The 461,373-nt window shown below is 37.5% G+C and carries 368 protein-coding genes, 12 tRNA genes, 6 pseudogenes and 1 CRISPR repeat array (2 of these 387 only partly in view); of the genes and pseudogenes, 218 read left to right on the top strand and 168 right to left on the bottom strand.

Translation table 11 applies throughout. The annotated features are described in order from the left end of the window. The 6 genes in view from C9J51_RS02665 to agaR are tightly spaced (at most 50 nt apart) and all read right to left on the bottom strand, a layout consistent with a single transcriptional unit that may run on beyond the window. Window positions 1–70, bottom strand: partial view of a PTS system mannose/fructose/sorbose family transporter subunit IID gene (locus C9J51_RS02665; RefSeq protein WP_045035402.1) — the 5' end (the start) only. It extends 824 nt beyond the left edge of the window; the window shows 70 of its 894 coding nt (coding positions 1–70); its start codon is at window positions 68–70; its stop codon lies beyond the left edge, outside the window. After that, a complete protein-coding gene (gene agaW, locus C9J51_RS02660; RefSeq protein ID WP_045035401.1) occupies window positions 60–830 on the bottom strand; it encodes a PTS N-acetylgalactosamine transporter subunit IIC in 771 nt (256 codons plus the stop codon). Before agaW ends, C9J51_RS02665 begins: the two co-directional genes overlap by 11 nt. Before the next feature lie 42 nt (window positions 831–872). Continuing rightward, window positions 873–1,373, bottom strand: coding sequence for a PTS N-acetylgalactosamine transporter subunit IIB (agaV, locus tag C9J51_RS02655; protein ID WP_045035400.1), 501 nt, complete (start codon window positions 1,371–1,373; stop codon window positions 873–875). 29 nt (window positions 1,374–1,402) lie between these two features. Then, the gene (locus C9J51_RS02650; protein WP_045039781.1) at window positions 1,403–2,566 is read right to left on the bottom strand and encodes an SIS domain-containing protein; all 1,164 of its coding nucleotides are present in this window, start codon (window positions 2,564–2,566) and stop codon (window positions 1,403–1,405) included. A 4-nt stretch (window positions 2,567–2,570) separates the two neighbouring features. After that, entirely contained in the window at window positions 2,571–3,866 is a 1,296-nt protein-coding gene (gene kbaZ / locus C9J51_RS02645; protein WP_045039780.1) for a tagatose-bisphosphate aldolase subunit KbaZ, read from the bottom strand. Between the two features lie 50 nt (window positions 3,867–3,916). Then, the gene (agaR, locus tag C9J51_RS02640) at window positions 3,917–4,693 is read right to left on the bottom strand and encodes a transcriptional repressor AgaR (protein ID WP_045035397.1); all 777 of its coding nucleotides are present in this window, start codon (window positions 4,691–4,693) and stop codon (window positions 3,917–3,919) included. 395 nt (window positions 4,694–5,088) lie between these two features. On the opposite strand from agaR, the gene C9J51_RS02635 reads away from it, so the two are divergent. After that, window positions 5,089–6,642 (top strand): sulfatase family protein, encoded by a 1,554-nt coding sequence (locus C9J51_RS02635; RefSeq protein ID WP_045039779.1) that lies wholly within the window; start codon window positions 5,089–5,091, stop codon window positions 6,640–6,642. A 104-nt stretch (window positions 6,643–6,746) separates the two neighbouring features. Beyond that, window positions 6,747–7,475 carry an oligogalacturonate-specific porin KdgM family protein gene (locus tag C9J51_RS02630; RefSeq protein WP_045039778.1) on the top strand — a complete coding sequence of 243 codons (729 nt, stop codon included), beginning with the start codon at window positions 6,747–6,749 and terminating at the stop codon, window positions 7,473–7,475. 92 nt (window positions 7,476–7,567) lie between these two features. Here C9J51_RS02630 and C9J51_RS02625 read toward each other — a convergent pair whose 3' ends face one another. Then, window positions 7,568–8,485, bottom strand: coding sequence for a DUF808 domain-containing protein (locus tag C9J51_RS02625; RefSeq protein WP_045035394.1), 918 nt, complete (start codon window positions 8,483–8,485; stop codon window positions 7,568–7,570). Window positions 8,486–9,263: 778 nt separating this feature from the next. Between C9J51_RS02625 and speA the strand changes: the two genes are divergently transcribed. Both speA and speB read left to right on the top strand, forming a co-directional pair. Next, window positions 9,264–11,183, top strand: coding sequence for a biosynthetic arginine decarboxylase (gene speA / locus C9J51_RS02620; protein WP_107249879.1), 1,920 nt, complete (start codon window positions 9,264–9,266; stop codon window positions 11,181–11,183). 103 nt (window positions 11,184–11,286) lie between these two features. Beyond that, entirely contained in the window at window positions 11,287–12,204 is a 918-nt protein-coding gene (speB, locus tag C9J51_RS02615) for an agmatinase (RefSeq protein WP_045039777.1), read from the top strand. A gap of 112 nt (window positions 12,205–12,316) precedes the next feature. On the opposite strand, the gene C9J51_RS02610 is transcribed toward speB, so the two are convergent. Together C9J51_RS02610 and eptA are read right to left on the bottom strand one after the other, a co-directional pair. Further along, window positions 12,317–12,676 carry a diacylglycerol kinase gene (locus C9J51_RS02610; protein ID WP_045035391.1) on the bottom strand — a complete coding sequence of 120 codons (360 nt, stop codon included), beginning with the start codon at window positions 12,674–12,676 and terminating at the stop codon, window positions 12,317–12,319. A 130-nt stretch (window positions 12,677–12,806) separates the two neighbouring features. Beyond that, on the bottom strand, window positions 12,807–14,414 hold the full coding sequence (gene eptA, locus C9J51_RS02605) for a phosphoethanolamine transferase EptA (protein WP_045035390.1): 1,608 nt from the start codon (window positions 14,412–14,414) through the stop codon (window positions 12,807–12,809). A gap of 257 nt (window positions 14,415–14,671) precedes the next feature. Here eptA and C9J51_RS02600 point away from each other — a divergent pair, with 257 nt between their 5' ends. Next, entirely contained in the window at window positions 14,672–15,079 is a 408-nt protein-coding gene (locus C9J51_RS02600) for an NUDIX hydrolase (RefSeq protein ID WP_373455631.1), read from the top strand. Between the two features lie 128 nt (window positions 15,080–15,207). Here C9J51_RS02600 and ygjK read toward each other — a convergent pair whose 3' ends face one another. Further along, entirely contained in the window at window positions 15,208–17,838 is a 2,631-nt protein-coding gene (gene ygjK, locus C9J51_RS02595) for an alpha-glucosidase (RefSeq protein ID WP_045039775.1), read from the bottom strand. 766 nt (window positions 17,839–18,604) lie between these two features. Here ygjK and C9J51_RS02590 point away from each other — a divergent pair. From C9J51_RS02590 to C9J51_RS02575, 4 genes are all read left to right on the top strand, one after another. Further along, entirely contained in the window at window positions 18,605–19,072 is a 468-nt protein-coding gene (locus tag C9J51_RS02590) for a DUF302 domain-containing protein (protein ID WP_045035388.1), read from the top strand. 11 nt (window positions 19,073–19,083) lie between these two features. Then, window positions 19,084–19,779, top strand: coding sequence for a hypothetical protein (locus C9J51_RS02585; RefSeq protein ID WP_107180307.1), 696 nt, complete (start codon window positions 19,084–19,086; stop codon window positions 19,777–19,779). Continuing rightward, the gene (locus C9J51_RS02580; RefSeq protein WP_045035386.1) at window positions 19,761–20,264 is read left to right on the top strand and encodes an RNA polymerase sigma factor; all 504 of its coding nucleotides are present in this window, start codon (window positions 19,761–19,763) and stop codon (window positions 20,262–20,264) included. The genes C9J51_RS02585 and C9J51_RS02580 overlap by 19 nt, the downstream gene beginning before the upstream one ends. Before the next feature lie 217 nt (window positions 20,265–20,481). Continuing rightward, on the top strand, window positions 20,482–20,904 hold the full coding sequence (locus C9J51_RS02575; protein ID WP_045035385.1) for a DUF6789 family protein: 423 nt from the start codon (window positions 20,482–20,484) through the stop codon (window positions 20,902–20,904). A gap of 199 nt (window positions 20,905–21,103) precedes the next feature. Here C9J51_RS02575 and C9J51_RS02570 read toward each other — a convergent pair whose 3' ends face one another. The 3 genes from C9J51_RS02570 to C9J51_RS02560 form a co-directional block, all read right to left on the bottom strand. After that, window positions 21,104–23,680, bottom strand: a complete 2,577-nt coding sequence (locus C9J51_RS02570) for a glycosyl hydrolase family 18 protein (RefSeq protein ID WP_045035384.1) — start codon at window positions 23,678–23,680, stop codon at window positions 21,104–21,106. Window positions 23,681–24,076: 396 nt separating this feature from the next. Beyond that, the gene (locus C9J51_RS02565) at window positions 24,077–25,078 is read right to left on the bottom strand and encodes a HEAT repeat domain-containing protein (protein ID WP_231579344.1); all 1,002 of its coding nucleotides are present in this window, start codon (window positions 25,076–25,078) and stop codon (window positions 24,077–24,079) included. A 63-nt stretch (window positions 25,079–25,141) separates the two neighbouring features. Continuing rightward, window positions 25,142–26,461 carry an anaerobic sulfatase maturase gene (locus tag C9J51_RS02560; protein ID WP_107274845.1) on the bottom strand — a complete coding sequence of 440 codons (1,320 nt, stop codon included), beginning with the start codon at window positions 26,459–26,461 and terminating at the stop codon, window positions 25,142–25,144. 201 nt (window positions 26,462–26,662) lie between these two features. On the opposite strand from C9J51_RS02560, the gene C9J51_RS02555 reads away from it, so the two are divergent. Together C9J51_RS02555 and C9J51_RS02550 are read left to right on the top strand one after the other, a co-directional pair. After that, the gene (locus C9J51_RS02555) at window positions 26,663–27,460 is read left to right on the top strand and encodes a formylglycine-generating enzyme family protein (RefSeq protein ID WP_107274844.1); all 798 of its coding nucleotides are present in this window, start codon (window positions 26,663–26,665) and stop codon (window positions 27,458–27,460) included. A 34-nt stretch (window positions 27,461–27,494) separates the two neighbouring features. After that, window positions 27,495–29,189, top strand: a complete 1,695-nt coding sequence (locus C9J51_RS02550; RefSeq protein WP_045035381.1) for an alkaline phosphatase family protein — start codon at window positions 27,495–27,497, stop codon at window positions 29,187–29,189. 60 nt (window positions 29,190–29,249) lie between these two features. Here C9J51_RS02550 and C9J51_RS02545 read toward each other — a convergent pair whose 3' ends face one another. The 10 genes and pseudogenes from C9J51_RS02545 to C9J51_RS02505 form a co-directional block, all read right to left on the bottom strand. Beyond that, on the bottom strand, window positions 29,250–30,149 hold the full coding sequence (locus C9J51_RS02545; RefSeq protein WP_082064105.1) for a LysR family transcriptional regulator: 900 nt from the start codon (window positions 30,147–30,149) through the stop codon (window positions 29,250–29,252). A 90-nt stretch (window positions 30,150–30,239) separates the two neighbouring features. Beyond that, a complete protein-coding gene (locus tag C9J51_RS02540; RefSeq protein WP_045039773.1) occupies window positions 30,240–31,574 on the bottom strand; it encodes a BatD family protein in 1,335 nt (444 codons plus the stop codon). Continuing rightward, on the bottom strand, window positions 31,574–33,277 hold the full coding sequence (locus C9J51_RS02535; protein WP_045039772.1) for a vWA domain-containing protein: 1,704 nt from the start codon (window positions 33,275–33,277) through the stop codon (window positions 31,574–31,576). Before C9J51_RS02535 ends, C9J51_RS02540 begins: the two co-directional genes overlap by 1 nt. Further along, complete coding sequence (locus tag C9J51_RS02530) at window positions 33,270–34,376, bottom strand: VWA domain-containing protein (RefSeq protein WP_045039771.1); 1,107 nt, start codon at window positions 34,374–34,376, stop codon at window positions 33,270–33,272. The genes C9J51_RS02535 and C9J51_RS02530 overlap by 8 nt, the downstream gene beginning before the upstream one ends. Further along, window positions 34,366–34,902 (bottom strand): DUF4381 domain-containing protein, encoded by a 537-nt coding sequence (locus C9J51_RS02525; RefSeq protein ID WP_045039770.1) that lies wholly within the window; start codon window positions 34,900–34,902, stop codon window positions 34,366–34,368. The genes C9J51_RS02530 and C9J51_RS02525 overlap by 11 nt, the downstream gene beginning before the upstream one ends. Next, window positions 34,902–35,837: a DUF58 domain-containing protein gene (locus C9J51_RS02520; RefSeq protein WP_045039769.1), complete on the bottom strand. Its 936-nt coding sequence runs from the start codon at window positions 35,835–35,837 to the stop codon at window positions 34,902–34,904. The genes C9J51_RS02525 and C9J51_RS02520 overlap by 1 nt, the downstream gene beginning before the upstream one ends. 8 nt (window positions 35,838–35,845) lie before the next feature. After that, window positions 35,846–36,193 (bottom strand): annotated as a pseudogene (locus C9J51_RS19745) (AAA family ATPase); the annotation flags it as partial. 80 nt (window positions 36,194–36,273) lie between these two features. Next, window positions 36,274–36,862 (bottom strand): annotated as a pseudogene (locus tag C9J51_RS19740) (AAA family ATPase); the annotation flags it as partial. Between the two features lie 84 nt (window positions 36,863–36,946). Beyond that, a complete protein-coding gene (locus C9J51_RS02510) occupies window positions 36,947–39,142 on the bottom strand; it encodes a tetratricopeptide repeat protein (protein ID WP_181314813.1) in 2,196 nt (731 codons plus the stop codon). 231 nt (window positions 39,143–39,373) lie between these two features. Beyond that, window positions 39,374–40,921, bottom strand: a complete 1,548-nt coding sequence (locus C9J51_RS02505; RefSeq protein ID WP_045035373.1) for an arylsulfatase — start codon at window positions 40,919–40,921, stop codon at window positions 39,374–39,376. Between the two features lie 340 nt (window positions 40,922–41,261). Between C9J51_RS02505 and C9J51_RS02500 the strand changes: the two genes are divergently transcribed. Beyond that, window positions 41,262–42,833 (top strand): arylsulfatase, encoded by a 1,572-nt coding sequence (locus tag C9J51_RS02500; protein ID WP_045039766.1) that lies wholly within the window; start codon window positions 41,262–41,264, stop codon window positions 42,831–42,833. A gap of 167 nt (window positions 42,834–43,000) precedes the next feature. Here C9J51_RS02500 and C9J51_RS02495 read toward each other — a convergent pair whose 3' ends face one another. Continuing rightward, window positions 43,001–44,791, bottom strand: a complete 1,791-nt coding sequence (locus tag C9J51_RS02495) for a cation:proton antiporter (protein ID WP_045039765.1) — start codon at window positions 44,789–44,791, stop codon at window positions 43,001–43,003. Window positions 44,792–45,049: 258 nt separating this feature from the next. Continuing rightward, complete coding sequence (gene dbpA, locus C9J51_RS02490; protein ID WP_045039764.1) at window positions 45,050–46,435, bottom strand: ATP-dependent RNA helicase DbpA; 1,386 nt, start codon at window positions 46,433–46,435, stop codon at window positions 45,050–45,052. A 370-nt stretch (window positions 46,436–46,805) separates the two neighbouring features. Here dbpA and trhO point away from each other — a divergent pair, with 370 nt between their 5' ends. Together trhO and C9J51_RS02480 are read left to right on the top strand one after the other, a co-directional pair. Then, the gene (gene trhO / locus C9J51_RS02485; RefSeq protein WP_107274843.1) at window positions 46,806–47,786 is read left to right on the top strand and encodes an oxygen-dependent tRNA uridine(34) hydroxylase TrhO; all 981 of its coding nucleotides are present in this window, start codon (window positions 46,806–46,808) and stop codon (window positions 47,784–47,786) included. Window positions 47,787–47,952: 166 nt separating this feature from the next. Next, the gene (locus tag C9J51_RS02480; protein ID WP_045035369.1) at window positions 47,953–48,273 is read left to right on the top strand and encodes a hypothetical protein; all 321 of its coding nucleotides are present in this window, start codon (window positions 47,953–47,955) and stop codon (window positions 48,271–48,273) included. Window positions 48,274–48,383: 110 nt separating this feature from the next. On the opposite strand, the gene C9J51_RS02475 is transcribed toward C9J51_RS02480, so the two are convergent. Continuing rightward, window positions 48,384–49,253 (bottom strand): glycerol kinase, encoded by an 870-nt coding sequence (locus C9J51_RS02475; RefSeq protein ID WP_107180317.1) that lies wholly within the window; start codon window positions 49,251–49,253, stop codon window positions 48,384–48,386. A gap of 443 nt (window positions 49,254–49,696) precedes the next feature. On the opposite strand from C9J51_RS02475, the gene C9J51_RS02470 reads away from it, so the two are divergent. From C9J51_RS02470 to C9J51_RS02450, 5 genes are all read left to right on the top strand, one after another. Then, window positions 49,697–50,002 (top strand): PTS sugar transporter subunit IIB, encoded by a 306-nt coding sequence (locus tag C9J51_RS02470; RefSeq protein WP_107237563.1) that lies wholly within the window; start codon window positions 49,697–49,699, stop codon window positions 50,000–50,002. An 84-nt stretch (window positions 50,003–50,086) separates the two neighbouring features. Beyond that, on the top strand, window positions 50,087–51,391 hold the full coding sequence (locus C9J51_RS02465; RefSeq protein ID WP_107249866.1) for a PTS sugar transporter subunit IIC: 1,305 nt from the start codon (window positions 50,087–50,089) through the stop codon (window positions 51,389–51,391). Between the two features lie 28 nt (window positions 51,392–51,419). Then, complete coding sequence (locus C9J51_RS02460; protein WP_045035365.1) at window positions 51,420–51,731, top strand: PTS lactose/cellobiose transporter subunit IIA; 312 nt, start codon at window positions 51,420–51,422, stop codon at window positions 51,729–51,731. Between the two features lie 16 nt (window positions 51,732–51,747). Beyond that, window positions 51,748–53,058, top strand: a complete 1,311-nt coding sequence (locus C9J51_RS02455) for a 6-phospho-beta-glucosidase (RefSeq protein WP_045035364.1) — start codon at window positions 51,748–51,750, stop codon at window positions 53,056–53,058. Window positions 53,059–53,113: 55 nt separating this feature from the next. After that, window positions 53,114–54,100: a LacI family DNA-binding transcriptional regulator gene (locus C9J51_RS02450; RefSeq protein WP_045039762.1), complete on the top strand. Its 987-nt coding sequence runs from the start codon at window positions 53,114–53,116 to the stop codon at window positions 54,098–54,100. 71 nt (window positions 54,101–54,171) lie between these two features. Here C9J51_RS02450 and C9J51_RS02445 read toward each other — a convergent pair whose 3' ends face one another. From C9J51_RS02445 to C9J51_RS02430, 4 genes are all read right to left on the bottom strand, one after another. After that, window positions 54,172–55,176 (bottom strand): DUF6929 family protein, encoded by a 1,005-nt coding sequence (locus C9J51_RS02445; protein WP_107180305.1) that lies wholly within the window; start codon window positions 55,174–55,176, stop codon window positions 54,172–54,174. Between the two features lie 442 nt (window positions 55,177–55,618). Next, window positions 55,619–57,106: a DHA2 family efflux MFS transporter permease subunit gene (locus C9J51_RS02440; protein ID WP_045035361.1), complete on the bottom strand. Its 1,488-nt coding sequence runs from the start codon at window positions 57,104–57,106 to the stop codon at window positions 55,619–55,621. 8 nt (window positions 57,107–57,114) lie between these two features. Continuing rightward, the gene (locus C9J51_RS02435; protein ID WP_107249863.1) at window positions 57,115–58,263 is read right to left on the bottom strand and encodes an HlyD family efflux transporter periplasmic adaptor subunit; all 1,149 of its coding nucleotides are present in this window, start codon (window positions 58,261–58,263) and stop codon (window positions 57,115–57,117) included. A 40-nt stretch (window positions 58,264–58,303) separates the two neighbouring features. Continuing rightward, window positions 58,304–59,707, bottom strand: coding sequence for an efflux transporter outer membrane subunit (locus C9J51_RS02430; protein WP_045035359.1), 1,404 nt, complete (start codon window positions 59,705–59,707; stop codon window positions 58,304–58,306). A gap of 80 nt (window positions 59,708–59,787) precedes the next feature. On the opposite strand from C9J51_RS02430, the gene C9J51_RS02425 reads away from it, so the two are divergent. From C9J51_RS02425 to C9J51_RS02385, 8 genes and pseudogenes are all read left to right on the top strand, one after another. After that, complete coding sequence (locus tag C9J51_RS02425) at window positions 59,788–60,711, top strand: LysR family transcriptional regulator (protein WP_045039760.1); 924 nt, start codon at window positions 59,788–59,790, stop codon at window positions 60,709–60,711. A 200-nt stretch (window positions 60,712–60,911) separates the two neighbouring features. Further along, window positions 60,912–62,243, top strand: a pseudogene (locus C9J51_RS02420) (ferredoxin reductase family protein). Between the two features lie 407 nt (window positions 62,244–62,650). Further along, window positions 62,651–64,030: a C4-dicarboxylate transporter DcuC gene (gene dcuC / locus C9J51_RS02415; RefSeq protein ID WP_107249861.1), complete on the top strand. Its 1,380-nt coding sequence runs from the start codon at window positions 62,651–62,653 to the stop codon at window positions 64,028–64,030. 433 nt (window positions 64,031–64,463) lie between these two features. Continuing rightward, the gene (locus tag C9J51_RS02410; RefSeq protein ID WP_045039759.1) at window positions 64,464–66,236 is read left to right on the top strand and encodes an ATP-dependent nuclease; all 1,773 of its coding nucleotides are present in this window, start codon (window positions 64,464–64,466) and stop codon (window positions 66,234–66,236) included. Then, complete coding sequence (locus tag C9J51_RS02405) at window positions 66,229–68,133, top strand: ATP-dependent helicase (protein ID WP_045039758.1); 1,905 nt, start codon at window positions 66,229–66,231, stop codon at window positions 68,131–68,133. The genes C9J51_RS02410 and C9J51_RS02405 overlap by 8 nt, the downstream gene beginning before the upstream one ends. A gap of 510 nt (window positions 68,134–68,643) precedes the next feature. Then, a complete protein-coding gene (locus tag C9J51_RS02395) occupies window positions 68,644–71,808 on the top strand; it encodes a chitinase N-terminal domain-containing protein (protein ID WP_107274842.1) in 3,165 nt (1,054 codons plus the stop codon). Between the two features lie 630 nt (window positions 71,809–72,438). Further along, on the top strand, window positions 72,439–73,107 hold the full coding sequence (locus tag C9J51_RS02390; protein WP_045039755.1) for a hypothetical protein: 669 nt from the start codon (window positions 72,439–72,441) through the stop codon (window positions 73,105–73,107). Between the two features lie 43 nt (window positions 73,108–73,150). Then, the gene (locus C9J51_RS02385) at window positions 73,151–73,525 is read left to right on the top strand and encodes a hypothetical protein (RefSeq protein ID WP_045039754.1); all 375 of its coding nucleotides are present in this window, start codon (window positions 73,151–73,153) and stop codon (window positions 73,523–73,525) included. Between the two features lie 349 nt (window positions 73,526–73,874). Here the strand turns inward: C9J51_RS02385 and C9J51_RS19445 are convergent. The 8 genes from C9J51_RS19445 to C9J51_RS02350 all read right to left on the bottom strand — a co-directional run bounded on the left by C9J51_RS19445 (window position 73,875) and on the right by C9J51_RS02350 (window position 75,402). Beyond that, a tRNA-Asn gene (locus C9J51_RS19445) sits at window positions 73,875–73,966 on the bottom strand. A 76-nt stretch (window positions 73,967–74,042) separates the two neighbouring features. Further along, a tRNA-Asn gene (locus C9J51_RS02380) sits at window positions 74,043–74,132 on the bottom strand. 602 nt (window positions 74,133–74,734) lie between these two features. Beyond that, window positions 74,735–74,824: transfer RNA gene (locus C9J51_RS02375), tRNA-Asn, on the bottom strand. Between the two features lie 94 nt (window positions 74,825–74,918). Next, window positions 74,919–74,994: transfer RNA gene (locus C9J51_RS02370), tRNA-Asn, on the bottom strand. A 6-nt stretch (window positions 74,995–75,000) separates the two neighbouring features. Then, window positions 75,001–75,075: transfer RNA gene (locus tag C9J51_RS02365), tRNA-Gly, on the bottom strand. 19 nt (window positions 75,076–75,094) lie between these two features. Next, window positions 75,095–75,179, bottom strand: a tRNA-Tyr gene (locus tag C9J51_RS02360). Between the two features lie 9 nt (window positions 75,180–75,188). Beyond that, a tRNA-Thr gene (locus tag C9J51_RS02355) sits at window positions 75,189–75,264 on the bottom strand. 47 nt (window positions 75,265–75,311) lie between these two features. Next, a tRNA-Ser gene (locus tag C9J51_RS02350) sits at window positions 75,312–75,402 on the bottom strand. A gap of 470 nt (window positions 75,403–75,872) precedes the next feature. On the opposite strand from C9J51_RS02350, the gene C9J51_RS02345 reads away from it, so the two are divergent. Beyond that, window positions 75,873–76,895 (top strand): acyltransferase family protein, encoded by a 1,023-nt coding sequence (locus C9J51_RS02345; RefSeq protein ID WP_052668253.1) that lies wholly within the window; start codon window positions 75,873–75,875, stop codon window positions 76,893–76,895. A 335-nt stretch (window positions 76,896–77,230) separates the two neighbouring features. Here the strand turns inward: C9J51_RS02345 and C9J51_RS02340 are convergent, their stop codons facing one another. Beyond that, window positions 77,231–77,410: a hypothetical protein gene (locus tag C9J51_RS02340; protein ID WP_045038532.1), complete on the bottom strand. Its 180-nt coding sequence runs from the start codon at window positions 77,408–77,410 to the stop codon at window positions 77,231–77,233. 461 nt (window positions 77,411–77,871) lie between these two features. After that, window positions 77,872–79,230 carry an NCS2 family permease gene (locus C9J51_RS02335; protein ID WP_045038531.1) on the bottom strand — a complete coding sequence of 453 codons (1,359 nt, stop codon included), beginning with the start codon at window positions 79,228–79,230 and terminating at the stop codon, window positions 77,872–77,874. A gap of 491 nt (window positions 79,231–79,721) precedes the next feature. Here C9J51_RS02335 and C9J51_RS02330 point away from each other — a divergent pair, with 491 nt between their 5' ends. Together C9J51_RS02330 and C9J51_RS02325 are read left to right on the top strand one after the other, a co-directional pair. Continuing rightward, window positions 79,722–81,026 (top strand): L-cysteine desulfidase family protein, encoded by a 1,305-nt coding sequence (locus C9J51_RS02330; protein ID WP_107274841.1) that lies wholly within the window; start codon window positions 79,722–79,724, stop codon window positions 81,024–81,026. 597 nt (window positions 81,027–81,623) lie between these two features. Beyond that, window positions 81,624–82,883 carry an SLC5/6 family protein gene (locus C9J51_RS02325; protein WP_107180550.1) on the top strand — a complete coding sequence of 420 codons (1,260 nt, stop codon included), beginning with the start codon at window positions 81,624–81,626 and terminating at the stop codon, window positions 82,881–82,883. 89 nt (window positions 82,884–82,972) lie between these two features. Here the strand turns inward: C9J51_RS02325 and C9J51_RS02320 are convergent, their stop codons facing one another. The 3 genes from C9J51_RS02320 to C9J51_RS02310 all read right to left on the bottom strand — a co-directional run bounded on the left by C9J51_RS02320 (window position 82,973) and on the right by C9J51_RS02310 (window position 86,630). Then, entirely contained in the window at window positions 82,973–83,863 is an 891-nt protein-coding gene (locus tag C9J51_RS02320) for a DMT family transporter (RefSeq protein ID WP_045040845.1), read from the bottom strand. A 221-nt stretch (window positions 83,864–84,084) separates the two neighbouring features. After that, window positions 84,085–84,645, bottom strand: a complete 561-nt coding sequence (locus C9J51_RS02315) for a 3'-5' exonuclease (protein ID WP_045038527.1) — start codon at window positions 84,643–84,645, stop codon at window positions 84,085–84,087. Window positions 84,646–84,740: 95 nt separating this feature from the next. Next, a complete protein-coding gene (locus C9J51_RS02310) occupies window positions 84,741–86,630 on the bottom strand; it encodes an acyltransferase family protein (protein ID WP_107274840.1) in 1,890 nt (629 codons plus the stop codon). A 319-nt stretch (window positions 86,631–86,949) separates the two neighbouring features. Between C9J51_RS02310 and C9J51_RS02305 the strand changes: the two genes are divergently transcribed. The 11 genes from C9J51_RS02305 (at window position 86,950) to C9J51_RS02255 (ending at window position 100,150) form a co-directional block, all read left to right on the top strand. Further along, a complete protein-coding gene (locus C9J51_RS02305) occupies window positions 86,950–87,729 on the top strand; it encodes an AraC family transcriptional regulator (protein WP_045038525.1) in 780 nt (259 codons plus the stop codon). Window positions 87,730–88,055: 326 nt separating this feature from the next. After that, the gene (locus C9J51_RS02300; protein ID WP_045038524.1) at window positions 88,056–89,114 is read left to right on the top strand and encodes a PTS fructose transporter subunit EIIC; all 1,059 of its coding nucleotides are present in this window, start codon (window positions 88,056–88,058) and stop codon (window positions 89,112–89,114) included. 60 nt (window positions 89,115–89,174) lie between these two features. Next, on the top strand, window positions 89,175–89,489 hold the full coding sequence (locus C9J51_RS02295) for a PTS fructose-like transporter subunit IIB (RefSeq protein ID WP_045038523.1): 315 nt from the start codon (window positions 89,175–89,177) through the stop codon (window positions 89,487–89,489). A 278-nt stretch (window positions 89,490–89,767) separates the two neighbouring features. Then, on the top strand, window positions 89,768–90,610 hold the full coding sequence (locus tag C9J51_RS02290; protein WP_045040844.1) for a helix-turn-helix transcriptional regulator: 843 nt from the start codon (window positions 89,768–89,770) through the stop codon (window positions 90,608–90,610). 98 nt (window positions 90,611–90,708) lie between these two features. Further along, window positions 90,709–91,131 carry a hypothetical protein gene (locus C9J51_RS02285; protein ID WP_045038521.1) on the top strand — a complete coding sequence of 141 codons (423 nt, stop codon included), beginning with the start codon at window positions 90,709–90,711 and terminating at the stop codon, window positions 91,129–91,131. A 244-nt stretch (window positions 91,132–91,375) separates the two neighbouring features. Further along, window positions 91,376–93,838, top strand: coding sequence for a beta-mannosidase (locus C9J51_RS02280; RefSeq protein ID WP_045040843.1), 2,463 nt, complete (start codon window positions 91,376–91,378; stop codon window positions 93,836–93,838). Between the two features lie 153 nt (window positions 93,839–93,991). Next, window positions 93,992–95,656 (top strand): ABC transporter substrate-binding protein, encoded by a 1,665-nt coding sequence (locus tag C9J51_RS02275; protein WP_045040842.1) that lies wholly within the window; start codon window positions 93,992–93,994, stop codon window positions 95,654–95,656. 145 nt (window positions 95,657–95,801) lie between these two features. Then, window positions 95,802–96,788, top strand: coding sequence for an ABC transporter permease (locus C9J51_RS02270; RefSeq protein WP_045038518.1), 987 nt, complete (start codon window positions 95,802–95,804; stop codon window positions 96,786–96,788). A 1-nt stretch (window position 96,789) separates the two neighbouring features. Further along, window positions 96,790–97,812, top strand: coding sequence for an ABC transporter permease (locus C9J51_RS02265; protein WP_107274839.1), 1,023 nt, complete (start codon window positions 96,790–96,792; stop codon window positions 97,810–97,812). After that, window positions 97,812–99,209, top strand: coding sequence for a M17 family metallopeptidase (locus C9J51_RS02260; protein ID WP_045040841.1), 1,398 nt, complete (start codon window positions 97,812–97,814; stop codon window positions 99,207–99,209). The genes C9J51_RS02265 and C9J51_RS02260 overlap by 1 nt, the downstream gene beginning before the upstream one ends. Before the next feature lie 14 nt (window positions 99,210–99,223). Next, window positions 99,224–100,150 (top strand): N(4)-(beta-N-acetylglucosaminyl)-L-asparaginase, encoded by a 927-nt coding sequence (locus C9J51_RS02255; protein WP_045040840.1) that lies wholly within the window; start codon window positions 99,224–99,226, stop codon window positions 100,148–100,150. 98 nt (window positions 100,151–100,248) lie between these two features. On the opposite strand, the gene C9J51_RS02250 is transcribed toward C9J51_RS02255, so the two are convergent. The 10 genes from C9J51_RS02250 to C9J51_RS02205 all read right to left on the bottom strand — a co-directional run bounded on the left by C9J51_RS02250 (window position 100,249) and on the right by C9J51_RS02205 (window position 111,517). Further along, the gene (locus C9J51_RS02250; protein ID WP_045038514.1) at window positions 100,249–100,527 is read right to left on the bottom strand and encodes a hypothetical protein; all 279 of its coding nucleotides are present in this window, start codon (window positions 100,525–100,527) and stop codon (window positions 100,249–100,251) included. Between the two features lie 341 nt (window positions 100,528–100,868). Beyond that, the gene (locus C9J51_RS02245; protein ID WP_107274838.1) at window positions 100,869–101,573 is read right to left on the bottom strand and encodes a hypothetical protein; all 705 of its coding nucleotides are present in this window, start codon (window positions 101,571–101,573) and stop codon (window positions 100,869–100,871) included. Window positions 101,574–101,956: 383 nt separating this feature from the next. Beyond that, entirely contained in the window at window positions 101,957–102,466 is a 510-nt protein-coding gene (locus C9J51_RS02240) for a hypothetical protein (RefSeq protein ID WP_107274837.1), read from the bottom strand. A gap of 371 nt (window positions 102,467–102,837) precedes the next feature. Then, complete coding sequence (locus C9J51_RS02235; protein WP_107274836.1) at window positions 102,838–103,539, bottom strand: hypothetical protein; 702 nt, start codon at window positions 103,537–103,539, stop codon at window positions 102,838–102,840. Continuing rightward, window positions 103,523–104,065 carry a hypothetical protein gene (locus C9J51_RS02230; protein ID WP_181314812.1) on the bottom strand — a complete coding sequence of 181 codons (543 nt, stop codon included), beginning with the start codon at window positions 104,063–104,065 and terminating at the stop codon, window positions 103,523–103,525. The genes C9J51_RS02235 and C9J51_RS02230 overlap by 17 nt, the downstream gene beginning before the upstream one ends. A 164-nt stretch (window positions 104,066–104,229) precedes the next feature. Further along, the gene (locus C9J51_RS02225; protein ID WP_107274835.1) at window positions 104,230–104,934 is read right to left on the bottom strand and encodes a hypothetical protein; all 705 of its coding nucleotides are present in this window, start codon (window positions 104,932–104,934) and stop codon (window positions 104,230–104,232) included. Further along, window positions 104,934–108,023: a toxin VasX gene (locus C9J51_RS02220; RefSeq protein WP_045040963.1), complete on the bottom strand. Its 3,090-nt coding sequence runs from the start codon at window positions 108,021–108,023 to the stop codon at window positions 104,934–104,936. Before C9J51_RS02220 ends, C9J51_RS02225 begins: the two co-directional genes overlap by 1 nt. Beyond that, the gene (locus C9J51_RS02215) at window positions 108,013–108,864 is read right to left on the bottom strand and encodes a DUF4123 domain-containing protein (protein WP_107274834.1); all 852 of its coding nucleotides are present in this window, start codon (window positions 108,862–108,864) and stop codon (window positions 108,013–108,015) included. Before C9J51_RS02215 ends, C9J51_RS02220 begins: the two co-directional genes overlap by 11 nt. Beyond that, window positions 108,861–110,888 carry a type VI secretion system Vgr family protein gene (tssI, locus tag C9J51_RS02210; protein ID WP_107274833.1) on the bottom strand — a complete coding sequence of 676 codons (2,028 nt, stop codon included), beginning with the start codon at window positions 110,886–110,888 and terminating at the stop codon, window positions 108,861–108,863. Before tssI ends, C9J51_RS02215 begins: the two co-directional genes overlap by 4 nt. Window positions 110,889–110,998: 110 nt before the next feature. Further along, window positions 110,999–111,517, bottom strand: coding sequence for an Hcp family type VI secretion system effector (locus tag C9J51_RS02205; protein ID WP_045040991.1), 519 nt, complete (start codon window positions 111,515–111,517; stop codon window positions 110,999–111,001). A gap of 377 nt (window positions 111,518–111,894) precedes the next feature. On the opposite strand from C9J51_RS02205, the gene C9J51_RS02200 reads away from it, so the two are divergent. Continuing rightward, window positions 111,895–113,163, top strand: coding sequence for a type VI secretion system ImpA family N-terminal domain-containing protein (locus tag C9J51_RS02200; protein ID WP_107274832.1), 1,269 nt, complete (start codon window positions 111,895–111,897; stop codon window positions 113,161–113,163). Window positions 113,164–113,218: 55 nt separating this feature from the next. Continuing rightward, window positions 113,219–114,217: a formylglycine-generating enzyme family protein gene (locus tag C9J51_RS02195; RefSeq protein ID WP_107274831.1), complete on the top strand. Its 999-nt coding sequence runs from the start codon at window positions 113,219–113,221 to the stop codon at window positions 114,215–114,217. A 252-nt stretch (window positions 114,218–114,469) separates the two neighbouring features. On the opposite strand, the gene C9J51_RS02190 is transcribed toward C9J51_RS02195, so the two are convergent. Genes C9J51_RS02190 through C9J51_RS02170 form a run of 5 tightly spaced genes read right to left on the bottom strand, consistent with a single transcriptional unit; the run spans window position 114,470 to window position 120,744 of the window. Further along, window positions 114,470–115,336: an SEL1-like repeat protein gene (locus C9J51_RS02190; RefSeq protein ID WP_045040984.1), complete on the bottom strand. Its 867-nt coding sequence runs from the start codon at window positions 115,334–115,336 to the stop codon at window positions 114,470–114,472. A gap of 49 nt (window positions 115,337–115,385) precedes the next feature. Continuing rightward, window positions 115,386–116,426, bottom strand: coding sequence for a hypothetical protein (locus tag C9J51_RS02185; protein WP_107293010.1), 1,041 nt, complete (start codon window positions 116,424–116,426; stop codon window positions 115,386–115,388). Window positions 116,427–116,470: 44 nt separating this feature from the next. After that, complete coding sequence (locus C9J51_RS02180; RefSeq protein ID WP_107274830.1) at window positions 116,471–117,505, bottom strand: SEL1-like repeat protein; 1,035 nt, start codon at window positions 117,503–117,505, stop codon at window positions 116,471–116,473. Window positions 117,506–117,554: 49 nt separating this feature from the next. Further along, window positions 117,555–118,574, bottom strand: coding sequence for an SEL1-like repeat protein (locus tag C9J51_RS02175; RefSeq protein WP_146144931.1), 1,020 nt, complete (start codon window positions 118,572–118,574; stop codon window positions 117,555–117,557). Next, complete coding sequence (locus C9J51_RS02170) at window positions 118,564–120,744, bottom strand: hypothetical protein (protein WP_107274828.1); 2,181 nt, start codon at window positions 120,742–120,744, stop codon at window positions 118,564–118,566. The genes C9J51_RS02175 and C9J51_RS02170 overlap by 11 nt, the downstream gene beginning before the upstream one ends. A gap of 143 nt (window positions 120,745–120,887) precedes the next feature. Here C9J51_RS02170 and C9J51_RS02165 point away from each other — a divergent pair, with 143 nt between their 5' ends. The 5 genes and pseudogenes from C9J51_RS02165 (at window position 120,888) to C9J51_RS02150 (ending at window position 136,928) form a co-directional block, all read left to right on the top strand. Next, on the top strand, window positions 120,888–121,844 hold the full coding sequence (locus tag C9J51_RS02165; RefSeq protein WP_107274827.1) for an IS30 family transposase: 957 nt from the start codon (window positions 120,888–120,890) through the stop codon (window positions 121,842–121,844). A gap of 187 nt (window positions 121,845–122,031) precedes the next feature. Next, window positions 122,032–129,651, top strand: coding sequence for a Tc toxin subunit A-related protein (locus tag C9J51_RS02160; RefSeq protein WP_052668261.1), 7,620 nt, complete (start codon window positions 122,032–122,034; stop codon window positions 129,649–129,651). A gap of 49 nt (window positions 129,652–129,700) precedes the next feature. After that, window positions 129,701–130,645: pseudogene (locus C9J51_RS19615) on the top strand (SpvB/TcaC N-terminal domain-containing protein); the annotation flags it as partial. 483 nt (window positions 130,646–131,128) lie between these two features. Beyond that, window positions 131,129–133,966, top strand: a complete 2,838-nt coding sequence (locus C9J51_RS02155; RefSeq protein ID WP_244907462.1) for a toxin TcdB middle/C-terminal domain-containing protein — start codon at window positions 131,129–131,131, stop codon at window positions 133,964–133,966. Between the two features lie 157 nt (window positions 133,967–134,123). Continuing rightward, window positions 134,124–136,928, top strand: coding sequence for an RHS repeat-associated core domain-containing protein (locus tag C9J51_RS02150; RefSeq protein WP_082301594.1), 2,805 nt, complete (start codon window positions 134,124–134,126; stop codon window positions 136,926–136,928). Window positions 136,929–137,257: 329 nt separating this feature from the next. Here C9J51_RS02150 and tnpC read toward each other — a convergent pair whose 3' ends face one another. The 9 genes and pseudogenes from tnpC to tpx all read right to left on the bottom strand — a co-directional run bounded on the left by tnpC (window position 137,258) and on the right by tpx (window position 149,380). Next, on the bottom strand, window positions 137,258–138,874 hold the full coding sequence (gene tnpC, locus C9J51_RS02145; protein WP_082301591.1) for an IS66 family transposase: 1,617 nt from the start codon (window positions 138,872–138,874) through the stop codon (window positions 137,258–137,260). Window positions 138,875–138,949: 75 nt separating this feature from the next. After that, window positions 138,950–139,306, bottom strand: a complete 357-nt coding sequence (gene tnpB / locus C9J51_RS02140; RefSeq protein WP_012548966.1) for an IS66 family insertion sequence element accessory protein TnpB — start codon at window positions 139,304–139,306, stop codon at window positions 138,950–138,952. Then, complete coding sequence (locus C9J51_RS02135; RefSeq protein WP_045040864.1) at window positions 139,303–139,500, bottom strand: hypothetical protein; 198 nt, start codon at window positions 139,498–139,500, stop codon at window positions 139,303–139,305. The genes tnpB and C9J51_RS02135 overlap by 4 nt, the downstream gene beginning before the upstream one ends. 222 nt (window positions 139,501–139,722) lie before the next feature. Further along, window positions 139,723–140,400 (bottom strand): DUF4123 domain-containing protein, encoded by a 678-nt coding sequence (locus C9J51_RS02130; protein ID WP_107274826.1) that lies wholly within the window; start codon window positions 140,398–140,400, stop codon window positions 139,723–139,725. Continuing rightward, window positions 140,397–142,411: pseudogene (locus tag C9J51_RS02125) on the bottom strand (type VI secretion system Vgr family protein). The gene C9J51_RS02130 and the pseudogene C9J51_RS02125 overlap by 4 nt, the downstream one beginning before the upstream one ends. A 110-nt stretch (window positions 142,412–142,521) precedes the next feature. Beyond that, window positions 142,522–143,040, bottom strand: coding sequence for an Hcp family type VI secretion system effector (locus C9J51_RS02120; RefSeq protein WP_107274825.1), 519 nt, complete (start codon window positions 143,038–143,040; stop codon window positions 142,522–142,524). Between the two features lie 312 nt (window positions 143,041–143,352). After that, the gene (locus tag C9J51_RS02115) at window positions 143,353–145,818 is read right to left on the bottom strand and encodes a GH92 family glycosyl hydrolase (RefSeq protein WP_045039963.1); all 2,466 of its coding nucleotides are present in this window, start codon (window positions 145,816–145,818) and stop codon (window positions 143,353–143,355) included. Window positions 145,819–146,085: 267 nt separating this feature from the next. Continuing rightward, window positions 146,086–148,575, bottom strand: coding sequence for a GH92 family glycosyl hydrolase (locus C9J51_RS02110; protein ID WP_045039964.1), 2,490 nt, complete (start codon window positions 148,573–148,575; stop codon window positions 146,086–146,088). Window positions 148,576–148,882: 307 nt separating this feature from the next. Beyond that, window positions 148,883–149,380, bottom strand: a complete 498-nt coding sequence (gene tpx, locus C9J51_RS02105; protein WP_045037048.1) for a thiol peroxidase — start codon at window positions 149,378–149,380, stop codon at window positions 148,883–148,885. Window positions 149,381–149,641: 261 nt separating this feature from the next. Here tpx and C9J51_RS02100 point away from each other — a divergent pair, with 261 nt between their 5' ends. Then, window positions 149,642–150,676: a HoxN/HupN/NixA family nickel/cobalt transporter gene (locus tag C9J51_RS02100; RefSeq protein WP_045037049.1), complete on the top strand. Its 1,035-nt coding sequence runs from the start codon at window positions 149,642–149,644 to the stop codon at window positions 150,674–150,676. Window positions 150,677–150,831: 155 nt separating this feature from the next. Here the strand turns inward: C9J51_RS02100 and C9J51_RS02095 are convergent, their stop codons facing one another. Then, window positions 150,832–152,343, bottom strand: coding sequence for an Eco57I restriction-modification methylase domain-containing protein (locus C9J51_RS02095; RefSeq protein WP_045037050.1), 1,512 nt, complete (start codon window positions 152,341–152,343; stop codon window positions 150,832–150,834). A 126-nt stretch (window positions 152,344–152,469) separates the two neighbouring features. Here C9J51_RS02095 and C9J51_RS02090 point away from each other — a divergent pair, with 126 nt between their 5' ends. The 3 genes from C9J51_RS02090 (at window position 152,470) to C9J51_RS02080 (ending at window position 155,569) form a co-directional block, all read left to right on the top strand. After that, on the top strand, window positions 152,470–153,450 hold the full coding sequence (locus tag C9J51_RS02090; protein ID WP_045039965.1) for a BsuBI/PstI family type II restriction endonuclease: 981 nt from the start codon (window positions 152,470–152,472) through the stop codon (window positions 153,448–153,450). A 470-nt stretch (window positions 153,451–153,920) separates the two neighbouring features. Further along, window positions 153,921–154,166 (top strand): hypothetical protein, encoded by a 246-nt coding sequence (locus C9J51_RS02085; RefSeq protein ID WP_045039966.1) that lies wholly within the window; start codon window positions 153,921–153,923, stop codon window positions 154,164–154,166. A gap of 251 nt (window positions 154,167–154,417) precedes the next feature. Next, window positions 154,418–155,569 carry an iron-containing alcohol dehydrogenase gene (locus C9J51_RS02080; protein WP_045039967.1) on the top strand — a complete coding sequence of 384 codons (1,152 nt, stop codon included), beginning with the start codon at window positions 154,418–154,420 and terminating at the stop codon, window positions 155,567–155,569. A 196-nt stretch (window positions 155,570–155,765) separates the two neighbouring features. Here C9J51_RS02080 and C9J51_RS02075 read toward each other — a convergent pair whose 3' ends face one another. From C9J51_RS02075 to C9J51_RS02055, 5 genes are all read right to left on the bottom strand, one after another. Beyond that, entirely contained in the window at window positions 155,766–156,932 is a 1,167-nt protein-coding gene (locus C9J51_RS02075) for an ABC transporter substrate-binding protein (RefSeq protein WP_107180464.1), read from the bottom strand. An 18-nt stretch (window positions 156,933–156,950) separates the two neighbouring features. After that, the gene (locus C9J51_RS02070; protein WP_231579399.1) at window positions 156,951–157,880 is read right to left on the bottom strand and encodes a porin; all 930 of its coding nucleotides are present in this window, start codon (window positions 157,878–157,880) and stop codon (window positions 156,951–156,953) included. Between the two features lie 646 nt (window positions 157,881–158,526). Next, complete coding sequence (locus C9J51_RS02065; protein WP_045037106.1) at window positions 158,527–161,202, bottom strand: molybdopterin-dependent oxidoreductase; 2,676 nt, start codon at window positions 161,200–161,202, stop codon at window positions 158,527–158,529. A gap of 381 nt (window positions 161,203–161,583) precedes the next feature. Next, on the bottom strand, window positions 161,584–164,496 hold the full coding sequence (locus C9J51_RS02060; protein ID WP_045037054.1) for a GH92 family glycosyl hydrolase: 2,913 nt from the start codon (window positions 164,494–164,496) through the stop codon (window positions 161,584–161,586). 262 nt (window positions 164,497–164,758) lie between these two features. Further along, the gene (locus C9J51_RS02055; RefSeq protein ID WP_107274824.1) at window positions 164,759–167,284 is read right to left on the bottom strand and encodes a GH92 family glycosyl hydrolase; all 2,526 of its coding nucleotides are present in this window, start codon (window positions 167,282–167,284) and stop codon (window positions 164,759–164,761) included. Between the two features lie 873 nt (window positions 167,285–168,157). Here C9J51_RS02055 and C9J51_RS02050 point away from each other — a divergent pair. From C9J51_RS02050 to C9J51_RS02035, 5 genes are all read left to right on the top strand, one after another. Next, window positions 168,158–168,475 carry a PTS fructose transporter subunit IIB gene (locus C9J51_RS02050; RefSeq protein ID WP_045037056.1) on the top strand — a complete coding sequence of 106 codons (318 nt, stop codon included), beginning with the start codon at window positions 168,158–168,160 and terminating at the stop codon, window positions 168,473–168,475. A gap of 28 nt (window positions 168,476–168,503) precedes the next feature. Then, the gene (gene ptsP / locus C9J51_RS02045) at window positions 168,504–170,999 is read left to right on the top strand and encodes a phosphoenolpyruvate--protein phosphotransferase (protein ID WP_107274823.1); all 2,496 of its coding nucleotides are present in this window, start codon (window positions 168,504–168,506) and stop codon (window positions 170,997–170,999) included. A 263-nt stretch (window positions 171,000–171,262) separates the two neighbouring features. Beyond that, window positions 171,263–171,415 carry a hypothetical protein gene (locus C9J51_RS19440; protein WP_156137072.1) on the top strand — a complete coding sequence of 51 codons (153 nt, stop codon included), beginning with the start codon at window positions 171,263–171,265 and terminating at the stop codon, window positions 171,413–171,415. Continuing rightward, window positions 171,412–172,362, top strand: coding sequence for a DMT family transporter (locus C9J51_RS02040; protein WP_045039968.1), 951 nt, complete (start codon window positions 171,412–171,414; stop codon window positions 172,360–172,362). The genes C9J51_RS19440 and C9J51_RS02040 overlap by 4 nt, the downstream gene beginning before the upstream one ends. 9 nt (window positions 172,363–172,371) lie before the next feature. After that, entirely contained in the window at window positions 172,372–173,826 is a 1,455-nt protein-coding gene (locus C9J51_RS02035; RefSeq protein ID WP_045039969.1) for a sodium:solute symporter family protein, read from the top strand. A 40-nt stretch (window positions 173,827–173,866) separates the two neighbouring features. Here the strand turns inward: C9J51_RS02035 and C9J51_RS02030 are convergent, their stop codons facing one another. Further along, window positions 173,867–174,790: a helix-turn-helix transcriptional regulator gene (locus tag C9J51_RS02030; RefSeq protein WP_107274822.1), complete on the bottom strand. Its 924-nt coding sequence runs from the start codon at window positions 174,788–174,790 to the stop codon at window positions 173,867–173,869. A gap of 468 nt (window positions 174,791–175,258) precedes the next feature. Here C9J51_RS02030 and C9J51_RS02025 point away from each other — a divergent pair, with 468 nt between their 5' ends. Continuing rightward, window positions 175,259–176,491 (top strand): serine/threonine protein kinase, encoded by a 1,233-nt coding sequence (locus C9J51_RS02025; protein ID WP_045039970.1) that lies wholly within the window; start codon window positions 175,259–175,261, stop codon window positions 176,489–176,491. Window positions 176,492–176,791: 300 nt separating this feature from the next. Here C9J51_RS02025 and C9J51_RS02020 read toward each other — a convergent pair whose 3' ends face one another. Together C9J51_RS02020 and C9J51_RS02015 are read right to left on the bottom strand one after the other, a co-directional pair. After that, a complete protein-coding gene (locus C9J51_RS02020) occupies window positions 176,792–179,068 on the bottom strand; it encodes a patatin-like phospholipase family protein (RefSeq protein WP_107250119.1) in 2,277 nt (758 codons plus the stop codon). 138 nt (window positions 179,069–179,206) lie between these two features. Next, entirely contained in the window at window positions 179,207–181,207 is a 2,001-nt protein-coding gene (locus tag C9J51_RS02015; RefSeq protein ID WP_045037061.1) for a replication initiator protein RctB domain-containing protein, read from the bottom strand. 1,337 nt (window positions 181,208–182,544) lie between these two features. Here C9J51_RS02015 and C9J51_RS02010 point away from each other — a divergent pair. The 4 genes from C9J51_RS02010 to C9J51_RS01995 all read left to right on the top strand — a co-directional run bounded on the left by C9J51_RS02010 (window position 182,545) and on the right by C9J51_RS01995 (window position 187,728). Further along, entirely contained in the window at window positions 182,545–183,759 is a 1,215-nt protein-coding gene (locus C9J51_RS02010; RefSeq protein WP_045037062.1) for an AAA family ATPase, read from the top strand. Window positions 183,760–183,766: 7 nt separating this feature from the next. Beyond that, a complete protein-coding gene (locus tag C9J51_RS02005) occupies window positions 183,767–184,741 on the top strand; it encodes a ParB/RepB/Spo0J family partition protein (protein ID WP_045037063.1) in 975 nt (324 codons plus the stop codon). Between the two features lie 101 nt (window positions 184,742–184,842). Next, window positions 184,843–186,969, top strand: a complete 2,127-nt coding sequence (locus tag C9J51_RS02000) for a tRNA(Met) cytidine acetyltransferase TmcA (protein ID WP_045039971.1) — start codon at window positions 184,843–184,845, stop codon at window positions 186,967–186,969. Between the two features lie 12 nt (window positions 186,970–186,981). Then, entirely contained in the window at window positions 186,982–187,728 is a 747-nt protein-coding gene (locus tag C9J51_RS01995; RefSeq protein ID WP_045039972.1) for a phosphatase, read from the top strand. A gap of 85 nt (window positions 187,729–187,813) precedes the next feature. Here C9J51_RS01995 and C9J51_RS19680 read toward each other — a convergent pair whose 3' ends face one another. Both C9J51_RS19680 and C9J51_RS01990 read right to left on the bottom strand, forming a co-directional pair. Beyond that, a complete protein-coding gene (locus C9J51_RS19680; protein ID WP_282957810.1) occupies window positions 187,814–187,942 on the bottom strand; it encodes a hypothetical protein in 129 nt (42 codons plus the stop codon). A 262-nt stretch (window positions 187,943–188,204) separates the two neighbouring features. After that, complete coding sequence (locus C9J51_RS01990; RefSeq protein ID WP_045037066.1) at window positions 188,205–190,142, bottom strand: bifunctional diguanylate cyclase/phosphodiesterase; 1,938 nt, start codon at window positions 190,140–190,142, stop codon at window positions 188,205–188,207. Window positions 190,143–190,409: 267 nt separating this feature from the next. Here C9J51_RS01990 and pdxH point away from each other — a divergent pair, with 267 nt between their 5' ends. Then, window positions 190,410–191,048, top strand: a complete 639-nt coding sequence (pdxH, locus tag C9J51_RS01985) for a pyridoxamine 5'-phosphate oxidase (RefSeq protein ID WP_045039973.1) — start codon at window positions 190,410–190,412, stop codon at window positions 191,046–191,048. A gap of 41 nt (window positions 191,049–191,089) precedes the next feature. Here pdxH and C9J51_RS01980 read toward each other — a convergent pair whose 3' ends face one another. Together C9J51_RS01980 and C9J51_RS01975 are read right to left on the bottom strand one after the other, a co-directional pair. Next, entirely contained in the window at window positions 191,090–191,806 is a 717-nt protein-coding gene (locus C9J51_RS01980; RefSeq protein ID WP_045039974.1) for a helix-turn-helix transcriptional regulator, read from the bottom strand. A 409-nt stretch (window positions 191,807–192,215) separates the two neighbouring features. After that, window positions 192,216–192,638 (bottom strand): YhbP family protein, encoded by a 423-nt coding sequence (locus tag C9J51_RS01975; RefSeq protein ID WP_045037069.1) that lies wholly within the window; start codon window positions 192,636–192,638, stop codon window positions 192,216–192,218. Between the two features lie 460 nt (window positions 192,639–193,098). Between C9J51_RS01975 and C9J51_RS01970 the strand changes: the two genes are divergently transcribed. After that, window positions 193,099–193,527, top strand: a complete 429-nt coding sequence (locus tag C9J51_RS01970) for a hypothetical protein (RefSeq protein ID WP_052675261.1) — start codon at window positions 193,099–193,101, stop codon at window positions 193,525–193,527. A 36-nt stretch (window positions 193,528–193,563) separates the two neighbouring features. On the opposite strand, the gene C9J51_RS01965 is transcribed toward C9J51_RS01970, so the two are convergent. Further along, window positions 193,564–194,025, bottom strand: a complete 462-nt coding sequence (locus C9J51_RS01965) for a hypothetical protein (protein WP_045037070.1) — start codon at window positions 194,023–194,025, stop codon at window positions 193,564–193,566. A gap of 76 nt (window positions 194,026–194,101) precedes the next feature. On the opposite strand from C9J51_RS01965, the gene C9J51_RS01960 reads away from it, so the two are divergent. Both C9J51_RS01960 and C9J51_RS01955 read left to right on the top strand, forming a co-directional pair. Next, window positions 194,102–194,779, top strand: coding sequence for a CatB-related O-acetyltransferase (locus tag C9J51_RS01960; protein ID WP_045037071.1), 678 nt, complete (start codon window positions 194,102–194,104; stop codon window positions 194,777–194,779). Between the two features lie 490 nt (window positions 194,780–195,269). Beyond that, window positions 195,270–196,469 carry an acetate/propionate family kinase gene (locus C9J51_RS01955; protein WP_045037072.1) on the top strand — a complete coding sequence of 400 codons (1,200 nt, stop codon included), beginning with the start codon at window positions 195,270–195,272 and terminating at the stop codon, window positions 196,467–196,469. Window positions 196,470–196,654: 185 nt separating this feature from the next. Here the strand turns inward: C9J51_RS01955 and C9J51_RS01950 are convergent, their stop codons facing one another. Then, a complete protein-coding gene (locus C9J51_RS01950) occupies window positions 196,655–196,906 on the bottom strand; it encodes a FeoC-like transcriptional regulator (protein ID WP_045037073.1) in 252 nt (83 codons plus the stop codon). Beyond that, a complete protein-coding gene (feoB, locus tag C9J51_RS01945) occupies window positions 196,906–199,236 on the bottom strand; it encodes a Fe(2+) transporter permease subunit FeoB (protein ID WP_107180462.1) in 2,331 nt (776 codons plus the stop codon). Before feoB ends, C9J51_RS01950 begins: the two co-directional genes overlap by 1 nt. A gap of 587 nt (window positions 199,237–199,823) precedes the next feature. Here feoB and C9J51_RS01940 point away from each other — a divergent pair. After that, window positions 199,824–200,027: a hypothetical protein gene (locus tag C9J51_RS01940; protein ID WP_045039975.1), complete on the top strand. Its 204-nt coding sequence runs from the start codon at window positions 199,824–199,826 to the stop codon at window positions 200,025–200,027. A 76-nt stretch (window positions 200,028–200,103) separates the two neighbouring features. On the opposite strand, the gene C9J51_RS01935 is transcribed toward C9J51_RS01940, so the two are convergent. The 3 genes from C9J51_RS01935 to uhpT form a co-directional block, all read right to left on the bottom strand. After that, window positions 200,104–201,438, bottom strand: a complete 1,335-nt coding sequence (locus tag C9J51_RS01935; protein WP_107274821.1) for a DUF1501 domain-containing protein — start codon at window positions 201,436–201,438, stop codon at window positions 200,104–200,106. Window positions 201,439–201,443: 5 nt separating this feature from the next. Continuing rightward, window positions 201,444–202,994: a DUF1800 domain-containing protein gene (locus C9J51_RS01930; RefSeq protein WP_045039976.1), complete on the bottom strand. Its 1,551-nt coding sequence runs from the start codon at window positions 202,992–202,994 to the stop codon at window positions 201,444–201,446. Between the two features lie 367 nt (window positions 202,995–203,361). After that, window positions 203,362–204,750: a hexose-6-phosphate:phosphate antiporter gene (gene uhpT, locus C9J51_RS01925; RefSeq protein WP_045037077.1), complete on the bottom strand. Its 1,389-nt coding sequence runs from the start codon at window positions 204,748–204,750 to the stop codon at window positions 203,362–203,364. Between the two features lie 1,166 nt (window positions 204,751–205,916). Between uhpT and C9J51_RS01920 the strand changes: the two genes are divergently transcribed. Next, complete coding sequence (locus C9J51_RS01920) at window positions 205,917–206,282, top strand: SpoIIAA family protein (RefSeq protein WP_045037078.1); 366 nt, start codon at window positions 205,917–205,919, stop codon at window positions 206,280–206,282. A 138-nt stretch (window positions 206,283–206,420) separates the two neighbouring features. Here C9J51_RS01920 and C9J51_RS01915 read toward each other — a convergent pair whose 3' ends face one another. Together C9J51_RS01915 and C9J51_RS01910 are read right to left on the bottom strand one after the other, a co-directional pair. Then, entirely contained in the window at window positions 206,421–206,633 is a 213-nt protein-coding gene (locus tag C9J51_RS01915; protein WP_045037079.1) for a VF530 family protein, read from the bottom strand. Between the two features lie 364 nt (window positions 206,634–206,997). After that, complete coding sequence (locus C9J51_RS01910) at window positions 206,998–207,819, bottom strand: hypothetical protein (RefSeq protein ID WP_107274820.1); 822 nt, start codon at window positions 207,817–207,819, stop codon at window positions 206,998–207,000. 586 nt (window positions 207,820–208,405) lie between these two features. Between C9J51_RS01910 and C9J51_RS01900 the strand changes: the two genes are divergently transcribed. Genes C9J51_RS01900 through C9J51_RS01860 form a run of 9 tightly spaced genes read left to right on the top strand, consistent with a single transcriptional unit; the run spans window position 208,406 to window position 215,298 of the window. Next, complete coding sequence (locus C9J51_RS01900) at window positions 208,406–208,804, top strand: hypothetical protein (RefSeq protein WP_045037082.1); 399 nt, start codon at window positions 208,406–208,408, stop codon at window positions 208,802–208,804. Between the two features lies 1 nt (window position 208,805). Further along, entirely contained in the window at window positions 208,806–209,573 is a 768-nt protein-coding gene (atpB, locus tag C9J51_RS01895) for a F0F1 ATP synthase subunit A (protein ID WP_045037083.1), read from the top strand. Window positions 209,574–209,624: 51 nt separating this feature from the next. Further along, window positions 209,625–209,861, top strand: a complete 237-nt coding sequence (atpE, locus tag C9J51_RS01890; protein WP_036791577.1) for a F0F1 ATP synthase subunit C — start codon at window positions 209,625–209,627, stop codon at window positions 209,859–209,861. A 52-nt stretch (window positions 209,862–209,913) separates the two neighbouring features. Further along, complete coding sequence (atpF, locus tag C9J51_RS01885) at window positions 209,914–210,384, top strand: F0F1 ATP synthase subunit B (RefSeq protein ID WP_045037084.1); 471 nt, start codon at window positions 209,914–209,916, stop codon at window positions 210,382–210,384. A 14-nt stretch (window positions 210,385–210,398) separates the two neighbouring features. Next, window positions 210,399–210,947: a F0F1 ATP synthase subunit delta gene (locus C9J51_RS01880; protein ID WP_045037085.1), complete on the top strand. Its 549-nt coding sequence runs from the start codon at window positions 210,399–210,401 to the stop codon at window positions 210,945–210,947. Between the two features lie 12 nt (window positions 210,948–210,959). Beyond that, the gene (atpA, locus tag C9J51_RS01875) at window positions 210,960–212,501 is read left to right on the top strand and encodes a F0F1 ATP synthase subunit alpha (RefSeq protein ID WP_045037086.1); all 1,542 of its coding nucleotides are present in this window, start codon (window positions 210,960–210,962) and stop codon (window positions 212,499–212,501) included. A 57-nt stretch (window positions 212,502–212,558) separates the two neighbouring features. Further along, window positions 212,559–213,431, top strand: coding sequence for a F0F1 ATP synthase subunit gamma (atpG, locus tag C9J51_RS01870; protein ID WP_045037087.1), 873 nt, complete (start codon window positions 212,559–212,561; stop codon window positions 213,429–213,431). Between the two features lie 21 nt (window positions 213,432–213,452). Continuing rightward, a complete protein-coding gene (gene atpD, locus C9J51_RS01865) occupies window positions 213,453–214,838 on the top strand; it encodes a F0F1 ATP synthase subunit beta (RefSeq protein WP_045037088.1) in 1,386 nt (461 codons plus the stop codon). Between the two features lie 16 nt (window positions 214,839–214,854). Continuing rightward, window positions 214,855–215,298: a F0F1 ATP synthase subunit epsilon gene (locus C9J51_RS01860; RefSeq protein WP_045037089.1), complete on the top strand. Its 444-nt coding sequence runs from the start codon at window positions 214,855–214,857 to the stop codon at window positions 215,296–215,298. A gap of 227 nt (window positions 215,299–215,525) precedes the next feature. Here the strand turns inward: C9J51_RS01860 and C9J51_RS01855 are convergent, their stop codons facing one another. Further along, window positions 215,526–216,470, bottom strand: a complete 945-nt coding sequence (locus tag C9J51_RS01855; protein WP_107274819.1) for a helix-turn-helix transcriptional regulator — start codon at window positions 216,468–216,470, stop codon at window positions 215,526–215,528. A gap of 146 nt (window positions 216,471–216,616) precedes the next feature. Here C9J51_RS01855 and C9J51_RS01850 point away from each other — a divergent pair, with 146 nt between their 5' ends. After that, window positions 216,617–217,408 carry an EAL domain-containing protein gene (locus C9J51_RS01850; protein WP_107274818.1) on the top strand — a complete coding sequence of 264 codons (792 nt, stop codon included), beginning with the start codon at window positions 216,617–216,619 and terminating at the stop codon, window positions 217,406–217,408. Here the strand turns inward: C9J51_RS01850 and C9J51_RS01845 are convergent. From C9J51_RS01845 to C9J51_RS01835, 3 genes and pseudogenes are all read right to left on the bottom strand, one after another. After that, a pseudogene (locus C9J51_RS01845) lies at window positions 217,363–218,101 on the bottom strand (transposase). The gene C9J51_RS01850 and the pseudogene C9J51_RS01845 sit on opposite strands and share 46 nt — an antisense overlap. 259 nt (window positions 218,102–218,360) lie before the next feature. Next, window positions 218,361–219,038, bottom strand: a complete 678-nt coding sequence (locus C9J51_RS01840; protein WP_146144932.1) for a hypothetical protein — start codon at window positions 219,036–219,038, stop codon at window positions 218,361–218,363. Between the two features lie 1,878 nt (window positions 219,039–220,916). Next, window positions 220,917–223,175 (bottom strand): Ig-like domain-containing protein, encoded by a 2,259-nt coding sequence (locus C9J51_RS01835; protein ID WP_107274816.1) that lies wholly within the window; start codon window positions 223,173–223,175, stop codon window positions 220,917–220,919. A 309-nt stretch (window positions 223,176–223,484) separates the two neighbouring features. On the opposite strand from C9J51_RS01835, the gene C9J51_RS01830 reads away from it, so the two are divergent. The 7 genes from C9J51_RS01830 to C9J51_RS01800 all read left to right on the top strand — a co-directional run bounded on the left by C9J51_RS01830 (window position 223,485) and on the right by C9J51_RS01800 (window position 233,454). Further along, window positions 223,485–224,048 carry a hypothetical protein gene (locus tag C9J51_RS01830; protein WP_045039983.1) on the top strand — a complete coding sequence of 188 codons (564 nt, stop codon included), beginning with the start codon at window positions 223,485–223,487 and terminating at the stop codon, window positions 224,046–224,048. Window positions 224,049–224,124: 76 nt separating this feature from the next. After that, window positions 224,125–224,670, top strand: a complete 546-nt coding sequence (locus tag C9J51_RS01825; RefSeq protein WP_045039984.1) for a hypothetical protein — start codon at window positions 224,125–224,127, stop codon at window positions 224,668–224,670. Further along, window positions 224,667–227,465, top strand: a complete 2,799-nt coding sequence (locus C9J51_RS01820; RefSeq protein ID WP_107274815.1) for a CS1-pili formation C-terminal domain-containing protein — start codon at window positions 224,667–224,669, stop codon at window positions 227,463–227,465. The genes C9J51_RS01825 and C9J51_RS01820 overlap by 4 nt, the downstream gene beginning before the upstream one ends. A 2-nt stretch (window positions 227,466–227,467) precedes the next feature. Beyond that, complete coding sequence (locus C9J51_RS01815) at window positions 227,468–228,187, top strand: hypothetical protein (protein WP_045039988.1); 720 nt, start codon at window positions 227,468–227,470, stop codon at window positions 228,185–228,187. Next, window positions 228,150–229,241 carry a hypothetical protein gene (locus C9J51_RS01810; RefSeq protein WP_045039989.1) on the top strand — a complete coding sequence of 364 codons (1,092 nt, stop codon included), beginning with the start codon at window positions 228,150–228,152 and terminating at the stop codon, window positions 229,239–229,241. Before C9J51_RS01815 ends, C9J51_RS01810 begins: the two co-directional genes overlap by 38 nt. A gap of 654 nt (window positions 229,242–229,895) precedes the next feature. After that, window positions 229,896–230,987 carry a NapC/NirT family cytochrome c gene (locus C9J51_RS01805; protein ID WP_045039991.1) on the top strand — a complete coding sequence of 364 codons (1,092 nt, stop codon included), beginning with the start codon at window positions 229,896–229,898 and terminating at the stop codon, window positions 230,985–230,987. Between the two features lie 13 nt (window positions 230,988–231,000). Beyond that, window positions 231,001–233,454: a molybdopterin guanine dinucleotide-containing S/N-oxide reductase gene (locus C9J51_RS01800; protein ID WP_107274814.1), complete on the top strand. Its 2,454-nt coding sequence runs from the start codon at window positions 231,001–231,003 to the stop codon at window positions 233,452–233,454. A gap of 76 nt (window positions 233,455–233,530) precedes the next feature. Here C9J51_RS01800 and C9J51_RS01795 read toward each other — a convergent pair whose 3' ends face one another. From C9J51_RS01795 to C9J51_RS01785, 3 genes are all read right to left on the bottom strand, one after another. After that, the gene (locus C9J51_RS01795; protein ID WP_244907475.1) at window positions 233,531–234,076 is read right to left on the bottom strand and encodes a DUF2799 domain-containing protein; all 546 of its coding nucleotides are present in this window, start codon (window positions 234,074–234,076) and stop codon (window positions 233,531–233,533) included. A 282-nt stretch (window positions 234,077–234,358) separates the two neighbouring features. Beyond that, window positions 234,359–235,390 carry a tryptophan--tRNA ligase gene (gene trpS / locus C9J51_RS01790; protein ID WP_045036230.1) on the bottom strand — a complete coding sequence of 344 codons (1,032 nt, stop codon included), beginning with the start codon at window positions 235,388–235,390 and terminating at the stop codon, window positions 234,359–234,361. A 444-nt stretch (window positions 235,391–235,834) separates the two neighbouring features. Further along, entirely contained in the window at window positions 235,835–236,056 is a 222-nt protein-coding gene (locus C9J51_RS01785; protein WP_045036231.1) for a GntR family transcriptional regulator, read from the bottom strand. An 878-nt stretch (window positions 236,057–236,934) separates the two neighbouring features. On the opposite strand from C9J51_RS01785, the gene C9J51_RS01780 reads away from it, so the two are divergent. From C9J51_RS01780 to C9J51_RS01700, 18 genes are all read left to right on the top strand, one after another. Continuing rightward, window positions 236,935–238,398 carry an MFS transporter gene (locus C9J51_RS01780; RefSeq protein ID WP_045036232.1) on the top strand — a complete coding sequence of 488 codons (1,464 nt, stop codon included), beginning with the start codon at window positions 236,935–236,937 and terminating at the stop codon, window positions 238,396–238,398. A gap of 331 nt (window positions 238,399–238,729) precedes the next feature. Beyond that, entirely contained in the window at window positions 238,730–239,071 is a 342-nt protein-coding gene (locus C9J51_RS01775; RefSeq protein WP_045036233.1) for a hypothetical protein, read from the top strand. Window positions 239,072–239,331: 260 nt separating this feature from the next. Next, window positions 239,332–241,047 (top strand): NAD-dependent malic enzyme, encoded by a 1,716-nt coding sequence (locus tag C9J51_RS01770; protein ID WP_045036234.1) that lies wholly within the window; start codon window positions 239,332–239,334, stop codon window positions 241,045–241,047. Between the two features lie 375 nt (window positions 241,048–241,422). Next, the gene (gene rbsD / locus C9J51_RS01765; protein ID WP_045036235.1) at window positions 241,423–241,842 is read left to right on the top strand and encodes a D-ribose pyranase; all 420 of its coding nucleotides are present in this window, start codon (window positions 241,423–241,425) and stop codon (window positions 241,840–241,842) included. Between the two features lie 100 nt (window positions 241,843–241,942). After that, on the top strand, window positions 241,943–243,265 hold the full coding sequence (gene fucP, locus C9J51_RS01760; protein ID WP_045039995.1) for an L-fucose:H+ symporter permease: 1,323 nt from the start codon (window positions 241,943–241,945) through the stop codon (window positions 243,263–243,265). Window positions 243,266–243,319: 54 nt separating this feature from the next. Continuing rightward, entirely contained in the window at window positions 243,320–244,336 is a 1,017-nt protein-coding gene (locus C9J51_RS01755; RefSeq protein WP_045039996.1) for an aldose 1-epimerase family protein, read from the top strand. A gap of 172 nt (window positions 244,337–244,508) precedes the next feature. Further along, a complete protein-coding gene (gene rbsK / locus C9J51_RS01750; protein WP_045036238.1) occupies window positions 244,509–245,426 on the top strand; it encodes a ribokinase in 918 nt (305 codons plus the stop codon). Window positions 245,427–245,461: 35 nt separating this feature from the next. After that, window positions 245,462–246,481, top strand: a complete 1,020-nt coding sequence (locus C9J51_RS01745; protein ID WP_045036239.1) for a substrate-binding domain-containing protein — start codon at window positions 245,462–245,464, stop codon at window positions 246,479–246,481. 229 nt (window positions 246,482–246,710) lie between these two features. Then, a complete protein-coding gene (locus C9J51_RS01740; RefSeq protein WP_045036240.1) occupies window positions 246,711–247,655 on the top strand; it encodes an alpha/beta hydrolase in 945 nt (314 codons plus the stop codon). A gap of 304 nt (window positions 247,656–247,959) precedes the next feature. After that, entirely contained in the window at window positions 247,960–248,256 is a 297-nt protein-coding gene (locus C9J51_RS01735) for a SemiSWEET transporter (RefSeq protein ID WP_045036241.1), read from the top strand. Between the two features lie 153 nt (window positions 248,257–248,409). Beyond that, on the top strand, window positions 248,410–248,553 hold the full coding sequence (locus C9J51_RS19435; RefSeq protein WP_164838158.1) for a hypothetical protein: 144 nt from the start codon (window positions 248,410–248,412) through the stop codon (window positions 248,551–248,553). 203 nt (window positions 248,554–248,756) lie between these two features. Further along, the gene (locus tag C9J51_RS01730) at window positions 248,757–250,046 is read left to right on the top strand and encodes an anaerobic sulfatase maturase (protein ID WP_170073305.1); all 1,290 of its coding nucleotides are present in this window, start codon (window positions 248,757–248,759) and stop codon (window positions 250,044–250,046) included. A gap of 70 nt (window positions 250,047–250,116) precedes the next feature. After that, window positions 250,117–251,736 carry a sulfatase family protein gene (locus tag C9J51_RS01725; RefSeq protein ID WP_107274813.1) on the top strand — a complete coding sequence of 540 codons (1,620 nt, stop codon included), beginning with the start codon at window positions 250,117–250,119 and terminating at the stop codon, window positions 251,734–251,736. Between the two features lie 85 nt (window positions 251,737–251,821). Then, complete coding sequence (locus C9J51_RS01720) at window positions 251,822–253,381, top strand: DUF2264 domain-containing protein (RefSeq protein WP_107237768.1); 1,560 nt, start codon at window positions 251,822–251,824, stop codon at window positions 253,379–253,381. A 117-nt stretch (window positions 253,382–253,498) separates the two neighbouring features. Beyond that, window positions 253,499–254,353, top strand: a complete 855-nt coding sequence (locus C9J51_RS01715; protein WP_045039997.1) for a tagatose bisphosphate family class II aldolase — start codon at window positions 253,499–253,501, stop codon at window positions 254,351–254,353. A gap of 191 nt (window positions 254,354–254,544) precedes the next feature. Next, window positions 254,545–255,525 (top strand): sugar kinase, encoded by a 981-nt coding sequence (locus C9J51_RS01710; RefSeq protein WP_052668021.1) that lies wholly within the window; start codon window positions 254,545–254,547, stop codon window positions 255,523–255,525. After that, window positions 255,512–256,156 carry a bifunctional 4-hydroxy-2-oxoglutarate aldolase/2-dehydro-3-deoxy-phosphogluconate aldolase gene (locus C9J51_RS01705; protein WP_045036247.1) on the top strand — a complete coding sequence of 215 codons (645 nt, stop codon included), beginning with the start codon at window positions 255,512–255,514 and terminating at the stop codon, window positions 256,154–256,156. Before C9J51_RS01710 ends, C9J51_RS01705 begins: the two co-directional genes overlap by 14 nt. 9 nt (window positions 256,157–256,165) lie before the next feature. Next, window positions 256,166–256,753, top strand: coding sequence for a DJ-1/PfpI family protein (locus C9J51_RS01700; protein WP_045036248.1), 588 nt, complete (start codon window positions 256,166–256,168; stop codon window positions 256,751–256,753). A 141-nt stretch (window positions 256,754–256,894) separates the two neighbouring features. Here C9J51_RS01700 and C9J51_RS01695 read toward each other — a convergent pair whose 3' ends face one another. Together C9J51_RS01695 and C9J51_RS01690 are read right to left on the bottom strand one after the other, a co-directional pair. After that, entirely contained in the window at window positions 256,895–257,578 is a 684-nt protein-coding gene (locus tag C9J51_RS01695; protein ID WP_045036249.1) for a type 1 glutamine amidotransferase domain-containing protein, read from the bottom strand. A 267-nt stretch (window positions 257,579–257,845) separates the two neighbouring features. Then, on the bottom strand, window positions 257,846–258,568 hold the full coding sequence (locus C9J51_RS01690; protein ID WP_045036250.1) for a YebC/PmpR family DNA-binding transcriptional regulator: 723 nt from the start codon (window positions 258,566–258,568) through the stop codon (window positions 257,846–257,848). A gap of 326 nt (window positions 258,569–258,894) precedes the next feature. On the opposite strand from C9J51_RS01690, the gene C9J51_RS01685 reads away from it, so the two are divergent. From C9J51_RS01685 to C9J51_RS01670, 4 genes are all read left to right on the top strand, one after another. Then, a complete protein-coding gene (locus C9J51_RS01685; protein ID WP_045036251.1) occupies window positions 258,895–259,623 on the top strand; it encodes an IclR family transcriptional regulator in 729 nt (242 codons plus the stop codon). 41 nt (window positions 259,624–259,664) lie between these two features. Then, complete coding sequence (locus C9J51_RS01680; RefSeq protein WP_045039999.1) at window positions 259,665–260,651, top strand: formimidoylglutamase; 987 nt, start codon at window positions 259,665–259,667, stop codon at window positions 260,649–260,651. Between the two features lie 165 nt (window positions 260,652–260,816). After that, window positions 260,817–260,907 (top strand) — tRNA-Ser (locus C9J51_RS01675). Window positions 260,908–260,947: 40 nt separating this feature from the next. After that, window positions 260,948–261,024: transfer RNA gene (locus C9J51_RS01670), tRNA-Asp, on the top strand. 1,053 nt (window positions 261,025–262,077) lie between these two features. On the opposite strand, the gene C9J51_RS01665 is transcribed toward C9J51_RS01670, so the two are convergent. After that, window positions 262,078–262,698, bottom strand: coding sequence for a LysE family translocator (locus C9J51_RS01665; protein WP_045036253.1), 621 nt, complete (start codon window positions 262,696–262,698; stop codon window positions 262,078–262,080). Between the two features lie 339 nt (window positions 262,699–263,037). On the opposite strand from C9J51_RS01665, the gene C9J51_RS01660 reads away from it, so the two are divergent. Then, complete coding sequence (locus tag C9J51_RS01660) at window positions 263,038–263,676, top strand: deoxynucleoside kinase (protein ID WP_045040000.1); 639 nt, start codon at window positions 263,038–263,040, stop codon at window positions 263,674–263,676. Window positions 263,677–263,741: 65 nt separating this feature from the next. On the opposite strand, the gene C9J51_RS01655 is transcribed toward C9J51_RS01660, so the two are convergent. Next, complete coding sequence (locus tag C9J51_RS01655) at window positions 263,742–264,776, bottom strand: ABC transporter substrate-binding protein (RefSeq protein ID WP_045040001.1); 1,035 nt, start codon at window positions 264,774–264,776, stop codon at window positions 263,742–263,744. Window positions 264,777–264,963: 187 nt separating this feature from the next. On the opposite strand from C9J51_RS01655, the gene C9J51_RS01650 reads away from it, so the two are divergent. The 5 genes from C9J51_RS01650 to C9J51_RS01625 all read left to right on the top strand — a co-directional run bounded on the left by C9J51_RS01650 (window position 264,964) and on the right by C9J51_RS01625 (window position 269,054). Beyond that, window positions 264,964–266,244 (top strand): NAD(P)/FAD-dependent oxidoreductase, encoded by a 1,281-nt coding sequence (locus tag C9J51_RS01650; protein ID WP_045036256.1) that lies wholly within the window; start codon window positions 264,964–264,966, stop codon window positions 266,242–266,244. Window positions 266,245–266,348: 104 nt separating this feature from the next. Further along, complete coding sequence (locus C9J51_RS01645) at window positions 266,349–266,696, top strand: RidA family protein (protein ID WP_045040002.1); 348 nt, start codon at window positions 266,349–266,351, stop codon at window positions 266,694–266,696. Window positions 266,697–266,860: 164 nt separating this feature from the next. Next, window positions 266,861–266,951, top strand: a tRNA-Ser gene (locus C9J51_RS01640). Between the two features lie 40 nt (window positions 266,952–266,991). After that, window positions 266,992–267,068 (top strand) — tRNA-Asp (locus tag C9J51_RS01635). 1,335 nt (window positions 267,069–268,403) lie between these two features. Then, window positions 268,404–269,054, top strand: coding sequence for a DUF1919 domain-containing protein (locus C9J51_RS01625; protein WP_052667788.1), 651 nt, complete (start codon window positions 268,404–268,406; stop codon window positions 269,052–269,054). Window positions 269,055–269,133: 79 nt separating this feature from the next. Here C9J51_RS01625 and C9J51_RS01620 read toward each other — a convergent pair whose 3' ends face one another. Then, window positions 269,134–270,759, bottom strand: a complete 1,626-nt coding sequence (locus tag C9J51_RS01620) for an AMP-binding protein (RefSeq protein WP_181314822.1) — start codon at window positions 270,757–270,759, stop codon at window positions 269,134–269,136. Window positions 270,760–271,057: 298 nt separating this feature from the next. Beyond that, complete coding sequence (locus C9J51_RS01615) at window positions 271,058–272,311, bottom strand: leucine-rich repeat-containing protein kinase family protein (protein WP_045039404.1); 1,254 nt, start codon at window positions 272,309–272,311, stop codon at window positions 271,058–271,060. 231 nt (window positions 272,312–272,542) lie between these two features. Here C9J51_RS01615 and C9J51_RS01610 point away from each other — a divergent pair, with 231 nt between their 5' ends. The 8 genes from C9J51_RS01610 to C9J51_RS01575 all read left to right on the top strand — a co-directional run bounded on the left by C9J51_RS01610 (window position 272,543) and on the right by C9J51_RS01575 (window position 281,137). Then, complete coding sequence (locus C9J51_RS01610; RefSeq protein WP_045039405.1) at window positions 272,543–273,262, top strand: L,D-transpeptidase family protein; 720 nt, start codon at window positions 272,543–272,545, stop codon at window positions 273,260–273,262. A gap of 130 nt (window positions 273,263–273,392) precedes the next feature. Then, window positions 273,393–273,854: a TetR family transcriptional regulator gene (locus C9J51_RS01605; RefSeq protein WP_045036261.1), complete on the top strand. Its 462-nt coding sequence runs from the start codon at window positions 273,393–273,395 to the stop codon at window positions 273,852–273,854. A 221-nt stretch (window positions 273,855–274,075) separates the two neighbouring features. Beyond that, window positions 274,076–275,491: a TolC family protein gene (locus C9J51_RS01600; RefSeq protein WP_045039406.1), complete on the top strand. Its 1,416-nt coding sequence runs from the start codon at window positions 274,076–274,078 to the stop codon at window positions 275,489–275,491. After that, complete coding sequence (locus C9J51_RS01595) at window positions 275,491–276,465, top strand: HlyD family secretion protein (RefSeq protein WP_045039407.1); 975 nt, start codon at window positions 275,491–275,493, stop codon at window positions 276,463–276,465. Before C9J51_RS01600 ends, C9J51_RS01595 begins: the two co-directional genes overlap by 1 nt. 4 nt (window positions 276,466–276,469) lie before the next feature. After that, complete coding sequence (locus tag C9J51_RS01590) at window positions 276,470–277,654, top strand: ABC transporter permease (protein ID WP_045036330.1); 1,185 nt, start codon at window positions 276,470–276,472, stop codon at window positions 277,652–277,654. Beyond that, window positions 277,641–278,792: an ABC transporter permease gene (locus C9J51_RS01585; protein ID WP_045036264.1), complete on the top strand. Its 1,152-nt coding sequence runs from the start codon at window positions 277,641–277,643 to the stop codon at window positions 278,790–278,792. Before C9J51_RS01590 ends, C9J51_RS01585 begins: the two co-directional genes overlap by 14 nt. Before the next feature lie 165 nt (window positions 278,793–278,957). Then, window positions 278,958–279,431, top strand: a complete 474-nt coding sequence (locus tag C9J51_RS01580; RefSeq protein ID WP_045036265.1) for an outer membrane lipoprotein — start codon at window positions 278,958–278,960, stop codon at window positions 279,429–279,431. Window positions 279,432–279,850: 419 nt separating this feature from the next. Continuing rightward, on the top strand, window positions 279,851–281,137 hold the full coding sequence (locus C9J51_RS01575; RefSeq protein WP_045039408.1) for an MFS transporter: 1,287 nt from the start codon (window positions 279,851–279,853) through the stop codon (window positions 281,135–281,137). A gap of 99 nt (window positions 281,138–281,236) precedes the next feature. Here the strand turns inward: C9J51_RS01575 and C9J51_RS01570 are convergent, their stop codons facing one another. From C9J51_RS01570 to maoP, 3 genes are all read right to left on the bottom strand, one after another. Further along, window positions 281,237–283,216, bottom strand: coding sequence for a flavohemoglobin expression-modulating QEGLA motif protein (locus C9J51_RS01570; protein ID WP_045039409.1), 1,980 nt, complete (start codon window positions 283,214–283,216; stop codon window positions 281,237–281,239). Continuing rightward, on the bottom strand, window positions 283,203–284,228 hold the full coding sequence (gshB, locus tag C9J51_RS01565) for a glutathione synthase (RefSeq protein ID WP_045039410.1): 1,026 nt from the start codon (window positions 284,226–284,228) through the stop codon (window positions 283,203–283,205). Before gshB ends, C9J51_RS01570 begins: the two co-directional genes overlap by 14 nt. Before the next feature lie 127 nt (window positions 284,229–284,355). Next, window positions 284,356–284,712: a DUF413 domain-containing protein gene (maoP, locus tag C9J51_RS01560; protein ID WP_045036268.1), complete on the bottom strand. Its 357-nt coding sequence runs from the start codon at window positions 284,710–284,712 to the stop codon at window positions 284,356–284,358. Window positions 284,713–284,933: 221 nt separating this feature from the next. Here maoP and hdfR point away from each other — a divergent pair, with 221 nt between their 5' ends. Together hdfR and C9J51_RS19430 are read left to right on the top strand one after the other, a co-directional pair. Beyond that, on the top strand, window positions 284,934–285,794 hold the full coding sequence (gene hdfR, locus C9J51_RS01555) for an HTH-type transcriptional regulator HdfR (protein ID WP_045036269.1): 861 nt from the start codon (window positions 284,934–284,936) through the stop codon (window positions 285,792–285,794). Window positions 285,795–286,021: 227 nt separating this feature from the next. Continuing rightward, the gene (locus tag C9J51_RS19430) at window positions 286,022–286,186 is read left to right on the top strand and encodes a hypothetical protein (protein ID WP_162836320.1); all 165 of its coding nucleotides are present in this window, start codon (window positions 286,022–286,024) and stop codon (window positions 286,184–286,186) included. 133 nt (window positions 286,187–286,319) lie between these two features. Here C9J51_RS19430 and C9J51_RS01550 read toward each other — a convergent pair whose 3' ends face one another. Further along, window positions 286,320–286,775, bottom strand: a complete 456-nt coding sequence (locus C9J51_RS01550) for a hypothetical protein (protein WP_045036270.1) — start codon at window positions 286,773–286,775, stop codon at window positions 286,320–286,322. Between the two features lie 295 nt (window positions 286,776–287,070). On the opposite strand from C9J51_RS01550, the gene mrcB reads away from it, so the two are divergent. Together mrcB and C9J51_RS01540 are read left to right on the top strand one after the other, a co-directional pair. After that, window positions 287,071–289,410: a penicillin-binding protein 1B gene (gene mrcB / locus C9J51_RS01545; protein WP_045039411.1), complete on the top strand. Its 2,340-nt coding sequence runs from the start codon at window positions 287,071–287,073 to the stop codon at window positions 289,408–289,410. A 119-nt stretch (window positions 289,411–289,529) separates the two neighbouring features. After that, window positions 289,530–290,078, top strand: coding sequence for an NUDIX hydrolase (locus C9J51_RS01540; protein WP_045036271.1), 549 nt, complete (start codon window positions 289,530–289,532; stop codon window positions 290,076–290,078). A 55-nt stretch (window positions 290,079–290,133) separates the two neighbouring features. Here C9J51_RS01540 and C9J51_RS01535 read toward each other — a convergent pair whose 3' ends face one another. Then, window positions 290,134–290,550, bottom strand: a complete 417-nt coding sequence (locus C9J51_RS01535) for an META domain-containing protein (RefSeq protein ID WP_045036272.1) — start codon at window positions 290,548–290,550, stop codon at window positions 290,134–290,136. 343 nt (window positions 290,551–290,893) lie between these two features. Between C9J51_RS01535 and C9J51_RS01530 the strand changes: the two genes are divergently transcribed. The 4 genes from C9J51_RS01530 to C9J51_RS01515 all read left to right on the top strand — a co-directional run bounded on the left by C9J51_RS01530 (window position 290,894) and on the right by C9J51_RS01515 (window position 292,951). Further along, complete coding sequence (locus tag C9J51_RS01530; RefSeq protein WP_045036273.1) at window positions 290,894–291,109, top strand: DUF3820 family protein; 216 nt, start codon at window positions 290,894–290,896, stop codon at window positions 291,107–291,109. Window positions 291,110–291,113: 4 nt separating this feature from the next. Further along, window positions 291,114–291,656 (top strand): leucine-rich repeat domain-containing protein, encoded by a 543-nt coding sequence (locus tag C9J51_RS01525; protein WP_052667791.1) that lies wholly within the window; start codon window positions 291,114–291,116, stop codon window positions 291,654–291,656. 2 nt (window positions 291,657–291,658) lie between these two features. Continuing rightward, complete coding sequence (gene gloA2, locus C9J51_RS01520; protein WP_045036274.1) at window positions 291,659–292,042, top strand: SMU1112c/YaeR family gloxylase I-like metalloprotein; 384 nt, start codon at window positions 291,659–291,661, stop codon at window positions 292,040–292,042. A 120-nt stretch (window positions 292,043–292,162) separates the two neighbouring features. Then, window positions 292,163–292,951: a ParA family protein gene (locus C9J51_RS01515; RefSeq protein WP_045039413.1), complete on the top strand. Its 789-nt coding sequence runs from the start codon at window positions 292,163–292,165 to the stop codon at window positions 292,949–292,951. A 43-nt stretch (window positions 292,952–292,994) separates the two neighbouring features. On the opposite strand, the gene C9J51_RS01510 is transcribed toward C9J51_RS01515, so the two are convergent. Further along, a complete protein-coding gene (locus tag C9J51_RS01510; protein WP_045039414.1) occupies window positions 292,995–293,840 on the bottom strand; it encodes a mechanosensitive ion channel family protein in 846 nt (281 codons plus the stop codon). Between the two features lie 337 nt (window positions 293,841–294,177). Between C9J51_RS01510 and C9J51_RS01505 the strand changes: the two genes are divergently transcribed. Further along, the gene (locus tag C9J51_RS01505) at window positions 294,178–295,947 is read left to right on the top strand and encodes a DUF4832 domain-containing protein (RefSeq protein ID WP_045039415.1); all 1,770 of its coding nucleotides are present in this window, start codon (window positions 294,178–294,180) and stop codon (window positions 295,945–295,947) included. 143 nt (window positions 295,948–296,090) lie between these two features. Then, complete coding sequence (locus C9J51_RS01500) at window positions 296,091–296,645, top strand: rhodanese domain-containing protein (RefSeq protein WP_045039416.1); 555 nt, start codon at window positions 296,091–296,093, stop codon at window positions 296,643–296,645. 63 nt (window positions 296,646–296,708) lie between these two features. On the opposite strand, the gene C9J51_RS01495 is transcribed toward C9J51_RS01500, so the two are convergent. The 3 genes from C9J51_RS01495 to C9J51_RS01485 form a co-directional block, all read right to left on the bottom strand. Next, a complete protein-coding gene (locus tag C9J51_RS01495; protein ID WP_045036278.1) occupies window positions 296,709–297,131 on the bottom strand; it encodes a DUF3010 family protein in 423 nt (140 codons plus the stop codon). A 149-nt stretch (window positions 297,132–297,280) separates the two neighbouring features. After that, window positions 297,281–297,631: a hypothetical protein gene (locus tag C9J51_RS01490; RefSeq protein ID WP_045036279.1), complete on the bottom strand. Its 351-nt coding sequence runs from the start codon at window positions 297,629–297,631 to the stop codon at window positions 297,281–297,283. Window positions 297,632–297,671: 40 nt separating this feature from the next. Next, on the bottom strand, window positions 297,672–298,178 hold the full coding sequence (locus tag C9J51_RS01485; protein WP_045039417.1) for a M48 metallopeptidase family protein: 507 nt from the start codon (window positions 298,176–298,178) through the stop codon (window positions 297,672–297,674). A gap of 138 nt (window positions 298,179–298,316) precedes the next feature. On the opposite strand from C9J51_RS01485, the gene C9J51_RS01480 reads away from it, so the two are divergent. The 3 genes from C9J51_RS01480 to C9J51_RS01470 all read left to right on the top strand — a co-directional run bounded on the left by C9J51_RS01480 (window position 298,317) and on the right by C9J51_RS01470 (window position 299,882). After that, window positions 298,317–298,763 carry a methyltransferase family protein gene (locus C9J51_RS01480; RefSeq protein ID WP_045036281.1) on the top strand — a complete coding sequence of 149 codons (447 nt, stop codon included), beginning with the start codon at window positions 298,317–298,319 and terminating at the stop codon, window positions 298,761–298,763. 105 nt (window positions 298,764–298,868) lie between these two features. Beyond that, the gene (mog, locus tag C9J51_RS01475) at window positions 298,869–299,402 is read left to right on the top strand and encodes a molybdopterin adenylyltransferase (RefSeq protein WP_107274811.1); all 534 of its coding nucleotides are present in this window, start codon (window positions 298,869–298,871) and stop codon (window positions 299,400–299,402) included. A 204-nt stretch (window positions 299,403–299,606) separates the two neighbouring features. Beyond that, the gene (locus C9J51_RS01470; protein ID WP_045039419.1) at window positions 299,607–299,882 is read left to right on the top strand and encodes a hypothetical protein; all 276 of its coding nucleotides are present in this window, start codon (window positions 299,607–299,609) and stop codon (window positions 299,880–299,882) included. A gap of 244 nt (window positions 299,883–300,126) precedes the next feature. On the opposite strand, the gene C9J51_RS01465 is transcribed toward C9J51_RS01470, so the two are convergent. Then, window positions 300,127–300,606 (bottom strand): CreA family protein, encoded by a 480-nt coding sequence (locus tag C9J51_RS01465; protein WP_107274810.1) that lies wholly within the window; start codon window positions 300,604–300,606, stop codon window positions 300,127–300,129. Window positions 300,607–300,995: 389 nt separating this feature from the next. On the opposite strand from C9J51_RS01465, the gene C9J51_RS01460 reads away from it, so the two are divergent. Continuing rightward, on the top strand, window positions 300,996–301,331 hold the full coding sequence (locus C9J51_RS01460) for a hypothetical protein (RefSeq protein ID WP_045036301.1): 336 nt from the start codon (window positions 300,996–300,998) through the stop codon (window positions 301,329–301,331). 92 nt (window positions 301,332–301,423) lie between these two features. Here C9J51_RS01460 and C9J51_RS01455 read toward each other — a convergent pair whose 3' ends face one another. From C9J51_RS01455 to C9J51_RS01440, 4 genes are all read right to left on the bottom strand, one after another. Next, the gene (locus C9J51_RS01455; protein ID WP_107274809.1) at window positions 301,424–302,464 is read right to left on the bottom strand and encodes a hypothetical protein; all 1,041 of its coding nucleotides are present in this window, start codon (window positions 302,462–302,464) and stop codon (window positions 301,424–301,426) included. 121 nt (window positions 302,465–302,585) lie between these two features. After that, window positions 302,586–302,891, bottom strand: coding sequence for a DUF1289 domain-containing protein (locus C9J51_RS01450; protein ID WP_045036303.1), 306 nt, complete (start codon window positions 302,889–302,891; stop codon window positions 302,586–302,588). A 118-nt stretch (window positions 302,892–303,009) separates the two neighbouring features. Further along, complete coding sequence (locus tag C9J51_RS01445; protein ID WP_045036304.1) at window positions 303,010–303,549, bottom strand: GNAT family N-acetyltransferase; 540 nt, start codon at window positions 303,547–303,549, stop codon at window positions 303,010–303,012. A gap of 1,131 nt (window positions 303,550–304,680) precedes the next feature. Then, window positions 304,681–305,193, bottom strand: a complete 513-nt coding sequence (locus C9J51_RS01440) for a hypothetical protein (RefSeq protein ID WP_128081756.1) — start codon at window positions 305,191–305,193, stop codon at window positions 304,681–304,683. Window positions 305,194–305,387: 194 nt separating this feature from the next. Here C9J51_RS01440 and C9J51_RS01435 point away from each other — a divergent pair, with 194 nt between their 5' ends. From C9J51_RS01435 to cspE, 5 genes are all read left to right on the top strand, one after another. Further along, complete coding sequence (locus C9J51_RS01435; RefSeq protein ID WP_045036305.1) at window positions 305,388–305,870, top strand: transcription elongation factor; 483 nt, start codon at window positions 305,388–305,390, stop codon at window positions 305,868–305,870. 148 nt (window positions 305,871–306,018) lie between these two features. Beyond that, window positions 306,019–308,853, top strand: a complete 2,835-nt coding sequence (locus tag C9J51_RS01430; protein WP_407675580.1) for an FAD-binding and (Fe-S)-binding domain-containing protein — start codon at window positions 306,019–306,021, stop codon at window positions 308,851–308,853. A gap of 542 nt (window positions 308,854–309,395) precedes the next feature. Further along, a complete protein-coding gene (locus C9J51_RS01425) occupies window positions 309,396–310,442 on the top strand; it encodes an HlyD family secretion protein (protein ID WP_045039421.1) in 1,047 nt (348 codons plus the stop codon). Then, window positions 310,442–311,950, top strand: coding sequence for a DHA2 family efflux MFS transporter permease subunit (locus C9J51_RS01420; protein ID WP_045036308.1), 1,509 nt, complete (start codon window positions 310,442–310,444; stop codon window positions 311,948–311,950). Before C9J51_RS01425 ends, C9J51_RS01420 begins: the two co-directional genes overlap by 1 nt. A gap of 399 nt (window positions 311,951–312,349) precedes the next feature. Beyond that, window positions 312,350–312,562, top strand: coding sequence for a transcription antiterminator/RNA stability regulator CspE (cspE, locus tag C9J51_RS01415; RefSeq protein ID WP_036791338.1), 213 nt, complete (start codon window positions 312,350–312,352; stop codon window positions 312,560–312,562). A 632-nt stretch (window positions 312,563–313,194) separates the two neighbouring features. On the opposite strand, the gene C9J51_RS01405 is transcribed toward cspE, so the two are convergent. Further along, on the bottom strand, window positions 313,195–313,749 hold the full coding sequence (locus tag C9J51_RS01405; RefSeq protein WP_045036310.1) for a YbhB/YbcL family Raf kinase inhibitor-like protein: 555 nt from the start codon (window positions 313,747–313,749) through the stop codon (window positions 313,195–313,197). Window positions 313,750–313,909: 160 nt separating this feature from the next. Between C9J51_RS01405 and C9J51_RS01400 the strand changes: the two genes are divergently transcribed. After that, window positions 313,910–314,830 (top strand): LysR family transcriptional regulator, encoded by a 921-nt coding sequence (locus tag C9J51_RS01400; protein ID WP_045036311.1) that lies wholly within the window; start codon window positions 313,910–313,912, stop codon window positions 314,828–314,830. A gap of 26 nt (window positions 314,831–314,856) precedes the next feature. Here C9J51_RS01400 and C9J51_RS19425 read toward each other — a convergent pair whose 3' ends face one another. Both C9J51_RS19425 and C9J51_RS01395 read right to left on the bottom strand, forming a co-directional pair. Beyond that, window positions 314,857–315,009 carry a hypothetical protein gene (locus C9J51_RS19425; protein ID WP_156137064.1) on the bottom strand — a complete coding sequence of 51 codons (153 nt, stop codon included), beginning with the start codon at window positions 315,007–315,009 and terminating at the stop codon, window positions 314,857–314,859. After that, window positions 315,009–315,401 (bottom strand): hypothetical protein, encoded by a 393-nt coding sequence (locus C9J51_RS01395; protein WP_045036312.1) that lies wholly within the window; start codon window positions 315,399–315,401, stop codon window positions 315,009–315,011. The genes C9J51_RS19425 and C9J51_RS01395 overlap by 1 nt, the downstream gene beginning before the upstream one ends. Window positions 315,402–315,616: 215 nt before the next feature. On the opposite strand from C9J51_RS01395, the gene rpoS reads away from it, so the two are divergent. From rpoS to C9J51_RS01380, 3 genes are all read left to right on the top strand, one after another. After that, the gene (rpoS, locus tag C9J51_RS01390) at window positions 315,617–316,471 is read left to right on the top strand and encodes an RNA polymerase sigma factor RpoS (RefSeq protein WP_107236465.1); all 855 of its coding nucleotides are present in this window, start codon (window positions 315,617–315,619) and stop codon (window positions 316,469–316,471) included. 188 nt (window positions 316,472–316,659) lie between these two features. Next, window positions 316,660–317,181: a hypothetical protein gene (locus C9J51_RS01385; RefSeq protein ID WP_045036314.1), complete on the top strand. Its 522-nt coding sequence runs from the start codon at window positions 316,660–316,662 to the stop codon at window positions 317,179–317,181. 370 nt (window positions 317,182–317,551) lie between these two features. After that, window positions 317,552–318,121: a hypothetical protein gene (locus C9J51_RS01380; protein WP_045039422.1), complete on the top strand. Its 570-nt coding sequence runs from the start codon at window positions 317,552–317,554 to the stop codon at window positions 318,119–318,121. Between the two features lie 119 nt (window positions 318,122–318,240). On the opposite strand, the gene C9J51_RS01375 is transcribed toward C9J51_RS01380, so the two are convergent. Further along, entirely contained in the window at window positions 318,241–318,642 is a 402-nt protein-coding gene (locus C9J51_RS01375) for an H-NS family histone-like protein (protein WP_045036316.1), read from the bottom strand. A gap of 579 nt (window positions 318,643–319,221) precedes the next feature. On the opposite strand from C9J51_RS01375, the gene C9J51_RS01370 reads away from it, so the two are divergent. Continuing rightward, the gene (locus C9J51_RS01370; RefSeq protein ID WP_107236466.1) at window positions 319,222–321,144 is read left to right on the top strand and encodes a BCCT family transporter; all 1,923 of its coding nucleotides are present in this window, start codon (window positions 319,222–319,224) and stop codon (window positions 321,142–321,144) included. Between the two features lie 90 nt (window positions 321,145–321,234). Here C9J51_RS01370 and C9J51_RS01365 read toward each other — a convergent pair whose 3' ends face one another. Then, window positions 321,235–321,867, bottom strand: a complete 633-nt coding sequence (locus C9J51_RS01365; protein ID WP_045036317.1) for a helix-turn-helix domain-containing protein — start codon at window positions 321,865–321,867, stop codon at window positions 321,235–321,237. 418 nt (window positions 321,868–322,285) lie between these two features. Continuing rightward, window positions 322,286–322,534, bottom strand: a complete 249-nt coding sequence (locus C9J51_RS01360; protein ID WP_045036336.1) for an ogr/Delta-like zinc finger family protein — start codon at window positions 322,532–322,534, stop codon at window positions 322,286–322,288. A 462-nt stretch (window positions 322,535–322,996) separates the two neighbouring features. Between C9J51_RS01360 and C9J51_RS01355 the strand changes: the two genes are divergently transcribed. From C9J51_RS01355 to C9J51_RS01290, 14 genes are all read left to right on the top strand, one after another. Then, window positions 322,997–323,200, top strand: a complete 204-nt coding sequence (locus C9J51_RS01355; RefSeq protein WP_045036318.1) for a hypothetical protein — start codon at window positions 322,997–322,999, stop codon at window positions 323,198–323,200. Further along, window positions 323,193–323,762, top strand: coding sequence for a lysozyme (locus C9J51_RS01350; protein ID WP_045036319.1), 570 nt, complete (start codon window positions 323,193–323,195; stop codon window positions 323,760–323,762). The genes C9J51_RS01355 and C9J51_RS01350 overlap by 8 nt, the downstream gene beginning before the upstream one ends. 11 nt (window positions 323,763–323,773) lie before the next feature. Further along, window positions 323,774–324,091: a hypothetical protein gene (locus C9J51_RS01345; RefSeq protein ID WP_045036320.1), complete on the top strand. Its 318-nt coding sequence runs from the start codon at window positions 323,774–323,776 to the stop codon at window positions 324,089–324,091. Beyond that, complete coding sequence (gene lysC / locus C9J51_RS01340) at window positions 324,057–324,311, top strand: Rz1-like lysis system protein LysC (protein ID WP_146144936.1); 255 nt, start codon at window positions 324,057–324,059, stop codon at window positions 324,309–324,311. Before C9J51_RS01345 ends, lysC begins: the two co-directional genes overlap by 35 nt. A gap of 30 nt (window positions 324,312–324,341) precedes the next feature. Next, window positions 324,342–327,077 (top strand): hypothetical protein, encoded by a 2,736-nt coding sequence (locus C9J51_RS19610; RefSeq protein WP_219908202.1) that lies wholly within the window; start codon window positions 324,342–324,344, stop codon window positions 327,075–327,077. A gap of 338 nt (window positions 327,078–327,415) precedes the next feature. After that, window positions 327,416–330,352, top strand: a complete 2,937-nt coding sequence (locus C9J51_RS01330; protein ID WP_052667802.1) for a phage tail-collar fiber domain-containing protein — start codon at window positions 327,416–327,418, stop codon at window positions 330,350–330,352. Between the two features lie 172 nt (window positions 330,353–330,524). Next, window positions 330,525–330,776: a DUF2999 family protein gene (locus tag C9J51_RS01325; protein ID WP_045036324.1), complete on the top strand. Its 252-nt coding sequence runs from the start codon at window positions 330,525–330,527 to the stop codon at window positions 330,774–330,776. Window positions 330,777–330,883: 107 nt separating this feature from the next. Continuing rightward, window positions 330,884–331,861, top strand: coding sequence for an MOSC domain-containing protein (locus tag C9J51_RS01320; protein WP_052667804.1), 978 nt, complete (start codon window positions 330,884–330,886; stop codon window positions 331,859–331,861). A 140-nt stretch (window positions 331,862–332,001) separates the two neighbouring features. Further along, the gene (locus C9J51_RS01315) at window positions 332,002–332,301 is read left to right on the top strand and encodes an ArsR/SmtB family transcription factor (protein WP_045036325.1); all 300 of its coding nucleotides are present in this window, start codon (window positions 332,002–332,004) and stop codon (window positions 332,299–332,301) included. 12 nt (window positions 332,302–332,313) lie between these two features. Further along, complete coding sequence (locus C9J51_RS01310) at window positions 332,314–332,736, top strand: YeeE/YedE family protein (RefSeq protein ID WP_045039423.1); 423 nt, start codon at window positions 332,314–332,316, stop codon at window positions 332,734–332,736. Further along, window positions 332,736–333,173, top strand: coding sequence for a YeeE/YedE family protein (locus C9J51_RS01305; protein WP_045039424.1), 438 nt, complete (start codon window positions 332,736–332,738; stop codon window positions 333,171–333,173). Before C9J51_RS01310 ends, C9J51_RS01305 begins: the two co-directional genes overlap by 1 nt. A gap of 47 nt (window positions 333,174–333,220) precedes the next feature. Then, complete coding sequence (locus C9J51_RS01300; RefSeq protein WP_045039425.1) at window positions 333,221–333,775, top strand: hypothetical protein; 555 nt, start codon at window positions 333,221–333,223, stop codon at window positions 333,773–333,775. Window positions 333,776–334,193: 418 nt separating this feature from the next. Beyond that, window positions 334,194–335,861, top strand: coding sequence for a ShlB/FhaC/HecB family hemolysin secretion/activation protein (locus tag C9J51_RS01295; protein ID WP_107274806.1), 1,668 nt, complete (start codon window positions 334,194–334,196; stop codon window positions 335,859–335,861). A gap of 17 nt (window positions 335,862–335,878) precedes the next feature. Beyond that, a complete protein-coding gene (locus tag C9J51_RS01290) occupies window positions 335,879–340,723 on the top strand; it encodes a hemagglutinin repeat-containing protein (protein WP_107274805.1) in 4,845 nt (1,614 codons plus the stop codon). A gap of 594 nt (window positions 340,724–341,317) precedes the next feature. Here C9J51_RS01290 and C9J51_RS01285 read toward each other — a convergent pair. The 10 genes from C9J51_RS01285 to C9J51_RS01240 all read right to left on the bottom strand — a co-directional run bounded on the left by C9J51_RS01285 (window position 341,318) and on the right by C9J51_RS01240 (window position 353,607). Next, window positions 341,318–343,264 (bottom strand): NACHT domain-containing protein, encoded by a 1,947-nt coding sequence (locus C9J51_RS01285; protein WP_170073303.1) that lies wholly within the window; start codon window positions 343,262–343,264, stop codon window positions 341,318–341,320. Window positions 343,265–344,120: 856 nt separating this feature from the next. Next, the gene (locus C9J51_RS01280; RefSeq protein ID WP_045039429.1) at window positions 344,121–344,351 is read right to left on the bottom strand and encodes a hypothetical protein; all 231 of its coding nucleotides are present in this window, start codon (window positions 344,349–344,351) and stop codon (window positions 344,121–344,123) included. Window positions 344,352–344,551: 200 nt separating this feature from the next. Continuing rightward, the gene (locus C9J51_RS01275; protein ID WP_045039430.1) at window positions 344,552–345,316 is read right to left on the bottom strand and encodes a hypothetical protein; all 765 of its coding nucleotides are present in this window, start codon (window positions 345,314–345,316) and stop codon (window positions 344,552–344,554) included. 51 nt (window positions 345,317–345,367) lie between these two features. Beyond that, on the bottom strand, window positions 345,368–345,559 hold the full coding sequence (locus tag C9J51_RS01270; RefSeq protein ID WP_128081757.1) for a hypothetical protein: 192 nt from the start codon (window positions 345,557–345,559) through the stop codon (window positions 345,368–345,370). Window positions 345,560–346,321: 762 nt separating this feature from the next. Continuing rightward, window positions 346,322–346,710: a CRISPR direct-repeat array (repeat unit 28 nt; unit sequence GTTATCAGTTGCCTACTCGGCAGTACAC). A gap of 128 nt (window positions 346,711–346,838) precedes the next feature. Next, window positions 346,839–347,438, bottom strand: a complete 600-nt coding sequence (gene cas6f, locus C9J51_RS01265) for a type I-F CRISPR-associated endoribonuclease Cas6/Csy4 (protein WP_045039432.1) — start codon at window positions 347,436–347,438, stop codon at window positions 346,839–346,841. A 3-nt stretch (window positions 347,439–347,441) separates the two neighbouring features. After that, window positions 347,442–348,491, bottom strand: coding sequence for a type I-F CRISPR-associated protein Csy3 (gene csy3, locus C9J51_RS01260; protein WP_107274803.1), 1,050 nt, complete (start codon window positions 348,489–348,491; stop codon window positions 347,442–347,444). Continuing rightward, a complete protein-coding gene (locus tag C9J51_RS01255; RefSeq protein ID WP_107274802.1) occupies window positions 348,475–350,385 on the bottom strand; it encodes a type I-F CRISPR-associated protein Csy2 in 1,911 nt (636 codons plus the stop codon). The genes csy3 and C9J51_RS01255 overlap by 17 nt, the downstream gene beginning before the upstream one ends. A gap of 3 nt (window positions 350,386–350,388) precedes the next feature. Continuing rightward, complete coding sequence (locus tag C9J51_RS01250; protein ID WP_045039433.1) at window positions 350,389–351,567, bottom strand: TniQ family protein; 1,179 nt, start codon at window positions 351,565–351,567, stop codon at window positions 350,389–350,391. A 99-nt stretch (window positions 351,568–351,666) separates the two neighbouring features. Continuing rightward, on the bottom strand, window positions 351,667–353,049 hold the full coding sequence (locus tag C9J51_RS01245) for a DEAD/DEAH box helicase (protein ID WP_045039434.1): 1,383 nt from the start codon (window positions 353,047–353,049) through the stop codon (window positions 351,667–351,669). Window positions 353,050–353,064: 15 nt separating this feature from the next. Then, complete coding sequence (locus C9J51_RS01240) at window positions 353,065–353,607, bottom strand: hypothetical protein (RefSeq protein ID WP_107293012.1); 543 nt, start codon at window positions 353,605–353,607, stop codon at window positions 353,065–353,067. Window positions 353,608–353,698: 91 nt separating this feature from the next. Here C9J51_RS01240 and C9J51_RS01235 point away from each other — a divergent pair, with 91 nt between their 5' ends. The 3 genes from C9J51_RS01235 (at window position 353,699) to avs4 (ending at window position 362,229) form a co-directional block, all read left to right on the top strand. After that, window positions 353,699–353,905: a helix-turn-helix domain-containing protein gene (locus C9J51_RS01235; protein WP_045039437.1), complete on the top strand. Its 207-nt coding sequence runs from the start codon at window positions 353,699–353,701 to the stop codon at window positions 353,903–353,905. Between the two features lie 333 nt (window positions 353,906–354,238). After that, window positions 354,239–357,019 (top strand): competence protein CoiA family protein, encoded by a 2,781-nt coding sequence (locus tag C9J51_RS01230; protein ID WP_107274800.1) that lies wholly within the window; start codon window positions 354,239–354,241, stop codon window positions 357,017–357,019. Window positions 357,020–357,516: 497 nt separating this feature from the next. Beyond that, on the top strand, window positions 357,517–362,229 hold the full coding sequence (gene avs4, locus C9J51_RS01225) for an AVAST type 4 anti-phage nuclease Avs4 (RefSeq protein WP_107274799.1): 4,713 nt from the start codon (window positions 357,517–357,519) through the stop codon (window positions 362,227–362,229). Between the two features lie 259 nt (window positions 362,230–362,488). On the opposite strand, the gene C9J51_RS19605 is transcribed toward avs4, so the two are convergent. Further along, the gene (locus tag C9J51_RS19605; protein WP_322788489.1) at window positions 362,489–362,623 is read right to left on the bottom strand and encodes an endonuclease; all 135 of its coding nucleotides are present in this window, start codon (window positions 362,621–362,623) and stop codon (window positions 362,489–362,491) included. A gap of 246 nt (window positions 362,624–362,869) precedes the next feature. Here C9J51_RS19605 and C9J51_RS01215 point away from each other — a divergent pair, with 246 nt between their 5' ends. The 5 genes from C9J51_RS01215 (at window position 362,870) to C9J51_RS01195 (ending at window position 368,986) form a co-directional block, all read left to right on the top strand. Next, a complete protein-coding gene (locus tag C9J51_RS01215) occupies window positions 362,870–364,732 on the top strand; it encodes a hypothetical protein (protein WP_045039442.1) in 1,863 nt (620 codons plus the stop codon). Between the two features lie 548 nt (window positions 364,733–365,280). Beyond that, window positions 365,281–366,054 (top strand): hypothetical protein, encoded by a 774-nt coding sequence (locus C9J51_RS01210; protein WP_107274797.1) that lies wholly within the window; start codon window positions 365,281–365,283, stop codon window positions 366,052–366,054. A 46-nt stretch (window positions 366,055–366,100) separates the two neighbouring features. Continuing rightward, entirely contained in the window at window positions 366,101–366,811 is a 711-nt protein-coding gene (locus C9J51_RS01205; RefSeq protein ID WP_045039443.1) for a hypothetical protein, read from the top strand. 472 nt (window positions 366,812–367,283) lie between these two features. Then, window positions 367,284–368,594: a hypothetical protein gene (locus C9J51_RS01200; RefSeq protein WP_045039444.1), complete on the top strand. Its 1,311-nt coding sequence runs from the start codon at window positions 367,284–367,286 to the stop codon at window positions 368,592–368,594. 116 nt (window positions 368,595–368,710) lie between these two features. Continuing rightward, entirely contained in the window at window positions 368,711–368,986 is a 276-nt protein-coding gene (locus C9J51_RS01195; protein WP_045039445.1) for a hypothetical protein, read from the top strand. A gap of 42 nt (window positions 368,987–369,028) precedes the next feature. On the opposite strand, the gene C9J51_RS01190 is transcribed toward C9J51_RS01195, so the two are convergent. The 4 genes from C9J51_RS01190 to C9J51_RS01175 all read right to left on the bottom strand — a co-directional run bounded on the left by C9J51_RS01190 (window position 369,029) and on the right by C9J51_RS01175 (window position 373,710). Then, on the bottom strand, window positions 369,029–370,015 hold the full coding sequence (locus C9J51_RS01190) for a TniB family NTP-binding protein (RefSeq protein ID WP_107274796.1): 987 nt from the start codon (window positions 370,013–370,015) through the stop codon (window positions 369,029–369,031). A gap of 10 nt (window positions 370,016–370,025) precedes the next feature. Then, window positions 370,026–371,837 carry a Mu transposase C-terminal domain-containing protein gene (locus C9J51_RS01185; RefSeq protein WP_107274795.1) on the bottom strand — a complete coding sequence of 604 codons (1,812 nt, stop codon included), beginning with the start codon at window positions 371,835–371,837 and terminating at the stop codon, window positions 370,026–370,028. Beyond that, window positions 371,830–372,516 carry a TnsA endonuclease N-terminal domain-containing protein gene (locus tag C9J51_RS01180; protein ID WP_107274794.1) on the bottom strand — a complete coding sequence of 229 codons (687 nt, stop codon included), beginning with the start codon at window positions 372,514–372,516 and terminating at the stop codon, window positions 371,830–371,832. The genes C9J51_RS01185 and C9J51_RS01180 overlap by 8 nt, the downstream gene beginning before the upstream one ends. Before the next feature lie 150 nt (window positions 372,517–372,666). Beyond that, window positions 372,667–373,710 (bottom strand): GMP reductase, encoded by a 1,044-nt coding sequence (locus tag C9J51_RS01175; protein WP_045039448.1) that lies wholly within the window; start codon window positions 373,708–373,710, stop codon window positions 372,667–372,669. Between the two features lie 393 nt (window positions 373,711–374,103). Here C9J51_RS01175 and C9J51_RS01170 point away from each other — a divergent pair, with 393 nt between their 5' ends. Then, window positions 374,104–374,478 (top strand): hypothetical protein, encoded by a 375-nt coding sequence (locus tag C9J51_RS01170; RefSeq protein ID WP_231579469.1) that lies wholly within the window; start codon window positions 374,104–374,106, stop codon window positions 374,476–374,478. Between the two features lie 86 nt (window positions 374,479–374,564). On the opposite strand, the gene C9J51_RS01165 is transcribed toward C9J51_RS01170, so the two are convergent. After that, window positions 374,565–375,578 (bottom strand): AraC family transcriptional regulator, encoded by a 1,014-nt coding sequence (locus C9J51_RS01165; RefSeq protein ID WP_045039449.1) that lies wholly within the window; start codon window positions 375,576–375,578, stop codon window positions 374,565–374,567. A gap of 212 nt (window positions 375,579–375,790) precedes the next feature. Here C9J51_RS01165 and C9J51_RS01160 point away from each other — a divergent pair, with 212 nt between their 5' ends. Further along, complete coding sequence (locus tag C9J51_RS01160) at window positions 375,791–376,159, top strand: MFS transporter (RefSeq protein ID WP_082301441.1); 369 nt, start codon at window positions 375,791–375,793, stop codon at window positions 376,157–376,159. A gap of 1 nt (window position 376,160) precedes the next feature. Beyond that, on the top strand, window positions 376,161–377,384 hold the full coding sequence (locus tag C9J51_RS01155) for an HlyD family secretion protein (RefSeq protein ID WP_045039450.1): 1,224 nt from the start codon (window positions 376,161–376,163) through the stop codon (window positions 377,382–377,384). A 109-nt stretch (window positions 377,385–377,493) separates the two neighbouring features. Here the strand turns inward: C9J51_RS01155 and C9J51_RS01150 are convergent, their stop codons facing one another. After that, window positions 377,494–377,817 (bottom strand): hypothetical protein, encoded by a 324-nt coding sequence (locus C9J51_RS01150; protein WP_045038909.1) that lies wholly within the window; start codon window positions 377,815–377,817, stop codon window positions 377,494–377,496. A 296-nt stretch (window positions 377,818–378,113) separates the two neighbouring features. On the opposite strand from C9J51_RS01150, the gene C9J51_RS01145 reads away from it, so the two are divergent. After that, window positions 378,114–378,431 (top strand): hypothetical protein, encoded by a 318-nt coding sequence (locus tag C9J51_RS01145; protein WP_045039451.1) that lies wholly within the window; start codon window positions 378,114–378,116, stop codon window positions 378,429–378,431. Window positions 378,432–378,518: 87 nt separating this feature from the next. Here the strand turns inward: C9J51_RS01145 and sstT are convergent, their stop codons facing one another. The 7 genes from sstT to C9J51_RS01110 form a co-directional block, all read right to left on the bottom strand. Beyond that, the gene (sstT, locus tag C9J51_RS01140) at window positions 378,519–379,760 is read right to left on the bottom strand and encodes a serine/threonine transporter SstT (RefSeq protein ID WP_107236478.1); all 1,242 of its coding nucleotides are present in this window, start codon (window positions 379,758–379,760) and stop codon (window positions 378,519–378,521) included. Window positions 379,761–380,178: 418 nt separating this feature from the next. Beyond that, window positions 380,179–381,852, bottom strand: coding sequence for a BatD family protein (locus tag C9J51_RS01135; RefSeq protein ID WP_107274868.1), 1,674 nt, complete (start codon window positions 381,850–381,852; stop codon window positions 380,179–380,181). 14 nt (window positions 381,853–381,866) lie between these two features. Further along, window positions 381,867–384,056: a VWA domain-containing protein gene (locus tag C9J51_RS01130; RefSeq protein WP_107274793.1), complete on the bottom strand. Its 2,190-nt coding sequence runs from the start codon at window positions 384,054–384,056 to the stop codon at window positions 381,867–381,869. Beyond that, a complete protein-coding gene (locus C9J51_RS01125) occupies window positions 384,049–385,014 on the bottom strand; it encodes a vWA domain-containing protein (RefSeq protein ID WP_045037671.1) in 966 nt (321 codons plus the stop codon). The genes C9J51_RS01130 and C9J51_RS01125 overlap by 8 nt, the downstream gene beginning before the upstream one ends. Continuing rightward, complete coding sequence (locus tag C9J51_RS01120; RefSeq protein ID WP_045039454.1) at window positions 385,007–385,531, bottom strand: DUF4381 domain-containing protein; 525 nt, start codon at window positions 385,529–385,531, stop codon at window positions 385,007–385,009. Before C9J51_RS01120 ends, C9J51_RS01125 begins: the two co-directional genes overlap by 8 nt. Then, complete coding sequence (locus C9J51_RS01115) at window positions 385,531–386,481, bottom strand: DUF58 domain-containing protein (RefSeq protein ID WP_045037669.1); 951 nt, start codon at window positions 386,479–386,481, stop codon at window positions 385,531–385,533. The genes C9J51_RS01120 and C9J51_RS01115 overlap by 1 nt, the downstream gene beginning before the upstream one ends. Beyond that, the gene (locus tag C9J51_RS01110; protein ID WP_045037668.1) at window positions 386,478–387,434 is read right to left on the bottom strand and encodes an AAA family ATPase; all 957 of its coding nucleotides are present in this window, start codon (window positions 387,432–387,434) and stop codon (window positions 386,478–386,480) included. Before C9J51_RS01110 ends, C9J51_RS01115 begins: the two co-directional genes overlap by 4 nt. Window positions 387,435–388,123: 689 nt before the next feature. Between C9J51_RS01110 and C9J51_RS01105 the strand changes: the two genes are divergently transcribed. The 6 genes from C9J51_RS01105 to C9J51_RS01080 all read left to right on the top strand — a co-directional run bounded on the left by C9J51_RS01105 (window position 388,124) and on the right by C9J51_RS01080 (window position 393,425). Further along, window positions 388,124–388,864 (top strand): SDR family oxidoreductase, encoded by a 741-nt coding sequence (locus C9J51_RS01105; protein ID WP_045037667.1) that lies wholly within the window; start codon window positions 388,124–388,126, stop codon window positions 388,862–388,864. Window positions 388,865–388,922: 58 nt separating this feature from the next. Then, window positions 388,923–390,128 (top strand): acetyl-CoA C-acetyltransferase, encoded by a 1,206-nt coding sequence (locus tag C9J51_RS01100; protein WP_045037666.1) that lies wholly within the window; start codon window positions 388,923–388,925, stop codon window positions 390,126–390,128. A 75-nt stretch (window positions 390,129–390,203) separates the two neighbouring features. Next, on the top strand, window positions 390,204–390,554 hold the full coding sequence (locus C9J51_RS01095) for a phasin family protein (RefSeq protein ID WP_045037665.1): 351 nt from the start codon (window positions 390,204–390,206) through the stop codon (window positions 390,552–390,554). Window positions 390,555–390,668: 114 nt separating this feature from the next. After that, window positions 390,669–392,450 carry a class I poly(R)-hydroxyalkanoic acid synthase gene (phaC, locus tag C9J51_RS01090; RefSeq protein WP_045037664.1) on the top strand — a complete coding sequence of 594 codons (1,782 nt, stop codon included), beginning with the start codon at window positions 390,669–390,671 and terminating at the stop codon, window positions 392,448–392,450. Window positions 392,451–392,657: 207 nt separating this feature from the next. Continuing rightward, window positions 392,658–393,062 carry a DUF4332 domain-containing protein gene (locus tag C9J51_RS01085; protein ID WP_045037663.1) on the top strand — a complete coding sequence of 135 codons (405 nt, stop codon included), beginning with the start codon at window positions 392,658–392,660 and terminating at the stop codon, window positions 393,060–393,062. Between the two features lie 66 nt (window positions 393,063–393,128). Continuing rightward, on the top strand, window positions 393,129–393,425 hold the full coding sequence (locus tag C9J51_RS01080; RefSeq protein ID WP_052675275.1) for a DUF1496 domain-containing protein: 297 nt from the start codon (window positions 393,129–393,131) through the stop codon (window positions 393,423–393,425). 103 nt (window positions 393,426–393,528) lie between these two features. Here C9J51_RS01080 and C9J51_RS01075 read toward each other — a convergent pair whose 3' ends face one another. From C9J51_RS01075 to C9J51_RS01050, 6 genes are all read right to left on the bottom strand, one after another. After that, entirely contained in the window at window positions 393,529–393,828 is a 300-nt protein-coding gene (locus tag C9J51_RS01075; RefSeq protein WP_045037662.1) for a DUF406 family protein, read from the bottom strand. Window positions 393,829–393,954: 126 nt separating this feature from the next. After that, the gene (locus tag C9J51_RS01070) at window positions 393,955–395,880 is read right to left on the bottom strand and encodes a RecQ family ATP-dependent DNA helicase (RefSeq protein WP_045039455.1); all 1,926 of its coding nucleotides are present in this window, start codon (window positions 395,878–395,880) and stop codon (window positions 393,955–393,957) included. A 226-nt stretch (window positions 395,881–396,106) separates the two neighbouring features. Then, window positions 396,107–397,543: an amidohydrolase gene (locus tag C9J51_RS01065; protein ID WP_045039483.1), complete on the bottom strand. Its 1,437-nt coding sequence runs from the start codon at window positions 397,541–397,543 to the stop codon at window positions 396,107–396,109. 100 nt (window positions 397,544–397,643) lie between these two features. Then, the gene (locus C9J51_RS01060; protein ID WP_244907458.1) at window positions 397,644–398,360 is read right to left on the bottom strand and encodes a helix-turn-helix transcriptional regulator; all 717 of its coding nucleotides are present in this window, start codon (window positions 398,358–398,360) and stop codon (window positions 397,644–397,646) included. Between the two features lie 265 nt (window positions 398,361–398,625). After that, on the bottom strand, window positions 398,626–399,501 hold the full coding sequence (locus C9J51_RS01055; protein WP_045037660.1) for a phospholipase A: 876 nt from the start codon (window positions 399,499–399,501) through the stop codon (window positions 398,626–398,628). Between the two features lie 170 nt (window positions 399,502–399,671). Beyond that, entirely contained in the window at window positions 399,672–400,715 is a 1,044-nt protein-coding gene (locus tag C9J51_RS01050) for an alkene reductase (protein WP_107274792.1), read from the bottom strand. Between the two features lie 124 nt (window positions 400,716–400,839). Here C9J51_RS01050 and C9J51_RS01045 point away from each other — a divergent pair, with 124 nt between their 5' ends. Next, window positions 400,840–401,415: a TetR/AcrR family transcriptional regulator gene (locus C9J51_RS01045; protein ID WP_045039456.1), complete on the top strand. Its 576-nt coding sequence runs from the start codon at window positions 400,840–400,842 to the stop codon at window positions 401,413–401,415. Between the two features lie 88 nt (window positions 401,416–401,503). On the opposite strand, the gene C9J51_RS01040 is transcribed toward C9J51_RS01045, so the two are convergent. Together C9J51_RS01040 and C9J51_RS01035 are read right to left on the bottom strand one after the other, a co-directional pair. After that, on the bottom strand, window positions 401,504–404,557 hold the full coding sequence (locus tag C9J51_RS01040; RefSeq protein ID WP_107274791.1) for an efflux RND transporter permease subunit: 3,054 nt from the start codon (window positions 404,555–404,557) through the stop codon (window positions 401,504–401,506). A 3-nt stretch (window positions 404,558–404,560) separates the two neighbouring features. Then, complete coding sequence (locus C9J51_RS01035; protein WP_045039485.1) at window positions 404,561–405,658, bottom strand: efflux RND transporter periplasmic adaptor subunit; 1,098 nt, start codon at window positions 405,656–405,658, stop codon at window positions 404,561–404,563. Between the two features lie 191 nt (window positions 405,659–405,849). On the opposite strand from C9J51_RS01035, the gene C9J51_RS01030 reads away from it, so the two are divergent. Both C9J51_RS01030 and C9J51_RS01025 read left to right on the top strand, forming a co-directional pair. After that, on the top strand, window positions 405,850–406,455 hold the full coding sequence (locus C9J51_RS01030) for a TetR/AcrR family transcriptional regulator (protein ID WP_045037656.1): 606 nt from the start codon (window positions 405,850–405,852) through the stop codon (window positions 406,453–406,455). A 137-nt stretch (window positions 406,456–406,592) separates the two neighbouring features. After that, on the top strand, window positions 406,593–407,003 hold the full coding sequence (locus C9J51_RS01025; protein WP_045039457.1) for a YgiW/YdeI family stress tolerance OB fold protein: 411 nt from the start codon (window positions 406,593–406,595) through the stop codon (window positions 407,001–407,003). Window positions 407,004–407,066: 63 nt separating this feature from the next. On the opposite strand, the gene yidA is transcribed toward C9J51_RS01025, so the two are convergent. Next, entirely contained in the window at window positions 407,067–407,876 is an 810-nt protein-coding gene (gene yidA / locus C9J51_RS01020) for a sugar-phosphatase (RefSeq protein ID WP_045039458.1), read from the bottom strand. A 220-nt stretch (window positions 407,877–408,096) separates the two neighbouring features. Between yidA and C9J51_RS01015 the strand changes: the two genes are divergently transcribed. The 5 genes from C9J51_RS01015 (at window position 408,097) to C9J51_RS00995 (ending at window position 413,611) form a co-directional block, all read left to right on the top strand. Continuing rightward, complete coding sequence (locus C9J51_RS01015; RefSeq protein WP_045039459.1) at window positions 408,097–409,098, top strand: glycine betaine ABC transporter substrate-binding protein; 1,002 nt, start codon at window positions 408,097–408,099, stop codon at window positions 409,096–409,098. A 291-nt stretch (window positions 409,099–409,389) separates the two neighbouring features. Next, window positions 409,390–410,118 (top strand): response regulator, encoded by a 729-nt coding sequence (locus C9J51_RS01010; RefSeq protein ID WP_045039460.1) that lies wholly within the window; start codon window positions 409,390–409,392, stop codon window positions 410,116–410,118. A 77-nt stretch (window positions 410,119–410,195) separates the two neighbouring features. Further along, window positions 410,196–411,647 carry an ATP-binding protein gene (locus C9J51_RS01005; protein WP_045037651.1) on the top strand — a complete coding sequence of 484 codons (1,452 nt, stop codon included), beginning with the start codon at window positions 410,196–410,198 and terminating at the stop codon, window positions 411,645–411,647. 13 nt (window positions 411,648–411,660) lie between these two features. Next, window positions 411,661–412,917: an ABC transporter substrate-binding protein gene (locus tag C9J51_RS01000; protein ID WP_045037650.1), complete on the top strand. Its 1,257-nt coding sequence runs from the start codon at window positions 411,661–411,663 to the stop codon at window positions 412,915–412,917. Between the two features lie 34 nt (window positions 412,918–412,951). Then, entirely contained in the window at window positions 412,952–413,611 is a 660-nt protein-coding gene (locus C9J51_RS00995) for an alpha/beta hydrolase (protein ID WP_045039486.1), read from the top strand. Window positions 413,612–413,654: 43 nt separating this feature from the next. Here the strand turns inward: C9J51_RS00995 and C9J51_RS00990 are convergent, their stop codons facing one another. Both C9J51_RS00990 and C9J51_RS00985 read right to left on the bottom strand, forming a co-directional pair. Then, a complete protein-coding gene (locus C9J51_RS00990) occupies window positions 413,655–414,287 on the bottom strand; it encodes a lipopolysaccharide biosynthesis protein (RefSeq protein WP_045039461.1) in 633 nt (210 codons plus the stop codon). Between the two features lie 700 nt (window positions 414,288–414,987). Further along, window positions 414,988–415,851 carry a glycosyltransferase family 2 protein gene (locus C9J51_RS00985; RefSeq protein WP_107250290.1) on the bottom strand — a complete coding sequence of 288 codons (864 nt, stop codon included), beginning with the start codon at window positions 415,849–415,851 and terminating at the stop codon, window positions 414,988–414,990. Window positions 415,852–415,875: 24 nt separating this feature from the next. Between C9J51_RS00985 and C9J51_RS00980 the strand changes: the two genes are divergently transcribed. From C9J51_RS00980 to C9J51_RS00965, 4 genes are read left to right on the top strand one after another with little or no spacing between them, the layout of a single operon-like run. After that, on the top strand, window positions 415,876–417,666 hold the full coding sequence (locus C9J51_RS00980) for a WecB/TagA/CpsF family glycosyltransferase (protein WP_082301446.1): 1,791 nt from the start codon (window positions 415,876–415,878) through the stop codon (window positions 417,664–417,666). After that, entirely contained in the window at window positions 417,666–418,832 is a 1,167-nt protein-coding gene (locus C9J51_RS00975; RefSeq protein ID WP_107274789.1) for a polysaccharide biosynthesis/export family protein, read from the top strand. Before C9J51_RS00980 ends, C9J51_RS00975 begins: the two co-directional genes overlap by 1 nt. Continuing rightward, on the top strand, window positions 418,826–420,151 hold the full coding sequence (locus tag C9J51_RS00970; protein WP_045039465.1) for a GumC domain-containing protein: 1,326 nt from the start codon (window positions 418,826–418,828) through the stop codon (window positions 420,149–420,151). Before C9J51_RS00975 ends, C9J51_RS00970 begins: the two co-directional genes overlap by 7 nt. Further along, entirely contained in the window at window positions 420,115–421,419 is a 1,305-nt protein-coding gene (locus C9J51_RS00965) for an O-antigen ligase family protein (RefSeq protein ID WP_107274788.1), read from the top strand. The genes C9J51_RS00970 and C9J51_RS00965 overlap by 37 nt, the downstream gene beginning before the upstream one ends. Here C9J51_RS00965 and C9J51_RS00960 read toward each other — a convergent pair. From C9J51_RS00960 to C9J51_RS00945, 4 genes are all read right to left on the bottom strand, one after another. Next, a complete protein-coding gene (locus C9J51_RS00960) occupies window positions 421,367–422,392 on the bottom strand; it encodes a glycosyltransferase family 2 protein (protein WP_164838143.1) in 1,026 nt (341 codons plus the stop codon). The genes C9J51_RS00965 and C9J51_RS00960 overlap by 53 nt on opposite strands. Beyond that, window positions 422,379–423,674 carry an RraA family protein gene (locus C9J51_RS00955; RefSeq protein WP_045037641.1) on the bottom strand — a complete coding sequence of 432 codons (1,296 nt, stop codon included), beginning with the start codon at window positions 423,672–423,674 and terminating at the stop codon, window positions 422,379–422,381. Before C9J51_RS00955 ends, C9J51_RS00960 begins: the two co-directional genes overlap by 14 nt. Continuing rightward, complete coding sequence (locus C9J51_RS00950; RefSeq protein ID WP_045039469.1) at window positions 423,671–424,618, bottom strand: KpsF/GutQ family sugar-phosphate isomerase; 948 nt, start codon at window positions 424,616–424,618, stop codon at window positions 423,671–423,673. Before C9J51_RS00950 ends, C9J51_RS00955 begins: the two co-directional genes overlap by 4 nt. A gap of 322 nt (window positions 424,619–424,940) precedes the next feature. Next, on the bottom strand, window positions 424,941–426,317 hold the full coding sequence (locus C9J51_RS00945) for an MATE family efflux transporter (RefSeq protein WP_052667833.1): 1,377 nt from the start codon (window positions 426,315–426,317) through the stop codon (window positions 424,941–424,943). 93 nt (window positions 426,318–426,410) lie between these two features. Here C9J51_RS00945 and C9J51_RS00940 point away from each other — a divergent pair, with 93 nt between their 5' ends. From C9J51_RS00940 to C9J51_RS00920, 5 genes are all read left to right on the top strand, one after another. Continuing rightward, window positions 426,411–427,295: a LysR family transcriptional regulator gene (locus C9J51_RS00940; RefSeq protein WP_045037638.1), complete on the top strand. Its 885-nt coding sequence runs from the start codon at window positions 426,411–426,413 to the stop codon at window positions 427,293–427,295. 32 nt (window positions 427,296–427,327) lie between these two features. Continuing rightward, window positions 427,328–429,241 (top strand): metallophosphoesterase family protein, encoded by a 1,914-nt coding sequence (locus C9J51_RS00935; RefSeq protein WP_045039470.1) that lies wholly within the window; start codon window positions 427,328–427,330, stop codon window positions 429,239–429,241. 115 nt (window positions 429,242–429,356) lie between these two features. Continuing rightward, the gene (locus C9J51_RS00930; protein WP_045037636.1) at window positions 429,357–429,671 is read left to right on the top strand and encodes a hypothetical protein; all 315 of its coding nucleotides are present in this window, start codon (window positions 429,357–429,359) and stop codon (window positions 429,669–429,671) included. A gap of 374 nt (window positions 429,672–430,045) precedes the next feature. After that, the gene (locus C9J51_RS00925) at window positions 430,046–430,612 is read left to right on the top strand and encodes a hypothetical protein (RefSeq protein WP_045037635.1); all 567 of its coding nucleotides are present in this window, start codon (window positions 430,046–430,048) and stop codon (window positions 430,610–430,612) included. Between the two features lie 81 nt (window positions 430,613–430,693). After that, window positions 430,694–431,134, top strand: coding sequence for a copper resistance protein NlpE (locus C9J51_RS00920; protein ID WP_244907457.1), 441 nt, complete (start codon window positions 430,694–430,696; stop codon window positions 431,132–431,134). Between the two features lie 108 nt (window positions 431,135–431,242). On the opposite strand, the gene C9J51_RS00915 is transcribed toward C9J51_RS00920, so the two are convergent. After that, on the bottom strand, window positions 431,243–432,148 hold the full coding sequence (locus C9J51_RS00915) for a LysR family transcriptional regulator (RefSeq protein WP_107236494.1): 906 nt from the start codon (window positions 432,146–432,148) through the stop codon (window positions 431,243–431,245). Window positions 432,149–432,321: 173 nt separating this feature from the next. Between C9J51_RS00915 and C9J51_RS00910 the strand changes: the two genes are divergently transcribed. Further along, window positions 432,322–433,578: an adenylosuccinate synthase gene (locus tag C9J51_RS00910; RefSeq protein ID WP_045037632.1), complete on the top strand. Its 1,257-nt coding sequence runs from the start codon at window positions 432,322–432,324 to the stop codon at window positions 433,576–433,578. A 209-nt stretch (window positions 433,579–433,787) separates the two neighbouring features. Here the strand turns inward: C9J51_RS00910 and C9J51_RS00905 are convergent, their stop codons facing one another. Beyond that, window positions 433,788–434,186, bottom strand: coding sequence for a thiol-disulfide oxidoreductase DCC family protein (locus tag C9J51_RS00905; protein WP_045039472.1), 399 nt, complete (start codon window positions 434,184–434,186; stop codon window positions 433,788–433,790). A 169-nt stretch (window positions 434,187–434,355) separates the two neighbouring features. On the opposite strand from C9J51_RS00905, the gene trmY reads away from it, so the two are divergent. The 5 genes from trmY to C9J51_RS00880 all read left to right on the top strand — a co-directional run bounded on the left by trmY (window position 434,356) and on the right by C9J51_RS00880 (window position 440,480). Beyond that, window positions 434,356–434,952 carry a tRNA (pseudouridine(54)-N(1))-methyltransferase TrmY gene (trmY, locus tag C9J51_RS00900; protein ID WP_045037630.1) on the top strand — a complete coding sequence of 199 codons (597 nt, stop codon included), beginning with the start codon at window positions 434,356–434,358 and terminating at the stop codon, window positions 434,950–434,952. Window positions 434,953–435,335: 383 nt separating this feature from the next. After that, a complete protein-coding gene (locus C9J51_RS00895; protein WP_107274787.1) occupies window positions 435,336–436,796 on the top strand; it encodes a peptide MFS transporter in 1,461 nt (486 codons plus the stop codon). A gap of 172 nt (window positions 436,797–436,968) precedes the next feature. Then, window positions 436,969–438,288: an AarF/UbiB family protein gene (locus C9J51_RS00890; protein WP_045039473.1), complete on the top strand. Its 1,320-nt coding sequence runs from the start codon at window positions 436,969–436,971 to the stop codon at window positions 438,286–438,288. A gap of 155 nt (window positions 438,289–438,443) precedes the next feature. Further along, window positions 438,444–439,433: a patatin-like phospholipase family protein gene (locus C9J51_RS00885; protein WP_045037627.1), complete on the top strand. Its 990-nt coding sequence runs from the start codon at window positions 438,444–438,446 to the stop codon at window positions 439,431–439,433. Between the two features lie 69 nt (window positions 439,434–439,502). Then, the gene (locus tag C9J51_RS00880; RefSeq protein ID WP_308810721.1) at window positions 439,503–440,480 is read left to right on the top strand and encodes an alpha/beta fold hydrolase; all 978 of its coding nucleotides are present in this window, start codon (window positions 439,503–439,505) and stop codon (window positions 440,478–440,480) included. A 98-nt stretch (window positions 440,481–440,578) separates the two neighbouring features. Here the strand turns inward: C9J51_RS00880 and C9J51_RS00875 are convergent, their stop codons facing one another. Next, on the bottom strand, window positions 440,579–441,427 hold the full coding sequence (locus C9J51_RS00875; protein ID WP_107236495.1) for a hypothetical protein: 849 nt from the start codon (window positions 441,425–441,427) through the stop codon (window positions 440,579–440,581). Window positions 441,428–441,698: 271 nt separating this feature from the next. Beyond that, complete coding sequence (locus C9J51_RS00870) at window positions 441,699–442,637, bottom strand: Dyp-type peroxidase (RefSeq protein ID WP_045039474.1); 939 nt, start codon at window positions 442,635–442,637, stop codon at window positions 441,699–441,701. Window positions 442,638–443,110: 473 nt separating this feature from the next. Here C9J51_RS00870 and C9J51_RS00865 point away from each other — a divergent pair, with 473 nt between their 5' ends. From C9J51_RS00865 to C9J51_RS00845, 5 genes are all read left to right on the top strand, one after another. Beyond that, a complete protein-coding gene (locus tag C9J51_RS00865) occupies window positions 443,111–443,308 on the top strand; it encodes a hypothetical protein (protein WP_045037623.1) in 198 nt (65 codons plus the stop codon). A 396-nt stretch (window positions 443,309–443,704) separates the two neighbouring features. Continuing rightward, window positions 443,705–444,016, top strand: a complete 312-nt coding sequence (locus tag C9J51_RS00860; protein WP_045039475.1) for a type II toxin-antitoxin system HigB family toxin — start codon at window positions 443,705–443,707, stop codon at window positions 444,014–444,016. Next, window positions 444,013–444,441: a helix-turn-helix domain-containing protein gene (locus C9J51_RS00855; protein WP_045039476.1), complete on the top strand. Its 429-nt coding sequence runs from the start codon at window positions 444,013–444,015 to the stop codon at window positions 444,439–444,441. The genes C9J51_RS00860 and C9J51_RS00855 overlap by 4 nt, the downstream gene beginning before the upstream one ends. Window positions 444,442–444,800: 359 nt before the next feature. Next, window positions 444,801–446,147: an SIR2 family protein gene (locus tag C9J51_RS00850; RefSeq protein ID WP_052667836.1), complete on the top strand. Its 1,347-nt coding sequence runs from the start codon at window positions 444,801–444,803 to the stop codon at window positions 446,145–446,147. Window positions 446,148–446,498: 351 nt separating this feature from the next. Beyond that, window positions 446,499–446,915: a GFA family protein gene (locus C9J51_RS00845; protein WP_045039477.1), complete on the top strand. Its 417-nt coding sequence runs from the start codon at window positions 446,499–446,501 to the stop codon at window positions 446,913–446,915. A gap of 29 nt (window positions 446,916–446,944) precedes the next feature. Here C9J51_RS00845 and C9J51_RS00840 read toward each other — a convergent pair whose 3' ends face one another. After that, on the bottom strand, window positions 446,945–447,283 hold the full coding sequence (locus C9J51_RS00840; protein ID WP_045039489.1) for a hypothetical protein: 339 nt from the start codon (window positions 447,281–447,283) through the stop codon (window positions 446,945–446,947). A 343-nt stretch (window positions 447,284–447,626) separates the two neighbouring features. On the opposite strand from C9J51_RS00840, the gene C9J51_RS00835 reads away from it, so the two are divergent. The 3 genes from C9J51_RS00835 (at window position 447,627) to C9J51_RS00825 (ending at window position 449,966) form a co-directional block, all read left to right on the top strand. Beyond that, window positions 447,627–448,211, top strand: coding sequence for a hypothetical protein (locus tag C9J51_RS00835; RefSeq protein ID WP_045039478.1), 585 nt, complete (start codon window positions 447,627–447,629; stop codon window positions 448,209–448,211). An 81-nt stretch (window positions 448,212–448,292) separates the two neighbouring features. Further along, a complete protein-coding gene (locus C9J51_RS00830; protein ID WP_107274786.1) occupies window positions 448,293–449,300 on the top strand; it encodes a transposase in 1,008 nt (335 codons plus the stop codon). Between the two features lie 387 nt (window positions 449,301–449,687). Then, window positions 449,688–449,966, top strand: a complete 279-nt coding sequence (locus C9J51_RS00825) for a hypothetical protein (protein ID WP_045040121.1) — start codon at window positions 449,688–449,690, stop codon at window positions 449,964–449,966. A gap of 240 nt (window positions 449,967–450,206) precedes the next feature. Here the strand turns inward: C9J51_RS00825 and C9J51_RS00820 are convergent, their stop codons facing one another. Continuing rightward, window positions 450,207–450,812: a DNA-3-methyladenine glycosylase family protein gene (locus C9J51_RS00820; protein ID WP_045036519.1), complete on the bottom strand. Its 606-nt coding sequence runs from the start codon at window positions 450,810–450,812 to the stop codon at window positions 450,207–450,209. A 135-nt stretch (window positions 450,813–450,947) separates the two neighbouring features. On the opposite strand from C9J51_RS00820, the gene C9J51_RS00815 reads away from it, so the two are divergent. The 5 genes from C9J51_RS00815 to C9J51_RS00795 all read left to right on the top strand — a co-directional run bounded on the left by C9J51_RS00815 (window position 450,948) and on the right by C9J51_RS00795 (window position 454,819). After that, complete coding sequence (locus C9J51_RS00815) at window positions 450,948–451,514, top strand: GNAT family N-acetyltransferase (RefSeq protein ID WP_045040122.1); 567 nt, start codon at window positions 450,948–450,950, stop codon at window positions 451,512–451,514. 55 nt (window positions 451,515–451,569) lie between these two features. Beyond that, on the top strand, window positions 451,570–451,992 hold the full coding sequence (locus tag C9J51_RS00810) for a GNAT family N-acetyltransferase (RefSeq protein ID WP_107274785.1): 423 nt from the start codon (window positions 451,570–451,572) through the stop codon (window positions 451,990–451,992). A 131-nt stretch (window positions 451,993–452,123) separates the two neighbouring features. Next, window positions 452,124–452,429 carry a hypothetical protein gene (locus C9J51_RS00805; RefSeq protein ID WP_045036435.1) on the top strand — a complete coding sequence of 102 codons (306 nt, stop codon included), beginning with the start codon at window positions 452,124–452,126 and terminating at the stop codon, window positions 452,427–452,429. Window positions 452,430–452,639: 210 nt separating this feature from the next. Further along, window positions 452,640–453,074 (top strand): thioredoxin TrxC, encoded by a 435-nt coding sequence (trxC, locus tag C9J51_RS00800; protein ID WP_045040124.1) that lies wholly within the window; start codon window positions 452,640–452,642, stop codon window positions 453,072–453,074. Between the two features lie 479 nt (window positions 453,075–453,553). Then, a complete protein-coding gene (locus C9J51_RS00795; protein ID WP_045036437.1) occupies window positions 453,554–454,819 on the top strand; it encodes a NupC/NupG family nucleoside CNT transporter in 1,266 nt (421 codons plus the stop codon). A gap of 105 nt (window positions 454,820–454,924) precedes the next feature. Here C9J51_RS00795 and C9J51_RS00790 read toward each other — a convergent pair whose 3' ends face one another. Then, window positions 454,925–455,794 (bottom strand): NAD(P)-dependent oxidoreductase, encoded by an 870-nt coding sequence (locus C9J51_RS00790; RefSeq protein ID WP_045040125.1) that lies wholly within the window; start codon window positions 455,792–455,794, stop codon window positions 454,925–454,927. A gap of 214 nt (window positions 455,795–456,008) precedes the next feature. Here C9J51_RS00790 and C9J51_RS00785 point away from each other — a divergent pair, with 214 nt between their 5' ends. From C9J51_RS00785 to C9J51_RS00770, 4 genes are all read left to right on the top strand, one after another. Next, window positions 456,009–456,647 carry a hypothetical protein gene (locus C9J51_RS00785; protein ID WP_045036521.1) on the top strand — a complete coding sequence of 213 codons (639 nt, stop codon included), beginning with the start codon at window positions 456,009–456,011 and terminating at the stop codon, window positions 456,645–456,647. A gap of 256 nt (window positions 456,648–456,903) precedes the next feature. After that, window positions 456,904–458,718 (top strand): protein translocase subunit SecD, encoded by a 1,815-nt coding sequence (gene secD, locus C9J51_RS00780; protein WP_045040126.1) that lies wholly within the window; start codon window positions 456,904–456,906, stop codon window positions 458,716–458,718. A 4-nt stretch (window positions 458,719–458,722) separates the two neighbouring features. Further along, entirely contained in the window at window positions 458,723–459,625 is a 903-nt protein-coding gene (gene secF / locus C9J51_RS00775; protein WP_045040127.1) for a protein translocase subunit SecF, read from the top strand. A gap of 156 nt (window positions 459,626–459,781) precedes the next feature. Then, complete coding sequence (locus C9J51_RS00770) at window positions 459,782–460,096, top strand: hypothetical protein (protein WP_045036441.1); 315 nt, start codon at window positions 459,782–459,784, stop codon at window positions 460,094–460,096. Window positions 460,097–460,313: 217 nt separating this feature from the next. On the opposite strand, the gene C9J51_RS00765 is transcribed toward C9J51_RS00770, so the two are convergent. After that, the gene (locus tag C9J51_RS00765; RefSeq protein ID WP_045036442.1) at window positions 460,314–460,586 is read right to left on the bottom strand and encodes a hypothetical protein; all 273 of its coding nucleotides are present in this window, start codon (window positions 460,584–460,586) and stop codon (window positions 460,314–460,316) included. A gap of 243 nt (window positions 460,587–460,829) precedes the next feature. Between C9J51_RS00765 and C9J51_RS00760 the strand changes: the two genes are divergently transcribed. Further along, a protein-coding gene (locus C9J51_RS00760) for a DNA-3-methyladenine glycosylase I (RefSeq protein ID WP_045040128.1) crosses the window boundary here: on the top strand, window positions 460,830–461,373 show its 5' portion. Its footprint extends 62 nt past the window's final position; 544 of the gene's 606 nt are visible here — the first part of the coding sequence; its start codon is at window positions 460,830–460,832; its stop codon lies off the right edge, out of view.

Here is a 461,373-nt window from a genome sequence, read left to right as displayed (position 1 = left end):
CATCAACCAAACTTACATGTTCTTCCGTGTTTTTATCGCGAAGTGTTCCCGCTGTGATATCAGATGCCATCTTCAAATTCCTCTGCTTGGTTATTAGAGCCGCCGTTGTTTGAACCGCTAAAGAAGTAGTACAGTGCTGCAATTGAAGCGCCGATGATTGCAACTGCCATAATGGGTAGTTTTAAGTAAGTTGTCATGACGAAGCCAATGAAGAACACACCAGCCACTTCTTTTGACCACATGATTTTCAACAACATTGCAAAACCAATCGCTGGAACCATCTTGGCACCAATACCTAGCCCTTCTAGTAATGCTTTCGGTGCATTTTCATCAATCCAGGTTGCCGCATGCTCACCAAAGTAAACCGTCACAAAGGCAATCACGGCATATAACATGGCACGCAGTAAAATGGTGATAATTAAGAGTTTATCTATACCCGCAGAGTCACCACGTTCAGCAAAGCGATCGGCTTTACCCATTGTGAATGATGTCATTGCAAAGAAACCGATCACTAACATCTGCATCATTACTGCAATCGGCATACCTACGCCCATTGCCACTTCTGCTGACTGACCCGTCATCACTGCAAACGCAACCGCAGCAATCGTACCCATTGTTACATCGGGTGGCTGAGCACCAGCGTTAGGCACTAAACCTAACCAAGCAAGTTCTAACGTCGCACCTGCAATCAAACCAATTTGCATATCGCCCATGATCAAGCCCACAACCGGACCTGTAATAAGCGGACGGTGAATATTCAACGCAACATCGTATTTATCGATACCGCAGAAAAATGCCCACACCGCAACTAACGCAGCTTCTAAAAACATGATCTATTCCTTTTTACACGTTTGGCGTTTGACTATCGCGATTTAAGCAGCGCTGGTAGCCAGTTCAAGTACATTAATTGGTTTCTGATCAGGCGTATTTTGAATGGTACAAGTTACCCCTTTTGCAACCATGCGTTCAAAAGCATTAATATCTTTATCATCAACAGAAACGGTTTTATGAATCTGACGCTTACCGTCGTGGTAATGCATATTACCGACATTACAATGGGCAATGGGCACACCACCTTCAACTAACCGAGCAATATCGGTTGGGTTATTGCATAAAATAAAGATCTTCTGTTGAGGAGAAGCCTTACCGATGACATCAATTGTTTTTTGGATTGAGAAGAAACGCACTGCGTATTCCCCTCCCGCTGATGCTTTCATTCCAGCTTGCATAAAAGCCGCGTTAGGTCCATCTGCTGCATCGTCATTAGCCACTAAAATAAGATTAGCGCCTGAATGTTTACCCCAAGTAATACGAATTTGACCATGTAACAAACGTTCATCAATTCGTGTCCATACAATATTTGGCGTTGTCATGACTGTTCTACCTTTCGTAATTATTTAAATTAATTAGATAAATCGTGAATAGTAACTCCTTGTACTACACGGTTTACTTCACCAGTAGGACATGGGTTATCAGGTGTATTTCCTAACGCTAGCGCACGATGAAAAGCATATATTTGCGCATATAGCATATAAGGGAAAAGTAATTCGATGTCCGTTGCGGCTTCCATGCTAGAAACGCGAATAACATCAGCACGTGTTTCAATCTCATCCGCTTGTGCTGTAATCGCTACCACTTGCGCTGCAATATTATCGCGGCAAATTTCAGCTAACAGATCAAGGTCATATTTGCGGGTATATGAATCGTTACTAATGAACACCACAATCATCGTGTTCTGATTAACAATCGATTTTGGTCCGTGGCGGAACCCTAATGGCGAATCGTATGTTGCAACAACTTTGCCTGCTGTTAACTCAAGAAGTTTCAATGCCGACTCTTGAGCTAAACCTTGTAAACCACCACTGCCTAAATAAATAACCCGCTCTAGTTTCTGATCAGCAGTATCCTTTATTTGGCTATTCAAATCTTTGATCAAACCCACAGAACACTTACAAATGCTTTCGATTTCTTTCGTGTAATCGCTTCCATACATTAAGACCGAAAAGGCCGCGACCATCATGGATGAAAAACTTGATGTCATGGCAAAAGATTGATCATTAGTCTCTGTTGGCATCAGTAATGCAAGTGATTGCTTATCACTACTGCAACAATTGTATAACTTTCCATCAGCATTACAGGTCAATACTAAATGAAAACATTCGGTTAATGTTTGATTGGCAAGTTCAACCGCAGCCACACTTTCAGGGCTATTACCAGAACGGGCAAACGACACCAATAGCGTAGGAATATTTTCAGCAAAACACTGCTTAGGATTAGAGACAATATCTGTAGTTGAAATAGCATCGACACGACGTTGTAAACGCTGAGTCAACCCCAATGCTAATGAACGTCCCGCAAAGGCAGACGTACCCGCTCCCGTTAAAACGATACGCAAATTTGGGTAACTATAGACATGGTCCATAAAGTGCTTAATTTGTGGTTCACACTCACGTGTAATTGCAGCTGTTTGCGCCCAACAAGCAGGTTGTTGATTGATTTCTTTCGCTGTCCAATAACCAGATAAACGTTCTAGTTCCGCGACTGAATAACCTAAATATTGTTCCATATGTTTAAACCTCTGCGATTAATTTTTCAGTACATGCTTGAGAGTAAGCACGTAAAACTTGACGAATAGTGTCTAATACCAAAGCCTTAGGATCTGATGAGATTAAGCCTTCACGCAGATGTTGAAATTGCTGTGGCATATATTGACTAAGAAGGGGTAACGGAATATCAACGCGAGATAAATTTCTAAATAACGTTGCTTGGGCTTGATTAATCACACTATCAGGCCAGTAATAACGCATGCGATCGCTAAAACTAAAACAGCGAGAGAAACGTTGTTCAGATTCATTACCGTGATAATATTTTTGCCAATGCTGTGGGGCTTCACACATTTGCGCTTCAATGCATTCTCTTAAATTTGAGCAATGCGCCTTAGGAATAATTTCAGCTTCTATTTCACATAAATTAAATAGTGCTTCACGCATAGCAAAGGTCAAAGCGGGACCCACTTTTAAAATCGCAAAGTGGTCTTGTACTAATTGACGATAAGCAGCGTTGGTTTGATAGTCTGTCGAGTGCGCTTCAAATACCATATGCGGAAAATTTTCAACCACGCCACTTAATTGATTCGCTTTCTCTGGGCAATAATCAATAACACCAGTATGATCAAATTCAACCCCAGGTTGCACCACTAAACCAACCACACGCGTCCAACAATCGGCGATACCAGCCTCAGTAAATGCACGCTGATGAGTTTCGATTGTTTTCATTGCGGCTTGCGGAGAGGTAACTTCAACGGTATTTAATGTTTCAGCTGCGCCACCAGGTACAGGAACTTCAGTACCAATGACATACACTAAATCACTATAGCCAAAAGATGCTATAGCTGTTTTTTCAGCTATAGCCCCCAAACGAGCGGCACGTTCAGCAACGATCTCATCAGAAAGAGGCATCGGATCATCAGCACAAGACATGCTGCAATCGAGGTGGATTTTCTTAAAGCCAGCAGCAACATAAGCGGTAATTAAATCATCGGCATTCACCATCGCATCAGTTGCAGTAAGGTGTTGCCAGCGATTAGGGCCTAAATGATCGCCACCTAAGATAAGATTTTCGGTAGGAAAATTGAATTGTTCAGCCATGGCTAATACAAAGTGACGAAAATCAATCGGTGTCATTCCGGTGTAACCACCAAATTGATCAACTTGATTTGACGTCGCTTCGATTAATAAAACTGAATTGTCGTCCAACGCTTGAGAAAATGCCGCTTCAATAACCAGCGGGTGTGCAGAGCAAACAGCATAAATACCATTGTTGCCGCCTGCTTTATGACGTTGAACGAGAGTTTGTAGGGTGTTCATTCATTAACTCCACAATCATCATCTGTGATGTGATCATGGAGTTAAGTCAGTCAGTGCTCTTTTTCGACAATAATAACTTCTACTTTCATTTCACGAAGACCAGCTAAATAATCTTCAGGAATATCTGCATCTGTTACTAAGATATCAATATTTCCAAATTCACGAATCATGTGACAGCTACGTTTACCAAATTTGGTTGAATCCGCAACCGCAATCACTTGTTCAGAAATTTCACACATTAAACGATTGAGGCTTGCCTCTTGTTCACTGTGCGTAGTGATACCTGCTCGCAAGTCAAAGCCATCGACCCCTAGAAAAACTTTATCAAAACGAAAGTTCTTAAGGCCGGCTTCTGCTAGTGAGCCCGAAAAAGATAACGCTTCTTTACGAAGTACGCCACCTGACATTAACACTTCAACACCGGGTGCTGAAGCCAACTCCATAGCCACATCCAGACCATTAGTCATGACAACAACATTTTCCATGCTTTTTAAGCTGGCTGCGATTTCACGCGTTGTTGTCCCTGAATCTAAAATCACAGTGTCACCATTATGAATAAGCTTGGCAGCCGCTTGACCAAGGAGCGATTTAACTCCCGCATTATGCCGACGCTTTTCATGAATTGTTAATTCAGCAATCACACCTGAGTTAGGAATTGCTGCACCATGAGAGCGCACAACATAACCATTCTTTTCTAAGAAACTCAGATCACTGCGAATAGTGACACTTGATACATTAAATTTTTCAGCGAGATCATCGACACGGGCTTTTCCTTCTAGATTAACCACGTTGACAATGTCCATTCGCCTTTCAATTGCACTTTTCACTTTTGTCTCCTTGTGAAATCAACTGAAATTGCTTTCACTTGATTTCGAAATAAGCTTACACCTAAAAAATAAAGCCACAATGGACGAAGATAAAACTTTTGATCTCTTTCACATTCTTTCGTTATCTTTCATTGGAACTTATGCATACTTGCGTAAGTGTTTCTATCATATAGAACGAAAGTCAATAAACCAACCTTTCATCCTTTCAATTTATAAAATAGAGCTAAAACTCCATAATATTTACTGCAATAAAACAAGTAATTACATTATTTCGCTTTCATTTGCTTTTATGTGATCACTTACACAGTCATGAACCTTTCGTTAGCTTACGATGCGAAGCAAATCAAAGATGAATAATCCAATCGTTTATATTTACAGTTAATAAGGATTCGTTAATGTCTATCTCACGTAGAGGATTACTGAAAGGTATGGCTGCCAGTGGTGCTGTTGCTGCAACCTTATCAGCCGGCTATACCCAAGCTGCAACTGCATCAACATTAAGCTCGAAGAAATCATTAAAAAAGCCCAATTTAGTCATTATCTTTCCTGATGAATTTCGAGCTCAAGCATTAGGTTTTATGCAGCAAGATCCATCAATGACCCCCAATATTGATAAGTTTGCGCGTCAAAGTGCGGTATTACGTCAAGCAGTCTCTAATTTTCCGCTATGTACCCCTTTCCGCGGCATGTTAATGACCGGGCAATATCCTTATCGCAATGGTATTCAAGGTAATAGCCATACGGGTGTTGAAGGCCAATTTGGCGGTAAAGATTTCGGTATCGAACTTAAGAAAAATACCCTTACATGGTCTGATGTGCTTAAAAGACAAGGCTATAGCATGGGTTATATTGGTAAATGGCATCTGGATGCGCCACAAGCCCCTTTTATTCCTAGCTATAATAACCCAGCAGAAGGGCGTTATTGGAATGATTGGACAGCCCCAGATCGCCGTCATGGGTTTGATTTCTGGTATGCCTACGGTACTTACGATAAACACATGACACCAATGTATTGGACTAATGATACAACCCGCGATAAACCTCTACGAATCAATCAGTGGAGCCCTGAACACGAAGCTGATATCGCGATTAAATATCTACGTAATGAAAATGGTCAATACCGTAAACAAGATCAACCGTTTACGCTTGTTGTTTCGATGAATCCACCGCATTCGCCTTATGATCAAGTGCCACAAAAATACTTAGATCGCTTTAATGGTAAAACATCGCAGCAATTAAATACCCGCCCGAATGTTAAATGGGATAGCGCTTACCAAGAAGGCTATGGACCACAATTCTTTAAAGAATATATGGCAATGGTTAATGGGGTTGATGAGCAGTTTGGACGTATTGTTGATGAATTAGATCGCCTCAATCTTACAGAAGATACTTTAGTGGTATTTTTCTCTGATCACGGCTGTTGTATGGGATCAAATGGTAACCCAACCAAAAATGTCCATTATGACGAAGCAATGCGCATTCCAATGATCTTCCGTTGGCCTGGCAAGCTTAATCCACAACAAAATGATCTGTTATTTTCAGCACCTGATATTTATCCAACCATGCTTGGTTTAATGGGTATGGAAGATCTGATTCCAGATACCGTTGAAGGTACTAACTTTGCTAATACGCTACGTGGCATTGAGGGTGATAGTAAACCAAGCTCTCAATTTTATACTTTCATGCCTTATGGCGGTCAATCATACGGACGCCGTGGTATTCGCTCCCCGCGTTATACCTTAATGATTGATAGAAAAATTGGTAAGCCACTGACTTATGTGTTGCATGACAATCAAATAGACCCATACCAAATGGAGAATATTGCTGCCACCAACCCAATGCTTATCGACACATTAATTAATGAAGAATTAATCCCATGGCTTGAGCACACTGGCGATCCATGGCGACCAACGACGGTACCTGCACACAGTGCAAATGCTTATTTATAGCCGTACCAATAACAATACGTAATACCACTTTTTAATATTATTTTTACGCTTTCTCTATTGAACAGAGAAAGCGCAACAAAACTCATACTAATTAAGGACAATCTATGAATACCATCACTAAAGTAATCCTTGCGACTACCCTTTTTTCCGCAACCAGTTTTAGTTATGCCAATGATTACAAAACAACGATTGAATATCGTCATGAGTACCGTGATGGTACCAACCGTCATGGCGATCGTATTAAAGCGTTTTTAGATACGGGTAAAAATATTGGTTTTGAATTAGACGCGCGTTATAACAATGACCAACAAAATACCATGTTTGACGGCATGACAATGAATGGCTCTGAATTTTCAGCGTTCTATTATAAAAAGCTGACGGATAATATCGTTGGTATCGGTGGTCTTTCACTTGATTTCACGCCTGATGGTCTCGTATATGTTCCTTACGCACGTTTAAACTATCGCTTTGATAATGGTATTCGCGTTCAAGGTCGTTACAAGTGGAAATTGTGGGACTACAGCATGAATAATGCGGCGGGTGAGTCTTACGTATCAAAAATTCAAGAAGTTGATCTATGGTTAGGCTACAACACCAATAATTGGGATTTCCAATATGAATTCCAAATTTGGAAAGAAATGGAAAGCGCAGCTCAACCACAATTTGATAATAAAGACACCAACTACCTACATAATTTCCGTTTAATGTACACCTACAAAACAGTAGAAGGCACAATGTGGCGTCCATTTGTAGAAGTGGGTAATGTTAGCCAAAGTCGAGTAACAGACAATCGTCAAACGCGTTACCGCATGGGTATTAAATACACATGGTAATAATCTAAACGAATAACAAACAAAAAATGCCAGTGACTTATCATCACTGGCATTTTTTATTTTATAGGGTTTAGGTTTTTAACTGCTATAAATTAATGGGCTGATTTACCACGAATTTTATTCACGATAGTGACAACAATCACCACAATCGTACCTGCAATCACACCCACAACGCCATTCAGTAACGGGGGTACAATCGAATGAGCACCAGTAAAAGTCACCAACTGTGCTATATGTTCTACCACTGTGTGTATTTGTGGAATGCTATGAACCACAATACCGCCACCCACTAAAAACATTGCTATTGTGCCCACTACCGCTAATGTTTTCATAAGGTAAGGTGCAACATTGACTAATAGCGAACCAAAGCTACGCTGTAAGCCTGCACCTTTACTGTGATTAACCAGATACAGTCCTGCGTCATCCAGCTTTACAATACCAGCAACAACACCATAAACACCCGCAGTCATTACAAACGCAATCACGCTCACCACAATCGCTTGGGTTAAAAATGGATGATTCTGTACTGTGCCTAACGCAATCACGATAATTTCAGCGGATAAAACAAAATCAGTTCTTATTGCACCTTTTATTTTGTCTTGTTCATAAGCAACCAAATCAATCTCTTCGGTTGCTACTTGTTCCTGCGCTTGTTGTGTCTCTTCACCACCATGAGAAAATAACTTTTCTGCAATTTTTTCTACGCCTTCAAAACATAGAAACAAACCGCCAAGTAATAACATTGGCATAATTAACCATGGTGCAATAACGCTAATTAATAATGCCGCAGGGACTAATATTAATTTGTTTTTAAATGAGCCTTTAGCAACACCCCAAACGACAGGTAATTCTCGTTCAGCACGCACACCAGAGACTTGTTGGGCATTAAGCGCCAAATCATCACCTAATACGCCAGCGGTTTTACGTGCAGCCACTTTAGTCATTAATGCAACGTCATCAAGAACGGTTGCGATATCATCAAGTAATGTTAATAAACTTGCGCCAGCCACTGCATACTCCTTTCTAAGAATCCACTCGATTCTATTATTAATAATTTTATAGGTATAAATATAACAAACATGTTAAATGCATTATTTATAACTAATGCTTACAATTATATACTATTTATTTCTGTTACTTTTTAATAAAAACGGCTTGTCATTACATCAATAATTTACATTGACAAATTGTTAATAAATTAACCATAACCGTTATTTAATACGCTATTTATGTCTCAAGCGGCCTTCCCCAATATGGGTATTTAATCGTAATAATAATCATCTTTTATGATAACGATAAATCTTTTTTGTTTGCGCTAAAAACAATTCGATTGTTTAATCGCAGCGCACCCAATTATTGGTTTGAGGTGTAGACTGAGATTGCATCGGGCACTCTTATTCCCTGTCATACTGTGCTTGTTGTAACAGCACTACCTTTAAGGGTAATGACAATGAAAACTCTTGCTGCATTATACTCGAGGGCTTTTTTTAGCCTCAATAAAATATGCAATAACGCAACCGCTAATACCAAACCTAATCAATCAAGAAGAACATCCCGCTTGTTCATGACTTGTAATGATGATTCCAGCTCAGGTAGTCCCAGTAGCTTGTAATTGAAAATGCTATAACACCTACAATGGTGTCATTAGATTTCAATAACAAAGCACTTTTATTCTGACCATTATCGCGTCAGTCATCACACTATTTCGATATTTACTGCGGCCTCGCAGGGATGTTTATCATCTGCACTTTTAGGCCGGCGTATTTTCGCTCAGGAAGAGATTAAACAATGAGTGATTGGACAATTAATAATGCCCGTAATGTTTACAATACACCTTACTGGGGTCAAGGTTATTTTGATATAGCGCAAGACGGTTCTGTTATCGCCCGTCCCGATGTTAATAACCCAACCAATACTATCGGATTATCACAACTTGCTGATGAATTGATTGCAGCAGGTGCATCATTACCTGTTTTAGTCCGCTTTCCCGACATTCTTCATCACCGTGTAGATAGTCTCTGTAGCGTTTTTAATCAAGCCATTGAAAATTATGGTTACCAAGGTGATTACCTTGCGGTTTATCCAATTAAAGTAAACCAACAGCAACAAGTGGTTAGCGAAATATTAAAAAGCCAATATGCTAAACAACAACGTCAATTAGGCTTAGAAGCTGGCAGCAAACCAGAACTGATGGCGGTACTTGCAATGGCGCAAGAAGCAAGCTCAGTGATTGTCTGTAACGGTTACAAAGATAGAGAATACATTCGATTAGCATTAATCGGTGAAAAGCTAGGTCACGAAGTCTATATCGTGCTAGAAAAACTTTCTGAGCTCAATATTATTTTACAAGAAGCAGCGGAACTTGGCGTAACACCTCGCTTAGGTATTCGCGCACGTCTTGCTTCTCAAGGTAAAGGCAAATGGCAAGCTAGCGGTGGTGAAAAATCTAAATTTGGTTTATCTGCATCACAAGTATTAACTGTTATTGATGCTCTACGTCAACGTGACATGCTCAATTGCTTGCAGCTATTGCACTTCCATTTAGGTTCACAAATTGCCAATATTCGTGATGTACGTAATGGCGTTGGTGAAGCTGGTCGTGTTTATGCCGAACTTAAAAAATTAGGTGTGGGTATATCTACCGTTGATGTCGGTGGCGGTTTAGCGGTTGATTACGAAGGTACACGTAGTCAAAGCAGCTGTTCTATGAACTACAGCATCAATGAATACGCCAATAATGTAGTGTATGTTTTAGGTGATGTCTGCAAAGAATACAACATATCAATGCCTCGTATTATTTCAGAATCAGGCCGTAATCTAACCGCTCATCATGCGGTTTTAATTACCGATGTAGTGGGTATTGAAAGTTACAAAGTAGAATCGATCAATCCCCCCGCTGAGGATGCTCCGCATATTTTGCATAATATGTGGCGTTCTTGGAAAGAGCTAACCGAACATACAGATCACCGTTCATTGGTTGAGCTTTATCATGATAACCAAAGTGATTTAGCTGAAGTTCACGCCTTATTTGCCGTTGGCATGATCAGCTTTATTGATAGAGCATGGGCTGAACAAATCAGTTTACGTTTATGTCATGAGCTTGCTCAAACATTGTCAGCAAAAAACCGTGCCCACCGACCACTGCTGGATGAATTACATGAACGTTTAGCCGATAAGTTTTTTGTAAACTTTTCTCTATTTCAATCATTGCCAGATGCATGGGGAATTGAGCAAGTGTTCCCTATTTTACCATTAAGCAACTTAGATAAAGCCCCTGAGCGTCGCGCAATTATTCTTGATATTACGTGTGATTCCGATGGTGCAATTGATCAATATGTTGAAAACCAAGGTATTGAAAGTACATTACCCGTTCCAACATGGAGTGACGATCAACCTTACCGTATTGGTTTCTTTATGGTCGGCGCATATCAAGAAATTTTAGGGGATATGCATAATTTATTTGGGGATACAGATACTGCGGTTGTGCGCTGCACGGCTGATGGCGGTTATAACATCGAAAAAATCAATCGTGGCGATAACGTCGGTGATGTATTACGTTATGTACACTTAGATGCTAATGAGTTTCTACGTCAATATCAGCTAATGGCAGATCAACATCTGGCAGAAAATGAACGTGACGCTATTCTCAAAGAACTAGCAGATGGGCTCGAAGGATATACTTATCTAGAAGATGTTCGCGCAATTTAAGACTAAACAATTAGTCGCCCTATTTTAGAACATCCTATCACTATAAAAAGTAGTGATAGGACTTTTAGTGGGCCTTCGCCCTATCTTGTTGTTGGAGAAAATCATGGCAACACTCGCTAACTACCCAGATTACTCTTTATACGCCAATGCTTTTGGCTTTTTACGTCAACCATTAAACTTCTCACCAATAGAATCAGACGCTGATGTAATTATTACTGGGGTGCCGTTTGATATGGCAAGCACGGGCCGTTCGGGTAGTCGTATGGGGCCGGGTGCTATTCGTCAAATATCAACTAACCTAGCATGGGAAGGTAAACGCTGGCCGTGGACGTTTAATTTATTAGAATCAATTAAAATCGCTGATTGTGGTGATTTAGTGTTTGATTGTGGTGATGCTGGTCAAATGTGTGAGCGCTTAGAAGCACACGCCAGTGGTTTATTAGTACAAGGGAAAACACTGCTTACTTTTGGTGGTGATCATTTCGTTACTCTGCCGCTGTTGCGTGCTCATGCTAAACACTTTGGCAAAATGGCATTAATTCACTTTGATGCCCATACTGATACTTATGATCAGGGCAGTAAATTTGATCATGGCACAATGTTCTATCATGCGCCTAATGAAGGCTTAATTGATCCTACACATTCAGTGCAAATTGGTATTCGTACAGAACATTGCAACAAATTGGGTTTTAATGTTATCTCAGCTGACACGGCTAATGATTGGAGTGTGGCGCAGCTTGTTGAACAAATAAAAGCGACCGTTGGTGATATGCCGGTTTACTTAACCTTTGATATCGATTGTTTAGATCCAGCTTACGCACCAGGCACTGGTACGCCAGTTTGTGGCGGCATAACATCAGATAAAGCCCTGAAAATCATTCGTGGGTTACAAGGTATTAATTTAATAGGTATGGATGTAGTTGAAGTATCCCCTGCGTATGATCATGCAGATATTACGGCATTAGCCGCCGCCACGATTGCGACAGATTTATTGCATCTTTGGGCAACCCAGAAACAATAAATCATGCAATATGATAGTCACGTAATATGATAGCTACGTAATAGCATAAAAAACGCCAGTATTTTAATAATCAAAAATACTGGCGTTAATTTATAACTCGATTAAAGAGTGACTATAAAAATAAAATACTGCCCCAAATAATAGCCACCATCACTAACGCAACAAAAACGGCCGCCGAACCAATATCTTTAGCACGACCACTCAATTCATGATGTTCAGGCCCAATACGATCAACTACTGCTTCAATCGCTGAATTAACCAATTCTGCAATAACAACAATAAATAATGAACTAATCATCATTAGTCGTTCAAGTTTTGTTACTGGCATAAAAAACGAAATAACTGTCATCACAACTAATAAAATACTCTCTTGTCGAAAAGCTGCTTCATTAATCCATGCTGCTTTTAAACCCTGCATCGAATATCCAGTCGCATCAATAATTCGTTGTAATCCCGTAGCCCCAGGTTTCATCGTTATCTCTCTTTCTTTATTTTTATTGTAAGTAAATGACTCACTTGCGACAAATAATACCTTTTAAGCAACTAAATAAAAGTAAAAGTATTCTTATGGTCACTTTTACTTTTTATTTCGTCAAAAAACACTACTGTCGACACTGAGCAAATATGTCTAATTTAGCATCGTAAACTTTTGTTTTAACATCCATCATTCCCAACAATGAATGGAACAAATTATCTTGTGAAAAACCACCAGCCACAGCTTCACGTTGTAAACATTGACGATTTATATGCTGACTGTGTTGATAAGCAGGTGACAACCATAAAATTAATGGCACCGTCGTTTGTTCTTTTGGCGCAATGGAATACGGCAACCCATGTAAATAGACCCCATCTTCACCTAATGATTCACCATGATCCGCCATATAAATCATCGCGGTGTTAGCTTTACTGTCATCTTGTTTAAGCATATTAATTACACTGCTTAAAATATGATCAGTATATAAAATCGTATTATCGTAAGTATTGGTGACCTGTTGACGACTACATGCTTGCAAGTTACTGGTATTACAGGTTGGCTTAAACACTTTAAACTCAGGTGGATAGCGATCATTATATGTCGGGCCATGGCTACCAATAATATGCAGCACAATTAATGTATCTTGCTTAGCCGTATCAATTTGTGTCTGTAAATTTTTAAGTAACACCGCATCATAACAACTACCATCACGGCAAAGTTTAGGATCATCATCAGCATTGATCACAATATGCTTAACCCGATCGCACACCCCTTTACAACCACTATCATTATCTTTCCAAGACACATTAATACCAGCTCGCTGTAAAACATCCATGGCAGTATCTTGATGACGAGCCGTTATCGCATTGTAATTGGATTTGTTCATCACAGAAAACATGCAAGGTAGTGATACCGCTGTCGCTGTACCGCACGATTTTACATTTAAAAAACTAATGACATTATGCTTGGATAACTCAGGGTTAGTATCCCTATCATACCCATTTAATGAATAATTCATTGAACGAGAAGCCTCACCAACCACCATTATAACAACATTATGTTTATCACCTTGATGGGTATTCTTGGCATCTAATCCAATCTGAGTAAATGGCATTTTAGCTTCAATCAACTGATATTTTGCATAACGAAAAGTAGCTGAAATATAATTGGTCGGATTAATCAGCGCTTTAATTTCAGAGTGATTACGTACTAATGACGCATAATCCTTATAATAACCCGCCGCAATAATAACAATAATTAATAGTGAAACAATAATACTTAGACTGCGGGCAATTAATTCTTTTACTACAGAACGATAAACAACCTTAATTCGACACAATATAATTATAGGAAGAATAGCAATCACGACTATCCACATAACACCGGCAATAGAGAAATAACTGCCTGCTTCTGCCGGATTCGTTTCAAATACATTAACAATCATACCATGATCAAAATACACCCCGTAGCTACACATAGCATAAGTCACTAGGCTTGATATAAAGATCAATACCGCAAGCAAAGGCCGCTGTAACCATGGCCACAATAATAAATTAAAAATGATATTTAATACCGCAAGAATAAATAGCGGAATAGTCGCAATAAAAACCACATCATTAGTACTGCTTTTTGAAAACAATTCGTTTAAATGTTCCCATAAAGCAATATTTTGTACAGCAGCAAAAAAAACAGCAACGAGTAATATATAATTGGTACTGGTTAAACGAAATTTCATTATGGAGTATTCCTAATGTTTCATAACGATTACATAAACTACCAGCACATTGATGGTGAGAGACACTGGTAAGCATAAAGCCAACCGTGGCGATCATTGTTCCATTAAAGGCGACGATTATGCCTACAAAGATAATTAATAGACATGCTTCTAAACAATTTGATTTAAATTATTAATGCAAACATAGATTGATATAATAGTGGCCATTTTTTGTATTTAAAAAAGCAGTTACACTCGTCATAATAAAGGAAAATACGGTGAACATACCTCAACCTATTGATAAGCTTGCCTGGCTTCATATTGACCAACGTAAATTACTTGCAGTGCGCTCATATGGGAAATCACTCTATTATATTCCTGGTGGAAAACGTGATGCAGACGAAACGGATGCTCAAGCATTAATTCGTGAAATACAAGAAGAGTTATCGGTTGATCTTGTGCCTAAATCACTCTGCTATGCCGATAGTTTTCAAGCACAAGCCCATGGTAAAGCACAAGGTGTAATGGTTAACATGACATGCTACTACGCTGAATATAATGGCGACTTATTACCCGCAGCTGAAATTGAAGAAATTCGATGGATCAACAGTAATGATATCGAGATTAGCTCAAGTGCAACATTAATGATCCTCGCGTATTTAAAAGCCCAAAATTTAATCGATTAATCATCGTAAAATTATCCATATAAAAAACGCCAATACACAAACATGTATTGGCGTGATTTAAGGGATACAAGGGGAAAAGTACCCTGCTTTTACTCAATCAAGCTTGTATTCAATAAAACTTGATTACCCTATTTTAGAAAATCATTATAAAGCATATATAAGTGCGCCGAACTCCAAGAGAAATTATTCGCGCCTTGTACGGCTCCCGTTTCTGGGTTGTAGTTCTCTTGAATTGGACGATCAAGGGTTAGGCCTTCCGCATTGTTAAACAGCTTATTAACCATCTCATTCGCTTGTGCGGTATAACCATAGTTCGTCATGCCTTTAACACCAAAGTAGAATTGATCAACCCACACTCGGCCACGCCAATAAATATCTGCGCCATACGCTGGATTATCTTTTGCCGCTGTTCCTAATGGCACTTTAGTATTAAATTTAGCGGTATCCATCATGTTTTTCACAACGGCAGCGGCAGTCATCTCATCAGCAGCACCATTAAACAGTGGCGACCAACCTTCCGCCCCCATACCACGCGCAACAATCGGGTTACCCGCACAACCATTATTTAATTGTGCCGCTTCTGTCGCATTAATATTAATGTCGTAGTAAAAACCAGTATTACGATCAAACATACATTGATTAATGTACTTTTTCGTTTCTGCTGCTTTTGCAGTAAAATCAGCCGCAGCATCATTACGACCTAATGCTGTTGCAATTTGTGCTAAGAATTTATTATCGCTGTACCAGTATGATGCTTGGTCAACAGATTCTTGCATTAGTGAATAACCCACTAATTGACCACTATCATCACGGTTTTCGCTAAATTTAACCTGCCAATCTTTCTTCGCTTGGTTTAATTTAGCCGTATTATCTTCACTCGTATTGGCATACGTTACTTTTTCACCATTCACAGCATAAGTATTATCAAACCCATGTTGTTTATGAGCATAACGACCAAGCTGATCAATAAGTGCAATTTCACTAAGGTCAGTTAGACCTTGAGCATCAGCAATAGTATCAATAAAACCAAACACCGCAGCATCATCACGCCCAGATTCCCATGATGCAGCGGTTTGTGCTGGGCTATGGATATCAATGTAATCGAATGACTCTAATAATTTATTATATTCAGCAATACCTTTAGCTGAAATCCATTTATCAGGATCGGCCGCTGTTTTATATTCATAAATTAACTGACCATCTTCAGTTGTATGTGCAGGATCAACCGCAGCGCCATATTCAGGAATACCATTATTATTGGTATCTCGCGCTGTTAACCACCAGTTATGGTAATCAACCAACTTAGGATACATCTCATCCAACCACGCTTGAGCATCATCAGCACGGTTATATTTATCTTTTAAGGTTGTATAAACTTCCCACACCGCCCATGACGCTAATGATGGTTTAGTATTACGTTCATTCCATGACTGTGAATCATTCATTTCAGTTAAACCCAGCGCATCACCACGCTCTTTAGACATGTTCATACCAACCACATCCAGTAGATAGCCTTTATCGTAAGGACGTAATATATCATCGGCTTTTACTTGATGTTCAAACACGGTACGAATGTTATTCATCGCTAAATCAGGGTTAAAATGTGCCATCGCATACGCTTGTTTCCATGTATCCCACGGCCATGTTAAGTTACCAGAGAACCAACGTGCAGTAACCGATGGTGTCACCGTATCATAGCTAACAAAGCCAGCAGGACTACGCCAGTTAGCGGTCAATGTCTCCATTGCTTTCACTGCTACACGTTCTTGATCTACGGTGGCATTTTTATTTACTAAGCCATGTTGAAGATATTGCTCCCAACGCTCAGTCGTTGCATTCATATAACGAATAGGGTGTTGTAGAATATCGCTCACTACTGTTTTTTCTTGTTGCCACTCAGCAGCCGTTAGAGTGTGACTAAAGACGGTATATAACGTATGAGTTGGCTCCGCGCCAATTTCAGCAACAGACTGATATTCAAGGCCATTAACATGGGTTGTAGTCGCTATATTACGATGAATATTAAATGCAGAACTACCGCTAGTACGAACCATCCATGATTCACGCTCTTTACCAAAGGCAATATCAATGTCACCGCTATCATTCGATGTCATTACACGGGTCAAATTAGGGAGTTGTTCAGCAACCGTAGACTTGTATTTAGGATCAGGTTTACCATCTTTGGCATAATAACCGTCAACCAGTTTACCGTCCCACACGAGTTCTAAATTTTCACCCGTCGTATTAGTAATAATCGTTTCAACAATCGATGAGCGTGAAGATACAAACTGTAACTTCATTTCAACCTTAATACCGTCGGCTGTCATTGTTTGAATTAATGCGCCCGGAATACTATGAGCCTCCGCACTAAAATCTACGGGTTGACCCGCTTTTAATATCGATAACTTATCAAAGTATTCAGCGACAGAGGTATTATATTCTTCAGTGATAGCTGTCGCACCAAAGCCACCTTTATTTTCAGGGTGTGCTTTTAAATCCGGTAATAAATGTCCATGCCATGCACCGTCATCATGCAGTGGTGTATACGCCATATGACCACCAACACCCACTTCAACTAAATGTTGAGGCGTACCCGTTCGATCAAGAATATTCTTAAATTTCAATGCGATTTGTGGCTTTTCTTTCTCTTCACTGATTGAATTTACATTATCATCAGTATTACACCCAGCAGTAAACATTAACGAACTCACAGCCACTGCTAATAAGGTTTTTTTTGCTACCGTCGATTGTTTAATCATTTAAAATCCCCCGAGATTTAATGATGAGCTGCATCTTATAATTATTCGTACAGCTATTTTTTGTGGGCAGAATACAACCCGTACTCTGCAATTGCGGTGGATAATAAAGGTAAAAAAAACAACTAAAATTGAGGTAAATCACGTTTATTATTTTACTAAAATAGAGCACAAAAAAATGACGGAAACATTTTGAAACACTTTTTATTAAAAAAAGAGCTTATATAGGAAGGAATATCACACTATAAAAATAAGACCTAAAAGGAATATAAAATTCAACTATTAATAACATTATCAAATAAGCATTTTATTATTATTTCTTACAAAATCCATGTGATGTTGATACCAAAAAACACCCCCACAAAGAGAAGTAATGCGATCCTCTATCCAAAAACAAAATAGTCGCAGAAAAAACAATCTTTATGTAACGTTTGTAACCATTTTTAGCCATTAATGTAACAATTAAGCAGCCATTTTTTTAATGAAACTGTGAACCTCATCACTGGTAATTATAATCACCTCCAAGATAATCCATTCATCCATATTATGCACTTATGATAATAATGATCACGCACCACCGGATTGTTAACCCATTATTAAGTGACTACTTTCTATTACGCTCTCTTAATAATCAGATTTACAAAAATCGTAACTAATTGATAAATATTAATATTAAATTTATTTAAAATATTTTGAATCCTTTTTGAAATTTTTAGCCTCTTTAAAGTAGAAACAAAATATCTTGTCTCTACTTTAAGGATTAAATCTAATGAAAACTAAAAATATTCTGCTAACAACACTGATGTCTTCTGTTCTATTTATCGCTAGCCAAAGTGCAGTAGCCGCGCCTGTAAACGCATTTATGACTGTAGCTTCACAACAATCATTTGCTGAAACAACTCAAGCAATACAAGAAGCAGCAACAAACAACCAAATGATGGTAATGGGGAAAATAGATCAAGCGAAAGTGATGTCAATGACCGGATTGAAAATGGAAGGAGCACAAAGCTTTTTAATCGGTAGCCCACAATCAGGTAAAAAGCTTTTTAGTATGTTCCCAGCAGCGGGTGCTGTTGTACCAGTACGTTTATATGTTTGGGAGCAAAACCACAAAACATCAATTGGTTGGTTTAACCCAGCACAACAATTAACAATGATTTCACCTAAGTTACAAATGCCAGGCAAAATGCTTGAAAAGAAAATCATGGATATTGCTGTTCAAGCATCACGTAACTAGGAGCAGACCCCATGAGGCTACTAAGATTGTTAAATAATCGTAATACTATAGTGATGTTAGTAGCCTTAATGGCAGCCTCAATATCACCTTTAGCTTTTACACTCTCAGCAACCGGAATGTATACATTCCACTGGTTAGGTATTTACGCAATATTACCTGCCGTGATTATTTGGTTCAGCATTCTGGCTTATTCAGCCATAGCACCAAATAAACAACTGATGAATATAATGATGCTATCTATTATGGCCGGTATTATTGGCACCATCGCCATGGAGATTGTAAGAAGTATTGGCTTCAGTTATTTTAATGCCATGCCCGGGGACTTACCGATGCTTATGGGTGTTAAATTAACCAATCAATTTATGATCGGACCCAACTGGTGGTCAAATTTAATTGGCTGGAGTGATCATTTTTGGAATGGTATTGGATTCACATTCATCTATTTAGTTCTTTTTGGCAAAGGTAAATGGTGGCTTGCCACATTATATTCAATAACTGTAGCAACTACTTTTATGCTAAGCCCAGTAATGAATATATTAGGTGTTGGTTATTTTGGCCAAGAATTTGCGCCAATTGCTTTTCCATTAACGGTGTACCTTGCTCACATTGCATGGGGAACCACATTTGGACTCATTGCTCAAAAAAGCACCAAACATATTGAATCATTGTATGAGAAAGAACGTCAATTATGGATAGAAATGAACTAATCGAGGCGGCCAGACAAGGAAGCTCAGAAGCAACAGAACAACTGCTTATTGACTGGCAACCAACACTAAAGAAAATGGCTTTTAAACAATGTACATCTAATGATGTCGATGATGCAGTCCAAGAGTCTTTAGCTATTATTTGGCGACGAATAGGGACGTTAAAAACGGTAGAAGCATTTCCTGGATGGTTATTAATCATTATCAAAAGAGAGTGCTCTAAGCTAATGAAATCAAATAACAATTTAGATGAACTACCAGAAGATTATCATGAATTATTTTCTTATTATTCTAGCCCTGAATTACGATTAGATATCATTGCCGCTATTCATTCACTACCAGAGAAATACAGATCTGTCATATTATTGAGAGATTTAGAAGAGTTATCGATTGGTGAAATTGCTGATAAGTTATTACTAACAAGAATGGCAGTCAAAAGCAGGATTCACCGCGGACGATTAATGATACAAGAATACCTAGAAAAATAAGGTCTTATCTTATTGGTCATTTTATATTGTACCTTTTAAAAATTAATCGATTAGCAATAATATAAAACTAAAATAGTTGAGTTATATGATAAATGAACATGCATTGGCCCATGTTCATTTATCACTATCAATACTCAATACTTTATAAATTACAATATTATGGCTTAAATGAAAATTTTATAGCCCTATATCATCGCATAGAATTAGAGTCTTTATTATGTTTAAAAATAACCTTATCAAAGCCCTTCTCGGTGGCTTTATTGGCACGATTGTATTTACCGTTATGGGACAATTTATAGCACCCCATATTATTGGATTTCCAATGAATATCGGCAAAATGATTGCAGGAATGATACATAGTCCTGAAAATGTGGGTGTTATGATTCACTTCGTTATGGGAACCATTTTATTTCCAATCAGTTATTTACTTCTGGGTTATAACCGAATTCCAGGGCCAGGTTGGTTAAAAGGTTTACTTTATTTATTACCCATTTATTTAGTTGCAATGATCGTTATTGTTCCAATGGCAGGCAAAGGTCTATTTTTCGATAGTTTCCCTGCGGCGATGATTGCTCTGATGGGTCATCTTATCTATGGTGTAATTATGGGCGCAATTATTGGCACCCCTAAAAAAGCATAATAACGACTGATATAGAATAATATTAATCTGTCGACAATCAACAGCCTTCAATATTCACTATCTTGTGTTTTTATCTGTTAATTTACCTTTTATCATTAAAATAAAAAGCCGAGTGTTTTTAAACACTCGGCTTTTTGATCCCATTAATCGCAATAACACAACATTGTTATTTCACCGTGTCTCGATTAATAAAGATGACTTATTTTACTTTTACCCATACATCTGCTTTACCCGGCTCATCACCTTTTGTCCACCACTTAGCTTCCCATGAGGCGTTCAAATGCGTTGTGATATCACCACCGCTATAAGCTATATTTGTATCCCAACCAAGCTGTACATCACTGATTAATTTCCATGTTTCATTACTTGGTGTTGGTTCACTTGCTTGATTCCACCATTTTGACTGATAAACAAGTCCATTATGGCTGACCGTTTCAGTTGTATAGATTGTTGCTTTATTCCATGCAGGGTATTGACCTTCTTCCGGATCAACAACATCACCACCCACTTTTTTTGCAACGGTAATTACACTGTTAGCTTGGGCATCAAGTTCACCATCAGTTACGCTAACAACAATTTCATATGTTGTATCTTGCTCTAATTGAGGCGCTTTTAATGTAATAGTTTCAGCATTATGGCTACCAATAACAGCTAAATCAGTTGGAATAGTCCAATCAAAAATCAAAGCATCATTATCAGCATCTGTTGCTTGTGCTGTAATATTGAGGGTTTCTCCAGATTTTACTTTATATAAACGATCTAAAGTAACCACTGGCGCATGATTTTCTTGTTGAGGTGTATGAGCAATAACAATTGAATCAGTTGCCGTTAACCCTTCAATATCAGTGACGGTTAATACAAAGGTGTATTCTTGATCGCTTTCTGTCGCAGTAACATCAATCTCAGCTTTTGCTGTATCTGCATTAACAATAGCAACCTTATTACCCGCAGTTTGTTGCCACTGATAAGTCAATATTTCACGTTCAGGATCATAAGACTTCGTACCATCAAGGATCACAGTACGAGAACCTATAACGGTAATATCAGCACCCGCATGAGCAACTGGCGCTTGATTTTCAGGTTCTACTGGCGGTGTAGTATTACCATGCCCAAGGCCTTCATGCATTGCATTTAGAATATCGCCATTATCAGCATCAATTTCCCAAGAAAAAACACCGCCTAGATTATTTTTAAGGGCGTAATTACCTTTAGCGATTGCTGAGCGAGCATTATCATAAGTGATGAGATCACCAGATGATGCGTTAAAAAGATATGGGGCTTCAGCTTGTTCATCATAGCTATAAGTCCAACCTTCACCCATATGATTATTGGCAATATCACGATAATCTAAAACGCCATTTTCCCATGTACCTTTAATTGGTCCAGTGGCTTTACCACTAAATGGATTGCCTTCAGTATAACCACTCACACCCGTCCAACCACGTCCATACGCGGCAACGCCAACCACTAATTTTTTAGGTTCAACGCCTTGGGCTAACATCGCATCAATACCTAGCGACGTATAATATTTAGTTTCTTCTTTTAAGCTCGATTTATGTAATGCCGTCTGGTGGTTTAAATCATTTAAATCAAAAGCACCATAGAAGTCATAAGACATCACAAAAATATTATCTAAGTATTGCTGAGATTCATTATAATCAATAACTGCAATCTTATCTGGACCTGCACTAATGGCTGAAGTCAGTTCATATTTACGACCAGTCTCGGCGGATAATTCATCCAACATCGTACGTAAATCTTTTAAAATTAAGTTATATGTCTTGCCGTCTTTGTCTTTATTACCAAGCGCTGGATTTGCACCTTCACCACCAGGAAATTCAAAATCGATATCTAAACCATCGAAGAATTTCCATGTTTGTAGATAACGCTTTGCTGAAGCAACAAAAGTGGCACGTTTAGCGTCATCATCCATAAAGAAGAATGGGTCAGATAATGTCCAACCACCAATAGATGGCAAAATTTTCAGATCAGGATTGGCTTGTTTTAACGCCATTAACTGACCAAAATTACCTTTATACGGATCAGACCAATCAGCAACACCTGTTTGGCCTTTTTGAATCGCAGCCCACGGGTCGTGAATAGCTAATTCAAAATCATTAGTGCCTGCACACGCTTTTTGTAATGCTTCAAAAGAACCGCTAATGGTTTTAAGACTGTCGTTAATCCCATCACCACCACACATTGGTACAAAACCATATAAAATATGTGTTAGGTTTTTAGCGGGTAGCATATCAACGGTATATTTACGACCGTAAACACCCCATTCAACAAAATAAGTACCAACAACTTTATTAGTTGTGTTTGGATAAGCTTTATTATTTTCAATAAATTCCGTTTTTAATGGCTCTAAATGGCTACCATCAGTATCGGCAATAAGCAGTAATTTCTCATCTGAAACAACAGAACCATCTTTATTAGACAGTTCAATTTGCATTTTATAACGACCGCCTTTATTCATTTTAAATGAAGCAGACTTTGCAGCACCATCACCTATCCAAACTTCAGAGCCATTAATTAATACTCGTGCTGTGGTTGCTGGCTCGCCTGAATAAGCATCCCATGAAACATCAACAGTTATTTCATCATGTAGCGCTTTTACAATTTTACTGTAAGCAATTTCATCACGATTAAGCTCTACAAGTGAAAATTTATAATCACCCCAACCAATAGTTGGTTTACCCGGTGCTGCTGCTTGAGATTGTCCAGAAAATAACGCTGTTGAGATCATTAAGGCTAATAGTGCTTTATTTTTCATTTATTTTTCGCTGAGATATAAGAAGAGCGATGCATATTATTTAAACAAAAAAATAAATAAAGTAATATTTTGCAATTGATTGAATTTAATCTGTGGAGGAATAAATTAATGGTGTAATCTCTGAAAAAACCAATACAATAATTCCAAAACAGAATTATTTATAATATTTCAATAAAACATAAAAAATATAAAACATGATACAATTTGTTTATTATTCTATTTAAAATTAATTTTGTTTTATTTGTAGTAATTAAGAAATTATTTATCTGTTATTTTTAATTACCTTATTACTTAATTTATTTAAAAATATATCAACAAGTTTTTAAATAAATTGATGTCTATATTTCCCTTATTCTTAATCGTAATATAATTTAAACGTCACAGAGACAAAGAAAATCATTCTTTACGATTGTGCTTTAATTGTTTAATCACCGACTCTGGTGCCACTTTGGCTAAGTCAGCAATACATGCGTCCGCTTTTTCATTACCATGTCTAATATAAATATCACACAAGGCATACAATTGTTCTGGTGATCCCGAAATCAAATAGGCTTTTTCAAATGATGCTATCGCTACAGTTAAATCAAAATCTTGATGTAATACACCATTAAGATACCAATAATAACTATTATTATCCGCCAACGTAGTGGCTATCGTCATTGATTCAGCCGCTGATTTTTTTTGATTTAACCGTACTTGAGTCAATGCTATTGCATAATATAGACTCGCTTCTTGCGGTAATTGTTTAATTGCATTATTTAAAACAACCAAAGCCTTTTCATCTTGATCTTGAGCACGATAGTTATCAGATAAATTAAGCCAAATTTGACTATTTTTCGGGTCAATTTTCACTAATCGCTGATAAATAACCTCGGATTTTTTCCACTCACCATGCCAACGGTAGGCATCTGCCAATAACAATTGCTGATCAGGTTGACGCTGTAAATACGCGACAAGATCCTGATATGACGCTTCAAAATTATGTTTTTGATCGACATTCATCGTCTGGTAATTACGCAACAAATTAACAGTCGCAGCCATCCGCACATTAAATTCAGCATCATTTAAAAGCGGCGTAAGCATTCGCCACCGATGTTCAAATTTATATAATTTCGATCCCGTAATCGCCGCTTCACGAATAACAGGGCTGGGGTCTTTTAACCCCCGCGCAACCGCAACCAAACTGTTTTGATTTGGGTAACGAGCCAATTGACGTAACGCCTCGGCACGTTTTATAACGGTTTCATTTTTATTTTGAGCAACATATGCCAATTGTTGTTCAATCGGCATATTCTGCACTTGATTTGTAGGTGCCATCTCGGTTGCAGCATAAGATGAAATAGAAAAGCTCAACACGCTCATTAATCCTATCGCTGCATATTTCTTGATCTTATTCATCACGGGTAACACTCCATACTATCGTCTTCTTTATCCGCCTTATTCATTAAACAGTGGACTATATTAAAATTTAGTATGATAAACCGCCGCCCGTTGTGCTTCTAATCGCTTTGCATCACTGTATTTACCTTGCTGCACCGAATGCCCTAACATATTCAATATATAAGCAATCGATTTATCCGCGTGAGCAAAGAATTTTTGCCAACCCGCACACAAATAATTTAACCCAGGCTCACCGTCTTTAGTCTTTATGAATCGATTTTTAGGACACTCACCATGACAGGCAAACTTATACTCACACTGTTGGCATTGCGTTGTCAGGGTTTTCGCTTTTGCAAACCCAAATTGTTGTTGCTTACGGCTATAAGCCAATTCATCTAATTTCTGATGGTGAATATTGCCAATTTTATATTCAGGATAAACGTAGTGATCACAAGAGAACACATCACCATTGTGTTCCATCGCCAAACCTTTGCCACAAATTTCACCTAGTGTACATAATGGGTTTTTACGCCCCATCCATGTTTCAACACTGGCTTCAAAATATTGAACAAACACTTTACCTACATCGTTCTGAGCCCACTCATCAAACACAGCAATTAAGAAATCTCCCCATGCTTGATCAGACACGCACCATGGTTCCATAATCGATTGTTTGTTGCCGGGTATTAAACGTTTATCACCTTGGCGTAATTGAGCACTGGTTTGTTCAGTTTGAGGGGCGACAGTTCGAAAACTTTTTTGTTCTACAATCGGAATAAACTGCATTTGAGGTGATTTAACCACATCACGTAAGAAACGGTACACATCAAGAGGATTACGGCTAGTGAGGTTATTAACACACGTTAATGTGGCAAATCTCACACCGTATTGATGTAATAAATCTACCGCTTTCATCACTTGCTTAAACGTTCCTCGACCCGCTTTATTGGTACGATACGCATTATGTAATAACTCAGGACCATCAATACTCAATCCAACCAAGAAATTATTTTCCACCAGAAACTCACACCATTGTGGGGTTAATAATGTGCCATTGGTTTGAAGGTCATTGGAGATAATAATGCCTTCAGGTTGATATTTTTGCTGCAATACCACAATCTTTTTAAAATAATCTAAACCTAGCAATGTCGGCTCACCACCTTGCCATGAAAAAATAATTTCAGGGGTATTTTGGCCTTCAATATATTGCTGAATATAGGTTTCTAGAGTCGCGTCATCCATTTGTGGAGAGCACCCTTTTTTATAGTCAAGTAAGTCTTCTTTGCTCAAATAATAACAATACGTACAATCGATATTACACACAGCCCCAATGGGTTTTGCCATAACATGTAATCGCTTTGAGGCTTTACCTTGGTACTGAGGCCCTTGAGTAATAATCATTTAAATCCCTATTTTATAACAAAATTAATAGTACAAAGTTATTTAATAAATAGACGAATCCATCTATTAAATCAAACCACGATATAAGTTCTAACTTCATAATAAACAAAAAGAACAAACAAATTAGTTATATGTATTATTCCAATTTAGAAAGTTCTTTAACTGTATAATAAACGGACAATCATTACTGTTGAGAACATCATGTTTATAGCTTCTTTTTTTACAAAAACAAAAATATTATTAACATTAATGTTACTAAGTGCATTTTTAATAGGTTGTACCAAAACGCCACCACACCCTATTGCTCAGCAAATAAATCAAGATATGGTTCGCGTTGATGGCGGTAACTTTTTAATGGGTTCAGATTCAAACCAAGCTAAAAAATCAGAAAAACCAACGCATATTGTTACCCTCAATGATTTCTATATTGCTAAGTTTGAAGTCACCCAACAATTATTTGAATCGATCATGGGATCATCTTTAAGCTATTTCCAATCCCCCAATATTCCGGTGAACAATTTAAGCTGGCAACAAGCCAATTATTTCATTAAAAAACTCAACCAAATCACGGGGGAGACATACCGTTTACCTACGGAAGCTGAATGGGAATATGCTGCGCGTGGTGGACAATTAAGCCAAGGGTATATTTATAGTGGTTCAAACAATATTGATACTGTCGCGTGGTATTCAAAAAACGCACAAAACAAAGCCCATCCAGTTGGTATAAAACAACCCAATGAACTAGGATTATACGACATGACAGGCAATGTCGGAGAATTTGTAAGTGATGCGTATGATGATAATTTTTATCGTTATTCTCCACAAGATAACCCAACAAATTCGCGTCAAGAAGCCAGTGGATTAGCCCATAAATCAGTCCGTGGTAGCAGTTTTTCTTATAACGCCAAAGAGTCTGAAAACTACCGTCGTGATTTTGCAAGCCAATCTATCATCATGTCAGATATAGGACTACGTTTAGTAAAAGACATAAAAAAATAACACGCTCCCCGCGTATATTGGCAAGGAATCCATCATGAAATATAAAATATTATGTTATATAACGCTCACAAGTGCGTTACTTATTCCAATAACCTCTCTCGCAGCCCCGCCAAAACCTAAATTGGTAGTACAAATTACGGTTGATGCACTAAGAGGTGATTTACTTGAACGCTATAAAGCCAATTTTGGTAACGATGGTTTTCGTTATTTAATGGATAATGGCACTTATTATACCAATGCATATTATCAACACGGCAATACTGAAACCATTGTCGGCCACGTATCTCTCGCTACGGGTGCTCCCCCGAGTGTTCATGGCATGGTGGGTAATGTTTGGTACGACCGTAATAAAGAACGCTTGGTTTATAATGTCGAAGACGGCAATTACCAAATGTTAAACGCCGGTGCTGGCGTCAATAAAGCAACAGAAATAGATCCTACCCAAAAAATAGCCACCAAAGATGGACGATCACCAGATCCAATTCTGGCGACAACGTTTAGTGATGAATTAGCAATTTCAAATAATGGCGTATCGAAAATATTTTCAGTATCAGTAAAAGATAGAGGCGCTATTTCATTGGGAGGCCACCTAGGCAAAGCCTTTTGGTTCTCAAAAGCACAATCAGAATTTGTTACCAGCAATTATTATTACGATAAATACCCACAATGGGTAACAGATTGGAATCAACAAAAACTGGCTGAGCAATATTCAAATACACGTTGGGAGCTCTCTCTTCCCCCAGAGAAATACACGGTTAAAGAGAGCAATCCAGACTATAAAGTTGACCTCGATGGGTTTAAACGCACTTTCCCTCACCCATATAGCTCAGTCGACAATAAATATTACAGCACCACGCTAACAGTAAGCCCTGCGGGTGATGAACTCACCGAGAACTTTGCGAGCACATTATTAAAACAAGAAAACTTAGGCAAAGGGACGTTTCCTGATTATTTATCGGTAAGCTTTTCATCTAACGATTATGTCATTCACATGTACGGCCCGACGAGCTTAGAAACAGAAGATAACTTAATTCGATTGGATAAAACCATTGCCAAGCTTTTAAAGAATATTGATCAACAGGTTGGATTAGAAAATACCCTGATTGTTTTATCTGCCGATCACGGTGCATCAGAAGCACCAGCGGTTGTTAATGCATTAGGGGGCCACCAACCAGCCACCTTTGATCAAAAACAATTAATCTCCCCTCAATTACTGACACGTTTAAAAACTGAATTTAGTTTAGGAGAGGATGCCATTCGTTTGTATGCTCAGCCTTATATTTACCTAAACCATAACGTCATAAAAAAGAAAGGCGTCTCGCTTGAAAAAGTTCAGATGGTGGTTGCAGAAGAACTGTTAAAAATAAACGGAATTGCATACGCCGTTACCAGTACTGATATAGAGAAAAACCAAGTACCGAATACGCATACTATGCAGTTGGTTAAAAATAACTATCACCCAGCACGTTCAGGTGATGTCTATATCGTTTACCAGCCACGAAACTTTATCAATGACATGGATGGCTTAACTATCGCCTCTACTCATGGTTCACCGTGGCGTTATGACACCTATGTACCGGTGATCTTCGCGGGATACAATATTGATGATAAACAGATTAGCCGTGAGATCACGCCTTATGATATTGCCCCGACACTATCAAGTATCTTAGGCATTACACAACCTAGCGGCGCAACAGGGCAGATATTAACGGAAGTGATCAAAAACTAACTTCTGAATTTATATCAACCTCGTAAATAACAATAAAACGCTTTAAATAACAAAGCAGCATTATTCACTTAATGCTGCTTTTTTTATTTGCTGTCTTAACCATCGATGGCCACTCTCCGCAGTTCGACTTGGGTGCCAAATCGTACATAAATCATGTTGTTGACCTTCAAAAGGTAAATCTAACGCTTTCAGTTTATAATATGAACCTAAATCATCAATAGCCGATTGTGGCAACATGCCAATCATATCTGTTGACCCAATAATAGGCATCATTTCAAAAGCACCAGCCGCTCTTATAACAATATTTCTTGCCTCAAGCTCACTAATATCATCTGCATTTAACAAACTACTGCGGCTATGCCAACGAGAAGCTGCAACATGTTCTTCACTTAAAAATTCGGCTAATGAAATAGAATCACCAATACGAGGATGATTTTCACGGCAAACAACCCGCAAGCTCTCGGTATAAATAACTTCTGACTTTAAAACAGTACGCCCTCTAAGTGCCATATCAATCACTAAGTCATAGCGTTGCAAACGCAAATCAGACTCAAGATCTTCAGTAAATTGCGGGTGAACTTCTAATGATATATTGGGCGCACACAAGCGAATTTGTTTCATTAATTTAGGTATCAATGAATAACTCACGGTAGATACAACAGCAATAGAAAAGATACGATTCGATATTTTAGGATCAAACTCTCGTGATGCCGATAATGTCGATGTAAAATTTTTTAATGCAGCCGACATTGCCGGGTAAATATCGCTAGAAAATACCGTTGGTTCAACACCCGTTGTATTACGATGAAATAAAGGATCATTATAAATTTCGCGTAACCTTTTAAGTGCTTTACTAACCGCGGGTTGACTCACATTCATTCGTAATGCGGCTTTAGAGAGATTTTTTTCTTCATAAATAGCAACAAAAATAGGTATAAGATTAAGTTCTGTACTTTTCATAATCACTAATATTACTGATTTAATTAATTTTCACTGTATAACGTGCTCAAGATGAAACAACAACCTCATCCCGTTTTTGTGTTAATACGCTTAATTTTTCTTATATTTTGTACGTTGTTTGTTCAAATGAGGAAAAACAGGCTTGGGCTTACACTTTGCACGAATAGCATTCAAACCTCGCCCTGATTGAGTGATCTGTTGCCATAAAGACAGTGATAATTTTTTTGTAATACCGTGCGATTGAAACTGAGTCGCACCTTGTTGCCAATCAGTCGTTACACAATATTGTTTTAATTGTAACTGATCGCTGTGCTTTCTTAATACGCGGTAAAGTAACACTCTCACTTGGCTCCATTGCTGTTGTTTTACGGCGTTAGCATAAATAAACCAAGCAGGTAACGGGTGTGTTTTATAATAGGTTATAGTTTTAAACCCAATCAACGTTATCACCACAATCGCAATAATTAAGGCGATTAATCCATGCCAATATTGGTGTAGCCACGAGCTTAATGTATGCGCAATATAAAAAGATTGTCCCTCAAGGGTAATAGTTTCTAATGTTTGGTTCTCAGTATTCCACCAGGTTAAATGAATAGCAGGGAAACTCACATTGCCGCCATTTTGAAGAACATAAACAACCGATTCTTTTCGCTCAGATAAATAATCACCACGGGTTTGTGAATCACTTAATTGATTAGGTTGAGGATAGATTTGATAATCCGCAGTCGCTATTGGTTGAATCAGTTTTGGAATCAACATGGCTAAAGTATTCGCCCCTTTTACAGTTAAAGTTCGCGTGATCGCATCCCCTGCTTTTAATTCAGGGTTAGATTGACTCCATTGCTGTTCAACCGAGAAATCTTGCCCAGAAATCCATGCCGATTGCTCACTTAATAATCCTGATGGAATAATAGTGGAGAACGCCTGTGGTTCGGTATATAAAACCCCAGTGGCATTGGTTGAATTAGGACGTGACACTTGTACCGTTACAGCCGTTGAGGGCACCACAAAATGTCCCTCAGCTTGAGGATATAATGTTATTTCCCAACGTTGATGGGTCCAGGTAATACCCTCTTTTTTTTCGGTAAAATTCATCGCTAATGGATTGCGCTGTTTAGCCACTACATTGGGTATTTCAATCGGTGCGATTCGCGTTCCGCCAGTAAACCATCGTGGTGTAATCACTTCGATATAGAGAATAATTTGTTGATTAACGGCATAGGTTGACGTCTTGCTGTTTTTTGTTTTGCGGATATTATCGGTATCACTTAACCATGTTTTTATTGTCACTTGATCTGATTTATCAACCATATTGACTGTGCTTGCTTGTGCATTAACACTTATTGACAGCAATGTGAGCGCAAGCATAACCAAAACATAGATAGCGTAGCGTTGAAAATAATGGTGAGCATTATAGGGAGGCATTATTTAATCTCCTCGTTAGACACATCTTTTATATCCACTGATTGCGAACGAAGCTGCAATTGAAATTTAGCACGTAAAAAATACTTAGGATCAGCTTCTACACGACGCAACCATTTATCAGCAAGCTCTTGGCTGCCTAATATTTCGTTCGCATTAAGCGTCTCTTTTGCCATCATTGCAGCATCCACTTTTTCATCAGCGCCATCCCCTGTTTTAGGCTTATCATCACCTAATTCAAACGACTCTTCAGGACCATCAGTACTGCCTTTTTGGCTTTCACTAATACGATTTACTTCATCAACGATGCCTTGCATAAGGGCTAAATTGTTTTCGACCGGTGCTTTTAATTCCGTTTCAAGTTCACCGCTATCAAGCAATAACTGATAAAGATCACGCGCAGCAACATATTCTCTTTGCCTTGCGAGGGCATTCGCAGCATTAAAAAGACTTTGGGGTGTTTTTACTTGTAAAAAAGTACTGTGAGATAATTTATATTCACCCGCATAATAATAAGCGGTGCCTTTTTTTAATGGATCTTGATAACGCTTTGCTGCGGTTAAATAATCAAACTGATTAAAATACCATTGCCCTTGTTGATCCGGCGTCAGCCAAATATTCATCCACCAATGTACTGTCTTATCCCACATCGTAACATCAGCTATCGGCTCATTTGTAGCCGCTTTTAGGCTTACTGTTTCCGCATAAGTGGTCGTTGAATAAAAACTTGGAAACACAATAACCGCCACTAAACACCATTTGACTAACCACCCTTTTCTAAACCATAACAACATCAATAATGTTACGGGAAACAGCAAAAAATACCCCATGTCTTTCCATGGCATTGCAGATTCATTATTTAACTGCATATGGCGTTCAATATTACGGTTAAGTGCCTTGATATCACTATCATCAATAGTCACTTCCACTACGCTCCCCTGCGTATTTTTTGCAAGAGATTTAAGTGATGCCAAATCAAGAGGTTCATTACTGACGCGATCGTTATTGCCCGCTGCCAGCACCAATAATTGATAAGGACTGGTTGAGAAATACGTTTCAAATGCTTCAATCGTTGCCGGGTTTACACCATCAGAGATCAATAAAACAGTCCCCGCACTTTCAGGGCCTAGTTGAGGCTCAATTAACGCTAACGTTGTTTCAGCGTTTTTCCCTTTTATCGGCATAATATCAGGCTGAATCGCCGCTAAAAAAGGTGCAAAAACAGCATCATCTTTGGTTAATGGCATCGCTAAATGCGCTGAACCTGCAAAAACGACTAACCCTGTTTTACCCCCCTGACGTAATACAATTAAATCTCGAATCTTTTGTTTCGCACGTTCTAAGCGATTAGGGGCAAGATCTTTTTGTAACATAGATTCACTGTTATCAAGCACAATCAATAAAGCGGCTTTATCTTCCCCAAAAGGTGAAGCTTCACGTTCCCATGTCGGGCCAGCACACACAATAATCGCCACCAACATGGATACACTTAACAACTTCAGCGGTAATTGTTTTTTCCAACCACTATCACCAATGGTTAAAACTCGACGCAAATGTTGTGGTAGTTGTTGCTGCCATTCCTTGTTTGAATCTTGTTTCCAGCGTAAATAAATCACAATGGAAAAAGGAACCAAGAGCAATAACCACCACGGGCGAATAAAATGAAAATTATCAACAATTTGTTGCCACATCAGGGAATTAAACATGTTTTTCTCCTGAGTCTGGCGCGGCTTTATTTGACGATGATGTCAACTGTCGTCGCATCGTTGCAACCCCAAAGCCAAACAGATACATCACTACAATCAGCATAATCGGGTATTGATGAATCGACTTTTTAGGTCGATATGTGGTGCTTTTATATAACTGCGGCTCTAACTCACCAATTACCGCATAAGCTTGTTCTAATTCATTCCGATTAATAGCTTGAAATGCTTGCCCTCCAGATACTTCCGCAACCCGATTGATCACATCCATATCTAATGCTTTTTCTCCAATCGTGGTGGGATCCCCCATGGCGATCATATGAATACGAACATTTTTAGCCGCAGCAACTTTAGCGGCATCAATCGGCTCAACATAGCTGCCAGTATCATTACCATCAGTTAATACAATCGCAACTTTCTCTCGAGGTTTCTCATTTTTTTCATTCTGTTGTTGAGGCTCGGTTGAAGTAGAAAGTTCAGCAGATGCACTTTGCTCAAACACTTTAATCGCGAGCCCGATTGCATCACCCAAATGGGTACTTTGACCAGCCATTGCCACATCAGTTTGATTTAAGAGTGCTAACCATACTTTTTGATCCGCTGTAAACGGTGTTTGCACAAACGCAGCATCGCCAAATAAAATCAGCCCTAAGCGATCCCCTTGACGCGTTGTTGCGAAATCAGCTAGTACTTCTTTCGCAGCATCTAAGCGTGATATTTTCTGAATACCACCATTATCAGATGCTGTTTTTGAGACAAAATCTCGCTCAGCCATGGAGCCTGATAAGTCCACGACCACCATCACATCTCGCCCTAAACTTTCTCGTGTTTGTGGTGGACCTAAAATAGTCGGCTTAGTTAAGGCGAAAATTAATAAACACCATGAAATAATTAGCAATGTTTTTTGCCAATAACGGGCACTTAACTGACTTGCCCCCGCAGACGGCGTTTCATCTAACGCTTGTACTAGCACATCAAAAAAAGGCACTTTTATCGCTGATTGACGAGTGCGATAAGCAGGAATAAACCAATAAATAATAATCGGTAATGGTAATAGCCATAACCAATATGGATTCACTAACTCCAATTGACTAAACAACATTTTGGCCTCCATTTATCTTTAAATGAAGTTCACCATGTTCGACTAACCATTGCTGGCATAACGTCATTAGTGCTGATAATTCTTGCTTGGATAATGGACACTGTTTTCGCACCAAAGACCGCATCCACTTCTGACCAAGATCATCATTAAAGAGTGTAGTTTGTGGTGAGCGATACTCATCTAAATCAGTAAGGAATTTTTCACCAAAGGCATTGGCTTTTTGAGGATTAAGATAAACTAATACCGCTTTCATCACTTCAAATACATCTAAAGGCAATGATAATGGCATACTGGTGCTATTTATTGAGGCTTGCATGACGGTCATCAGAGCCATTGCTTCTCGGCGGTAACGGTTATTCCACCACAACCTAATCGATTGAATAACATAATATAAAGCAACAACAATCAAAATAGCCGCAACGACTTTCCAGCCAATAGTTTGAGGAAACCAGCTCACATGATCAGGTATTGTCACCTCACTCATATTTCTTAACATGTAATTACTAGGTGGCGCATGAATGCTCATTATCGGCCTCCAATTGCACGTTTAAATTGTTCAAGATGATGACCCGACGTATCCGCTTCAATCAATGGCAGCCCTTTTGTCGCCATCAATTGAATTAATTGCTCTTTCTTTAAATCTTGATGTTCACCTAAGCCTTTATTGGCTAAATCAAACCGCTTAGCATCACTTAAATTAAGTTGATACGCTCCATCACCCACCACCCAATGGCTGTATTGCGATGGAAACTGAGATTCAAAAGGATCAGAAATTAATACCCCTAATAGATCATTATGTTTTTGTAGATGTTTCAGATGGGTAATTTCATCAACCGTGGCCCCATGCCAATCACTTAAAATAATGATGGTGGCTTCTTTGAGTTTCAAACGACCTAATAACGTAACAAATTGAGTAAATCCAACCTCATAGTTGTCATTACTGCTGACATCAAGCGATTGATTCACATCAGACAATAGCTGTAATCGATGCAGCAGGTCAGCTTGAGATCGCTTTGGCTTTAACCAATGAATTTGATCGGGAGTATTAATAATAAACCCAACACGATCGCTATCTTTAAGAATGCGCCATGCGGTCAATGCTGCCAATTCTGCGGCAACCACTGATTTCATGGTATCAATGGATGAAAAGAACATACTGCTGCGTTGATCGACACAAATAATAAAATTGCGATCTTTCTCCTCGGTATATGAGCGAACATGGGGTTTTCCCGTTCGCAGCGTCACTTTCCAATCAAGATTACGAATGTCATCCCCTAATTGGTAATGTCGTAACTCTTCAAAATTTAATCCCCGTCCTCGAAAAATAGACGAATGGCGACCCGACAACGCTGTACCTGCTTTTAAATTGGGTAATAAGCTGAAAAATCCCGCTTGAGATTGTAATTTAATAAGTTGGCTATATTCACAATGAATACGGCTGTCTGTGCTTTTTTTACTCATAAAAAGCCCTACCCAATAACAACATAATCCAACAATTCATCTATCACTTGTTGTTGAGTCACACCATCAGCTAATGCGTCATAGCTCAACGTAATCCGATGTCCTAATACCGCGTGTGCCATTGCTCGAATATCATCAGGTTCAACATAATCTCTCGCTTGTAGCCATGCATAAGCACGGGCACATTTGTCTAATGCAATTGAAGCGCGAGGACTTGCTCCCACCTCTATCCAACGAGAAAGTGACGATGCTAAATAACGTTCAGGTTTACGCGTTGCCATCACTAACGCCACAATATAACGTTCACTAATTTCAGATATTTCCACCAGCGCAAGCTCAGCTCGTGCTTGCATCACAATGGAGGGATCTAATTGAATATTGGTATTAGTATTAGTATTAGCGTTATTTTTATCGGTATCCGGTTCAGCGGTTAGCTTAGAATCAGTTTCTTCACGGCGCACAAGGCGAATAATCTCAAGTTCAGCATCATCATCAGGGTAATCAACGCTGATCTTCATAATAAATCGATCCATTTGCGCTTCGGGTAGTGGATACGTTCCCTCTTGTTCTACGGGGTTTTGCGTCGCTAGTACCATAAAAAGTTCTGGTAATACGTGCGTTTTATCACCGACGGTTATTGTTCTTTCTGCCATCGCTTCCAATAACGCCGCTTGAACTTTTGCTGGTGCGCGGTTAATTTCATCGGCAAGCACAATGCTATTAAAAATAGGTCCAGCTTGAAAATGCAATTGCGGTTTACCATTTAATTCTTGATAGACTTCAGTTCCTGTTACATCGGAAGGCAGTAAATCAGGCGTAAATTGAATTCGTCCAAATGAGGTCTGTAAATTATCCGCCAATGACTTAACTGAGCGTGTTTTTGCCGTGCCGGGTAATCCTTCAAGTAAAACGTGTCCCTGCGTTAATAACCCAATAACAAGTGCACGAACCACATCGGATTGACCAATCACCGATGCCTCGACTTGAGAGATAAGCGTTGTAATAGCCTGTTGAGTTTGATTCATGTTTTCTCCTTATGCCCACTTGCCTGATTATTGACTGCGTATTATCTTAATCAAATCCGCCATAACTATTGGTTATAGTCCTCATCAATAAAGCCGTTTCTTAAGTGCATCAATGACATTTTTAGGGGCGTATTGTTCCAACTGAGTAATACAGACTTTTGCTTGTGATGATTTCGCTTTTAACAACAGATCACACTGGGCAAATAAATGCTGCGGATTTGCACTCAAACTGAATGCTGTTGCTAATGCATTTACGGCTTGATTGGTATTACTCTGTTCTAAAGAAAGACCATAAATATACCAATATTGCGCATTTTGAGGATCAACGGCTGTCGCTTGTTTAAAATAAGTGGATGCTTGTGCTTTGTCGTTTAGACGTAATAATGCCAGCCCTGTGCTATAACGTAATGCCCCAGATTTAGGTTGCGCGGTGATCCCCTGCTGCATTAATGCAACCCCTTTCATTTCATTGCCTTGTGCTCGATATAAATCAGCAAGATTGACATAACTATTAACAAAGTAAGGCTCAACTTTTATTGCCTTTAAATATGCCTGTTCTGCTTGTTTAAATTCTCCCTGAGCACGATAGACATTGCCTAAGTTCGTCATTCCAAAGCCTCTGTCGGCATTAAATAATTGAATTTCAATGTACTCATCTAATGCTGGCGATAACTGTTCTCGCTGTAATGGGTTCCACTCTGGCCAATATGCCGCTAATGCTCCTGCCGCTTCCGTTCGCACACCAAGTACTTTATCGGTTAATAACGGCGATAATATCTGCCACCGATCGTAAGCTGAATATCCAGCAGAGCCTTGAATTGCGCCTAAACGTATTAATGGATCGTCATGTTTTATTGCTCGTCCTAAAGCCACAATCGTATTCTTACTTGGAAAAGCACCCAAGCGCTGTAATGCTGAACCACGAATGATCCCCGCTTGTTTTACATCTTGAGCCGTGTAAGACAGTGCATCACCTGCGCCTCGATAATTAATATCAGCGGCATAAAATGCGACCGCAAAATGTTGTTGATTTCGATAAGGTGAATCAGGGAACCATTGACCGACGTGTTTATCAGCCCAAGCATCATCTTGTTGTTGATGACATTGAGTACAGACATTGGGGGTACCAATATTTTTACTTAAATCAGGACGAGGAATTTGCCAACTATGATCACGTCGAGCATCCACCCCCATATACGTCGTTTCAGGCATATGGCAAGTGGTACATTGTGAGGCTTCTGTGTTTGCTTTATGAAAAGTATGTTTTTCCGGCGTATATTCTGATGCTATATGGCATTGACTACAGACGGCCTGTTCTGGAATCTCTAATTTGGTTGAATGCGGATTGTGACAGTTAGTACAGGTTACCCCTTTTTCAGCCATTTTTGACTGCATGAAAGAACCATAAACATAATCTTCATCATAAATCTGACCATCATTATGGTATAACTCAGACGTAATTAAGCTCGGTAAATAACTGTCTAGTAGTGAGCCATTAACGTGTGCTTGGTCTTCATTTAATTGCACTCGACGACTATGACATTGCGCGCACACCGTTATTTGATCTGTAAATTGAATTTCTTTGGGCTGCAAGGTTGAATGCCCTTCTTTAAACACCCATTCTTTAACAGACTTACTTAAATCACGTCCAAAACCATAATGAGCCGTAGTGTTTTTTTGCTCACCTTTAGCCCATGAAATATGATCACTGGCAGGCCCATGACAAGCTTCACAACCAACGTTTATTTCAAACCATTGGGTGTTATAAGTATTCGTTTTAGCATCATAGTTTTTCTTAACATCGGTAGAATGACAATCTGCACACATGAAGTTCCAATTCTGACCAGTGTTAGTCCAATAAAACGCATCAGTTTTTTCCATTTCAGGATAAAGATGATACCAACGCTGTCCTCCTTGCTCTTGCGCTCTAGCATCCCAAGCAAATGGAATTAATTGAATACGTCCATCGTCAAATTCCACCATATATTGCTGTAGTGGTTCAAAGCCAAACGTATAACTAATTTTATAATCATGAAACTGGTTATCAGGCCCTTCAATATTGACCCAATATTGATCGCCTTTAGTAAAAAAACGATTCACTTTGCCTTTAAATTTGATCGTCGCATCATTGAAATCACCTAACACACTGTCTTTATCAGCGTGCTTCATCGCCATGTCGTGATCTGAGCCTTTCCATGCCTCGACCTGCTCTTTATGACAATCAATACACTGATCACTACCCACAAAATCCGCAGCAAAAGCCGTTGATGTCAACATCATTAGGCTTATCCATACTTGGCAAAAAATAGCGAAGACTGGTTTATCAATCATATACATCCTTGTATTGATATTAACTAAATCATTGTATTTAAAATAAAATATAGCGATATTTCAGATATAGCTTATATCGGATGAATTTTCCATTAGCATTAACGGTTATGTGAATAAAAGCGGTTTATCTTAGATAAGAAAAATGGGCCCCGAAGAGCCCAAATATTAATCAATGTTTAATTACTTACTCTGCGGTTGTTTCAGTTTTTCCATTACCTGATCCAAACTAAAACTTGCCGCTTCTTGACGAGGTGGGAACGCTTTAAAGGTTTCTAGATATTTGCCTACATACGCTTGTGCCGGAACAAACATATACGCGTGATCTAATAACCAATCATAGTAAGTATTTGACGTTACATCAGCGACTTCATATGGGTCCATACGTAAATTAAACAGTTTAGGCACACGTAGGGTAACAAAAGGTTCGGCCCAAATTTGTAACGTACCTTTCATACGTTGCTCCATGAACACAGCTTTCCATTTGTTATAACGCAACGCAGCTAAATCACCATCATCGGTAAAGTAGAAGATCTCTTCACGACGACCTTTATCTTCTTTTCCTGTTAAATAAGGTAGGAAGTTATAGCCATCAAGATGATTTTTAAAACTCTTGTTACCGAGTTTAGTGCCTTCTTTTAGCTCCTCTTTAATCTTGTCGTTACCCGCGATGGCTGCAAATGTTGGTAGCCAGTCCATGTGGTGCATAATTTCATTGGATACAACACCAGGCTGAATCTTACCCGGCCAACGAACCATTGCAGGTACGCGGTATGCGCCTTCCCAGTTAGTATTTTTCTCACTACGGAACGGCGTTGTACCCGCATCCGGCCATGAGTTCATATGTGGGCCATTATCCGTTGAATAAAAGACAATGGTATTATCTTTAATACCTAGCTTATCTACCGCTTTTAATAGTTCACCAACGTGATTATCGTGCTCGACCATACCATCAGCATAGTTACTGATACCGGTTGAACCTTGAAGCTCAGGCTTCACGTGGGTTCTAAAGTGCATACGAGTCGCATTCCACCACACAAAGAAAGGTTTATCGGCTTTCACTGCACGTCCCATGAAATCAATCGCAGCCGCTGCCGTTTCATCATCAACCGTTTCCATACGCTTACGGGTTAGTGGGCCAGTATCTTCAATTTTACCATCGGCATAAGAATGGATAACACCACGAGGACCAAACTTTTTACGGAATTCTGGATCTTTAGGATAATCAATATTCTCAGGCTCTTCTTCTGCATTTAAGTGATAAAGATTACCGAAGAATTCGTCAAAACCATGATTTGTAGGTAGCATTTCATCTTTATCACCGAGGTGATTTTTACCAAATTGCCCCGTCATATACCCTTGAGGTTTAAGTACTTCAGCAATGGTCGCATCTTCGGCTTGTAAACCAATATCAGCCCCTGGTAAACCTACTTTACTTAATCCTGTACGTAGTACCCCTTGTCCAGTAATAAAAGTTGAACGCCCCGCTGTACACGATTGTTCAGCGTAATAATCAGTAAACATCATTCCTTCTTTGGCGATGCTATCAATATTGGGGGTTTTATATCCCATTAAACCAAAGGTATAAGCACTAATATTAGATTGCCCAATATCATCGCCCCAAATGACTAAGATATTTGGCTTTTCTGCTGCAATAGTATATCCAGAAGCGCCCATCATCACGGCGGCTAGAATACTTAATCGACGGTGAGTTCCCTTTCTAACTGGCATATAAACTCCTGTATACATGAATAAGAAATATCTCTATATTTATAGTCTACAAAGTAAATACAAGCCACATTCAATTAACATAAACTTCACATTTATTAATGCAACAATGTCGCACTGAAAATATCTTTATTACTTATTTAAGATAAAATTCCCACACCAAAGTCTTAGACAAAGATCTCACTTCCTTGTGAGCCATTCCTTATCACCAAGCTAATTAAAACCATATATAATCAATATATTAGTTAATAAAATAACTTTTGGTTATAACGCCTATAAAGCGACGTTTTATTATTACTCATTTAAAGTGCAAATAATTAATCGCAATTAATGGGACTTATACATGGCGAATCATTTAAATAAAATTGCACTTAGTATTGGACTACTTGCTGCTTCAGGATCGGCAATGGCTGCCTCTCAACCCAATATATTAGCTATTTTTGGGGATGATGTGGGTTATTGGAACATCAGTGCTTATAACCAAGGAATGATGGGATATAAAACACCCAATATTGACCGAATCGCTAACGAAGGTGCACTTTTTACTGACCACTATGGACAACAATCTTGTACTGCTGGGAGAGCCGCCTTCATTACAGGTCAAGAGCCTTTTAGGACGGGTTTATTGACCATTGGAATGCCCGGATCTGAACATGGTATTCCCGATTGGGCTCCAACAATTGCAGATCTATTAAAAGAGCAAGGTTATATGACGGCTCAATTTGGCAAAAACCATTTAGGCGATCAAGATAAACATTTACCAACCAACCATGGCTTTGACGAATTTTTTGGTAATCTTTATCACTTAAATGCAGAGGAAGAACCTGAGACCTATTACTACCCTAAAGATCCAGAATTCCGTAAAAACTATGGTCCTCGTGGTGTAATTAAATCCTATGCTGACGGCAAAATTGAAGACACCGGCCCAATGACCCGCAAACGCATGGAACATGCCGACGAAGAATTCTTAGATTCATCACTCGCTTTCATGGAAAAAGCGGTTAAAGCAAATAAACCATTCTTTATCTGGCACAACACAACTCGCATGCATGTGTGGACTCGATTACAAGAAAAGTATCGCGGGGTATCAGGGGTTAGTATTTATGCTGATGGCATGATGGAACATGACGATCAAGTCGGTATTTTACTTGATAAACTCGATCAACTCGGTATTACAGATAATACCATTGTTATCTACTCAACCGACAATGGCGCAGAAACAGCAACATGGCCAGATGGTGGTGCTACGCCATTTTATGGTGAAAAAGGCACGACATGGGAAGGTGGAATGCGAGTCCCTCAACTGGTACGCTGGCCTGGCACTATCAAACCTGGCACTAAAATTAACCAAATGATGGCACACCAAGATTGGCTACCCACTTTACTTGATGCTGCGGGTGTTCCAGATGTAAAAGAAAAACTCGCTAACGGTTATAAAGCCAATGGTAAAGAATTTAAAGTACATATTGATGGTTATGACTTCAAACCTTTATTTGAGGGAAAAACAGAGAAAGGCCCACGTGAATCACTGCTTTATTTCACTGCCAATGGAGAGTTAAACTCAGTACGTTGGCAAGATTGGAAATTAAATTTTGCGGTCATGGAAGGTAATATTGCCGATGCCGTTCGTGTATCACCAAACTGGCCTCAAATTATTCACCTTCGCGCAGACCCATTTGAAAAAGCGCCACACGAATCTGGCATGTATCTACGTTGGATGGCTGACAACATGTGGTTATTCGTACCAATGCAAGACGTATTAGGTCAATTCTTTAATACTCTCCCTGATTATCCGATGCAAATGAGTACTCAAATGAACCCTGCGGCAATCAGCGCTGAATCACTTGGATTAAAAACAAAAATGCAGCAATTAGATAAATTACAACAACAAATGAACACCTTAAACGCTAAGTAGTTCATCGCAAAAAACAAAAAGTACCACCATGAACTGACCCCCAATAATTAAACACCAATTATTTGGGGGTCTTTTATGTCCAAATACCGTAGAAAGTTGAAGTACCTTTTAACCTAGCTAATGCTTAGCGGGGCATCATCTACTTTCCTTGCCAAAGAACGTAATAGCTATACTGATTCTTTTACCAAAGCTATCATTGTCCATCCTGCCTTTGCTTCTAACGTCGAAACATCTGTAAATGGGAAAATATTTTGCTTTAAATCAATGACAAATAATGGAATAAGTGACGATCCTTTATATTGCTGAAAATAATCCTCAAGGGTGAAATTATCACTTAATTTAGTATGCTTAATTTCAGCACCTTGATTGATTAAACTGGCTAGTTTTTTATAACTAATATCATCGCCGAAAAGTACAGTACCACTATGAGCTTGAGTTGCAGAGTGCTTCTCTAGGCCACTATTATGTCGACGACCATTTAAGCGAAAGATATTACGTTGTCCAAAATCCGTTTCATAATGGCTTGTGGCAACCGCATTAAAGTGTTTATCTGGAGTAAGTGCTAACAAATGGCCGACCCCAATTAAATCCAAATATTCATCGGCATGGCTAGAAACCGCATTACCGTAATACGTTTCTAAACCAGCCATTCGAGCGGCGCGAATATAATCCCAGTTAGAATCAGTCATCACTACTCGACAATCATATTTTTTAAGGGCTAATCCAATTTCTCGCGCAACATCATTAGCACCAACAATTAAAAATCCTTTGGGTGATGGCTCTGCAACCCCAAGTAAGCGAGCAATAGGCCGAGCAGTTAAGCTTTGTAGCACCACCGTACCGATAATCACCATAAAAGTCAGTGGGACTAAAAGTTGCGCACCAGCAACACCATCATCGATTAATTTAAGGGCAAATAATGCTGAAATGGCAGCAGCAACAATACCGCGAGGTGCAACCCAAGCTAAAAATAGTTTTTCCTTAAAGGCTAATTCACTGAATATTGTTGATATAAAAATAGAAGCCGGTCGTGCGACTAATTGGATCACCACAAATAATGTAATTGCCCCCCAGCCTAATGCATGAAAATCAGCTAATTGAATCCGTGATGCTAAAATTAAAAATAACCCAGAAATTAATAAAATAGTGAGGTTTTCTTTAAAGTGAAGAATATGGCGAATATCAACATCTTTCGCATTTGCAAGCCACATCCCCATAACCGTAACGGCTAATAAACCCGCTTCCGATTCAAGTACATTTGCACCAGCAAAAACACCAAGTACAACAGCTAATACAGCAAATGGTTGTAAATATTCAGGTAATAAGTGATTACGCAGCACATAAGCAATAAGCCAACCTGCAACAGCACCAATCACTAATCCAACCAACAGCATTAAACCAAAGACTTCAAGACTGTGCATTGGGCTACTAGACACAATGAACTCATACACAATCACCACAAAAATAGCCCCAATAGGGTCAATTAAGATCCCTTCCCAACGTAAAATATTGGCAAGTTTTGCTTGTGGTCTTACGGTACGTAACAACGGCACAATCACTGTTGGCCCCGTTACAACGGTCATCGAACCAAAAAGGAACGCCAATGACCAACTAAAGTCGAGCAAATAATGCGTAGCAACACTGGTAATAACCCATGTGACGATGGCACCAATCGTGACAATACTTTTTACATTTTTTCGAACCGTTTTTATTTCAGCAAAGTTCAAGGTTAAACTGCCCTCAAACAAAATCACCGCCACCGCTAATGAAATCAGAGGAAACAGTAGATCACCAAAAAGAATATTAGGGTTAAATACGCCAGCTACCGGACCAATTAATAATCCAGCAATCAATAATAATAAAATCGCGGGTAATTTCATCCGCCATGCAAGCCATTGACATCCAAGCCCAAGTACACCGAGGCCTGCAATCGTCAATCCAATCATATCTTGATGCATAAATGGATACTCATTTTAAAATACACTACAAATAACAACACGGCGTTTAACGTTAAATCATTCGCGTTATAAGACCAATTTACAGACGAAACAACCGTATTCGCTACAACTAAATCACAACCAAGACGCAATCAAGACGCAATCAACCAACAATTGCTAATGTTTCGCTGTTTACAATGACAAAAAAGCCGATGATAGCTTTATTAAAAAAGCACAGCATCGGCATAATATGGCTATTATCAGCGTAATATATTGCTGTTAGCGTAATTGACGCGAACGGAAATTACGGCCTTTAATACGCCCTTTTTCTAATTTTTGTAAAGCTTCACGTGCAACATCACGTTTAACTGCAACATAAGCACAATGATCAAATACATTGATCTTACCAACAGCACTTCCCGCAATACCGTTATCACCGGTTAGCGCACCTAGAATATCACCAGGGCGTACTTTTTGCTTTTTGCCACCATCGATCATTAACGTGGTCATTTCAGGACGGAACGTCGGTTGTTCTAATAAATCGCCAGCAGGTAACGCTTCGCCGTTAATTTCACGATCAAGGTAATCTTCAAGCAATTTAACTTTGTAATGCTCTTTATCACTGAATAATGAACATGCAAGACCTTTACTGCCAGCACGGCCTGTACGACCGATACGGTGCACGTGTACTTCAGTGTCACGTGCTAAATGGTAGTTAATCACCATATCAAGATTATCGATATCCAAGCCACGCGCTGCAACGTCAGTCGCGACTAAGATTGATTTACTCTTGTTAGAGAACAACACTAGAGTACGATCACGTTCACGTTGTTCTAAATCACCATGTAATGCAATTGAATTAAAGCCGAAGTCTTCTAAATCATCAGACATCTCTTGTGCTTCACGCTTAGTATTACAGAAAATCACACACGATTCAGGACGGTGTTGATTCAATAATAAACGCACGGCATCTAAACGCGCTTCATTACCACTTACTTTATAAAAGTGCTGTGAAATACTGCTATCATCATGGCTAGATTCTACTTTCACTTGCACTGGGTTTTTCATGATACGTTTTGCAATTGATGCAATTTGATCAGGGAAAGTCGCACTAAATAGCAATGTTTGACGATCACTTGGTGCCGCATCAATAATTACATCTAATGAATCTTGAAAACCCATTTCTAGCATACGGTCGGCTTCATCAAGCACTAACGTATTTAACTCATCAAGGCATAAGAAACCTTTATGAACGTGTTCTTCAATACGACCTGGTGTACCAACAATAATATGAGCACCGTGCTCTAATGAACCAATTTGAGGTCCAAATGGCATGCCGCCACATAAAGTCAGCACTTTAATGTTATGAATAGCACGCGCTAAACGACGAATTTCTTTAGCAACTTGGTCAGCAAGTTCGCGCGTTGGGCATAAAACTAATGTCTGTACACGGAAACGTTTTACATTAAGGTTGTTTAATAATCCTAAGCCAAACGCTGCGGTTTTACCTGATCCTGTTTTACCTTGAGCAATGACATCCTTGCCATCAATAATAAGCGGAAGACTCTGAGCTTGAATAGGTGTCATAGCTTCATAACCTAGTGAGTCTAAATTGCTCAATAGATCAGAATGAAGATTTAAGGTAGAAAATGCCGTCTGACTCAAAATGATGTCCTGTAAACGTCAACATACCACGACCACCACACAATAAAGTCGGTGTGGATATGCTGTTTAATATAAGGTTGCACGCAGTAACACATGCATAAGGGCTGCGACACTAACAGCTAATGACTACGCTGACAATGCTATAAATCAACTCACCTATTTTAGCAAACATCCTTTGTTTTTGAAAACGCCACAACCACAGTACAGATCAACACCGACAACCCACGAATAACTGCCTTTTCTTTCGTTGATTTATTCCCTCTAGCGATGACAAATCTAACACCTTACATATACTTGACTATTTTACTCGGGTATAATAATTTTCATGAACTAAATCGGTTATTACTCCCAATAAAAACAAGGAAATATCATGAGTCAGTATGTTGTTTGCGCTCTGTATAAATTTGTCGAACTAAAGCATTATCTTGCATTGCGCCAACCTATGCTGGATCTAATGGAAAAGCATCACATTCGAGGCACGCTATTATTAGCCAGTGAGGGCATTAACGGAACGGTTGCCGCTGATCGTAAAGGCATTGATACATTATTAGCATGGTTAAATACCGATACCGCCCTAAGAAACATTGTTTATAAAGAATCAGTTGCTGATTATCAGCCGTTTAATCGAACTAAAGTGAAACTCAAAAAAGAGATCGTAACCCTTGGTATTGAAGGCATTGATCCTCGCCATGTTGTAGGCACTTACGTTAAACCCAGCGCATGGAATGATCTTATTACTGACCCTGACGTCTTAGTCGTAGATACGCGTAATGATTATGAAATAGAGATCGGGACATTTAAAGGTGCCATTAATCCCGATACAGATACTTTCAGAGAATTCCCTGATTATGTTAAAAATAATATGGATCCTACTAAACATAAAAAAGTAGCAATGTTTTGTACCGGAGGCATTCGCTGTGAAAAATCCACGGCGTACATGAAACAGCAAGGCTTTGAAGAAGTTTATCATCTTGAAGGTGGCATTTTAAAATACCTCGAAGAGGTTCCACCACAAGACAGCCTATGGCAAGGTGATTGCTATGTCTTTGATGGTCGCATCGCTGTTAACCATCAGTTAGAACAAGCTGATTATGCTATTTGTAACGCGTGTCGATTACCCATTACCGCCACAGACAAACAATCGAATTTATATGAACAAGGTGTAAGCTGTCCTAAATGCCATGGCCACCACTCTTTGCAACAACTGGCACGCTTTAGAGAACGTGAAAAACAGATCGCTTTAGCCATAGCACGCGGTGAACAACATATTGGTGCTGAAAGTAACCACCATAGAACACTGCGACGTACAGAAAAACTTGCCAGAAAAAAAGAGCAACAAAACCAAAAATAGCCTCATAAAATGCAAGTTAAGTTCACTGTGTGAAGAATTGCACAACCTACGTTGCTGTGCGATTATAATATTATCGATTAGGAAAATAGCTGCTAATACCACTCATCCGCAAAATATAGGGTGAGTAAAGCAGCAGTGAGCCCCTTTACAGCAGGAATGAATAGTAATGAGTCAACAAGAAAATGACCTCATCAAAGCAAGTGAAAATACATTACAAAATGACTTTAATACCACTCAATTTCAGATTGCTCGACTACTGAGTATTACATTCAATGTCATATTAATTCTTGCTCAAATAAAATTACTAAAAGACCACGATATTGATATAAAAACCTATGGCGTTTTCATTTTTTGTAATATCAGTATTTTAGTCAATATCCTTGCACCAAAGCTAACAAAATTAACACTTAAACAAGTAGGAAAATACAGTGCGATCCCTACAATAATTAGCGTGTTTTTATTTCTTAGCCAAACCTTCGCTAAATAAACAGTAAATATCTGATTAATCACCTTACTAGATTAAGTGATTAATCAGCTATTAAGTAAAATAAACGCTCACAATAAAAATGATCATTATTATTCTATTTTACTCTTCCCTTAATAGGCTTTTATATCAAATTTCAATAACATTCGTGGCAACACATCATCAAGATTCTGCACATCATTATCATTTAACTCAATGAGATTAAATCCATACTTTGTATACAGATCTTGTTTTATTTTCTTACGATGGGCATATTTAGGATCATCTTCTAATCCCCAAAATTCGATATATACCTTGCCAGTTGGAAGGTAAAAATCACAATATAAATCTTCTTCAATCGGTAATTTTCGCTCATAAGCATGCACAATACCCGCCATATATAACCAATTATCAATCAACATTTCAGCTTTAGATCGTACATAATGACCATCAGCAGCACGGTGTTTTGCTTCAAATTTTTGTCTAAAGTTTGATACTGAATTATCGGTACTTTTAACCTCTGCATTCATACCCGTAATTTCATTAACAGAATGCTGTAAGCTGCCATTTTTTAGCACCGTTTCATCCCATATCACATAAGGGACGCCAGTACGTGAATCCTCTTTTTGAACACCACCTAATCGAGAACCAGATTGACTGACTTTCCAACCTTTAACCGCTTTATTGATCCAGCCTAGTTCATCAAGTATCTGATTTATCTTTTGAGATGATAATTTAAAATGAGTGCTTATTTGGGTTGCTGATAATTTTTTCCCTTCAAACAATGGCGCTGTCATAATTTCTAATGCTTCAGGCCAAACGATATACTGTCCAAACTGAGATGATTGTTTATATTCCCCTTGTGCAGCTTTACCAATATCCGTTAACAGCCATTCTTTATTATCACGAGTAATATAACCAGCTTCAGATAATTCAGTAAATAAATTCTTAGCAACAAGCCCCTTTGCTTTTGCTAACTGCGAGGTTGATATTTTAGACGTCATCATACTCATCACCATAGTTAAAATTATAATAATATTAACTTTAGTTACAGACCGTTATAAGTAAAAAAATACACTTACGTCACTTTCAACATACATTCACTATAAAATTAGAGGTGTATCGAAAATATGATCATTTTAAATCCTAAATAATATGTATTTTTGACCATACCTATTATTTCCTGACGCTCACAAATACTCAGCCAAGGTCAATGATTTCTCTAATCTCAGAATTTTCACCACCGTTAATTAATAGATTATATATCATTTATCTTATTTGAAATTCACCGACATCAAAATCAAACCTTAATCACATAAATAAATACGTAAAAGGCATTTATTTGTGAAATGGTGATTTTAATCACAAAAAACATTCCTTACAAACCTTATTGTTGTCGCAAATGAGAGCGCTCTCATAACTAACCATAACTACAAAAGGTATTGAAATGAAAAAGATTTTACTTTGTTGTGCGGCAGGTATGTCAACCAGTATGTTAGTTAAAAAAATGCAGCAAGCCGCAGAGGAACATTCATTAGAAACAATGATTAATGCGATTTCCATCTCTGATATTGAAGAACATTTACCAGAATATGACGTGGTATTACTTGGCCCTCAAGTTAAATATGAACTAGCACGAATTACTGAACTTGCTACACCATTAAATAAGCCCGTTGCAGTTATTAATATGATGGATTACGGCACCATGCGTGGTGATAAAGTACTTGAAACTGCATTAGCGTTAATTGGCTAATTACCCTTCTTGTTTATTTTTATAATTTTAATACAGCACGGTTAATCCCGTGCTTACCGGATTTATTATTGAAAGGAATTCACTATGGGCCTTTATGCCTCGATGATGAATATCGTTGAAAATAAAATAGCACCCATTGCGGCTAAAATTGGCGGCCAACGTCATATTATAGCCATTCGTGATGGTTTTATTTCAGCCATGCCATTTTTAATTATTGGCAGCATTATGTTAATTGTTGCTAACCCACCTTTTGATGCTGATACTCAATCATCTTTTGGTCAATGGTGGCTTCATTTCGCAAAAAATAATTGGGACATAATTACTATGCCCTATTTTATGACAATGGGGCTCATGGGCGTTTTTGTCAGTTTAGGGACCGCATATAGCTTAGCTAAATCTTATAAGCTCGATGGCTTAACCGCAGCGATGTTATCGTTAACCGCTTTTTTACTGGCTGCCGCACCACAAATCCAAAACAAAATGTCGATGGACTTTCTTGGTGGTGAAGGGGTATTTACCGCGATAATTTGTGCATTATGGTCTGTTGAATTAATTCATTTATTAAAAAAATACAACATCACCATCAAAATGCCAGAGCAAGTGCCGCCTGCGATAGCACGGTCATTTGAATTATTGTATCCCGTTATTGGTATTATGATCACGGTGTACCCTATTAGCTTATTCTTACAAAGCCAATATGGGTTATTACTTCCAGCGGCAATCATGCAACTGTTCCAGCCGTTAGTCGCGCTCGGTGACACCCTACCCGCCATCTTAATCGCCCTATTAATCGCTAACTTATTATGGTTTGCAGGAATTCACGGTGACAATATCGTAACGGGGCTACTTAACCCTATTTTTATGGCAAACCTTGCCACTAACGCTGCTTTAATGTCAAAAGGTATGGACACAACGCAAATTCTTACCGCACCGTATTGGTCATTCTATATTTGTGTTGGTGGTTCCGGTTCAACATTAGTCTTAGCATTTCTTTATCTTCGTAGTCGCTCCATTCATTTGCGTACTATTGGTAAGCTAAGTGTCATTCCAGCCTTATTCAACATTAATGAACCATTAATTTTTGGCTCACCCGTTGTAATGAATCCATTACTTTTCTTCCCATTAATTATTGTTCCAATGATCAACGCAACGCTGGCGTATTTTGCTCTGCATTTAAACCTCGTTCAAAAAATGATTGCCATGGCACCATGGACAACACCAGCCCCTATTGGTGCAATGATTTCAGCCGCTTGGGATTACCGCGCATTTATCTTAGTTATTGTACTGATGGTGATTGATACCGTGATTTGGTATCCATTCTTCAAAGCCTATGAAAAACAATTAGTCGATCAAGAAATCGACACCACTCCCGCAACCGCTAATGCCTAAGTATTAGATTGTAATTTAAGGAAATATCATGGATATCGAACAAACTATTATGGAATTATTAGTCACTGCGGGCAGTGCTCGAAGTGCCTCATTAATGGCCATTCAAGCCGCGAGAAAAAATGATTTTGAACAAGCGAAAATTTTATTAGACGAAGCAAAAGTAGCCATTAATCAAGCTCATAAAATCCAAACAAATTTAATTGGTATTGATGAAGGTGAAGGCAAGCTGAAAGTGACATTAATCGTCGTTCATGCTCAAGATCATTTAATGAATGCCATGGTGATCCAAGACTTAGCACAAGATTTTATTGAATTGTTCCGTCGTACTTCAACTTTATAAGATAAGGAATCACAACATGAACACAGCAAAAATTGCTATTATTGGTGGCGGCAGCAGTTATTCACCTGAACTTATTGAAGGTATTATTCAACGTTGGGAGCAAATTCCTTTACATGAAATCGCATTAGTTGATGTTGAAAAAGGCCACAATAAAGTAGAGATCATTGCCGCATTAACACGTCGAATGCTAGATCATAACGGATTATCACATGTAATTGTCAGCGTGCATTTTTCCCCAGATGAGGCTATCAAAGGGGCTGATTATGTTCTAACTCAATTTAGAGTCGGTCAACTACCCGCACGTGCAGCTGATGAACGTTTAGGGCTTAAATATGGATTACTTGGTCAAGAGACAACAGGCGTCGGCGGCTTTGCGAAAGCATTACGTACTATTCCGGTTATGCTTGATATTGCTAAAAAAGTTGAGCAATTAGCGCCAAATGCATGGATCATCAATTTCACCAATCCAGCCGGTATTGTTACCGAAGCAGTTTCTCGTTATAGCAATGCCAAAATTATCGGATTGTGTAATGTTCCCGTCACTATGCACCATATGATTGCGACTATGCTTAAGGCTGATTACAACGATGTACAGCTACGTTTTGCGGGTCTTAACCATATGGTATGGGCGCATGAAGTAATATTAAAAGGTGAGAATGTCACCAACAAAGTGATTGAAATGCTTTGTGATGGTGCAGCACTTACCATGAATAATATTAAAGAAGAGCCTTGGTCACCTGAGTTTTTACGCGCATTAGGGGCGATTCCATGTCCTTATCATCGCTATTTTTATCAAACACAAACAATGTTACAAGATGAAATAAAACAAGCGGCTAATGAAGGAACACGAGCCGAACAGGTAATGAAAGTAGAACATGAACTGTTTGAATTATATCAAGATCCGAAACTTGACCATAAACCAGAGCAGCTGAGCTTCCGTGGTGGTTCATTTTATTCAGAAGTAGCTATTGAGCTTGTATGTGCCATCCATAATAATTTAGGCACACGGTTAGTGGTCAATACCACCAATAATGGCACAATTATCGGTTTACCTGATGACGCCGCCATCGAAACAGATTGTATTATCGATAGCCAAGGTGCTCATCCCTTAGCATTTGGACATTTACCTGATTCAATGCATGGCTTAACTCAACAAATAAAAGCGTTTGAGCGCTTAACCATTGAAGCTGCCGTCCACGGTAACAAAGAAGCGGCATTATTAGCATTAGTCACCAACCCTTTGATCGGCGATGCACAATTAGCACAACCAATCTTAGACGATATACTTCGCATTAATGCCCAGTACCTACCTCAATTTTCTCACTAACGATATGTACAGGAATGGCTTATTATGGGCCATTCCTATTTAAAAGAGATAATTTATGGTTACATTAGAAAATGTTGCAGCCCATGCTGGTGTTTCTCGCGCAACGGTCTCTCGTGTGGTTAATGGAGACAGTAACGTAAAACTCGCCACCCGCCAACGTATCGAACAAGCCATTATTGATCTAGGTTACAGCCCCAATCCTGCCGCTCGCGCGTTAGCTTCAAGTCAAAGCCAAACCTTAGGCTTAGTCACCACCTCCTATCTTGGTGGCTTCTTTGGCATGTTAATGAATAATGTCCAAACAGAAGCCGACAAAAGTCATAAACAATTACTTGTTACGCAAGGGGGAGGAACCGCAGCCAATGAATTAAACGCAATCAATAAGTTATATAACATGCGTTGTGATGGCTTAATATTGCATGTGCGCTGTATGACAGATCAGCAACTTATCGATTTATCTAAAACATATGCCTTTATTTTATTAGATCGCAACATCGTTGGATTAGAATCTCGCTGTATTAGCTTTGATCATCATTTAGCAAGCATACTTGTTGCCCAATTTTTAATTGAACATGGTCATCGCCATATTGCCTGTATTAGTGGTCCTCAAACCCGCGCTTCAAGTCGATTACGTTATCAAGGGTTTATCGATACAATTATTACTGCAAAATTAACACCAATCGCCTGTATTTCAGGTCAATATGATTTACCTAGTGGCTATGAAGCATGCAATCAATTACTTCAACAGCCTCTACGGCCAAGTGCGATTTATTGTTGTAACGAAGAAATGGCGTTGGGGGCATTATTGGCGATATCTGAATATGGGTTACGCATTCCTGATGATATTTCATTAATTTGCTATGACAGTGGCGAACGAGCAGCCTTTGTATCACCCAAATTAACCAGCATTCATTTTCCTATTGCAGAAATGGCAACAAGAGCCACAAGACTATTGATCGATCAGACCTCTGTATATGAAGATTTAAAACCGATAATTATTGATCGAGGTTCGGTGAAATGTCTTTCTTTATTAACACAATAACCCTGCAACCTGTTAAATAAAAAGCAGTAACAAGAGGCTATTACTGCTTTTTTATTTAATCTCTAATCAAATTACTTATCAATGGTAAAAGTAAAGAATTGACTGGTTCCATTATCATTATCACTCACGATGTAACCACTCGCTTTTTTATTTGTTTGGGTTTCAATCGCAATAGATTCCGCTTTTGTAATAATCGCTTTACCGTTATTTTTAAGCTCTTTAGTGTAGCCAATTAAATCAATTGTTGCTTTATTCGCTAAGGCTTTCAATGGTAATACACCAACGAAACTCCCTTGAATCGCACCATCATTAATGCTGCTATTATTATTACCTTCAACGGATGCAGTAAACAGCATGCTATTCGCATCTTTCCAGTAATCAGCACCAGAGAAACAAGCCTGCACACCATTAATTTTAGGTAATTGAACTTGATAGACTTTTAAAGAAGGCAATGCTTGCGTTTTACCTTCTAAATAAGACATTAATTCATTCTTATCCATAGTGAAAATGGCATTTTTACCTTCATTACCGCGATTAAAGATAAAGATTTCATTACCGGTACTCGCAATACCTTCAATATTAATTTTTTCTTGTTGAGTAAAGTTTGCCGCTTTATGAAGTTGAGCATACAAGTTAGACAATGACAGTTTTTGAGTTTCACCACCATTAATTGGCATTAAATAAGCTTGTTCACGCAATACCGCTTTACTACCTGAACCCATCACTAAATAATAAGGCTTATTAAGGTAATTAACCATTGTCATTGATTCAAAATCAGGCTTAATTTTGTAGTTAATACGATTTTGTTCATTAACAGGAAATTGATCAATTAATGTTTTTTTATTAATTTTAAAATCGTTATTTACACTAAATAGCCAAGGTGAATCATCACCCACAACCATTAATTTACCATTATTCACAACCATGCCTGAGCCTGAAGAAAGATTATGATTAATGGTTGAATTCGCAATATCAAATGTAAATGAATGCGATACATCAGCGGATGGTGAACAACCTGTAACAAGTAATGTTAGAGCGCTAAGAATACTAACTGTTGCTGTTTTTTTGATATTCATTGATATTTACACATTGAAATGTTTGAAAGTAAAAAAATATTACGCTCATAATTCTAGCAAAAAAAGATATGCAAACATATATTCTATAAAACACACTATAAAATAGCTTTAAAATTTAGTAACAAGTAAAATTTTAATACTAAAAATAATAATTGCATCTATATTATATTTTCTTAATCAATTGAATTTTAAAAATATTATTATAATTAATGCCAATCTATTCACAAATAAACCTGATTATCAGCATAAATATTCTTTTGGGTTTTATTTCTATTCAATACGATCAAATTTAATACAAGCCTACATTTTATTACCAGAATAGATCTATCTGATTACATTTTCTCTTATTATAAAATAAATAATCCCACGCAATAAAAAGAGTAACCATAATTAATGATTACTCTTTTTTATAGGATCTTCGTATAACGGCTACCCTAAATAATTAATGACGCACTGGTTTTGCTAGCCATACTAATGGGATCAGTAATAAACATAATATCCCTGACAACCAAAATAAATCGACCGTTGACATCATATAGGATTGCCGAGTAATCACATTATTCACCGCATCAAGGTTATTACCCATTGAATGGATAAACTGACTGACTTGATGATTAGCAAGCGTAAATCCTTCTGCAATGCGTGAATGGTGAAATTCCATTCGTTGATCCCACATTGTGGTAACAATTGATGATGAAAAACTACCAAATAAAGTCCGGAAGAATGTTGATAACGCGACCGCATTGGCTATTTGATCTGGCCTAACACTATTTACAATTAAATTTTGGAGTGGCACAAAAAAAGCCAACGTTGCCGCTCCCTGAATCAATTGTGGCATCATAATATAATCAAACGAAGCCGCTAAATTATAAGTACTCCGCCAAAATCCAACCACAGAAAAGATCAAAAAGGCATAGGTTAAAATATAACGAATATCTGTTTTTTGGACTAATTTACCAATAATAGGTGCACTCACAACCGCTAAAATACCAACGGGTGCTGTCGCATAGCCTGACCATGATGCGGTATATCCCATCACCCCTTGTAACCACAACGGCAATAATACGGTAGAGCCAAAGTAAACCATATACCCTAAACTCATTACAATTACTGCAATCGTGAAATTACGCTGGGTAAAGAAACGAAAATTAACGATTGGGTTGTCATGATACCATTCCCAAATGATCATACAGCCCCAAGAGAGAACAGCGACCAGCGTTAATCCTAAAATTAAATTAGATTGAAACCAGTCATGATCTTTACCCAAATCAAGCATCATTTGTAGGCTACCCGCCGCCACTACTAATAGCCCAATTCCCATATAATCGACGCTTTCACGTTGGGTTTTTGTTTCTTTACCTTTTAATAAAAAGAACACTAATGTACTGGCAATAATTCCGATAGGCGCATTAATGAAAAATATCCATGACCACGAGTAATTATCAGTTAGCACGCCACCTAAAATCGGTCCCATAATGGGTGCAACAACAACCGTCATTGACCATAACGACATTGCTAACCCGTGTTTTTCTCTGGGAAAGTTTCGCAATAAAATACTTTGTGATAATGGCGCTATCGATCCAGAAACAGCACCTTGTACCACGCGGAAAAAAATCAGCATGCCAATACTGCTCGACATACCGCATAACATCGACGCAATAACAAACCCTACAGTGGCAAAGATAAATAATTTCACTTCACCAAAACGACGGCTTAAAAAACCCGTCATCGGCATTGAAATCGCATTTGCAGCACCAAAGGCGGTGATCACCCAGATACCTTGATCGGTTGATACACCAAGATTACCCGCAATGGTTGGAATCGCGACATTGGCAATTGATGTATCTAAAATCATCATGAAGGTTGCCATTGATGTCGCTAAGGTAATCAACAGCAGTTTAGTGCCTTTTAACGGTACAGATTCATTCATTACATCACCTACGCCTTAATAAGGCGGTTAACGAATATCTCTACCTTTTTATCAACAACGGCTAAGCGTTTATTCGTGGTCTTCTGTGCACTTTCATTGGCGGTAAACACAGCATAATCAAACGGCTGCTTAACTGTCGCTTTAGTATCAACCGTGACAGCCATCGACATACCAACACGTAATGGATGTTGTTTAATTTGTTGTGAATCAATATAAATACGGACAGGTACACGTTGAATAATTTTAATCCAGTTACCCGTCGCATTTTGAGCAGGTATCGCTGAAAACGCACTACCCGTACCCGCACCAATGCCCGCTACAACACCGGTGTAGGTATACTTATCACCATATAAATCAGATTGAATGGTAACAGGTTGTCCGGTTTGCATATTATGTAACTGCGTTTCTTTAAAGTTAGCTTCAACCCAAACATTATCTAATGGCACGATAGTCATTAGTGCTTGGCCTGCTTGAATTTGTTGACCCACTTGCACACTACGATTAACAACCATACCGCCTTTAGGCGCATAGATAGTGGCATTTTGTTGATCAAGATAAACATGACGTAATTGTGCAATCGCCATTTGAACTTGAGGATTATCTAAAATATGTTCTTGCGGCAATAATGTTTGTAGCGCTTGTAATTGTTTATTCAACGCAATTAAGTTTTGCTCTTTAATCATGACCGCATTTTTTGCATGCGATAATACTTCAGCTAATACTGAGCCATCTTTATCGCCTCCAATTCGACGCTTATAATCTTGCTTCGCTTGGGCTAACATGACTTTTTCTGCTGCAATTTGGGCTTTTAATTGTGCTATTTTTAAATAATTACTTTGTACATCACGAACCGTATTTTTAAGATTAGCTTCCGCTTGTTGTTGCTTTAATAACAATGGATTACGATTCAAAGTAACGAGCTGCGCACCTTGCTCAACGTGTTGAGTATCATCAACATTAATGGCATTAACCGTGCCAGCCTCTTGGGCTGTGATCATTATTCGCTGACCTGCAACATACGCATCATCTGTACTTTGTGAGGTGGTTGGCATGAGTAAATAAATAGTCACAGCCACAGCCATAACGATGACGATAAAAACACCAAGAATAGTATTGCGCTTTTTTTTAGAAGTAGAATTAAGAGGTTGCTTTGTCATATTGGATCTCATCTTATTTATTGTGCTAAGTGGCGGTAGTTTATTGTTGAGCGTGATAACCGCCACCGAGGGCAACAATAAGTTGTAATTGATTTTGCAGCGTGGCGTTATCAGCATTCGTGGTTTGAATAACCTGCTGATGCCATTTTATTTGTGCATTATTCATTTCCGAAAAGCTGGCTAATCCACGCTGATAACGGTGCTTAAAAATCATATAAGCTTGCTGATATTGTGTGGTTGATGCCACAGTAAGCGCTTGTTGTTGTAATGCTTCTTGTAAATTAACAATCGCATCAGAAGCTTGTTTTACTGCTGTAAGAACAGATTGGTTATAAATAGTCACTGCTTGGTCATAATGAATATTGGCCGACGCATAATTAGCATCACGAACGCCGCCATCATAAAGCGGTAAAGTCGTGGCAATGGTTGCACCACTTAAAAAGAGATCTGCTGGGTTCATCGAAGATAATTTTTGAAAAACGCCCATGACCATTAAATTCATATCAGGATAATAAGCCGCTTTAGCTTGTTTTATTCCTTGTTGATTCGCTTCAACCAACCATTTATTCGCAATAATATCCGCGCGACGACCCAATAAATTCATTGGAATCGTCGTCATGGTATTCAATTGATTTATTGGGTGTGCATTTGGCGTTAATAGCGTTCCTAGTTGCTCTGGCGTTTTAGCTAAATATAACGCTAATTGGTTTTTGGCTAATTGCTGTTGAGTGATAGTCATTGAAAGCTGCGCTGATAACTTATCAAGATCGCCTTGCTGTTGAAATAATTCCGCTTTGCTTGCTAAACCGCGATGAATTTGGTCTTCAATAACGGCTCTTTGCTTATTCGTTTCACGCACTAACAACTGAATATTCTGCGCTAAGCGGTAATTATTCTGTAAGCTAAAATAGCTACTGGTAATAGCCGCTGATAACAATAATTTAGCTTGTACCGCTTGTGCTTCTAAAGATAATTTTTGATTGGTCGCAGCAGCAATGATTGCCTTATTTTTACCCCAAAAATCAAATTGGTAAGAAAAAGAAGGCAGCAACATTCCTAACGCTGAAAATTCTGCATGATTAGGAGATAAAGAGTGTAGATTAGCCCCCATTGCCCCACCACTCACATTGAGGTTTAAACTTGGCTTATCACCCGCTTGAGCCAAAGCAACCTGTTGAGTGGCTAATTCAATACGCTGTTGAGCTTGCTGTAAGGTTAAGTTATTCGTTAGCCCTAATGTGATTAATTGATTTAATTGCGGATCATTAAATTGGGTCCACCAATCTGTTTTTATATCACTAAGATCACGCTGATATAAATGAACTTGTTGGGCGGTAAGTAGCGAATGGTGTTGTGGTTCAGAGGGTGGAATCATACTACATGCCGATAATAGCAACACCGCCGCCAAAGAAGATGCGGTGCGAGTGATATAAAATGCTTTCATTTTCTGTCCTAAATTACTTTATGGTATAAAGTATAAAGTGGAATCGATTGTTGTTATATACATCACAAAGGAAAAGACTGTTGCAGACAAAAAACAATAAAATTGGCTTTGATTTAAACACGATCGCAATATTCGCGCGCGTTGTTGAACGCCAAAGTTTTACGCTAGCGGCTGCTGAATTAGAACTAACCAAATCAACAGTAAGCCGGAAAATTGCAGAATTAGAACGCTATTTAGGGATTAGATTATTAACACGCTCAACACGCCAATTAGTGCTAACGGCAGAGGGTGATGCTTTTTACCGTTCTTGTTCACAGATTCTAGACGTCTTAAAACAATCTGAACTTGAAGTTACCGCAAGTCACGACTTAGTTTGCGGTACCTTAAAAATGGTCATGCCCGTAGAGGTAGGAAAAGGCTTTTTTGGCGATTGTATAAAAGCATTTATGGCTTTACATCCTAACTTAAAAATACATCTTGAATTATCAAACCGTAAAGTTGACCTTATCAAAGAAGGCTTTGACGTTATGATACAAGTGGGAGAAATTGAAGATTCATCGCTGATCGTCAGAACGTTCCATCATTCAACACGAGTATTAGTAGCAAGCCCTCAATACATAGAACAGTACGGCTTACCCCAAAGTTTGGCCGATTTAAAAGCGCCTCATCAACAAATTCGTATGATCAGCAGTATACGTACAGGTAATAAAAATGTATTAGAAGGGCTACCTTATCGTTTTAAGGTCAATACATTAAGCGCCGCGTTAGATCTCTGTTTAGATGGTTTTGGGATCACCTATATTCCAGAATTTTTGTGCCGTAATCTTATTACTGAAGGAAAATTGGTCCATATTTTACCTAGCCTTTATGCCTCACAAGTTCCTATTCCCATCAGTTTTATTTATCCAGAACGAGACTTAATGCCTCGACGATTACGTGCATTCATTGATTTTACAATCACACGTTTTCAAGATGAAATTCAGCGACGTAAAAAAGACAGCTAGCATCATTTTAAATAAAGATTTTTATATAAGCGTGTAATGCATGGTTTTAATAACCATCGTTATATTAAAAAGAAGTCATGATGGCTTCTTTTTAATAGGCAAAATACCAACAATCAAACTTTGCATAGATATACGTATATTGACGTCGCTTTACATCCCAAAAGTTAACATAAAGCTATCGTTTATATGAGCATAAAATAATGAAAACTACTCGCAATGTTATTTGGGTAATGATTGCCACAATATCAACTCTTTGGTTTGCAGTGGAGCCGCAATTCTTCATGTCAAACAACCTCTTTGAGTGGCGCTCAGCAATAATTCAATACTCTGGTATTTTATCTCTGATATTAATGTCCATCACCATGATATTAGCCATGCGCTTATCTGTCATTGAGAACTGGCTTAGTGGCATGGATAAAGCTTATCGCATACACAAATGGCTGGGTATCAGTAGCATCGCACTCGGTATCTCACACTGGCTATGGTACCAAATTCCTAAGTGACTAGTTATGGCAGGCATCCTAACAAGACCGGCTCGTCAGCATGATTCAAAACCAGCTGCAACTGAATTTAGTTGGAATGCATGGGTCAATAATTTGCATGGCTTTGCTGAAAACCTTGGGGAGTGGGGATTTTATTTACTATTGGCCTTACTGATGATCTCGCTATGGGCCACGGTAAAATATAAACCCTTTAAATTATCACACCGCCTAATGTCAGTTGCCTATTTACTTATCGTTGTTCACTCAGTATTACTACTCAAGCATGCTTATTGGGGAGAGCCTATTTATTACCTCACATTAGGCTTTGCTTTTATTGGCTCTATTGCGGCAATGTATAGTTTATTGGGTTTTGTCGGACGCAGTAACCGCCACGCTGCTGTTGTTGTCTCGACACGTTATTTTCCACAAGCTGAAACAATGGAATTAATATTAAAACCCAATAGTGCTTGGCAAGGACATACAGCAGGACAGTTTGCATATTTACAATTTGGTAATGAAGATCCACATCCATTTACCATTGTTTCAGGCACTAACGACCCTGAAATACGTTTTTTAATTAAAGCCTTGGGAGACTTCACCACGGGATTGTACGAACGGGTAAAAATAGGTGATGCCGTAACAGTAGAAGGCCCTTATGGTCGTGTTAATTTCGACCTTAACAAGCCACAAATCTGGATTGCGGGTGGTGTTGGCATCGCTGCTTTTTTCGCTATCTTAGAAACACTTAAAGGAAAAACCAATCATCCTCAAATAGATTTATTTTATTGTAATCGAGGTATTGATAATCACTTAGCTGACGAGTTGTACTCTCTTACACAGCAAGCCGGCGTAAGGTTAAACGTCATAGACACCCTCCATTCACCGCGATTAAATATCGACCACATCGCAACTCAATGCGGTAACGTAAACGATTATAATTTTTACTTTTGCGGACCAGAAATCTTTTCAAAAACACTAACAAAAGCGCTCGGTGCACACTCCTTTGATATTGAGAAAAATTACCACGAAGAATTATTTGTGATGCGCTAAAAGAAAAACACCATAAAAAAGACGACATATTCCTGCTATGTGTATCAACACTATGACGACAAAGGTAACGTGTCTCTTTTTATTACCGCCGTGTAATCACATATTCTATAAATAATATAGATACGTTTTGAATTATCTCGATTTCATCATCAATATAAGTCTCAAAATAGATATAACATAAGAAATTGACATCCATGGTACATTCCTTTTCTTAAATTATTAACATTACAACAACTATTAATAATCATTAGAAAAACAATCAAATAACATTCAAAGTATAACAATGCGATTAAGATCTAACTTATTATTAAAGTAATTTTTGTTATTTATTTATAAGATAATCATCAGCGTTTTTTTACTTCAATTAATAAATAATTATTCCATCTGTCTTTATCAATGAGAACAACATGGAATATATTTTTACACTATGTATAGTTGGGCTTGTCGCCTACTCAATGTTAAAAAAATTCAATCCCCAAGCAACATTAATTACCGCAGGCTTATTGTTGCTGGCTTACGCATCCATATCAGGGATTGCGCCTGTACTTGCCGATGGGAAGACGCAAGGCGCACTATTTTTTGACCTATGGCAACGTTTTACGGAAATCACCAATACCCGTTTAGGCAGTGTCGGTTTAACACTTGTCTCTATTGCTGGTGTTTCAACCTATTTAAATCACATTGGCGCATCTCAGGCGTTGGTGAAAGCCACATCTCGCCCGGTTATGGCGGTAAAAAATCCTTATGTATTGTTGATACTCGTTTTAATATTTGTATCACTAATGTACGTGTTTATTACTGGCGCAACATCGTTATCATTACTCTTAATGGGCACACTTTACCCAGTATTACGTAATGCGGGTATTAGTGCGAAAACAGCCGTTGCTACCATCGTTATTCCAACAGCATGGGAATATGGCCCAGGGCAGATTAATGCGGTTATTGGTGCCAATGCGATCAATGTTGAAATTATGGATTTTGTGGTAAATCATCAAACCATATTTCAAGCAATGCTACTTATTTTAATTCCTTTGGTTAACATTGTATGGCAACGTCATTGTGACCGTATTGATGGCTATAACCCATCAGAAGATAGAGGTAAGTATTTAGAAACGCTAGAAAAGCAACATGACGATAATGATACTGTCCCTAAGTTTTACGCATTGCTTCCCATCTTGCCTTTTATCTTTTTATTTGGATTTTCAAGCATGGTAATGAAGTCTATTACGATGACAATTCCAATTGCGATGATGTCGACAATCAGCATCTGTATCATAATAGAAGCAATAAGATTTCGTTCAATTCAGCGTGCCTTTGATAATTTTGAAGCATGGCTAAAAGGTACCGGAATGATATTTGCGAGCGTATTAACATTAATGATCGCTGCTGAATATTTCTCTGCGGGTTTAACCAATATCGGCGCTATCAACACCTTAATCGATACCGCAAAATCATTTGATCTTGGTCCAAGTGGCATTGTCATTGTCTTTTCTGGTTTTATTTTATTAACCGCATTTATTACAGGTTCAGGCAATGCGCCTGTAATGGCTTTTATTCCTATCGTTCCTCAAATTGCAACTAACTTTGATGTTAATCCTCTACTTCCATTACTGCCTATTTTATTTGCAGCTGGCATCGGTAGAACAATGTCACCCGTTGCTGGGGTTATTATCACCGTTTCAGGCATGGCAGGTTTAACACCTATTGATGTCATCAAACGTACCAGTGTCCCAATGTTAAGCAGTATGGTTGTCGTCTTAATTATGGCGGTTATTCAATACTCTTAATTCACCATGACCGCCAATACTCACGCTATAGCATTAGGGTATTGGTGGTTTGCTTTACAGACACTTATCGCGTCAAGCAGGTGTAATTTAAATTGGTTTCTTTAATTGGTTGATTATAAGTGGTTTCTTAATCATTCCAATGCGGGTTCGGAGATAAGGTGAATTGGTTTCGTTGGGGTATACCTAAAATGACAACAATAATAACGCTACCATAAAGGTCAAAAGATAACCTTAAGTTAAAGTAATCTAGTCTTCTCAATTAGGTATAGTATATGATTGATTTTGCTGAAAATGAGAGTTTATAAATCAACAATATACTTGCAAGAGTTGTTCGATTTTAATGTTGGCATGTTATTCTGATAATTAGTGAAAGTTTAAAAACAAAAAAATGTTATTTCTGATTTGGCTAGGTTGACCTAAGGAGGGTTTCTTCGTGAGTATTTTAATTGATGTAGTTCGTATTTGTGGTTTTCGAGGAATTAAAAAGCTGGAAGTTACCCTTCCTCGAATTGCAGTTTTAGTTGGGCAGAACAATGCAGGTAAAACTTCAATTGTTAAGGCTCTACAATTAGCTATCGGAGACTATTCACGTTATTTGTCAGAAGAAGATTTCCACATAGCGCAAGATGATACTCGTTCAGATCAAATATTAGTTGATGTTCGAATTGTTTCTTTAAATAGCGATGGGACTATAAGTAACGAATTTTCAGAAGACTGGCTTGAAGAGTTTGGGGATAAAATCCGACAAGATGCTGAAGGTAAACAATTTTTAGCATTGCGCACACTCGTAAAACCTGACTCGATTAAAGGTGGCTTTTCAGTTGAACGCTATACATTAGACCAATGGGTTCCAGTTGGATGGGTTGATATCGAGGTAGTATCTAAAAATAGGCTTCGTGGCAAATTACAAGCGTTACAATACATTTCAATAGATGCTCAAAGAGATTTACATTCTGAACTTAAAGAACGTTCGTCATTCATCGGTAAAGTTTTGTCAACCGTAGAATACAACAATGCGGACATTATTGAGCTGGAAGGTATGATAAAAGAGGTAAATCAGCAAGCAATAAACAAGAGTCAGCCACTTAGTACATTGAAGAAGCACCTGAACGCTTTAAATGATTCTTTTGATGGTAAAGGACAAGCAGAGCTATCACCTTTCCCTAAGAAAGTCAGAGATCTTTCAAAACGTTTTAGTGTTCATTTCGGAGAAAATGAAAGTAACTCATTTTCAATGGAATATCATGGTATGGGTACAAGAAGTTGGGCTTCGATACTAACGGTGAAAGCGATGGTCGAATTGTCTAATGAAAATCATGCAGCAGAAGCAAAGCCATTTTTTCCCATTGTAGCTGCTGAAGAGCCAGAGGCTCACCTTCATGTTAATGCGCAGCGGACGTTGTTCAAGCAAATGTCAGAAATGCCAGGGCAAGTCATCATTAGTACTCATTCACCATACATCGCGTCGTTATCCGAATTGGAAAACTTGAGGTGTTTATCCAAGTCAGAAGGAACTGTGGCCGCTTCACAACTTATTGGAGGGCTAGACAGTGAGGATATCAAAACCCTTCGCAGAGAAGTTATGAGGCTTAGAGGGGATATTCTTTTTTCTAAGGCTCTCATTTTGTTCGAAGGTGTGTCTGAAGAGCAAATTTTACCAGCTATGTTTGAATGTTATTTCAGTCGCTCTCCGTTTGAGGTCGGCGTGAGTTGTATTGCCGTAGGTGGTAAAAATTACAAACCATTTATCAAGATGGCGGGTAGTTTCGGAATACCTGTTTTTATTGTTAGTGATAATGATGGTAACACTCAAGCAGAAGTCCAATCCCAGATTGTGAAGACTAAACAGGAAACTCCTTTGACTCTTAACGATGATTCTTTTGGAATAAGTTATTTAGGTCACGGTAATGATATTGAAGCAGAACTTCTTAGTTTGGATATGTTGGACGAAATTAAGAAAGCTATCGTTTTAGCCGAAACTAGAGGAAAAGACATTCCTGGCTGGGTCGCAGCCAAAGCAGCAGAGGTTGAAGAACTTACGGGTGAACAACTTCTTGTGAAAATGCGTGGAATGAAGGCTACTTATGCGGGATTTTTAGCTGATGTTATTCTTACAAATGAGAATGGTAAACAACCTGAACAACTAATGCCACTTGCTGTTAAGCAAGCATTTGACAAAGTAAAGGAGTGGACAACTTATGATTAATCTATCGGATGCGCAACTAAATGTTGTTCAATCTCCACTTGAGACTGCGTTACAAGTATTAGCTTCAGCAGGTTCAGGTAAGACGCGTGTTTTAACTGAGAGGGTTAGATACATACTTAACAGCACGAAAAAGGGCAGTGTCATAGCTCTTACCTTTACCAATAAAGCTGCCGAAGAAATGCAAGCTAGATTGATAGAGTATGACATCAGCGAAGAACGATTCTGGGTTGGTACCATTCATTCTGTTGCGCAGAGAGTCCTTGAGCAGTACGGACATACCATTGGGTTACCTAGTGATTTACACATATATGAACGTGATAAAGATAGAATGGAAGTCTTTATGCAGTCACTTAGAGATGACGGTATAGACATTGATAACTATTTAAACGTATCGAACTCGAAGGAACTACGTAGTCGTGAACAGGTACTATCTAAATACATGGATACATTTTCCATAATTAAGAGAGAGTTACTATCAGAAATTGATGTGCTAGAGCGTTATCCTCAAAATAATAAACTCTGGAAGAACTATGAAGATTATCAAAGAGCTCTCTTAAACAGTAATGGTATTGATTTTGATGACATACTTCTTTACTCGCATAAGATTCTGTTAACTCAAGATTGGGTAGGCAAAGTCTATCGTGCAAAATATAAACACCTTTGTGTAGATGAGGCTCAAGATTTAAATAGAGCTCAGTATGAGTTCATTAAGGTCTTTTGTGGTAGCCAAGTAAAAAGTGTATTAATGGTCGGTGATCCAAACCAGATGATTTATGGTTTTAATGGATCTTCGTCAAAATATCTTACCAATAGTTTTGTAGATGATTTCTCCCCACTTCAAATGGTGTTAAACCAGAATTATCGAAGTACTAAATCAGTCATTGAAGTAGCTAATAGACTAAAACCAGGGTCTCAAAGAGCAGGTAATTTTGCGCTACAAGGTATGTTTGATGTTCGATGTTTAAGTAATGAGCAAGAAGAAAGCGATTGGATAGTTAGAAGCATTAATAATTTGCTTTCTCTCGGAACTAACCAAGAGATTGAAGGTGGAATTACACTAGATAAGATGGTTGTAATTGCTAGAAATCGTTTTGTATTCAAATATCTTGAAGAAGCATTGCAAGCAGCTGGTATTGATTTCCACTTGAGAAAAGGTGAGAGGCGAAATGAGCCCACATCATTGCTTGGAAAGGTTCTTGATTATTCTATTCGATTAAAACTAAATCCAAAAGATTGGGTGGATGGAAATAAACTGTGCAATGCTCTAAGTATCGAGCCTCCTAAAGTTTGGGGGGATAAGAATGTGCTCAGTATGATTAGTCAGTCATTAGCGGAAAGCCATCTCTTTAACAAAGAGCTTTTGAAGCTAGTTCTTCTTGAAGTTGAGAAACTAGACATATCTGAACCCAATATAAGAAAACTCATGAAAGTGCTTGAGTCTGAGGTTGAGAAGATGGTCCATGATGGAAATCGTGGAAATTCACATATAGAAGAACTGAAGCTTAGTATGGAAGAATTACACGAGTTTTGGAGTTCATGGATTAGTTTCAAACAAAAAGGTCTTGGAGAAAGCCTTCTTGCATATCGGAATGCGATCTCTTTGGGACAAGTATCGGAAACAAAAGCACAGTCAGGATTGACTTTGAGTACAGTTCATACAATGAAAGGACTTGAGAGAGACATAGTTTTTTTAATGGGCATGTGTGAGGGGGTTTTTCCTGATTATCGAGCCACATCTTCAGATAAAATAGATGAGGAGCGAAATAACGCTTTCGTTGCAGTAACTAGAGCGAAAAGGTGGCTTTATGTTAGTTATCCGCAGTATCGAGTTATGCCCTGGGGGGACACTAAGTGCCAAGCCCCATCTCGATTTATTCACGAGATGAGCCCTAGCTAATCAGTACTAATCGATTAAAGGGGTCAACACGACCTCTTTTTTTATTTAAGAAAAATGTCCAATAATGAGCTGACTCTTTAGCTAGCTTGTGATCACCAAGCGATTCCATTACAACCAACTTCACCAATATCATTTCATATCGACGCACTTCCCAACCCATTTCACATAACATCCGCAATGACGACCAAATTTATAAACTGATGAATATCCCTATTTTTTTGTGATTAACTTCCGAAAATCACCCAAAGTGATAATTTAAGTTCAGGTAATAAGTTAACAAAATAATAACGTTATATTAAGGCTTATTTGTGATGCTTTTTTAGGGGAAATTACTGTTTCAGGAAGATTCTCACGAACACTGATGATAATGCGCGATATTAGTGCAAATTCATTAAGCCCACGTAACCATCATTAAATATTGTAGTAGCCATAAGTTTAACTTGTATACATTAACTTGAACACTTAACATATTGCAAAAGCATAATTTAACTTTCAAGAAAGTATAATCACATGAAAATAAAAATATTATCAGTACTAGTCATGTCTGCACTAGCCATGACAGGTCAAGCACACGCTAAGACCAGTACCCCTTATTTTGAACAAACATCACAAAATATTTACCAGAAAATTCAAAACAAGCTCAACGATATTAAATCGCTGGCTGAAAATAGTAACAACATAATTGTTGGTGAAGATAAACAACGTTATATTGAAATTAACAATACGCGCTACCGCTTAAATAGTGATAACTATTTGTTGTTTGATTTCCCGAGTTCATTTACCGACGAATCTAGCTTCCGTAATGTTTTTGACTTTATTCCACCGGAATGGGAACTAACATGGAATGACTTAGGTGTTGTGATTGTTAACACCCAATTCGGTAATTACGACTATGGTAATGGTTGTTTAATTGAGTATATGCCAGCGGCCACTCAATTAGATGCTGATACTCGCGTGATAATTGAAACAGCATCCTGTGCATGGAATAGCAACCTGCTGCCGTCACATTCTCCTGCCTCTCTTTCTCTTCTCGAGGCAACGCATGATACCGCCACTCTGACATGGGATAAGGTAGAAAAAGCAGATCTCTATAAAATCTACCGCGATGGTATGATGGTTGCTCAAAGTTCTGCTACCAAAAGCTTAACTTTCAAGGATATTAGCCTGTCCTCAGAAACCCGTTATAGCTACCAAATTGAAGCTTGTAACCAATATGGTTGTGCAGAAGAAAAAAGTGCAACATTAGCAATTGAAACGCTACCGACGCCAGAGGTTATCCCTAATACACCCCCTCCTCCATCACTGATTAATAACGGTACACGTACCAATATTGTTAACTGGAATGTCACTTCTGGCGCAACACATTATCAAGTATTCCGTAATGGGGAAATCATTGCCAATGATCTGACGGATGTCAGCTTTGTCGACACAGCAGCCACTGGTGTAACACAAAATACCCAATACCAGTACGCCGTTGCCGCCTGCAATGACACAGGTTGTTCTGTGCCAAGCCAAACGACTGATGTACATACCTCAGCGATGGATAAACTAGCCATCAATGTTAAAAATATCGATCCGAATACCAATTCTGTCGGTGTGAACATTCGTAGCCAATACACCAGCAACCAAATATTCAGCGAAAACAAATCTTATTCAAAAAAAGGGATTTATGATTACGGCCGAGGGATTTACTTTAGCCAAAACGATGGCGGTAAGTATTGGGTACAGATTAATCGCCAACCAACAAACGGTCAGATCTGTCAATCAGACTCACACAACTATAAACGGACACAAGGCCAAAATGTTGTTGCTGTCCTTGACTGTTTAACGCCTGCCACCTTAACGTCACTTGTTCCACAACAGATCACCTTGCACCCGACACAAACTGATTTCTATCTGTCGATGCCGCTATTACATCGTGTGGCTGATGGTAAAGAAATTATTACGTCTTCATACATCATGACCTCTTCGAATGAAAAGGTAGTGACTATTGGTAAAAACGGCAAACTCATCCCACAGGCCGAGGGCGAAAGTATCATCACAGTACAGGCTAATCCTGAATACTATGACGTCGCTACACCGATTACTTATACTGTTCGTGTCAATGCACATCAACAATCTGTTGTGTTGCAAAACGTCGAGATTGGTCAGTCAACGCTTCTATCTCCTCGATCTGAACACCAAATTATCGCACCAAAAGCCAAAACTATGGTACGTGCCTACTTGTACGCTCAAGATGCTTCTGACACAACCATGCCAGCGGTTAATATGACGCTTTCTGCAAACGGTCAAACAATGACCACTGCAATGACGTGTCCTACAGAAGCCAAAGTCGGTCCGTTTGATGCTCCAAGCTATGATCGTGCAGAAACATGTTATAGCATCATTGATGAGCAAACAGCCCGAACTTTCATTGACAACAATATGGTAATGAACATCAGTACCGATACTGGTCTGTCGATGACAACCATGCCGAAAGTTAATATTCACTCCACGTTAAACCTGAAGTTAGTACCTGGTTATAACGATCGTAGTCAAGCACTAGCACCAGACATTGATGCATTTAGTGATACGATCAAACAAGCCTATCCATTATCGACCGTCAACATCTCGGTACGTGAATCAGTAGAAACCCCTTCAGTATTGAACCAATCCTTAGATATCGTGGAGAAAATCCGCAAACTGGAAACTGATGGCCTCTCCTACTTCTATGGCCTTGTTCCGGGCGGATGCTATGGTACCGTCGGCTTAGCCTTTGTCGGTGGAACGTCTGCTGTCGGTCGTGATGCATCTTGTTCACCCTACTTACGTTCAGTATTCGTGCATGAGTTAGGACACAACTTTGGTCTTAACCATGCTCCAGGCTGTGGTAAAACTTCATCTGAAGCATTCTGGCATTCAGACGCATGGGAAGGTGTAGACCTAGGAAAACACAGCCCATCGCCCTTGTTTGATCGTACTAACAACAATGTGATATCACCAAAGGATCCATCAATCCATTCCGATTCAGATGTCATGAATTACTGTATCGGTGATCGCTTTACCCAGTACAACTACAGCAAACTGGCTAAACACATCAATGCAAAATCATGGTTCTCTAACACCACAACAAACCTGCTTCAAACAGCAGAACCAACACTGATGATTTCTGGTGAAATCGTTGATGGTAAAGTGTGGATTGACCCCGTAATTATGTCTGATAACGCTATGTATGAAGACAATGGCACGAGTAACTCTACATTCACTATTTTGATCAATACGACCGATGGCGCAGTGATGTATCCCTTACATTTCAATGAGATCGATCATAGCGATAAGAAGACCTTCAGCTTACAAATTCCGGCTTCGGCACACATCAATGCCATTAAAATGTTTGAAGGCGAGCATGAAGTAACGATAGAAATAAAGGGCTTGAAAGAGCAAAAAACAAAAGCGATAGACCAGTCTCCACGAACTAACACTGTGGAGCTATCAGGTAGCGAAGTCATCTGGAACCACGTTAAGTATCCGTGGTTAACAGTAGTTCACATCAAAGCAGACGGTTCACGCCAAGCCCTGAGCATTAATGCTACAGGCGGCAGTGTAGATCTCAGCGGATATGATTTAACACTCGGAACATTAAGTTTCAGCCTATCTAACGGGATAAGCAGTGTGATGAAAACAGAACAGCTATAACCGCTGATTGGTTGCTCACATAACCTCTAACATGCCAGTGGGATCCCATTGGCATTTTTTTGGTTCAGTTACAACGTTGACGAAACCAACTAAAGAGTTAGAGTATTAAATAAATAGATCATCATGTTAGGTATGACAAACATGTTTAAGTGTAATAATTACGCTTAATGTGACATTTAACCAACGTTTCAATCAATACAACTTTGTCGTTCGATTTTATGTTCAAAGACAACCACATCACCACCTTCTGCCAGTAGCTCTGTTATTTCATCCACGACTTCTTGCTCATCTTCCGCTTTAACTTGATTCGCTAACCTTTCTTCAGTGAGAAAGACTGGACACCCATAATTTTTTGCTTAGATACTGCCATTCCAAATAAATAGAGAATGCTTATGATGGCGATAAGAAATCTACTCACAGTGTGCTGAGTTTTTAAAGTAAAGATATAGCTGTCCTATGTTTAGCAACAGACGAAGTGCGGGATAGATGCATACTGTTAAATACAACGATTAAAATACACTTACAATATATTGATATTTTTCATTTAAATCTCACTACTATTTGCGTGTTCAATGTGTATTATACAAGCCAATTTACCACTTTCTCTCACATAACTTTTCAGGAATTATTTTGAAAAACACATTTATTCTGATTGTATTTGTCTTATTTTCATTTACTTCTATCACATATGCCAACAACATTGAAAAATATGATAATGAAAGCCTACATATTCATGATCATTTATACAATGATGAAATATCATCACATTTTGACTTAGAAAACAAAGAATTATACGAATCATTCACATCACAAAATCAGACTATCCCCACAGAGAATAATATATTAAATAAAGAAAACAGTTATTCTTACTATATTAATATTCTTTTAACTATTATAACTATTTTAATTTCTTGGATTTTATCTTCAATAAATGAGTTAAGACTTAAAGGTGATAAATGTACATATGAAAAGTCAAGATGGGCAATGTCAAATGGGAAAAGATATTATTACTCAACAGTTGAAGAATATTCAGCAAATAAAACAGAATATAATATCCACCAGTTAATTAATTTAATAATACTTAATACCTTTATTGGTTTTTTAGCATTTATATTTGTTAGTGTTAAAACAATTTGGGTGACAGCACTTATATATTGGACATTAAAAATATTGACAAAAGGTCGTGTTAAAGAACGATTACAACATACTAATAGAGTTTTTTTAACAATTACATTACGGGTTTTATCAGTAATGGTTTTTCTTTCTGCTCTATTTACGATAATAATCACATCAATATAAAAACTATATTTAAAATAAGCCAATTTTAAAAGAACAAGGATCAATGAGAGTATCAACACAACAAATCAAAGATGAGTTAGTACGGCATGTGAATAAATATACGTCATATTGTGCCGATTTTGATAGCACAGAAGATGCTATCAACCATTACACTAAAGAGCTGCATAACGAGATCAACGATTTTCATACTCTCACACAAGAAGATATCGACAATCAAAACAAACGATACAGCGATGATTATCTTTTTGGGGCAAAGGTTGGTGATTTAGTGTGGGCTGGCGATAGTGAGATATTTTTATCATTATCAAATATTGAAGATTGTCTACGCGATGCAGGTAAGCGCATCAATGACGATTACAATGCTATTAGCGACAGAGCTCGTTATGTGAAATTTTATTTGATAGCTGCTCAGCTTTAAAAAATGGTTAACGTAAACGTCCCCATGAGCTTGGAAATAAATCTTTAAGGGTCAACATTTACATACTGGCAAAGAACTACAACGACGATTTTCCAGATAAATACCGCCCATCGTGGCGGTATTATCCTATCAACCAATCAAATCAATCTATCAGCTCTTTTTCTTCACGTAACTGACGAATGACATTTTCAGCATAAGAAATACTGGACACCCATAACTTTTTGCTTAGATAGTGTCATTCAAAAAAAGTATGCTTGTAATGATGATAATAAATCTACTCACAGTGTGTTGAGTTTTTAAAGTAAATATATGGCTGTCCTATGTTTAGCAACTTGCGGGCTTCTCTATTTGGCTTCACTCTACTGGACTTGAACCAGTGATACACGAATTAACAGTCCGCCAAGCTTCTAATAAAAAGGAACCAACTGAACTAAGAGGGAATTGTTTGGAATCAGGAACCTGACTCACTTTTCTCCAGACGTAAAAAAGCCCGCAATTGCTTGCGGGCTTTTCTATTTGGCTCCCTCTACTGGACTTGAACCAGTGACATACGGATTAACAGTCCGCCAAGCTTCTAATAAAAAGGAACCAACTGAGCTAAGAGGGAATTGTTTGGAGTAGACAACGGGAATCGAACCCGCATCACCTGTTATTTTCTCCAGACGTAAAAAAGCCCGCAATTTCTTGCAGGCTTTTCTATTTGGCTTCACTCTACTGAACTTGAACCAATGATACACGGATTAACAGTTCGCCAAGCTTCTAATTAAAGAGAAACCAACTGAACTAAGAGGGAATTGTTTGGAATCAGGAACCTGACTCACTTTTCTCCAGACGTAAAAAAGCCCGCAATTTCTTGCGGGCTTTTCTATTTGGCTTCACTCTACTGGACTTGAACCCGTAATACACGGATTAATAGTCCGCTAATCTTCCCATGTTTGGAGTAGACAACGGGAATCGAACCCGCATCACCTGTTATTTTCTCCAGACGTAAAAAAGCCCGCAATTGCTTGCGGGCTTTTCTATTTGGCTTCACTCTACTGAACTTGAACCAGTGATACACGGATTAACAGTTCGCCAAGCTTCTAATAAAAAGGAACCAACTGAGCTAAGAGGGAATTGTTTGGAGTAGACAACGGGAATCGAACCCGCATCACCTGTTATTTTATCCAGACGTAAAAAAGCCCGCAATTTCTTGCATGCTTCTCTATTTGGCTCCCTCTACTGGACTTGAACCTGTGATACACGGATTAATAGTCCGCCAAGCTTCTAATAAAAAGGAACCAACTGAGCTAAGAGGGAATTGTTTGGAGTAGGCAACGGGAATCTAACCCGCATCACCTGTTATTTTATCCAGATGTAAAAAAGCCCGCAATTGCTTGCGGGCTTTTCTATTTGGCTCCCTCTACTGGACTTGAACCAGTGACATACGGATTAACAGTCCGGCGTTCTACCAACTGAACTAAGAGGGAATTATCTGGAGCAGGTAGCGGGAATCGAACCCGCATCTCAAGCTTGGAAGGCTGGAGTAATAGCCATTATACGATACCTGCGATGTATCTTTACAAATTATGGTGGTGGGAGAAGGATTCGAACCTTCGAAGGCAGTGCCGGCAGATTTACAATCTGCTCCCTTTGGCCACTCGGGAATCCCACCGAAATTTAATGGTGCCGACTACCGGAGTCGAACTGGTGACCTACTGATTACAAGTCAGTTGCTCTACCTACTGAGCTAAGTCGGCACACTAATTTCTGTTTTATTACTAAGTCGAAACTTAACAATTAAATTTGGCGGAGAGATAGGGATTTGAACCCTAGATACGCTATAAACGTATGCTGGTTTTCAAGACCAGTGCTTTCAACCGCTCAGCCATCTCTCCAATGCCGCGTATAATATAGCGCCGCTCTTCCACTGTAAAGTAAAAAAATACGAAAAACAGCCAACCACTCACTTATTAAACGTAACAACTAAAATTAGCGCATAAAATGATCACCGCAAGTAATTTTAAGTTACCCATTAACCAAAGCCACACCCTTATATATGTTTTATATTGTTATTCTTGTGTTATTTAACATCATTAAAGTGCAATTAATCTAATAGCTATTAATACTAATTCAGATAATTTATGATTTTTTATCTTTAATTAACGAAAGCAAAAAGAAGATCAGTTTTATAATAATTAGCCAGAAATATACATTCACAAAATGAATAATAAAAATAATATTATTAGTATTAATTATGCTTTTAAGTATATTTCATAAACAAAACTTGTGTATGGGTTGTCTTTATATTATCGAGTGTTAACATCTTTTCAAGATTTCTATCAACTCAATTATAAAGAGATTTACTGTGTACCTATCTATACAATATCTACGCGCTTTAGCTGCTATAATGGTGGTCATTGCACACTCAAACCATAAGGCAATGATTTACAACATCGATCTTCTAAATTTCGTCAAAATTGGTGGTGGCGGAGTTGATCTATTCTTCATTATCTCTGGTTTTATCATGTGTTTGACAGTAGATAGAAATCGACAGTCTTTTACTTCATTTATGAAATCTCGAGTAATACGTATTGCACCTCTGTATTGGATTTTAACTTGCGTTGCTTTAACCGTTTATTTAATTAATCCAAACTTAGTCAATTCTTCATCGACACACTCAACATCTATATTTTCATCTTTTACCTTAATTCCCCAAGGACATCCGTATTTAATTAATAATGCTTGGACATTAAGCTATGAATTCTTCTTCTATTTAATCTTTGCTTCCTTCTTATTTTCTAAAGACAAACAAAAATTATTTACATCGATTGCTTTAATTATTTTAGTGATTGTAGGTCTTATATTCCCACCTGCACATCCAAAATGGGTTCTAAACCCAGCCACATTTATTACAAATCCAGTTTTAATCGAATTTGTACTAGGCATCGTTGCATATAAAATCATAACCAATAAAATGATTTCATTGAAAATAGCGGCTATAACAACAATAGTGGCGTTGATATTACTGATTGCTCACAATTTTGATTGTTCACTTTTACCTACTTCATTAGGTCGTGTTATTACCTATGGTATTCCAATGTTTCTATTATTTGTTGGGTTCGTTTCTTTAGAATCAAAAATGCCAAAGATTAACCTACTATATCAATTAGGCATGTCATCATATGCATTATATCTAGTACACCCATTTATTATTACAGGTATTACTCTTGTAATGCGTAAGATTGGCCTGATCAATATTGGTCCACTTTATGTAACAGCATTAATTGTCGGTAGTGCCATTGCTGGTTTCTTGTGCTATAAATTTATAGAAATGCCAATTGACCGCTTCTTAAAAACAAAGATCAAAAATAAACCAATTACAGCATAATAAATAAATCATGCTATTAAAGGGCGTTGTCTACGCCCTTTTTACTATTTTTAATCAAATGTAATTATCTTATGCTTTCTTTATTTATAGGATTGATGGATTTTTTAGGAAGTCTACTCACCTTCATCCATAATTTGCTTGAGTTATTCCGATAACTTATCGTTCATCACTATCTTAATTCCTGATCGTGACAAAACAAAATGGCAACCTTACAGTTAACTAATTGATTAACATTGGATTTACATTGTAAATAAGCTTAAATATAATTAAAAAAAATGGCGTTTCTATTCAATTAATAGAAACGCCATTTCTTATTTTTGCTACCGTATTGGTATTTATGCAAACTTCATTTCCCCATTATCATCAAGATAAAGTGCTGCTTTTGCTTGGCCAATCAATTGTGCCGCATAAGAAGGTGTTACAGCACGTAACTCACCTTTAGTTGATAAAAAAGTACCTTCCCAAGCTTGGTCGCGGTATGTGCCAGATTCTAAAATTTCAATAACAACTTTCATAGTTAACCTCAACGTTTAATAAATAATAAAATATGACAAAACCCTAAGGCAACTCGTCTTCTTTTAAAATCTACCAGCATTAAATTAATTGTCATCCCATGTAAATTGCAACGTTAGATACACAAATAGAGTGAATTAAAAAATCATACTTAATTGATCGACTTATTCTGTAAATTATCTATCCTTTTTATTATTAGATATTAGTAACAATAAAACAATAACCTATTGATATAAAACAAAATTACAACAATAACAACATTAATAATATGTCATTGTTGTATTTTTATTACATACCAGTAACACTGTAAATCACAGAGAAACAATACTCAATTCAGATCATGTAAAGCAAGTTTCCATTTTTGATCAATACAACGCATCAAAACTGAAAAACTAGCATTTTTATTGAATAAAAAACCCGCGTTTAGTACGCGGGTTAATAATAACGATATAATTTTATTCGCTTAAATTGCCCAACCGCCAGCGTAGAACACCACTAATGCGACAGCAATAATCACCGTACCGATATTTAAACGTTTAAAGTCACCAGAGACTACACGTCCAATCACTAAGCTCACAAAGCCCAACATAATACCTGTAACGATATTGCCCGTTAACACAATAAAGACCGCACACAACAACCCAGATAACGCGTCAACAGAGTCGTTCATATCCAGTTTGCTCACATTACTTAGCATCAATAAACCAACATACATTAATGCAGGCGCGGTTGCGTAAGCAGGAACTAAATAACTTAATGGTGCTAAAAATAGCATTACCACAAACAACAACCCAACAGTTGTTGCTGTTAAACCTGTTTTACCGCCAGCCGCAGTACCCGCAGCAGATTCAATATACACAGCAGCAGGTGAACCACCAACAAAACCTGCAAAAATACTACTAACTGAATCGGCAGTTAACGCTTTACCACCACTAATAATATTACCGCGTTCAGTCAATAAATTAGCCTGACCTGCAACGGCACGAATCGTACCTGTCGCATCAAAAATAGCTGTCATCACTAACGCAAGCACTGTCGGCAAGATCACTGGATTAAGCGCACCCATAATATCCAGTGAACCAACTAAAGAACCTTCACCACCAAATGTAGGCAGTGCAAAGAAGCCATGGTATTTCACATTAGGATCAAAAATCAGACCAAACACTGAAATAGCGATAATGACGAGCAAAATACCACCAGGAACACGACGCTTCTCAAGCCCTAGAATTGCAGCCAACCCGACTAATGACATAATCACGGGTAATGACATAAAATGACCAAAGGCCACCGGTAAACCTGCTTGTGGGTTCTTAATAACTAAGCCCACACCATTGGCGGCAATTAACAATAAAAATAACCCAATACCAATACCTGTACCATGAGCAATTCCTGTCGGCATATTTCTCATGATCCAACCACGAATACCAGTAACCGTAATAAGCGTAAATAAAACACCCATTAAGAATACGGCACCAAGCGCGACAGGAATACTGACCCCTTGCCCAAGTACTAAACTAAAAGCAGTAAAAGCGGTGAGTGATATGGCACAACCAATTGCCATTGGTAATCTAGCCCATAGCCCCATCAACAATGAACCAAACGCAGCAACTAAACAGGTAGCGATAAATACAGCACTTTGATTAAAACCAGCCGCACCTAACATGCTTGGTACAACAATCACTGAATATACCATGGCTAAAAAAGTCGTTAATCCTGCAATAATTTCTTGTTTAACACTACTTCCACGTTCAGCGATTTGAAAATAACGATCTAAACTGTAAGTAAATGAACGTTGGGGGTTGGATGTATTGTCAGCAGACATTGTGTCTTCCTATAATTTTCTAGTTTCAAAACGTCGTTATTGGCAATAAATTTCCATTATCACCACGCAAACGTTTACGTTTTCAAAAAAAAGAAAAGGCTGAAGTTATTATCTTCAACCTTTCTATAATCTTTACCTGCGGATGATACCTAAAAAGTAGTCGCTCCCGCCACCATAAACTACTTTTTTATCTTTGATAATATCATTTCCTAACTAGCACCATTAAAAATACTAATCGTTTCAATGAAAAACATTACTACAAAGCTTGCGACACACGTATCATATATTCTATGAGAATTAATAATAATAGAAAATTATTCTATTTATTGTTGTTACAAGTAATAATTATACAACTTTTTTCTTTACGACTAGACGTATACTCACCATCACTAACAGAAAAATACTGTTAGCTAATTATTTACTCTGCAAATATTTCAATTTGCTTTATCCGTAATTTTTGACTCTTTTATATAGAGCGTTAGGTGATTGTAATGAAACATACACTTTGGCCTGCATTTATTGATGTTGTAAAACGCGACGTTGTACCTGCACTTGGTTGCACTGAGCCAGTATCTGTTGCATTAGCAGCAGCAATTGCCATGAACAAGCTCAATATTAATCATCAACAGATTACCGGAATTGAAGCGTTCGTATCAGCCAATTTAATGAAAAATGGTATGGGTGTAACCGTCCCTGGTACAGGTATGGTTGGACTAGAAATAGCCGCAGCAACAGGAGCTATCGCGGGTGATAGCCAAGCACAATTAGAAGTACTTAAAAATCTAACCGCCGATGATGTTGCTATCGCAAAAGCAATGCTCGATAAAAAGTTAGTTTCAGTTAGTGTTGCCAATGTCAGTAATATTCTTTATTCCAAAGTAACCGTCTTTAGTGATGATCGCTCTGCAAGTGTCACCATTGCCGATAGCCACACTCATATACTGGCAATTGAAGAAGACGGAATAACAACGTATATTGCCGATCCTAAACATGCTCACCATGCGTCTCAACAATCAGCTAATACCAATCCTTTTACTCATGCATGTGTTCAAGATATTTTTGATTTTGCAACGCAGGCACCATTGGCAGATATTAGTTTTATTGAGCAAGCTTACCAACTCAATAATGCACTTTCGATTGAAGGTCTAAAAGGGAACTATGGCTTACAAGTTGGGGCAACTTTTCAACGTAACGTTGAACGAGGTTTACTCTCTAGTGGCTTATTGACTGATATTTTATTACGTACAGCCTCAGCATCAGATGCACGAATGGGTGGGGCGATGAAACCTGCAATGAGTAATTCAGGTTCAGGTAATCAAGGTATTGCCGCTACCATGCCAGTGGTCGTTGTTGCTGAATTTGTTCATGCAAATGACGAACAACTTATTCGCGCATTAATGTTGTCACACTTAATGGCGATTTATATTAAAAGTCATCAAAATAAACTATCCGCCTTATGTGGTGCAACAACGGCATCAATGGGGGCAGTAGCAGGTATGACATGGTTACTTGGTGGTGACATAAAACAAATAAGTGCAGCAATCAATAGTATGATTGGTGATATTGCAGGCATGATCTGTGATGGTGCAAAAACCAGTTGTGCCATGAAAGTCTCATCATCAGCAGGCTCGGCGATAAAATCAGCCCTGATGGCATTAGATGGTCTAGGTGTTACAGGTAATGAAGGCATTGTTGCTAACGATGTTGATAGTACTATTCGTAACCTTTCAGCATTGGCTAATGGCTCAATGACACAAACAGATATTCAAATTCTTGATATCATGATTAATAAATAACCATACATTCAGCAGTTTTGTAGATAAGTCCTCTAGGTATACATATAAAGCCAGATAACCTTATTGCTTTTTTATTATTATCTAGAGGAATATATTGTCCTATTTCTCTAATCATAAGAAAAAAACAGTAAAAATAGCCATTCCCTTTCATTAATATTCCTTTTCGATATAAGATATTACTTCTAGTTATTTAAAAACAACAATAATAGCGTGATAATTCCCTCATTAATTATCGCGAATACTATTAGATAAACAATACAACGCAATAACAAATCGCCCTCTCCTACCTTTGTTTTAATAACATTGAGTGCGTTGTTTTATATATCACGTTTTTTTGATACGTGGTTCTAAAATATTTAAATAACATAAAGTTAAAGCCAAATTCATGAGCGCTAAACACTCTTTTTAGCTTCTCTTTAGTTATAGTTTTACTGCTTTATATTACTAAAAAGACGCGAACAAAATTGGCGATTTTGCCAAAAAATAATAAGCCAAACACTGTGTTTAGGTTAATCATTCAAGGCTGACATTACTATGAACCAAACAGTCAATATTTCCCCTTCAACCACAAGTACGCCACTGCATATTCGTGCCAACATGACACTTGAACAATGGCAACAAGCGATTAAATTTGACAATGTCGACATCGGTTGGATTGTAATGAGTATCGGAATGGCCGTTGGTGCAGGTATCGTATTTTTACCTGTCCAAGTTGGCGTCATGGGATTATGGGTATTTTTACTTTCAGCTGTGATCGGTTATCCAGCCATGTATTTATTCCAAAAACTTTTTATTAATACCTTAGCTGAATCAAAAAAATGTACCGATTACCCAGGGGTTATTACTGGTTATCTGGGTAAAAACTGGGGCATTGCATTAGGTATTCTCTATTTCTTAATGCTAGTGATTTGGGTGTTAGTTTATTCATTAACGGTTACTAATGATAGCGCCTCTTATTTACATTCTTTTGGTATAACGGAAACCCATCTTAATAATAATGTATTTTATGGTTTAGCATTAATTAGCTTATTAAGTTATATCGGCTCTAAAAGTGAAAAGATCTTATTTAAAATATCCGGCTTTATGGCGGTAACGGTCTTATTATTAGTCGCGGTGATGGGTGTGTTATTAGTCCCACAATGGAGTTTTGCTAATATTACTCCCGTTGAAAATTGGGGCTTAATGCTTAAAAATGCCATTATTACATTGCCATTTACACTGACCTCAATTTTATTTATTCAGTCATTGAGCCCAATGGTAATTTCTTACCGTTCGCATGAAAAATCGATTGAAGTCGCGCGTTATAAAGCCACGCGCGCCATGAAAATTGCGTTTACCATTTTATTTGTGATCGTATTTTTCTTTGCAGTATCGTTTACTTTTGCAATTAGCCAAACAGAAGCGAAACATGCGATGGAATTAAACATTTCAGCGCTAGCAATGATTGCACATTATTTTCCAGGTAGCTCAGCAACAATTGTCGGTATCGTGATCAACATCTTTGCCGTTGTTACTTCATTTTTTGGCGTGTTCCTTGCGTTTAAAGAAGCTTGCAGCGGTTTAGCCATGAACTTACTCGAACGTAAATTTGATCCAAGTAGCATTAATACCAATCTAGTGAATAAATTTACCACCCTTTTTATCATTTTGATTGCGTGGGGTGCGATTACTTTAAACTTACCTATTCTATCGTTTACGTCAATCTGTTCACCCATATTTGGTATTGTTGGTTGTTTAATTCCCGCCTATTTAGTGTATCAAGTACCACATTTACACCAATATAAAGGCACTGCAACTAACCTGATTATTGTAACGGGTATCTTGCTATGTATTTCACCATTACTGGTCTTTATCTAGCCAATGTTATTTTAAGAATCATTACCACCTAAAAAAACGCCGCAGTCTTAATGACTGCGGCGTTTTTATTTGTACATCAAGCTATATGCTTATGCGGTAACGGCTTCAACTTGTTTTTTCGCTTTCGCACGTTTCTGTGCCATTGCCACACCTGATAGCACCATTATACCACCGACATAATGATAGCTCTGTAAATGTTCACCCAACATCACACTCGCAATGCCTGCTGCCATAATGGGTAATAAATTCATAAACATTGCTGTTCTGTCTGCGCCTAAACGTTCAATACTTTGCATCCATAACCAGGGAGCCAACACTGAAGCGAGTAATGCTGCGTACATAATGAGTGGCGCTGCCGCGGCGGTAATCGCCATACGGTGACTGGTGAGTAATAATGGGGTCAACATCATTACAGCAAATATGCATTGAACATACACCGAATGCCAATTTGAAATCGGCATTTTCCAACGTTTAAGTAATACACAATATAAAGCATAAACAACAGCGGCAAGTAGCATTAAACCATCACCTTGTTTAATACCCTGACTAATCAAATTACTAATATGGCCTTGGCTTAACATCAAGACCAACCCACTCAGTGATAACACGGCACCAATAAGCGCAAAAGGTGATAATCGTTGGCCAAGTAATGGCACACTTAAAAACATACTCACCAAAGGCACCAGTGAAATAATTAACGCTATATTAGTCGCACTCGTGGTTGCTGCGGCAAAATAGCCTAACGACTGGTTCAATACCATGCCCAGTAACGCTAAAAAAGCTAACTTTGCTAAATAGGGTTTTATAATGACTCGTTCACGCCACACAGACTTAATTAAAAAAGGAGTTAACATAACTAAAGCAAAAAACCAACGATAAAACGAAATCGCACCGGGGTCGATAACACTGAATGCCATTTTGTTGACAATCGCATTTCCTGCCCAAATCGCAACAGTAAAAAGAGGTAATAAATAGAACATTGTCGACCTTAGATAAAACAGTTATTTCAATAAAGGGCATTGAAATAAAGAACAACGCTATTCTGTCACTTCCTATGTGAAATATATATCCGTAATCAGACATAGAAAATGCTTAGTCGGACATTTATTAATTAAAATAATAAAAAACCCTAATCATCTTACTCTTTAGTTATAAGTAATATGTTTAGGGTCTAAAATACTATTTTAAAATTAAAAAATGACTATTTATCGTTCGTTAATACGTCTTGCTCACAGAACATGGTTGCCGCTAATCGAGCAAGATTATAGGCATCAACATAACCTGAATGTTGACGTCCTTCCCAACTGACACCTGCAATTTCCATTGCTGCACGTTGACCTAAACGCTTATTGGTAACATGACGTTGTAATTTAAATAATGTCGCTAAATTTAAATATTCACGAAAAGGTTCTTTTAATTCTTTAGCAGCACATTCTTTCTTTAAAATACGATCATCATGACCCCAAGCACCATAAATCTTATGTCGACCACCAAACTTTTGTTCAATTGAACGTAAAATAGTCGCTAATGGTTTACCATTTTTCTCAATAAGATCTGGTTTAATTCCCGTCAGCTCAGTACAAAACGGGGAAATTTCGTCATGTTCAGGTCTTACATAGTGTTGTGCACGTCGCACAATACGGCCCGTATTTAAATCCAGTTCCGCCACTCCAATTTCGATGATTTCACCAGTTCGCGATGTGCGGCCATCATTCCAACAACACATTTCGAGGTCAAAACAGACAATACGATCAAAATTCATTAAGTTATCCAAGAGTCACGGGGTAAAACGGGCGCAGATAATACCATTTTGTCACTCAGGGTTCATCCTTCAGCCCCAGATTATTGCATCAGATATTATATAACTATCTGAGATACGATTTTTTCAGCCCCTTGTTGAGTCGCATGATGGGCATCATGATATAGCGGTTGGGCGTCTTTCACGGCATAACAATCGCGGTAGTCACAAAACCCTTTGGTAGGATCAACAAAATGCACATTACTTGGATAGTTAGCATTGTTGAAATGCCTTAAAATATCTTTATTACGTTGCTGATAATACGCTAAGGAGACAGATTTGATATTATAAACCGGATTACCAACCCAATAATTTTCATAGAATAACTTACTAATACTGCGCCCCATTTCTGGTATAGGCCTTATTACATAGACATTTTTTTTAGTTTTAGCGAGCTGTAAAACTAATGAATCAAATGAAGCTAATATTTCAGCATATTGTGGCATTTTCTTATGCAATAGTTGTGGATATAGACCGCCATTTTCACCATATAACCCCGCAGAATAACGATGAATCAAAACCACATTTTGGATCTGTTTATTTTGTAAAATATAATCAGCCGCTTCGTTATACCAACGAGCACAAGGACTAAAATTATTTTTTTGTCCATAAGACGGAATACACCCTGCAAAGCTAAAATGTTTAAGCCCTTGATCTGTCGCTTTTAGACGATTAGCTAACGCATAGCTAATACTGATCGCATGACTATCACCAAGTACCGCCCAATCAATATTATGACCAAAATATTCACACGCTTTGGTTGGATCTTGATAATCATAAATATGACAATTAACCCGATTAGGGGTGGATTTAATGTTTTTTACTATATTATTAACACTGGCTGGAAACCTATCGACAGCAAAACCATTATTTTTAAACACAACCGCAGCAATACCACCCACAATAATAATTAACCATATCGGCATACTCATGGTTAATTGACGCAATAGTGATGGTGATTTAAGCGCTAGTTTGCGGTTTTCAATATAGGTATAGCTCAAATAACCCAATAATATTGATAAGGGTATACCCATAATTTCAAAATAAGGTATCGACAAATAATAACCGATAACAACGACAGGCCAATGCCATAAATAGATTGAATATGACCATGTACCTATTCGCTGGAAAATAGAATACTTTAAAAAACCACCCTGATAATTAGCCATAAGAATAAGAAAAGCACCTTCAACAGGCATCAAAGACAAATACCCCGGCCACATGTCTTTTTCGCTCATAGTACTATAAGCAGCAACAATCAACATGACACCGAGCCACTGACAATATTTCTTATTATTTTCATTCAATGAAATTGGATACAAATAAGCTAAACCACCGAGCATCATCTCCCATCCACGTGCTGGTAATAGAAAATAAGAATACGTCGGATTTTGATAGCTCACATAAACATTAAACAAAAAGCCACAACCAGTAATTATTAATAACACTCGTTTTATATTATTAAAATTTAATATTTTTTTTAATATAATTAATACAATAGGAAAAACAATATAAAATTGCCATTCCACGGAAAGTGACCATGTATGTAATAACCACTTTTCATGAGATGCCGCATCAAAATAACCAGATTCTTTAAAATAAAATATATTAGAAATAAAACCACTACTGCCAGCAATATGCTTACCCAGTATTCGATAATCTACAGGGGTTAAGTAAAACCAACCTAACAATAACAACACTCCGCACATAGCCATTAATGGTGGAATGATGCGATTTGCACGTGCAATATAAAATTTAATAAGCGAAAAATTGTTACGCTCAATTCCTCTAAATATAATACTGGTCATTAAAAAGCCAGAAATAACAAAAAAAACATCGACCCCAGCAAAACCACCAGGAATACGGATCCAAGGTGGGTTAAAGTGATATAGTACCACTGCAATAACCGCAAGAGCACGTAACCCATTTATATCGGTTCTAAATTTCATAATGTTCCTATGCAGCTAACAAACTGAGGGTGCTACAAAAAATAAAGAATTAAAAATAAACGATCACCTTTATACTAATGTCATAAAAACAACAATAATAATAATATTTCAAAGAAAACAGTGCTAATATAAATAATGTGCATAAGCGAAAAACATAATACTATTAATTAAAATACTAAGTTAGTATATTAATTAAGTGAGTATCAATTATTCATTAATAAAAAACACACTAAAAGTAATAATTCATATCAATTTCATCTTTCATCCCCATATCTGAGACTGATATAATATAAAATTAACAATATCATTTGGATTCATAATGACTATTATTTACAACCCAATTATTGACAATAATAATCCACCTGATGATATATTTTTTGTTCATGAAGTGTTTGAACCCGATACAAGTACATTAGATCATAGCCATTATTGGGGACAGCTTCACCTTGTTACCAATGGTATTATTGAACTCAGCACCCACAATAATCGCTTTTTAGCGCCTCCTCGTTATGCGTTGTGGATCCCTGCAAAGATCGAACATAAAAGCTATATTCGTCGTAGTCTTAATTATTGTTCAATGAACATTTGCGCGCCGTTATCTGATCAACTTCCCGCTTATCCATGCTTACTTGAAGTCACAGACGTGATAACTGCCATTATCGAGGATTTACGTCAACGCCAGATTATGGTTGCAACAACAGAACAAGATAAGCGCTTAATCACCGTACTATTTGATCAAGTGTTATTATGTAAAGAACACGACCAATTTCTACCCACCAGCGAAGATAAACTATTACAGCCAATTTTAGTTGAACTAGAACATAACCCAATCAATAATCTGTCACTCACCCAATGGGCGCAGCTACTGCATACAACAGAACGAACATTGGCTCGCCATTATAAAAACAAATTGGGGATCAGTTTTACTGAGTGGCGACAACGACGTAAATTTATCTATTCACTCCATTTACTGCGCCAAGGTATGTCCGTCAATGAAACCGCATTAACCTTGGGTTATCACCAAGCCTCGCCCTTTATTACGTTATTTAAAAAATATGCTGGTGCCACGCCAGATCAATATCGCTTACGGCTAGATTAATCCACCTTCGTCGAGCACTTATAGCACCCAAGCACCCTATAATTCCCCATATAAAGTGCTTTTCTTATTACTGCAATCAAAAATAAACACCATTAGCGCCCGTTCTGTGCGCTAGATCTCCTTATCCCTATAGCCAACCTGAGAGTTAAATCACAACTCATTTGGCTGGTTACAAATGTCCAGTAAATGCACCCTTTATCCCATACCGATAATTGTTTTAGCCGCACATAATAGCCCCAACAAAACGGCTTACCGCCATCTTAAACCTGTTATGTTCTTGTCCTTGTACGTGGCCAAATTTATCATAACGAAATGGAGTTATTCTTATGAAAAACCAATTGTCGCAACTAAAACGGCACCTATTAACAGGTACCAGTCACATGTTACCTTTCGTTGTTGCTGGTGGTGTATTACTTGCATTATCAGTAATGCTAGGTGGTAAAGGCGCAGTTCCTCAAGGTGTTTTCCTTGAAGGCCTTTGGGACATGGGTATCGCAGGTTTCACATTATTCGTACCAGTGTTAGGTGGCTACATTGCTTACTCTATCGCTGACCGCCCAGCACTTGCACCGGGTATGATTGGTGCTTACCTTGCTAACCAAGTTAACGCGGGTTTCATCGGGGCCATCATTGTTGGTTTCATTGCGGGTTACGTCGTACTACAACTAAAACGTATTCCGTTATCAAATAAACTAAAAGCTATCTCAACCTATTTCATTCTTCCTATTGGTGGCACGTTTATTGTTTCAGGTCTTGTTATCTGGGTTATTGGTGCACCAATTGCAATGGCAATGGAAGGCATGAACACTTGGCTTCAAGGCATGGCGGGTACATCTAAAGCATTCTTGGGTGTAATTCTAGGCGGTATGACAGCCTTTGATATGGGTGGCCCAATCAATAAAGTAGCAACCTTATTCGCTCAAACACAAGTCGGTACTCAACCTTGGTTAATGGGTGGCGTAGGTGTTGCTATCTGTGTACCACCACTAGGTATGTTCCTTGCAACTCTTTTATCTCCTAAGCGTTACTCTGATGAAGAGCGTGAAGCAGGTAAAGCCGCTGGCATCATGGGTTGTATCGGTATCACTGAAGGTGCAATCCCATTCGCAGCCTCTGATCCAGTCCGTGTAATCCCGTCAATCGTGGTGGGTGGTATCGTCGGTAACGTCATCGCATTCTTATTCGGTGTCCTAAACCACGCACCTTGGGGCGGTCTGATTGTCCTACCCGTTGTTGATGGTCGTATCTTCTACGTAGTCGCCATTATTGCAGGCTCGGTAACAACAGCCTTAATGGTTAACTTCCTTAAGAAACCTATCGCAGACCGTCAAGAAGAAAAAGCGCCAACCGCAGCTTCTGACGACCTAGACCTAAGTTTTGATTAATAACATCGCATTCATTTATCAACGCGTTTATCGCATTAAATAACAAATTTGGAGATTCACATGAAACTATTAGCTATCACTTCTTGCCCATCTGGTGTTGCACATACATACATGGCTGCTGAAGCACTAGAAGTTGCAGCAAAAGCAAAAGGCTGGGATGTTAAAGTTGAAACACAAGGCTCTATCGGTATCGAAAACGAAATCACCATGAGTGACGTTGCTGACGCTGATATTATTATCCTAACCAAAGACATCGCAATTAAAAACGAAGAGCGTTTCGCTGGTAAGAAGATTGTACGTGTCGGTGTTGCAGACGCAGTAAAGAAAGCACCACAAATCATGGATAAAATTGAAGCGCATTTAGCTCAAGCTTAATCGCACAATAAGGCACTGTTTATCTCAGTGTCTTATCATTCCCCCTAAAATAGAGCCACCTTAGATCACGTTATTTAAGGTGGCTTTTTCTATAACAGCTAAAACAGCCTCATCATCAAAATAAACTGGCATCAAGATAACAGTTCCAAGAGCATTATATCGCAATCAACCACCAGCTAACTGATAATACTCACATTCATACATATAGTGCTTTTTAGTGGCCTTTAGTGATTCATCAGTCCACGTCCATACTGAATAACAAGAAGTAGACGCAAGACATGCATAATATTTTTATTGATTTGCTTGATAGTGCCATTTCTGATTTTGAGTCATTAAATAACATTTGGTTTGCTGGGGACTCGTTACCACCGCTAGAATCGAGCTATCAAGTTAACTTTCCACGACTTGAACTGGTTTTTAAAGGCCGTTATGCCAATACCTTTGATAATCAACAACCCGATGTGGCTGATATCACTCTTGGCGTTGGCGATGCATTATTCATTCCTGCCAATGCATGGAATAAACCAGATTGGCAACACGAATGCTCAGTATTAAGTTTATTGTTTGGCAAGAGTCAGCTTGGGTTTAGTTTAGTCAGCAAGCGTGAAAATGAAGACGGTTTTTATGATGTACAAAAATACAGCGTGCCACAACGCAGTAGCCACGCTATCGATCATATTCTCAATGCATTATCCAGTTTAACCCATGAGAAGAAGAAACAACCCGCTGATAAATTTCTATTAATAGCCTTGCTGTGTTACTGCAAAGACATGCTCGAAATGCCAACCACCGATTGTACCCGCCGTAGCCAAGATTTATTTAAAGGCATTTGTATTTACGTTCAAGAAAACTTTCACCGTAATATCAATCGCAATACGGTTGCTGAACGATTTAATATTTCACCTAATCACCTCTCGCGCTTATTTCGTCAAGAAGGTCATATGCGGTTTGCTGATTATATCGCGTGGGTACGTTTAGAGCGGGCAAAATTCATGCTAAAACGCTACAACTTCCGTTTAGAAGAAGTGGCAAATCGCTGTGGTTATCATGACTCAAATTATTTTTGTCGTGTGTTTAAACGCAAAACAGGTAAAACACCCACAGAATACCGAGTGCATTAAAAAATAAGCTAACAACTGAGTATTTATATTCTATATTTACCGGTTTCTATTAAAGCGAATAAGCCTAAAATTATCCGCTTTAATGGTTTATTACATCAATGAAAAAATCACTGCAAGCCTTGATCGTTCTTTGCGCATGTAACATTAGCTTCTCTGCTTTTGCTAATACAACATCAGCCATGGAATCACCATTATCAATTCCATTTTCTCAGCAAATTCATCGTTATCAATATTCCGGTGTCGTTCATAATGACGTTACCAATGACTTCAGTTTCTATGGTCACCAAGGCCAAAAAATCACAACACTAGTCACAACTGATAGTGCGAAATTATGGGTTACCATCAAACACCCACAAATGAAACAAGCGGTCGATATTTCAGCTATTTCGACTAACCCTAATCAACGCGATACCTATACTCTACCTTTTACGGGTCAATACCATCTTAGTATTGGTGAATATCATGCCATTAGTAAACGTAATTCAAGCCAAAATTACACGCTAAAAATCACCTTGAATTAAGATTTACAACAGCATGAAACAAATGACATCGAAATCAATAAATCTCGATGTCATTTTTTTAATCAAGCATAATGACAAATAGTCCCCACCAGCCATATCCTCAACCTATCACAGAGTATTTAACACGGTCACATATCCATCAATTGGGTACATAAATCCAGTTACAACGCCTTTTGTCCACTGCTAATTTTTTAACGAGCGTAATACACTCTTACTTTATTCGCGCAGTTGACAGGAGTCTCACGTGTCGCATATTTTATTTGATGGTCAGTGGTTACTCACTTCCCCACAGCATTCACATATTTCTATTCCATGCGCACTACCTGGCGATGTACATTCAGCACTCATTCAAGCGGATTTACTGCCACAACCTTATTTCGGTTGTAATGAAGAATTAATTCAATGGGTCGGTGAAAGTGAGTGGCAACTAACAACAGACTTCACACTCACAACCGAGCAACTGACTGCAACCGCCATCGATTTGAATTTATCGTTTGTTGATACCATGGCTATCGTTAGCATAAACGGTACTCAGGTATTAACCTGTAGCAACATGTTCCGTCTTTATCAGGTTAATGTTCTGCCCTACCTACAACAGGGTGTGAACCACATCAGTATTGCATTAGCGCGTAATGATAGTGAAGCACAACGACGGGCAGAAAAACTACCTTTCCCCGTGCCATGGGCGGTCGGTAATAATCAAATTCCACACATGAATACTCTGCGTAAAACCCAATGTCACTCGGGCTGGGATTGGGGCATTTGTTTATTATCAACAGGGGTATATAACTCGCTAACACTCACCCCGATTTATAACACTCGCTTACACCATGTTAGAACCCAACAAGCATGGCTACCCAATGGCGATTGTGAAGTCACCGTTAACATTGATTGTGAAATACTGGGGGGAAATACGGAGAAAGTACTTAAAATCAACCTTGATAAGCAAGTACACACTATCGTTATAGATAATACAAACAATGGCATTCAAACTGTTACCACCACTATTGTTGTGAAAAATCCACAGCGCTGGTGGCCTGCGGGTTATGGCGAGCAACCATTATACCCATTAACAGTTACGCTTAATAATCACACCATCACCAAAAAACTTGGACTACGCGAACTCACATTAGATACACAAACCGATGCTATTGGTAGTGCAATGACATTTGTGGTTAATGGCAATGCGATCACCGCCAAAGGTGCCAATTGGATTCCACTCGATGCCCTACCCAGCCGTCAAACTCCTGCACGTTATCGTCAACTATTAGAAGATGCAGTTGCCGCTAACATGAATATGATCCGTGTATGGGGTGGTGGCATGTATGAGCATGATATTTTTTATGAGTTGTGCGACGAACTCGGATTATTAGTGTGGCAAGATCTGATGTTTGCTTGTTCCTTGTATCCATCAACCCCTGAGTTTTTAGCCGATGTTGAATTAGAAATTGTTGACCAAGTAAAACGCCTAGCAGATCACCCCTCACTGGCATTATGGTGTGGTGATAACGAAGTCATTGGCGCGATTGGTTGGTATGACGAATCTAAACACAATCGTGAAAAATACGTAGTGAATTACGACCGTTTAAATCGCATGCTGCAACAAGTAGTTGAACAGTACGATCCTAGCCGTCGTTTTTGGGCAAGCTCACCGTGTAATGGCGAACTCGACTTTGGTGATGCATGGCATGACGATAACCGTGGCGATATGCATTTCTGGGATGTATGGCATTCAGGTAAATCGTTCGATGCATACCACAGTGTTAAACCGCGTTTTTGTTCGGAATTTGGTTATCAATCATGGCCATCTTTGCCAACGGTAAAAACCTTCGCCGACAATGAAGATTGGAATGTCACCTCGCCGACATTTGAACAGCACCAAAAGAACGGTCGTGGTAATAGCATTATGACCGAAATGTTTACCCGCTATTTCCGCTTTCCGGTTGGGTTTGCCAATATGTTGTATTTAAGCCAAGTACAACAAGCGATCGCTATTAAAACAGCGACTGAGTTTTGGCGCGCTCATAAACAACATTGCCGCGGTATTCTCTATTGGCAACTCAATGACTGCTGGCCGGTGAGTTCATGGTCAAGTATTGAATATACCGGGCGTTGGAAACAGCTCCATCATCACGCAAAACGTTTCTTTGCCCCTGTGATGGCGACATTTATTCAACAGCCGCAGCAACCTCTAACACTGCATGTGGTTAATGATCATCATCAACCGATGCCAATTAGCGGAACAGTGATCAAGGCAGATTGGCAAGGGAATGTCCTCGCCACATGGCAACTAGACACCCAATTAGCTACTGACAGCAGTGACATTGTATGGCAAACAGAAGACATCTTAACCGCCTCTGAAACTAAACAGGTGTTTTACCATGTTAGTTTAACGGCCGCTGATGGCAGTGTGACTGAAAATACACATTACCCATGCTTGTTTAAACACGCACAACTGCAAAATCCAACCATTAACACAGAATGGCATCAAGATAATGAGACGATTTGGCTAGAACTCGACACTGACTACCCGGCATTATTTGTTGAGCTACAACTTGAATGCCAAGGTCGCTTTAGTGATAGCAGTTTTACTTTATTACCAAGCCATATGACAGGTGCTAAACATCGCCTTTATTATATTGGTGACTGTGATCTTAAAACATTAAAACAGCATTTAACCTTATATCATCTTCGAGGAACCTATTAATTTATAAAGCATCCTAAATAATATAAATAGAGCAAACAGATACGCATATTTTTATATGTGTATCTTGTTACGACTGTTATTTATTAATAAACACTGTCTATTTTCATCATGTTTATACGGAATTTATCTCTACATTTATAATAAGGAATTTTCATGATCATAAATAAAGCACACTCTTTAGCATTAATCACATTAGCAACATTGTGCGCTCCAACCACGTTTGCAGCAGAAAAAAATCAATTAACGATTGTGGCTGATTTTTATCCCACTATGATCCGTAACTTTAATCCTTATCTAGCAACCAATTTACGTACCACAACCGATTTTATTTATGAGCCTTTAGTTGTTTTTAACCAAATGCATGGCAATAAACCCGTGATGCGGCTAGCGAAAAACTACTATATGTCTGACGATCTGAAGCAAGTGACGTTTGAAATTCGCGACGGCGTAAAATGGTCAGATGGCACGCCATTTACCGCTGATGATGTGGTGTATTCATTCCAACTTATTCATGATAAACCAGAGCTTGATCCGAAAAGCATGGATCGCTGGATAAAAAGCATCCACCAGCAAGATAACAAGGTTATTTTTGAATTAACTGAAGCCAATTCTAATCTGCCGTTTGAAATTGCTTCGATTCCTATTGTGCCAAAACACATTTGGAAAGATATTGAAAAACCTGAATTATTTACTAATGAAAACCCAGTAGGCTCTGGCCCATTTACTAAAATCGATACCTTTACACCACAGCTTTATGTGCAATGTCGTAACCCTAATTATTGGGATAACGACAACCTTGAAGTCGATTGCTTACGCGTACCGCAAATTGCCAATAACGATCAACTGTTAAACAAAATCATTAAATCAGAATTGGATTGGACTAGCGCCTTTATTCCTGATGTTGATGCCCTGTATGTAGCTCGTAATCCTAATCATAAATACTGGTATCCGGCGGCAAGTACCCAATCTTTTATGATGAATTTCAAAACACCGCACCCAGGTAACAATGAAGCAATTAATAACCTTGATTTCCGTCGCGCGTTATCAATGGCAATTGATCGTCAAAAAATCATTGATGTCGCTTTTTACGGTAACGGCATCGTTAATGACTACGCATCAGGCTTAGGTAAAGGCTTAGAATTCTGGGCTGATAAAGATATTTACAACCAATACAAGGGCTTTAACACTTACAACATTGATAACGCCAAAGCATTGTTAGCAAAAGCGGGCTTTAAAGATATTGATGGTGACGGTTATGTAGAAACTCCAACCGGTAAAAAAATAGAAATTGCGATTCAATCACCAACAGGTTGGACTGATTTCAATAACACCGTTCAACTTGGGGTTGAGCAGTTACAAATAGCCGGTATTGATGTCAAAGCCAAAACCTCTGACTTTGCGGTGTATAACCAAGCCATGACCAATGGTACTTATGATATGGCTTACACCAATTACTTTAATGGTGCCGACCCTTACCGTTACTGGAACAGCGCCTATCATTCTCGTTATCAAGAAGGCACGAGCATGCCACGTTTTGCTATGCACTTCTTTAAAAACGCCGATTTAGACCAATTGCTGGATAATTTCTACAAAACCGCGAATCAGGATGAGCAAATGGTTATCGCCCATAAGATTCAAAAAATTATTGCCGAAAACCAAATCACTATTCCAGTCATGTCTGGCGTTGATGTTTATCAATTTAATGAAAGTCGTTATACCGGTTGGTGGAGCACAGAAAATCCTAAAGGCCGTCCTTTAGCATGGGCGGGAGTACCTGAGCGTTTATTACACGTATTAGATTTAAAACCCAAAGCGTAATAATAACCATACCGTTATCTTTTGATGGCGGTATTTATTTCGCTGTGATGCCAGCCTGAATATATAACACCACTGTTATTTACTTAACGGGCGTTTTTAATATTCAGGCTAATTAAATCGAATATCTTTATTAGGAATAAATACGATGGGCTTTTTCTTTCGTCGATTATCATTTTATTTTGTCGCGTTATTATTTGCAGCCACATTAAACTTTATATTGCCTCGCGCCATGCCTGGTGATCCAGTTACGATGATGTTTGCTAATGCCACCTCTCATGTTAGCCCTGAACGTATTGAAGCCATGAAAAAGCTGCTTGGCTTTGTTGATGGTCCTTTATATGAGCAATACTTTTCTTATCTTGCCAATATATTTACCGGACAATGGGGAACCTCCATTAAGTTTTATCCATTATCGGTTAATGATCTGCTTGGTAGTGCCATTGGCTGGTCATTATTTCTAACCGGAACCGCGGTTGTTTTATCGTTTTGTATTGGCTCGGTAATGGGTATTTTTGCCGCGTGGCGTCGAGGTAGTTATTACGACACCTTTATTTCACCAAGTACGCTGGTGGTGCAATCTATCCCGTCAGTGGTTATTGCGATGCTGGTGATGTTCACCTTTGCCATTGGCTTAGAATGGTTCCCGATTGGCAATGCTTACACCTCTGGCACTACGCCTGATTGGTCAAGTTGGGCGTTTTATAAAGATGTGATGTATCACGCTGCCCTGCCGTTGTTATGCGCCACCGTCAGTCAAATTGGTGGCTTTTTAATTAGCATGCGTAACAACATGATCAACCTATTAAACGAAGACTTTATCACTATGGCAAAAGCCAAAGGATTAAGTGAACATCGCGTTATTTTTAACTATGCCGCTCGTAATGCCATGCTGCCAAGCGTGACCGCATTATCAATGGCCTTAGGTACTGCAATCAGTGGTCAGTTAATTGTTGAAATGATCTTTAACTACCCCGGTCTTGGGACGGTGTTATTAAACGCTATTCACGCCCGTGACTACCAAGTATTACAAGGGCAACTATTATTAATGACCTTGTTTATGTTGTTCTTTAACTTTATGGCTGATCTGTTAATTGTTTTCTTAGATCCCCGCCTACGTACTGGAGATCGATAACATGAAAGGCATTATTCAATTATTAATTCGTAACCCTAAATCATTAACTGGACTCTGTATTTTAATCATGTTTGTGTTGGCGGCTATTTTTGCGCCAATGATCACTAACCATGCACCAGATAGAGGTACGGGAAACCCTCATGAATACCCTGCTTTTGTAGTAAAAGCGGCGCAAAATAACCCTGATGGCTGGATCGCAACCAACTTAGCCACCAATAAACGTACCTTGTTAATGTCAAAAAAAGCTGATCATATTTTAGGGACTACCCGCATGGGGCGTGATGTGTGGTCACAATTAATTTATGGCGCACGTACTTCACTGGCCGTTGGTTTAGGCGCAGGTATTTTAGTGTGTTTTTTGGCAACCTTAATCGGTGTTTCAGCTGGATATTTTGGCGGTAAAGTTGATGAAATTTTAACGGCCGCCATGAATATCATGTTGGTGATTCCACAGTTACCGCTGCTATTTATTATTGCTGCATTTATTGGTCAGGCTGGGCCATTTACGATAGCGATTGTGATCGCCATTACTTCATGGGCATGGGGCGCGCGGGTGGTGCGATCTCAAACTTTATCCTTACGCGAAAAAGAGTTTATTCGTGCCGCAGAAGTGTTAGGTGAATCACCATGGCGCATTATTGCCGTTGAAATTCTGCCGAACTTAATGTCCATTGTTGGTGCTAGTTTTATTGGTTGTGTATTGCTCGCGATCATGACCGAAGCCAGCTTATCGTTCCTTGGTCTTGGTGATCCAAATGCCATCAGTTGGGGGGTGATGTTATATAACGTCCAAACTTCATCGTCGATGCTGATTGGCGCATGGTGGGAAATACTTGCACCGTGTATGGCGCTGATTTTTATCGCTATCGGTTTATCGTTATTAAACTTTGCCGTCGATGAAATTGCCAACCCTCAGTTACGTTCTCACAAAGGCATGCGTCGTTGGCAACAGCGCAGTGATGCTACCCTTATCGATACTCAAACCGAAATGCCTCACCCTATCGCTGATGGTGGAATCAAATAATGAATAGTAACCCATTAACTTTAACTTTTAGTCGTGAGCATCAATGCGATCAATTAACGCGAACGCTTCATCTAACCTTGGGTGAACATTCAACATTAACCGTTAACCAAGATGTGAGTGATTTTAATGCTGAGATCAGTAAGCGCGTTATTGCTGTTGCTGATATTCAAGATGTTGGCTATTTAATCGCGACTACATTTACGCAAGCCACCACGCTTCAATTGTGCATAGATGCCGATATTGCCGCTCGTTTTGAACGTCAACAATGGCTGAAATGGCTCTCTTTTGGTTTAGCGTTATCAAATTATCATTATCGCCACAGTAACAGCCCATTATTAACCCCAACACTGGCAGATTTCACCTTATTGAATGCTGATGCTAGTGATAACACAGCCTTTGAAAATGGTAAAATTCTTGCTCACAGCCAATTGATTGCACGCGAGTTAACCAATAAACCGGGAAATATTCTGTATCCACAATCCTTTGTCGAAGCTGTAGCAGCATTAGCGATTAACAATATTGAGTTATCTTATCTCAATGATGCAATGATGCTTAAACAAGGCTTTGGCGGCTTAATGAGTATCGCCCAAGGCAGTGATCGCGAAGCACGCTTGTTATGCCTCGACTATCATCCTCAAGATCCCAAGTTTACCGTCGCTTTAGTCGGTAAAGGCGTCACCTTTGATTCCGGTGGTATCAGCATTAAACAACCGCGGTATATGAGTACCATGAAAGTCGATATGGGCGGTGCAGCGGCGGTTGTTGGTGCACTTAATGCCATTGCACAACTGCAATTACCGATTCGAGTGATTGGCTTATGTGGCTTGGTTGAAAACATGCCGTCAGGTAAAGCCATTAAACCCGGTGATGTGGTAACGATGCTCAATAAAACCAATGTTGAAATCATCACCACCGATGCCGAAGGGCGAATGGTGCTAGCGGATGTATTGCACTATGCTCAGCAGCACTACCAACCTGATTATTTAGTCGATATTGCAACCTTAACAGGCGGTACTGGCATTGCGCTTGGTAAAGCCTATGCGTCATTAATGGGTAATGATAATAACTTGATTGCGAGTGCTCAAACAGCGGGTCAAGCATGCTCTGAACCGTTATGGCCAATGCCTACCGGAGGTATGTTTACCACCGCACTTGAAAGTGACTTTGCTGATCTGCGCCACGGTAGCGAAGAGCCTGACGGTAGCCCGTGTGTTGCGGCTACCTTTTTAGAACACTTTATTCAACCTGATCAAAAATGGATCCATATTGATTCAGCCGCAATGTCACTCGGTATGAATCACCGTAAAATTTACCCTAAAGCCACAACGGGCTACGGCACTTTATTATTAACCGAGCTTTGCCTACAATTGATCTTGCAAGATCGGTTGCACCAATAACAAGGACGTTGAACATGATCTTATTAGCAAACTCAGAAGCCTACCCAGGCATTGAAGCATCAGCACGTCGCCTGCAAGCAGGTGAAGAAGGCTTACGGGCTTTAGTTGAAGGCATTAAGCTGGTGGAATTAGATCCGCGTGTGCGTACCGTGGGGTATGGCGGCTGGCCTAACGTATTAGGCGAAATGGAATTAGATGCATCGGTAATGGATGGCGACAGTTTACGCACTGGCGCTGTTGGTGCGTTAAAAGGTTACATCCATCCAATAGAAGTCGCCTATAAGGTGATGACCGATCTCAACCATGAAATTTTAGTTGGTGAAGGTGCGGCTATTTTTGCCAATGAAATTAATGCTGTTGCGGGTGATAACCTCATCGAAGATTCAAAGCAAGTATGGTGGGAAAAGCTAAAGCAAGCCATGACGCCTGAGCAACAAGCAGCATTTCCTAATGTGCCTCTTGCGCCATTATCAAATAATGCCACCGATCCTGAACGTGTACGTGACACTACCGTCTTTTTAAGCAGTGATATTAATAACAAAATTACCGCCGCCACATCAACCTCAGGTTGGGCATGGAAATACCCCGGTCGATTAGGTGATAGCCCAATTATTGGTGCTGGCTCTTATGCCGACAGTCGTTACGGGGCTTGTGCGTGTACTCACACAGGGGAAATGAGTATTCGTTGTGCAACTGCGCATGCGGTAGTGCTGTATATGAAAATGGGCATGAAACTTGATGATGCCGTCTATGAAGCTATTCAAGATCTCGATTATTTAAAAGATGGCTATACTGAAGGCGTCACTATTCATGCAATTGATTGCCACGGTAATCACAAAGTGGTGAGCTTAAATTGTCCGGGCAATATTACTTACTGGTTGTGGCAAACAGGCATGGATAAGCCAGAAGAGCGCCAAGCTGAAGTGATCATGACTAAGTAATTATTCTCATCGAAAAGAGAATACAGTGACACTAAGATCAACAACACCCGGCTAAGATCATACTTACAGGGTGTTGTTATATAGCAACGGTCATTTCATTATTTACATTTATTAAGTACAAATCCCCACAGCTTTTGCCATATCATATCGAGTTGATTATAAGGTACATAATCATAACGAAAGGCTTTACTATCATCTTCTGCAATACTTTTTACATACTGCTTATTATCGGTAGTGACAATTTTCGTAAAACCGCGCGTATAAGGCGACACTTCACGTTCAAGAAAACGTAAAGCTTGGCGAGGATCCGTCGTCACTTTTATAATATCAGGATGATGAGATAAGCCATGAGTGATCTTTAACTTAAACCTTGTCATTGTTGCCGTCCTTGAAACGATTGAGATACTCAACAACCGTGAAAATGGAAATATAAAAAAGAAATTCAAATAAAATATACTCGCTCTTGTTTCTTTTAAATATCAGCAATATGTTTCAATTTGTATGAAAGATAAGAAGTTGTAACAAAGGCTATCATCAAATAATAAACAACGAAGTATTATTAAAAATGAGGCAATCATAGCGGGTTTAATCTGGCAACTGACTAATCCTGAATTCAAATGGAAACACTTTTCCCTTAAGATCATTCTCCATATCTGTGCCAATAAAACAAACCCCGCCCCCAATAAAGGGCGCGGGTTTTGTTATTCTTAAAGGTAAGTTAACGCACTATTTCCAGAATAATAGGCCGAGCTTGGAATTTAGCATCTTTATATATATCCATAAACTCTTCTTCAAAGGTGTCGTTATATTGCTTGATGACTTCAATAATTGGCACAAGTTTCTCTTGAGGAATGATTAATTTACAGCCAGCCATAGAGTTATGCGAACATAAAGTATAATCTTCTTCTCTAAAATTTAGTAATTTAGCGTAGCCGTCAAACAAGCACTGATTCTTATATGGTACAGAACGAAAGTTTGTCATCGTAAATGACATCAATGCTGCGCCGCCAGCCCCCACAAATGCTATCGGTCCAATGAATATTGCCGCAAACACACAAATAGCGCAGCCAACCCATGCCGAGCGCCTTACAATGGTGTAAGCAATCTCAGGAATTATCTGCTCACTTGTTGAGTACATCCCGTACTTATTTATCGCGTAATAGTGGCGTTTATCGGCACTTACTAAATAGCGATACCAAAGGCTCATAATTACAGCCATAAAAGTAAACATTCCTGCAACAATTAAACCAGTATTATCTTGTAAGAAAAACAGCGTAATCCAACCAATAAGGTTTAAACCCAAAAAAAAACCATATGCTACTTTAGTGCGATTACTATCAGAATTAACAATCAATTCCCATTCGTAGATAGGAGGGATGGCATAGAGACGTTCAATTTGCTGTGCTTTATCAAGTGTTTCCATTCTGATTATCTCGGTGCAGGCGCACTATCCTAAGTAAGAATACACGCAAAATAAGCTGGGCAATAATTGGCTTGGATTTATAACTTGATGGTTTTTCGATAATGATTTGAAAGGCTTTAGTCCTCGTAGGGAATGAGCGATTAGCGAACCTGTAAAAGTGCGTAATCGCCCATATAAAAAGAGTTTAAATATCTTAGTTTGGGGGGACTATTAAAATTCTCTTGTAGATTTGACTACTACATAATTATTTATGATAACTTGCTTAGATAGTGCATTAAAAAAAGAATATCTGTCTTCATTCAAATAAACAGTATTACTAAGATATAAATCATCACAATCAGTAAAAATCCAGATGACATTATCCTTTTTACAATATTTTATATTTAATTCATCCAAGAAAAAAAATTCGTGATTTTCAATCTTTGGTTTATAATTAACAAACCCAAAAGAACAAAACCACCTGCACCAACTAAAGCTAGTGGCCCCATAATTGCTATTGCAAATACACTTAATAAAACGCCACCCCAAGCAATATACCTAACGGCTGTATAAACAAAATCAGGAATGTCCTTTTTAGAAGTATAACGAATACCAACAGATGTTAATTGATAATGATTTTTTTCTTTTGGAATAAATAAGAAACGATACATAAAATAAGCCATAAAAAACATTAAAACCCAGAATAGAAACAAATCAATAGAATATTCATCAGTAATAAAAGCTATACCTAATGGCATAATTAAAGAAACAATAAGAGCAAATATGAACACACCAAATTCAGTCACTCCCCATTCAATAGCATCCCATTCATAAACAACAGGCGCACTCCATATATCCTCTTTTAATTTCTTAATTTCTTCGTCATTAAAACGTGTTAAATTCTCAAGGCTCATATTTAGCCCCCTAATAATGATGTTGATAATGGCATGTAGGTGTATTTTTCCGATACAAAAGCAGCTGTTTTATTTTTTTTATCAATGATACTTGTTGATTAACTATGACCTTATTTGTATATATATCCTTTTCAGAATCAACAAAATATACTCGCACCTCATCTTCTTTAGAAGATAACGTGATTTGTAATGAATAATACAACCGATTATCGTCTTTTATCCAACCCCCTCTATTTAAATCATCACCTGACCACCCCCCATTTCAATATAGGCGTACTATCCTAAGTTAGAATACACGCAAAATAAGCAGGGCAATAAAACAAACCCCGCCCCCAATAAAGGGCGCGGGTTTTGTTATTCTTAAAGGTAAGTTAACGCACTATTTCCAGAATAACAGGGAAAGCTTGAAATTTAGGATCATCTTCAAAATCATCGATATACTCTTTTTCAAAAGTTTCATTAAATTGTAATAACGTATTTTCAATGGCAGCGATTTTCTCTTCAGGGATAATACAAGCAAAAAATTTTTCTTTCGTATTAATAAAAGATTTACAACTTTTGTAATATTCAAAATTCACATAACCATCAAACAAACACTGACTTTTATGTGGTATAGAACGAAAGTTTGTCATCGTAAATGACATCAATGCTGCGCCGCCAGCCCCCACAAATGCCATCGGTCCAATGAATATTGCCGCAAACACACAAATAGCGCAGCCAACCCATGCCGAGCGTCTTACAATGGTGTAAGCAATCTCAGGAATTATCTGCTCACTTGTTGAGTACATCCCGTACTGATTTATCGCATAATAGTGGCGCTTGTCTGCATGTATTAAAAATCGGCCCCAAGGAGCTCCACAGCTACCTAAAAAAATTAACATTCCTGCGGCGATTAAACCTGTATTACCTTGAAACCAAAAAAATGATACAACTGCTAAAATTATACAAATGCCAAAACTTGCGTATGCTATTTTTGTACGACCATGATCAGGATTAACTATTAACTCCCATTCATAGACAGGAGGAGTTGCATAGAGGCGTTCAAACTGTTGCTCTTTACCGAGTGTTTTCATTGGTTTCTCCTGTTGTTGGAAGTTTGATACCGGCTACGCCGTTAGGAGCAATAATTACGTCTTTGGTTTTGTCTAAATCAAACGTTCCCGTTTTGTTTAAACGCCCTGCGTAACTTTGGCAATTATGTGTCCATGCTCTGTCATAATTTATAGCAGTAACAACAGTATCACCTTCATCATGGGTCACAGGAACTGCAATATAAGAGACACCGTTTGCCGTTTTCTTGCGTTTAGCTTGAGTGACATCAATCATCACTTTCCGCGGTTTATTCATTTCTTCTTGGATGACGTGAGGAGGCGCATAACTCAAATTTATATTTTTAGACTTTTTCTGTACAACGATTTTTAAATCGTAATGTTGCTTCTCATCATCGAAGAGATAAGAGGGCAAATATATATCGACACTGTTTTTAGTCAATTCGATCTTGGGCTTCCAGATGATATTTTCGAGCCCCATTAACTCTTGTTCTGGTGTTTGTATTTTTGGTGATTTACCCCAAGTTGAACCTTTTAACCACTTTTGCATTTCATCGCGATGAAAATAATTATACAGAAGGGTATTGGTGGCTGATGAAATCCATGACCTTCTCGAAATGCTTACATCGTCACTTTCTTTCTCTATCGAGCGACAGAACCCAATAAAAACCGCTCATAAATAACAAGCGGTTATTGATCTTTGTATGAACTCTTTTAACGCACTATCTCCAGAATAACAGGGAAAGCTTGAAATTTAGAATCTTTATATAAATCAACGAACTCTTCTTCAAAGGTGTCGTTATATTGCTTGATAACTCCAATAATTGACATTAATTTACTTTCTGGAATCATTAAATCAAATCCATAATGGTAATACTCAGTATATAATGAGTATTCATTTTCACGATAGTTTCTTAATTTGGCGTAACCATCAAACAAACACTGACTTTTATGGGGTACAGAACGAAAGTTTGTCATCGTAAATGACATCAATGCTGCGCCGCCAGCCCCCACAAATGCTATCGGTCCAATGAATATTGCCGCAAACACACAAATAGCGCAGCCAACCCATGCCGAGCGCCTTACAATGGTGTAAGCAATCTCAGGAATTATCTGCTCACTTGTTGAGTACATCCCGTATTGATTTATCACGTAATAGTGGCGTTTGTCAGCATTAATCAAATAGCGATACCAAGGGCACATAAAAGAACCAACAAAGATTAATGACACTGCAACCATTACCCCAGAGCTATCAGGAGAAAAAAATAAAGTAGCCCCTCCTATAAGTACTAAAACTAAAAAAAGACCATATGTCACTTTAGTTCGCCCATGATCAGGGTTGATTATCAGTTCCCACTCATAAACAGGAGTTGTGGCATAGAGGCGTTCAAGCTGCTGTTCTTTATCGAGTGTTTCCATTACTTTAATCCTGCTATAGACAGTTTAATACCGACGGCGCCGTTAGAGTTGCTTATTACGTCTTTGGTTTTTTCTAAATCAAACATTCCTGGTTTACTTATATGCCCTACGTAACTTTGGCAATTATGTGTCCATGCTCTGTCGTAGTTTATAGCAATAACAACAGTATCTCCCTGAACATATTTAACAGGAACAGAAATATACGTAACATTCGTTGCTGTTTTCATTCTTTTTGCTTGAGTAACATCAACCATCACTTTCGATGGTTTTTTCATTTCTATTGCAATGTCAGCATAAGCAGTACTCTTCTTTTTATTTACCACCACTTGTAAATCTAAATGTTGCTTTTCATCATCGAAGAGATAAGAGGGCAAATATATATCGACACTGTCCTTAGTCAATTCGATCTTAGGCTTCCAGATGATATTTTCTAGCCCCATTAACTCTTGTTCTGGTGTTTGTGTTTTAGGTGACTTACCCCAAGTTGAACCTTTTAACCACTTTTGCATTTCATCGCGATGAAAATAATTATACAAACCCGAGAAGATTAGGTAGGCGATACCCGCATAAAATAAGGCACTGACCATCCAAGCAGCCACAATTTCGCTTAGTGCCGCACTACGAGCAAAATTTATTAATTGAGCTCCGGATACAACACCTTGAGCTGATAACGCTAAAAACTTACCAACTAATAATGTTTTCTCAAAAGCATCATCTGACTGGCTCCATTGTCGACCTGTTAAGTACATCTCTGTACTGGCCGCAAACAAACCAAAGATAGCGGTTACTTTCGCCGCGGCCGCAAAGCGTTTTATCACCACTTGTTGTTCAATGTAGCTAGAGTCAATGAGTGCTTTTTGAACGGACTTGTTAATAAATTCGTTTGGTATCACTTGCGCATCACGCCCCACTCCCGCAAATGCAGAGAGAGTCCACGATATCGTTGATGCCAATTCGACATACACATCCGTTTGCTCTTGGGTAGAACTCGCATTATTGAGTTTAGAGACCACTTGCTTAGACACAACCGATAAATTCCAAAGGTTGCAAATTGCTGCAAATCCACCAATAACAGTGCCTGCACCGTTAATACTTTCCATTGATTGGCCAATACGAGAACGAAGCCCTACAATTGACGCAGTCAGTTTCTCACGCACCGCAGTATTCATGGCCTCTGTTTCAAACGTGATCAATAGTGGCATTTCTTGTGCGATATGATTTGCGATTTGTTGTTTTGTCTTCGCCAGTGCATTACGCATTGCGGTTGTATTCTGGGAATGTAACTGACCAGATTGACGCTCTGCTTGTTGAAGAAAGGGGGTTAACGTCTTATTAAACTTCGCCAATTGCGTACTATAATCTGAAGAAATTTGAATTTTATTCTCTTTGCTCACTAAACTTCGAGCGACAATAAGCTGTAGTCCAGAATCCACCCCATTTTTACTTGAAAAATGGTATGGAAACAGACTATCCATCAGTCCTTCCCAAGCTGAACGGCTTGCCTTTGAAAATGCGCTTATTGCAGCAACGAGTGTTGCCTTTATCGCATCATCGGTGTCAGGAATACGTCCATCAACAAGCAATCCGTAGCTTTCACCAACACGAGAGGCCATATTGGTAATATCACTTGAACTTGAAAATGATACCGCATCATTCGATATTTGCGTATGGATCACAGATTGAAATTCAGGGCTGTAATAATAAGGCGCCAGTGCCAGTAGTGACTGTTTTTGGGCGGCTTTCCAATCCTTTGATACAGCAGTCATTAAAGGAAATAATTGTGAGAACAATTGATTAAGGAAGCTTTGTCCCTGTTCACTTTCAATATCAATACCGACGCGTAATGCATCTTCTCCCAATGATATTAATGCATTGTCGAGATCTTCAATTAACGGTGCTGCTTCACCTTTTAGTTTATCTAGGTCGTTATACTTATTGGTGAGGAACTTAGACATTAGCTCCCAGTTGATTTCACCAATATTTTTTTCTCGACTTTTGAAGTGTTCAATATCTTTATCTGTTGGAGTGTAACCATAAGTATTTTCGAGTGTATTTCGTGTAGCGCTACGTACCGTCTCAGAAGATAAGGCATCAGCAGCATAAGCTTCACTCCCATATTGCATTTGACTCAGTGGGAATTGATAGCGTAAGTACTCATTTAAAGCTGCCTCAAACTTTAATGTCTCTAATGGATTATCTTTTAGTTTACTTCTCAATGCCATTGGCGCAGTTTTGGGATCATAAGGTACACGTGCAATAGAACGGGTAAACTCTGACATCAGCAGTTTGTGTTTATCTTTATCACTACCAAAGATGAGTTCTTTCTGCGCATGGAATGTGCCTAATTTCAACGCAATGTCGGTAATATCAGCCAATGGATCTTCTAGCGCAATGAATAAACCCTCATCAACATTAGCATTTGGAAGGGCTGCTTGATAAGTCGGGGCTGCAATCGCTGTTTTAGTTCGACTAAACTCACCCTCTGACGTAGACGTGTCTGCCTCTAATGGTGTCGAGGTGATTGAAAAACCATTAATGATATCTTGACTAACAGAGCCAATATCAGCCACTGAAGACTCAAGATTTTTCGCCATTCCAGCATGAGGCCCATTCATTCTCCGTTTAAATGCCGAGATGTTTAACGGCCGCATCCATTTATTACGGTATTCATCCTCATTACTGAATAGCGTAACAATACGTGGAGTCCAAGCTTGATGCGCGTAGCTAAGCCAAATTGTATCATCGGAATCATAGGTTAAACATGATGCACAAGTACCGCCTTCATGTTGAGCCTTAAAAATTTCACCTTCAATTTTATAAGTATGAAGTACTTTCAGTTTTTTACTAAACACATACAGCCAACCGTCACGAAGCTGACGAAGCATATAGTGTTGATGAAGTTTAAAGGTCGGCTTCCAATGAGTTCCGTCAGGTAATGAATAAGAAGGTTTTTCTCCCATTGAACCATCAATAGCATACCGAACCGGAATAATACCGACGTCTTTAGCTTGTAGCGGACAAGCTCCCGCAGGTGAACTAGGGCTAGCTGACCCACCAATTTCTGCGGCATTATAAGCATCACTTGACATGAGAAACCTCCTTATGGGCGAGTTCATCAGCTTTTGCTACTCGCATTGACGGAGTTTGCGCTGATGGCGTTTCTAATAATTGCTTGATGTGAGGGTAGCGATCAGTCTTCAACACATTCTCTCCGAGTAATGCGAGAATATTAAAAAAATGAAGGACATCAGTATCTGTTTCAAACTGCATGTCATGGGCATTTTGCACCCATTCCGTTATCCAAAGTAAAGGATAATTGTGTTGTTGAAGCGCCTCAGGAAAGTAAGTACTCAAATGTTGATGTACTTTTTCGACGGTATTACGGCGAGTGATATCACCTAATTGTTTCCACTGTTGATCTGATAAAGGGTAGATCTCACGTTTCTTTTTAAGGGCTATTTTCTCGTCATGACAAAGAGAAATCCATCCCTCACGGGTTGGCAACCAAACTTTGGATATAGCAGCCCAGAGATAACATTCTTGATCGTTTAAGATCACATTCATCACCTCTGGTTGGCCGACTTTTAAAAAAACCTTAGAGCCATATGGCGAAAGAACTTCAAAGAAGTCCGATAGTATGGTGGCAAGCTGGTCGATATTGGCATCACTACTAATGATATATCCCACATTTGCCTGATTATATTGAGTAAACCAAGACATCGCGGTTGGTGTTAGCTTAATGATGAATGGTGATACTTCTCTTAGTGGTAAAAAGCGTAACGGGCAAATAGCTTGAGGTTGCAAATCTTGTTGCAGTAATAACAACTCAAGTTTTTCAATTTGGCTACCATCAAGAATAAGAAAACACGCTTCATGACTAAGAATGTCAAAGTCGGGGATCGGCTTAGGGAGTTGAAGGCTAAAACTCATTGTGCATTCTCCATACACACTTCACAAACGGGTACTTTTCCTTTCATGGCCTCAAGTTGCTGCGGCCAATTTATGAGTGTTATTGCAGCTAATGCCACGGCAGCTTCAACCGCGCCGGGTAATAACGGTGAAACACCCGCATAGCCTGAACCACTGCCCGCACTCCCTCCTGAGTTTAAATTCACTGCCGCCCCGACCAATGACACACCCGACGCGTCTATTTTGATAAAGCTACCGCCTGCTTTTAATGTAATTTCAGCACCAGCTTCAATCACAACTTTATTACCTGCTTTAATATGAATCTCATTACCCGCATCATTCAATATCGCTTTACCCTGTTTAAGATGTAATGTGCCGTCGATCATCAATGTTTGATCGCCTTTAACATGGTGGCGACTTTCACCATCAACTGTTACATGATCATTCATTTTGATATGGCTAAAACGCTCATTTTCTACATCAAGGTGTAAATCATGTTTAATGTTATCGGTACGGTCGTTTTCAACTAAGACATTGACATCTTTTTGAGCTCGAACGTAGATTTCTTCTTTGCCTGCTTGGTCTTCAAAACGCAGTTCGTTATAACCATCACCTTGGTGGGTTTCAGTGCGTAAAACAGTGCGGGTCTTATGGGCAGGTAATTCATAAGGGGGCTGATTAGTGGCGTGATAAGTACGGCCTGTGATGATCGGTTGATCAGGATCGCCTTCTAAAAAACTGACAATCACTTCATGACCTACACGAGGCAGGGCAACCATACCATATTGGCTACCCGCCCAACCTTGTGAAACGCGAACCCAACAGCTGGCGTTATCATTACTGTTACTGTAACGATCCCAAGGAAATTGAAGTTTGACTCGCCCAAATGCATCACAATAAATTTCTTCACCCTCAGGCCCAACAACCATCGCGATTTGTGGGCCATCAACGGTGGGTTTGGCATTAAACGGCGGACGCCAAGGACGATGAGTGGCAATGACAACAAACTCATTATTATAGGTTGTTGCGCCTTCGCCGCCGGCTTCTTCCAATGCTTGGGGCTGAGTGCCAACATGGGTGACAGCGATGATTAACCAGTCACGATTACAGGTGTCATCATCATGCTCTTGTAGCGTAAATTTCACGCCGGGAAGAATAGTGGGCACATTACTTTTGGCATTCGCGGTTTGGGCATCGCGTCGAAGTGATTCAATTCGAAACTGCACAAAAGGTTTGCCACTTGCATCGTCTTTATAGCGGCCTGGGTAATCATAGTGCTCATACGTGGCTTGTTGATAAGCCGCTTCTTTAGCTGCTGAGGTTTGCAAGAAACTATAAGCCGGTTTTTTAAAGCTGTAATCTTTTAGCTGGGCTGATGATGAACAAATTTGAGTATTACGCGCAAAGGTTCGAATAAACGGTATGTTACTGCTACCACCATTGCGGCTGTTGTACACCAGAGGCTCAGCGAGGCTGACAGCATGTTGAGTATCATCACTAAAAATAAGGGTGTTTTTCTTATTGTCGTGATTGAAGTAATAAAAAATCCCTTCTTCTGCGGCAATTCTATCGATAAAGGCTAAATCACTTTCACGGTATTGCACGCAATATTCACGCTGTACTAATTGACGGCTGATTGCAAAACTATAATCATTAATCTCCATTTCTTGCAGCAAGATAGAGATAATCTCAGGCACCGTTTGTGTTTGAAAGATACGGCTATTTTGACGCAAGGCTAACCGTGCCAAGGGCGGGACAAATTCAACTTTATAGATTGTATGGCTGTGACCCGTATCGCCCTGAGTAAATTGACGCACAATACCATGCCATTGCTGCTGTAATTCACCGTGCTGCCAAACCGTCAGTTTTGCATTGCGATCAATAGTTTCAAGTGGCGTTAAACTTGAGTTGCGGCTGGCTAAATCGATTGTAAAAGAAAAAGGCAAAGATAAGGTATCGTTACCTTTAAATTCAGTCACAGCAAATGTTGACGCGTCAAGCCCTTCAACGGTAAAGGTAAATTGTAATCCTGTTTGTTGTGCCATGATATTGCCTCAATTAAGCCTGTGCTAAAGCGATCAAAAAATGCCTTAGCAAAGACATAAACGCTAAAAGCCCGCACCGGATAACAATGCGGGCAATAGTTATGTGATACTTACGCTTCTAACGGTGCGCGCCAGTCATCAGCACCAGATGTGCCAGAAACCGTGTGATCCCAATTAATTTTGCGGTAAGCCATTGAGATTTCAATAAGTTGAGTGAAATCAGCTTTGGTTGAATCTTGGCAATGTGGCATTTGATTGTCGATATTCACAATCGTTGCATCGGTTAACGTCGTCGTAAAGTAATGCTCTTGCTTACCTTCAACAGAAGTGCGATACCACTTAAGTTCAACCGTTGGCAACATTTCACCAGAAGCCAATGAGTTGTACATCAATGGAACCGATTTGTTTAATGCTACAGTAAATTTAAAAGGCTTATGGACACGTTGGCCAGCAGGTTGACCTGACTGTGGGTCAGTTGGCACGGTCACTACATGCTTAAACTCTTGCACGAGCATCTGGTCTTCATGACCTTCAACATAAATGTTACCGACAGAATCGGCAGTAAATGAACCCGCAGTGATGTTGCCCTGAGTTTTACCTTGGATAGAGATATAACATGGAGTTGGCATTGTAATGTCCTTAATATTAAAAAGTTTAGGATGTGCGCGTACATATAGCAGGATGTGTGCCAACATTAACGGTAATCGTAACTTGTTGTTTGTTAGTGGTTATTTTTATTTTATTTGAATTGAAATAGACGGGTGGGCAAGTTATTGCTTCTGTCGGGCAAACTATTGCTTACTGGGCAACTTATTGCTCGTGGTGAGCAATAAGTTGCCCAGTAAATATTTATGTAAAAATAATCATTTATTATCAATGAATTAAAAATATTTACCTTGGCTTGATAATTGCATGTGTATTTCATTGTAGGCAGTAACGAAAGAATATATGTGCTTTGCCACAGAGTTTGATCTATTTTTCCAGGGAGTAGTAACCATTGAGTACGATGGGGTTTTATCAAGGTCGGCAGTTTACGTTTGTTGATGATGAAAGCAAACTTAGAAATTCAACAAGATATCAATTGATTAGAGATGAGATCAATCGTCTTAATAATCCATCCTATGGAAAAATCGATTGGGATAAAATCAAGATGTTGTGTGAGGATCTTGCTCGTACTGACGGATTAAACTTTCTGACAACACTTTATTATACGACTGCATTAGTAAAAGAGAGAGGGATCGGTGGGCTCGCCAATGGGCTTGAACTTCAACTTGCTGCGCTGATACACCTTTATAATAATAAAGATGCCAATCTTATAAAATGTGCAGATCTCTATCGTTGGATGATTGCCAGAATAGGTGGTGAGTTACGTCGATTAGAACCTAATCAATCACAATTAAAAGACCTTTATCGTTGTGAGCGTTGCTGTAAAGAAATCTATGAATTGTTTCTTGATGTCCATCCTCAACATGTCCCTGACTTAGAAGCTATTAGTTATGTGATTTTTGAACACATTGATTATCTTGAAGGTAATATAAAGCCAATAGCGTTAGTTGAAGAAAAGCATATAGATAAGCTGGATGATATCCCGCTTGAATTACCGTCACATAATAACAAGCCTCGAATACGACCGTATTGGGTATTTTGCTTAGGTCTGTTATTGGGATTATCAGTTTTTGTTGCTAAAGATTATTTGGAAACCACAACAAACCCATTGGTAAAGCAATTGACGGCAGAGAAACTAGAAGCTCAAATACTGACTTCAGAGCAAATTTCTCAATTGCAGCATCAATATTCTCCTTCTGTATTTAGCTCTAATAAGTCGACTATTATTTCGTTGTATCTACATCAAGCAAATGATGAAATTAATACGTTATCTGGTGAAAATATCTCTCAAGCACTTTCTTTGATGGATACCGTTAAGCAACTGTATCCTAATGATGCACAAATAGAACAAAATCAGCAGTATATTGCAGATATTCGAGAGCGATTTGAGACACAATATCGACGCTTTAAAACAGCCAGAACCAATATTGCAAACTTACAACAAACAATGAGCCAAAGCCGAAACAATAAAATGGCTTCATTATCAGAAGATCTCAACGATTACGCGATTGGTTTATCACCTGTTTATGGAAGAATTGATTATATTGAGCAACAACTAATTAATAAAAATCAGCCAGAAGTACAAAAAGAGCTTCAACAACTTGATAGTGAAATAAAAGGGTTAGAATTAAAATTTTCACAATTAACAGATCAAAGTAAAAATATTTAAATGCTATTAGCGTTGTTTAATGAATGGATACGAATAGGGAAGGTTGGGTTAAGTGATGTATAGAAAATATCTGAGTATATTAATAAGCGCATGTGTATTAACAGCATGCACTGGAGAGACAACTGCTTCAGTAACCAGTAAAACGATACCAGCTGAAAAAATCAATCAAATAGAAGCGAAAGTAAAAAAGCTTTACCCTGATGCAGATACCAAACTTCAACATCAAATCGTGGATGTTGCTGTTGAATCACTTGAAAGTATGGTGTTTATCAAAGGTGGAGCCTTCATGATGGGGGCATTTAAAGCCCCTTGTAACCCCATTTCTACGGATAGAATGGATTGGTCGCCAGATGCTAAGTGTAATACGACTATTTCCAATTTTAAAACTGGCTCTAACTTTATACATAAAGTGACCTTAAGTGACTATTCATTAGCTAATCATGAAACGACTTTTCACGGTTTTGATGCTTTTAAAAGGGCGCATAATCTGCCAGTTGTCAGAGCTGATATAAGAGAAAAATATAACCTTCCTGACGAACAGTTTAAAAATAAAGCAACACCGACTAAAGCATGGCAAGAGGCAAAGGATTATTGTTTATGGTTGGGTGAGTTAACAGATTACCCGATTGACTTACCCACAGAAGCACAATGGGAATATGCGGCAAGAAATCGTGGGAAGCATCTATACTATGCAACCAATAACGGTTACCTTCAGCGTAAAGGTGACCAGCATTTGGTTGATGGCAGGTATGTCGATTACACAAAAGATGAATGGAATATTGGTGACGGCAACGATAGTTATCATGTTAAATTGTATCCGCCAAACCCACTTGGTTTGTATGACATGTCTGGAGATACACGAGAATGGGTTAATGATTGGTATAGCAATCATTATTATCAACAATCCTCAGAACTCGATCCTCAAGGGCCATCAACAGGGACTAAAAAAGTCATGAGAGGAGGAGAACTGACGACATCTCGAGTAGGTGAAGCTGTTGCTCAAGATGAATATTATCCATCAAACGGCTTTCGTTGCGCGGTGCAGCAAATTTAATGTACCACTACATGAGGGTAGATAATGCTTAGTGATGTGTGTAAATAAAGCGTTTCTTGTATTCAAGAAGCGCCTATAAAGAAATATTGCTGAATATTAAATTAGAAAATTCGGGGATGAGCACCGTCAATATAAATGACTTTTCTAACGGAATCTGCTTTATCTTTAGCTTGTTTATTAGCAGCGATTAATGCTTCTTTTTCTTTAGGGGGATGAGTGAAGCTTATTCCAAAGTCATCACCATTAAATAAGTCAGTAGCTTTTGCTGAAATATATTTTTGTTAAGGACTCATCTTTAAGACTATCCATTCGGTAACCTCTCCATGATATATTCGATCCAAGTTTCAAGCCTTGCTCATTTAATCGCTTCATCTCAATACTATGAAAGCGATTGTTTTTGGCTTCATAATTACCTAAAGAGTCTATCGCAGGTACAAAATTATGGAAACGCGCATAATTAAGAAGTTTTACGGCAAGTAATTCTAATTTTTTGTCTGGTTTATTTACTTTTATAATATTATTAGAGTATTCAACGAGGGGGTAGAAGTAATGATTGTCTGCTGCTTTAATAATAGCATTGATATATTGTTCGTGAGTTAAATCTGGTTTCAGTATTATATTGTAATACATTGCACGCACATCCCCCGTTTTTGCTTGTTGTGCAAATAGCTCTTGTGCTTTTTCCGTCCATTGGTCACTACATTCATTTGGAAAGTACATTTGACATTGTTCATCATTTGAAGAAAGTGCCATTGCTGCATAAGGATAACTTTGCGCTGCGCTTTTTAATAGTTTAAGAGCTTTATATTTATCATTAATACCTGAACGATATATAACTTTTGCTAACCAGAACATTGCTTCTGGTTGTCGTTTTTCTACTAGTGGTGTCAATTCTTTCTCTGCAATGTCTAATTGCGTTCGCTGAATACCTAATATTTCCTCAAAAAGAGAATCTCCAGGTTGGTAAATACTTGCAATATCAATAGACGGGCTGATTGTTGATATTGGATTTTCTGATAAAAATTGCTCAAATACAGCAATATCATATTCTTGCGGTTCTGTGTACTCAGAACAACCTGACATCAATATAATTAAAAGTACAAATAATCCTTTTTTCATAAATCTATATTCATTGGGTTAAAGCCTCTTTCGAGGCTTATTATATTAATTAATCAACGGTTGGATGTGTACCATCAATGTAAATTACTTTTGGTATTGAACCGACCATTTCTTGAGCTTTTTTGTTTATAATTTCTAATTCATCTTTATTAGTTATTGGACTCAGAAAAGATAAACCGGAGTCATTACCATTAAAGTCCAATAACGCTTTAGCCATAACATGTTTGTCAAATAAATTATTATTGCCATCTGTACTATAAATTAATTCGCTCATATTCCAAGAATAGTTAGATCCTAATTTTTTACCTAGCATGATTAATTTATAATATTCACTATTATAATCGATCTTTCTATAATCAACCTTATTTTCTCTTTCACTATAATAAATCAGCATATCAACCGCAGGTACGAAATTATTATTCTTAGCATAAGTTAACAAATCAAATGCTATACTTTTTAGAGAACCCGTAGAATGTTTATCATCTAAAACTTCCTTAGAATAATCGACGATCGGATAATAATAATTTTGTCTTGCAGCATCAATAATCGCATTTATATATACATCATGATCACCTTTAAACTTAGCAGTATAAAATATAGCTCTAACATCACCTTTTTTAGCTTGCTTAGCGAAAATATTTTTTGCTTTACTCACCCATTTTTTATCACAATAGCGTGAAAAATATCTCTGACAGGTAATATTATCTGGATCAAACATCAAAGCTGCATAGGGATTTCCCAATTGTGCAGACTCTAACATCATCTTTCCTGCTTTAATATTTTCGGTTGGGTTAGATCCATAAGATATTTGAGCTAACCAAAATAATGCATCAGGATCTTTCTTTTCAGCATAAGGAGTTAACTCCTTAATTGCTTTCGACCAATGATTTCTTTGTATAGCTAATACAGCATCAAAAAGTTTATCTTGAGGCTGGTAAAGACTTGCAATGTTGATAGTATTTTTATCAGATGATATTGTAACTTCTGATAAAAACCTTTCAAAAACTGCAATATCAGACTCTTGCTGTTCTGTGTACTCAGAACAGCCTGACATCAATATAACTAACAGTACAAATAATCCCTTTTTCATAAATCTATATTCATTGAGTTAAAGCCTCTTTCGAGGCTTAAATATTAGTCTTGTCTTGGATGTGCACCATCAATATAGATAACATCTTTAACCGCATCGACCATTTCTTGAGCTTTTTTATTTGCTTTAGATAAGTCTTTTTTGTTGCTTATTTTATCTATAAGTGACAACCCAATATTTTCACCATTAAATATACTCTGTGCTTTAGCTACTATGTATTTATCAACATTACTTTTACTATCATCTACTCGGTAGATTAAAGTATTCATTTCCCAAGCATAGTTAGAACCTAATTTAACGCCTTTATTTATGAGGTCAATATACTCAGGATATTCAGATAATTCTCGATAAGTAATGTTATATTTTCTTTCCTTATACAAAATAAGTGATTCAAGAGCAGGTACAAAATCCCTGCTACTTGCATAACTTAATAACTGTCCGGCTAAATCCTCCATTTTATTATTTCGACTTTCCTTTAACAGAATACTATTCGCATAGTCTACCAGTGGATAGTAATAATTATTGCTTGCTGCTTCAATAATTGCATCAATATAAATATCATGATCTTTTTTTAATTTTTTATAATAAAAAACAGCTCTTACATTACCCTGTTCAGCTTCTTTCTTAAATAATTTTTTTGCCTGTTCAACCCATTTTTCTTGACACTGTTCACCAAAATATTTTTTACATTCTTTACTATCAGGAGATAGCGCCATTGCTGCATACGGATTTGTTTTCGCTGATGCTTTTAATAAAGCAAGTGCTTTCGGTGTGTCCTTAATACTTGAACGATAGATTATTTTAGCCATCCAAAACATTGCTTCTGGATCGCCTTTTTCAACAAGAGGTTGTAATTCTTCTTCTGCTTCAGCAAGTTTGCGTCGTTGAATAGATAATATGGGTGAAAATAAAGCATCCTCTTCTTTATAAATACTAGCTATATTCACTTCATCAGTTGGGTTAACAGGTTTTTCAGATAAAAACCTCTCAAAAACTGCAATATCAGATTCTTGCGGTTCTGTGTACTCAGAACAACCTGATATCAATATAACTAACAGTACAAATAATCCTTTTTTCATATCATAAGTCTATATTCATTGGGTTAAAGCCTCTTTCGAGGCTTTAATATTAGTCTTGTCTTGGATGTGCACCATCAATATAGATCACATCTTCAACTGCATCGACCATTTCTTGAGCTTTTTTATTTGCTATAGCTAAATCTTTTTTATTTTCTATTGGTTTAGTAAATGCTAAAGCAAATTCATCACCACTAAAATCATAAATAGCTTTAGCTATCGTATACTTATTAATATTAGAATTAGATTGATCTTTAATCGCGGAAATCCCCATCATCTCCCATGCGGCATTAGATCCGAGATTAATCGCTTCAGAAAAAAGCGTATTAAACTCTTCTGTATTCTTATTTCCAGATTGAATTTCAACTCCCATTAGCATATCTATAGCAGGGATAAATTGTCTCTCTCGACCATAACGAAGTAAACTAATTGCCATTTTCTTCATGTCACTACTAGAATTCGAATTTAATAAGACTTTTTCTGCATATTCAACCATAGGATATAAATAATTATTCTCGGCAGCGTTAATGATAGCTGATATATATACATCATGCTTTCTTTTTAATTTTTCTATATAGAATTCAGCTCTTACATCTCCATTTTTAGATTGCTCTATAAATAATTTTTTAGCTTTATCGATCCATTTATCTTCACAAAACCCATTAAAGTATCTTTGGCACTCTCTATTATCAGGAAATAGAGCCATTGCTGCATATGGGTTATTTTCGGCTGCTTTTTGTAAAAGATTAAGAGCTTTAGGTGTATCATTAACACTTGAACGATAGATTATTTTAGCCATCCAAAACATTGCTTCTGGATCGCCTTTTTCCACTAATGGCTTTAAGTCTTCTTCTGCTTCAGCTAATTTTTTACGTTGAATAGCCAATACTGGTTTAAATAATTTACTTTTCTTATCATATGTACTCTCAACATGAATAGAATTATTTATTACTTCTGTTTGTTTTAAAAAATCATTAAATAATGAAATATCTTTACTCTGAGGTTCAGTAAAATCAGAACAACCTATAAGAAATAACGTTATAAACGCAGTAATATAATGTCTAAATCTCATACACATCCCAGTTTACCTTCTCATATCCAGACATATCTATCGCATTAAAAACATTAGGGAAATTTTTATTGAAACATATATAATGTGTATTTTCCACACCTAATAAATTAGTTACCTTCTTTCTCAATTCCATATGTTTACATAGAGTATTGCTATAAAGATTAAATAGTTCTTTTGATCTGTTTCTATAGTTATCATATGATGTTATAAATTTAGCTATCTTCATCCAATTAAATCCAAAATTATTCCATTGAGCCATAGATGATTGTTTCATTTCAATATTTGTATTCATACGAAATAATGTTTCTTCGAACTGGCGACATTTATCATTAATACTATCATTCGATGTTGGATTTATTAACGCCATAACATTTATAATAGCTTTAACCTGTAGTTCATTATCTGAACGTTCACTTTGGTGCTTAATCAAACACTCAAACAATTTTGCTAATGTTTCAGGAGGCAAGTTTCTAATCCACTCTTGTATTTTCTTTCGCTGTTTAGGATCAATAATTTTTGCCGCCAAAAACGGTGCATATTCATCTTTTAACGTCTCTTGCTTATAAGCATTTATCTCTGTCATGGGTAGAAGCATTACTTCACCTAGCGTTAAACCCAAAGCAATCGCTATAGTCAGATAATCATTCAATATCATGAAATCTTTATTGATATTGTTACTGTCAACATCACCAAAGATCGCTATTTGACGGAACCCACTTTGATTGAGCACATTCAAACAGCACGCAATAAATCTATCAGCATTATCAGGGTTTAATTCAATCGCAACTTTACCAGAACAACCAGGACCAGCGACCAATCGAGCCGCAGCAACAACCACAAAACATCCTTCTTGATAAGTTAGCCTAAACTCCACATTAGCACCGATACCATAGTTTACTGATGCCTGTCCGCTCACTTTACCAAGAGACAACAAATCTGTTCCAGAGATTACTCCGGAGCCATTTGCAATTAAAGTGCTTGGTGGTTGCCAGAATACTTCGCCAGTTAAACATCCACCAGCTTCAACACCAATAAAAACATCTGCACTCAATTTAGCTTCAGCTACACCTTTTAAATAAGATCCAGGCGTTACAGCAATTAACGCCCCAGCCGCTTTTTGACCCAAATGAGTATTGTAATCTTGAATATTGATTGCAGATCCTTTAATACCAATAGTTCCTTCAGCATCCCCTGGGCCAAATGATAAACTAGTACCCAATTGACAAGTTGCCGCAGCAAGACCATAAACTTGCCCAGAGACTTTAATACTAAGATAACCAGCAGAATATTGTTCTCTTTCGTACTTGGATGAAGGATGACTTTTTAAGTATGGGATTTCAAGGTGGTATCCCTTTGGCTGGTTCCTTGATGATAAAGGCTTGGAAGCAATATCACGGTTTTGTGACGTAAGTGGTAACCATGTGGAAAAGCTAAGTTGTGCACTTAATAATGTGACATTTCCTTTTAATTCTCCACCTATTCCCATTACATTATTAAACTCAATACCAGAAATAGACTCTAGGGGAGAATTAATTTTAGCAGAACCTTCTGATGTGAAGCGTAAAAATTGAGCTTGAGCGTCAGCAACATATAATGATTGTCCCTTTGGTCCTAGCCCCTCTTCATAATGGTAATTATCTTGCCAAAAAGCACTATTATTACTCAATGATGCTATTTGACTGGATAGATCAACTCCCTTTGTTTCTGGCTTTCTAAGCGCTTTTAATGCACTTTTCCAATCATTACCAACAGCTCCAGCATTAGACTGCATCGATACTACTGAAATGTCCGAAGTAATATCCTTTACATGCCCTAAACAGGCTTTATCTTTCTCATCATTAGGTATGTACCAGTGAGGCCCACGAATCCAAAAAACGTCACCGTTTGACATAAGGCTACATTCAACAACTTGAAGATCATTAAGTCCGGCCTTATTGATAAAAGAGCCTAATCTTTTTCTTTCTACCTTATGTTTTGATTCATCCCAAATAACTGTAAATTTAGTCGCTTTTACACTCTCATCCAGATGAAGAATGCCTACAGATTTAGCCGCATTATCGTTTCCCATCTTCTGTAAAAGAGCTTTACGAGCCAAAGCAACTTTCTTAACCCAAAGCAGTTGAGTCAGAAAATCAGAAAGATTAGCATTAGTGCCTAGAAGGGATTTCATATCCGCTTTAAATTTTGTAAGAGTAATATCAATGACACCAATTAAAGCCTAGATCCCAAGAATAACCGACACACTTTGGTATAGATAAGAGAGTCAGTTGCCTATAAGCTTCAAGCTCTCACACAATAGGCCAAGGTAACCACATGGGAAACCAATATAAGCAACTGACACTAGGCGAAAGATACCAGATCGAAGCTTGGAATTCACTCAGTATTTCAGCTCGTGAAATAGGGAAAATGCTTAAGAGAGGTAATAAATCAATTTCAATTGAATTATTACGCTGCCCTATAGGCAGCTATTGTGCAGAACAAGCACATAGGCACGCTTTTCAAAAAAGAAAATTTGCAAAAAAACACACTAAATGTAGTCAAAAACACAAAGATATAATAAAGCCTCTTCTAGAAATAGGTTGGAGTCCTGAGCAAATAGCAGGAAGAATGAAAGAGGAAAGTATCGAAAATACAATATCTTGCAGTACCATTTACAATCTAACAAAACGAGAATACTGGAAAACTCTTCTACCTCGAAAAGGAAAAGTCTATAAGCAACGTAAAGGTACGGAAGCTGGTGCAAAACTAATTCCTAATCGTATAGATATATCTCAGCGCCCATCTATTGTTGATGAAAATGCTGAGTTCGGTCACTGGGAAGGCGACACAGTATATGGTCAAAATGGGTATTTGGTGACCATGGTTGAACGAGTATCTAAGCTATTAGTTACGTGTAAAGTACGCAGTAAATCCAAAAAAGCCGTCACTCGTGGAATAAATCGTATGATGAAGCCCTTTAAAGGGCTTTGCAAAACAATCACATTTGATAATGGCGGAGAGTTTGCGGGTCATGCTAAGATAGCTAAGCATCTGAACTGTGACATTTATTTTGCTAAACCTTACCATTCTTGGCAACGAGGTTTGAATGAAAATACCAATGGTTTACTAAGACGTTTTTTCCCAAAGGGAATGGCCATTGGAGAACTTGCTGCAAAAGAGGTTAAACAGGCAGAGTTTTTGATTAATTCGAGACCTAGAAAGGCATTAAATTTTCTGAGTCCGAGTGAGTTTTTAAACGGTAAGCGTGTGTCGGTTATTGTTACGATCTAGCGTTTATGATTGGGATTATGAGTCGATTGTAGGACTTATTTACTAACTCAGATTATTTGCAACAAACCCAAACCAGTAGTAGTGGAGAGCTTCACCTTTATAAAAGTGTTTTTTCAAGTCTTTATTTTTTTATTCTGGAGTTGTATCTCCACCTATATTAATAATTACTCTCAAAGGAGTAGAAAATATGTCAAATAGATCACTCACCCCTTTACTATACCAACACCATAGCGCTTCCTTAGAAAAATTGGACTATACCAGTCCAATGGATATTGCAGCGTCAACTTTCTCTAGTTTCTTTCAACAATGCAGAGGCTGTTTAAGTAAGAGCGAGGCCAAACAGGTATATCGTGAGGCGAAAAGTTACCGCCAGCAACTCCAAGCGAAAACTCGCAAAGTTTTAACCCATTCCAACCCACAGCTTAAACAAGTGCCGCATCTGGTAATCGATCCGTTGCAACGAGAATCGCTTGATTACGAAGTTTTTTTCGGTCAACGTGCCGATGCTTACGTGCCCGAATCCTCGGTTGCATCGATGTTTTCTCCTGCTGCTTATCTGAGCGAGTTATACCGAGAAGGTAAGCAATTACACACCAGTGACCAGCCGCAATATCTGGATAAACGCCGACCGGATCTGCGATCGTTATCGCTGAGTCAGAGCAACTTGGACACCGAAGTGACAACCTTGGCGCTATCCAATGAAATCCTGTTGAACACCATTCAAAACAGGACTGATAAAAATGCCAATCAGGTATATGAAGCTTTTGTCACCGCTGTTTATCCGTTTGATCTGCCGTATCACAAGCCTTTTACCAGCATAGAAACGGCATTGACAACTCACAACACCAGTTTTGAAGCTCTTGCTCAAGCTCTAGCGCCGAGCCAAAGTGCCGGAGCTTTCCCGATAAATACCCGTGCAGCCTATGCAAATCACCTGTCGCCAGGCCTATACGACTTATTGCTGGAACCGATTCCCAGTGAAGAGGCAGAGCTGAACAGTGCGTTGCTGCGCCATTTTGGTACAACCGATATTGGGCAACTGTCTGATGTAGAATATTTTTGTCAGCGAGTGGGGGTTACCCAAGAAAAACTGGATGCGTATCTGGCCCTGCCGGGCTTTGTGCAGAGCTTAAATACCCTTTCTAGCCCTGGATTCACCACCGAACCAATTCCGGTCAATCCTGAGACTTATGGCGCCAGTTACGTCAATGATAAATCGGTAGAGGGGAATTTCATCGCAGTGATAGATGGCTCGTTACGATGGGATACTTCGACACTGAGCAGGGCGGACGGTGCTAGCTTAGAATACAATTTATTACCTAATGGTGATGGTGATAAACTTCGTTTTATTTACAGAGTCACCAAAAATAAGTCCCCAAGGGGATGGGATTCAGTAACTGTTAAAGTTAATGGTAAGCTCGTTGAGACGCGCTCTGTATACAGTTCTCATTACCATTGGTTAGAATTTTTCGTGCCGTTGTCTGGTAATATGAGTGGTAAGATACATATAGAACACGGCCTAGAATGGACCACGCTCGCCTACACTAAATCCCACCAAGACCTTTCCGTAGCTTCGCTCGTTCGTTTGTCACAGATCATTCGCTATGCTCAAAAAACAGGCTTATCTCCCGCTTCGCTGGACAGTCTGATTGCTCTGTCGCAAGGCAGTACCCCTCCTGCCATCACCAACAATACATTGTTAATGACCGCCCGTGCCCTGGAATACCAGCAGCGCTATGCCTTGGGCGAAGACGACGCATTGGTACTAGCCGGGGCGGATATCAACGCCTACGCACCGGCGGGCAAGCTCAGTCAGTTCGACCGGTTGTTTAACAACCCACCACTCAACGATGTCGCGTTTACCGCCAACGATACTAACGACACGATTAGCTTTGATCCGGATGATACAACATATGTCCAGGAACGTGCTGTCCTAAAACGCGCACTAGGCGTCGATGACGCAGGGCTAGCAACTCTGGCTGCTATTGTGGATCACGATGATTTTACTTGGAAGCGCAGCCTGGCTAACCTCAGCACACTGTACCGTGTGGGATTATGGGCAAGGATGCATGATTTAACTCCACAAGAACTACAACGCTTGCTGCAGTTGAACGGAAAAAAAGAGGATCTGCGAAATGCCTCTAATACTTTGCTTGCCGACTACTTGGATGCCATCTACAACACCAGTCAATGGTTGGTTGCACAGCAACTGAGTGTGGCCGAATTGAACGTGATGACGACTAACGTTTATCCTGAAGCAATGACGTCAGAAGTAGATGGTTTCATCCGAACGCTATATCAAGCACTTAAAGCGAGCAATGTAACCTCCACATCGGAGGTTGACTCTCTCCGTCAACTATTCGCGCCTCATATCGCCGCCACCTTTGGTCTGGATAACGTGGATAGCGCCATAACACTGCAAGTGTGGGTAGAACAAATTGCTGCTGACCAAGGCTTGAGTTTGACCGACATGGCTTCTTTCTGTGGTGCTATTGTCAGTTATTGCGAAAGCGATGCACCAACTACTGAAGAAAGTGCTCCGTTGGTGGCCTTCAGCCAAGCCTTAGGTCAGTTGGCATTTATCATTCAATATTGGAAATTGAGCGCTGTTGCATTAAAAGTAGCGGTGGATAAACCATCAATGTTAGGAAGCAATCTGACTGACAAGCTGGCGCTGAACTTGAGTACCCAACAAGCTCTAAGTCGCTATAAAGTACTGCAATTATGTGCCGGTGAAGCGATTGGTGAATGTTTGACTCTATTGGATACCAATAAGCTTAATACTGCAGTGCTCGCCCGTTGGTTAGATATGCCAGAAAGTGAAGTTGCACAGGCCGCAAACTGTGTAGGAGCCAGCTCGGCTGACCTAAACGCCAGTCAAGCCGTCTTTATGATGGAATGGTTGGATCAATCTGTCAGTCTAGGATTGTCGGTCCAAGCCCTAGGCGATTTGTTGAACAGCGAAATTGATCAACCTTACTCTGAATGGCAAAATCTTGCTGGAGCGCTTGTAGCTGGTGTGACGGATTCTTCCAAACGGAACCAGATGAACATTCTACTTGGTGAATCGCTCAGCACCGCTCTGTGTGCTTATTTCATAAATACCGTAGCTCCTTCTTTACCTAGCAGCATATCCATAAAGAATCGTGACGAGCTATTTGGTTATCTTCTGATTGACAATCAAGTGAGCGGGCAAATCACAACAACCCGTCTCGCTGAAGCCATCTCCAGTGTTCAGTTGTACATCAATCGTTGCCTACAAGGGCTTGAGGAGAGTGTTGACCGAAATCAATTGATGGAGGCTTTCTTTACTCAATGGAATTCGTATAACAAACGCTACAGCACTTGGGCTGGCGTATCCAAATTAGCTTATTACCCGGAAAACTACATTGACCCGACGTTGCGTTATAATCAAAGTGGTCTTCAAGGCGAATTGCTTAATGAGTTGAATCAGAATCAGCTGAATAAAGACTCGGTCGAAACGGCGTATTCCAATTATCTTAACGGTTTTGAAGATATAGCTAACCTAAAAGTGCTGTGTGGTTACCACCACGCGGCAGAACTGAACAAAGGTTTGAGTTATTTTGTTGGTCGCAGCACCACGACTCCTTATCGTTACTACTGGCGCAGCTTGAATCATGAGGCTGGCGATGGAACCGGTGGTTATGTAGCTTCCGCTTGGACTGACTGGGAAGAAATTCAAGGTCAAATCACCCCAATCAACGATGAAGTGCGCCCGGTTCTCTTCAATAACCGGCTGTATATCGCTTGGGTCTCGCAGCAAATGGTTTCGGACGAAGGCGAATCGAATGGTGAGCCGAATCAAAAGGCACAATACAGCTTGCAGTTGAGCCACCGGAAAATCAACGGTAGCTGGGCGCCGGCGATGAGTTTTGTGCTATCTGATATACCGGATGCTCTCTTTGACGGCGAACAACCTAAATTCAATCTGTATCTATCCTATCAGCCGCTGCAGGGTGGGATTCTGTATATGTTGTATAATCCTTCGCTTGTTCCTGGAAATCATGACGGATTAGGCTCTATAACTACAGGGGGTGAAGGTCCTGCTTATGGTGGGCTTATCTACAACAACATGGAAAATGTGTTGATTACAGGGGATGATTGGATCTCTATTTACTCGCTTTACTCACATAACTTGAACAGCAGCGGGGAGCCGAACAAATTGATTCGCTATATCAATGCAGTGTCGTATGCTGTTAACGTTACGCCGTCTACACCAAGTGATACGACGGATCCTGAGTGGTTAGTCGTCAATAATGTCGATATTGTGGGTGAAGCTGTGGACAATCTAAAGCTTCCGATGGAACTGTCATATACCGCGCAAGCAGTGGTTCAGATTACAGATTTATCTACTGAGCCAGATCCTGTGTTGGAGTACGGCGAAATTGAGGAGGATGGCGGAACTGACTTTAAGGTAGACTCAGCTGAGGTAATTGTCACTAAGGTTGATCATAGCTTTAGGTATAGATTTAAGATAACAATCACAACATTTTCTGACGCCTTTGGAAATGATCCTGGTTCCATTACCGTATCTTTTGACGGAGCGGTAAGAATAATACCAGCTGGACCTGCGAGAACACATGTTGTTGATGACTTAGAGCTCTCGGTTCCTTGGTTGAGTTCTGGTGCTCCTTTCAGCAAGAACGCGAGAGCGTCAGTTATTTCTGAATACGAACCACATCATCCTCAACAGCGTTGGGTACAGCATTTCACTTTCGGTCATCCCCGCTATATACCAGGCCGAGAATATACTTACTCTTGGGGTGAGCAAGAGATAACGTTAAGAAATGATGCCAAGACAGACATTAGCAAGGATTACTCTTTCGATATTTATGACGACGGCTTGGAGCAAACTAGAACCTTGACGGTGAAGCAGGATAAGGTTTTGGTGTACAAGAAAGATTTCAAGATAAATGTAACCAAAACCGATGCCGTCATCACCAATCCCACGGATAATATCCTGATCGTCAACGGTGACAACCAAGCTTCATATTTGGAAAATAGCCGTCACCCCAAACGCACTCGGCTTAACACGCTATTTGCACATGAACTCGTGAAGCGTGCACGGTCAGGGCTAGATAATGTATTGAGTTGGGATACACAACATTTACCGGAGCCAAAACTTGGTGATGGTACTTACGTTACGTTGGAACTTGGACCTTATGATATTGATATTCATGGAAATTCACGAAGGTTCACCATTAATCGTGTTCATATGTATGGCAGTGATGACGTTTATCCGATGGCAGAGGGTATGTTGAGTGATTTCGAAAACACAACAGTTACCTTTTTCGCTCCCAATAAAGCTGGTGCCTCAAAGATTTATATAACGGCGCAATATGAAAAAAAACAGGGAATATCTTGGATTAGATTCATTCCCGATGAGAACGATTCTAATAGTTGGAAGTTAGATACGATTTACAATAGCGGTACATTTCTTGGACTCGTATCTGTTTATGGCTTGGACCGTAGTTCTGAACCAATGGACTTCAATGGCGCTAACGGCTTGTATTTCTGGGAACTGTTTTACTACACACCAATGATGGTTGCTGAAAAATTACTGCAATCGCAGAATTTTGAAGAAGCCGAGCGTTGGCTGAAATACGTATTCAGTCCAGAGGGTTATCTGGAAGGTAAATTCCCAGAGCGCCATCATGTGGATCGCCAATGGAACACTCGTCCACTGGAAGAAGATACCGCCTGGGATGAAACACAAGCAGATAGTACTGACCCCGATGTGGTAGCGCAGGCTGATCCGATGCACTATAAGGTCACCACCTTCATGAAGCTGCTGGACTTGCTCATTGCTCGTGGTGATATGGCTTATCGTCAACTAGAACGCGATACCTTAGCTGAAGCTAAGATGTGGTATCTGAGTGCACTGCAGTTACTGGGGCCTCAACCGGACTTGCCTGAGCAAGCCAATTGGAGTAATCCGACATTGTCGCAGGCAGCCAGTGACACCACGATGCAACAAAGCTTGATGCTGATGGAACGTCTGGTGCGAGGAGAGACCTCAGAGCTAACGACTCTGGAGCCTCGCACTGCTAATTCATTGACTGCGCTGTTCTTACCTAGCGAAAATGACAAACTGAAAGGTTATTGGCAAACATTGGAGCTGCGTCTGTTCAATCTACGCCACAATCTGAGTATTGACGGTCAACCATTAACCCTGCCTCTGTTTGCCACGCCGGCTGATCCGAAGGCTCTGCAGAATGCCGCTGCCGCCAGTGCAGGCGGTTCTGATGCTCTGCCAAACAACGCAACGATAGCGATTCAACGCTTTCCTGTCATGTTGGAGAGTGCTCGTAACCTAGTTGGTCAACTGATCCAATATGGTAGTACGTTATCTTCTGTGTTGGAACGCAAAGATAGTGAAGCTCTCAATGTGTTACTGCAAACGCAAGCACAAAAACTGATGCAGTACAGTCAGCACTTGCAGGACAAAACCATTGAACAGTTACAAGCCGAACAAAAGGTCTTGTCTGCCAACTTAGATGCCGCTACAACACGACGCGATAGCTATCAAGAGTTGTTAAATGAAGGTGTTAGTACTGTTGAGCGTCAAAGTATTAACGAACGCATCGCCTCCGGCTCGATGTCTATGGCTGCCAACTCAATGCGTATCGCTGGTGCGGCTCTGGATATGGCGCCAAACGTCTTTGGTATGGCTGTGGGGGGAAGTCGCTGGGGTGCTGTTACCTCGGCGATCGCTTCGGGTATGGACATTAGCGCTATAGGGTTGGCAACAGCCGCCGAAGCGCACTCGCTCACTGAGCAATATCGCCGCCGTCAACAAGAGTGGTCTATCCAACGAGATAGTGCTGCACATGAATGCGCGCAATTGGAGGCACAACAACATAGCTTAGCCGTTCAACTAGAAGCGGCTCAATTACAGAAAGACTATGTAGCGGCTCAACAGGCGCAAACTCAAGCTCAGTTGGATTTTCTCAAGACCAAATTCAGCAATGTTGAACTGTACAGCTGGATGCAAGGCCGTTTGTCTGCGGTGTTCTACCAATTCTACGATTTGACTGTTGCCCGTTGTATGAGGGCGGAGCTGGGTTACCAATGGGAAACTCAAGATGCTTCTTTCTTTATCCAACCCGGAGCTTGGGATGGTAACCATGCAGGATTGCTGAGCGGTGAAGCATTGTTGTTGAACTTAGCTCAAATGGAATCGGCTTATCTAGAGTGGGATGGACGAGCATTAGAAGTGAATCGTACGGTTTCGATGGCACAGGAAATGGGAGTGGATAGTGCCGGATTTAATGCCGAAGTCAACCAGGTGTTGAACGGGACAGGGTCGTCGTTAACGCCGCACACCTTGAAAATGGTAAAAGTAACGGGTATCGAATCAAAGGTATTCACTGCAAGTATCGATTTGAATGCGTTGGCTATCGCAGATGATTACCCTGACGCTATGCTGAGTAACAGTGGCAGTTCGGTTCGTCGTATCAAACAAATCAGCGTGTCGCTACCAGCACTATTGGGGCCGTATGAAGATATTCAGGCTGTGTTAGGCTACAGCGGCAACGGTAACGGCATCCACCAAAGCTGTACGCACACCGCGATCTCACATGGCATCAACGACAGCGGCCAATTCCAGTTGGACTTCAATGACAGCAAATACCTGCCGTTTGAAGGGTTGCCGATCAATGGTGACGGCAGTGCCAAGTTAACCCTGTCATTCCCACATGCCGGGGAGACTGGTAAACAACGGAGCATTCTGCAAAGCCTGAACGACATCGTGCTGCACATCCGCTACACCATCCTTACTGACTAATCATGGAGCCAAACCTTCCCCATATCGATGGGGAAGGTTGGATAAATTTATGCAAAATATAAATAATCTGAAATTGGAAACTCCTGCTCTGCCTGCAGGAGGAGGGAGCATTGGTGGACTGAAAGGAGACATCGCCGGTGCTGGTCCGGACGGTGCCGCCACGCTCAGTGTTCCACTGCCAGCCAGCGCAGGGCGTGGGTTCGCCCCTTCTTTGCAATTGAGCTATCACAGCCGAGCTGGCAACAGTCCGTTCGGGATGGGTTGGGATATCAATGTGATGTCTATCCGGCTTCGCACAAATAAAGGGGTGCCACATTATGATGGTACTGACTCCTTCGTCGGTCCAGATGGAGAGGTATTGGTGCCAGTCATGAGCGGAGGAACTCCCGAAATCCGTCAAGCCAGTACTTTATTAGGAGAGTCTCTTGGTGAGAGCTTTACGGTCCATGCCTACCGCTCCCGAACCGAAACAGATTTTAGTCGTTTGGAGTATTGGGTGTCCTCTTCGAGTGCTGCGACCACTTTTTGGGTGATCTACACCTCTGATGGCCAAGTACACTTACTGGGATATCAGAAACAGGCTCGCATTAATCACTCTACGGTTTCGAACCAGAACGCGGTTTGGTTAATTGAGTCATCCGTATCCGCTACGGGTGAGCAAATATTCTGGCAGTACCGAGCTGAAGAAGACACCTCGTGTAGTCCTAGTGAAATCGCCGCTCACTCAGATTCAGCTGCTCAGCGTTATCCAGTTGCGATTTGGTATGGCAACAAAAAAGCGGGTCGTACTCTACCGGCCATCAGTGCTTCTCCAATTCCTTCTGATTGGTTGTTTGCATTGGTCTTGGACTATGGTGAGCGAGGGGTGGATGTGAATAACGAACCCTCTTGGCTTGCTCCGGGAGAGGGGAATTGGTTGTGCCGACAGGATATGTTTTCTAGTTGGGAGCTAGGCTTTGAACTGCGTACGCGTCGCCTTTGTAGACAAGTATTAATGTATCACGATGTGACGGCTCTGAACGGAGAGGAAAATACTGGTGATGGCATGACGTTAGTTACCAGACTGCTTTTGGAGTATAACGAAAACTTGTCGGTCACGACGTTGGCTTCGCTGCGTCAAGTGGCTTATGAGCCAGCGGGCACAATGTGTGCGCTTCCTCCTCAAACATTTGATTGGCAAGAATTTACCCCACCAACGGAAGCTACTTGGCAGCCTCGTCACGATATGAGCAACCTGAATGCATTACAACCTTGGCAGATGGTTGACTTGCACGGTGAAGGTATGGCGGGGATTTTGTATCAAGATTCAGGAGCTTGGTGGTATCGAGCGCCAGTTCGCCAAACAGGGGACTCTCAGGACGCCGTGACTTGGGAGAATTCATCTCCTCTGCCATCCATTCCTTCCTTGCAAAGCGGAGGAATGCTTATGGACCTTGACGGAGACGGGTATCTTGAATGGGTAGTGACAAGTCCGAGCATGTCTGGGCATTATAAGCGAACGCCGGAACGAGAATGGCAAACCTTCACACCGTTATCGGCTTTACCAACGGAGTTTGCTCACCCTCAAACTCAATTAGCTGACATCACAGGCTCTGGATTGATGGACATGGTGCTCATTGGCCCCCGAAGTGTGCGTCTATACAGCGGTACAAGCGACGGCTGGCAACAGGCGCAAACGGTGGCTCAATCAGCCGGTATCACACTGCCTGTTGTGAATGGTGATGAACGAACGTTAGTGGCTTTTAGTGATATGGCGGGTAGTGGTCAACAGCATTTAGTGGAAATTTGTGCAGATAGTGTTCGTTATTGGCCCAATTTAGGACATGGTGGCTTTAGCGAACCCATCAAGATGTCTGGGTTTAGTCAACCTAGCGATAGCTTTAACCCTGCTCAACTTTATCTGGCTGACATCGATGGATCAGGCACCACCGACCTAATATACGCACAACATGACCACCTCCTGATTTATCTTAATCAGAGTGGTAACCAGTTTGCTGAACCATTCAGCGTATCGCTGCCTGAAGGTACTCAATATGATCGTACATGTACTCTACAACTGGCTGACATTCAAGGCTTGGGCGTCGCCAGCCTAATCATGACCATTCCTCATCTCACGGTACAACATTGGGTGTGCCATTTATCAGAGGCTAAACCTTGGCTCTTGAAAGGGATGAACAATAATATGGGGGCAAATCATACACTAACCTACCGAAGTTCTGCCCAATACTGGCTGGATGAAAAGGCAAACTGTTTGGCGCAAGCACTTCCAACCCCGGCATGTTATCTGCCATTTCCACAGCATACACTGCAATGCACAGAGATCACCGATGAAGTCACTGGTAATCGTTTGGTTAGCACCGCTAGTTATCGACACGGAGTTTGGGATGGTAGAGAGAAGGAGTTTCGCGGGTTTGGTTTTGTTGAAGTTTGTGATACTGATATTTTGACCGCGCAAGGCAGTGCGGCTGAAATAAGTATGCCGACTATCACTCGGAGTTGGTACGCGACAGGTTTATCTGAAGTGGACAAGGCATTAGTGAAGGAGTTTTGGTCAGGTGACAGTGCTGCTTTTACTGGATATACCCCTCGCTTTACCAGTGGTAGTGGCGACAATGAACAGACGCTGACTCCCGATGATAGTACACTTTTTTGGCTAAACCGTGGGTTGAAGGGCGTGTTATTACGTAGTGAATTATACGGTGATGACAACAGCAATCAGGCAGAAATACCCTACACGGTGACAGAAGCTCGACCACAAATACGTTTAGTTGATTCAAGCAGCACCTTCCCGGTTATTTGGCCTCATGAGATTGAGCGTCGTAACTATTATTACGAACGCGTCAGCAGTGATCCTCAGTGCACTCAACAAGTGTTAATGAGCAGTGATGAGTATGGACTGCCGTTGAGTCAAGTTAACATCCATTACCCGCGTCGTATTCAACCCACAGACAGTCCATATCCTGATAGCTTACCTGCGACTCTGTTTGCTGATAGCTTCGATACACAGCAACAAAAATTACGCTTCACGCAAGCACAGTACAGTATGCATTTATTACAGGATGTCGAACATGGTATTTGGTTGCCAGGGCTCCCTAATGCGACACGCGAAGATGCGTTTGAATATCCGGCAACTAAGGTTCCTGAGGATGGACTAATGTTAGAGTCGTTGCAGTCAGATAGCGACCTTTTAGCTGACAATACGGCAACCTTCGTAGGTCAACAACAAACTTGGTACTTAGATAGTGATGATAATGCGACAAATCTTTTGCCTGCGTTCCCACCATTGGTGGCATTCAATGAAGTTGCTACCTTAGATAAGGCAATGGTTGAGGCACTTTCTGCTTATGTTGACTCGAACACCCTTGTTCAAGCTGGATACGCATCGTCAGCGTACTTGTTCCCTCGCTCTACCGAGACAGGGTTGACGCTTTGGACTGTACGACAAGGTTACCCCACGTATGATGACTTTGAGCACTTTTCCCTTCCTAACTCTTACCGGGATACTTTGCTGACTGGGGTTACAACCGTCACTCGAGATACTTACGACTGTGCCGTAATAAAAATGCAAGATGCGGCTGGGTTAACAACTACAGTCGACTATGATTGGCGATTTTTGGCGCCGACTCATACGACGGATGCGAATGATAACCAAAAGGTAGTCACGTTCGATGCTTTAGGGCGTGTCACCTCTGCTCGCTTTAGTGGTACGGAAAATAGTCAAACCGTGGGATACAGTGGTAAAGCGTTTACGCCACCCAAAACGGTGGATAGCGCTTTGAGTTTAACTGCTCCCTTACCAGTGCACCTGAGTATGACTTACATTCCTGAAAGTTGGACGTGGGAGGGAGAGGAAAAATTGCCGCCACATGTTGTCACGCTGACCACTGATAGGTATGACACCGACGCTGCTCAACAGGTCCGACAGACCGCTGTATTTGCGGATGGGTTTGGGCGCACACTGCAAACAGCAGTTCGTCAAGTTGATGGAGAAGCTTTGCAGCGACAAGATGATGGTTCGCTTGTCACTGACGGGGCTGGAAATCCATTACTGGCTAACACGAACTTTCGATGGGCGGTGTCTGGTAAGACGGAATATGACAACAAAGGACAGGCGATTCGAACATTCCAGCCTTATTTCCTGAATAGCTGGAAATATCTTCGTGATGATAGTGCCCGACAAGACTTGTATGCAGATACTCATTATTACGATCCATTAGGTCGAGTATGGCAAGTCGAAACTGCAAAAGGAAACTTACGACGAACACTCACCACGCCATGGTTCGTTGTCAGTGAAGATGAAAACGATACAGCATGATGTTAAGCAGTTTTCAATTGAGATGGGATGCTAAACCACAATAGGAATTGAAAATAATCCCAACTCTACCTCAAGCGGTCAGGGCTTTCCCTGGCCGCCATGTTCTAGCTTCATGATTTCATTTTAATGAGTTGTACAGTATAAACAGGAAAATATCATGAGTACATCCTTGTTCAGCAATACCCCCTCAGTCACGGTTATAGATAATCGAGGGCTGCCAGTGCGTGATATTGCATACTACCGTCACCCTGATGAGCTAAACACGACGCAAACGCGCATTACGCATCATCAGTACAATATACGTGACTCTTTAGAGCAGAGTGCGGACCCTCGTTTGCACCAGAGCGGAAAGGCAAACTTTCTTTATTTAGCCGACCTGACAGGTCACGTTCTACGTACTCAGGGCGTAGATAATGGCACCTCAGTCAGTCTCAGCGATGCCGCTGGACGGGCTTTCATTGCCGTCAGTAATATAAGCACAGCTGCCGACGGCTCGGAGGACAGGAGTCAAGCGGTGACTCGAACTTGGCAATATGAGGAAGTATCACTACCCGGCCGTCCACTGAGCATCACGGAGCAAATTTCTGGGGAGACGGCCCGTATCACAGAGCGGTTTGTGTATGCCAATAACACCGAAGCGGAGAGAGCCCAAAACCTTGCAGGTCAGTGCATTAGCCACTACGACACCGCTGGCTTAGCCCAGACCAATAGCATTGCTCTTACCGGAGTCCCTCTCTCTGCTAACCGCCGCTTGTTGAAAGATGCCGATAATCCGGATGCTATAGCTGATTGGCAGGGAGGAGACGCTTCTGTTTGGAATGACCAACTCAGCAATGAGAATTATGTCACGCTAACTACAGCTGACTCCACAGGCACAGTATTAACCACGACCGACACGAAAGGTAACGAACAACGTGTGGCGTATGATGTATCTGGCCTGATGTCGGGCAGTTGGTTAACGCTGAAAGAGGGCACAGAACAAGTTATCGTTGAATCCGTGGCGTACTCGGCGGTTGGACAAAAACTGCGTGAAGAGCAGGGTAACGGCGTGGTTACGACATACTCGTATGAGCCAGAAACGCAGCGTTTAATCGGGATAAAAACAGAACGCCCTACAGGACATGCTCTTGGTGCGAAGGTGTTACAAGACCTTCGTTATGAGTACGACCCAGTAGGCAACGTGGTGAAAATCCATAATGATGCAGAAGAGACACGCTTCTGGCGCAATCAGAAAGTCGTACCGGAAAATACTTATACTTACGATAGTCTTTATCAGTTGGTCCAAGCTACTGGCCGTGAAATGGCCAATGCCGGTCAGCAAAACAGTCACTTACCGTCTGCAATAATCCCTTTCTCTTCAGACAGCTCAGCGTACACAAACTATACCCGCACTTATACTTATGACGAAGTGGGTAACCTGACACAGGTCAAGCACAGTTCGCCGGCAACGAACAATAACTATACAACCACGATGACTGTAAGCGACAGCAGCAACCGAAGTGTACAGAGTACGTTGACGGCAAATCCTTCGGACGTCGATTCTTTCTTTACCGTGGGCGGTCAACAAAACCAACTGCAACCAGGGCAATACCTTATCTGGACGCCGCGCAATGAATTGTTGAAGGTAACGCCAGTGGTGCGCGATGGTGACGTAGATGACGTAGATGACGTAGAGAGTTATCGCTATGATGCAGGCAGCCAACGCCTTTTAAAAGTCAGCAAACAAAAGGCAGCGAACAGTGTACATACATTGCGGGCGCTTTATTTACCAGGGGTAGAGTTACGTTACGCAGCGCAGGACAACACAGAAACGGAAAGCTTGCAGGTTATTACCGTGGGTGAGGCAGGTCGGGCTCAGGTACGAGTGTTGCACTGGGAAAAGGGCAAGCCAGAAGAGATAAGTAATGACCAAATAAGGTACAGTTACGACAGTCTTATCGGTAGCAGCAATCTAGAGGTAGACAACAGTGGTCACGTCATCAGTATGGAAGAATATTATCCGTATGGTGGTACTGCTATTTTAACGGCGCGCAGTCAAGTGGAAGTGAAGTATAAAACGGTCCGCTATTCGGGCAAAGAGCGTGATGCAACTGGGCTTTATTACTACGGTTATCGATACTATCAGCCTTGGGTGGGTCGATGGCTTTCTTCAGACCCGGCAGGCGCCATAGATGGGTTAAATCTGTACAGGATGGTAAGGAATAATCCGATAAATTTAGCCGATGAGGAAGGGCTCTATTCTGATTTTAAAAAAGTTAAGGATATAGGAAGGTTAGGTCGATTAAAAGAGGTTGTAGGTGTTCAGATAAATTTATCTGAACATGAGGAACGCAAAGGACCTCCTTCTGATGGGGGCATTATAGGTGGACATGCGTTAAATAGACATGTCCCACCAACTGGAAAAAGCGCTCTTGATTGGGCTTCCCGGAGATATGATATTCTTAAGGATCACAATATAGGAAGTGCTGCATTTTTTAGTAGAGCAGAGTCTGAGAAGTTAATTACTGAAGTAATTAAAAAAGGAAAACCTTCTAGCTATATAGCTGCTAGTGAAAAAAGAAATGAGTTACAAAAAGCACCAACGAAAACGTTGAAGTATGATATTTTTGAACCTAATGTGCATAGGCCAAATAGAGAGAGTTATGACTTACAAGTCGGCTCTGTGCCTAAAGCCCACACAAAGGATATAAGGAATACATTATATCAACAAGACACGTTTCTAAAAAAAGATGATATTAGTGGCAAAAGCTTTAAGTTTACTTATGACTTTGGGAAAAATGTTGGGGCTGGTTTCCAATCTCGAGCAGACAGGGATGATTGGTTGTCATCAGGGAAAAAAGATACTAGTTTTGTTCGTTTTGCAACGGCGATAGAGGTGGTTATAACAACTGGTATTGGTAGAAAAGGGACAAAAACAGCAGAACATTTCAAATTGGTGAGTGCTTATCCTATAACGAGGTAATTATATTTATCTGTGATGATGTCTGATTTACGACATGATTAAATAGCGACAATGAAGATAAGGTGACCCATAATAGGTCACCTTTTTTATTTATCATTAGATAAGCGATTTAGGGGTATACGGGGTTTGAGGTCCAACGGAACGAAAGTGTACGTTTAGAGGGTTAACTATTTGATTAATAGATTTTTATCACTCATGTACCGACTCAATATTTATCACCTTTATTCACGTTCAAAGACCTTAACTGTAAGCGTCTTTAAATCGACTCGTTGACTTTAAAAATCAACACAAATACCGCCAGTTAAGGCGGTATTTGTCATTTTGAGGGATTAAATATTATGATCTTGTCTTGTGATCTTAGGGATATTCCAAGGCAATAAATGAGTTAAATCATCGTCACTCTTTAACTTCGGTATCTCATGAAGGACATACTCCAAATAAGCGTAAGGCTCACAATCATTCGCTTTTGCTGTTTCTATTAAACTATAAAGCACGGCACTTGCTCTAGCTCCTCTATGCGTGTTAGAGAAGAGCCAGTTATTTCTACCTACCGTAAACGGCCTGACTGAGCGCTCTGCGCGATTGTTATCGATACTTAATTGTCCGTCATCAATAAAACGGTTCAATTTAGACCATTGGTTTAGAGTGTATCTAATCGCCTCCCCTAACTTACTTTTCGGAGGCACCTCTGTTACTGATTTATCGAGCCATTTTTTGAAAGTGTCAAGTAATGCCTTCGATTGAGATTGCCGTATTGTGTATTTACTCTCAGAGCTGAGCTCTTTGATTTCTTTCTCTATACGATAAATTTTTTGAAACCAATTCAAGGCCCATTGCGTTTTTCCACCTTTACCTTGCCTACCTTTAGGTAGACAATTCTCTGCCTCAACGAATTTACGTCGAGCATGAGCTAAACAGCCAACCAGTATCGAGTCAGTTTTTTCATATGCACTGTATCCATCAACGTGCAGGTAACCCCCATATCCTGATAAGTAACTGATTGGGCAGTCGTGCCCTCGACTTCCATCCTGATAATCAAATAACACAATACCAGGATGTTCAGCGCAGCCCCCTCTGTCTGAGCCACAGCCATATAACCAGATATAACTTTTCTTTTTGGGGTCTTCCAATACTGTCAAGGTAGTCTCATCGGCAAACAATACTGGTTGAGTCAGTAAATTGGCTTTTAAATGAGCCATTAAAGGCTCAAACGCGTCAGCACAACGCAGTATCCATTGACTCATCGTTTTGCGACTTAATGTTATCCCATACTGACGAAATAAGGATTCTTGTCGATAAAGTGGCAGTGCATAGTGATACTTATGCGTAATGATTTGAGCTAATAAGGAAGGGGTAGCGATGCCTTTCGGGATGATAGACGCTGGGGGCGTTGCCATTACAATCGTTGTTTTTTCACCTTTAGTTTCGCACAGGCGACAGACATATTTAGGTCGAACAGTGACTTCAACATAGAGTTTAGCAGGAACATATACCAGTTTTTCAGACGTATCCTCCCCCATGGAAGACAGCGCGACCTGACAACATGAACACGTTTTCTCTTCTTCTGGTACGTCAACGATAACTCGTTCACGAGGTAAGTCTTCTGGCAGTCGTTGACGCCCCTTAGGCTTAAAATGCGGCTTAAGGCTGGTATTGTCTTCAACCTCAAACTCTTCATCTTCATCTTCAGTGTCTGAGCTTACTTCTTCAGCTTCATTGAAAACACAATCTTCCTTAGGTAAAGATTCACTGCTCGCGCCAAATTGTCGGTGACGAGCAAGCTGCATTTTTTCCAAAAGAGATTGATAACGAGCTTCACTTTCTTTCAAAGCGTCATTAAGTTTATCAACGGTGAGTTGAAGTTCATTATTTTGAGCTTCTTTTTCTGCAAATAACGCTCGAAGTAAAACAAGCTCATTACTTTTATGGGATAATTTTTTATTCATAGTGTGAACAAAAATATCAGCATAATACGTTTGGCGCTCTTAGTTTATTGCCATTTACGAAGCAATATCTACTCCTTAATTTAGACTTTGATAGTGAATAGACTTATGAGGTTGCATTTTGTCAATGTCGAGTCCGTTAAGAAGCCAGTGCCATTGCTCTTCAGTCAAAGAAACGGTTGCTCCGGTCATTTTTTTAGGCCAGGTGAATTTATCTTCCTCAAGGCGTTTTTGCCATAGGCAAAATCCATTCCGGTCCCAATACAACACCTTTATTTTATCATTCTGTCGATTGCAAAAAACAAAGAGTGCATCAGAAAATGGAGAGATGACCATCTGTTGTTCAACAATCATGCTAAGACCATTAATTCCTTTTCTAAAGTCCACGGGCGCTTTATGAAGGTAAATCATTGAGATATCGACAAACATTTTCATTTGATGACCTCTTTTATCAACATGGCAAGCCATTGTGGTGATGTCGAAGCAGGTAAAGAAAGTTGCAACGCCCCAGCTTGAATATTTAATACTTGATGATTTTCAGGAGGAAAGAAGACATTGTCTTCTTCATCAACTTCATCGCGTTTAACTAAAGCAAAAGGAGATAGGAGCTCCTCCTCTTCTTCTTCCATTAGTGGTCTAAGTGAGCGTTTATATTGGCAAAAGTGTTGGGGTTAATATTATTCATACCGCAAAACTGCTCAAGAGGAATATTACTCGCGTAATATTTTTGAACTAGATGCAGCCATTCGGAGTGAGTGCGATGTTTTCCCATAATATCTTCAATAAAAAATAACAATGAGAGGAGGGTAACGAAGTTGAGAGTCAGTTAGTATGCGTCGATTTAAAGACGCTTACGTTTCAAACTGCATATCATGGGCATTTTGCACCCATTCCGTTATCCAAAGTAAAGGATAATTGTGTTGTTGAAGCGCCTCAGGAAAGTAGGTACTCAAATGTTGATGTACTTTTTCGACGGTATTACGGCGAGTGATATCACCTAATTGTTTCCACTGTTGATCTGATAAGTGATAGGCCTTAGGTTTCTCTTTAATATCTATGTTTTCGTCATGACAAAGAGAAATCCATCCCTCGCGGGTTGGCAACCAAGCTTTGGATATAGCAGTCCAGAGATAACATTCTTGATCGTTTAAGATCACATTCATTGCCTCTGGTTGGCCGACTTTAAAAAAAACCTTAGAGCCATATGGCGAAAGAACTTCAAAGAAGTCCGATAGTATGGTGGCAAGCTGGTCGATATTGGCATCACTACTAATGATATATCCCACATTTGCCTGATTATATTGAGTAAACCAAGACATCGCGGTTGGTGTTAGCTTAATGATGAATGGTGATACTTCTCTTAATGGTAAAAAGCGTAACGGGCAAATAGCTTGAGGTTGCAAATCTTGTTGCAGTAATAACAACTCAAGTTTTTCAATTTGGCTACCATCAAGAATAAGAAAACACGCTTCATGACTAAGAATGTCAAAGTCGGGGATCGGCTTAGGGAGTTGAAGGCTAAAACTCATTGTGCATTCTCCATACACACTTCACAAACGGGTACTTTTCCTTTCATGGCCTCAAGTTGCTGCGGCCAATTTATGAGTGTTATTGCAGCTAATGCCACGGCAGCTTCAACCGCGCCGGGTAATAACGGAGAAACACCCGCATAGCCTGAGCCACTGCCTGCATTTCCACCTGAGTTTAAATTCACTGCCGCCCCGACGAATGACACACCCGACGCGTCTATTTTGATAAAGCTACCGCCTGCTTTTAATGTAATTTCAGCACCAGCTTCAATCACAACTTTATTACCGGCTTTAATATGAATCTCATTACCCGCATCATTCAATATCGCTTTACCCTGTTTAAGATGTAATGTGCCGTCGATCATCAATGTTTGATCACCTTTAACATGGTGGCGACTTTCACCATCAACCGTTAAATGATCATTCACTTTAATATGGCTAAAACGTTCATTTTCTACATCAAGGTGTAAATCATGTTTAATGTTGTCGGTACGGTCGTTTTCAACTAAGACATTGACATCTTTTTGAGCTCGAACGTAGATTTCTTCTTTGCCAGCTTGGTCTTCAAAACGCAGTTCGTTATAACCATCACCTTGGTGGGTTTCAGTGCGTAAAACAGTGCGGGTCTTATGGGCAGAGGTTGATTAGTGGAGTGATAAGTACGGCCTGTGATGATCGGTTGATCAGGATCGCCTTCTAAAAAACTGACAATCACTTCATGGCCAACACGAGGCAGGGCAACCATACCATATTGGCTACCCGCCCAACCTTGTGAAACGCGAACCCAACAGCTGGCGTTATCATCACTGTTACTGTAACGATCCCAAGGAAATTGAAGTTTGACACGCCCAAATGCATCACAATAAATGTCTTCACCCTCAGGCCCAACAACCATCGCGATTTGTGGGCCATCAACGGTGGGTTTGGCATTAAACGGCGGACGCCAAGGACGATGAGCTGCAATGACAACAAACTCATTATTATAGGTTGTTGCTCCTTCGCCGCCGGCTTCTTCTAATGCTTGGGGTTGAGTACCAACATGGGTGACGGTAATGATCAACCAGTCACGATTACAGGTGTCATCATCATGCTCTTGTAGCGTAAATTTTACGCCGGGAAGAATAGTGGGCACATTACTTTTGGCATTCGCGGTTTGGGCATCGCGTCGAAGTGATTCAATTCGAAACTGCACAAAGGGCTTACCACTAGCATCGTCTTTATAACGACCGGGGTAATCAAAATGCTCATAGGTGGCTTGTTGATAATCCGCTTCTTTGGCTACTGAAGTTTGCAAAAAACTATAAGCTGGTTTTTTAAAGCTGTAGTCTTTTAGCTGAGCGGATGATGAGCAAATTTGAGTGTTACGCGCAAAAGTTCGAATAAAAGGCACGTTACTGCTACCACCACTGCGGCTGTTGTAAATCAGAGGCTCAACGAGACTGACAGCGTGTTGAGTATCGTCACTAAAGATAAGAGTGTTTTTCTTATTGTCGTGATTGAAGTAATAAAAAATCCCTTCTTCTGCGGCAATTCTCTCGATAAAGGCTAAATCACTTTCACGGTATTGTACGCAATATTCACGTTGTACCAATTGGCGACTGATCGCAAAACTATAATCATTAATCCCCATTTCTTGCAGCAAGATAGAGATAATTTCAGACACCGTCTGTGTTTGGAAAATACGGCTATTTTGACGCAAGGCTAACCGCGCCAAAGGTGGCACAAATTCAACTTGATAGATTGTATGGCTGTGGCCGGTATCGCCTTGAGAAAATTGGCGCACAATACCATGCCATTGCTGTTGTAATTCACCGTGCTGCCAAACCGTCAATTTTGCATTGTGATCAATGGTTTCAAGCGGCGTTAAACTTGAGTTGCGGCTGGCTAAATCGATCGTAAAAGAAAAAGGCAAAGACAACGTATCGTTACCTTTAAATTCAGTCACAGCAAATGTTGACGCGTCAATCCCTTCAACGATAAAGGTAAATTGTAATCCTGTTTGTTGTGCCATGATGTTACCTCAATTAAACCTATGCTAAAGCGATGAATGAATGCCTTAGCACAGGCATAAACAACAAAAGCCCGCACTGGATGGCAGTGCGGGCAATAATTATTTGATACTTACGCTTCTAACGGTGCACGCCAGTCATCAGCACCAGATGTGCCAGAGACAGTGTGATCCCAATTAATTTTGCGGTAAGCCATAGAGATTTCAATAAGCTGAGTGAAATCTACCTTGGTTGAATCTTGGCAATGTGGCATTTGATTGTCGATATTTACAATCGTTGCATCGGTTAACGTAGTTGTGAAGTAATGCTCTTGCTTACCTTCAACAGAGGTGCGGTACCACTTAAGTTCAACCGTTGGCAGCATTTCACCTGATGCCAATGCGTTGTACATCAACGGAACAGATTTGTTTAATGCCACAGTAAATTTAAAAGGTTTATGAACACGTTGACCAGCAGGTTGACCTGACTGTGGGTCAGTTGGCACGGTTACGGTATGCTTAAATTCTTGCACCAGCATTTGGTCTTCGTGGCCTTCAACGTAAATGTTACCAACAGAATTAGCAGTGAATGCATCTGCGGTGATGTTGCCCTGAGTACGACCTTGGATAGAGATATAACATGGAGTTGGCATTGTAATGTCCTTAAAAATATTGGAATTTCATTACTTTTAAAGCAACTTCCATACCACATTAAAAAATAACAATAACATATTGAATTATAAGCAAATAAAAATAAAAATAATGATTCAACTAATACTCTGAGCAAGTTATTGCCCAGGATCGAGCAAACTATTGCCTAGCGAGCAAATTATCGCCCACATTTACGCTTAGCAATATAAACACCAAATCAAAAGCATAAAAAAGGCCAAGTGCTATGCACTTAGCCTTCATTAAAAATCATCAACCTATTTTAAGACGATATATTTTCATTTAATTTTCGTTAATTAAAATATCGCCTGCAATGCTTGCTTCTTATCACCTGTCATCACAAAACGTAATTCGCCACCGGCTTTGATATCACTGTGTTTAAAGGTTAGGTTAGCACCTAGCTGTTGACCATTAATGGTGACTGACTGCACATACTTATTCACTGGGCTATTATTGTCAGCCACAATGGTAAATTCACCGCCTTTCACATCAATCGCAACCTTATCAAACAATGGACGACCAATTGAATAAGTAGGATCGGCTGGCGTCACTTGGTAAAAGCCTAAAGCACTCATGATGTACCATGCTGACATTTGGCCGACATCTTCATTACCAATCAAACCTGTCGGTTCAGTGGTATAGAACTGATTCATTATTTGATCTAAATATTCTTGTGCTTTCCAAGGTTCATCAGTCAAATTATATAAGTATGGAATATGGTGCGATGGCTCATTACCATGCATATATTGACCAATATAACCGGTTAAATCGGGCAGTTCTTCACCAGTATTTGAAGAGCGAGCAGTAAACAACTCATCTAAGTCTTCACGGAATGATTTTTCAGGTGTCATATCCGGTTTATTTTGAGCAACATCAGCAGCATAAATTTCTTGCTTTAGACGCTCAAAATCATGCATTGGCTGGAACTTCCACTGCCATGCATTACCTTCAGTAAAGGCAAATTCATCAACAAAATACGGATCAAATGGCAATAGTGGGCATTGCTCCATTGCTTCGCTACTACCATCCGTTTGTACCACATCTATCATCACACATTCATCTTTGCGCGACTCATCAATAGGCTGATTAAATTGTGATGCGGGTTTATTCGGACTAACACTTAATGGGTGATTCTTCGGACGTAAGAAGCCACTGACTTTATCCCAATGCTGCAACCAGTTATCAGCACGGCTTAAAAACTCGTCTTGCAGTTTTACATCACCTGCCATACGCGCAATTTCTGATACAGCCCAATCACCATAAGCAAACTCTAAAGTATAAGATGCTGAGTTCCAGTAGCCATGATGAACATATTTATTTTGTTCATAAACCTTCACTTGCACCACGTTTGCAGCACCAATGTTTTGATCGTCAGTCCAATCTGGAAATTCACTTTTCTCATGATAACGCGCGGTAAATTCTGCCGCGTCTAATGCATCTTGCGCATTAACCTTTAAATCCTTTGCCATTGCATCAGCAATAATTGAAATAGCCGGAAAACCAATCATCGTCCCCGTATAATAGCCTTGTAATTCCCACTTAGGTAACATACCGCCATCTTTATATTTACGAATTAAATCATTGGCATATTCTGTCGCACGTTGTGGATTAATAATCGTTTGTAACGGATGGAAAGCACGGAAAGTATCCCACATTGAATACACTGAATAGTTAGGTGTATCCCCTGCATCTTTGATTTCTTGGGTTCGCATTGCACGATATTGACCATCCACATCTTGGAAAATCATTGGCGCAATAGAAGCATGGTATAACGCGGTATAGAAAATCTGTTTTTGATCTTCAGTGCCACCTTCAACCTCAACCTTGGCTAACTCGTTATGCCATGCCTGTTGAGATTGGGCTAGTACAGTATCAAAGCCCCACGCAGGTACTTCTGCATTAAGGTTTTTCTCTGCGCCGTCAATGCCCGTAGGAGATAGACCCACTTTTAATTCTAATGGTTGATCTGTCGGTGCAAACTCTAAATAAGCAATGGTTTTAACCGCTTCAATATTATCATTATTTAATTTAACACTCGTTTCAACCCCATCAATTAATGCGGTTGCTTTCACAATCGGTTGATTAAATTTAGCATAGAAATAGACATGTTGATTATTTGCCCAACCATCTGAACTACGTTGACCTCGAATAGTATATTCATCAATTATTTCAATATTACCGACAGTGGTACGATTACCCCAACTCTTGTTTAACGTATGATCTAAATCGAATTTAATAAATGGAGTAGTCCCTTCAGCGAAGGTATATTTATGATAACCCACACGTGCTGTTGTGGTTAATTCCGCTTTTATATCACCACGGTTTAATTCAACGGAATAATAACCCGCTTCTGCAATTTCATTCGCTTTATCAAAGGTATTATAAGTTGCGTTATTTTTTTCAGTAAACGGTAGGACAAGTATATCGCCTAAATCAGTAATGCCAGTACCACTTAAATGAGTATGTGAAAAACCATACACTGGAATATCTTGTTGCTTGCCATGATCAAAATAACCAGCAGCAGAGCCCCAACCATCCATCTCAGTATCTGGGCTTAACTGTACCATTCCCGATGGATATACTGCACCAGGGAAAGTATGACCATCAGCACCAGTACCAATAAAAGGGTTTACATATTGTAAATATACGTCTGAAACTGGAGTGATATTATCTTTAGATACCGATGTATCATCAGAATTACAACCAACTAACCCCATCGCTAATGCAATAGAAAATGCTATTGGACTCAGTTTATTTATCATTATTATCGACCTATATTATTGATAGTTGGGTAACGAGTTAGATAAATATCAACTCACTTTACATTCGATTAATAATAAAAATAAACACTCTATTTAAATAGTAGCAAAAAAGAACATTTACTGGATTTTTATCACCAACTTATATTTTTGTGACATTGGTTCAACGTAATAATCAATAATATTAATATATAAAAAAGCAGCCATTAAATATAAATGACTGCCGATTATTTTCTTTATTTATTTATTTGTTTAGTTAATTAACTCTAATTATTCAATGAATGAAGCTTGCATAGCTTGAGATTTATCACCTGTCATCACAAATTTAAGTTCACCACCTACTTTAAATTCGGAGTGATTAAAGAACAAACCGTTATCTAACTGCTTACCATTAATTGATACCGATTTTATATACATATTATCATCGGCATTATTAATCGCTTTAACTGTAAAGAAACCGTCTTTTACAGGTAAACGTACTTCATCAAATAACGGCCGTCCAACAGTATATATAGGTGCTGCGGCATTAACTTGATAGAAACCCATTGCAGACATCACATACCATGCCGACATAGAACCAACATCTTCATTACCAATAATGCCAGCAGGTTCTGCGAAGTACATTTCATCTAAAATATAATCGACCACTTCTTGGGTTTTCCAAGGCTCTGCGGTCCAGTTATAAAGGTATGGAATATGGTGTGATGGCTCATTACCAAAGGCTACTTGGCCAATCATTCCCGACATATCAGCCGTTTCTGTACCTTCACTCACCGCAGTAAAGGTGGCATCTAAGTTTTTCGCAAACGCAGCTTGCCCGCCCATCTCATCTTGAAGGCCTTTAATATCATGCGGTACAAACCAAGTCCATTGCCATGCATTACCTTCTGCATAAGGACCTGATTCATGAGCCGTATTATACGGATCAAATGGTGAAATAAACTCACCATCAATGGTTAATGGACGCATAAAACCAGTTACGCCATGCTTGGCATATTCAGTTGGATTGTTATCAAAGTAACGTTCAAATGCTTTTGATCGCGCTAAATATTGTTGCTCAATGTCAGTATTACCCGCAGATTTAGCAATTTGTGCAATAGCCCAATCATAAAATGCATTTTCTAAGCCGTAAGATACCGATTCTTTAATATTTTCAGCATTTTCATTCGCGACAGGTACAAAACCTTGTTGCTGAGAAAATTTGATGGCATCAGGTAGAACACGTTTTAATACATCAAGATCCCACTCTTGCGCTAATGTTGCATAGTTATCATAAGTGGATGATTCAACCGCAGCTTGCAGTGCTTGTTGTTTTTCTTGTTGTGTAAATTCATTCGGAAACTTGGTGATCGCATCAGCAATAACAGCAACCGCGGGATAACCAATCATGGTGCCTGTTTCATCCCCTAGATGTTCCCACTTAGGCAATAAACCACTTTCCCGCCATTTCTGAACCATATTCTTGGCATATTGAACGGCACGTTCAGGCTCAGTAATGGTTTTTAATGGATGTAACGCACGGAAGGTATCCCATAATGAATACACCGAAAAGTTTGGTTGTTCAGGCGTTGCTTGACCATAAGCAATAGAATACTCACCTTCGCCATTACGAATTGAACCTTTACCCATGCCTCTAAACTCACCACTAACATCTTGATGCACTTGAGGGGCTATTTTTGTATGGTAAAGCGCGGTATAGAAAATTTCTTTTTGCTCTGGCGTACCACCTTTTACATCAAAATTTAATGCTCGTTGCCATTTTTTAACGGCACTGGCGCGAGCTTCATCAAATGATTGATGAGCTTCTGCATCATGGTTTGCTTTAGCACCATCAGCACTCACGGCAGAGATTGCAACAGCGGCATTAACAACTTGGGTATCACCAGCTTCAAATTCCACATATGCGGTAACATCAGCTTTAGTACGCTTCACTGGTTTACCCGTTTCATCATGCAGTAACGCTGATGTATGCTCGGCAGTTAATCCATCGACAGGCTTACCGTTAGCCAGAATAACAACGTTCTTAATTTTTTTATCAAAGGTCGCATAGAAGAATATTTTTTGATTTTTAGCCCATCCAGAAAAATGTGCGGCATCTCTTTCACCCGTGATCGTATAACCATCACCACTGACCGTTAATTGATTACGTAATGACGTAGAGCCCCAATCACTGTTTAATATAGAGTTTAAATCAATTTTTAATTTCTGATCAGCATCTTGAGGATAGGTATAACGATGAAAACCAACCCGTTCAGAAGCGGTTAGCTCGGCTTTAATATCATTGTCTGCAATTTCTACGCTGTAGTAGCCAACTTCAGCATGTTCAGTTGTTTTATCCATTTTCACTGAAATAGCGTTACGGTAATCATCATTATCTTCGATATATTTTTGATTATCTTCGGTAAACGGTAAAAATAGAATATCGCCTAATCCCCCCATACCAGTACCACTTAGATGAGTATGAGAAAAACCAAATAACGTATCTTTATCGTAATGATAACCCGATGAAGAATGCCACCCCATCAATTCAGTGTCGGGTGAAAGCTGCATCATACCTTCAGGTACCACTGCCCCCGGAAAAGTATGACCATTAAAGCCAGTACCAATAAATGGGTCGACAAATTTAGTGTTACCCGTTAACTCAATCGTAGGTCGATCTTTATCTGGCACAATGGTCGTATTATTTATCGTTTCATCATTACATCCAGCTAATACTGCTGCGACCATCAGTGCCAAAGGCATTATTTTCATTGTCGACATATCCATTCCCTAGCTTATTTCGTTAGCTGTAGATTGTTATATCGACAACTACGATTGAAAAATTCTAACTGAATTATCAATAAACTTAGTGATAGGATATATAGGATTAATTACGCATTCACTGGCTTTTTGTAACCGCAATTATTCGCTGTGACATAACGCATATTCCTTTAAAGCTTTCTTTGGACTCAATATCACAGTTTTATTTTTTACGCATAAAAAAGCCGTTATATGCATATAACATATAACGACTTTAATAATTAACTGAAAATCCCCCTCTAGCCCTACAAGCTATAAAAGGTAATTCTTAGCGTAAAGCAGCCATTGCAGCTTCATAATTAGGTTCATGTTTGATCTCTGCAACACGTTCACTGTAAGTCACTTGACCATCTTCATTTAAAATAATCACAGCACGCGCAGCTAAACCTTTTAATGGCCCTTCATTAATATTTACACCATATGCTTGGGTAAACTGAGGCTCACGGAAAAATGACGCTGTTTTAACATTTTCAATCCCTTCTGCTGCACAGAAACGACTTGCAGCAAATGGAAGATCGGCTGAAATACAAAGCACAACTGTATTATCAATATCCGCCGCCATTTGATTAAACGCGCGTACACTCATCGCACAAACAGGTGTATCAACACTTGGAAAAATATTTAAAACAACCTTCTTTCCTTTAAATGAACTCAGTGTCAAATCACTAAGATCTGCACCACAAAGTGTAAACTCTGGCGCTTGTTGTCCAACTTGTGGAAATTGACCTAATACTGATAGTTTTTTACCTTCAATCGTTACTGGCATAACATTCACCTTTATTTATTATTTTTAAATTATTTTTGTATTGAGAGAGCCAAAATATACTGTGCTACTTTTATCGAGATAACAACCTTTAAAAATTAAATACATACGTCAAAGGGATGTTTATAATGGCAAAGAAACAATAAACCACATATAAAAAGTGGCATTATAATTAGAACTAAAAAAACATAACCTAATGAAAAAAGACAATTTAATTAAATTAAAACAATATTGAAATTAACATAACAACCAAAAGAAAAGAGAATGATAACCATTATTAAAAACAGCGATAACACGAAAAAAAATGCGATATGGCTGGTATCTAGCCTTATATTGATCAATATAACAGTGTGGATTATTGCTGTTGCTGCCTTTTATCAGCACCCTGAAATGCTCGGTATGTCACTACTGGCATGGTCTTTAGGTTTACGCCACGCAGTAGATGCTGATCATATTGCTGCTATAGATACCACGACTCGAAAAATGATGGAACAGGGCAAAAAACCCATCACCATCGGTACTTTTTTCTCATTAGGTCATTCAACTATTGTGATGTTAGCCGCGGCAGCTATTGCATTAACCGTTGGCACATTTAAATCAAAAATTCCATTTATCAGTGATATTGGCGGCATTATAGGCACCAGTGTTTCTATTCTATTTTTATTAATTATGGCCTATATCAACCTTCGAATTTTTCTTTCAGTTTATAAAAAATTCAATGCTTATAAACAAGGCATTCGTCCAACAGATGCAGATTTAAATATTCAATTAAGCGGTCCATTAAATAAATTATTCCATTTTTCATTTAAATTTATCAATAAAAGCTGGCACATGTATTTTATTGGTTTTCTGTTTGGCTTAGGCTTTGATACTGCGACCGAAATTACCTTATTAGCACTTTCAGCGACTAATGCTTCTCAAGGAATGAATATTTGGCTAATCATGATCTTCCCGATCTTATTTACTGTCGGCATGTCGTTAATTGATACCCTAGATAATCTAGTTATGATCGGTGCTTATGGTTGGGCATTCTCAAAACCGTCGCGTAAGCTTTATTACAATATGACCATTACGGGCATTTCTGTGATTGTGGCATTGATCATCGGAGGCTTAGAAGCATTAAGTGCTATCGCATCAAGTTTTAAATTAAGCGGTTCGTTTTGGGATGGTATTAATACCATGACCGATCACTTTGGAATGGTTGGTATTGGTGTTATCGCGATATTTGTTGGTTGCTGGGTTCTGTCGATCATCAATTATAAGCTACGTAGTTACGACAAACTTGATCAGCCAATTTAGTGTTTAATTAACGTTAATAACTCTCTTTTCTAACCTATAACGGTCGCACTCATTGCGACCGTTGTGTTATCTAACGGTATATTCAAATACAAAAAATACCATCTTTGATGAGCTATATTTAACAGTAAAACTCTTTACGTGAAATGATGTCGTGATTAGATTGATTTTTCTACTATCTCATCAATACTAACCTGATTAAACTCTTCAAAATCAACCATATCCCCCATTGAAACAAGTTGTAACCTTGTTGGGTAACGTAAGGTTCTTAGATCAGTAGCATTAACTTGTGTATTTCCGTTCATTTGACGAAAATATTTATCAACTAAGGTACTATTTAAAAACACCCATAAACCTTTTGCTAAAGCATCATCTAGTGGCTCGCCTAATGCATGAAAATAATTAGTTTTATTATCAAAACCAACCACATCAACATTCGCAATATTTGCTGTATAAATAGAAGCTACAACTCTTCGCTTTTCCTCTTTAGCTGTAAGTCTACGAGTAAGAACATACGTTCCGTTCTTCACCATCAAACTAGCTGTGTTTTTATTATTGAGTAAAGCGTTAGGCTTTTTAGAATTATTAATCGGCCATTTAATTGAACATTTTTGTAGATGTTGTGGGAAAATTAAAGGAACAGAACCATCAACATAATCTTGCCTTAAATTTTCTCTAGTTCGGAAATCAACGACTTTTCCTGTACTTGCTTGAATACCTAAATCTTCTAGTGAACAAGGTAAACCGCCAGCTTTAGTTGCTATATTTAGTTCTTCTTCATCTGTAATTATATGAATGAAACGATCTGGATTATTATTACTGACAATTTGTCCAAAAGGAACTTCATATATAAAAGGATTAGGATCTTCCGCGCAAGAACTAGAGGTTACAATTACGGTATCTCTTTGTGGCTCACCTTTTGTTAAATGATATATAACATTTTCTTGAAGAACTTTATCAGCCTTAAATGCCGACTTTCGACTATTAAAAACGTGTATTTTGTTAATAGAACAATCATCTAATAATAGTTTACGAAAACTATTAAAGTATGGACCGTTACAAAACGATCTAGGAGTAATAGCAACTAATTCGCCACCATCTTCAATAAGTTTTATTGCAAGTCCAACAAAGGCTGAATATAAATTGCCAGTTTCAAAATCAATTTTACGTAAATCAGCTCGTTCCGAACCTTTTGCTGAAATTTTCAGGTAAGGAGGATTTAAAATTGCTTTATTATAACTTGGAATAAAATTATCACGTTGAAGTAAAGCGACCGAATGTGCGATAAAATCTTCTTCAATTACTGTTTGATTCCATTGGACATCATTATAATCACAAGAATTAGAGCAATGCTGCAATGTATCTGCAAGATAATGATTCATAATGCTAGAAAGCTCATAACACGTAGAATCAATACTTGTGGCATGTTGTTGAACTCGTTCTACAAATGCAGCGGTTAATGAGGCAACCCCTGCGCCTGCATCTAAAATACGATGTTCACCCTTTATATCTTCAAACATATCAGCAAGTATCTTAGAAACAGCAGATGACGACATAAATTGACCAAGCTTCCCTCTTAGGCTTTCATCGAGTTGTCCATTTACTGAAACTCGATTGATATCAGCAATATCATTTAAGTTAAGAGGTGGATTTTGTGCCAACGTTGCCATAATCAATCATTTTCACAGTAATTTATTAGTTGATCATTATCGCAAAAAACCTGCACAAAAGGAAGAAACAAACCTGCACATAGGTTATATTCTAAAGTCTGTTATTTTAATACTTGATAGCTAAAAATGAGAGAACAAAAATTACTACAAGCTAAGGAAATTCTGCAATATTTAGGTTTACCTAAACAGCAATGTAATGACAGATCTGCTTGGGTCTTCTTGGCTCTTGCTAATATAAAACCAGAGGATAACTGGAGTGTTGCTACAGCACCACTTTTACCAACAGTTAATATTATGGGATTCATTCGTTCCGAATATGGTAAAGACTACAAACCAAATTCTAGAGAAACAATTAGAAGACAAACATTACATCAGTTTGATCAAGCACAAGTTGTTGATAGAAACCGTGATAATCCAGCTAGAGCAACAAACAGTAAGGATAATAATTATTCTCTAAACCAACCTATCATAAAAATTCTTCACGCATACCCTAATAATAATTGGAAAGAATTGGTTCAAGAGTTTCTAAATGAAGTACCCACACTTCAAGCTATATATGAAAGAACAATTAATAAAGAAAAGATTCCTGTACACCTACCTAACGGTAATAAAATAACGCTCTCTCCTGGTGTTCATAACCAACTTCATGCTGATATTGTTCATGAATTTTGCCCTCGTTTTATTGGCGAAGGAGGAATCGTTTTATATCTTGGCGATACAGCAAGTAGCCGTAACGAAGGCGGTAAACATATGGTTCTAGAAACTAAATATTTAGAATCATTAAACGTTCCTCCAATGTCTCATGATAAGTTACCCGATGTTGTTGTTTATGATGAAAATCGTAAATGGTTATTTTTAATTGAAGCCGTGACTAGTCATGGTCCAGTAAGTCCAAAACGATGGGTTGAGCTTGAAAAAGCACTAGATGGTTGTTCAGTAGGACGCGTTTATGTAACAGCCTTTCCTCATCGGGATGAATTTAGGAAAAACGCTGCTGATATTGCATGGGAAACGGAAGTATGGATTGCTGATAACCCGGATCATATGATTCATTTCAATGGCGATCGATTTCTTGGGCCTCATAACAATAAACCAGAGATTAACTAAAAGCACTAGCCCTGAATTATTCAGGGTTTTTTCTACAAAGTTATTATAAACGCAGTCTAAAGTTTGACCTAAACAGTACAATGTCATAGTACTACCTTTGACACATGATTTAATAATATCCATTTACATAACCATATAAACAATAAATATCGTTAGAAAAGATATCAAGATCCACCTCACGTTATAAATATTTAACCTCTTGATCTTAATAAAAAAACAACTTCTGATTATTAATATCTTTTATTTGGTATATAAGAAGTAATATTGCAAATGATAGTCAAAGTACCGTTTAACACGTCCTCTTCTTACCTAATAATCCACAATAAATAGCCAACCATCAATTATAGTTAAAACAGTAATAATCTTTTTCATTTTAACATCATTGTTTTGTTTTTGGTAATTGTTAATATAACCCCATCGAAACGCAGACAGCGTTGACAAACAATTATAAAGATAAGGTTATACGACTCATGAAAACAGTTATTAAAGCAATTATCGCGACCGCTATTATCGCCACATCTTACACTGCATCAGCACGTGATGGCGCATTCACAGGTAATGTTAGCTTCAACAATCAAGCTAATAACACTGTGGTTGCACGTCATTACGCAGTAAATGGTACTGCTGATAAATCACATTCAGGCATTGTGGTCACTAACAAAAACACTCAAATGACGTTTGCAGAAAAACGACTATCAGCAGCAGATAAGTCATAGTTTACAGAGAAACACACCACACTTTACGTACAACTTGATTATTACTCACAAGTAAAAGTGTTTTAGTTTTATCTCTATTGTTACCAAAACAACAAGGTGTAAAATAGCGGCATCGACACAAATAATAACCACTAAGTTCGATATAGCATGTTACATCACCAGTCGTTTATAACGCGACATCAAATAAATTCAGACTTATGGCTATCGCGGTAAGTCATTATAAATTAATCAATAATTATCGGAGTTTTACTATGAGCAATGTATTTTACATGCCACCTGTAACCTTAATGGGTCCTAATGCTATTCAATCTCTAGGTGCTGAATTAGCATCAAAAGAATTGAAAAAAGCACTTATCGTTACTGATGGTGTGTTAATTGAAGTGGGTCTGGTTAGTAAGCTAACAGATGAGCTAACAGCACATAACCTTGATTACGTTATCTATGATGGTGTGCAGCCTAATCCCACGGAGAAAAACATCGAAGATGGTCTTGCCCTATTAGCTGAAAGCAAAGCAGACTTCGTAATTTCATTTGGTGGTGGTTCTTCACACGATACTGCAAAAGGTATCGCATTAGTTGCAGCTAACGGTGGGCATATTCGTGATTACTCTAAAGGTGTTCACTTATCGAAAAAGCCACAGCTGCCATTGGTAACAGTGAATACAACAGCAGGTACGGCATCAGAAATGACTGTATTTGCAATCATCACTAACCAACAAGATCAAACTAAATACCCAGTAGTTGATAAGCACTTCACACCTATTATTGCCGTTAATGATTCAGAACTAATGGTCGCAATGCCTAAGTTCCTAACCGCAACCACAGGTATGGACGCATTAACTCACGCGGTTGAAGCCTATGTTTCAACCGCTGCAACACCAATCACGGATGCATCAGCAATCAAAGCCATTGAGTTGATTGTTAATAACTTAGAAGCCGTCGTGAACAACGGTGAAGATCGTGCCGCTCGTGATGCAATGCAATACGGTGAGTACTTAGCGGGAATGGCATTCTCAAATGCTTCTCTCGGTTACGTGCACTCAATGGCGCACCAATTAGGTGGTGTTTACGACCTGTCACACGGTTTGTGTAACGCAATCTTATTAGCTGAAGTATCTCGCTTTAACGCCAAACAAGTGCCTGAGCGTTTTGTTGATATCGCCAAAGCAATGGGGATTGATACGGCAGCAATGACACAAGAGCAAGCCGTTAACGCAGCCCTTGAAGCAATTGATGGTTTATCCGCAGCGGTTGGTACTAAACAACGTTTAGCAGATCTTGGTGTTACAGAAGATAAGCTCGCATTTATGGCGCAAAATGCCCTAAACGATGCATGTTCTTTAACTAACCCACGCAAAGCTAGCCTAGAAGAAATCGTTAATATTTTTAAAGCTCGTATGTAACTTGTTAAATAATAACGTTAAATTAATACAAAGACGGTTAGCATTCAATATATCGAAGCTAACAAGAGAAAAGTTCTTATCTCTATTACGTAAAAAATAATTATTACACACGTTGAAAAACAAAAGACCACAGATTTAATTATCAGTGGTCTTTTTTTGATCTAATATCACAACTCAATAGGTTTCTCTAGCTACATTAAGACGACTTAGCCATTACTTCAAAACTACTGATACCAAAAATGCCTTTCACATCATGATCGCCAAGCTGCTTATTCATTTCCTCAAAGGTACGCTCAGGATTGAGATCGTTAAATAATTCAGGGTGGATCCATTTAGCGAAATACTCAAGTGCCACAAGGTTATAAGGCGAGTTATAAAACGGTTTATAAACAGCATAAACATCCTTAGTTTGGAATGCTTTGGTTGCTTTTAACCAATCACGAGACATCAGCAATTTAGTTTGATCCGCGATTGCTTGGTTATTCATTGCATAACCCAAAGGGATCCCATGGGTCGCTTCGCCCGTTTTCTTATCGATCCACCCTGCTGATTGCATGATATAAACATCCGTGTTGGCAGTAATGATCGTTTCGGGAGACATCACCCCTTTATGTGCCCCTTTTAGCGGCTTTGTTGCAATATTTTCAGCTTTTAACAAAGTAATAAAATCACTCATATTGCCACCTGAATAGGTATCACAACAAGATTCAAAGGTATAACCAGCAGCAGTTTCAAGAAAAACATTTTTTGATTTAATATCAGGATGTTGTGCAATCACTTCCTTAATATGGTTCAAATGTTTAAGGTAATAATCAGAGAAGGCTTGACCCCGTTGCTGTTGACCTAATGCCGTCGCAACGGTAGTGACTGAGTTTAACGTATTTGCAATGGTTTTATCACGGAAATCAGCAGTGATCACCTGAATACCCGCGGCATCTAGCTTGTTAATCAATCCCGTTGACTGGGCTTTTTTAGCACTGTCTAAACCAATAATCAGCACATCAGGTTTAGGTTTCATGTTAATAAAGGCTTCAGCATCAAACTGTCCTTTACTGATTTTACCAATGTTATGTGCCTTCGCTAACGACGGATAACGTTTAACATAAATATCATACATACTAGGGGCTGAATTTTTCATATCGTCACGCATCGCGACTAAATGCTTACCTGCATCTTTACCGTAAACAATTTCTAATAAAGGAAAATTTCGAGCGGTACCCAACGCAATATACTCGGGTTGATGATCTAATGTGATGGAACGACCTGTAATATCGGTCACTGTCATTGGATAATCAGCCGCAAAGGCAGAGCAAGAAACAATAGCGCCAAGGGCAAGAGTTAACGTCTTTAAACGAGTTTTCATAATAAAACCTTTTGAAAGTTAGAAATCGTAACGAATACCGATCATTTCTTGCACGTCGTTCTTTATGGTGTCTAAATTAATAGCAGCATAGGTTCTAAACTGACGATTCCACCTTGCGGTAATATCAACATTGGCAGCACGAGTGTCATCCGCATTATCAAAATTCAATTCACCAAAGCCGATAGTCGTCGTATATATTGAATTAATTTTATAAGCGGCGACAACATCATAACCGTTGCCCGTTTTACCCTTAACTTTCTGTTTGGTATACAAAGTACCAAGATATAGTTTATTTAATTGGTAACCTAAACCAATATCAAATTGCTGTTTTGATTGCTGCTGAACCTTAGCTTGTTTAGCGAAACCGATGGCAGTAATAAAACCCGTCTCACCCATTTTTTGAGAGCCAGCGACAGAAAAACCGCCATCAAAATTACCTTTTTCTTTACCTTCTGCTCCGGCATAATTTGCGCTTAAAGTGGTTCCGAAGTCGTTGGTATAAGTGGTAGCAAGACTGTTAGCGATACGTTTACCGACTTTAAATTTGTCCGCGGCAACCGCACCATAAGCCGCTTGAATATCGGTAATATCAGTAACGACGCTCATCGCACCGTCTGTCTTACCATAAACAAGAGTGACATAACCGTTATTTAAAGCGGCTTTAATTCCAGCATATAGGTGACGTGTTTTTTGTGATTCCGCTTTAAATTCTTGTTCAAATACACCAATACCGCTAATGGTTTCGGTCAATTTAGTTTCACCAGAAATCTTAACTCTGGCTCGACTTAAATCGCTAATACCATGATCAACATTTTCAGCTCTTGCTTCAATTCGACCGCCAATACTAAGTTTTGAATCATCTGTTTTATAAATACTTGCGGCATTTACTGTCCCACTTGCTGTTGCCAGATATAACAACCCAAGAGCAAGTTTATTTTTATTAATCAAAAATTACCTCAATCAATCAAACATCATTTGATGTTACCTTTCGGCAAAAAGAGAATGAGAATAATAATCATTTGAATTTAATTGTCAAATTTTGTTACGCTTTTTATGCTTTAAAAACATAACCATCCATTGTCAGTGATAACTAAAACAAAGCGGTATTGAAAAGATAAAGAGTCGAATGTAAAACCATATGAACAAAAATTATATCGTCCACCAGTCCATATTTTTTGGTTATTACTTAGCGGAAAAACATTCAACAGAATATTGATGTTATATATTATTTATCACATTAAAATTAATTAATTCAAGCAGATAAGATGTATTTTTTTGCTTCGTTATTTCACTAAAAAGAGAGAAAAGCAATTATCAATAATACCAAGAGAAAATATAATGATGAGTAAACAAGAAGGGATTTAGATAAAAAAAGAGGACTGCCTCGTAAGCTAATTGTTCAGGATTAACTTAACGAGGCACAAGATTTTCGTAGCCAAATAAATTTATTATGAATCATTAGCCTTAACAATAACGGTTGTTTTATTTTGTGGCATTGGCCTCATAATCGGGGCTTTTAAATAAAAAAAATCCGAACACTCTATCGAGTTGCTCGGATTTTAATCACATAAAATCAAGATCTAATCTAAATCAATTACGCTTTCGCGGCATGTTTATCTAAATATTCTAAAACAAGTTTACGATCTGCTGCATTCAAACCTGCACGAGGGAACATACTTTCAGTGATCCCTGCCCACTGGGCGCGAGTATGTGCTGATGGATTTGGTGCGGCATGACACATAGTACAGGTTGCATAGAAGATTTCTTGACCACGACTGATCTTCGGTGCTTTTTTACCTGAATTTGCTTTATGAAGTAATGCGATACGACCATCGATATTAAGATCAACCATTGGCAAAATAGAACCATCATTTGGCCCTGTTGGTTGTTCAATCATTGGTGGTTCGTATGCTTTATTCGGTGAACATGGATCGGTACATTTTTTATAGTATGCTAAACAAGTATTCGCACTTGTACCCTGGCTTAGTCCGCCACATGATTGATCCGATGTAATAATATTAATCTGACCACTATTACAACGGCCTAATTTATCAAGTTGCATCCATGCGCCTTCATGCAGACATGCTACGCCACGACGTACTTCATTCGATAATTTAGCACCACACAGTAATGCACCACGATCATTGTGTAACTCAACCAGATCACCGTCTTTAATGCCTTGAGCATGCGCATCTTGATCGTTAATCAATAAATATTGACGGCCATCAACACACTCATAGCTATTAGTATCTGCGTTTGCCATTTGTGAGTGCAAACGCATCCAAGGGTGTGGGCTTAAAATATGCAGTTGACCTTCTTTTGCGTTACCTAAAAATTCAAATGGCTGCAAGTAAGTTGGTACAGGAGGACAATCGTCCAGTTTCATCTTAGCAATTGATTCACTGTATAGTTCAATTTTGCCTGATGGTGTATGTAGAGGGTGCTTTTCTGGATCGTCATAGAATGCACCATGACGTTGCCAGTAATCTGCTTTTTCTGGGGTTGGCATAACAGTAACGCCATCTTTCCAGAATTCATCAAACGGTTTAACTTTAGCGGCAGTTGATGACTCATAAGCTGTTTTCAGCAAGGTCATCATATCTTTACCCGTAGTGTATTTTTCTTCTACGTGGAAAATCTTCGCTAAACGACGGAAAATCTCATAGTCATCTAAGCTTTCACCATAAGGTTCAATCACTTGCTGCATAGCATAAACTTTATTATTGCTATATGTGCCGCCAGAAGTAATATCAACCCGTTCTAATGCACTGGTCGCTGGTAAAACAATATCTGCAAATCGAGCTGACGCACACCACCATGTATCTTGACAAACATAAGTCTCAACTTTGTCATTCATTGCTTTAATTAAAGCATTAAGGTTTTGTTGGTGTGAGAATAGATTATTACCTGAGTTATATACCATTGATATATCAGGGAATTTTAACGTTTGTCCATTGTAAGTAAATGACTTACCAGGATTACGCAACATTTCAGATTGAAGTACAACCGGACAACCCGCAGAGACAGGGTTAAAACCTTGGCCTAATGTTACTGGCAATGATGCACCTGATTGTGGCATACCGCCGTTACCATAGTGCCAGCTAAAACCAAAACCTTCACCCGGCTTACCAATTTTACCCGCCATAGCGGCAAAGTTGATGATAGCCCAGTGAATCATCTCACCATGGTCAGCACGTTGAACGGCCCAACCAGCGGCAATTTGGGTTTTTTTAGATTTAAATAATACGGCTAGCTTTTTGATTTCATCGGCTGGAATACCGGTAATTTTAGCTGCCCATTCTGGTGTTTTAGCAACACCATCTTGTTTACCTAATAAATAATCAAGGTACTGCTCATAACCAACGGTATATTTTTTCAAATATTCAAGATCAGCTAATTTTTGATCTTGTAAATGGAAAGCCATCGCATTAAATAGTGCAGTATCAGTACCTGGAATAATTGATACCCATTCACTGTCTAAATTACGATCAGTCGTGGTACGTTTAGGGTTAATTGAAATAAACTTAATCCCTTTTTGTTTCCACTTCAGCCAATGGCTTTGCATTTGATGATCAGCAACACGGAATTCAACACGGTTAGTTTTCCAAGGATCACTCCCCACTAAAACAAACACTTCAGTATTCTTTTCAATAACAGGCCAAGCTGTTTGTGGTGAATACACTTCCATATCACCGACAATGTGCGGCAGAATAACAGTTGAAGCGCCAGCGGAGTAGTCACCAATCGTTGTACTACAACCACCAATAAGGTTAAAGAAACGACCTTGAACAACTGGTGGGCGTAATAGACCCGTATTTGACCAACCATCATAAGATGAGTCAAAAATACCTTGGTTACCTTTGTTTTCAATAGTATGTAAGATTGCGCTTGCGGTTAATTGCAAGGCGGTATCCCAACTGACTCTAACAAACGGTTCTTTACCGCGTAATTCAGGTTTAGTGTCACCACCTAAATTTTCTAAATATGATTTACGTACCATTGGGTATTGGATACGTGTTTTATTATAAGTTCGGCTTAATAAGCCTTCTAATAACATTTCAGTTGGCAGTGGATCAATTTCTTTACGAGGTTGAATACCCACTAACTTACCATCTTTTACTACACCGTAAAAAGGTCCCCAGTGACTTGCACTAGGAATTAAAAGTGTGTCATCAGCAAATGCAAAATTAGCGGGAAATAGTGTTAAACCATTTGCTGCAATCGCTGTCGCGATAGCTGATTTTAAAAAGTTACGACGAGAAATAGGCATAATATCTCCAATTGCCATTTATATTCTAAGCGGCTTGAAAATAATGACATTAAACGCATTGAACTCAATACTTACCAATGACAATAAATTACTTGCTGTCAATCATATTTATTAACAATGCATAATCTATCAAATATTTTTAATAGCTTTATTTTTATTTATATATAGATATACCATCAATATTACGCTGTATTTGAATTTTAAATAAATCTTAAAATAACAAACACTGATTCTATAAATGACTTCATAATCAATCCAATTTTTGACATTGATTATGATTTGAATATAAAGAAGATGAATAAAAAAATCCCACGATAGTTAACCGTGGGATTTAGAGAATAATAGCTATAATTAATTTTTATACTTTAATTACATCACTAATTATCGAGCACCAACCGGTAGTGATTTCTCGTGTAAAAACTCACCAATTCCTGTATCTGGTGGTGTCGAATCAGCGGCAGCACCCCACTGTTTATTTGGTGTGTCACCCATTGTGAAGACTAAATCGCCCCCATACATAATTTCATCATGAGTAAGATAGGTACGGTTAAACGCTTTACCATTGAACGTCGCATTTTGAATAAAGATATTTTCACGACTCACATTCTTTGCAACCACATTAAACGACTGTCCGTTACCCACATCAATCGAGGCAGTTTCAAACATTGGTGTACCAATTTCATACACACTGCCTGCATTTACTGGATAGAACCCTAGCGCACGGAACACAAACCACGAAGAAAGCGTACCAAAGTCATCATTACCACAAATACCATCGGCAGTATTGTCGTAGCAAACGTTAGTTGATGCTGCAATCGCTGCTTGAGTCTTCCATGGTTGACCTACGTAGTTATACAAATAAGACACATGTAGATCGGGTTCATTACCTTGAACATGTTGACCAACGTTACCAGTATTAAAGACAGGGAACTGGTTATCGCCTGCATTGCGGTCTGGATATGTTGACCAGTACTCATCTAAACGTGCCGCAAATAAAGCGCCATCTTTCGCTTCAGGATTAAACTTACGATCCGCTTGGGTCATCAGATCTTTTAGACCATGAATATCATGTTGCACACTAAAGAAGTATTGCCAACCGTTTGACTCTGAGAATGCCCAATTAAACATATCAGGACGCCAATCTTTACCTGTGTTTCCACCTGTCACAGGATCGGTCCAGTTCTTATCAATAAATTGGCCATTATTATCACGCGCTTTAAACCACCCTTTCCACGGTGTATTCGCTTCGCCGCCAAAGTCGAACTGTGCTTGCCAGTTATTTGAGCGGTTAGCAAATTCCGTGTAACGTGGATCATCTTCGCCAAACACCAAGGCAATGGATTTTGCAATCATCCAATCGTTCATTGAATATTCAAGTGAATATGACGCTGTCCATGAATCTTTAAATGGCGAATGCTTACCGTATGAATCCGTTTCTGTATCATGCAGTTGTGCTGGCACCCAACCATTTTGCTCATATTCACCAATCCATGACACGCCTTGGCTAGTTTTCCCGCGTGCATCCGTTACCATTGCAGTAATTAAACGTGCTTTAATATTATCTTGATCAGTTTGACTAAAACCAAGTTCTGTCATTCGTGCATCAAGAATACCTTTTGCCAGTACATCATAAATAACTGGGGTTGAATGCATCCCCATCATCATGCCTGTTTCATTACCTTTAAATGTCCACTCAGGTAAACGACCTTTACGAGATTTGCCAGCAGTACCCGCCGCATCAATAGGCGTAAATTCTTCTTCTGCATAAGACAACATTGATAACACAACATCCGCTAATGCATTAGGGGCAAAGATAGACGCAAGCGGTTGTACGTTACGGTAGGTATCCCATAGTGAGAAGGTGTCATAACGAGTAAAGTCAGCCTTACCATCATTGTTAGCATCAGCTAAACGAACATCATCCACTAATGGCGCTTCTTTACCCCAAGATGGACGACCATTTGGATAAGCATTACGACCTTGGAAAGCACGGTAATATTTACCATCAAGATCTGAGTGAGTCGTTTGACCTAAGAAAGCATGGTACATCGCGGTATAGAAAGTTTGCTTATAGGTTTCATCACCTTCAACTTTCACTTTACCCAGTAATGCTTCCCATTCTTCAGTCGCTTCTAAACGTACATCATCAAAATCTTTATCGGCAACTTCGGTTAAGTTTAAGAATGCCCCCGTTAATGGCGCTTTATTAGTGCCATCATTACCAATCGCGGTGCTTGATAATGCCAATTTCGCTTCAACCGCTACCCCTTGTTTTGAAGTGTCAAATTCAACATAAGCGCGAGCATATTGATATTTACCAAACACATCACGATCATTAACGGCATCATAGGTTTGAGAGCCGTTAATTGAGCCTATTTCAGTAAAGTCAGCTGGCGCATTAACGTATTGTTTAGTTTCTTTGTCGTAATAAGCAAAACGGACATTTTTGATCGGTTGATCAAACTCCATCACAAAATATTCTTTCTGAGATGCTGCCCAACCATCAGATAAACGATGACCAATTAAACGGTTATTTTCTTTATCCCAGCGAATAAAAGAATCAGAAGTGTAATCCCAATTAAGCTTAAATCCGGTATTAACGATAATTTCAGATTTCGTGTCGCGTGGGAACGTATAACGGTGCACACCAACACGATCAGACGCTGTCAGTTCAGCAGTAATGTCATAGTCAAGCAACTCAACCTTGTAGTAACCCGCGGTCGCTTGCTCATCTTTATGTTTAAAATGGGATGCTTCTAAATTGAGGGTCGCTGAGCCTTCATTGATCATAAAGTCTGAACGGGAGTTAATTGGCATCACTAAAATGTCATTTAAGTCCCCCGCACCCGCGCCTGATAGATGAGTATGAGAAAAACCACTAGTACGGGCGTCATGGTAATAATAACCAGAAATATATTCCCAACCATTAGAGCCGTTATTCGGGGATAATTGCACCATACCATTAGGGGTAGTTGCACCAGGGTAAGTATTACCTAAATTACCAGTACCAATAAATGGATTAACATAACGGGTGATATCCATGCCCGATAAATCAACCGGAATATGAACCCCCATATCAATAACTGGGTTTTCTGTACTTGGTTTATCGTCACAATCGCCATCGCCAGTCGGTGGACAAACAGGCTTATTCCCGTCATCAATAGGAGGAAGGGTGCCATCACCCTCTGGTACAGTGACATTAACATCAATATTATGCGTATCATCATCACAAGCCGTTAAACCAAATGTAGCAGCGATAACAGCCATTGAAAGTAGGGTACGTTTGAATTTCATTTCAAATCCTTTTCTAATTTATATATTATTTTTTAATGCTGCTATTAATAGCCATTAATAAAAAACCCATTAGCGACCACGTTGAAATAAGCAGCATGTAAGAAACAAATAAAAACAATGTAATTTAAACCCACCGTTTAATTAATATTGAAGCGTAAATGTCAATGATGATTAAACAATGAATGATATAAAGAGACGAACAGTATTTAGAGGCAGACAAACCTCATTGAGTTTATCTGCTACAGATATAAATAATATTAGGTTATTTAATAACGGGCTTTTTATTGGTCATCACAAAGTGTAATTCACCACCAGCCATAATATCACTATGAGCAAAGGTGTAATTATTGCCCAATGGTTTTCCATTAATAGTAACGGATGCAATATAGATATTATCAGGGCTATTATTTTCAGCAGTTATCGTAAATTGACCGCCATCAATATCAAATTTCACTTCATCAAACAGTGGTCGTCCAATGGTATAAATCGGTGCACCAGGAGTAACTTGATAGAAACCTAACGCCCCCATAATGTACCAAGCAGACATTTGCCCTACATCTTCATTACCAATTAAACCGGCTTTAGTTGGATGAAAGAATTCTTTCATCGCCTGATCGACATATTCTTGCGTCTTCCAAGGCTCTGCCGTCCAGTTATACAGATATGGCACATGATGATCGGGTTCATTACCCATGATGAATTGACCAATATAACCTGTCATATCGCCTTGAGAAGTATCAGCTTTGTCACTAGCGGTAAACAACGCATCTAAGTTCTGTAAGAAACCTGCCTCACCGCCCATGGTCTGCTTTAAACCTGCAATGTCATGCGGTGCAAACCATGTCCATTGCCATGTATTCCCTTCCGTGAAATCTTGACCACGGTGCTCGGCGCGATAAGGCCAGAAAATATCAAACGATGTGGCATCATTAATATCACAACCCTCAGGTAACGGCGTAATTGGATCACCTTGACCATCAATAGCACATGATGGATAGTTATTTACCCATGAACCATCATGATTTTTAGGGCGCATAAATCCAGTTGCACCATATTTACCATATTCGCTAACATTATAATCAAAATAAGGTTTATAAGCTTGTGAACGTGCCATATAACGTTGATATTGAGCATCATCACCTGCTAATTTCGCAATCTGAGCAATACACCAATCGTAGTAAGCATTTTCTAATCCGTATGACACTGATTCATTAACCAATTCATCGTATTTATCTTGCGCGACGCCACCATCTTGCGGCTTTTTCTTGGCATCTGCTGGCACATAACCGTGTTGCTCAGCATATTCACCATGACGGGTCATGACCGTAAAACGTTTATCACCATTCCACGCATCTTTATAAGGCACCCAATCTTGCGTAATAGCTAAATCAAAGTTAGCTGACACATCGGCTGCTTTAAGGGCTAATTCAAAATCTTGTTGAGTAAAAGCATCAGGGTATTTCACCATGACATCGGCAATCACAGAAACCGCAGGATAACCGACCATTTCACCGGTGTAATCAGAATGCAATTCCCACTTAGGTAATACACCACCAGTTTTAAATTTATTCATCAAATCATGGGCGTATTCAATTGCGCGTTCTTTATCAATAATGGTTTTAAGTGGATGAGCAGCGCGGAATGTATCCCACATTGAATACACTGAATAGTTAGTAAAATCAGCATCAGCTTGATGGACTTTGCCATCCATACCACGGTATTTACCATCAACGTCTTGATACACAAACGGTGCGACATAAGTACGGTAAAGCGAGGTATAGAACATGGTCTTATCAGCTTGGGTTCCCCCTTTAATGGTGAATTTATTTAATACCTTCGCCCATTGCTGTTGGTTGTCAGCCACAACCTCATCAAAATCATAGCCGTTGTCGTCAGCTTGTAAGTTGGCCATCGCACCATCAATACTGGTACCAGAGATGGCAATCTTAACCGTGATAGGCTGATCACCGTCACCAAAGTTAAGGTGGGTCACCACATCACGTACTCGATCACGTTTATCGCCGTAACCTTGATAATCGGCTAATCCAACTTCTGTTGCAGCAGTTTGCTTACCTTCAACATACGCCATATGGCCGCTAAACGGTTCTGAAAATTCAGCATAGAAATATACCGTTTGCCACTGACCCCATTCATTGCTGGTACGCGCCCCCGCGATGGCATTATCTGCCACTTTTTTATAGTAGATACTACGAGAGTGGTTTCCGTATTGTTCGAGTAACTCATGCTGTAAATCGATCTTTACTTTACGATCGACACCAGCAGGAAAACTGTAACGCTGAAAAGCAACTCGATCCGTTGCTGTTAATTCAGCTTTAACTTTTGTTTCAATAAGATCTACCGCGTAATAGCCCACTTTTGATATTTCAGTTTGCTTATCCATCGTAACAGCGGTTGAGTGAAAGCCGGTATAAGGTAAGAACGCAAAATCATTAAGATCCCCTTTACCTGCACCTGAAATATGAGTGGTACTAAATCCTGATAATTGATTTAAATAGTGATGATAATCAGACGGCGATCCTTTCCCCTCCCAATTCGTTGGATTCCAGTTATCTGGGCTTGGTTGGATCATTCCTTCAGGGGTTACAGGGCTAGGATTAACATTGCCTAAACCATCAGTGCCAATCAAAGGATCAACATAGTTAAGTACCGCTAATGTTGGCAGATTATCGTTTTTATCCGTTGATGGTTGGGTTGAATTATCATTATTACAGCCGACAAGACCAACAGAAAGAGCAATTGCTGCTGCGACGATTGACAGTTTAAACATGGTTTTCTATCCCTATTTTTTAATTGCACCACACTCTTACTGAGCAAGGTTGATATTATTAAAACAATTGGATCAATAAGATTAAATAAAATCACTATTCGTTTTATTTACTTAATGTAATTTCACTTAGTTATTGACTCGTATTATTAAAAATAAAGATTTATGGTGATATAGGATAATTTACGCATTCACTGTATATTTGTAACAACACCTAATCGCTGTGAGTAGGCTCTCATTGTTATATAGCGATATTTTGACTCAATATCACAGTTTATTATTTTAATTTAAATATAAGTAATGGCAGTTTAAAATAGATCTATTTTTAAACATCACCACTCTTATTTAAATAATACTGCGTGATATCACATAAAAAACGATTAGATAGAATAGTGCTATTAAAGTGATATTTATCCACTATTTATATTTTTAATTTAAGTAATAATTAACTCACAGAATAAAATATTATCATTATCTTCCCGAAAAATGACCTTTAGCAGCATGCAGTCCCCCGCTCATGCTGCCTTTTTATTATTACGTGACTATAACCTCTCTCCTATTTATGCATCTTTCTTCTTAACACCACATTCTAAACACTATTAATTAATCATAACGACACCATTTCTCCCTTATACCCCCTTATAAATGCAACCAACCATCATCAAAGTACGATTACCTTTTAGTAACCAACGCACAAAAATGCTAATCATTACTGAGAACATTCACCAAAAATGCAATGAGATCCTTATCACGGTTGGTTATTACGGTTACAAATGTCCTATAAAAGCGTCGTTTCTCTTCTATCTTGCTCTCTATTAACTGCTTATATTTATGCCATTGCCCTAGCATTACATTATCTAACAGCAGGAGAGACATATGAGAGTTGTCGCGATCACCGCATGTCCAACCGGAATTGCACATACCTACATGGCAGCCGACAAGCTCACTGAGACAGCGAAAAAACTCGGGATCACAATAAAAGTCGAAACCCAAGGAGCAATGGGAGTAGAAAATCGCCTCACCGACCAGGATGTTGAGCGTGCTGATATTGTGATTCTCGCGGCCGACATTAATGTCGAGCAAAGTGACCGTTTTACAAACCATCGCTGTCTAGAAGTTTCTATTCAAGATGCATTACAGCGTCCACGACGTATTTTTTCTCAATGTCAGCAACTGTTGTTAGCTCACCAATAACATTAAATAAATTTAAGGCGTATTATTTATGGCTCACCAATTTCAGTTTCAATGTGTATTACCTAATGGCATTCATGCGCGTCCAGCCAACCATTTAGAACAACAGTGCCGTCAGTTTGAGTGTCAAATTAGCTTAACCAATCACCGCACTAATAATTCAGGTGATGCGAAAAGTGTTTTGGCATTAGTGGGTACAGATACGCTATTAAATGATAACTGCACATTAAGCTTTGAAGGCGCAGACAGTGAACAAGCCTGTCAGGCACTTCAAACTTACATTGACCAACAATTTCCGCATTGTGATGAAGCATTAGAGACGTTATCGAATGATAGTGAGATCGTGTTACCGCAATCATTATTACGTCATCAGCCACATTTAATCACCGGAAAGCGTCTTGCTGCGGGTATTGGTCACGGTGTATTAACCGCAATGAGCCAAATTGATCCACAGCAGTTTGCAACAGCAGCCCACGATGACAATGAAGCGCAACGGTTTGAACAAGCACGAGCGCAAGTAAGTACTAACTTAAATCACATCATTGCAAACGGCTCACACCACGAACAAGAAATTACCAGCGCGCATTTAGCGATCATTAACGATTCAAGTTTTATTGATGGTGTCACAACCCTGCTAACTACCCATTCAACGGCTAATGCTATTTTAGCGGTGATGGAAAAACTGTGTCATCAACTTGAACAGTCAGCAAGCAGTTACTTACGTGAACGCGTACTGGATATAAAAGATGTATCAATCCAGTTATTAACGGCGGCTTACCCTACTGTATTAGATACTCAAACCGCATTTTCGCTACAACAACCAAGTATTATTATTGCAAACGATTTAACCCCAAGTCAGTTTTTAGGGCTGGATAAAGCGTTATTGCAAGGTTTAGTATTAACTCATGCAGGTAGCACTTCACATACGGTAATTTTGGCACGCGCATTTAATATTCCTACCCTCTCAGGTATTGAAATCAAAGAGTGTGCAGTGGCATTAGATCATCGTGTTTACCTTGATGCCCAATTAGGCGTACTGGCTATCGAACCTAGCATCGAAGTTAGTGGTTACTTCAACCGTGCAATCACATTAGCTAACACCCTAAAAGAGCAGCAAAGTTTGTACGCCCACCAGCAAGCAACCACCAAAGATGGTCACACTATCGAAGTGGCTGCCAATATTGCTTGTTCAGTTGAAGCAGATAACGCATTTGCACAAGGGGCTGAAGGTATTGGTTTGTTCCGTACTGAAATGCTGTTTATGGATCGTCAACAAGCACCCGATGAAGAAGAGCAGTTTAATCATTACTGTGAAGTACTCACAGCAGCCAATGGTAAACCGGTGATCATTCGTACCATGGATATTGGTGGCGATAAGCCCATTGATTACCTTGCCCTACCCCATGAAAATAACCCGTTCTTAGGTTACCGTGCAGTCCGTATTTATCCGCAATTTTTAGCACTGTTCCATACCCAACTAACCGCGATTTTACGTGCCTCTGTACATGGCAAAGCCAAAATCATGATCCCAATGATTCAAAGCATTGAAGAAATCCGTTGGGTTAAGCAACAGCTAGAAATTGTTAAACAGCAACTGACTGAGCAAAACATTGCTTTTGATGCTGATCTGCAATTGGGCATCATGGTTGAAATCCCATCAGTGGCATTTATTGTTGATTTGTTCTGTAAAGAAGTCGATTTCTTCAGTATTGGCTCAAACGATATGACCCAGTATTTATTAGCGGTTGATCGTGATAATGCCAGCGTATCAAAACTGTATAACAGCTTAGCTCCTGCGTTCCTTCGCTTATTAAAGCAAGTGGTTACTACCGCGCATGCTCACGGTAAATGGGTCGGCTTATGTGGTGAACTTGGCGCAGACAGTAAAGTATTACCATTATTAGTTGGTGCTGGTTTAAATGAAATCAGTATGAGTGCACCAAAAATTGCGGCCACCAAAGCACAGCTAACTGAGATTAACTTTGCAGATAGCCAAACGTTATTTGCAGAAGCATGTGAGTGCGCCACCATTGAAGAGGTTGAAGCACTACTTGAACAACGTCATGCTCAAGCACAAGTTAAACCCATCTTGGTTCAGCAATGTGTATTTAAAGCCGCCGATTTTGCAAACAAAGAAGAAGTGATCCAAGCGCTAGTCGGCAACTTAGGTATTCAAGGCCGTACTGATGATGTATATAAACTTGAAGAAGATGTTTGGGCACGTGAAGCGGTATTCTCTACGGGTTTAGGGCATGGATTTGCAATTCCACATACTAAGTCTGAGCATATTCGTCATTCTAGTATCAGTATTGCGCATCTCGATAAACCGATTGATTGGATGTCAGATTCTGGTGAGGTTGATTTCGTTATCATGCTAACCCTAAATAAAGACCAAGGCGATCAACACATGCGTATCTTTGCAGGCCTAGCCCGTAAACTTATCCATGAGAGTTTCCGCGATAGCTTACGCCAAGCTGAATCGCCAGAGGCTATCATTGCCATTATTTCCGAACAAATTGGTTTGTAATTCAAACGTAAGCTTATCAATATAAAGCTCCTCTCTTGAGGGGCTTTGTCATTTTAAACCACCACCAAATTATCAATTCCCCTTCCCTTTTCGGCTTCGCGTCTAAAAATGACCCAGATCTCATTTCAAAATAGAAAGCATTTATTGGTTATTTTATAGCAGCTTTTAGCTAGCCCATTAACTAAAAATCATCAATTATTGTTATTAATAAATAGTAGCATTTCCTTTAATTACTTCCGCTTCTTAAACATAAGGAAAAAGTAATGCCAACAGGTTATTGGACAATTGATGCTTTTATTATTGCCAATATCATCCTCTGGATCACTGTCACTGGTGTTTTTATTTATCAACAGTATTCCGATGGTGGGTCATTGGTTAACCCATCAAATAGTACCCATTCAAGGAGTATAAAATGAACCCTAAAACGCTTGGATATACCACTATGATTGTTTCTGCCACACTGATGGGCTGTGTTGGTTTATTTTCTAGGAACATTAATACCAGTGGCGATGTTATTGCATTTACTCGTATGATCGTTGGCGCAGTCTGTATTTTTGCTATTATGATCTACCAAGGTAAAGCGCAACAACTAAAAAGCATTAAACTCACCCCCGCAGTAATCACCAGTGGCGTGTGCTTAGGATTATGTTTAGCCGCTTATGTCTCTGCGACCCAATATACAACCTTAGCCAATGCGGTATTTTTAATTTATACCGGCCCTGTTTTCTCTACTATTTTAGCGGCTATTTTCTTAAAAGAGAAAATTTCAGCCCTTACTGCATCGATGTTAACCGCGGTATTTATTGGCTGTTTATTTATTATCGGCATTATCAGTTATACCCCTCAAACAGGGTTAACATTATCGTTGTCGTTTTCTAAAGAAAATATGGTCGGTGATATTCTGGGATTAATATCAGGTATCGGCTATGGCTTGTATCTATTCTTTAGTCGTTACCGTACCGATATTGGTTCAGACTCGCGTTCATTATTTAACTTTTCATTTGGTGCGATAGCCATTGCGATTTGCTTTGTCATTAATCCACCATCATTAGCAGCAATGGATGGCACCTCATGGTTATGGCTAATTTCAATGGGGTTCTTTATTGGTTTTGGCGCATTGTCATTATTAACCATTGCCGCTAAACATTTAAAAGCCGCTGAACTGGCATGTATTTCTTATTTAGAGACTGTTGTTGGTGCAGGGCTGGGTATTTTAGTCTTTAGTGAATCATTAACGGTTTTACAAGCTATTGGTGGCGTATTGGTGATTGGGGGAGGTATGGGAGAGATCGTGATTAATATCATCAAGAAACGGGCATTATCTCATAAACCGCAATCTCACAAACCATTACCACTATTATAAGGTGACACGATGAATACCTCACTCAACTGGGGCTTACTATTCGTGACCGTGACGATTATGGTCGGTTTAGCCCTTTACAGTAATAAAGTGATGCACAGTAGCAAGGGTGAGGGTGGTTTTTTATTGGCCGCTAATTGTTTAGGCCCTTTTATTGGAGCCTCGACTATCGTTGCAACCGCGTTTTCTGGCTGGGGATTTATGGGATCGCCTGGGGTTGCCTATAAATATGGTGTAATTGAATTATTAGGTAATTTTTTCTTTGCGCCAGCCATGATTTTAGCGGTCCTTTTTTGTGCGCGATTTCTACACCAAAAAGCCCAAACTATGGGGACATTAACAATTGCTGAATATATTGCCGTCAGCCATGACGGTCCACAAAGTGTCAAACGTATTACCCAAGCATTCTGTGCCATTATAACCATTGTGCTATTACTGATTTTTCTCGTCGGTCAAATTAAAGCATTAGGATTATTAGCCGGACAATGGCTGGGTATCAGCCAAACAACCGCCTCGTTTATTATGGTCGCGATTATTATTCTCTACACCTCTATTGGAGGGCTTGCCGCCGTCGCGTTTACGGATACCTTTATGGTGCTCGGTATGTGCTTATCCGCCATTATTATTATGGTGACTATTTTTACAGATCTTCCTCCGCAACAATTAATAGAACAACTTAATAGCATCGACACAAACTTATTAGATCCACAAGATTCAGGGCCTTATGGTAGCAGCCGCTGGCATGTTCTAATGGTACTGCCCTATGCGTTTATTTACAGTGCAACCCTACCTTATATGTCCGTACGTTTTATGGCATTTGCTAACACCACGAAATTGCATCATGTCGCGGCTTATATGATGCCAATGGCGTGTTTATTGAGCCTTGTTCCTATTGTTGGCTGTTATATTCGTGTAAAGGTGCCCACACTTACCAACCCTGACGATGCCATGCCCGTCTTTCTGACCCAATTTCTCTCACCTTATTTATCTGCAATTGTGACCCTGTTTATTTTATTTGCAATGAAATCAACGGCAAACTCAGTTTTACATGCTATTTCAGGCGCAGTGTCTCATGATTTACGCCAAGCATTGTGGCCACATTCCTCCCTGACAGCGAAGCAACTATTACTGCTTAATCGTAGTGCCGTGTTGGGCCTTGGAGGGTTAGGGTTTATTATCATGCTGTTTGCGCCCCCTTTTATGCTGTCAATGTTGGCTATTTTAGGCTCAGGTACTTTAATGGCAGCATTGGTCGCCCCAACGTTATTAGCTCATTGGTTTCCTGGTAATATTTATGCAGCACTCAGTGCATTAGTGATTGGCTTTTTTAGTGGATGCTTACTGTTTGTCGAGTTTCAGTTAGGCTGGGTTGAAGCACCACTTTATGCTTCACTATTGGCATGTTGTAGTTATGCATTGGTGGCAAAATGTTGCCAATATCAGTTAATTGCAAATTATCTACGTTAATTATAACAAGAGAATAATTTCACCGTTATTCTCTTATTATTTATACAACCACATTGGTTTGCCACTGGTGAAATTGTTTTTGTAATTGGCCTTGTATCGATTGTGAATTATCAATGTTTTCCCGTAGCGACAAATGATTGGCTCGATAATAGCGAGGCGTTACGTGCAATAACGTTTTAAATTTTTCATTAAAGTTGGATAACGATGAAAAACCCACTTCGGCCCCAATATAAGCAATCGTCCAATCTGTCGACACTAAATATCTTGCTGCTTGTTTCACCCGCTGCTCAATTAAATATTGCCGAAATGTCACCCCTAAATGAGTATGAAAAAACCGCGAAAATGTACTTTCAGCCATGTGTAATTGCTGGGCAACAATAGTCACAGTTAACGGTTCTGCAAGATTTGAAGTAATGTACTGCAATACAAGATCAACCCGATTTTCGGTTCTTTTTGTGGTAGAAAAAGCAAGCTGGTGGGTTTCTAATATTTGCTGCGGTTTAGTTTTTGTTAATTGATCAAGTAACATCAATATATTGAGTAGTTGCTTAAAATCAAACGTGTTCTCGATGTTATCTATAATTTCAAATAGTGGTCCTAGCTCCTCACCGTCAAACAACAAGCCTTGTTTAGCATGATCTAACATGTTTTTTATATTATTAAACTGAATACTATCAATAAACGTTTGCCCCAATGCATTTAAACGAAAATGCAATGCATCACCTGCCGTTATTTTATTATTAACGGCCTCAACACTAATTTTAAAAGGATTAAAAGGCGCTAATAAAACTAATTGCCCAACAGCTAACGGAATTTGAGTGGATGATAAATGTAATATGCAGCCATTTTTTTTAGGGCGAATCAATATATAATCAGCACCAAAAATAAAATTCTTATTCTCAATCAGTGGTTGTAAATCAAACATCAAAAATTTAGGCGTATTTGCTATTATCTTTTGATACATAACCTGCTCTCCTTTACTCAGCCTATTATTACAACTTTATGCCACAGAGCTAGATGCTTTAATAAAAAGTGAGCAGTTATTCACTGACCCAATAAATTCTTTTTTCAAATATGTGATATTCCATCAAGCTTTTTAAGTAATAACTGAAATTAGCATATTAATTGTGCCATAAAAATCGTCATTACTGATTGTTCTTTATTATTCATAACCCAAAAGTGTAACAACCGCTATAAATACCATTCTCAGCATATAATCGACATTTATCAGCAGAACTTCGCTATAAAATGAATTTTAAAGGCGCATTATAAAGTCATTGAAGAGCACAACACATGGCCTTCAACAGTGAGAGGCAGCGAAATAACACATTGTTAAATAACAACAATAAATATTTGCCATAGATCATCTAACGAGCAATGTGTCAATAAACTCTGTTTCAATACAATTATTCATTCTCATGGAGAATTTGCAATGAGTATTTCTAACGACTTTTATCCAAATGCTTCTTTACCCCTTGAGCGTAAAGAATCTGGTGTACCTTATGTTAGACCGGGCCTACATGTTGAATCTTATAACGATTTCGATCCTCTTCGCCATGTGATTGTTGGTATTGCTGATAACCAACATATTCCAGAAGCTTGCCCTGCCAGTAATGAAAAAATCCCTGCTGATTCACCAATGCGTGGTAGCAAAGCGGGACGTCGTACTCAAGAATCTATTGATCGTGCAAATGAGTGTTTAAATGGCTTTGCTCAGATCCTTGAAAATCGCGGCATCATCGTTGATCGTCCAGGAGCGGTTGACTGGCATAATAGTATCAATACCCCTGATTTTTCGATTAGCTCTGGCTTTGGCTGTATGCCACCTCGTGACTGCTTGCTTACCATGGGTAAAAGCATGCTAATGGCACCGATGAGCTTTCGTAGCCGCTATTTTGAATATTTGGCATACACAGATCTTCTACGTGAGTATTTTGAATCAGATCAACAATGCATGATCGAGCAAGCACCACGCCCTCGCTTATCTGACGATAGTTTCCGTATGGATTATGTTGCTGCCTATGAATATTTATCTGATGAAGAAACAATGGCGCGTTCATTAAATAAAGAATACAGCACCAGAGAAACAGATATTCTCTTTGATGCCGCAGATGTTATGCGTTTAGGTAAAGATATCTTTGTCCAACATGGTCTTACAACTAACTTAGCGGGTATTCACTGGATCAAGCGTAAATATGAGCCAATGGGATATCGTATTCACACGTTAAGCTTTGCTGATAACCATCCCATTCATATTGACGCAACATTCTGTCCTTTACGCCCAGGCTTAATGTTACTTAACCCACATCGGCCATTATTTGCAGGTCAACGTGAAATTTTTGAAAAGAATGATTGGCAGATTGTTGAAGCGGTTAAACCTGCGTGGGATAACCCGCCACCACTTTGTTATTCAAGCACATGGCTATCAATGAATACTTTAATCATTGATCATAAAACAGTGTGTGTTGAAGCCAGTGAAAAAGCACAAATGGAGCAATTTGATAAACTCGGCTTTAACGTTATTCCCGTTGATTTACGTGATGCTTATGCATTTGGCGGCGGCTTACACTGTGCAACAGCTGATGTATGGCGTGAAGGTAAGTGTGAAGATTATTTCCCTAATCAATTTAGTGGATCACATAATATTTCACATTGGGAATACTAAATAATCATTCTATTATTCGCCCCTTATTAATCGATATTATTAGGGGGCATTTTTATGCCTGTATTCAATCAAATTAATAACAAAAAAAAACGAGCCTCAAGAGGCTCGAAAAATCATATAATACTTTTAAATATTTTCTTCTTATTTATATCCTTATAAATAAAAACAAATAAAAGCAAAAGTGTATCGTTAACAATTATCAACTAAATTCATTTTATTTTGTCAAATATATGTAAAGTATTAAATATATATTCATCTACAATACCCTTCCATTATAAATAAACATCAATGCATTTGTATTTATAATGTTCCACCTAATGAAAGATAGAATGAACTTTCACCTGTTGATGTTTGACCATAACTCAAATAAACCGGTCCTAAAATCGAATCTGCGGCAACATACACACTACCCGCAGTAATTGCACTGCGCCAACTCATTTCAGAAGTACGAGCCCATACGCCACCTTTTTCAAGTGATCCACCAACATATACTGGAAATTTAAATGCACCAAAATTATTATCAATAACACGATAACGATATATTAAACTGGTTAAAGCACTATAACGACCATTTATTTCATAACGGTGATACCCTGATAAATTAAATAACCCACCGAGATCTTGTGCATAGATAGGTAGTAAATTATCGGCATCTGAACCCGCTGTTTTTATTGAAAATACAACAGTATGTTTATCATATGTAAATGGCTTTATTATTGATAAATTATAATACACTGTATCCCCAGATTCTGATAAACCTGAATTTGGTCGACGAAAGGTATTACTATAACCAATCTCACTATTTAAATAAGAACCATAAGATGGAAAGAAAAAGCTGTCTAAATCATCATAGGTAAAATCTAAATATGGCCCATATAAATCATAATCTTCTTTGCTGTCCAGTGCTGATACCTTAATACTGCCAGTCTGACCTTTATAGCCTAATGTTAATGCCGCCCATGGTTTTATATTCCATCCCATTTCAGCATAAGCATTTGTTTGATTATATTTAGCATCAATATTTTTTAATTCAGCATCTACATTAGAATAACTAAAATTATCAAATCGACGAATTTCATTACTCGTTTCAGCACCAAATGCAGTGAAAAAGTGTTGTTGATAATCTATAGGGAAATAAAATTCAGTAGTGATATTTTTCCAACTACCCAATTTCCATTCTAACAACCACTCACCACCTTTATCAGTTAGATCGGTATAAACATATTGTGCGCCAAAAGAAAAATCAGAACGACTTTCAAAGTCATCTTCAAATGCCAATGTAAAGTTTAAATATCCAGGACCCCAAGATTTTTCATTAATATCCATAATGAGAATATTTTTATTATCTTTTTGTTTTATTGAATAATTAATTCGCCCATATATATCTTCACTTTGTAAACGTTTAACAGCCTGCTCTAATTCCTCATTAGAAATTACTTTATCTTTTTTTAATTCTAATTTAGCTAATAATGTTTTATCCGGTAAATTAGTATTATTTATAATTTCAATATCATCAATAAAATAAGAGTCTTGTGCCGATAATCGTGCTCGTCTCATGTTTTTTTGCTTATTATATTTCGCATAATCAGCAACAGATAATTGATAACGTAATAAACGAGGAAGTGATGCTTGGGCTATTTTTCGCCCAGCTTGATAAGCTTGATCTAACTTATCAAAATCAGCTGCGGTCATAAAAGAAACATTGGGTTGCAAATAAATATCATTGGGCTTCATTAAGCTTTTTTGATAATCAGCACTGGCATTGGTCATAAACGTTGTTAGCTGTGACACAATATTTAATGCACTGTCTAACTCTTTTTTAGGCATTAAACTATCACGTAAATCAACCGCAATAATAACATCAGCCCCAAGCTGTCTTGCTACATCAACCGGCATGTTATTAACGACCCCACCGTCAACAAGTAACTTATTATCTAGGTGGACGGGTTTTAATGCGCCAGGAACGGTCATGGATGCTTGCATGGCTGTCGCTAAATTACCAGAACCAATCACAACAGGAGTTACCTTAGTAATATCAGTGGCAACACTGCGGTAAGGAATAGCAAGCCGATCAAAGGTTTTTAATGCTGGTAAGTTAACCGTAAGCTCTCGTAGAATAACAGCTAATCCTTGACCTTGAAAAGCGCCAGGACGAGACTTAAACTCACCATTGATATCTAAACCTAAATCGGTATGTAATTGATAAGTATCACCTTGTTTTTTTCTTCGTAACGAGAGATCATTACGACTAGCTCGATCGATATACCCCGTATTCCAGTCAATACTAAACGTTCTTGTTTTAACGTCTTGTGCTGAAAAACCCATCGCGTACATGCCACCGACATAGGCTCCCATACTCGTACCCGTCACAATATCAACCGGAATTCGATTTTCTTCTAAAACTTCAAGTACGCCAATATGTGCCGCACCTTTAGCGCCACCACCACTAAGTACTAGTCCAATTTTAGGGCGATCAATAACCGGGCGATCTACTGCTGCAGCATAGATATTAACAGCTGGTGTACTAATTAAAATACAATATACAGCACTGCTAAAATTCTTTTTACTAAACAACATCGTCTAACTCCGCGAGCAATAATACTTAGTGCCACGTAATATTCATCCAATATTACGTGTTAACTCATTGATGTGTATTAAAACAAAAAGAGCGTCGATAAACACGCTCTTTCTCTGTTCTCTAACCATTACGACCGTTTAAATGCCTTTAGCAACGTCATCTAAGGCAGTTAATACTTGATCTGTTATATGGCCTTCATGCACTAATTTACACACTTTTCGACGTACCGCTAAACCAGAAATTAAACGTTCAATTGATAAATGTCGTTCATCTTGACGACTGTTGTATAACTCAACCGTTTTACTCAATGTTTCATAACTCACACGCTCACCAGCAACATGTAACCAGTCAAGCTTCTCCAGATAGCCCTGACACTCTTCTGTAATTGTAGTAGCAGGATGACCCGTCATTGCAGATAAAGCAGTAATACTACGTTGTAGAGCTTCTGAAGAGGTATATTTAGATAAAACGATAGTGAGCTCATCAGCATTGATTTCAACTAAATGCTTTCGCAACTTAATCCGACGTCCTAAACGTCCTCGCGGGCGAGGTTCTTTACGCTGGATCGGTTCAAATTCGCCATCAATGATCGCTGATAATTGATCTAATGCTTGTTTCGGCATGATCTCATTGCGTAATGGGTTTGGCATTGTTGGTGCCATATTACGTTTGCCTTCATTGGTGGTTTTTGCACGTGAATAACGAATAACTTCTTCCGCATCTGATTTAATATCGACTCGATAATCAGTATAGCGTTTATCGATGTCATCAGCAGAAATCGTTAAATGATAGCCCCATAAATTAACCGCAAACATCGTCTCAGTAACTTTACCTTCTGCCAATTTTTTTAATTCACGAATAATATCTGAAGAAAAACGACGCCATTCGATATTTCTAGCAAGCTTTTGATTTAATTCACTTAAAAGCATTGAATCAACAACACGACGAGACATGCGACTTCGAAAAAATGTATATAACTGAAATACTAAAGTATGTTGACGTAAAATCTCTGGCGGAAATAAGAAGAAATAATCGCGGGTTAATAATTCATCAAAAAATGAAGGTTCCCACACTAGAATATACAAATTAGGTTTGATGCGAATTTCGCCATCTTCCCCCTCTTGCGGGGCTTCTTCTGATGCTGTGATCGTTCGAGCTATAAATCGAAACCGATCACTTTTAAACCCTTCTGGCATATTGTCACTAAGCCAACGACCCGTTAATTCATGTAACTGGAAATCAGTAAATTCAATACGATCAATACTTTCACGAATAGAATCACGAGCAGGTCCGCTGTCTTTTTTGCCACGTAATGCCAAAATATCAGTAATATATACGGGTGTTTTATTTGCCATAGAGCGAAGCTGGATCTCATAATCAGCAAGATGGTGATCGTGGTATTGTACCGTTAGTGTAAATAACGCAAATAGCGTCATAAGATCATCAACGGTCATGATCGATTTTGAAGATCGTGTTTCAATGATCGCTTTAGTACCGCTGATCGCAACCATCGCTTTTTGATAACTTTTCTTTGTTCGTGGTGGCGCTAAAGCTTGATCAATAATTCCTGCCCAACTTGTTGGGGAAACCACAATTTGATCCGCTTCATCGGGCATCGAAGGTGGAGTACCTAAACCATATTCAGTCAGTAAGCGTCGATTCACATGATTTTGAGCTAATGCTTTAGAACGTTTCTGTTTTTCACGTTGTTTAAATTGTTCTGATAATAAACTACCAGTGCCAAGTTGAGATATTAGCAATGCAGGATTAATGAAATGATGCAACATTGTCTTACCAGCAAGACCTTCTTCAAATCGTACTGGTTGTTGATTAAATAATCCAACACTGACGGCGGCACGTAAGCGTTGCTGAATAGCGGCTCGAGTTAACTGCCCTTCTGTCGCTTCAATAAGTTCTGTTGTTGAAACCATACCATCTTGGCTTGATAAGCCACGTAATGAAATAATATTCAATAGCTCAATAATACTTTTGGTCACGCCTTTAAAATGTTGGTATTGGGGTAACCAATCAATCAAATTTGCAGGGATCACAAATAAATGACCATCTTTGTGTGATCTTGGCGCCTCGATCAATATTTTATCAATCGGATTTTTTTTAGTATTTCGAACCGGATTCATTTGTCATTAGCCGTAGAAGCATCATCTTTCCGTAAAGATTAATAGAAAAAGATCAATAAATAAAGTTTTTTATTTAAAGATTTTAAAACTGATCTTTATGATTAAAACTGATCTTATTGATAATATGATCTAATGATCATGTCTCAAATTTGATTTTAACACATTGTTTATTAAGGTTATTATTTTATCAACTATTGGAACGATGATCAAAGAAAACCCAGAAACATGATCATATGAAGCTTGAAAGCATGATCATCATAACCACGGAAAGATGATCATTATCAACATGAAAACATGATCATAATAATATTGAAAGCATGATCATCATTCGTTATCACCTTTTCCACAATGTTATCCACAACCATGATGAAAATTACTCAATTGGTGCCGAGTATTAGTGATTTTTATGCTTGAGATGGCCTTTTTTCATTGGAAAGATGATCATGTTGGCGTGTTTTCAACGTTTAGGGTGTTATTTTATTTTATTATCGGCTTATTGTATGGCGGTTGTGATTGAATTAACACGTCATTAAAGTGATATTTAACCGTAAGAAGCTGTTGTTCGTCATGTCTTGGTTATTGGATCAATGATCATCACACATTTAATGTATTTCAATCTTGTTTGTTAAGTCAGTCAACTTGCTATTTTATCTATTTTTAGATTGTCGTTATAGCGCCTCAACCCTTATTGAACCAGCATTCTCCGTAGTTTATCTCCTATTTTGCATGCTTCCGTCTTGTTAATGTGATTGTCACTATTACTGAGGTTAGTCTTGATCATTTTTCCGCTATTAAGGTGGCTTAAAAATTCAATTTACAGGGCTATTTTAGTGATTATTTAAGCTTGATCATCGTTTCGTATTTTGTCTTTTTATATGGAACGATGATCAAGTCATTATTGGTATTTTTAACTTCCTCTGTTTTAAATTTCAGCATGTTTTTAGTCTTGTTCATTGTTTTTTTTATATTTGCTAATGAAATTGGATGATTTCATTAGCAAATATAATAAAATCTTAAATTAGACGTCTTTTTTATTGAAATGACATTATCCGTAAACTGTCACTGTTTTTTCATTGTTCCGCTAATTATCGCGATGGATTGGATTTACAATGTAAACTTGTGACGTTGTAACACTTTTATAGAATGTCTTTTGTTGGGTAATTAGCTTGGATAATAAAATAGATTTAAGTCTAAAAAGTCTATTTTTTTTAGCTTTTTGCTTTAAACCCTGTTTTTTAGTTGAGATTGGTATCACATGTTTTTGTTCAGCTTTTTATTGTTTACAGTCTTATTTATTGTACAATAGATGCAGTCTATTATCATGGCGTAGAGTACTAATGAATAGGGAACAGACGATACAAAATTTGCTCAATATTGCAGAGCAAACCAAACAAGTACAAGCAGATCGTATTGAAATTGTTTTAGAAGAGCGTCGTGACGAAGTTTTTCCGCCTATGTCAAAAGCATTAATGGAAACGCGTTCGGGTTTAACCCGTCGAAAGTTAGATGATGCTATTTCACGTATGGAAGCGACAGGGCATCAATTTACAAAAAATAAAGCCAACCACTATTCAATTACCCTTGAAGAAGCACATCAATTGATGGCATCAGCCAAAAAACCTGCTTTCTATCAACGTGAAGGTGCTGGACGTAAACCTTGGGTGGTAAATGTTCAGAATCAAAAAGGTGGCACTGGAAAATCAATGACAGCAGTGCACATCGCTGCTTGTTTAGCATTAGATTTAGATAAACGTTACCGAATTTGTCTTATTGACCTCGATCCTCAAGGATCGTTACGTTTATTCCTTAATCCATTGATTAGTATAGGAAAACAAGAAACTATTTATTCTGCCGTGGATGTAATGTTAGATAACGTGCCGGAAGGGGTGTTAACTGATAAGCACTTTGTGATGGATAATGTGGTAATGCCGACCCAATATCCTAATCTTAAAACAATTGCAGCTTTCCCTGAAGATGCGATGTTCAATGCTGATGCATGGCAAGATTTGGCTGTAAATCAAGACCTTGATATTGTTCGTTTACTGAAAGAGAAAGTGATTGATCCAATTGCTGATGAGTTCGATATCATCATGATTGATACGGGTCCTCATATTGATCCATTAGTTTGGAATGCAATGTATGCATCTAATGCGTTGATTATTCCTTGTGCTGCTAAACGTTTAGACTGGGCATCAACCGTTAACTTCTTTCAGCATTTACCCACTGTTTATGAGATGTTTCCAGAAGACTGGCATGGATTAGAATTTATTCGTTTAATGCCAACAATGTTTGAAGATGATAATAAAAAGCAAGTTTCAGTATTAACAGAAATGAATTACTTGTTACGTGAGCAAGTAATGATGGCAACAGTACCACGAAGTCGTGCTTTTGAGACATGTGCAGACACTTATAGCACTGTTTTTGACCTTACAGCGGCTGAATTTGAAGGGGGTAAGAAGACTCTTTCTACGGCTCAAGAGGCTATTCAGCGTGTTGGTCTTGAATTAGAACGTGTTATGCACAGCCACTGGGCAAACTTGAACGAGGAGTAATTGACAGATGGCAATTAAAACTACAGATCTTAATGCACGTTTATTTGGTAAAGCCGATAAACGTCGTGCAACCAACGTTACAGAAGCGCAAACTGCGGCACGTGATAAAGCTGCGGTGATTGAATTAGCGGTGGCTGGCGAAGATACTGTTGCTTTTGAATTAGTAAAAGTAAATGCAGATGATATCAGTACACAAACCATCGTTTTTGCTGAAAATGCACGTGAACAAGCTTTTTTAAATGAGCATGCTTTAGCTGATATCTTAGTAACACTTAAAGATCGTGGTCAGCAATATCCAGCAGTAGGCCGTTGGCTTGATGATGGTCGTATTGAAGTCTTAGACGGTAGTCGCCGTCGTATGTCTTGTATTATTGCTCATAAAGATTTTTTGATTTATGTTGCTAAAGGCATTAATACAGAACATGCAAAATTCTTGTCTGATGTTGCGAATGCGCATAAACCATTATCTTTATTTGAACGTGGCAAAGAAATGCAATCGTTGTTAGATACTGGCAAAGTTGCTGATCAAAAAGAGTTGGCTAAGTATTTACAATGTAGTGAAGCATTAGTGAGTGGGGCATTAAAAGCCGCTTGTTTACCAATGGAATTATTGATGGCTTACCCTAGTGTTGGCGAGCTTGGCCGTCCTACTATTGTGAAACTTCACCGTATTTTCTTTGGTTTAAATCAAGAACAACAGCAACACATGATTGCTGATTTGAGCGGTGATAACGCATCATTGTGGAAGACGATTAACGCACAAGGCATTAGTCGTATTACCCGTGAGGTGACGGGTAAATTAGAGCAATTAGGTGAGCAGTTACATCCTAAAGTTGTTATAGATAAACCAACATCGCAAGATTTAATTAAGGGCAAAGTCTCTTATATGCGTGACGGTGATAAATTACAACTTAAGCTTAAAAAGATGAGTGATCGTCAGATTAATGATGTATTAGCTTATTTGAATGATTATCTAAAGTAACGTTTATTTTACTTAATAAAAACCACGCAATTATGCGTGGTTTTTTTATGCCTGTTGTGGCTGTGTTATGATCTGTTGGTCATTTATTTCTGGATCTATTTATGTCGGCGCCGTTAGATATTTTCTTCGCTCAACTTCAACAACAGTTATCACGCCATTTTTGTCGCCAGTTAGTGGTGCTAGAAGGCGATGCTGAATGGGCAACCACAACAGCAACGGTAATTGGAAATTACTTTTCACAACGTTTATGGGCGGGAGATAACGCTCCTCTATCATTTATATCTTCTTCATTTAAACAGTCAAAGCAATGGCTTGGGCAAGAGTTTGATATGGTGGTTATCAATGCATTTGAAGGGTTAAATGCTAATACGCTCGGCGCACTTTCCGGTACCGTTAAAGGAGGGGGGATCTTGGTAATTATTGCTCCTCCTGCATGGCGTTTGATGGATACATGTACTCCATTTTATCAACGTTTGGGGCGTTTATTTGTAGACTCTGAGGCAATGCTGATACAACAGTCACCGTTATCTGATTCATTGTCTTTAGCTGCTATACCTCATTATTCAACAACCAAGTTGATATTTTCTGATGTAGATCCTTTACGAGCTTGTGTTACTGCGGGTCAAGCTGAGGCTGTCGATGCTGTCATAAAAGTGGTAAGCGGTCATAGTAAGCGCCCATTAGTATTGTCAGCTGATCGTGGCCGTGGTAAATCGGCAACGCTTGGTATTGCGGCGGCTGAATTATTACAATCTCGAACCATTAAAATCGCGGTTACGGCTCCGTCTTTTGCTTGTGCTGAAACTGTTTTTAAACATGTTAATTTACGGTTAGCGACAACAATAACTCAACGTCATCAATTACATTATGGCGCTAGTCGATTAGAATTTGTGGCTGCTGACGAGATAGTTAATCGCGCATCAGAATTTGATTTTATTATGGTCGATGAAGCGGCTGCCATACCAGCCCCTATTTTAATGGCGTTACTTGGGCATCATAATCGATTAGTTTTTGCGACCACCATTCACGGTTATGAAGGTACTGGACGTGGATTTGAAATTAAATTTAAACAACAATTAACGGCTAAAATGCCACAATGGCGTAGTTATCATTTAGAACAACCTATTCGATGGGCAACAGGGGATCCACTTGAAGCTTGGATTTTTAAGGCGTTACTATTATCCGCTCAAGCGCCAAACTGTACTGCGATTGATGTTATTTCTGACCTCGAAGCCATTCACTATTCTGTATTACCCGCCTCTGAATTGGCTGCTAATGAACGCTTGTTAAATCAACTTTTTGGTTTATTGATTAATGCCCATTACCAAACATCGCCGAATGATATTCAACAATTGTTGGATGACCCTGAGTTATCACTGATTGTAGCGTCACAAGCGAAGACAATTATTGGTTGTTGTGTGGTGTCGAAAGAAGGTGGGTTTGATGCGGAGCTTGCTCAGTTAGTGATGCAAGGTAAACGTCGTCCGCAAGGGCATTTATTGGCTCAATCTTTAGCGGCTCATCTAGGTTATGCGATTGCGGCCGAGCAGCGTTGTTATCGTATATTGCGCATTGCTGTTGCTGATGGCTTTCAGCAACAAGGTATTGGGACTCATCTGGTGGATGCTGTTTTACAACAAGCACAGAATGAAAATATTGATTATATCGGGACAAGTTTTGGTGCGGCTAATGAGCTTATTGATTTTTGGTCTCATTGTTTATTACGGCCATTACGATTAGGGATCACTAAAGATGCTGCCAGTGGTCATCATTCATTATTGTTTGTTAAACCCTTATCGAATGCTACATCATTATGGTTTGATGAAGCTGTAACATTGTTCAGTGCTTCATTTGTTTGTCAGCGCGTTGAGCAATTTAGTCAGCTTGATAGCCAATTATTTTTCAAATTATATTCTCAAAATGTTCAACAGCCATTGAGTTATGGTCTAACACAATCACAAATTGAGCACCAACTCCGAACCTTTATTCAAGGAGGGCTTGGTTATGATGTTGTGGTCGCAAGCCTTGAGAGTTGGCTCTCGCAATATTTGTTGCAAGATGATTGTATTTGGAATGATGATATTGGTTTTGCGATAGCTAAGATTTTGCAAAAACAATCCTGGTCAGTGGTGGGTGAACGGTATCATTTAGCCAGTCGAAAAGTAGCTCAACAGCATTTACGCGATATCGTTGCTCGTTATTGCTCTTTATCTTCTCTTATTTATTAAAGGTTTTTCATTATGCAGATTCAAGTTGACACACATACACATACATTATCAAGTGGACACGCTTACAGTACTATTATTGAAAATGCCCAAGCCGCCGCCGCGAAGGGATTAAAAATGTTTTGTAATACTGATCATGCATCTTTAATGCCCGGTGCCCCTCATTTTTGGTACTTTGCGAATCAACGTGTCTTACCTCGATTTCTTGAAGGCGTTGCTGTTTTACGTGGTGTTGAGGCAAATATCGTTAATACTGCGGGTGACGTCGATCTTGATAATACCGTTTTAGCGAAATTAGATTGGGTGATAGCGAGTTTGCATGAGCCCGTTTTTAAACCGATGACGAAAAGTGATCATACTGAAGCATTGATTAATGCAATACAGTCCGGTGTGATTGATGCGATTGGTCACCCTGGAAATCCTAATTATGACTTCGATTTTGAAACGGTAATTCGTACGGCAGCAAAGAACAATGTGCTAGTTGAAATTAATAACTCATCATTGGGACGTTCTCGTGTTGGTAGTGCGCCTCGATGTGAAGATATTGCGGCACTGGCTAAAGAGCTTGGAGCCAGGATTACAACGGGATCTGATGCCCATTTTGCTGCTGACGTTGGTAATTTCTTAAGTATTAAATCCTTATTAGCACATGTCGATTTTCCGCAGGAATTGATTGTGACTCAACATCCGGAGACATTCTTAGCTTTCTTAACTGAGCGCGGTAAATTAGTTGCTGAACAATATGAAAATCATAAATGGTAGTGAGATAGTGTTTTGGTTTACAGTGTAAACTGAGGCTAAATTATATTTACAGTGTAAATCGTAATATTAATTTACACTGTAAATATTATAATTCTAGCCAACAACTACAGCTAACCACTACAGCCAACAACAACAGCCAACAACCACAGCCAACAACCACAGCCAACAACCAACAACCAACAACCAACAACCAACAACCACAGCCAACAACCACAGCTAATCACCACAGCCAACCGCTACAGCTAATAATAAGGAGAGTTGTGGTAATAAATAAAAAGTATATAGAGAAATATTGATATGCACTCAAATGCTTATTTGTGCGTTGAGGGGATAATCATTTACAGTGTAAATTCAGCAGGAGGATTGTTTTTTGTTTAAGGTGAAATTGAAATTTACAGTGTAAAGCAAGAAAACAAAAAGTCCATTTACACTGTAAATGGACTTTTAAATGGTTTTAAATTTACACTGTAAATAAGTTATGCGGGTTGTGGTTGCTTATCTGTGATGAATCCTTGATAGCCACCAACAAACAATTCAGATAACCGTTCTAATTGAGTCTCGGTTTCTACCCGTGTTGCTATAACTTTAATGTTAAGACTGTGGGCAGTTCTACATATTGATGATAATACCGTTGATTTAGTTTGATCATTCAGTTGGTGTGTATAGACGTAATCAATTTTAACGTAATTAGGTTGTAATTCTTTTAGATAAGTTAATGATTGAAAATTTCGACCGTAGTTATCAATGCCAAACCCAAATTCATATTTACGAATAATGGAACATAAAATACCTGCTGCATCTGTATGTCTAATACAACTGATTTCTTGAATTTCAAAAAAGAGTCGAGAACTAAGGGATATGTTTTTCTGTAATAAATTATCTAACCAACGAATAAAACTGGGATCATTAATACAGCTATTAGTAATATTTATTGCGAAAGGGCCACATTGTCTATCTGCATTTAACTTATTAATAATAGTGACAATGACATGGCGATCAAACCAACTCCCTATTTTTAAATCTTCGATAGCACCTAAAAACATACCGGCTGAGTAATAGTTGTTATTTTTCTTAATGGCAGTGAAAACCTCATAATGATAATTAATGCCATTTGAGAGTGTCGCAGGTTGATATTTATAGGTGAATAAGTCTTCACTGATAGCTTCTTCAAGTAATGATTTCCATTGTTGTTTGCCAAGTGTTGTTTGATTATTGATATCTTTAATGAGTGACACTGCTTCGTGAGGCATTATTTTTGCCTGCGTTAATGCATTATCTAATTGAGTTAATATTTGGCTAGGTGTGCTTTTGCTTTCATTAAAGACTAAACCTATAGCAACATTGTCATTGATGGTATTGGTGCTTAAATCACTAAAAATATTAATTAATAAATTACTACAAAGTTTTAGCTTCTCAATGGAAATATTTGGAATTAGAACCGCAAACTCATCTTTAGAAAGGCGAGCGATTGTTACATCATTAAATATTAATACTTCATTTAGTCGAGTTGCTATTGTTTTTACTAATTCATCACCTTTTTTAAAGCCTTCATTTTGGTAGCTTTCATTGATTAAATCAGTCTGAATTAGTCCTAGTCCACCTTTGTGGGATTCATTGAGCCATGAACTGAGCTGATGAATAAAGAAACTTCGATTACCTAAACCTGAAATAGTATCAAGATAAGCTTGTTGTCTTAATTTCATTGCTTCATCAGCTTGATTTTTAAAGTTTGTGTCTAATTGATAACAAATTTTATTGAAAGCACGCACAATAATGGCTAAATCTGATTCATTTGGTATTGAGAGTGGCGCTTGATTTAAATTATCTATGGTTTTAGCTCTAGCCGTTAATCTCGCTAATGCTGAAAAATTTTTAGAGCAAATAAAATAAACTAATAAACTTGATATGATAGCTATAAGTATATTGGCTAATACCGTACGAGTACTTATTTGCCATAATTGTTGGTAATTAAGCGTTGGTTGTACAGTTATTGTTAATAAACCTAATGATTGATCATTTTGCTCAATTATTCGTTGTTCAGTATGAGAGGGGATTTTAAATATATATTGAAACCAAGCTGGTGAATGAATAGGGGGGATGATGTTGTCTTGGCGAATGATCTGACGAGCATCCGTTGATGTAAGGCTGATTTGACTATAATTAGTATTTGAAAATAATTGATTAACGACGGCTAATAATTTTTTCTCTTGAATATTTGACATGATCGGAACATTTAGCTTTGTGAGAAGCTGAGGTAGTATAACTAAAGCTCGATTAATATCTGCTTGTGACGTTACGATATGTTGATGTTTTAACGTTGAATAGCTTGAATAAAGTTGTTGTGCGGTAACGGCACTAACAACAGAGCAAACTAACACGGTGAGACTAATAACTTGTCGTTTGAAAAGTGTCATAATTTGAGCACCAAAAAAAAGTTAAGTGCAACACTCAGCGAGTAAATAATTGATAGAGAGATGCTGAATATGAAGATATCTTATTGATCTAATTTATCAAAAGTCAGCGATATGCAGTTGATTGTTTGTCAACAAAAGTTGTTTTTCGCTAAATGCGTCTATTTCTTTATGCAACAAATGACAGTTTGCAATTAAAAGTGCTTTTATTCAGTTATTCATGATGATGTGGCGATTAATTATTAAGTATTTTGAGGAAGGAGAGAGAAAATGGATTTAACGGATATTCGTCGAGAATACACTAAAGGTGGTTTACGTCGTGATGATTTACCGAACCAACCATTAGATTTATTTAATAAATGGCTTCAACAAGCTGTGGATGCTAATTTACCCGATCCTACTGCGATGACAATTGCGACGGTTAATGCTGATGGCCAACCATTTCAACGGATTGTATTATTAAAAGATGTCGATGAGAATGGTTTTATTTTTTATACTAATTTAAGTAGTCGTAAGGCTGAACAATTACATCTAAATAATAAAATCAGTTTACATTTCCCATGGCATATACTTGAGCGCCAAGTTCATATTACGGGTTATGTTGAACAATTATCAACACTTGAAGTGATGAAATATTTTTCAAGTCGACCGAAAGAAAGTCAAATTGCCGCTTGGGCGAGTAAACAAAGTTCTCGTCTATCTGCTCGCCAAGCTTTAGAAGGAAAGTTTTTTGAGTTAAAGCAGAAGTTTGCAGCAGGTGAGGTGCCTTTACCTAGTTTTTGGGGGGGGTATCGCGTTAAGTTTGAATCGATTGAATTTTGGCAAGGTGGTAAACATCGCTTACATGATCGTTTTATTTATTTACGTAATGCAACGGCGGGTTGGGATATTGAACGTTTAGCGCCATAATCTAATGAATTAGCAGAGTAATATTTACTCCGCTAATTTTATCAGTATTCTCGCAATATTATAGATTGCTGTGTTTTCAACATACTTTCTGGAATATGAGAACCGAAACCAGCATCCAGTGCTAATTCAATTAATTCGCCTTTTGAATTAGCATTAAATTTATCTCGTAATCGAACAACATAGTTTTCAACTGTCTTTACCGCTAATTGTAATGTCTTAGAGATGTATTGTGGCTTCTTACCGTACAATAGTAAAAACAACACCTCAGATTCACGAGTATTAAGCAAAATATTTAATTGATGATTATTGAAATGATTATTTTTTTCTTCTTCTTGTTGCTTAATCGTATTGGTACGGCAAAGCCAATGTCCAATTTCAAGTAAAGAGGTGTCTTTTAGCTCTATTCCTGAAAAAATGGTTCCAATAATATTATTATTATTATCTCGCCATGCTGTTTTTGTAAATAAATGTGCTCGCCAAGATCCATCTGCGTATGGATGAATATCAAGAATGCGTAAGCGTTTCTCGGTCGTCATCACTTGTAAATCTTGTTGCTGAAAGATATATGCATATTTAGCGCTTAAATGAGGAATATCAAAATCAGTGAAACCAATACAATCAAGAGGATTATTAAAACCTATGATTTTAGAGTATTCCTCATTAACATAAACAAAAACTGAATTTATATCTTTACAACCCCAACAACCAGGTAATTGGTTTAATATATCTAATGAGGGGTGAGTACTATGAGTATCCATTTCTTATGAGCTTTATGTCTATTATTAATTTTAATTTTCGTTGATTGTAATGACTTTATTACACTGGGTAAATCTATATAGTATGTAATGCTCATTTAATAAGCGAAAATTTATTGAATAAAAAAAAGCCGATCATAGCGATCGGCAAAAACAAGACGTTGACTCCGAAGAGTATAATCCTGTACGACGTGTAGAAGAGATAATCAATAAGTGTTGTTATTTGACAAAACATATTACAACCCTTATTGATTTTATCCTTGCGGATAATTATTAATATTTCCCAGTGTTGGTTGAAATACTAATGTAACAACTATATCTAAGCTGTGGATAACAAAATAGGGGGGAAATCACCCGTTGACATTTGTGATTTGTATTGATAAAGAGCAGAGATTGTATGTTATTTAATGCATTATCGTTGCCAAAATAATTTTTTTCCAAATCCTAAGCTATTGTCTGTCATTTTTATCATTGTCAGTTCTATTTCCCAAATTGGAGCGGAAATAAATTTGGCAGAGCAAAAAATATTGTAATAAAGGTTCTTGGCTGTTTCTGCTTCTGTATTTGTTAATTTTTCAATATGGCCTTTAAATTGAATACCTTTTATATCACTTATATTCTCAGGTTGAGGTGCTATAGTGCCAGCAATATTCTTATTCAGTATCATTAATTGGCTGTGGTGACTGCTTTCATTCGTCATAATAAAAAGAGACATTTTATTTGAATCAAAAATATAATAACAATGAGCGCACCATAAATCAGAACAACTATTTGTGCATAACGTTAATAGGTGATTATTTTTTATAAAATCACATATATGCTGAGTTTCATTCACGATACACCTCGCGTTATTTATCTAATTAAATTATTAGCCATAAAAGAGATGATTGTTAATTTATGTATACTAATAAAAATGAATAATTATACATAACAGACTTTATCTATTATGACGTTTAAGCGCAATAAATATCAATATTACGTAATGGAACGATGATCAAGGGGGTGATAATTTTTTGGTATACTTATCGCGCGTCATTTTTTAACTTGTTGTTTTTAAGGTGTTTTTATTGTTGTTGTGTTATGGGGTAATCAATAAATGATTGATTATCTCCTATATTGGTCTGTATGTTCTCGTTGAAGTGACATTCTCCGTAAAAAATCTTATCTTGATCATCGTTCTGCTACTGTATTTGTCGACTTTTTCTTGAAAATAAGACAATGGATAAGGAATGAGACAATAAAATCATAAGTAATAAAATTATTATTTACGAAATTATGTCCATAACGGCGGATTTATGTTGAAGTTTATACGTGGCTTTTTTATTTTTTGTTTTTTAAATTTAGTGAGTTACAGTGTTTGTGCTTCTAATTTTTATGATGTGAATTTGACTAAAACAGTAACAAACATTACTCAAAAGAGTAAAGCATCGATGTCGATTGAGGCTAAGCCTGGGGATGTGGTTGAATACAATATTTATATAGTTAATCGCACCCGCCATGCCATTTCAAATATTAATATTGTTTCTTCTGTGCCTACCTTTACAACATTAGTTACGACCATCGGTTGTAATGATGGTCATTTACCGCTTGTCTTGCGCTGTCAAATTTTGACGCCTGATGGTACTAATCGTTCAGGATACCAAGGTGATATTATTTGGCAATTATTAGGCAAACTTGAGGCGGGTATGATGGCGCAAGTAAGCTATCAAGTTAGAATTAAATAGCATCAATAGTCGATGTTATTAAAAAGCATCGTTTTGTTATTTAGTATGACTATCAATAAAGTGTTGCAGTATTTGAAGACTTTCGGTTGATTTTGCTTGCTCAGCCACGAGAAAATCATAAATAGCATTTTCATGGTCAGCGATTAAATTAAATATTTCTTGATGCTGTTGGGCATTCTTTGCCTGTTGTTGATAGCGTTGCTGATAAGGTGCAACCCAAGCCACCATTGTATCAATGAGTGTTATCCATGGAAGGTGAAGCCATTTATTGGCATCTTCTATGCCTTGTTGTGTCATTTTTTGATCATAATCGGGGCATGCTATGCCTAAAGGTATTAATGCCGTTTTTAATTTTTTAGCCGTGATGATTTCAATGTCTAATAATGCTTGCCATTTGTTGTTATGGTGAGGGTCACTATACTGTTCAATAAACGTAGTAAAAAAACGAATACCATAAAGCTCACCTAAATAAGCGTTGTGTAAATAATTGAGTGTCATAGTCGATCCAAGATGATAAGTGTTTAACTATGATATGCTGTTTTAAGGTGAATGTTGAGTAGCAAGGAGATGAGTTATGGCGTTGAGTATTTTTCCCTCTTGGCTTGGTGGTTATGAAATTAAGCAACATATTACTAACCCTAATATAGAGGTTGGTGATTATAGTTATTATTCAGGTTACTACCATCAACATCATTTTGAAGACCAATGCGTTCATTATCTGTTAGGGGATAAATCCAGTAATGAAGTATGGCAATCTGGTATTTTTGGTGAGGTAGATAAACTTATTATTGGTCGTTTTTGTTCTATTGCCAGTGGGGTTGTCATCATGATGGCTGGGAATCAAGGTCATCGGCATGATTGGATTTCATCTTTTCCGTTTGATTTCGCTGAATTTGGTGATGGTGTAAAGAGTGGCTTCGAACGAGCAGGGAATACGGTTATTGGTAATGATGTTTGGCTAGGTGCTGAATGCGTAATTATGCCGGGTGTTACTATAGGTGATGGGGCGGTGATTGGAACGCGAGCGGTGATCACTAAAGATGTCGCACCGTATTCGATTGTTGTTGGTAACCCTGGACGGTGTGTAAAAAAAAGATTTACTGCATTAGAAGTTAATCAATTACTTGAAATGCAATGGTGGAATTGGTCACAAGTACAATTAAAAGCCGCCATGGCTATTATGTGTAGTACCGATATTGATCGTCTTTATAATTATTATATAGCAATGAATAATCCGTCAGTAGATGAATAAGTTGTGATTAATCATCAAAAAAGCGAATTTGTTTGTGATCGGTAATGTTTTCTTACTATTTAGTATTCGCTGCAAGAATGCATAACTGATAATATTATTTTTATTAAGTCTATATGCTCTCTTCATTGAAATAATGATGCTAAATGTGGTGCTTATTTAAACTTTTTGCTGAATATGTCATATATTACTCTTAGTGGAAGCTTGGAATATAAAAAAAATCACACGTGACATTCAACTTAATTTGATTAAATGGTGCGGATTTATGCGAATTAAATCGATTTTTAGTCTTTAAATTGATCTAAACCAGTAAAATTTAAATTTTTAACTGGTTTTTGAAACAAAAGTTGAGACATTAAAAAAAAATTGAGTAGTATGGGTTATAACATACTTACTGAGTTGAATGATTATTACGCATTGAGCTAAGTAAATATAAAACGGGATGTTGTTAATAAATCCGAAATTCGCCCTTAAATATTCTGATGAGATAACCATGAGCAATTCTTTAGTTCTTGTAATCAATTCTGGTAGTTCTTCACTTAAATTTGCATTGATTGATACGGTAACCGGTGAAGCTACGTTAAGTGGTCTTGGTGAGTGTTTTAATCTTCCTGAAGCCGTTGTTAGCTGGAAAGTTAACGGTGAAAAGCAAGAGTTCAAACTCAATGGCCTTGATGGTCATCATCAACAAGCAATTGATCGTATTGTTGCTTTAGTTGATGAACTTGGTATGAAAGATAACATCGTGACAATTGGTCACCGCGTAGTACATGGCGGGACTAAATTTAATTCGACTGTTCATGTTGATGAGCAAGTCATGGCTGATATTGAAGCATTGAGCGATTTAGCGCCACTACATAATCCAGCTCACGTATTAGGTATGCGCGCAGCAGCAAAAGCTTTCCCGACTTTGTCACAGTTTGCTGTGTTTGATACTGCTTTCCATCAAACAATGCCAGAAAAAGCATACACCTATGCAATTTCTAAAGAAGTCTGTCAGCAATATAATATTCGTCGTTATGGCGCACATGGTACGAGTCACTATTACGTTACTCGTGAAGCGGCGAAACGCATTAATAAACCTGTTGAAGCATCAAGCTTTATTTCAGTTCACCTTGGTAATGGCGCATCTGTATGTGTGGTTAAAAATGGTGAAAGTATTGATACTTCAATGGGTTTCACCCCGCTTGCTGGTCTTATGATGGGAACGCGTTGCGGTGATATTGATCCAAGTATTCTTGAGTATTTATTGAAGAAAGGTTGGACGCCAGAGCGTTTACATAAAGAGCTTGTTAGCAACTCTGGTTTCTTAGGGGTTTCAGGTTTAACCAGCGATTGTCGCGGAATTATTGAAGCGATGGAAGCGGGCAATCATGACGCTAAACTTGCGTTTGAAGTTTTCTGTTACCGTGCAGCAAAATACATTGCGTCATACATGGTTGCACTTGATGAACTTGACGGCATTATCTTTACAGGTGGCATTGGTGAGAACTCTTTACCTGTACGTTGTGAAATTATGCGTCTATTGAAAATATTTGGTTACCGTGAAGACGTTGCTGGTAATGAAGCGGCACGTTTTGGCGCTGAAGGTATTATTAGTCAGGAAAATACACCATTAGTGATGGTGATCCCGACTAATGAAGAGTTTGTGATTGCACAACAATCACTAGCACTACTGAATGCTGAAGCATAAGTAGCTGCAACCACCTTAGAAGGAACGCTAAGGTGATATTCTGAAGTGGAACGCAGAATATAGAGAACAGGAAAACGGCTTTGGGCATATGCTCAAAGCCGTTTTACTTTTTTGCGTATTAATCTTAGTAATTATTAGGTATACAGCATTACAGTGTTTTTTTAGGCGGAGAATGTTGGTATTTTTTAAATGTTTACGATGATTATTTCGTCATCGCACCAACGATAGGTCACATCAGGTGGCGTTGTTTTACACCCTTGGCATTCTTGGCTACAGGTTTTCATCGCTTCACAACGCTCTATTTTTCCTCTTTTTATTAAATCATCGAGTAATGTCAGCAACCATTGTGGTTCACTGTCAAATTGTTGGATCAGCTGAATCAGCGTAATACTTCTTGCTGTACGTACTGCGTTTCTTACTGCAATTAAGGTGACCATTAATGACATCCTCCACTTTTATGTTGTGGAGCTGTTGTTGGAATAGACATTTGCCAATCAACTTTTTTACTCAAATAACGAATACCAATAATGAAACTGATAAGTAGTAAGATGGCAAAGACTAGCCAGCTGAGTGTTGCGATTGGATGTGCCATAAATGTTGCTGTTTGGTAGAAAGAAATCGCGAGAGCATAAGCAACAGCGATTCCCCAAAAGGTAGAAAACCAAGCCCAGTTACGACCAATTTCCTTAGCGATAACTCCGATTGTAGAAACACATGGCACATATAATAAAACAAAAATCAAATAAGCATATGCGCCTGCCATTGAGCCAAATTGACTCTGCATTTGTCCCATTGCGGTCGTGTTCATGGTGCCATCGGCTTCGCTAGCTTTAATTGGATTTTTAAGCGTTGTTAATGAAAAACTATTTTTTACACCATTGACCGTATCTTGCCATGCTGTTTTTAATTCAGCGAATAGATGGAACGAGTGTGATCCATCAATGATCTGCTTATTGGCTAATTCAGCACTATAAAGGGTATTAAGTGTACCAACGACAACTTCTTTAGCTAAGAAACCCGTTAATAAACCAACGCTTGCTGGCCAATTTTGTTGACTCACTCCCAGAGGGGATAAGACAGGTGTTACCCAACGGCCAATATCTGATAATGCCGATTGTTGTTGTTGACCCGGTTCAATCACTCGCCCAGAAAAGGTAACACTATTTAACGCCATCACAATCATACAAATGGGAATGATAAGTCGGCAAGCTTTTACTAAAAAGCCCCGTAAACGACTCCAACTATGAATTAATGTCGTTTTAACACTGGGTACATGGTAGGTCGGTAATTCCATTATGAAGGGCGATGGTTCTCCGGTTAATAATGTTTTCTTTAGTATAAAACCCGTCAGTACTGCAACCAAAATACCTAATAGATAAAGAGAGAAAACAATCAAGCTGCCCATGCCTTGAAAGAATGCCGCAGAAAAAACCCCAAATATTGCTAATCGAGCACCACAAGACATAAACGGTGCCATCATTGAGGTTAGAATGCGATCTCTTGGTGTTTCAAGCGTACGTGAGGCCATGATTGATGGAATATTACAGCCGAATCCAACAATTAAGGGTACAAATGACTTACCCGGTAATCCTATCGACTGCATCAAACGGTCTATCACAAAGGCTGCTCGTGCCATGTAGCCACTGTCTTCTAATACCGAAAGATATACGAACATTAATCCTATTTGAGGAATAAATGGCATTACTGTATTGATACCACCGCCAAGGCCTTGTGCCAAAATAGCCGTTAGCCAAACAGGAAAACCGAGATATTGGCATAGCCACGCAGTACCATGAATGAAGATTGCGGCTGAGCCTTGATCAAAAATAGGTTGGAGCCCGCCACCAATGTTAATTGCAAACCAAAACATTAAATACATGACGAACAAAAATATGGGTAATCCTAGATAGCGATTAAGGACGATAGAATCGATCCATTGGGTTAATTTGTGCTGTGTTGCCTGTTCATGAGAGGTACATTGATGGATGAGGTTGGCGACGGTTTGATAGCGAGCATCTGCAATTAATAAATCAGCCTGTTCATGGTATGTTTGATAAAGTGAATTTTGATAATGTGTTACGTGAGTAGGAATATTCGTATTTATAACATGATGTTGTGCTGAAATGTCAGATTCAAGTAGTCGTAATGCTAACCATTCTTTATTATTATTTGCAATTAATGTGGCAGGGATTTCTGCTGCTAATTGTGTGATTGCTTGATGTAACGGTGCTGGAAATTCTGTTTTAAATTGAGATAATTGAGGCGTAATAAGTTGTTTTTCTATTGCTGCTTTTAATGGCTCGACACCTTTGTTTTTATTTGCAATTAAACTGACGACTGGGCAACCAAGTTGAGCAGATAATTTTTCACTATCGATGATAATATTTTTTTGGCGAGCAATATCTAGCATATTGAGCACAACTAGACAGGGAACATTCATTTCAAGTAGTTGTAATGTTAAGTAGAGATTACGTTCAATATTGGCGGCATCAACAATATTAACCACAAGATCCGCTTCACCACTTAAAATATATTCACATCCAATTTGTTCATCAAGAGATCCTTGCTCATCAAAGGAGCTCATTGAATAAATACCAGGTAAATCTACCACCGTAACAGTTTGGTTATGATAGTGATAAAGTCCTTCTTTTTTATCAACGGTTACACCAGCCCAGTTGCCGGTGCGTTGTCTTGAACCCGTTAAAATGTTAAATAATGTGGTTTTGCCACAGTTTGGGTTTCCCAATAAGGCAATACTATTTGCCATTATTATTTCTCCGAACATTATCTGATAATAGAAAGAAACTACTAATAAAATTTGAGATTAAAAGTATATTAACGTCATTAGTTTGATGATTAAATTTAAACGTGAATAGAAATCAATTACATTTATATCGGGGTTGATAGCTATCGTCAAATATTATTTGTTATTAATGATTAAGCATTTTAAAGTAATTATCGATATTTAATAATGATGATGATTTTTATATATTAATCATTATCTTACTTTGATGGTATTTTATTGTTAGTAAAAGAGTTTAAATGCTTATTAATAGCGATTAGTGTAATTACAGACATAATTTAAACGTTGATTTAAGGCTGCTTTTATTTATTGTAAATGAAATATGCCTACTTGATGTTGATTTATAATATCACTCTTAAAGAAATTGTCTAAGGTGGATCTTGTGAGTATCAAACATAATGATTTAACAAAAAAGAGACTTAATTGACTCAATTGTTATTTTTAATGATTATATTTGTGATGTGATTACTGTTTAGTGGCGGTTATATGCTTCTTAAAATAATAATTCTGGTTTATTATCACTGTGTTTATAATCAGTATGTGAAGTGTTTATGTGGTTTGAAAGCAAGAAAAAGACAGAGGTTGTGGATAAAGAAAGATTAATTTCTGAGCTTCATGAACTTGTTTTAAAACAATATCATCAACATGATATTAAATTAATAAAAAATATAACATCAAAAGGCAGTATTGAATTACATTTTTCTGTTGCTGGTGAAGATGTACTTCAGATGAGTATTGAATCATCTAATGTTTAATTTTATTATCAAAAAATCAGCCATAAATATTTATGGCTGATTGTATCTAATGTTTTTATATTTATTTTAGCTAATGTTAAATAAATTCAATATAAGGTGATTTAAAGTTAGCTAGATTAGGGAATATTGATAGTATTTGAGGTTCTGATAAACCAAGCCAACGACATAACGAAGCATTAACTTGATCGGCTGCGATTGTTGGAATAATACGGCCATTATTATAATTATGCTGGCTATCGGCGGTTAATTGCGGCCACTCACCATAAACAGCTTTACCACGCACGGCACCTCCCGTTACGATTTGATGTCCCGCCCAACCATGATCAGTACCACTGGCATTTGCCTGTAAACGACGACCAAAATCAGACATGGTGATACAAGTTACTTGATCATTAAGGCCGGAATCAACCATGTCTGTATTAAATGCACTTAATGCATCGCTAACTTGTTTTAGCAGTTTAGGATGATCCCGATTTTGGAATTGATGAGTATCAAAACCATTTAGACCAACAAAGAACACTTGCTGTTGTTGATGCATATCATCACGGGATTTAATTAAGCGGCTAACCATACTCAGTTGTTGTGCTAAATCGGATTCAGGATAATTTTCATTATTAGGCTGTTTAGCTAAAATCGCTTTTATAGCTTCATTTTCAGAAAGATTACGGGACATTGCACTGGCATAGTTACGCATGTAAAGATTGTCATATTGACGCTGTGTAAAATGAGAGAAATAACCATCAAGGCGTTCTTCTTCATTCCAACCTGAGTATTTTCCGGCGCCTTTACCATTAATAACTGTTTGCTCTGATTTTTTATTTCGTAGTAACTTTTGACCTTGGTTTATTGAAATGAGGGGGGATAAGCTGCCTGTAGCACCCAGCATATCCATCATTCTTCCTGCCCAACCATAAGCGTTACCTAGATTCTCAGTGCCTAATTGCCATAGATCTTGTTGCTGGTTATGTGCCATCAGAAATTGCGGTAATTTAACTTGATAATTACTAATCTCATCTCGCGTTGTTGGTTGAATTAACTGACCTGAGTTAATAATGGCTGTCGCATTACCCGAGGCAAACAATGGTAATAACGACGTCATATTATTATTAATACTTAATGGTACACCATTGGTCGTGGTTAAATTCAAGTCATTAAGTTGATCACTCTCTAACTTCATTTTTGGTCGAGCAGCTTGGTAATCCTGATAAGCAGCACATCCAGGCGTTGGTACGATCATATTGTAGGCATCATTACCACCCAAGAGAAAGACACAAACTAATGCTTTATTCGCATTCTCTGATGATTGATTGTTGTTTGTTGGTATTATTGATGATGCCAGTGCTGATGTTGATAAAGTAGTTGCACTCACAACGGCCGTGGTTTTTAAAAAATGTCGACGTGATAATTTCATTTTAATTAACCTTCACAAAAGAATTCAGGAGCCGTTGTTGCAATGTATATAGCATTAAGATAACGGATTTTGAGCTGATAAGGTGCAGAGTGGCTAGCTAAAGTTTTATACATGTAATTTTGAAGACTTTTTGACATTAAACCGCCAAAAAAACGTTCATTAATAAGTGCAACATATTCTGTTGTACCCATTGATAAATCATGAAAATCAGTACGATCCCAATGCCATTCTTTGTAGTCAGTTTTGTTCCATTTTAAGAGGTTGTAAAACATTCTATTATGTGTTTTACGCATAATATCAGCCGTTATAATGGTAAATTCAGGAGCTGTAAGGCCTAAGTCGGCAATTTCACCTTGGGGGGCGTCTGTTGGCTTATAAAAATTAAATACTGTTTCGGCACTGAGTGCTGCTTGACCATAAGTAACCTCAGCCCATTGGGTATCCCACCAGTGATCTCCCGCTGCTTGCATGTTTAATGCGCGTAATTGGTTAGCTACGACAATTACGGGTTCTTTGAGTAAACCAAAATGTTGGTGTTCACCTTGAGTTCCCTGTCCTGCTGCGTTGGCTAAACCTGCAAAAACATCAGGATCGGTTAACACTGCTTTAATTGTGGCTTGTAAATCACCACGAATACCATTGCCGTTATCAACAAATATATCAGCGATACGTTTTATATAATTGCGATTGGGATTACTGGTTACAAATCGTTTAATAAGATGAATGGCAACAAATGCAGGTGTATTACTATGGTTAAACAGCATATCAACCACACCATCTAGATCTTGGTGAATATCTTGTCCTGCGGGGAAATGGGTACCCATAACATTTTTTTCACCCATGTCATGTTGGCTATTATCTGCCAACATTGGGTTGATCCAGTCATGCTGCCAATGCGGGTAATTGATATACCAACCACAAAGTAGACGTGACATATTCTCAACATCATTTTGGTCATAAGTTGGAATTTTATTGCCGTTGTGATCAAGAATGGGTTCGCCATACTCATTAAGTTGCCATAATCCAATGGTGAATAACTGCATACATTCACGTGGGAAATTTTCATCAGGAAAAGTGTTATTTTCTGGATCGTGTTTTTTACTGCCTGATAATGTTAAATATCGTCCCATCATTGGGCTAATTGTAACGGCTTTGAATAAATCTCGAAAATTACCAAATGCATGTGTAACGAGCATATCGTAATAATTGGCTAAACCATCATTTACTGATCCAACACCATTAGAAGAGACCACAAACAATTGACTTAGTGCGTAAGCCATACGCTGACGAAGTTGATCTTCACCTGTAACTGTACATTGCCACCAGATACCTTGGCGCATGTCATCTTGTGCATGAGTGTAGCTTGTACTATTGAAAAGGGCTTTTAGCTTGGGTAAATGATAAGTGGGTGGGATTGAAAGTTGTTCATCAAACCAAGCATCAAAGCCATTTTTTTGAAGTTGGTCAATTTGTTCTTTTTTGGGTCCGAATGAACCACGATAAAGAAATTTAGCGCATTGACGGCGGTCACTGCTGTAGATATTAGTGTCTGTCATAATTATTCCAGTTGATACTTATATTGTATCAATCTTATTAGTGAGTATATGGATTCTTACGGAATAATAATACTCTATATATCTTATTAAGGAATGAGTGTATTGAAATGCTGACAAATAATTGACTTTTTGTACTGTTATGTAGGCGGTTATTAATGGTAACTATAAATAGATATTAAAAGTAGAGATGTGAATTGTTTTTTATTTGTATATCGACATAGTTATATTTGAAGTGTTTATTTTTATTTCAAGTCGTTATTAATAATATTATTAATTAGAATAAAGGCTCTATTTATTTTTTTTGTAGATAATAAAAAACCCTCATAATTGGTTTAATTATGAGGGTTTTTTTATGATGCTAGCTCTATTAATACGCAGCAGGTTGCTGTGCTAATTTGCGGATTTTAATTTCTTCAAATAAAGCAACAACAGCCATTAATACAAAACAAGCGATCGCAGCAGCTTTAATTGCGGCAAAAGTACCAGTCCAGCCATCAAGACCAAAGAATGGGTTACCTTCTGCAATATAGCCAAGACCAATTTTTGCAAATGAATCACCAATTAGGTAAGCAAATGTACCTTTAACACCGTCAGCTGCGGCTAGACCTTGTTTAGGTACAAAACCGATAGCTGCCACACCAATCAGTAATTGAGGTGCAAATACTAAGAAGCCAAGTGCAAACAATGATGCTTTATAAGCAAAGATAGAATCAGCGTGTTGGTAGTAACCTAGGGTAAATACAATACCAATTAAAGCGATGCAAGATACCGCGCCACGACGACCATTAAATAAGTCTGATAATAGACCCCATAAACACGTACCAACTAAAGCTCCCACTTCAAACATAGTAAAGCCAGAGTTTGCAACATCTTTAGAGAAACCTAAAATTTGGTGTGCATAAACTGTTGACCATTGGTCAATACCGCTACGTACGATATAAAGAAAGACGTTAGCAAAACAAAGTAACCAGATCACTTTATTAAAGAGAACATATTTCTTAAAAATTTCCATTTTAGTCAGTTTGTTTTCTTTAACGGCATTATCTTCTTCTGAAATGGGTTCTTCAAAAAGTTCTTCTACTGTACCAAGTCCATAAGCTTCTGGGCTGTCGTTACCCATAAAGAAGCCGATAATCGCAATAATGATGGCGATAGCCGCAGGGAAAATGAACATCCCTTTTACATCACCACCAAAGAAGTAATCAGCACCAAACATAGCAACAGCAGCGGCTAATGCACCACCGGCATTGTGTGAGATGTTCCAAAAACCAACGCCAAGACCACGACGATTACGTGGTGTCCAGTTAGTAATGGTTACTACTGAGTTTGAACCACCACCTGATTGGAAGAAACCTGATGCGGCATAAAGGATGGTCATCATAATAAATTGGCTAGAACTTGGTCCCATGACTAAGCCCATACCAAGAATACAAAAACCTGATAATAAAAGACCTAAAGGAAGAATGTTTTTCGCATTCTTACCGCCAGACCAGTAATTTAGAACAGTCTTACCAACACCGTAAGTAATTGAGAATCCAAGACCGATAGTACCAAGCTGGGTTAAACTCATGCCGTAATCAGAAATCATGTCATTCTGGGCAATGTTGAAGTTTTTACGGACCAAATACATGGCCATATAACTAACGAAAACTACTAAATAGGACTTTAAAAAAGGAGAAAACCATAGTTTACGACGTTCTTTTGGCGATAGGTCAAGCGTGGGCTTGCGGACTCGTTTAAGTATTGATAATTCCATCGGCTGGATCTCTTAGGGCTTAAATAAGATTTGTATTGATAAGACAAATCACTATGGCGAGACGATACCGATGTTATTGATAAACGGATTAAGAATTTTTCCTAGTTTTTTAATGGAATTTTAAATCTCAAAGTTAGATCACGTTTTTTGATATTCACCATGAAATCTTTGGTTTCATTTTTGATGTGATTGGTAAGGATAAACTGAATACAATACATTATGATTGTGTTTTTACATAAATCAATAAAATAATAACTGCTTATTGTAAATCGTATTATTGATATTTATTACCTTTAATTAGTTCTTCTATGGTTTTATTTTCTTGTTTTTTACTTAAAAATAGAAAAATAACACAGTCAAGTGACGGGTGAAATAATTTAAATAAATGAGATTGTGATTTAAAAGAGGGTGGAATAAGTAATATTGATGTCGGCTACGATTAATTTAATTAAATTTAAAAGGTAGTGTGTTGATTATTAATATAATCATAGCTAATAATAATTATTATTAGTGCGTTTTTGAAAAAACCAGACTTTTAAATTTGCCTATTATCGATTTATCTACCATAGTTTAATTAACCTGAACTGAGATATATTATCGAGCTTACGGAGGAAACAAGCTGTTTTCATCTAACTCAGGGATTCAGGTCCCAGTTGTTATTAGTAGACCTATTCAACCCGTTATTGATAACAATCAAGTTGCAACGCGTAACAGTAAGTGAAATACGTAAAAGCTTCTAAGGTAACACTCTTAGTTGTTAACAATTTGGATAGTAATACCGTAAAAATCTTGCTTCTTCGTCAAAATATCGGTCCATACACAGTTATCGGACACGCCAAGCTCAACGTAATGAGTGACGAAGCGTAACAAACTTGATGTGCCATGTAAGTACATTAAGTGCAACATCCTAGCCGCACTTACACAGTGCGGCTTTTTTATTTTATAATCGTTATGATTGAAATGTTATCGTGTTGATATATAAGTATAATTCACTGATTCCATGAAAAGTAGTTAACTATTCATATGCAATTAACGCTGATTATTATTGTTGCAATGTGATATTGAATAAAGAGCTTGTTTTAGAAGCTGAAGCAATAGTGATAAGAGTGCATAGTAAATACACTGTAAAGTTAGCTAATTGACATAATGTTGAAGAAGGAATTTATATGTTAACGATGATTGATATTGGCATTGATAATGCGGTTGCTTTTACGTTGTCAGGCAAAGTAACAGAAGATGATATGAAGCGCGTATTGATGGATGCGGAAGCGAAAACTGTCGATCATGGTGGAATCGTAATTTATGAGGAAATTGAGAGTTTTTCAGGTATTGAGCTAGCTGCAATTGTTGAAGAGTTAAAATATCTTGTTCATGCTGGTTTAAAACATATTAAGCAAGTTGCTGTGGTTGCTGATGCCCGTTGGATTGAAAAAGTGGTTAAGGTTGAAGATGCACTATTCCGTGATATTGATATTCAATACTTTACCTTTGCTGAAAAGCCACAAGCGATCACGTTTTTACAACTGCAATAAGTTAATATCAATTATAGTGTCGGTTAGTGGTCGTCGATGCCTCATGTGTTAAGACGAATACCCCTAATTAAGTTTACTAAGCCGCTACATTTTCAGCTCAATGAGCGAAGAATGTAGCGGCTTTTTTATATCTGGTTATTAGCGAACCATATCAAGATACAAGCTTTCAACCTTAGTACGTGCCCATTCAGTCTTACGTAAGAACTTAAGACTTGATTTGATGCTTGGATCATCATTAAAGCAACGAATGTTAATCCGTGCTCCTAGTTCATTCCAGCCATAATGCTCTACAAGTTCAACCAATACTTTCTCTAAGGTAATGCCGTGTAGCGGGTTATTTTTCTGTGTCATGGTATATGCCGTCTGAGTGACTAATTTAAGATGTTGAGTGAGTCGTCGTAGTGTAACTGACAATGGTCAGATAACCCACCGTCGAATTTCGTGTGATTCGAGCAGATTGATTAAGAGTGTGGTTACTTCAAGATAAGCACAACGTACTGAGACGGCCTTTACATTAATTAAATTTTTTTGTTAGTACCCACCGCTGCTATATCACAGATCTATTCATTATAAAATGTCAAAGAGTAAGGGGTTATATTTGATAGCGTAACCATCTTGTTATGCCAATATTTAATATGATGCTTCAACTTATATAAAGGAGGTATATTTATCTGTTTTTTGTTGGTGGTAAAATAAAGCATTGCTTTGGTGTGGTTTAATAAGATTGTAATAGTTTAATGGGTGGTTGTTTATTTATATTATTGATTTTTTTTCTTCTTTGTAATGCACATTTTGGACACCCACTACCGGCAAGATGGTTGGTTGGTAATTGAAGAAATTGACCATGAATAGTACAAATAATTGCGCCTTTTGTCCTCATATTATGGTATTCAAATAATGAATAGTTATATTGATTGTCATGAATTTTTTTTGCATTAACGATAAATTGTTTTGTGGTTTTTTTATGGTTGTTTTTTGCACATTTTGGGCAGCCGCTACCTCGTAAATGTGTATCTGCTCGTTGAGTGAAATTCCCATGAATAAGACAAGTTATGTCTATTTTTTGAAGTGCATTGATATAGTTGATATTGGAATACTGGTAGCGATTATGATGAATGTTATTTGCTTTTTCTATGTAGACAGTTTGTGAGTAATGATAAGACGCAACACATTTTGGACAGCCTTTTCCTGCAAGATGCGCATTAGGGCTTTGTTCAAAATTACCATGAATACGACAAAAAATAACGCCTTTTAATGACGTCCTCTTATATATAAATTCTTCATAGGTATATTTATCGTTGTGAATAGTCATTGCTTGGGCGATAAAGTCACTTAAATTCCTTTTTAGTTTACCAGAACAAGCAGGACAGCCATGTCCAGTAAGGTGTACATCAGGGCGTTGTTCAAAATTCCCATGGATTTTGCAAGTAATGATGCCTTTAGTTTTGGCATTTATATAATTAAAAAAAGCATAACTGTACTGTTCTTGGTGGCGATTTTTTGCCTTTATGATGAATGTGTCATTCTTTTTATTCATTATAATTTAGTTTCTTTTTGGTTTCTTTTTAGTGTTTTTTTGTTAGTTAAATAATTTCATAAATGTGGTCGAATTATTTTTTTAAAATTTCAGATAGTGCAATTGTCGGGAAAATAACAATTTTTAATACAATTAGCATAATGAGCGATATGTTTTTATGTAAAATAAAGTTAAAGAATGTTAATGATTATTTATGCGAATTTTGCACATTATAATGTGAATATTAGGTTGCAACATCAAGCACCAAAAATGGTAATCATTGTTTGCATTTATTTTAATGGCTATCCCAAAATTGATCACGTAAATTTCATATCGCAAAATATAGGTCTAAACACATTGAATAATAAGCCTATTAGTAAAATTACTTAATATGTAGAACTCGGTTTTATATATTGAGTGAAGTGGCAGGGTCGGATGTTTTATTGTGATGTGAAAATATTTGAAAATATATTCAGTTTTGATACAGGCTTGATGTGTAACCTGATATAAACAGAAATTAATTAATGGTTTTATATTTTTTGTAATAAATACCATTAAAGAAAGGAGCAATAATAACTACGATACAGTCGGTGTAGAGGATTTAAATATGAAAGCAGACTCAGGTTGTAACGATATTATTTCTGCAGCAAAAATCATATTACTCGGCCAATTAATAGTTGGATTTTTATTTATAATATCTATTTGTATTACAAATAATTCGTTTGGTGTGAAATCTGCAATTATAGGTGTGGCGATCGCTGTTATTCCTTCATTGCTTGGACTTGGTAGTGCGGCATATAAATTGAAGATGAATACAGACGTTAGTATCAGATATTTAGCCAAGCTTAACTCGCTAGTTAAATGGGTTTATACCGCTTTAATGATATTAACTGTGGTTCGTTTTATACCCGTTGATAACAAAATTATGCTGTTAGCGTATAGCGTTACATTTTTAGGGTGCTTTTTAACTCCGATACTTAACAAACCTCAATTTAGGATGACGTAAGGTGGAATCAGTAACTACCGCTCACGATTATATTGAGCACCATCTAACATTCTTCACTGTGGGTAAGGGTTTTTGGAGCATTAATATTGACTCCATGCTCATGGTTTGGTTGTTAGGTTTACTGTTTATCGGTGTCTTTAGATATGTTGCTACACGAGGAACCAGTGGTGTTCCTGGTAAATTGCAATGTTTCATTGAGATAACCTATGAATTTGTAAATAACCTTGTTACGGAAATTTTTCAAACCAAAGATAAGTTAATTGGGCCATTGGCATTAACTATTTTTGTTTGGGTTTTCTTGATGAACGCAATTGACTTATTACCGGTTGATTTTATTCCTGCACTTGCTCGCCTACTTGGTTTTGAGCATTTCCGTGAATTACCTTCAGCGGATGTCAATGTACCGATGTCGATGGCGCTTGGTGTATTTATGTTAATCATAATTTACACGTTAAAAGCAAAAGGATTAAGTGGTTTTATTAAAGAACTCACGACACAACCTTTTGAAAGTCCATGGCTTTACCCGGTGAACTTAGTTTTGGAGTTAGTAACATTAATTTCAAAACCAATTTCTCTCGGTCTTCGGTTGTTCGGCAACATGTATGCAGGTGAAATGATTTTCATCCTAATTGCGTTGATGCCGTGGTGGATGCAATGGGCGCTCAGCGTTCCATGGGCATTATTCCATATTCTTATTGTGTTCCTTCAGGCCTTCATCTTTATGGTACTAACCGTTGTGTACCTTGCGATGGCAACAGAAGAACATTAATAAACTAAGTTCGATTTACGTTTTAACTATTTAATAATTTTGGAGTCATTCATGGATATTGTAAGTGCAGTTCTTTATGTTGCTGGTGCACTACTGATTGGTTTGGGCGCTGCGGGTGCGGCTGCTGGTATTGGTAACTTAGCAGGTAAATATCTTGAAGGTGTTGCACGTCAGCCGGATCTTATGCCAATGCTACGTACACAGTTCTTTATCATGATGGGTCTTGTCGATGCGGTTCCTATGATTGGTGTTGGTATTGGTCTTTACATCATCTTTGCTGTGGCTTAATAGCTAAAACTACCGTTATTTATCATAACGTTATTTAAATAGTGAGGATGGTATGAATTTAAATGCAACCATGCTTGGTCAAGCAATATCCTTTGTGATTTTTGTTTGGTTATGCATGAAATATGTCTGGCCGCCGCTTACCGCGTTGATAGAACAACGCCAACGTGATATTGCAGACGGACTTATTCATACTGAAAACGCAGCGAAAGAACTCGACATCGCAAAAGCGAATGGTGCCAAAGTTCTTGAAGATGCGAAGAAAAGTGCGAGTGAGTTAGTTGAACAAGGTAATAAGCGTCGAGCACAGATTATCGAAGATGCCCAAGCTGAAGGCGTGAAAGAAAAAGCCCGTCTTGTAGCGCAAGGTCAAGCAGAGTTAGAAAGCGAACGTAATCGCATTCGTCAGGAACTACGTGCTGAAATGTCCGATATGGTCATTGAAACTGCTGAGAAACTGATTAATCGCAATTTGGATACTGATGCTAACCGCGATCTCGTTAATAAACTTATCACGGATATGTAAGCGGAGAGCACATTATGTCAGATCCACTAACCATTGCTCAGCCCTATGCCAAAGCCGCATTTGATTATGCGGTTGCTAATCAGGCATTGGAACAATGGGAGCAAATGTTGACCATCGCAGCAACGGTTGCTAGTCAACCAATCATTGCTCAGCAGATTGAAGACAGCGAACAGTTTGGTGCTAATGATTCAGCAGCGTTTACTGACATGTTCTTGGGCGTTTGTGAAGGTCTACTGGACGAACATGGCCAGAACCTGATCAAAGTAATGGCTGAAAATGGACGGCTAAATGTGATCGTTCAGGTTGTCGAATTGTTTCATGAGCTTAAAGATGATTATGAACGCATGGTTACTGCGCATGTCACTACTACTGAGCCATTAAGCATTCAACAACAAGCCAATTTAGTACAGGCGCTGCAGAAAAAATTAAATCGTAGTGTTGAGCTTGATTGCCACATCGATGAAACGCTAATAGGCGGCATACTGATCAACGCTGGAGAACTGGTGATTGACGGTACGCTTAAAAGCTCTATCAACCGACTCGCAACGAGCCTTCAGGCGTAATAGGTAATAGATATGCAACTAAACTCGAACGAAATTAGCGATTTAATTAGACAACGAATCGCAACCTTCAACGTGACAAGTCAAGCACGTAACGAAGGGACTATCGTCTCTGTAAGCGACGGTATTATTAGTATCAATGGTCTTGCTGATGTTATGCAAGGTGAGATGATTGAACTACCTGGCAACCGTTATGCGTTAGCACTTAACTTAGAGCGTCACTCTGTAGGTGCGGTAGTAATGGGTCCTTATGCTGACCTTGCAGAAGGCATGAAAGTAACAGGTACTGGTCGTATCCTTGAAGTACCCGTAGGTAAAGGCTTATTAGGGCGAGTGGTTAATACCCTAGGTCAACCTATTGATGGTAAAGGCGCTATTGATAATGACGGTTTTGCGCCGGTAGAAATCATTGCTCCAGGTGTTATTGACCGTAAGTCGGTTGATCAGCCTATTCAAACCGGCTACAAAGCAGTTGATGCAATGGTACCAATCGGTCGTGGTCAGCGTGAGCTTATCATCGGTGACCGTCAAACAGGTAAAACAGCGATGGCGATTGATGCCATCATTAATCAGAAAGATTCTGGTATTTACTCTGTTTATGTCGCTATCGGTCAAAAAGCATCAACTATTGCTAACGTAGTACGTAAGTTAGATGAAAACGGCGCACTACAAAATACTATTATCGTGGTTGCCTCTGCTTCAGAAGCCGCCGCACTACAGTACCTAGCACCTTATGCTGGTTGTACTATGGGCGAATATTTCCGTGACCGCGGTGAAGATGCATTGATTGTTTATGATGACTTATCAAAACAAGCTGTCGCTTACCGTCAAATTTCACTATTGCTTAAGCGTCCACCAGGCCGTGAAGCTTATCCTGGTGATGTTTTCTACCTTCACTCCCGTTTGCTAGAACGTGCTTCACGTGTAAATGCACACTATGTTGAGCAATTTACTCATGGTGAAGTAACAGGTAAAACTGGTTCATTAACCGCATTGCCGATTATCGAAACCCAAGCGGGTGACGTATCTGCTTTCGTACCAACAAACGTAATCTCGATTACTGATGGTCAGATCTTCCTTCAGACTAACTTGTTTAATGCAGGTTTACGTCCAGCAGTAGATCCAGGTATTTCAGTGTCTCGTGTTGGTGGTGCTGCGCAAACTAAGATCATTAAGAAACTGTCTGGTGGTATTCGTACAGCATTGGCACAGTATCGTGAACTTGCAGCATTTGCTCAGTTCTCATCTGACCTTGATGATGCGACCCGTAAGCAGCTTGATCACGGTGAGAAAGTAACAGAACTGATGAAGCAAAAGCAGTACGCGCCAATGTCTGTAGCGGAGCAAGCACTTGCTATCTTCTCTGCTGAGAAAGGTTATTTAAACAGTGTTGAGTTATCTCAAATTGGTGCGTTTGAAGAAGCATTAATGGCGTTTGCTAAGAGTCAACATGCAGAGTTGCTTGCTTCAATTAATGAATCAGGTAATTACAACGATGATATCGAAGCAAGTTTACATCAGCTTCTAAAAACATTCGTTGATACGCAGTCGTACTAAGTAACGAAAATACTTTCCGTCCGAACGACGTAGTATGAATGTAGATAGGAGCTAACCATGGCAAATGCAAAAGAGATCCGCACTAAAATCGCTAGCGTACAAAATACGCAAAAGATCACTAGTGCAATGCAAATGGTTGCCGCAAGTAAGATGCGTAAAGTTCAACATAACATGGAAGCAACCCGCCCTTACGCAGAGAATATGCGTAAGGTGATCGGACACTTAACTTCCGGTTCGTTGGAATATAAACATCCCTATCTTGAAGAGCGTGAAGTAAAACGAGTAGCTTACATCATTATTTCCTCAGACCGAGGATTGTGTGGTGGCTTGAACATTAACTTGTTCAAGAAAGCGCTGGCAGATATGCGCCAGTGGCAAGATCAAGGGGTTGATGTAGATACCACCTTGATCGGCTCAAAAGCAATTTCGTTTTTTCATCGCTTCGGCAACGTGATTGCACAAACATCAGGTATTGGTGATTCACCAAAACTGGAAGATATTTTAGGCCCGGTTAATGCCATGTTGGAGTTTTTCGACGAAGGTAAAATTGACCGTTTGTTCCTCGTTTACAACCAATTTGTAAATACCATGGTGCAAATGCCAAAGGTAATCCAGTTGTTACCTAACCCTAAGCTTGAACAAGAAGCATCAGACGATGTGAATAAAGCAAGCCGTTGGGATTATATCTATGAGCCTGATCCTAAACCGATCCTCAATGAATTGATGCTTCGTTATATCGAATCACAAGTCTATCAAGGCACCGTTGAGAGTATCGCTTGTGAACAAGCAGCACGAATGGTTGCAATGAAAGCTGCAACAGATAACGCGGGTGAGCTGATTAATGATCTTCAGCTTGTATATAACAAAGCCCGTCAAGCAGCAATTACCCAAGAGCTAAGTGAAATCGTCTCTGGGGCACAAGCCGTTTAAACAGAATTTTAAGGACATCAAATGAGTACTGGTAAGATTGTCAAAGTCATCGGCGCTGTCGTTGACGTTGAATTTAATCAAGATAGCGTGCCACGAGTATATGATGCGCTTACCCTGAGTGACAGTGAGCATGCAGCACTTGTTCTAGAAGTGCAGCAGCAAATTGGTAGCGGTGTTGTACGTTGTATCGCAATGGGTTCATCAGACGGTCTTCGTCGTGGTTTAGAAGTGGTTAATACTAAAGCGCCAATTTCTGTACCTGTAGGTGAAGAAACTCTTGGCCGTATCATGAACGTATTGGGTGCTCCAATCGATGAGTGTGGTGAAATTGGTGAAAAGAAAAAATATGCCATTCACCGCGCAGCACCTTCTTATGAAGAACAATCAAACAGCTCTGAATTATTAGAGACTGGCGTTAAGGTTATCGACCTTATTTGTCCGTTTGCTAAAGGTGGTAAAGTTGGTCTGTTTGGTGGTGCGGGTGTAGGTAAGACAGTTAACATGATGGAACTTATCAATAACATCGCTAAAGCGCACTCAGGTTTATCAGTATTTACCGGTGTTGGTGAGCGTACTCGTGAAGGTAATGACTTCTATTACGAGATGAAAGAAGCAGGGGTTTTGGATAAAGTAGCCATGGTCTATGGTCAAATGAACGAGCCCCCTGGTAACCGTCTACGTGTTGCATTAACGGGTTTAACTGTTGCAGAAAGTTTCCGTGATGAAGGCCGTGATGTATTGTTATTTATCGATAACATTTATCGTTACACTTTGGCTGGAACAGAAGTATCAGCACTGCTAGGTCGTATGCCATCAGCGGTAGGTTACCAACCAACACTTGCTGAAGAAATGGGTGTATTGCAAGAGCGTATTACATCGACTAAAACAGGTTCTATTACCTCTATTCAAGCAGTATATGTACCTGCCGATGACTTAACTGACCCATCACCAGCAACTACGTTTGCTCACCTTGATGCGACGGTTGTATTGTCACGTAATATTGCAGCATTAGGTCTATACCCTGCGATTGACCCACTGGATTCAACATCTCGTCAACTTGATCCATTAGTTGTTGGTCAAGAGCATTATGATGTTGCTCGTGGCGTACAAACTGTGCTTCAGCGTTATAAAGAATTAAAAGATATTATCGCTATTCTTGGTATGGATGAGCTATCTGAAGAAGATAAGCAAACTGTATCTCGTGCACGTAAGATTGAACGTTTCTTAACGCAGCCTTACCACGTAGCGGAAGTATTTACAGGTCAAAAAGGTATTTTTGTTTCTCTTAAAGAGACAATCATAGGCTTTAAAGGCTTATTAAGCGGTGAGTATGATGACATTCCAGAACAAGCATTCTTGTACTGTGGTGGCATTGATAATGTACTCGAAAAAGCGAAAACCTTATAAGGCTTAAGGAGTCATTATGGCTATTGGCGTTACAGAGAACACGTTCCAACTCAATATCGTAAGTGCTGAGGGATCTTTGTTCTCTGGTCCAGCCCACGCGCTGGCAGTTTCAGGCACCGATGGTGAGTTGGGTATTCGCCCTGGTCACTCTCCGTTATTAAGCCGATTAAAACCTGGTGTAGCAAGCTTTGTCACAAATCTGAAGGATCCCGAAGAAATCCTTTATATTTCTGGCGGTATAGTTGAAGTTCAGCCCAACGTAGTAACTGTACTTGCCGATACGGCAATGCATGGGAAGGACATCGATCAAGCCCGCGCTGATGAAGCTCGCCGCGCTGCCGAAGAAAATATCAACAGGCATGCTGATGATGTTAACTTCGCAATGGCGGAAATGGATCTGGCAAAAGCAATGGCACAATTACGTGCGGTTGAATTAACTCAGAAACAAATGCGCCGTTAAACCAGTTGGAATAAAACGCTAACCGTGCGTTATGGTTAAATCACCATAACGATAACGTGTGGTTATTGTCTTATGCTTACTGGTTCCCGTCTCTATAGGTCTCCAGCCTAATACCAAGGGACAATATAATAGATATACAGGATGTTATTTATTATTGGTGAACGTAAGTTTACCGTCACTATCTAAAGTCCCTGTTCTGTACCGAGAGCAGGGATTTTTTTGTGTTTTTATATTTCTGTATGGATTGATGTTTCATATATTTTCTTTAAAAGAGTAGGGTTATTTCTTTTTAAACTATGATAACTTTTTAAACAAAAGTTTAAAAAATTTTTGTTTGATAATAAGGTTATGGTGTCTATTTTTATTATATGTAAAAAATTCAAATCACTATATTCATTTAATATAGAATCAGGTTCTGCGACTGTTGCTATTTTTTCTCCGCCACCAGAGACAATTAATTTTAAAAAAAAATCAGTACGCACATAAAAAAAAACATATTTTAAGTCATTATTCTTAATGAGAGTATCAAATAAACACAATGTAGATAATTTATAATAATCTTTAGTTGATGTCACGTGCTCTAAAACTGCAATACTATTGATTTTACCATTAACATTTTTTATATATAAATCACTTAAGTTATCACTGTGGCCATAATTAAAAATTTTGTCATTTGTATATAAATGTATAAAAAAAGCTTCTATGATATCATCTAAACACCAACAGCCGACGGTTATTGGCCATTTATCGTTCAATTTAAAATGTTCATTTTTTTGAATTCCTAAACATTCACTAATATTATCATTAAGATTATGTCTGTTTTTTGATAATTTAAATGAAATATTATTTGAGCTTTTAAAATTGTTGATTTTTTTATATCTGTTTATTTCTATCCCAAATCTTACTTTTAATGATTTTTCTATCATATTTTCATTTATAGAAATGCTACTAATTGAATATATATAGGGAACAAGTAAATTTAGCTTTCGCATTATCCTTACTTTTTTCTCCAACGAAGGTGCTGTTTTTTCATTTTCCCAACGGCTTAAAGTTACTACATCTAATTTAGATAAAAAATCATCATTTAAAGTCAATATATCAACAAGATCATTTTGAGATAAGTCATTGTCATTTCTGTGTTTTTTTATGAGTGTGATGAAATTATCTTGCACTTGATACCTCTAATCATAGCATTAACATAAGTAATACTAATGCTAACCACATGTAAAAATCAAATGTTTTTATTGTAAGATATAGCATTAAACTATATCTTAAATTAAAGATGCTATTACGATATGGCATGCATGAAAGGTAACCTGTGGGTACTATCTCTAATGGTTTATTTCTTATGTGTAATCAAAAAAGTGTAATAACAAAAAAGACTATAATTGATGGTTTGAGTCATAATTTATTCATTAATAATTATCAACCAATTTATAATGTAGAGGATAACTCACTTAATGGTGTTGAGGTTTTATTAAGATTTAATAGCCCATATTTAGGCGATATCAGTCCAGAACATTTTATCGCAAGTGCAGAGAGAGAGAATTTGATTAGTGAACTTTTCTTTTTTTCTGCTAATCAAGCGATAAAAGATTTAAATTATAATCATAGACTGAAAAAAATATCTATTAACATTTCCCCGAGTACATTAAATGTTCCTTATCTATACCGTTGGTTGCGTGATAAATGTAAAGATAATTGTATACCTAATAAGAATGTAACCTTAGAAATAACAGAAAATGTTGAATATATTGAAACAAAAACATCATTAGAAAATATTGAAAAATTAAAATTGCTCGGTTTTGGTTTGTCCATCGATGATTTTGGCACTGGATATTCTTCTTTGTCACGGTTAAGAGCTATTCCATTTACTGAACTAAAAATAGATAAAATGTTTATTGAAAATATTACGACAAATTATTCAGATAGAAAAATAATAGAGCATTTAGTTGATTTAACACAAAGTATGGGGTTACAAACTGTTGCTGAAGGTATTGAAAATTTAGAAACCTACCGTATAGTTAAAGACTTAGGTGTTAATTTATGCCAAGGCTATTTCTTTCATAAGCCAATGACTATAGATGATATATTAGAGGTTTCAATATAAAGATTAAACCGAGACTCAGCCAATGTTAATAACCTTTCAGGTATCGGTAATGATTGTGCTCCACACTTAATTAGTGTGTTGAATGTGTCTTCAACTCAGAACTGATAGTTAAATCTAAAACAGAATTCATCAAGACAACGAGGAATATATTTTTCTCTAATCGCGTGATATGTCCCTTTTATTGAGTTATTAACATTACCAATCATGGCATCTACTCAATGAAATGCAGCTTCATATTGATAAAGCTCCTTACCATTGTTTGATAATGAACCATGAATAATCTCAGCGGCTATTAATCTATTAAAACAAGAAGCAACACTTAGTAGCATGATGGACTTCTTCATTCAAAGAGATTGCATATACTAAAGGTGTTTTCTTTTGAGCTCCGCATCCTTGTTTCCCTTAAACATCATCTAATTGTATAATATAGATCAATTTTCGTTTTGGCTCTAATGCTGAAATACTATTTCTATCTTGGACGATGAGGAAATTTTGAGAAACCATGTGATTAACGGTAATCTTGAATGAGAAAAAAGAGTACTAGATGTCAATGATGTTTGATGGTGACATTTATTGCATTGATATAATGGTTGAGATTTAAGTTAACAATAAATTTTAGAATAACATTCAGGGCAAATATAACCATTTTTCCACACGTTCTCTACGTCGTTTTTCAGTCCCGTATATTTGCATAAATTTGTGTATAGAGATGCTTTTCTGAAATTGGATTACATTTTCAAATAATGGTAATTAATATCATATGTATAAAAAGTGCTAAGTGTTATAGCCTTAGCACTTTTTATAGATTTTATTAATGTATATTTAATATTTTAAAAATATTCAAATATATACAAAAAATAGTTATTTTTTTTGTATTGTTAATAATGGTTTTTTGAAAATTAATTAATACTCTGAGTTAAAAATCAGCATTGTTTATTTGAATTAATAATTTTTAATTGTTGGCTTCTAGTTCAACACGACTTTGTAAGCAAAAAAATAAAAAATCCTTATTAGATAATAATTTAATGATATCTATTTTTACTATTATTGTATGTTTCAACAATGCTTCATTGTTTGGGGGAGGCGCTGATCTATTATTAATAGAGGTAATTACCTTCCCACCAAGAGCTAAAGCTTGTTTTAAAATAAATTTAGTTTTAATAAATGAAAAGATATGATCTATATGATTATGTTTTAAAAGAGTATTGAATGCACTTAAGATGCATAATTTGTAAAAAAGTCTTGTAGATGCGACTTGTTCAAGAAAAATAATTGAATTTATATTGTCATAGTCATAGTCATATATGTTTTCATTTACAAACATATGAATGAAAAATGCTTCTGTTCTATCATTTAAAAACCAATGTCCAACATTTAAAGTTAGAGGTGGTTCGATATTAATAAGCTTTATTGTTTCAGGCATTAAGTATTTTTCTATATGTGTATGTAAATTTTTTTTATCTGTAATATGTTCAAATTTTATTTTATGTGTTATATCTATCTCGTTAAGTCTTTCATATTGCTTTGATTCAAAACCAAACCGAATGTTGATGAATTCTTCTACTTTAGTTATTTTATCAAATCCACGAATACTATCTATATATGGACTGAGTAGATTTAGTGTCCTCATAATGTTCATTTTTTTTCAATAGATGGTATTGTTTTACCATTTTCCCAACGACTTAATGTAACTGTATCTAATTTTAATAAAAAGTTATTAGATAAAATAAATATATCCACAAAATCATTTTGAGATAAATTGTTATCAATTCTATATTGTTTAAGTAAATTTTTAAAGTTATCTATCATTTTTTTACATCTTAAGTATATTAAAAACGCGCTTAGGATGCAATGAGCACATATAAAAATTTTTGATTGTATTAAATTTTTTGATTGTATCAAATATATTCCCATGACCTAAAGCAGTGATTTGTTTTTTATTTATTAATAATAGCATTAAACCTTTAATCTAAATTAATATGCTATTACTATAACCATTTTTTTATAAGGTTATAATTGGTGTTATATAAAATTGGGTGATCATGATTTTATTGGTTAAGTATCAGTGACTTAGGTTGTGTTGTGGGTTGCCTGTCATTGTTAGAAAGTAATTATAAATATAAAAAATACAGCGATGAATCCGTTTAATATATAGTTTAGAATTACAAATTGTTGTTAATGAGGATGCTTTAGTCTCTATATGTGTTTAATTTTATAAAAAACGAAATGTATATTTTGGTTTTTTTAATGGTTGATGATCTTGATTACTAGAAACCTAATATCTCTAAATTTATATCGTAGATTATAGGCTATAGTAAGAATTTTTCCTATATTTTCAGCTGTTGTGGTTGAATGAATTTGTCTTTCTAAAGAGTATAAAAACTCTTTAGAAAGATGGTGTACATAATTAGGAAGATCGGACAACTTTGCATTCAAGCATGACGTTGTTAATTTAGTCTTAGATAAAGGTTATACGAGACAAGAAAACTATGATGTTGTTGGGGTGGATATGCAACAATGATATGTGCAAGCTTGTTAAGCTGAAGTAATAATATGGTGGAACAATATGTTCCAATGGAAAAATTACAAGCTTTAAATATTATTAATCATTGAAAACAAAATTAAATTGAAATACTGTCTGATTTATTATCTTTCGAGTTAATTTATACATTGACTGGTATTGTGGTGATGAGAAAGCGATAGCTTTAAAGATGAGCGTTATTTTAGATTACATCTAAAGCAAACCGTTTTTTTTGTGTGGTGACATAATATATATTTAATCAAGACAACTGGTTTGTACCTTGATGTCCGTAACGTCAGGCAGATCTATAAGGACAGCCCGGTGCTTATGAAGTTCGAGGGAGCGCTAAATATGTTATATTTCATCCAAATTAAGGTTGTCATTATACAAATAAAAATTCACCGATTACTTTGATGATATTAAATGGCACAAAGTATGTATCGATGTGGAAACTGTTGGGGGGCACTAATGGAACGTTTTTCAGAAGTTTAGAATTAAATGGATGCTAACGGCAGGTTATTATTTATCGAATGAAGCTAAAGTTTTAATTACTAAAGAGATTATACGGTATTACAACTGAGTTAAACGGATCAATAATAATGTTTTAACGTTTAATAAGTAAAAGTGTAGATATTAATAATTCCATTCTCGTTGTTCTTCTATATCTTCAATACGACTACGTAAGTTTGTTTTTTAATATCCTTATTTTTTGGTCGATTTCTTTGTTGTTAGCTCTATTTTTATCCATTTTATCGTTATTTTTAATTGTACGAGAATTTTACAAAAAAATTGTTAATAGCTATGAATATAACTATGAAGATCTGATTATAAACAATATATTTAAATCTTGATAATGTAAATGCCAAATTAAAAACATGAAAAAGGCTAAGTACTATGTACTTAGCCTTCATAGTTATCAATCTATTTTAGGATGAGACATTAATCTTAAGTAAATGAGACATACTGCCATACCTTGGTTGTGAATAATTAATTTTTTGACCAGCAAGATACAAATGATATTGTATCGATCGAGTATGATGAGCCTTGCACGTCAAATATATCAATATCCATATTTTGATTTGCAACCGTTGATTTGTTTGGATATGCGTTAACATATCCTTGCCCATACCAAGCTACCGCGCCATATTTTCCATGATCAATATCATGCATCCAGTTTACATAAGATTTAGCGACTTTAGCATCGCTGCTACCCAAGCGAAAATATTTTTTAACTCTTCTATCCGGCAGATTATTTGCGCCCGCACTCCAATTTGATCTGCCAGCCAGTTTTAATTTATTCATAGCATCACAAGCTTGATTAATAACATTTAACCATTCGGCTCTGTCTTCTTCTGGGATTGTAGGTAATTGCCATGTAATACCTCTATAATTATTAAATCCGGCCCCTATGTCGCGATTACCTATATGGTTGTAAACATCAGGTTCTATTCCAACCGAGCGAAGTAGAGTATTTGATAAAGCAAGCGTGAAGATCTCATTTTTTCGGCCTTCAACTGGAAATATACAACCAAGTCTATTTGCTTCAGGGGGATCGGTTATATCCCTAGGACAAACGGTAATGCCTAATATAATTTTAGTCTTGGAAGAGCCTGCAATAGGATCTGAAATATTAAGGGTCACATTGACAGCAAACTCAGATCCAGTGTTTGCTTTTTTCACGGTAATCTCATTACCGACTATTTCTACAGTAATAAAGTCATCTACACGGCTAAGATCTATTAATTCACCATTTACATTCATTGATTCAACACTATAATTTAAATTGTATTGATCTTTTGCTAAAAAAATGGAGCCACCAGAAGCTGTTTTTGCTGATATATATACCGTCGTTGGTACATTATATTGAGCACCATAGTATGAAGATACAAAGCTCCAACTACGTGAAACAAGAGTGTCAGCACATGAAAAATAACCATCAATAGTAGATTCTACTTTTCCAGTATCAAGACTGATTGCATCACTATCATGTGTTAAATAAGGTTTTCCACTATGCCAAAGATATTTAGTTGAAAAAATTGATTCATTGAGTAGTACATTTTCTCTCATTTTTTGTAATGCAGTTAAAGATGCAATACTCATACCCTTCGTCAAGCAATATGCTTCTGCTAATACTTTATCAAATGTTGGATAAACACCGATTATGCCTGTTACTCCTTTCTCTTGATATGTATTAGTAAATATACCATTTGTTGCTGATACTTGTTCTATTGTTAACGGCGGAGTGAAAAGAAGTTTTTGCTCCTTATCTATAATGGCTTCATATGGCATAACCTCAAAAGATAATGTACCGATGCCATAGCCGCCATTATGATCGGATATAATATAAGTTAGAACTTCTACGCCTGTTCTATGAGGAGTATATATGAATGAATGTTCTGAGTTAATTTTGACGGAGCCATTAAATGTCTTTACATCGATTAACTGAAGTAAGTCAGTTTTATCTAGATCACTGATATAGCTTGATATATCTATAGTTATATCACCCTTTGTTAAATCAGTTGGATCTATTCGAGCATCTAAAGCGACAGGATTATAGTTACCTTTTTGACCTATTGCTATATAGGCTACACCTGGCCTTGCTATATTATTTATCGAATCGATTTCAGTATAAAAAATCCTTACCGTACCCGTGGTATCAGTTGGTGCTTGATAAGTTATTGAAGACACATCAACAAATGTCAAACTTCCTATATCTGAAGAGCTTGTCTCACCCGTCAAATATACTGAGTCAGGATCAATTTTAAATCCTGTTTCTATTAATAAATCTTTAGCATCAAGTGTTAATGAATCTGATTCGGTTATTGTACGTGAAACGGGCGGTAAAAAATCACCTTTGGTATAGTCATCTGTTACGACAACTTGGACGATAGCTTCACTTGTTCCCTTATACTGTGATGATGCTGGTTTTACATTATATTTAAAGCGGCAAATATTTGCGCCATCAGTTGTAACCTTAAATGTTAAGCCATTTATATCATTTTTATTAAAGGCACAGTTATTGTCGATACTTTCTACATTTTCTATAATTAAATTTTGGTTGTTTTCTGCGGTTACTTTTTGTCTAAGATCTATGATTTGTGTGTTTTTTATTGGTGCAAAAGTTAGTAAATCCTGAGCATTTATTGCAATATTTTCTTGCGACAATTGCTCTTCATTTTCACCACCACACCCTATAAGGGATAGTGGTAATAGAATGAAAAATAAGCACTTTTTTATATTAAACATGTAGCCTCACTTATAAATAAAGCTGATTTAGAAATAGTGAACGGAAATCTGCTTCCGCTAGTATGAATAATACTTAAGTTATTATTTATACATTAAATGTCATCATGATTAATGAAGCATTAAAATAGATGCTGGCGCGATTGTAATTAAATCGACCTGTTATTGTTAATAGCAGTTTTGTATGCCTATATTTTAAAATGCTATTAATTACATTTCCTATTGATACTAATATATGTCCCATCGGTCACATGGTGTGACTGAATAATTAAAACGTTTAATAACATAAGACGTTTAACGGAGTTAGTCTCAATGAATAAATTAGTATTAGCAACAGTATTAGCAGCTACATTTGGTTTCTCTGCTGTATCTCAAGCAGCACCAACACCAGCAGTTGCACCTACTCCAGTAAAAGGTGATTTTTCATCTACATTCCTTGAGTGGAGCGGCTTTGCTAAAGTTATCCCTGGTGACGACATCGTAATTACTGGTGCTCGTTCTGGCGCTGTAGAAGACGGTGTTCTAACAGTTAAAGGCGATGGTACGTTTGAAACTAAAACACCTATCGTTCTTGAGTCTCGCTTATACTGGGATCAAGGTTCTGGTTCTAAAACTGCTGGTGAATTGTTCGCTACAAACTGGACAATTGATGCCGATGGTATTTCTGCTTCATGGGGTGCAAACTCTACAGCGGGTATGGATATTAAAATGACTGATATCGCATCAGGTACAGAACTAACGTCTAAAGCTGGTGTTAGCGCTGTTTCAACTGTTACGTTAAGTGTAAACAGTGTAGCTCCTGTAACTTCAGCGACTTCGCTGAACCTACTTGAGCCTCTAGTTGTAAATGCTAATGTTCTAGCTACAGTAGCATAATATTATATTAAGATTAGGCATCTATGATGCCTAATCTTTATTTTATTAAGCTGGATAATAATTTCAGGGGTGTATTTTGTCTAAAAAAATTCTAATAGTATTAATATGTAATTTTTTTGTTAGCAATTGTTTTGCTAAGACAGAATTTACTCTTGATTTTCTGTTGCAGGCCGATGTGACACCATCTGCTGCTGGGTTTAAGGTTAAATCTGTTGCGATATCGCCAAATAATTTTACGGTTATTTATGATGAAAGTCAGGAACGATTCCATGATATTAATTCCACATTAACGGTTAATACTGATATACCTTCAGATCGAGCTGAAAGTTTTTATTATGATATTAATCTTGTAGAAAATGATGCGTCTTGTTTATTAAATAACGGAAAAACTATTTATTATGAACCGCCGGTATTAGCTATAACTAATAATATGGGAGATCTCGTAGAAGTGAATAGTATAAATCCGTTGCTATGGCAAGAGTTCGATGATGTTGTCTCTGAAACACAGGCTAGTATAAAAAATATTAATCTTTCTTTTTCAAAAATACCAGTCACTGATTTTATTAATAATTATAAAAATTGTGAAGGTAAAATGACACTAATGGTTGGGCTATCGATATGAGAGAAAGTCATCTAGTATTTACTGTCTTTTTTTTATGCCTATATTCAACTGTGGCATATCCTGATAATTTGAATTATGATAATATTCCTGATGAATTTAAAGAAATGTTTAATGAGGAGAATAAAGTAGTTAAAGTTGTTTTTCCTTCTGGTGACTTTGGCAAACAAGCATTAATCAGTTCATATAATAAAGTACGATTAAATCAAAACGATAAATTAGCAATTAAGGATTTTAAAAAGCTGTTAGAAAGTAATAATATCAAAGGGAAATATGTAAATAAAATATTATCTGATTTGTTATCTAGTGAAGGTGTTTTGAATACAAACGAATGTCAAGGAATACCAAGTTCTTGTATCGTGTCCACAGATAGCTATGCTTTTTTCTATAATATTGACTCAAATGTGTTAAGAGTTTTTCTTTCCGAAAATGCACTTAAAGAAAAAAAATCAAAATTAATATATGCATCAAATATAAATAACAATAATGCATTAATTAATAGTTCTTCTATCTTTATTAACCAATATGACGATGATACATCATTAAATATATCAGATAATTTTGTTCAAGGATTTAAATATGGATATTTACGTTCTGATTTCAATATCAATACTAATGCTGATGATGTATTTGATCTCAATGAATTATCTTACAGTGTAAATAAAGATATTACTGAATTCAAAGCTGGTTATTTTTCAGATAATAATTCAATGAATGCAACAGATATAATAGAATCATTTACAGATTCTGATACTGTTGATCTTTCTTTTGGCTCATCACGAAATCTTCTTATAAAATCGAATCAAGCATATAAGACAGTTAATATTTATGTACCATCTGCTGGCTTATTATCAATACAAAAAAACGGTACATATATTAAACAGTACGCAGTAAAGGCTGGTCAACAAGAAATTTCATACAACGATTTGCCATCTGGTGTTTATGAAATTAGAGTTACAGTTAAATCAGGAAACAACACATTCTTTGATAAAATATATAATATATATAATATAAAATCGGCAATGCTTTCACAAGGTGATTTTGATTATCGTGTTCAGGTTGGTATGTTGATAAATGGAGCGAATAATGAAGGGTACAACAATGATTATGATTCTCATTCTGATGAATACGATGACAATTATAATGACTCTATTTATTCATCAGCTAAACTAGCATATGGGTTAGTTGACGGTCTTACTTTATCAGGGGCTGTCACATTATCAGAAAAGAAAGACATTATATTTCAGTCTGCTGTTGATTATACGTTTATTAATGGTTCTCAAATCACCTATAATAATAAGTTATATAGTGAAGGATCTAATTTAAATTCTCTTAACCTATATTCATCATGGATTAATATAGGTTATGAAAATTTTCAGTTTGATGATGACGATAATCTCGCTTGTTTTACTGAAAGTTGCAGCTCACGAACTAATATTAATATTAATAAATCAATATTGTTAACGGGGTCTTTATCTACGGGACTCTACTATAATTATTATAAGTATGAAGAAGGTAGTAACACATCTCTAACTAATAATTATAACTATAATTATAATTCAGCAAATAATTTTGACTTTGAAATTACATATAACAAAAATGATGGTAGGGTTAGTCGATATAACCAATTCGATGATGAATTCCAATTTAATTTGAGATACACTATTAATTTCGATAATAATAGCCAATTGTCTTTTAATACTAGCGCACAAGAAGATAAATTTACTGATTTTACCTCTGAGTTTGATACTGGTGATTTATTGACAGAAGATAATATTGCTCTTTCAGCATTAGCTAGAACTTCTTTTGTAAAAGATAGAGATCAAACTAATGATACATCTTTAGATATTATGGCGGATTACCAAAATAATAACTTTGATGCTAACTATTATGCTTCGGTATCAACTATTGGAACGACACAGCAGAATTTATCATTTAATAACACACAAATAATTACTTTTGATGGCATTGATTTTACTAGACAACAATCAGATGCTTATCTTAAGTTAGATATTAAAAAATCAGATGATATAAAAGATAATGATACTTATGGTATTTTATCCATAGAACAAGATGGTCGTCGGAAATATGATGTTAATATTAATAATGATAATAAAATAGTACCTTTAAAGTCATACGCACAATATAACAATAAAATTGATACTGAATCATCATCACTCGAAAATACGAGTAAAAATAAAGCGGAATTTTTTGTTTATCCTGGCAGTGTAGTTAAAACGGATATGAATCTAACTAAAGTTGTTTCTTTTGTTAGTGGATTTAAAGATATACTCGATCAAGATATTCTAGCGGTTCAGTGTGTTGGACAAGGTTGTGTCGATGTTGAAAATATTGACGGGAACGTATTTAAAATTGCGGTTAGATCTGGTCAACCTTTTGTCTTAAAAAATAAAGAAAAAATATTAACTTGTCTAACACCTCAAGTTCGCGATATTAGTGTTTTAAATATAGGTATGAATTATTGTATTCCTGAGGATAATGATCAACTGTTAGTTATGAATGATCCTCTAACTGGAAAAGACATGCGTTATGTTTATTTGGGTATATTTGAAACTAAAAATAAATGGCGTTATGCATCCTTAGATAAAGATAATCAATACAATATCATTGAGAAGAAATTTGGAGATGATAAGAATTTGGTTTATGTATCTTATGATCAAGAACAAATAGTAAGCAATGATATAAAAGATAAATTATCAGACATCATGTTAACGGCTGACGTACCGAAAGATACAATTTCGAATTACGTATTATTATTAAACCAGGATTGGAATTAGAAATGAAAAAATTGATATTATTAGCGTTATTATTTCCTTCAATATCACATGCAATTGCTATTGATACGATGCTAAAAGTTTCCGATGAACATGGTGCAGGCGTTTATACAGTTACAAATAATCAAGCAGAACCTGCTTTTGTTAATGTTAAGCTATCAAAGGTTGAAGTTAAAGGTGGCAAGGTGGTTAAGACACCTTATACCAAATCCAATTTATTAGAGTGGGATGCAACATTAACTCAAAATAAATTTATTCTTGATCCATTAATGGCGAAAAAAGTAGGAGTGAGAGCCTTGTGTGCTGAAGGATGTAATCCTGATCACGACACAGTTTTTGCGGTGCAATTTACACCTACACCTTATTCTAAAAATGGAAAAATGAAAGGTGTTGCAATAAGTTATGGCTATGAAAGTATATTTGTCATTCCTGCTAAAAATAAAAAAATATCATATTCAATTGAAAAAAAGAATGAATCTGTATTACTTAAAAATACAAGTAATACAACGTTAGAGGTATTCTTCAATCAATGTTCTGCTATGTTTAAAGCCGATTGTAGTACTAAAGTTATTATGCTTCCAGGAAAAATAAGAAAACTATTATTACCTAAAAATGCAAGAAAAGGCATGATTGATGTGTTTATTTCATCAATTGATGATACTTTTTATAAAAAAGAGGTTGTTGCAAATGATAAGAAAGTTATTTTTAATAAAGTTATTAAATAATAAAAAACTTTTATTATTAATAGCGATGTATTCTTCTAATTGTTTTTCATTTATTCTAAATGGTGAGATAATAGGTAGTGAGTTAAAATTTAAAAATGTAGTGTCTAGTGTTTCCTCTGCCAGTTATAAAACACTAGCGAGTTGGGAACCTGAAAATAATTTATTACCAGCAACTTCTTGGTCTCCAGGGTTTAAATACGATAAAAAAAATATCAGCTTGGTAGGACCTAGTGGGGTAAAAGTCAATATAAGTGATGCAATTACGATTGTTGGGCTTGAATATAAAGCAAGCAATACATTAAAAGAGGATACTTTAAAATCACCAATAACTAAATGTGATTCGTTTGGAATTAGTGGTAGTACTACTTTTGTTGTTAATTCAACGAGTTCTACTGTATGTTCTGGTTCTGTTTTAAAAAGTAATAATGCAATGCCTTATCATTTTATTCGTCCTATATTATCTATTGATCAGACAAAAATAATTGATGCTTTTGATAATTTACCTACAGCTGATAGACGAGAAGGTATCTATAGTTTTAATTTTGGATTTACATATCCTTATGGGTTTGTTGTGCCTTTATCTGGAGTCCAGACGTGGCAAAATAAATTTAAAAACTTAGTGATTAATATAAATTACAAACCTGGCTATTTAATGGATGTTCGATTAGAAAAGCCGGGTATACACAAGTTTGATTTTGATATCAGTAAAACAGACAGTGCTTTTCTTGAAGGGATCGCAATGTTTAATGTTATTGCTGAGGGGTCCTTTTCTACAGGGTTAGTCTTAAATATACCTAATGGTAATGATTTTAATTTAAAGCATATTAATGGAAAGTTAGGCGCTGCAGATATTCCATTAAATATTGTTTGTCCTAAATGTGATATTCAAGAGCTAGTAAAAGACGGTAAGAAGCAAATATCAACGACTAAAATTAAAGTTAGCGGTTCTGAAGTTAAATTGCCAATTTTAGTCAAAATAAAAAAAGAAAGACAAGATGTAGCCCTCGGACGATATTATGGTAATTTTACATTTACTTTTGGGTTAGATATATAATTAAATTTATTTTTATTTAACTACGACTAGTAAATATTGTTCTCTATGAATTATTTATAGTTAATACTTTTAAATGAATAACTTTTAGGTAACGGTGTGTCAATAAAACAGCATCAATTGAGAAAGCGAGTAAATAAACGATTCCAAGCGGCATATGATAGCCATGGATATTTATCTTTATGTTCTATCATTAATTCAAATTTAATGAAAAAACGAAAGCAAAAAAATGCAATAACGCCTAAGAAAATATATTTATTTCAGAAATATGAAGAAAATAGGATACATATTAAATTATTACCTCAACAACTTAATATTTCTATCTATAAGAAAGCATCAAATAGCTGATGGTAATAGTTGTGAACAATCAAGCCACAATAGGCAATATGTAGCCTATTGTGGCTTGGTTATTTATTGGAAAAATATAGATTAATTTTATATCGTTAAATTTAAAATACCTTGTGACATAATACACAAATACCATTGCTTATAAATAAGTCAATAAAAGTAAATCACTATTAATAAAATCATTAGTTATGAGTGCTTAGTCACAGAACTGGAACAAAAAAGACTGATTATGAGTAGATGTGTAATATAAAAATGTAAAATCCTTTAAATAGCCATACACCGACTAAGGCTAACTAAAGGATCATACTTATGAAAAAACGCTATATTGCTCTAATTGCTGTTCTCGGCATTGTTATTGGTTGGATAACCTTAGGGGGTACACAAGCTGTACTTCATGCAACCTCTAGCACTGAATTTTGTGTGTCGTGCCATACGATGCAAAAACCACTCGCTGAATATCAAGGTTCCGTTCACTTCAGTAATCAAAAAGGCATTCGTGCAGAATGTGCAGACTGTCATATTCCTAAAGATCCTATTGATTATTTAATTACCAAGGTTCGAGCTTCTAAAGACATCTATCATGAATTTGTTACCGGTAAAATTGATACAGATGCCAAATATGAAGATCATCGCTTAGCAATGGCTGAAACAGTATGGGGACAAATGCGTGAAAACGATTCAGCTACTTGTCGTTCTTGTCATAGTCTTGATGCGATGGAAACCTATGACCAATCAGCAAGTGCACAGAAAATGCATTTATATGGTAAAGAAAATAATCAAACCTGTATTGACTGTCATAAAGGTGTTGCCCACTTTGCACCGCAAGCTACGTTAGATACCTCCGCTTTTGATCACCTTTTTGACATGGCTAAAAATACTAAAGCAGACGCAGTAAAAGTTTATCCAATTGAAACCATTAAAATGGCTGATCTTGCGACGATTAATCCAACCGTTGAATTAACCACTGTCGCGCATAAAGATAACCAGCGTACGGTTATGGTTTCTGGTTACCAAATGAAAGGTGCAGAATCTGTTATCTACATGGGTGAGGGTCAACGTTCAATTATCGCGACCTTAACGGATGCGGGTATTAAAGCATTAAAATTGGGTGAGGCTAAAACTGACGCTTACGGTAATCAATGGCGTAGTGCTGAGCTAACCGGTACGATTGATGCGCCTGTTCTTGCTTCTAATCAACCGTTATGGGATTACGCAGAAGAATTGGATAACGTTTACTGTGCAACTTGCCACGCTAAAATTCCTGCTAATCACTTCACTGTTAACTCTTGGGGCCCTGTTGCAAAAAGCATGGGTGCACGTACAGATATTTCTGAACTAAACCTTGAGATCTTAACTAAATTCTTCCAAAACCACGCGAAAGACGTGGCAACTCATCAATAAGGGAGTGGTGACTATGACTACTATTACTCGTCGCGGCTTTTTAAAAGGCGCAAGTGCATCTGCTGGTGCATTAGCGATCACCTCTATCGCTCCGTTATCGGTTAATGCTGCTACGCTTGGTCGTACTGATTCTTTGGTGTTAACAGCTGGTCGTATGGGACCTTTGCTTTGTGAAGTTAAAGATGGTCAGCTTATCTCAACTAAAAATGGATTAGCACAAACAGTACCTAACAGCTTGCAACAAACGGGACCATCACAGGTTTACACTAAAGCGCGTGTTAAGTACCCAATGGTGCGTAAAGGCTATTTAGCAAATCCAAGTGCTCCTCAAGGTGTACGTGGTAGCGATGAATTTGTGCAAGTATCATGGGATGAGGCTTATAAGCTGATCCATGAGCAACATATGCGTATTCGTAAAGCTTATGGTCCTGAGTCTATCTTTGCCGGTTCTTATGGCTGGCGTTCAAGTGGTGTGTTGCACAAAGCGCAAACATTACTTCAGCGTTATATGAGTATGTCGGGTGGTTATGCGGGTCACTTAGGCGACTATTCTACGGGTGCGGCTCAAGTTATTATGCCGCACGTTGTTGGTTCGATTGAAGTCTATGAACAACAAACCACTTACCCTGTAATTTTAGAAAATAGTGATGTGGTTGTGTTGTGGGGCTTGAACCCCATTAATACGTTAAAGATTGCATGGTCTTCAAGCGATGGTCAAGGTCTTGAATTTTTCCATCAACTAAAGAAATCAGGCAAAACTGTTATTATCATTGACCCAATGCGTTCAGAAACCGCTGAATTTTTTGGTGATAAAGCACAATGGATTGCACCTAACCCGCAATCAGATGTGGCGATGATGATGGGTATTGCTTACCAGTTGATCAAAACACAACAGCACGATACTGAATTTCTTGCTAAATACACAGTAGGCTTTGAGCAATTTGAAGCCTACCTCATGGGTAAAGAAGACGGCATCGAGAAAACACCACAATGGGCTGAAGCTATTTGTGGTGTGCCAGCAAGACAAATGGAATTACTGGCTAAGATCTTTAAAGAGAACCGCACCATGCTTATGGCGGGTTGGGGTATGCAACGCCAGCAACACGGTGAGCAACGTCACTGGATGCTAACGGTGCTTACTTCAATGCTTGGTCAAGTTGGCTTACCTGGCGGTGGTTTTGGTTATTCATACCATTATTCTAATGGTGGTAATCCAACACGCGACGCTGGTGTTCTACCTGCAATGTCGCCATCTCTAGGTGCAAGCTCAGCAGGTGGTAATGACTGGGCTGTTCAAGGTTCGGTGACAGCTTTCCCTGTTGCGCGTATTGTTGAATGCTTAGAAAAACCGGGAACAGAGTATAAACACAATGGCCATACGCTCACCTTCCCTGAGCTGAAAATGATTTGGTGGGCGGGCGGTGCTAACTTTACCCATCACCAAGATACTAATCGTTTGATCAAAGCATGGCAAAAACCTGAATTGATCGTTATTTCAGAACCATACTGGACGGCTGCGGCTAAGCATGCGGATATCGTGCTACCTATTACGACCTCATTTGAGCGTAATGATCTGACAATGACAGGTGATTACTCTAATCAACATCTTGTGCCGATGAAGCAAGTGGTTGAGCCACAAAATGAAGCGCGTAGTGATTTAGATGTATTTGCGGATATGGCAGAACACCTAAAACCCGGTGGTCGAAATGTGTATATGGAAAATAAAACGGAGATGGAATGGCTGCGTGATTTCTATAAAACAGCACAAAAAGGCGGCCGTAATGCACGTGTTCCTATGATGAATTTCTCTAAGTTTTGGGAAGCAAACAAACTTATTGAAATGAAGTGGAATGCAAAGAACGCCGAGTTTGTACGTTTTGCTGATTTCCGTAAAGATCCAATCATGAGCCCATTGGGTACGCCAAGTGGTAAAATTGAGATCTTCTCTAAAACGATTGAAAGCTTTAAGTTAGATGATTGTCCTCCACATCCAGTATGGATGGAGCCAACCGAGTGGATGTTTAATTACAATGATGGTGAATTGCAGTTAATGACATCCCACTCAGCACATCGCTTACATAGCCAATTTAACTATGCTGATCTTCGTAAACAATATGCAGTACAAAACCGTGAACCGATTACGATCCATCCGGAAGATGCAAAAGCCCGTGGTATTAAAGATGGCGACTTAGTGCGCGCTTACAATCAACGCGGCCAAGTTTTGGTTGGTGCTTTTGTTTCTGATGGTATTAAAAAAGGCAGCGTATGTATCCACGAAGGTGCATGGCCTGATTTAGATCCTAAGACGGGTATGTGTAAAAATGGTGGACCAAACGTATTAACGATGGATATTCCTACATCACGTTTAGGTAACGGTAACTGTGGTAATTCTGGCGTGGTGAAAATTGAGAAATTCACAGGTGTTGCTCCAACATTAACGGCGTTTACACCACCTAAAAACGGTTAGTTAATAGTGTAACCTGACTTAAAAAAGCCGAGTATTAATACTCGGCTTTTTTTATAAATAGTGAAAAAAAATATTTTTAATTTCGCTGTACTAATTCTAATTCAGCTAATTCTTTTTTTAATCGGTTTAATTGTGCTTTTTGCTTTTTTATCAAATTAGGCTGTTTATTGATTTCTTCTATCTTTTCTAATTTCTGTTGTCGTTCTCGAGCCGTTAACTTATCGTAAATGATACTGTTTTTTAATCTATTCAATCGCTGTTGCTGATATTCACTATCATATTGTTCATTTTGTAATGCTTGCTCGGCTTGAGTCACTTTGTTTTTTAACGTGAATAGTTGTTGCCCTTGGTGATAACCCCGTAAAAATAGAGCAGAGGTCGATTGTGGACAAACACCAAGATAGCTATTGCCATTTGAACCAACAAAAAAGCCATGACTTTCAGTACAGTATGTTATTAATCCCTGCTGATAACTTGCTTGATATTGGTTAAAGTTAGCATGAACCTTATATTCAGAGCACGCAGAGCTACGTTCATTAAATTGATTAGCTGATGCGCCTTGTGATCCATCGACATAGCCTAAAGCCGACCAATTCGCTGTCTGGCATTCTTGTTCATTCATTACTGAGCATGCACTTACCGTTGAGCATAATATAAGTGTAATAGTGAGTGATTTTATCGTCATGAATGATTATCTTATAATGAATAAAACGGAGTATTTTAAAGGGATCACAATTAAAAATAAAGTAAGGTGTTTTTAATACTAATATCTATGCATAAATAACAGTAATTTTCTGGTAATAAAAAACGCTAATGAATTGATAGTACTATTATTTAATATATTAATAGAGTGTGTTAATTAAAAGCGATACCTATATTTAACGGTTATAGATATCGCTAATGATTAAAACAAATTCAAACCAAAGGCAGTTTTAATATCCGTTAAAACTTGTTGGGTTTGTTGGTTAGCATGTTCAGTGCCAGACTTTAGCACCTCAATGAGATAGTCTTTATTATTTAAATAATCAGCGCGACGTTTGCGTATTGGTGAGATTAAATCTTGTAGGCATTGTTCTAAGATTTTTTTTGTTGTCCCATCGCCTAAACCACCTTGACGATATTGCTGTTTTAACGTTTCAATATAAGCGCCATCTGGGTGGAAAGCATCAAGGTAAGTAAATACAATATTGCCCTCAACGCAGCCAGGATCTTCAACACGAAGATGAGTAGGATCGGTATACATTGATTTTACCGCTTGTGAAATAGTCTTACTATCAGCACCTAATGTGATGGTATTACCCATTGATTTAGACATCTTATTTTTACCATCAGTACTTGGTAAGCGGGCGACTTTACTTAATAGCGGTTGACACTCGACTAAAATATTCTTACCTGCAATGGTGTTTATTTTTCTGACAATTTCATTGGTTTGTTCAAGCATCGGTAATTGGTCATCACCGACAGGAATTAAACTTGCACGAAATGCAGTAATATCTGCGGCCTGAGAAATAGGATAAGTTAAAAATCCAGCAGGAATAGAACGGCCGAAAGCTTTAGATTGAATTTCACTTTTAACGGTAGGATTACGTTCTAAACGTGCAATAGAAACGACGTTAGAGTAATACATGGTTAATTCAGCAAGAGCGGGAATCGCAGATTGTAGACAAATTGTGGTAAGTTTTGGATCAATACCAACCGCTAAATAATCAGCGACAACATTAAGAATATTGTCTGCGACCTTTTGTGGATTATGACCGTTGTCAGTAAGACCTTGCATATCAGCCACTAAAATATTCTGTTGGTATTGATGCTGCAATTGTACTCGTTGCTGTAATGAGCCAACGTAATGACCAAGATGGAGTTGACCTGTTGCCCGATCACCAGTAAGAATAATCGGTTGATGTTGATCTGGTGTGATTGATGCTTGAGTGTTCATCTGCTTCTCCGAAAAAGTGCGGCCGGAGAGGTGAGGAAATACGGATAAGATTAAGCGTATTCATTTGCAACCTTCCGGCGGCAAAATGAAATAGAAATAAAAAGATAACTCTATTCAGCGCCGCTCTATGAAGAACGCCACCAAAAGAAGAGGGATGAGATAGTGCTTGTTATCTTTTTCATGCTGTAAACGTATCAAAATAATTTAAATGAAACAAGTTGTTTTATTTGATAAATAAATGATGTTTTTTATAGATTGTAAATCGAAGTGATTGGATCATTTAGCGTAATGAATGATCAGTAAACGTGCTCTATATCAATATCAAGAGATTAATATCTGGATATGTTTGTTATGTTACGGGCTTTTAGATGAAATATGTTACGGGTGGTTTATCTGTTTACTGGATATTTATATGTTTGCATTCCTTTGCTCATGATTGTTGTCTCACATTAAAAACCAGCCTCGACGTTCTTTACGATAGATAATCCCTTGAGACTCTAAGTGCAATAATGCTTGCTTTACGGTTAGTCGGCTAGCATTAAAACTATCACTTAGCTCTCGCTCTGATGGCAGTCGTTTTGATTGGGTAGTAAATAGCCCACGTTCAATTTGTTGAAGTATCGTGTCACAAATAATTGAAAGTTGTGATGGTTGGTATCTATTCATTATTTATTTTACTCATTGTTATAATACTGTTGTTAATAATGAAGATCATAACAATGGAATGTCATTATTGTGTCATTACAACAGCGGTCATTTGCTGTACCGACTGAATAATTACTGCATTAACACTATTATTTATTATGAGGCTATTCGAGTTGTATTAATGAGCTCTAATTTGTTAATAAAGATAACGATCTACTGATTAACATCTTATTATAAGTATTAACATGATAGCGGTGTTTTTGTAGGAGATAATTGGTTATTTTATGGTATTAAATAACGATTTTTAGAAGAACGACATAAGAAAATAGCCATTAAAACGCTTAGTTGTTATCGCTTTTTAAGAATGATGTACAAGGCAATAGTTATTAATAATAATAATGATTGTTAAGTGAGTTATTGCTTTTACTTTATAACTATAAAAAATAGCAGTAGTATTATTATTAATAAAAAAGAGATTTTTCTTCGTGTTTGGTATCTGTTTTTTCGTTATAAGAAGGGAAAAAGAAAGATTTTTTTGATTCAATTATCATTGAGAAATAATGAATATTGATTAAATATTAGTTAATACATGCATAATAAATAGTATTTTATATTTTATTTTTGATCTTTAAATATAAAATAAACCTAAAAATCGCCACCTGATTACCATTTTTATTATTTTTTGTTTTTACTTAATTAATTGATTTTTATGGTTAATAATGGTTTTTCTTAATTTTGTTTATCATCTTACTATAAATATGGCCATCACTGGTGCATATTAACGGTTAATTACATCTAGAAAATAAATTTCATCTTTGGTTGTGATATATGTTTATATACAGCCAACTTTAATACTGATATTCGTCTGAATTAAGACAATAAGCATTGTTGATTTTAACATGAATCAAAAAATAGAGATTCAACCGCAAAATACGATCCAGAATTATATTGATGGAATATCAATAAGTAATCCAGTTTCTAGTAAATATTCAATGTCTATGACACGAGTACAATGGCGTATTTGGTTATTAGCGACATTTGGTAAGTTTTTTGAGGGTATGATCGTTTTTATGATGGGGTTAACCCTGCCATTATTAACCCTACAATTTCATTTAACAGAGCTACAGAAAGGTATAATTAGTTCTTCGATTCTGTTTGGTATTTTAATTGGAGCAAGTGCTCTGGGTGGGCTATCTGATCTTTATGGACGTAAAAAAATGTTCATTATTGAGATGGCTTTACTCTCTATCTGCTTGATAGGTATGGCGACTAGCCAATCTTATTTAAGTCTTTTAGTGTTTAATTTTGGTATTGGCTTGGCTTTAGGGTGTGATTATCCTACGGCGCACTTAATGATATCTGAAAGTATCCCGTCTAAGAACCGTGGTAAGTTGGTTCTGGGCGCGTTTGCGTTTCAGTCTATTGGTGTGTTATTTGGTATTTTAACCGGTATTTTTGTATTGACGTATGTGAATGACATCAATGCATGGCGTTTAATGTATATTATTGCTTTGATTCCATCATTAGCCATTACGGTTGCACGTTTCTTTATTCCAGAAAGTGCGCATTGGCTATTGTCTAAAAATCGTAAAGCTGACGCTGAAACATCACTTAAGCGGTTATTGCATCGTTCGCAACAGTCATCGATGCCAATTATGGAGACACCGTGTGACGAGGTTGAGTTAACATCTTGGTTACATGGTTACAAACGGTTATTTAAAGAAAAATATCGCGCCAAAACAATTTTGGCATCGGTTCCTTGGTTTATTCAAGATCTTGGTACTTATGGTATTGGTATTTTTACGCCAGTGATTCTTGCGTCAGTACTTGACCCACATAAAGCAACTGGGGGCGATGCATTACATAACACTATTGCTAATACCATTTATTTAGCAAAAGGTACCGCTGTTATTGACTGTTTGTTAATTGTTGGTGTTATCTGTGCGATTATCTTTTCAGAATCTGTTGGCCGTATGAAACTGCAAATTTATGGTTTTATTGGTTGTTCAGTAGGTTTACTGTGTGCGGCTGTTTCAGTGAAAATGCATGGTGATTATCAGATGTATATGCTGTTTTTAGGTTTCATGTTATTTAATTTCATGAATAATTTAGGACCTAATGCACAAACATATTTGATTTCTGGCGAAGTTTTTCCTGTGAAAATCAGAGCAAAAGGGGCAGGTTTTGCGGCATCAATTGCTAAATTTGGTGCTATTTTAACAGCCTTCTTATTTCCGATTTTATTACATGGGATTGGTGTGTTTACGCTCTTATTGTGTTTAGTGGTAACGTCATTGCTTGGCGCATGGGTAACACATAAATACCGTTTCGAAACGTCCGGTAGAAATATCGAAAGTATGTAAAGACTGACATCATCCGATTTATTTTGAAGCATCAGCCAATGGCTGGTGCTTTTTTTATATTTATACATTGCTGAGAGTGTGTTTTTTTGACGCTAAATAGTGTTATATCATAATGATGTGATTCGCCTAATTTTATCTATTTGACCTTCCCCTCAGTGTAACCTTTATGATGCAATCAAATACATTGATAACATAGATAGAGTTGAGGTCAAGATGAGCTGTTGTAATAAAGCCCCCAAAGGCGGTGCGAGTTTAGGGTTATTATTGAAGTTTATTGCTGCAATTTTTGTATTGTTATTAATTGCTTCTTATTGGCAATAAGGCTTTGTCAATGAAACCCTCTGTCGTGATTGAACCCCATCATCGTTGTTGCTATATCACAGGCTCCAGTGTGAGTATTGAAGCGATGTTAGCCACATTGAAGGCCAACCAATATATTCGGTCTGCGAACGTTAACTCATCGCATAAATTGCAGTTGATTTATGATTTTAGATATATTGAATTTCAGCAGATATTGACCATTATCCGCACGGCTGGTGTTAATTATAAGAATGGCTTTTTTCAGCGGTTAAAATATCAGCTGTATAGTGATGCAGATTTACAGGCGCGCGATAACCTAAAGATTACGCCGTTTTGTTGTGATAAAGTCGCGATTAGGCGCGAAAATCTTTAATACTGAATAAAAGTAATCATCGTGATTGATCAACAAATTCAAGTGATATCTTATTGATCAGTTTCCTTGTATAACAAACATATCATTCTCACGTTTTTTAACTATCAATATGGTTAAAAATGCGGCTGTTCACATTTTTATAAAGTGGTTGGATATACACTTCATTTTATATTATGGCTTTATCATTACGTATAACTGTCGTTATGGTTATCTGTGATCATAAAGTGTGTTGCTATGGTTGTTATATACGGAGATAGAATATGACTATCGGTAAGTACCTCAGATGGAAAGATTCGCAAGGGAAAGTGTTTCGTCCTGTGTCATTAACAGGCACCGAGTTACTCAATGATCGCACTTTAAATAAGAGTACGGCTTTTACTCAAGAAGAGCGCGATGCTTTTCAATTAACGGGATTATTACCCCCGCGAGTACAAACGTTTGATGATCAACTTAACCGTGTCTATGACGGCTTTAGTAATGCGTCCACTGATATTGAAAAATACCTCTTTTTACGCTCACTTCAAGATCGTAATGAAACCCTTTTTTATGCGTTACTTTCCCGCCATGTAGAAGAAATGACGCCGATCATTTATACCCCGACTGTCGGCAAAGCATGTCAAGAATTTAGTCACCGTTATCAAAAAGCACGTGGGTTATATATTACTGAAGAAAACGTCGGTGCAATGGGTGAGATGTCGCGCCATTTTATGGGTAAGGACATCAAAATTATTGTCGTAACCGATAGCCAAGGTATTTTAGGCATTGGTGATCAAGGCGTTGGCGGAATGGGGATTCCGATTGGTAAGTTATCACTCTATACTTTAGGTGCTGGCATTCACCCTGCCCATTGTTTACCGATTGTGTTAGATGTCGGTACTGATAACCAAGAGCTGCTTGATGATCCAATGTACTTAGGTATTTCACGTAAACGGCTTCGTGGTGATGCTTATAAACGCTTTATTAAATCATTTGTACAACAAGTTAAACGCCATTTTCCAAAAGCAGTATTGCAATGGGAAGATTTTAGTAAAGCCAATGCATTTGATAATCTAAGTGATTATGAAGACAGTTTGCCATCATTTAATGATGATATTCAAGGTACTGGCTCGGTTGTTCTTGCCGGTATTTTGGGTGCATGTAAGATCAAACAAGAACGATTAGTGGATCAAACCTATGTGATCTACGGCGCTGGGGCGGGTGGCGTAGGGGTTGCTGATCAAATCTACGCGGGGTTATTAAAAGAAGGCTGTACGCATCATTCTGCGCGCGAGAAGATTTTCATTCTTGATTCTAAAGGTGTCGTGTTTGATGATCGCGATGGTTTAGAAGATTATAAACGTCGTTATGCTAAATCACGTTCCATTTCCGCCGGATGGCATGCGGCTGAGTTAGGTAAAATTAGCCTAACAGAACTCATTAATAACCATCCAGTCACGGTATTGTTAGGCGCAAGTGGTATTGGTGGTGCATTTATGGCTGAACATATTCAAAAGATGATGGAATACACACCACGACCGATTATATTCCCACTCTCTAATCCTACGGCTAATTGTGAGGCTATCCCTGAAGCGATTTATCATTGGAGTGATGGACAAGCCATTGTCGCAACGGGTAGTCCATTCTCTGATGTAGAATATAATGGTCACCAATACCGGATTGGACAGGGCAATAATGTCTTTATTTTTCCAGGTATTGGTTTAGCGTCAATTGTGTCGCAAACGGCAAAAATTACCCAAGATATGTTTACCACTGCTTCTTATGCACTTGCGGAGTGTGTAAGTGATGAAGATATTGCAAAGGGGTGTATTTACCCTCGTATTAGTGCGTTGAAAGCCGTTTCTGTTCATGTGGCTCATTCAATTTTAGCTCAGATGCAAGCAACAGATGCGTGTTGTCACTTACGAGATCAAGATCTTAAGCAAGCATTAGCTGAACATATGTGGGAACCGGTTTATTTGCCATATCGACGAGTATAACGTCCCTGTTTTGTAACCTTGCGTGATAAAAAAGCCATGTTCTTAATTGAATGTGGCTTTTTTGTTTTATAAATCATTCGCTTAATTATTAATATCACTGTGTTTTTATAAATAATCGTATTCAGATTGATATGATACTTTTTTAATATCGAAACGTTTCGATTGTAAAACTGTGAGCTAAATAGATATTTTAGTTATTTTATTGCAGTTGAAAGCGATCCTTCTCACACCTTCTCTATTTTGCTGTGGTGAAAAATTTTAGGTCGTTTATTATTCTCATCGAAACGTTTCGATGTGTTTTTCTGCCACTTAAAAAACATCAACACTAAGGCAGAAAATTTGAGCGGTATAACGTGTAACAAGAAGGTCTACCAAATGAAAAAAAGTACGCTAATTAATGCAGAGCTTTCATATCTTGTCGCAACGCTAGGACACACAGATGAAATCACTATCTGTGATGCAGGCTTACCGATACCTCAACATGTAAAACGCATTGATCTTGCGTTAACCCATGGTGTACCAAGTTTTCTTGATACGGTGAAAGTGATGTTATCTGAATCACAAATTGAAGGGGTTATTATGGCCGCTGAGTTTGCTGAAATCAGTCCTGCACATCATCAAGCATTGTTGGCTATTTTAGATCAAGAAAGTACGACAACAGCTAAGCCGATTCATATTTCATATTTATCGCATGAAGAATTTAAGCAACGCACTGCGCAAAGCCGTGCCGTGGTGAGAACCGGAGAATATACGCCGTATGCCAATGTTATTTTCCAAACTGGTGTCGTTTTTTAGATAGCACACTTTGAAATATTGCTTTATATCAATAGAAAATACGTAAATATCAAAAGTATCACACTCTTTGATTAGGGTGATTATTTATGGAAGATAAATTATGTTTATTAAGAATAATACAATTCAACATGCGGATGGTTTTTTAAATAAAACCCCGATATTTCAATTTTTATTATTATCATCAGTTTTTGCGCTTTGGTCTGCGGCGGCGGCTCTAAATGATGTATTAATTACGCAATTTAAATCAATTTTTGAACTCTCTAATTTTGCCTCGGCGTTGGTACAATCAGCGTTTTACGGCGCTTACTTTTTAGTCGCAATCCCTGCATCTATGGTTGTGAAAAAAACCTCTTATAAATTAGCGATTTTATTAGGTTTAGCATTGTATATTTTTGGTTGTTTGATGTTCTTTCCTGCATCTCATGCGGGTACGTACACCATGTTCTTAGCCGCTATTTTCTGTATTGCTATTGGTTTGTCGTTCCTTGAAACCTCATGTAATACATATTCAGCAATGATTGGTGAACCTGAGCGTTCGACATTACGTTTAAACATTTCTCATACTATTAATGCCATGGGTTACATTATTGGTTTGTTACTTGGTAAGCACTTAATTTTCCAAGATGGGGTTGATGTTGGTCATATGATGGCAACGTTAACTGGCCCTGAGCTTGAAGCGTTTAAAGAACAAGTACTACAACAAACGTTAGAACCTTACAAATGGCTTGTTGGTGTGATTGCAACGATTGCTACGTTGATTGCAGTTACCGAATACCCTAACTGTAAAGCGGCAACAGACAAGAAAGATAATCAACCATCATTTGGTGAGACACTGTCTTACTTAATGGGCAATAAACGCTTCTTCAAAGGTATTGTGACTCAGTTTGCTTATGTTGGTATGCAAGTTGCTGTATGGTCGTTCACGATTCGTTTAGCGCTTGAGTTGGATCATAATATGATTGAGCATGACGCGGCGAACTATTTATTGTATGCCTTTATTATGTACTTCTTAGGTAAGTTATTAGCGAACTACTTATTCACTAAAACGGCACAAGAAAATGTATTAATGGGTTATTCGGCAATTGGCTTTCTTTGCTTAATGTATGTAACGTTTGTCCCTAATTTCAGTGCGGTTTGGGTTGCAGTGGGTACGTCAGCATTGTTTGCTCCTTGTTGGGCTACGATTTTTGCCTCTACCTTACAATCTGTTGATACACGTTACACAGAAACTGCGGGTGGTTTTGTGGTGATGTCTATTATCGGTGGCGCAGCGATTCCAGTGATTCAAGGTCTACTTGCCGATAATATTGGCCTACAGTCTTCCTTCATTGTCAGTGCATTGTGTTTTGCTGTGGTATTTGTTTACTTCATGAATGAAAAGAAATACAAGCAACAATTCAACTTTGTGGCTGCTAAAGCGTAATGTTCTGTTATGACCACTCAATCATGGGTGGTCAGTTTTTGCGAGGAATTGAATATGTTTACCTTACCGTTATATAAAGAAAATTTCACCAAACAAAGAACCTTAATCGCTCAGTCTGAACATTTTGAGATCCATAGCTTTCTGTATAATTCAGGTGTGCATGCCATTGAAATTAAAAACGCCAAAGGGCATTTAGTGGTATTGCCTTTTATGGGACAGATGATTTGGGATGCCCAGTTTTTAAATACTGATTTATGCATGAAAAATATGTTCTCTGAACCGAAATTTGCTAAAACAGTCGTTGAAACTTATGGGTGTTTTGCTTTTCATGCGGGCATGATTCGTATGGGATGCCCATCGCCACAAGATGATCATGTATTACATGGTGAAATGCCTTGTGCAACAATGGATACTGCATGGTTAGAAATTAATGATGATCGTGTTGTTATCAAAGGCTCTTATGAATATGTAATGGGATTTGGCGATCATTATTTAGCAATGCCTTCGGTGCAGTTGAATAAAGATGCCAGTCTCTTTGATATTAAAATGGTGGTGAAAAATCTTGCCACTGTGAATATGCCGTTGCAGTATATGTGTCATATCAACGCGACCTATGTTGAAAATGCAGTGATGACGCAGAATATTCCAGACAGTGCCTTAATGTTACGGGAAACGGTACCTGCACACGTACAACCGACACCGCAGTGGTTGGCATATAACGAAGGTTTGAAAACATCAGCACCTATTTCAATATTAGATAAACCTGATATGCATGATCCAGAAGTGGTGTATTGCATGGATGATATTGCGCGTTATACCGACAAAGCCGTATTTAAGATGCAGATCGATGCTGATAAGTACCTGCAAACCGAGTTTGATACTCATGAGTTTAATTGTGCGACACGATGGTTATTGTGCAGTGGTGATCAACAAGTTGCGGCATTTGCATTACCTGCAACCTGTCGACCTGAAGGCTTTTTAGCGGCTAAAGAGAAGGGCACTTTGATTTATCTTCAACCGAATGAAGAACGTTGCTTTAGTGTACGTACGGGTATTTGCCAAGCGTTTTAAATCGTTATCAATGAGTATTTACTCTCTCCTGAATGTTATTTAACGATGGTAGGAGAGAGTAAAATGGATGCTTTTGATTTTTTATTTTAACGGTTAATTCAGCTAAAAATTAAAATCATCCATTTTTGTTATGTTCTATTAGAAAGGCTCACGAAGAGCCGAGGAAAATCCTATGAATAAGTTAGTGGTATTAGGTAGTGTTAACGCTGACCATGTTCTGCAAGTCCCTTCTTTTCCACGCCCTGGCGAGACGCTTCATGGTCGTAGTTATCAAGTTATTCCTGGGGGGAAAGGTGCGAATCAAGCGGTGGCTGCTGCGCGTTTAAATGCGGATATCGGCTTTATTGCTTGTGTAGGAGATGATTCATTTGGGATCAATATTCGTGAAAATTTTAGCATGGACGGTATTGATATCACTGCGGTAAAAATGGCACCGAATTGCCCGACTGGCATTGCAATGATTCAAGTGTCAGATAGCGGTGAGAATAGTATTTGTCTTTCTGCAGAAGCTAACGCCAAGTTAACTGCTGCTGCGATTGAGCCTGATTTAGAGCGTATTCGTCAAGCTGATTATTTATTAATGCAATTGGAAACACCATTGTGTGGTATTGAAAAAGCAGCGCAAGTTGCCAAAGATGCGCATACCATTGTGATCTTAAATCCAGCTCCTGCGCGCGTATTGTCTGATGAATTATTAGCCTGTGTGGATATGATCACCCCAAATGAAACCGAAGCTGAAGTGTTGACTGGGGTAACGGTTACTGATGCTGAGAGTGCGCAACAAGCGGCAAATATTCTGCATGCAAAAGGGATTCAAACAGTAATGATCACCCTTGGTGCTAAAGGCGTGTGGTTAAGCCAAGAGGGACGTGGTGAGATTATTGCCGGTTTCCGTGTGGAAGCAACTGATACAACGGCGGCGGGCGATACGTTTAACGGTGCATTCGTGACTGGTTTGTTAGACGGTTTAGCTTTAGAATCAGCAATCAAATTTGCTCATGCGGCGGCGGCTATTTCAGTGACTCGCTTTGGTGCTCAAACATCCATTCCTACCCGTAAAGAGGTTGACGATTTTCTGGCTCAGCAATAATCGCTTACGGCATCACTCATAAAAGGATCAATAATATGGCAACGATGAAAGATATCGCAAAATTAGCTGGGGTTTCTACATCCACGGTTAGCCATGTTATTAATAAAACCCGCTTTGTTAGTGATGAAATATCAGAGCGCGTTAATAATGCAGTGAAAGCGCTGCATTACAGCGGGCCATCAGTGTTGGCGCGTAGTTTTAAAGTTAACCGCACCAAGACATTTGGTATGTTGGTGACGACATCGACTAATCCTTTTTTTGGTGAAGTCGTTAAAGGTGTCGAACGTAGTTGTTATCAAAATGGGTATAGCCTTATTTTGTGTAATACTGAAGGTGATCACCAACGGATGCGTGAATCTATCAATACTTTATTACAAAAGCGCGTTGATGGTTTGATCTTAATGTGTTCATCGCTAGAAGGTGAACGTATTGATGTCTTTGAACAATATCCTGATATTCCCGTTGTCGTCATGGATTGGGGGCCGATGTTATTTACCAGTGATAAGATTCAAGATAATTCTCTACGGGGCGGCTATATGGCAACCCAGTATTTGATTGAGTCGGGTCATGTTGATATTGGTTGTATAACTGGACCATTGATTCGGCATCAAGCTCAAATGCGTTATGAAGGCTATAAACGTGCGATGAATGAAGCGGGTTTAACCTTTAATGCCGAGTGGATCATTGAATCAGATTTTGAATGTGAAGGTGGTTATGATGCTTTCATGAAAATGCAAAAACAAGCTACGTTACCGAGTGCTATTTTTGTTTCCAATGACATGATGGCAATGGGCGTTATTAATGCAGCTAATGAATGCGGCATTCAAATTCCAAATGATTTATCGGTTATTGGCTATGATGATATTCACATTGCAAAGTTTATATCACCTGCATTAACGACTATTCATCAGCCTAAGTATCGTTTAGGGCAGGCTGCGGTTGAAACCTTATTAAAACATTTAGATCATCAAGTAAGTGGTGCTCAAGTTATTCAAATTGAGCCGACACTAGTAACCCGTAAAAGTGTGAAAATTATCAATAATAATAGCAACTAAACGGCCACCGTTATTGGAACACTTGTTTATGGTTTTATTGCGCGGTTAATTATTTCATTGGTCTATAGCTAGATGATAAGTTTCCCCGCTTATCATCTTTTTTTGTATCTGACATAGTATGATGTTATTTCAATCGATTATAATTTAACTATCGCTATTTTTTTAGATAGCGCTGAGATTTAAAATAGCATACTCAATAAGCGGTACTTTGAGAGAGGCGAGATAATCTATGCGCAAAGTAGATGATTCACTTGCAGTCTGGTTACAGGCGTTTAATCATGAATTAGCGGCTTCTATGGCGGCGGGCGTTGAATTTAACGTTACGAGTGTACGAGAAGGGTTAGCGGCTATAACTCAAACATACATTACTGATATACCGCATATTGATATGGTTGTTGACGATAGTATCGAACATGTACCGATTCGTATTTATCATCCTCAGTCACAAACAGCCTTGCCAGTATGGGTGTATTTGCATGGTGGTGGGCATGTTGCGGGCAGTCTTGAGGTTTATGATCCTATTTGCCGTAAATTGGCTTTAGCCTGTCAGTATATTATTGTGGCGATTGACTATCGCTTAGCGCCTGAATTTCCTTATCCCGCTGCGATTAATGATGTGCGATTGTGTTTACAACATCTTTTTTCACGACTCAATAATATGGCGGTTAATTATATTCCCTACCTTGCTATTGGTGGTGATTCTGCTGGTGGAGCACTAGCAGCAACCGTGTGTGCGATCGCACAAAATGACGATGTACACATTAGTAAACAAATACTTATATATCCTAGTCTTGATTACACATTATCTTCACCATCAGTGGCGATGAATGGCAATGACTATTTTTTACAGATAAATAAAGTGCAATGGTATTTCGATCAATATTTTCAGAATAACCATGATCGATACTCGGCATCACCATTATGGCTACCAGTATGTGCGAATTTCCCTGAAACATTAGTGATTACGACTGAGTTTTGTCCGTTACGGGATGAAGGCATTGCTTATTATAATAAATTACGTCAGCAAGGCATTGGTGTGCAGCATCATCATGTAGCTGATATGGTGCATGCATTTTTAAATCTAGAGAATGTGGTACCGCAGCACTGTCGGCAACTGTATACGGTGATTGGAGAATTTCTAAGCATAGAGAGCGAATGTAATAAAAAGCCGTAAGTAAATGAATTAATTACGACTTAATCGTTGGGTAATAGTTGCTTCATTATTCAAATATTGACTCTAGTAATAAATATAAACCGCGTAGTAAATCCATCTAACACCTTCCATAGTTTGTATACATTTCATTATTTACTTCCTATCCAGAATAGTTTGATTGTGCGTTAAGTCAATGGCTGTTGATATAAAAAAGTATACATTGTGAATCTTAATCATCATTTATTATTAATAGGTAATAATGCATGTTTTTAAATGTATTTTTTTAATATCATGAGGTTATTAATAAAATATAGAAGGACTATCAATGACATCCCGTATTAAACGCCTAGCGAGCGCATTTGAACCATTTATGTTGTTAATGGGGGTTGTGGGTCCGTTAGCGACACTACCGCAATTATATAAATTATTTTTTTCTCATAGTGAGCATGCTTTAGGGTTATCGTTAACCACGTGGGTACTCTATGCCTTATTAGCTGCATTATGGGCTGTATATGGTTTTGTTCATAAAAATCCGCCAATTTGGGTTGGGAATAGCTTGGGATTTTTAATGGATATGGCAATGGTTGTGGGTATTTTTTGGCATACAGGCGGTACGTTTTAACGCTATAAAAACATTTTACATTTAGCTGTTATGCTAAGTGGTTATTGCTTTCTTTTTTACAAATAGTAACTTTTAATTGTGACTAAAAGTAAAATAATGACCACCTTTTAAACGTTTAATAGTGATCCATTACAGACGCAGACAACGTTATATATGAAGTTAACAAAGTCTGTTCAAATTGAAAGTGATGCAGAGCAACGATTGCAACTTGATAGTCAAGGTAACCTGATGATCAATGTAGAAGGATTAGTTGGTCAAAGCTACCACTTCGTGCTGAAAATAGTCTCTGCTGATTAATTATTCTGCTATTAATATCGCCGTTATTAAGTCGTGGATTATCGCTACTTAGTAACGGCTTTTTTTACTTTCCATTTCATAAGATAAAAATACTTACGTTAGCTTTCAATTTTTATTCGTATGTGATCTTTACCTCTTTAATCTTTCGTTTTCTTTCGTATTATGGGTTATCAGTATTTCGAAAGCATTTAAAAAGGTTAACTATGGCGCTGTCTTCATTTCATTCTCAACAAGCACGTTTTCATATGATGGCTAAGCCAACCAGTTATCGTTGTAATTTAAAATGTGATTATTGCTTCTATTTAGAAAAAGAAACGGTTGTGGGTAATGCCAGTGATAATCGTTGTGGTTCTGCTGTAAGTGCTACAGATTCAAGCTCGACGATTTCAAGTAGCGATCAAATGTCAGATGCCACGCTAAAACGTTATGTTAGACATTATATTGCTAGCCAAAATAGTACTGATATTGACTTTTCATGGCAGGGTGGTGAACCCACGCTCGCTGGATTGGATTTTTACCGTAACGTGGTTAAATACCAAGCCCAATATGGCGTTGGTAAGAATATTACCAATAGTTTTCAAACTAATGCGGTTGCTATTAATCGTCAGTGGGCGCAATTTTTTGCCAAACATAAGTTTCTGATTGGTGTTTCCGTTGATGGCACACCAGAAGTACATGATAAATATCGTATTTCAGTCAACGGTAAACCAACTTTTGAGCGAGTTAAAAAAGCCATTGAATTACTTTTAGAATATAAAGTTGAATTTAATATTCTTACGGTTATCAATGATCAAAATTGGAATAAAGGGCGTGAGACTTACCGCTTTTTAACTTCATTAGGCGCCCGCCACTTACAGTTCATCCCTATTGTTGAAGTACAGACACAATATCAAGCCAATAGCAGCGGTCATTATTCACCCCAAAAAGACGCACCATTAACTCATTTCTCTGTGCCTGCTGAGGGTTATGGTCAGTTTATGAGTGAAGTGTTTGATGAGTGGTTACAGCACGATGTTGGCACTGTGTTTGTACGTATGTTTGACAGTATTTTAGCAACATGGCTTGGTTATCCAGCCTCTGTTTGTGTGCAATCAAAAGAATGTGGTCAAGCAATGGTAATAGAAGCCAATGGTGATATTTATTCATGTGATCACTATGTATATCCCGCTAATAAACTAGGCAATATTGCCACCACCGAACTGGTTAAGTTAGCGACCAGTAAACAACAACAGCGGTTTGGAAGTGCTAAATCGCAAAAGTTGACTCAACAATGTCAGCAATGTGAGGTGCATGGGTTGTGTTATGGCGGTTGCCCTAAGCATCGGCTAGTTAGTGTGGCGGGGGAAAAACATAAACAAAATTATCTGTGTGGTTCCTATAAGCAGATTTTCCGCCATACCGCACCTGCAATGCACATGATGAGTCAGGCGATTCAACAAGGTGGAACGGCAGCAGATGCTTTGCCTTACTTAGCACAATTACGCTCAGCATAATATTGATTATTAAATTGAATTTTAAGACGTATTGCTGTGTGTTACAGCAGTATATTACAAGGAGTATACAATGAATCTGTCCTCGACGAAGAAGACGGTAATTGCGAGTTTTGTGGCCGCGGCTTGCATGGCCTCTTCTGCTGTAGCAAATGCAGCCCCAATAACAGCCACAGCAAAACAACCCAATGTATTATTAGTGGTTATGGATGATTTGGGGACAGGTCAATTAGATTTTGCATTAGACAGTTTGAATAAAAAAACCTTAGCTGAACGGCCTGTACCTGTTCGCTATCAAGGTGATTTTGATAAGATGGTCGATGCCGCTAAACGTGCGATGCCAACGGTGGCGAGTTTAGCGCAACAAGGCGTGAAAATGACCAATGCTTTTGTGGCTCATCCTGTTTGTGGTCCTTCGCGCGCAGGTATTTTCACTGGTCGTTACCCAACTAGCTTTGGTACTTACAGTAATGATGATGCACTTCAAGGTGTGCCATTAGATATCAAATTGCTTCCTGCTCTATTTCAAGAAAATGGCTACAATACTGCCAATATTGGTAAGTGGCATAATTCAAAAATAAGCAGTAAAAATGCGGTTGCCGATAATAATAAAACTCGTGACTATCACGATAATCAGATCCCTGTAACACCAACAGAATACTCACCAGAACAACGTGGTTTTGATTATTCCTACAGTTTTTACGCCTCTGGCGCCGCATTATGGAACTCACCTGCGATTTATCAAAATAGTAAAAATATTCCAGCACCGGGTTATTTAACCCATAACCTGACCAATGAAGCGCTGCAATTTATTGAACAAAGTGGTGATAAGCCATTCTTTATTAACCTTGCCTTTAGTGTGCCGCATATTCCATTAGAAGAAGCGTCACCCGCGAAATATATGGAGCGTTTTAATACCGGTAATGTTGAAGCGGATAAATATTTTGCTGCGATCAATGCTGCTGATGAAGGGCTTGGACAAATTGTTGAGCTGCTGAAGAAAAAGGGTGAATTAGATAATACATTGATTTTCTTCTTATCTGATAATGGCGCGGTACATGAATCACCAATGCCAATGAATGGTATGGATCGTGGTTATAAAGGTCAGATGTACAATGGTGGTGTACGGGTACCGTTTGTCGCTTATTGGCCTCAGCATATTCCTGCTGGTGGCACTAACGATACTCTGATCTCAGCATTAGATATTCTTCCTACAGCATTGACTGCTGCTGGGATTGCGATTCCAGAAGAGATGCAAGTTGACGGTAAAAATATTTTGCCTGTACTTGAAGGAAAAACAACACAGTCTCCACACCAATACATTTACTGGGCAGGCCCTGGCGCTAAACATTACAGTGAAGAAAATGATGCATTTTGGCATGGTTACTGGAAGTGGATCACTTATGAGTCAAATGACATTCCTAGTAATCCAAATCTAGAGAAGCTATCAAAAGGTTCATGGGCAATTCGTGATCAAGAATGGGCATTGTATTTCTATGATGATGGCTCCAATAAAGTGAAATTATTCAATGACAAGCTTGATCCAAGTGAATCAAAAGATCTTGCTCAGCAATATCCACAAAAAGTGAAGCAAATGAAACAAGCTTTTTATGAGTGGATCAAAGACAAGCCAAAACCAGTCGCATGGGGACAAGATCGTTACCAAGTGCTAACGGAATCAGCAAAAGGTTAATCACGCATCACCCACTATCGCACTGCAATCATGTTGACGTTATATCAACATGGCTGTGGTGCGTTATTGTTCATGGAGGATAACAATGATAAATGATACTCAAGCGGCTATTTCACTTTCTGAATCGGCATTACATACCCCCACCGATGTTACAGAGCCATTACCTTATGTAGCAAAACAAATTCAAGCAACTGAACGTCCCACTATTCCTTATGAGCACCCAACACCGGCAATGTATTTGACGTTATTTAAACAGCGACTTGTGCGTTTAAAAATGAAAGCGGCGACTTACTCTGATAATGATGTCGCAGTGGCGGCCTGTTTTACTAATGATGCACTAAGTATTAAAAATAAATGTGAATACTTAGTACGCTATGTTGCACAAGCGTTTGATCATTATGCGGTATGGGACTATAGCCATGCTTATTATCCGGGGCGTCCTAGCCAGCAAAGTGCACGTACCGATGCGATGGAAGGCACTAGTCGAGTGTTACCTACAATAGCAGCATGGGTCAGCCAGCATGGTTCGCAGCCATTAGAGGGGCTTAATGGTCATCCATTAGACTTTGTCGCAATGTTACGCAATGCTTTTTTAGCAGGAACTGACCCTCAGCATGCGGGATATTGGGGGGAATTGCATGACTATGACCAGCGTATTTGTGAAAGTGCTGATTTAGCGTTAGCGCTATGGTTGAGTCGTGACCATGTTTGGCAACCCATGAACACGGCTGAGCAGACACAAATTATTACGTGGTTTAAACAAGTTAACCACTGTCAAACGGTTGATAATAATTGGCACCTTTTTCCGTTGACGGTGCAATTTGTCATTAAGGCATTAACAGGGGAAGACACTATTGCACAGGATAAATACCAACGCATTAAAGCGTTTCATGTGGGTGATGGCTGGTTCCGTGATGGTGCGAAAGGGAATTATGATTATTACAACGCGTGGGGATTTCATTACTCGCTCTATTGGCTCGATCAAATAGATTCAAGTTTTGATAGTGGATTTATTCATCAAACTCTTGCGGATTTTGTCAGTCAATATCGCTATTTATTTACCGCAGAAGGCCTGCCTTTTTTTGGTCGCAGTGCCTGTTATCGTCTTGCCGCCGCCGCACCTCTGATTATGGCTCTAGATCAACACAGTGAAGCTATTACTGCTGGTGAAGCTCAACGCGCCTTTGCTACTAGTTTGGAATATTTTATTGGTCATGGCGCGATGCAACATGGCGCGCCAACACAAGGGCTGTTTGATGATGATACTCGATTAGTTGATAACTACAGTGGCCCAGCAAGCAGTTTCTGGTCATTGCGAGCATTGAATATTGCCTTATTTTGTGGTGATCGAAGTGGCTTGTGGCAAGCAGATCCACAACCATTACCCATTGAACAAAGTAATTTTAATGTGGAATTTAAGGCGATCAATGCGCAAGTCATTGGCGTTTTCGAAACGAAAGAGGTAGTAGTGATATTTAAAAATGATTATATCACCGAACAAAATCCATTATCTCGTCGTTTAGAGACCCAATCAGCCCGTTCTTACTGGCTAGAAACTATTTTAGGACGAGCGGAAAGGCCGAAGAATAACTTATTGCGTAAAGGTATTACCTGTTATTCATCGAAGATGTCGCATTTCTTTTGATTTCATTTTGTTATTTATTTTCGATTTGAAAGTGTTTATGTGATTCAGATCTTTTTATTTGTTTTTGTTTTCGAATATCATCTAAATCGAAAGTTAACGGAAGGTTTGGGGTTTTTTATGTTTTTGGTTTCTTCGCGTGAAATGCTGTTGAAAGCGCAGCTAGGCGGTTATGCCGTTCCTGCTTTTAATATTCATAATCTTGAGACAATTCAAGTTGTACTTGAAACAGCGGAAGAGATGCGTTCTCCCGTTATTCTTGCTGGCACGCCTGGAACTTATTCTTATGCTGGCACTGATTACTTGGTGGGTATTTGTCTTAAAGCGGCAAATATTTATCAAACGCCAATTGCGTTACATATGGATCATCATGAGTCGTTCAGTGATATTCGTACTAAAGTAGAAGCAGGCATTAAATCAGCGATGATTGATGGTTCGCATCATAGCTTTGAAGGCAATATTGATCTTACTCGTAAAGTCGTGCAATTCTGTCATGGTTGGGATTGTTCTGTTGAAGCAGAGCTAGGCCGTTTAGGTGGTCAGGAAGATGATCTTATTGTTGAAGATAAAGATGCACTTTACACCGATCCTGATGCTGCGGTTGAATTTATTAATGCGACAGGTATTGATTCATTAGCGATTGCCATTGGTACTGCTCATGGTATGTATAAAGAGCAGCCGCGATTAGATTTTGATCGTCTTGGCATTATTCGTAGTAAAACGGATACACCATTAGTGCTTCATGGCGCTTCAGGTGTGCCAGATGCCGATGTACGTCGTTGTATCGAACTCGGTATTACGAAGGTGAATGTTGCGACTGAACTTAAAATCGCCTTTGCTGATGCTGTAAAACAATACTTTATTGAGCACCCTGAAGCGAATGACCCTCGTCATTATATTATTCCGGGTAAAGCGGCAATGAAGAAAATTATTCAAGATAAAATTCGCGTATGTGGTAGCGAAGGAAAAGCGTAATTAGCCACAGACTATAACCTCTCGCCAGGGATGACACAATGTAATGCCATTTCCCCCTTAAGCTGATCAGCTTTATTTGGCATTACATTTATAACTTTGAGTGATGATGTTTTTTGGCCATGATTGATTTTCATATCTCATCGTCATGGCCTTTTTTCTGATAGCGAATAATGGTTAATAGGTGAGGAAAAATGACATTTCCAACTTCAGCAATAAAGCGCAATATCGCCATTTTAGGTGAGTGCATGATTGAGCTGAGTGGTGCGCCTTTTGCAACTCAGCAACAAAGTTTCGGTGGCGATACGCTCAATACTGCGATTTATCTTTCTCGATTGCTTCCTCAACGTTCCCCTAGTTATATCACCGCATTAGGCATTGATAATTATAGTAATGCCATGATTGATGCATGGCAGTCTGAAGGCATTGATTGCCGTTTTGTGATGCGTGAACGCGATAAATTACCCGGCATGTACGCCATTGAAATTGATGCCGAAGGAGAGCGTAGCTTTCATTATTGGCGCAATGATTCCGCCGCGCGCTATATGTGTGAACATGCTCAGTTTTCACAGATTATTGCACAATTAAAAGACTATGATTTGATCTACCTCTCAGGGATCTCTTTGGCTATTTTGCCTGAACATGGCAAAATTAAGCTCGTTGAGGCCCTTGAAAAATTAAAAGCATCAGGTTGTAAAATTGCGGTTGATTCAAATTATCGGCCACGATTATGGAATGGCGCTACCCATGCTAAAACATGGCTATCAGAATTGTATCGCTTAGCTGACATTGCGTTAGTTACCGCAGATGATGAAGATTTATTACGTGGTGAGGTGGATACACCCGCTGATATTATTGCTGATCGCTTGCACCGTTTAGGGGTTAGCCAAGTGGTGGTGAAGTTAGGCAGCAAAGGCGCTATGTGGTCACAAGCAGGTCAAAAAGGCTTGGTTGATGGTAATAAGATTGATGCTGTCATTGATACAACAGCCGCAGGGGATTCTTTTAATGCTGCTTATTTAGCTGCATGGGCGAAAGGTATGCCAATGATTGCTTGCTGTCAGTGGGGAAATAATCTTGCCGCTCAAGTGATTCAGCATCGCGGTGCCGTTATTCCTCTGCAATGTACCCAATATTTAACGGATTTAATGAGTAGTAATTATGATGACAAATGAATGGATTGATCGTTTGCGTGCATTGCGAGTTATGCCTGTCATTCAAATTGAGCATGCAGTCGATGCTGTGCCTCTTGCTAAAATATTAGTTGAAAATGGTCTACCTGCTGCTGAAATTACCTTTCGTACCGCAGCTGCTGCGGAGTCTATTCGCTTAATACGTGCTGCTTATCCTGAGATAGTGTTATGTGCAGGCACTGTTTTAACCGTTGAACAAGTGAATGCAGCTATTGAGGCGGGTGCTGACTTTGTTATTAGCCCTGGGTTTAATCCAACTACGGTGAAATATTGCCTCACTAATAATATTAAAATGATCCCTGGGGTGAATAATCCAAGCTTGGTTGAGCAAGCATTAGAATTAGGTGTGAGTGCACTGAAGTTCTTTCCTGCTGAAGCTTCTGGTGGTGTGAACATGCTTAAATCATTAGTTGGACCTTATAGTCAGGTTCAGTTAATGCCAACGGGTGGCGTAACACCGCTTAATTTGGGTGAGTATTTAGCGATTCCACAAGTAATCGCTTGTGGTGGAACATGGATTGCACCAACCAAGGCAATTACCAATCATGACTGGGATCTGATTGCCGGTAATGTACGTGAAGTGTGTGCAATGATTGCTCAGATGAAGGCATAGGGATTGACGATGACAGAAGTAAAACACGTTGCAGTACTGCTTGCTGATGGTTTTGAAGAAGGCGAAGCGGTGGTTTTTATCGACATTATGCGCCGCTTAGACATTAAAGTGGATGTGTTGTCTTGCATGGAAACTACAGCACTTAATACTTACTTTGAAACTAAAATCAGCGCCGATTATGTGTTAACAGATAAATTTGATAAGACTTATGATGCGGTGATGATGCCTGGTGGCCCACAAGGTACTGATAATTTATCCGCTAACGCCAATGTTATTGCTTTTTTAAAGCGTCATATTGAAGCCAATAAGTATATTTGTGCATTATGCTCTTCTGGCGCAAAAGTACTTGCTGCGCATCATTTATTACAAGGTCGTACATATACTACCGGTGATAAATTAGCTGAAAAATTTGATGACGGTGAATTTGTTAAACAGAAAGTGGTTGTTGACGGTCAATTTATTACCGGGCGTGGTTTAGGGGTGAGTTTTGAATTTGCCTTTACGGTTGCACGCTATTTGTTAGCTGATAATCATTCCAAAGTAGATTGGCAAGCAAGCCATATCTATTTTGATCACTGGCCGTTAAATAACGCATAGTGCTATAGCGATAATTATAGAGAGAAAGTAGTAAGCCTAGTTAGGTTAAATAACTAGGCTTTTATATATTTAGCGGAAACCTTTTAAATAATCATTTAACAATAAATCTATCAAAAAGAGATCGCAATGAAAGGGCATATATTAATGTGCTTTTAATTGACGAATTATCTCTGTCGCAACTGCCTGTGCTGATGCTGGATTTTGGCCAGTGATAAGATTGTCATCGACTACAATATAGCTCTGCCAATCAGGCCCTTGAGTGTAATGTGCACCTTGGTCAGTTAACATATCTTCCAGTAAAAAAGGAACCACAGCACTTAATCCAACCGCGTCTTCTTCACTATTACTAAAACCTGTGACATTTTTGCCTGCAATAAGTGGGCTGCCATCAGCGTTTTTAGGTGCTTTTAATGCTGCGGGGCCATGACAAACAAGGCCGGTGGGTTTGTGGTGTTGGTAACTTGATTCAATAATATGTTTTGATGCGGCATTTTGGGATAAATCCCACAGTGGCCCATGTCCACCAGGATAAAATACAGCGTCATAATCGGCTGGATCGATAGTTGATAATAGTAAGGTATTAGCTAATTGCGTGATTGCATTAGTATCATTTTTAAATCGAATAACCGATTCTGTTTGCATCTCTGCGGTATCACTTTTTGGATCAATGGGTACTTGTCCACCCAGAGGAGAGGCAAGGGTCACAGTATCGTTATTATCTTTAAAGAGATAAAAAGGGACAGTAAACTCATCTAACCATAGGCCTGTTTTTGCTGTGGTTGTACCTAAATTTTGATGAGACGTTAATACGATTAAAATATTCATATTTACCTTTAAACCCTTACTTAAATAAGTCACATTAATTGGATGTAAATTAATATCTTAATTAGTTATAGGCTTAAACAATGAGACTCACAAGTATAATAATTTTTCTTTTTATCAATATTATATCTAAGAAGTAATGAGGTAAATAATAGCATTGTGGTAGGGGAAATAATGCAAAGAGAAAATAATGAATAGTTAATGATAAAAGGCCACATAAACAAAAAGGCCACCGAAGTGACCTTTTTGTGAAAAATGAAAGACTAAAAATTAGTCAGCCATTTCAGCATTGTGGTAAACGTTTTGTACGTCATCACAATCGTTTAATGCATCAAGGAATTTTTCAAACATTGCAATATCGTCACCAGACAATTCAGTCATTGTCTGTGGAACGAAAGCAATTTCTTCTGAATCAATGGTAACGTCAGCCATTGTTGCAGCAAGAGCATTTTTCACTTTAAAGAATTCAGTGTGCGGAGCGTAAACGGTGATCTCGCCATCTTCACAAGTGATGTCAGTAACGTCGACGTCTTCCATCATTAGATTTTCAAGAACAACTTCTTCGTCAGTGCCTTTAAATTCAAATACTGCTTGGTGTTCAAACATGTGACCAACGGTGCCTGGGCTACCGATTTTCGCATTGTTCTTAACGAATGCTTGACGAATGTCCATGAAAGTACGGTTGTTGTTGTCTGTTAGACAGTCAACGATAACCATGCAGTTGCCAGGACCAAAACCTTCGTAACGTGCAGTTGAGTAATCTTCACCGCCGCCGCCTTTCGCTTTATCAATTGCTTTTTCAATAACGTGGCTTGGCACCTGATCTTTTTTCGCTTTCTCGATAAGACGACGAAGCGCTAGGTTACTATCAGGATCCGGACTACCGTTCTTAGCACAAACGTAGATCTCTTTACCATACTTTGAGTAAACCTTGATCTTAGCGCCTTGGGTTTTTGCCATAGACAATTTGCGTACTTCGAACTTTCTTCCCATGAGGAATCACTCTCTTTTACTGTTTTAAAAGGTCAATTATGCAAATATTTTACCAGTACCCCTTTATTCTGGCTAGTTAGATCTGTATTTATGCTAAGTAAAGGCACATTTTTTATTTTTACGTTGAAATAATAAACCAACTTGAAAAAGACTAATTGTGATAGTTATTTTTGGAGATAAAGATTTCAAATATAGTATATTTTCTCGTAATGTAATAAAACAGAGCAAATAAATCCTATATTTTCTTACAATATAAGAATAGTACTTGTTGTTCGCGCTATAATTGGTTACAAATAATCATCACACAAATTAGAGATAACTTATCTGTGACTCATTCACTCAGCGCTAATGAAAAACTGTTACAAGTGCTTGTTCATATAGCTGCGTCAAATATACCGCTACAAGCACAGCAACTCAGTATCGAAATGGAAATGCCGATAAGTAGTTTATATCGCTATTTGGCCTTGCTTCGTGATTGGAATTTAATTGAAGAAAATCATGGAAAAAATACTTATAGTGCTGGCCCTGCGGCATTACAACTTCAACGTAATTTTGAAATGAATTCACCGTTACCCGATGGTGTAAGACCTATTTTAAAACGGCTACAACAGCAAACTGGCGAGATGTCAGCTTATATGGTCGCAGTCGGTTTTAATGCACTCTGTGTTGATAGTATTGATAGTCCTTATGCATTGCGTTGTAGCTATGAAAAAGGCCAAAGTCAGCCATTGATTCGTGGTGCATCGGCTAAAGTTATTTTGGCTTACTTACCATTAGCCCGCCAATTAACGATTTTAGAGCATTACGACATTACCGAACAAACACAGATAGATACTTGGATCGCCGAATTAGATTTGATTAAGCAAGATGGTTTTGCGATCAGTACTTCTGAAATTGATGCAGGTGTTTCTGGTGTGAGTGCACCGGTATTTGTAGGTAATAAGGTTGTGGGTGCGGTTAGTGTTATGGCGCCAGCTGAGCGTATAAATAGCCGTAAAAATAAAATTGTAATGAGTGTATTACAAGCAGCAAGAGCATTACCACCACAACACTAGCATGTGTTGTTTGTGCAATGAAATATAGGGAAGATTGGCGTATGTTAGTTGATCAATTAAAAAAATTATTTAAAAATGAGCCACAAAAACCGATGCTATATCATCGTAAACATACGCTCATCAGCCCTTATGCCCAGCAATACCAACCCGGTATTATGCTTGTTGGTGTCATTTCTGATCTTAGTCTTGATTGGGGACGTGGTTTACAAGGTGCGAAAGAAGGCCCTGCAAGTATTCGACGTATATTGCCTCATACGCATGCTCAAACAAAATTACCTTTTTATGATGCGGGTGATATAGAACAAACGAATAATGATCATAGTTTTGCTGCCGTTAGCCAACGACAGCACCAATTATTATTGCGTTGCTTACATGATGGTCATTTCCCTGTTGTGCTTGGGGGGGGGCATGAGATCTCTATTGCTAGTTATCAAGCACTGTCTGATTTTAGTGCTGAAGCAAAATCAGCCCCAGTGATGATTACTGAAGATCAGCAACCACAATTGTTACCACAGCGAGTCGGCGTGATTAATTTTGATGCGCATTTTGAACTAAGACCATCACTATCATTGCGTGCGGGATCTGCCTTTCATGCTGCATGGTGTTATAGCAAAGAACAACAACGTAGTTTTGATTTTCTTGGTCTTGGCATTTGTGATCATGCAAACTCACAAGCGATGTTTAAACTTGCAGAAGATCTTGGTTGCCAATGGTTACTTGATAATCAAATGACCACGCGCAATAAAAAACATGTTCAGGCACAGCTAGACGATTTTATTGATAATGTTGATTGTATTCAGTTGAGTATTGATCTTGATGTGTTTTCATCATCGATTGCCCCTGGAGCGAACATGACGCGCATGCATGGGGTGAGCTTATCGATGGTTGAATGGGCGATTAAACATATTATGGCAAGTGGCAAAGTGAAAATTGTCGATATTGCTGAATTAAACCCTGAATATGATTATGAAAATCAAACAGCAAAATTAGCAACCAAGTTAATTCAAACCATTGTTCATTTTGTATAAGCCATTTTTATAAAAAGATAACAATATGAAAAAGCTAGTTTTATAACCATAAAGATCGCTTTTTAATGGCTTTGGTTAATAATTGATATTGAATTAGTTAATATTATAGTTTTTTAGAAAAAAAGCTTTACAGCTACCGTGATGATAGGTATTATTCGCGGCATTGGAGAGATGGCTGAGCGGTTGAAAGCACTGGTCTTGAAAACCAGCATACGTTTATAGCGTATCTAGGGTTCAAATCCCTATCTCTCCGCCACATTCTAGAAATTTGATGTAATCGAGTTTCATACAGAATTGGAGTGGTAGTTCAGTTGGTTAGAATACCGGCCTGTCACGCCGGGGGTCGCGGGTTCGAGTCCCGTCCACTCCGCCAACACAACGAATCCTCGTCAGAAATGACGGGGATTTTTTGCATCTGGAGTTTCAAAACCTAGATAATAAATGTTAAATGCGATAAATGATGGCATAAGTGTCAATAGTCGGCCTGTCACGCTGGGGGGCGCGCTGATTTTCGGAATGGCAAGTCCCGTCCACTCCGCCAACACAACGAATCCTCGTCAGAAATGTGAGGATTTTTTGCATCTAGAGTTTCAAAACCTAGATAATAAATGTTAGATGCGATAAATGATGGCATAAGTGTCAATAGTCGGCCTGTCACGCAGGGGGGCGCGCTGATTTTCGGAATGGCAAGTCCCGTCCACTTCACAACACAACGAATCCTCGTCAGAAATGACGGGGATTTTTTGCATCTGGAGTTTCAAAACCTAGATAATAAATGTTAGATGCGATAAATGATGGCATAAGTGTCAATAGTCGGCCTGTCACGCAGGGGGGCGCGCTGATTTTCAGAATGGCAAGTCCCGTCCGCTTCACAACACAACGAATCCTCGTCAGAAATGTGAGGATTTTTTGCATCTGTTCTATGCTAAATGATTGTGGGTTATTATCCGTCATCTCGGAAGAGAGGTACGAACTATCCGTGATCTATTCATCACGTGTTTGAGCATTAAAGACGGCAGTGAATATACGTTAAAACTCAACGAAAACAGTCACTTTACTACACGTGGGAAGTAGATTCCCTATCTCGTTCGTAACCTCACTGTAGGGAATGACGGGTGGTTGTTCGTCACCTTGCTGTAGGGAATGACGATGAATGTCGTTCGTACAATACTACAGATAATAACGCGGGCTATTATCCGTCATCTCGAAAGAGAGGTATGAACTATCCGTGATCTATTCATCACGTGTTTGAGTATTAAAGACGGCAGTGAACATACGTTAAAACTCAACGAAAACAGTCACTCTACGACACGTGGGAAGTAGATTCCCTATCTCGTTCGTAACCTCACTGTAGGGAATGACGGGTGGTTGTTCGTCACCTTGTTGTCGAGAATGACACAAGGTTAGTTAATTGCGAATCAAACAACTACTTATTAACGGCTAAATACGCCCCTGCCGCAATCATGATGCTACCTGCTGTTTTATTTAACCGTTGCTGTGCTATAGGCGTTTTAATAACGTTAGCTAAGCGTGATGCACCATAAGCCACTAGCATAATTGCCGTCATTAATGCGATGGAAGATAAGACAGAAATAAGAATAAGATCACTGCCATGTAAGCGGGTTAAATCAATAAATGTCGGTAAAAAAGACACATAAAATAAAATGACTTTAGGGTTAGACGCTGAAATCAAAAAACCATGGCTAAAACTGGTGAGTGGCGTTTGTTGTGATTTTTGTTGATTAGAAATGGGTTGATTGTGGGTAAAAGCGGTGATCATCTTATAACCCAGATAAATTAAATATCCAGCACCCAGATAACGAATAATTAAAAATATGTCTGACCAATTGTCAGCGATGGTCGCTAAGCCAAAGCAAGCTAATTGTAAATAGAGCAGATCACTTGCCACCATGCCTAATGCCATCATGATACATTTTTTAGGACCTTCAACCATCGCTTTGGCAAGAATTGCAAATACACCAGGACCGGGAGTAATTGCAAAGATAAAAATAGAAACAAAGAATGTGACAGCAGCTTCAAACGACATCATGTCATTCCTATCAGTAAATAGATCGGGAATGTTATCACGATGCTAATGTTTTACCTTTGAATTTTTCCATTTAAAATTAATTGTTGTTTTTGTTCTAATTTATTGTTTTTAATGGCTTTAATCTTTAATTGAAATGGTTTAATACGATAATAATAATTGTTTTCAATACAATATAATAATTAAAATGCTGTATTTTGCTTTTTAAATAGTCAAACGATAGATAAAGCATGGTCTTTTGTGACGTTTAGTTTCAGAATGTCGGGTTTATTGCATCAGCAAATGTTAAGAGCATCACTGCGTGGTTCTCTGTCTATAAGTCTTCAGAGGGAAAAGTTCTTGGATAAGCCCCAAATTATATGTGTAGAAGGTAATATCGGTGCTGGTAAATCGACATTACTCCCTCAATTAGCTGCCGCCTTAAATGCAACTGCTATTTTGGAACCAGTAGATTCTGATCCTGAATTTCAACATTTATTAGGTGAGTTTACTAGCGACCCTTTTAACGTCGAGGCCCGCAGTAATTTCCAGTGCTACATCACGGCTCAGCGCGCTGAACTTTTGAATAATTTAGATCCTCAAGGTGTCTATATTATTGAACGTTCTTTACTTAGTGATTTAGTCTTCACTCACGCTTGTATTGCCAATTACAACAGCACCGCTGAAGATATTGCGAAACATATGGCGTGCTACCAGCATTTGATCAGCCAAATTAATCAATATCCAACCATTGATTATTGTATTTATTTAAAAACTGATCCTGAAGTAGCTTATAGCCGTATGCGTCAGCGTGGACGTGCAGAAGAAATGGGATTAGATCTCGGTTATATCAGTGATATCGACGCGTTTCATGATGCAGTGTTACCACAAGCATGTCGTAAGATGGGAACAATGTTAATTCATATTGATTGGAACACACCACGTGCGGTTGCTGATTTATTACCGCAATTAAATGCTGCTGGTTTAGTGATGAACTGATTTTTTGAGTTAGTTATAAAACTAGAGAGGCTACAGTTAATGATTAACTGTAGCCTTTTTTATGATTAGCTTTTTAGCATCTGCCAATATTTTTGGTAAATATTCACAGCGTCACCAACATCATCAGTGAATTCACCATTATTGACTTGCGCGTCAGTTGGGAAAATCATTGGATCATTTTGTAATTCAGTTGGTAAAAATTGCTTTGCTTGCTTGTTAGGTGCTGGGAAACCCAATTCTTCGACAATTTTAGCTTGGTTTTCTGGTCGCATAAAGAAGTCGATAAATTTAAATGCGAGATCTTTGTGCTCACTACCTTTAGGGACGATAAAGTTATCCATCCATAAAATAGCACCTTCGGTTGGATAGACAAACTTAAGCTCTGGCATCTCTTTTTTTGCCATAAAAGCGTTACCGTTCCATTGCATTCCGACCATCGCTTCCCCTGTGACATAAGGGACATGAGGCGCATCAGAATTGTAAACAACAACATTTTGACGTAGCTTTAGTAAGCTTTCGTAAGCTTGCTTAATTTCGACCTCATTGGTGCTGTTGATGCTATGACCTTGAGCGCGCAATGCCATACCGAACACATCTCGAACATCATCAAGTAACATCACTTGTTGTTTGAAATTTGTGTTCCATAGATCTTTCCAGCTTGTTACCTGATCAGATGTGATCACTTCTGCATTGTAGCTGATCCCCGTGACACCCCATACATAAGGTAAAGAGTAATCATTATTAGGATCAAATGGTTGTTTCATTAGACCAGAATAAATGTCATTTAAGTGATGCATTTTGCTTTTATCTATCTTTGCAAGCATGCCTTCACGCGCCATTTTCTCAATAAAATACGTCGATGCAAATGCAACATCATAGCCTTTACTATCAAGTAGCTTAAGCTTGGTGTACATCGATTCATTATTATCAAATGTAGAGTAATTGACGGTGACATCATATTCTTTCTCAAAGGCTTTGATTACATCTGTTGGCATATATTCCGCCCAGTTGTAAACGTTAAGCACATCATTTGCTGCCGAAACATTAAATGCTGAAAGTGCGAATGCTAGTGTGGTCACCCCTTTGAATATTTTCTTCATGTTATTAATTCCTAATTGACCAGGTAAGTCAGATCTGAGCGCGGATATTAGACAGAAGTTTGTTAGTGTCAAAAACAATTAAGCTAAATTATGAGCTAAGTCACAGTAATAAATTGCTTGTGAAGCCATAAGACTCGTGACATTATCCGCGCGATTTTTAACCTGTATTTTTTTGTGGGCAATTGGAATGTCAATCAACAGTCAATATATCGATAGTTACTACCAAGCAACCGTTAATGCGTTACCTGAACAACCGCTACTAGATCAAGCAATTGAAGCTGATGTTTGTATTATTGGTGGTGGTATGACGGGGCTAAATGCCGCGATTGAATTACGTCAAAAAGGATTTTCTGTTGTGGTGCTTGAATCACAACGTTTAGCATGGGGAGGATCTGGGCGTAATGGTGGCCAGTGTTTAGTGGGTTTTTGCCTAGGGTTACGTGAAGTTGATGAAACATACGGACCTGAGTGGGGCAAACAACTGTGGGATCTCTCTTGTGAAGCGGTTGATATTGCTCGTGATCGAATCGAGAAATTTAATATTGATTGTGATTTTCAACAAGGTTATATCGAACTTGCGTTGAAAAAAAGCCAAGAAACAGAACTAAAATCTTGGTATGACTTAAAACAAAGTCGTTATGATTACCCAAGTGCTAGCTGGTGGGATAAAGATAAAGTTCAACAAGTTGCGCATACTGAACGCTATTTAGGTGGTCTGTATGATTCAAACAGTGCTCACATGCACCCGTTGAATTACACCTTAGGTTTAGCAAAAGCAGCATTAGGTTTAGGGGCGACTATTTTTGAAAATACCCCAGCGGTAAAATTGGATAAAGGCAACCCGCATATTATCCATACGCCTAAAGGTCAGGTTAAAGCAAAGCAAGTGCTATTAGCGTGTAATGCGTACCTTGAGGGATTACATCGTAAAGCACAGAGCGTTGTGCTGCCTGTTGTATCTTACATTGGTGTTACTGAGCAATTAGGCGATCGTCAACCTATCAGTAATATGATGGCAATGTCAGATTTAAATAACAGCCTTGATTATTACCGCCCAACACCGGATGGTCGTATTCTGTTTGGTGGTGTTAATCACCCATTTAACGGTGAATACAGCGATTCAAGTGAGCGTCTACGCCAGCGCATGATCACCGTGTTCCCACAACTTGCTGACGTGAAGATGGAATACCATTGGGGCGGATTGTTTGCAGTTACTCGTTCTTATATGCCGCAAATCGATCATCTAGGCAATGATATCTATGTTGCACACGGTTATACCGGTCACGGCGTCGGACTAACGAATATTGCGGGTAAAGTGGTTGCTGAAGCAATGGCGGGAACAGCTGAACGGTTTGATGTGTTTGCTAAAATTAAGCACGGTTGGATCCCTACACCTGAAGTTTTACGTAAACCTGCTTTAGCGATGGCAATCTGGAAAGCACGTTTAGAAGATTCATTAACTAAGTAATTAAAATTTAGTTGCAATAAAATACAAAAAAGTAAAATTATTTGCTACTGTGAGTGGATTAAGTGTGGGTTTCTCACTTATTTAAACCAATCAGAGAGAGCATTATGATCGAGCGTCAAGAAACGAAAGCCCGTATGAGTCGTGTTGTTAAGCACAATGGTACTATTTATCTTTGTGGTCAGGTTTGTGCTGATGCAACTAAAGACATTACCGAGCAGACACAGACGATGCTTGATAAAGTTGAAGCTTTACTTGAACAAGTCGGCAGTGACAAAGAGCATATGTTATCAGCGACTATTTATATTAAAGATATGAGTCTGTTCACTGAGATGAATGCCGTGTGGGATAACTGGGTACCAGAAGGCCATGCGCCTGCTCGTGCTTGTGTTGAAGCAAGTATGGCTCGTGATGTTTTATTAGTTGAAATCTCTGTGATTGCTGCTGAAAAATAAAGTAAACACTTATTTGTAACTCTCAAAGGTCGACAATTTGTCGGCCTTTTTTATACTCAAATAAATCATAAACCAGCATGATAGTGCAAAAAATAAGCTGTTGATCTTTTTCCTTAAATTTTAGCTTTACAGCATCAGCTAACCTCGCTATTATGCGCGGCATTGGAGAGATGGCTGAGCGGTTGAAAGCACTGGTCTTGAAAACCAGCATACGTTTATAGCGTATCTAGGGTTCAAATCCCTATCTCTCCGCCACATTCTAGAAATTTGATGTAATCGAGTTTCATACAGAATTGGAGTGGTAGTTCAGTTGGTTAGAATACCGGCCTGTCACGCCGGGGGTCGCGGGTTCGAGTCCCGTCCACTCCGCCAACACAACGAATCCTCGTCAGAAATGACGGGGATTTTTTGCATCTGGATTATCTAAATTATAATTAATAGAACGTAATATATCCTTTGGCTATGATTACCGAACGGTCATGCTGGGGGGCGCGCTGATTTTCGGAATGGCAAGTCCCGTCCACTTCACAACACAACGAATCCTCGTCAGAAATGACGGGGATTTTTTGCATCTGGATTATCTAAATCATAATTAATAGAACGTAATATCTCCTTTGGCTATGATTACCGAGCGGTCATGATGGGGGGCGCGCTGATTTTCGGAATGGCAAGTCCCGTCCACTCCGCCAACACAACGAATCCTCGTCAGAAATGTGAGGATTTTTTGCATCTGGATTATCTAAATCATAATTAATAGAACGTAATATCTCCTTTGGCTATGATTACCGAGCGGTCATGATGGGGGGCGCGCTGATTTTCGGAATGGCAAGTCCCGTCGACTTCGCAACACAACGAATCCTCGTCAGAAATGTGAGGATTTTTTGCATCTATTCTATGGCTATTTTTTACAGTGAATACCTGCTGATTATTATCCAGCATCTCGAAAGGGAGGCACGAACTATCCGTGATCTATTTATCGAGTGTTTGAGCATTAAGAACAGCAGTGAACATCCGCTAAAACATCAATGAGCATAGTTACTCTACAAAGTGCGGAAGATAGATTCCCTATCGCCGCTCGTAACCTCGCTGTAGGGAATGACGGTGGTTAGCTTGTCATCTCGCTGTAAGTAATGAATGTAGTTGGTGTCAGTTTATTACGCTGGTCGCGCTGATTTTCGGAATGGCAAGTCCCGTCCACTTCACAACGAATTCTTGTCAGAAATGTGAGGATTTTTTGCGTCTATAATAGTTAGAGAGTAAGTAGCAATAAAATCGTGCTTAATATTAAGTTATATTTAATTGAATAGATATAATGATGAATGATACCAACAATGAGATGAAGTATTTTTCTTATTATGATACGTTTCATGCTATATATAATTATTAGTTTAACACTATAATATATTCAATACGCTAGTTAAACATAATGCTAAATCATTGCTAATAGTAGAAGTATTATATACTTTGGCTGAGTTATCATAGTCGTCAGGATGCTTTATATGTTTTTTAAGCAATAATGATAATACTGTTGTATTAATAACAATTATATAAACAATTAATTTTTTTGTTATATATAAAAGAATTGTTTGTTTTTAAATTAAGTATATAAAATTGAACTATATTATTTGTTTGTTTTATGTGGCTATTATTTATATAATAAATAATAGCCACCAACTGTTTTATATTAGAAAGCCCAAGGGATAATCAATGATTCAACGAGTTATAGCATACGTTTATAAAAGAACGTTATTTAGAGTTTATCGTTCTTATGTAAATGAAAAGCATAAGAAAAAACTAACAAATAAGAATTTTAGTATTATTTCTAATAATTGTATTGGTGGTATTACTTGTAGTGATTTAGATCAACCATTTAACTCACCTACAGTTGACTGTTTCTTTTATTCTAGCTGTTACATTAAATTTTGTCAGAATTTAAAATACTATTTTTCACAAGAGCTTGTCGAAGTTCCTGAATCAAAGTATGCAGGTAAATGTGGCTATGTTGTGGCACATTTAGATGATATCGAGATCCATTTTATTCATGATCAAGATTTTGCATTAGCAAAAGAAAAGTGGGATCGTCGTAAGCAGCGTGTCAACTTTGATAACTTATTCTTTACCATGTCTGATCGTGATTTGTGTGATGAGAGTGATATTGATGCTTTTTTGAATATAGATAAAGATCGTGCAGTTTTTTTCTCTGCTAAAAAACGGTCAAATGCGAATAACTTTATTTATTGTTATAATGAGAAAGGCGAAATTACGACACCTCTTTTTGCTATGTATCGTGTTTTTGAAAAATATTTTAATATGGTTGAATGGCTTAATACGGGAAGTATTAAAGCTGGTGAAAAATAAAAGAATATTTATTTAAGTACTAAAATCCTATTTTATTATTGGATTTAGTACTTAATATTTACATTGAATATAATAGTTATTATTGCCATTTTATTAGTTGCCCATCATTCCAGTCATCATCAAGTGTTGCATATTGTTGTTCTAAAATATGACGCTTTATTTTTAAGGTCGGCGTTAAAATACCATTCTCAATACTCCACGGTTCTTTGATCATCAGTACGCCTTTGATTTTTTGATGTGATTCAAGCTCTGTATTTATTGTTTGAATAATAGTTTGGAGTTTTTTATCGTAGCGAGATTGATCGAATTCAGTATAGCGATGAGCGATGGCTAACAAGATAGGCGCGGCCATTCCTGAGCCGATTAAACATACCATTTCAAAATGACCCAGATCCATTAAGCGTTTTTCGATCGGCACTGGTGAAACAAATTTGCCTTTAGCTGTTTTAAAGGTATCTTTTTTACGGCCTTGAATCGTTAAATAGCCGTCATTATCTAAGCTGCCAATGTCACCTGTATATAACCAGCCGTCATTATCAAAACTTTCTTGGGTTGCTTGTGGATTGTTATAATAACCACTAAATAAACCTTTACTGCGTACTAAAATTTCTTTATCTGCTGCAATTTTTAATTCAATACCGGGGCCTGCACTACCGACAGTACCAATTTTATCACTACGATAAGGATGATTGAGGGTGCTATAGGCAAATGATTCGGTCATTCCCCACGCCTCGGTAATATTAAGCCCAATACTTTCATACCAAGATAATAAGCCCGCTGATACAGGAGCGGATCCACAGCCGAGAACTCGTGCGTGATCTAATCCTAATCCTTGGGCTAATTTACGTTTAATTAATGTCGAAACGAATGGGATTTTAAGTAGAATATTTAATTTAGCTTGTGGCAGTTTATCTTGGATCCGTTGTTGGAATAGGGTCCATAAACGGGGTACAGAAACAAAAATAGTCGGACGATGCATTTTTACATCATCAATAAAGGTATCGAGAGATTCAGGAAAGGCAACCTGTAACCCTGACATAATCGAAGATCCAAAGATATAAACGCGTTCAGTAATATGGGCTAATGGTAAATAAGAAAATAACCGTTCATTACTTTTTAAGCCAATATGCTCAATAATTTTTTGTGATGACCAGACAAAAGCGCCATAAGTTAACATTGCCCCTTTAGGCATGCCTGATGTACCTGAAGTATAAACAATCGACATTAAGTCCGTATCATGGTGCGTTCGGCATTCAGTCGTTGGTGAGTATTGCTCAATAAGGTCGTCGAATTGATATTGACATGTTGGTGTGCCAGGGTAAGACAAGGCAATCGTAGGGATTGTAGCATGGCTGGCTATGACATCATTGACGGCTGTTGGGTTATCTAGTTTTCCGATAATGATTAATGCTGCATCACTATGATCAATACAATGAGCAATGGTATCTGCCCCCGCAGTGGGAAAGATGGGTACACTAACATAACCGCCTAACATCATGGCTAAATCACAGATAAACCATTCGGCACAATTTTTAGAAATTAGCGCAATACGCTCACCGGGTTGAATGCCGAGTTTCTGAAATGCGGTAACTAAACGTTGAGCTTTATCCGCAACACTTGCATAAGTGTAATTGACGAATTGACGATTGATAATTTGCTTTAGATAAACATCGTCAGGACGTTCGTTGGCCCATTTAATGATCATATCAGCAGGTGTTTGCAATTGAGTCATAAGCACTCCGATTGATAAATGGACCATAATTACTCGTGTTATTATAATGTTAAATTTAAGCTGTTATGTTCATGATAGTCAAGCGAGATGATATGAGTAAATGCGTATTATAATGGCTTGTAAGAAGATGATTTCACATTAACTACTTGAATTATAATAACTTGTATTTATATTGATGTATGGGGGATTGGGTGTTTAACTTACTCAATTTATGTGTCTTATGTGATATTGATAAATTGAGTAAGAGTATTAAAGAGAATAATAATGATAATTAAGCAGTAATATAATGTTGAGCTTGAGTGTGTAGTTGCTGATATTGCGCTGTTTGTTGATCTTGATTGTGACAAATAGACAATAAATCTTCAATAAAGTAACCGACAGCTCGCCATTCAATAGTGGCAATTTTTTGTTGCTGCTCAATGGTTAAATCATCATAAATAGATGCCGCCCCAAAATCACCCACTAAAATATTAGCATTGTCGTCAACCAATACGTTATGTGCATAAATATCACCATGAGCGACACCTTGTGTTTGCATATGGCTAATTACTGCTGTCATTTGTTTAACAATTGTCGCTATTGCTGCAATTGACAGTGTAAATTCAGCAGGGAATGTGTCACGAGTGCAAGTAACGAATGTTGGCGGTAATCCAAGATTATGATAATGCGCGGGAATTAAAGCCATTATTAAGGCTAAGTAATTGGGTTCACTCACTTGTGCTAATGATGCCACTAAATTGGGGTGTGTACCTGTTTTTAAACACGCATTTAATTCATCTTGCGGATAACCGTCAGAGGTAACTTGCCCTTTAAATACTTTAACCGCAATCTCGTTATCTAGTTGATGTGGGTTAGAGCGCCATTGAGCCAAAGAGATAACCCCAGAAGCCCCTTGTCCTAATACTTTATCTAGCTGGTAATCACTTGAAGCAACATAAGGCAGTGAATTAGTCACTTGTTGATGACGATTGAAATGATTACCAGAAAAAGCAAGCCATGCTAATTTTGGCAAATCCAATAGTTGGTCTGGAAATGCAGTTAATGCATTTGCGGATAATCGAATTAATTGTAAGTTAACTAATCGCTGCATTGAGAGGGGGAGCGCGGTTAAGGCGTTACCCGCAAGTGCTAATTTCTGTAAATGAATACAATCGCCAAGTGCTTCAGGTAGGGCTGTTATTTTATTATCGGTTAAAATCAGCCAGCGTAATTTTCTAGGTAGTGCACTTGCTTCAACAGTAGTGATTTGATTGGATTTAAAGCCGATCATTTCTAAATTAGGACAACAGCCTAAAATCGTTGGTAATGCTGTAAAGCAGTTGTTTGAAATAAAAAGAATACGTAATTTTGTTAGCTGGCTGAAACTATCAGGTAAATGGCTTAATTGGTTGTTAGTCAGATCTAACACTTCTAAGCTGCTTGCGAGGGTGAGAATCTCTTCTGGAAATTGAGTCAGTTGTTCGCTTAACGCTAAATGTGTAGCGCCTTTAAGTTGGCCTGAGCGTAATTGTTCTAACGTATGCAAAATTGTCTCATTTTTAATTAAGTATAATTTATAGATGCTATTGTAAAGATTTTAAAGAGTTAGATCACGACTCGTGTGTAAGTTTACGATTTCATCAATAAGTCAGTATAAATTGGTGGTTGTTTAAACTGTAATTCGAGTAAACTAGCAGGATTAAGCCATAGTTGATGGCGAGTTGTTGGTGAATTACCGCAATGTTGTGTGTGTAGATAAATTATCATTGAGGGTCGTGTGCTAAAGAACGTTATTTGTCCATTAATGCTAGTGTTAACATCAATCAGTTACGCAGATGCAGAATCATTGTATATACCATCATCAACGTATGCATTATATCCGCCGACAGGTAGTCGTACTGTTAATGATGTTATGAATCGTTATTCCCCTTTTGTTGAGCCGCGATTAAAACGGTATTTTGATAATGTTGGGTTAACTTACCCGCCACAAAACATTGCTTTATTTGCGATGAAACAAGAACAAAGTGTTGAATTGTGGGCTGAAGAAAAGGGTAAATGGTCTTATATTAAACGTTATGAGATACAAAAAATGAGTGGGCATACGGGGCCAAAAATGCGCGAAGGTGATAAACAAGTACCGGAAGGTGTTTATCAAGTGTCATTATTGAATCCAAATAGTCGTTACCATTTATCAATGAAGCTTAATTATCCGAATGCGTTTGATCGAAAATATGCGCAATTAGAAGGACGCACCTCACCGGGTAGTAATATTTTTATTCATGGTAAGCAAGCCTCTGTTGGATGTTTAGCGATGGGGGATTATGCGATTGAGGAATTATTCTTATTAGCCGAGCGAACCGGTATTGATAATATAGAAGTCTTGATTAGTCCTCATGATCCAAGAAAAGGTAAATTGCTTGCGGCCAACACGCAACCTTATTGGACTAAAATTTTATATCGTGACATTGAACAACGTGCCAGAAAATTTAATCGTTAATTATATGGGTTAACCCTAGTTAAGCGAAAAACATTTTGTAATACTACAGTGAACCAATATTCTTGACATGGTTATTCTGTGTTAAGGGTATTATCGTTGCATAAAATGATTAGAACAGAGTCAACGCATTATGCCCAAGCGTAGTAAAGAAGACACAGAGATCACCATTCAGACTATTATGGATGCGGTGATTGAGCAAATACTGACCCTAGGTTATGACAAAATGTCGTATACCACCCTAAGTAACCAAACGGGTATTTCAAGAACAGGTATTAGCCACCACTTTCCTAAAAAGCAAGATTTCGCTCATGCACTTGATGGACGAATCTATCATCTCTTTGTTGATAAGTTGGATTTAACTGGCGATTTGCAGGTATTTGCAACAAGTTGGTCTACTGCATTAGACGATGAAAAGTTCCGTGCAATTTTACGATTGTTATTTCATCATATTTCTTCGGCTGAAACATCTCATGAGTTTGCTCATAATGGTATTGAGCGATTGTTTACACTTTGTGAGCAACGTTATGGCAAACAAAGTATTGGCGAATTAGAGTGTTTATTAGGACGTTCATTAATTCGTTTAGCGCGTTAATTCTTACTTGTTTAATAATCGCAATTTTTTGACTAAATATTAATAGCCCACTTTTTGTGGGCTATTTTATTTGTAGCTAAAACTGACATTATTATTTTTGCTGAATAGATAGATAATTAAAATAACGTAATCTTTTCATTATCTGTTAAAATTTATCATTTTAGAGTATGTACTCTATATTTATGATTACGCACTGGCTGAAAGAGGTTAAAAGTTAGTACATGAAAATTAGGCCATTGATGGTGAAGCAATTTACGGCTGCATTATTAGTAATAGTACCAACAGTACATGCAGCCCCGGTTAGTTTTAATGATGCATGGCATACTGTTGTTACGACAAATGATGGATTAGCGGCAGATCGAGCCAGTGTTGAACAAGCACAATATATGCAAGATGCAGCTAAAGATATGTATTTGCCAAAAGTAACTGTAGGCGCTAATTATACGCGTTTAGATCATGATATTAAGTTATCTCCAGCGGATGTTTTTGGCAGTACATCTGCCTCGCATACCGAAATTGGTCAAGTTATTAATAATATTGTTTCTAATTCACAATTAAACGCAGCTTTAACATCAAATATTTCTGATCGTGATGTATTTACGAGCTCTATTCGTGCTATTTGGCCAATATTTACTGGTGGGCGAATTAACGCGGCGCAAGATATTGCTCAAGGAAAAACGGATCAAGCAAAATACATGTTAGCGATGCAACAACAAGCAAAGTTTGAAGACTTATCCCGGTTTTATTTTGGGGTTGTATTAGCGAAAAATGTATTACAAACGCGCACTGAAGTGACCAATGGTTTAAAACGTCATTATCAAGATGCAGTGAAGCTTGAACAGCAAGGTCAAATTGCACGGGTTGAACGTTTACAAGCGCAAGCAGCCTATGATAAAGCCAAAGTTGAACAGCAGAAGTCATTGCGTGATTTAGAAATTGCCCAAGTGGCATTAACTCAGTTATTAAAACAAACTACGCCAGCCATCCCATCAACAGGGTTGTTTATTAATAACTCACTGCCACCTATGTCTGTTTTTGTTGATAAAACGTTAGCGACGTATCCAGGATTACATATCTTAGATGCAAAGCGTAAACAGGCGGGGGGTTTGATAGATGTTGAACAAGGTAAATATTACCCTGAGGTGTATTTATATGGGGATTATAACCTGCATGACAGTGGTAGTTTAGCCGCGAAGATGGCCCCTGATTGGGCGGTTGGTGTGGGCGTGAGTGTGCCATTAATTGATAACTCAGGTCGTTCGGGAAAAGTAAGTGCAGCGCATTCAATGGTGACACAAGTTAACCATTTACAAGCGCAAGCTCGACAAGATTTAACGGTTCTTGTGGAAAAAACGTACCGCGAAGCAAAGCAAGCTTTAGAAGAATATAATGGCCTAGCATCTAGTTTGGCACTGGCTAATGAAAATAGTGTATTGCGTGAAAAAGCCTTTGGGCAAGGATTATCGACGTCACTCGATGTAGTGGATGCTGAGCTATTTGTCGCCAGTATTAAAACGCAACGTTTAGCCGCTGCTTATCAATATGTTGCGAGTTTAACCCGCTTACTTGCCATTAGTAGTGAAGTGAATACATTTAAAAATTATCAGCAATATCAAGGGATCGAGGTTAAATTATAATGAGTAAGTTAAAAGCAATTGCAGTGGCTGTTCCTGTTATCGCAGTAGTTGGATGGCTCGGTTATACCTTCTGGCATGCTTACCAACCTCAACCTGAACGTATGCAAGGTCAAATTGAAGCCCAGCAATACAATATCGCGTCTAAAGTGCCAGGGCGTATTGATAAAGTTTTAGTACGCAAAGGAGATGAAGTACAACCGGGACAATTAATTTTTACTATTTTAAGCCCTGAAATTGACGCTAAATTAGAACAAGCTCAAGCCGGTGAACTGGCCGCTGGTGCGTTAGCGCAAGAAGCAGAAAATGGTGCGCGTATTCAACAAATTGCGGCAGCAAAAGATCAGTGGGGTAAAGCCAAAGCGGCAGCAGCTCTGATGCAAAAAACGTACCTACGCATTAATAACCTTTATCATGATGGCGTATTAGCTGAACAAAAACGTGATGAAGTGTACACCCAATGGCAAGCAGCTCAATTTACGCAAAGTGCAGCTTTCCAGATGTACCAAATGGCCAAAGAAGGGGCGCGTGTTGAGACTAAACGTGCGGCTCAAGAAAAAGTTAAAATGGCGGCGGGTGCGGTTGCAGAAGTTCAAGCTTATGTTGCTGATACTAAAGTAAGTAGTTGGCATAAAGGCGAAGTTTCGCAAGTATTATTACATGATGGAGAATTAGCACCTCAAGGTTTCCCCGTAGTTAATATTATTGATATTAGCGATGCTTGGGCGGTGTTTAATGTGCGTGAAGATAAATTAAAAGATTACCAACAAGGTAAAACCTTTAAGGTTACTATTCCTGCACTAGGAGATAAAAGCTATCAATTGAAAGTGACCCATGTAGCGGTTATGGGTGACTTTGCGACGTGGCGTGCAACCGACACCGCGAAAGGTTTTGATATGCGAACGTTTGAAGTTGAAGCTCGTCCAACTCAACCTATTCAAGGGTTACGAGTTGGTATGAGTGTGATTGTTGAGTAATGATATGGTTGTCTATTCAGCAATAAAATACGAGTGGCGTACTCTTTGGCAAGATAAATGGTTACGGGCGTTGGTGATTTGGCTGCCTGCATTATTGTTTCTGACGATGTGGGCGATTTTTGCGACCGGTATTGCGCGTAATTTACCTGTTGGCGTGGTTGATCTTGACCATAGCCAAATGTCACGTCAATTAACCCGTTATATTGATGCTAGTCCAAGTATGGCGGTGACACGTCAGTTTACCGATGATCACACTGCCAGTGCGGCAATGCGCGCCAATGACATTTATGCGATGGTGGTGATCCCTGATAATTATGAAAAAGACGTTAAGTTGGGCCAAGCGCCACAAATTACTACATTTTATAATGGTCAATTTATCTTAATTGGTAAAGTTATTAGCTCGGCAATGCTGCAAGTTGAAGGTACTTATAATGCGGGAGTAGAAGCGCTTCGGAATATGAGCACCGGTTCGCCAGTACGACAGCAAGCGTTAGGACAAGCAGTACCTATTCGTGCTCAAATAACACCTTTGTTTAATAGTAATAGTCATTATGGTCAATTTTTGGTTTCAGCTATTATCCCCTCTATTTGGCAAATCTTAATAGTAGCGACAACGGTGTTGGCATTAGTGCATGAAGCGCGTGGTCAAGGGTTGTGGCGTTGGTTAGCACATACTCCGTGTCAAAAAGTAATGGGTAAACTGTTAGCATATTCTGGTTTGTTTTTAATTCAAGGTGTGTTGTTTTTGTGGTGGATGTACGTTGCACTTGATTGGCCTATGCATGGTCAATGGGGAATATTAATCGTCGCGCAATTATTAATGGTATTTGCATGTCAAAGCATGGGGTGTTTGATTTATTTTGTGGCCATGGAAGCACCACGGGCAATGAGTTTTGTTGCGGCTTATACCGCACCTGCTTTTGCTTTTATGGGGATCACCTTTCCTGCAACTGATATGCCTATTATTGCGAAAATGTGGCGTGGGTTATTGCCGGTCAGCCATTATATTGAAGTGCAATTACAGCAAGTCGATTATGGCAGCGGTTGGTATCAAGCATCACATCAACTGTTAATCTTGAGTAGCTTTATGAGTGCTTTGGTCTTGGCGATGGGATTAATGTTAGTGCGTCGGCATCAAGCATTAACGAAAATACCAACAGAGAAAGGAGATCACCATGAGTTGGGGTGATTTATTTAAGCATGAATTAAAAGCTATCTTTAGTAACTTCTCGTTGTTATTTACTGTTTTTGGTGGGGTGGTGTTTTATTCATTTTTATACCCATTACCGTATATTAATGAATTACCACGAGAGCAACGTGTTGCGGTAGTTAACCTTGACCATAGCCAAATGAGTCGAGAATTAATTCGCATGGCGGATGCAACGCCACAAGTTCATATTACTGAACATCTTGGTAGTATTCATGCCGCTAACGTTGCGTTAGAAGATCGTCAGGTTGATGGTATTTTGGTGATCCCTGAACATTTTTACCGCGATGTGATGATGGGAACGAGTCCTACCTTAGCTTATGCTGGTAATGCCGCTTTATTTTTAGTGTATGGTACGGTGGTTGAAGGTTTAAACGATGCTGGTAATGGATTAGCCATTAAAGCCAAAATAAACCGTATGATGTTGACCGGAGATGGTGCCGTAGAAGCAACACAGCATGTAACAGCCATGAAGCTTAATATGCGGCCAGTGTTTAATGTCACTATGGGGTATATCAACTATGTTGTACCCGCCGTGTTTGTGTTGATCCTACATCAAACTCTGTTAATTGGGGTTGGTATGATGGGCGCGGCAGAAAATGAAGCGCGTGCCGCAGGTAAAACGGGGTATTGGGCGCAATACCCTATTTGGATGGTAATGACCACGCGTACGGTCTTATTTACTTTAATTTATTTGCCATTGGTAATGTATTATTTCGGGTTTACTTATGTCTATTATGGCGTAAATAGGCTCGCATCAATTGAAAATTTGGTGATGATGACAATCCCATTTTTATTAGCAGTGATTATGCTAGGTATGGTATTAGGTCAGTTATTACCGCGTTGTGAGTTAGTGACGCTGGTGGTATTGCTAAGTTCATTACCCTTGGTATTTAGTGCCGGATTTATTTGGCCGCCGTCAGCGATACCTGCTGTGATTAATAATCTTGCTCAATTAGCACCGTCTACTGCGGCAATTAATGGCTTTCTTGGACTCAATCAGCTTGGAGCAACGTTTTCGCAAGAGATTGATCGCTGGGGCCAGCTGTGGCTACAGTTTATCGGTTTTATGGTGATCAGTTATTGGTTAATACGACGTTCACGGCAGATGATTAAATAATAAAAAAAGAGCATTTAGATGCTCTTTTTTTTTGCATTTAAATGTACGCTGTTTTATATTGGCGGTAATGAAGTAAATAAGATGTGGTAAATGTTAAATTTACGGCCACACTTAATAGGTAGAACGCGATTTTAATAGTAGGAGGTTGTCTTGAGTCATAAATCGATGACGAATAAAAAAGTAATGGTTGCCGTGGCAGTGATATTGTCATTAGGTGTTGTGGGCTGTGCTCAAAATCCTTATGGCGATGCTTATAATGTTGGCGAAGCACGCACTATGCAGACGGTTTCGACTGGGACAATTACTAAATTAGATGCCGTCACAATGAATTCTGATGGTGAAAGTACGATTGGTACCCTTGCTGGCGCAGCTATTGGTGGTATTTTAGGCTCGAAAATTGGTGGTGGTTCTGGTTCTGATATTGCAGCAATTGGTGGTGCACTAGCGGGCGGTGCATTAGGTAATAGTGCCGGTGATGCTGTAAGTAAACGTCAAGGTGTCAATATTGTCATTAAACTGGATAGTGGTCGTACTGTTGCCGTGGTACAGCAGGTCGATCCTAATATGATTTTCCGAGTTGGACAGCAAGTTGATATTTACCAACAAGGTCGTACAACACGTGTCGTGCCAGCTAACTAAATAGCCATGGATAGATAAAGAAGGTAGCGAAGGCTGCCTTTTTTATTTGCTGTTATTTGATAATAGCATTTTATTATTTGTTATTTTAGTATTGTTAATGTTGCAATAATGGGCTCATGTTGTTTGTTTGTGATTGATAATCTTAATTTTTTAACCGTAATATGGCATTTTAAGTAAATTATTATGCTGTTAGCACTCAGATGGTTGTCATGAGATGCTGTTATTTTTATATAATTCGATTTATATTCTATAAAATACCTATTTGTTGGATTTTTATCTGGTCGGGTAAGTGTATCTATCTAAGTTGTGAATGAATATTCCAAAGGTTAAATAATCAACGAATAATTAAATTGTAACTAATTGTGTCAAAGAGTACGCTGTGCGCTTTCTAAATACCCTCTTTGAACGACGCATATTTAATGAATAACCCTAAGCTCGATGCGACTTATAAACGCCTTCGTTGGCAAATAATTATTACGACTTTCTTAACCTATACTGTGATGTATATTTCAAGAAAAGCGTTTGCTGCTGCTGCACCATTATTAATGAAAGATCTAGGCATGACTGTAGTTCAGTTTGGTTTAGCATCATCGATTTATTATATTCTGTATGGCCTTTCAAAATTCAGTTCTGGTCTTCTTGCCGATAGAATTAATCCACGTTTATTTTTAGCTCCAGTGTTAGTTGTGATTGCAATTATTAACGTTGGGATTGGTATGACCAACAGCGTTACTATGCTGTTAGTGTTGTATTGTTCAACGGCGATTGTGCAGGGTTGTGGTTTTCCGCCTATTGCGAAAGCAATCAGTCAATGGTATTCAAAATCTGAGCGTGGTGGTTGGTATTCACTTTGGAATACTTCGCATAATGTCGGTGGTGCATTAGCGCCATTAATTGCCTCTGCTGTGATTGCTTACACAGGTAACTGGCGTTATGCGTTTTATGTTCCAGCCGCTATTACCGCAGTTCAAGCCGTGATTGCCGCTATCTTGATGCGCGGTAAGCCTGAAAATTACGGTTTACCCAATGTTGGTGTATGGCGTAATGATGCAAAACAATTAGAAATAAATGAGCGCTCTGAAGCTGGATTATCAATGTGGGTAATGTTTCAGCGTTACATTTTAACTAACCCAATTATTTGGTTAGCGATTGGTGGTGATTTATGTATCTACGTCATTCGTACCGTTTCAAGTGACTGGGTAAGTGTTTACTTCGTTGATGTACTGCATTGGGATTTAATTAAGTCTAATTCTTTAGTGGCTTGGTTTGAAGTCGGCGGTATTGTTGGTGGCTTAACTTCGGGTATCATCTCCGACAAATTCTTTGGTGCCGACCGCTGGAAAACAATTTTAATTTATAGCTTTGTATTGATCGGCGGTATGGTCGGTGTCGCTTTAACCATCCATATGAGTTACCTACTTGTAGCACTATGCTTCTTTATTATTGGTGCCGGTATTTATGCGCCACAGATGTTATTTGCTTTAGGTATTATTGAAGCGTCACATGCTGATGGTGCAGGTGCTGCAACCGGTCTGAAAGGTGGCGTTACATATATTGGTGCAGCGCTTGCTGGTGCGCCGATTGCAATGATTGAAACAGCTTATTCATGGAATGGCGTGTTTACCTTATTAGCCGCTATTGCAGTGACACTAGTGGTGTTAATTTGCGTTATTATCCGTGTTGATAGCAAACGTCTACCTATGTAATTTGTTAGTTTTATAGGTAATAAAAAAGCGACCATGATGGTCGCTTTTGTTGTATTTTTTATGAGTAAAAATAAACGCTTATTGAGCTATAACCATAAGTTAACGAATAGAATTCAGCATAAAATCCATCACAGGATCAATATCTGCTTTAATATCCAGCGCTTTTGGCATAAAGCTTGGTGCTTTTAGAATACCACGCTCAATGAGCTCATCGAGTAAGGGTTTAAATTCAAACCCTGTTTTACCAATGAATAATGCGGTTAAGTCTTCTGTTTGGTACGCTTGAATTGCATCTTTTAAGCCGCGTAAGTATAGGAAGTCTTTAGTAAAACCACCACCACGATAAGCACGTGCTGTAATGGTAAAGGCTTCATCATCACACACATCATAATCATGACGTAAGCTATTAAAACAATCGTTAAAACTGTCGCCACTCACCATCATTTCAACGGCAACCACACGTAACGCCAATGTTTTTAGGCGGTGAAGTGGAAAGTTGCCTGATAAGTGTTCACATAAAATCGCAAGGCCTTCTTGAGTATGGGTATTACCCGGTAAGCCTAGTTGCAAAATTTTAAGTGGTTGTCTTTCAGCATTAACTGACGTGACAAGGTGAACACCTAATTCATGATGGATTAATGCATCTAAATCATCTTGGGTAAAGCGGCTGTTTGGATTAACTTTAATCACTTTGCCACTTACCATCGCGCGAGCGATTAACTGCTTTGATGACACCACTTTACAAGGGATATCATATTCAGCTGCCGCCACTTTAAAGGCTTCGATTGCTTCTTTAGCGCTGATGTTAGCCGGCTGTTGTTCTTTATATTCACACGCATGCAGAATAAATTTTGCATTGGCGATATCACGTTCATCAGGTTGGCCGTAATAACGCAGTGAGTTATATAAAAACTCATCAGTACCAATGCTGCAAAGTAAATCAATACGAACAGCTAACTGATCGATGACTTTTCGGTACATCTTTTGTACATCAGCATCTCGGATCGTTTCAACGGGTAAGCGGTAAAGCTGCTCACGGAACTTATACGGATCTAAATCCAGTTGACGATAAGTAAACTGTGGTTGATAGCTATATGGTTTACTTAAAAATCGTCGTTTTTCTTGCTTTAAATTAGTTGGGTTTATATAGCTTAAAGTATTGATACCTCGTGCTATTTTATACAACTGACGGTCAAGGTTTAACACTTCTTTAGAAAGGTTTGATGCTAAGACATCACTGCCTGTTAGCCCTTTCGCTTTGGTACGCTTAGTAATAGTGAACGCTGCATGTTCAGTGATCACCGTCTTCATCGACTCTTTTAATTTTTCAATGACAAGTGGGTAGGCTTCGCCCCCTTCTTCGCTCATGAAAATCTTTTTCACCTCAATGGGCATAATTAAGGTGTTTTTGAAGTGTTGTTTAATAAAAGCGGCTTGGTAGCCTAAGCCTTTAAAAATATCATTCTCAAGTGCACTGACATCAATGTTAGGTAGCTCAACATTGTTAAGACCTTCGAGTAAAACATCAATTTCTTTGCGCCAGCGACGACGGTTAACCTGCATTGTACCGACATTAAATGTGGGTGTTGCAGTATCAATACGCTGATAGTTGTATGAATGAATATCGTAAATTAAACACAAACCAAATTGCAGTTCTAATGTCTCTACTAAGCACTGTAAAATGCGATAGTAGCTTTGATGTTTCGCTAGCGTTATTTCACGTTCAGTGTCACTGAGAGGTGATAACCAAACATTTTTTCCCCATGCGTCGTCATAGATGCAGTTTTCAGGTGCACGATTGAGATCATACTCATAACGTGAATCTTTACCTTGCAATACAATCGGCAATGAAGAAATGAAGTCGCCGGTAAAGGGATCTTCTTCGAAATAACGTTCTTCTTCTGTTAACGCACATTGTGATTGCAGTGATTGACGCAATTGATGACCATTATGGATTGCTGTCGCAATGTAAGGTTGATATTCACTAATGCGAATCATCAAGCTACCATCATCAAGATGCGCTTCAAATGGAGTAAGACTACGTATTTTTTCTACAATTTCTAACTCAGTAAGCTGCATCTGCAATTACCTTCCGAAAATCATTTTTGCGAGTGATACCAACTTCTTTAGCCATCACAACGCTTTCTACAAAATCAAGTACATTACGTTGTAATTTCACTCGGTTTAAACGGTTAATACGTGTAATGCCACCAGGACTTAATACGTTAACTTCAACTAATTTACCGTTAATAACGTCTAGACCAACAAAGTACAGACCATCACGGACTAATTTAGGACCAATGTGCTTACAAAGGGCTAATTCTTGCTTCGTTAACACGTGTTTTACTTCGCGACCGCCTGCATGAATATTTGAGCGTACATCGCCTTCTGCGGGGATACGACGCATTGCACCGATAGGCTCACCATTTAGCAGCATGATACGTACATCGCCTTGCTCAGCGCCTTCAATATAGTCTTGAAGAATAACGTAGTTCTGATCGTCACCAATGTAGAAATCTAATAATGATTTCACGCTTGATTTAGCGCTCTTTTCAATCAAGATCACGCCTTTACCACCGTAACCGTTAAGTGGTTTAAGGATCATGCGTTCGTGAGGTGATTCATCAAGAACACGTTCAAGGTAATCACGGTTTTTAGACACGTGAGTAACAGGAATAAATTCTTTGTTTGGATCGGGTAATGAAGCGGTATAAAGTTTGTTATTTGCTACACGTAGGCCATCAATATCGTTAACGATAAAGGTGTGGTCGCGCACTGAATCAAGGAAGTTCAGTGCCATGGTGTCTAACGGTGGGTTAGCACGCATAAAAATAACGTCAAAGCCCGCTAATGGTAGCTCGGCGTTATTAAATTCAGCTTTACGGTAGAAGCTTGGAATATTGTTTGAGACTTCACCTTTTTTTAATACGTTACAGAAAGCAATTGCCATACTGTCGCGCATGGTTAAGTTACTCGGTGTTGTAATGGCCACCGTGTGACCGCGGCTTGCGGCTTCATGAATCAAACGTAAAGTAGAGTCGTTTTCTGCTTCAACGCGTTCCCACGGATACATAACAAAACAAATTTTCATAGCTATACCAAAAAGTGGCCCGTTAAATTATTGCACAGGCTAATATAAAGAAATAAGCCATCACACAGAGTGGGATGGCTTCATTTTGTTGGCGATTGTTTTGAAAATCCGTTTCTAAAAGTATTACTTAATAATCGAGATCGTTATCAGTACCACTATCGCTATCATCATCATCACTGTATGAGCCTGTCGTATGGGCTCGTTGTGAAACACATAGAGTATAACTACGTGTTTTATGAGTCGTGTGGTTTAGGTATTTAATCCAGCATTTACCAAATTCAGACACTGCTTGTTGTTGACCTTGAACTTCAGCTAAAAACTGTACTTCAGAATCATCAATCGGCAGAGTAGTGCCATCAAATAGTGCCCGCATAGAACGTCCATAGTTTTCTAATACGCTGGCTTCACTAATAGTAAAAACACCCGAGCGGTTAAAGCCGCGTGGGAAATTTTTATCGTCATAAAATTTACCTTCACTTCTCATTCATAAAGTCCTTGATGTGATTTGCGCTGATATTTATCCAGACTTGCAAAGTTGTAAATCAATTATTTTTTATTGTTATGATGAAAATATTTTATTAATATTCGGTGATAATAGGTTGTACTATTCTATTAGGTATTAACATTGAATTTATTCGCTATATAATGACTTATCTTTACCGTTTTTTTTCTATTTAACCTACTCTTATTATTGAGAATTTTTCCGTGGATACTGAATTACTTAAAACGTTCTTGGAAGTTACCAAAACACGTCACTTTGGTCGTGCTGCAGATAACTTATATTTGACCCAATCTGCAGTTAGCTTTCGTATCCGCCAGCTTGAGTCACAATTAGGTAATCCGCTATTTTCTCGTCAACGTGGAAATGTGCACCTTACCGCTGCTGGTGAGCGTTTGCAGCCTTATGCTGAAGCAATTTTGCAAACGTGGGGACGAGCTAAACAAGATGTTGCTTTAACTGATAGTTTAAATACCCAATTGGCGATTGGTGCATCACCCCTATTTTGGGAATTTGATGGTATCTCAGTTTGGATTAATCGTATTTATGCCACCGTACCGAGTCTTGCTCTGCGTTTAGAATCCGTGAAGCGAGAAGGGATGGCAAAACGATTGTTTGATAAAAGCATTGATGTATTTATTACGAGTGAACCCCCTAAAATTGAAAACTTACATGTTCATAAAGTGCGTGATTATCAATTACAACTTGTGACTAATCAGCCTAATTCCAATATGCATAGTGTGCGTGATATGCCGCTTATTTATCTTGATTGGGGCACGCGTTTCTCGGTAGAACATAGTCGTATACCTGAATTACAACGTACACCCGTTCTGCATACCCATTCATGTAAAATGGCTTTAGATTATATTTTGGCTAATGGTGGTGTGGGTTATTTCCCTTCTCTTGTTGTTGCTAGCGGTGCTGCTTTAGGCAAATTGTATGTGGTTGAAGAAGCACCTGTGATGGAACAAAGCCTTTATTTAGTGTGGCGAGAAGGCAGTGATAAAGAAGGATTAATTAATGCAATTGTCGATGTTCCGTTCAAGAATGTGATCGAAAGCATTTGATTTAAATTATTTATTATTACCAGTAAAATAACTTGTTGTACGGGAGCTAATTCCTGAATTAGTCTAAGAAAAAATGCTGCTAGGGTAAGAAACAATGAACTATGGACCGGATTGTCTGTCATGTTTTTTGCATTAACTTAGTACTGTTTTTGTCACAATAGAACATTACAATTGCCAGTGTTCTATTTTAATAATTATCTACTCTGGATGTAGTTCAGGAAACGCAAATGGCTAAGTTAAACCAAAAATTTCACAAAGGCAGCAAATCAAAATTCAATTCTGAATTTGCAGATGATTTTCAGGATTTAGATCTGCAATCTCGTGGTAAGAAGAAACGTCGTGTGACTCGTTCGCGTTTCGATAGTCCGGAGTACAGTGATTTCGATTATTAATAGTGATGTGTAATTCACGAGAAAAGATCGGCAATTAAGTATTAAAAAAGGCGTACCTAGAAGGGTACGCCTTTTTGTTATCACAGAAGCATCATTGTTATATACGGTGATGGCTAATAACAATGATTAACGGTTATGGTTTGGTCTTTTGTTCATTTAATGTTGCGTATCGGTGCAGTAACTCAGTTAATACACTGACCCAACCAAACGCATTATCAGGTGCATTGACTAAGATTTTTTCCACTTCCGCGCAATGTTGTTCTAATGTCACCGCCTCTTCCAGTTGAAAAGAAATTGCATAAAAATGCCATAGTAATAAGCGGATCATACGTTCGCTATTTTGTTTGGCATTATCAGAATCAGAAAATGCAATATTAACTTCTCCCAAGGCAATCGCAGTCATTCGTAGCATTGCATCAAACTGGGTTGATTTTAAACGCTCGTCACTGTCAATTTCTTCTTGATCAAAGGTAAATATTTCCTGCATCACATCTTCTGGTACCATACGACCTATTACGCGAAGGCTAAATTCTTCTAATTCATGTCGTGGCATGGTTAAAAGGCAGTTTAAGGTGTAATCACGTTGCATATAATTTCTCGCAGATACCATGACGCCGATCAGGATTGATCATAAGGCGAATGATTAAAGGGACATATTTTGGAGTATTTAAGTGTAAAAGGCTAATAAAACCCAAATTTATGGATTAACGCTAAAATATCTGACAACGTGATGACAACCAGATTTACCCATTAAATTATATTAATTCTAAATAAAATCAGTGTGCAGACACGGGTCTTATTTAGCGAATGCTTCACCAATATATGTTGGCTGCCACTGTTATTTACACCGTGGTAATGACGAACTTATTACATTGAACAGGCTTATGACGTCGAATAATCAACAATCATCCCCTCAAGTGCCTCAAATAAAGAAAAAACGTAGTGCTATCGTGCGTGCTTTAATTGGTGCAACATTAATTGGCACTGCTGGTATGGCTTATTTAGGCTATAACTTAAACCAACAAATTGGTGCTAAGTTTGCTGGTCAATTATGGCAATTACCGTCTGTTGTTTATGCGCGAGAAATGGCATTACAGCCCGGTGCGCCGATAACATACAATACCTTGGTCAATGAACTTAAAGTCTTAGGGTATCAAAAAGTTGCACATCCTGATCAAAGTGGTGAATACGCAGCTAACGGTTGGAAAGTTGATTTTGTACGCCGACCATTTAATTTTAAAGAAGGGCCTGAAGGGGCGCGTCATGTGTCGGTGTCATTTAATAATGACAGCATAACCCGCATTATAGATTTAGATTCTAATCGTGAATTAGGATTTTTACATATTGATCCTAAGATGTTAGGGATGCTAGAAGCCCATTCAGACGAACAGCGTATTTATTTACCTGAAGATAAAATGCCTAAATTATTGGTCGCAGGATTAATTGATACAGAAGATCGTCATTTCTATGAACATGATGGTATTTCATTAGTGGGTATCGCACGCGCCTTTGTTGCCAATATTAAAGCGGGTCACACTGTTCAAGGTGGTAGCACGCTAACGCAGCAATTAGCGAAGAACATGTTTTTAAGCAATCAGCGTTCATTCTGGCGTAAATTCAAAGAAGCTTACATGGCGATCATTATTGATACTCGCTATGGCAAACAAGAAGTCCTTGATGCTTATATGAACCAAGTGTATCTGGCTCAGTTTGGTGGGCATGGTATTCATGGTTTTGCCTTAGCATCTCGTTATTATTTTGACCGACCATTATCTGAATTACGTGTTGATCAATTAGCGTTGTTAATTGGTATGGTAAAAGGACCAACATATTACAATCCTTGGCGTCACCCAGTACGGGCAAAAGAGCGCCGAAATATTGTATTAAGTTTAATGAATAAAAACGGTGAGATTAGTGATAAAGTTTATCAAGCCTCAATTAAACTGCCGCTTGATATTCAAGAAAAAGGACAACTTGCGAAACGTCAACTTGCTTATTTTGACCAAATTAAAACAGAGCTTGAGCAAAAAGCAGGAGCCGCGTTTGAAGCAGGTAAAGGATTACGTATTTTTACCTCGCTTGATCCTCAATCACAAAAATTAGCCGAAGCTGCTGTCGCTAAAATAATGCCTGAAGTGCAAAAGCGCGCAGGTAAGGACTTACAAACCGCAGTGGTTATTGTTGATCGTACTACGGGTGAAATTCGTGCCATGATCGGTGGTGATAAACCAGGATTTGCAGGTTATAACCGCGCGATAAATGCCCAGCGTCAAGTGGGATCTGTGATTAAACCTGCGCTGTACCTTAGTGCATTAGAAAATCCAGCTCGGTTTAGTCTTGCTACATCATTAAAAGATCAACCGTTATCCATTAAAATGCATGATGGCGCAACTTGGAGCCCACGTAATTACGATCGTAAATACCGTGGTGAAGTACCTTTATTTGTTGCACTGGCTAAGTCATACAACGTGCCAACGGTGAACTTAGGCATGGCTGTTGGTGTTGATAAGGTGACAGATACGTTAACTAAATTAGGTATTCCACGGGAAGCCATTCCTCAAGTTCCTTCTTTATTTCTTGGTTCAATTAGCTTATCACCGCTAGACGTAGCACAAATGTACCAGGGGATTGGTAATGAAGGCTCTTTAGCTCCGCTAACGGCGTTGAATGCTGTTGTTGATGAGAATGGCAAAGTATTGTATCAAAACTGGCCTAAAGCGGCGGAGGTTGTACCATCACAAGCGGCATGGTTAACGATGTTTGCTCTGCAAGATACGGTTAAGTTTGGTACTGCCCATTTGCTGAATAAATTATTCCCAAATACGCATTTAGCGGGTAAGACAGGCACGACGAATAATGGTCGTGATAGTTGGTATGTTGGTATCGATGGTCGTGAAGTTGTAACGGTTTGGATGGGACGTGATGATAATAAGAGTACCCATTTAACGGGTGCGAGTGGTGCATTACGTCTTTACACTAATTATATTCAACACCGTAAGCCTGAACCATTATTGCTACGACAGCCCGCAAATATTGAAGCTGAAAAATATAATATTGCCGCTGATGGTGAATATATTCCAAGTTGTATTGGCAAAACACGGATGCCTATTTGGGATCCGCACGGTGATCTTAAACAAAACTGCCAAGTCGAAAAAGTGAAAGATAAAGTCGAAAAAGCAAAACATAAAGTTGAAGGTTTTTTCAATAATTTGTTTAATTGGTAAATAAGTACTTACTATCTTAAAGCCTCCTTATTTGGAGGCTTTTTTATATATAGAGGGTTCGTGTTTTAGCGATGGGTTCGGTAGAATTTTCGCTTGCAATATAGAATGAGTAATTTTTGATGCGCTTTTTAAAATCATCAGTACATACTGATTTAGCTACGTTTGACCTTCAATCACCCACATTGACGGTATATCATCGCCAAGCAACACGCGCGATTGTGCTTAATGGTGACAATATTTTGATGTTATATACTGCTCGTTACCATGATTACACCTTACCTGGTGGTGGTATTGATGCTGGAGAAGATCATATTCAAGGTTTAATAAGGGAATTAGCTGAAGAAACGGGTGCAATGAATGTACGTGATATTGAACCATTTGGTGTATATGAAGAATATCGACCTTGGCATAAAGCTGAGTATGATATTGTACACATGGAATCATTTTGTTATGTCTGTAAGATTGATGCTCAATTAGGCGCGACACAGCTAGAGGATTATGAGCAGAAAAATGGCATGAAGCCGGTGTGGATTAATATTTTTGACGCTATAGCGCATAATGAACATACGATGCAGTTTTCTGATAAAAAAGGCATGTCTATTGAGCGGGAAACTTTTTTATTAAAACGTATTGTGACAGAGTTATTGGTAAAACCTGTGACACAATAGCGTTTTATAAAAAACCCACAATCCTTATTTAATTCTTGTGGGTTATAAAATAAGTTTATTTTTTTACAACACGCTTAAATGTCACAGTGTGATTATCTGAACTTAATATCAACGTATTACTATTAACCAAAAAATCAGATGGTCCAGTTAGCATTTGTTTAACAAAACCATCAACAGTTGCTTGCTCATTTTGAATGCACATTTTTTGAGTAGATATTAAATTTCTAGTCGTAATATCTTGAGTTGTAATGCGTATTTTACCTGTTAACGTATTACACCCTGAATAAGTAGCATTAAAGTTTTTGTTAATTGTTAGTTGCGGTTTGATGGTTAAAGCATCGACAGGTTGAGTGTAACCATCAATAGAACTTACAGCCCATGTATTGATAAGATCGGTTGTATTTTCCGGTGAATTTGCACAGCCTGTTAATATTGTTGCAATGAATAGCGTTGTTAGTAACGTTTTTTTCATGAAGATTCTCTTAATCTTATTGACGGGTGTACCGTAAGGTATTGAGATTTAAGTTGTTTTTTATGCTGATAATCAATATCTAAATAGGAAAATGAAAAAGATAGATTGATTATCTAATTATATCCGTTTGCTATTAATGAAAAAAACGGTCATTAAGTGTGACAAAGATCGCTAAAAATGTAAATGTGCAGTTGTTAAATAATAGGATATTAATTGGCTAAATATCTACATGGTATGTGTTATTTTTAATAGGGTAGATTACTGTCTAAGCGTAGTTGTTTCATCGCAGTTATTATTTATGGCTGTTACTATTTAAGTTATTAATATCATTAATGAGGTATTTATGTTTCAAAAACAGCATCTTGTGCAATTGGCTAATATGAAAATGCCATTCGGTAAATATGCTGGTCGCGTATTGATTGATTTGCCTGATGAATATTTATTATGGTTTCAAAAGCAAGGTTTTCCTGAGGGACAATTAGGCACATTGATGGCATTAGCGCTTGAATTTAAGATAGAAGGGTTAGAGTCAGTCATTCGCCCTTTGAAGCAGGTTTAATTAAGTGTCAGCGTATCGCCATAGCCATTTATGGACAATTGTTGTTGCCGTTATTATTGGTGTTGTACTTGCAGGATGTGCACAACCAACAACAATTAATTCGGTAACGTTTCTTGACTCGAATTTTAAACGTTGTGTTGTGGCTCAAGGTAAGGAAAATATTCAACAGATCACTGTCTTAAAATGTAGTCACTTCAATATACGAGATGCACGAGAGATACGTTATTTAACGGGTTTAAATAGCTTAGATTTATCATCAAACCAACTGACTTATCTTGATATTAGCCATAATTCTCAATTGCAACTTGTTAGTGTTGAACATAATAAATTGGCCTATTTGGATCTGTCGGATAATCCGCAATTACAGATAGTAAATGTCAGTTTTAATCATTTGAAAGCAATTGACGTGAGTGACAACCCATTACTCATGTATTTAAATTATGATAATACGTTAATTAAGCATGTTGATATTAGTCATAATCCTCGTTTACTTGCTCCGTTTTATACTATCGATGTGCCAAATGGCCCCACAATAATGGCAGAATAATAATGTTAAAAGCAATTCATCATGTCGCAATTATCTGTAGTGATTACTCACGTTCAAAAGCGTTTTATTCACAATTATTACAATTAGAGATTGTCTGTGAAACTTATCGAACTGAACGTGATTCATATAAATTAGATTTAAAGTTACCCGATAATAGTCAAATAGAGTTGTTTTCATTTAATGGAGCACCTCAACGTCCGAGTTACCCTGAAGCGCAAGGGTTACGTCATTTAGCTTTTGCTGTTGATGATATTGCAGTGACGGTACGTTATCTCGAGAGTAATGGGGTTGAAGTTGAACCTATTCGTATTGATGAGTTAACCAATAAAGCCTTTACTTTTTTTAATGATCCTGATGGTTTGCCGTTAGAGCTTTATCAAATTTAATAAATATAAAGATAAAAATAGCAAAGCATAGACCACAGATGAAATGATATCTTTAACTAACAACTATATGCGTGTGTGTGTATAGTTGTTAGCTGTTATTGATGATCAAGGATGAAGTAAATGCGCAGGATTATTTTTAATCAAAAAGGCGGTGTGGGTAAATCAAGTATCACCGTTAATTTAGCTGCAATTAGTGCAGCTAAAGGGTATAAAACATTAGTCATTGATCTTGATGTTCAAGGTAATAGTAGCGCTTATTTAGGGATTGATATTAATCAACCTAATGATAAAACAATGGCTGAATTACTCAATCAAACAGCATCTTGGTTTGCGGTATCAACGCCTGTTTGTGATTATCCTCAAGCAACAGCGTATGATAATTTATTTATTATTCCGTCGAGCCCTAAACTTGATAAGTTAGAAGTGGAGCTTGAACGTCGTTATAAAATCTATAAACTCCGTGAAGTCCTTGATGCATTAGCCGCAGATTTCGATCGTGTTTATATCGATACCCCGCCTAATTTTAATTTTTATACTAAAGCGGGTTTGATCGCAGCAGATAGATTATTAATTCCTTTTGATTGTGATAGTTTTTCTCAACAAGCCTTAATTAAAGTAATGGATAATTTGGCCGAATTACGCGACGACCATAATCGTAATTTAGTATTAGAAGGTATTATCGTTAATATGTTCAATCTACAGGCAAAGTTTCCTCGTCAAATCATTGAAGAGCTTACCAAGCTTGGGTTGCCTATTTTAGAACCTTATTTATCACAATCTATAAAAATGAAAGAATCGCATTATCAACAATGTCCGATGTTATATTTTGATTCGACCCATAAATTGACTCAGCAATTTATTTCATTGTATACGGGCCTTGAAGCGAGTGTCGCATTGGAAAATAAATAAGAAACCTATAAATGGTAATTCGATTTAAATTACCATTTATACATTATGCTGTTGGTGTCGAAAATGTTTGTATGTATTCTTCCATAAAATCACGACGAATATCTTGTTCAAGATGGGTTGCGCGTTCTGTTGGGCAAAATAGCATAAAATGTACAATTTGTTCGCCTGTGGTTGAGCTACTAATGTGAATATGGGGCTCAGAACCGGGAAGGTCGACACCCGCATGTTTTTCAATAACACTATTATAGCGACGTGCTACATCAATAAAATCTTCACAGTGATGATCAATTTTAGTGATCATTATCGGTAATAAAGGGTATAGATTCACGAAGTCTCTAACAACGATTGAAAAATTATGATAGACATAACGTTTCATAAAATTAAGATTTTTAACGGGATAAGTGAAAAACATACTGTTTGGTAAAGTGGCTGTTTTTCCGGTGTAATGATATTGGCCATGATGGAGATCTATTTCTTGAATAACCGTTGCCATCATATTGTGTTCAATCACTTCACCACAAATTTTGCCGACTTCTATCCAATCACCGATGCGAAATGAACGTGAACTTGCTCGCTGAATAGAACCCGTAAAACAAAGAATAATTTCTTTTGATGCGACGACAATAGCAACGGCGATTGCAGTAACAGATAGCGCAAATTCACTTATTTCCGATCGCCATAATGCAAATAAAACCACTAACGCTAAAATAAATGTTCCATTTTTAGTGCGTGACATCCATTTCCGTTGTGTTTCGGTAACGAAAAAGTCATCTCCGCGTATTTGCGATAAAATAACGCGTCGAATAATAATAATAGTAGTAATAATTAGCACACTAAAGAGGGTTTTATTAGTTAATAAGGTACTAAATATTTCATTAATTATATCCATTTTAATTCCTTTGTGTTTATTATGTTAATCATTAATATAAGTAAGATCGCATATGTTGGTATTTAAAGCCAATAATTATTTTTATTTTGTTAAATGTTTCCTATTTTAAAAATATAAGTGATGGGAGGCAATGCGTGTTTTTTGTGAGTTTATATTATTGAAAGTTATATAAAATATAATTTAAAGGAACATTTTTATTTTATTTCATTATAAATGTCATTGTTTTATAATATATTATTATATAAAGCTTAATAATATTCTTCTTTTCCTGTAGTGTATGAAATAAAATACATGCTGTCTGCTTTACTGTTCAGTCCATTATAGGATATCTAATCTAATGAGTTCCACATTACTTTCTCTTCTTCTTGCATCTTCTATTATACATCCTACCATTTATCCTTCTTCTAATAGTGATGTTAATAATTCAGTAAATGATAACAATGTAATAAATATTTATCCTAAATCAAGTGATGCGATATTAACAAACCCAGGTATTGGTTTTACAGAATTACAACGAATAGTAAGTAACCAACCAACTAATCCTTTTTATGAAGGAGCACCTGTTCTTTCTTATCCCGATACAAGTACGGTATATTATCGTTTTTATTGGGATCAATTAACAAAATCAGATAATCCAAATCTCAATGAAGCAATGCTTAAAAGAAAGATTGATAATGTGTTACAAATAGCGGCATCAGTAAATAAAAAAGTTGTTCTTCGTTTTATGGCTCTGCGAGGTAAAGGCGATCCTATTTATGATGCTGATGTAAATAAAGACAGCAGTGGCATACCTTGTCGGTTAGTTCAAGAGTTATACGGTCATGGTTTAAATGGAACAAGCTGTCATTTATCCGATAAAGAAGCCGTATATATGTTTAAAAATCCTTGGTTTCTTCATCGAACCCAAGAATTTTTATCTGCATTAGGTAAGCGCTATGATAATAATAAAACATTACTACGTATTGATGTCGGGATGGTGGGTACATGGGGAGAATGGAATTTATATGGGTATGCGTCAAAGAATAGTGCAAGTGTTGGACTTCCAGATAATGGATATAAATTTAAAGATCTTCAACCTTATATTGATGCCATCATAACCTCTTTTCCACATACACCTAAACTTATGGCTGGCACTAATAAAGGTGATTTTCTTAGTTATGCAACAGGTAAAGGGATGGGGTGGCGAGTAGATTGTTTAGGTGACTGGACTAAAGGTTGGAATCACATGGAAAATGGCTATCCAACGATTATTTCTCATATGACCGATATGTTAACCAATAGTCATCCTGACCTTTATTTTAATAAACGCTGGAAAAAAGTTGCGGTTGATTTTGAAATCTGTCAAGGATCGTTGCAGGATTGGTACAATATCAATAATCCTCTACACCTTACATATAATCAGGTGCAAAAAACTTTTGATTTTGCTTTAAATCAACATGCTTCATTAATTAATGTTAAATCTGGTGCTATACCTGAAGAGTATCAACCTTTAGTTAAACAGTTTTTAAATAAATTAGGTTATAGATATCAATTAGATCATGCTGAAATAAATAATGTAGTGCAGAATAATCATTATTTATCTATTAAATCAACATGGGAAAATTTAGGTGTTGCACCAAGTTATACTAATTATCCGGTTACTTGGCGTTTACGATCTGCTAATGGTAATGTTGTTGCTTATTATACTTCTAAGGCGAATATTGTTAATTGGCTACCTGCCGATAATGATGATAATAAAAGTCCGACTTATATTGTGAATGAGAAATTTAAAATTACCAACATTCCTCAAGGAAAGTATTTTCTTGATGTCGGTTTAGTGGAAAAAAATAGTCATAAAGCGAAGATAAGCTTAGCGATTGACACTAAACTTACTGATGATAATGGTAAATATTATGTTCCGGATAATCGTGGTCAATACCAGTCTGAGAATAATAAATACAATATGGCATCTAGTAGCGGTAAATATGCAACCCAAGATATTAAGAATAAACAATTAAATCACCATTCTGTATATAAATTATTTGTTGATAATCATAGTAAACAGTACATTGAGCAACAGAATAATATAGGTCGTTGGAATGAGATAACCATGATAAATGTTATTTAATTTTTAATTATTCATAAAAATAAGGTAATGTTAAACCTAAGCTATTAAATAGCTTAGGTTTTTAGTAGTAAAATATCTAAGGTACTAAGTGGTTTATTATGTTATTAATGGAGATATATTTTATAGTGTAAAGGATAACAAATATGCATATTTTCACTGATCGTAAACATATTATTATTGATACCCGATCATCTGATGAATTTTTAGATCATCATATAGAAGGTAGTGTTTTTGTTGGATTTAGTGGGGGTAATTTTAAGCATTGGTTAGAATTGTTATTACCTGATAAACATGCAGATATTGAGGTTATTGCTACTGTTATTGATGCCGATAAAGTGATGATGGTTGTTAATGAGCTTGGTTATACGAAAGCTAAATTGATGGAATTTGATTCTACAGGGGAAGTGTTAAATCATATTTCAGCAAATGAATTTAAAAAGATGCAACAAACGAGTGATTCAGCGGTATTGGACGTACGCGAGGTTGATGAATACCAGCAAGGTTCAATTGCTAATGCTGAAAAACTGCCATTATCAGATCTTCTTCAGGGTCAGTTACCGAACGAAGATAAAGAATATATTGTCCATTGTGGTAGTGGTTATCGTTCTGTTATTGCTCTGTCTTTATTGAAATTGCTTGGTCGATGTAAATTGATTAATTTAGATGGGGGTTATCAACAAGGTCTTGATAAAAAATAAGTTGGTCTAATTAAACGGCAGAGTATTAATACTCTGCCTTTGTATTAGTTATCGCTGATATTATTAGCGACCAAGAAATGCATAACCAGTTGTAAATGCAGCTTCTTGGAATTGACGTAAACCGGTTGCGCGGAAATCAATCGCCATCGGATTACGTTTTAATTTTTCTTTGATATCTGCGTTAGACATAAAGCTAACATCAAGATCATCAATTAACTGAATAGCCGATTCAAGCTTAAAGCCAACAGAGCTTCCTGCAAACTTTCCGCGCGTTTCACGGGTACGGATCACTACTTTTTCTACTTTGTAGTCATCAAGTAGTTTTTTAAATGCAAATTGGAAATCTCTCATTTTTTGGTTATCAAGAGAATTATCCATAACGAATTTCTGAGTACGGCACTCTGGAATACCGATCATTCCGCCTTCTAAAGTGAGTAGACAAATAATGGCTTCGTTGCTGCGTAGTTCAACTGAACAAACTTTCATGTTTATACCTGAATCATAATATTTTGGTCGTTATTGTAGGCTAAAAAGCGGTTAGCCGTTAGTCATGCGGTAGTTTTTTATTAATATTGTTTATGTCTATAGAGAACAAAGCCAACGATAAACTATTATCGTTGGCAAAGATTGTATGATTAGCTGCGTTTAACGGGTTTGTAAGTGCAACCAGCAGCTAAATATGTTTCTTTATCTGTAATTTCAAAGGTAGTGTAGAAGAACCAAGCAATAAAACGCATCATTTCATCACCATCATTCATTACCCACTCAGCAAACTCTTCCGGTTCACCTTGCTCATTTTCTTGACTAAACACGTGGTAAATACGTTTTTCGCCTTCAATTTCCGCGAGACTAAAATGTCCGATTAAAGCTGCGGCAGCCTCTGCAACTTCAGGTTCTTCATTGTTTGCTAGCATCTCAAGGATTGCAGATACAGAATCAAGTTGTGCTAATTCTTTTACCAGTGTTTCAAATTCTTCTTGTTGCATGATGTTATCTCATAATTACACTATGATGAGTATCATAACCTTAATTGTAAATAGAACCAAAATGTTCAACTTGCGTTAAGTACATTCGCATATCAAATTCAAGTTGATGGTATTGCGGTTCCATATGGCAACAAAGTTGGTAGAAGGCTTTGTTATGCTCTTTTTCTCTTAAATGCGCGAGTTCGTGAACAACAATCATGCGTAAAAAGGGCAATGGTGCATCTTTAAATACGGCAGCTATTCTGATTTCATGTTTTGCTTTAAGTTTATTGCCGTGTACACGTGAAACAAAAGTATGTAGGCCCAATGCGTGATTTATAACATTAATTTTATTGTCGTAACCGACTTTACTGATCGGGGCTGATTTTTTTAAATACTGATTTTTTAATTCAATAACATAATCATAAAGGGCTTTTTCTGTTTTAATGGTATGAGGTGCAGGGTAACGGTTAAGAAGCAATGTTTTGAGTTGGTCTTTGTCAATTAATTGCTTAACTTGATCCACGAGATGAGAGGGATAACCTTGAATATATTTAAGTTGTTGCATGACCGATATGACTCTTAACCAAAAGACTCATGCTATAAGGTGACCACTGTTGAGGCAACCTTATTATTTGATAACACCGATGAACAGTTAAAATAACCACAATAATATACATATATATCAGTAATAAGGATGATGACTGTGGCTTTAAAAATACCGCCCCCTGTTTTTATGTTAATGGCATTAATTATGATGCTTGGATGTCATTATTTACTGCCATGGTGGCAATTTAAACCACGTTGGATCATCGCTATCCCATTGGTTATTATTGCTGTGGTGAGTGGTTTTTTGTCGGTGTTGGCTTTGGCTAAGGCGAATACAACGATCAGTCCTTTTATACCAAAGCAAACAGCTCGATTAGTAACGCGCGGTATATATCAATATAGCCGTAACCCAATGTATGTCAGTTTATTGTTATTATTGATAGCCGCTGTATTTATTTATGGTGAATTATCAACAATATTGGGTGTGGTTTTCTTTATAATAGTGATTAATCACTATCAAATTAAACCAGAAGAAAAGGTATTATTAACCTTATTTGGTGATAAATATGTTCAATATTGCGGTCAAGTAAGGCGATGGTTTTGATCTCTGATTTACTGTCTTATTGATTTTTATACATGGGGTAACCATTGGTAGTGATGGAAATGTTACTATTCAATGTAAGATTGATTTTAAGTGAAGAGGCGACACATGAGTAAAGCAAAAATTGGTATCGTAACCGTGAGTGATCGTGCGAGTGCTGGTATTTATGAAGATATTTCAGGACAAGCTATTATAGATACATTGAATGATTATCTTACTTCGGAGTGGGAGCCTATTTATAAAATTATTCCTGATGAACAAGATATTATTGAAGCGACATTAATTGAGATGACAGATGTGGATCAATGTAGTTTAGTTGTGACTACTGGTGGAACAGGTCCAGCTAAGCGTGATGTTACACCTGAAGCAACAGAAGCTGTTTGTGATCGAATGATGCCAGGTTTTGGTGAATTAATGCGTGCAGAATCATTAAAATTTGTTCCGACGGCAATTTTATCACGCCAGACTGCTGGATTACGTGGTGATAGCTTAATTGTAAATTTACCCGGTAAACCAAAGTCTATTCGTGAGTGCTTAGATGCTGTTTTTCCTGCTATTCCATATTGCATTGATTTAATGAATGGTCCATTTTTAATGTGTAATGAAGACGTTATTAAACCATTTCGTCCTAAAAATAAATAACTATTTTTCAATGATATTACTTAGCGATACTGCGGTATCGCTTTTTTTATTAAAGATAATGAATGAAGGTCACAAAAATATTAAATAAAGGTCAGTAAAATATTAATAACATTTACCTTGTGAATTGTTATTATTTTTCATTTGTAATATTCTCAGGAAATCTTATTATTGGAAGCGTAAAAATGTCACTGAATGGATTTGAATATGGATGTTAAAGCAAGTTGGGGTTTTATTTCTGTTTCTTTAGGCATTATTTATCTGTTATGGAGTGGTATGTTATTCAGTGGCATAATTGGTCAAGAGCATATATTTACTGAAATGGGAGCGTTTCTTAATCTTGCTGGTTCTGATTTGTATCATAATACATATGAGGAAAATATATTAGCAGTTGATCAACATAAGAATTTTGTTGTTTTGCTAACAGGAATATGTATGGCAACTATTGGTTTATTATTAATGAAAAATTATTTACGTAAGTAATCAAACGTTCTTTAGTTATAAAATTTAAACAAGTAAAAATAAAGTAAATAATATTTTTATTCATTGAAAAATACGTGTCTATATTTGTATTAGGTATAATAGTAAGGCATTGATAGCTTTTAATAAAAAATTTAGTTGTTTTCAATGTTTTTAAATTAATGTTCTTGGTGTTATTCCGTTATCAGTTAGCATTAAAGCCTCTTAGTTATCTTTAATAGTAAAGAGGCAATATTGCTATTAATTATTATTTAGTTGCAGTAGCGGGAGCAACGTAAGCTTTAGTTCCCCACAATGGTACTGTTGATAAACTGTGTTTATAACTACCGGTTGTCGTTTTAGTTGAATATGATAAATACATCAATGTTTCTGATTGAGGATCATAAATTCGACGTATTTTCATTGATTTAAAAAAGATACTTTTCGATTTTTTAAAGACGACTTCGCCTGATTTTGATTTATCAATATTAGCTATCATTTCAGGCGTTATTTCACCTGTTTGGCGGCATGAAATAGAAGAATCAGAAGGATCGGCCAAACTTAAATCTGCTTCAATACTCGCTATATGACATGTAACACCCGGTACTACCGGATCGATTAATGTATTTAATTTAATATCTTTAGTGGTGAACATTCCTAAAGAAACATCACCCACTTCATTATCTGAGCAACCACTTAGTGTTAATGCGATAGCAAGTGAACTTGCGGCGATTAAAACTTTTCTCATATAAAACTCCCTGTTTAATGAACAATCTCACTTAAACATTTTAATTATAGTTTGTTATTATTACGCTAAGTTATACGTAAAATTCTATTATTTTCATTATACACTATTTCATATAGTGGTTTTGTCATCAATAAATCATACTTAGTTCAGTGTGGTAAAAATAAATATCATAGCGTTAAATGGGAAAATGATATCACATTAACAGGTTGATAAATAAGGATTATATTGATTTATTTATCGTGTTATAAAATCAAGTTTTTCGTAAAAATGAGATATTTTATTAAAAATGGTCTTTTCAATTGTTAAAATTACACATAGGATGAATGTAGCAATATTGTTATTATAATAATTATCAACGGATGATTATTACTGATTATGAGGAGGATATGATGTCAAATATTCTTGCGTTTCCAGTAAAAGAACAGCCTCGCGATCGTACGCCGTTAGAATTAATTGTTGAACAGGAATTGTTAGATTTAGGTGCAGATAGTTACATGATTGACATTGTTATCGAGCGAATGGAAAAGTTTTTAGTACTTGCTTCGTTTGAGTTTGATTTGAAAATGAAAGTATCTAAACATTGTTTAGATGAAATGAATCAAAATGTATTTCCTGTTATTTCTGATATGCAGGAATCAATGCGAAACACAATGAATGATATGTTAACTGAGCGTGTGTTACATGAAATTCGATTATACAATTTAGAACAACATGCCGTTAAATAATCGATGTCTCTACTTTTTTATAATTTGATGTACGATTAGAGTCGTTTTTTATAATGCCGCTGGTTAATTATTATTATCACAGCGGCTTTTTATTATTTTTTGTTACCTAATTGCCAAATTTTTTCTGCGCGGCTGCCTATTCCCCAAAAACTTAATGCTAATATCGCAAAAAATAGCGCTTTGTGTAACGTGTTCCAGAAATATTCAAAGTAACGGCTATAGAGACACAGTAATAAAAAGATAATACCAAAAGCGCGTATTAAAGAGGTGTTGGTTTTAATGCCGTAAAAAATTGCGCTTATAGTAATGCAGAACATTGCGACACTCCAGCCCCACAATTCGACCTGTTTGACATGAGACCAAGCCCGTAAGCTGTCATAATTACCAAAAATAGTTAGCATCCATAACGCAGTAAAGAAATAAATCAAGCCAATAAACAACGTGGCTTCTTTAGCAAAGTAGAATCGACTATGAGGCTTAAAGATGGCGCTTAATCCCACAATCAGTATTCCTACCAATATAAACCGTAATGGAATGTTCATTCCCCAAAAAAGGTAATGATCTTGTGCAAGGTATGAGGTTTCAGTTAGCACCCATAAGCCAATACCCAATAAAGCAAATAACCACACTAAGACAGATCGAAGTTGAAGTCCGACAATCGCATAAACTATTGTTGGAAGGAGTATGAAAATACTGTCGCGCCAATGTAATGCTAAAGTGGTGTGACTGAAAAATCCACTTGCTACGGCTGTTATGAGTACACCAAAAAAGAACATGGCTTCATTACTGACGGTTTTTTGTGGATAGCGCTGGCGGCGTTTAACACCGAAGTAAAACAATAGGCTAGCAAGAATAGCACTTAGTACCGTTAGCACGCTTGCTGGAGTGTTAATGAGACGTGAGACTAATGCCATTAGATAATCATCAGCGACCAATAAGATCACTGAAAGAATAAAGCAGGCGATAGCAATCCAAAAAGAATAGACAGCAAGGAGTTTCCAATCAAAATTAATGATGTGGTAACTCTGACGTAATTGCTGTGCTTGTTGATCATCAATCAGCTGCTGTTGTTGCCATTGGGTAATTGTATCGCTAAGAAGCTGTCCCTGACGCTTATTAACTTTTATGTCCATATTGGTTCCAGATAGTATCGAGCGCGTATGTGCGTTGTATTATCTTATAATATAGTAATAATTGTAACGGCTTGGATGTATTAATGGCATAGCGGTTGGTGTCTGTCTATATGGTGAAATATTATAAGGTTGGCATCAATGATAAGCATTGACGACATAAACAAGCATTAGGCGAATCGGTGAGTGTTTGACGAGGTTCAATCTCAAAGCACCAGCAGGTCGATTTTCCTGCTTGAATGTCACATTGTGCGGGTTGTTGGCATTGTGGACATTGATGGGTTGATGTTATTGCTTTTATTTCAGCCATGATCGCCAGTTGTTGGTGTTCTGGATAGGCTATCCAGTGGCTGATTTCTGTCATTGTTCGTAAACAGCCACTGCAAATACCAGCATTATTTTTACATTTAGCGACACAAGGTGATTTCACAATTAATACTCATTAATAACTAACGTTCAGTAATGAGTATGCTAACGATTAATAAGCATAAATGCTACTTTCACCAGCATGATAATATGACGAGTATTTTTTACATTATGGTGCCTCTTTATGATGCTGCCTGTTTTAGCATTTCATAGATCGCAATATTATCTTGTGATACGTGATGACTGGGTATTGTGAGAGCGGGTACATGTTTCATGCCAATTTTGATCATGACGTTTTCAGGGCCTGACACTGTTTTTAAATGACGTCCATAAAGGTGATCTAAATTGAGTTTATTAAACCCAAATTCTTTTATTCGTTCAACGGCCTCGGTGCAATAACCATTGCCCCAGAAAGGAACGCCAATCCAATAACCGAGTTGTGCACTGTGCTGGCTAATGTTTTCTAATCCTGCACAGCCGATAAGTTGGTGATTACTTTTTAGAGTAATAGCAAAAATAGCAGACTGGTGACTATGCCAACCTGCTAAATGTTTACCTATCCACTTTCCTGCCATACCATCAGAATAAGGATGTGGAACACTAATCGTACCATTAGCGATATCAACATTGCCTGCTAGCAGTTGTATCTTGGTTGCGTCAGATAATTCTAAAGGACGAAGAATTAAGCGTTCAGTCGTTAATAGCGGTTGATTTTTATTCATGGAATAGACTCATAAACATGGCAAGATGTGACTATTAATCAATAAATACACATTAATTTATAGGGCTACGATCAATTATTGAGTGAGTAACTGGTTTAAATCGTAAATTTGTGGAGTAACGCTGAATTCTTATTATGGTATGGATCTTACTATTAGCATTAGTTTTGAGGTTTTTGGGTGGAGTGTCTGTAATAATGTGGATGCGTATTTGCAAGATGATACACAGTTACAATCTGACGTTATGTAAATACTATTTTTAGATGTATTAACCGTAAATTTAATTGGAACGTAGTGTATTGTTGTTATTTTTTCTAAAAATGAAATCTCTTAGCTAAAATACTGTAAATATTTGTTTGGCAATAGAATGTACTTTTTGTTTATTTAGCAATGCGTTAGCTTTTTTTTAGTTGATAATTAACGGATTAATGAAATTTTTTACAAAAAAAAAGATGAGAATAGTTGTCAAAAAGCAAAAACATAATTATATTAACTAGGTTGATGTAGATCGTTAGGTGAAAGTTATTTTAAAAATCAGAAAGTTTTAGTTTCTATTCTTTCCTAAATTACCCTCCTCGAAGTCTTGTCACGCTACTATTTATCCACAATGGAACTTATTATTAGGCATTGTTGTCATAAATAGAGATACAAATGAAGTTGTTCATAATAATTCAATTAATATGTCATTATAATGTCATTATAATGTCATACAGGATTGATTAACTAGAACACGAATAGTCGAGTAAGAACGGTATTAATATACAGTGATATCAACCTTGCTCATTGGGAAAAAAATGAGAGGTTTATAATGAAAACACGTAGTCGTAGACAGTGGTTTTACCATAAAAATCAAACAACTAAAGCACTTAAAGCTTAGGTTTGAGCTAAACATTTCTTTGTCGACAATAAAGAAGTGAATACACTTAATTATCCTCTAATTAAGTGTTTGTTGAAGATTGTTTATAACAAAAATCAACCGCCAAAGTAGCCAGAAATACATATTCACGTTATAACATTTCTGGCTAACTTATATCCTTTTATAATATCTGTTTATTGTCTTTGTTTTTATAAATGTAATCGTTTGCTTATGTTCTAAGTGAGTTGTTATTAATTATAATTATGCATCTTGTGTTGTTATCTATATAAAGATCCGCCAATGATAATGTCGTTAGGAATGGTTGTGAGTGGTATATTTCCAATATAAATATTACCGTCTACGACCAATTTATTCGGTAAAGTAAGAATTTTGCTATTTTGAAGAAATAAATTCCCTTTGACGTAAAGATTATCCGGTAATTTAGTAAGTTGTGTATGGGCAACACTAAGATCGCCGAGTACGCGTAAACCAAAGTTAAGTTCTTTAATGTTAGAGTAAGCGAGATTGATATAGCCTTTGACATTAAGGGCTAACGGTAAATGTTCTATATCACTATATGCCAAGTTAAGGTTACCTTTAACGGTAAGGCTGAGGGGTAATATACCAATACGACTATTTTCGAGATTAAGATTACCATTAACAATTAATGGATCGGGTAAGCGGATATCACCACTGTCTTTTAATGAAATATTGCCATAACTGTCTTGATAATTAAGTAAATGGATCGAGGTAAGTGCAACAGCAGGTTGTACTATAACCAGACATATCACGTATAACAATCGCTTAACAAGCCACATAATAAATAGACCTAGGTATTTTGGGTGATGAACAAGTGTCTGTATCGGTCTAAGTGTCTATTTCTTTAGGATTAGATGACGCTGTTGATGATAATTTACGGCTATTTTTGTTTGTCTCCTTATTCAATGTATAATCAGCGCCCATTTGATTAAGAGCGGGATCAGTGATGAATAAAGATGTGTTACTTGAACATATTCAGCAGCAATTAGAGCTAACCTTAGATATTGCCACAGAAGCAGCAATGCGAGCTTATAACACGGCAACAGACGATGAAAATGTCGCTGAAAATAAATATGATACCTTTGCACTAGAAGCGTCTTATCTTGCACATGGTCAAGCACAACGTGTCGTGGAATGTAAGGCTGATATCAGTGCATACCAACAGTTACTTGCAAAAATGCCAACTCAGCAACATTCGGTTGTTGTTGGTCATTTAGTTTCTTTAGAAGATCATCAAGGTGCGCCTAAATTAGTCTTTTTAGGACCCGCAGCGGGAGGGTTGAAATTTATTATAGATGGTGAAGAAGTGATTACTGTTACGCCCAGTTCTCCGTTTGGTGAAGCATTACTTGGACGAGAGGTTGATGAAGAAGTAGATATTCATATTGGTAGTAATATCGTCTTGTTTGATGTTATTAATATTGTTTAATCATGACTAATTTACCTCACTGTTCATGCTTATCATCAAAAGTGTGAATTAGTTAAGAGTTACCACCATCTCGATAGCAGTAGAATCATTTATTCTGACACAAAATTATGAGCATAAAGGTTATGCCTAATACTAATTACGTGGAGTAATGATGCAACCTGCTTATGCTAATTTAATAGAGCAATTACGCCAGAAAATTGATGAAAAAAGAATTGTTACTGATCCAACGTTAATGTTGGCTTATGGTACTGATGCCAGTTTTTATCGTTTATTACCGCAATTAGTTCTACAGCTTGATACGCTTGATGAAGTTATTTTTGTCATTAAAACCTGCTATGAACGTCAAATTCCAATGACTTTTCGTGCCGCAGGTACGAGTCTTTCTGGTCAAGCTCAATCAGATTCAGTGTTAATTACATTAACGCGACGTTGGCGTGATTATAAAGTGCTTAATGATGGCGCTCAAATTTGGTTGCAGCCGGGGCTTATTGGTGCTGAAGCTAATACTATTTTAGCGCCATTTGGACGAAAAATTGGTCCTGATCCTGGTTCGATTAATAGTTGTAAGATTGGTGGTATTGTCGCTAATAATGCGTCAGGCATGTGTTGCGGTACTTCTCAGAATAGCTACCGTACCATTGCGGGAATGACGGTGGTATTAGCGGATGGTACGTTACTTAATACGTTAGATATCAATAGTATTGCTGCCTTTAAAAAAAGCCATTCTAAAATGGTTTCAGAATTAAAGTTATTGGTGAGTGAATGTCAGGCTAATCGTGTTTTAACCGATAAAATTCGCCATAAATACCGCTTAAAAAATACCACCGGATACAGTTTAAATGCGTTGGTGGATTTTGATGATCCGATCGATGTGTTGCAGCATTTATTTATTGGCTCAGAAGGTACATTAGGTTTTATTGCCGATGTAACTTATAACACCGTTGTGAATCATGCATTTAAAGCGTCAGGATTGTTTGTGTTTTCTGACATAGAACAAACATGCCTTGCGGTAAGTCAATTGAGTAAAACCCGTGTCGCGGCGGTAGAGTTAATGGATAATCGTTCATTGGCATCTGTGGCAGAAAAACCAGGCATGCCACGCTTTATTGCTCAATTAGGTCTTGATGGCAATACTGAAGCGGCGGCATTACTGATTGAGTTACATGCTGAAGATGAACACGATTTACAGCTTCAAAGTGATGGTATACAACAGATAATCAATGTTTTTTCACCCATTGAACAAGTAGATTTCAGCCGTGATCCTCATGTTTGTGAGCAATTATGGGGTATTCGTAAAGAGCTGTTTCCTGCGGTGGGTGCGGTACGAGAAAGTGGTACAACAGTCATCATTGAAGATGTCGCCTTTCCTATTGCTCAATTGGCTCCAGCGGTTCGTGATTTGCAAACACTCTTTGTTAAATTTGAATACCATGAAGCTATCATTTTTGGACATGCTTTAGCGGGGAATTTACACTTTGTCTTTACACAAGCATTTGATACACAAGCTGAAATTGAACGTTACAGTGCGTTTATGGATGCTGTTGCCCAATTGGTTTCGGTTGATTATCAAGGATCATTAAAAGCAGAGCATGGTACTGGTCGTAATATGGCACCGTTTATTGAACTTGAATGGGGGTATGAGGGCTATCAGTTAATGTTGGCTATTAAAGGTATTTTTGATTCTGGTAGTATTTTAAATCCTGGTGTGATCATTAATGCAGATAAAAAAGCCCATATTAAAAATTTGAAAGCCATGCCTGTTGCTGATGAGCTTATTGATAAGTGTGTTGAATGTGGTTTTTGTGAGCCAGTATGTCCTTCGCGTAATTTGTCGTTAACGCCACGTCAGCGTAATACCGTATTTCGAGAAATATCACGCTTGCGACGCAGTAATGATGATCCTGCTCGTTTAGCTGCAATGGAAAAAACATATCGTTATTATGGGCTTGATACATGTGCTGGTACGGGCTTATGCGCTGAACGTTGTCCTGTTGGGATTAATACGGGTGATTTAGTGCGTAAATTACGTCAAAATCATACGCCAAAAGCCAAGAAAATTGCGTCATGGACAGGGGCTCATTTTGCAACAGTGACGGCTTCTGCGAAGGCGGGATTAATTGTTGCTAGTCAGATGCATAAAGTACTTGGCACAGATAAAATGCTTAAGTTAACGCATAAAGCTTACCAATTATCAGGTCATAAAATACCGCAATGGACACCGCATTTACCATTAGCTGCGACTAAAATAACCCCTCCAATTATAAGTAATATCACTAAAGAGCGAGTGGTTTATTTCCCTAGCTGTGCGGCACGAAATATGGGGGTTGAAGCACAAGCAAAAGATATGCGGCCACTAACAGAAGTAACAATTTCGCTGTTAGAAAAGGCTGGTTATGAGGTTATATTACCTGAAGATTTAGACAATCAATGTTGTGGCATGCCCTATATCAGTAAGGGGTTTCCTGAAACAGCACAGGTAAAAGCGCACCAACTTGAAAATGTATTATGGGAAGCGTCGCTACAAGGCCAATATCCGATATTAATGGATACTAGTCCATGTGCTAGTACCAGTAAGCAATATTTGCGTAAAGAATTGACGATTTATGAGCCCTTTAAATTTGTAGCCGATTTTGTTTTACCAAGATTGAAGATTATTCCGCAAGCAGATCCTGTGATGTTACATATTACTTGTACCTCCAGACGTGAAGGATTAGCGCCTATCATTGAGCGTGTAACGAAGGCATGTGCAATGCAGGTGATTATTCCTGATGATATAACGTGTTGTGGTTTTGCGGGCGATAAAGGTTTTACGAAACCTGAACTTAATGCAAGTGCACTCGCGCCGTTAAAAGCACAAGTCCCTGCTGGTTGTAGTGAAGGATATTCAAATAGTCGTACGTGTGAAATTGGATTATCAGAACATAGTGGTATCGAGTATCGTTCAATTTTATACTTAGTGGATAAAGTGAGTTACCGTTATTAATCATTAATAGTTTATTTATGATAAACAACGCTCGAATTTTATCTTTTATAAAACCTCAATATATATTGGGGTTTTGTTTTTAGATTTGCCTAAATTATATCGCAATAAAGAGAAACTTTATTTTAGTGAACGTATTCGTTACAAAGCGATTAAAAAGTGGGCGTAAATAAATATGGTTATTAAGTTCTTATATTTAAACTAAAACACTAACCTGAATTGAAAATACTCTGATTAAGGTTATTTAATCACGTAAAATCACTAATTTAATGCTTTTACTCTAATTCATATTAACTAATAGCTGAAAATCCCCATTATTATACAAGTTTGTATTGATTATCATGGTGTTCTGCACTTGAAAGCAGCGGTATGCAAGCTTATTATTTCAAGGCTTTAATTGTTGTTGTTATATTTATACCAACGTCATAACACTATTATTAATGTGGATATGTGCTAATTATGAATAGAAAAAACATTTTCAGCTAAAATAATCCCTATCATCTAGACTCAAGTTTAGCTAATGATTAGCTAAATAGGATAAATCCATGGCAACGACAGATATGGCTCAAACAGAACCGTCAAATTTAGAAAAAAAGTCAAATAAATTCCGCAATTTAATTGTTTTTGTTGTTATTGCAGCATGTTTAGCTACCGCCGGATACTTTTATATTCGTCATCAAAAGTTATATCCAAGTACGGATGATGCTTATATACATGCCAATATTCTTTATGTTGCCCCACAAATTAGTGGCAAGGTATTAAGTGTTAATGTTGAAAATTATCAACATGTTGCTGAAGGGGATTTATTAGTTAAGATTGATCCCGCATCTTATGAAATTCAGTTAGAACAAGTAAAAGCGGCTTATGAAGTGGCTACTCAACAAAATAAAGCAACGGATGATGCAATTTTAGCCGCCAGTGCTAATGTTCGTGCGGCTGATGCAAACCTTGTTGATGTTCAAAAAACTTACCATCGAGTAATGGATTTAGTCAGTCGTAAATTATTACCCGCACAACAAGGTGATGATGTAAAAGCTAAGTTAGCCGGTGCGCAAACGTCACTGGAAGCTGCTCGTGCAAAAATGTCGCAATTGATTAACCAACAAGGTGCTAAAGGCGATGAAGCACCACAGGTAAAACAAGCTGCTGCTGCTTTAAGCCAAGCGACGTTAAATCTGTCTTATACTAATATTTATGCACCATATGATGGTGAATTAGGTAAGATCAGTGTCCGTCCTGGTAGCGTTGTTTCTCCAGGTTTAGCGATGATGCCGTTAATTGAAGATAATACCGCATGGTTACAAGCGAACTATAAAGAAAAAGACATTGGTTTGTTAAAAATAGGCATGACAGCAACTGTCGTTTTAGATATGTATCCTGATGTAACATACCACGCTAAAGTTGAAGCGCTTTCACCTGCGAGTGGTTCGTCTTTTTCATTATTGCCTGCTGAAAATGCAACGGGTAACTGGGTGAAAGTACCACAGCGTTTTCCTGTACGAGTGAAGTTTATTGATTTGAAAAATAAGCCATTACTTCGTGTTGGTGCGAGTGCAAATGTTATTATTGATACCCAATCAGAGACTAACTAATGAGTCAGTCAGTCACACCAGCTAACCGTTTATGGATCACCTTAGCCGTTATGTTATCAGCGATCATGGTATTGCTGGATATGACGATTGCCAATGTTGCTTTACCACATATGATGGGGGCATTAGGGGTTACATCTGAACAGGTTACGTGGGTACTTACTTCTTATTCAATGGCAGAAGCGATTTGTATACCTCTTGCAAGTTATTTTGCACTTAAATTTGGTGTGCGCAGATTACTGATTGTTTCAGTGGTTGGTTTTATCATTACTTCGGCTTTATGTGGTCAAGCTGATAGCCTTGCTGAAATGGTTACCTTTCGTATTATGCAAGGTGCCTTTGGTGCCTCTGTTATTCCATTAGCACAATCAACGATGGTGCAAATTTATCCCGCAAATCAGCGTGGTAAAGCAATGGCATTATTTAGTGTGGGTATTTTACTAGGTCCGATTTTAGGCCCAACTGTCGGTGGTATTATCACTGAGAATATGGACTGGCGTTGGATTTTCTATGTTAACGTCCCTGTCGGCGCATTGTGCCTAACATTAGTTTATCTGTTTGTTAAGATTGAAGGTAAAGGTGAAACTAAACTAGATTGGCCATTAGTTATCGGTATGACTATTGGTATTGGTCTATTACAAATGGTACTTGATAGAGGTAATGAAGAAGGGTGGTTTGAATCTAACTTTATTCTATTTTCATTGATCATCAGTGCAATTGCTTGGGTATTCTTTATTGTACGTTCATGGCGTACAAAAGGGGATATTGCCCCAATGTGGTTATTAAAAGACCGCAATCTTGCCGTATCATGTTTGATTATGGCAGGTTTTTCTATGGGGCTGTTTGGTATTACTCAATTACAGCCTATGATGTTGGAACAGTTGTTACATTACCCCGTAGAAACAACAGGGTTTGTGATGGCTCCGCGAGGATTAGCTTCCGCTATTGTGTTATTAATAATGGCACAATATATGGATCGATTAGATCCACGAATGCTGGTGGCGGTAGGGCTTTGTTTTAATATTTTTGGTACTTATTTAATGATGCAGTACTCAATGAATATTAATTTTTATTGGGTATTAATACCGTCAATCATTCAAGGGATGGGAATGGGGTTGGTATTTGCGCCGTTAAGCCAAATGGCATATCGAACGATAGATCAAAAATATGCTGTCGGTGGTGCGGTGATGTTCAATCTTTGCCGAACTATTGGTAGTTCATTTGGTATATCAATCGTAAATACGTATTTTAGTCGTACTCAGCAGCGTGAGTGGCATGCGTTAGGTGCTGATATTACAGCAACGAATCCAATCTTACAGCAGCAGGCAATGCAGCATCATACGACGGTGACTGATCCTAATTTCATTGCTCAAGTGAGTGCATTATTACATCAACAATCGACATTACTTGCTTTCGTCTATACGTTTGGTTTTTTGATGTTTTCTTATGTTGCACTATTACCATTATTGGCTTTATATCGATTTAAAAAAAATGCAGTTAATGGGCATTAATCGGGCTATTTTTATTTGTTGAAATATTAGTATAAAGGCAGATATTTTGCCTTTTTTCTTGGCTATAATTTGGTCATAATAACTTGATTTTATTATTACTGTTATTATTTATAGCCAGATGAAACTATGGTTGCTGATAGTGGTGCTTTCTTTTTATACGGTTGCCAAAGCGGACCTATAAAAAACTTTACAAACACATAGTTTAATGACAATATATGCTTACTCTGTAGCTAGAGTTATTGATTGAGAATTAAGTTAAAGAAAAACCCTTAGAAGCATCTTCGTTATTGTTGTGTAAGCTAGTGTTTCCCTTCGCTTTTCATCGTCATATATAGTAACTCAAGCTTCAGTGCATCGCATTTTGCGATAATTTTAAAGAATTTATATAAGGGACACATCATGTCTAACAAATCAACTGGTCTAGTAAAGTGGTTTAACGAAGAGAAAGGTTTTGGTTTTATTACTCAAGACAATGGCGGCGCTGACGTATTCGTTCACTTCCGTGCAATCGCTTCTGAAGGCTTCAAAACTCTTGCTGAAGGCCAGAAAGTGTCTTTTGAAGTAGAGCAAGGCCAAAAAGGTCTTCAAGCTGCAAACGTTGTAGCTCTATAATTTTATAGTTAATCTATAAAATTTGATAAAAGCGTAAATAACTCTGTTATTTACGCTTTTGTAGTATCTGGGGTTTGTATTTAATCACCGCGTTAATTTCTTCTGCTAATGTATCATTTCCTGCACTGTTTTCGTTCGAAATACTTTTACCTATTTGATATAACATCTTAATTATAATCAAAGCATAATATTAGTTGTTACTTTGAGTAAAACTAACTAATCGACCATCATAAGCACAAATTATACTAATAACAGCTCTCTTAAATATCTGTGGGCAATGATAAGTCGTTTTTAAAGATTGTATTTCATCGAGTATATTACATTCAAATTCTGGTGGATAAACGACATTAATTGATGATGATATGCCCGTTATTGTTTGATTTGTTAGATGAAGTTCCTTCCAATATTGCATGTTATTCCTTTGTGAGTGCAATGTGTTTTTTAATGGTATTGTATTCTGTATATGAATGGTAGCTGTATTTTACATTGAATGAATAAACAGAATGATAAGCGGTATCTGGTGATGATGAAGTATAAATTACTTATAATTAGGAGGCAGTAGAGAGATATATCTAAGAAGTCGATGGTTAAAAGCCACTCTTAGTAAAGTGGCTTCAATACACTAATTGTTATTATCGTGCATTTGTTGGTGCGATAAGGCGAGCTTTACCAATAACGTGGGCAAGAATGTTATAACCGGCTAATGCGGGTGATGCATTTTCAGGTAATTTAATATTGGCAGTATTTAATGCATAAACTGTAATTTGATAATTATGTGGCTTAGCTTTTGGCGGTGGACATGCGCCACCGAAGCCTTTAAAACCAAAGTCATTTGTTACCATACTTGCACCTTTTGGTAGTGCTTTACCACCAACAGTACCAGCTCCTTCAACAAGTGAATGTACATCAGCCGGAATATTGATCACACTCCAGTGCCACCAACCACTTCCTGTTGGTGCATCTGGATCATACATGGTTACTGCAAAACTTTTCGTTCCCGCTGGAACATCGGTCCACGTTAATTGTGGTGATTCATTTTTACCTGTACAGCCCCATTGGTTAAACAGTTGCTGGTTATTTAATGTTTGATTATTGGTAATATTTTGACTGGTTAATGTCATTGCGGCTTGTGACATAAAAGTAGGTAGAGCAAAAAGCAGCGCCACAGTGATTGTTTTAATTTTCATTATTATGCCTATGGATGGTTAAAATGAATGTTATTCTAATGTTTCATCATGCTAAATAGTAGAATGAAATATCTTCTACATATAATGTGTTATTAGTTACAATAGCTCAAATCAATAGAACTGCATCGATAGTTGAGAAAAAATCACTTAAGGATTAAATGTGAGATCATTTCCCCCTTTAAAAGGTATTATTTATTTTGAAGCCTCTGCAAGGTTACAAAGTTTTAAGCTAGCAGCTGAAGAATTATTTGTCACACCAGGTGCAGTGAGCCATCAGATTCAGACTCTTGAAGGATTTATAGGTCAAAAATTATTTATTCGACAGCATCGTGGTATTAAACTAACTAACGCGGGAGTACGTTATTTTAACCGTATTGGTTTGATTTTAAGAGATCTAGATCAGGCGACAACAGATATTGGCTTTGTTACAAAAACGCAGAAAATAACAGTATCGATACCTCCTACTTTATTAAATAAGTGGTTATTGCCGCGAATTAATTATACTTATTTAAGTGAAAATGATATCTCTGTTGTTTTTGTTGATACCATTGAGATGTTAGATTTAAATAAAGAAAAAATAGATATTTCAATTCGTTATAGTATTGATAAGCCAAATGAAAAATATTGTCGATTATTGTTCCAAGAACAGATGGTTGCTGTTTGTGCCCCTGATTATATTGATAAACCCATTACAAAAAATTCGATGGAATTATTATTTACAAGTACTTTGATCGAAACAACAAATAGGTTAATTCAATGGGATTTAATTTTAGCGAACAATCATATTAAATCTCATCCAAATCAAAGTAAGATCTATTTTCAGAATTCAATGCATGCGATTGAAGCGGCAATACAGGGAATTGGGATTGCATTTGTAAATCGTATTTTTATTGAGTCGTATTTAGAGCAAGGCGTTCTTATAGAAGCTATTGATATGAATATTATACAAGATAAAATTCCGAGTTATTATCTCGTCAGTAATTATGAAAAAATGCAAGATCCTGCAACTCAACTTCTTTACCAAGAAATTGAGTCATATATTGATAATGATATTATAACCGTTGATGTTAATTTATTTTAACGGCGGTTAAATGTGTGGATTTTAATTCACTCAATATGCATGGCTGTATCTGTAATTGCATCATTGTTCTCAATATCTTCAAGTAATGCTCTTAATATTGAGATGGCTTGTGGCAATGAATATTCATTATTACAAATTAATGACTGAATTTGTTGTTGATAATCAGATAATTGTCTCATTACTTATCCTTATAAACATGAGTTGTTAATTTTACGTTGTATTTTTCACCAAGAAGAGTATCACGTGCCGCTGACCATGCATTGGCATAACACTGTGCTAATTTAGCATTATCGCTGCTAATAATAGGTCCTTTATCAATGGCTGCTTTTTGGTTATGGCATTGATTCGTGATTTTTTTGTTATAAATCTCACCTTGATTGGTAAAGTTATAAACTTGCTCTTTAGCATTTTTTGTTGCTTGTTGTAGGCAATCAATAAGGCCTTGCTCATCATAATTTTGATTATTAACACAAGATTGAACAACAATTGAATCTGTTGCATTTGCTGCGGTTGAAAATAGTGTACCTACAGTAAGGGTGACGATGATTGTTTTTTTTATGAAGGGATACATAAAGAAACTACTCTGTTATTTTTATATTTACGATAGCAAAGATTATACCTTACGCGGATATCTGATACATAGGAAATAACTATTAAGGTTGTTCTTTGCTGTCTAAACGGTATTACTTGCGTTAAGTTAAATTTTTGTAATCATTTGTTGTACAATGGATAAAAATGGAATTAACATGCAACTTATGGGCAACAATTGGTACTCAAGGATGATGTATGAAAGAAGTAATATTTGAGAATGATGTGGTTCGTCTTTATTTGAATGATATATCATTTAAACCGTTGTTAACAAAAACAGACGAGATTCTTTATAGTCGTAAATCATTATTGGGTGATGAAAAAGCGAAACGTGTTCTTATTGAATCTAATTTACGTCTTGTTGTTAGCTTAGCTAAAAAATATCGAGCTTCTACTTTATTATTGAGTGATTTGATTGATGAGGGCAATATCGGTTTAATTACCGCCGTTGAAAAATTTGATCCAGAAAAAGGTTTTCGGTTTTCTACTTATGCGTCGTGGTGGATTAAACAAACGATTGAGCGTGCCATTCATAACCAAAGTCGTACTATTCGTTTACCCGTGCATGTATCAAAAGAAGTAAATACTATTTTACGTGCTCACCGTGATTTAATGGCAAAAAATAACAATGAACCCTCACCAGAAGAAATTGCTGATTATTTACAGCGTGATGTCAGTGATGTTTCATTTTTAATGACAAATAACCAGCATGTTTTATCTTTTGAGCAAACATTAAATGAAGATGATAATAATTCATTATCCTATTTTGTTGCTGATGAAACGTCTAATTTAGAGCAAGAATTAGATAGCAATGATCTTCAAATTATCACTAAAAAAATGTTATTTACGTTAACAGAACGAGATCGTGAAATTATTTGTCGCCGTTTTGGTTTATTAGGCCATGAACCGCAAACATTACAAGAAGTTGCAGATGCTGTTGGATTAACACGAGAACGGATCAGACAATTACAAATAAAAAATCTTACTCGCTTAAAACGTGTATTGGCGAATGATAATTATGATTTAGAGATGTTGTTTTCAGTTCCAGCATAAAACTAATTATTTTTATTCAAATTAGCAAAGGGATGACGATTGTCATCTTTTTTATTTTTTGATCTATTGATCATAAATACAGAGTTATGCTCCATATCTGTAGATTGCGCTTTATATTGATGAGCATATTATGAACTTATATCCTTGATGATAAAATCATTATCATTCATAAGTTTAGGAGTATTGCTATGTCAACTATCGATAAAAAAGATGAACATGCAGAATTACTGAATGCATTAATATCTCGCCAATCATTATTATCCACTAATAGAATGCAGTATATTGTTTATGCTGCGGCGCTTGCAACTCAAAATAAAAAAGTATTACAAACTATTCAACATCTTGTTGGTGATATAACGATTATTAATCGTAAAGATATTCATCATGCAGTCGTTAGAATGGCCGCGACGAATACTTATTATATGGCAATGCATCATATTGATTTAACGTGTAATACAACCAATGCAATGCAATTAGCGCCTTTAAAAGAATTAGATGTTGAAGATATAACAAGTTACTACTATGCCTGTATTGCTGCATGTTTAGTGAATAAAGGATACAGTTGTTTAAATAATCATATTTTGCTATTACGTTCTTGTAATGAATCTGATGATTCGATCAATATGGCATTAAGATTAGCTGCTTCAGTGTTAACCATGTGTCAATCAAGTTTTAATACCGATTATTTCTTAGATAACACATTGATTTAAATATAGATGAATAGAGTAGTTTAAAAACCGCTAGTCAATTGGCGGTTTTTTATATCATAGACATAAGACATTTAATCCTAGAAACCTTATAAATATTGCCAATTTTAGCTTAGTGCTTTAGCGATCGTTTTAAAACAGAGTGTCAATATATTAATTATTATAAGGATTTAATTTAAGAGAGAATAAATAATATAGACGTAGGTGTTATTTTATAAAAAATGGAGTGATAAGAAGATTAAATTAAGCTAATGGCTTGATGTAATAATAGAATGTCATATGATACTATTCACTAAAATTTTAGTGTTATTCCACCATATATATGGATATACGTTAAATATTAATATTAAAATAACCATTAATCGTTAATGGTATGTTGAGAGATATTGCTGTGATTGATCTATTAAAGGATGTATTGGGATGGACATCAGTGGTGTTTTATATATTAATCACTATATTTAACACGATGAAAGTGACACGTTATGCTGCTTTTGCTTCTGCCACAAATGATACTATATGGTCAGTTTTGATGGGGTGGTGGCCAAAAGTTATTCTTAATCTATCGGTTACAGCGATTAATTTATATCGATATTTTAAAGATTTCACTCAAACTGCGAAAATCATTATTCAATTATTAGCTGCGGTAATGGTTATTGGCATATCATACATTGTTTATGTCGCGATTAATGCGTTTATTGCAGAGCCAACGTTAGCGGTTGGATTACAGTTTGTTGATTTAGGTGTTATTGTTATTGCTTTATATATGACGGAATTAAAAAAATACCGCATATTGATGTTGTTATCTGGTTTTGTTGGGATGGTGGGGTATTTTGGTAATCCCCAGATGATGGTTATTAAGGCATTAGTTATTATTATTATGACGTATAAATTATTTACGACTAGAAATGACACGCCTGAACAACAAGCTGCTGAAAACAAATAAGTTTATAGCAATGAAACGATTGTTTTTAATTGTTTATTGATAGAAAAACGCTCATTGTTTTATACAACGAGCGTTTATTAATCATTAACTTAATTAAATATAAATAAGTTTTATCTAAATTAGATTTCGAAGCTTGCTAGCGCGTCGCCATTATCTAATAGTTGTTGTAATGCTTTCGGTGTACGGCCTTGGCCTGTCCACGTTTTCTCATCACCGTTTTCGTCAACAAACTTGTATTTAGCTGGTCGGCTAGCACGTTTTTTCTTTGTTTTTGGAGCATCACCCATTAATGCGATTAATTCTTCAGGTGTAATTCCCTCTGCTGCAAGCATATCGCGGTACTTCTGCAGTTTTGCTTCTTGTTCTTTATTTTCTGCTTTAGCTGCTTCTTCTTCCACGCGACGTTCTTCAACGACTTGGGTGAACTTTTGTAGACCTTCTTGTAGATCTTCAATAGACATTTCACGCGCTTGAGCTCTTAAAGAGCGTAGATTTAAAAGAGTTTCAATCATGTTATTAATTCTAAATAAAAGTAATTTTGCCTATTGTACTTAACTTTTATAATAAGACACTAAAAATAGTCGCTATAGTTGTAACTAAATCTCATTTTTTCTATTTAATTGTCATTTTTACTACTTTTTATTTAAATTAAAAATCACGTGGGAAGTAATGTGTCTATTTACGTTACTTAAATAATGCGAGTAAGGTTAAATATTAATTATTTCAAATTATAATGATGGTGCTTAAATTATGCACCAATGTTATCCATACCATAAGAGAATAGATAATAACGTAATGGATTCTTTGTTGTTAAATATCCATAGATTTAACTATTAATATTACATTGAGCGCATATGTTATTCTTAATATTAAAGTTAATTAGCATATAATTTTATTATTTGTTTCTATTTGTAACTTAGATGTGGTTTTTATGATTGTAAATTAATCAAAGAGATCGTATTTGTTCAAATAACTGATGATTTTTGTATTGATAAAAAAAATTCATCGTTACCATTGCGGATGTTATTTGTATGATTAGTGTTAAAAGAACATCATATATGTAACTTTTCATGGATGATATATAGCAGTAAGGATATCGTTTGAATACATTACGTAAAAATTTCGAATTAATTGATAAGCCCACATTCTTTGGGGCCTTAACAATGCTGATTTTGGTGGTAGTTCCGCTTCTTTTATTTCCTAAAGAAGGTGCAGAGTGGATTGCCGTTGCTAAAACGTTTATGACAGATACTCTGGGTTTTTTATATTTAGCGCTTGGTATGGCTGCTTTTTTCTTTATGATCTATATTGTTTTTTCTGACATCGGCCAAATTAAATTAGGTGATGCGGATGAAGCACCTGAATTTAAAACCGCATCCTGGGCTGCGATGTTATTTTGTGGTGGTATCGGTGCCAGTATTTTGTACTGGGGTGCTATTGAGTGGGCTTATTATTATCAAAGTCCACCATTTCAATTAGAACCTGGAAGTGAAGAAGCGGTACGCTGGGCTGCAACTTATGGCGTCTTCCACTGGGGACCTATTGCATGGTGTATTTATCTTGTACCCGCCGTGCCTATTGCTTATTTCTTTTACGTACGTAAACAACCTGTATTAAAAGTGTCGGCTGCATTAATGCCTGTTATTGGTGAAGCGCGTAGCCATGGTTGGATTGGCAAAGTTATTGATGTCTTGTTTATTTTTGGATTATTAGGTGGCGGTGCTACAACATTAGGTTTGGCCGCACCATTGATTACTGAAGGTGCACATTATCTATTTGGCACGCCTAAGACGACAGAAACACAGATTATAGTATTGCTTATCTGTACCTGTATCTTTGGATACTCTGCTTATGCTGGTATGGAAAAAGGCATTAAAGTTCTGAGTAACATTAACTTTTGGGGAGCATTAGGCTTACTTGCCTTTATTCTTATTGCTGGCCCAACGATTTTCATGTTAGAAACAGGCCTCGATTCATTGGGACGTATGCTATCTAACTTCTTCATCATGGCAACTTGGGCAGAACCTTTCGGTGGTTATGGTACATTTGAAGATACACACTTCCCACAAGATTGGACTATTTTCTACTGGGCATGGTGGTTAGTCTTTGCGCCAAGCATGGGCTTATTTATCGCTCGTATTTCTCGTGGTCGTACAATTAAGCAAATGGTGACGGGCTCTATCTTCTTCGGTTCGATGGGTTGTTTCCTTTTCTTCATGGTGCTGGGTAACTACGGTTTATCACTACAATTATCAGGTGCTCTGGATGTTGTTGGTATTTTGAATGCAGATGGCGCAACTAAAGCTATCTTCTCTATTCTTGAACAATTGCCATTCAGTACCATTGTTATTGCCGTATTTACACTGTTATGTTTGATTTTTACCGCAACAACCTTTGACTCAATCTCATACATTCTTGCTTCAGTTGTTCAAAATGATGTTACAGAAGAACCTATGCGTTGGAACCGTTTGTTTTGGGCATTTGCAATGTCATTTATGCCATCAGTATTGATGTTTATGGGGGGATTGGAAACATTACAAACGGCGGCTATTGTGGGTGGTTTACCTTTGTTATTCATCACAGTCATGTTAATGATTTCAGCGGTAAAAGCAGCGTCACTAGATTTAAGAAATCAAGATGGTTACGAAGATCCAGTCATTAATATTGAAGAATTGCCTGATGTTGATCCATGGTCAACCGAAGGTATGGCGCTTGCGAAATTTGAACAATTAAAAGATATAGCGATTGAAGCGGCTAATACTGAGCGTGATGCATTGAATGCAATCTGGACGATCAAGAAAACAATTCGTGCCCAAGCATTAGCAAGTGGTGATAGTGGTATTGACTCTGGTGATGTACCTCAAGAATTAGCAGAAGAATTGCACCGCCTAACAGCAGAGGCGATGGCTGCTAAAGAAGCGAAACTTGAAGCATCTGAATTAGCTCAAGAAGCACGGATAGTATTTAACGATATAATGAAGCAGAAAGAAGAAACGTTAGAGCTTGAAGTGCAAAAAGCATAGAGAGTAACTAATTAATTAAGAGATAAATATATAAGGCGATCTTCGGATCGCCTTTTTTGTTTTTATCGGTAAGCAACAATCAGGGTCTATTTAGATATGGTTTATAGAAATGATAACTTTACCCATGATATTGATGTCTGCTTGAGCAATAGCGATAGAAGATTGACCATAATGTAATACGAGCTGATTACCCGGTAAACGTTGAATGTCATTAATCGACATTAAGTTATCAATAGTAATTAAATAACTGCCGCTGATCGGTAAAGTATCATTCTGATCGATGATCATGGTTTTTGACGCGGTTTGTAGCGCCATAAAGTGGTGAGATTCAGTATTAGCATGTTGAATTAATGCTGGATCAAAAGAAAGGGCAGGAAGCGCAGTGAGTTCACCTGACTTTAACTGATAATGAGGCAACATTAATACATTGGATGTTGTTTCATTATTAGTCATTGCTGGAAAAGCATCACCTTCATTTAATAATAACCACCGTAATGACACCCCTGTCGTTAAGTGAGATCGAATAGCGATTTCAAACGGTGTTGTTTCTCTTGAGTGCCATGTAGAGACGGTGCCTCGTGGAATCCCAAAAACATCAGCAAGATCTTGATACTCATCAACCTCTAATACTGAACATAATTTAGATGTGACGGCTTTTCCACCGAGATATGAATAGGTAGAAATAGTAGGAATATGAGATTTATGTATCGGATTAGGTTTCATTTTGAACTATCAACCTTATCAAGGTAATGGAATAACAACAGATTAAGCCTCTAATGCCGATGATAATACGCGCGGGTGACTATCTTAAGCATAATGTTCGGCTAATGTATTTTTTATTAATTATACATTTAGTTTATGTGTTGGTGTGTAAATTTGCTCAGATAGGAACATTGGTGAAACTTATAGCATATTATTTTAGGGTGTTTTGTCACATTTGACTCGTTTATATAGAGGGTATTGGTATATGTATCAATTTGTAGTCATTTATTTTTAGTGGTGATGTGATAGTTAATCTTATACATCCTAAAAGCGAGAGATTACGGTATTCCCCGTACAATCCTAAACATATAAATGATTTAGATATGCATTGTGATTTTGTGAGTATAAAAGCGGAACGTATAAAACGTTCCGCATGAGGTTAGATCGTTAGCATTTGATGAAGCTCTTTCACTTTTTCTGGTGGCATTGTTTTGACTAATGCAATAACAAGGTCATTTACATTTTTTGCAGACGGACTAATGGTATGACTGAAACCTAAAGACATAACGAAAGTATGTCCACATTCGGGATCAGAGCATGAACAATATAAGTCTGCTGCAGCATTTGAAAACCAGTTTGTTTTATTGATACGTGCTTTTCCGCCACACTGAGTACAATGAATACGCATTGCCATTTGAATTACCTGCTTAATAGTGAAGGTAAAAATTCAAGAATCATTTATATAAACAATGTCATTACCCATAAAGAGCTAAATCATGATGAGCATTTAGCTCGACATAGATAAGCTCAAATTTTTACTTTTATAGGAATGATAGTTTTACCTACCGTAATTAACGTTAATCTGCTGTTTTTTAGTTAATGAGATGTCCGCTAATTACGTAATTCTGTCATAAAACCCTTTCTTTTATCTCAAATGGCAAAGTGTTATTCGGATATATTCGGATTCTTGCTGTTTTCCGAGAACATCATAACGACAAATGATGCATCAAATCTTCAAATGAATAATAATCACCGCATCAAGTAAAACGTTGGAGTGACCAGAAATATCAATATTGAAACTCACATCATTAGAGATAGAAATTTGGGGGAGGGGATCCTCATTTACTCTGATTAAACAAGGAATTATAAGATGTATGAGTTATTGGATTGGTTAATAAATAAAATGATATTTGTTGTTTATCTTATCATTGGTCATTTTCAATTCATGACAATAGAAGCTTGGTCTTTGATTATTTCACTCTTTATGGGGATATTCGCTTTATCGTTGAGTTATTGGCATAAGAAAGTTATGCAGCAAATAGCTAGAGAGAAAGGAATATTTATCCATGAGTAAGTTAAGACCAATTTTATGCTCAATTACTGCTGTTATAGCACTCCTTGGTGATGGCGGAGTTAACAATAGTACATTACCCATCGGAAATGTAATTATTGCTGGAGAGAGCCAAGGGAAATTAAAATTAACATATAAAGGATTAAAATTAATAGGAGACTATGAAGGTTGTAGGTTAGATGCTTATCATTGTCCTGCGGGATATAAAACAAATGGTATTGGTAATATTCATAATATAACAAAAAATATTATAGACAATAAACAAGTAGCAAAGGATTGGGTGTTAAATATTCAGCAAGCAGAATATTGTTTGAATAACGTTCTTGGTGATAATCAAATAACACAGGGACAGTATGACGCTTTAACTTCTTTTATTTTTAATACTGGCTGTAAACGATTTTTAAAGAATAAAGATCTTACAGAAACAAAAATATCAATATATGTTAAATCTGGGAAATTGCCACAAGCTTGTATGCAATTATCTCGCTGGATTTATGGCGGAGGTAAAAAGCTAAAAGGTTTGATGAAGCGGCGGATGTCAGAATATTCACGGTGTATTGAATAGGACGTATGTCTATGCGGTTATTATTATTATCAATTATCTTTATTTTATTAGTGAAATTTGAATACATGGATCGTGAATTAAGCTCTTTAATTATAGACAGAGATAATGTTCTACTTATTAATAAATCAAATACGGAGAGTTTGAAATTATTAGTAGATCAGAATAAGGACAGTAATAACTTATTGCTGCAACGAGAAAAACGGAGAGAAAAACAACAAGGAGAACTGCTTGTTACGACAGAATCGTTACGTAAGTTGTTGTATGAAAAGGAACAGTTTAATACTTACTGGCCTGATGATGTTCTTGATTGGTTGCAGCACCCGTATTGAACCTGCACGTATAGAAATTATTCATCTATTACCTGAGCCGTGGTTGATAACGGCATGTAATAAACCCCAATTAGTGGGTAAAACACCAGCACAAACAATTTCAGAAGATCTGCCAAGATTAAAAAACGCTTTATCTAATTGTGCACAACAAGTCGATGATTATCTTCGATGGTATGAAAAACAAAATAACAAAATAACAAAAAAACAAAAAAACAAATAAATTAATCATATAAAATTTAGGGATACTAAAATGACAATTGTAATTAATGAAAGCATCATCTTGAATAATGAAAAATATATTACTGCTATTGTTGATGGTGGTTTGGATGTTAATAAATTTCCTGAAGATTGTACAACGGTACGATTAGGTTCGTCATCTCAGCCTAATATTCCATCATGGGCGGCTTACGGTAATATGCTCTCTTTAGTATCGCCAGGATCGGATACTACAGTTCAAATTTTGAGTGGCTATAATAATGAAGATATAGGCTTTAGAAGTGGTAATAAAAAAACACTTCCGAGCCGTGATTTTGTAAAGTTTTATCATGAAAATAATGTTCCTACAGCTGAAAACGTGGGGGCAGCAGTAGCGTTAACAAATGGTCAACCGGGCTTAGTTTATAATATGAGTACTGATGGTACTTGGTCTGAAGCTATTAATGATGCTCCTCGTGATAATAAAGAATATGTACGTAAAAATGGTACTTGGGAAGAAGTAACTGCTGCTCCAGTGATTAATGAGGGATTAAACAAACCATTATGGGTAGACGCTAGCACGATTGGTATTATTTATAACGATGCTAAAAAAGCAGCGGCCAATGCATTAATTCTTAAACAGTTAACGGCTAAACAAGTTGTACGACTAGCATTTACTGATAATGTTTATTTTGATACTACTGCCAGTGAAATTGTTATTTGTTATGGTTTAGAATTTCATGGTTGTTTAAATAAGAAAATATATTGGGTCGGTTCATCCATTGGTATTAATGGCAATGAGTGCATGAGCGCAATGAGCATGCCTAATGTCGTGGAAATGCCTTATTATTGTGAAACAAATTGTCATCATGTAACGACAGGCAAGCTTAATTTGATTGAGGGTGATGGTTGGGGTGGTTATCGTGGAATTATTTCACGTGACTGTAGCTATGATGGAAGCTTTCGTTATAAATTTATTGGTAAAGAACAACATCCTATAACAGGTAACCCAAGTTCATCAACATATACTTTTAAAGGTGAATATGCCGGTTTTGGTGAGGTGATTTTTGATAATTTAACGTTAACTAATTCACATCATCTAGCATTTTTAGGTGCGAACCAATTCCCTTATGAGCGTATTGTTTTCCGTAATGTTGTAATGCGCAATTGTAGTCGAGGTTTATATTCTGGTGGTATCACTAATACTAATCCGTGGTATTTAGAGGTACAAAAAGCGATGCGAAATCTTGTTGTTGAAGGTCTTGATTGGGAAAATGATGCTGATTTTTGGGCGGGTGAAGATAATAACGCTAGTGCGTATGTTACTCCTGTATTGTGGGAAGGTAACCGCTTAATTTTTACTAATGCGCGTATTCGTAGTGTTAAAATTCGTTCGCATAAAAACAATAAGACGGCGCTTGCGGTATATCCTGTTTATCTTGGTGGTATTCGTGTTGAAATGCATGGTTGTGAAACCATCAATATGTATAACTTCAAGTCTGACGGTAGTACTAACACTTGTATTTTCTTGAAAAAAGTACGTAACGCATTGATTTATAATATTGAATATCGTTTTGAAGAGAATTTCTTCAGTACAATGGCGGATAAATTTAATGTAACACCTGATAATACACAAGGTACATTTATTGCGTATTCACCAGAGCCGGGTGCTCCTTGGAATGACAGTGTGAATTATGGCAGTGAGCCTGCTGAATCAATCGTTATTCGTAATGCAAAGTGTTGGTTACCAAAACTATTACGTACTGCTGAAATATCGACTCAGATTGTGGGAAGTTACGAAATAACGGGCTGTGATTTTGAATCACCAGATAATGGTTACAACAGTAGTGGCAAGGTATCAGGCGCCTTTACATTCCTAACTGTAAATTGGTGGGATAACAGTCAGTATCGCAGTGATAACCAAATGGTTAATCGTCGTGCAATCTTTAAAGGTAATCGTATTTACACTCCGAATAATACGGCGGGTAAGTTAGCTTATATTAGTATTCGAGACATGCGACAATCGCGTGTTGGTAGTTATGTTATTGATATCAGTGACAATGATATTACAGCGAATAGCCTTAAAGAATTACAGTTAACTTGTGCCGCTGGTGATCAATTTAAACCAGAAGATTGTATTATTAACCAGATAACATTAAATAATCGTGTTCATATTGTGGATTCGACAGAAAATAATGTTAAGCCTCGTCATGATGTTTTTGTTACAGGTAATAAAGTACCAAAAGTTATGCGATTGGATCTTGGCGGCAATCATACTTCAACGGCTAAAAATGCATTGTTAGGCCGTATTCAACAGAATATATTTGGTGCTGATATAACAACTGGAAAGTTTAATTTATCATATGTTGAGTTAACGGGTTCAACTCCTGCGGTAACGGTGATGAATGCTACTCGTCCAAGTAATGGGTGTTTAGAGAATAAAATGCATCATTACAATGGCACAATGACAACTAAAGATGGTTGCTTTGATTTCTCAACTAAGATTGAAATTAGTAATGTGAACGTGGACAAAGAAACGTGTACCATTGGTTATTTCCACCCAACGACGCATCTTTGGACTCAAACACAGTGGAATGCAACCAAGAATGACGGTAGTTTTGAGATTCTATTGAACAGCAAAGATCGTTTTGGTAATAATACTGATAAAACACCATTAAAAGCACGTATTGGTCGTCAATCAAATGCATTAACACTATTGTTGTACCCTAGCTATGGTAATAGTAATTATTCTTCAGCATTAAATATGGAATTAAATATTAATCATTATTAATATTTAAGTTAAAACAAAAATTGTCAAGAGGCACATTGTATAATGTGCCTCTTTTTATTTGTTACTTTAAGATTGTCTTATTATAGCAATAACATTTAATTGGTGATGCTAATTTGTTTGTCTGAATTATTGTTAAGAGATACTGTGTAGGTAGTATTTGATAATAACTTTCGTTATATTGAATCTACTTTATAATAATACATAATCTATAAATTTTTATAGCGGTATTTAATTACTTATAATTATAGGTTTTAGTTATGCTATAGAATTTAACTTTATATATATGTATTTATTATGAATCTAGGTGGTATTTATATACAATAATAGCAGGCAGTTTAATGAGTAAAGTAGATTCAATTAGTGATAATAAAGGTTTTTCTCGCCGTTCTTTTCTAAGAAATACGACAATGATAGCGGGTGGTGTGACGGCAGGTATGTTTATCCCTGGTGCTATTGATAAAGTTAATGCATTGGATTTGCTGAAAAATTCAAATCAACCAGAGGTAATTATCACGACTAAAGGTCGCGCTCTGATTGCTAAAATGCAAGCAGAAAAGAAAATCTTACTAATTGATTCAATGATTTTTGCGCATAAATCGCATCTGGGTAAAAGACCAACAGAGAATGAACAGTTACAACCTAATGAAATTGTTCATAATGCTAAAATTCAACAACAAATCCGATTGTCTGAAGATGCTATTGCGTTATCAACGACATTAGACAGTGATGTCGGCCCATTTGAATTTAATTGGAGTTGTTTATATTGTAGTGAATATGACACCATTATTGCGATTACGTACCCTAAATTAACCACTAAAACAGTTGATGGCCCAGGGGTTAAGGGCAATATTTTAATTCGGTCATTTATTTTAAATTATAAGAATATAGCGGACATTACTAATAGTACGGTGATAGCGGCCAGTCCTAATTTTATGGCACACCAACGATTAGATAATGTTGAAAATTCAGCGTTACAAGCTATTATTGACCAACAAGGTCAGGATTGGTTTATTAAAAATGGTTTTATGGTATTACCTGTTGAAGGTGTATATAAAATCATGGCTGGTGTGGCTTATATTTCTGGGCATCGAATTGAATTAGAAAATAATCGTGTTATTGATGCGGCTAATAAACCATTTTATATCTATGTTGATGTTTATAAAAATAATAATGACATTGATGGATTAGATACGAAATTTAATATTATTGTTTCAAGTAAAGATTTAAAAAATTATGTTAATACTGATGGTGTTCATCATTATTATTGTAAACTTTGTCAGGTTATCGCTGATGGTTCAGTGAGTGATTTACGCCCTCAAACGGCAGTTGTCGATAAAGGGTGGGCAGAAGCACAAGATCATCAAGCTATAGAAAGTGTTTCTGGTCTTAAAATATACCCGCTTAGTCGTAATCTTACGGTAGGTGATACGATCCCTGAAGGCTATAACGGCTTACGTATTAAAGATAAAATTTATCGTGTTATTTGCCATGGTAAAGTGAATGAAATCGATACTAACGCGACGTTTGTTATTGTAAATAAAGATAAATATTTTTTACAGCCTTGTATTGAAGGTCAAAGTTATTATTCGATTGATAATCTTGAGCATTATGCACCTTTATCTGACTGGGGCGATAAAATTAATTATGCCGTTGAAATCTGTCGTAAGGGTGGTCTTATTTTATGGATTCCAAATAAAACTTACCGATTTAATAAAACGATTGAATTTAAAGATCTTAATGTTCAATGGGATGGCACTTTAGAGCTTTGTAGTAATGTTGTTGGTGTCGTTCTAAAATATAATGTTAATTTGTCGGGTAATCCTTTTATTATTCGTTCTCGTTCGCTTGATCATTTTGATAAAGCCATGGTAATGCTGACATCATCATCAGAGAAAGTTAATGGTAAATGGAAGACTAAAGGTTGTGTTGAAAATAAAATTAATCAACTAAATATTCTCAATGGTTGGATTGATTATCATGGTCACAGTAATGGTAAAGTTATAGATAAGACCAAACTTACCGGCCGTGGACTAGTATTATTAGCGGGCAGTTGGACCGCAGGATTAACAACTAAACGTTCCCACGAGTATGTTTGGCGTAATTTTGTTTCAGATGTCTATGTTGATGGTTTTGAACAACCTTATGTATTACAAGGGGTAATTGATAATATTACGCCAAATCGTTGGGTCACTTGGGTTAATGGTAATAAATTACATAATTTATGTGCCCGTCGATTTAAGCAAGGCTTCGTTGTTCAATCACCATTATTACGCCCAAATGGAAAAATTGGTGGTGAAGTCGCAGGTAATACGTGTGCGAGTCTTGATTTTCAATGGTCACGTTATAGTGCAGAAGCTTTCCTTGTCTGTGAAGGGCGCAATAACAAATTTGAATTAATGGGTTGGGATGCTCCTGAAACTGCGACGAAGACCATTCAATTTTCACGTGCTAAAACAAATACTTTTCCACCTGGTTATGGTGAGGCCTCTGGCAATATTGTTGAGCTTTATGGGTCAACATTAGGCAAATTAAATGGCAGTGATTTATCACCATTGGTGTATGAATCTAATCCCGGTTTAAATACATTTATAACTGAAAGTTATATTGCACGTAATATTATGCCTGAATTATCACCACCAACGGTTGGTTCGGCATTAACAAACAGTTATATACCTAAGGTTGATAACTTTTTAGCGTTTATTAATAATCGTCCTCGATGTCGAGTAACGTTATTTAAAAATGGAGAGTTACAGCCAAAGGTTGATCTTACACCAATGTTTGATTTTAATCCTGAGTCGGCTGTACGACTTGCGGTAGAGAAAGGCGATGAGTATCAAGTTGTAATATCATTAGATGGATCTATTAATCATTTTAATATGGTCGGTAGTACACTTGGCTACAATAATCTATCAACAGGGATCATTGATATTAATTTACGTGATCGACATAAAAAATCAGTCTATTCTTCTCGCCAACCATTGAAAACAGCGAATGTTAGTGGTTTTATTCATGCAGCTAATATTAAGAGTTTGGTGATAACGTATAACGGTTTTGAAAAAGCGGGTAAATTAAATATCAGCGCGTTGTATGGTCAAACTTATAACAGAAATGCATCACAAGGATTTATGACAGCTGATGGTTCATGCTGGATGCAAGATGATATCAAAATCGATAAACCCGGTGCAGGGGTTGTTGTTCGTGATGAAGTCAATGGCCAACTTTATCGTATTGCCATCGCGAATGGTGAGCTTAAATTAGAACCTGTAAAAAAATAACAGTATAACCGTCTTTAAGCCGCTCTATTTAGTGCGGCTTTTTGTTATTTAGTGGCTACCTTCATTGTATTTTTATACGAAAGGCGCTGTATTTTTATTGATGGTGCAACAAGGTACTGTCAAATGCTAAACTGAGGCATATTTCGTTTAGTGATTATAAAAAGGTAGTGTAATGAACCCAATTATTGCGTTGTTGAAAGAGAATAATATTACTGATGAGCAGATCAATAATATATTCCAGATGTTAACTCAAAACCCTCTAGCAGCAATGGCAACGATTAGCCAACTAGGTTTACCGCAAGATAAACTGCAAATGCTAATGGCACAAGTAATGCAAAATCCAGCATTAATTAAAGAAGCTGTTGAAGAACTAGGTTTAGATTTTTCAAAAGTAGAAGCGGCTAAAGAACAACTACAAAAATAAGTTTATTGATAGCCACATATTTTAGGCCGTATAAACCCCGTATATTTCGTGGTTTTAGCGGCCTTTTTTATGGCTGCTACATTAATGTCTGTATTAGGAAAATTATTATGCTCCCACATTCAATCGTTGAACAGTTACGCCATGGTCGAGTTACAGGGCAAGATTATTTTTTTCGAAGCGGTATTGAAAAAGCGCCAATAGATCAAGTTAAGGTAACTGTATTAGGATGTGTTGGTGATGAACAAGCAGAGCGCTTTCATGGTGGTTTAGAACGAGCCGTGTTGCAGTTTGATTGTGATCATTATGCTCAGTTATCCCACTTATTTCCTAAATCAGCACCCTTATTTAACAATGGTGGCTATGGGGAAAATTTAGTCGTAGCGGGTATGAATGAGCATAATATCTGTATTGGCGATAAGGTTGCTGTTGGTTCAGTAATATTACAAGTGACACAACCAAGGCAACCGTGTTTTAAGCTTAATCATCGTTTTAAAGAACCCACGATTGCACGCTATTCACAACATAATAGTAAAACAGGTTGGTTTTATCGTGTTCTGCAAGAGGGGGAAATTACTCGTAATGATGAAATACAGGTGATTGAACGTCCTTATCCACAATGGACTATTGCTCGTGTACAGCATTATCTTTATGCCGAAACGGATAATTTAGTCGCTACTACAGAACTTGCGTCATTACCGACATTAGGGATGGAGGTGAAAAGTGTTTTCCAACGTCGTTTAGCAACGAACGAGATTGAAAATTGGCATTCACGCCTTGAAGGACTAATTAAATTAGAAATGCGAGTGGTCAAAATTATCGTTCAATCAGCGGCAGTGAAACGCTTTTATTTAAGTCGTACTGATCTTGGTGCTTTGCCTCCGTTTAATGTCGGTGCACACGTCACCGTTAAGTTACCCAATGGCTTAAAATGTGCTTATGCTCTGTGTGACTCTGCAATTGAAGGAGTCTATCAAATTGAGGTTCAACGGGCATGCGACAACCAAGGTGGTTCACAATACATGCATGAGCAGGTAAATATTGGTGATGTATTATCAGTTTATGAACCGGTGAACGAAAAAGAGTGATCAAAGAAGACTCTGTAGCCTGGGTTGTCGAAACAGTGTATTGGTAAAGATGTCATATTAGACTTATCTAAATTAGAATTGTCTAATGTTAAAATTAACGTAAGATAAAGGCTTCTAATATGACGATTGAGCAATAAATAATGCACTTTGATGAAATGAAACAACGAGCGACAGAGGTTTCTGAACTTCTAAAAATAATGGCCCATCCTGAAAGGTTGATCGTACTTTGTCAGTTAATGGATGGAGAAATGAGCGCCAATCAATTGCAACTTAACTCAACATTAAGTCAATCTGCCTTTTCACAACATTTAGCTGTGTTGAGAAAAAACGACATCGTTACTGTTCGTAAAGAAGCGCAATCGGTTTTTTATTCTTTAGCTGATCCGCGTATTACAGCCCTTATAACCAGTTTCCATGATATTTTTTGTGATGAAAATTAAGGTGAGGTGAGTATGACTTTTCAAATACCTTGGCAGTCATTTTTTGGTGGCATGTTACTTGGGTTATCTGCTGTTATATTGATGTTATTTATTGGTAAGACAGCAGGAATCAGTGGCATTATTAATGGTGTGATTAAGAGAGAGAAACAAGAATTAGGGTGGAAAATTGCATTTTTAGTCGGAATGGTTTTAAGCGCATTTATCTTATCCCCCTTGGGCGTAACGTTGCCGACTATTAGTGAACAGAATATAGGTATTGTTTTAATTGCGGGTTTATTGGTTGGCTTTGGTACGCGATTAGGTAATGGATGCACGAGTGGTCACGGTATTGTTGGCATGGGACGTTTTTCTAAACGTTCAATTTATGCAACCTGCGTGTTTATGATGTCAGCCATTATTGTTGTATTTATTCGTCGTTTATTAGGTGATTTATAATGAGCAGCTTAAAGATAAACCGTATTGTTGTTGGTGCTATTGCTGGGATTATATTTGGTTCTGGAATGATTATTTCAGAAATGGTTAATCCGCATAAAGTTATCGCTTTTTTAGACATTTTTGGTCAATGGGATCCAAGCCTTGCCTTTGTGATGATAGGGGCTCTGGTTGTGTTTGCACCTTGTTATCATCTGCTTATAAAAAAACGTAAAACAGCCATCAATGGCGATGCAATAGCGCCTAAAAATAGTAATAAGATTGATGCTAAATTAACGGTTGGCGCCATTGTTTTTGGTATTGGTTGGGGACTGGCTGGTTTTTGTCCCGGCCCTGCAATTACTAATTTAGGCGGTGGTAATTATGCAGTCTTTGCTTTTGTTGCTGCTATGATTTTAGGTATGGTTATTGCCAATAAATATTTAGCATCAAGATCTTAATGAATCAGCGATTTGGCTTTTTAGTTTAATAATATAAGAGGAAGATGATGAAAAAATGGATAATATTGGTCGTTGTGATCATACTCGGAACCGGTGTTTTTTACACGGTAACACGTACAGAACCGCCTATAACATTAAAAGAACTTGCAACCCAGCCTCAGCAATGGCAAATCAAAGTACCCGATACAACGGCGAGTATTCATTTAACATCCATAAAGCAATTGCAGCAGCACCCATACCTTATGGGGGAGTATCAAACACCTGATGGCGCTGATAATACAACAATTTACCTTGATATTAATCAGGCTGTTCAACAAGGTAAGTATATTGCGACATCTTTTGTAACCACTAATTCGGGTAGTGGTACATTTTACTATTTATCCGTATTTGAACAGCACAATAAAAAACTTGAAAATCTGACCAATGTGTTTATTGGCGATCGAATTAATATAGAAAAAATTGCCATTGTTAACAATAATCCGCTAATGATTAAAATTGATTATAAAACGCATGGTGAAAATACACCTTATGCTCTACCTGCTGACGTCGCGAAATCACAAATATATCAATTAAAGAATAATCAATTAGTACTACAGCAATAATTGAATTGCCATTGTCATTTTAAAGACTATTTTTCTTCTTTATTTCCCCATAGCCAATATTTATAAATATTGGCTATTTTATATTTTCAATAAAAATGAGCAATAACGACTTATCAATTAATGTTATTTATCGTTATGATGAATAACATTCTGAATAAACGCAACTAAAAGTATTTTTATGCTGTTTGCATTCAATTGTTAAGTGTTTAAAACTGCTTTTATTAATTAAAGTAGTTGTTAAGTGTGAATAATTCACGTGTTGATACAATTTACATCTGAATGACAATTAATATCAATAAACATGTTGACCATATAATGTTAATCATAGAGAATAAATTCCAATTAAGTATGATTGGTTGTGAGGATGTATAAAAAATAGCAAATAAACATTATTCTTCTATTAAAAATGAATTTATATATGATAAAAAAAATACTAATCTTATTCGTAGGATTTAATAGTATTCCTGTTTTTTCGAATGATTTGTTAGGAAATCAATTATTTTCACCTATATCAGAATCTCGAAGAGCTTTGCAAAATAATAATCGTGAGATTGAACAATTATCTGATAAGGGGCAAACGGAACGTTTAATCAAAAATAAGGAAGAAAAAAAACTAATAGCTGAAAATATATTACCTGATTCTAGTATGTGTTTAGAAATAAGTAATGTTTTTTTACAAGGAATCACCTTACTTGATAATGATGATTTAGATAGAATAACAGCCTTACCTACTCAATGCATTACAACTAAAGACTTAAATACATTAGCTCGTGAACTAACACAGATCTATATTAATAAAGGCTATATTACTTCTCGTATTGAATTTATTCAGCCTAATGATCAAGGTGAACTTGGGGTTCAGGTTATTGAGGGTTTTATTGAAGGAATAAAAGGAAGTGATCATAAGGTTAATCCTTATTTTATCTTTCCTGGTTTTGTAAATAAACCATTGAGATTACAGGACCTAGACCAAGGTTTAGATCAGGCTAATCGTCTTCAATCAAATCAAGTTACATTAGATATATTACCAGGAAAGTATAAAGGTGGATCAATTATTATTCTTAATAATAAGTATAGTTCGCCATGGTCAGCAATTGCTAGTATAGATAATTATGGACAAGAAAACACAGGGAAATGGTTGAGCAGAGCAACATTCTCTGTTGATAGTCCATTAGGTATATCGGATTTTATAAGTTTGAATGCAAGTACAACGTTAGAGCCATATTCATATAAATATAGTAGAGCGTATAACTTATTTTATTCATTACCTTATGGGGATTTTACATTCAGTAGTTTTTATAGTTATTCAGAATATCTAATAAAGCAACCGCTTCAAAATACAATTATTACACTTAGTGGAGAAACACAACAATATGGAATTAAAAGTGATTATTTATACTATAGAGATCAAAATGATTTATTAACCATTAGCGGGCAATTAGCGAATAAACAAGTAAAGAACTTTTTATTAGACTCTTTGCTTTTTGTTAGTAGTCCTGAATTGACTGTTCTTGAGCTAAGTTTAAATCATTCTCATATTTTTTCTACTAGTGTTTTAAGTTCTAATTTAAGTATAGAAAGAGGATTATCAATATTTGGCTTCGATGATAAAAGAAATATCATTGATAATGAATTTAGTAAGCTAAAGTTATCATTTAATTATAGTTACAGCTTTAGTGTATTTGATTCTATTTACCAATCAAATAATCAATTATTTGCACAATATAGTCCTAATGTACTACCAGGTATTGAGTGGTTAAGTTTAACCGATCGATCTGCTGTACGTGGTTTTAGCAATACGAGTATTTCTGGCGATAACGGATGGTATTTACGAAATACATTATCTCATTATTATTTTATAAATAGTGCCGTAATTCAACCACGATTAGGTATTGATGTTGGACAAGTATATCCACATGGTGAAAGTCAAGGTAACTCAACAGTTATTGGTATGAGTACTGGAATTTCACTTAATTATAAAAAAATTATGTTTGATATGGATATCAGTCATGGAAAAGTTGTGTCGGGATTAGTTTCTAAAAATGAACCAATCACGGCATTATTTAATGTTACTTATAAAATATAAGAAATAGGAAAATAAGAATGAAAAAGAAAAAATTCATATTATCGCCATCAAGTAAAGTGACAGTCGCTATTACGCTTGCAATGATTTCGATACCAACTTATGCTGCCGGGATTATTTCAGGAACAGGTGGTCCACAAGTCTCTACGGCATCAAATGGTGCTGAAATTGTTAATATTGTTAAGCCGAATCAAAATGGTTTATCACATAACCAATACAACCAATATAACGTTAATAAACCAGGAGCCGTACTTAATAACTCACTCATCGCAGGTCAATCACAACTTGCTGGAAAACTTGGAGCAAACCACAATTTACAAGGCCAAACGGCCAACATCATTTTAAATGAAGTGATAACTCGTAATCCTTCATTATTGCTCGGTAAACAAGAAATTTTCGGTATGGCTGCTGATTATGTATTAGCTAACCCTAATGGTATTACTTGTGATGGTTGTGGTTTTATTAACACCAATCGCTCCTCTTTAGTTGTGGGTAATCCCGTGATTGAAAATGGAAAATTAGAAAAATATCAGACAAATAATCAAAATAAATTACGGGTTAACGGCGAAGGGTTAACAACCGCAACTATTTTAGATTTAATCGCGCCAAGTATTTCTGTTAATGGACGAATTCAAGCTAAAGAGATTAATGCAATTACGGGTCATAATGATGTATCTCGTGATACGTTAACCATTACGGAGAGAAAAGGTCTGCCTCATGCAATAGATAGTTATTATCTTGGAAGTATGCAAGCAGGTCGTATTCAAATTATTAATACTGATACAAGTAACAGCGTTAATCTTGAAGGGCAACTTAAAGGTAAAGATATTGTTTCTGTTGATACTAAAGGTAATTTACTACTGACAGCATCAAATATTGAAGGCGATAATATTGATTTGAAAGGTCAAAAAATTCGTTCACAGGGCAAAATAACAAGTAATACAAATAAATATTATGGTGCGAAGAACTATCAGAACTACCGTGGTGGCATTGATATTAATGGACAGACTGATAGCCAACAACTAAAGAAAACAGCATTAGTTGGTAAAAATATTAGTATTATTGCGGCTAAAGATAATCATCTTACAGCAACGCTAATTCGTGGTGATGATGTTTTAATTAAAGGTGGTGATGTACTACTCGATAATCATAAAACTATAAACAAAAAGAGAAATACGAATAATAATTGGTATTATTCTCAGACAAATTACGCTACAACGACAGCAGAAAAAATACAACAGCATAGTACTATTGTTGAAGCGAATAAAACCGCTAATCTAATTTCAACTCAAGGTGACATCACACTTATCGGATCAAAGGTAAAAGCAGGTGAGTCTTTAGCACTTAATTCTGCTCGTGATATTACTTTATCTGGTGTTATAGAAAAGGAGAAAAATGGTCATAATAGAAATTTACGTAATCATACATCAAGTCTGATTACTGGACATTTTCATGATAGCAATGAGGCAGAAACCTTAAAATCATCTGAATTAATTTCTGATGGCGGGCTAGGGGTTAATGCGCAGCAGAGTGTACGATTAAATGCTGCTAAAATTCAGTCTAAGCGTGATTTGATTATTAATGCGAAGAAAAAAATCGATATTAATATTCAAAAAACAGCCAACAATAAAACAACAAAAAATGATAAAACCTATTGGGGAGGGATCGGTGGCGGTAACAATCAAAATAATAGTAATAACAGCACGATTAGTCACCGCTCTGAAATATTATCAGGCGAGCATTTATTAGTATCAGCAGATGACGGCATTAATATTACTGGAAGTAAGGTTTCAGGTAAAAGCGGTGGGTTTGTTCAAACTAAAAATGGTGGTTTGCGAATTGATAATGGAATAAGCACATTTACTGATAACGTCGACAGTCGTAATGGTACTGCGTTTAATATTACTAAAAACTCAAATAAATCGACGCATAATACTCAAACTGTTCATGGTAGTGAATTAGTGTCTGACGCTAATTTAAAATTATTAAGTAAAAAAGATATTAATGTGGTCGGAAGCCTTGTCAAAAGTGCAGGCACTTTAGGTATTGAATCATTAGGCTCTATTAATATTACAGCCGCAAAGCAAGAAGAACAGTTAGATCAAACGAAAACTAAACTAGCTGTTGATGCTTATGCTAAAGAGAGCGGTGATAAACAGTATAAAGCGGGTTTACGTATAGAACATACAACAGAAACAGAGCAGACGCATAAGACGAAACATGTTGGTTCGTCATTAGAAGGTGGAAGTATTGACGTTGCTGCACAAGGTGATGTTAATTTCAACGGTTCTACGCTAAAAACTACTAAAGATAATGCCAATATTAGTGGTGAAAATGTTTCATTTTTAGCAGAAAAAGATAAAACAAATACGACTAAGACTAAAGATACCATCGGTGGTGGTGCGTATTATACCGGAGGAATTGACAAAGCAGGCTCAGGCTATGAGGCTGGATTCTCTAAAGAAAAAAGTGAATTATCCAAGGAAGATGCCTTGGTATCAAAAACAGATGTTGCAGGTAGTTTGATTGTTAATGCTAAAGATAAGCTGACACAAGAAGGTGCTGAACATCAAGTAAACGATCAATATAAAGCAACGGCAAAAAATGTTGATAACTTAGCCGCTATTAGCAAAAACGAAACAAAAATAACGACGTCATCGGGTGGAATCGATATTGGTACTAATATTAATTACAGCGGAGTGACTCGACCAGCAGAAAAAGCCATTAAAAGTGTTGGGAAAGGAGACATTGGTGGTGCTATCGATAATATTGGAAAGACAGGAACACCAAACCTTGGTCTAGATGTTGGTATCAAAGGACAAACGTCTGAAAATAGGAAAGATTCAACAACGGCATCAGTGACTAACATTATTGCTGGCTCATTAGATATTAATGCTAAAGAAACTGTGAATGATGAAGGAACCCAATATAAAGCCAATCGTGGTGATTATAAATTAACGGCTAATCAGCATATAGATCAAGCGGTCGAGAATACTCAACACGAAATGAATAAAGAAACACATGGTTCTGGTGGTCTTCGTGTTTATACGACGACAGGTAAAGATTTAACGATTAATGTTCAGGGTGAGGGCGGAAATTCTTCATTCGAGAATAAAAATTCTCAGGCGGTAACGGGCTCTATTGTAGCTAAAAAAAATATTGATATTAATGTCACTAAAGACGCTATTTATCAAGGTGTAAATATCACATCTGAAAATGGTTCAACGCAGATAACAGCAAGAAGAAATGTTAAATTTGAACAAGCGAATAATACCAACTCTTCATCGTCTGATAAAACAAGTGCCAATGCATCTGGATCAATAGGTACAAATCCTAATGGTAAAACGATGGGGTTAGGACTTGGTGGCGGTATCGAAAAAACATCGTCAGAAACTAAAAATGCCATTACAGGTTTAATCTCTTCTGGTGGTAATCTGGACGTTGTGTCCGGAAATGATATTAATTTCCAAGGTACAAAAGTAAACAGTAATAATGACATATCAATTGTCGCTAAAAATAAAGTAAATGTTGGCGCTGCTGAATCTACATACACCAATAAAGAGAACAATATTTCAGGTAAATTGAATCTTGGTGGTGGTAGTAACGAGACTAAAAAGGACTCAGGTAGCAATGCTTCCATTGGCGGTGCTGTAAATCTTGCATTTAAAGATGAAACATTGGCTAAACAACAGGGCTCTGAATTAAGCAGTAATAATAAAATTAGTATCAATGCAGGATCGAATGATAACGATGCTATTCATGGGGTGGGTAACCAAGTTAAGAGTAAAAATATTACTTTAACGGCGAATAAAGGCGGTATTATTCTTGAATCAGCACAGACAACAGAGCATAAGAATAATTGGGATGTAGCCATAAATGGTAATGCGGTTGTTGGTCAGTCATTTAAAAAAGATGGTCAAGGTAAAGTCGATCCTAATAGTGGTTCAGACACACATAATTTAAATGCTGGGTTAAGCGTGGGTGTTGATAAACTGGATAAACAAATCAACCAGAATGCTAAGATCGACGCAGATAATATTACTATTATAAGTCAAAAAGATACCCGTATTGCTGGCGGAGTACTCAATGGCGGTAAAATTAATGGCGATATTGGTGGTAATTTAAATATTGAAAGTCGTAATGATAGCGAGCATAAAGTTAGTGTTAATGTTGATACGGGTATTGGGCACACTAATACTAAATTACCGAGTATCACAACTAAATTATCTAAAGCTGGCACTGCACATTACTCTAAACCATTGAATGAAAAATTAAATAGTGTCGTTGAGTCTGGTGCAGGTCAGGTGACTGAAAAATATAATGCGTTTGCTCGTCGCCATGATAAATCACAAGATACCGCAGGCACCGTAAGTTTTAATAAGGCACAAGACAAAGTAACATTACCAGAAAAAACAATAGAAAAAGCACCGGAAAAAACCGCATTGTGGGATCGTGGTGCGCGTACCATTGGTAATGGTGTGAAAAGTGCTTTGGTTGAAGATAAAATAAAAGGCCGTAGTGGGCATGCTGGTTTCAGTTTTGATGTTGTGAATAATAATCTAGTTACTGAACACTCAGTAATTCATGCTGAAAAAGGGGTGGATCTTAACGTTAAAGGTGGCACTAATCTTACGGGAGCAAAAATAAGTACTAATAATGGTGGAGTATTGATAGGTGATTCTAAAGTCATCAATAAAGATATGCATGGATATAACCATAATTATGGTGCGAGTTTAGATGTTCCATTTACCGTTGGTGGTGTTTTAAATACGATTACTAAAGGTATTACCAAAGGTGAATCACCAATAACAGCGTCTGTTAATATGAATAAAACAATAGCAAGCGCTGGTATTATGATTAAATAATATTAAATTTTTTGAAAAGTAAAAAGTAAATATATTCGGCTTTACTGATCGTTATTAATACAATTAATTGATTCAGTCATATTCAAATATGATGCTGATGAGTTTATTTTAAACATAAAGGCCACATAAAAGTGGCCTTTATTTATGGTTATTTTTTAATATTATAAATGCCATAGTATTAGAATTGAAGACTGTAAGATTTCATCTATGGTTTCACAATCCAGATATAGGAGGCTTGAGCTAGTCATGTGACTAACTCAAAATTGGATAGAAACGTGTTTAAGGTTTGTTTTATTTAGGTAGGTATTAGGATAAGTAAAGGTATATTCGAATTTTTAGCATCACCCTTCATGATCTTTTCAATATTTATTTATAATAAGGTGGCTTGGGCTTATCCAACACTTCGGATAGGTGTCGGCTGCGCGACACATATCCTTATTTTTCAGGTCACTTGGCGATTATTTTGGCAAAGATGTAATAGATTATACTTGTCAATAACGCACCTACTATGAAAGGCAAGGTGAGATCGAGTTAGAGATTATCAAACTAACATTAAATAACCTGTGAGAATAAAAGGCTACTTAATAGTAGATATCACTTTTTTAATAATTTAATTAAATTAGATTGTGCTTTTGAAGATTGAAGATAGTTATTAACATCTGAATTTAACTTATATAAAAAAGCATTAATATTTTTAGAAAAATAATCTTTTTTATGACCTTGTTTGTTGTTAATCATATAATCTATCAAATCCAAAACTTTTACTTTATAAATTGAAATTGTTTCTACCGTTGTCCCTGATTTTTTGGTTATTTCAATATTTTCTTTTGTCAACTGGAACTTAACCTTATTTTCAGCCACTAGCTTTGGTAAGCTTCGTTTTGATAAATTAACAATACTATTTAATTTTGATGTTATTAAATTACTTCGTGGATAATCAAGAATATTAATTATTTTTGAAACCATATCTAATTTTTCAAGATAACTGCTTTCATATAGAGAAATTGTTTGAACTCTAAATTTATTGGAGTGTATATCTTTTGAGCTAATCTTATATTCAAAAGTATTATATCCTAAAATAATATATAAAAGATCGTCATCAAAAAAATCATACGATGCTTTTATTTTTGAATTTTTAAGTACAAGTGAAACAAATAACTTATAAAATGATGGTGTATCAATATCTTTAACAAAAGAGAGTACATTTTCAAAGGATGAATCATAGTTATTTATAATTAATTCATAAAATTCAGTTTTTAAGCTGGAGTCTAAATCGGATATTTTCCTTGCGGCATGATATTCAAGGATTGTTTTATGGATGAAAGAAAAAAAATCACCATCACGCTTTAATAAACTAGTTTTATCGACTATATCAATATGTGATAAGTCATTATGCTCATTGATACCAAGAGATTCGCATGATTCAGAAAAAACTTTTCTTAAATAATCTTCTGAAAGAACAAGAGGAGCTTTTAAAACAATCATATGAAAACAAGCATGGCAGAATACATTGTGTAATTCATGATTAGTTAAACCTGATTTAGATTGTCGCGTTAGAAACTTAAATCTATCATGTTTATTTATAATGATAGAAAATAATTGACCATAAAATTCAGCTAATGTCTTTGGCTCTGAATCTAATGAACTATAAACTAGTATGAAAATATCCACAATTATTGGAGTTAAAAGTATACTTCCAATTTCTTCTTTTGATTTAGCTGCATCTTTTAATAATTCTTTATATTTCTTGTCGATGTTTTTATTTATATCTATTATATTAAAAACATCATCTAATGTTAGATCTAATAGATTAGCATTTCGTGATGAATCTAGAGATAAAGTTACTTCAGTACCAGGTCTTGTTGTAACAATTGTCTGACAATCATATTTTGAATAGCAATCATTTATAGCCTTTAGTGCTAACTTTCTATATTCATCTTTTACTTCATCAAAACCATCAAAACATACTAATAGTTTATTAAACTGTAAGAGATAAATAATAGTTTCACTTGGAATACTCACACCAAATCTGTCAAACTCTAAACTTATAATTTCGCACACATTATTGTGTTTATCCCAGTCTATATCCCGAAGAGTTATTATTAGTGGGATTCGACCGTTTTCTTCATTTAACTCCTTTTGTACCAACTTTCTTATAATTGTTGTTTTTCCTTGTCCAGCTTTACCTATGACACAAGTTATTTTCCTATTCACAAGTGTAAAATATTCATCAACTAAGTTTTTTTGTCCATTATCACAAAAAACAAACTTTAGCGGGTGATAAATATCATCAATGTGAACATCTACATTATCAGAGTTAATTGTTTTAAACTTTAGATATCTATCTATAACCTTTTCTTCCAGAATAGCTCGTTTTTCAGCATCATTAGGTATAATAATTGAGCTTAATGCATTAGAGATTTCAACATCTCTATTTCTAATTTCAAGTAATTTATCTAATTTTTTAAATAATAGTCCAGAAACATACTTTCCTGTCTCTGTCTCAATAGCTTTAGTTAAAAATGAATCGGTATTAGACATACTTTCTATATCCATATAAATGCTAAAAATTAAATTACCAAAATAAAATACAGCATAAAGGCATTAATAAATAGATAAAATCAACTGTGCTTTTGCACCTAAATAACATTCATTACACTTTCTTGCGCAAAAAAAAAGGATAATAAAAAACTCATTTTTAAACCGCAAGATTAAAATTATTATTAAAACTAATCCAAAATAACGTTAATACAATATAAATGAGTATTTGATCTAACAAGTTTTGGGGCAAAAACGAGCTAACTTGGTTGTTAAACGCTTTAATGTTTCAACATTCTGTAAATAGATTCCCTATCGCCCTCGTGGGCATTTACTGTAGGGAATGACGGTTGTTGTTAAAAAAAGACAATAAAAAAGCCAGAGCAAGATCATTATCTTTCTCTGGCTTTATATAGCTTTATAAGGCTGTTTCAATACTATTTGTTGATACAACCATAACTTGATATTCAATATTTTTATATAAATCAATTTCTTAATAAAAATACAACCATATGTTGATATTATTCAAAACAACCATAAGTTGATATTTTCATAGGTTTATTACTAATTATGAAGATTGATTGTAAGAAAGTTACTTACATCTTTTTTACTGTTTAAGTATATTTATGGCATTAGTATTGAATATTGTAAGATTCTCGCTGTGGTTGAAACAATTCTGATACTAGGGGGATGAGCTAGTATCAGTGACTAACTTAAATGAGACAATTATGAGTTAGCTAACTCACTTGTGGACAGAAATTAGTTAGATAATTTGCTTTATTTAGGATGGTAGGTATTAGAAAAAATAATCAACGCCCGCATCAACTGCCGGAGGTCAGATTGCAGGCGCTTGTTATGTTTAGACCGACTCTAACGGCCTAACAGAGTTTTCATCTATGTAAACATTAATATCTTCAATGTCACCTTGCGATGTAATTGTTAATGGATTATTTGGAGTAATTAACCCTTCAATTATACTTCCACTAGACATTTTAATTTCAAAGCGACAAGGGGCATTAACTTTTATCTTTCCAGGCTTACCAAGCTCAAGTTGAAATGAGCTCGATTTTCCATCTTTAATTGTTCCCATAATATTTTCCCTATTCATAAAGGTTTACTAAACTCGAAAAAACATGACGCCCTTTTAAGGTGTGAGCAACGCAATACCGATGCCGCTGCATATCATCTTAAAAAGTTTGTTAGCATTTTTAGTACGGAGATATATCTGAATGTTCTTCAGTAAATTCATCAATATCATTCTGGTTTAAAAACGAAAACTTGATGGCTTTGTTAAGCATTATTTTTTATAAATTCAATAACACTATCCACTTTTGTCGAAAATGTAACATTATGATGTTTATAGTATTCGATAAGAATTGAGTCTAGATAATACTTATCTAATTCATGTACAGATGGCACAATCCATAAACCACCTCCACTAAAGCCACTTGGACTAACGGGCTTGTTATTGTCCTTTGTTCTTGAATAGGTCATGCATGTGTGAAGTGATGGTAACTTACCCAAGTCTTCCCAGTCCTCAAAGTCATCTTTGATAACACCACCATATGCAAAACCAGAAACTTTAAATGCTGTGGTTCCTAGTAAGGCTTTAGATTGCTTATTTTTAGTGTTAGGAAACCCATGAAGTAGTGCCAAATGTACAGACCCAAAGTTATCATGAGTCACGAGCCTTGACTCATCCAGAACTACAATCTGATTTTCTTCAATAAATTCGTCACTCAGTTCAACAAAGGCTATATCAAAATGATCTTTGACATCATGACTTGAATATATAAATTCCCCCTCTATCTCGACATATTTATTATTAACCCCGAGAAAAAATTGACTCTTGATGTTCAGCACTTGCTGCAAAACATGAGAAGCCGTTACTAGGTAATTTTTACCATCAACTTTAATAACAACACTGGATGCAATAAGATCTGGTTTTTCTCTTTCGTCAGCTACGAATACCGGATAGGTATATTTGTTTGCTTCCTGCTGAGTCTTCGCAATTGCACCATCAATAATTTTCTGCACTTTTTCTTTTTCTAACATTATCTATCTTATATGTGGAAATGCTTAACGCCTTGTTATGTGGCGGACTTTCTAGATTATTGAGACAGTTGCCAAATACATACCTATCCAATACATAATATAAAATACCCAATCATCTAATCGTTCAACAAAGGTTTCTCCTTTCCACGTTTGCTCAGTCCACCCAAGTCGCCCCAATGTTGCAACAGCAAAGCAAAAAGCCGACCCAAGAGCTAGTACACTTTGACTCGTTGGTATACCCAAGTCATAGCAATCCACAATGATACCGACTCCAACTGCACTACCCATAAAAAACAGAGAAAGGAAAAAATTCCTCAGTAATTTCATTGTTTTATTCAATTTTAAAATCCTGACATTTTAATAGAAGAGCCACATAACAGCTTATTAATCAGCATTCTTACTTTCACGCAAAAGAATGCCCCTAAAAACCTACAATCATAATCAATTTAATTCATAAATATCATGATCTTGGTTGCACTATTTTGTTTCAAAGTGTTTATTTGAAATGTAGAAAGTAAGAAATGTATTATGTAACTCATAATTAACTATGAATATATAAATAAAACTAATCCAAAATCATGTTAATACGATATGAATGAGTATTTGATCTAAACAGTAATGGGGCATAAACGAGTTACAAAATTTACGTTGAAAAACCTGAAGTAGGATAGGATAGGGGGGGAATTGTATTAGGTAAATGGGGTTAATCTTTAGAAAATAAGCATCACACTCGAAAGTATATCAATCAGTTTTGTACTTGAGTGTGATGCGAGGAAGAATATACCCTTAATTATCTACTTATTCAGCAGTATATTGATCTTGAACTCGTATAAATGTGGCTCGTTTTTTATCAGCTACTTTTCAGTAGTAATGGGGATTATAGTCCTCAATCGCAATTAAAACAAACAGCCTCTTGGCTGTTTGTGGATATAACTACAATGTTAATGATAAATGTACCTACTCGGCAGTACACATGTGCAAGTGTCAGGTTTTGATGCGTTTTGCGTTATCAGCTGCCTACTCGGCAGTACACAAGTAAGGCATTATTAGCAGCAAACGGACTTTGTTATCAGCTGCCTACTCGGCAGTACACATTTTCTTCCGCATCAGGGGCGGGGATATATTGTTATCAGTTGCCTACTCGGCAGTACACTTAAATCATTATTGCCGAAAAAGAACTGTATACGTTATCAGTTGCCTACTCGGCAGTACACGTTAGTAGCATCAGCAATCACCTTTCCGTTACGTTATCAGTTGCCTACTCGGCAGTACACTAAATCTATTTTTGCTTTTTTCGGTAATTTTTGTTATCAGTTGCCTACTCGGCAGTACACATGCGACAAGCATGGTTAGAAGTAATAACCATGTTATCAGTTGCCTACTCGGCAGTACACTGTAGCTAATTTAAATATAGCTCTTTATTATCAGATGGTTAGATAAAAAACCAATAAGAGACCCTAAATTTTTGCTAGATTATAAAACCCATAAAATCAATAGATTAGGAATAGTCAAAATAAAAGGGTTAAATTATGGGAACAGATTGTAATGCGTGTGCTGTGTTTGCTAATCCATAGCTACTAAAAATAGGTATATTATTGATGCTGATTTCATTAGTTCTTTGAATGTTTAATCTAAATCCATACCCTTTACTTTTACTTTCTTCTGCTAATGAATGATAGTGTCCAATATCGCATTGTTTGTAAATGTTATACTTCTTGTTATCAAAAACCTCACCTCTATTATGCGCTCTTTTAGCAAGCCTCTTTATCTTTCGATGAAAACCAGCCGCTGACGATTTGTCGATCTTTTGATAACGCTTAAAACATGCAAAGTTACATTCAATTGGAACAATCAATGTTTTTGATATATCGAAGTAACCAAGATCTTGCATTTCTTTAAAGTAATTTTGAGTGAGTAGGTAATCTAATGCCATTTTTTCGATGCTTACAAATGAAATCCGATCTCCTACGGTCTCATTACACCAGTTTGGAAAAGAAATACCAATAGAGTGAGTATCATAACGGTAGCTAAAACCGTGTAATATATTGATACACTTAGCTGCTAGAAATTCATTATTGCAATTAGTCGGAATAAATCGAATCGTTTTATAGTACCAATCCATGGTTTATTCTCCTTTATGCTGGAACAACCCGCCTTTGATAAGGTTAGCCATTAAAAAGTGCAGTTCATTTATTGTTTTTTGAGGTGTTTTTTTTCTATTTTTTAATAAAGCTATATATTTTTCAGACTGCTCCAATAAAGAAAAGAGATCTTGATGAGTTGAAGGGGGGCGATAGCAAGTTACATCTTGTTGGTGTACACCGAATCTCCCTATACGAATAGGTTCTTCTGCATTAGGGTACCAATCATCAATCATAAAAATGCCAGCTCCTGCTTTATAGCAGCCTATGATAGGGCTTTTTTGTCCATTGATTGATGTATGTTGAAATATACGGCTAGATTGATGTTTTTTTTCTTTCTTATCTTTTTCAATAAATGCTTGGCTTGGGTAAAGCTCAGCATTTGTTGGTAGAGTTAATTGTGCTTTTATCTCGAAAATAGCGAGGCCATTTTTTGAGGAGAAAGCATTGATGATGAGTTGTTTTAATTCTTGCCATTTGGTATCAGATTGGCAGTCATTATAAGTACTGTAATTTGTTCTAATATCTTCGAAAATGACGGGGTTATTTTTCCAAGGCCAAGGTTTAATTTCAATATTTAGTTGGTACGTTTTTTTCGTGTTTTTCCACAACCATTTTCCTTGACAAATATTGGTTAGAAACCGACCTGCGAGTTCATCCCAACCGATTTTTGACTCATATAATTTGACCAGCTCAATCAAAGTGTTTTTAACCTCAGGCTCGCTACACTTGTAAGGTTTGCGAAGCTCTGAAGAGAATGAAACTGAAAAAACGCATTCAATATGCTCTGCGCCAAAGGGAACGCTACAGAAATCCATATGATGAGGGTTTCCTTGTGCAAGAACTTCAGGAGTAGCCGTTTGTTTAGGGTTTCCTTTAGTATCGTAAGCGAGTGATGCGGTTTCCATTTGACCAAGTACTGTTCGGCTCATAAAAGATAAAGGGGCTTTATTTCCATCTGGCCAAATGGTAAAAAAGCAAACATCGCTGGGATGGATTGATCGTTCATAAGCAAGACTAATAGGGAGCTTCATTATTCATATTCCTTGTCTCTATTGTGGTGTAGTGTGGCTTGTTAATTTGGTCCCAAAACAAATCATGCAAACTTGTATCTTCTTTAATAGTTATTGGTTTGATGAGACCAATGATAGGCTCAGCAAACGCATGTTTGTAGTCTCTTAGGGCAAAAGTGCGTTCTGTCGGCTTTTCTAGGTAATGATATCCAACACAAGTTGGGATTATATTTTGCGATGCTTTTATTTGTTGAATAATGCTTTCAAAGGAATCAATTTTCGCCTTGTATAAGGATAGCCATTGTCCTTGAAAAGTGGGTATTTGTTTAACCAAATCCTTAAAGCTAGAAGATACTTGAATCGTCTTTATGTCATCTATATTTATTCTTGCGTAGCCTCCAGCAAGTCGTTTTGGCAATGCATACAATATTTCGCTTTGGTTGAGGTGAGTAAGATTATTTACTTTGAGAGCCAGACTAAATTTCAGATCACAATGCCATTCATCATGAGTTGCAGGGGAAGATATATTACTTGTCAATTTTATTATACTTTCCCTAGTCATCCCTCTTTTTTGTAAGTGAAAAGTATGAATGCAGATAGCAAATGAATCGACTTTTAGGTTTGAAAAGACCTTTTGCATGTTTCGCTCAAATGCATGAATAAAGCCATAAAATGCGGTTAAAGAGGGTATTCCAATAGTGATGGATGAACTCATAGCAGATGCACCACAAACAGAAATTTGAGGCAAAAGAAGATATTGATTATCAAAGTTCTCATTAGGTTGCTGTGTGTTTGATCTATTTTCAATTAAGGTAAATAGAAATCTAGTTGTTTTTGGATCGTAGGCAAATTGTCTTAAGGATTTTGTATTTGATAGATCGAAATTTAGTTTATGTACAAGCTCTAACTGATTATGTTGTATTGTGTTTTTTTGTAATGCTAACCAACGAGATATCATTTCTGTGATTGTGATTTTTAGTATTTTTAACTTTTGTTGCTTTTGAATGTGAGGCATCATCCAGTTTGAAGAATCAAAATAGTCGTAGAAAGCTTGTATTGAATCTTTAGTTAACCAAGATGAGTTGGGCGATATTTGGCAATGTTTGACATCTTCAAAGCTTATAGTATGACTTAACATGCGTAATGTTCCACCGCAGGTCATCGGAAGTACACCCATATTTGAAGCTCTGCTATAACGGGTAATTTTACTTAACCAATAGTGTTTATGAAGAGACTGATAGCATGAACTCTGCATTGTTTGAGAGGTAACAGGGGATAGAGATAAGTAAGAGTTATTCCCGTCAGGTAATGAAATCTGTCGAACAGAATTAGCACCTAGCTGTACTTCAATACAAGAATTTGGAATTTTTTTAAGTTGTTTTGCTACGTACTTGCGTGTTTTTTGATAACAGCCCAGTTTTGTTAAACGATCCCAGAGAGGATGCTGCTCATCTGTAAGCAAGACGCCCAAGCAACAAATTTTGCCGTGCAAGATAAATTCACTGATTAAAAAATTAGCGACACTGACATCCTTTGAATCATTCGCATAAGCCAAAGTTTTTTGTTTTAATTTTGAAGAAGATAGTAAGTACTTGGGTATTTCACCCATTGGGTGAGCTCTAATTATTCCGGTTGCTTTTATCTCGGGAAATTTAACATTGTGGCTTTGTCGAAATTTCATTGTATTAATACAACGTGACCACCAGTTGTTATCTTTTAATTTTTTTTTACAGTTTTCTCTATCGGTCAAATTTTTTTTTGCGTCTACTTTTGCGGCTAGGTTCGTTAAAATGATGAGAGCGATATCTTCGTTGTCGGTGATATCAATATTTGGACTCAGTGGGCGAAAAGCTCTTTTGAGTTCAACATTTATATCTGATGACGATGAATTAATAATTTTAGCTAGTGTACTCATTGACTACCTCGAAATGATAAATGTTCGATTAAACTCATCGGTTTGAAATTCAGCTAACCAAAGGCAATAAACATCTCCTAGGTGAAACAAGTAATCAGTAAAACTTAATGGTTTATTTGGTTTAGCTTTCCGGCTGGGTTTTAAAAACCGTTGTTCGACCATTAATACAATTTGATCGCACGAGCAATTGAGGAAAATAGAGACTTCTACAGCATTCATTTTTAGATTTGCAAGCCGTCCATTGTTACCCCATAAATTATCATCTATAAATCTCAATAACTCATTAAGCACAATGTTGTACTTTAAATTCCTTTCAGGTAATCGAATACAGTTAAAGAACAAATCTCCCAGTAGATCTTTTAGCTTCAAATTATCATGATGAATAATTGAATGCTCTAAATTAAATTCAATTTTTTGTTGTATTAAATGATGAAAGGATTCAGGCCAACGATGCCAAAAGTCAATAAAGGAAGCACCATCAAACTCTTTTTGAGTAAGGTGAGTCCACCAATGAATTAGACCCCAACGATAGCTCTGGGGCAAGTCAGGCAGTTGCTCGATAGTCTTGCCTGAAAGCCAAGCGGAAGTTTTGCTTTCGGCACTATCTGGATGTTGTTGGTTTGGATTAAGGTACGTATCACATTCTCTGCAAAATCCATTTAAGCCTGCTATTCGATAATCATAATCTGCGCCACATGCGCACTTATATATTAATGGAGTATTATGTTTGTGGCAGTAATTATAACCGTTGAAATGCCATAAATAATGTCCAAAACCTTCCTCATGTAAACATCTTGGGCAACATGGAATAATGTTTTTTCGTAATAATGAGCGAGGAATAACCTCACTACCACGTACTAGAGCGGTTGTTGATGGCGAATATATTAGAGATGTCCTATTTATTGCTAAAGACAGTATCTCAGGTTGCTCATTAAAAGTCATAAGGGCTATTTTGTGCAGTGCTGCTACTCTTGAACCATGATTGTTTTTAGACGAGTAAGGATTGATTGTTTTAATATCAGTAGGGAAAGCCTTAAATCTATCGTGGTTTTCATCTTGTAAATACTTTTTTGTTACAATGAGGAACCGATGGATATCTTCATAGCCATTTTTGTTCGCAACTCTGATGAAAAAACTTTCTAAACTTTCATCTGAATATGGCTCTGGTCTTTGTAGAAACATGGCTTTCCTCCCTGCTAATACTATAGATGAGTATTTAATAACTTCCTGTAAATTAATAAGTTAATGTGTAATTAGTCATTAATTAATGTACTTACTACATTACACATAAACAAAAGCACTGATTACACGAGTGTGATATTGGCCTAAAGTCAGCGCTGAATGTTGAGTTTGAATATCAACACCTTCAGAAATAAACGTATTTTCATTACTCTCCCAATCTATCGTATAGCAATGATCTTCCACTTTGTTATCGATATTCGTTGAATATTGAGTATGCTCTTGGTCTCGTTCACTGTAATAACTATCGTTAAACATCGTTATTCTGGAACAGCTTTCAGGAATATCTATTTCAATTTGTTCAGCAAACAGTACCAAATTACTTTCAGCAAAAGTGTATAGCCACGCTTCTTGATTGGTAGTATTTGTTGTTCGTAATATTCGTCCTAACACTTGGCGAAAGTATAACTCTGTTCGAATATTACTAAGATGGCAGCAAACCTGAAGTCTTGGAATATCAGTACCCTCACTGATCATACCAATACTAACAATCCATTGAGTGGCGCTGTGCTTAAATGACTCAATTATGCTATTTGAGTGTTTGTCTTTATAAGTGACAAGCACACAAGTTTGGTCGAATTGTTGTTTTAATACTTGAATGATTTTTTGAGCGTGTATGATTGAAGCTGCTACGATTAAACCTCCGGCTTTTGCTGATATTTGTCTTATCGTTTCAAGCTTATTAACTGCTAACTCAATGATTGCATTTAGAGCATTATTATTATTAAGTATACAAGAATAATTCGCACTACTATTTTCTAGTAGTGCATTGATAGAATTAAAGTGTTCAGGCTTGGTGTCGCTTTGTAATGAAATCTTATCGCTATCGATTAAAGTAATATTTGGACGTCGACAAACACCATCATTCACTGCTTGTTTTAAAGAATATTGGTAGTTACAAATTACCTTACCTTCAGGGTCAGTATAAGAGAGTAAGCTAATAGGTAGCTTATCAGAACGCCAAGGTGTTCCTGTTAACGCCAGTGTATACAAAGCTGCATGTTGAATATCATGTACTAAGCTTTGCCCCCAGCTATTGCTGTCGGAGTCTTCATCGCCCCCGCAGTGATGAATTTCATCAAAGACACACAATACACGGCGGCGAGAAATCGTTTTCCAAAAATCACGATGAAGGTATTGCATTGATTGGTAAGTCATCGAGCACCCTAGCGTCGCTACTTGACCATTGAAAATACAATCTAAAACATCAGCAAATGTTTTTTGAATGTCTAAGGCAACAGTTCTTGACGGGGAAAAGCAAATAACAAGATCAATCATATTGCTATCAAATAATGCCTTTGCTAAATAGGCTGCCATAAGTGTTTTTCCTGCTCCAGGTGTTGCTTGAGCCAGGAAATGATAATTTCCATTTTTATAATGATCGATGGCGTTAGAAATACACTCACTTTGCCAGAGTCGAAGCATCTTAATTCCTTAAATTTATTGGTGTGATAGTACGTTAGATATAGCTCGAATTTTCCCAACAATAGTCGCTGCGTTTTCTTTTGCTTCAGAATGCAGTTTCAAAGCAAGAAAGGCGGTTTCTGGAAATTGTTCGATCATCGCTTGGTATTGTTCAGTTTCAGCAAGTTTTATAGATAACTCTGCTTCCATTGTGGCTTTCTGTGTTTTCAGATTTTTGATACAGCTTTCTGAAATAGCATCAAGTTTGTCTATTTGATTTTTTACCACCGGCTTCACATGTTGATTTTTACGTGGTTGCTTCGTTTCGAATTTAATTAAGTGGTAGTCATCACATTTTTTAAATCGTTTACCATGTCTGATCCCTGTAGAGGTAAGTACACCTTTATCTTCTAACTCTGTTAAATGCCTTGATGCAAAAAGCCGAGTAGTATTTGGGTTTTTATAGTATGGGAATAACTGCATCAGCAAATCACGAATAGTCGTAGTTTTAAATGGCTCATCATTCATTTTCTTTAAGGCCATCAGAATATCAGGGTGTATTTTTATTAAGTCAGTCATAGAAAATATTATTTTGGTAATTTGCGGATTATAGTCCGTGGTAACATAATCATCAATCTTAGATAGTCTTTCATTTTAGGTATTCCATAAAATGAAAGACTTAGCAAAACTCTTTGGTGAAAATTTGCGCTCAAAACGTCGTGATAAAGGCGTATCACAAGATCAATTAGCATTATTGGCTGATATAGACAGAAGCTATATTGGTAGAATTGAGCGTGGTGAGGTCAACATAACGTTGGAAAAGGCATATCAACTCGCAGCAGTACTTGAGTGTGACGTTAAAGATTTACTTCCCTAAAAGATGGCAGCATATAAATTTATTCTTTTGATTTAATGTACGACAGAATCGCTTGGTGATCACATCGACCTGGCTTCCATGGCTAGCTCAAAATTGTCCAAAAAATGTGTTAGAGCAATTACCGCTGGCACAAAAGAATCAGTTAAATAGACCCAAAAAGTTTCGATCTTTAGTGTTAAAGTTTCAATCTTTATTGTCCGCTGACACAAATACCTTTTTTAAAACTCAATACATCTCGCTATCTATTACTTTTTTGCTGGCGAAGGAATAAAATGCTGTTCTCGTTGTATGTGTGTAGATGCAATGCAAGCTAGTTAGTGTAGGAGAGAAACGGTGTCAGTAATTAATGTAGTTAGCCGGCCATTGTGGGAGGTGTTTTATGGTAACCCCAAAAAAGTAACAACTGTTGGGCGACTGCTAGAAAACCCATTCAAGCCAACTGATGTTAAGTATCAGGAAATCCTAGCTAACATCAACAAAGCAAAACATGATCACGATGAGCATTATCTACGCTGTTCTTTCTGCAACTCCCCGCTTTATGGCAGAAGAAATACTGGAGAAAAAGACAGTAAAGAACAATTTACTTACGCTTTTTGTCACAACAAGCACGCTAAAGACAGTAATATTGAACAGATTAGCTCTTGCCCTTTCTATACGGGTGCCGGTAATGATCTGTATAAGAGTTATTGTTCTGACAAAGAGAATGAGTGGCGAACTAATAGTAAGTACGATGTTATCTCTGAGTTAGAGCGTAGTAAGTCTGTCTTATCTCAAAGTATTATCAATAGCCATTTCATATTTTCTAATGATGATGAAGTTAACACACGCAGAAAGCCGGATATTTACTTTGAGGACCAACAAGCTAACAAATGGGCAGTAGAGTTCTATCGTAGCTGGATTACGACTTATGTTGCCTATAGCCGTGAGGCTTTCTTTAGAAAACAGGGTATTAACCTATTATGGCTATTCCCTGTAGATAATGGAATTAATAGTGCTGCTGTTGAAGATTACATTATGTTCGGCTCTAATAATTCATATCTCGCTATTAAAGAGCAGCATAGAGCCGCCAACAACGTATTTTACTTCGGTGAAAAACAGTTAACGGCAACAAACAAGAATGGCGAACTGACCGTTTTAGCTAAGTACCCTGTTATCAATAAATTAAGTGATAACGAATTTGACGTTGAGTTTTTATCAAAGGAAGTCTCTATTTCAGAAATGTCACTCTCTCCAAATGAGCGACTGCCTTTTGCTGTAGATACAAAGCCAAACTTGATGAATTATAGAAATGACGTCGCTTACCACTTAGTACGACTTAGAAAGGCTTATCGTTACTGTAAAGCTCATCTTAGCTACACAGATATCCCTAGTTCTATTCTGACTGCGCTTAAAGCTGTTAGAGACAATCTAGTTAACTTTGAATTTCAAAATAATCACACTCAAAATCGAGTTAATACCCTATCTTTACGGCTGCAAAGCTATTGCTCAAGGGCTGGAAAAAACGCTAGCTACTCCCGTTCTAAGGCTGCGGCCAACTTACTTACGGCAAAAGATCTTCGCCGCAACCTTACGGTCGTACCATTAAGAAAGTTTAAGCAAGTTGATTTTGATAACCTCAAACGACTGGGTAATTGCATCCCTAATTTAAAGATCACCTCTCAATTTATTTCTATGGGGGAGTTTTACACTGAACTCAACACAGGGATAGAGGGCTTAAATCAACTCAAGCAACAAAGGGTAAATACCTCACATGCTTTGTTGACGTTGCGTAAGCTGGAACGTCGTGTTGGCTGTTTTGAGTATCTACCACAGGAGCATATAAGCAAGACTAATGAGTTGAGGTCTGATCTGGATTTCGCATTAGTAAGTAGTAGAACATCAGCTATTGTTGCCCATTTGAACCAAAAGATAGACAAGGCTATTACACGCTCTTTTCGTCATTACCTTACGACTGATATTAGAAAAGTCCGTTCATTACTTCAAAGTTTTTCATCTCGTATTAAGCCACTAAGTTGCATGTCAAAAGATGATATTGAGCAAATGAACCAAGGTGAAATAACTCAAGCACTAACCTTATTACGCAGTTTGGATCCTGAGTTAGACCGAGCGAAAGGCCGACTCTCTGATGTTCGATATACCGCAGAAAAACGAACAGTTGAACTGCTTCAAAAATCGCTTAACAAAGCAAAAAATCATCATGCAGATATTACGACTAAACTCGTCGCTAAGGAGAACCGCTTATTTCAAGAAAAGCTTTGGCATGAAGAAAGATTGAAGAGGATTAATACTCAAAAAGAAGAGTTTTTAACTTCTTTAAAGCGACTTCACGAACTCTACCTTGTTCTGAAAAATCTTGAACTCTCACCTGGTAACGTGATGCAACGGTTTGATCTTGCGCTCTTACATAACGAAGAAGCGATAATAATATCGAGAAAGATTAATGAATATCTTGATAGCTCTGATAGCTCTGATTGCTCTATCGATAGCGATGTATCGTATCTCAATTACACAGATAAAAACTCTTGTAAACAGTTGGTTGATGAATACTGGTCGATATTTGGAGTGTTTAAATCTGACGCTGATCTGAAACTTGCATCCGAGTTTGATGCATTAACCGATAAATTAGAGTTACTTAATGCTGCAATAAGGAAGAGAGAGAAGAATGTAACAGATCTTCACGCCATTCAATTAGAGCGAGAATCACTACTTAGTTACGTTAAACACTATGGGTTTCAAGCACTAGATGAAAGGTTAAAACGGTCTAGGTGGCACTCTCTTTGCAGGCAGGCGGAGTCATTATTATCACCATCATGGTCGCAAAAGGAGAATGTACGAGGCAAAAATGGCGACAAGAATGCTAATAGAGAGCAACGTGATCACAATGCTTCAGTTTTAACGCAAATTAGGCATCAGGAGCGTGATATACGTCGTTATTGCTCTGTTTATGTTACTAATAAAGGCGTTAAATTAAACTTGAATAGCACTTACGGGCAGCTAAAACGTAATATCAATATCCTTAATGAAGAGCATTTAAGTAACTCAACTAAGTTGATATTAGAGTCAAAGTTGAGTGCGATTAGCGAACTTTACGCTTCAACAATTAATGACCAATGACGATCAAATTTACTACGGCAAGCTATTGCCGTAGTTGTGGGTGTACATTAAAGATTGAAACTTTTCTTCTTCCGAAGCTCGTTTCTATTATGGGTGTCAGAATCCAATTGTAACAATAAAGATCGAAACTTAGGTTTTATCAACATGGCTATCTAGGAAAAGTGTGACAACAAAGTTTGAAACTCATTTCTGTCCAACAACGAGCTAGCTCAGAATTGCCCTTAAATGTCTTAACGTAAATGCATTCATGGCGCCTTTGGAGTGAACTAGATACTGTTAGTTTATACTGCGACTTCCTATAAAGTTTTCTAAATACAGACATTACTGATTTACTTTATTTTCTAATGGAATGGATAATTTTTCGAAGTGAAAGAAAAAGTTTATAGAACTAGGTTGTATACGACAAAGTATATTTTGACGAAAGTCAGATTCAGTTTTGCACTTAATATGTTAGATTCTCGATGTCTATAATTTTAATTAAATAAAGGTATTAGGTAGTGGTTAAGCCCGACTGGAATGTTTTCAAAGCCAAATTTTCTGATAATCCTCAATTTCATTTTGAATGGTTCTGCTATCTCCTTTTTTGTAGAGAATTCAAACAGCCTTATGGGGTGTTTCGATATAAAAATCAATCAGGGATCGAGACTGACCCAATAGAATCAGACGGTATAAATGTAGGTTTTCAATCCAAGTTTTACGACACTTCGTTATCTAGCAATAAACCAGAACTAATTTCTACACTTGTTAAGTCCAAGCGAGACTACCCTAGCTTAGATAAGCTGTTCTTGTATACAAATCAGGAATGGGTGCAAACTTTCCATAACAAGAAAGCGGAGAAAACCGCTGCACAAGCTGATATTGAAAAGAAAGCGCAAGAGTTAGAAATAGAAATTGTTTGGAGGACAGCTAGCCATTTTGAATCAGATTTTGTTACTCAAAATTGCTCAGATCTGAGTAAGTATTTCTTTTTGAATGGCGACTCTATATTAGATTTGATCGAAAAACAGGAAATCCATACTCATTCTATTTTAAAAAGTATTAAAACTACAATGCTCTTCAATGGACAAAAAATATCAATAAATCGAGAGAATATTCAAACAATAATACAAGATGAATCAGTAGCAGTATCGATAGTTTGCGGCCAAGGAGGTGTAGGTAAAACAGTTGAAATTAAGAAGTTAATTCAGGAAAAACAAAGTTCACTTGCACTATTTGCATTTAAAGCTACAGAGTTTGAGTTGAGAGAATTAGATGACTTGTTTTCAGGCAAGTCTGTAAGTGATTTTTTAAGTTTTTTTAGTGATACCAAGAATAAAGCTTTAGTAATAGACTCAGCTGAAAAGTTAATGGATCTCGATAATCAAGAGCCATTCAAAGAGTTTGTAGACTTAGCTGTCGAAAATAAGTGGCGAATAATCTTCACAACCAGAGATTATTATTTCGACGATTTGAACCATCTTTGCCTGGATGTTCTTCAGGTAGTTCCTCAGAAGCTCTATATTTCTAAATTATCCAATGATGAATTGGATAACCTGGCTCATGAGTACAATTTTCAACTTCCGGAGGACTCAAGGCTCAAAGATTTATTGAAGTTACCGATATATCTTAACGCATTTCTAAAATTTTATAATCCTCATGCAGATGTGTCACTGAGTTTCTTTGAATTTAAAGATTACCTTTGGAAAAGAATAATAAAAAATAATGATATTCGAAGGGAGATGGTTTTTTCCGATTTAGCGTTGCGTAGAGCAAATGAAGGTAAGTTTTATATGCCTTTGTCAGGTGTAGATATAGAGGTTGCAAAGACTCTATTGAGAGATGAAGTTCTTGGCGTTGAGGGTTCTTCATTTTTTATCAGCCATGATATTTATGAGGAATGGGCTTTAGAAAAAATAATAGATATGGCTTTTAAAAATAGGCAATCGGTCAAAGATTTCTTTGAGTCTATTGGCTTAGCTTTATCGATTAGACGAAGCTTCCGGCTCTGGCTTTCAGAGAAGTTACGTTTGGACTGCTCGGACACAAAACTTTTCATTGACCAGGCGCTTGAGGAAGAGTTTATTTCTTCTGTTTGGAAGGATGAACTAATTGCAGCAATATTATTATCTGATTATTCATATTCATTCTTCGAAAACTTCAAAAGAGAACTGCTAAGTAGAGATTTAGACTTACTCCAAAGGGTTTCATTTATTTTACGTCTTGCCTGTAAACAACTAGACAATTCAATTCTTAAATTACTGGGGCTAGAGCAATCAGAAACATTCTATTTCACTAAACCCAAAGGGAAAGGCTGGGAAGCGTTTATTGAGTTTCTCTACGCGCATAAAGTGCAAATAGGATTCGAAAATTTAAGAATCTTTTTGCCTGCTTTATATGAATGGAATAGCTCAGTAAATAACGGGGAAACTACTAAAAAAGCGAGTTTGTTATGTCTTGAATACTATGAGCAAAGCGAACCAATGTATTCATATTCTAGAGATGGAAAGTTCATTGATTCAGTTTTAAAAACGATAGCCTACGGCGCTCTAGAGATAAAGTCAGAACTGAGTGCGTTTATTGATAAAGTTTGCCACGCTAAGCAAACCAAGAGAACAAGGTATTATGATAATTTCGCAAAGTTGTTACTTAAAGAGTCGGATGGCATTTACGTAGCAAAAGCGTTACCGAGTAAAGTTTTAGAAATGGCTAGCACGTACTGGCTGAAAGAATATACACCTGACAATCAATATAGAAGTTATAAAGAAAGAGAGCAGATATTTGGTGTTGCTGATGAATTTGACTTTAATTACCACCCTGAAAGCGCGTATCAAACACCAATTTACAGTTTACTGCGTTTTGACTTAAAAATGACCGTAGACTTTGTTATAAAATTCATAGATAAAGTCACTGACAATTTAATCACTTACTATAGTGATTCAGAATTTCCCACAGGAAAGTTGATTATTGATGACACCACTTCAGAAGTAGTATTAGGCCAAGACTTATGGGGAGCATACCGTGGTGCCGATGGAGCGCCTGATATAGTCAAATCAATACTTATGGCGCTGGAGAAATTTTTTCTTGAGAGAGCTAAAGATACAGAGGCAAAATATCTCGAATTATGGCTAAAATATTTATTAAAACATACTAAATCATCTGCTATTTGTGGCGTCGTTGCTAGTATCGTTTTAGCAAATAGAGATAAGCTCTTTAACGTCGCAATGATTTTGTTTGAAGTTAAGGAATTTATCCAGTTTGATATTGCACGAACGGTTTTTGATAGCCAACACAAAAGACAGCTAGAAATGTTGGGGTCAATGTTCGGCGGCTTTCAGCACAATAAAGCTCACCAAGATGAACGAATCAAATCTTGCGATGCGCCTCATAGGACGGAATCTCTAGAATCACTCTGCCTTTACTATCAACTTTTTGGCCGAAAGGGAGAGGTTGAGGAACCTGAAGTTCAGCACAGACAGAATAAAATATGGGCGTTACTAGATAAGTATTATCAAGAAATAGAAGCCGCCAAAGGCACAGAGGATTTAAAACTTTGGAGAATGTCTTTAGCCAGAATGGATAGGAGAAAGATGAATATAATCACGGAAGATATGGGCGATAAGATAGCCTTAAACTTTAATCCTGAGCTTACACCTGACCTTCAAGAGATGTCAGATAATAATCAGCTAAAACAAGAACAAGATTTTAAATATTCACCTTTATTAGTGTGGTCTAGAAGTAAATTAGATCAGAATGAAGACTACAAAAAGTATCAACAATATGAGTCTTCACCCGTAAAAGCGATGGAAGACTTAAATGAGTTGGTAAGTGTTTTAACAGACATGGATAATCCTCCAAGCGATATTTTTATTCACTTTAACCGTTCGACTCATATATATGCTTCAGCTGCACTTTTTAAATATCATTATGAAGACCTTTCCAAAGAGCAGCTATCTTTATGTATTAGCATAGTTGGGGAGGAGTACGAAAAACCTTTCAATGAAAATTATAGATATCAAATTAGTGATGGTTTAGATGCCTGCTTTGCTGTAATCCCCGAAATGTTTAGCCGCTTTCCTGAGCATCGGGCAGCGCTCAAGCTTATATTAGTGGCTGGACTTATAAGAACGGATTCTATAGATATACACGGTTCACAAAGGTTTAGTGCATATGCAATTGCTGCAATCGTTAAGCTGTGGAATGAATTTGAGCAAGAGGTTCGTTCAATTTATCTAGGTTATTTATTATTGAATCCTCTTTACTCAAATCTAATTGAAAAAATCCGACAAGAAAGCTTCGACAAAAAACAATTTGAAGTTCGCTTTGATGGCTTGTGGAAGAGGCTGCTAGAGGAGAATGAATCGATTATTTCGGCAATCGAAGAAAATGGCATCGGAGAAGCGTACAGTATAGATTATGAACAGCTAGATATATTCAGTAAATCGGTTGCAATATTTGTTCTTCCAAATAAAACACTTGGTTGGCCTAAAGAAGCATTCATGAAATTGCTAGATGTATCAGCTCACTCCCTTTTGACAGATGAAAAAGACCGTTCTAATAACTTCCATAGTTCAAAAGAGTTTTTCAAAAAAAGCGCTTATTACATATTAAGTTCAAGAGTTGAGGAAATCTCTGAGCTATTAACCCCATATTTAACCCATTTCGGTTCCTCCGAAGGTACAGCGGACCTACTAGAGGAGTTCGTTCTGGCTCAGGACAGTATTGCGGCGTATGAGCAATTCTGGGAAGTATGGGAGCTATTTAAGCCCAAAGTTTTGGAGTTAGCCCAAAAAGGGTATTTAGGTTACCGCTCAGAAAAAGTTATTAGAGCTTACCTTTTTGCCTTACCTTGGTGGAAACCTGAAGCAAAAAGTTGGCATACATTCACAGCAAGGGATTCTCGATTTTTTGCAGAAATGTCGATTAAACTCTCTCAATCGCCCACTACACTATGTTCAATCGCAAAACTGTTAAACGGCATCGGTAGTGAGTATCTCCCCAATGGAGTGCATTGGCTCGCCCAAATATTAAACAATAATAATTCGTTACTAACTGCCGACTTAGATGACGATACAATTTATTACGTGAATAAGTATATGAAAAAATACCTTTTTCGAGAGCGAGCTAACGTAAGGCGCACACCAGAATTAATGGAAAAAACTCTTACTGTTCTTAATTTCTTAATAGAAAGAGGAGAGGTGTCGGGTTATTTAATGAGAGAAAACATTGTTTAATAACAATAAACCGAATCAATCTTAAGAGAATAACTAGCTGAAATTGAAGCGGACTGTACTCAATATTTTTAGTAATTGCAAAGTGTCTCATACTTGAGCTGTCAATTTGTGATGACAGATTCGACACAACCTGAAAGACTAAATTTGGCTCAGATAAGTATTTCGGCTCTAACCCAGAATTGTCCAACAACGAGCTGATCATTTTGACTAGCTCGTTGTATACAATAAGATAGTTATTAGAATGTTCTTTACACTTATATCAATTACAACGACTTAGTAATACAGGGCTCTTATTACCTTGTACTTTTTCAATCATCTCTGAACGTTCACATTCCCATTTGGTAACAGGATATTGCTGATCCCACGCTTTTCCTCTGAAGAGCCTGTGCCCCAAAACGTGTTGTAGACCAAAGTACGAACATAGATTTGCAGTTAACTTAGACCTACAAAAAGTAATGATGATAAAAAGATAAAACCGGACCCAATTGTTCGCAAATTAGTCGGAATAGAAAGAACTGTATCAGTTGGTTTTATGACCAAAATGTTGGCACCTACAGGAGTATAACAACTGTGCAAGGTGCGGTTTGGGTGAGAGGCGAACCATCCAATTTGCGATCTACCTCGAGTAGGAACTGAATCAATGAATAAGAAAAAATGTCTGTACACGAGTTCAGTCATTCAGTCGGTAGCTAATAACTATGAAAGATTTATTATTCAAAGTGCTGATATCGATCATCAAGGCTTGTATTTGCATAACGACAAAATTTATGCACTAGTGCCTAATCTTTCTGATCTCCTAAAAGAAGAGTTAATTGAACGCTATGAAAAGGTGCTTGTCGTGGGCAGGCCTAGGCCAGAGTTTTGTGGGGATGTTGATAAAAGTGCTGAACGCATTCCATTGAATGACACATGGAAAAAAATATGTCTGCATGGGCACCCGTTCACAGCCCCAGAAGCAGCAAATGAGTTAAATATTCATTTGCCAGAGAAATATCATCCATTCCACTTTGATTTTAAGTTGGCTACTAACATCTTTGAACTTAAGCTGCGCTTTGAGCCGAATGAAGATGAAACCAACGAGCTAAAGATCCTATTGGCAAGTTTGGGGTATGATGACTATGAGTTAGTCGTGACGGTTGACAAAGCGATACCCGAGTATCCATCAGAAGGTGAAACTGGCAGAAAAACAGTGGGTTATGATCCAAACAGTTTGCTTTTAAAAGCAAAGTCTTTTTTACCTAAATCTTACTCAAAAGTTGTTTTGGATAAATATCAGGAGGACCAAGATTTTTGGGTAGATAACAGAACCAAGGTATTTTCGGACCTTGAATTTTCTCAATCAGAATTTATCCCTACGTCTATTCTCAAGTCAACTAGCTGTTTTGTCGATGCCAGTGTTTTTTCAAGGCAAAACATTCGAGAATATCTGGCACTGTATAAGACGGTGATTATTGCGCTGCCGTTCAATGATAACCCGAAACTTTCGGTAGATTTTTATCAAATGTTCTCAATCAATCGCTTCGAATTGCAGGAGTTGGTAAAAAGGCAGCGGTTAAAATTTACTATCACACAAAATATAAAGCGCTATTCCATTGAGTTAATAACTACGATTCTGGATGTTGATCCCAGTGCGATTGTGTTTCCTAGAGCTTTAGCATCTTCTACTATTATCGGAATGCGAAATCGTTCAGGCATATTGGGGCATACGCTGACCACTGAACAGCAGTTCCATTTTATTCGTGTCCTTAAACAGGAAGGATCTGAAGCTGCGCTCAAGTTAGCAAATTCCGTAAGCAATTCTTGGCAAGATATGGAATATCTTGTGAACAAACTTGGCCCCACGGGAATTTCATATGTTGGAATGGGCCAATTTATGTCAAATATGTATGCCCATGAGGAAACTAGTATGCTGGGTTGGTTAACAGCGAGTTACGAATATTCTTTAGGTCTTGGCGCACATTACGTTCCTTACTATGACCCAAACCATCCAGAATGGCTTAAGGCATGTGAATACATTGGTGGTTGTTATGCCGGATTTCAGAGGCAAAATCCTATTCTTAAAGAAGCAGAGATAGGGATGCTTCTAAATAAAGTTTATAGCATAAATAATGACATGGATGTTTTGGAGCTGGATAGGGTTTTTTCGGGACGGGAAATACCATTTGCTACCGATATACTGGAAAGGTTTTCTAACCTGACCGAAGAAGAGTTATCGCTTAAGCTCATGGAACTAAGAACGGAAATCGGAAAGCTAGAGGCAAACCAAAAGAGATTATCTAAATGGGATCTAACTGGATTCCTTGGAGGCTCTGCGGCTCTAGCTTTTAATCAACCATTTGTAAGTATTTTAGTATGGGGGATGATGGTCGCACCTCGTTTATTGAGTCATACCCATCCACATCTAGAGGTTTTTAATAGATTGTCAGCTATCAATAATCGAACATCTAGAGATGTTGTTTTGATTAAACGGTCGCGTGACCAAGTATCTAGCGTGGTTTCATGATTGAATCAGTGTCGTGCATGAGGTAATTGGGCTAACAGGTTTGGAAGATAGGCAATACTTCAAGTAATTTATATGCTGCTAATTTAGCGAAATGCATGACGCATTTCTGTCCCTTTATGAGTTAGCTACTTGGCTAACTCATTTTTGCCCCAAAACGAGTTAGATCAAATACTCATTCATATCGTATTAACGTGATTTTGGATTAATTTTATTTGCTGTATATATCAACAGTTATAATGAAACGTGGTGATTTTATCGCTTTAGTTCCGTTTTTAATAAGAAATATTTCTTATTAAAAACAGAGGTAAAGCTATAACTAATTGATAGTTAAATAATTTAACATTTCGGTTTGTATTTAATAAGACTGATTAAATACATTTCTTACTTTCTACATTCCCAATAAACATTTTGAAACAAAATAATGCAATCAAACTCATGATATTTATGAATCAAATTTATTATGATTGCAGGATTTAGAAATGTGTTTTTGCGTGAAAGTAAGAATGCTTATTAATAAGCTGTTAGGTGTTCATGAGGTCAGTTAAAGAATGAGTTTCAAAATTAATAGAATTAGCAGCAATAGTCTTGGGACACATTATGGCATTTTACAAAATGGAGAGTTAATCCATCATGAATTTAGTCGTGCGGCGGCAGAAAAAGTACTCGGAAAATTACAGATTGGAAAAACGCTTGAAGAGGCACTTAAACCTGAGCCTGCCCCCAAGCCTGAACGAGTTATCGCTCGATTTGTAAAACCTCAAGTTTCATTGACTAAGCAACATAAAACTCTTGTCACTACAGCGGTAACTGCTGAGAAAAAATTCGAGTATGACCTGGTGGTTTACCGTCAAATTGCGAACTTAAAGGTAAATGAAATCGTTCAAGTGACGAATCGAAAGGGACATAGATCAACAATACATATTACGAATATAGTAAAATTGAGCTGGCACCAACTCCAATTGTTAGTCTCAGGTGGTAGCACTAAGTTCGAGAAACAGTATTTACTTTATAAGGAGTACAGTACAAAACATCGAGCAAATAACGTTTTGAAAGGGATGAGTTTAAGCCAGGCCGAGAGTTCAGAAATTCAAGAGTATATAGGTATTTTTAAGGAAAATGGGTTCTCAAAACACACACAAGTAAATGATTATATAACTAGCAATAACTTGTGGGAACATTTCCCGACGATTCGTTCACTTAACGATCATGGCGAATACAGAGAAATCGAAGGTATTGAGCCTCAGTACTTTGAAGTTGTTTGCCGTATTTTAAATATATCCGGTGAAGGAGGAAGAAGCTTAGATAACTTCAAAAAGTACTAATTTAGAACACACCTAACAGAGCATTATGTAATTAAAGGAGCTTCAGGTGGAAATAGGAAAGTCTTTAGTAGAATCAATTAAATCAGATAAAGTTAGAGGCTTGAGCGCAGATCTTCTAGACTTGGGCATGAAAGAGTTAGTTGAGCACGATGCTCTGAAAGATATCCCATTCTTTGGTGTCATGGTTAAAACTTACGATGCTGCTCAGCATGTACGAGAGGCAATGTTTGCTAAGAAAATATATGAATTTTTAGCTAAGATATCGACTCTAACAGTTGAAGAACGAGCTACAGTGATTAATGAAATTGCTGATAAAAGAGGCGGTATAACAAGAGCGGGTGAAACTATTGTTTCTCTTATTGATCGTTGTGATGACCACAAGAAACCAGAGTTGATCGGACGTTTATTTATTGCGTGCGGTTTGAATGAAATAACTATAGAAAAATTCCTAAAGCTGTCAAATATTATTAATAACTTATACTTAGATGATCTATTAGTACTTGAGAATATTTATGAATCCAATTACTTCAACAAGCAGGAAATGAGTGTTTATGCTTCTGTTGGACTAATGAGCATGTCAATTGCTAAACCTTATGAATATGGTTCAGAGCGCTCTGTTGATATGCTAGCTGAAGCCGTTTTCGAAAATGGTTTTGAGCTTCAATATGATTTTAACGAGGACGCTAGAATAATTGCAAAGCAGTGTTTTGATGTTAGTCCACCTCATCAAGCTACGTTGGATAAATTCTTCAAATAATTACATAACAGATAAGGATATGTGTCGCGCAGTCGACACCTATCCGAAGTGTTGGACAAGCCCAAGCCACCTTAATATAAGTAAATATTGGAAATATCATGAGGGTAATGCTGAAAATAAATTAAGCGTTAACCTTATTTTTCCTAATACCTACCAGTCTAATTAGAGTAAATAATCTAAGCAGTTTCTGTCCACAGATGAGTTAGCTATTCAGCTAACTCAAAATTGCCCCATTATTAGACAGAGCAAATACTCATTCATATCGTATTAACGTGATTTTGGATTAGTTTTATTTACACCATTAACCTAAATCTTCGCCATCTTGCCTTATAAGTAACAAAACGTGACCACGGCAGTGACATCGAATGCATAATAAAAGTAATATTGTCTAATTTTTCAAGCTTTATGTTGTGTAAAAGTAAAAATATTTATTAATAACTGCTAACTGTATAGTTGAAATAGAGAGCTATGAATGAAAAATTTTGAAATTGAATCAATGAAAGATCAGATTCACTTTGGTAAAACTAAGGAGTACTTCGAAGAAGTATTGACGTCTTATCAAGTTGGATCGTATAGGTCATCTGTAGTGATGTTATGGGCTGTTGCAATTTCGGATATTGTTTACAAATTACAGTATCTAGTTGACTTGTATTCGGATGTGGCGGCTGAGGAAATTTTGGATGAAGTTAGGTCTATTCAAAGTGAAGACGCTAGATCTTCTAAATGGGAATTAGGGATTGTTGATCAAGTCTTCAATAAAACCAATCTTATAGATAGCGCAGAATACGAGAATATTCGATATCTTCAAAAGCAGCGACATTTGTGTGCCCACCCGGTACTTAGAGGTAACCTAGAACTTCATAAGCCCAACAAAGAAACAGTTCGGTCTTTGATTCGAAATACGTTAGAAGGTTTACTTATAAAACCACCATTTTATACACAAAAAGTGATATCTGAAATACTGGAAGATCTTGATGAATCCAAAGAAGCTTTGAATACAAGAGATAAAGTTAAAAAGTATATAGAAAGCCGCTACCTGAACAGAATGACAGATGAGGTTGAGTTTTCGCTTTACAGAACTCTTTGGAAACTGACTTTCAAAGTTGCTAACGATAAATGTAATGAGAATAGGCTACTAAACCTAAACGTTATTGGAGTAATAACAAACCGCCACAAAAATAAGCTAGCCGAGCTTATTAGCGCTGATCAAGATTACTACAGCAACATCGCATCAAATGGGCTTCCTCTAGATTACATAGTTCATTATTTGTCAATGAATGAGTCTTTCTATGGGCTATTAACAGAGGATGCAAAATTAAAAATTCAACATGCATCGGAAAGTACAGATGTCGGGCGGACATGTGGTTGGTTTACCAGAGGTGATTTATCTAATCATTTTGATTACTTGACGACTTGGATAGAGGGGGAAGCACATCCTAATTTTTCTGAATCACAATGGAAGTACCTTCTTGAATTGTCAGACAGTGAAGAATGGGAGATGCAATATGCAAAACTGATTTCTTCATACTATTGCTGTAGTGGAGGCTTTAATACGGCAGATTCGAGGTTCGCTAACTGTCTACTTCCAAACTTACAATATTTTAATCAAGAAGCTGCTGAATATTTGTTACAGAAGATAGAAAGCAATAATCAACTGTATAGGAGAAACCGAGCTAGTTTAGATCATAAAAAAGTCAGAGAAAGTTTTAACATATTTTTTCCAAGTGATTTTGATTATTCGCTTTATCCTCATTTTGATGAAAATACAAGACCAGTTGAATAAGGCTGTTAACAAGAGCTTCAGATGGATTCGTAACCGTGTGCTGAACTCGCTGTCACTCAATCATGGCACAAGTTCACTCACCGCTTAATTGTGCGTTAGGTCTAATAGGAGGAATATTGAACGAAGTTGATATAAAAAAAGTGTGTTTTGATTGTGAGTTCTATAGTTTTGGAACAATCAGAGTTTTTGAAAAAAGACAAAGTTATTATGGTACATGGTTGAAGAGAATCACTTTTTTAGGGCTTTTGTCTCCCGTTGTACTCGGAGGTTTTGTTGCAGCCTTCAGTACAGAGAGTGAGGTACTTAAATACATTTTATTGCCGTTATTGAAGTGGTACATTAAATTTGGCCACTACATTATAGGTTTTGCAATATCTCGGCTTATCTGTTAACTACTAATTTAACAAAAGTTATAGCTTATTTTTGTCCAAAAATTAGCTAAAGATCTTACTCTCATCGAAAGGTTTTCTTTTTCCTCTATTGTTGCGCATATAATCTTCCCAACCTAAGTCATTAGGTTGGTCTTGCAACATTCTATCTGTGATCTTGACGCCTTGAGCAAAAGGGTTTTTCCATGTTGAGAGTTTATTGCCAGATGTCAAATTAGAGGCAAATTCCCAGTCGTTTTTACTGATGCAGTTATTGTCGTTTTCAATTGCATTTACCGCAGCATGAAAGACTAAATTTCGAAGTGAACGCATATTTCCTTGCGAAAATGCATAGATTTTTTTTGCTATAGGTTCTGATGCAAGGTTTGATAATTGATCAAAAGGTAAGGCTTCATCTAAACGTCTGAGAAAACCAGCATAAATGCCATAATTATTGATATAACTAAATGGTTTTAATTCAAACTGTATCGAAAAGCGGCTTCTCAGCTGACTGTTTGCTGCCAAGACTACTTTTGAATAGGGCATACCAAAAAGAATGACAGGACATTTTGTCTTATTTATTAACATCTTTAACCAGTCACCAACTCTTGAGAGTATTCTATTTGAAGATTTTTCTACTAAGTGTTGAAATTCATCAATGATAATAAGCTCTATTTTCATTGTTGGTACTAAATCTACTATTCGTTTTGTTAAAATAGCTAAGTCTGATTCATAAAGAGCTAAGGGATCTTCAAGGTAGAGCAGGAGTTCACGAGCGGCATCTACAGGTTTTGCATTCTCTGGTAATTCGATATAAACAACAGGGACAATATCTTGTCGTGCTGTTGAGTCTTTATCATTCGCTTTTAGGTATTTTCTTATAATTGAGGTTTTTCCAACGCCAGATGCGCCATATACCATCATACACGATGGTTCTGCCCCAAATTTAGAGAGCCTTCTGCATCGATCTATATTGTTTATGATAGCAGCTACATCAGGCGTAGATACAAACGCTTTTTTTGCTTTGGTAATTCTTGTAATGTTGTCATCCATAATTTAGATCCTATACATAATCAATATCCCATCCACTACTATCTTCTTTTTCAATATTTTTAGTAGATGTCTTTTGATTATTAGCAGATTTTTTTTCTTTAGGTTGTCGAGCATTAGCAGCCATTTGTTCGTTTTCTTGATATCGAGCAGCACGACGTTTATTTGTTATTGTTGTTTTTTTCTTTTGAATAGATTGATCAACAATTTCATCAATTCTTAATTCAGCATCAATTTCAGAGTCTAAGTTATGTTCGGTAATATTGAGTTCTTGTTTTATTTTTAGGTTTTTTTTATGCATCCATAAAGTTACTGTACTCGCATATTCATAATCAATAGCAGGGACTTTGAAATAAGATTCTGTATCTTCATCAAGAACCCATATGAAGCCCATATTTTCGCGGTTATATTTTATCGCAACTTTATGATTACCTTTCTTACCTCGGTATTCTGCTAATCGTTCACTGCTATAAAAAAGCTCTGTTGCTAGTCCAATCCCTTCTTTTCTTAACATTCGTTTATCTAACTTAGTAAAATAGAAATCAAGTTCTTCGTCGGTACCAAGAAATTCATTCGGAGGCCAATTTTTTTCAGCGTGTTTCCATACTCTATTTGGGCAATTTGTCCCTCTTGAATTTGGTCTAGGATGAAAAATATCAACAAGCCATGTAAGGTATATTTGTTTGATTTCACTTAATGTTAATGAGGCTTCGTCGCTGGAATTGTAGCCCTCTCTTTGTAAGTAATTACTAAATGTTTTACCAGGAAGATCATTAAGTAATTCAGTGTTAGTGGTTCCATACTGCCGTTCTGTATGCGGTTTATTATCAGGTGTTTCTACTCTGTTTTGATGAATGTTTATAAGTAAACTGTCACAAGCAAGAGTAAAGTCTTTAGACAAAAACTCTTTACCATTATCCGTAACAAGTAGGTCAGGGATTCCATAACATAACCACTCATTTTGAATTGATGGATAGTTTTGTAATAGATTATCTTTGCGTTTGATTGCATTTTTTAATGCTAAAGCAACAGACATGTAACTTGGTGGTTCAAAGCCAAGGTAGAAACCAATTACTGATTTGCTATGACAATCTACTAGTTGAGTTAAATAAGGACGACCTATAGGTACTCGATGTTCTTCATGAACAGCAAATAAATCTAACCATGTATGATCAACTTCTACTCGTTCTAGTAAGTACTCAGTTTGGATTTTTTTCCCCATACGACGGAATTCTCGTTTTGCTATTCGATCTCCTTTGCTTGCAGCTAATTTTTCATAGGGGGTGATTTTTTTTACGCGCTTTCTTATGGCTTCATATGAAGGGTAGGTATGCTTTGTTTTATGGGTAAGATTATATTGTCTTACTTTTCTTCTGACTCGTCTAAAAGCTGTACTAACATTGATTTTATTGGCAGAAATTACTTGTTCAACAGCTTGATCAATATAGACTGATATTGTTTTAGGTACCTTCGTGTTTCTATTTCCCTTTTGCTTAGTCTTTGGTACTAAAGATAAAATACTAAAGTTTGATTTTTTATAAGTTAACCACCATCGATAGATAGTAATTGCACTTGGTATTGATCGCTCTCCTTGTTGTTGAAGATCAGCCCGTAAGCGTTCAATTAAAACTAAGTTTATTTCTGAACTTTTATTCAATATATTTCGAAGTATACTTAATCTGAGTTTAGCTTCATTTTGAGCTTTTTTGCTAAATGATGTTAAATCTTGCAAATCATCATTTTCGATAAATGTGAGCTTACTGGAAGCATTTTCGCTATCAGATGTTGGGGTTCCATGAAAACTAGAAAATGATGTTCTAGACATAAGTTGTCTTTAATTCAGTTTGGTTATTCAGAAGAACTCTAAGGTCAGTATTTATCAAGTACTTAGACAATAAATCATAAATCATCGGAATTATATTTTTACTATTACTAAAATGATCAATTATTGTTTCTAGCTTTGTTGAGCCATGTTTATTCAAATACTTAAGAATAGTTGTTTGCTCATAAGTTAATTCAGAATGAGATGCATATCTGTGCATACGTTTTAAGTTTTTAAGAAGAGGAATATGTCTAATATCGTGTTCTTCAATCAATTCAAGATCTACATCAAAAAGTTTTCTCGCATACTGTCTTTTTGCCTCAAACTCTTTAGTAAAACGTTTTGAATTAACAGCATTTGGTGCCTTAACTTCGTATAGAACCATCTCACCACAATAAAATTCGCATAAAAAGTCAGGAACATAAGTACGAATAATTCCATCAATGACATAACTATATCTAATAGGTTGTGAGCAAAATCGAGAGATATTTTTATTAAAATCAAAATGAAAACAGGCATCGAATTCCAATGTCGATTCAACTGAAATGATAGTATTCATTTTAATGCTAACGTAACGATGTATATTTTTCCCACGAGATTTTGTTAACTTTCTAGCTGGTTGAGTAAATGCGAACTCAAGAGGAGAGTCTGTTTGATATGTCGTTGCAGGAGAAGGTTGCATAAAATTGCCTCTTTCACCATATGTAGTAAACTTACATAAGTATGGTCTAAAAAGAGGCAATATCAAGTTATGGTTGTATTAAATATCAGCTTATGGTTGTAAATATCAACTTATGGTTGTTTCAACACTATTTATTGAAAAATATTAAGCTTACTCTTTACCGTAAACGTTATTTTCTTGTTCTTGAACACGGATAAACGTTGTACGCTTAGTTAATTCTTTTAGCTGTGCAGCACCTAAATAAGTACAAGTAGAACGTATACCGCCCATGATGTCTTGGATGGTGAAATTTACAGAACCACGGTAAGGCAATAATACTGTTTTACCTTCAGCTGCGCGGTATGTAGCGACACCACCAGAGTGCTTAGACATTGCGCTCTGGCTCGACATGCCGTAGAACTTCATGAATTGCTTGCCGTCTTGCTCAATGATTTCACCGTTACTTTCAGTGTGGCCTGCAAGCATACCGCCAAGCATTACGAAATCAGCACCGCCACCAAAGGCTTTTGAAACATCACCCGCACATGAACAACCACCGTCACCGATAATACGACCACCTAGGCCGTGAGCAGCATCTGCACATTCAATGATTGCTGAAAGTTGTGGGTAACCAACACCCGTCTTAACACGCGTAGTACATACAGAACCTGGGCCAATACCGACTTTAACGATATCAGCACCCGCAAGAATAAGCTCTTCAACCATATCACCCGTAACCACGTTACCCGCACTGATTACTTTATCAGGAAATTGTGCGCGAACACGTTCAACGTACTCGACAAGGTGCTCAGAGTAACCATTGGCAATATCAATACAGATAAAGATAATGTCATCGGTTAGCGCCATGATGTCTTTGGTTTTTTGGAAATCGGCATCAGATGTGCCTGTTGAAACCATGACGTTATTTAACACTGATGCATCGTTAGCGTTAATGAACTCGGCCCATTGCTCGACAGTGTAATGTTTGTGAATTGCGGTCATTACTTTGTGTTGTGCTAATGCGATAGCCATATCAAAACTACCGACTGAATCCATATTAGCAGCAATAATTGGCACACATGACCATTGACGGCCACTATGTTTGAATGTAAAATCGCGGGTTAAGTCAACTTGAGAGCGACTTTTCAATGTTGAGCGTTTTGGACGAAATAATACATCTTTAAAGCCTAATTTTAAGTCTTGTTCGATACGCATGATATTTATTCCTTAAATCTTATCGAATGTAGCTCAGGTTAAATCGTTACTGGCAGGTAACTTTTTTGCCTTTTGAGCAGGCGCAAAAAAACCGGAGCGTTGGCAGACGCTCCGGTTTTCAGCATTATAGGCAGAGATTTGTTAAATACAACCCTTTAAATGTAAACAAATATATCCCAATGCAAAAAAAATGATTCATAATGATTTCTTTCTTATGGTTAATCTCTTCTTTTTTATCATCTTTTAATGTTGATCCTTTGCTAATCGCCACACAATTTATGTAATTGATGGGTTTGAAAATAAATCAAATTGCAGTTGGTATCTCTTTTTTTAAAGGCTATGATTAAATTTTGGGATAACACAAAGCATTAAATGGGCTGTGGAAGGTTTTACTTGTTTAAGAGACGAAAGAAAAAAAATCAATTTCCCGTTGATTTTTATGGCGAAGAGGGTAGCTGGCGCTTTGTGATCCGTGCTATGTGCCAAGATGAAATCATTGACGCCATGTATTGGTGTGCGCATATTTCATGTCATCGTAAAGAGTTTGATTTGTTGCATATTGCGAGTGATAAATTTGATTGTCGGTATAATTATTCAACCGCAGATTTATCAGATTTACAATTTGGCTTAAGTGGAACACCGCTTAACGTGACCATGATGGGACCGATTGTATTGATGTCGACAATTAAAGAGCATTTTGTTGATAATGAAGTAAATCATGGATCTGAATTATCAGTGTCTGAAAAATTGGTTAATGTAATGGCTTAATTTAAGTCGTGTTACAATAGAAAAACGCTAAATAATAATCGTTATTTAGCGTTTTTTTATGGCTGTTTTTTAAGAAGGTGCAGCAATTAATTCAGACTACGTTCTAATAGTTGTTGTTGATATTGTGCGGGGGTTAGGCCTCGGTTGCGTTTAAATGCTTTACTGAAACTTTGCACATTACTGTAGCTAAGTACTGTCGCTATCATTTCGATACTCATACCTGAGAGCATATATTTTATGGCTAAATTACATAAAATATAATTTGTCATGCTCGTAAATGTCCAACCATTATCATGTAATCGACGTTGTAATTGTTGACGTGATAACCCAATTTTTTCGGCAATAAAATCCAGTGTAGGAAAGCCGTAATAACGTGAATAGTTAATAATTTCAAACATGACTTTAGCCAGATCTAACGGTTGAGGCATGTTGAGTAAATCATCAAGTTGTAAATTTGAAACAAGAATAGGCTTGGTTATTGGTAGTGGGCGTTGATTGCCATGTTCTAACATCGAAAGATTTAACCAAACTTTTGTCGCCGGTGATTGCCATGTGATTGGGCAGCCGAAAAACTGTTGAATAGCCGGATCTATTATTTCAGCACCCGATAACTCTATTTTTAAAGGGACATAATCATCCCCCATGTAGTTACGGGTGACTTGGGTAAATAAAATCGCAATTTTTAAGCTGTCAAAACTCGCCGCACGCCCATGTGCATAGTTATTGTAATATACCCACTTAACAATTTTTCCTGATTGTTGACCATGAAAAGACGCCCCTCCTTGTAAACATGACACACCATAGTTGATCCGTCGAAATGCTAACGCGAGATCAGGGCAAGTCACATACCACTTACCAATTGGCCCTATATGTTCAAATGTTAGATCGGCGGCTATTTTGATCATATATGCTGGATCGTTGGTTAATTCTTCAATCTGTTCTAACCACTGTAAATAATCATTGAAAGGGATCAAAGACATCGGTTCTTTAAGTAATTGAGCAGGAATACCTAATTCAGCTAAGCCTATTCCATAGTGTTTTTGTAAGCCAAGTTCTAATGGTTTAAGAAAGGCGGTTCGAATAAATGCAATATTGATCATGATGTTCTTCTTATGGTGCTAATGGGCATTTTACTGAAATAAGTAGGATTATTATCGTTAGTGTAAGTCTGGTTGTATCAATTATTGGCTATTTTTGATTTAAATGGACTTGAATTATACCGTTAATGTGAGCTCTCTCCATAATGACGGCTATTCATCACTGCATGAGTGATGGCTTATTAACTATTTTAGTTTTGAACCGGAGAATGTGGATGAGCTTATTGAGTATGCCCTTTGTCGATACCAATATAGATACAGTATTAAGTGTTTTTGCGGGAGTAGTCTTAATTGCAACTATTGCCGCCGTTGGAATTGGTTTTTGGAAAATACATGAATTACCGATTCATAAAGCATCGACCAAAGAGCATCACCAAATAGGCTTGATAACAGCCTTAACATGGATTGGCTTTGTGTGGCATTGGGTGTGGGTGTTGGCGGTAATTATTGCATTTGTTGATGGTGAAAAAGCTTTGTGCCGTATTCGAGATATTTGGCATGGGGATCGTTTGCCTGTAGTGCCTGCTATGTCTACAGATGCTATGTCTACCGATGCTATGACGACAGATACGGAGGAGAAATAATATGTTAGAAGGTTTAGCTGTTTGGGCTCTGTTTATCTATTTACTGCGTTTAGTGGGCATGCCATGGAATAAATTCACTCAAGCTTTTGCGTACATCGGTGGCGGCAGTTGGTTAATCTTTGTCTGGTTTGGTTTAATTACTTATGCGCCAATGGATTTATCTGGTGGCTCGTTAGTGCAATCACCACATGTGCAGTTGCGCCCAGCATCGACATCAATTAATGGCCGTGTAAAAGCCATTCACGTTGAGCCAAACAGTAAGGTTACTGAAGGCCAATTAATTTATGAGCTTGAGCCTGAACCCTATGTTATTGCGCTTAACAAAGCACAAGCTAACCTTGATTCTGTAAATGTTGCTCGAGATATGGCTGAGCAAGATATTGAAATGGCACAAGCATCAGAAGTTGCGGCAGTGAAAGATATTGATATCACAACGAAACAGTTGTCAGCAGCAAAAGCGGATTATCGCTTAAAAAGTACCATGTTGGCGCGTTATGTGAAGCAAAATAATGTCGTGAAACATACAATAACAGCAAGTATGTTAGATGAGCAACGTACTGCGGTTGCTGTGGCGAAATCGCAGCAAGTGATGTTGGATTCACAAATTGAAAAAGCCCATATTGCGGTTAAAAAAGCCCAATTAGGAATAGAAAAAGCCCATTTAACCTTAGAGAGTCGTGACGTTGATATTATTACCGCACAAGAAAATGTCGCGAAAGCACAATGGGATCTGGACAATACCAAGGTTTATGCACCAGCTGACGGTTTTGTAACGAATTTTATTATGCGTGAAGGTCAATATGTTGGCTCTGTTCCACGTATTCAAATGTATACCAATGAAAAATATGTATTGATGCGCGTTAATCATCAAGCTATTCGTAATGTAAAACAAGGGCAAATGGCTGAGTTCGCTTCCGCTGTTTATCCTGGTAAGGTGTTTGCCGCAGAAGTTGAAGGCATTGTTGAGGCAACGGGTGAATCACAGGGTAATTTGATTGGCCGTGAAACTAATGTTCGTCAAACAACCGGCGTCAATATAGCCAATAAACACCATTTTGTACGCTTAAAGCTTTATGAAACAGAAGGGTATGATATTCCTGTTGGTTCCGTCGGTTTAGCTTGGGTCAGCGCTGAAAAACCGATCAGTTTTCTTGGTTTTTTAGATGTTATCCGTGGCATTATCATTCGAATGAAAGCACAAGTTTTCTATATTTGGTCAATGTAAGTATTTGTAAATTATAATAATAGCTTTGTATTTTGGTTCACCTGCCGCTGTTTATTCTGTGGCAGGTTTTTTTTATTGCGCGATACGGTTTAATTTCACTAAAGCTGTGTTAAAACTCACTGCTATTGTAATGTTGGTAGTGATTAATAATATCTTCAATCAGTTCTGGTTCTGAAAAATCATCAACAAAATAGCGTTTTTGATCATTTTTAAGGAAAACTTCAAGGTGTGTTTCATCACCATCGACACTAGGGATAAAGTGGATAGCATATTCATATGGCAATTGTTTATCGTTAGTGATCACTAATCTAAATCGACGATCCATACAGTAAATATCAGTAAAATAGCCAGCAGCTGAGAGGCGTTTACTTGCTTTTGTCACTGCTGATTTTGCGATGGTATAGCCCGTGTTATGCGCGGTGATAGTTACCATGACGAAGCCCTCTTTTATTGATGTTATAGGGGTAACGTTTGTCTGTATGACTCGATTTTATCGGGCGAAGACACATGGTTACCAACTAAATAATTCAATCATCGTCATTAGATCTTTTCATCAATAGTTTAGTTTTGATTTTTGCTTATTTTTTTTGAATAACGACTGGATTATGTATGAAAATGTAATAATTATAGCCATTTTGCTTTTTATTATTACATTTTAGTCTCAAATCAGTGTTTTTGTAGATAAGATTTGTACAATAAGAATGAATTTTCAATTGAGAGAAACACGCTATGGTACACAAAACACTTCGTATTATTCCCTTAGTTGCATTATTAGCAACGTCTATAACTGTGCATGCTGACGGTGTAATTCATCGACTTGATAATCAACTTTCTCATATTGAAAATACAATTAATGGAACCCAACGTACTATTAGGCGTTCACAAAATAAATATGACAATACGCAAAGAACCATGACAGAACTTAAAAATGGCACTTATGCAGAGAAAAGAGTGGAACGCGCAGTAAAAAATAAGAAAAGAAGAGCGGTGAATAGTTTGATCCATCGTTCAAATAACGCTATTCGTAAAGCGACTAATATCTACTAATAAGAACGATATGATAGATAAAAAAATGCGGCTACCGTTGGGTAGTCGCATTTTTCATGTTGTGTTTTTATATTGTTAGCAACGTACTTATGATTTTTGTAGGCGTACTTTTGCTTTTTTTCGTTCAGCCGCTAAACATGCTGCTGCGGTAAAAACGACATCCGTTGAGCTGTTTAATGCTGTTTCTGCTGAGTCTTGAATTACCCCAATAATAAAGCCAACAGCGACGACTTGCATTGCAACTTCATTTGGAATACCAAATAAACTTGCGGCTAACGGAATTAATAACAGTGAACCACCAGCAACACCAGATGCGCCACACGCTGATACTGCTGCAACTACGCTGAGTAATACGGCTGTCGCAAGATCAACTTCAATACCGAGCGTATGTACCGCTGCTAACGTTAAAATAGTAATGGTAATTGCAGCACCACCCATATTAATGGTTGCACCTAAAGGAATAGAAACGGAATAAGTATCTTCATGTAGATTAAGATCTTCACATAATCGCATATTTACTGGAATATTTGCCGCTGAACTACGAGTGAAGAAGGCGGTAATACCACTTTCACGTAAACAACGAAATACTAGCGGATAAGGATTTGTTCTGATTTTTACAAATACAATAAGTGGGTTAACAATAAGTGCAATAATAGCCATTGAACCAAGTAATACACCTAATAGATGTGCATAACCTAATAATGCATTAAAGCCTGTTTGAGCGAAAGTGTGCGCAACAAGACCAAAAATACCAATAGGCGCTAGACGAATAATAAAGCGCACAATTAATGTTACGCCATCAGACATGTCTTGGAAAACCTGCTTAGTGGCATCACTTGCTTGGTGTAGTGAGAAACCTAATGCGATTGCCCATGCCAAAATACCAATAAAGTTACCTGTCATTAAAGCGTTAATTGGGTTATCAACCATTTTAAAAAATAGTGAATTAATAACCTCAGCAATACCTTCAGGTGGTGCAATTGACGTCGTGCTAGTAACAAGCGTTAAAGTGGTTGGAAAAAGAAAGCTCATTGCTACGGCGGTAAAAGCGGCTAATAATGTTCCTAATAAATAAAGGAAAATTATTGGTTTCATATTAGTATGAGTGCCTTTTTTTTGATTGGCAATTGATGACGCCACCAAAATAAATACTAATATAGGTGCGACTGCCTTTAAGGCTGCAACAAATAGCCCGCCCAAAGAGCTCATACTTAATGCTGATGATGGGGATATAACGGCTAAAGTAACGCCGGCAATAATACCCACCAATATTTGTATTACTAAGCTGCCATTAGCGACTCTGGCAAGAAAAGGTTGTGGTTGGCTCATAGTTCATCCTGCATTTTTATTGTTGTGTTTGTGTTTGTGTTTGTATTTACGTTTTATATTTTGTAACAGAAACATTTTTTAACAGGATCTGTTTAAAATAGCCAGTCTTCTTTTAATAAGCATACTTATTGCTGTTTTTTAACAATTCTTATTACGTTAACTTCACAATTAAGTAGCAATATGTATATTTTTATTGGCATGTGTCACGTAACTAAAAAATATTAATTAAGATGAGATGTTTAATTGTTAAGGATTAAGTGGTGGTTTTATTTGTAAAGAGGGTCGTTAATGTTATGTTGTTTTACATTTGGTTACAGAAAGTAAAACGCCTAAAATTAATTTATTTTCATGGATGCATCAATCAATATTAAGCGTTTTAATAAGGCTATAAATATAGCCTTATATTTTTTAGTTTAGGTTATTGAGGATCTAGACTTGATAATGTCATCGGTGCCTGTTTTGTTACTGTAAGTTGTTTAGCTTGGGTTAATAATGCTAACAATGTTTGGTTATTCCATGTGCTATCTAATGGTGAATAATGCGTTGCCATCATCGCTTGTACTTCATTATCAAGTTGCTGTAATAGCTGAGGTTGAGTATTGATTGTTCGATATTGCTGCTGACGCCATTGTTGATAGTAAGTTTGTACTTTAATTGGCTCATTGGCATTAATCGCCGCTTCAAGCATTGATGTTATATCTGTTGTTTGTGTCGCTGTTACGGTTGTTGCTATAACAGTTTGCTGACGTTTTTTAATTAATAATACTAAAGTAATTAACCACAATAGGGCAAAAACAAGCGTTGTCCATGGCCATATGCCCGCCGCAGTAATGGTTTTTGCTGAATGTATTGTTGCTGCTGGTGGCGTTATTGTTGCTGGTGGTGAAAGTTGGCTATTTGCGGTTGGATCTGCAATAACATTTAAAGTTAACCCTTTAATTTCGCTACTTTGTTGTTTTTCTGTGGTTGTATTCCACCAATTAATGGTTAATGGTGGTAGTAATACTTTGCCTGCTTGACGAGGAATGATGACTTGTTTTAACGTCATTACACTGTCGCCATTTTCAGTACGATATTCAGGTTTCTCATTATAAATACGTACAGTATCAGGGTAGGTCAGGTTTACATTTGGCATATTACTTTGAGCAACGTCTTTAATTCGCAAAGTAATAGTGCGGGTGATGGGTTCACCAACTTTGGTGGTTACATCATTGTGATTTGAAACCTGTGGTTGCCATGTTTGTTGTAGCTGTAAGTCAGGGGTTGGTAACCATAACCCTTTGTAATCTGTTGGTTTAGGTTTGATGTTTATAGTGATATTTCGAGCATTTTCATTTACTGGTATGGTAATGCCTGAGCTAAAACCATTTGCGCCACGTATTGCGCTACCATTGAATTTTGAACCTTGAATAATGATCTTGCCTGCTTTTTCTGCCGTCAGTTGATAGTTACGCGTAATGACTAAATAGCGGCGGCCATTTTGAACAATATTATGTTGAGCATCTTGACCCACTTGTGACACGGCTAGGCCATCGCCTGATGGTGCACTTAATGAGGCTTGAGATAGCTGCTCACCAATTAATATTTTCACTCGATAATGAATACTTTCACCAACATAAAGTGCATTTTTATCGATTTCAGCAGTGACTTGAACATTGGCTTGATTAGATGCCGTTGCCGTGTTTTTTTGACTGCCTTTAAGTACACTAATTGTAATTGGCGTTGTTTGAGAACTGCCAATTTTAAAGGCGGGTATAGTTGCGGCTCCAACTTTTTTAGCGGCGAGGGAAAGCGTCCAAGTTGTATTACGCGACATCGCGCCATTTATTAATGATGTCGAGCTACTGACACTGGGTTGACCATATGCAAAATCGGGGCTTAATACACTAAAATCGACACTGTTAGGGTTGATTGCGGTATCAACTGAAACCGTTAGCTGAAAGACTTGATTCACGGCAACAACATTTTTTGATACTGTCGCTTCTGCTTGTGCCGCCATGGCTTGCAGGGGCAATAATGCGACAAGCATGGTTAGAAGTAATAACCATGGCGAGCGGTATTTTTTAATCCAATTACTTTTATTTACTGACATTTTCATCTTCTCTATTACCATGATTTATTACTTTGTTGTTGCTTGGCTCTTTGCTGTGCTTGCAACATTAATTGGGCTCGAATTAGCCCCGCGGTATCATCAGGTACTTGCTCAAGTTTTTTCAATATAGGGTTACTGACTGAAAGCACTTGTTGCTGCTTACCGTTTGGTTTGCCTTGCTGCATCGTTACTGCTGATGGTTGTTGGTCTTTACCGTTTTTATCTTGTTGCTTATCTTGCTGTTGAGCTTGTTGTTTCTTGTCCGCTTCTCTCATTGACGGTTGCTGGTTTTCGTTACCTTGCTGACTTTGTTGCTGTTGGTCTTTGTTGCCTTGCTGGCCTTGTTGCTGTTGGTCTTTGTTGCCTTGCTGACCTTGTTGCTGTTGGTCTTTGTTGCCTTGCTGACCTTGTTGCTGTTGGTCTTTGTTGCCTTGCTGACCTTGTTGCTGTTGGTCTTTGTTGCCTTGCTGGCCTTGTTGCTGCTGGCCTTGTTGCTGCTGGTCTTTGTTACCTTGCTGACCTTGTTGCTGTTGGTCTTTGTTACCTTGCTGACCTTGTTGCTGTTGGTCTTTGTTACCTTGCTGACCTTGTTGCTGTTGGTCTTTGTTGCCTTGCTGACCTTTTTGCTGTTGGTCTTTGTTACCTTGCTGACCTTTTTGCTGTTGGTCTTTGTTACCTTGCTGACCTTGTTGCTGTTGGTCTTTGTTACCTTGCTGACCTTGTTGCTGTTGGTCTTTGTTGCCTTGCTGACCTTTTTGCTGTTGGTCTTTGTTACCTTGTTGACCTTGTTGCTGCTGGTCTTTGTTATCTTGCTGACCTTTTTGCTGGTCTTTTTTTCCTGACTGTTCCTTATTTTTCTGCTGTTGTTTCTGCTGTTGTTTCTGCTTTTCAGCTTGCTCAACAATGGCTAAATTCTTTTTAGCATCAGCAAAGTCAGGTTGTTGTTTTAATAGCTTTTCATAAGTTGCTGCCGCTTGTTTATAATCCCCTTTTTGAGCATAAGCATTACCAAGATTATATTGTGATGTTGGATCTTGTAGTGGTTTTAGTGTCGCTATCGCTTGTTCATATTGCTTAGCTTTATATTCAGCAATACCTTTCCACTGTGGTGACGTGAAATCTTGTGCTGCTTGTTTATAATTGCCATCAGTAAATGTTTCATATGCTTGGCGGTTAGTGTTTGTCCATGGGCTTGCTTGAGCGTGATCGATGGGTAACAAAATAAACATTGCCGCAAAAACAACCCCACGACGAAATCCCAGCAACGCTAATAATAACAATGGTATAACTAACCAAAACCCACTGTTTAAACGTTCTTGTAATTCTTTTTCATGACCTTTGTTGCCGCTAGCTAATGGTTTTGCGGTAAAGCTGACAATCGCATTAACATCATTATCAGTTGTTTGTGCCATTTGTAATATGCCACCTGTGCTGTCAGTAATTGACATCAGTGTATTGATATCAATTTTACTGATCACAGGTGTGCCATTTTCTGATAATAAACTGCCATCAGGAAGTTGAATCGGAGCACCAACAACGGTGCCCATTGCCAAAATAGAAACGCGATAGTGAGTCCCTTTTAGATCGGCTAATGCTTGTTTTGCTATAGTTTTAGTTATGCCATCAGTCATTAAAATAATGTCACCGGTATTGTGACCCGCTTGTTTAAGTAACCTTATCGCTTCCGCAATACCTGCTGCCGCATTATTGCCCGCAATGGGCATCACATTCGGTGATAAATTTGGAATTAAATTGCGTAATGTGCTGCTGTCAGTCGTTAATGGACTGACTTCATAGCCATCACCCGCAAAAGCGACCAGTCCTGTGCTGCCTTCTTTCCAGCCGGGTAACATATCTAATGCTTTAAATCTTTCTTGGGTTAAACGGTTAGGTTTAATGTCGGTGGCGTACATTGATTGTGACATATTCATCACGAGCACTCGCGCGCCACTGAGGTTATAGGCGGGCAGTTTTACTTTTTGCCAGCTAGGTCCAGCCATTGCAACAACCGCAATAAGCCAACCTAATGCTAATAAACCGATCGGCCATATTTTGGGTTGTTGTTGAGTTAGACCCAGTTTTTGTGCGAGGTGAGGGGCAATTAAGCCTGAATGCTGCGCTTTGCCTTTTAACCACGGTAGAACGATGATCAAGGGAATGAATGCAGCAAACCATAATGGGTGCATAAAGGTAAAATCAGCCATGACGTTTCCTCATGAAAGCGATAATAACGGATAAAAGCAATGCTAACGTTAATGGATAACGGAATAGCTCATCACGTGGTCGCCACGTTTGTTGAGCATTATTAACAGGTTGAAGTTTATTAATAACATCATAAATTTTGGCAAGTTGCTGTGGGTTACGGGCGCGGAAATATTCACCCCCCGTCATAGCGGCGATCTTGCTTAATGTTTTTTCATCAAGATCTGATGATGGATTAACAACCCGATCACCGAAGAAGCCTTTTTGAATCATTTTATCAGCGCCAATGCCAACAGTATAAATCTTAACGTGGCTTTCTTTGGCAAGCTTTGCCGCTTCAATTGGACCAATAACCCCTGAAGTATTACCACCATCACTGAGTAGAATAATTACCCGCTGTGGTGCTTTACTGTCGATAAAGGTTTTTGTTGCTACCCCAAGTCCTTCACCAATTGCAGTACTTTGACCAATTAAGCCAAGGACAGTACGGTTGAGTTGTTGTTCAACGGTTTTGCGATCAAACGTTAATGGCGTTTGTAAGTAGCCATGATCAGCAAAAACTACTAATCCAAGCCGATCACCTTTGCGTTTAGCAATAAAATCAGCCAGTACATGTTTCACCGCCGTTAAGCGATCAATACTTTGGCCGTCTTTGGTGACCATATCAGGGATTGCCATTGATCCTGAAAGATCGACTGCTAATAACATGTCACGGTGTTCTGGTTTTATTTCTATTGGATCGCCATACCATACGGGGCGCGCTATCGCACACACAAGGCTTACCCAGACTAAAGACATTAATACTTTTCGAATAATAGAACTAGGCTGTTTTTGGCCAACGCCTTGCGGTAACTGAGGTAAATGGATTGCCGCAGGTTGCGCAACGGGTTTACTGAATCGATACACGAGCCAAGCTAATGGCAATAAGGCCCATGCCCATAGCCATACAAATTCAAACATTGGATGACTCCTTAGTGATCATCGTTGAGGTATTGCCATGATCATTGGTTTTCGCGGGCAGGGCATGTTGTAGCCACAGTAATGCCTGCTGTTGGCAATCATTAAATTGCGGTTCTGTTAATGGTGTCGAGGAAAAAAGCCCTTGTTGCCACGATGATTGTTGATCAACAAAACCACGGTATTTAAGTGGTAACTGTTGATCAAGAAAAGTGAGCCATTGCATTCCCGTTAAAGGGGCAATAACAGAACGTGGAAAATAGCTTAATGCGGCTTGTTTCAATAACGTATTAATTGTTGTAACACCATCATCAAAGCGATAGGTCTTTAATATTGCAATTGCTTCTTGCTTCGCTGCAACATGATGATTGCGGCGATGAAATTTATAACCTACAAAGCTTATAATAATAAGGCTGACAATAATGACTACCCACCATCCCCAAGCAAGAGGCCAAAAGCTTGGTTCGGTGTGAAGATGAATATCTGCCAATGGTAATGCTGGTACTGTCGGTGTTGTCATTACCTTACTCCTTGAGAATGAGCACCAAGCTGTTGTAATAATGATTGTGCTGCCGAGAGACTATGTAATGGAATGGCAAGGGATGTTGCCATTTCATGAATAAAATTCTGATGGGTTTGATATTGTTGACTGAGTGAATCACGTGTTTTTTTTGCTGAGAAATCCAGCCATGCTGATTGTTTATTATCAGTTACATGCTCATAGCCACGGAATTGTGTTTGTCCTTGTTCGAGAGGATCATAAATTTGGACAAATTGAATACGATTATGTTGTCGAAGTTGGCTTAAACGACGTTTATCTGTGGCTTTTAAGGTATGAAAATCACTGATAATAACAATTTCGCTGCCTTTGGGGCAGAGATAATGTAACCGTTTTAACGCGATTGAAAAACCATCGTGACGGCTGGTATTGATTGCTTGAAGTGCGTCATGTTGAGCTGAAATTAATGCATTGATAATCTGTAATGGTCCCCGCTGACGGGCGGTAGGTTTACACTCGATGGTGTTAATTCCATTATAAATAACAGCACCGATACGATCTTGTTCATCAATAGCTAACCAACTTAATAAACTGGCAAAATGCGCAGCCTGTACCGATTTCAGCATTAATTGTGAGCCAAACTGCATGCTACTACTGATATCAATAAATAGCATGATCGGTTGTTCACGTTCTTCGGTAAATAATTTGGTATGTGTTTTTCCTGTACGCGCAGTCACTCGCCAGTCAATAGATCGAATATCATCACCTGCCTGATAAGGACGCACTTCAGAGAAGTTCATTCCACGTCCTTTATGACGGCTTTGATGGTGACCATTGAGTTGAGACCAAATGCTTTTAGCGGGTGCCAGCCATCTTACCGCTTGATTTTTATATTGCAGTAGTTCTGCTAGACACACATTGACGCCATCGCTATGGGGTGGCAGCGCTACGTTGATGTGTGTAGTTTTCATAAGCTAGCAACCTGCGAAATAAGTGTTTCAACAACACGATCTGCTGCAATACCTTCTGCTTGTGCTTCATAGCTTAATAATAAGCGATGACGTAACACAGGATAAGCCATTGTTTGAACATCTTCTGGTGTTACAAAATCACGGCCATTTAACCAAGCATGTGCACGAGCACAACGGTCAAGCGCTAATGTTGCACGTGGACTCACTCCCATTTGCAACCATGATTGTAGTTGTTCACTAAAGCGATGAGGTTCGCGTGTCGCCATCACTAAACGAATAATGTAATGCTCGACGTCATCAGCCATATGAATGTTTAAGATTTCTTTTCGTGCGGCAAAAATATCACTTTGGCTAAGACGAACGGGCTCTGCTTTTTCTATGCCAAGTGCTTCACCACGATTAAGGCGCAGAATTTCAAGTTCACTTTCTGCATTAGGGTAATCAACATTCAATTGTAATAGAAAGCGATCTAACTGTGCTTCTGGTAGTGGATACGTTCCTTCTTGTTCGATTGGGTTTTGTGTCGCCATTACTAAAAATAGCTCAGGTAACGGGTATGTTTTACGACCTGCGGTAATTTGTTTTTCAGCCATCGCTTCTAACATTGCCGCCTGTACTTTAGCGGGCGCACGGTTAATTTCATCAGCAAGCACTAATGAATTAAAAATAGGTCCTGGTTGAAAGGTAAATTCAGCCGTCTCTGGACGAAAAATATCAGTACCTGTTAAATCGGAAGGTAAGAGATCTGGGGTAAATTGGATGCGATGAAAATCGCCTTCAATACAATCTGCCAATACTTTTACTGCGCGAGTTTTTGCTAATCCTGGTGGACCCTCAACCAGAATATGACCATCGGCGAGTAAAGCAATTAAAAGCTGTTTTACTAAATTAGGCTGGCCAATAACTTGACTTTGAAGGTAATCATTTAGGCGCTTAAATGTGCTTGCTAACATACAAATATTTCCTTTGGTATTCAAAAGACTGAAGCTGAAACAATTGTTTTTCGGACTACTAAAAATTGATTTAGTTCACACTTAATTATTTATTTGATGAAAAAGTTGTCGCAAAAATAAGGGTATGAATTGAAGAATGATCATTTTTATTTAGATTTTGACTGTATTTGTAAATTTAAGGAATAGCGAATAATTTATAATTTTGTGACTTTTTTGTAACATTTTCGATATTACTATAAGAAATAGCAATCGATACCCTTTGATAATGTCATCCGACCACCGCTGTATATTAAAGAACATCCCTTGGCACTTTAAGTAACAAATAATTAACAATCAGCTAGTGTTAAGAATATAACTTAAAGAGTAATACATTGATAATTAATATGTATTTTTTATTTTGGCCGCTATTAATTATGCGTCCGTTTGTTAAATAATATAGCTACATGCGTTGTTATTGATTATATTGTTAATACGTTGTAGTTGCGACATTAAAAATGTTAACACCTTTGCTTGCCATCTATATGCATCTGTGTTGTTATGTTTGCCATATGCAATGTGTTTATAGCGGCGGCATTATTTTAAAACTGTCGCTCATTAAATGATAATAAAATGTAACAGTGCGTGATTGAGTTTTCGTTTAAAAATGTATTTAAATAAATACGATAAGATCAAAGGAAGGAGCCTTGGAAATGAAAAAAGTAGCATTAGTGACTGGCGCTAAAGGTGGTATCGGATCTTCAATTACTCAAGCCCTAGTTGATGCTGGCTTTCGTGTTATAGCTACCTATCACCCGAAAAGTGAGCAATCAGCTAAAGAGTGGTTTAAGGAAAATAACTACTCCAATGAATCAGTGAAGTTGCTGCCATTAGATGTGACTGACACGGCATTTTGTAAAGAATCATTAACCGCATTATTAGAGCAAGAAGGCCATCTTGATGTGTTGGTCAATAATGCTGGTATTACTAAAGATACCATGTTTAAGCGTATGACTGCTGAGCAATGGAATGATGTAATTAATACGAATCTCAATAGCTTATTCAATGTTACTCAACCTTTGTTTGAGTCTATGTGCCAACATGGTAACGCTCGTATTATTAACATCACGTCAGTTAACGGTTTAAAAGGACAGTTTGGTCAAACGAATTATTCGGCAGCTAAAGCTGGCATGATTGGCTTTACTAAAGCGCTCGCAGCTGAAGGTGCTCGTGCAGGTGTTACTGTGAATGCAATTGCTCCTGGATACACTGGTACACCGATGGTTGAAGCAATTAAACCTGAAGTACTCGAATCAATTAAAGCAGAAATTCCAATGAAACGCTTAGCGCAACCTAAAGAAGTTGCGGCAGCGGTTGTCTTTTTAGCAAGTGATGCAGCGGCATATATTACTGGCGAAACATTGTCAGTAAATGGCGGTTTATACATGCACTAATTGTGGATGTTGTAACAAAGACAAAATAATAAATCATATTATAGAAAGGATGCAAAATATGGCTAAGGTATACATTGTTGCCGCAAAACGTACCCCAATTGGTAGTTTTAATGGTGCGTTAAAATCAGTTTCTGCAGCACAACTTGGTGCGGTTGCAATTAAAGGTGCATTAGCAGAAATCAATGTTCCTGTTGATGCGATTGATGAAGTTATTTTAGGTAATGTTGTTGGTGCTGGTCAAGGTATGGGACCTGGGCGTCAAGCGGCTATTTATGCGGGCTTACCAAATGAAGTACCTGCGTATTCTATTAATATGGTTTGCGGTAGTGGTATGAAAGCATTGATGGATGCTGCTGCACATATTAAAGCGGGCGATGCGGATCTTATTGTTGCAGCTGGTGCTGAAAATATGTCACAAATTCCATTTTGTGCCTCATCGAAGATTCGAGATGGCCAGAAAATGGGTAATCTTGAATTAACAGATCTTTTGGTTGCTGATGGTTTAACGGATGTTTTTAATAACTATCATATGGGCGTAACCGCTGAAAATGTCGTAGAAAAAATTGGGCTAACCCGTGAGCAACAAGATAATTTCGCGCTTTCTAGCCAGCAAAAAGCCATTGCTGCTATTGAAGAAGGACGCTTTGTTGCTGAAATTTGTCCAGTTGAAGTCGTTAGTCGTCGTGAGACGGTTGTTGTTGATACTGATGAATACCCAAAAGCAAATGCTTCTATTGAAGATCTTGCTAAGTTACGCCCTGCTTTTAATCGTGAGGGTTCAGTAACTGCGGGTAATGCGTCGGGTATTAATGATGGTGCAAGTGCAATTATTGTTGCCTCTGAAGCCGCTGTAACGAAATACAATTTAACACCATTAGCTGAAATCGAAAGTTATGCACAGGCGGGCGTTGCACCTGAGTTAATGGGATTAGGACCAGTTCCCGCAGTAATTAAAGCATTAGAAAAAGCAAATCTTTCAATTGGAGATATTGATCTTCTTGAATTTAATGAAGCCTTTGCTGGTCAAGCATTAGGTGTATTCCATGAAGTAGCCAAAGAAACGGGTACTAAAGTGGAAGATTTAGTTGAGCGTGCGAACGTAAATGGTGGTGCAATTGCACTGGGTCACCCTCTAGGTGCATCTGGTAATCGTATTCTTGTTAGCTTACTGCATGAAATGTGTCGTCGTGATAATAAATACGGTATGGCTACATTATGTGTGGGTGGCGGTATGGGTACAGCAGTTATTCTAAAACGTGTTTAAGTAAATAAACTAATACAATCAGTGTGGTATGAATTATTAGACCCACACTTTATTACTATCAATGAGGAATGTTTTATGTATACGGAAATGTTTAAATCTTTTTCTGAGCAAACAGAAAAAACACTAGCACCATACGCAAAATTCAACAAAGTGTTTGCTAAGAATGTTGAGCAATTGACAGAGCTTCAATTGTCAGCTGTTCGTGCTTACAGCGATCTTGGTCTGAAGCAACTTAAAGCCGTTAGTGAAGTAAAAGACATTCAGTCACTAACTGCGTTTAATGGTCAGCAACTTGAAACGCTTACTAAGCTTTCTCAACAGCTTTTAGATGATAGCAATAAGTTCTCTTCTGTAGCGCAAAGCTTTAAAACAGAAGTTGAAGAGTTTGTTGCTGATAACGTTAAACAAGCAACACCTGCCATTTAAGTAACGGCAAATCAGGCTGCATTAATAGCTGTCTGATTGTCTGATACTTATACCAATCAGCCATATAAGACGATTATATGGCTGATTACTTAGTCCAAGTACAGGGTTTTTGTTATGAACAATCACTTCTTTTCGGACTACTTTGCCAAGCTCCAAGATATGAACCAGTTATGGTGGAAAGAGTTAGACTCCGGCAAGGCAGCCATGAACACCCCAGTAACTAAAGCGCTTAATGATATTAACTTGGAAGATGCCACTGAATTTTTAGAAAAAGCGGCTGCTCAGCCTGGCGCTTTAGCTAAAATCCAAATGGATTGGTGGGAAAATCAAGTTAAGATTTGGGAAAATGTTGCCGTTGGTAATACGACAGCAGAAAGTGCCTTTATTAAGCCAGCAAAAAATGACAAACGTTTTGATGATCCTGCGTGGGAAGATGAAGCTTTTTATAATTATATTAAGCAATCATATTTATTATTCAGTAACACAATGCGTGAAACAATTGATTCAATTGAAGGGGTCGATGAAAAAGCGAAAGAGCGCTTAGGTTATTTTTCTCGTCAAGCTATCAATGCGATGGCACCTTCTAATTTTGTAACAACTAATCCGGAATTAGCCAAATTAACGGTTGAAACTAACGGCGAAAATTTGATTAAAGGGATGGAATTGTTACAAGAAGATTTACAAAGCAGTGCTGATGTACTAAAAATTCGAATGACGAATGATAGTGCATTTGAACTTGGTGTAACTATTGCCAAAACTGAAGGTGAAGTGGTTTTTAAAAATGAATTATTTGAGTTAATTCAATATAAACCATTAACTGAAGCTGTAAATAAAACACCATTGTTGATAGTGCCGCCATTTATTAATAAATACTATATCCTTGATTTGCGTGATCATAATTCAATGGTGCGTTGGCTGGTTGAGCAAGGGCATACTGTATTTATGATGTCTTGGCGCAATCCTGATGCATCGTTGAAAGATGTTGATTTTGATAATTATGTCCTTGATGGTGTTGTAAAAGCGGTTGATGCAGTAGAAGACATTACGGGTCAAAAGCATATTAATACGGTCGGTTATTGTATTGGTGGAACATTATTAGCAATAACATTAGCATATTATGCCGCTAAACGAATGCGCAATCGTATTAAATCGGCATCATTTTTTACCACATTATTAGATTTCTCTCAGCCTGGTGAAATGGGGGCTTATATTAATGACCCTATTATTACGGCAATTGAAGCTCAAAATAATGCTAATGGTTATATGGATGGACGTTCTTTAAGTGTGACTTTTAGTTTGTTACGTGAAAATAGTTTGTACTGGAACTATTACATTAATAATTATCTAAAAGGCAATAGCTTACTTGATTTTGATTTATTGTATTGGAATGGTGATAGCACTAACGTTGCGGCAAAATGCCATAGTACGTTGTTACGCAAATTCTATTTAGAAAATAAATTAGTTGAAAATAAAGGTTACAAAGTCGGCGGTGTGTACATTGATTTAAGTAAGATTAAAGTGCCTACATACTTTATTTCTACAGAAGAAGATCATATTGCTTTATGGCAAGGTACGTACCGTGGCGCGCAACAATTGGGTGGGAAATCAACATTTGTTTTGGGCGAATCTGGCCACATTGCAGGTATTGTTAATCCTCCTCAAAAGAATAAATACGGCTTCTGGGTTAATGATAGCAAAGAAGAAAATGCAGATATTTGGTTAGCGGGAGCTAAACGTGAAGATGGTTCTTGGTGGACACATTGGAATGGCTGGTTAACAACGTTTAGCCCGACAGAACAAGTTTCTCCTTGTGCCATGGGTAACGAAAATTATGCATCGTTATATGCAGCGCCTGGTGATTATGTGAAACAAGTATTACCACTTGCTGAATCTTAATCGTAGTAATTTTTTGTACGTTTAGATAGTTAAGCCCAGCGTTGTCTGGGCTTTTTTCTATCTGTTTTTTATTCATAATATGATCGTAATGATATTCTTTGTATAAATTATATTTTGATTGATTTTTATTCATCGATAATGCGGTGTTTTTAGTTTTATTGGCTATATTTTTCAAATAGGTATAACTAAAAATAGTAGGAGTAACTTATGACAAAGATCGTTAGTGTAGAAGGAATTGGTGAAGCTTACGCAGCAAAGTTAGCTGAGATAGACGTAACAACCATTGAACAACTGTTAGCGTTAGGCGCAACACCCAGTGGTCGTAAAACGTTAGCTGAAAAAACAGCAATTAGCGGTAAACTCATTTTAAAATGGCTTAATCGTGCAGATTTATCACGCATTAAAGGCATAAGTACCCAATATGCGGATTTATTAGAATCTTCAGGGGTTGATACTGTGCCTGAGCTTGCACAACGTAATGCGGATAATTTATATACTAAAATAGTTGAAGTAAATGAAGCTAAAGCGTTAGTTCGTCAATTGCCGTCACTTTCGACGGTGGAAGATTGGATTGCACAAGCAAAGCTATTACCTCGAGCGATTGAGTATTAACCTCGTCATCGGTGTAAGTAATTGATAAGAGTAATGAGTATCAATTGTTGTGTATAAGGATAAATTATGCGTTTTTTAGAGCAGGGATGGCTGGTTATTATTGGTGTTATGGGGGTTGTGGCAATCAGTAATGCCAAGCAATATAGCACAGAAAATTTACCAGTGATTCAACCTGTTGCTGAATTTCAGTTAAATACATTACCGCAACGTCATTGTTTATATGCTGGAAAATCATACTCATTGGGCGCTATTATTTCCACGGATAATATTGTATTGGAATGTCGTTCTGAACAAACGATTGAGCTAAATGGTCCTTTAAAATGGGTGGTACGTCAGTCCTCATTGATTCCTGTAGCGCCATAAATAATAAAGCCAGTATCAGATTTTATTTTGTATTGATTACAAAACATGACTGTTTACTGGCTTCATTGATTATCAAGGTGGCAAGGTTTGCCGATTTGATAAATTATTTCGCTAGAGAGCGGCTTTTAAGTTCAAAAATTAACTTTTCAGCACTGCATTCAAATTGGATGCGCGCTGTTAATTCTGTACTTGTTTCATCAACAGGCGTTGTTTCTACTTTAAAGTTAGCATTAACTTGTTTTGCTAGCGTCAGGTAGTTCGCAAGTTCTAATTCTAATGCTTTTTTACCATTTGCAAAAACGTGTACATCAGCAACATCATCATGTTCTTTGATCATAAAGCCCATTTCAGCTGAAACGCCACAAGCATCACAAGGTTGGTATTGTTCTTTTTCTGTAGTCATAACTTTACTTCCTATTAGTTAGTCTTTGCATTTTAAAACGATGCGAGTCAAATCGCTATTGATTAATATGAAAAGTCAGTTTTTAGCGATTAAAGCGTTAAATAAGGGAAATTAATGGTTGTTTATTCAACAGTTGCCATTGTATAAGCGGCAAATATGGTCGAAAGTTTGTTGAAAAGGATAGGCTTCTAATACGCCAAATCCCTCAAGCTGTTTTGCTTTTATTTTATTATTGAGTGGCGTGCTCATACCGTGTAGAAAACGTGTGATTGCCGCCATTGAGGGGGCGCTGCCATTTCGTTGAATAAAACTATCACTCCATACCGTAATTTGTTGATCGGTGATCTCGGGTAATATTGGTAGCGCGGGGAGTGTAATTATTTTACCTCGACAAACTGAGCAATGGCCGCATTGTTTAGGGGCATGATGATCGGCGAAATAGCTGGCTAGTTTATGGCTTAGACAGTTTTTACTTTCAAAGAAAGCAATCATGTTTTCAATACGATGAATCTCGCTGTGCTCTTTTTGTTGAAACAGTTGATATAACGCTTCTGTTTCCGTTTCAATATCAAATTGGTGCTGATTTATTCGGTAAACATCGGTCATTTGTTTACTTTCAAGAGTGATCCACCCTTGTTCGTTTAGATAATCAATGGCCGCCACAACACGTTTTCTATCGACTTGGTAGCCTTGCCATAATGCATCCATATCTAATGTATGCCAAACTCGTGCTTTGGGTGAACAAGCGAAAATTGTTTCAATAAATTGTCGACGTTCACCTTGGAAACGTTGAGCTATATCCTGCTGAGAGATGTTCATCTTGTAACGATAATCAGCAAAATAGGTAAACATTGGTTCAATAATATGACGAATTTCAAGATAAACTAATAATGTTTTAAGGGGTAATAAACGGATGTTACTGTCTTTAGATAGACGACCACTCATTATTTCCCATTGCTGATCTTGTGCTTGTATTTCACGTAAAATATACGCAATAGCATCGCGATCTGGCGTGTCACCAAAAACAAAGTTTTCTAAAACATTGAGCCCTGACTTATTGGCAATAACGGTACATTGTGACATTTCGCCATCACGTCCTGCTCGACCAATCTCTTGACTATAGTTTTCAATCGATTTGGGTAAGTCAAAATGAATCACTTGGCGAATATTAGATTTATCAATTCCCATTCCAAAAGCAATGGTTGCAACAATACAATTGATGTCGCCATTCATAAATTGGTGTTGAATATTATGTCGATGCTCTGAGTCCATTCCAGCATGATAGGCTTGGGCTGGAAAGTGACTACGAGTGAGTGCATCAGCAACTTGTTCTGCTGTGTGTTGTAAGGTGACATAAACAATCGCGGGTTCATTACTACGTTGAGAAAGCTGGTGTTTAAGGGTATCTATTTTCTCGTCTTCATCTGCCGCTAATACCGTTAAATCAAGGTTATTACGGTAAAAACCCGTCACAATAATATTGTCTTTATCAATGGCAAACTTATCCTGCATATCTTGAATTACCGCAGGGGTTGCCGTTGCTGTTAACAGTAGGACTTGTGGAATGTTTAATGCTTGTTGGTAATGGGGTAATTTCAGATAATCGGGACGGAAGTTGTGCCCCCATTCTGAGATACAGTGTGCTTCATCGACGACTAATAGTGAAATTGGAATTTGACCAATAAAATGACGAAAACGTTCGTTTTTTAGGCGTTCTACGGAAATCATTAATACTTTAATTTCACCTTGGCGGATTTGTTGCATCACTTGTTGTGTTTGTTGCCAAGTTTGGCTTGAATCAATAGAAGCCGCTGGAATGCCCTTTGAGGCTAGGAAATCGAGCTGATCTTTCATTAATGCTAAGAGGGGTGAAATGACCAGAGTAAGATGGGGTAATTCAATTGCGGGTAATTGATAGCATAATGATTTTCCCGATCCTGTCGGAAATATAGCCGCAGCAGAATGACCATTGAGGACACGGGTAATTACTTCTTCTTGCCCAAGGCGTAAAGAATCAAAGCCAAAATATTTTTTAAGTGTTTGGTGATACATGTATTAATCCCCGTTAACTATTGATTGGCGGCTATCATACCGTATTGATTTACGGAAAGATAAAAAGCACAACGAAAGTTAAGCTATTTCTGGTGCGGTTATTCTCATTTAAAACGAAGTCGATTCATTGTTGCATTCAAAATTGTTGAGTATGTAAGGGATCACCTTCCTTACATACTGTATTTGACGACACCGTATTGTGATAAACGGGTAGAGAGGATGCGGCTTATTTCATGAGGCTTGGTGATGTAATGGCTTTCTTTGCTAGCTCTTTGGCAAATGCCGTAATATCCGCTTCGATAGCACGAATATGACGAGTTACATCAGCTGTATCAACGTGCACCATTTGGCGCTGTTCCATCACAATATTGCCATTGACGATTGTCGTTGTAACATTGCTTGGATTTGCTTGATAGACCAAAGTGGCATAAGGGTTGTAATTAGGCATCATGTTAGCTGATTGAGTTTCTACAATAATAACATCGGCTTTTTTACCTACTTCAAGTGAACCAATCTTATCGTCCATATGCAGTGCACGAGCACCACCGATGGTCGCGAGTTCAATCACCTGCTCTGGGATCATAATAGTGCGGTCATTATGTTTTAAACGTTGCATATTGGCGGCATAACTCAGTGTGCGCCATAAATCGACTTGATTCGAACTCATTGGGCCATCAGTCCCTAACCCCATAGGAACGCGCTGTTGATACATTTCCCATGCAGGAGCAATGCCTGTCGCACCTTTAGCGTTCGCCATTGGGTTATAGGCGATACCCGCCCCTGATTGTTTGATGAGATCAATATCTGCTTGGTTAATATGGATCGCATGCGCTAATACCATTCGTTGATCAAGCACTCCGATGTCTTTAAGCCAAGCGACAGGGCTCAGTTGTTTTGGATTGTCATTAATACGTGCGGCTTCATTACCAAATTCACCCACATGAATTAATACGGGAACGTTTAATTTTTTAGAGAGTGTATTGATTTGCTGTAGTTTTTGTTTTGAAACGGTATAAGCGGCATGTGGCGCAAAAGCTGGGGTGATTAAAGGATCATGCTGATATTGAGTAATAAATTTTTGGGTGTACTCTAGACCACCATACGGTTGTTTTGCATCAACCACTGGGAATTTAATAACGGTTTCACCTAAAACCGCACGTAGGCCAATCTCTTTGGTTGCTTTGGCCATTTCATCAACATGGTAGTACATGTCTGCAAAGGTTGTTACACCGCTTTGTGCAAGATCAATTGCACCAAGACGAGTGGCTTGATAAATTAAATCACGGCTGAGTTTTTCACTTTCAAGAGGAAAGAAATAAGCAAATAAACGATTTTCGATCCCTTCTTCGCCTAATCCTCTAAAAGCAATCATCGGTAAATGGTTATGAGTATTGACCATTCCTGGCATTACAATCCCATTTTGGGCATCAATGATACGTGTTGCTTGGTATTGAGCTAATAATGTTTGATCACCCACGGCGACAATGGTGTCGTTATTGATGATGACAACACCATTTTCAATCAGCTGTTTTTGACCATTCATGGTAATGATCTGGCCATTTTTAATGATTAAACTTACTTGAGAATCTGGGGGGATGGAGGATAAAGATCCACATCCAGAAATAAGAAGTAATGTTGTTATTAAACTGATTTTTATGTGCATAAATGACCAATGATAAGAAGCGAAAAAATTGGCAGGATTATAAACGCAAATTAATGTAACCAAACAATCCTTTGCTTAAGTTACTGTGTTTTTTGTGAACTTAATCGCTTTGATCATCATGGTTTATAATAAGAGACATGGGGATCTTAAATAATTGTGCTGGTATTAATGATAACCAACCATTTCCACGTGCATATTCAATTAATCCTGTACGACTGGAAATACCATAATCAGAAAATCGAGAAACTAAATTGGCTATTTGTTTTTCAACCGCTTTGGGTGTTCGATGAATAAGTTGTGCTATTTGTTTAGTTTGTCGTCCACGTAATAACCAAAATAAAACAATTTCTTGGGATGGCGTTAATTGTGGTACTAAAGGTCGTGTTGTATGGAAAGATAAATGCGCTTTATCGGTAGCAATAACCTCAATAAACGACGTCATATTTATTAAATCTTTTACTTTATTTGCTGTAAATTGTACTCCCCAAGGAACATCATTAATAATAACGGGTTGTTTGGTAAATATATATGCATCTACACCATTAGCGTAGTTGTGCACATCTATTGTTATTATGGTTTTATTGTGCATCAGTGATAATTTATCTTGCTCAAGAAAAATGTCACTAAATGCAGCGGTATCACATGGTAAGTCACTATCCCTTAATCCCTTTATATCTAGCGGAGCATTAACAAGGTTTCGATAAGCATCATTGGCATATTCAAAAATACCTTCTTTCGATTTTAAGCCTGCTGGATAGGGAGATAATGATAGCATGTGAATAAGTACAGATAAGTATGTTGATTGATTAATATTCACAGGTTCATTCTATCAATAAATTATTTTAATAGTAATATTTGTTAGTGGAGTAAATATCGCTTTTTAGAGTTATGCTATTAAAAACATATAATATTCGATGAGTAAAGAAATAATCGCTAAATAAGAAATGAAATATTGTTTTATTATATTTTAAGTAACGAGATAAGTAATCTATTGATAGAAAGTTGTTTTTATCTCTAGTTGTTTTATGCGTATTGTTTATATGCTACTTAACACTAGAGATAAAAATAGTTTAGTCCAATAATTAAAATGAAAAACCAATACCGCCTGCATTGTCATAATGATTATAGTCTGAAATAGAAATACCATAACCACTTTCAAATATTAAATAACCACGTAAACGTTTATAAATAGGGAAGTTTAACGTTACTTTTTCATAACCACGAGAGAAGCCACTTTCTAATGCATTTCGAACGGTAAAGGTGAGCATGCTCTTACCATTAATATTCCAGTTCATACTGACACGGCCATAGCCAAGGTAGTTATTAATGTCTTTATTATAGTCTTTAGCACCGAAATTGAGTCGTACCCAAGGCTTAATACTAAAGGTTAATGCATCTTTTTTGAAGGTCATATCAACAAAGGCACGGTTCCAACTTCGTTCTTGTTCACCACCACGCCCATTAGATTGATGAACTAAGCCGAATGTACTACCAGCATACTGAAAGCCATTGGTATAGGTTGTTTGAGTGGGGAATGTCCAAAAAACAGACGGTTCGTATTCGGTGTCTCTAAAAAATGCTGATGATGCGTAGGCTTGCCAGTTTGAACGTTGAGTGTAGGCAAAATAGAGTTGATCATTATCAGTTAAAACACCTGAAAATAAGCGATATTTTAAACTGATTTGGAAGTTGACATTATATTTACTCAACTTACCATCTTCAGGGATAATTGATTGATATTCTTTGTGGTTTGGAGATTGTGTGTAATAAAAAGGTAGCACAAAGTTATCTTTATACTGTTCTAAAAGTAGCGTATTAGTACTGGTATAATTTAATGAGTTATTCAGTGTTGAAGGTGCGATTGTGTCAGCATTAGCATAAGAAGCATAGCCATTAGTTACGATAAATAAACTCGCTAACAGGATTTTTTGATGTGATTGTTGCTGTTTGATATTCATTATTATTTTCTATGATTATTGTTTTATCTATTGTTATCATAAGAGCTAAACTAGGCTTTTGTCTATCGATACAAATGCAAACAATGATTTTTCGTAATTTAAAACTAAATAACGAAGAACAGCAAAATAAACGCCTTAATTACATGAGATTAAGGCGTAAAAAAACAAGATTAAATTAGCTGAGCTAACATGGTGTCGTCATAAGGAGTAAGTGCTTGACCTGATTGTATTTTATTAACGTAATCAGGGTTAGCAATTAAAGGACGGCCAATGGCTAATAAATCAAATTTTCCCGCTTCAATAGCATCGCTGCCTGTTTCGGGAGTGTAACAACCGACACCAATCAATGTGCGGTGATAATGAGCACGCATATATTGTGATACGCTGCCATCAAGATAATCAAAATTCATGCTGTCATCAAAAATACCAACATGCAGATACGCTAAACAACGCTTTTCAACTTCAGGTAATAAGTAGTCAAACACCGCACGATCACGGCTATCACCTTCAAGATTGAAATAACCGCCGGGCGATAAACGTAAACCGGTACGATCACGACCAATACGTTGGCTAATTGCATCAATAACTGCAAGTGGGAAGCGTGCCATATTCTCTGGTGTGCCACCAAACTCATCATCGCGTTCATTAGTGCTGAAATGTAGAAATTGATCGATCAAATAGCCATTTGCGCCATGAATTTCTACACCATCAAAACCGGCATCAATAGCATTAGCGGCAGCTTGACTAAAATCGGCAATAAGTTGTTCAATTTCAGCTTTAGTTGCCGGTTTAGGAACCGTATAAGTTAGCTCTCGCATTCTTGGTAACGTTCCTTCAAGTGCTATTGCAGAAGGAGCAAGTACATACTCACCATTAAAAAAGAACGGATGAGCAACACGACCTGTGTGCCATAGTTGTGCAAAGATCTTACCGCCATTGTTATGCACGGCATCTGTTACTTTATGCCAGCCGTTAATTTGTTCGGGTGTAAATAATCCTGGTGTATGTGGATAGCCTTGGCCATCAGCACGAACTAAAATAGCTTCAGAGATAATCAGTCCAGTATCAGCACGGCGAGCATAATAATCGATTATTGCTTGGGTTGGGATTAAATTGTCATCAGCCATACAACGTGTTAATGGCGCCATAAGAATACGATTTTTTAATGTAAGCGTGTCGTTAAGTACAACAGGATGAAATAGGGTATCGAGCATGATTTTTATCTCTAATTTGAATGCCCGTTCAAGTTAGGCTTGTTTGAGGGATCATTCAAGAGTTTTTTGAATGATTGTTCAATATTAAGTAAACTAGCATGAGATAAAGTAAAAGAGAGTGATTATGCGCAGTGCTGAATTTGATCGTGATCGAGTGTTACGCTCGGCGATGGATGTATTTATAACAAAAGGTTATAGCAATACCAGTATGCAAGATTTAAAACACGCAACTGGGCTGCACCCTGGCTCGATTTATTGTGCTTTTAAAAATAAACGTGGCTTGTTATTAGCGGCATTAGAACATTACCGTAATCAACGCTATACGCAATTTGTCACGCTATTTTCTCAATCACCTTCAGTGATCGAAGCTATTACTGCGTATCTTGATCACGTGGTTGATGAGTGTGAACGTGAGCAGATTAAAGATTGTTTATTACAAAAATCACTCAGTGAGCTAGCTCAACAAGATGTAGAAGTCGCTGATGTTATCAGTCATATGCTAAAACAATGGCAGCAAGCGTTAGCAGAGCAATTGTTGTTAGCACAACAGCATAATGAAATTAGTCATGAACGAGATAGTCAACAATTAGCGCAATTTTTAGTGATGGGAATATATGGGATTAGAACGTTTTCACATACTCATCCAGAAGCTGGTGTGTTACGTCGTTTAGCGCAAGATCTTATTGATTATATTAAATAATGGTATTGATAAGAGTGACGGTTATTTACGGTTATAAAAAAGGGAGTGCACATCAATGATGTCACTCCCTTTTGTTTTGTGGTGCTAATTAAGCTGGTGGTGTTTCTTCTACTTTAACGCGGAACAATACCGCATACAGCAGTGGAATGACCACTAATGTTAGGATTGTTGCGAATAACAGACCGAACATAATTGTTACTGCCATACTCTTAAAGAATGGATCTACCAGTAACGGCGCGACACCTAAAATAGTCGTAAATGCACCTAGCAATACTGGTCGAGCACGACTAAGCGCTGAATCAATAATTGCCTGATATGCTGTTTTACCTGCGGCTATTTCAACATCGGTTTGGTCAACCAATACAATCGCATTTTTCACCATCATACCGATTAAGCTTAGGAAGCCTAGAATTGCCATAAATTCAAATGGCGTTTGGAATATCACTAAACCTACTGTTACACCCACTAAAGCAAACGGTACGGTTAGCCAAATCACTAATGGTTGACGCATCGCGTTAAACATAAAGATGACAGCTAAAATCATAGCGGCAAAGCCGTAAGGGGCAGAGCTAGCAAGACCTTCGTTTGCGTCATTAGATGCTTTATATTCGCCATACCATGTCAGTTCATAACCGGGTGGTAATTCAATCGCTTCAATTTTCCCACGTAGATCATTAAATGCATCCGCAGTGAAAACACCCGGTGCAGGATCTGCCTGAACCAGAATAGTTGGAATACGATTAATACGACGTAAGATAGCATCTTCCCAAGCAACGTTTACTGACTCAACCAATTGGCTTACAGGAATTAACCCATTAACCATATGGCTGTAAACTTCAGTATTTTCAATTGCACGTTCATGAGTACGCTCATTATCTGGTGCACGCACGACGATAGGGATTAAATCATTACCTTCACGGTAAACACCAATATTGCGACCGGTTAATGTTTGCGCAATGGCTTGGCTTATTTCTTGGTTAGTTAAACCAAAACGTTGTGCCTTTTCAGTTGAGTATATTGGCTTTATTACAGGAACTTGCTGGCGCCAATCATCTTGAACCGCGATCAAATTTGGATCACTTAGCATGATAGCTTTAGCTTGCTCTGCCAGATCACGTAATACCTTGCTATCTGGGCCTTTAAATCCTGCTTCGATTTTTTTACCGCCGCCGCGACCTAGCATGAATTTCCATACTTTGATTGATGCTTCAGGGTATTTAAGGTCGAGCTCTTTTTGGAGTTCAACTAATAATGGCGCAATATTACGGTAATCATCAATATCGATCAGCAGTTGACCATAGCTTGGGTTTCGAGCTTCTGGTGCATAGGTCAGCATAAAGCGTAAGCCGCCACCACCAATGAAGCTTGAGATATTACTGATACCTGGTTTTTGTTTAACGTCTTTCTCAATGTTAGCAATAAAGGTTTGTGTGTTTTGAATATCAGTACCTTGTGGTAGGTACACGTCCACCACAAATTGCGCACGTTGTGATTCAGGCATAAAACCAGGAGGGACAAATTTTACGCCCCAGATAGCACCAATAAGAGTGGCAACCAGTAATAAACCGGTGGTCTTACGGTGAAGTAATACCCACGATAATAAACCTTTGTAGCCATTGACTACTTTGCTTGGTTTATCGGCCTCTGTTTTTACTTTAACTTTTAAGAATTGGTGACACAGTAATGGAGTAACCGTTACGGCAAACAACCAGCTTAGAAGCATAGAGTAAAGGATCACCCAGAATAACGATCCTGCGTATTCACCCATATCTGATGGTGATAAACCAATAGCACTGAATGCACAAATACCAACAACGGTACCGCCTAACAATGGCCATTTAGTTGCATTAACGACTTCTGGAATAACCACTTCCCGATCTTCGTTATTTTGCAAACGAACTAAAATACCATCAGTAACAACAATCGCGTTATCAACCAGCATTCCAAGGGCAATAATCAGCGCACCTAGAGAAATACGCTGCATTGCAATGTTATCCATTAGCATGATGCATAGCGTACCCGCAACGGTGAGTACCAAAACAAAACCGATGATAATGCCTGAACGAACGCCCATAAATAGCAACAGTACGATAAATACAATCACTACTGCTGCAATTAGGTTATCAATAAAGTTCGTTACTGAATCACGTACAGAATCTGATTGCATTGAGATAACATTCAGTTCCATACCTAAAGGGCGTTGGCTTTCTAATTCAGCGATACGTGCTTTAACCGCATCACCCATATCAACAACGTTACCGCCAGTGACATTTGAAATACCAAAACCAATCGCACGTTCACCGTTATAACGCATTAACATTGATGCGGGTTCTTGATAGCCACGCTTGATGGTTGCAATATCTTGAAGATGTAATACGGTGTGATTATCACCAATACCCACTTGAAGATTTTTTAGGTCATTAAACGAGTTAACATTAGGTGTTGGCATTACAGGAATGCGCATGCCATTGGACGTTAAACTACCAGCAACAGTAACAATATTTTGTTTTTTTAGTACGGATAGAACATTCTCAACTGAGAGTCCAAATTTAGCTAAACGCTCACTGGTGAACTCAACAAAAATGGTTTCTTGTTGTTCAGCTAAGGTTGCGGTTTTAGCAACACCAGGAACAAGTACCAGCTCACGACGTAAACTATCTACATAATCAGATAGTTGTTTGTCAGTGAAGCCTTCACCTGTTACGGCAAAGAATAAGGCATAAACATCAGAGAAATCATCGTTAACAATAGATGGACCTGCGCCTGGAGGTAATTGACGCTGTGCATCAACAACTTTCCGACGTAGCTTGTCCCATACTTGTTGAAGGTCGGCTTGGCTTTTTGCAAACTCAAGTTTAATTTCGACAGTAACTTCAGACATGCCTTGTTTAGACACTGATTTAACTTCTTTCAGTTCTTGCAATGACTGAACAGCACCTTCAATAATATCAGTAACTTCATCTGACACTTCTTGTGCCGTTGCACCCGCGTAAGGTGTGATAATAACGGCTTGGCGAATAACAAATTCAGGATCTTCAAAACGGCCTAATTTTAGATAGCTGATATAGCCACCAATTAGAATGATAGCAATCATTACCCAAACACTGGTGCGCTTGGCTATGGTATAGCGAGCGATATCCATTTCTTACACTCCGTTTTGAGTAGTATCTGTGTATGGGCGAATTTCCATACCATTTTTTAGTTTTGATACGCCAGCAATAACAATACGCTCACCTGCTTTCAGACCAGAAGGCACAGTAATACAATTTTTATTGATAGTGCCCACCTTGATATAGCGTTTTTCAACGATGTTATTACTGCCAACAACCCATACAAATTGTTGGTTTTTATTGTCAGGTACAACGGCTGTTAATGGCACCGTTAGTGGGCTGTTATTTTCTTCTGGGCATTCAGTTAAGCTTGGCGAAACTTTCACTGACATACCCGGTAAGATATTGAGCCCTTTAAGATCATCAAGCCCTAATACAACCGAGAATGTTTGTGTAATCGGGTCGGCTTGGGTTGAGTACGTACGTAAACTTAGTGGTAATAAATGCCCTGGAATATTGTTAATCTCAGCATTGGCTTTATCACATTGCATGCCGGTTAACATTACAATGTCAGGAATGTTAACAACGACTTCTAAATTATCCAGGTTATGCAACGTTAATACTGATGTATTTGCTTGAATTTGAACGTGATTATCAATTAGCTTGCGACCAATAATACCTGAGAAAGGGGCCTTTAATTGCGTGTAAGCAAGCTGGTTTTTTGCTTCTTCAAGTCGATTTTGAGCTAAGTCGTAACGCGTTAGAAGCTCATCAAGATCACTTTTAGAAATAGCTTGTGAGTTTTCATAAATAGATTTACCACGTGAGTAATCTTTTTTAGTGTTATTCAACTCTAGTTGCGCTGCTGAAAATGCCGTTTGCGCATCTTTAGGATCTAATTTAGCGAGTAATTGACCTTTATGTACTTTGTCGCCTTCATTTACAAAAATATGACTCACACGGCCACTGACTTGAAATGATAAATCAGCGCGTTCAGCTGAACGAATAACACCATTAAAGCTTAAGTTAGTGTTTGTTTGTGGCGTTACAATTTCAGTTAACGCAAGATTAATGATAGGTGCGGTGACAGCTGCTTCTTTTTGACTGTCGCATCCTGACAACAGCACTACCGCTAAAGATAAACTCACCGCCATGGCCAGTTTATTAATTGTTAACGATGTCACATTGGACATTGCTGAATGAGTTTTCACCGTGTTCTCCACTATCATTAGATTGATTAATCATGTTCATTGCTAAAACAGCAAACTTAGACTGCATTCTAGTGATAAAAATGAGATTGTAAACTACACAGTGTACTTTTTTATTTCAGATTGTTAGACTGCGCTCATAAACTGAAATAAAAATATATGGGAACCGGGTAAGGATGAAGCAAACTGAACGTAAGCACTTAGCAATTATTGAAGCAGCCAAGGCCGAATTTATAACGCATGGTTTTTTAGCATCGAATATGGATCGCATCTCAACTGAAGCTGCGGTCTCTAAACGGACGCTATATCGTCACTTTGAGAGTAAAGAAGTGTTATTCGTTTCAGTATTGACCATTATTCAAGAATCGGTAGCTGAAAATGTTCGGTATGAATACGATCCTAGTAAAACATTGACTGAACAATTAACGGCAATCACGAGCCGTGAAGCCGATGTGTTATATACAACTTATGGCATTCCGTTGTCGCGCACAATTGTAATGGAATTTTTACGTCAGCCAGAATTGGCATTAAATTTGATTAAAGATTTATACAGCACAAAAGCGATTACAGATTGGTTTCAACAAGCGATTACGGCCGGTTGTATGGTTGATAAAAATGTAATGTTATTAACGAATATTTACATTAGTTTATTTCAGGGACTTCTTTTTTGGCCGCAAGTGATGAATATTTCACCTAACAGTGAAGGTAAAGAGCTTGAAGATAATATTGAGACGATAGTGTCGGTATTTTTAGCGTCGCATATGATCAAAGAAAAACCATAATATTTTAAGCTGATTGTAGTCGTTATGGTGATTCGATAATACTATTGTCGAAAATAACTGCTTAGCGTTATAATTTAAATCTTAGTTGTATTCGAGATATTTTAATCTCATAGAATAACCCTGTGGAATATAGACAAATGAAAAAATTACTTGCAGCTTCAGTTCTTGTGTTTTCATCAATGTCAGTAATGGCAGCACCGCAACCAACCCAAGGTGGTTTTAGTGGTCCACATGAAGCCGCACCCATGACTCAAGATCAAGGGGGATTTAATGGCCCTAGTGCAACCCCTGTATTAAATACAATAAAAGAGGCATCGCATGCTGATGATAATGCAGCGGTGGAGCTTACTGGTTATATTATATCTTCAGTTGGTAAAGAAGATTATATGTTTAAAGATGAGACGGGTGAAATAAAAGTCGAAATTGATAATAAAGATTGGCGTGGAATTACCGTAACACCAACTACAAAAATCACTATTCGTGGTGAAGTAGATAAAGACTGGACTGTACGAACTATTGATGTTGATTCTGTTGTTCTTGCTAAATAATGAATAAACAGTGTCACAAAAAGAAGCCAGCATTATTGCTGGCTTTTTATGATTTATTATTAATTATGCATTAATGATAAATTTTTCAATCACTTGTGCAACACCACTATTATTATTGGTATCAGTAATATAGTTAGCAATCGCTTTGGTTGCTTCGGTAGCATTACCCATAGCAACACCTAAGCCTGCAAATTCGATCATATGATGATCATTACCCGCATCACCCATCGCAATCACTTCATCTTGTTTAATATTTAAGAAATCAGCGAGTGCTTTAACGCCGACACCTTTGTTGCTATTGGTGTGCATAAATTCAAGGAAGAACGGGGCACTTCTTACAATCGTATATTGCTGATAGAGCGTTGCAGGTAATTGAGCAATTGCCGCTTCAAGGCGATCTTCTTCATCAATGATCATCACTTTCATGATTTCTTCATTATCATCTAATTCAGAGAAGTCAGCGAGGGTGATAGTTAAACCATTAATTTTTGCTTCGTGATCGGTGTAGTAATTATGCTCAGGTGTAATCAAACCCTGACGACGAGAGAATGCATGGACATGAACACCAAGATCTTGGGCAATAGCGGCAATCGCTTTAGCATCACTACCGATAAGTGTTTGGCTTCGTACGACTTCTTGACTTGCAACACGTTGTATTAAAGATGCGTTATATGATAATACAAAATCATTATCGCTATCCATATTGAGCTCTTTTAGTGCCCATGTCATGCCTTCAATAGGACGACCTGACGCTAACACAACATAAGTACCTTGTTCGCGCGCAGCAGCAATAGCTTGTTTATTATGTGCTGAGATTGTGCCATCTGAACTCAGTAAAGTGCCATCCATATCGAGTGCAACTAATTTGTACATTGTTATTGTCCATTACTAATGAATATAGGGACTATGATAAGCAATATACGTGATGAAAACGATACAAAGTCGTATTTATCTTTAAACGTTATTATTCATACATATATATATGTTCAGTATCGATAGTTTTTGTTATTTCTTTTTGGTGTTTGATATTAAGGTTGTTTAGACTAAGCGCATAGAAAACACATCTAAATTATCCTAGAGAAGGAATGTATTGATGTTCAAGCAATTTATAGTGTCGATTGTATTATCAGTGATAGCATTTAGTGCCCACGCCGTTGAATGTGGCAAGGTAACCATTGCAGATATGAATTGGGACTCTGCGACATTTGTTGCCAATGTGGATAGTTTTATTTTACAACATGGTTTCGGGTGTAAAACACAACTTGTACCCAGTGAAACCGTCCTCGCGGCAAAGTCTATTTTGATGCAAGGCAAGCCAGATATTATTCCTGAGATAAGGCGTAATGCGTTACAAGGTGGGCTTGAACATGGCATTGAAAAAGATAAGATTAAATTTGTTGGAAAGGTGTTGTATGAAGGTGGTTTAGAAGGTTTTTGGGTGCCTGAATACATGGTAGAAAAAGAGCCGTCACTGGCAACGATAGAGGGAATAAGAAAACATGCTTATTTGTTTAAACGGTCGGATCTTGGTAATAAAATGCCTTTTTTTAATTGCTCTCCCAATTTACGTTGCCAAAATGCGGTGAAGCATTTGTTTACCGCCCTAAATCTGAAGCAAGTGGGATTTGAACTAACACCCACCGATAATGTCACTGGTTTATCCGGATCGATTGCTCACGCGTATGCTAAAAAATTGCCTTGGATTGGGTATTATTGGTCGCCAACGGCGGTACTCGGTTTCTATAAAATGGTACGGATCGATTTTAATTCAGGCACTCACCGTGAATATTTTAATGAGTGTATAGATAAACCTGTGTGCAAAAACCCTAAAGTGACGATGTTTCCTCCTCATGTTGTCGATACTGTTGTTACGACTCAATTTGCTCAGCGAGCACCAGCTATTATTGACTATTTAGCGGCACGACGTTTTTCAAATCAAGATATGAATCAATTAATGGCATGGAAAGTGAGTCACAATGCTAATGGTGAGCAAATGATGGTGCGGTTTCTTTCTCAGTATGAATCGCAATGGACACAATGGGTTTCACCTCAAGTGGCGAATAAAGTACGACAAGCACTTGCGGATAAAGAATAATCGTCAAGTGTTTTTGACGAGATCACATTGGCTGATATTAAGATAAAGCAAAAAGAGATAGCGTTTATTATCGATGTTTTTTTCTACAATTGAGCGTATTTATTGCGATTAAGATAGCGGTTGGGTCACGAATATTGGCATATATCCTGACTTTTATCATTATAGATGCTCAAATGGAGAGTTATTTAAGACCTACAGTGTTTGATTGTTGTTACTGTTGCTGGATTAAAACGTTCGAGATAAGTAATAATATTAAAATAATAAGTCATGTATCGGTGAGGGATGCGTAAAATGGGGGCAACCAAAACAGTACTCGTTGTCGATGATGATCAAGAAATTCGTGAATTACTTGATGAGTATTTAACTAAAAATGGGTTTGATGTTATTACCGCTGCGGAAGGCGAAGAAATGAAACGGCGTTTAGCAGCCGGCTACCCTGATTTGATTTTACTCGACGTTATGATGCCGGGTGATGATGGTTTTACGTTATGCCAGTATATTAGAAAAAGTTCAAATGTACCGATTATCATGCTAACCGCTGTGTCTGATGAAATGGATCAGATTATTGGTCTTGAAATAGGTGCTGATGATTATATTGCTAAACCATTTAGCCCTCGACAATTATTAGCACGCATTAAAGCACTATTAAGACGCATTAAACCAACAGAAAGTCAGCAGCCCTTAGCCGAAGCTCGATTTATTCTTTTTGCTCATTGGCGGCTTGATACCACCACGCATTGTTTATTTGATCTTGAGAAAAAACAAGAGTTTGAATTAACTGGCGGCGATTATACATTATTGATGCTGTTTTTATCGCGGCCACAAGAAATACTCGATCGCGATACAATTTCCTATGCTACGCGAGGGCGAGATACCTTACCTTCAGAGCGAGGTATTGATGTCGCTTTAAGTCGCTTACGGCAACGATTAGGTGACAAAGGACGTACTCAACGTTTAATTAAAACCAGTCGCGGCAATGGTTATATTTTTACTGCTGATGTGATCTACGAAGACGCATAACATAACAATAATGACGTTGGATAAAGTGTGATCGCTTGTATAGGCATCACACTTTTTTACTATATGGATAATGGTCAATGAATTGGAAAGTGTTATATCCGAAATCATTAGTGTCGAGAACATTGTGGTTAACATTATTAGCGGTGTTTTTGGCGCAAGTGATTGCGACGGGTATTTGGTATACCCAATCAAAACAACGTGATTTAGATGGGCTGCAATCTACATCTGCAAGCATGGCAACCATGTTTGCCTCAACGGTAACTTTCTTTCAATCATTACCGATGCAATACCGTCATATTGTATTAGATCAATTACGTAATATGGGAGGAACCCGTTTTTTTGTTTCTTTTAATGATGAAGAAATTCGGATTGATCCTATCGCAAATTCAGAACAAAAACAGATGGCTGTATCTGTATTTGAAAAAGTGCTACATCAAAAATTGCCACGTTTGTCGACAATAAAAGTTGAATTTTCCCGTCCTGAAACGTTACACGTACTTAAGAATGATATTTTATTGAGCGATTTGCCTCGGTCATGGGTTCATAACACTTTAAGTTTAGAGCCTTTAAATCCACCGATTTTAGTGGTACAGATTGAATTAGAAAAAAATCAATGGCTCTATATTGCAGCATTGCTTCCCGCGCCTTACATGAACTTAAAAGATGAAGTGATCACTCGCCAACAAATGTTATTTTTGGTGTTTATTACCGGATTGTTGTTAGTGTTCACCTACATCATGGTTCGACGCCAAACCAAGCCATTAAAACAATTGGCAGATGCTGCTAATGCGTTAAGTTTAGATATTTATCAACCGCCTCTTAAAGAAGAAGGGGCGACGGAACTGGTAATGGCAACGCAAGCTTTTAATCGAATGCAGTTACGATTACGTCGTTATATTGAAGATCGAGAACAGTTGTTTTCATCGATTTCTCATGATCTAAAAACCCCCATTACGCGATTACGATTACGGGTTGAACTTATTGATGATGATAAAAAAATAGATAAATTTAACCATGATCTTGATGAATTAGAGATGATGGTAAAAGGGGCATTACAATGTGTTAAAGACACTGATTTACACGAAAATATTGTCCCAATTGATTTAAATCTGCTTTTAGCCAGCATTGCTGAGCGCCATAATCATCGGGATATAAAAGTCACATTGCCCACATTGATCATCGCGCCAATTATGGGCAAAGAATTAGGGTTAAAACGTTGTTTAAGTAATTTAATTGATAATGGCGTGAAGTATGGTCATCAGGTGACGGTCGCGGTGATCGATAAGCCGGATAAAATTATTATGACAATTACGGATCAAGGTAAAGGTATTCCTGCATCTTCATTATCGGCGGTATTTGAACCTTATTTTCGTTTAGCGACAGATGCTGATGGTCACGGTTTAGGAATGGGGATTGCACGTAATATCATCCATGCTCACGGTGGTAAGTTAATAATTAAAAATGGCTTAACACAAGGGCTCATTGTGGTGGTGGTGTTACCGCGTGTGTTGCCCGTTGCATTAGCTTAAGGGAAGAAAAATCATGAAACTAGCGTATTTGATATTAGCCGCAGCAGTATCTTGGCTGCCAGCAACATTAGCGCATGCATCGGGACAAGTTGAAGTATTGCATTGGTGGACGTCAAGCGGTGAGGCTAAATCAGTGAAAGTACTCAAGCAAATGATGGAGCAACAACACCACAGTTGGAAAGATTTCGCGGTGGCTGGTGGTGGTGGGGAAAGTGCGATGACCGTATTAAAAATGCGTGCAGTGTCAGGCAATCCACCCACTGCGGCGCAATTGAAAGGTCATGATATTCAAGAATGGGGACGTTTAGGGTTTTTAACATCCCTTGATGACGTCGCTTTGCAAGAAAATTGGGATAATGTTTTACCACCCGTGGTCGCTAATATCATGAAATATAATCATCATTATGTAGCGGTACCCATTAATGTTCATCGCGTTAATTGGCTATGGGTTAATCCTACGGTATTTAAAGCTGCTGGAGCCACTGTACCAACGACGTTAGCTGAATTCTTTGTTGCCGCCGATAAGATTAAAGCGGCAGGATTGATCGCGTTAGCGCATGGGGGGCAACCTTGGCAAGATGCAACCTTATTTGAAAGTATTGCGTTAGCAGTATTAGGTTCAGCTGATTACCGTAAAGCCTTTGTTGATCTTGATATGACGGTGATCAACAGCAATAAAATGGTAGATGTCTTTAAGCAATTTAAGCGGATGAAAGCGTATATTGATCCAGAAGCGGGTGGGCGACATTGGAACTCTGCCACTGAAATGGTTATTAATGGTCAAGCCGCGATGCAATTTATGGGGGATTGGGCGAAAGGTGAATTTGCGCAAGTAGGTAAAATACCGGGTAAAGATTATTTATGTGTTCCCGCACCGGGTACGCAACACCAGTTTACATTTAATATTGATAGTTTGGCTTTTTTTAAATTAAAAGGCACAGAAGTCGATAATATTGCGCAACATGATTTAGCTAAAACCTTATTAACGCCTACTTTTCAGAAGATATTTAATCTGAATAAAGGCTCGATTCCAGTACGATTAGACATGGATATGTCAGCTTTTGATCAATGTGCGCTCGATTCAATGCAAGCCTTTAGACAAGCATCATTATCAGGGGATTTAGTGCCCAGCTTTTCACAAAATTTGGCGACGACCGCCGATGTTCAGTCTGCGATTGTTGATGTTGTGAGTGAGTTTTTTGACCAAAAAGATCCTGATCCTAAATTAGCGCCATCTCGACTTGCGCGAGCAATAAAATCAGCGATATAGTGACAACGGTTTATATAAGGATAAGAACATGAATATAACTTATTTACCTTGTGTTGAAGTAGAACCCACTGTTGAGGCGACTGCAAGTGTTATCTGGTTGCATGGCTTAGGCTCTAATGGTCATGATTTTGAAGCATTATTACCAGAATTACAGTTACCTGCTGATATGCCTATACGATTTATTTTTCCGCATGCCGCGTCTATTCCTGTGACTATTAATGGCGGTGTTGTTATGCCTGCATGGTATGACATTATTTCATTGGATGTGGCACGCAAGCTTAATGTTGAACAACTTATTGATTCTGCTCAATCTGTTATTGATTTGGTTGAGAGAGAAATCAGCCGTGGGATCGCCTCTGAACGGATCATTCTTGCTGGATTTTCTCAAGGAGGTGCGGTGGTCTATCATGCAGCACTGAGCTATTCCAAACCATTGGCTGGGTTACTTACGCTATCAACGTATTTTCCAACGGCGAATATTATTCAATACAGTGAATCAAATCGCCAACTTCCGATTGAGATTATGCATGGCCGCTATGATCCGGTTGTGGTACCTAAATTGGGTGAAATGGCTCGTGATGATTTGATAGCGGCAGATTATCATCCACAATGGCGAACCTATCCAATGGAACACCAAGTGTGCATGCCTGAAATTCAAGATATTGCACAATGGATAACAGCACGCTTAAGCTAGAGTTTAACAAGCGGATAAATGATGAAAACCTATTTATCCGCCTTTAATGGGGGAATGGAATAGTGATTGTTTTGTAGATATTGAACCATGTTAATAAAAATTGAATACATTTAGATAAACAAAAAGATAATGCTGCGCCAGTCACTCCCCAATAATATGAAAATAAAGAAATTAATAATAAGTGAATAATACCTGATGAAAGGGTTATTGTTGAAATTAACAGCGTTCTTTTTTCGTAAAATAAATAGTTATTGATCATCAAATACATGCCACCAAATATTTGACCAAGAAAAATAAAACCCACAATATTGTTACTTATCATGTAATTTTCACCTGCGATGAATGTAATTAAAGCAGAGCCATGAAAAAAGAAAAATATTGATACGGCTAGTAATAAAACAAAATAAATATAGGTTAAAACCCACAGTTTATTTTTGATGCTTTCGTTGTTTTCATTTAATTTTTCAAATAACCACGGGTAATAGCTTTTGTTGATAGCATCAAACACAAAAATAAAAATAGTGCTAATTTGAAATACAACAAGATATGATGAAATAGTAGTAAGACCAAGGATGCCACTAATAATGAATTTATCGGCACCGACTAAGATAAAAATGCCAATTGAATGGGGAACTAATGGAAGACCTACCTTTAGAATATCTTTTATTATTGACATTGATACACGAGAGAAGATAAGCCACTTGTTTTTGACAATAACAAATATTGAATACAAAAAAAAACCGTAGAGATAGCCAATAAGGCATAAACTCTAGACTCTATTTTATCGTGTAATAAATAAAGTAGTATCAATGTAAACAAGGAAGAAAGTATCACATAGCAGGAGTTATAAATTGAATATTGATACGCTTGTTTCCTCATTTGCCACTGCCATAAACAAAATTGAATAAACAGTTGGGCTATAGCGATGATGAGAGCATAGATTAACCATGTTTCTGGTAGTGATAATACTTCAGAAATAAATGACAAGTTAGTTAATAATAGTAACGTGAAAAATGAAATAGAGAAGATCAGTATTATAAGACAGCCACTATTATAGTGTTGAATGTCTTTATGTGTAGTCTCTTTGTCAAAAAATTTTATATTTGAAGCTTGAAAAACATTTAAGTGTATAAAGGATAATAAACCAAAAATTAACGTTTGGAACAATACTATTTGACTATATTCTGGAGCAGAAAGAAAGCGAGTTAAAAAGGGCAATAGAAAGAGTAATGATAAACCATTTAAAATATTGGATATTAAATAAGCTGATGATTTTTTCAAAAAAGACGTCATAGAATATCCTATTCTTATATGATTTCTTGTTTTTACAATACTAATATCAAGCAATATTAATACCAAAAAAAGCATTATTTAATTTATTTTCTAAATTTGAAAAAAAACAATTTTATTCGATACCATAACTGTCGTAAGGATGCGAATTTGTATCGACTTCGTGTCGTTATTTTTATTTTTGAACCAGTTATGTTTGCAAATTGCGACCTAAATTGTTTTTCCCATTGCTCGCCATATCTTTTTGCAAAGCATTTTTCCATCTCTGCCTGTGCTTGGCAGCGATATTCATACGCTGATTCATCCGCAAGATTTAATTTATGTACTTGATTTGTCTTCCAATGTACCCATAGATCACGTGATACAACAGCAGTTAATCCATTATTTAACGCTATGTGCTGAAGCTCAATATCGATACCGTGTCCCCTTTTTAAGTCAGTATTGAAATAAGCGGCATGTTTTTTGTAACAGATAGATAAAAGCTGGTGCGAAACTAGAGTCATAATAGGTTGAGCGGAATAGACAGAACGATAAGGTATGTTGTGATGGGTTAGATCTTGGTGAGATTGTTCTGGACTGATGGTTTCAGTTTCACCACCGATAAGAGAGGCCATCGCAACACCAAAAGATCCTGATAGCTCATCAATAACGTGATTACAAATGGACAGGTAGTTAAGCGTTGGATCAAGTCCAGCACTGGTCGTTATCAATAAATAGTAATCAGAAGGACGATAAGTCATAAGAAATTTGAGCGTCGTGTTTGCTTGCCCAGAAAAACGGACATTAAAAGGCAGTGATAAATTGGTTGAAAGTGCTGGTGGCGCTTTATCTGAACCATTATCAACAACAATGATGTGATCTGGAGAGAAGTTATTCTTAATTAGAATGTTGTACGTCTCATCTGCTTGCTCTGGAAGATTATAGTTAAATATAACACATTGTATTTTCATTAATTATTATCCATAGGTAGCGTTATGAATAGAGTGATGAGTAGAGTGATGATAGTGGATGTATCCTTACTCGATCGTTTAATTGCATTGCTATACAGTGTAGTTAGTTTTCCAGTATGGGTTTGTTATGCAATTCAAAACTATAATCATTGTGGACGATTATTAAGTCGATATGAATATTGCTGTGGGTTTGATTATCGTTTTTGTCAAACCAGTCGATTGGCGAGATTATTGGCAGTTGTAAGAGGCGAATTACATCTTATCGGATTTTCGCCAAAAATTGCTTATAGTAGTGACAATAAGTCTGTAGGTGCTTTTTCTGCACGAGATATACATGAAAATTTAGGCATTACTCCACCGGAATATCATCATTTAAGTGATGATATGGAATTGAAGATGTACTGGTGGAAAAAGATGATATATCCGCTGTTATATGCGTATTCTTTATTGTTTAAAGTGACACATAAGCCCATTAATCAGCGAATAAAATGGTTTGGTATTGAGGTCTTTAATGGTCAACAAAGTATAGCATTAAATATAATTAAACAATTGATTGTCGCAATACCTAAAAAAAACCCAAGCCTAATTGGTTATGTTAATGCTGACTGTTTAAATAAGCTTAAAGATAGCGATAAGTACCGTAAAAACTTAGCTAAATTTAATTTAGTACTACCCGATGGGGTTGGACTTAAATGGGCGTTAAAACTTAAAGGTATTTTGCCTGGTGATAATATCAATGGTACCGATTTTAGTCCTAAAATTTTAGAATTAGCAGCACAAGAAAATTGGTCAGTATTTTTTCTTGGCGGTGAAGGGGATATTTCAAAAAATGCACTCGCTAAATTTAAGAATGTGTATCCTAATTTAAACGTTGCGGGCAGCCATCATGGTTTTTTTAATGAAGATAAATTAGTTATTGATTATATTAATAAATCAAAAGCTCAAATTTTATTTGTTGGATTTGGATCACCCCTACAAGAACAATGGGTTGTTGATAATTATAAATATTTATCAGTTAATATTGTTATTTGTGTGGGAGGGATGTTTGATTTTTATGCAGGGAAAGTACAACGTGCGCCTCTATTGATTAGACAGGTTGGTTTTGAATGGTTATATAGATTATATCAAGAACCAAAAAGGTTATGGAACCGGTATATTGTAGGTAACGCTAACTTTATTTTTTGGAATGTATCACATGCATTAGATATTCGAATGTTTTGTTTGAATGTTTGTTCTCGAACTATTGATGTAGTTATCTCTTTTATTGCACTTATTATATGGGCACCCTTCCATATTATTTTGTACTGTTTATTATTTATTACAGAACGAAGAAATCCAATCTTTAAGCAGGTAAGAGTTGGGAAAAATGGTCAACGGTTCATTATGTATAAATATACAACAATGGACAGTGATATTATTTTAGAAGAAGAAGAATTTAAACGGTATGTGAGTGATGGAATCAGATATAAAAACAAATCAGACCCAAGAATAACAAAAATTGGATTTTGGTTAAGAAAGTTTTCTGTTGATGAGATCCCTCAATTTCTTAATGTATTAAAAGGTGAAATGAAACTGGTTGGGCCGCGACCTGCTCTAGACGAAGAAGTTGAAAAATATACTCAAGTCCATAAATTACGCTTGCTCGTTAAACCGGGAATGACCGGGTTATGGCAAATATCTGGTCGCTCTGAGTTATCATGCAAAAAGCAATTTGAGCTAGACTTAAACTATGTGATGACTCGAACGATAATGCTCGATTTAACTATTTTAATAAAAACTATTCCAGCAGTATATAGTGCTAGAGGGGCTATGTAATGAAATATATTACTATTTTATTAATAATTGGCATGCTCTTAGGCTGTGGTAATAGACAGACAATAGACAGTTATAGTTCAACTAATTGTTTAAATTATTGCAATGAAAATTGTAACTATAATTCAGACCAAGAATATACAAATAGTAATATATATGGAAATATTAATAATAATGTAGATAAGATTTCGAATAAAAATGAAATATTATCGTCAGGTGATGTGTTAAATATTAATATTCTTAATAATGTTACATTATCTAAAAATTATATAATTAAATCAAATGGCAATATTTATTTACCATGGATTGCCCCGATACAGGCTGAAGGGCTATCTATTGATGAACTAAATGAAAAGATATTATCTTCTTATATAGCTAATGATATTTTCAAAAAGAGCAGTTTTTATCCTATCATCACTGTTATAAAATATGCTCCGATTTCAATAAAAGTTAATGGTGAGGTTTTTAAACCTGGTTTTATTATTATAAATAAAAATGATCCGCTATTAAACCATTACAAAGATTTAGGTATTTCTCATACAGAGGATAAGATGCTTACTTTAGCGATTAAACTAGCCGGAGGAATAAAACCGACTGCTGATATAAAAAATGTCAGATTAGTGCGTAATGGTATTAGTTATTCAATTGATCTTAATGGCGTTTTAAGCGATGGTGGCTTTAAAGATATTCCTTTAGCCAACGGTGATGAAATTTATATCGGATCTTCATTATGTGTTGATGCTGATTTAATTCGAGTTTCAAAGATAACGCCAATTGGTATTAAATTATTCTTATCTAATACAACAATTCCCGCAGAAAATAATAACTTAAGTAATATTAATCGGGATACGAGAGAGATGCCTTATGGATCTCGGCTTATCGATGCAGCCTTTGGGGCTAATTGTATGGGAGGAACTGAGTCAACAAATAGTGATCGGGGTGTTTTATTAATAACATCACTTAATAATAATGATAATTTAGTGGCATTAAAAATTAGTACATATGATTTAATTAAATATAGAAATAACCCACATTATAATCCTTATTTAATGAATGGAGACAAGATGGCTTGTTATGATTCAGGTATGACAAATTATTTGGCGATTATTAAGTCATTAACTGAAACATTATTGCCAATTACTCTTATGCATGGACTAATAGGATGGTGATTAAAGCATTAAAATATAATATTTTGTTTTTAATTATAGGTTTTACTTTTATTTGGGGAGTACTTCTTGGATCTTTAGTATTAAAAAATAAATATGAAGGTCGATTAACGATTATTTTCCCATCTTCTCAATCAGATACACGGCTAAAGTTATTAAGTATTGGTGAGATGACAACGAATAATAAATCTATTTTTTCTAATATGAAAATAGATCCAAAGGAAACATATAAAGAGATTATCATGAGTAGTGAATTAAGAGCTGGCATTGCTCATGATCTTGATTTACTATTAGTTAATATCCCTGCTCCAAAAATTACGAACGTACCTCAAACACCATTAATTAAAATATCTATGATTAGTGATCATAAGAAAAACTTGGTATTAATGTTAGATTCATTATTATATAACTTAAATAATAAAATAGAAGATCATAGAACTAAATATATTGAGTTTAGAAATATATCTAATAAAAATAAAATTGATAATTCTAAAGTTGAGATAGACTTGTTAACAGAAAAAATAAAAAACATTAGGGTTGAATATAATCTATTACATGATAATTCTAATGACTATTATTCTGAAAAAATATTTAAGCTTGATGATGTTTTTCGTAATAAGAAAATTGAACTTATATCATTAAGAACAAAACTAGAACAGTTTGAACACGTTTTAAAATTAACAGCAGAAGAAGCATCATTGGCACTATATATTAATTCAGATTATATTTTAAAGCGACTGTATCAAGAAAGAGCAGAAGTATCATCAAAACTGTCATTATTAGCTGCGGTTAGTGGGGCGAATAATCCTGACTTTAAAAATATAAAAGAAGAATATCGCCAATTAACAAACAATATAAATAATAGACTGTCTTTTTTAAATAAAGGCTTAAATGACAATAATACAAAAAGATTAATTCTGAATATAGATATTGATGAACGTTCTGAAATATTTAAAATTTATGTGATAAACAAAATAGAATATCAAACAGTAGTGAATGAATTTAATCAAATTGATATTGAGATAAAAACATTAAAAAATACATTAATAGAGATGTTAGATAAACAAAATCAATTAGAAATGTTAACTAAAAAGCTAGAACTCCATGAGGCTATATATTTTTCTAAATTAAGTAATGAGCAAGCTTATATTGATGATGCTGAATATATTTATCCAGACATTCAGTTATGGGAAAAGGCTAAAATAGTAAATGAAAAAGGAAAATACACGCATATAATAATTATTATTATCGGAATTGTTGCAACTATTATTTGGATTGTTATTTTATGTCTATTTTACAAAAAACAACATTTAAAAATATAGATGAAAAAATAATATATTACACTATAGTGCTTACTTATCCATTGTATTTACTTGGTGGATTATATTTAGTCGGACCTGTTTTAGGTTGGTTTTTATTATACCATGCAGTAATGATTATGCTTAATAATAGAGTTGAAATTAATTATTTAGCAATGCTTTGGTTGTTTTCAATATTATTGATTGAAATTGTTGTTGTTATTGGATCGTTTAATACTGGTCATAGTCTCTTAATGACAATAAAATCAACGATTGGTTGGGCTAAAGGATGGGCATTAATTGGTGTTTTTATTTTTATCGGTGCTATTTTACCTATAAGGTATTATATATTACAACAAGCGGTAATTAATATATTATGGCAAAGTTTATTAATATCACCACTTCTTATTATTGTGGCTTTTCTTGATTTTCCAACGTTGCTTTATATTTCACCTTTGAAAATATTAGGAGGTGGAGGGGAGCAATTTTTTAAAGTGTGGTTATACTGGAACGATTTAAATACGGGTTTACCTCGATGGCAATTATTTGCACCATGGTCACCAGCCTTAGCATTTTATGCATTATTAGCACTATCAATTATTTTACCAAGAGATTCTGATCGGTTAAAATATATTGCTATTTTTTCTTCTATAACCTTGATATTGTTATCTGAATCTAGAGCTGGAGTAATAATATTACTCATATTATTATTTGTTTATTTTGTTAGTTATTTTTTTGATGTTATTTATATTTTAGCTATGATGCTTGTTTCTATTTTGATCTTTGGGGTTTTTTCGGAGGAAATAATTGGAGGGGTAGTAGATTCAATCAATTATATAAATAATATGCGTTCAAAATCTAGCATGATAAGACAGACATTAAATGATATCGGTTTATATCGTTGGTATAATGAATCCTTTTGGTTTGGGCATGGAAATGTTGAACGAGGACCTCATATTGTTCAATTTATGCCAATAGGCAGTCATAATGCATTTATTGGGTTACTGTTTATAAAAGGAATTATAGGTTTGTTGCTTTATGTTATTCCGTTAGTAATAACTACTGTCTATCTGTTTTTTAAGAGTTTTTATAAGCGTGATTATCTATCTGGTTTTTTTGTTATTCTTATTTTCTTTATGTATTCATTTACTGAAAATATTGAAATATTATCGTATTTGATGTGGCCTGGATGGTTGTTTATTGGAATGTCATTAAGAGCATGTTCTTATCGCTGTGATCTTAATGCGATTGACTTTGAAGATAACGGCCAAGCTTTTGTTGTGCGAAAGTGAAGAGACGATGAAAAACCGTCTTAGGTAATATAATTAGGAGTAGACTAGATCCTAAAGTAACAATTGTTCTCGTTGGCTCTTCAATTAATATATTAGGATAGATCCGTATAGCTTTAAATATGTAACAAATAGATTCTTTCTTTTTGTTTTTTATTATAGCCCAACGTGAAATATATCGTAACTGATAAGCGAGTGCTTTATGTCTATATTGTTTAATTAGATTGGGGTTATAGTTTCGTACTTTAGTGTTCATTTTTAACCAATTTAAGAGTTGTTTTTTATAATCAGACGATAATCCTTGAATATTTATTCGATAGACAGTTAGTGGATAAGCTAATCCTTTCATTTTTAGATTTGTGATGGTAAATAGCCGCATCCAACATTCAATATCTTCAGATTGGGTTAATGATTCATCAAAAAATTGCATATCAGAATGGTGTTTTTGACAATAAAAGCCAATTTTTTTTAAGACGACTGTTTTAATCACGGCTGATGATCCATTGCCGACAGGATTTCGGCAATAAAGATCACTGATTGTGATGTTATTTATTTTAGGCGTCTGTTGTAGGTTAATGGATTTATTATCCATGTTTATTAGTTTCGATTGACTATAACTCATCGACACATCAGAATTTAATTGATGTAAATAATAATGGGCTTTTAACTTATCTTTATGCCACAAATCATCGCCATCTAAAAAAGCAATAAACGTGCCTTTAGCATGACGAATACCAGTATTTCGAGCGCCACTTAGGCCTCGGTTTTCTTGCTCGATAAGCCGAAATCGATCATCTTTTTCTATAAATTGTTTGCATATATTAACGCTGTTATCTTTACTGCCATCGTTAACCATGAGCACTTCAAAATTTGAGAAGCTTTGCACTAATACCGATTTTAAGCTATCACATAGATACTCTTCTACGTTGTAGATCGGTATTACAATCGAAAAAAAAGGAGCATTAGAAGAAGCCATATTTCGCCACCAATTCATCAACATGAATATCATTGGATATGTCATTTAAAATATGTCGCTCATTACGAGTGAGTGTAAGAGCCCGTTCAATTACTTGGTGTTCGACTTGTTGAGGTACAATAACAATGCCTTCATTATCGGCATAGACCAGACAATTGGGCTCAACAGTTACATTATCAAGCGTAATTGTTTTGTTGAAATGTTCAACCACCGCTCTATTTTTAACATCTTGGCAGTTATAGCCTTTAGAAAAAACAGGATAATTGAGGTTTGCAACATTCTGGCTGTCACGGGTGACACCATCAATAATGGTTCCGATAGCTCCCGCTCTAATTGCTAGATTTGCATTTAATTCACCAAAATAGGCATAATCTGAAATTTCATTTTCAACAATAATAATGTCATTAGGGACAATATATTTATAGGTATTTAATGCATTGTAAATACCTGCGGGTGATTCGTCTTGGTGTTTTTTACGTAACTTTAATGTTTTCGCACGGCCAAAAATTTTAGTCGGGGTATAAGGTTTAAGTTTTTTTATGACTTGGTTTGGGTAACCGAGTTCATCTAATATATCTGACAATATTGCACTCGATATTGATGCTGAAATATTTTGTAATAAGTGATTTTCTTGTTCTCGTATTCCAGCAGCAATGAGATTGGCTAGTTGAAAATCTTCAGCCCAATTAACATCAATGGCTTCTATTGGTGTTGCGTAGATAAGGTAAGGATTATTACCTATACGTCGTTTTAATGTAAGCGCATGGTCACGATACATAATATACATACCCATGGTTTCTATGATCGTATCATTCAGATCGACACTATTGGGTATATGCTCAATATCATAACTAGGTTGGTTATTATTCCATAAATATTGTTTTTCTTTTTTTACCATCACGGCGCTGTCATATGCTGGGTTATTTATCAGTGTTGCTAAGGTATCTTCAATGGTTTTAATTTCAATAAATGGGCTTGTGCATAGTACTTGTAAATAAATGTCAGCATCAATATGTGAAACTTCATTTAAAAATAAAGCATTACCATCGGTTGTGTTACTGGCTAGCTGAGGTTCTCGTTTCATGATGTGAATAGGAAGCTCGCTAGCGATATCTATAAATTGCTCGCTATCAGTATCAAGCCATACCTCATCAATAGATGGACACTTTATTAGTTTTTCTAACATATTGATAAATAAAGGCTTACCATCAAGTAATTGACTGTTTTTTGATGGTATGCGATCACTATTACCTTTTGCTGGAACAACTGCGACTATTTTCATATTTTCTTCCTGTAAATACGAGTGTATACACCTGAGATATGCTGCGTGTTGTTATGATATACTATAACAATAGTATTAATATTGTGTTGTTGCATAAGTTGTTCTGCATCATGTACTGTATGATTGTCATTTAAGGTTATTGGATTGACCGACATGATTTCTTTTGCTGGAATATTTTGCCAATGATGAGGGTTGTGAGAGATGGCGCGATTAAGGTCGCCTTCGGTAATTAGACCTTGGAGTTGTTGTTGACTACCGACTAATACACAGCCCTGATGACCTGATAATAATTGAGATAATACCCGTTGTAATGGGGTATCTGTATTAATAATAGGTACTGATTGCAACTGAGTTTTAAGGGGTTTTAATGCATTTAACCCTAAGTTGCCATGGGGATGATTGTTAGCAAAAATAGTCTTAGAAAAGGCATGATAGTTAGCAATGGCAATAGTGATAGCATCACCCATGACTAAGGCACAAGTTGTTGACGATGTTGGTAATATGTTGTGTGGATCTGCTTCTTTTGATGATCCCGCAATAAGATTCAGATCAGCTTGCATAGCGACACTATTAGTATGATTTCGTGTTAGCGTAATAATTGGAATATCTCGACGTTTGAGTTGAGATTGGAGTGCGAGTATTTCCGCTGTTTCGCCAGAGTTAGAGATTAAAAAAGCCAGATCATGACGGTTTAATGGTCCTATATCACCATGCATGGCCTCACTTGCATGAAGGAATGTTGCATTAATGCCGAGGCTTTTTATTGAGCTGGTAATTTTATGAGCAATATGACCTGATTTACCGATACCTGAAAATATAATTTGACCACTTTGACGGTGGATTAAATCCATTAGAACGTCAGATTGTGTTGCCGTTAACTGGCGCTGCATATCTTGAAGTGCATTAATTTGTAACGTTATTGAATCTGATAGTAGTGAGTGCATTATATTGTTTGCCTTAAATTTGATTATTATTCTTAAAAATAAGCAAATATTAAGCCAAGAGCATAATACATTATTTATCTGTCATAGTATCAATGACTAATACCGTTTTTTATTCTATGGATATATTTTTATTAATAAGAGCTGAATTTATTATATATAATATTCATTTTGCTTTGCTTTTTGCGAAAATGCACAAAGGAATATTTATTTCGTTGAGAATATAAAGTTATTTAGTTAATTCATATTGTTAGAATAAGTCGAATCACTGAATTAAATATTGATAATTCAGTGATTCGAATAAAATGCGGGTTATTTTTGATAATTAATGATCGGTGGTTAATGCTTCAATATCAGTTGATGTATGTCGACAACGGTTACGAATGTCTAACCATAAGACAGGAATAACAATAAAACTGAGTAGAACTGTTGATAATGGCATTGATAACCAGACCCCTTTTACGCCTAACCATTGTGGTAGAAAATATAAAAAAGGAAGTTGTACTAACATGTTACTGACCGAAATCGCTAACGCTTTGCCTGCTTTATCTACCGCCATAAAATACACGGTTGCTAATACAATTAAACCATCTAAAAACATAGCAAATAAGTGTAATTGAATACCCGCTACCGCTTCATCGGTGAGTGTTGAATTACCACTATTGAATAACCCAATTAATGTATGAGGGAAACTGTATAATAGTGTGAACCATGTAATACCAGCAATAATGGTGACTTTAATCGCTAAATAGGTTGTTTTCTTAATGTTTTTGGGTTGTTTAGCCCCATAATAATAGCTTACTGGTGGTTGCATGCCCTCAGCAATACCTTCAGCGACTAAGTAATACAATGTCATCATATAGCCGACAATCGCAAATGCTCCGACTGTTAGTTCAGTACCATATTGCATAAATTGATAATTATGTAGTGCAACAACAAAGCTTGCGTAAAGGTACATAATTAACACGGATGAACCGAGACTGATAATTTTCCAGCAATGACTCAATTGAATATTCGTTACGGTGAAACGGATACGAAGGGGGGAATATGCCGAACAGAAATACACAATGCCGCCGATAACCGTGATGCTTTGTGCAATGATGGTTGCGATTGCAGCACCTTGTAATTGCCAATTAAATACGCCAATAAAAAGATAATCTAATCCAATATTTGTTAATGCGCCCGCAATTAATAAACTGGTGGCTATTTTGGGACTATCATCATTACGAATCAGCATCGGTATTGCACCTGCAAAAATAGTAACAAATGCAGCCCAACCAAAACTCTCTACATATTGTAAAGCGAGTGTTTTTATACTGTGGTTAGCACCTTGAATCGTTAATAATGTTTCACCAAAATGAACAAATAATCCCAATGCAATAACACTAATAACGGTAATTAATAGTACCGCGTGATCTAACGCTCGTTGTGCATGCTGAGGGTTTTGTTCTCCTCGTGCAATAGAGATCAGAGTGCCACTGCCGATACCAATCATTAAACCCAAGCCGGATAATAAATAGGTAATTGGCCATGCCATATTAATCGCCGCTAAGCCTTGATATCCGACATAATGGCCAACAAAAATGCCATCCACAATTTGATATAGACCAGTGACTAGCATGGCAGCAATTGATGGGATCGCATAACGCCAAAAATTTTGACTGATAGTGAGTGATGGCGATGGTGAGTGAGTTAATGGCATAAAAGTTCTCATTATATTGGTAGCGGTATTATCCTTGTTTCTTAGATTGTTCAAAGATAATATCTATCTTATTTTCGGATGGTTTAAACGGTTATGGATTGGACATTAGATCAGCTCAATGCGTTTGTTATATCAGTAGAACAGGGATCGTTTTCAGGTGCTGCTCGGCGAATAGGTAAAGCACAATCACGAATAAGTACCGCAATCAGTAATCTGGAAGCAGATTTAGGCTTTGATTTGTTTGATCGTAGTGCTCGTTTACCTGTACTAACGCCTGCGGGAGAACAGATGTATGAAGAAGCAAAAGTGGTATTAGCTCAATGTGACCGCTTACAATCGCGAGCGTTAACATTAACCAAAGGCGAGGAAGTATCACTCACTATTGCAATGGATGAAGCGACGCCGACAACCGTTTTTGAAGAGTTTTTTGAGCGCGTTGCTGCTAGATTTCCATTATTGAAATTGACGATTATTAGTGGTTCAAAAGATGATATTGCAAGTCAAGTTGATGATTTAACGGCTGATTTAGGGATTTTATTTTTCAGTAAAACACTGCCTAATAGTTTAGAATTTACCCCTATTTGTGAGTTTAATTCATCGCTGATTGTGGCTAAAAATCATCCATTAGCAAAAGTATCTGCACCTACAATGCAGCAGTTAGGTCAATATCGACAATTATTAATTTGTGATCGAATGGGCTATTACCACACGGATGCACTTTCTGCCAACTACTGGCATATTGATAGTTATTATTCAATTACAGCATTTGTGTTAAGGAATATGGGGTGGGCATTTGTTCCCGATCATGTGTTTAATTATTCAATCTTTAAAGATGGGGTTGTGCGATTATCGATTGAAAATATTCCCACTTCACCTTGGATTGATATGGGATTAGTAAAACGACGCGATCAAGGTAATGGTCCCGTATTGCGTTGGATGTATCAAGAATTGAAGACGATGTTCGCCCAACATAACTAATGAATTTATATTTGTAAATGATAGAACAAAGAATGAAAAATACGGTAACAACAGATCCTCTACCATTAATTGTGGCTGGACCGATTTTACGCAAAGTAACCGCGAAAGAATTAACCCTCTGGCTGGTTACGACTCGTCAATTAGATGCTGATTTTTGTGTTTTTCTGGGGAAAGATGAACAGCCTTTTTATGAGGCGAAATTTGATTTAGCTCATCAAATTCAAATTGGTAAGCATGCGTGGGTTGTACTTGCTCATTTTAACGGTGATTTTCCACAAGATACGCCGCTTGAATATCAGGTGATAACATCGGAAGGTTTGTTAACTGATCTGGTGCCTGATTTATTATACGGCGATGAATTACGATTAAGTGTCGTGATTCAACAGCGAGCTGATTATGTTTTACATGGCTCTTGCCGTAACCCGCATTATTCGAGCAAAGACAGTTTAGTTGCGGCTGATCATAAAGTGAGTACGATAGCCCCAATTGAACGTCCGAGCTTATTAATGATGAGTGGCGATCAAATTTATGCCGATCATGTGGCTGGGCCAATGTTGGATGCGATTGAACAGGTAACAGCATTGTTAGGTTTACCTGATGAGACGTTTGAACAAGCGCCAATTGCAGATACTACCGCGTTGTATCAGCATCCCCATAATATTTATGGCCGTGATAAATTATTACCGCATTATGTTAATGATGAAAGTTGGTGGCGACGTTGTTTACCGACAACAACAACCCCTATTTTTAGTTCTCGCGAATGTGAAAATCATTTAATGAGCTTCAGTGAATTTTTTGCGATGTATTTGTTGGTATGGTCACCAACATTATGGTCGTTTGTCGATCGTGACCGTTTTGTACGCAATGGCTATTGTAATGCGGGGGTTGCGGTATCACAGAAATGGCAGCAAACATGGCAACATGAAGCGCCGATTATTGATGATTTTGTGATGGGGCTAAAGAATGTACGTCGATTAATGGCGCATATTCCAACCTATATGATTTTTGATGATCATGATATTACTGATGACTTTCAGCTTAATCGACGCTGGGAAAAGGCCGCTTACGATAATTTGTTTTCACGCCGTATTATTGGTAATGCTCTGATTAGTTATTGGTTATGTCAAGGGTGGGGTAATGCACCTGAAAAATTCCCCCCTCAGTGTTTAACACTGGTTAGAACGTTTTTTGGACAGCCAACACCACAGGCACAAGATGCATTAGCTGAGTATTTTTATCGATTTGAAGGTTGGCATTACACGATAGCGACGGTGCCTAAAGTTGTGGTGTTAGATACCCGTACACGACGCTGGCGTTCTGAATCACATGCTAATCGTCCGTCTGGATTGATGGATTGGGAGGCATTAATTGAATTACAACAAGAATTATTGCATGAATCGGCAGTGATTATTGTTTCAGCTGCGCCGATGTTTGGGGTTAAGTTTATTGAAACCTTACAGCGGATGATGACCTTGATCGGTCAGCCATTAGTGGTTGATGCTGAAAATTGGATGGCGCATCCAGGTTCTGCTAATACGTTATTAAGTATTTTTACCCATACTAAAACACCCACAACGTTTATTATTTTATCGGGTGATGTACATTACTCGTTTGCTTACGATATAACGCTACGTAATTTGAAAGGGCAATTTAAAATATTTCAAATAACCTGTAGTGGATTGAAAAATGAATTTCCTAATCGATTACTCCGTTTTTGTGATTGGATGGATAGGTGCCTTTATAGCCCACATTCTCCTCTTAACTGGTTTACTAAACGTAAGCGATTATTGATTGAAAAACGAGATCCTGATACTGAGGGGCATCATCGACTAATTAACCAGAGTGCGATTGGGGAATTGTTCCTTGACCAGCATGGCACGCCATTAGTGATCGATATATTAACGGCAGAAGGAACGGTAATTCATTTTCCTGAAAAAAAATCATGATAGCATGATAGTAAGATTACCTTATTTTTACTTGTCATTGACAAATGTATCATTGTAGTATGTTTGTGTTTTAATTGTTAACTATGTTTGTTTTTGGTGCTGTTAGTGAGGTGGTATGCGTTTTTCACAAAAGATTAGTTTTTCGTTAGGCGCATCTTTTTTTCTGCTTACCATGTTATTAATTAGTGTTGCAGGACGTACGTATAAAACCGAAGCGGTTATCGGAAGAGTCGTTGATGTTAATCCGGATTTCTTTCACAAACAGGACCAATTTTATTTACAAGTTATGTCTGATCAAACAAATAGTATGATTAATCTAGATATTCGTGATGATTTATATTGTCCTGTTGGTGCTCAAGTGGTGTTTGTTCAAACAACATGTTCATTATTTGGTGCTAATGTTTATGAATTTATCTCGTGTGGATTTTAATATTTATCAGTCATCAATAATGTATTAGATAATAATATTATTCTGTTTAAAATGTAGTTTAAATAAAATAAATCTTAAATATGATAATTAAAAGCTAGATTTAAAAATGAACAACTTGTTGTTTTTTTGATTTTTTATCAATTGTATGTGATTTTCTTTATTATTTTTAATCAGTAAAAGTAAATATTAAGAAATGTGAATATAATTTCTCGTATTTATGATTTTATTTTTATAAATAAAACAGATTAAATACCGCATAAAGAAAAAAAATGACCTATTATTGACTTTGACATGACGTTAACTAGATATGTTTTTCATACTAATCGTGGATACTGTTAGGGTTATATTTCAATTTGGATTTTACAGGAGTTAATATGAAAAAAAGTATTATTGCTATCGCTATTGCAGGTTTAGTGCTTGTTGGTTGTGATCAAGCAAGCCACGATTCAGCAAAAGAATCTGCGGCTTCAGTAAAAGCAACGGCGACACAAGTAAAAGATGATGCTGTTAGCACAGCGAATGCGGCACTTGATTCAACAAAGCAAGTGGTAAATGATTCTGCTGATGCTGTAAAAAATACCGTTAACGACGCTGTTGATAAAGCGAAAGAAATGAAAAATAGCGTAGTAGACAGTTCTAATGCAGCAATGACCGATTCTAAGCAAGCCGTGGATGATTCTGCTACTGCTGTTGAGAATAAAACCTCTGAATTAAAAGATAGTGCAGAAGATGCAACATCTAACGCTATTGATGCATCGAAAGAAGCAGCAGATAATACTAAGGCTGCAATGGACGATGCTGCTACTGATGCAGCAGATACGGCAACAGAAGTAAAAGATGCAGCAATGGATAAAACAAAAGCAGAAGTAAAAGATGCTGCTGATATGATGAATAAATCTGTTGATTCAGCAGAGAAAAAAGTAACTGATTTAACTAATTAATTTATTGTATTGATTTTTATGTTAAGAGGCCGAGTATTATTAATTAATGCTCGGTTATTCTTTTTTCACAAGGAGTTTATGGTGAAAAAAAAATGTTTATTAGCCGCTATGGTTGTGCTTTCTCTTGCGGGCTGTGACCAAGCAAAAAATAGTGCAAGTGATGCTACTGCTCAACAAGCGGAAGCGCATAATGCACAGAATTCATTAGATTGGATGGGCGAATATACAGGCATTCAACCTTGTGGTGATTGTTCTGGTATTGAAACGAGCTTAACGTTAAATAAAAATGGTACGTTTATTTTAAATGAAACCTATCAAGGCAAAGAAGCTAAACCATTTGTTAATGAAGGTAAATTTAAGTGGAATGATCGTGGTGATACCATCACGTTAAATCTCACAAGTAACAAATCTGTGAAGTATTTTGTAGGTGAACATCGTATTTTCCGGCTTGATCAAAAAGGCCAGCGTATAACCGGTGATTTAGCCGATGCTTATACATTGAAACAAAACGATGATAATTAATTTTTAAGAAAATGCCCTGACGTTTTTTTTATTGAAAATGGCAATCAGGGCATTTTTTGTCTAATAATGCATTATTTATAAATTAAATTATTTTTATAAATCAAAGTGTTATTGTGAACGTTGAATTTCATCATCAACCCAACGTAATAACTGCTTGATTGCTCGTGATAAGACTTGATTTTGGCGCACAATATAGCCCAAGCTGGTCGTCGGGAAATGTGGTAACGGTGTAATGGTTGTTTGTAGATGTAATTTCGAATGTAATGAAAAGCTGGGTACAATGGCTACCCCAAATCCTGCTTCAGCCCAGTCAATTTGCGCGTCAACACTGCCGACTTCCATCACATGATATTTAGCCAGTTGCAAGCTTGGTAATGCTAAATCGATTAATTCACGGGTACGGGTATCATGGCCTAACAGAATTAATGTTGGCTCTTCTGCTGCAAGAGGTGGCTGTTCAATTATAGCTTCTGGATCTTGCGATAATCGTTGCCAACGTTCTAATCCATTCCCTAAAGCACACCACTTAACTTGGCGTAATTCCATAAAATGTAAAGGTTGGCTTTCTTTTTGGGCAATCACAAACCCCAAATCTGCTTTAGCACTTTTTACCAGCTCTGTTGCTTGTGATGAGGTGGTATTGAAAAGAGAAAGGTCAATGCCTGGGTATTCTTTTTTAAACGCCTGAAAAGGGCTGATAAGCAATAAGCGTGAGATAATATCACTGGCTGCAATCGTTAGTGTACCTTGGTTTAACTCATTGATAGCATTGATATCTGCTTGGCAAACTTGCAGTTCCATTAAGGTATTTTCAGCGCTTTTTAGTAATCTCTCTCCCGCCTGTGTTAAGCGAAATGGATTTCTTTCAATTAATTTTACCCGTGTTGTTTGTTCTAATTGTTTTATATGAAGGCTGACATTTGGTTGTGTCATATGAAGTGCTGCGGCTGTCTTTCCAAAATGTTGATGTTTAGAAAGTGCAACGAATGTATTGAGCCAATGCAAATCTATCATTTTTACCTTCTATTTGGTTTCGATGTTATTACCGTTAGTAATATTATCTTAATAAAGACAAACACTAATGTACGCCATATAAGAGATTCTTATCAAGTTAATAACGATTATTAATTATTTTTATTGGGCTATTGAGCATAGGATAACGACATCGCTTTTGAGGAGAATTAATTATGTCGTCTATTGTTGTTGTTGGTGCTAACTGGGGTGATGAAGGTAAAGGTCGTATTGTTGATTTCTTAGCAGACCAAGCTTCAGCGAGTATTCGTTTTCAAGGTGGTAATAACGCAGGTCATACTGTTGTTAATGATTTTGGTACTTTTAAACTACACCAATTACCAAGCGGCGTATTTAATCCTGATTGTATTGCTGTTTTAGGCCCTGGTATGGTTATCAGCCCAGAGAAATTAAGCCTAGAAATTGAAGAAGTAGCAGCATCAGGTGTTGATGTAAAACTTTGCATCTCTGATCGTGCAACATTATGTCTACCATTACACGCACTAGAAGATACGCTAGAAGAAGAACGTCTAGGCGCTGGTGCTTACGGTTCAACTCGTCAAGGTATCGCACCTGCATATGGCGACCGTGTAATGAAGAAGGGTATTCTTGTTGGTTGGTTAAATCAGCCCGCAGTACTTCTTGAGCGTATTCAATTCATGATGGATTGGAAATTGCCACAGCTTAAAGCGTTATATCCTTCAATGGAATTTACGCAAACGGCTGAAGAAATGACAGAGTGGCTTCTTGAAGTGTCTCAACCTTGGCGTGACAGCATTTGTAACGTTACTGAGCCACTAAAAGCACTACAAAAAGAAGACAAAACATTATTGTTTGAAGCACAGTTAGGTGCTGGTCGTGACTTAGTTTACGGTGAATACCCATGGACAACATCATCTAACGTGACAGCAGCTTATGCTGGTATCGGTAGTGGTTTACCAGCACTTCACCCTGAGCGTGTTATTGCTGTTGCTAAATCATTCAGTTCTTCAGTAGGTACAGGTACGTTGATCACCGCAATGGAAGATCAAGACCAATTCCGTGAAGATGCTAAAGAGTTCGGCGCAACAACTGGCCGTCCACGTGATATGGGTTACTTTGATGCTGTTGCAACACGTAATGGTGTTGAACTACAAGCAGCAACAGAAATCGCATTAACCAAGATTGACTGTCTAAGTGGCATGAAAGATCTTAAGATCTGTGTTGCTTACAACGGTGATCACACTGAAAACCCAATTTGGCCTCAAACTGCATCACTAACAGCAGTTTATGAGCAAATGATGGGTTGGGATGAAGACATTACGGGTTGTCGTAAGTTTGACGAATTACCAGAAGGTGCACAACAGTACGTACTTCGCATTGAAGAACTAATGGGTGTGCCAGTTAAAATGGTATCAGTAGGTCCTGAGCGCGAACAAATGATCCTACGTTAATCGTAGCGTAATCAAACACTATAACGGGCGAGTTACTCAGTAACTCGCCCGTTTTTTATTTGTTTCATTTAGATATGACGTAAGTGCAAACGATCAATATAATCTGTGTGTTTATCATTACAATGATTTCTTCCCCCCTTTGACTCTCGACATGCGTTGCGGCTTGTTACGCGCTCAGGTAAGCCTCTTTGTTTGGTAGTGGGCTATTATCAATCGATTTTACAATTTTTACAGCGTGATTTTCCCGTAAATAAATAGGAAATTCTGTAGCGATTACGGGCAAAAAATAAATAACATTTATCGGCAAAAAAACCAATGATAGGCCAGCGTAGTAATGCTAACCATTTTTTCTTTCCTATTGATTTCCAAGCAAGACAAGTGACATCAAGTCCGAGTAATAATTGGGGTGATTGTTGAGGATCAGGGAAATATAATCCATGTAATATTGTAGAGGCGTCAGTAACCTTTATATAAGGGAAGCGTTGATTAAAATCAGGTGCAAGAATATCCTCAAACAGAAGCTGTTGATGGTTATTGTGTGTTTGTAGTTGACGCATTTCAGTAACACAGAGTGGACAACTGCTGTCATAGAATAAGATTAATTTCATAAGATCCTCCTGATACCTATTAATAATAGCGACTAATCAGTATTCTTTTGCTGATTTTATTATTTAAGGTTACATCGACTGTAAAACCTAGGATAATAGTAATTATCTATCGTTAATTTTCGGTTGTGAATGATTAACGAGAAAATTTCAAACTTCTAGGATATTGATTATGCGCGCTTTCGTATTACGAGCCCGTTCTGCTCCAACAGACAGTAAGATGTTATTAGCTTCAGTTGGACAAGATGCTCACACTGAGATTTTGGCTCACGTTTTAATGAATGCTATTTTTGTAGCGCAATCACATCGTGAAGATATTATGGTGCATTTGGTTCTTGAAAGTACTCAAGATTTCTCACGCACTATTAGCTTTAGTTCTAATGATATTACTAATTTATCAGGTTTTCATGAGCAAGCTTGGCTTGATAAAATTGCGCATGCTTTAGATAAATCATTAGGGATGGCGAAAGAACAACAACGTAATGTTGAACCGGGTATTGTTGTTCGTACCATTAGTTTTGAAAAATTAGTGAGTGAGCTGGCAGAAGATTACCAATTATATATGCTCGATAAAAAAGGTGACTTTATTCGAGATATCGAGCTAGCGGCAAATCCTTGTTTTTTACTTACTGATCACATGCCAATGCCGAAAAAGAGCTTTAATAGCTTGAAACGTTTAGGTGCAGAAAAAATCAGTTTAGGGCCTAAAATGCTATTTGCTTCGCAGTGCATTGTATTAATACATAATGAATTGGATTTAACGCTATAATTATAATTGTTATTAGTTGTTAATAAATAAAAGCCGTTAAGTGGTTGTTGATGTTTCAACAGATCATTTGGCGGTTTTTTTATTGTGCTAAAAATGAATTAATATGCAGTAGTTGGATTGTAAATGATTTTTTATGTGATATTGGTTGCGAAAATGTAACTGCAAGTAGATAATGTCGAGAAATGGCATATAATCGTTTGCCATTTTTTATATACGATAATGTCCATTTTATTTATATGAAAATTAAGATACTAAATATGGAGTAAGATTAAGCTTGAGCTTGAGCTTGTTCAGTGTATTTTCAGTATTAAATACCAACGGTATTTCAAATCAAATAACAATTATTACCGTTAGCCTATATGGCCCCTTTATTAGGAAACAATATGCAATTATCCTCTCAGCCTAAAGGGCTTTTTCACCTCATTGCGATCCAGATGTGGGAATTCTTTAGTTATTACGGCATGCGGTCGTTATTAATCCTATTTTTAACGCAAAAACTTTTAATGTCTGACGACCATGCATATGCCCTTTATGGTGCTTATACATCACTTGTTTATGTGACTCCAATTTTAGGTGGCTATTTAGCTGACCGTTATTTGGGTAACTATTGGTCAGTTATTATTGGTGGCTCATTGATGGTTGCTGGGCACGCCGTGCTGAGTATTCCAAGTCATGATAATACGATGCTCTATGCGGCACTCGCATTGATCATCTGTGGTTATGGTTTTTTTAAAACTAACTCAAGCTGTTTATTGGGTGAGTTATATAAAGATCATGAAGACGCACGTGAGTCTGGATTTTCTATTTCCTATATTGGCGGTAATATTGGTTCAGCATTAGCGCCGATATTCTGTGGTTATGCTGCGAGCCGTTGGGGCTGGAACGTCGGTTTTGCCTTAGCTGGTATTGGTATGCTTATTGGTTTGATTATCTTTAGTACTGGGCGTAAACACTTCACGCATGTACAAAAAGCCAATCTACCAGCATTACGTAAAAAGACCGCTGGTTTTAGCCATTGGCAATTGATTATTCTTGGCGTCATTGTTTGTGCTGCGGGTTTAGTCTTTGTGTTACAAGATTTACTTGCGGGTTATATTCTTGCTGTTGTTTTAGCTTTCTCTGCATTACAGATGTTCCGTTTATACCGTAAGAGCAGTACAGAAGATCGTAAGAAATTAAATGCGATTATTTACTTTATGTTGTTTGGTATGGTGTTTTGGGCATTTGATCAACAAGGTGGTAGTTCTATCAGTTTGTTCATTGAGCGTAATATTGATACCGATATCTTTGGTTACCATATTCCAACCGCATTTTTCCAATCAGTGAATCCTGTTGCGGTTATTGTCGGTGGTATTGCTGTTGCTTGGCTGTGGAAAGTATTAGCTGCTCGTCAAATTTCAGTACGGACTTTAACGAAACTTAATATTGGTCTGTTTTTGCTGACTGCGGGTTTCAGCTTAATTACATTATCGTCTAAATTAGCCATGGTAAGCGGTCATACAACATTCTTATGGCTGTTTATTGGTCTATTCTTAATTGGTATTGCTGAGTTGTTTATTGACCCTGTTGCATTATCTGCGATTACACGTATGAACCCTCAAGGTGCAACGGGTACAGTGGCAGGTATTTATATGCTAATGGGGGGCTCGGTGGCTAACTATTTAGCAGCGAATATTGCAGAGCTCACATCAACGGGTACACAAGCAACCAATACAGCAGACTTAATAGCTTCAGCTACACAGTATCACCATGTATTCCAATCAATTTTCATAGTAACAGTGGTGGTATTAGTGCTTGGTTTATTAGTGAACTTTAAAAATCGTAACGAACCTGAATACGATTAATTGCCACTATTAGAAAAGGCCGATAATGAACGCTATTTTTAGCTGTCATTGTCGGCCTTTTTTTCGACTGTTTATCGCTATTTTGTGTCAGGGTTTGGTTGTGTGTTTTGTGATAATATTAACAATAATCGTTAAAGAGTAGAGATAACAGACTATAACAAAGAGTGGTTAAATGAATGATAAAAAGCAATATTCAAAAGTACCAAGTGGTCGATTATCACGGTTAGCTAAGCTTGGATCGTTAGCGACTCGGGTTGCTTCGAGTATGGTTGCTGAGGGAGCAAAGCAATTAGCAACAGGACACCGTCCCCATGTGAGTGAACTGATCTTAACCCCAAATAACGTTAAACGTGTCGCTGACCAACTCGCAGATTTACGTGGTGCAGCGATGAAAGTGGGTCAATTATTATCCATGGACAGTGGCGATTTACTACCACCACAATTAACTGAATTATTGTCTCGCTTGCAGGCAAATGCCAAACCAATGCCCATTAGTCAATTAAATCACTCTCTAGAGCAGCAATGGGGTAATGATTGGCAGCAACAATTTAGTCAATTTTCATTCTATCCGATTGCAGCGGCATCTATTGGACAAGTGCATAAAGCGACAACCCAAGACGGACGTTTATTGGCGTTGAAAATTCAATATCCCGGCATTAATAAAAGCATTGATAGTGACGTAAATAATGTGGCGACGTTATTGAATATTAGTGGGTTAGTGCCAAAGCAAATCGATGTGTCTGAATTATTGAATGAAGCTAAAAAACAACTGCATGCAGAAGCGGATTATTTACTTGAAGCGCAATATGTAAAGCAATACCGTCAATTATTAGCTTCTGATACTCGTTATGTCTTACCGAATATTGCCGATGATCTGACAACGTCACATATTCTTGCGATGACGTTTGTTGGTGGAATTGATGTGGATAAATTAGAGCATCAACCGCAAGCGGTACGAAATCATGTTATAGAGCTCGCTTTTAACTTAATGTTTCGAGAAGTGTTTGAATTTAGGTTAGTACAGACAGATCCTAATTTTGCTAACTATCGTTATGACATTGATACTCAACAATTAGTCTTACTTGATTTTGGTGCTACACGAGTTTATCCACAATATATTTCTGAAGGTTATCGTCAGTTAATGACAGGGGCTGTGACAGATGATCAACCGCAAATGTTAGCCGCATTAAAACAGATTGGTTTTTTCTCTCAGCCAATTGAACCTCAAGCGCAACAGGCGTTATTAGCTCTGTGTTTAGAGGCTTGTGAACCATTGAAGTATCAGGGCGTATATGATTTTGGACAATCAAATATGGTGCATCGCATACGTGATGCTGGTAGCCAGTTAAGTATGAAACAAGGATATTGGCATACACCACCAGTGGACGCCATTTTCTTACACCGTAAATTAGGTGGGTTGTATTTGTTAGCGGCAAAACTAAAAGCACAGGTTGATATCCATAAAATATTTTTATCTTATATGACTGAATAATTATATGGTTGTGCGTCTTTATAGTGAGTCAAGAGGCTCATATTTAGAATATCAGTTATTATTTTGAGTAATTTATACTTAACGCAACAATGATTATACTGACCACTTCTGAAACGAATTTGTATGACAAATGCCCCAAAAAAAGTAAAAAGGTTATGACTGGTAAACACATCTCTTATGCAGTACAAAATATTGACGGATTTTCCTTCGATTCAAGCGACATTTCTAAAATAGCATTGGTGACCGAAGGCGGAGGCCAACGTGGTATTTTTACTGCTGGTGTCTTAGATGCTTTTTTGGAAGCTGATTTTAATCCATTTTCGTTGATGGTGGGCACATCAGCTGGATCACTTAATTTAGCATCGTATATTTGTGGACAATATAAGCACGCATATCGAGTTATTACTCAAGCAACGACAGATCATCACTTTTTTGATGTTTATCGGTTTATTTTTGGTCGCGAAGGGCTCGATCTTGATTGGTTAATGAAACAAACTCGAACTAATCTTGAGCTTGACTGGCAACAAGGGCGCGAAAATATGCGCTCACGAACAGTGCTAGCTTCTGCGAGTGGAATTACAAGTCATCAGGCTGCGTATTTCAATTTAAATAGCGATAATTGGTCGCTGGCATTGAAAGCCTCATGTGCTGTACCTGTTTTAAATAAACAACCAATATATTCTCAAAATGAATTTTGGGTTGATGGGGGGTTATGTGCCCCTATTCCAGTACAAGAAGCGTATGAACGCGGTTATCGTCATATTGTAGTAATACGAACTGTGCCAATAGATACTTCATTTGATCATTGTTGGATGACAAATATTCGTCGTGCTTTAGGGCATTCTAAAGCGGCGGGTATGATTGAAATGTTGTTAGAACATGAAGATAATTACCGAAAAACTCAAGCGTTCTTAAATAATCCACCCGATGACGTTACTATTTTTGAAATTCATCCGCAAAAGCCATTGAGTTCAAAAATGATCGGCAGTGATTTGGCGTCACTTGATATGGATTATCACTTGGGGTATCAATCAGGTACTTATTTTTTAAATACTGTTGGTCGTCATATTAATATTAAAGATGCGCCTTATAAAACTGATTATAAACATGCAACTGAGAATGTTGATTTAATGAAATATGCTTAATTCTAATCTTCGACGGATGCTATTGTAAAAGTGATATTTGAGGAGCCTTTACAAAGAAGTTGCTAATAAATGAACCAGAATAATGTTGAATTTTCAACCAAGGAGTCGCTGTTTACACAGTTAATGGAAAATGACGTTCATAGTATGTGGTTGCAGCGTAAACAAAGTACATTTAGTGGTAAAGATGGGATCCAAATTCAATGGATCAGTGTCACTAATCCTATTAATACCCGCTGTATTGTGATTGTAAATGGCCGTAATGAGAGTTTTTGGAAGTATCAAGAGATTTTCTTTGAATTTTCACGACAAGGTTATGATGTTTATGGTTATGATCATCGTGGTCAAGGTGCTTCTGAACGATTAACGACAGATCCTGAGTTAGGACATGTAGATAATTTTGATGATTATGTTGATGATTTACATGCATTTGTTACTGACGTCGTTAATAAAGAAAAAACCTATCAACATCGTTTTTTATTGGCTCACTCAATGGGCGGTGCAATTACCACCCTTTACTTAGAAAAATACAATAGCCATTTTGATGCGGTAGTGCTGAATGCACCAATGTTTGGTATTTACATGCCTGTGCCGTTAAAGCTGGTGGCATCTTCTATCGCTAAGATCATGGAACATTATCAACACGAACCTGCGTATGTCTTAGGACAAAAACCTTACCACGAAGAGCCATTTGAAGATAACGCCTTGTGCCAAAGTAAATTACGTTATGTTTGGGCAAAGCATTTATATCAAATCCATCCGGAGTTACGTATTGGTGGTCCAAGCTCTCGTTGGTTATGGCAAGCCATTGAGGCGGCAGATCACTGTATTCGAGATGTTGAAAAAATAGACATTCCCATACTTTTACTGCAAGCGGGTAGTGACACTATTGTTGATAATAATAGTCATCAACGGTTTTGTGGTCAGAATAAATACTGTCATATGAAAGTGATACGTAATGCGCGCCACGAAATTTTAATGGAAAAAGACATAATACGTAATCAAGCACTTTGTGAAACGTTGGCTTTTTTTAATCAATTTATAGTGTAAATTGATTGAAGAAAAAATAACGGCTGCATTTATTGATTAAATGTAGCCGTTATTTTTTTTGTAGCAGATAAACTAATTTATTGACAAATAAACTCGTTTTATTGACAGATAAACCAAGATTTAGCGTCTGCTTCGATAATGGCTTTTTTGTGCCATGGCAACGGTGTAGAGATTGGTGCGATACGCACATCACCTTTTATCTTACGTGTTGCAAGTACACGTACACGGTTATCCTTTACGCTCTCAATCGTGCCTTTATACGTCACGCCGTAAGCATCGTCTTTCGACTTTTTATACATACACACAGTCTCACCTACATGAGTCGCAATAAAGGCTGTCTCTTCAGTCCATGCTTCTTCTGCTGGTGGTGGAGTGGCGTCATCAAGTTGCTCAATGGCTTTAGAGCTCATTAATGTACGATGCACAGAATAAGGTTGATAACCTAATAATGCGGCACCATCTACCCATGCTGACTGCGGAATATCACGGTTTTCAATAATACGCATAGTGACGAAAGGGCCACCAGAACAAATATCAGCCCATAGATCAATAGAAGAAATGCGAGCAGCAAAGAGGGGCGTTTCTTGATCTGTATTGGCATGTTGGACACACCACGTGCCAGTATCTAAATTAACCAGTGAACCTTTGTTAACTGAACAAGTCTTGGCGGCTAACTGATTAAATTGTGCCATATCTTGTTGTGCTTGTTGATCGCTATTGGTGCAATAACGGTAGCTATAAGCAAAGGTTTCTTTTGGATAAAACATCCCTTTATCAACAACAACACCATTGCTGCGCGCGCTATCGGCAGCGATGAATTTTTGGGCTGCTGTTTTAAAACTGTAATCAGGTGCCGGTGTTGGCGGTGGTGGTGGTGTTGAACTACAACCCGCAACAACAGCAATCATTGCAGCGAGTGATACGCGAGAAAACAGGGTGTTGTACATTCTGGCCCCCAGAGAAAATGCCTTTTCATATACGAGATAAAAAAGCGCTAATAATAAATAAGTTTATAGGGGACAACAGAAATTGTTAGGAAGCAAGCCATTATTCTGTTAAATAAAACGAGGCTTAATAGATTCAATGAGTTAGTGATAACAAAGATTTACTTATGCTGATTTATATTCGTTAATTATATTGCTCTGGGTGTTATTACAAAATCAGCCCATTAACGATAAACGCCAATGGGCTGAAAAATTTACAGATTATTAAACAAGATTAGTCAGCAAAAGTGTCTAATAGTGTTTGAGAAACGATAAAGTAGTTAGTACCTGTTTTCGCTTCAACAAAATCAAGTAAACGGTCGTAATGGCCGTTACTGTCAGCAAAGATCATTTGTTGCAATGATGTGCTCATAATAACAGGTGATGCAGTTAAACCGATAAACATGGTGCCATGTTCCATCGCATTACCAAACGGACGGTTTTGACGCAGCATTTTGATTTCTGTGTCATCAATGATCACTTTACTTTTATTGTTGTGCGCCCATACAGGCTTCACATCATCATCAAGTTCAATATCATCAAGCTTAGTACGACCGATAACTTGCTCTTGGTATTCAGTTGGCTGCTTGTCCCATAAACCTTGACGGTCAATATAACGTTGAACCGTTAAGTAGCTACCACCTTGGTGAATATCAAGATCGTCAACCACTAATACAGCATTTAGACGTGCTGTATTTTTAGGGTTTTCAGTACCATCAACAAAATCAATCATGTCGCGGCTATCAAGGTATTTAAAGCCTTGAATATCTTCAATTAATGTTGCTACTTTAGTAAATGATTGTGCAAGGTATTTAGCGGCTTGATAGTTTAAATCCATACGTTCAGATTTAATCATGATAAATACATCACCAGGGGTGCTAGGGAATTGGCGTTCGCCATCAACCATCGCTTTAAAATCTTGTAGTAAAGCAGGAACCGGTGTTGTAGGGAAAGCGGTTGACCAACCGTGTTGAGAGACACCTAGTGTAAAGCTAAGATCTGCGTCTGAATCTTTTTGGCCAATGGATTTTTCAATGATCTGAATTTTAGCGAAGGCATCGCTTACGGCTTCGGCATCAATATCTGCTTTAAAAACAAAAGTAAGATATTCAGCAAACGTATTTGGATTTGATAAAGCGCCTGGTTGGGCACGTTCAGATAACATTGCATTCATAATAGTGGACCTTAATTAAAGCTATCTTGTAACGGTACGCTTTTTAGATAGCGAGCTATAGGTAAATTTTTGTAATGTAAAGTTTCACATTTTAGACTGTAAAATGATACCTAATCTGTTGTTAATAGTGAAACAACGAAGTGCATTAACTGTTTATATCGTTAATAATTTTTACTTCTAATGGTATTAACGTGATGGTATGAACTTAGTAGGGTGTTTTATGAGTAAAAGTGGATAAACACATGGGACAAAAGGGCGACATAACGGAATAAATATTTTGCGTTTAAGCATGCGTTATTTGTAAAGCATGAATGATCAAAACTACGCAATAAATAGATCTATTACTAGTCTTTTTTAGTAATTTTATTACGAATATGGCCTTGTTCACAAAGTTGTTGTTATGTGCTTTTTTCAATTAAAAACCTTTGATACTAAGTACTGCATGTCGACACAGGTTTCTTTAGGAGGGTATTGTGTCTATTAACTCTATTGATTATTCAGAAATGTCTGCCGTTTCATCTAAGTGGGAACACAAAGACGATTCAGCAACCAACATCGCAGATAGCAAGAAGCAGCAAGGTGCTGCACGACGACGCATTGAGATGCTACGCGATATTCAAGCAAGTGGGTTAACCCTTGCCGAAGCCAGAGAGTTGGGTTTATTGCATTAAGAATGGGATGAATTAGCGCATTAGCCAACGAGGCGAGGTGCATGTATCAGTTATTCGTTAACCGCATTACAACGTTCCAAATCGTGAACGTACAGCAATGTCAGAGGCAAAGTAAGGCAACTTACATTATTAACGCGAGGTATAAGCAAACTGTTATAGCTCGCACTCTGAACTCTTCCTAGGGATGCTCATCGTAGTGTCCCTTTTTTGTTTAAATACCCCCAAACAATTACCGTCATTCCCTACAGTGAATGCCCGCGATGGCGATAGGGAATCTACTTACAGAGTGTTGAATGTTTAAAGTAATATATGGCTGTCCTGTATTCTTGTGAGTTCACAACTTGTGAACTTTGTTCGTAGGTGCTATATTCACATATAGTGAATTTAGAGGTGTTTATGCACGTAATATCAAGAAAACCTTTTAGTGATGCGGCAAAAAAATACCCGAATGATGCTGCGGCCATTGATGCAATATATAAATCATTAAAAAATAATAACTTTTCAAATCCACTTGAAATGAAAAATGTTTACCCAAGCTTAGATAACTTTAAGTATAAAGATAAATGGTATGTTCTGGATATCGGTGGGAATAATTTACGATTAATGACTTTTATCGAATTTCGAGATAACAGAATGTTTGTTAAGCATATTGTTCCTCACGCAGAATATGACAAATTATGTGCCAAATACGCAAAGGAGTCGAAATGAAAAATTTTAATCAAGTTAAATCAACAGCATTACAATTATTTTCAATGGCTAGTTTTGTCGGTCATATTTCAACGGAAGAGGAATATGCTGAAGCCTTGGCGTTAATGGAAGATCTTATTGAAGAATATGATATCTACAAACCATTAATTGAGGTTTTAGAAGTCTCTATCGAACGTTGGGAAGATCATGCCGATGAATTTGCAGAGTTTAATGCTCGTATTGAGCACTTAGATGATGGTGTAGCAACACTACGTGTATTAATGGATCAGTATCAACTTAAAGCTGATGACTTAAAAGATGTCATTGGTGGTAAAAGTTTAGTTTCAATGATCCTTAATGGTTCTCGTAAGCTAACGAAAGAGCATATTCAAGCTATTTCATCTAAATATAATATCAGCCCTGCATTGTTTTTTAGCTGCGTTTAACCGATAAGGATATGTGTTGCGCAACCGACACTTATCCGAAGTGCTGGACAAGCCCAAGCAGCCTTATATAAGTAAATATTACGAATGTCATGATGAAAAAAACATAGGACACCCATAAATTTCCCTTTAAAAAACAGACAAGAATTAACGCTATTGTCCGGGCTGATTACCGTCATTCCCTACAGTGAATGCCCAAGAGGGCGATAGGGAATCTACTCATAGCGCATTGAATTTTTAACGTAAATATATGGCTGTCCTATATTCTTGGATTTATAATGCTTTTTATATTATGAAAAGATAAATACGGCGTATGTTCAAAGAACAAATTCGGGCAAGTTGTTATACATTAGGAGAATGTTTTGAAATCTCATGAAAATAATTGCGATTGTGTTGGTTGCAAAAATAATATTGATGTACAGCTTCCAAAGGAGTTAGTCGATGAAGTACTAGCAGGGAAAGTTACGTTTTTTACTGGGGCGGGTATTAGCACAGAAGCTCCAACTGTATTAAATATTAACTTTTATGAGCAGGTAGCAAAGGAGATTAATGTATCCGATAAAGACCTAAGCTTTCCGCAAATGATGCAAGAATTCTGTAACCAACCAAATGGACGTATGAAGCTGTTACAAATGATTCGTTCAAGGTTTAAAACCATTGATTCTTTCCCTGAATTGCAAAAAATGGCTACGTCTTTTCATAAATCAATTGGAACTCTTTTCCCTGTTAAAAATATCGTTACGACAAATTGGGATACTTATTTTGAAGACTTTTCTCATGCAACGCCTTTTGTCTTAGATAGTGATTTAGCATTTTGGGAGGTTGCAGACCGCCGTATATTAAAAATTCACGGTTCAATCGATAATCTTTCAACTGTTGTAGCAACAGAGGATGACTACACGGAGTGTACTAGGCGTCTCAATGAGGAGTTGATTGGTGGTATGCTCAAAACCATCTTGGCGACTCAAACAGTTATTTTTATTGGTTATTCAATGCGTGATAGTGATTTTCAAGAGGTATATGGCTTGGTAAAATCTCAAATGGATCTTCTACATCGACAGGCGTATGTAGTGACTCCTTTTGAAGTTGAGGCTGAGCGATTTAGAGAGGCTGGGCTTATTCCAATCGTAACCGATGGAACTTACTTCCTAGAATTGGTAAAGCAAGAGGCAGTTGAGCGAGACCTTTTACTTCCAGATCTTTCCTACGAGCTGTCTTCATTCATACTAAGTGATTTCGCAGATGAGCACATCGAAATGGCTAATAAAGTTAGCAACACTGAATGCCCACAGATCATCTATGCTGCTTGTTACCAAGATGGGGTAATTCATGCGCTTCAAAGGATACAAAAAAATCGATATTCAGGTGAATATTCTCATCCATGTTGGTTACAGAAACTAATTGTTGGATATCAACATATTCAGTCAGAGAAAAGAAAAGTCAAAAGTTATACTGGGGTCGCTTATGTCGAAGGTTATATTCGAGGGCTGATTTATCACTTAGACAACTGTTTTGATAGTGCAGACTTTGAGATTCCAAAGTACTTTGCTTTTGGTGCAAAAGAAGATCTATATACTTTTGAAGACTTTATTAGCTTTGTTAGGTCGAACCCTAACGCTCATAAAGTATCATTAAAGCAAGCAACACAGTATCTTAAATCACTAAATAGCCCTGATGAAATTGTAATTCATCATCCGCCGTGGATCTAATGTATAACAGATGAGGATATGTGTCGCGCAGCCGACACCTATTCAAGTGTTGGAAGAAAAAAACATAGGACACCAAAAAAACATAGGACACCCATAACTTTCCCTTTAGAAAACAGATAAGAATTAATGTTATTGTCAGGACTGATTATCGTCATTTCCTACAGTGAATGTTCTGGAGGACGATAGGGAATCTACTCATAGAGTATTGAATTTTTAACGTAAATATGTGGCTGTCCTATATTCTTTGAGTAACATCACAAAATAGGACTGTGTTTATATACAGTATTTAATGTGTAATTATGATGACTGGATATCTATTCTTCTCTATCCATTAATTGACGGTGTTTTACTATGTTAGATTCAAAAGCAAGCTGCCTTTGCGGTGCGGTAACAATTGTTGCAGTAGACGTTAATCCTAAGTTTTCAGTGTGTCATTGCCAGTCATGTCGAACGTGGGGTGGTGCGCCATTTTTTGCTGTTCAATGTGGTACTCAAGTAACCTTTGAAGGTGAAGAGAACATTAAAATATACCCATCATCAGCTTGGGCATCGCGTGGTTTTTGTTCTGAATGTGGCACTCATTTGTTCTATAAAATAAAAGCCAGTGGTGAATATAATATGCCTGTAGGTTTGTTCCCTGATTTAAACGGGCTAACAATGAATATGCAGTATTTCAGCGATGCCCGCCCTAGTTATTATTGTTTTACTAATCAAACCAAAGAAATGACGACCGCTGAAATCATGGCGTATTTTGCCGATAAAATGTAGATGAGGTGGGTGTTTGTGGGATTAATTTGTTAGTCCATTCGAGTAATAAAGGTTTGCTCGTCATTCACAAAAGCCACAAAGCTGCCGTGATAGATAAACACTCGACCACGTCCCTCAACTAGGCAGGCAAGCTGTGGGTCTAAATCTTCTTCGCTATTCTGGCGTTGAAATGTGCCTGTATCGGTGATTATGCCGCTGAGTGTAGGCAAATATCCATAAGTGCGCTTGGCTTGATCAATCAGGTTCAATTCGCTGGTGGTAGAGAAGCAACCGGGGATCGCACCAGCTTCTTCGATAAATAAAGTTTTCAGTTCTTCAAAAGCTGTAATCACTAGCCAGTCGATGTCATTAACGTGATGGATAAACATAGAGTTTCTCGGTAATTTTGATGCGGAGATTCTATCACTATCAAGGGCTGAATGTAGTAGGGATTTAGTTGCTAAAGGCGGTTGCTGAAAACAATGAAAACAAAGGACAGCCATAATTTTCGCTTTATGAAAACAAAGGACAGCCATAATTTTCGCTTTATAAAATAGACAATTGTTAACGCTATTGTCAGGGATGATGAATGATTTATTTAGAGAGTGAGTAATGTGAGGAAATGCACAATTATAATTATCAATAGTCACTGGGCGTTTACCTTGTAAGATGGGATAGGTAATGTTGCATTATTCACTGAGTCTTTTGACTGTGATATTAAAGAATAAGATAATGAAAATGATAAAAACCATATTTGCTGCTTCTATATTCACTTTAACTTGTAATGTGTTTGCTGCTCCCGTTGAATTTCAGAAAATCCCTGAAATCATGGCTAAATTTGAACATGCTCAAGTTTTTGTAAAGAAAGATAAAACATTAGGACGATTACCCACAGATACTGAAATGGGTTCAGTTTTTCCGACTTATATTTCTGATACTAAAGGTGGTTTTATTGTTGAAACCTCTAACCGTGTGACAAATGATATTGTAATTACGAGTAAAATAACTCCGATTGTTGATAATATTTATAATCAATGGTTAGTTCCTAAGTCTACTTGGGTTAAGACTTATGGTGAGTTACCTGTATCGAGTGAATTTCAATCTTTTAAACGTATTAAAACGATAAAAGCCATTTTGATTGATACTGAAATGCTCAAACTTATGGGAAGTAAAGATGGTAAAACGGCAACCATTAAAGTTAGTTGGAGTGACAATGGAATGACGGTCTATAAAGATGGTTATTTGGCTAATTATGAATATGGTATTGCTCCAGAAGAAATGAAAGAAACATATGAGCGGGTTAAAGAAAACAAATAAAGAAAACAAAGGACAGCCATAGCCTTGCACATCAACCATGAGCTACTACACTTAAGCTTCAAGTTGCTTATGGTGAAACGAATGACTATCTCAAGACGCAAATTGATAGAGCCTCAAATTACGCCTTTTTATCATGTAATTAATCGTTGTGTACGTCGTGCATATTTATGTGGGGATGATCCATATGACGGTAAAAACTATCAGCACCGTCGCGGTTGGATAGTAAATAAAATCAAACAATTAGCCGCTGTGTTTTGTATTGACGTGTGTGCTTATGCGGTGATGAGTAACCATTATCATTTGGTACTTAAAATAGATACGGAACAACAACAAAAGTTAACTTCAGAAGCGGTGATATCACGCTGGTTGCAGTTATTTAATGGTCATCCTATCGCGGTCGATTTTTTAAAAGAAGGGAAAATCAGCTCGGATAAACAACAAGCATTATCAGACTTAGTGGCTGAATGGCAGCAACGATTAGGCAGTATTAGCTGGTTTATGCGTTGTCTTAATGAAGAAATAGCCCGTAAAGCCAATAAAGAAGATCAATGTAAAGGGTCTTTTTGGGAAGGACGGTTTAAGTCACAAGCTCTTCTTGATGAACAAGCGTTACTATCTTGCATGATGTATGTTGATTTAAATCCGATTAGGGCTGGTATTACACCGTCATTAGATCAATCAGATTTTACCTCAATTCAGCAGCGTATTCGTGAACATCACCAAACGAAAACATCGACACAACAATCATCATCAAATACCTCTCGTTTCCAATTATTACCCTTTGTTGGCGCAGAACATCAAGCTAAAAAAGCGGGAATAAACTTTGCTTTTGCCGATTACCTCGAACTTATTGATTGGACTGGTCGCTGTATTCGAAATGATAAAAAAGGCTTTCTTGTACCTAATCAGCCCAAGATTTTGCAACAATTAGGAATAAAAGCAGATGCTTGGCTTGAGCATAGCGAACAATTTATGGAACATTACGCTAACGTAAGTGGTAGATGGTCCCAAATGTGTGCATTCAAACAACATGCTGGCGGGCATTGGTGCAAAGGAAAGTCGGCGAGTCACCAGTTACACCCTAGTTAGATATAGCTTTTTATAATTAGATGAAAATACCGCAATAACTGTCAATATTGTGGGTGTTGTCGATCGTGAAATATAGTAATAGCACCTATTTGACCAATAATTTGAATAATTAGCGGTAACTTTTATAGTAAAAGAGTCTATTTCAGGTGAAATGGTTTATTTTTTAGGATCCAAATATAAGAGCTTAAATATTTGGCTGTCCACAGCTCTGCTGTGGATAATAGGTACATTGATATCGTTGTGCGTATGATTTAATTTGTTGTTATTTATGAGGTAAATGATTAGCGAGATAAAAGTATCTTTGGGGACACTTTTGACACAATGGCGTGTGTTGGTGATGATGAAAAGGAGTAAGATTAGGCCAAAATTTACTATTCTGGATTTACAATGAAGCATATTATCCTTTTAATGTTGGCTGTTATTTCTTTTCAAACATTCGCACAAAGTAGATACGAGTGTACTAAAGGCCAGGCTGAGCGTGATGTTGAAGTGATTTATCATGCCCCAAACAGTAATACCTTGTGTGAAGTTAAATATACTAAAAATCATCACAGTGAAATTTTATGGAGCGCTCAGCATAAAATAGGTTATTGCGAAACGAAAGCGCAACAATTCACTGAAAAATTGGCAGGTTTTGGATGGTCTTGTTATGCAGTCAATAATTAAGTAACAGGGTAATTATTGGTTTTTTAATACGTTTGTTATTGGTATTTCCCTCTTTTGTTATAACAACTGTTGAAGTAAAAACACGGGTTATTCTTACCGTGTTTTTACTTCGAGTGATATTTTTCCCTCAAATATCTGTATTTATTAAAAGTGTTCTTTTATTTCAAATAGCACTTGTAAACTATAGTAATAAAATCATCATTATTAACGTATGAATATGCTCGTATTGTATTGCTGTCTTTAATTTTGATGATAATAATGCCATAAAAATAGTGAGCCAACACTTCGCCACGGAGCCCAATGCGTTACCATGTCACGTGCTTCTTTTGGTGTTGGTTTTGATGCTAATCCTTTTAGCTTTTGTAAACCTAAAAGGACGCCTAAGTCATCGGCAGGAAAAATATCACGTCTGTCTAAAGCAAACATTAAGTAGATCTCTGCGCTCCAGCGACCAAGGCCTCGCATGTTAATGATTGTTTTGATTGCGCGTTCATCATCAAGGTGTTGCAATCCATCGATATCAAAATTGCCTTCTAATGCTGCGGTTGCAATACCTTGTGTATATTCAATTTTTCGGTGAGATAAGCCTGCATCTCTTAATGCTTGTGTTGGAATTTGAATAAATTGTTCTGGGGTGCAAGCTGGCATTAATGCTAATACTCGATCAGTGATTGCTATTGCCACTTTAGTCGATAATTGCTGACTAATAATAGTAAAAAGGAAAGCTTCAAACCCTTTTGGGTAAGTACGACCATCAGGCAAACCATATTGCTTAACCGCTTGTGCTATATCTTGATCGATAAGGCTTAACGTTTCTATTCCTTGGTGTATTAATTTCTTATCCATAATCATTAATCTCAATCTGAAAATATCAATATTCAAAAGTTATTGTTGAAATTATGATGATTAGATGTTGTTGATGCAACTCATCGTTGATATATCTCTATGTGGTAAGGATAAAGAATATAACAAGGAGTAAACATGCATATGGAAACGCAACGCCTTATTCTTCGGCAATGGAAGCCGAATGACTATCGTGCTTATGCTCAGTTGAACGCAGATCCTCAAGTAATGCGCTATTTTCCTGCAATATTGTCCAATAATGAAAGTGATGCGCAAGCTTCTAGAATAGAAGAACTTATAGCACAACGCGGATGGGGATTTTGGGCGGTGGAGTTAAAATCAACCGGGCAGTTTATTGGCTTTGTGGGGCTACATAGTCAAGATGAAACCAGTGGCATTCCTAATGCTCCCTTTATCGAAATAGGTTGGCGATTATCAGCTGAATATTGGGGATTAGGCTATGCGCCTGAAGCGGCAACAAAAGCATTACAGTTTGCTTTTGAGGTTCTTAAAGCTTCGTCAGTTTTTGCTTTCACTGCCTTGCAGAATCAGCCTTCGCAACGGGTTATGGCTAAAATCGGAATGAAAAATACACAGCAGGATTTTAATCATCCTAAATTGGATCAAGGAAATCGGTTAGAGCGACACTGCTTATATGCAATCACTCAGCAACAGTGGCTAGCGATTGTTAATAAACCCGATTAATGAAGCTTACACAGTGTTGTGGTAATGAGCGTTGTGATAACGAAGGAAAGAGCCGATGATTTTATACCAATCAACCCGTGATTTATCAGCGTCAGCGCAGATCACATATAACAATATGCGTACTTATTATGAGCATTATGCTGTTAATTGGGAGCAACCAACAATAGTAGAGCAAATAACCGGGTTAGAAAATTGGGACATAGTGTGTGATGGTGAAGTGGTAGGTGCTATTCGATTAGCTGTTGGTGATGACGAATGCTATTTACGCGATCTTCAAGTTAGCGCTCAATATCAAAATCAAGGTATTGGTGCTCAAGCTATTACGGAGTCTGTTCGATTAGCACGTGAATATGGCGTAAAACAGTTGAGGTTAAGAGTGTTTAAAATCAGTCCTGCTTATCATTTATATACTCGATGTGGTTTTACCATTGCGAGCGCAGATGACCGTTTTTTTAATATGATCCAGAATATTACGTAATAGTCGACGGTATAACGATTGTTAATCGGCAGTACATCATACAAATGTTAGCATTATAAAATGTGAGGGATTGAGGTGTTAATTCTCAAGCCGACTAAACTTAATACGAAAGCTTTTATCCTGAGGTTATTATGAAAGTAATGTTATTGTTGATGTTGTCTATTTTGTCTTTTCAAGCATCAGCACAAGATATGTATGTGTGTAAAGATGGCAGCGCAGAGCGCACTGTTGAGGTAGTTTATAGCCAATCGGGTAGCAAAGTGCCTTGCGAGGTTAAATACACCAAAGCAAGTGGTAGCCAAATTTTATGGAGTGCAAACCATGAGATTGGTTACTGTGAAAGTAAAGCTCAAGCATTTGTTACCAAACTCGATACATTGGGTTTAACTTGTTCTAAGGTAAATAATACCGTAGTAACACAGCCATTGAGTGAGTAGCGTTGTAAGAAGTGTTAAACGGATTAAAAACCTAAGCTTTTAATCCGTTTGGTTTTTTACATTCGTTTAATGTTAACCGCGCATGATATAACACTAATCTGAATCCATAGGTTTTTCCTATCAGCTTAATCAGTAAAAACAGCTTTTATTTTAATAATGATAAAGATAGATTAAATAAATATAATTTAGACTTAGATCTGGACATTTATTATGACAACCATGACAACTCGCTGCCCACATTGTAAAACATTAAACCGTTTACCCCTTGATCGTGTGAATGATGAAGCGACATGTGGTACTTGCAAAGAAAAATTACTTGATGGTATGCCAATTGAAGGTACTGCTGATAACTTTGCAAATTTGATTAATGGTGATAAACCTGTTGTTGTTGATTTTTGGGCCCCTTGGTGTAGCCCATGCGTAGGTTTTGCGCCCGTTTTTGCTGATGTAGCAACCGAGCGTAATGGTGCTGCTCGTTTCGTTAAAATCGATACAGAAGCGCAACAAGCATTAGCAGGTCAATACCGTATTCGTAGTATTCCAACCATTATGGTCTTTAAAGACGGTAAGATGGTTGATATGTTAAATGGTGCAATGCCTAAAACTGCATTTGATGAATGGCTCAATAACGCGTTAACAAAATAATCATTAATGGTCTATTTTGTCAGTCATTAATATTTGCTGGTGGTATATTTAAATTGTAAAAGCCTGGTTATATGAAAATAGCTGGGCTTTTTTGTGCGTTTTTTTCAATGAAATAGTAATAAAAACGCTATTTAGCATGTTATTTGTGCGAATTATGTATAAATGTAAAAAAACACTATACTAAATTTTTAATGTGACCAAGATCTCTATATACTCCCGCCTCGGCCAGAACAATTACGTTCAGCCACCTTATTACAAGCTGTCACTAGGATATGTGAACGACCCACGGAGTTGGACCGGCGTTAACTATAGCTTGTTAATTTAGGTGACTTGTATGTTGTACCATTGGACGAACACCCCTTTAGTTGTTTGCGCATATTGGCGTAATCCCCATCCTTTGTTGATTTTTCAGCAAATGTTTTTCCGATGTCACAACACAATCAATACCTACATTATTCGCAACATCATAGGATGAAATAATGCAGTTGTTAATTAGTTTGGCCGGTATTGTCGTACTGGTTTTATTCGCAATTTTACTTTCAGATAACCGTAAAGCGATCAATTGGCGCACAGTGCTGGGTGCTTTAGTGTTACAAGCGAGTTTTGCAGCATTGGTATTGTATGTGCCTCTTGGCCAAAAAATGCTGGGTGCAATGAGCCATGGTATTGCGGGGTTATTGAGCTTTGCTGATGTTGGCATTCAGTTTGTTTTTGGTGATTTATCTAATATAAAGAAAAGCGGTTTTGTGTTTGCGATCCGTGTGTTGCCATTGGTTATCTTCATTAGTGCCTTAATCTCATTGTTGTACTACTTCGGTATTATGCAATGGGTCATTAAAGTGTTGGGTGGTGGTATTCAAAAATTATTGGGCACTAGCCGTGCTGAATCATTAGTCGCAACGGGTAACATATTTTTGTCACAGGGTGAATCACCATTATTGGTGCGTCCATTCTTAGCTAAAATGACCCGCTCTGAACTTTTCGTTGTAATGACATGTGGCATGGCATCTGTTGCAGGTTCTGTGTTGGGTGGTTATGCAGGCTTAGGTGTTGATCTTAAATTTTTGATTGCAGCCAGCTTTATGGCCGCACCTGGTGGTTTGTTAATGGCGAAAATTTTAGTGCCTGAACAACAAGTACCAGAAGAGCAAGTTGAAATCGAAATGGCGACCAGTGAGCACAGTAATGCGATTGATGCATTGGCTGCGGGCGCAATGAATGGTATGAAAGTCTCGGTTGCAATTGGTACGATGCTCATTGCATTTGTGAGTGTGATTGCGATGGCGAATGCTGGCCTTGAGCAAGTGGGTTATGGTCTTGCGAGTTTAACGTCTGCAATTGGTATGGATACTGCGTCACAATGGTTTGCAACTACGCCACTGAGTATGCAACTTATTCTGGGTTATATCTTTTCTCCATTAGCCTTTGTGATTGGTGTTCCGGCTCATGAAATGATGGCTGCGGGTACGTTCATTGGTGAAAAACTGATTCTTAATGAATTTGTTGCCTTTATGGATTTTGCATCAATCAAAGAGACATTATCACAACATACTCAAGTTATTATTACCTTTGCGTTATGTGGTTTTGCTAATATTGGTTCGATTGCGATTCAGATTGGTTCAATTGGTGTAATGGCACCTGAGCGTCGTAGTGATGTGGCAAAATTGGGTTTTAAAGCCGTAATGGCAGCGACGTTGGCGAACTTAATGAGTGCAACCTTAGCGGGTATTTTTGTCGCGCTATAATGAATACTTTTACTAGATAAACACCCTAGATATAAAAAATAATTAAGCCGTAGTAATCGTTATTGCTACGGCTTTGTTGTATTTAGTTTTCGCTATGTTAAGTCACTATTTATCAAATTGTTTGATTAAGATTGAGGTATCAGCGCGATTAAACCCACGTTGTTGTAGCTTTTCATATTCGCTATCAACTTGTTTTGCTAATGGAAGTTCAACATTAAGTTTTTCGGCAGCATCAAAGCAAATCGCAAGATCTTTACGCATCCAATCAATAGCAAAGCCAAAGTCAAAAGAATCAGCCGCCATGGTTTGAGCACGATTTTCTAATTGCCATGATCCGGCAGCGCCATGTTTTAAGACTTCGGTCATGGTGTGAATATCAAGTCCAGCCGCTTTAGCGAGTGTTACGGCTTCTGATAAGCCTTGTAATACACCTGCGATACATAACTGATTAGCCATTTTCGTTATTTGGCCATAACCTGTTTCGCCCATTAACGTTGTAGCTTTTGCATATTGTGCAATAGCGTGTTTGGCTTTATTAAATACCGCTTCATTACCGCCAACCATGACAGTTAAGCAGCCATTGATCGCGCCAGCTTCACCACCTGAAACGGGGGCATCTAAAAAGTCACAACCAATAGCATGTGCTGCATCGGCAATTTCGCGTGCAACATCTGCTGATGCCGTCGTGTGATCAACTAAAATAGCCCCCGGTTTAGCGGTGACTAAAATACCTTGCTGTCCTTTATAGATTTCACGTACGTCATCATCATTACCCACACAAGTAAAAATAATGTCGGCATCTTTTACCGCGTCACAAGGTGTGAGGGCCATAGTGCCATTGTATTCTTGGGTCCAAGTGTCGGCTTTTGCTTGGGTGCGGTTATAAACGGTGACGTGATAGCCGGCCTTGGCGAGGTGGCCAGCCATAGGATAGCCCATAGTTCCAAGTCCTAAAAAAGCAACGTTTGCTGTCATAGCTAATACTTCCTTGATGTTAATTGTGATCAACTCGTAACATCATAGCAGACTCCATTATTGCGTAAAGTGAGTATTAATTGTATATATTTTGTTCAAACGAGGGAGGTTTACCGATAGGATTAATTATTCGAGATTAATCGCTTGTAACCATTTGGGTTGCCAATTATCATTACACTCACTTTTATTTTATGGATTGGTTCAATCAACCTCAATGTTGTTAGCTGTGTTACGTATGATGTTATTGGTGTTATGTTTAGGAGCAAGTTCATTTGCTTCCGCATCGTCACATACCAATATTATGCATTTCACTTCGACCAATCCTGTTTATACGGATGTTCTTGAAGCACCAGTGCTTAACCCTAAAGTGGTTAACCCAGCTGCGGTGACGATAGATAGAGCAAGTTATACTGAGCAGTTTCTGTATCATCATGAGACGGATCAAACACCGATACAAAAACATCCAACAGATCGCTATGTAAGTAATAACGGTTTACCTGTTTCCTTTTATAGCACCAAGTTAGTATGGAATTTTCCATCACCAACAAATCTACCCCCACACAGTAGTAAACATCATCGCGCTGAAGTGATTAATTTACAAAATATGATTAATATTTCGACACGATCGTTAAATAGTTTTTATCATAGTGCTGATGAAATTGCGCCGACGTTTGAATTAGCCTTTGAATTTCCCTCACTTCCTATACCGATGCTTGCCATTGGGTATGCGGAGCCCCTCAGCCCACAAAGTGATTGGATTTTAAATATAAAACCCTCTTCGTCACGCGTATCCGGCTGGAAAGACTCGAATTTACTCTATTCACATTACGGACATTCGTTCGTTACTGCATAAGACATTACAGGCGCTTGTGTCATTTATGGCATGGTGTGCTTTACTTAGTGATGTTGCTTTCATCTACACATAAAACGTTTTATTAATTTATGTATTAAATCTATCAATAGCTATTACTTAATACTTAATATTATCGGCTGTGAATATGATAATAATGGGTTGTTTTCTTTAATTTAAAGAGAAAAGTTAATAATAATTATTGATGTGTTATCGGTCGCAACAATATGATTTGTTGCTAGATATATGGCTTAAAATAATGAGAAAAAAGAATAATAAACAGATTCTGAATCATTACTCAGCATGGAAATATGTTGTGTTAATTGTGACGGTCTCGATTATGTTGCTTAGTGCTATTCCGACGTGGTATGGCGAAAATGCAGCAGTACAAATTAGTGCGAAAGGCGGCGTAATGCCAACACCTTTTGAGATTCAACGTGTTCTAAAAGAAAAAGGCATTGAAGCCAAAACTATTGAACAGCAGCCAACTCGCACGATTGTGGTGGTTAATTCAACCAAAGAACAAACCAACACTAAAGAAGCGTTAAACAGCATTATTCATAATGAAGATCGTTTAACGTTAGCATTAGAACCCGCAGCACCAAAATGGCTATTAGGCCTAGGTTTTGAGCCTATTAAGTTAGGTCTTGATCTACGTGGTGGTGTGCAGTTCTTACTTGATGTTGATATGAAAGAAGTTTATAAGCAGCATGCCCAGCAGCTGACTGATGATCTTCGTGGTGATTTCCGTAAGCAAGATATTCGTGCTGCACGTTCAGAAATGACCAAGAGCAACCAAGTTATTGTGCGTCTGCCAAGTGAAGAAGCGAATGATAAAATTCGTACATACCTTCGTACTCAATATCCACAATGGCAAGCGAAGAATGGCGAAGGCGATAACTTAGTATTGTCTATGCGTGAAGATGAGCAAACCAATCTGCGTAACCTAACCGTACAGCAGAACTTGCAAACTATGCGTGGTCGTATTGAGCAACTTGGTATTACAGAAGCATCTGTACAGCGCCAAGGTGAAAACCGTATTCGTATCGAGCTTCCTGGTGTACAAGATCCAGCAGCAGCGAAAAACGTTATTGGTGCAACGGCAAGTTTGGCTTTCTACGCTGTTAAGCAAGAAGGTACAGGTAGCACAATGATCATTGACGACAAAGATGGTCGTCCTGTACGTGTTAGCCGTAAGCCAGTATTAACAGGTGATCATATTATCGATGCACGTGCGAGCATGGGTGAGATGGGTTCTCCTGAGGTTAATATTACCTTAGACAGTGCTGGTGGCAGCATGATGTCAGATTTCTCACGTAATAACGTGGGTCAACCAATGGCGACTTCGTTTAGCGAATATACTCGTAACGCGAAAGGTCAAACAGTACAAACCAACAAGATCATCAGTGTTGCGACAATTCAAACTCAACTAGGTAGCCGTTTCCGTATTACGGGTGCAGGTTCATTGGCTGATGCGCAACAATTGGCGTTATTACTACGTGCAGGTTCATTAACTGCACCGGTTACTATCGTTGAAGAGCGTACAATTGGTCCAACATTGGGTGCTGAAAACATTAAGAATGGTTTTGCTGCTCTAGCATTAGGTTTAGGCGTAACACTTGTCTTTATGGCATTGTGGTACCGTCGCTTAGGTTGGGTTGCAAACATTGCATTGATTACTAACATGATCATGCTTTTCGGTTTAATCGCCTTGATTCCAGGGGCGGTATTAACCTTGCCGGGTATTGCGGGTCTGGTATTGACCGTCGGTATGGCAGTTGATACCAACGTGCTTATTTTTGAACGTATCCGCGATATGGTTCGAGATGGGCGCAGTTTTGCTCAAGCAATTGATCGTGGTTTCAGTAGCGCATTTGGTACTATTTTCGATGCCAACTTTACAACTATGATCACCGCAGTGGTTCTTTACTCAATCGGTAATGGTCCAATTCAAGGCTTTGCATTGACGTTAGGTCTAGGTCTTCTAACCAGTATGTTCACTGGTATATTTACTTCCCGTGCCATTATTAACTTGGTTTGGGGTCGTGATTCTCGTCGAGATGTAAGGGTTTAACGCAATGAAAAATTGGATTATTACACACTTAACTAAATTGCGTTATATGACCGGTATCGTGTCAATTGCGCTAATGGTTATCTCGATCAGCTTCATCTGTATTCGTGGTTTAAACTGGGGTCTTGATTTTACTGGCGGTGTTGTTAGTGAAATTCAGATGAACAGTCAAATCACTAGCAGTGAAATTGAACCATTGATGGATGCTGGTTTTAAGCAAGATGTTGTGGCAATTGCGGCAGATGAACCTGGCCGTTGGATTCTACGCTACGCCGTACCACCGAAAGGGGTAACTTACCCAGACATCATTCAAGTACTTGAGCCGCTACATGCACAAGTACAAGTATTAAATACTAGTATTGTTGGACCACAAGTGGGTGCTGAAATGGCATCACAAGGTGGTTTAGCATTATTGGTGACAATGCTTTGTATTCTTGGTTACCTAAGTTACCGTTTTGAATGGCGTCTTGCTGCGGGTGCATTACTTGCCCTAATGCACGATGTTATTTTAGCTGTTGGTTTCTTTGCCATGACGCAAATGGAGTTTAACTTAACAGTACTTGCGGCGATCTTGGCAATCTTGGGTTACTCATTGAATGACTCGATTGTTATTGCCGACCGTATTCGTGAGCTTTTGATTGCGAAACCAAAGCAAGATATTGAAGCAACCAATAATGAAGCAATTATTGCGACGTTCTCACGTACGATGGTGACATCAGGTACGACGTTGATGACGATCAGTTCATTATGGCTGTTAGGTGGTTCATCATTGCAAGGTTTCTCTATTGCGATGTTTATTGGTGTATTAACAGGTACATGGTCATCGATTTCAGTAGGTACTCTACTTCCTGAATTCTTAGGCTTAAAACCTGAACACTACTTACCAAAACCTGAGTCACAAGATCCTTAATCGCTAACGATACATTGTTAATAGTAAGTAATAGACGCCAGCAGTCATGCTGGCGTTTTTTTGTATTGGCTCGAAGAGATAGGTTTATTTTTAGTTATAAATACAAATTATTGCTACACTGAAAAAGAGTTAAATAAGCATGATAAAGGAGATAACATGCAACCTAAAATGATAGCCATATGTAGCATGGCATTATTAGTTGTTGGCTGTACGCATACGAATGACGGTGAGATGCGATTTTTACCCGGTGAATATATAAGTGACGTTAAATACAACAGCATTTATCATTATGGTTATAACCAAGGCTGTGAATCTGCATTGGCAAAAGCCAAAGTAGCAGGGTATAGCTATAATCAAGATATAACGTTAGAGAATCGATCAATACAGTTTACAGATGGTTGGCAACAAGGTTATTCGGCTTGTGAAGCCGGGAAAGAAGTCATGCTATATAATTTGTCAAAAATACAATAAAGCTTTCGATGCATGTCGCTTTTTTATAAATTAAGATTTGTTTTATAATTAAAGACGTTTATTATAGCCAACAAAGAGCATATGTGATTGTTGGCTTTAATTACATTTAGTTATAAGATATTCCATGGTGACAGTAAGATAAAAAAAACAGACCCTATGATCTGTTTTTATTATAATGGTAAGCTAGCCAATATTTTTCATTATTAGTTTTGATTATTTATGCAGCAATCGCGATAACTTTTTGATTATTAAATGCAATATGAGTTACAACATTAATTTCGGATAATAATAAATAACTATCGAGTTTATTGTTGTTCAATTCAATTACAATTTGTAAATGGTATTCAACCATTTCCCTGAGGTATGAATAACAATTCTTAGTATCACTACACTGTAATTGTTTATAGCATCCTTCTTTTGCATATACCCAAGCATTGTATGTGCATTTATCATTTTCTATTTGTGCGATAAATTCCGCAATATTTTTCATACTTAATCCCTTAATGAACCTATCTATGCTATAGACATCATTAGTATGACGTAAAGAAACTAAACTAAAACTACATATTGATAGTTAATATAGATAATGTGATGTAGATAAGTGTTTTGAAGTAATAATGATGCTTGCGAATAACTCAGATTAAAATAAATTAAGATTAAATGGATATAATTTTAGGTATACTTATTAATAAAACAAACATTTATAAATATTACTATTATTAATGAGGTTGGTATGACAGAGCTAAAAACACGTTGTTATTGGGCTTCCCACTCGGAGTTAGAAGGACAATATCATGATAATGAGTGGGGTGTGGTGAATAAAAATGATTGTTATTTATTCGAATTTTTAACATTAGAAGGCGCTCAAGCAGGGCTTAATTGGTATACCATTCTAAAAAAGAGAGCGAGTTATAAAGAAGCCTTTGAGGGGTATGATATTGATACACTGGCGTCTTATAGTGATCAAGATATTGAAACGCGAATAACTGAAATTATAGCAACGTATGATGTCGTTAGGCACCGTAGTAAGTTACGTTCAGTGTTTACGAATGCACGCGCAGCCCAAGCGTTACAACGTCAATACGGTAATTTAGCAACGCCACTCTGGCAATTTGTTAACCATAAACCTCAATTAAACCAGTGGTCTTCAAAAGATCAAGTGCCGGTTACTACTGTCGAATCATTGGCTTTGAGTCAATTTTTAAAACAGCATGGGTTTAAGTTTATTGGTAATATAACCTGTTATGCTTTTATGCAAGCTGTTGGAATGGTGAATG

Origin of the sequence: Photobacterium iliopiscarium (assembly GCF_003026395.1) — a bacterium.
GTDB lineage: Bacteria > Pseudomonadota > Gammaproteobacteria > Enterobacterales > Vibrionaceae > Photobacterium > Photobacterium iliopiscarium.
Note: the sequence above shows the minus strand (reverse complement) of the source record. Positions and strands in the feature narration are given on the sequence as shown.

Bases quoted from the DNA above. Each gene is read 5' to 3' on its own strand.
- agaW (WP_045035401.1), bottom strand. From the start codon at position 830: ATGTTTTTAGAAGCTGCGTTAGTTGCGGTGTGGGCATTTTTCTGCGGT.
- agaV (WP_045035400.1), bottom strand. From the start codon at position 1,373: ATGACAACGCCAAATATTGTATGGACACGAATTGATGAACGTTTGTTA.
- C9J51_RS02650 (WP_045039781.1), bottom strand. From the start codon at position 2,566: ATGGAACAATATTTAGGTTATTCAGTCGCGGAACTAGAACGTTTATCT.
- kbaZ (WP_045039780.1), bottom strand. From the start codon at position 3,866: ATGAACACCCTACAAACTCTCGTTCAACGTCATAAAGCAGGCGGCAAC.
- C9J51_RS02635 (WP_045039779.1), top strand. From the start codon at position 5,089: ATGTCTATCTCACGTAGAGGATTACTGAAAGGTATGGCTGCCAGTGGT.
- C9J51_RS02630 (WP_045039778.1), top strand. From the start codon at position 6,747: ATGAATACCATCACTAAAGTAATCCTTGCGACTACCCTTTTTTCCGCA.
- speA (WP_107249879.1), top strand. From the start codon at position 9,264: ATGAGTGATTGGACAATTAATAATGCCCGTAATGTTTACAATACACCT.
- speB (WP_045039777.1), top strand. From the start codon at position 11,287: ATGGCAACACTCGCTAACTACCCAGATTACTCTTTATACGCCAATGCT.
- C9J51_RS02610 (WP_045035391.1), bottom strand. From the start codon at position 12,676: ATGAAACCTGGGGCTACGGGATTACAACGAATTATTGATGCGACTGGA.
- eptA (WP_045035390.1), bottom strand. From the start codon at position 14,414: ATGAAATTTCGTTTAACCAGTACCAATTATATATTACTCGTTGCTGTT.
- ygjK (WP_045039775.1), bottom strand. From the start codon at position 17,838: ATGATTAAACAATCGACGGTAGCAAAAAAAACCTTATTAGCAGTGGCT.
- C9J51_RS02590 (WP_045035388.1), top strand. From the start codon at position 18,605: ATGAAAACTAAAAATATTCTGCTAACAACACTGATGTCTTCTGTTCTA.
- C9J51_RS02585 (WP_107180307.1), top strand. From the start codon at position 19,084: ATGAGGCTACTAAGATTGTTAAATAATCGTAATACTATAGTGATGTTA.
- C9J51_RS02580 (WP_045035386.1), top strand. From the start codon at position 19,761: ATGGATAGAAATGAACTAATCGAGGCGGCCAGACAAGGAAGCTCAGAA.
- C9J51_RS02575 (WP_045035385.1), top strand. From the start codon at position 20,482: ATGTTTAAAAATAACCTTATCAAAGCCCTTCTCGGTGGCTTTATTGGC.
- C9J51_RS02570 (WP_045035384.1), bottom strand. From the start codon at position 23,680: ATGAAAAATAAAGCACTATTAGCCTTAATGATCTCAACAGCGTTATTT.
- C9J51_RS02565 (WP_231579344.1), bottom strand. From the start codon at position 25,078: ATGAATAAGATCAAGAAATATGCAGCGATAGGATTAATGAGCGTGTTG.
- C9J51_RS02560 (WP_107274845.1), bottom strand. From the start codon at position 26,461: ATGATTATTACTCAAGGGCCTCAGTACCAAGGTAAAGCCTCAAAGCGA.
- C9J51_RS02555 (WP_107274844.1), top strand. From the start codon at position 26,663: ATGTTTATAGCTTCTTTTTTTACAAAAACAAAAATATTATTAACATTA.
- C9J51_RS02550 (WP_045035381.1), top strand. From the start codon at position 27,495: ATGAAATATAAAATATTATGTTATATAACGCTCACAAGTGCGTTACTT.
- C9J51_RS02545 (WP_082064105.1), bottom strand. From the start codon at position 30,149: ATGAAAAGTACAGAACTTAATCTTATACCTATTTTTGTTGCTATTTAT.
- C9J51_RS02540 (WP_045039773.1), bottom strand. From the start codon at position 31,574: ATGCCTCCCTATAATGCTCACCATTATTTTCAACGCTACGCTATCTAT.
- C9J51_RS02535 (WP_045039772.1), bottom strand. From the start codon at position 33,277: ATGTTTAATTCCCTGATGTGGCAACAAATTGTTGATAATTTTCATTTT.
- C9J51_RS02530 (WP_045039771.1), bottom strand. From the start codon at position 34,376: ATGTTGTTTAGTCAATTGGAGTTAGTGAATCCATATTGGTTATGGCTA.
- C9J51_RS02525 (WP_045039770.1), bottom strand. From the start codon at position 34,902: ATGAGCATTCATGCGCCACCTAGTAATTACATGTTAAGAAATATGAGT.
- C9J51_RS02520 (WP_045039769.1), bottom strand. From the start codon at position 35,837: ATGAGTAAAAAAAGCACAGACAGCCGTATTCATTGTGAATATAGCCAA.
- C9J51_RS02510 (WP_181314813.1), bottom strand. From the start codon at position 39,142: ATGATGTTGACATCAACGGCTTTTGCTGCGGATTTTGTGGGTAGTGAT.
- C9J51_RS02505 (WP_045035373.1), bottom strand. From the start codon at position 40,921: ATGCCAGTTAGAAAGGGAACTCACCGTCGATTAAGTATTCTAGCCGCC.
- C9J51_RS02500 (WP_045039766.1), top strand. From the start codon at position 41,262: ATGGCGAATCATTTAAATAAAATTGCACTTAGTATTGGACTACTTGCT.
- C9J51_RS02495 (WP_045039765.1), bottom strand. From the start codon at position 44,791: ATGCATCAAGATATGATTGGATTGACGATTGCAGGCCTCGGTGTACTT.
- trhO (WP_107274843.1), top strand. From the start codon at position 46,806: ATGAGTCAGTATGTTGTTTGCGCTCTGTATAAATTTGTCGAACTAAAG.
- C9J51_RS02480 (WP_045035369.1), top strand. From the start codon at position 47,953: ATGAGTCAACAAGAAAATGACCTCATCAAAGCAAGTGAAAATACATTA.
- C9J51_RS02475 (WP_107180317.1), bottom strand. From the start codon at position 49,253: ATGACGTCTAAAATATCAACCTCGCAGTTAGCAAAAGCAAAGGGGCTT.
- C9J51_RS02470 (WP_107237563.1), top strand. From the start codon at position 49,697: ATGAAAAAGATTTTACTTTGTTGTGCGGCAGGTATGTCAACCAGTATG.
- C9J51_RS02465 (WP_107249866.1), top strand. From the start codon at position 50,087: ATGGGCCTTTATGCCTCGATGATGAATATCGTTGAAAATAAAATAGCA.
- C9J51_RS02460 (WP_045035365.1), top strand. From the start codon at position 51,420: ATGGATATCGAACAAACTATTATGGAATTATTAGTCACTGCGGGCAGT.
- C9J51_RS02455 (WP_045035364.1), top strand. From the start codon at position 51,748: ATGAACACAGCAAAAATTGCTATTATTGGTGGCGGCAGCAGTTATTCA.
- C9J51_RS02450 (WP_045039762.1), top strand. From the start codon at position 53,114: ATGGTTACATTAGAAAATGTTGCAGCCCATGCTGGTGTTTCTCGCGCA.
- C9J51_RS02445 (WP_107180305.1), bottom strand. From the start codon at position 55,176: ATGAATATCAAAAAAACAGCAACAGTTAGTATTCTTAGCGCTCTAACA.
- C9J51_RS02440 (WP_045035361.1), bottom strand. From the start codon at position 57,106: ATGAATGAATCTGTACCGTTAAAAGGCACTAAACTGCTGTTGATTACC.
- C9J51_RS02435 (WP_107249863.1), bottom strand. From the start codon at position 58,263: ATGACAAAGCAACCTCTTAATTCTACTTCTAAAAAAAAGCGCAATACT.
- C9J51_RS02430 (WP_045035359.1), bottom strand. From the start codon at position 59,707: ATGAAAGCATTTTATATCACTCGCACCGCATCTTCTTTGGCGGCGGTG.
- dcuC (WP_107249861.1), top strand. From the start codon at position 62,651: ATGGAATATATTTTTACACTATGTATAGTTGGGCTTGTCGCCTACTCA.
- C9J51_RS02405 (WP_045039758.1), top strand. From the start codon at position 66,229: ATGATTAATCTATCGGATGCGCAACTAAATGTTGTTCAATCTCCACTT.
- C9J51_RS02395 (WP_107274842.1), top strand. From the start codon at position 68,644: ATGAAAATAAAAATATTATCAGTACTAGTCATGTCTGCACTAGCCATG.
- C9J51_RS02385 (WP_045039754.1), top strand. From the start codon at position 73,151: ATGAGAGTATCAACACAACAAATCAAAGATGAGTTAGTACGGCATGTG.
- C9J51_RS02340 (WP_045038532.1), bottom strand. From the start codon at position 77,410: ATGAAAGTTGTTATTGAAATTTTAGAATCTGGCACATACCGCGACCAA.
- C9J51_RS02335 (WP_045038531.1), bottom strand. From the start codon at position 79,230: ATGTCTGCTGACAATACATCCAACCCCCAACGTTCATTTACTTACAGT.
- C9J51_RS02330 (WP_107274841.1), top strand. From the start codon at position 79,722: ATGAAACATACACTTTGGCCTGCATTTATTGATGTTGTAAAACGCGAC.
- C9J51_RS02325 (WP_107180550.1), top strand. From the start codon at position 81,624: ATGACACTTGAACAATGGCAACAAGCGATTAAATTTGACAATGTCGAC.
- C9J51_RS02320 (WP_045040845.1), bottom strand. From the start codon at position 83,863: ATGTTCTATTTATTACCTCTTTTTACTGTTGCGATTTGGGCAGGAAAT.
- C9J51_RS02315 (WP_045038527.1), bottom strand. From the start codon at position 84,645: ATGAATTTTGATCGTATTGTCTGTTTTGACCTCGAAATGTGTTGTTGG.
- C9J51_RS02310 (WP_107274840.1), bottom strand. From the start codon at position 86,630: ATGAAATTTAGAACCGATATAAATGGGTTACGTGCTCTTGCGGTTATT.
- C9J51_RS02305 (WP_045038525.1), top strand. From the start codon at position 86,950: ATGACTATTATTTACAACCCAATTATTGACAATAATAATCCACCTGAT.
- C9J51_RS02300 (WP_045038524.1), top strand. From the start codon at position 88,056: ATGAAAAACCAATTGTCGCAACTAAAACGGCACCTATTAACAGGTACC.
- C9J51_RS02295 (WP_045038523.1), top strand. From the start codon at position 89,175: ATGAAACTATTAGCTATCACTTCTTGCCCATCTGGTGTTGCACATACA.
- C9J51_RS02290 (WP_045040844.1), top strand. From the start codon at position 89,768: ATGCATAATATTTTTATTGATTTGCTTGATAGTGCCATTTCTGATTTT.
- C9J51_RS02285 (WP_045038521.1), top strand. From the start codon at position 90,709: ATGAAAAAATCACTGCAAGCCTTGATCGTTCTTTGCGCATGTAACATT.
- C9J51_RS02275 (WP_045040842.1), top strand. From the start codon at position 93,992: ATGATCATAAATAAAGCACACTCTTTAGCATTAATCACATTAGCAACA.
- C9J51_RS02270 (WP_045038518.1), top strand. From the start codon at position 95,802: ATGGGCTTTTTCTTTCGTCGATTATCATTTTATTTTGTCGCGTTATTA.
- C9J51_RS02265 (WP_107274839.1), top strand. From the start codon at position 96,790: ATGAAAGGCATTATTCAATTATTAATTCGTAACCCTAAATCATTAACT.
- C9J51_RS02260 (WP_045040841.1), top strand. From the start codon at position 97,812: ATGAATAGTAACCCATTAACTTTAACTTTTAGTCGTGAGCATCAATGC.
- C9J51_RS02255 (WP_045040840.1), top strand. From the start codon at position 99,224: ATGATCTTATTAGCAAACTCAGAAGCCTACCCAGGCATTGAAGCATCA.
- C9J51_RS02250 (WP_045038514.1), bottom strand. From the start codon at position 100,527: ATGACAAGGTTTAAGTTAAAGATCACTCATGGCTTATCTCATCATCCT.
- C9J51_RS02245 (WP_107274838.1), bottom strand. From the start codon at position 101,573: ATGGAAACACTTGATAAAGCACAGCAAATTGAACGTCTCTATGCCATC.
- C9J51_RS02240 (WP_107274837.1), bottom strand. From the start codon at position 102,466: ATGAGCCTTGAGAATTTAACACGTTTTAATGACGAAGAAATTAAGAAA.
- C9J51_RS02235 (WP_107274836.1), bottom strand. From the start codon at position 103,539: ATGAAAACACTCGGTAAAGAGCAACAGTTTGAACGCCTCTATGCAACT.
- C9J51_RS02230 (WP_181314812.1), bottom strand. From the start codon at position 104,065: ATGCAAAAGTGGTTAAAAGGTTCAACTTGGGGTAAATCACCAAAAATA.
- C9J51_RS02225 (WP_107274835.1), bottom strand. From the start codon at position 104,934: ATGGAAACACTCGATAAAGAACAGCAGCTTGAACGCCTCTATGCCACA.
- C9J51_RS02220 (WP_045040963.1), bottom strand. From the start codon at position 108,023: ATGTCAAGTGATGCTTATAATGCCGCAGAAATTGGTGGGTCAGCTAGC.
- C9J51_RS02215 (WP_107274834.1), bottom strand. From the start codon at position 108,864: ATGAGTTTTAGCCTTCAACTCCCTAAGCCGATCCCCGACTTTGACATT.
- tssI (WP_107274833.1), bottom strand. From the start codon at position 110,888: ATGGCACAACAAACAGGATTACAATTTACCTTTACCGTTGAAGGGCTT.
- C9J51_RS02205 (WP_045040991.1), bottom strand. From the start codon at position 111,517: ATGCCAACTCCATGTTATATCTCTATCCAAGGTAAAACTCAGGGCAAC.
- C9J51_RS02200 (WP_107274832.1), top strand. From the start codon at position 111,895: ATGGGGTTTTATCAAGGTCGGCAGTTTACGTTTGTTGATGATGAAAGC.
- C9J51_RS02195 (WP_107274831.1), top strand. From the start codon at position 113,219: ATGTATAGAAAATATCTGAGTATATTAATAAGCGCATGTGTATTAACA.
- C9J51_RS02190 (WP_045040984.1), bottom strand. From the start codon at position 115,336: ATGAAAAAAGGATTATTTGTACTTTTAATTATATTGATGTCAGGTTGT.
- C9J51_RS02185 (WP_107293010.1), bottom strand. From the start codon at position 116,426: ATGAAAAAGGGATTATTTGTACTGTTAGTTATATTGATGTCAGGCTGT.
- C9J51_RS02180 (WP_107274830.1), bottom strand. From the start codon at position 117,505: ATGAAAAAAGGATTATTTGTACTGTTAGTTATATTGATATCAGGTTGT.
- C9J51_RS02175 (WP_146144931.1), bottom strand. From the start codon at position 118,574: ATGAGATTTAGACATTATATTACTGCGTTTATAACGTTATTTCTTATA.
- C9J51_RS02170 (WP_107274828.1), bottom strand. From the start codon at position 120,744: ATGAAATCCCTTCTAGGCACTAATGCTAATCTTTCTGATTTTCTGACT.
- C9J51_RS02165 (WP_107274827.1), top strand. From the start codon at position 120,888: ATGGGAAACCAATATAAGCAACTGACACTAGGCGAAAGATACCAGATC.
- C9J51_RS02160 (WP_052668261.1), top strand. From the start codon at position 122,032: ATGTCAAATAGATCACTCACCCCTTTACTATACCAACACCATAGCGCT.
- C9J51_RS02155 (WP_244907462.1), top strand. From the start codon at position 131,129: ATGTCTGGGCATTATAAGCGAACGCCGGAACGAGAATGGCAAACCTTC.
- C9J51_RS02150 (WP_082301594.1), top strand. From the start codon at position 134,124: ATGAGTACATCCTTGTTCAGCAATACCCCCTCAGTCACGGTTATAGAT.
- tnpC (WP_082301591.1), bottom strand. From the start codon at position 138,874: ATGAATAAAAAATTATCCCATAAAAGTAATGAGCTTGTTTTACTTCGA.
- tnpB (WP_012548966.1), bottom strand. From the start codon at position 139,306: ATGAAAATGTTTGTCGATATCTCAATGATTTACCTTCATAAAGCGCCC.
- C9J51_RS02135 (WP_045040864.1), bottom strand. From the start codon at position 139,500: ATGGAAGAAGAAGAGGAGGAGCTCCTATCTCCTTTTGCTTTAGTTAAA.
- C9J51_RS02130 (WP_107274826.1), bottom strand. From the start codon at position 140,400: ATGAGTTTTAGCCTTCAACTCCCTAAGCCGATCCCCGACTTTGACATT.
- C9J51_RS02120 (WP_107274825.1), bottom strand. From the start codon at position 143,040: ATGCCAACTCCATGTTATATCTCTATCCAAGGTCGTACTCAGGGCAAC.
- C9J51_RS02115 (WP_045039963.1), bottom strand. From the start codon at position 145,818: ATGATAAATAAACTGAGTCCAATAGCATTTTCTATTGCATTAGCGATG.
- C9J51_RS02110 (WP_045039964.1), bottom strand. From the start codon at position 148,575: ATGTCGACAATGAAAATAATGCCTTTGGCACTGATGGTCGCAGCAGTA.
- tpx (WP_045037048.1), bottom strand. From the start codon at position 149,380: ATGCCAGTAACGATTGAAGGTAAAAAACTATCAGTATTAGGTCAATTT.
- C9J51_RS02100 (WP_045037049.1), top strand. From the start codon at position 149,642: ATGATAACCATTATTAAAAACAGCGATAACACGAAAAAAAATGCGATA.
- C9J51_RS02095 (WP_045037050.1), bottom strand. From the start codon at position 152,343: ATGGCAACGTTGGCACAAAATCCACCTCTTAACTTAAATGATATTGCT.
- C9J51_RS02090 (WP_045039965.1), top strand. From the start codon at position 152,470: ATGAGAGAACAAAAATTACTACAAGCTAAGGAAATTCTGCAATATTTA.
- C9J51_RS02085 (WP_045039966.1), top strand. From the start codon at position 153,921: ATGAAAACAGTTATTAAAGCAATTATCGCGACCGCTATTATCGCCACA.
- C9J51_RS02080 (WP_045039967.1), top strand. From the start codon at position 154,418: ATGAGCAATGTATTTTACATGCCACCTGTAACCTTAATGGGTCCTAAT.
- C9J51_RS02075 (WP_107180464.1), bottom strand. From the start codon at position 156,932: ATGAAAACTCGTTTAAAGACGTTAACTCTTGCCCTTGGCGCTATTGTT.
- C9J51_RS02065 (WP_045037106.1), bottom strand. From the start codon at position 161,202: ATGCCTATTTCTCGTCGTAACTTTTTAAAATCAGCTATCGCGACAGCG.
- C9J51_RS02060 (WP_045037054.1), bottom strand. From the start codon at position 164,496: ATGAAATTCAAACGTACCCTACTTTCAATGGCTGTTATCGCTGCTACA.
- C9J51_RS02055 (WP_107274824.1), bottom strand. From the start codon at position 167,284: ATGTTTAAACTGTCAATCGTCGCAGCAGCAATTGCTCTTTCTGTTGGT.
- C9J51_RS02050 (WP_045037056.1), top strand. From the start codon at position 168,158: ATGAGAGTTGTCGCGATCACCGCATGTCCAACCGGAATTGCACATACC.
- ptsP (WP_107274823.1), top strand. From the start codon at position 168,504: ATGGCTCACCAATTTCAGTTTCAATGTGTATTACCTAATGGCATTCAT.
- C9J51_RS19440 (WP_156137072.1), top strand. From the start codon at position 171,263: ATGCCAACAGGTTATTGGACAATTGATGCTTTTATTATTGCCAATATC.
- C9J51_RS02040 (WP_045039968.1), top strand. From the start codon at position 171,412: ATGAACCCTAAAACGCTTGGATATACCACTATGATTGTTTCTGCCACA.
- C9J51_RS02035 (WP_045039969.1), top strand. From the start codon at position 172,372: ATGAATACCTCACTCAACTGGGGCTTACTATTCGTGACCGTGACGATT.
- C9J51_RS02030 (WP_107274822.1), bottom strand. From the start codon at position 174,790: ATGTATCAAAAGATAATAGCAAATACGCCTAAATTTTTGATGTTTGAT.
- C9J51_RS02025 (WP_045039970.1), top strand. From the start codon at position 175,259: ATGAGTATTTCTAACGACTTTTATCCAAATGCTTCTTTACCCCTTGAG.
- C9J51_RS02020 (WP_107250119.1), bottom strand. From the start codon at position 179,068: ATGTTGTTTAGTAAAAAGAATTTTAGCAGTGCTGTATATTGTATTTTA.
- C9J51_RS02015 (WP_045037061.1), bottom strand. From the start codon at position 181,207: ATGAATCCGGTTCGAAATACTAAAAAAAATCCGATTGATAAAATATTG.
- C9J51_RS02010 (WP_045037062.1), top strand. From the start codon at position 182,545: ATGAATAGGGAACAGACGATACAAAATTTGCTCAATATTGCAGAGCAA.
- C9J51_RS02005 (WP_045037063.1), top strand. From the start codon at position 183,767: ATGGCAATTAAAACTACAGATCTTAATGCACGTTTATTTGGTAAAGCC.
- C9J51_RS02000 (WP_045039971.1), top strand. From the start codon at position 184,843: ATGTCGGCGCCGTTAGATATTTTCTTCGCTCAACTTCAACAACAGTTA.
- C9J51_RS01995 (WP_045039972.1), top strand. From the start codon at position 186,982: ATGCAGATTCAAGTTGACACACATACACATACATTATCAAGTGGACAC.
- C9J51_RS01990 (WP_045037066.1), bottom strand. From the start codon at position 190,142: ATGACACTTTTCAAACGACAAGTTATTAGTCTCACCGTGTTAGTTTGC.
- pdxH (WP_045039973.1), top strand. From the start codon at position 190,410: ATGGATTTAACGGATATTCGTCGAGAATACACTAAAGGTGGTTTACGT.
- C9J51_RS01980 (WP_045039974.1), bottom strand. From the start codon at position 191,806: ATGGATACTCATAGTACTCACCCCTCATTAGATATATTAAACCAATTA.
- C9J51_RS01970 (WP_052675261.1), top strand. From the start codon at position 193,099: ATGTTGAAGTTTATACGTGGCTTTTTTATTTTTTGTTTTTTAAATTTA.
- C9J51_RS01965 (WP_045037070.1), bottom strand. From the start codon at position 194,025: ATGACACTCAATTATTTACACAACGCTTATTTAGGTGAGCTTTATGGT.
- C9J51_RS01960 (WP_045037071.1), top strand. From the start codon at position 194,102: ATGGCGTTGAGTATTTTTCCCTCTTGGCTTGGTGGTTATGAAATTAAG.
- C9J51_RS01955 (WP_045037072.1), top strand. From the start codon at position 195,270: ATGAGCAATTCTTTAGTTCTTGTAATCAATTCTGGTAGTTCTTCACTT.
- C9J51_RS01950 (WP_045037073.1), bottom strand. From the start codon at position 196,906: ATGGTCACCTTAATTGCAGTAAGAAACGCAGTACGTACAGCAAGAAGT.
- feoB (WP_107180462.1), bottom strand. From the start codon at position 199,236: ATGGCAAATAGTATTGCCTTATTGGGAAACCCAAACTGTGGCAAAACC.
- C9J51_RS01940 (WP_045039975.1), top strand. From the start codon at position 199,824: ATGTGGTTTGAAAGCAAGAAAAAGACAGAGGTTGTGGATAAAGAAAGA.
- C9J51_RS01935 (WP_107274821.1), bottom strand. From the start codon at position 201,438: ATGAAATTATCACGTCGACATTTTTTAAAAACCACGGCCGTTGTGAGT.
- C9J51_RS01930 (WP_045039976.1), bottom strand. From the start codon at position 202,994: ATGACAGACACTAATATCTACAGCAGTGACCGCCGTCAATGCGCTAAA.
- uhpT (WP_045037077.1), bottom strand. From the start codon at position 204,750: ATGGAATTATCAATACTTAAACGAGTCCGCAAGCCCACGCTTGACCTA.
- C9J51_RS01920 (WP_045037078.1), top strand. From the start codon at position 205,917: ATGTTAACGATGATTGATATTGGCATTGATAATGCGGTTGCTTTTACG.
- C9J51_RS01915 (WP_045037079.1), bottom strand. From the start codon at position 206,633: ATGACACAGAAAAATAACCCGCTACACGGCATTACCTTAGAGAAAGTA.
- C9J51_RS01910 (WP_107274820.1), bottom strand. From the start codon at position 207,819: ATGAATAAAAAGAATGACACATTCATCATAAAGGCAAAAAATCGCCAC.
- C9J51_RS01900 (WP_045037082.1), top strand. From the start codon at position 208,406: ATGAAAGCAGACTCAGGTTGTAACGATATTATTTCTGCAGCAAAAATC.
- atpE (WP_036791577.1), top strand. From the start codon at position 209,625: ATGGATATTGTAAGTGCAGTTCTTTATGTTGCTGGTGCACTACTGATT.
- atpF (WP_045037084.1), top strand. From the start codon at position 209,914: ATGAATTTAAATGCAACCATGCTTGGTCAAGCAATATCCTTTGTGATT.
- C9J51_RS01880 (WP_045037085.1), top strand. From the start codon at position 210,399: ATGTCAGATCCACTAACCATTGCTCAGCCCTATGCCAAAGCCGCATTT.
- atpA (WP_045037086.1), top strand. From the start codon at position 210,960: ATGCAACTAAACTCGAACGAAATTAGCGATTTAATTAGACAACGAATC.
- atpG (WP_045037087.1), top strand. From the start codon at position 212,559: ATGGCAAATGCAAAAGAGATCCGCACTAAAATCGCTAGCGTACAAAAT.
- atpD (WP_045037088.1), top strand. From the start codon at position 213,453: ATGAGTACTGGTAAGATTGTCAAAGTCATCGGCGCTGTCGTTGACGTT.
- C9J51_RS01860 (WP_045037089.1), top strand. From the start codon at position 214,855: ATGGCTATTGGCGTTACAGAGAACACGTTCCAACTCAATATCGTAAGT.
- C9J51_RS01840 (WP_146144932.1), bottom strand. From the start codon at position 219,038: ATGAGGACACTAAATCTACTCAGTCCATATATAGATAGTATTCGTGGA.
- C9J51_RS01835 (WP_107274816.1), bottom strand. From the start codon at position 223,175: ATGTTTAATATAAAAAAGTGCTTATTTTTCATTCTATTACCACTATCC.
- C9J51_RS01830 (WP_045039983.1), top strand. From the start codon at position 223,485: ATGAATAAATTAGTATTAGCAACAGTATTAGCAGCTACATTTGGTTTC.
- C9J51_RS01820 (WP_107274815.1), top strand. From the start codon at position 224,667: ATGAGAGAAAGTCATCTAGTATTTACTGTCTTTTTTTTATGCCTATAT.
- C9J51_RS01815 (WP_045039988.1), top strand. From the start codon at position 227,468: ATGAAAAAATTGATATTATTAGCGTTATTATTTCCTTCAATATCACAT.
- C9J51_RS01810 (WP_045039989.1), top strand. From the start codon at position 228,150: ATGATAAGAAAGTTATTTTTAATAAAGTTATTAAATAATAAAAAACTT.
- C9J51_RS01805 (WP_045039991.1), top strand. From the start codon at position 229,896: ATGAAAAAACGCTATATTGCTCTAATTGCTGTTCTCGGCATTGTTATT.
- C9J51_RS01800 (WP_107274814.1), top strand. From the start codon at position 231,001: ATGACTACTATTACTCGTCGCGGCTTTTTAAAAGGCGCAAGTGCATCT.
- C9J51_RS01795 (WP_244907475.1), bottom strand. From the start codon at position 234,076: ATGAATGAACAAGAATGCCAGACAGCGAATTGGTCGGCTTTAGGCTAT.
- trpS (WP_045036230.1), bottom strand. From the start codon at position 235,390: ATGAACACTCAAGCATCAATCACACCAGATCAACATCAACCGATTATT.
- C9J51_RS01785 (WP_045036231.1), bottom strand. From the start codon at position 236,056: ATGAATAGATACCAACCATCACAACTTTCAATTATTTGTGACACGATA.
- C9J51_RS01780 (WP_045036232.1), top strand. From the start codon at position 236,935: ATGAATCAAAAAATAGAGATTCAACCGCAAAATACGATCCAGAATTAT.
- C9J51_RS01775 (WP_045036233.1), top strand. From the start codon at position 238,730: ATGAAACCCTCTGTCGTGATTGAACCCCATCATCGTTGTTGCTATATC.
- C9J51_RS01770 (WP_045036234.1), top strand. From the start codon at position 239,332: ATGACTATCGGTAAGTACCTCAGATGGAAAGATTCGCAAGGGAAAGTG.
- rbsD (WP_045036235.1), top strand. From the start codon at position 241,423: ATGAAAAAAAGTACGCTAATTAATGCAGAGCTTTCATATCTTGTCGCA.
- fucP (WP_045039995.1), top strand. From the start codon at position 241,943: ATGTTTATTAAGAATAATACAATTCAACATGCGGATGGTTTTTTAAAT.
- C9J51_RS01755 (WP_045039996.1), top strand. From the start codon at position 243,320: ATGTTTACCTTACCGTTATATAAAGAAAATTTCACCAAACAAAGAACC.
- rbsK (WP_045036238.1), top strand. From the start codon at position 244,509: ATGAATAAGTTAGTGGTATTAGGTAGTGTTAACGCTGACCATGTTCTG.
- C9J51_RS01745 (WP_045036239.1), top strand. From the start codon at position 245,462: ATGGCAACGATGAAAGATATCGCAAAATTAGCTGGGGTTTCTACATCC.
- C9J51_RS01740 (WP_045036240.1), top strand. From the start codon at position 246,711: ATGCGCAAAGTAGATGATTCACTTGCAGTCTGGTTACAGGCGTTTAAT.
- C9J51_RS01735 (WP_045036241.1), top strand. From the start codon at position 247,960: ATGACATCCCGTATTAAACGCCTAGCGAGCGCATTTGAACCATTTATG.
- C9J51_RS19435 (WP_164838158.1), top strand. From the start codon at position 248,410: ATGAAGTTAACAAAGTCTGTTCAAATTGAAAGTGATGCAGAGCAACGA.
- C9J51_RS01730 (WP_170073305.1), top strand. From the start codon at position 248,757: ATGGCGCTGTCTTCATTTCATTCTCAACAAGCACGTTTTCATATGATG.
- C9J51_RS01725 (WP_107274813.1), top strand. From the start codon at position 250,117: ATGAATCTGTCCTCGACGAAGAAGACGGTAATTGCGAGTTTTGTGGCC.
- C9J51_RS01720 (WP_107237768.1), top strand. From the start codon at position 251,822: ATGATAAATGATACTCAAGCGGCTATTTCACTTTCTGAATCGGCATTA.
- C9J51_RS01715 (WP_045039997.1), top strand. From the start codon at position 253,499: ATGTTTTTGGTTTCTTCGCGTGAAATGCTGTTGAAAGCGCAGCTAGGC.
- C9J51_RS01710 (WP_052668021.1), top strand. From the start codon at position 254,545: ATGACATTTCCAACTTCAGCAATAAAGCGCAATATCGCCATTTTAGGT.
- C9J51_RS01705 (WP_045036247.1), top strand. From the start codon at position 255,512: ATGATGACAAATGAATGGATTGATCGTTTGCGTGCATTGCGAGTTATG.
- C9J51_RS01700 (WP_045036248.1), top strand. From the start codon at position 256,166: ATGACAGAAGTAAAACACGTTGCAGTACTGCTTGCTGATGGTTTTGAA.
- C9J51_RS01695 (WP_045036249.1), bottom strand. From the start codon at position 257,578: ATGAATATTTTAATCGTATTAACGTCTCATCAAAATTTAGGTACAACC.
- C9J51_RS01690 (WP_045036250.1), bottom strand. From the start codon at position 258,568: ATGGGAAGAAAGTTCGAAGTACGCAAATTGTCTATGGCAAAAACCCAA.
- C9J51_RS01680 (WP_045039999.1), top strand. From the start codon at position 259,665: ATGTTAGTTGATCAATTAAAAAAATTATTTAAAAATGAGCCACAAAAA.
- C9J51_RS01665 (WP_045036253.1), bottom strand. From the start codon at position 262,698: ATGTCGTTTGAAGCTGCTGTCACATTCTTTGTTTCTATTTTTATCTTT.
- C9J51_RS01655 (WP_045040001.1), bottom strand. From the start codon at position 264,776: ATGAAGAAAATATTCAAAGGGGTGACCACACTAGCATTCGCACTTTCA.
- C9J51_RS01650 (WP_045036256.1), top strand. From the start codon at position 264,964: ATGTCAATCAACAGTCAATATATCGATAGTTACTACCAAGCAACCGTT.
- C9J51_RS01645 (WP_045040002.1), top strand. From the start codon at position 266,349: ATGATCGAGCGTCAAGAAACGAAAGCCCGTATGAGTCGTGTTGTTAAG.
- C9J51_RS01625 (WP_052667788.1), top strand. From the start codon at position 268,404: ATGATTCAACGAGTTATAGCATACGTTTATAAAAGAACGTTATTTAGA.
- C9J51_RS01620 (WP_181314822.1), bottom strand. From the start codon at position 270,759: ATGATCATTAAATGGGCCAACGAACGTCCTGACGATGTTTATCTAAAG.
- C9J51_RS01605 (WP_045036261.1), top strand. From the start codon at position 273,393: ATGCCCAAGCGTAGTAAAGAAGACACAGAGATCACCATTCAGACTATT.
- C9J51_RS01600 (WP_045039406.1), top strand. From the start codon at position 274,076: ATGAAAATTAGGCCATTGATGGTGAAGCAATTTACGGCTGCATTATTA.
- C9J51_RS01595 (WP_045039407.1), top strand. From the start codon at position 275,491: ATGAGTAAGTTAAAAGCAATTGCAGTGGCTGTTCCTGTTATCGCAGTA.
- C9J51_RS01590 (WP_045036330.1), top strand. From the start codon at position 276,470: ATGGTTGTCTATTCAGCAATAAAATACGAGTGGCGTACTCTTTGGCAA.
- C9J51_RS01585 (WP_045036264.1), top strand. From the start codon at position 277,641: ATGAGTTGGGGTGATTTATTTAAGCATGAATTAAAAGCTATCTTTAGT.
- C9J51_RS01580 (WP_045036265.1), top strand. From the start codon at position 278,958: ATGACGAATAAAAAAGTAATGGTTGCCGTGGCAGTGATATTGTCATTA.
- C9J51_RS01575 (WP_045039408.1), top strand. From the start codon at position 279,851: ATGAATAACCCTAAGCTCGATGCGACTTATAAACGCCTTCGTTGGCAA.
- C9J51_RS01570 (WP_045039409.1), bottom strand. From the start codon at position 283,216: ATGCAGCTTACTGAGTTAGAAATTGTAGAAAAAATACGTAGTCTTACT.
- gshB (WP_045039410.1), bottom strand. From the start codon at position 284,228: ATGAAAATTTGTTTTGTTATGTATCCGTGGGAACGCGTTGAAGCAGAA.
- maoP (WP_045036268.1), bottom strand. From the start codon at position 284,712: ATGAGAAGTGAAGGTAAATTTTATGACGATAAAAATTTCCCACGCGGC.
- C9J51_RS19430 (WP_162836320.1), top strand. From the start codon at position 286,022: ATGGCTAAGTTAAACCAAAAATTTCACAAAGGCAGCAAATCAAAATTC.
- C9J51_RS01550 (WP_045036270.1), bottom strand. From the start codon at position 286,775: ATGCAACGTGATTACACCTTAAACTGCCTTTTAACCATGCCACGACAT.
- mrcB (WP_045039411.1), top strand. From the start codon at position 287,071: ATGACGTCGAATAATCAACAATCATCCCCTCAAGTGCCTCAAATAAAG.
- C9J51_RS01540 (WP_045036271.1), top strand. From the start codon at position 289,530: ATGCGCTTTTTAAAATCATCAGTACATACTGATTTAGCTACGTTTGAC.
- C9J51_RS01535 (WP_045036272.1), bottom strand. From the start codon at position 290,550: ATGAAAAAAACGTTACTAACAACGCTATTCATTGCAACAATATTAACA.
- C9J51_RS01530 (WP_045036273.1), top strand. From the start codon at position 290,894: ATGTTTCAAAAACAGCATCTTGTGCAATTGGCTAATATGAAAATGCCA.
- gloA2 (WP_045036274.1), top strand. From the start codon at position 291,659: ATGTTAAAAGCAATTCATCATGTCGCAATTATCTGTAGTGATTACTCA.
- C9J51_RS01515 (WP_045039413.1), top strand. From the start codon at position 292,163: ATGCGCAGGATTATTTTTAATCAAAAAGGCGGTGTGGGTAAATCAAGT.
- C9J51_RS01510 (WP_045039414.1), bottom strand. From the start codon at position 293,840: ATGGATATAATTAATGAAATATTTAGTACCTTATTAACTAATAAAACC.
- C9J51_RS01505 (WP_045039415.1), top strand. From the start codon at position 294,178: ATGAGTTCCACATTACTTTCTCTTCTTCTTGCATCTTCTATTATACAT.
- C9J51_RS01500 (WP_045039416.1), top strand. From the start codon at position 296,091: ATGCATATTTTCACTGATCGTAAACATATTATTATTGATACCCGATCA.
- C9J51_RS01495 (WP_045036278.1), bottom strand. From the start codon at position 297,131: ATGAAAGTTTGTTCAGTTGAACTACGCAGCAACGAAGCCATTATTTGT.
- C9J51_RS01490 (WP_045036279.1), bottom strand. From the start codon at position 297,631: ATGCAACAAGAAGAATTTGAAACACTGGTAAAAGAATTAGCACAACTT.
- C9J51_RS01485 (WP_045039417.1), bottom strand. From the start codon at position 298,178: ATGCAACAACTTAAATATATTCAAGGTTATCCCTCTCATCTCGTGGAT.
- mog (WP_107274811.1), top strand. From the start codon at position 298,869: ATGAGTAAAGCAAAAATTGGTATCGTAACCGTGAGTGATCGTGCGAGT.
- C9J51_RS01470 (WP_045039419.1), top strand. From the start codon at position 299,607: ATGGATGTTAAAGCAAGTTGGGGTTTTATTTCTGTTTCTTTAGGCATT.
- C9J51_RS01465 (WP_107274810.1), bottom strand. From the start codon at position 300,606: ATGAGAAAAGTTTTAATCGCCGCAAGTTCACTTGCTATCGCATTAACA.
- C9J51_RS01460 (WP_045036301.1), top strand. From the start codon at position 300,996: ATGTCAAATATTCTTGCGTTTCCAGTAAAAGAACAGCCTCGCGATCGT.
- C9J51_RS01455 (WP_107274809.1), bottom strand. From the start codon at position 302,464: ATGGACATAAAAGTTAATAAGCGTCAGGGACAGCTTCTTAGCGATACA.
- C9J51_RS01445 (WP_045036304.1), bottom strand. From the start codon at position 303,549: ATGAATAAAAATCAACCGCTATTAACGACTGAACGCTTAATTCTTCGT.
- C9J51_RS01435 (WP_045036305.1), top strand. From the start codon at position 305,388: ATGAATAAAGATGTGTTACTTGAACATATTCAGCAGCAATTAGAGCTA.
- C9J51_RS01430 (WP_407675580.1), top strand. From the start codon at position 306,019: ATGATGCAACCTGCTTATGCTAATTTAATAGAGCAATTACGCCAGAAA.
- C9J51_RS01425 (WP_045039421.1), top strand. From the start codon at position 309,396: ATGGCAACGACAGATATGGCTCAAACAGAACCGTCAAATTTAGAAAAA.
- C9J51_RS01420 (WP_045036308.1), top strand. From the start codon at position 310,442: ATGAGTCAGTCAGTCACACCAGCTAACCGTTTATGGATCACCTTAGCC.
- cspE (WP_036791338.1), top strand. From the start codon at position 312,350: ATGTCTAACAAATCAACTGGTCTAGTAAAGTGGTTTAACGAAGAGAAA.
- C9J51_RS01405 (WP_045036310.1), bottom strand. From the start codon at position 313,749: ATGAAAATTAAAACAATCACTGTGGCGCTGCTTTTTGCTCTACCTACT.
- C9J51_RS19425 (WP_156137064.1), bottom strand. From the start codon at position 315,009: ATGAGACAATTATCTGATTATCAACAACAAATTCAGTCATTAATTTGT.
- C9J51_RS01395 (WP_045036312.1), bottom strand. From the start codon at position 315,401: ATGTATCCCTTCATAAAAAAAACAATCATCGTCACCCTTACTGTAGGT.
- rpoS (WP_107236465.1), top strand. From the start codon at position 315,617: ATGAAAGAAGTAATATTTGAGAATGATGTGGTTCGTCTTTATTTGAAT.
- C9J51_RS01385 (WP_045036314.1), top strand. From the start codon at position 316,660: ATGTCAACTATCGATAAAAAAGATGAACATGCAGAATTACTGAATGCA.
- C9J51_RS01380 (WP_045039422.1), top strand. From the start codon at position 317,552: ATGTTGAGAGATATTGCTGTGATTGATCTATTAAAGGATGTATTGGGA.
- C9J51_RS01365 (WP_045036317.1), bottom strand. From the start codon at position 321,867: ATGAAACCTAATCCGATACATAAATCTCATATTCCTACTATTTCTACC.
- C9J51_RS01360 (WP_045036336.1), bottom strand. From the start codon at position 322,534: ATGCGTATTCATTGTACTCAGTGTGGCGGAAAAGCACGTATCAATAAA.
- C9J51_RS01355 (WP_045036318.1), top strand. From the start codon at position 322,997: ATGTATGAGTTATTGGATTGGTTAATAAATAAAATGATATTTGTTGTT.
- C9J51_RS01350 (WP_045036319.1), top strand. From the start codon at position 323,193: ATGAGTAAGTTAAGACCAATTTTATGCTCAATTACTGCTGTTATAGCA.
- C9J51_RS01345 (WP_045036320.1), top strand. From the start codon at position 323,774: ATGCGGTTATTATTATTATCAATTATCTTTATTTTATTAGTGAAATTT.
- lysC (WP_146144936.1), top strand. From the start codon at position 324,057: ATGATGTTCTTGATTGGTTGCAGCACCCGTATTGAACCTGCACGTATA.
- C9J51_RS19610 (WP_219908202.1), top strand. From the start codon at position 324,342: ATGACAATTGTAATTAATGAAAGCATCATCTTGAATAATGAAAAATAT.
- C9J51_RS01330 (WP_052667802.1), top strand. From the start codon at position 327,416: ATGAGTAAAGTAGATTCAATTAGTGATAATAAAGGTTTTTCTCGCCGT.
- C9J51_RS01325 (WP_045036324.1), top strand. From the start codon at position 330,525: ATGAACCCAATTATTGCGTTGTTGAAAGAGAATAATATTACTGATGAG.
- C9J51_RS01320 (WP_052667804.1), top strand. From the start codon at position 330,884: ATGCTCCCACATTCAATCGTTGAACAGTTACGCCATGGTCGAGTTACA.
- C9J51_RS01315 (WP_045036325.1), top strand. From the start codon at position 332,002: ATGCACTTTGATGAAATGAAACAACGAGCGACAGAGGTTTCTGAACTT.
- C9J51_RS01310 (WP_045039423.1), top strand. From the start codon at position 332,314: ATGACTTTTCAAATACCTTGGCAGTCATTTTTTGGTGGCATGTTACTT.
- C9J51_RS01305 (WP_045039424.1), top strand. From the start codon at position 332,736: ATGAGCAGCTTAAAGATAAACCGTATTGTTGTTGGTGCTATTGCTGGG.
- C9J51_RS01300 (WP_045039425.1), top strand. From the start codon at position 333,221: ATGAAAAAATGGATAATATTGGTCGTTGTGATCATACTCGGAACCGGT.
- C9J51_RS01295 (WP_107274806.1), top strand. From the start codon at position 334,194: ATGATAAAAAAAATACTAATCTTATTCGTAGGATTTAATAGTATTCCT.
- C9J51_RS01290 (WP_107274805.1), top strand. From the start codon at position 335,879: ATGAAAAAGAAAAAATTCATATTATCGCCATCAAGTAAAGTGACAGTC.
- C9J51_RS01285 (WP_170073303.1), bottom strand. From the start codon at position 343,264: ATGTCTAATACCGATTCATTTTTAACTAAAGCTATTGAGACAGAGACA.
- C9J51_RS01280 (WP_045039429.1), bottom strand. From the start codon at position 344,351: ATGGGAACAATTAAAGATGGAAAATCGAGCTCATTTCAACTTGAGCTT.
- C9J51_RS01275 (WP_045039430.1), bottom strand. From the start codon at position 345,316: ATGTTAGAAAAAGAAAAAGTGCAGAAAATTATTGATGGTGCAATTGCG.
- cas6f (WP_045039432.1), bottom strand. From the start codon at position 347,438: ATGGATTGGTACTATAAAACGATTCGATTTATTCCGACTAATTGCAAT.
- csy3 (WP_107274803.1), bottom strand. From the start codon at position 348,491: ATGAAGCTCCCTATTAGTCTTGCTTATGAACGATCAATCCATCCCAGC.
- C9J51_RS01255 (WP_107274802.1), bottom strand. From the start codon at position 350,385: ATGAGTACACTAGCTAAAATTATTAATTCATCGTCATCAGATATAAAT.
- C9J51_RS01250 (WP_045039433.1), bottom strand. From the start codon at position 351,567: ATGTTTCTACAAAGACCAGAGCCATATTCAGATGAAAGTTTAGAAAGT.
- C9J51_RS01245 (WP_045039434.1), bottom strand. From the start codon at position 353,049: ATGCTTCGACTCTGGCAAAGTGAGTGTATTTCTAACGCCATCGATCAT.
- C9J51_RS01240 (WP_107293012.1), bottom strand. From the start codon at position 353,607: ATGACTGACTTAATAAAAATACACCCTGATATTCTGATGGCCTTAAAG.
- C9J51_RS01235 (WP_045039437.1), top strand. From the start codon at position 353,699: ATGAAAGACTTAGCAAAACTCTTTGGTGAAAATTTGCGCTCAAAACGT.
- C9J51_RS01215 (WP_045039442.1), top strand. From the start codon at position 362,870: ATGAATAAGAAAAAATGTCTGTACACGAGTTCAGTCATTCAGTCGGTA.
- C9J51_RS01210 (WP_107274797.1), top strand. From the start codon at position 365,281: ATGAGTTTCAAAATTAATAGAATTAGCAGCAATAGTCTTGGGACACAT.
- C9J51_RS01200 (WP_045039444.1), top strand. From the start codon at position 367,284: ATGAAAAATTTTGAAATTGAATCAATGAAAGATCAGATTCACTTTGGT.
- C9J51_RS01190 (WP_107274796.1), bottom strand. From the start codon at position 370,015: ATGGATGACAACATTACAAGAATTACCAAAGCAAAAAAAGCGTTTGTA.
- C9J51_RS01185 (WP_107274795.1), bottom strand. From the start codon at position 371,837: ATGTCTAGAACATCATTTTCTAGTTTTCATGGAACCCCAACATCTGAT.
- C9J51_RS01180 (WP_107274794.1), bottom strand. From the start codon at position 372,516: ATGCAACCTTCTCCTGCAACGACATATCAAACAGACTCTCCTCTTGAG.
- C9J51_RS01175 (WP_045039448.1), bottom strand. From the start codon at position 373,710: ATGCGTATCGAACAAGACTTAAAATTAGGCTTTAAAGATGTATTATTT.
- C9J51_RS01165 (WP_045039449.1), bottom strand. From the start codon at position 375,578: ATGATCAATATTGCATTTATTCGAACCGCCTTTCTTAAACCATTAGAA.
- C9J51_RS01160 (WP_082301441.1), top strand. From the start codon at position 375,791: ATGAGCTTATTGAGTATGCCCTTTGTCGATACCAATATAGATACAGTA.
- C9J51_RS01155 (WP_045039450.1), top strand. From the start codon at position 376,161: ATGTTAGAAGGTTTAGCTGTTTGGGCTCTGTTTATCTATTTACTGCGT.
- C9J51_RS01150 (WP_045038909.1), bottom strand. From the start codon at position 377,817: ATGGTAACTATCACCGCGCATAACACGGGCTATACCATCGCAAAATCA.
- C9J51_RS01145 (WP_045039451.1), top strand. From the start codon at position 378,114: ATGGTACACAAAACACTTCGTATTATTCCCTTAGTTGCATTATTAGCA.
- sstT (WP_107236478.1), bottom strand. From the start codon at position 379,760: ATGAGCCAACCACAACCTTTTCTTGCCAGAGTCGCTAATGGCAGCTTA.
- C9J51_RS01135 (WP_107274868.1), bottom strand. From the start codon at position 381,852: ATGTCAGTAAATAAAAGTAATTGGATTAAAAAATACCGCTCGCCATGG.
- C9J51_RS01130 (WP_107274793.1), bottom strand. From the start codon at position 384,056: ATGGCTGATTTTACCTTTATGCACCCATTATGGTTTGCTGCATTCATT.
- C9J51_RS01125 (WP_045037671.1), bottom strand. From the start codon at position 385,014: ATGTTTGAATTTGTATGGCTATGGGCATGGGCCTTATTGCCATTAGCT.
- C9J51_RS01120 (WP_045039454.1), bottom strand. From the start codon at position 385,531: ATGACAACACCGACAGTACCAGCATTACCATTGGCAGATATTCATCTT.
- C9J51_RS01115 (WP_045037669.1), bottom strand. From the start codon at position 386,481: ATGAAAACTACACACATCAACGTAGCGCTGCCACCCCATAGCGATGGC.
- C9J51_RS01110 (WP_045037668.1), bottom strand. From the start codon at position 387,434: ATGTTAGCAAGCACATTTAAGCGCCTAAATGATTACCTTCAAAGTCAA.
- C9J51_RS01105 (WP_045037667.1), top strand. From the start codon at position 388,124: ATGAAAAAAGTAGCATTAGTGACTGGCGCTAAAGGTGGTATCGGATCT.
- C9J51_RS01100 (WP_045037666.1), top strand. From the start codon at position 388,923: ATGGCTAAGGTATACATTGTTGCCGCAAAACGTACCCCAATTGGTAGT.
- C9J51_RS01095 (WP_045037665.1), top strand. From the start codon at position 390,204: ATGTATACGGAAATGTTTAAATCTTTTTCTGAGCAAACAGAAAAAACA.
- phaC (WP_045037664.1), top strand. From the start codon at position 390,669: ATGAACAATCACTTCTTTTCGGACTACTTTGCCAAGCTCCAAGATATG.
- C9J51_RS01085 (WP_045037663.1), top strand. From the start codon at position 392,658: ATGACAAAGATCGTTAGTGTAGAAGGAATTGGTGAAGCTTACGCAGCA.
- C9J51_RS01080 (WP_052675275.1), top strand. From the start codon at position 393,129: ATGCGTTTTTTAGAGCAGGGATGGCTGGTTATTATTGGTGTTATGGGG.
- C9J51_RS01075 (WP_045037662.1), bottom strand. From the start codon at position 393,828: ATGACTACAGAAAAAGAACAATACCAACCTTGTGATGCTTGTGGCGTT.
- C9J51_RS01070 (WP_045039455.1), bottom strand. From the start codon at position 395,880: ATGTATCACCAAACACTTAAAAAATATTTTGGCTTTGATTCTTTACGC.
- C9J51_RS01065 (WP_045039483.1), bottom strand. From the start codon at position 397,543: ATGCACATAAAAATCAGTTTAATAACAACATTACTTCTTATTTCTGGA.
- C9J51_RS01055 (WP_045037660.1), bottom strand. From the start codon at position 399,501: ATGAATATCAAACAGCAACAATCACATCAAAAAATCCTGTTAGCGAGT.
- C9J51_RS01050 (WP_107274792.1), bottom strand. From the start codon at position 400,715: ATGCTCGATACCCTATTTCATCCTGTTGTACTTAACGACACGCTTACA.
- C9J51_RS01045 (WP_045039456.1), top strand. From the start codon at position 400,840: ATGCGCAGTGCTGAATTTGATCGTGATCGAGTGTTACGCTCGGCGATG.
- C9J51_RS01040 (WP_107274791.1), bottom strand. From the start codon at position 404,557: ATGGATATCGCTCGCTATACCATAGCCAAGCGCACCAGTGTTTGGGTA.
- C9J51_RS01035 (WP_045039485.1), bottom strand. From the start codon at position 405,658: ATGTCCAATGTGACATCGTTAACAATTAATAAACTGGCCATGGCGGTG.
- C9J51_RS01030 (WP_045037656.1), top strand. From the start codon at position 405,850: ATGAAGCAAACTGAACGTAAGCACTTAGCAATTATTGAAGCAGCCAAG.
- C9J51_RS01025 (WP_045039457.1), top strand. From the start codon at position 406,593: ATGAAAAAATTACTTGCAGCTTCAGTTCTTGTGTTTTCATCAATGTCA.
- yidA (WP_045039458.1), bottom strand. From the start codon at position 407,876: ATGTACAAATTAGTTGCACTCGATATGGATGGCACTTTACTGAGTTCA.
- C9J51_RS01015 (WP_045039459.1), top strand. From the start codon at position 408,097: ATGTTCAAGCAATTTATAGTGTCGATTGTATTATCAGTGATAGCATTT.
- C9J51_RS01010 (WP_045039460.1), top strand. From the start codon at position 409,390: ATGGGGGCAACCAAAACAGTACTCGTTGTCGATGATGATCAAGAAATT.
- C9J51_RS01005 (WP_045037651.1), top strand. From the start codon at position 410,196: ATGAATTGGAAAGTGTTATATCCGAAATCATTAGTGTCGAGAACATTG.
- C9J51_RS01000 (WP_045037650.1), top strand. From the start codon at position 411,661: ATGAAACTAGCGTATTTGATATTAGCCGCAGCAGTATCTTGGCTGCCA.
- C9J51_RS00990 (WP_045039461.1), bottom strand. From the start codon at position 414,287: ATGTCAATAATAAAAGATATTCTAAAGGTAGGTCTTCCATTAGTTCCC.
- C9J51_RS00985 (WP_107250290.1), bottom strand. From the start codon at position 415,851: ATGAAAATACAATGTGTTATATTTAACTATAATCTTCCAGAGCAAGCA.
- C9J51_RS00980 (WP_082301446.1), top strand. From the start codon at position 415,876: ATGAATAGAGTGATGAGTAGAGTGATGATAGTGGATGTATCCTTACTC.
- C9J51_RS00975 (WP_107274789.1), top strand. From the start codon at position 417,666: ATGAAATATATTACTATTTTATTAATAATTGGCATGCTCTTAGGCTGT.
- C9J51_RS00970 (WP_045039465.1), top strand. From the start codon at position 418,826: ATGGTGATTAAAGCATTAAAATATAATATTTTGTTTTTAATTATAGGT.
- C9J51_RS00965 (WP_107274788.1), top strand. From the start codon at position 420,115: ATGTCTATTTTACAAAAAACAACATTTAAAAATATAGATGAAAAAATA.
- C9J51_RS00960 (WP_164838143.1), bottom strand. From the start codon at position 422,392: ATGGCTTCTTCTAATGCTCCTTTTTTTTCGATTGTAATACCGATCTAC.
- C9J51_RS00955 (WP_045037641.1), bottom strand. From the start codon at position 423,674: ATGAAAATAGTCGCAGTTGTTCCAGCAAAAGGTAATAGTGATCGCATA.
- C9J51_RS00950 (WP_045039469.1), bottom strand. From the start codon at position 424,618: ATGCACTCACTACTATCAGATTCAATAACGTTACAAATTAATGCACTT.
- C9J51_RS00945 (WP_052667833.1), bottom strand. From the start codon at position 426,317: ATGCCATTAACTCACTCACCATCGCCATCACTCACTATCAGTCAAAAT.
- C9J51_RS00940 (WP_045037638.1), top strand. From the start codon at position 426,411: ATGGATTGGACATTAGATCAGCTCAATGCGTTTGTTATATCAGTAGAA.
- C9J51_RS00935 (WP_045039470.1), top strand. From the start codon at position 427,328: ATGAAAAATACGGTAACAACAGATCCTCTACCATTAATTGTGGCTGGA.
- C9J51_RS00930 (WP_045037636.1), top strand. From the start codon at position 429,357: ATGCGTTTTTCACAAAAGATTAGTTTTTCGTTAGGCGCATCTTTTTTT.
- C9J51_RS00925 (WP_045037635.1), top strand. From the start codon at position 430,046: ATGAAAAAAAGTATTATTGCTATCGCTATTGCAGGTTTAGTGCTTGTT.
- C9J51_RS00915 (WP_107236494.1), bottom strand. From the start codon at position 432,148: ATGATAGATTTGCATTGGCTCAATACATTCGTTGCACTTTCTAAACAT.
- C9J51_RS00910 (WP_045037632.1), top strand. From the start codon at position 432,322: ATGTCGTCTATTGTTGTTGTTGGTGCTAACTGGGGTGATGAAGGTAAA.
- C9J51_RS00905 (WP_045039472.1), bottom strand. From the start codon at position 434,186: ATGAAATTAATCTTATTCTATGACAGCAGTTGTCCACTCTGTGTTACT.
- trmY (WP_045037630.1), top strand. From the start codon at position 434,356: ATGCGCGCTTTCGTATTACGAGCCCGTTCTGCTCCAACAGACAGTAAG.
- C9J51_RS00895 (WP_107274787.1), top strand. From the start codon at position 435,336: ATGCAATTATCCTCTCAGCCTAAAGGGCTTTTTCACCTCATTGCGATC.
- C9J51_RS00890 (WP_045039473.1), top strand. From the start codon at position 436,969: ATGAATGATAAAAAGCAATATTCAAAAGTACCAAGTGGTCGATTATCA.
- C9J51_RS00885 (WP_045037627.1), top strand. From the start codon at position 438,444: ATGACTGGTAAACACATCTCTTATGCAGTACAAAATATTGACGGATTT.
- C9J51_RS00880 (WP_308810721.1), top strand. From the start codon at position 439,503: ATGAACCAGAATAATGTTGAATTTTCAACCAAGGAGTCGCTGTTTACA.
- C9J51_RS00875 (WP_107236495.1), bottom strand. From the start codon at position 441,427: ATGTACAACACCCTGTTTTCTCGCGTATCACTCGCTGCAATGATTGCT.
- C9J51_RS00870 (WP_045039474.1), bottom strand. From the start codon at position 442,637: ATGAATGCAATGTTATCTGAACGTGCCCAACCAGGCGCTTTATCAAAT.
- C9J51_RS00860 (WP_045039475.1), top strand. From the start codon at position 443,705: ATGCACGTAATATCAAGAAAACCTTTTAGTGATGCGGCAAAAAAATAC.
- C9J51_RS00855 (WP_045039476.1), top strand. From the start codon at position 444,013: ATGAAAAATTTTAATCAAGTTAAATCAACAGCATTACAATTATTTTCA.
- C9J51_RS00845 (WP_045039477.1), top strand. From the start codon at position 446,499: ATGTTAGATTCAAAAGCAAGCTGCCTTTGCGGTGCGGTAACAATTGTT.
- C9J51_RS00840 (WP_045039489.1), bottom strand. From the start codon at position 447,283: ATGTTTATCCATCACGTTAATGACATCGACTGGCTAGTGATTACAGCT.
- C9J51_RS00835 (WP_045039478.1), top strand. From the start codon at position 447,627: ATGAAAATGATAAAAACCATATTTGCTGCTTCTATATTCACTTTAACT.
- C9J51_RS00830 (WP_107274786.1), top strand. From the start codon at position 448,293: ATGACTATCTCAAGACGCAAATTGATAGAGCCTCAAATTACGCCTTTT.
- C9J51_RS00825 (WP_045040121.1), top strand. From the start codon at position 449,688: ATGAAGCATATTATCCTTTTAATGTTGGCTGTTATTTCTTTTCAAACA.
- C9J51_RS00820 (WP_045036519.1), bottom strand. From the start codon at position 450,812: ATGGATAAGAAATTAATACACCAAGGAATAGAAACGTTAAGCCTTATC.
- C9J51_RS00815 (WP_045040122.1), top strand. From the start codon at position 450,948: ATGCATATGGAAACGCAACGCCTTATTCTTCGGCAATGGAAGCCGAAT.
- C9J51_RS00810 (WP_107274785.1), top strand. From the start codon at position 451,570: ATGATTTTATACCAATCAACCCGTGATTTATCAGCGTCAGCGCAGATC.
- C9J51_RS00805 (WP_045036435.1), top strand. From the start codon at position 452,124: ATGAAAGTAATGTTATTGTTGATGTTGTCTATTTTGTCTTTTCAAGCA.
- trxC (WP_045040124.1), top strand. From the start codon at position 452,640: ATGACAACCATGACAACTCGCTGCCCACATTGTAAAACATTAAACCGT.
- C9J51_RS00795 (WP_045036437.1), top strand. From the start codon at position 453,554: ATGCAGTTGTTAATTAGTTTGGCCGGTATTGTCGTACTGGTTTTATTC.
- C9J51_RS00790 (WP_045040125.1), bottom strand. From the start codon at position 455,794: ATGACAGCAAACGTTGCTTTTTTAGGACTTGGAACTATGGGCTATCCT.
- C9J51_RS00785 (WP_045036521.1), top strand. From the start codon at position 456,009: ATGTTGTTAGCTGTGTTACGTATGATGTTATTGGTGTTATGTTTAGGA.
- secD (WP_045040126.1), top strand. From the start codon at position 456,904: ATGAGAAAAAAGAATAATAAACAGATTCTGAATCATTACTCAGCATGG.
- secF (WP_045040127.1), top strand. From the start codon at position 458,723: ATGAAAAATTGGATTATTACACACTTAACTAAATTGCGTTATATGACC.
- C9J51_RS00770 (WP_045036441.1), top strand. From the start codon at position 459,782: ATGCAACCTAAAATGATAGCCATATGTAGCATGGCATTATTAGTTGTT.
- C9J51_RS00765 (WP_045036442.1), bottom strand. From the start codon at position 460,586: ATGAAAAATATTGCGGAATTTATCGCACAAATAGAAAATGATAAATGC.